A 461,373-nucleotide genomic window follows, 5' to 3' on the forward strand; every position below is an offset into this window, starting at 1 on the left:
ATGCTTTGGACGGACTGCTTAAATCGCTTGCGACAAGAGCTCTCTGGAAATGTCTTTACAATGTGGATTCGCCCATTGGTGGCAGAAGAAGTTGAAGATACATTAAAACTTTATGCGCCTAATCCTTATTGGACGCGTTACATTCAAGAGCATCATCTGGAATTGATTACCATTTTGGCAGAGCAGTTGTCTGAGGGACGCGTGCGTAAGGTCGAAATTTTAGTCGATTCGCGCCCAGGTGCGATTTTATCGGCCAGTGAACAACCTGCGACCACCACTGCTGCATTGGAATCTAGCCCTGTGCCTGTGGCTAAGCCTAAACGTGAAAAAGAAGAAAGTTCTGCCAAAAGCCGTAAACGCCAACTCAATCCGTTATTTACCTTTTCCTTATTTGTGGAAGGTCGATCGAATCAAATGGCTGCAGAAACCTGTCGCAAGGTATTAACTCAATTGGGAGCTTCACAGCACAACCCATTATTTTTGTATGGCCCAACAGGTTTGGGTAAAACTCACTTGATGCAAGCGGTGGGCAATGCTTTATTACAAGCCAAACCGAATGCGCGGGTCATGTACATGACTGCAGAAAGTTTTGTGCAGGATTTTGTCAGCTCTTTGCAGCAGGGCAAGGTTGAGGAATTTAAGAAAAACTGCCGCTCTTTAGATTTGTTATTGGTGGATGACATTCATTTATTGGCGGGTAAAGAAGCCAGTTTGGTCGAGTTTTTTTACACCTTTAACGCTTTATTGGACGAATCTAAACAAATTATTTTGACTTCAGACCGTTATCCAAAGGAATTAACCGAATTGGATGCACGTTTGGTGTCACGTTTTTCTTGGGGTTTATCAGTTGGGGTAGAACCGCCAGATATTGAAACCCGAATTGAAATTTTATTAAAGAAAGCTGAAAGCAGCGCCGTGGATTTACCACGCAACTGTGCTTTATTTATTGCCCAGCAAGTTGTGGCCAATGTGCGTGAACTCGAAGGCGCACTCAATAAAGTGGTGGCAATTTCCCGTTTTAAAGGCACACCAATTGATCTAGATGTGGTGCGTGAATCTTTAAAAGATGTCTTGGCAATTCGCGCTCGTACCATCAGTACCGAAAATATTCAGCGGGTGGTGAGTGAATATTTCCGTATTCCACTCAAAGAATTGGTGGGGCCAAAACGTACCCGTATTTATGCGCGTCCACGTCAGTTGGCGATGGGCTTGGCACGTGAACTTACAGGCGACAGTTTCCCTGAAATAGGTATGGCATTTGGCGGGCGCGATCACAGTACCGTAATGCATGCCTGCGAAAAAGTACAAAGCCTGCGTGAAGAAGATCCGATCTTTAACGAAGACTATAAAAACCTGCAACGATTGTTGCAAAGTTGAATGAATTTGCTCAAATTCTGTTCTTGCCATGCGGCAGCTTTTGCCGCATAGTACACTGCTAAAAAAACTATTTTATACTCCAATCTTCAGTTGTTAGAGGAATGTACCGTGCGTTTAAAAATCGCGAAAGAAAGCTTACTGAATGTTCTGTCACATGTCGTAGGAGCGGTTGAACGTCGCCATACCTTAAATATTTTATCCAATGTCAAAGTTCAAGTGACCGAGCAAGCCTTAATCATTACTGGTTCGGACTTGGAAGTGGAGTTGGTTGCCAGCACGAATCTGACCGAAGGGGCATGTTTACAAGCAGGGGAAACCACGGTACCTGCACGTAAACTGATGGATATTTGTAAATCTTTGCCAAGCGCAGCTTTGATTGATTTACAAATTACTGAAGATCAGCGCTGTATTTTAAAATCAGGCAATAGCCGCTTTGTACTGGGCACTTTGCCAGCAGAAGATTATCCATTATTGGCTACAGAAAATGCCCAAGGCACGCAAGTGACGGTCACGGAGCGCGAGCTGAAGCGTTTGTTTGAAAAAACTGCGTTTGCTATGGCGGTGCAGGATGTACGCTTTTATTTAACGGGTACTTTGCTAGAAATCGATGAAAATCAATTGCGTGCTGTGACCACAGACGGTCACCGTTTGGCTTTATGTGAAACAGCAGCTTCTTCGACAACTACTCAATTAATTCAAGCCATAGTGCCACGTAAAGCAGTGGCTGAATTGCAGCGTTTGCTGAGTATTGAAGACGAGCAATTGGCATTGTTAATTGGCCGTGAACTATTAAACGTGACCATTCGTACGCCAAGTCGTGACAAAGAACAAGCGGAGATAACTGTGCGTTTTACCACTAAATTAATTGATGGTAAGTTCCCCGATTATCGCCGTGTGATTCCGCGTGGTGGCGATAAAAACGTGCTAATCGCACATGATGTATTTAAACAATCTTTACAACGTGTGGCGATTTTAAGTAATGAAAAATTGCGTGGCGTATTCCTGAATTTTAGTACGGACACCCTGCAATTACGTGCCAATAACCCAGAACAAGATGAAGCAATTGAAGATTTAGCGATTCAATATGCCGATTCACCGTTAGAAATGTCATTTAACGCACAATATTTATTGGACGTCTTAGGGGCATTAGATGGCGATGATGTATCAATGACAATGACCGAAGCCAATCAATCGGTATTGGTACAAGATCCAGCACATCTAGATCAAACCTATGTTGTGATGCCTATGCGTGTTTAAGTGAGCGATTTATTTCAAGATTAAATCTAGCTGAATCATGCATATTACGCGTTTACATATCGAGCGTGTTCGGAACTTAAAAGCGGTTGCACTTCATGAGTTGCAGCCGTTTAACGTCTTTTATGGACAAAATGGTTCGGGTAAAACCTCGATTTTAGAAGCCATTCATTTGTTGGCAACAGGGCGTTCTTTTCGCACCCATATTCCTAAAAATTACATTCAGAACAGCAGCCAAGATGCGATTGTATTTGCCCAGTCATTGACTGAAAAAATTGGTATGCAAAAAATGGCATCGGGTGAGCAGTTGATTAAGGTCAATGGCGACCCTGTTGCGACCCAAGGACAGTTGGCTAAAATTCTACCTTTACAATATATTGATCCACTCAGTACAGATATTATTGACCATGGTGCAAAACCACGGCGACAACTGCTGGACTGGTTGATGTTCCACGTGGAACCAGAGTTTTATCACGCTTGGCAATATTATTCACGTGCCTTAAAACAGCGTAATAGTCTGCTTAAATCACAGCGACATTTAACTCTGTCAGACTTAGAACCGTGGAACAAAATGCTCAGTGATTATGGTGAGATTTTGCATCGGCAGCGTTTGGGAACAGTGGAACAATGGCAGCAATTTTTTGCGCAAGATTTACAGTGTTTATTGCCTGATTTAAACATCAGTTTGGAATACAGCGCAGGCTTTCATACCGAAACAGGCTTGTTGAATGATCTGTGTAATTACCATCAAAAAGATGTGGAACGTCGCTATACAGAATATGGGCCACACCGTGCCGATTTGCGTTTAAAAACCCCAATGGGCGATGCTGATGTGGTGTTGTCACGTGGGCAGAAAAAGCTATTGATTATGGCATTAAAACTGTCACAGATTGCAATGCTGCATGCGTCTAATAAGGAAACTGTGGTATTATTAGATGATCTGACAGCAGAATTAGATTTAAGCGCACAACAACGTTTAATTGAACGATTAAGCCAATTGGGTAGTCAAGTTTTTATTACCACTTTAGATCATCAATCCGTGCAACAACACTTACAAGCGTTGTCGATTCCTTATCGTTTGTTTCAGGTCGATCACGGAACGGTGCAGGCTGTTGAGCAATAATTTTTTATCTTTGGATAGACCTATTTTTCACTAGGGAGAAACCATGAGTTCAGAAGATCAATCTGTCTCTACTACAGAACAAACCAATGAAAAGGCTTATGATTCCTCTAGTATCAAAGTATTGCGTGGCCTAGATGCAGTTCGTAAACGCCCAGGCATGTATATCGGTGATACAGATGATGGTACAGGTTTGCATCACATGGTGTTCGAGGTAGTCGATAATGCTATTGATGAAGCTTTGGCAGGTCATTGTGATGAAATTTTGGTGACTATCCATGAAGATGAATCTGTCAGTGTATCTGACAATGGTCGTGGTATTCCAACTGATATTCACCCTGAAGAAGGTGTCTCTGCGGCAGAGGTCATTCTGACCATTTTGCACGCAGGCGGTAAATTTGATGACAACAGTTATAAAGTCTCGGGCGGTTTGCACGGCGTTGGTGTGTCAGTGGTCAACGCTTTATCGAGTAAACTTGAATTAACGATTAAACGTTCGGGTCAAATTTATGAACAGGAATACCGTCATGGTGATCCGCAATATCCTCTGAAAGTGGTCGGTGAAACTAATCAATCAGGTACGACTGTGCGGTTTTGGCCAAGTGCTGAAACCTTTAGCCAAACCATTTTTAATGTGGATATTTTGGCACGCCGTTTGCGTGAACTGTCTTTCTTAAACGCGGGCGTGCGTATTGTACTGCGTGATGAACGTGTCAATTTAGAACACATTTTTGACTATGAAGGTGGTTTGTCTGAATTTGTGAAATATATCAATGCAGGCAAAACCCATCTGAATGAGATTTTCCATTTCACCTCGCAGGCTGAAAACGGAATTACCGTAGAAGTTGCCTTGCAATGGAATGATTCCTATCAGGAAAACGTACGTTGCTTTACCAATAACATTCCACAAAAAGATGGTGGAACGCACTTGGCAGGTTTCCGTGCTGCGCTGACCCGTGGTTTAAATAACTACATGGAAAGTGAAAATATTCTAAAAAAAGAAAAAGTTGTAGTGTCGGGTGATGATGCACGTGAAGGTTTAACCGCAATTGTGTCGGTCAAAGTGCCAGATCCAAAATTCTCATCACAAACCAAAGAAAAACTGGTGTCGAGTGAAGTGAAGCCTGCCGTTGAGCAGGCCATGAATAAATCTTTCTCTGAATATTTGTTGGAAAATCCACAAGCAGCAAAATCTATCGCAGGTAAAATTATTGATGCAGCACGTGCCCGTGATGCAGCGCGCAAAGCCCGCGAAATGACGCGCCGTAAGAGTGCTTTGGATATTGCAGGTTTGCCAGGTAAGTTGGCCGACTGTCAGGAAAAAGACCCAGCATTATCTGAATTATATTTAGTCGAGGGTGACTCTGCAGGTGGTTCGGCTAAACAGGGTCGTAACCGTAAGATGCAGGCAATTTTGCCACTAAAAGGTAAAATCCTGAATGTGGAACGTGCCCGTTTTGACAAGATGATTTCATCGGCAGAAGTGGGTACTTTAATTACCGCTTTGGGTTGTGGTATTGGTCGTGAAGAATATAACCCAGACAAACTGCGTTATCACAAAATCATCATCATGACCGATGCCGACGTAGATGGTTCACACATTCGTACCTTGCTCTTAACCTTCTTCTTCCGTCAAATGCCAGAATTGGTCGAGCGCGGTCATATTTATATCGCACAGCCACCATTGTATAAGCTGAAAAAAGGCAAGCAGGAACAGTACATAAAAGATAACGATGCTTTAGAAACCTATCTAATTTCTAATGCGATTGATGAACTTGAGTTACATGTGAGTGCTGATGCACCTGCAATTCGTGGCGAGGCTCTAGCTAAAGTCATTGCAGATTATCAAACTTCACAAAAGAGTTTGAGCCGTTTAACGCTACGTTATCCTGCAAGTCTGTTGGATGGTTTATTGGAGTTGGATGCCTTTAAAATTGATCAAGCAGCAGATCAGGCGTATGTACAACAATGGGGAGAGCAATTACGTCAAACCATTGAGCAATTACAGCCAAGTTTGCGTCCTGAATTAAGTATAGAACAGTTTGAAAAAGAAGATGCAGATGGTCAAAAATCGGCAACGTATTGGCCACGAATCACGGTATATGTGCACAACTTGCCACATACTTATTTACTAGATACAGGTTTGCTGGGTTCAGCTGAATATGCACGTTTGCTGAAAAATTCAAAAAGCTGGTTTACGCTGCTTGAAGAAGGTGCATACTTGGAAAAAGGTGAACGTAAAATTTCGGTCAACAATTTCCATCAAGTGTGGCAACACATTTTACAGGACTCGCGTCGTGGCATGATGATTCAGCGCTATAAAGGTTTAGGTGAAATGAATGCGGAACAACTTTGGGAAACCACCATGGACCCAGAAAACCGCAATATGTTGCAAGTCACCATTGATGATGCCATTGAAGCAGACCGCATGTTCTCTTGTTTAATGGGCGATGATGTAGAACCACGTCGTGCTTTTATTGAAGAAAATGCATTAAATGCAGATATTGACGCTTAATTCCTCCAAAGCATTCTCATTATCATAAGCACTCTACGGAGTGCTTTTTTTGTGTTTGGCTTTTGTTGTTGTCATGATTCATCCAAATAACTTTTATAAAACTGACTTATTGTTCTGTCATGCTGTGCCACATTAAGCCAAAAATAGAAGAGAATCATTAAGATGGATAATCAATTAGAACAAGCACGTGATGCATGGGTGAATGCCTTTTTTACTGGCAATGTGGAGCTGTTAGCACACTATGAAGATGAGGATTTTAAAGTTGTTTATACGGCAGAATCATGTGTGGAAAATCGTGAAACACGTTATGCCAATATTCAGCATGCAGTGAATAATGGTGTCTGGAAACCGATCAAACCGAATGTTGATTCAGAAGAATATGAGTTCGATCGTGAGCAGGTTAATTGTCGGATTCAAATTGGTTTGGCGGATGATCAAGGGTATATTCAAGAAATCTGGCGCTATATTAAGGGCTGGAAAATACAAGAATTATGTATCAGTAAAGTAAAAGTGGCTGCTGAATAGCCGCGAATTTTTGTGAATCACTAAGATTCAATGACCCAAAGCAATCATCAAGGAATGTGCTGATTTGGCCATAACTGGGGTTTTGAATTTAAAATAATGGTTGGTTTAAGATGTGGATAACTGATTTTTTGCTTTTAAATTTAAATTTCAGTTTTTGAATTTAAAAGTTGTGCTGAGTTTTAAATTCAAACTTTCTTGCTTGGTGAGTATGTGGGCATACTTTTATTATGTATAGGTAGTGTTATACAACTATCGTGTGTTGCGGGATTGATAAGTGAAAATAAACAAACACAAGACGGCATGTAAACAACTTGAGCGATCAGTTACAGGACTTCAAGACACAAAACGCAACCTTGACCAAGCAACTACAAGCATTAGAGAGAGATGGATCCGTAAATTTGAACAACTCCTATAAGTGATATTCTGCTCCTCAAATGATGTTATAAACATCAATATATGGAGTATTTTATGGCACGTAGACCAAGAAGAAATCATTCAAATGATTTTAAAGCTAAGGTAGCACTTGCTGCGATTAAAGCAGAAAAAACACTTGCTGAATTGAGTGCTGAATTTGATGTTCATCAAAACCAAATTATTGACTGGAAAAATCAATTGATCTCAGCTTCCTCGCAAGCTTTCGATCAATCAAAAGCTCCATCAGAACCCCCCATTGATCTTAAAAAGTTACATGCAAAAATCGGTGAGCAGGCATTAGAAATTGATTTTTTAGAAGGTGTGTTGAAGAAACTGGGCCGCTTCAACCACAAAAGTTAATCGACGACTCACTTCAGATTTCAGTATCTAAGCAAGCTAAGCTGCTGAAAGTCTCCCGTGGTTGTTATTATTATCGCCCAAAACCTGTTAGCTCATCAGATCTGAAGCTGATGCGATGTATTGATGAATTACATATGCAATATCCTTTTGCAGGCAGTCGTATGATGCGTGATTTGTTGAATCGTCAAGGGCATCATATAAGTTGACAAAAATAACTAATCATGCGAAAAAAGTTTTTTTAGTTAACAGATGTTCACACATGCCTCGAATTGTTTCTGTACCACTTAGTTTAGAACAGCGAGAACGACTCATTTTTCTGGCCAAGCATGCAAAACATTGGCGTGAAAGACAACGTGCCCAAACTATTCTCTGGCTTTCTGAAGGTAAAAGTGTTGCGGAAGTTGCCACTCTACAAGAACGTATCCCAGAAACCATAAGGCTACAACGCCGACGTTGGGAATTGTATGAGTTTGAATCGATTAAAGAAGGTCATCGCTCAGGTCGGCCCAATACATTGATCTCAGACTATCAGGCGAAAATCCTAGATTGGGTCAATACAAGTCCACTCAATGCAGAACAAATCCGAGTCAAACTACATGAAGAATACGAAGTGTCCGTGTCTGTTGAAACCATTCGTAAGTTTTTACGTGATTCAGGTATGGTCTTCAAGCGTACCCGTCATAGCTTGAAAAAAAAGAGATCCGATTGCATTTGAACAAGCAACACAGCAGATTGAAAAATTACGAGAGCAAGCGGCACGTGGTGAAATTATATTAGGTTATGTTGATGAAACAGGGTTTTCATCTACACCTGATAACCGCTATGCGTGGACAAAGATAGCTGATGTTCATGCGGTTGATGCAATAAGATTAAAACGAGTTAATGTCATGGGGTGTTTGCTTTCAACGGGGAAACTGGTGACAAGTTGTTTACAAGAGTCAGTTACAAGCACTTGGTTTTATGCCTATTTAACTGGAATAGCTCAACAAGTAAAACAGACTTATAACCTTCCATTGGTTCTTATTGTTGATAATGCCTCGATTCATAGAAGTAAAAAGATGGCTGATTACAGAGAGCTACTTAAAAGTAACTTTTCGACGAATTTGTATTTTATTCCAGCTTATAGCCCTGAGTTAAATCGAATCGAGATGGTATGGAAGCAGATGAAATATTATTGGCGAGATTTTCAAGTCATGACAGCTGATAAAATAGAGCAATGGGTGGAGAGAGTATCAAACCAATTCGGAAAAGAATACATGTTTACTTTTTAATGACAGCTTAGGACGACGTCATACACGTACTTTAATGAAGAAAATGGGTATTCAGGCGTTATATTGCAAACCAAATTTAAGCCAGGCTAATCAAGCTCACCGTAAATATCCATATCTGCTCAAAGGGTTGGCTATTCAGCGCAGTAATCAAGTGTGGTCTACGGATATAACGTATATCCCTATGGCAAAAGGCTTTGTTTATTTATGTGCTGTGATTGATTGGCATAGCCGCAAGGTACTTGCGCATAGGGTATCGATTAGTATGGAGGTGGATTTTTGTATTTCGGTTTTAAATGAAGCGATTGAAAAATATGGATCACCTGAAATATTGAATACAGACCAAGGCAGTCAGTTCACCAGTGATGCATTTATTGATGTATTGAAATCAAATGGCATTCAAATCAGTATGGATGGTAAAGGTCGATGGGTAGATAATGTGATGGTTGAACGATTATGGCGGAGCGTTAAATATGAAGAGGTGTATCTCAAAGCTTATAGCAGTGTCACAGATGCGAAAAAGCAATTAAGTGCATATTTTGAGTTTTATAATTTGAAACGACCTCATTCGAGTCTAGACATGAGAAGCACTGCTTCGCAAGGCTAAATGAGTTTTACTATGATCAGCTACCCCAACAAAACAAGGTGGCTTAACTAGAGCGGAATATCACTTATAAATACGCTTTTAGTTGTTCAAACAAGTGGGACCACCTCTGAGATACAAGTATCCAAGTTAAAGAAATAAATGAGCCTAAAAAGAGTTATGGAATGAGATTTCGCAGATAACAATGTAAATTACATTTATTAAAGGAAATATTAAATAAAAACTTGGCGAATTCAAACATGAGGTGCGACAGTTTGAAAAGTCTTATGATAATCAACAAGCTGAGCAAATTTCTCTAATGGTGTAAGCCAATCTAACGCTTTTCTAGGACGAGTATTCAGTGACATGGCAACTTGATTTAAATAATGCTGATCTGCCTGATTTAAATCAATCCCTTTAGGTAAATATTGCCTAATTAAACCATTCATATTTTCGCATGTGCCTTTTTGCCAGGGTGAATGTGGGTCACAGAAATATACATCTATGCCTAAATCTTCTTCAAGTATTTTATGTTCTGCCATCTCGCGTCCACGGTCATAGGTCAACGTTTTACGCAGTTCTGCAGGTAAATATTTCAGAGCTTCAGTTAAAGCCTTGCGCACTGATTCTGCCTTTGCATCAGGTAATGTTGCCAAGATACAGAGCCGTGTATTTCGTTCAATAAGTGTTGCTATCGAACTTTTATTGTCTTTACCTTTAATTAAATCAGCTTCCCAATGACCCGGTATTTTTCTTTCTTGAACTTCGGCTGGGCGCTCATGAATAGTTTTAATATCCTGTAATATAGAATCTTTTTTAGGTTCACCGTTAGCTTTTCGCTTTTTATTTTCATGACGCAGACAGGATAATAAGTCTTTTTTCAACTCACCCTTTGGTAATGCTCGTATCGTTGAATAAATCGTTGTATGGCTTACATTCATTGTTTGATCCAAATCAGGAAATGTCTTTAAACGTTTTGCTATTTGCTGAGGAGACCATAAACAACGGATCGCTTCAACAATAAATTTCCAGAGGATTGAATCGATTTTGAGTTTTCTGTGACCACGTCTACGTCTAGCGAAGGTGTTATCAGAAGCATATCGAGCTTGATAAACGTCATTGATGCTATTTCTTTTAAGCTCACGATAGATCGTACTAGGATGTCTTTTAATGAGTTCAGCAAATTTTCTGGCTGAAAAGCCTTCTTTTCTTGACTCAAGCATTAATGCAGTACGATCTTCAAAGTTAAGATGATGGTATGACAATTTTATATACTCCATAAACCCTTTAAATTAATTAGGTGGTTTATGTCGCACTTCAAGTTTTACTCTGCCCTTTAATATTTAATAGACCTTGTATCTTGGAGGTTGTAGTGATTAGCTTCCACTATATGCAAATTGTAGAGTTTGTAATAGACCTAAGACTTTTAGTCTGTGCAAGAGATAAAACCTACAATTTACCCTAACCACTTGCACAACTCTGGACGGTAACTAAGCACTTTGATGCTGCATTCACAAGAAAAGACGGTGGTTATGCTAAAACAATAATTGAATAATTAAAGCAGGTAAAGATTATGTTTTATCTTGGTATTGATGTTGCTAAAGCTAAAATTGATTGCTGTTTAATTTTAGAAAATTCTGCAAATAAAAAGAAAACCAAAACTTTTTCAAATACACCAAAAGGTTTTGAGCAACTTCAAATCTGGCTAAACCAGCATGCTGCAACTTCTACGCAGACCATTATCTTAATGGAAGCAACATCTATTTATCATGAACTCTTGGCTAAATATTTATTTGATGAAGGCTATCAAGTCTCTGTAACCAATCCTGCCAGAGCTCGATATTTTGCTCAGAGTATGTCTAAGCTGAATAAAACAGACAAGGTAGATAGTGAGGTTCTAGCTCGATTTGCGATGACTGCCAATCTACATTTTTGGCAACCTTTACCCAAACATATTCAATTGCTGAATGCTTTACTGGATAGAAGAGCTGTTCTTTGTGAAGATTTACAACGTGAAAAGAATCGTTTGGAAAAAGCAGAGTCTACCTTCACGATGGAACCTGTACTTCAGTCTCTCCACAAGAGTATTGAACAGTTAAACCAACATATTCAGGGTATCGACCAACAAATTGATGATCACATTGATCAGAATCCTGATTTAAAAAATGATAAAGAACTGCTCAGCAGTATTCCAGCCATTGCAGATCGAACTAGTTTATTAATGCTCAGTTTCTTGCGCAGTCATACTTTTGAAAGAGCTAGTCAAGCGGCCGCCTTTGTTGGCTTGGTGCCCACTCAAAAGCAGTCAGGTAGCTCCATTCATGGCAGAAGCCATTTATCCAAAGCGGGCTCTTCCAAAATACGTGCCGGTTTATATATGGCAGCCATTGTCGCAACTCGGCATAATCCTCATATTAAAGGGATGAATGAAAGATTATTAGCTAATGGTAAAACCAAAATGATGGCGATTGGAGCTGCAATGAGAAAGTTGGTTCATCTTTGTTATGGTGTACTCAAACACCAACAGCCTTATCAAGCAGATTATTGAGCATGAATTTTCGATAATTTGCTTGACGTTTCAGACGGTATCTCTTGCGAAAGTAAAAACTGCCTCAATATAGATTCCATGAAATATCAGAAATTAAACCGTTTTTCAGATTCTGAATTCAAGCGCTTGGTTGGCGTACCTCGACCAGTTTTTAGTGAAATGGTCGAAGTTTTAAAAGAAGCAGAATCACTTAAAAAGAAATCTGGGCGTCCTCATACTTTAGCTATAGAGGATCAATTATTATTAACACTCAATTACTTACGGAATTACAGCACTCAATTGGAATTGGCTGCAAATTACCATATCGCTGAAAGTAATGTGAATCGAACCATTAAAAAGGTTGAAGATGCATTAATGAAATCAAGGCGTTTTACCCTGCCAAAACGAAGCATTACCACAGCAGACGAACAATTTAACTGGGTAATTATTGATGCGACAGAATGTTCAATAGAACGCCCGAAAAAAAAATCAGAGTAAGTTCTACAGTGGTAAAAAGAAGAAACATACGTTAAAAGCCCAAGTAATCTATCATCCGAAGAGCAAACAAATCATAGGAGTAGATATATCGTCTGGCAGTCAGCATGATATTAAATTGGCAAGAAAAACAGTTAAGAAATTCAAACATTGTGACTATGTTATGACCGATTTAGGGTACTATGGGTTAGAGCAAGATGGCTTTAAATTATTGATGCCAATAAAGAAAAAGAAGAATTTCCCCTTATTTGATGCTGAGAAAAATTACAATAAAATGATTGGAAAAATACGAGTTGTAATCGAACATATTAATAATCAATTGAAAAGATTTAGAATACTAAGCTGTCATTAAAAAGTAAACATGTATTCTTTTCCGAATTGGTTTGATACTCTCTCCACCCATTGCTCTATTTTATCAGCTGTCATGACTTGAAAATCTCGCCAATAATATTTCATCTGCTTCCATACCATCTCGATTCGATTTAACTCAGGGCTATAAGCTGGAATAAAATACAAATTCGTCGAAAAGTTACTTTTAAGTAGCTCTCTGTAATCAGCCATCTTTTTACTTCTATGAATCGAGGCATTATCAACAATAAGAACCAATGGAAGGTTATAAGTCTGTTTTACTTGTTGAGCTATTCCAGTTAAATAGGCATAAAACCAAGTGCTTGTAACTGACTCTTGTAAACAACTTGTCACCAGTTTCCCCGTTGAAAGCAAACACCCCATGACATTAACTCGTTTTAATCTTATTGCATCAACCGCATGAACATCAGCTATCTTTGTCCACGCATAGCGGTTATCAGGTGTAGATGAAAACCCTGTTTCATCAACATAACCTAATATAATTTCACCACGTGCCGCTTGCTCTCGTAATTTTTCAATCTGCTGTGTTGCTTGTTCAAATGCAATCGGATCTCTTTTTTTTCAAGCTATGACGGGTACGCTTGAAGACCATACCTGAATCACGTAAAAACTTACGAATGGTTTCAACAGACACGGACACTTCGTATTCTTCATGTAGTTTGACTCGGATTTGTTCTGCATTGAGTGGACTTGTATTGACCCAATCTAGGATTTTCGCCTGATAGTCTGAGATCAATGTATTGGGCCGACCTGAGCGATGACCTTCTTTAATCGATTCAAACTCATACAATTCCCAACGTCGGCGTTGTAGCCTTATGGTTTCTGGGATACGTTCTTGTAGAGTGGCAACTTCCGCAACACTTTTACCTTCAGAAAGCCAGAGAATAGTTTGGGCACGTTGTCTTTCACGCCAATGTTTTGCATGCTTGGCCAGAAAAATGAGTCGTTCTCGCTGTTCTAAACTAAGTGGTACAGAAACAATTCGAGGCATGTGTGAACATCTGTTAACTAAAAAAACTTTTTTCGCATGATTAGTTATTTTTGTCAACTTAGAGAAGTTTTCTTTGAACCGGCTACAGCTAAACAGTCAATTGAAGGTGATTTAAAGTTTAAAGAAGCAGTGAAAATTGATCCTGAATATCAAGGACAAAATTTATATATTGTTTTAGATAAAACTAATAAAGGAAATGGTGTATTCCGTTATTTTCCAGTAGCTAGTACTGCGTCACCTTTTAACCCTGAACTAAAATATTATCTAATTGATCCAAAGTTTAATCAGTCAATTAATTTAAATAGTAAAAGTACGATTACTTTTCCATCTAAATTTTTGGCTCAACCTCAATTATTCACTATTGCTGAGCATAACGTAGGTAAAAAATTTCCAATGCTTGATATATATCCTTATATCAAGGGAAGTAATAATCTCAAGATTAAGTTAGCCGAAGTAAATAAAGGTACTAATACTAATACAGCGAATCAGATAGCAAAATCATTAAATTTTTCGGAAATCGATTCTACTGAAACTCGTTTAATTGAGGGATCTGATACTCCAGTCGTGCCGCGCAAAAAGTCTCTATGGCTGCGGCTGCTGCAACTTGTGCATCTACAATAAGCTCTAATTTAGCGAGTTATCGAAGCCTTTTGACAAGTACAGGGGGAGTAAAGATTTCAGCATGTGAAATTAATGACTCGGGTTTTTATGGTATGGTGATTGTGAAGCTAAACTAAAGATTAAAAGTTTTACGAATATGTCATATGAGTATGCAACATACACAATGCATCTTCTATCCAATATGATGAGATTTAACCCTATTTCGCATAGGGTTAAATCTCATCGATATGCTTATTCAAAACTGCTTTCGAGTTCTTCTAATTCCATCATCAATTCAAGCATGTGTTCTTCTGCCTGTGCCAATTTGGTTTTCAGATCATTTTGTTCATTCATGAGTTTGAGTAAATCATCTTTACGGTTGGCATCGTAAAGGGCAGGATCTGCCAGTTCGGTTTCAATTTCAGTCAGACGCGGTTGAATTTTTTCAATTTGCGCTTCGTATTTTTCAATATTTTTACGAATAGGGCGAGTTTGTTCACGGCGTTGTGCTGCCAGTTTACGTTGCGCTTCTTTATCTACTTTGGCGAGGTTGGTTTTGCTTTCAACCACTGGACTTGGATTGGATGGAGCTGCGTTAGATGAGCTTTGTTTAAGCATGTCTGAACGGGCTTGGCGTAACCATTGGGCATAATCCTGTAAATCGCCTTCAAACTCTGTGCATTGTCCTGCGTGAACCAAGAGTAAGTCATCACAGACACTGGCAATCAATTGACGTTCGTGTGACACCAATACCACTGCACCGTCATAATCCTGTAAAGCCATGGTGAGGGCATGTCGCATATCTAAGTCTAAATGGTTGGTCGGTTCGTCCAGAATCAGTACGTTAGGGCGTTGCCAGACAATTAAAGCCAAAGCCAAACGCGCACGCTCACCTCCTGAAAAACTTTCACAAGGTGTGTCCATACGTTCACCACTAAAGCCAAAACTGCCTAAAAAGGCGCGTAAAGTGGCTTCGCTGATTTTTTTATCGGCAATGCGTGCCAGTTGTAGCATCGGGCTGGCAGTATCATCCAAAGCATCCATTTGATGCTGCGCAAAATAGCCAATATTGAGTAACTCTGAGGCTTTACGAGTACCTGACAATAATGCCAATTCACCCACTAAGGATTTAATTAAGGTCGATTTACCTGCGCCATTCATCCCCAATAAACCAATACGGCTGGTCGGAGTAATTTGTAGGTTAATTTTGCTGGCAATCACTTTATCTGCATAACCAATGCTGACGTGTTCCAAGGTCAGTAACGGCGAACTCATTTTGGTCGGTTCACGGAAACTGAAGGTAAATGGGGTATCTACATGTGCGGGGGCAAGCAATTGCATGCGTTCCAATTGCTTGATACGGCTTTGTGCCTGCCGTGCTTTGGTGGCTTTGGCTTTAAAGCGATCAATATATTTTTGTAAATGTGCACGGGTTTCTAATTGTTTTTCATACGCTTGTTGATGTTGTGCCAAGCGTTCACTGCGAGTGGTTTCAAAGGTTGAATAATTGCCTGTATATAAAGTCAGTTCGCTATTTTCAATATGTAAAATATGATCGGTAATGGCATCTAGAAAATCACGGTCATGGGAAATCAGCACCAAAGTTCCCGTATAGGCTTTGAGCCAGTCTTCTAACCATAAAATTGCATCTAAGTCTAAGTGGTTGGTTGGTTCGTCCAGTAACAATAGTTCTGAGCGACTCATTAAGGTGCGTGCTAAATTTAAACGCATCCGCCATCCACCTGAAAAACTACTGACAGCCAAGCTGTTTTGATGTTCCATAAAACCTAAACCTGCCATGAGTTGTGCGGCTTTGGCAGGTGCGGTATAACCATGAATTTCATCAAAACGACCATGCAAATGCGCAAGTTGGTCATTATTTAATTGTTCAGGATGTTGTAGTTGTTGTTGAATGTTCCAGTATTCTTCATCACCCGATAGCACAAAATCAATCGCAGGCAAATCCAACGCTTTGATTTCCTGTGCCATGTGTGCCACAGTCCAGCCTTGTGGACGGCTTAGCATACCTTCATCTGGAGTTAAGCTGCCCAAAAGCGCAGCAAATAAACTGGATTTTCCTGCACCATTGACGCCTGTAAGACCGACTTTCCAGCCTGGATGGATTTGCATAGACGCTTTTTGAAATAAAACACGTCCACCGCGGCGTAAAGAAACTTGGTCAAGTTGAATCATGGTGCTTACTGGTCACAACAAAAGTTGGGCATATTCTAATGTAAGCCCGCTAGAAAACAAAAATAAGCCTAGTTTTATTTGTGATTTGCGAAAAATCTCTTTTGTGATGCTTAAAAACTACGTTGCAGCAACAAAATTTTTTATAACTTTGTAAACAAGCGCAAAAGACGTGCATGTTGTAAACGATTTGATTTTAATCTAAATCTATAAAATATATGTGAATTATGGAATCAAAGTGATAGCTTAAATAAGGCAGTATAAGTTTTGGCAGAATTGACAGACGAAATTTGAGTAAATGCTCTATTTTTTTAATTTGAACTTGCTTAATATTTGTTTCGTGTACGGACACTCAAAAATAAAAAAAATCTGTAGAAGGATCGAAACAATGAAAAAAATATGGGTCAGCACAACATTGACTGCATTCGCAGCGATCGGTTTTAGTGCTCAGGCGCAAGCAGCAAAAGTAGATGTATGTGTCTTTGACTTACTGGGTAAGTCAGGTGAATCTTTTCAAATGGCACAAGAATGGGCGCTAGCCGCAAAAGGCTGGGGTGCAGAAGTCAATTTAATTGCGCGTCAGGATGAAGCTGTTGCAGACAATGACTTTAAAGCAGGCAAATGTGATGGGGTATTTATGACTGCCATGCGTGCCCGTCAATACAATAAGTTTGCAGGGTCGATTGATGCTTTAGGTGGTGCACCAAATAATGCGATTGCACAACGTGCCATCAGTTTTGCTTTAGACAAACGCAATGCTGCGAAAATGGTCACCAATTTAGGTGGAAAGAAATATGAAGTTGCGGGTATTTCACCTTTAGGTTCGGCATTCATTTTTGTGCGCGACAAGAATATAAGTTCGATTGAAAAAGCAGCAGGGAAAAAATTTGCGGTATTGGGCTATGATGATGCACAAAAAATTATGGTGCAGCGTGTAGGTGCGCAAGCCGTCATTTCTGATGTGTCTAACTTTGTGGCAAAGTTTAACAATGGTCAGGTCGATATGGTCGGCGCGCCTGCCTATGCGTACAAACCTTTAGAAATCTACAAAGGTTTAGCTAATAACGGGGCAATGTTTAATTTCCCTGTATTACAAGTGACCGCAGACTTTGTAATTCGTCCTGAACAATTCCCTGCAGGCTTTGGACAAAAATCACGAGATTGGTTTGTAAAAAACCTACCTAAAGCGATGAGTATGATTAATCGTTTAGAAGGTGAAATTCCAGCCAAATATAAAATGAACCTGAGCGCAGAAGATAAAACCAAATATCAAAAAATGCTGCGTGATGGACGTATGGATATGACCAAACGCGGCATTTATGACCCTGCTATGATGAGTGTGTTAAAACGTGCTCGTTGTTCTGTCGAAAAAACCAATTTTGAATGTTCACTGGGTGGTGAATAGATTGATTTTTAATAAAAAACCTAGAAAATTCTAGGTTTTTTTATATTGAAAGATTTGTCAATTGAGCCATATCAGCCAGAGATTAAAATTCGTTAATCTAAGCGTGATGAGAAGAACAGTGATGCAAAATTGAAGTTTAGATCAACTGTGCGCAGAAAAACAAAAAATAGAAGGAATTAGGAAATGAAACAATGGACGCAAGCTTTATTATTTGGTGCAGGCTTGTCTTTAGCCGCCAGTACAGTGCAGGCCAAACAAGTGGTTTGTGTATTCGACTTGGTCGGTAAAAATGGTGATGTCTATAACTTAATGCAAGACTATCAATTGGCGGCCAAAAACTGGGGTGCAGAGATTGAGTTACGCGTAGGTCAAAACGAAGGCGTGATTGCAGAAGATTTTAAAGCAGGAAAATGTGATGGTATTAGTGTGACCGGCATGCGTGGTCGTCAGTTTAACCATTTTACAGGCTCATTGGATGCAATTGGCGCGATTCCAGATTTAAAACTGGCAGTCAAAGTCATGCAAGGTTTGGCAAGTCCTGCTTTCGCCAAATATATGCGCAATGGTCAGTATGAAGTCGCAGGCGTCATTCCCGTGGGTGATGCCTTTTTGATGGTGAATGACCGCAGTATTAATAGTGTCGCCAAAGCTGCAGGAAAAAAAATTGCGGTTTTAGATTATGACCAAGCGCAAAAAATTATGGTACAGCAAATTGGTGCGCAAGCAGTAAGTGCCGATGTCACCAATTTTGGCAGTAAATTTAACAATGGTCAGGTTGATATTATTGGTGCGCCCGCTGCGGTATTCCGCCCTTTGGAACTCCATAAAGGTTTAGGTACTAAAGGTGCAATTGTGAATTATCCAATTTTACAAGTCACGGGCAATATTATTATCCGTCCTGATAAATTTCCTGCAGGATTTGGTCAAAAATCACGTGATTGGGTGAAAGGGCAGTTACCACGTGCCTTTGGTATTCTGGGTAAAATGAAAGCTGATATTCCTGCAAAATATTGGATGCAAGTGCCTGCAGCAGATCAACCAGGTTATCAGAAAATGATGCGTGAATCGCGGATTGACTTAACCAAACGTGGTGTTTATGACAAACGCATGATGAAATTATTATGGCAATTCCGTTGTAAACAAGCGCCAACCAATTTTGAATGTGGTTTGCATGACGAAAATTACAAATAATTGGAGAATCTTGAGGTAAATACTCAGAATTCACTTTAATTCTGCATCACTGTCCCAATATTGAGTATGCTATACTTGATAAGTGGTCTTTTTGCAGAAAAGACATCTGAATTGTACCTGAGGAAAATCCATCATGAATGCCCAAGCACTTGAGCTCACCGACAACGCTGCTAAAAAAGTTCGCCAATTGCGTGACAGTGAAGGTAATCAAGACTTAATGCTACGTGTATATGTGACGGGTGGCGGTTGTTCAGGCTTTTCTTATGGCTTTAACTTTGCAGAAAGCCAAAATGAAGATGATGCAGAATTTGTGAATGGCGATGTAAAAATGCTGGTCGATTCGCTCAGCTATCAATATTTAGTTGGCTCGGTCGTGGACTATATTGAAGGCTTGGAAGGTTCGCGGTTTGTGGTACAAAACCCGAATGCAACTACGACTTGCGGTTGTGGTTCTTCATTCTCAATCTAAGTGAAATTTAAACATTTTTGAGTATCAGCATCTGAAAAAGTAGATTGATGCGCTCAAAATGATCAAAGCCTTTCCTATATTATAGAATAGGAAAGGCTTTTTTTTTTTGCTACTGATCTGGTTTAAAAGTGCATCCTTAAACCAAAGTCATGGTACCTAAAATACGATCACCTTTTGCCCCTGTGACCGCAGGTAAATTGCCACTTAATTGCTGACAAAAACGCATTGCCAACCAAGCAAAGGCGGTGGCTTCGACCCATGTCGGGTTTAATCCTAAATCGGCTGTGCTTTGTACTGTCCATTGATGTTTACGCAAACGCCAACGCAATTGTTCGAGCAAATAAGAATTATAGGCACCACCACCACAAACATAGACTTCGCCCGTATCCATGCCCGAACGATAAATAGCTTTTTTAATTGCGCGGGTAGTGAGCTTTAATAAAGTGGCTTGAATATTTTCAGGATTATCTTCCAGCTCGTTATATTCCACATCATTGCGCCAATCGGCAACCTGTTCATCTAGCCATTCCAAGTTAAAGTCTTCGCGACCTGTACTTTTAGGCGGTTCTTTAGAGAAAAAAGCATGCGCTTGCAAACGGTCTAACAAGCTGCGAATCGGATGACCATACGCCGCCCAATTGCCATTTTCATCATAAGGTTGTCCTGTGTAACGCTCACACCAAGCATCCATTAAAATATTGGCAGGTCCAGTGTCAAAACCTGACACTGCTTCGGGCTGTCCTGCGGGCAACAAGCTGACATTGGCAATACCACCTAAATTTAAAATTACCCGATGGATACTGGGATGTTGGAATAAATTTTGATGGAACGCGGGCACCAAAGGCGCACCTTGTCCACCTGCAGCCATGTCACGACGACGAAAATCTGAAATTACAGGAATTTGAGTAATTTCAGTGATAATGTTCGGATCGCCAATTTGTAAAGTAAAAGCATGTTCAGGACGATGACGAATGGTCTGGCCATGCGAACCAATCGCTTTAATTTGAGATTTATCCAGTTTATTTTTTTCAATCAGGTTGTTAATACCATGTCCAATCATGGTGGCTAAAGCCACATCTGCCTTACCCATGCGGTCAATTTCATTGTCACCTGGCAAAGTCAGTGCCATAAGTTCGTCGCGTAAATCAGGATCAAACGGCAAAGTCAGGGTAGCGTGGAGTTGCAGTGGATCAAAAGAAGCAGCAACAAGATCGACACCATCCATGCTTGTGCCCGTCATTACCCCAATATAGATCGCTGTCATGGTTATTCTATAGCCTGCAATATGCTGAAAAAGTGTTAGTATATCGCACAAATTGAATAACTGATGTGTTTGGATTTCGTGATGTCAAATTTCCTGCCGGCTGAAGAACAACTTGCTCTCATTCAACGAGGCACGCATGAAATTATTTCTGAAGAAGATCTTCTAAAGAAATTAAAAGAAAATCGTCCTTTAAAAATTAAGGCGGGGTTTGACCCGACTGCACCTGATTTACACTTGGGGCATACGGTATTAATCAATAAATTAAAAGTATTCCAAGACTTAGGTCACGAAGTATTTTTCTTGATTGGCGATTACACCGCCATGATTGGTGACCCAACAGGTAAAAGTGCTACACGTCCGCCGTTGTCACGTGAAAAAGTCTTGGAAAATGCCAAAACTTATCAGGAACAAGTTTTTAAAATTCTTGATCCAAATAAAACCAAAGTGGTGTTTAACTCAGAATGGTTTGCAACGAAAACTGCAGCAGATTTAATTCAGTTGGCATCGCAGCAAACCGTAGCGCGTATGTTAGAACGTGATGACTTCACCAAGCGTTATAACAATCAGCAACCGATTGCGATTCACGAATTTTTGTATCCGCTGGTACAAGGTTATGACTCGGTGGCATTACGCGCCGATGTAGAGTTGGGCGGTACAGACCAGACTTTTAACTTGTTGATGGGACGTACCTTGCAAGGTCGTTATGATCAGGAAGCGCAGGTTTGTATTACGGTACCAATTCTTGAAGGTTTAGATGGCGTGAATAAAATGTCTAAATCTTTAGGCAACTATATTGGCGTGTTTGATGCACCGGGTGCGATGTATCAAAAAGTCTTGTCGATGCCAGATAGTCTGATTGAGCGCTATTTTGAATTACTCAGCTTCAAGTCGATGGATGAAATTGAAGTGTTGCTCAAAGAAATGGCAGAAGGTCGGAATCCTCAAGAAATCAAAAAGATTTTGGCACTCGAATTGGTTGAACGTTTTCATGGCAGCGAAGCCGCAGCCAATGCCCATAAAGGTGCGGGTAATATCATTACTGAAGGTGAATTACCTGAAGGTACGCCAGAAGTAACGATTTCGCGTGCTGACTTTGGTGGTGAATTATTTATTGCTTCTATTGTACGTGCTGCGGGTTTAACTAAAAATGCCGCACAAGCCAAAGATGCTGTGGCGCGTGGCGCAGTGAAAGTAGATTGGAATGTAGTCGATTCGAGTTTTTCGGTCAAAGAAAATGCAACACACATTATTCAGGCAGGTAAAAAAGCAATTGCCAAAGTCACATTCACGGACTAGATCTATTCTAAGTGATTGAAATAAAAGCAGGCTTCGGTCTGCTTTTATTTTTTGTTTGGTATATTTATTATATGAATAAGCAAATTCAAAAAAAACCTTATAAAAACAACACTTAAATTTTGCCAAATATCTTGCAATTTTGCTCAGTTATGTATAAGATTCACCCATCTAGACACAGTGTACAAAACAGATCTAGAGGGTACTTATAACTATAGCTCCACAATTTACAAGTCCCTTCCCCAAGGGACTCTTTTTTTGTATAACTATAATAACGATATATGGATCGCATATAGATTCAACTCCGAGGGAGAGATTTTGGGAGAGATCTCTTTCTTTTTTTTGCCTTTGGTTTTGTTGTGGTTTATATCTAAAGGTAAAATGTAAAGCTCCTTCTCTTTGTTTTATAAAATATTATTAGACCTCTTGCGAAAGTATAGTTTTATCTAATTTTTGAATTGGCTAAAACCTGATAAAATATAGCTTTCAGCTATTTAAAACTTGATTAACACAAGAAGTCTATTGAAGTTTTAAAACCTGATTTGAATTTTAAGGCTATATTTATAAGTAAAACCTCTTGTAGGCAGTGCATGTGGATGGCGTGATCTAAACTTGCCGAATAGAGGAGTAGACTCATTCGACTTGAAGTCAATAATGCAAATGCTGAGCATCAACTTTTAATGAGCGGACAAGACCACCACACTGTTATGAAATCAATGATAGATGTGCCGTCTGTACGAATGTGATTTGGGATAATGCAAAAAGCATTTTTAACTGAGATGTACAATTTTTTAGATGTCGCAAGACGAAAAGAATCATATACATTGGCAATCGTTGATTGCAGTCTTCAAAACTTGACTGATTTCAGCCCATAAAAGTGTGGATAAAAAAGTCCTGTTTACTTTGTAGATGGGAGTTTTTATTTAAAATTGATGAAAAAATAGCTAAAAAATTAAAAAACCAAGCATTTTTGTAGAAAAAAAATACATACGTGAAAAATATTCTAATTTAGGGCTTGCAAAGATTTTGAAATCCCCTAGAATGCACTCATCCCGACGCGAAACAGCCTACGAACTTAGCTCACAGGGTTAAGTTGCAGAGAAAGTTTTGCGTTATATTTTCACTGACGAAGTGGCAAGAAGATCATTAAGAGATTATGAAGAACAACTTGTGTGGATTTTTACTGGTTGATTGATCGAAATTATTTTCATTGATTGATTGGTTTAAATTACTCGAAGTTTATTTGAGCGAAATTTAAGTCAGAAAATTGATGAGCCAGATTTGGTCACTTCGAATAAAGTGACAAAATGATTTTAACTGAAGAGTTTGATCATGGCTCAGATTGAACGCTGGCGGCAGGCTTAACACATGCAAGTCGAGCGGGCGAGGTTGCTTCGGTAACTGAGCTAGCGGCGGACGGGTGAGTAAAGCTTAGGAATCTGCCTATTAGTGGGGGACAACATTTCGAAAGGGATGCTAATACCGCATACGTCCTACGGGAGAAAGCAGGGGACCTTCGGGCCTTGCGCTAATAGATGAGCCTAAGTCGGATTAGCTAGTTGGTGGGGTAAAGGCCTACCAAGGCGACGATCTGTAGCGGGTCTGAGAGGATGATCCGCCACACTGGGACTGAGACACGGCCCAGACTCCTACGGGAGGCAGCAGTGGGGAATATTGGACAATGGGGGGAACCCTGATCCAGCCATGCCGCGTGTGTGAAGAAGGCCTTTTGGTTGTAAAGCACTTTAAGTGGGGAGGAGGCTCTCTTGGTTAATACCTAAGAAGAGTGGACGTTACCCACAGAATAAGCACCGGCTAACTCTGTGCCAGCAGCCGCGGTAATACAGAGGGTGCGAGCGTTAATCGGATTTACTGGGCGTAAAGCGCGCGTAGGTGGTTAATTAAGTCAAATGTGAAATCCCCGAGCTTAACTTGGGAATTGCATTCGATACTGGTTAGCTAGAGTATGGGAGAGGATGGTAGAATTCCAGGTGTAGCGGTGAAATGCGTAGAGATCTGGAGGAATACCGATGGCGAAGGCAGCCATCTGGCCTAATACTGACACTGAGGTGCGAAAGCATGGGGAGCAAACAGGATTAGATACCCTGGTAGTCCATGCCGTAAACGATGTCTACTAGCCGTTGGGGGATTTGATCCTTTAGTGGCGCAGCTAACGCGATAAGTAGACCGCCTGGGGAGTACGGTCGCAAGACTAAAACTCAAATGAATTGACGGGGGCCCGCACAAGCGGTGGAGCATGTGGTTTAATTCGATGCAACGCGAAGAACCTTACCTGGCCTTGACATAGTAGAGACTTTCCAGAGATGGATTGGTGCCTTCGGGAATCTACATACAGGTGCTGCATGGCTGTCGTCAGCTCGTGTCGTGAGATGTTGGGTTAAGTCCCGCAACGAGCGCAACCCTTTTCCTTACTTGCCAGCATTTCGGATGGGAACTTTAAGGATACTGCCAGTGACAAACTGGAGGAAGGCGGGGACGACGTCAAGTCATCATGGCCCTTACGGCCAGGGCTACACACGTGCTACAATGGTCGGTACAAAGGGTTGCTACACAGCGATGTGATGCTAATCTCAAAAAGCCGATCGTAGTCCGGATCGCAGTCTGCAACTCGACTGCGTGAAGTCGGAATCGCTAGTAATCGCGGATCAGAATGCCGCGGTGAATACGTTCCCGGGCCTTGTACACACCGCCCGTCACACCATGGGAGTTTGTTGCACCAGAAGTAGGTAGTCTAACCGTAAGGAGGACGCTTACCACGGTGTGGCCGATGACTGGGGTGAAGTCGTAACAAGGTAGCCGTAGGGGAACCTGCGGCTGGATCACCTCCTTAACGAAAGATTGACGATTGGTAAGAATCCACAACAAGTTGTTCTTCATGACGATGTGTCTTAAAAGATAATTCGAGGTTTTCGAATTGGATTGAGTAGCAGATACTACGCACTGCGTTTGTCTTGCGAAAAATACAAAGCGATGCTTTGATTTTTCTCAGGGTCTGTAGCTCAGTTGGTTAGAGCACACGCTTGATAAGCGTGGGGTCACAAGTTCAAGTCTTGTCAGACCCACCATGAGCAAGACTTAAAGCACTGCTTTAAGGCGAAGCGCAAGGCAAACGAACGTGAGTGAGTGCGCAGGCTATAATCTGATACATCGAATCAAAAATGATAAGCTGGGGACTTAGCTTAGTTGGTAGAGCGCCTGCTTTGCACGCAGGAGGTCAGGAGTTCGACTCTCCTAGTCTCCACCAGAGCTTCGATCAGCAAAGCAACGCTTTGCCGAAGCGCAAGACAAGCAGCTATGCTGCGCGTAGTATCTGATCTAATATGGTAGTGAAAGATATTTTTAAATTATAGAACTTAATAAATAAGGTGAATCAAGAGATTGATTTAGATTTATTAAGTTCTGTGATTTATCACAGTTGACTGCAGTCCGACGAGGATGCAGTGAATCATTAACAGATTGGCAAAAATTGAGTCTGAAATAAATTGTTCAACTCATTTTATTCAAGATTGACAGTAATGCTTCGGTGTTACGGTTTAATTACGAATTGAAATGAGCACTAGCAAATTAACTGAATCAAGCGTTTTGGTATATGAATTTAGATTGAAGCTGTACGGTGCTTAAGAGCACGGGACTTCAAACTGTAGATTAAATAGATCATTGATTATTTATTTAATTGTCTTAATCCTACTTGTAGGGATTAACGACTGTTTGGGGTTGTATAGTCAAGTAATTAAGTGCATGTGGTGGATGCCTTGGCAGTCAGAGGCGAAGAAAGACGTGATAGCCTGCGAAAAGCTCCGGGGAGGCGGCAAATATCCTTTGATCCGGAGATGTCTGAATGGGGAAACCCACCTACCTTAAGGTAGGTATCGTATGATGAATACATAGTCATACGAAGCGAACGAGGGGAAGTGAAACATCTCAGTACCCTTAGGAAAAGAAATCAATTGAGATTCCCTCAGTAGCGGCGAGCGAAAGGGGAAAAGCCCATTAAGTTATGTGTGTTTTAGTGGAATGCTCTGGGAAGTGCAACCATAGTGGGTGATAGTCCTGTACACGAAAGGGCACACATAATGATGACGAGTAGGGCGAGGCACGTGAAACCTTGTCTGAATATGGGGGGACCATCCTCCAAGGCTAAATACTCCTGACTGACCGATAGTGAACCAGTACCGTGAGGGAAAGGCGAAAAGAACCCCTGTGAGGGGAGTGAAATAGATCCTGAAACCGCATGCATACAAGCAGTGGGAGCCAACTTGTTTGGTGACTGCGTACCTTTTGTATAATGGGTCAGCGACTTATATTCAGTAGCGAGGTTAACCGCATAGGGGAGCCGTAGAGAAATCGAGTCTTAATAGGGCGTATAGTTGCTGGGTATAGACCCGAAACCGGGTGATCTATCCATGAGCAGGTTGAAGGTTGGGTAACACTAACTGGAGGACCGAACCCACTGTCGTTGAAAAGCCAGGGGATGACTTGTGGATAGGGGTGAAAGGCTAATCAAACTCGGTGATAGCTGGTTCTCCCCGAAAGCTATTTAGGTAGCGCCTCGGACGAATACCATTGGGGGTAGAGCACTGTTTCGGCTAGGGGGTCATCCCGACTTACCAAACCGATGCAAACTCCGAATACCAATGAGTACTATCCGGGAGACAGACTGCGGGTGCTAACGTCCGTAGTCAAGAGGAAAACAATCCAGACCGCCAGCTAAGGCCCCAAAATCATAGTTAAGTGGGAAACGATGTGGGAAGGCATAGACAGCTAGGAGGTTGGCTTAGAAGCAGCCACCCTTTAAAGAAAGCGTAATAGCTCACTAGTCGAGTCGGCCTGCGCGGAAGATGTAACGGGGCTAAAACTATGTGCCGAAGCTGCGGATGTATACATTGTATACGTGGTAGGGGAGCGTTCTGTAAGCCGACGAAGGTGGATTGAGAAGTCTGCTGGAGGTATCAGAAGTGCGAATGCTGACGTGAGTAACGACAAAACGGGTGAAAAACCCGTTCGCTGAAAGACCAAGGGTTCCAGTCCAACGTTAATCGGGGCTGGGTGAGTCGACCCCTAAGGCGAGGCCGAGAGGCGTAGTCGATGGGAAATTGGTTAATATTCCAATACTTCAGTGTAATGCGATGAGAGGACGGAGAAGGTTAAGTCAGCCTGGCGTTGGTAGTCCAGGTGAAAGGAAGTAGGCATGCATCTTAGGCAAATCCGGGGTGCTCTATGCTGAGATCTGATATCAAGCTGTACTTGTACAGTGAAGTGGCTGATACCCTGCTTCCAGGAAAAGTCTCTAAGCTTCAGTTACACTGGAATCGTACCCGAAACCGACACAGGTGGTCAGGTCGAGTAGACCAAAGCGCTTGAGAGAACTCTGCTGAAGGAACTAGGCAAAATGGTACCGTAACTTCGGGAGAAGGTACGCTGTTGATGGTGATAGGACTTGCTCCTTGAGCTGTCGACAGCCTCAGAAACCAGGCCGCTGCAACTGTTTATTAAAAACATAGCACTCTGCAAACACGAAAGTGGACGTATAGGGTGTGATGCCTGCCCGGTGCTGGAAGGTTAATTGATGGGGTTAGCGTAAGCGAAGCTCTTGATCGAAGCCCCAGTAAACGGCGGCCGTAACTATAACGGTCCTAAGGTAGCGAAATTCCTTGTCGGGTAAGTTCCGACCTGCACGAATGGCATAATGATGGCGGCGCTGTCTCCAGCAGAGGCTCAGTGAAATCGAATTCGCCGTGAAGATGCGGTGTACCCGCGGCTAGACGGAAAGACCCCGTGAACCTTTACTGCAGCTTGACATTGAACTTTGACCTTACTTGTGTAGGATAGGTGGGAGGCTTTGAAACTTGGACGCTAGTCCGAGTGGAGCCGTCCTTGAAATACCACCCTGGTAATGTTGAGGTTCTAACTCTGTCCCGTTATCCGGGACGAGGACCATGTCTGGTGGGTAGTTTGACTGGGGCGGTCTCCTCCTAAAGAGTAACGGAGGAGTACGAAGGTGCGCTCAGCGTGGTCGGAAATCACGCGTAGAGTATAAAGGCAAAAGCGCGCTTAACTGCGAGACCCACAAGTCGAGCAGGTACGAAAGTAGGTCTTAGTGATCCGGTGGTTCTGTATGGAAGGGCCATCGCTCAACGGATAAAAGGTACTCTGGGGATAACAGGCTGATACCGCCCAAGAGTTCATATCGACGGCGGTGTTTGGCACCTCGATGTCGGCTCATCTCATCCTGGGGCTGAAGCAGGTCCCAAGGGTATGGCTGTTCGCCATTTAAAGAGGTACGCGAGCTGGGTTTAGAACGTCGTGAGACAGTTCGGTCCCTATCTACCGTGGGCGCTGGAAATTTGAGAGGATCTGCTCCTAGTACGAGAGGACCAGAGTGGACGAACCTCTGGTGTACCGGTTGTGACGCCAGTCGCATCGCCGGGTAGCTATGTTCGGAAGGGATAACCGCTGAAAGCATCTAAGCGGGAAGCCTACCTCAAGATAAGATTTCCCCGAGGCTTTATGCCTCCTAAAGAGCCGTTGAAGACTACGACGTTGATAGGTTGGATGTGGAAGCATAGCGATATGTGAAGCTGACCAATACTAATTGCTCGTGAGGCTTGACTATACAACACCCAAGCAGTTGTTGTACGAACTTCGAAAGAAGTGAGGATCAATCGATTTCATATTGATCTAACGATCAAACAAAAACTTGATTTAGTGAACGCTAAACAATAAACTTCAGACCCAATAGCCAACCTGTTAATAACTCATTTGGAACCAAGTAAGGCATTACATGCAAAAGCATCAAGCAAAAGCAATGTAACTAAGACCCGAACAAGTCCATAACAGTTGTGCTGGCGACCATAGCAAGAGTGAACCACCTGATCCCTTCCCGAACTCAGAAGTGAAACCTCTTCGCGCTGATGGTAGTGTGGGATTACCCATGTGAGAGTAAGTCATCGCCAGCTCATTATTCAAACACCCTCAACAATCGTTGAGGGTGTTTTTTTATGGGGAAAGATAATATTAAGAAGAGTAAAAAGCCTTAAACATAATTTAAGTCTTTTAAACTTATATCAATATCAAATACTTAGAAATGTGCTTCTAAGCCTAAATATGGACCTTTAAACTCTAATTGAGTTTCCTGACTGGAATCTTGATTGAGCTTAATATCTAAAATGCGATAGCCTGCTTTTAAACCAACATCGACTAAAATGGAATCTATAAAGTTATATTTAATTTCTGCCTGAGCATCACTAACTTCATTATCGCTATTTTTGGCATAGTTGGCTTCGGCTTTGGCACTTAAACCCGTAAATGGTAATTTGACTGCTGCTTCTGCATATAGCATAGGTAAAGTTTCACTGACGTCTTGTGTCGAAAATAAATTCGATCTTAAGTCGCCTTCAAGTACTTTGGCACCAAATCCAACATCTGCGGCAACAATGTTATCTAAAATTTCATAATATAAAATGAAGTCTGAGTAATCTAAATCTAGTTGATTGATTTTGACACCAGCAGCGTTTTGCTCGCTTTCGGTCTGCAAATTGGCATGTTTAATTTTGGCATTGGGTAAAAATGGTACTGGATGTTCTACTGCCAAACTGAAGGGTATGGCAAAATCATCATCTAAGTTTGGCGATAACTGAGCCTGATTCCAGTCTGCACTATATTTCCAATAATCCACGCTGGCTTTTACCCCAATAATATCGGCATGCACCGCTGAACAACCAATTAAACTGCATGCTAAAGCAAAACGTTGTAATGTAAGCATATAAACCCTAGTATTTTGTCATCATCATTTGGGATGAATGGTGTGGTGTTGTATGTTCTCGTGACAAAAATCATGTGAAATATTGTCTAACTTAGCGCATCATACATTTTCTAGAATCAAATTCTTGTAAAAATATAGCCTAATTCGCGCCAAAAAAGAGGATTTCAGTATGCAAAATGTCCATCCACCTGTCGATTACCCGCTCTATCTTGCCAATAAAGCAGTAGAAACAGGGCAATGGTTAGCCGTTCAGCATAAATATTCTCAAAAATTATATGCACGTGTCGCACTTGCCGATGCAAAAAGTATTGAAAAAGCTATTCTTGCAGCCGTCAAAGCAGAAGCCGAAATGGCAAAATTACAGCCATTTCAGAAACAAAAAATTCTGCTGCAATGTGTGCAGCGTTTCCAAGAGATGCGCGAAGAATTGGTTGAAATTTTAATTGCTGAAGGTGGAAAGCCTCGTCTGGCCGCGATGGCAGAAGTCGAGCGTTTAATCAATACCTTTCAAATTGCGGCAGATGCGGTGTCGCAACTAGATGAAGGACGTATTTTACCGTTGGCGGTGACGGCTGCTGCTGCGAATTATCAAGGGATGGTTAAGCATGTACCCATTGGTGCCGTGTCTTTAATTAGTCCTTTTAATTTCCCATTGAATTTAACCGCACATAAAATTGCGCCCGCGATTGCTGCAGGTTGTCCTTTTGTATTAAAACCTGCTAGCGCCACGCCTATTTCAGCATTAAAAATAGCAGAAGTGTTGGCTGAAACAGATTTACCTAAAGGTGCGTTTTCGGTATTGCCTTGTGAGCGTGAACAAGCAGATGTTTTAGTGACCGATGACCGCTTTAAACTGCTCAGTTTTACTGGTTCAGATGTGGTGGGTTGGGATATGAAAGCCCGCGCAGGACGTAAAAAAGTAACGCTAGAGTTGGGCGGCAATGCAGCGGTGATGATTGAACCCGATACTGAACTGAATGATGCATTGATTCATCGCTTAATTGGTGGGGCGTATAATCATGCAGGGCAGGTGTGTATTAGTGTGCAACGTATTTTTGTGCATGCCGACGTATATGCTGAACTGAAAAAGAAACTTGTGAGTCAGCTCAAGCAAATTAAAGCAGCAGATCCTAATTTGGACAGCACTTTGGTCGGGCCAATGATTAAGGAAGCTGAAGCACAGCGCTTGAAAAAGTGGATTGATAAAGCGGTGAAAAAAGGCACAAAAATATTGGTAGGTGGCGAGCTGAAAGGTGTGATGTTTGAGCCGACTTTATTGGAACAGGTCGATCCAAACTTGGAGGTTTATAAAGATGAAGTTTTTGGCCCTGTTGCCATTTTGGAAAAATATTCATCTTTTGAGCAAGGGATTGCACGTATTAACCAAAGTCGTTTTGGTTTACAGGCGGGTATTTATACACAAAGCTTGGAAAAAATGCTTTACGCATGGGATCAGTTACAGGTCGGTGGGGTAATTATTAATGATATCCCATCTTTCCGCGTGGATAATATGCCTTATGGTGGTGTGAAAGATTCGGGTTTAGGGCGTGAGGGGATTCAATCTGCCATTCGGGATATGCAGGAAGAGCGTTTGTTGGTGATTAAGCGTTAAGTATTTGATCTGATCATGTATCGTCATCATCAGAGACAGAAAATGAGTTAACTCTGAATTTTGGGATGATTCACTACAGCGCTGTAGTTCAGTGAATTATAAGCTACAGCGTTAGTGTAAAATAGATGAAAAGTAAAATAACTCAAATAGCATCAAAATTGTATTCCAAATAGTTATATGACTTATAACCAAAAAATCAAGTCAAAATGGAGTGGAATTTGAACGCTTGATTAAAAAATGCATACAAAAAACATCTTTCCGAGCAGAATTTACAGAAAAATTTTTCAAAAATGAGTATTGTTAAGCCATACAAAAGCGCAATATTGGGCAAAGACTTTAAGCAAGATTTTCCGAATATTTCGCTGTTTGACCTTTAGAATTTGATGCTCAAAAGGTGTGACTCTAAAGCAAACACCCAGATTTTCATTTTTTTGCAGGATATTTTTTGAGTGCGCTAAATTACCGTTATATAAAGTAAATTTAAGCTAATGAAAAAGCAAATTATTTATATAAAAGGTCAGAATTAAAAAACAAGCAACAAAAAATAACCTGAAGTTTAGGTGTTCTATGACAGATTCTCGTGAGAGTTGGTCCGCACGATCAGGCTTTATTATCGCAGCTATTGGTTCTGCGGTCGGGTTGGGTAATATTTGGCGTTTCCCTTATGTTGCCTATGAAAATGGCGGCGGCGCATTTTTAATCCCTTATTTAATTGCGATCTTTGCCGCAGGTTTGCCATTGCTGTTTTTGGACTATGCAGTTGGGCATAAATACCGTAAAGCACCACCAACCGCTTATAAAAAGCTCATGAACAGTGAAGCATTGGGTTGGTGGCAGGTGATGGTGACTTTGCTGATTGGTATTTACTATGCCAGCGTATTGTCTTGGGCAGGCAGTTATATGTTCTATTCCATTGGTCAGCAATGGGGAACAGACACTGAAAAATTCTTTTTCACAAGCTACTTACAAAATGGTGAAGGTTTAGCCTTGGGTTTTGTACCCACCTTATTTATTGGCTTAGTCATCGTGTGGGCGGTAGTGATGTTCATTTTATATGGTGGTGTGAAAAAAGGGGTTGAGCTGTCAAATAAAATTTTTATACCACTTTTGCTGATTTTATTCTCTATTCTCGTGGTTCAAGCTTTACGTTTGCCTGGTGCAGTCGATGGCTTAAATGCCTTCTTTACGCCTAACTGGGAAGCGATGACGAACTATAAAGTATGGTTAGCTGCCTTTGGTCATATCTTCTTCTCGCTTTCAGTCGGGTTCGGGATTATGTTGACCTACTCATCATACCTAAAACGTAAAACTAACTTGACTGGTTCAGGCTTGGTGGTTGCACTCGCAAACTCATCTTTTGAAATTTTAGCGGGTATTGGTATTTTTGCTGCGCTTGGTTTTATGGCGTACAGCGCAGGTTCATCGGTAGATGAAGTGGTTTCGGGTGGTATTGGTTTAGCCTTTATTGTATTCCCAAAAATCATTTCTAGCTTGGGTGCAGGTGGCGATTTATTTGGCTTCTTATTCTTCGCTTCATTGACGGTTGCAGGAGTGACCTCAATGGTGAGTATTCTGCAAGTGCCGATTGCTGCGTTCCAAGACAAACTGGGTTGGTCGCGTAAGCGTGCAGTAACCATCATTGCGGGTGGTTCAGCTATAGTTTCAACCATTTTATTCTCTACCCACAGTGCGATTACTTTTGTCGACATCATTGACTACTTTGCCAACAACATTGGTATTGTCGGTGGTGGTTTATTGTCGATTATTTTGGTGACTTGGTTCCGTCGTCCATTGCTCAAAGAATTGCAGCAACACGTTAACCAATACTCAAGTATTAAATTGGGTTGGGGCTGGAATTTCCTATTAACCATCGTGACACCACTTTCATTGCTCGTGGCTTTAGGTTTAACCCTAAAATCTATTTTTGCAGAAGGCTATGGTGGTTATCCATTACACATTTTACTTACCGTGGGTGGTGGTACCGTGGCGCTCTTTATTATTGGTGCGGTATTGCTTAGCCGCTTAAAAGATCAAGACGCAGCGGAGAAATAACATGAATACATCTGCATTAGTGATGTTGATTATTTCAACAGTGGTACTTTGGGGTGGTTTGGTTTTTGCGATGATTCACCTGATCAAAAACCCAGATGAACTTGAAGACTAAGTGTTTTGCTGAACAAGTGCGAAGCTTTAAGAGATTGCACCGTTTAAATAACCCTTGATTGATTCAAGGGTTATTTTATTGGAACGGCTATTCAATGAGAAGAATCGTTAAAACAAAAACAGCTTAGGCGGTTTTTTCAATACGACAATAATAAAAACCATCACCGCGTCCTTCTTGTGGCAATAATTGGCGTCCGTACAGTTGTGGAATGCCCCAATCTGCATCAATTTTGACTTCTTTGGCATTAAGATGTTCGGCAAAGAATTGCTGCATTTGCTGTTCATTTTCGGCTTTTAAAACCGAGCAGGTAATGTAAAGCAAGGTGCCGCCAACTTTGAGTTGCTGCCACATCTGCTGCAAAATCTGTTGCTGTAATGCTACCGTTTGCTGAATATCACTAGATTGACGCAGCAAACGAATATCTGGATGACGACGCAAGACCCCAATGGCAGAGCATGGCGCATCCAATACAATACAGTCCACTGCTTCACTAGCGTTCCATGTGGTTGCATCGGCAGCCAAAATTTCGACTTGCGCTTCTTGATTCAGTTGCAGACGTTCTAGGTTTTCGCTGACACGTAACAGACGTTTGGCATCCTGATCTAAGGCAATCAATTTTTTAGGCTGAAACTTTTCAAGCAGATGTGCTGTTTTCCCCCCAGGTGCTGCGCAGGCATCGACCACGACTTTGCCATCTAAATTTGGCAAGAGCATTGCACACAGTTGGGCATGTTCGTCCTGTACGGAAAAAATGCCTTCATCAAAACCAGGCAAGTCTGGAATGTGCACATTTTGCAGCATCACAATACCAACTGCAGACACGGTGCAAGCTTCTGCAGCAATCTCTTGTTCCTGCAAAATTTCTAAATAGTCATCACGGCTGATTTGGCGTGTATTGACTCTTAAGGTCAGGGGGGCAGTTTGCTTTAAAGTGTTCGTCAGTTGTTCTAATTGCTCAGGCCAATCTTTTTTCAGGCGTTTATACAACCAACTTGGTAAACCATGCGCTTGCGCCAAAGCCGTTTGAAATTCGGATGTTTCACGTGAAACACGACGCAGAATCGCATTCACCACACCGCTGAGTGCTTCATAGCCCAATTGTTTGGCTGCAGTTACGGTTTCGGAAATTGCGGCATGACTGGCTACACGGGTACAAAGCACTTGATATAAGCCAACATATAAACAGGTTTCAACAGTTTCGTTGTTGAGTGGTTTCACCAACAACGGTAAGGTAATGCTTTTTAGGGCATACCATTGACGCAAGGTGCCCAAAACCAGCTCATGAAACAAGGCACGGTCACGTTCCGCGACTTTGCTTAAATGTACAGGTAAAATGCTCGCCAATGATTGCCCTTGTTGTACAGCCAATAGCGTACGGATGACTTGGGCACGCAAGTTCAAATGTGAATTGCCTGATTCAGTATGGCTCATGCGAGAACTTGTCCTGTTTGAAGTTTTTGAGTTTGAATGATTTGCACAGGATTCAGCGGTTTAGCACCAGGCCATTGCAACGAGCTTAAGCACACTGCTTGTTGATCGCCACAAGCGACGTGTACGCCTTGTTTGTCCAATTTTAAAATTGTGCCTGCAGCTTTGCCCTGTGCAGATTCATCTGATAATGCTGAACCCCACACGCGTAAGTTTTGAGTGTCATCTAAAGGAATAAATGCCACAGGCCACGGGTTAAAGGCACGAATATTACGGTCAATTTCGGCTGCAGTTTGTGACCAGTTAATTTGCGCTTCGGCTTTGGTCAGTTTGTGTGCATAGACCGTTAAGGCTTCATCTTGCACTTCACGCCTAGCGAAATAGTCTTGTAATTTTTGTTCTGAAGCCAATACTTCAACAATTGCTTCGGCACCTTGCTGCGCCAGTTTGTCATGTAAAGTGGCAGAAGTGTCTGCTGCAGTAATTGGGCACAAGGTTTTATACAACATATCGCCCGTATCTAAACCTGCTGCCATTTTCATAATGGTGATGCCTGTTTCGGTATCACCTGTGGCAATGGCACGCTGAATCGGCGCTGCACCGCGCCAACGTGGTAATAAAGAACCGTGAATATTCAAGCAGCCATATTTAGGCGTATCTAAAATCACTTGTGGCAAGATTAAACCATAGGCCGCAACCACCATCACATCGGCATTCAATGCAGCCAATTCTTGTTGGGCCGCCAGACCTTCTTCAGTAGATGATTTAAAATGCAAAGGTTGATAGACAGGAAGATCGTGTTGTAGTGCCAATTGCTTCACCGCAGATGCTGTGAGTTTTTGTCCGCGTCCTGCTTTACGATCAGGCTGAGTGTAAACCGCGACAATCTCATGTTCGGTGTTCAGGAGTGCTGCCAAAGCGCTTGCAGCAAATTCAGGCGTACCTGCAAAAACGATTTTCAATGGAAATCAACCCATATTTTTAGATGACGCGCCAATTATAACAAATTGCGGCTCAAAGGTCGGAACGGGTTGTAACAAATCCACCTTGTCCCCTTGCGCAGCAAACAAAGCAGCGCTTTGTTCTTGCTCATGTGGCTAAAACTTTCTCAGATTGCGTTACGAAACTTGGCAATAGTCTCGCTATTCCCTGCGTTTCATGCCTAATCTGCTCAGTTTTAGCCTACAGCGCAAGCCATTTATGAAATGTCAACAGACCCTAATAATGCAAAATTTAAAAATTATTCATGAAAGTTTTGTATTGAACAATAAATTCTAGAGTGCATTCTCGCCCTTTTAAGGGTGAGCCAGCTCTTTTCTTAATATGACTATAGTAAGTTAAAATTGTCGTTAAATATCATTAGTTTGTATTATAGATTCACTTTTTTATGTTATAATTAAATTGTATTTTTAGGAGCATTTTCATTGCTAACAGGCATCCAATTAAGAGCGTATCCAACCAATCATCAAAAGCTGATCCTTAGTCAGTGGATGGGTTGCGCTCGTTTTATTTGGAATGCTAAGTGCGATGAAGATAAATACTTCCGTGGCTTTGCACGTAAGTTCACTCCTTACAATCAATATTATGAAACGCAAGATCAAAAATACTCACACTTTAAATCAGAAGAACTCAGCGCATGGCTAAAACAATGCCCTAGCCAAATCCTGAGAAATTCAGCAAGCAATTGGAAAGAAACTCTTGATAGGTTTAAAAGTGGCATTTGTGGTCGTCCGAAGCGTAAAAAGAAAACAGATAAAGGCTCAATTTACCTCACCCGTGAATTGTTCAGATTCGAGCCTGACCAGTTTGGCAAACTGCATCTATTTATTGGTACGAAAACCAATAACATCGGAATTTTAAAGTTTGGGATTCATGCTGATTTTAACGAGCCTAAATCCCTCTACATCCGTAAAGAACGTGGTCAATACTTTGTGTCATTTTGCTATGAAGATGATCAGGATATTCAAGTAATCAAGCCCGAAGAACATCTAGAATATCTACGTGGTATGACAGCAGAACAGCTACAAGACATTGTGGTTGGTATTGATCGTGGCGTGGTTATCCCTGTTCATGCAGAGCATAGAGAATTTGATTTCTCCAAAGAGCAGAAGAATCACCTATCTAAAGCGGATCGCTATATCAAACGCCTGCAACGGAAACTATCACAACAACAAAAAGACTCTAACCGCAGAGCAAGAACCAAACATCGTATTGCGGTGCATCATGCAAAGAAAGCTAATATCCGCAAGGATTTTGCCCACAAAACTAGCCATGCATTGGTTAATGGATTTGGTAAAGTTTTTGTATTTGAGAAATTAAATACCAAGCAGATGACTAAGAAGCCTGCACCGAAAAAAGATGAGTTAGGTCGTTTCATTCCAAATAAAGCCAAAGCGAAAGCTGGCTTAAACAAGGCGATCCTCAATGTAGGTTGGTACCAGATCGCATCGTTCCTGAAATACAAAGCGGAACGATTAGGAAAAGCAGTTTTTAGTATCCCTGCTGCTTACACCAGTCAAGAGTGCGCTTCATGCGGTCACACTCACCCCGACAATCGCAAGAGCCAAGACAGGTTCAAATGCGTGAATTGTGGACACATTGACAATGCAGATCATAATGCAGCAATGGTGATTAAACAGAGGGCAGTAAAATTAATCTTAGACAGTGGAACACTGTTGGATGACAATCACTTGTCATCTAGTGGGCGTGGAGGTGTTCGTAAGACGAAAAAGAGTGTTAAAGCTTTTTCTCGCTGTACCGATGAAGCGTCAAAAGAGAAGTGTGCAGCTTAGGCTGCATCACGGAAACTCGGTTGCTTTAGCACTGAGTAGTTCATTTCAGTATGATCAACAAGGTGCTGTGGGTTTTCGTCACTTTTTATCCATCATAAAGTCGGTAAAGCAGCAGCCTTACTACCTCAAGCTGTAGTAAAATACAAAGATTCTTAAACTGTTTTGCAGTGATACAGATCTTGCAAACAGTATTATTTCGCCAGAATGAATTTCAGATTCATTTCAGCACAACCAAGTTGGAACTTTATAATGCCTGACTATCGTTCAAAAACATCGACACACGGAAGAAATATGGCGGGTGCACGCGGCTTATGGCGTGCAACGGGTATGAAAGACGAAGATTTTGGTAAGCCGATTATTGCGGTGGTCAACTCATTTACCCAATTTGTACCTGGCCATGTGCATTTAAAAGACCTCGGTCAAATGGTGGCAGAACAAATTCAGGCGGCAGGTGGTGTTGCCAAAGAATTTAACACCATTGCCGTAGATGACGGGATTGCCATGGGCCATGACGGCATGTTGTATTCATTGCCATCACGTGACTTGATTGCCGATTCGGTAGAATACATGGTCAACGCGCACTGTGCCGATGCTATGGTCTGTATCTCCAACTGTGACAAAATTACCCCAGGGATGCTGATGGCTGCCATGCGCCTAAACATTCCAGTGGTGTTTGTATCTGGCGGCCCAATGGAAGCAGGTAAAGTCAAAATTCGTGGCAATGAACACGCGATTGACTTGATTGATGCAATGATTGTGGCGGCAGATGATAACTATACCGATGAAGAAGTCGCTGAATACGAGCGCTCAGCATGCCCAACCTGTGGTTCATGCTCAGGGATGTTCACTGCCAACTCAATGAACTGCTTAACAGAAGCCTTAGGTTTATCTTTACCTGGCAACGGCTCAATTCTAGCAACTCACGCCAACCGTAAAAAACTGTTTGATAAAGCAGGTCAGTTGATTGTGGAATTGGCTAAACGCCATTATGAACAAGACGACTACAGCGTATTGCCACGTTCAATTGCAACCAAAGCATCTTATGAAAATGCCATGACATTGGATATTGCCATGGGTGGTTCAACCAACACCGTATTGCACTTGTTGGCGGCTGCCAATGAAGCAGGTGTGGATTTCACCATGGATGATATTGACCGTTTATCACGCAAAGTACCTGTATTGTGTAAAGTTGCACCTGCAAAACAAGACGTTCACATGGAAGATGTACACCGTGCGGGCGGCATTATGTCTATTCTAGGTGAGCTGGATCGTGCAGGTTTATTGGACACTTCTGTAGGTACGGTTCACGAAGCAACCTTAAAAGATGCTTTAGATAAATGGGACATTATTCGTACCGAAAATGAAGACGTTTACCAGTTCTTCCGCTCTGCACCGGGCGGCGTACCAACCCAGACTGCATTCTCACAAGACCGTTACTATTCACGTTTAGATGGTGACCGTGACAATGGTGTAATTCGTAATGCAGAACACGCCTTCTCTAAAGATGGTGGTTTGGCGGTACTTTACGGCAACATCGCTTTGGATGGCTGTATTGTCAAAACTGCAGGGGTGGATGATTCCATTTTAAAATTCAACGGCACAGCTCGTGTTTTTGAAAGTCAGGATGCTGCCGTAGACGCGATTTTGGGCGGTAAAATTACAGCGGGGGATGTGGTGGTGATTCGCTACGAAGGCCCACGTGGTGGCCCAGGTATGCAAGAAATGCTCTATCCAACCAGCTATTTGAAATCGAAAGGTTTAGGCAAAGAATGTGCCTTACTGACCGATGGTCGTTTCTCGGGCGGTTCTTCAGGTCTTTCAATTGGTCACGTTTCTCCAGAAGCGGCTGAAGGTGGTGCGATTGGTCTGGTTGAAGATGGTGACCGTATCGAAATTGATATTCCAAACCGCAGCATTCACTTGGCGGTAGATGACGCAACCATGGCGGCACGTCGTGAAGCGCAAGAAGCCAAAGGCTGGCATCCTGCAGAAGAACGTCCACGTAAAATTTCTAAAGCGTTGAAAGCCTATGCTATGCACACTACCAGTGCGGCAAAAGGTGCGGTACGTGAAATCTAAGCAGTACTTAGCAATTTAAGCTGCCACAAAAAAGCACTCCAAAATTGGGGTGCTTTTTTATGAGCCTGCCAATGAGCAATGTCAGTATCGCAGCAAATTTGAGCAATGAAATTAGACAGGCATTTTCGTTTACATCCTGCCCGCTTTCGATACAATGAAAAATAAAATAAATCGTCATAATGAACACGACATTTCACCCATCTTGCTAAGGAATCAGCCATGAGTAAACAGAATATCCGCGAACATTCAGCCGAAGTCTATGAAGGCATTGAAAATGCACCTGCACGTTCCATGATGCGTGCGGTGGGTTTTAAGGATGAAGATTTTACTCGTCCATTTATTGGAATTGCATCGACTTGGGCCAATGTCACACCATGTAATATGCATATTGATGGCTTAGCGCGCGAAGCAGAAATAGGCGTGAATCAGGCGGGTGGTAAAGGCATTATTTTCAATACCATCACCATTTCAGATGGTATTTCAAACGGCACCGAAGGCATGAAATATTCATTGGTTTCACGTGAAATTATTGCCGACTCAATTGAAGCTGTGGTGGGCTGTCAGGCCTATGATGGTGTGATTGCAATTGGTGGCTGCGATAAAAACATGCCAGGTTGCATTATGGGACTGGCGCGTTTAAACCGACCAGGCTTATTTGTTTATGGGGGCACGATTAAACCGGGTGCAGGACACACCGATATTATTTCGGTGTTTGAAGCCGTAGGTCAGCATGCCAAAGGTGAAATTAACGAAATTCAGGTCAAGCAGATTGAAGAAGTGGCTTTGCCGGGTGCAGGTTCTTGTGGTGGCATGTACACCGCGAACTCTATGGCATCGGCGATTGAAGCACTGGGCATGAGTTTGCCGGGATCTTCGGCACAAGAAGCTGTTTCTCAAGAAAAAATGGATGATTGCCAACGTGCAGGCGAAGCAGTGATGAATTTGTTACGTCTGGATATTAAACCACGTGACATTATGACCAAATCTGCCTTTGAAAATGCCATTAAAGTATTGATTGCTTTGGGTGGGTCGACCAATGGTGTGTTGCATTTAATTGCCATGGCGCATTCTGCAGGGGTTGAACTCACACTCGATGATTTCGTGCGTATTGGTCAGGAAACCCCAGTAGTGGCTGATGTACGTCCATCGGGCAAATATTTAATGTCGGAGCTGATTGCTATTGGCGGAATTCAACCATTGATGAAACGCATGCTAGATGCAGGCATGCTCGATGGTTCTTGTTTAACGGTTACAGGTAAAACTTTGGCAGAAAACTTGGCCGATGTTGCCGATTATCCTGAAGGTCAGCAAATTATTTTACCGTTTGATGCGCCAATCAAAAAAGATTCACACTTGGTGGTGTTAAAAGGCAATTTATCGCCTACGGGTGCAGTGGCAAAAATTACAGGCAAAGAAGGCTTGTATTTTGAAGGGCCTGCACGCGTCTTTGAAGGTGAAATTGGTGCGATGCGCGGCATTTTAGATGGCGAAGTGCAAGAAGGTGAAGTGGTGGTGATTCGCGGTGAAGGCCCTAAAGGTGGCCCAGGTATGCCAGAAATGCTGAAACCAACTTCTGCAATTATTGGCAAGGGCTTGGGTAACTCCGTGGCGTTAATTACCGATGGACGTTTTTCGGGCGGTAGTCATGGTTTTGTGATTGGGCATGTGACCCCAGAAGCATATGAAGGCGGGCCAATTGGTCTGGTGAAAAATGGTGATAAAATTTCGATTAATGCTGAAACCCGTGAAATGACTTGGCATGTGTCGGAAGAGGAAATGGCAGCACGTAAAGCGGCATGGGTCAAACCAAAACCAAACTATACCCATGGTGCTTTGGCAAAATTTGCCAAACTGGCATCGGGTGCAGAAAAAGGTGCAGTGACTGATCTGAATTTAGAAGTCTAATTGCTCATTTTTATATGAATTGATATAAATCCTTGTGTACTATTGAAAGACGAGCGCACATGATTTGCATGTGGCTTGTCCCTAAACCACAAGGATTTTCTTTTAGAGGCTGATCTCATGTCACTGTTACGCCGTTGGTTCGATCCGATCCGATCGAGTTGGTTTTATCAAAAACCATCTCGGCAATCGGTGTTGTCCACGGAACACGGACTGAGTGTGCATTTACGTCTAGATGATGTATATAGCTATTTGGCGGTACAGCAGTTGCCGCAATTAGAAGATATTCTGGCCGATGACTTAAAACCTTTAACCGTGGTGATTTCGCGGCAAAGTGGCGATGCACCGAACCAAATGTCGGCGGCAGAATGGCAAAATTACTGTATTCAAGATGCAAAAATTCTTGCCAAACAACACCGTTTTAGTTTTCATGATACCCCTGAACCACCGACTGCAGAAGCTTTAATGCAGGCAGAAACCATTTTGCGGCATACGCCGTTACGTGGTCAGGATTTCTTGTATTTACTCGAAGATGTGTTCCACATGCTATGGCAAAAGCAGTCGGGTAAATTACGCACCTTATATGCCATGGCCAGCCGTCATCATCAAATTCAGGATTTTCCTGAACGGGTTTTTAATGATGCACCTGTATTGGCCAGTTATTTTGAGTTTGGTGGACGTAAATATCATGCAGTCGATGATTTATTGCGTCTGACTCGCCGTTTAAAACAACAAAAATTACTGACCGATAATCCTATTTTCTTGATCAACCATATTGAATGGCGTGAACATTTAATTAGTGATGCCGAAGAACTCAATGAAATTCAGGCGCTTGACCCTGAATTGGATTTATACATCGCACTGGAAGACCCGATTTCTTGGTTGTTATTGGCGTATATCAAAGAAGAATTGGCCGCCTATTACAATATTCATTTGAATGTGTATCCATTGTCCTATCATGGGCGTGACTATTTTGACTGGAGTTTGGCAACACGTTTATCTAAACGTACCGATGTTGCGTTTACGCCGTTTTGCCGACCGACCGAACAGGCGACTTATCAAATGGCACAACTGTATTACAGTGTGCCTGAAGAACAGCGTGTCGATGCCATGTATCGCATTTTGCAGGCGGTATGGACAAGGGGGCAGGATTTATCCTTTAAAGCGCATTTTGAGCGTATGCAGCGTGAACTCGAGTTAGATCAACTGACCACAGCGGATGTGACTGAGTTGCTCAAAGAAAATGATATGCTGTGTGAAATGAAATCTCAGCCCGATTTTCCTGTGTTGGAATTGCGTATAGATGGGCAAAGCTACGTGTTTAATAGCTTATATCGGGTATGGATGATTGAAAGTATTTTCAGTAATGTGTTAGAAGAAAAGTATAAGAGTGAAACTGAAACTGAAACTGAAACTGAAACTGAAAGTGTAGCCCAAGCCCATGAACAATGAAAAAGTAAAATCATTACAACAAGCACGTGAAAAAATAGACCAAATTGATGTGGCTTTAATTGAATTGATTGCATCGCGTCAGTTTTATGTCGATCAGGCCATGCGCCATAAACAGACTTTGGAAGATGTACAGTCGCCACAGCGCGTGAAAGAAGTGATTGAAAAAGTCCGTGCTTTGGCTGTGCAACATGCAGTCGATCCAGACATGGTCGAGCGTTTATATCACGATATGATCCAGCATTTTATTCAGCGTGAATTAAAAGAATTTCGTCCTTAACGGATCTTATCCATATGTTTGGGCGATGCTTCAAACGCAGCCCAAACTTTATATTTACGCGGCAATACTGCGTATTTGTATGCCATCATGGTGTTTAAAGCATCATTTTTAAAAATAATTTACTTATTTTTTCTGCTAGCAGCTTTAAGCGCAAAGCCTTGCCTGTCTTGACTTTGCCAGCTTTTCATAAAGTTTTGGTAAAAAAAAGAATATGAATTTATTACATTTTTTAACGATGTAAGTTTGATTTATTTTAAAAAGTATATATATTGTATATACATCTTTTGCAAAGCAGTCTTTATTTTGGAGATCAGCATTGAACGAGCAAATCAAAAAAATAAAGACAGGCAAGAAAGATGGACAACTTTTAATTCGTATTAATAGTACTGAACGTGATGAATTTATTCGTTTATGTGAAGAACTTGATACTAGTGCTGCTCGTGAATTAAGAAAATTTATTCGTAGTTTTGTGAAACAACACAATGGTAACGAATAGCCTTACTAAGGAGTAATACCATGGCTAAGCAAGTTAAATCTTTGAAGCAAAAAATCAAAGCACGTTTGAAAAAAATTTCAAAACATAAAGGTAAATTGAAGCAACTTAAGCAAGAGCTTAAAAAACAGAAATAAGCCACAGCAAAAGCATGATCTCTTAAAAACGGTTTATTCTAGACAGACCGTTTGAAGTAAAAAAAGACCGAACAATCATTGTTCGGTCTTTTTGCATTGCTTCGGCAGCTGCTTAGGTTTCAGCAGATGACAGCAGGTTCTGATTAGGATGGATCGCGCAAACTAAAGAACCAGTTTAGGAACAAGGCCGCAAAGGTTGCTGTACCAATCCCACCCAAATTAAAGCTGCCCAATTGCAGCGCAAAGTCACCCGTTCCTAAAATAATGGTCACGGCAGCCACCATCAGATTTTTGTTTTTAGAAAAATCGACCTTGTTTTCAATCCAGATTTTCGCGCCAGCAATGGTAATCAAACCAAAGACCACAATTGAAGCACCTGTTAAAATAGCGGTAGGTATGGTGTGAATAATCGCGCCAAATTTGGGTGAAAGCCCAAGGAAAATTGCAAAGACCCCCGCCACCACAAAAATAATCGTGGAATACACGCGGGTAACAGCCATCACTCCAATATTTTCACCATAAGTGGTCATACCTGGTGCACCGACACCACCTGCGAGTGTTGTGGCAACACCATCTGCGACAAAGGCTTTACCAATGTGTGGATCGAGGTTTTCACCTGTCATTGCTCCGACTGCTTTAATGTGTCCCAAGTTCTCTGCCACCAAAATGAAGGCAATTGGGGCGATAATTAGCATGGCATTCACATCAAATACAGGCGCGTGAAAGTCTGGAACACCAAACCACGCGGCTTGCTGAATTGGTGTGAAGTTAATTGGCGTACCCCAACCCATGACATTGGTGACCATAAAATAGATCAGATATGACATGAGTAAGCCGATTAGCAGTAAAAGACGTTGCAATAAACCTTTGGTAAATACAGCAATCATGCCCATACACAGCACAGTTACCAATGCCATCCACATATTAAATGGATTGCCTGCAACGGCTTTGACCGTGACTGGGGCAAGGTTTAAACCAATGATCATCACCACTGCACCTGTCACCACAGGTGGCATCAATTTTTCAATCCAACGGGTGCCTGTGGCCATCACCAAAAAGCCAATCAGGGCATATAAAATACCGCAGGCAATAATCCCGCCTGCCGCGACCCCAATATTGGCATTTAAACCACCTGCTGCACCTGCATAGCCTGTGGCAGCAATCACTACCCCAATAAAGGCAAAGCTCGAACCTAAATAACTTGGAACGCGCCCACCTGTCATGAAAAAGAATAGGATGGTACAAATCCCTGACATTAAAATGGCAAGGTTCGGGTCAAAGCCCATTAAGAAAGGTGCAAGTACCGTAGCACCAAACATGGCAAACGCGTGTTGTATCCCCAATACAACGGTTTGTGCAGGCGGTAGATACTCATTGGTCCCTACAGGACGCGCATCAATGCTGCCTTCATAAGGGCGCCATTTGGGAAACCAATTGGACATAAAGTGAGCACTCAAAAGCTAAATTGAGCACATCATACCCTTGTATTGCATAAATTTTTTAAAAATTTTGCGAAGAAACTGACCAGCTGCTTATTTTTAGAATTAAATTTTACTATTTGTTAAAAATTACATTTAATATAAATAAGTAATTTTATTTATAAATTTAAAGAATGTTTTGCTGCATCAATGGGATGAAAGTAGACGAAGAATAAATTTAATTGCACATAATTTAGGCTAGTTTTTCGCCACGCAACGTATAGAGCTAAAAAATGGGCGCACAGTGGATGATTAATGAGCAAGGTCAGCAAAGAACACCGTAAAAGACCACTCAGCAGGGAAGGGTGCCCTCAAAGATATAATGCGTTTAAACAGCAATAAGCCTGTAAAACATGGAGCCAATGATAAACACATCTGTGAGTACCGTCATTTGACCCAGAAAATAGTCAATGTTCATCTTTTTTTATCTGATATTTAATCATAAGCATAATTCAAACAAGGTAATACAGAAATTATAAAAAATGCCAGTTTTCATGGTTTATATGATTTTTTTAGTGACCCTTTTAACAGCAATCTGCCCAAGCCATTTCCAAGTGAGTGAATAAACCACAAGCAGAGTACATGACTCTGCTTGTTGTACTATTCGTAGAGGCTTAACCTGTATTGCGTAAGCCTGCTGCAATCCCTGCAATGCTTACCATGAGGGCATGATCGACAGGGGTATGTTCGGCATGTTGTTCTGCCAAATACCGGCGACGACGTTTCATCAACTCTGCCTGTAGCAAATGCAGTGGCAATAAATACGGTTTACGCACCCGCATTGATTGATCTAGCACATCATTGCTGCTGAGCAATTGTGATTCACCTTTGAGGGTCAGTAACGTTGTTACGGCATCACGCAGGCGTTGACGCAGTTGCTCACCGAGTTGTTTCAAGTCTTCGTCATCGGTCAGGTGTGACTCATAATACAATGCAATATTGCTGTCGGCTTTAGACAACACCATTTCTAACATATCAATTAAAGTCTGGAAGTAAGGCCAATCGCTGAGCATTTCATCTAAAGTGGCTTTTTGTCCCTGATCGATTGTTTGGTTAATTGCTGCGCCTGTACCTAACCAAGCAGGCAGCATCAAACGGATTTGCGTCCATGCAAATACCCACGGGATGGCACGTAAGGATTCAATTCCGCCGCTGACTTTACGTTTTGCAGGACGAGAACCGAGCGGCAACATCTGCAATTCTAGTTCTGGCGTAACGGTGCGTAAATATTTCACAAAATGTGGATTTTCACGCACAGTTTGACGGTAGACCTGTACCGAAAGCTCGGTCATGTTATGCATGACCTCGCGCCATTCTGCCTTTGGCACAGGTGGTGGCATTAGCGTCGCTTCTAAGGTGGCAGCGGTATAGACTTCCAGATTTTGCAATGCAACCCCTTCAAGTCCAAATTTAAAACGAATCATTTCGCCTTGTTCGGTAACGCGAATTGCACCTGAAATAGAACCTGGTGGCTGTGAGAACAGCGCTTGTTGAGTCGGTGCGCCACCACGGCTAATGGAACCACCACGACCATGGAATAAGGTTAGCTGCACAGCATGTTGCTGCGCTACCGCAGTCAGTTCTTCCTGAGCGCGGTACTGTGCCCAGTTGGCCGACATGAACCCTGCATCTTTGGCGGAGTCCGAGTAGCCAATCATGACCTCATGTTTGCCCTGAATATGCTGTTTGTACCAATGCATATTAAATAGGGTATTCATGGTCTGGGCAGCCCCATCCAAGTCTTTCAGGGTTTCAAACAGCGGCACCACACGTAAAGGATGCTGAATGCCTGCTTCTTTTTGCAGCAATAACACCGCTAACACATCACTTGGATATTCCGCCATGGAAATAATATACGCGCCCAAGCTTTCCTGCGGTTGCTCAGCCAACGTGCGCATGGTAGCAAACACTTCTTGCACATCGGGATGTTGAATCAGGCTTTGTGCAGGTTCCTGCATGAATTTTGGCAATAACGGACGTTTGCTTTGCAGTTCTTGAAGTAAGAAGTTCTGACGCGCTTGTTCAGTCCAAGTTTCAAAATTGCCCAAACCTAAATATTCGGTAATGGCAGAAATGGCTTGGCGATGACGTCCTGACTCTTGGCGAATATCCAGTTTTAGCAATTCAATACCAAAACAATTCACACGATGTATTAAATCCAGCAATTTGCCGTTCGCAATGTCTGACAATTGGCAAGCCGTCAGCGAGCGATAACACAGCAGTAAAGGCTGTAACAACTCGTCTTTGTTTTTAATCACCAAACTGTCATCAGCATCTTTGCCTTGTAATTTCGCTGCTAACCAGTTGCGGGTGGCTTTTAGGCGTTCACGGGTGTCGCGTAAATATTCACGGTACGGCTCTACATGGGAATGTCCCAAAGCATCTGCCAATTCTGGGCTGCATTGCTGAATTGAAAGTTCCCAACGCAAGTTTTCAATATCACGTAAATACAGTTCTGCTGCTTTCCAGCGCGACAACCACAACACTTCTTGAGTCACTTTATGGGTGACATTGGGGTTGCCATCACGGTCACCGCCCATCCAAGAGGCGAAACGCACAGGCGCAATATTCAGCGGCAGACTTTGCCCACAATGTTCCTGCACAATGCTGTCTAACTCACGCATGAATTTAGGCACTGCATTCCACAGGGTTTGTTCGATGGTGGTAAAGCCCCATTTGGCTTCATCGACAGGAGTTGGGCGATGTTGGCGAATTTCATCGGTTTGCCAAGCCGAGCTGATGAGCTGTTTTAAATCTGCCAAAACTGCCTGACGTTCACGTGGCGTCAGTTTTTGTTGATCCATTTTAGACAGGCAGTCATTAATATCGTCATATTTTTGAATGAGGGTACGACGGCTGACTTCAGTCGGATGTGCAGTTAAAACCAATTCAATTTTCAGTTCGCAGACTTGTTGATAGAGTGTTTCTGCAGAAATTTGGTTGTCTTTAAACTTGAGGAATAAGTGATCGAGTGGGTTTGGAGAAACAGCATGTTCATCAAATTCACTTTGGCGACGACTCCGCACCACATGATATTGCTCGGCGATGTTGGCAAAGTTCAAAAAGTGGGTAAAGGCACGGGTGAGTGGTAAGATCTCGTCATCTTCCAGACTTAAAAACAGTTGTTCGAGTTGTTTTTCAGCTTCGGCTTGTCCATCGCGCGCGCCTTTAGATAAAGCACGAATTTGTTCGACCTGATTAAACAAATCTTGTCCTGCGTGTAACTTGAGGGTCTCACCCAATAAGTTGCCAAGTAAGCGTACGTCATCGCGTAGAGGAGCATCAATTTGTTGAATCATTCGTTGTTCTCCATGTTCTGTGTTTTTTACTCTGTTAAGACTATACCCCGATTTAGATACAATCCAAGCGGGCTATCTACAAAAGTTGCATGGATTTTGCGCATCTGAAGTTATAGTGCCAAGCGGCAGTATTTCGCAGAGAAATACAGGGCAGTGTGGCATGCGATTTGGTAAAAAAATTCCGATTTAGATCAACCTTTATTGGCCTGTTCAGCCATAACGTAGCATAAAAATACCCATTGCATCTTCAATAATCTTTTGAGATTGTGCAGCATCAGGCACGGCACGTACACCTAGTAAAACTTCATGGTGACGTAAACCATGTAGTAAAGAAACGATCAATTCAGTTTGTATTTTAGGTTCATCTGCCTGAATAAATTTTAGTTCTGCTGCTTTGCGAAAGAAGCTTTCCCACATCGCACGAAGTTTGGCATGTGAGGCATTGTAAAACTGCAATGCCAACGGATTTTGCTCCGAGGCCAGTTCCATCAGCAAGTGTTCTAATTTAATCGCTTCAGGCATGTTGGCCAAGTTCAAGGACAGTTCACAGGCTTGGTATAAAGCCTGCTTAAAATTGCGATGTGCAGTCAAGTCCAAAGGCTGTGCTTTGAGCAGACTTTCACAGGTTTCTTCAATGGCACAGGAAAATAAGGTAGCTTTGTCTTGAAAATGATTATACACCGTTAATTTGGTCACGCCTGCTTCACGTGCAATCTGATTCATACTCGAACCATGAAAGCCCAACTTTAAAAACAAGTGTTTTGCCGACATTAAAATGCGTTGGCGTTTTTCTAAATCTTTGGGTCGTCCGACATGAATCTGCACACGCTCCTCCTAATTTGCATCAGTACAACTGGAAAATGACGCTTCAGTTTTAATTAATGTACCTAGTGGTATATTAATTAAAAAATAATCAATTTAATATACTGCGTATTCTGCCCTAATAAAAACGTTTAAATAAGAGCACGCTAGATGAACACGACTCAGAATCTCATTGGCAGCCTGATGCTGTTGTGCTGTATCACCCTAATGGGATGCAGCAAGCAAAACACCGAGGTTGAACAGGAAGTCCCTTTGGTGATGGTGACTCAGCCCAGCAGTTTACATCTTGAGCAAAAAAGCTATGCAGGCGAGGTGCAAGCACGTCTGCAAACCGCTTTGGCATTTCGGGTTGCAGGGCAAGTTACACAGCGTTTTGCCGATGTCGGAGATCGGGTCAGAGTTGGGCAAGTCTTAGCAACACTGGATGTGCAAGATGCAGCATTGCAGCTCAATGCCGCGCGTGCGCAACTGGAAAGTGCACAATCTGCTGCAAAAATTGCCAGTGATGAATTGCAGCGTTTTCAGCAATTGTTACCCATGAACGCAGTCAGCCGCTCGCAATATGATGCAGTCAAAAACCAGTATCAACATGCCATGGCGCAGTTGAAACAGGCGCAGTCCAATTATGCGGTTAGCAGTAATCAAACCGATTATAACCAGTTACGTGCCACAAAAAATGGCGTGATTACTGAACGCAATATTGAAGTTGGGCAGGTTTTAGCGGCAGGGCAGGTCGCTTATCAATTGGCGATTGATGGAGAACGTGAAGTCGTGATTGGTGTGCCTGAACAAGCAGTGGCTGAAATTCGGGTCGGGCAAGAGGCAACGGTCAGTTTATGGTCACAACCTGATAGCCGTTTTACTGGTACGGTTCGAGAAATTTCCCCTGCGGCAGATCAGTCACGTACTTTTAAAGTCAAAGTGGCTTTACGCGAAGGCAATGCACAGATTCAATTGGGGCAAAGTGCGCGGGTATTTCTGACTCGCCAAGCCAATCAGGGTTTATATGTGCCTTTATCTAGCGTATCGGCAACTGGGCAACAAGCTTTTGTTTTGGTCTTGCAGGCCGATTCAACCGTTCGCCAAACTCCTGTTACCTTGGGCGCTTATGGACGGGACAGCGTGCCTGTACTCAGTGGCTTGCAGGCGCAAGATTATGTGGTGATGGGTGGGGTACATTTACTGCGTGATCGACAAAAAATCCGCCCAATTAACCGTGACAATCAAGCTGTACAGGCGGTCAATCCAACAGCTCAGGCAGCTCCTGCTGCTACACAGACGGAGCGTTAAAATATGAATTTTAACTTATCCGAATGGGCGTTAAAAAATAAAGGTTTAGTGGTCTACTTGATGCTGTTGTTGGGCATTGTCGGCTTTTTTTCCTATTCTAAATTGGCACAAAGTGAAGATCCGCCGTTTACGTTTAAAGTGATGGTGATTCAAACCTATTGGCCAGGAGCGAGTGCCAAAGAGGTATCCTTACAAGTCACGGACCGTATTGAAAAAGAATTGATGAGCACGGGCGATTATGAACGTATCATGGCCTATTCGCGTCCGGGCGAGTCCATGGTGACTTTTATTGCCAAAGATTCCATGCGTTCCAGCCAAATTCCAGATGTTTGGTACAAAGTGCGTAAAAAGGTCAATGACATTCGCCATGAACTGCCGCAAGGCGTACAAGGCCCATTTTTTAATGATGAATTTGGCGACACTTTTGGCAATATTTATGTGCTGACAGGCGCAGACTATGACTATGCCACCCTCAAAGAATATGCCGACCGTTTGCAACTACAATTGCAGCGGGTCAAAGATGTGGCCAAAGTCAATTTGGTGGGTTTGCAAGATCAAAAAATCTGGATTGAGTTATCTAATACCAAAGCCGCGCAACTCGGTATTCCTGTTAGCGCGATTCAACAAGCCTTACAACAACAAAACAGCATGGCAAGCGCAGGTTTTTTTGAAACCCATTCAGACCGTATTCAGGTTCGTGTGAGTGGTGCACTGCACAGTGTTGATGAGCTGAAACAAATGCCACTGTTGGTGAATGACACCACCATTCAACTGGGCGATGTTGCTGAGGTCTATCGTGGGTTTAGCGAACCTGCCCAACCACGTATGCGCTTTATGGGCGAAAACGGGATTGGCATTGCGGTGTCGATGCGTAAAGGCGGGGATATTCTAGCTTTGGGTGAAAATCTGGAAACAGAATTTGCCCGTTTGCAAAAAACCTTGCCTTTAGGCATGCAACTGCAAAAAGTGTCTGATCAACCTGTAGCGGTAAAACACAGCGTCAATGAATTTATGAAAGTGTTGGCTGAGGCGGTGATTATCGTGCTTTTGGTCAGCTTCTTTTCACTGGGTTTTCGTACTGGCTTGGTGGTGGCATTTTCCATTCCACTGGTTTTGGCGATGACGTTTGCTGGTATGCATTTGTTTGATGTCGGACTGCACAAAATTTCACTCGGTGCGCTTATTCTAGCGCTCGGATTGTTGGTGGATGATGCCATTATCGCCATTGAAATGATGGCAATTAAGATGGAGCAGGGTTATAGCCGCTTGCAAGCGGCAGGCCATGCGTGGCGAACGACTGCTTTTCCCATGCTAACTGGGACATTAATTACCGCAGCAGGTTTTTTACCCATTGCCACAGCAGCCTCAAGTACAGGGGAATACACCCGTTCAATTTTCCAAGTGGTGACCATTGCTTTGGTGGTGTCATGGTTTGCTGCCGTGCTGTTTGTGCCTTATCTGGGTGATAAATTATTGCCAGATTTTCAGCGTCATGCACAGCGAGCGCCGTGGTATCAACGTCTTTGGGCGCGTTTACGCAAACAAGCTGAGCCGCAGCCTGTGCTACAGCACGCAGGTGAATTACACGACCCATATCAAACCCGTTTTTATCAAGTGTTTCGTGGTTGGGTCAATACCTGTGTGCGCTATCGTAAAACCGTCATTGCAAGCACAGTTGCTATATTTGTACTGTCAATTGCGATGTTTAAATTGGTACCGCAGCAATTCTTTCCGCCTTCCAATCGGGCAGAAATTTTAGTCGATTTAAAACTTGAAGAGGGTGCATCCTTAACAGCCACAGAAGCAGCCGTTAAAAAAGTTGAAAAGTTTTTGGCGCAACAACAAGGTATCGACAATTATGTGGCCTATGTTGGCACAGGTTCACCGCGTTTCTATTTACCCTTAGATCAGCAATTGCCGCAAGCCAGTTTTGCCCAATTTGTGGTGTTGGCATCTTCCTTAGAAGACCGCAATGAAATTCGTCGTAATTTATCGGAGCAAATCCGTTTATTGTTGCCAGAAGTGCGTACTCGCGTGTCGTTATTGGAAAATGGCCCGCCTGTGGGTTATCCATTGCAATTCCGTGTATCAGGCGAAGACTTGGCGCAAGTGCGACAATGGGCGCAGCAAGTCGCAGCCACCATCAGTGCCAATCCAAACAGTACCAATGTGCATTTAGATTGGGGCGAGCCGAGCAAAGTCATTCAATTGCAGATTGATCAAGACCGTGCCCGTCAAATGGGAGTGTCGAGTCTAGATTTGGCTAACTTCCTCAATAGCTCTATCAGTGGTGCGGCAATCAACCAGTATCGCGAAAAACGTGAACTGATTGAAATCCGTTTACGTGGCAATCAAACTGAGCGCTTAGATGTCGCATCTTTAAGCAGTTTGGCTGTGCCGACTTCACGTGGAACATCGGTGCCGTTGGCGCAAATTGCACACATTGAATACCGTTTTGAAGAGGGTTTAATTTGGCATCGTAACCGCTTGCCGACCATTACCGTACGTGGCGATATTCGTAGCAATCTGCAACCTGCAACGGTGGTGGCAGAATTATCTGAACCGATGGCAGCCTTGCGTGAAAAATTACCAAGTGGCTATTTAATTGAAGTCGGCGGTACAGTTGAAGAGTCGGCACGTGGGCAAAAGTCAGTCAATGCAGGCATGCCATTTTTCCTTGCGGTGGTGATGACCTTGTTAATGATTCAGCTGCGTAGCCTGTCACGTGCGCTCATTGTATTTTTGACTGCACCGCTCGGCATTATTGGTGTGGTATTGTTCTTGTTGCTGTTTAACAAACCCTTTGGTTTTGTGGCCATGCTCGGCACGATTGCCTTATCAGGTATGATCATGCGCAATTCCCTGATTTTAATTGATCAGATTGAGCAGGATATTCGGGCAGGAGAGTCGCAGTGGGATGCGATTATTAACGCCACGGTACGCCGTTGTCGTCCAATTGTACTCACAGCATTAGCGGCTGTTTTGGCCATGATTCCACTTTCTCGCAGTATTTTCTTTGGCCCGATGGCTGTGGCGATTATGGGCGGATTAATTGTCGCGACCTTATTAACTTTGTTCTTTTTACCAGCGTTATACGCCCAGTGGTTTAAAGTGAAAAAAAATCCACATAATCTGTAAAAGTGACATAATAACGGGTGCGAAACTTGGAAAATTTCAATATAGTAGCACCTTATATTTTTCAGCCTTTGCATACGTTACAGCATGCGCCAGATTAAAAAATAAAGTATGGCACAGATGGGGTTAAATCACATTATGAAGCAAGATAACTTGTTAAAGTTTCGCCGTTCCATTGCGATCTCTTACGTGTTTATGTTTTTTGCTTTATTTACTGTGGTGAGTGGCGCGTTGGCATATTGGTATGCCCGTAAAGTGATTGTGGTCGATAGCACCGAAGTCTGGTTACAGGCGCAGGCCTTATGGGTCATGCGCAATGTGTTGATTTATACAGTATTGGCACTGTTTGCTGCACTGTGGTTTATTCCATTGGTCTTCTTTCCTTGGGATGCCTTTTTATGGGTCAAAGCTTGCACCGTGGCAGGTGTAGTCTTTGCCGTGATTGCCTTCTTGTTTTTAATCAATGCTTGGATTAAAGGGCTATCCAAATTTTTGAAAAATAAAGCCGTATTCTAAGGGCTTTTCGCTTGTATTCAGCATGCAGCTAAAATTTTTAGCAGTCTTCCCTTGTAAAACCCAGTTTTACCCCCATTTTATACATCAGTTCAGTTTTAATTAGAATTCCGTGAGGAGCATCGCCAGACATGGCTAAACGTGATTATTATGAGGTTTTGGGTGTCGCCAAAACAGCTAGTGATGATGAAATAAAAAAAGCCTACCGTAAGTTGGCGATGAAATATCATCCGGACCGTAACCCAGACAACACAGAAGCTGAAGAGAAATTTAAAGAAGCTGCGGAAGCTTATGAAGTTTTATCGGATGCCGAAAAACGCAGCATGTATGACCGCATGGGGCACAATGCCTTTGAAGGCGGTATGGGCGGCGGCGGTGGCTTTAGTGGTGGTTTTAGTGCAGAAGACATCTTTAGCCAGTTCGGTGATATTTTCGGTGGTGCATTCGGTGGCGGTGGTCGTGGTCAGCAACGTGCACGTCGTGGTTCAGACTTACGCTATGTGCTGGAACTCACGCTTGAAGAAGCAGTAAAAGGCGTCAAGAAAACCATCACCTTTACAGCACCTGCGCCTTGTGATGCTTGTGATGGTAAAGGCTCAGAAAATCCAAATGATGTTGAAACCTGTCCAACCTGTCATGGTGCGGGTCAAGTACGCATGCAGCAAGGTTTCTTCTCGGTACAGCAAACCTGTAGCACTTGTCGTGGTCAGGGCAAAATCATCAAGAATCCATGTAAAAAATGTCATGGTTCGGGGGTGTCAGACCGTCAACAAACTCTTGAAGTGACTATTCCTGCAGGGGTGGACAATGGCGACCGCGTACGCTTAACGGGCAAAGGTGAAGCGATTCGGGATGGTCAATCGGGTGATTTATACGTAGAAGTGGTGGTGCGCGAGCACGAAATCTTCCAGCGTGATGGTGCCGATCTATATATGGATGTACCTATCAACATTGCCGATGCTGCTTTAGGTAAGGAAATTGAAATTCCGACCCTAGATGGTCGCGTGAGCCTGAAAGTACCTGAGGGAACACAGACGGGTAAATTGTTCCGTTTGCGTGGTAAAGGGGTAAAACCTGTGCGTAGCAGTATGCAGGGCGATTTACTCTGCCGTATTGTGGTGGAAACACCTGTGAATCTAACCGCACGTCAGCGTGAATTGTTAAAAGAATTACAGACGACGATGGAAGGTGAGGGTAGTCAGTCATCACCAAAGAAGAAGTCTTTCTTTGATCGTTTGTTTGATTAAGGAAACTTAGATTAGGTATGTCGAAGCACAACCTGATCTAAATTCAAAAAATAAAGGCGATCTGAAGGATCGCCTTTGTTGTATCTGCTGTACGCTTATTCGACTTCAGGTACATCAATCTCTAAAACATCAACCATTTCAGTCGTTGCTGTTTCAACGGCAGTTTGTGATTGAGCGGTTGCAACAACCACATGTTCTGCTGCTTCTTGTTCTAGTTCAGGTGTATCAACTTCAACAGCAAGCGGTTCTTGTAGTGTCACGCTAATACGGACTTTAGACAGGCTTTCTAACGTATCACCTTCTTGAAGTGCAGGCTCTGCAAATACGGATGCTGTACTCATACCTAACAATAATGCCAATACCATGTTCTTCGAATGCATGTAAATCCCCTTTAATTTGTGCAGTTGTTTTCATTCGTGCAGGCTAGTCTGCGCATACAAGTTTGCAAATTTGTGAAATAAAATAAAAAATGAGTATTTCCAGATAAATTTTTAGCATCGCTTCGTTAAAAGTTTACCTGAGGTATGTAAAGTGACCTTTAGCATACTGTCACAGTTGCTTTCCGATAAAAATAAACCCATAAACTTGGCTGACAAACTTAGTCTAGGCAGCGAGTTTTGCTATAGTAAGCACAATTGAGAATCTATTTTAGGAATATGCTATGTCAGCAACTCCACGCATTGGTGTATTAGGCGCAGGCGGCCGTATGGGACGCATCTTAATTCAAGCCGTTCAAGAAGCAGGCTACCAATTGGCAGCCGCAGTCGAACGCCCAGAAAGCAGCCTCTTGGGGGCAGATGCAGGGGAGTTGGCAGGCGTTGGCACATTGGGTGTGAAAGTCGTGGGCAGCCTAGAACAAGTATTAGCTGACTGTGATGTCGTAATCGACTTTACCGCACCAGCCGCCACAGCACAACACTTAAAGCTTTGTCGTGAAGCAGGCGTGGCGATTGTGATTGGCACCACAGGCATGAATGATGAACAAAAAGCATTCTTAGAAGAATCGGCTCAACAGACGCCAGTGGTGTATGCCGCCAACTATTCAGTTGGTGTAAACGTATCTATTAAACTGCTGGAATTGGCAGCCAAAGTCTTTGGTGATAGTGTAGATATTGAAGTGATTGAAGCGCATCATCGTCATAAAGTCGATGCACCATCAGGCACGGCATTAATGATGGGCGAGGCCATTGCAGCAACCTTAGGTCGTGATTTAAAACACGATGGCGTTTACTGCCGTGAAGGACACACAGGGCCACGTGAACGTAAAAGCATCGGTTTCCAAACCATTCGTGGTGGCGACATTGTGGGTGAACATACTGCGATGTTTATTGCCGATGGCGAGCGTGTGGAAATTACCCACAAAGCCACCAATCGCATGAACTTTGCTGCAGGTGCCGTGCGTGCTGCAGCGTGGGTGGTGGGACGCGAAGCGCGTAAATACGATATGAAAGATGTCCTTGGATTTAACGATATTCAGGTTTAAAACCTGCGCAGGAATCCGAAATAGATAAAAATGACTTGAACAATTTTCAATCTGCCGCTAAAACTAGGGTCTGATGTCATGGATGATGACGTATCAGACCCGATCTAAAACTAAAATAAGATGCAAAATAAAATGAAAAAATCTCTGCTGATGCTTGGGTTAAGTACCTGTATTTGTGCGGCCTCTGCACAAAATATTGAACATGCCAAACTGAGCATACATAAAAACAATATTAAAGTCTGGACCTTTCAACAGCAGTCTAGCCCTGTGTTTTTGTATAAGGCCGAAACCACCTTCAATGTACCTTTAGAAAAAGCCGCTGCCTTAATTTTAGATGTTGATCATGCAGGGAAATGGGTGCCTTATGTAGGCAGCGTGAAAGTCTTGTCACGCGATGACCAAAAAGGTGAGTTCTTGCTATATATGGTGCTCGATTTTCCTTTTCCGCTAAAAGATCGTGATTTGGTGGTCAAAGGCAAAATGAGTAAAGATGCGCAAGGAATGATTAGTATTCAAAATAAAGCCATTGAGGGGGGCTATCCCTTGAACCCTGATTATGTGCGTATTCAGGACTACGAAGGCGACTGGACCTTTCAGAAACTGGGCAATCACAAAGTCAAAGTCAGTACCTATGGCTATGCCAACCCTGAAGGCTCGATTCCTTTAAGCTTTGTGAATATGTTTGTGCAGCAGCAACCGTATCAAATGCTGCAAAAAATGAAAATTGAATTAAGCAAAAGCGGTAGTTATAAGGCGTTGCCTGAAATTTTGCGTTAAATGGTTGAGTTAATTAAAGGGCGGATTCAAGCGGCAAGTGCAACAGTATAAAAACCAGCCATAACTTCACTCGGTGTATACCAACCTAGTGTTTTTCTAGGATAATGGTTGAGTGCAAATTCTATCTGCTCTATTTGTTCGTTTGACACGTCATCAAACGATGATGATTTTGGCAGATATTGACGGATTAAATCATTCGTATTTTCATTTCTAGCTCGCTGAATAGACTTGTAAGGATCAGCAAAATACGTCTCTATGCCAGCATCAGTAATTCTTTTGTGTTCGGAAAATTCTTTGCCTTGATTGGCATAGCCGCAAGGTACTTGCGCATAGGGTATCGATTAGTATGGAAACAGACTTTTGCATAGATGTGTTGCAAGAAGCAATTGTGAAATATGGTTGTCCTGAAGTCTTTAATACAGACCAAGGCAGTCAGTTCACCAGTGATGCATTTATTGATGTATTGAAATCAAATGGCATTCAAATCAGTATGGATGGTAAAGGTCGATGGGTAGATAATGTGATGGTTGAACGATTATGGCGGAGCGTTAAATATGAAGAGGTGTATCTCAAAGCTTATAGCAGTGTCACAGATGCGAAAAAGCAATTGAGTGCATATTTTGAGTTTTATAATTTGAAACGACCTCATTCGAGTATAGCCAAAATGACACTCAATGAGTTTTACTATGATCAGCTACCCCAACAAAACAAGGTGGCTTAACTAGAGCGGAATATCACTTATAAATACGCTTTTAGTTGTTCAAACAAGTGGGACTGCCTCTCTACAATTAATCATCCTTCAAAAAAGGTAGAAATAGAAGATATAAATTATTACGCTGACTGGGCTCAAGGTATTTTAGAAAAGGGAAAATCAATCATACAAACTAAATACATCGTTACATATTGAATAGACAAAAACGAGTTACTTTTACTCAATTATCTTTATAATTTTTAGCATAACTAATGTTTTAGTCATTCGCTTATTATACATTTTCATTTAACATTCGTACTATTTTTACAACGCAACAAAACTAGAAACTTACTTTCCGAGGCAAATTATGTTAAAGCATTCAATTAAACTTACAGCGCTTGCGGCTGCAACTTCTTTACTCCTGAGTGCGTGTGGGGGAAGCAGTAGTGGTGGCGGTTCTACTCCATTCACTCCAAAGAGTGTACAAGGTGTAGCCGTTGACTTTTATGTGGGTGGAGCCACGGTATCATTTGACGACTGTGATGGAGTAACCGCTGAAACTGATGCTGACGGTAAATTCAATTACACTACTACTCAGGCATGTAATGAATCTGCTCTTACAGTTACTGGTGGAACAGACCTTGTAACTGGACTACCATTTACGGGAACACTTAAAGTCAAAAAAACTAAATTACAAGATCTTGGCTCTTCGACAGTTCTAGTCGCAAGTCCACTTACCACTCTTGAATATTATGTAAGTTCAGCTCAAGAATTAAATACAATCCTAGCAAATTTAGGTATTACAAATATCAATGCTTCTAATCTTTCTACCTTTGATCCCGTTTCTTCTGGTACTGCTCAAGAAATGGCGTCTATCTTCGTATTGCAACAGTTAATCACGCAAATTGAAGATAGTTTACAAGCACTTCCAAATAGTGAAGGCAATGCTGCCCTGAGCCTTGAAGAAGCAACCGCTTTAGCTATAAATGCAGTAATTGAAACACTAAAAACCCCAAATCAACCATTGTTTGATTCAACAGGTACGATCTCACCGACTCAACTCAGTGCTGTTTTAGAAGCGGCTGTGAACACAGCAAATGAAAAGTTAGAAGAAAAAGGAGCAGAGATCCAAGTTCCTGAGCAATTGGCTGTTCAAGTACAAGGTAATATTCAAACTCTTTCTGATCTAGTAGCTACGGTGCTTACAACAGGGGAAAGTGCGAACGACCTAGTGAATGCGATTGAAAATAATGAGGGGTTACTTGAACAAATCCAGGATATCGTCAAAACTCCTCTTATCAATAGTTTCTCTCTTGCTTCTTATTCTTTGGAACAAATTAAAAACTCTACCGCAGCAGCACCGTTACTCGTAAACCGTACTGATATTAATAATACTGCCCGTATCACTTTTGCAATGGCGAATACCACGACCAATGTAAATGAAAGCGCTGAGGTTGGCTTTAAAGTAGTTGCCAATCGTAATGCATTAGAAGAAACCTTAGATGTATACCTAGACAAATTGAATATTGTCTTTAATACAGATGGTTCAATTCAATCAGCAACCATCCCAGCAGGCGCAACTTTTAAAATTGCTTCATCATTAGGTAGTATTACAAATGGAACATTTGAAGCAGCTTCAGACATCTCAATTGCTTCAAATGGTTCAATTTCTTTATATGACATGGTTCAACAAAACAGTACTTTAGCTACTTACTATAATCAGTACTTCAATCTGTTACGTGCAGAGGATAAAATCACTGTTACAACAGTTGTTGCACCACGTATGTATGTGATTGATCCTGAATTAGGCTTAAACAGTGGCTCCGTTACTGTTGCTAATACTAGTTTAAATGGTTTCGCATTAACAGGTCACTTTAAACTTAACTAATCTGAATCAATTAAAGCCAGCGTTTTTGCTGGCTTTAATTATTGAATATTCTAAAGTGATTAAATACATGAAATATGCTTTTACAACGCTGGGATTAGGCCTACTGTCTTCTCTTACCGCTTGGGCTGCACCAAATGATCTATATTTGCAAGCCAATAGCTTTACTCAAACTGATACTGCACTCAGTATCGGTATAGATGCAGTAAATGATACGATTGATGTCTTTAATATTCGAGAAACTGAAGGTGTCTCAGAAGGAGCCGGAGATTATATCGGTGCGCATGTACATCTTATGCATAAATTCTCTCCAACCTGGGGCCTAGAAGCCAGTTATCAATATCGGGAAATTGATTATGCGCAAGATACCAATACTATTTCCAGCCCTCTCCTTGCGGTGCGTTACACACCTGACTTTAATCTAAATAAAAATGATACCGTGATATTCCGTCTGAGTACTTGGGGCAATTTTTCTGATGAAATCAAAAAATCCACCCCTACGCAGATCCAAAATCGTACTTTAGAACAAATTACGGTTCAAGATGCTCAAGATTGGCAATTACAACTAGACAGTATTTTTAGCCGTAAAATCGATCATATGAATATGGTTAATTTATTTACGACCCTTGGTTATAGTAAGGTGAAAGTAGATCAATTAAATATCCAAGGGCAGAAAGATGGCTGCCTCATGGATCTCCAAATTCAGTCTAATAATCAATATACTGGTCAGCTCAGTCAACCCTGTAGAATTGATGATTTAATTGTTAAAGAGTTGAATATAGCCGGTGATGCCAATGAGCTTGGGATCGATATTCAAAAAGATCTGAATTATGACGCTTTTTATGCAGGATTTGGTGGTTCTTGGAATTGGCGTTATCGTAATTTTGAAAGTCAATTGGCCTATCAGTATCAACGCTTATGGCGTAAAGACATTGATGACCGGATTAGTAATTTCGGTGCTGCACCCATTAAAGATAACCATAGTGTAGGACTTAAATTAAACTATGATTTTAGTCCTCAAGTCAGAGGCTTTATTAAGGGTGAAATGTATCAGCATAATTTAATCGGTTATGTCCCTTTCTTATATAATGGTGTCACGGCTTCTCGTTTAGATAAAAAGTACGGTTTAGCCTCAGTGGGGATCACCCTACACGGTTTCTAAACTGCCTTTATTGATAGGGGGTTATAGCCAGCCTGATTTTAAACAGAGGTGGTCCCACTTGTTTGAACAACTAAAAGCGTATTTATAAGTGATATTCCGCTCTAGTTAAGCTACCTTGTTTTGTTGGGGTAGCTGATCATAGTAAAACTCATTTGGTGTCCATTTGTATAAGAATATGCAACCATGTAACCAAGATAGGTTTTTGAGTGGATTTTTGCAATGTGAGTTGTTGAGTAGTGTTGTAAATTTCAAAAGAAAATTATTTACAATAGGTGAGTATTGCGGTGGTGGGCTGATTTCAGCCCACCGATCACTTCAGATTAATCATCATCCTTATTGGCTTTATAGGCATAAGCATAGTTATAGCCATAGCCATAACCGCCCGCTTCACGTTGAATATCATTTAAAATAAAGCCGGTTACTTTCACGCCAGCTTGTTCAAAGCGGTTGACTGTCAGTTCAAGCTCTTTCATTTGCGTCTTGGCATAACGTGCCACTACCAAATTCACACCCGTATATTGTGAAATAATAATCCCATCGGTAACCGCAAGGACTGGCGGGGTATCAATCAGAATATGGTCAAATTGGCTCGACAAGTGCGTGAGCATATCTGCAAATTTTTGCGTACTTAACAACTCTGACGGATTGGCAGGGCTTTTACCACGACTGATGAAGCTTAAATTTTCAACTTCAGTACTACGCACAATACTGCCTAACTCTTGCTGACCATTTAGGTATTCGGTTAAGCCAGGCTTTGGGTCGTAATTAAAGTATTTATGCATATAACCACGACGTAAGTCAGCGTCAATCAATAATACGCGCTTATCACTTTGCGCCAAAATGGTGGCTAAGTTAGTCGAAATAAATGATTTACCTAACTCTGGTGCAGGGCCACAAATCATAATGATATTGTTTTTGGCACTGCTTAAGGCAAAGTGAATGGCAGTACGCATGCTGCGCAGGCTTTCAATGGCAACATCATCACTATTTTTAACCGCAAGAATAGGAAGATTCTTTTTCTTTTTCAGAATTTTAATAAGGCTTTCTTGCACAGGTGAATGTGGCACAGTGGCATAAACAGGTAAATCCAGTTCATTTTCAATTTGATTCGAGTCTTTAATACCTGAGCGCAACATATTACGCAGTAAGGCCAATAATGTGCCCAGAAAACCACCCAAGAAAACTGACAAAATCAGAATTTGTAATTTCTTTGGTTTAATTGGCTCAATCGGCTCTACCGCAGTATCTACAATACGCACATTGCCAATTTCACCTGCTTTAGCAATCCGCAGTTGTTGGTAAGAGTTAAGCAAGCCTGTATACAGCTGTTGTTTGACTTCTACTTCACGGAACAGTTGTAAATATTGGCGTTGTAATTCTGGCAAGCGTTTGAGCGTGCCGTCTAACTCTGCAATGCGTTTGTTAATTGCCCCCAGTTGCGCATTCATTTGCTGCATCACAGGGTGTTCGTTGGTGTACTTGGCCGCAGCTTCAGCCACTTGTTGCTCTAACTGTGCTTTTTGGGTTTCTAAAGTAATGCTTTGGGTCAAATACAACTCAGATTCTTTGGTCACATCGACTGTATTAAATTGTTGGCGGAAACGGTTAAATTCACGTTCTGCCACATCTAATTGTTGTTTCAGTTCTGGGAGTTGGTCTTCCAAAAACTTTAAGGTCTGTGCTGTTTCTGCGCTACGACGCTCAATATTTTGTTGGCTATACGCTGCTAAAATGGCATTCAGTACTTGGGTAATGTGTTGTTTGTCTTGTCCTTGGTAATTTAGTCCCAATACACCTGTCAATTTACCTCTTTCTGCTACTGAATAGTTGGCAGTTAAGCTTTTCATGGCAGCAGGCAGGCTTTGCTTTTGGATGTTATAGGCAGCGTTAAAGCTATCTTGACTAAAAATTGCGACTTTCCACAGCCCAAATTCAGACTGTAATTGACTGACTTGGTTTAAAGGTGCAGAAAAAACCACCTGTTCGGTTGCTGCATCGGTTAGGCTGTATTTGCCTTGTGCAAATTTTAAAATTAAGTTTTTATCTTGAAAATATTGCGGGATATCGAACTGGCGAATATCAAAACTTTTTTGATTGTCTTTAAATAGTACCGATTGAGCTGAATATTCACTGTCATATTCATGTTTGGCCAGTAAACGATTCCAAAAACTGTCTTCTGTACCTGAAACGCGAATATCTAAATTCAGATGATCAATCACGCTACCCAACACCAAACGTGATTTTAAAATTTCAATTTCAGCTTGTGCAGGTGATTTCTGCTCAATCATGCTGGACAGATCACCCAATAACGCTGCAGAGGCCCCTTTGCTGTCTTCGACCTGTACCAAGGCATCTACTGCATAGGTGTCTGGCGTAGTTCTTAAATACAGTAAAGCGCAGACAATACTGAGTAGAACGCAAAGGGTAATCATTTTCCATTGTGCGATTAAGGAAAAAAATAATTCCTTTAAATCAATGGTGTCTTCGGTGTTGGCGGTTTGGCTCATAGTTTAAATATCAAAAAAAGTAGAATTTTAAAAAAAGCTAGAATATCAAGAAATTAGATATATTTTTTCCAGTCGGCAATGCAGGCTTGAATCAACGTGCAGGTCTCATCAAATACGGCCTGATCGTGCTGATAGGGGTCGGCCACATTTTTACTTTGCCAGTGCCCCAATCTAAAGGTTTTGCCTTTGGCAAAGGGCCAGGTTTGTTCCACATGCTTTTGTTGATTTTGGCTCATCACCAAAATCAGATCGGCTTTTTTAATTAAGTCTGCATTGAGTTTTTTTGCCACGTGTGGACTCATGTCAATGCCGTGACGTTGCATACATAAACGGGCTTTGTCATCGGCTGCATGACCCACCAAGCCTGAAATACCTGCAGATTCAATCTGTAAGTGTGGGTACTGCTGTTTTAAAAAGTATTCTGCCATGGGGCTACGGCAAATATTGCCAATACACACCACCAAAATGTGATTAATTTTCATTAGTTCCCCAAACGATCTAGGTTATATAAAGCATTTGAGAATGGAATAATTTGGTTAACTACACGTTGCCAGCGGGCCAAGCCTGATGCATCGACATAGACAATATCATTGCTGCGCATTTTAAACTGATTGGCCAAGCCAAAGTCGGCAATGCTGGTTAAATCCATATGATAGACTTCGGTATGTGCTGCATTGGGCTGACTGCGTACCACATAAATTTTACTGCGGCTGGCAGAGAGTGGGTTTAAGCCCAGACTTTCACCCAATACATCGCTTAAGCTCATGCCTTGATCACGCATAGGTAAGGACTGGTTTTTACCCGATTCACCCATTACATAAATTTTTTGGTTTTCACGGTTATTGACATATAAGGTGTCATTCGGCTGAATGAGTAAGTTGTGCAATGACAGCCCCGCTTTTTCCAACTCTACCGTATTGAGTTGATAAGTACGCCCCTGGCGGACTAAAGTCATTGAGGCATTGTCACCTTGTTGGGCATTGACCCCGCCTGCCATACCTAAAGCGGTATAGACACTGACAGGTTGATCATTTAAATAGAACTGCCCACCTTTCATAACATTGCCTTGTACCGAGTATCGCTGCCCTTGGTAAGACAAGACTCGTACAATCACGTCTGGGGTTTTTAAATAACGTGCCAATTTACCGCGCAACTCACGATTCACTTGCGCTAAAGATTTACCTGCGGCTTTATAACGCCCGATAATCGGAAATTGAATATAACCCTGTGAGTCAATTTGATAACCATTTGACTCAACGGCTTTTTCGTTACTAATGGTATTGGTTGGCGGGGTAATTTCAGGATATGCCCATAAATAAATAGATAAAATATCGCCTGAACTTAAGGTGTATTGACGCTGTGGTGTATGAAATAAATGTGCATAGTCTTGTTGAATATTGTGAACTGCAGGCTGCACCGCTAGCATTGAGTCTTGGGTGAGTTTAATGACATTGACCGCTGTACCCAAGTCGGTGGTGTAAACCCCTTCACGAGGTAGGTCATAGGTTTGTAAACCAGAAGTGACAGCGCACCCTGTGGTGGCAATGCCACATGCCAATAAAACAGCCAATTGAAAGTGTCGCACGCGAGATCCCATTATTAAATTTTTTAAAATCGTTTTGAGTAAATTACTGTCATTTTACCGAACTTGTAAAATAGGTACATAGCAATTTGTAACCATTTTGCATATTTGACAGAATCTTAAAGTAGAAAAGAGAATTCTTAAAAAAATATGAAGTTATTCTAAATAGAAAAAGTGAATACTCACAAAAATTATACATTGCAATCTTTTTCACGTCACTTGAGCACAAATCATAATAGAAATTTCATAAATTTCTGCTAGTATCCCTGCCGAAAGATTCATTCTTCATAAAATACAGATATAAATTTAAAGGCGCTCAAATGCTACAGCTCTCTGAACTAAAAATTGCCGTTATTGGTTTAGGCTATGTCGGTTTACCTTTGGCAGTGGAATTCGGAAAAAAAATGCCAGTGGTGGGTTTTGATATTCAACAAAAACGCATACAAGAATTACAAAGTGGACAAGATCATACTTTAGAAGTGTCGCCAGAAGAACTTAAACAAGCTACACATTTAAGTTACTCAGCCAATTTAGATGACTTACGCAGCTGCAACTTTTTTATTGTGACGGTGCCAACCCCTGTAGATGCAGTCAATCGTCCTGATTTAACTCCTTTAAGAAAAGCCAGTGAAACATTGGGTAAGGTGTTAAATAAAGGAGATGTGGTGGTGTATGAGTCTACGGTATACCCAGGGGCTACAGAGGAAGTGTGTATTCCTGTATTGGAACAAGTGTCTGGTTTAAAGTTTAATCAGGACTTTTTTGCAGGCTATAGTCCAGAGCGCATTAACCCTGGTGATAAAGTCAATACGCTGACTAAAATTAAAAAAATTACCAGTGGTAGTACCCCTGAAATTGCAACACTTGTAGATCAAGTCTATGCCAGCATTATTACTGCGGGTACACATAAAGCATCGAGTATTAAAGTAGCGGAAGCAGCAAAAGTTATTGAAAATACTCAGCGTGATTTAAATATTGCCTTGGTGAATGAGCTTTCTGTAATTTTCTCTCGTATTGGTATTGATACTTTAGATGTGTTGGAAGCTGCAGGCAGTAAGTGGAATTTTTTACCGTTCCGTCCAGGTTTGGTGGGTGGTCACTGTATTGGGGTCGATCCGTACTATTTGACCCATAAAGCAGAGGAAGTTGGTTATCATCCACAAGTAATTTTGGCAGGTCGTCGTATTAACGACAATATGGCGCGTTATGTGGCACGTGCCACCATTAAAAGAATGGTGAAAAATAATATTGATGTGACCAAAGCCACTGTTGGTATTTTGGGCATCACTTTTAAAGAAAACTGCCCAGATATTCGTAACAGTAAAATTGTAGATGTGATTAAAGAGTTCGATCAATGGGGCATTAAGGTTGCCGTGTGTGATCCTTGGGCAGATGCTGAAGAAGTCAAACACGAATATGGAATTGACTTGGTTCAGGTAGATGCTGAACACCCTGTGGACAGTTTAGTGGTTGCTGTGGGACATCATGAGTTTCGCACTTTGAGTCCTGAACAGTTGCGTGCCTATGTAAAAGCAGAACAACCTGTATTGACCGATGTAAAAAGCCTGTTTAACCGTGATGAAATGACAGCACAAGGTTTTACCGTATTCCGTTTATAAGATTCACCCAAAATAGATTGTAGAAAAAATATGAAAAAATTTGCCCTGATTGGTGCAGCAGGTTATATCGCACCACGTCATTTAAAAGCAATTAAAGAAACAGGCAACACTTTGGCTGTCGCAATGGATGTCAACGATTCTGTTGGTATTATGGACAGCCACTTTCCAGAAGCTGAGTTTTTTACCGAATTTGAAGAGTTTGAAGCCTATGTAGAGGATCAAAAACTTAAAGGTGAAAAGCTAGATTATGTTGCGATTTGCTCACCAAACTATTTACATGCGCCACACATGAAATATGCTTTAAAAAACGGCATAGATGTTATTTGTGAAAAGCCATTGGTATTGAATTCAGAAGATTTAAACCTTTTATCTGAATATGAAAAACAGTATGGTGCAAAAGTAAACTCTATTTTACAGCTACGTTTACACCCTTCTATTATCGCGTTGCGTGATAAAGTTCAGGCTGCACCCGCAGGTAAAATTTTTGATGTAGATTTAACTTATTTAACCTCACGTGGTAAGTGGTATTTAAAATCATGGAAAGGTGTAGATAAAAAATCAGGTGGTGTCGCAACCAATATTGGTGTGCACTTTTATGACATGCTGCATTTTATTTTTGGCAAAATTGTGAAGAATGAAGTGCATTATCGTGATGAAAAAACTGCATCGGGTTATTTAGAATATGAGCGTGCGCGTGTACGTTGGTTCTTGTCGATTGATGCCAAAAATTTACCAGAAAATGCTGTACAAGGTGAGAAATTAACCTACCGTAGTATTACCATTGAAAATGAAGAACTTGAATTTTCAGGTGGTTTTACAGACTTGCACACCCAAAGTTACCAACGTATTTTGTCTGGTCAAGGCTATGGCGTAGAAGAAAACCGTGCTGCAATTGAAACGGTTGAAGTGATTCGTGTTGCTCCAGTTGTTGAAAATCCAAGCAACCCGCATCCTCTATTAGTAAAAGTAAAATAATAAGGCAGAATGCGATGAGTTTTTATCAACATGAAAGTGCAATTATCGATGAGGGTGCTCAAATTGGTGAGAACTCTCGTGTTTGGCATTTTGTGCATGTTTGTGGCGGTGCCAAAATTGGACAAGGTGTATCGTTAGGTCAGAATGTTTTTGTGGGCAATAAAGTCGTTATTGGCGACCATTGTAAAGTTCAAAATAACGTGTCGGTATACGATAACGTGACCTTGGAAGAAGGTGTATTTTGTGGACCAAGCATGGTTTTCACCAATGTATATAACCCTCGCTCACTCATTGAGCGTAAAGATGAATACCGTAATACACTTGTAAAAAAAGGTGCGACTTTGGGTGCAAACTGTACCATTGTTTGTGGTATTACCATTGGTGAATATTCATTTGTGGGTGCTGGTGCAGTGGTCAATAAAGATGTACCAGCCTATGCATTGATGGTCGGTGTTCCTGCAAAACAAATTGGCTGGATGAGTGAATTTGGCGAACAATTAGATTTGCCATTAGAGGGTGAAGCACAAGTTGCATGTGAGCATACAGGGGCGATTTACCGACTGAATGGTAAGGTTGTAACAAAAGAGCAGGTTGCAGCATGATTGAATTTATTGATTTAAAAGCACAACAATCACGTATTAAAGCTGAAATTGATGCAGGTATTCAGCGTGTTTTAACACATGGTCAGTATATTTTAGGGCCAGAAGTTGCAGAGCTGGAAGAAAAATTAGCTGCTTATGTGGGCGCTAAATACTGTATTACCTGTGCCAATGGTACAGATGCTTTGCAAATTGCCCAAATGGCGTTTGGTATAGGGCCAGGTGATGAAGTCATTACCCCAGGTTTTACCTATATTGCGACTGCAGAAACTGTGGCTGTGTTGGGTGCGGCACCTGTTTATGTAGATGTGAACCCAAAAACCTACAACTTAGATGTAGAAAAACTAGAAGCAGCTATTACGCCACGTACCAAAGCCATTATTCCAGTAAGCCTATATGGACAATGTGCAGATTTTGATGCAATTAATGCAATTGCTGCGAAATATAATCTTCCCGTGATTGAAGATGCTGCACAAAGTTTTGGTGCAACTTACAAGGGACGTAAAAGCTGTAATTTAAGTACAGTAGCTTGTACCAGCTTTTTCCCAAGTAAGCCTCTGGGTTGCTATGGTGATGGTGGGGCGATCTTTACTAATGATGAAGAGCTGGCTAAAGTAATTCGTCAGATTGCACGTCATGGGCAAGACCGCCGTTATCATCATATTCGTGTTGGAGTGAACAGTCGTTTAGATACGTTGCAAGCAGCAATTTTATTGCCAAAATTAGCAATTTTAGATGATGAAATGCAGGCGCGTCAGCGTGTGGCGGATACTTATAGTAAATTATTAAATGAAGCAGGTATTTTAACAACTCCGTTTATAGAAGCGCATAATAATAGTGCTTGGGCGCAATATACCATTCAAGTTGAAAAACGCAGCGAAGTGCAAGAAAAGCTAAAAGCTCAAGGTATTCCAACTGCGGTGCATTATCCAATTCCGTTAAATAAGCAGCCTGCTGTGGCAGATGTAAATGCGGTATTATCTGTAGGTGATGCAGTTGCTGAACGAGTAATGAGTTTACCGATGCATCCTTATTTGACAGTCGATGCTCAAGAGAAAATTGTTGCAGCACTATTGAGTAACTAAGTTGTGAAAAGCCTTCTTGATAAAGTTAATACAAAATTAAATGCTCAAGGGGGCTTTTTAAAAGCTGTATCTATTTTAGTTGGTGGGACGGCTTTTGCTCAAGGTATAGCAATACTTGCATTGCCAATTTTGACTCGTTTATACACTCCTGAAGAGTTTTCGTTATTTGCTATCTATACATCTTTATTGCTCACTCTATCTGTAGCAAGTTGTTTGCGTTTCGAAATAGCTATTCCTATACCAGAAAGTGATAATGAAGCAATTCATTTGGTTTTACTTGCTGTGTTGAGTAACCTTGTAATCAGTTTACTAATAGGTTTGATTATTTGGGTATTTCATTCAGAAATTATTCTACTTTTAAAGCAACCAGATTTTACAAGTTTAATTTGGTTAGTCCCTCTGGGCGTATTTTCTGCAGGTTTGTATAGTACATTTCAGTATTGGGCAACTCGAAAAAAGCAATTTCCTATTATTGCAAAAAGCCGTATGGTGCAATCTATTAGTGGCGTTTCAGTACAACTAGCCATGGGTGTAATAGGGTTTGCAGCATTAGGTTTGATCGTTGGACAAATCATTAAAGTTTCAGCAGGAATTTGGCAATTAGTAGTAAACTTCTTGCATGATGCAAGTAGGGTAATTCGAACTACTACATTTCATCAATTGAAACAGGTATTCAAGAAAAATAATCAGTTTCCAAAGTATTCTGCTTTGGAAGCTTTAGCAAACTCTGCAGCCATACAGTTACCTGTTGTGATAATTGCAGCTATTTCATTAGATGCAGAAGCAGGTTTTTTAATGCTAGCAATGCAAATAATGGCAATACCAATAAGTTTTATTGGAGCAGCTGTATCTCAGGTTTACTTGGCCCATGCACCAGAAAAATATAGTAGAGGGGAATTAACTCAGTATACTTATGAATGTATACTTCAGTTAATAAAAGTTGGGATTATACCACTTTCTATCATCTGTTTTTTAGCACCCACTATAGTGCCATTTATATTTGGTGAAGTATGGCAACGTACTGGAGAAATGATGCTATGGATGCTTCCTTGGTTTATTATGCAATTTTTGGTATCACCTGTTTCTATGTCACTACATATTACCGGACATCAAAAAGTTGCATTAATATTACAAATTTTTGGTCTAATTATTCGAGTTGGTGGACTATATCTTTTTAGTATATTTATGGTTAGCCGTATGTTTGAGTATTATGCTTTCTCTGGATTTATTTTTTACAGTATATATTTATTTATAGTTTTTCTAATTGTTAAAGGCTCTGATAAAGAGTTTAAAAGAGTGAATGTATGAAAATTTTAACTGTACTAGGTGCTAGACCTCAATTCATTAAAGCAGCAGCTTTCTCGCGAGCTCTTGATCAGATCGATAATATTGAAGAAATTATTATACATACAGGCCAGCATTATGATCAAAATATGTCTGATATATTCTTTGAAGAAATGAATATACCTAAACCCAAATATTTATTACAAACTGGAGGGAAAACGCATGGTGCAATGACTGGTCAACAGCTGGAACAAATTGAAAATATTTTTTTAAATGAAAAGCCTGATCTTGTATTGGTCTATGGGGATACTAATTCTACATTAGCTGGTGCATTAGCTGCAGCAAAATTGCATATACCGGTTGCACATATAGAAGCAGGTTTAAGATCTTTTAATAAAAGAATGCCCGAAGAGATTAATCGTATTTTAACAGATCAACTAAGTGATTATCTTTTTGTGCCAAGTTTACTTGCAAAGAAAAATTTAGTAAATGAAGGAGTAAGTTCAGATAAGATATTTATAGTAGGGGACATTATGTGTGATGTATCACTTTATTATAAAGAAAAAATGGTCAAACCTAAATGGTTTGATGATCTAAAATTAGATAAATTTATTTTATGTACAATTCATAGAGCAGAAAATACAGATGATATTAATAAATTAACAGCAATCTTTAAAGGTTTAGGAGCTGCTAAAAAAGATATAATCCTTCCATTGCACCCACGTACAGTAAATAAAATAAAGGAATATAATTTAAATATTGCAAAAAATATTTATATTGTAGAACCAGTAGGTTACTTGGAAATGGTGTGGCTTGAAGCTAACACTGATTTAATTGTAACTGATTCCGGTGGTGTTCAAAAAGAAGCATATTTTCATGGTAAATATTGTATAACATTACGTGAAGAAACGGAATGGATTGAATTGGTAGACCAAGGTTTTAATACTTTAGTTGGTTGTGATTCAGATTTAATAGAACAATCTTTAAATAAAAATTATAACTCTAATTTATATGCAGGTATATATGGACATGGAGATACTTCAAATAAAATTATTAATATAATGGTGCAATATGAAAACTAAGAGTATTTTGCATATAACTGCAGTACGTGAATTAGGTTCAGGGCAACGTAATCAGTTGATCTACGAAGTAAATGCAGCAAAAAAAATACCGAACATAGTATGGCATACGCTTGCATACCATTCTGGTAAATCTGTTGAAACATTTGAAAGAAGTATCCCATGGTATTTTGATTATCTTATATTAAGAAATTTATTTTTTTGGTTAGTTGTTTTGAAATATTCTAAAAAATATGATTTGGTCTTATTAAGGCATTTAGCTTTTGATCCATTTGCGTTGATATTTTCTCCTTTCATAAAAAATAGAGTAAGTATCCATCATGCAAAAGAAATTGATGAGCTGAAATTGGTTAGATCTGGTATAAAAGGAAAGTTAGCATCTTTTATAGAGAGAATTACAGGAAAAGTAGCAGTAAAAAATAGTCTTATGGTTGTAGGTGTAACTAAAGAAATTGCTATATATGAAAATGAAGAAAGAGGTTTAAATAAGCCAATCGCAGTTTATCCTAATGGTATAGAAGTCGAAAAGATTGAAGTTGCTGAAGATAATCGTGTAACTAATGAGTATAATATATTATTTATGTGTAGTTATTTCTCAGAATGGCATGGTCTAGATATTTTGTTAAATTCTATTAATGATAGCAATACAAATAAAAATTTTTTTATTCATTTGGTTGGAAATTTATCAGAACATCAAACTAAAAATATTAAAAATAATAAATATAAAAAAAGAATTATTATTCATGGAGCTTTAAGCAAATTTGAATATCTTAAAATAGTCTCAAAGTGTGACGTAGGTTTAGGCTCTCTAGCAATGTATAGACAAAATTTAAAAGAAGGTTCAACTTTAAAGGTGCGAGAAATGTTAGCTATGGGGTTGCCTGTTTTTTCAGGTCATAAAGATGTAGCGTTTAATGAAGATTTTGCTTTTTATAAATATTCACGGGATTTTAATCTTGATCAATTATTAGCTTTTTGTAAGGAAAATAAAAAACTTAAAAGAGTGGAAGTTCGTACATCTGCTAAAAATATGATTGAAAAAAATAAAATAATGGAAGGCTTTATTTTACAAGCTAGCATATTGACTAGTAAATCAGAGAGTTAATTGAAATGGTAGCAATATTTTTTATTTTTTTATATGGAGTTTTAGGTTTTTTTTATTATAAACTTCTAAGACCTTATAATATAGGTTTTTCAATTAAAAATAAAAACTTTGCTGGATTAATTGTATTTAAGGAATTTTTTGCTTTAATTGGGTTGAGTTCTATTTTTTTGAGCTTATATCCTATTTATTTCTTTAATGGATTTGATAATACCTTACAAGAAAGTGTTGTATATATAAGTTTTTGGGTTTGGGCTTCATTGTTTTTTTATACAATCAGTCTATTTGTAGGTACTAATATTACATATAGATTGTTTTATAGAAATACGGGGAATGCAAGAAGCCTAAGAAGTTTGTTATTTATTTCTATTTTTCTAGCAGTTATTTTATATCTATATTTAGTTTTTTTTTATGGAGTTAGACATGCTTTTTTTGATGCTATTTTTAGAGGTGAAAGTCTTTTAAATATAAGATTAGATAATAAATATGCAACTAGTATTCCTAGTTTTATGTTGTCCATTTTTAATATTTTCATTTACTTTTCAATTATTATTTTTTCTTTTTCTAAGATTGAGAAAAGAAGTGTAATGTACTTTTGTGCTTTAATACTTTTGTATTTGCTTACCTATGATGGTGGTAAGGCGCATTTATTTAATGGGATAATTCTTTATATTTTAATTAAGTTGTCTCAGAGGAGTTATATAAAATTAAACTTTTCTTTAATTTTTAAATTTTTGTTAATTATAGTTTTTCTTGTATTTTTAGTAATATATATTGTGAGGGTTCAATACCCTGACTTTAATGATGAGCAATTAACTAAATACTTTATTAACCGTCTAGGCGTTGGTCAGATGGGAGGGACTTATGAGCAGTTTAACTTAAACCTTTATGATCCTCAGTATGTATATCACTCTATACCTTTTGCAAGTTTACTCTTGGACTATCCAGTATTTCAAAAGGACCTAATGCTAGTGTCTGAGGGTATTCTAGATCCAACTAGAACAGGTATTAAAAATTCACTATTTATAAGTGAGGCCAGTGCTTTTGGTTGGTTCTACCTGATTTTATCTCCTTTTATTGTTGGTTTTAATACAGCAATATCAATTGCATTAATAGCACTATTTCTAAGTAAATTTTATTTGGGTGATAGAGTTCTTTCTTTTAAAATCAGTACCTTTTTATTTTTATGTATGAATACTTTAACTGGTGGATTTAGTGAATATATTTTTTTTAAATCTGCAATTTTAATTATTATTTCAATAAGTATTATTATTTTTTCAACAAAAGTTTTTAATACTTTAATACGGAAATAAATTTTATGAATATAGTTTATGTCATTACCCGCTCAGATGTGCTTGGTGGTGCGAGCGTACACCTACTTGATCTAGCGAAAGGCATGATCAGTCAAGGGCATCAAGTTCATATCTTGGTAGGTGGAGAGGGAGCTTTTACTGAAGAGCTAAAAAAAAATAATATAAACTTCAGCTCATTAAAACACTTGCAAAGAGAAATCGCTTTAACACATGATGTGCTTGGTTTTTGGGAAGTTAAAAAACATTTAAAACAGCTTAAGCCAGATATTGTACATTGCCATTCTAGTAAGGCGGGCTTATTGGGTCGTTTAGCTGCTAAATCTATGAATTTGCCTGTAGTGTTCACAGCACATGGTTGGGCTTTTACTGATGGAGTAAGCCCTAGAAAACAAAAAATATATGCGACCTTAGAGCGTTTTATGACTAAGTTTTCAGATCATATCATTACAGTTTCAGAATATGACCGACAACATGGTTTTAAGCATAACGTTGGAACACCAGAGTTGGTTCAGACTATTCACAATGGTGTACCAGATATAAAAACTTCAGCAAGTGAAAAATCTAGCTCTATAGTAAGATTGATTATGGTTGCACGTTTTGAAGATCCTAAAGATCAATATTTTTTGATACAAGCACTTTCAAAATTACCTGCTCATTTAAATTGGCAAATTGATTTTTTAGGCGATGGACCAAATCTTAAAAAATGTCAAGAATTGGCTACCCATGAAAATATTGATTCAAAAATTATTTTTCATGGACAAAGCTTTAAAGTAAAAGAATTTTTAAATCTGGCCGATATTTTTGTATTAATTTCAAATTATGAAGGCTTTCCTTTAACTATATTGGAAGCAATGAGTACATCTTTACCTATTATCGCTTCTGATGTAGGTGGGGTAAATGAAAGTGTTGGTTCTGAAAATGGGTATCTCATTTCTAAAGGAGATATTGATACTTTAGTTTTAGCACTTCAAGAACTTATTGAAAATAAAGATTTGCGCCAACAACTAGGTAATAACAGTCGAGCTTTGTATGAAACGAAATTTAATTTTAATACAATGTTGCACAAAACATTAGCTGTCTATACTCAAGTATTATCACAACGGTCTTTAAATTAATGAGAGTTTTATTAACAGGTGCAACAGGATTTGTAGGTACAGCTCTGACTGAACGGGTGAGTAGTGTGTATGACACGATTGCTTTGGTCCGCACTCAGAATCATGTACTTTCTGCAAATATCCAACAACTCATCGCGGCTAATATTTTTGCAGCAGACTTACCCGAAAATATAGACGTTATTATTCATTTAGCAGGCCGTGCTCATATTCTAAATGAACAAACAACAGACCCATTGAGCGAATTTCGCAAAGTGAATGTGGACGGTACTTTGCAATTAGCACGTCAGGCTTTAGATAAAAAAGTAAAACGCTTCATATTTATGAGTTCTATCGGTGTGAATGGTGCAGTAACATTACAGCAACCATTTACAGAAGATGCTCCCGTACAACCTCATGCAGATTATGCGGTTTCCAAATTAGAGGCTGAACAAGAGCTGCAGAAACTATTTGCTGGATCAGAAACAGAGTTAGTCATTATCCGGCCACCTTTAGTTTATGCAGCTCATGCACCTGGTAACTTTGCTCGGTTACTCAAACTAGTTGCGAGCAATTTACCTTTACCTTTTGCCGGAACAAAGAATAAACGAAGTTTTGTCGCACTTGAAAACTTGGTTGATTTTATTCAAACCTGTATCCAACATCCAAATGCAGCCAATCAAACATTTCTAGTCGCAGATCAAACTCCTATTTCTACACGTGAGTTGGTGCAATATTTAAAGCAGGGTATGGGAAAACCCGCACGTTTTATTTATATTCCACAACCGCTTATGAAACTAGGCGCAGCATGTATTGGCAAATCCAAACTCTATGAACAGTTATTTGAGTCACTAGAGCTCGATACGACCAAAGCTCAGAAGTTGTTGGGTTGGACAGCGCCATTGAGTACCCAGCAAGCGATGCTGCAAGCGGGTCAAAATTATTTAAAAATGAAAGAGTAATTTACGCATGTCAATTTTTGCACTGAGCATCGTATTTTTTATACTGACATTACTATTCACAGGCTACATGCGTCATTATGCCATCAAAAAAAATATAATAGACAACCCCAATGAACGTAGTTCCCATAATGTACCTACGCCGCGAGGCGGTGGTGTTGCGGTGGTGTGTAGCTACTTATTGGCACTGCTGGTGCTGATGTATAACCAACAATTGACCGTACATATTGGTTTAACTCTGATAGCAGCGGGCTTTGTCATCGCTTTACTTGGTTTTTTAGATGACCATGGGCATATTAACTCCATGCTGCGTTTAGCCGTTCATTTTTTGGTAGCCATTGGCGTGGTGATCAGCTTGGGAGGCTTTAGCGAAGTTACGGCTTTTAATGGTCTGCAACTTGGCTTTATGGCCAATATCATTGCGGTATTATTTTTGGTATGGCTGCTCAATCTATACAACTTTATGGATGGCATTAACGGCATTGCCAGTGTCGAAGCCATTACCACTGTAGTCAGTATGGCTATTTTGTATTATGTACTGAATACCACATTAAACTCAGACATACTTTGGTTATTGGCAGCCTGTGTATTTGGCTTTTTACTGTGGAACTTTCCCAAGGCTAAAATTTTCATGGGCGATGCCTGTAGCGGATTTCTCGGCCTCACTTTGGGTATTTTGGCGCTCATCGCCATCAAAGAAAACTTGGCACTGTTTTGTGCATGGATCATTTGCTTAGGTGTGTTTGTGGTCGATGCGACTTATACCCTCATAAAACGCGTGTTGAGTGGTTATAAAATGTATGACGCGCATCGAAGCCATAGCTATCAAATTTTATCTCGTAAATGCGGGAGTCATACCCCCGTGACGTTGGCTGTTGCAGCAATTAACCTATTGTGGTTATTTCCTATCGCTTATATGACGGTCACACAAGCATGGGCGTACCCTGAGCTGGCAATACTGATTGCCTATATACCATTGTTAATTGTGGCTATAAAATTCAAGGCAGGTCATGCAGATGCTTAATAAACCCAGCTTGTTAATTTTAGGTGCTGGGGGATACGGTTTGGCCGTTGCAGAAGCTGCAGAACTGAGTGGACAATGGCAAGAGATTCTATTTGCCGATGACCGTTGGCCTGAAACACAGCATGTAGATGGCCATAACATTGTGACGAATATTGCCAATTTACACCAGTTGCAGACTACGCAGCTTCAAGCGATTGTAGCAGTAGGCAATAATACATTACGGCAGCAATGGCAACAGACCTTGCGAGCCTTGGGTATAGAATTGACTTCGGTGATTCATCCTAAAACAGTTGTGAGTCCAACAGCTCAAATCGGTCTAGGGGTGAGTGTGATGGCAGGGTGTGTAATTAGTCGTAAAACTGTGATCAATGATGGTGTAATATTGAATATTGGTACATTATTAGATCATGACGTTGTCATTGAGGAATTTGCCCATTTAAGCGTGGGGGTAAAAGTCGCAGGTGGTCAAACTATCTCTGCACATTCATTTTTAGAGGTTGGAACCTGTATTCTGCATTAAAGTAATACGGTGTTTTAAAATTCAAATATTAATAATTGTATATTTATGAAATCCATTATCGAACCTGCTGTAGAATCCCCCCGCTTAGTCAAACTTGCATTTTTAATGGTGCTGGACTTTTGTATATTTCCTGTCTTGTTGTGGCTATGTTATGCCATTCGCCAGTTTGACTTAGGTGCAGAAGTGGTGCCCAATTTGGCTTTTGGTTCGGTATGGGCAAGTGTGATTGCCGTTGTATCGCTGTTTATTTTTGGGGTGTATCGCTTTATTGTGCGCACCTACACCGAACTGTTTATGGTCAAATTGGGGTTGGGAACTGCTTTGACTGTGGCAGGGTTGTATGCGTTGGCTTACTTTACCGATGCCTTTATTCCCACTTCTATTCCGCTTATGTTCGGATTTCTCATGTTCGCATGGGTTTGGTTTAGCCGTGGCTTTATTCGCTTTATCGTGCGTTCTTATTTACAAGCCGATGTACAAAAAAAACGTGTGGCGATTTATGGTGCAGGCAATGCAGGACAGCAAATCGCAGCGGCACTATACAATTCCGATGAACACTTACCCGTATTATTTATTGATGATGATCCGTCACTCACTGGGCAACAGTTGGGCCGTTTAAAAGTCTACGATGCGGAAACAGCATTAAAAGTCATGCCGAAAAAGCATATTGATGAAATTTTGATTGCATTGCCTTCAGTGGGGCGGATGCGTAAAAGCGAGATCGTCAAATTTTTAGAACCTGCACATATTAAAATTACCGAAATTCCGGGCCTGACCAAACTGGTCGATGGTGAAATTCGCGTATCGGATATTCAGGAAGTCGATATTATTGACTTGCTTGGGCGTGATCCAGTGCCGCCAGTACCCGAACTGTTGGCTAAAAATATTCAAGACAAAATGGTCTTGGTGACAGGTGCGGGGGGCTCCATTGGTTCTGAATTGTGTCGCCAAATTGTCAAAAATAAACCCAAAGCTTTGGTGATTTATGAACTGACCGAATTTGCGTTGTATAGCATTGATAAAGAATTACGCTTAAATAGCGATGTCACGATTATCCCGATTTTAGGTTCAGTGCTCGATCAGGCCAAACTGGAACGGGTGATGGAACAGTATGCGATTCAAACTGTGTACCATGCTGCTGCCTACAAACACGTGCCCTTGGTAGAATGTAACCCATTGGCAGGTTTGAAAAACAACGCCATTGGTACGGCATTTAGCTTAAATGCAGCGGTCAAAACAGGTGTGGAAACCTTTGTACTCATTTCTACCGATAAAGCCGTGCGTCCGACCAACGTGATGGGGGCGTCTAAACGTATGGCAGAGTTGTATTGTCAAGCGATGGCAGAAGCGCAGGATCAGACCCAAATCAGCATTGTACGGTTTGGTAATGTCTTGGGCTCATCGGGTTCAGTTGTACCGTTGTTCAAACAGCAAATTGCCAAAGGTGGGCCAATTACCGTGACTCATCCTGAAGTCACCCGTTACTTTATGACCATTCCAGAAGCCTCGCAATTGGTGATTCAGGCGGGTGCTTTAGGTCAGGGGGGCGATGTATTCCTGCTGGATATGGGGGAGCCTGTACGCATTCAGGACTTGGCCCGTCAAATGATTGCACTGAGTGGTTTAAAAGTACGAGAAACAGGCAGTCAGGAAGGGGATATTGAAATTCAATATTCAGGCTTACGCCCAGGCGAAAAACTCTACGAAGAATTGTTGATTGATGCCGATAATACCGAAGTGACCCAGCACAGTCGTATTTTACGTTCTTATGAAAAAATGTATCCGTTGGATGAATTACTGATGGTGTTTGAGCGTATGCATGACTTAACCGCAATTCAAAGTGATATTGACTGGGCTTTAGCACAGCTTGAACACTATGTGGATGGCTATCAACGTGGTAAAGAAGTCAAAGTAAATTAAAATATCGAGATCAGGTTAAGACATATGATTAAAAAAGCCATTTTACCCGTTGCAGGTTTAGGCACCCGTTTTCTGCCAGCCAGTAAAGCCATTCCCAAAGAAATGGTGACTGTGGTCGATCGTCCTGCGATTGAATATGTAGTACGCGAGGCAGTTGCAGCAGGGATTGAGCAAATTATTTTGGTGACCCATTCCTCTAAGGCCTCCATTGAAAACTACTTTGACCGTAACTTTGAGCTAGAAAGCACTTTGGAACAAAAACAAAAACTGGATTTGCTCAAAGAGATTACCGAAATTTTACCTGCGCATGTCAGTGTCGTGAGTGTACGTCAGCCACAACCTTTAGGCTTAGGGCATGCGGTTTTATGTGCTAAATCTGTAGTGGGTAATGACGCCTTTGCAGTGCTGTTACCCGATGTATTGGTTAAAGATGATGCTGCACAAAATGATTTGGCGCGTATGATTCAGCGTTTTGAGCAAAGCCATGCCGCACAGATTATGGTCGAAGCAGTGCCAGATCATCTGGTCGATCAATACGGTATTGTCGATGTAGTCACTGCACCTGCTGAAGGTGAAAGTACCGTAATGCAAGGCATTGTTGAAAAACCCGCAGTAGGGACAGCACCTTCTAATTTATCGGTGGTGGGGCGTTATGTCTTGCCTGCAGAAATTATGACTTTGCTGGAAAATACCCCTAAAGGGGCAGGTAATGAAATTCAACTGACCGATGCGATTGCCATGTTGCAGCAAAATAGTGTAGTGGAAGCCTATCGGATGCAAGGTCAGACCTTTGACTGTGGCAGTAAGTTGGGTTACTTAAAAGCAGTGTTGCATTATGGGCTTGATCATCCAAAATTAGGCGATGATTTTAAAGCCTTGATTGAAGAATTAAAGCTAGAGTCTTAAGGTGTAAAAATTGAGGGTGATGAAAATTCCTCTCGAGATAGAAACAAAATAACACTGTTAACCCAATACCGCAGGAACACATTTTGAAAGTCGCAGTCTTTGGAAAAACCCTCTATGCAGGCGTGATGTCTGCACTCTTGGCAGAATGTGGGCATCAAGTTTATTGGTGCGATATCTTTCAGGATGCTGCCCATCCACTCGAACAGCAACATCTCAGCTTTCAAGACCAAGCTTTGAGCCTGTTATTACAACAACAATGCGGTAAAGGCTTTTTAAACTATTGTGATTTTTCTGAATTACCTTTAGATGTGGATGTGTATCTACTTAGTTTGAACCCGACTGAAGAAGCCCATGCTGGGACAGTCTTGGGGCAGTTGCAACAACGTCCGATCATTCACCCTAAATTGATGATCAATGCCTCGACTTTGGGCTTAAATGGCACACAGCGCCTGCAAAAAATCTTGCCACAAGATGACTGGATGTATTTACCCGACATGATTCAAGAGGGCAATGCCATTCAAAGTATGACCCGCGCACAGCAACTCACGGTGGGTTGTGAAAATGAACGTGCGCAAGTCAAACTCAAAGAATTACTCCGCCCTTTATTTCCACGTGCACAGCAATACCTGTTTATGCCCGTGTTGGATGCAGAATTTACCAAACTGAGTATTTCAGGCATGTTGGCAACCCGTATCAGTTATATCAATGACTTGGCGGTGGTGGCAGAAAAACTGGGAATTGATATTGAGCATGTGCGGCAGGGTATGGCGGCAGATAGCCGTATTGGTGCATCGTATATGTATCCTGGTGCGGGGTTTGGTGGTGAAAACTTTAGCCATGATATTCAGACTCTGGCCAGTACCGTATCCACCACAGGGGTAAAAAGTCAGCTGTTGGCACAGGTTTGGGATATTAACGAACAACAAAAAGAACTCTTGTTTAGAAAGCTATGGAATTATTATCAGGGCGATTTAAACGGCAAAACTGTGGCCATTTGGGGCGCAGCCTTTAAAGAAAATACCGCACGGGTGCAACATTCCCCCATTCATGTGATGTTACCTGCGTTGTGGGCGCAGGGTGTGACGGTCAAATTGCATGACCCACAAGCCTTGCCTGAAATTGTGGCACAGTATGGTCAGCGCGATGATCTGATTTTATGTGCAGACCAATACCAAGCCGTCGAAGGCGCCTCGGCATTATGTGTGCTGACCGCGTGGAAACAGTACTGGAGTTTGGATTATCCAACTTTGTTGCAGCAGATGCAGCATCCGCTGATTTTGGATGGTCGTAATATTTATGATCCTGAGTTTGTGAAGGCACAAGGTTTTGCTTATATGGGAGTCGGTCGCTAATGATGGGTACCACAACATCACAGGCAAATAATCAGCCACAGCAAACCGCCTTGCAGCAATTACAACAATTGCAACAACAGTTTCAGCAGCTGCATTTAAATCAGCTGTTTGCTCAAGATCCACAGCGTTTTCAGCGTTTCTCGGTAGCTTTGGACAGTGTACTGTTTGACTATAGCAAGCATCGGATTGATGCCAAGGTGTTGCAGACCCTGGTTCAGTTTGCACAGCAGAGTCAGCTTGCTGAGTGGATTGGACGTTTATTTTCAACGGCAACGGGCTCAGAGAAAATCAACTATACCGAACAGCGCGATGCGATGCATTGGGCCTTGCGTTTGCCTGCGACCAGTACAGCAGCATGCGCTTCCGAACAGACCGATGCCTACGCTGCATTGACTGATCTAGTCCATACCCAGCTTGAGCGTATGTATGCCTTGGTGGATAAAATCCATGCAGGCCAATACCGTGGTGCCACGGGTGAAGTGATTCAGGATGTGGTTAATATTGGTGTGGGGGGCTCAGATTTAGGCCCCTTGATGGTGACCCAAGCCTTATCTGATTTTAAAGTAGCAACTGAAAAACCACTGAATGTACATTTTGTGTCCACCATGGATGGCAGTCAGCTATCCGAATTGCTGCATCGTCTGCGTCCCGAGACCACTTTATTTATTATTTCCTCCAAGTCTTTTGGCACCATTGATACCTTATCCAATGCACAGACCGTGAAACAATGGCTAGAAAAGGCCTTGGGTACACATGCGCAAATTCTTAAACATCACTTTATTGGGGTATCCACCAAAGCCGATAAAATGACCGCTTGGGGCATTTGTCCTGAAAATCAGCTCTTGCTTTGGGATTGGGTGGGTGGTCGCTATTCGTTATGGTCGTGTATTGGCTTACCGATTGCCCTGACCATTGGCGTTGCGGGTTTTCAGCGGTTTTTAGCAGGTGCACATGCGGTTGATCAGCATTTTCAAACTGCTGCATTTGATCAGAACATCCCAGTGCTGATGGGCTTGCTGGGGGTGTGGAATAATAATTTCCTGAATATTCAGACTCATGCGGTCTTGCCTTATGATGGACGCTTAAAATACTTCGCTTCGTATTTACAGCAACTGGAAATGGAATCCAATGGCAAGTCGATTCAGCGTAATGGCGAGGCGGTTAACTTGGATACCTGTCCGATTGTTTGGGGTGAGGTTGGGCCGAATGCACAGCATGCGTTCTATCAATTGTTGCATCAAGGGACGCATGCGGTCAGTTGCGATTTTATTGCCCCTGTGCAGCGTTATAATGCCAATCAATTTACTTATGCCGAAAATGCCGAGGCTTTGGTGGAGCAGCACCATTTGGCCTTGTCCAACTGCTTGGCACAGTCGCGGCTTTTGGCCTTTGGCAATCAGGCTTTAGATCAGCAGGAATTAGATGGCTTAGCGGCATATAAGCAGTACAGTGGTAATCAGCCAAGTAGCAGTATTTTGTTGCAAGAACTCAATCCGTATAGCTTGGGCATGTTGATTGCCTTATATGAACATAAAGTCTTTGTGCAATCGGTGCTGTGGAATATCAATCCTTTTGACCAATGGGGTGTAGAAAAAGGCAAGGAAATTGCCAATCAGTTATTGCCTATTTTAAATGGGCAGCAACAGGATTTATCGGCACTCGATGCATCAACCCAAGGTTTATTAAAAATTTTATTAGGAAAAATAGATGGCTAATATTTTAGTCACAGGTGGTGCAGGCTATATTGGTTCGCATACCTGTGTGGAATTGCTGAATGCAGGGCACAGCGTGGTGGTGCTAGATAATTTATCCAATAGCTCGGCAGAATCATTGGCGCGGGTGCAGCAACTGACGGGCAAAACCTTGCAGTTTATTCAGGGTGATATTCGTGATGCTGCTGCTTTAGATGCTGTGTTTGAGGAACATCAAATTGATGCCGTGATTCATTTTGCAGGACTCAAAGCAGTGGGAGAAAGCCAACAAATTCCACTGAGCTATTTTGATAACAATATTGCGGGTTCAATTAGCTTGATGCAGGCGATGCAACGTGCCAATGTATTTAAACTGGTATTTAGCTCATCGGCTACGGTATATGACGAAGCCAATATTTCACCACTGAATGAAGGTATGCCGACAGGGATGCCGAGTAACAACTATGGCTATACCAAACTGATTGTGGAACAGCTCTTAGAAAAAGCTGCCGCAGCGGATACACGTTGGTCGATTGCCTTATTGCGTTATTTTAACCCTGTGGGTGCGCATAAAAGTGGTCGTATTGGAGAAGACCCACAAGGTATTCCAAATAATTTAATGCCTTATGTGACACAAGTGGCGGTGGGACGTCGTGAAAAATTATCGATTTTTGGGCAGGATTATGCCACACCCGATGGTACTGGCGTGCGCGATTATATTCATGTGGTCGATTTGGCCAATGCGCATTTATGTGCCTTGAATAACCGTTTGACTGCACAGGGTTGCCGTGCTTGGAATATTGGTACGGGCAATGGAATTTCGGTGCTGCAAGTGAAGAATACTTTTGAACAGGTCAATGGTGTGCAGATTCCATTTGAGTTTGCACCACGTCGTGAAGGCGATGTGGCAACCTCTTTTGCAGATAATAGCCGTGCCGTGCAAGAATTGGGCTGGACTCCACAATATGGCCTAGAAGATATGTTGGCCGATAGTTGGAACTGGCAAAAGCAGAATCCGAATGGTTATCGTTAAGATGAATGATTCCAGCTATACACTCAGCCACAAAGTTTAGAGCATAAAAACGGGAGTCAGTTTTGACTGTTCCTTAAAATGTATTCAAACATACTCAAGGACTAATTCGCACTCTGTTAATGTCTTGTTGCCAAGCGTGTAACTAGAGCCTGAGTCGGTCAGTTCCGACTTGTAGCGGTCAGTCCGTTCTTGCAATATACGCTTTACAGTTTTGTAAGGCGTATAACGACTTATCTCATTGTCGTTTAATCTTGCAAGCACGTTTCTCGCAGCATTCCAATCAGCTTGCACAACTTCCCCATTGAAACGGTGAAAACGATCTCCCTTACGTGTACCTATTAAAAGGCCATGCAAGAAAGAATCACTTTGCGAAGTATATGCAGAATTGACTAGATGCACCGTAGAACCTCTACGGTGAGATATAGAAGTTAGGGCATTAGCTAACAAACCTTTAGCCCATGTATTTAAGCGTCTATTGGTGTTTTTGCCATAGTTGCGTTTACTTTGAATTGGGGATGTTAAATCTTCCGCAACAATCACTTTGGCTTTATCAACCAACTTGTGAGTTGCTGTAAATATTAATGTTTTGAGCTTTGCTTTTTGAGTATCTTGTCGCTTATCTAGTTTTTTTCGACCTAGATTATTTAACTCAATTTTCTGTTTCTTGTGTGGTTTGGCTTTAGAAATCGCTCTGAGCTTATTTCTACGTTTGTACTTTTGATTTAAATAATCTGATTCACTTGAGATCAGCTTGCCTAGACCACTCCCATATACATCGCCATCAGAATCTACAAAGGCTTCTGAATAGCCCTTATCAACACCTACGGTTTCCTGACCACAATCCTGTGTTTCAACTGCATCATAAGTTGAGTGAACTTCAACATTACCGTTTTTTAGAATGATTCTAAGTGTGCCTTGTGGCGCAAAATCAACAGTGGTGTTTAGTGGAATTTTAATGGTTTGTCGAGGGATTAGGCTTGGTACTTTAAGCCAACATTGACCATTTAACTCAAAGGTTTTACACATATCCGCACGAACAATAATTTGATTATGTGTGTGATTAACACCATGTTTAAAGTGATTACGCATTTGACGATGGAGGAAATTATCAGTCATCCATTCATCTTTTTTAAGCAAGGTGTATAGTCTTTTTTGTTCATTATTACAGGAGGTGCGTTTTCGGATCGCCTGCTTTACTTTGTCTTTTGATGCTTCTCGATAGGCTTTAATATCACCTACGCAATCACGTAGCGTTTCTTTCCACGCATTTGCAGAAACACCAAAGTCACGACTTTCTTTCATCCACGCATCACGAATAGCTCTGTCACTGATATTCAAACCTGAAATAGCACCATATTTAGCCCACACCTCGCTACGAATACGACCAAGTAAAACAGCTTGTTTCTCAAGCTGTTTGTACTTTTGCACATTCAAGTTTTTACAATGGTGGATGCGTGTTAATTTCACAAAGTCATGCCTAGGTTAAGGGATTGGATAATCAATAGATATGGATGCTAATATACCAAGACACTCACCTAAAATACAAAAGATAATCATTTAAATCTCTAATAAATACCCACCTTGCCACTACTGAATCGACATAGACAAAATGAGCACTTATGCAAATATTTGTCTATATTTTTAGTTATATAGGACTTACGCACTATCATTTATAGATTCTCTGTGGTAGCAGATGATTTTTATCGAGAATAAATTCATCAATGAAGTCTTTGATGATTGGTCTAAATAATTTCTTCTGCCAACGATATACATTTTCAAAGATCCCCTCAAACTGGTTCTTTTGTATCTCGACGTAGGCCATCAAGGCTGAAAAAATATGATTCAAAATCAGTTTAGATCGTCTTACTTGAAACTTTTCAATATGACAAACCTGTTTAATCACTCGGTGATATTGTTCTATTTTCCAATGACTTGAATGTAATTCATGAAAACCATCAAAGGACAATAAATCATCTTCATCTTGATGCACAATATAAAACCTCTGCTGTTCTTTTAACTGAGTCTTAAATAATTGTACAAAGCCAAAATCTTTGAGCCAGACCACTTGACCCTGATGGAAATCTGGCAATAAACGCAGTTGAAACCATTGTCCTTTTTCTGGGGAAACCTTACGGTTACAGTCGATACCAAACATAAATCGAATACCATATTTTCTTATGGTTTTTAGATTTCCAGTCGATGAATACCAACTATCACCTGTAATAAATTGAATCTTTGCACCCCAACTGAGTACTTCACTTAACATATCCATAAAGTAATCATTCTTGGTTTTACTTTCAGATTTGTCATAAATTCGGAAATTAATTGGAATATTTTGACCATTTTGATCTGTCGCATACAAGGTAATGAGATTAATACCCTTGACGGATCGGTGGTGTTTGCCTGACCAAAAATAGCTAACTAAGTCCATATGTTGACTATATGGTTTATCTAAAACAGTATCATCAATACTGACTATAAGTTTATTATTATCAATATGTTGAATTGCTTCTTGATATAGGTCGTGAGGTGTGTAGTCTTCACGCTCTAGAAAGCGATTTACACTATCATGCGAGATATTATAAGTCTCGGCAAGTTGTGTGCAGCTAATAGAGTTCGGTTCTGTCATGAGAAAGCCCATATAAATGGGTAGAGTACAAGTTGCTGTAGAAGCATTTTTAATTCGTCTGATCACAGATACTTTATAAGGTATTTTAATACTTTTTTGAATCCGTCAATGCGTAAGTCCTATTATAGTTAATTACTCCCATTTTTATATTGCTTTGATTTTTCAGATTAAGCTTGAATGAGTTGCGTCAACTCATCCACATAGTCCTGCATGGGGCGTGGGTTTTGATCACGACGGCTTTCAATATTTAAGCGCAATAAAGGTTCGGTATTTGACGCACGCACATTAAAACGCCATGTACCAAAGTCAAGACTCACGCCATCGGTTTGGTCAATTGCTGGGTTTTGGCTAGCATAATGCTCAAAGATTTTTTGGATGGTGGCTTGAGTATCGGCCACTTTAAAGTTAATTTCCCCCGAACATGGGAATTTGGCAATCATTTCTTCGACCAGACTCGATAGCGATTGTCCTGTTTCAGACAATACCGAAACCGCCAATAGCCAAGGAATCATGCCGCTGTCACAATAGGCGAAATCACGGAAATAGTGGTGTGCGCTCATTTCACCGCCGTAAACGGCATTGTGCTCACGCATCACATCTTTAATAAAGGCATGTCCAGATTTAGATTGAATTGCTTCACCTTGATATTGTGCGACCACATCAAAGGTATTCCAAACCAAGCGTGGGTCATGTACAATTTTTTCGCCTGCTTGTTTGAGCAAAAACGCCTGTGCCAACAAGCCGACAATATAATAGCCTTCAATAAACTGGCCTTTTTCATCGAATAAGAAACAGCGGTCAAAGTCACCATCCCACGCAATGCCCATGTCGGCTTGATGCTCTAATACGGCATTGCTGGTGCTATCACGGTTTTCCACTAAAATTGGGTTGGGGATACCATTGGGGAAAGTACCATCGGCATCATTGTGAATTTTGACCAATTCAACGGGGATATTCAGGGCTTTGAATTTTTGCTCAATTGCATCGACCACATGCCCTGCAGCGCCATTGCCTGCATTCATGACCAGTTTCATTGGGCGAATTTTGCTAGGCTCGATATAAGTCATTAAATGTTCAATAAATTCAGGCAAAATATTGTAGTTTTGGGTGCTGCCTTTGTGCTCAACTGGGGTAAATTCGCCCGATTCTGCCAAAGCTTGAATGTCTTTTAGACCAGTATCGGCACTAATCGGACGTGCATTTTCACGTACCAGTTTCATGCCGTTGTAGTCCATGGGGTTATGGCTAGCAGTCACTTCAATGCCACCTTGCACGTCTAAATGAAAGGCTGCGAAATAGACTTCTTCTGTGCCTGTCATGCCCAAATCTAGCACATTGACCCCTGCATCATTTAACCCACGAATAGTGGCCTGCTTTAAGCCTTCGCTGCTGAGACGGATATCGCAGCCAATTGCAACGGTTTTGGGTTGGTAAATTTGTCCGTAAGCACGACCAATTTTATAGGCAATCTCTTCATTGAGTTCTGTGCCTAATTTTCCGCGAATGTCATAGGCTTTAAAACAGGTGATTTTGCTCATGTATTATCCTGAATATTTGGAAAAGTCGTATTGCTGCCTATGATAATCGAACTATGTGCAATCTGCTGTACAGAATAGAAGATCAATTGCTTGAAGATGTTTCAGGTCATTAACCGTGTGTGGGGCTGTTGCAAGATGGAGCAGGTCAAAGACCATGGATGAGAAAAGGTGTTGTGATGGCAAGGGTGTTTTTTATTGAGTGAAGTTGGTTAAAATACGGCTCAGACTTATGTGTTCGATATGATTGAAGATGAAATTACAGAAAAGTACTTTAGAGCCAGAGCAGAAACTTTCTGCGCCACAGAAAAAATTTCAGAAATTATGCCAAAAAATTGAGCAGGAACAGCTACGTTTGAATGAATGGCAGACCGCACAAGCCGATATTCAGGCACGCGCCAGCCGTGAAATTTTACCGACTTATGCGCAATTGCGTGAAGTTATATTTCAGCAAATTCAACAATTGCTTCAGCAAAAACAGCAAAAAATGACGGCAGCCCAGCAAACTAAGCTGGATCAAAAAATTGAGCAACTCAGTTTACAACTTTTGGATTCGCAGCAGATGTCTGCCGAACAAGTTCAGTTTTTAACAGAATTGCTGAATCATTATGGCTATGATTTTGAGCGGCCAGACTTAGATGATCTAGATGAGATGTTTGAGGCTAAAACTGAGTCTGAGTCCGCAGAAGAAAACTTTGAGCAAGGTGGTTTTGAAGATGATGCTTCTGAACAAGAACGACTAGCACAGCTCAAGTTGGACAGTTTGAAACATTTTCTCTGTGAAGAATATGACCTAGATCTAGATTTTTTTGATTTTCAGCATGACCCATTAGATTTAGATGATTTTATAGAAAAATTTGAACAAAAAATGCAAGATCAAGAGGAGCTAGATTTTTTAAGTCAGTTGAGTGGTGCTCAAAAAGCTTTTGCCGAACAGCAAATTGCCCGTGAAAAAGCCAAAGCAGCAAAAAAACAGCAACAGCGTGAAGAAGCAAAGAAACTGGCAAATCAGTCCATCAAAACGATTTACTTGAAAATTACAGCGTGGATTCACCCAGATCGTGAGCAAGATGAGCAGAAAAAACAAGAAAAAACCGCATTGATGCAGCAAGCCAATCAAGCTTATGAAGCCAATGATTTATTGAGCTTGCTAAATTTGCAAATTCAGTTGGGTCAGCAGCACAATCTATCTTTCGCCAATCAACAATTAAAAGCGTATAACCTGCTTTTAGAAGAACAGTTAGAAACTTTGCAAATGCAAGTAGATGACATTATTTACTCTTTTGATTGGGGGCTGTTTTTATATTCTAACCGTAAAATTAAAGTGCAAGATTTGTATCGAAAATATGAGCAAGACTATCGGCATGCCCAACAAAAATTAGCTCGAGCACAAGAGATACTGGAAAAATATCAAGACCTTAAACAATTAAAGCAATTGATGCGCAGTCAATATGTGTGGGAAATGCATGCTGTGGTGATGTAGACATACTGAGGTTTGGTTCTGGAATAAAGCGAAGCTTGGGCTTGGAACATCTATGTCAGTAGGCCATGCCGCCAGACTCTGTAATCAACATATTTTCACCCTATCGCGTAATGTTGGTGAAGGAGAGGTGAGTTTTTTTAATAAAAAAAAGCCCCAGTCATTCAACTGAGGCTTTTAAAATTCTGGAGCGGGAAACGAGACTCGAACTCGCGACCCCAACCTTGGCAAGAGTCACCGACATAAAATACACTAAATAACATAATTGGTATTTTAATAAACTCTATATATAACAGTTATATAGAGTTTTTATTTTGTGTGGTGTAATTTAAGGTAGGGTGGGGTACTTTGATTTTTGGTCACTAATTTATTGTGATAATCAACAATAATAACCAACATACACATGCTTAATCTAAAGGTGTTTTACTGACTGGTATAATTTTATAATGAGAGGGGTGTTGCCTGGGGCTACGTTTCTGTTTTGCCTTTTGGCGTAAGACGTACAAATATAAGCTTTCTACTTTTTCACGTGCCCATGGTGTGGTACGCAAGAATCGCAATGATGATTTAACACTTGGGTCTATGCAAAAACATCTAATTTCAATTTTACGACTTAAACCTTCAAAGCCACCGTAGTAATCCAATAATTCATCCAAAATGTCAGCAAGTTTTTTGCCGTGTAAAGGGTCATTGGAGGTGTTCATAATAGATCAATCGTATTTTGGGTGGCCATTATTATAACCTGGGCTAGTTGGAAAACTAGAGAGTTGGAATGTAAGTAATGATGGACTGAATAGCCACCAAAATTCTGGAGCACACCCAGCCATCGGGTGATGCATCATATATATGACTTGGTAATCCCATTTGCTGTGTAGGAAAGTTTTTTCTTAATGGGTCACCTTTTAATGGAAGTAGGTAAGAGGAAAGCTCTAAACCTTTACGGATCGCTTCAGCACTGTATTCAAAGGCAATTAATGGTCGACCTGTGATTGCTGTTGAGGAGACCAGTGTACCCTAAAGCCAATATTCACCCCATCCATTGTAGTAAACATTAAGTTTTTTGAGCATGGATTTATTTCCTTTTGATACGTTGGCGAGCCGTATTGCTCTCATAGCGAAGAATATCATCTACACTGTTTAAATGAGGTTTGAAGAGTTCCTCTAATTCTTGTAATCGGCCTAGGACCATGGCAACGCGTACTAAATTTTCAAATGAAACATTTCGACCTGCTTCCAGATTGGATACTGTATTCACACCAATACCAGCACGTGCAGCAACATCTGCCTGAGTCATTTCCAGATAAAGTCGTTCTTTACGAAGCCTCTCACATAATAATCCAACAACTTCTTCAGGTTTTCTGAATTTTAAATCCATAATATTGGGTCTTATGTCCATATATGTCTATTAAACCACAAAATAATGGAGTTATAAAATAAACCAGTTGATCGGTAAGAAGGTGCTTTATTGGCCTGATTAGATCCTATTAGATTAAAGAAATCTAATTAGACATTTACAATCTAATGGAATCTAATACAATCTATGGTAATAAATAAATCATTGCCGAGTAATTAAAATGATGACCATCTCCAATGACCCTTGGCACTTTCCACGTACCGAACTGGCGAAACAAATTTTAGGCATGTTTGAGACTGGACTAGCTAGTTCTCTGACTTTTTTTGCCCCACGCCGGATGGGAAAAACTGAATTTTTACGAAAAGATATTACGCCCCTAGCAGAACAGCTTGGATGGCGCGTTTTTTATTTCAGTTTTTTAGATGCAGGCCTGCATAGTGAAGGGCAGTTTGTAAAAGCTCTTGATGAGTTTTCAAAACAAAATGGCTTAATGGGGAAAGCCACACATTGGATTAAAAATATTGATTCTTTAAGTACAGAGGTGGCAGGGGTAAAAGCTGAAGTGACACTTCTACAAGGACAAGTGAATTCCAGTATTTTGTCTAGCATTACTAAACTGGCTCAGCAGGGGAAACCTATTTTACTGTTACTTGATGAGATTCAGGCTTTAGCTAGTTCAAAATATAAAACCACGATTGCCAGTTTACGTACCGCTTTAGATATGCATAAAGAAACAATAAAGGTGATTTTTACTGGTTCAAGTCGAGAAGGCCTGAGACAAATGTTTTCTGTGAGTAGTGCTCCATTTTTTCATTATGGACAGAATTTACCTTTTCCAAATCTAACAAAAGCATTTACAGATTATCTGGCAGATGTATTTAATCAGACAACAGGACGTAGTTTGAATAAAGAAATTTTATGGCACGCTTTTTTAGATATGAAGCAAAGTCCTCAACTAGCAAGATCATTAGTGGAGCGTTTAGCCTTAAACCCAATGCTGGCTATAGATTTTGCCAAGGAACAGCTTATAGCCGATACAATGGGGCATCGTGACTTTTCGGGATTATGGGGAGAGTTTAAGTTATTAGAACAGCTAATTTTAAAAGCCATAGCGGAATCACAAGTTGAACTTTATAGTAGTCAATTTAGACAACATCTGGCTGATTCCATTGGTGTAGATAACATTGCGGTATCAAGTATTCAATCGGCCCTACGTTCTTTATCAAAAAAACAAATTATTTTTAAACCAGAAAATGGTACTTATGAAATCGAGGATGCTCTTTTTAAAGAATGGATTATGGATGAAGCATAAATTTTTTAATAATGGTCAGTACCCGGTAAAATACCTCGTTAAGAGGATTCATGATTCCTCATCTCCGAGAAGACCCTTCCATGGGTTGGTCATTAAGTCATCCTGATCTTCGATCGTGATTTTAATTTCATCTTTCAATAATTGTCTGATTAAATGAACTTTATCATCTGGAATGAGCATCAGTTGAGCATTTAATCCTGCCGCGATAATTTCTAAGGTCTCTAATCGTGGATTGCCCTGACTTACCAGTTTTTGGTACTGCTGTCTTGAAATGCCTGTACGGGATTGCATATCAACTTGCTTTAAGCCCAATAGGGTTCGTCTTTTTTTGATTTGCTGAAGTAAAGATTCATTCATTGTAGACACATTTATTTCTTTTAGGTTCTATAAGAAACATATTAGTTTCTTTTTTTGAAAAGCATTTATGATTTTATTATTTCGATCTGTAAAACAGCCCTAGCTACGTAGTGATCTGAAATAATTCTGAAAATACAGTTAAAATACGCGGTTCAATTTAACTTATCTCCTTACGGAATTGGCAGAAAGATTGTCGATGCCGGATCTGAACTGTCGGCAACTCTCTGGCAAAATTCCCTCGCAGCCCTGCATTTAACTGCCTAGCGCAATCCGATAATAAATAATAACAAACCCACCGCGCAGTTGGTATACAGTAAGTAAAGAAGTGGTTGACTGTGATCATAAAAATAACATCTTAAGCCGGAGGGAAACTAGATGGCCAAGTATAGTGATATCAATAGTTTTAATACCTTAGAAACATTGACCGTCGGTTCAGAACACTATCAGATTTTCAACTTATCCAAATTGCAAGTGCAGTTGGGCGACCTGTCCCGGCTGCCAAAATCTTTAAAAGTCTTGCTGGAAAATTTACTACGTTTTGAAGATCAGCTCACGGTGAAAACCGAGCATATTCATGCGCTGGCAGGGTGGTTAAACAACCAAACCTCAGAACAGGAAATCCAGTATCGTCCGGCACGGGTGCTGATGCAGGATTTTACCGGTGTTCCCGCAGTGGTTGATCTTGCTGCGATGCGTGCAGCGGTGGCCAAAGCCGGCGGTGATCCGGAAAAAATTAATCCGTTGTCACCGGTGGATTTGGTCATCGATCACTCGGTGATGGTCGATTACTTTGCCAGTCCGCAAGCTTTTGAGCAGAATGTCGCAATTGAGATGCAACGCAATGGCGAGCGCTACCAATTTCTACGTTGGGGGCAGGCTGCGCTCAATCAGTTTCGCGTGGTGCCGCCAGGAACCGGGATTTGCCATCAGGTTAATCTGGAACATCTGGCACAAGTAGTTTGGAGCAATGAGGTCGATGGGCAGCGCTTTGCCTTTCCTGATACCTTAGTCGGTACCGATTCACATACCACCATGATCAATGGCTTAGGCGTGTTAGGTTGGGGAGTGGGCGGCATCGAAGCGGAAGCGGCCATGCTGGGCCAACCGATCTCCATGCTGATTCCAGAAGTGATCGGCTTTAAGCTCATAGGTAAACTCAAAGAAGGTATTACAGCAACTGATCTGGTGCTGACCATTACCCAGATGCTGCGCCAAAAAGGCGTAGTTGGAAAATTTGTCGAATTTTATGGCGATGGTCTGGCCGATTTACCCTTGGCTGACCGTGCCACTATTGCCAATATGGCACCCGAATATGGCGCTACCTGTGGCTTTTTCCCGGTTGATGAGGTAACGCTTTCCTATTTACGTTTAACCGGACGTCAGCCGGAAAGAATTGCCTTGGTAGAGGCCTATAGCAAGTTGCAAGGATTATGGCGTAATCCGGGGGATGAACCCGTCTTTACTGACACTCTGGCTTTAGATATGTCGACAGTAGAAGCCAGTCTGGCGGGTCCGAAACGCCCGCAGGATCGTGTGCTATTGTCGCAAGTGCCAAAAACCTTTCATGCCTTCATGGATCTGACCTTGAAACCAGTCAAAGAAGAAAAAGAGCGTCTGGAAAATGAAGGAGGGGGAGGTACGGCTGTTGAAGCGAAACAGGCCAACCTGCCACATGAAAATGCTTTTTGTATGATTGATGGTGAAAAATATCCGTTGCAGCATGGTGATGTAGTGATTTCAGCCATTACCTCCTGTACCAATACCTCGAATCCCAGTGTCATGTTGGCAGCAGGCCTATTGGCCAAAAAAGCAATCGAAAAAGGTTTGCAGCGAAAACCTTGGGTGAAAAGTTCACTGGCTCCAGGTTCCAAAGTGGTCAGCGATTATCTTGATGCAGCAGGGTTGACGCCTTATTTGAATCAACTGGGTTATAACCTGGTGGGTTATGGTTGCACTACCTGTATTGGTAATTCGGGACCTTTACCTGAAGTGATTGAAGAAGCTGTGCAATGTTTTGATTTGAATGTAGCCTCAGTGCTTTCCGGAAACCGTAACTTTGAAGGACGGGTGCATCCTTTGGTGAAAACCAACTGGCTCGCCTCGCCACCCTTAGTAGTTGCCTATGGCCTGGTCGGGAATATTCGAACTGATCTCACTGCTGAGCCGATAGGTGAAGGCTTTGATGGCCAAGCAGTTTATTTAAAAGATATCTGGCCGACACAAACGGAAATTGATGCCGCACTGCAGTATGTGAATACCAAGATGTTCCAGAAAGAATATGCGGAAGTGTTTGAAGGCGATGCCAAGTGGAAAGCGATCCAGATTCCACAAAGTCAAACCTATGCTTGGGATGAACAATCAACCTATATCCGGCATCCTCCCTTTTTTGCAGAAATTGATCAGCCGGTGCGACCAATTCAGCCGATCAAACAGGCACGGATTTTGGCTATATTAGGCGATTCAGTCACGACGGACCATATTTCCCCGGCGGGTAATATCAAAAAAGATAGTCCGGCCGGCCGATATTTGCAGCAACAGGGGGTTGATGTAAAAGACTTTAACTCTTATGGTTCCCGCCGTGGCAACCATGAAGTGATGATGCGAGGTACCTTTGCCAATATCCGAATCAAAAACGAAATGCTGGGTGGCGAGGAGGGTGGCAATACCCTGCATATTCCAAGTGCAGAAAAACTCTCGATTTATGATGCGGCAATGCGCTATCAGGCAGAACAAACCCCACTCGTAATGATTGCTGGGAAAGAATATGGTACCGGTTCTTCACGTGACTGGGCGGCCAAAGGCACCAACCTGTTGGGGGTGAAAGCGGTGATTGCTGAAAGTTTTGAGCGGATTCACCGTTCCAATCTGGTTGGCATGGGGGTGTTACCTTTACAGTTTGTAGAGGGTCAAAACCGGCAGATCTTGAACCTAACGGGCCATGAAACACTGTCAATTTTAGGCTTGTCTGATGATATTCATCCGCATCAAATGCTGAAAGTAGATGTGCAACATACCGATGGTACGTGTAGCCATTTTCAAGTGTTGTGTCGTATTGATACCTTGAATGAGGTGGAGTACTTTAAGGCCGGTGGTATCTTGCACTATGTCTTGCGCAATTTGCTCGCTTCCTAAATTGAATGATGAAAGCCCGATACCTACCATAATGCCGGTCAGTTAAGAATTGAAAAACTAAAATTATGCTCAATTAAGACATAAATTTAGATCAATTTAAATTCAAATATAAGGAAATTTAGATTTGTTTTTCATCCAAATTTCCTTAACTGACTGGTATTAATCTTTTGATGGGCCTCTTCATAATCTAATGGAGAGCGCTGACCAGTGGAACTATGCCTACATTATTAGGTGTAATATCAAATGTGAACATAAATCTAATCTAATTTATTCATCATATTCCGCAAATATTTCTTCAATTTCATCCCATTGGGGCAAGTTAAACTTTTTTTATTCACTTCGAATTGTAAACCCATGCCATCAAGCACACGTTCAAATATGTCAAATGAACCTGTAAAATGGCCATTCTCTATCTCTGAAATTGTTGTTTTATTCACTTTAACCCGAATCGCGGATAAGAAATTGACTTGAAAAATAAGAGGACTAGAGCCATCAGTTGAGTTACCACACCAAACTCACAACTCTCGTCCTGATGTTCAATAGTACCGAATTATTCTGCGTAATTGATGATTTTTTTCTTAAATTTGAATCAACTTATTGGGAGTTTCTCAAACAAAACCGTGGTTCCTTAAGAATCAGAACTGCTCAACTTACAATTTCAGAAATCTGCTTTATTGCCATTTGGTACAAATGCTCTCATTTCAATAATTTCAAAGCCTTTTTCAGCTGGTTAAAAGAAGATAAAAGCCATTTATTTAAGTACTTGCCTTGCTATCAAAGGATGATTCATCTGATCAATATGCATGAATTAGCTCTACACGCTTTACATGTGGCACTGATGAAAGGCCAAGGTACACAATATTTATGGATTGATTCAACAACTCTGCCAGTTTGTAAAAATCAACGTATTCAGCGTCATTGTCAACGGCATTCTAAAATTGACCCCTTTTACCTTACAAATGGCAAAGTAAAATTGACCCCTTTGATCTCGTATTAAGTTTCAACCTGGGGCTGAATCCCAATTCTTTTTTTATCCTTCAAACGATAACTCTCACCCGATATTTGTACCACATGACAGTGATGCAATAACCGATCTAACATCGCAGCGGTCAACGTAACATCATCTGCAAAGGATTTGGACCACTGGCTAAAGGGTAAGTTACTCGTCAATATCGTACTGCCTTTTTCATAACGCTTGGCAATCACGTTAAAGAACAGATTCGCTTCTTCACGTCCAAACGGTAAATAACCAATTTCATCGATAATCAGTAACTTTGGTCCCAGTACCGCACGTTGCATATAGGTTTTCAGTTTACCTTGCTGATAGGCTGTACTTAGTTGCAGCATTAAATCCGCTGCGGTAATGAACTTGATCTTAATGTTGTTCATGATGGCCTTATAGCCTAATGCCATAGATAAGTGCGTTTTTCCTACTCCGCTAGCCCCGAGAAACACCACATTTTCTGCTCTAGCAATAAAGCTCAGATTGAACAGTTCAATCACCTGTGATTTAGGGGCCCCTAGGGCATAATTAAAATCGTAACCTTCCAGTGTTTTCACTTGAGGCAGGCCTGAGAGTTTCATCAGTACCTGCTGACTGCGCTGTTGCCTGACAGCATATTCATGCGTCAAGATAGCTTCAACAAAGTCGGCATAACTTCCATCCTGACCTAATGTTTGTTGTGCATGATGTGACCATTGTGATGCGATGGCAGGCAGATTGAGCTTTTGGCAAAGCTGCTCTATACGGTCGTATTGCAGATTCATCAGGAAACTCCTAGCAACTGGTCATATACCGATAAGGGATGCTGCAAACTCTCGTAGGGCATGACATGCTGTGCTGCTGCAACAGGTACAGTGCTGGAACCTGTATCTGATTGCGGTAATGGCGTAAATTTTTGCTGCTCCTGTTGCAGTCGAACAGCCGGTTTTTCTTGCGTGGTGGCATGAATCCGCTGATTGGCGGTTTCATGCAGCCACCGGCCAATGTGGGCATTGGCGACATCAACATCTAACAGTAAACCCGAAGTCTTCAGGCTTGCTTTCAATGGCACAATAAAGCTTGATTTGAGGTATCCATTAAAGCGTTCAACTTTGCCTTTGGTCTGTGCACGGTAGGGCTTACATACGCGAGGACGAAAGCTGTACTTCTTGGCGCAGTCGAGCAGTTTGGGATTCCATTTATGCTGCCCCTCCTGATAGGCATCCCGTTCAATCATGATCGTTTTAGCGTTATCAAACAGGATTTCCTGAGGTACTCCTGCAAAGAACTGAAATGCATTTTCTAGACCATCGATCCATGCATCCGTACGTTCATGATCATAAAATTTCACGAAAGTCGCTCTGGAATACCCTAATGTTGCGACAAAGGCTTTTAAAGTCGTGTTGTTGCGTCGAATCGTGGTGAAATCCACCTGCATTTGTTGGCCAGGTTGGGTTTCAAAACGAATGATCGGTTCTGGTTGAGCAACTGGTTTTAATGTTGCAAGATATTCCCTCAAGATCCTGATCTTTCCTGGATATCCCAACCTTAAAATTTCCTGGTAGAGCACAACAGCAGGAATCCATTCAGGATGAGCTGCGTTTACCCGTTGGAGTAAATAAGGTTTATATGGGTCAAGGATACTGAACCGTACCGGGTTTATCGGAGACTTTTTTATTTAAGTTAGGCCACCTGACCTAACGGATTAATCTTATCATAGTACATTGCTTCAAACTCAAAAGGCGATACATAACCCAGTGCACTGTGTACACGCTTTTTGTTGAACCAATCTACCCAATTTAATGTCGCAAGTTGTACATCCGCTAAACCTTGCCAATCTGCTTTTAAATATTCAATCACCTCTGTTTTGTATAAGCCATTCACCGTTTCAGCCAGAGCATTATCGTATGAATCACCCGTTGTACCGACTGATGCTCGTAAATTTGCTGCTTCTAAACGATTGGTATAGCGAATGGAAAGATATTGCACACCTCTGTCGGAATGATGAATCACATTCTTTGGCATGCCTCGATCATGCAATGCTTGCTCCAGTGCATCAAGTACCATATCTGTATTCATCCGTGTTGATACTTTCCATCCAACAATTGTTCGCGAGAACACATCAATAATAAATGCGGTGTAGACCCAGCCTGAATGAGTTTGAATATACGTGAAGTCAGCGACCCACAGCTGGTCAGGATGATCTGCATTAAAATTGCGTTTTACTAAGTCATCTGCTCGTTTTTGATCATCTCGGCTACGGGTGGTTTGTTTATTCTTACCACGCCAAACACCTTGTATACCTAGCTTCTGCATCAATCGAGCAACTGTACAACGTGCGATAACATAACCTTCACGTTTCAATTGTTGCCAGACCTTACGCACACCATATCGACCTAAACTTTCTTTCCAAATACGTTTGATTTGCTCTGCATGATGTAAATCATGCAGAGCACGTTTCGCTCGATGTTCTGGGTTATCAACGAGATCTAAAGCCCGATAATAGGTCGAAGCTGCAATCGGTAAAATTCTACAAATCGCTTCAACACCATATCGATCTTTATTGTTCTGGATAAAATCCACCATTATTTGTGTGGGCGGTCGAGCTCCGCCTGGGCGAAAAAAGCGGCTGCTTTGCGTAGAATTTCATTGGCACGCTTTAATTCTTTAATTTCACGTTCCATTTGCTTCATTTTTTCTTGGTCAGATATCTGTTGTACTTTGGCAGGATTTAGTTGATCCATATGCTTTAAATACCAAACACGCAATGTTTCAGGAGTACAACCGATTTTAGGAGCAATAGCTGTGATTGCTGCCCAAGTAGAAGGATAATCTTTTTCAGATTCAATTAGTAATTGAACCGCTCTTTCTCTAATTTCGGGGGTATAGTTTGGTTTTTTCATCGGAATAGTCTCTCAGAATATTGAGTCTCCGACAAACCTGGTACGGTTCATACTTATTCTAGGCTGTATACGCTGATACTGAGGTGTGGTGTTTTGCCGTAAATATTTACGTACGGTATTTCTGGACACCCCCAGTTCACGACTAATGGCTTTAATAGATTTACCTTGTTGATGAAGTATTTGGATTGTCACTGCTTGCTCCAAAGTTAACATGTTGAGCAGTCCAAAATGACCGCTATATTAACCAAGGGGGTCAGTTTTTAAATGCCATTAGGGGGTCATTTTTACACTGCCGCTAACAACATAAATCATTAATCCAAATTGCATCACGTGGTAGAAGCTCAATGGGCTGGTTTTATGGCTGTAAATTACATATTGCAATGAATCAATTTGGTGAAATTGCCTGTTCTGCTTTATCGAATGGACATGTTGCTGACATAAAAATGGTTGAGCAATTGGTTGCTGGTATAGAAGCAAAACTTTACGGGGATCGGGGCTACATCAGCCAAGAATTAAAAATTAGATTGAAAGATCAAGGTATTGATTTAATTACTTATCATCGGAAGAATATGCAGGCTATTCAACTCTGTGCATCAGATGAATATCACCTAAGACAACGCAATAAAATAGAAACATTATTCAGCTTATTGAAGGGGCAATACAATTTAGTGACGAGTAAAGCACGTAGTCTTCATGGATTTCTGAGTGGAATTTACGCCTCACTATGTGCATATCAATTAACCCATCGAAATAAGCCAACAATTCAAATTAAGGAATCATCGGCTTAAGCAGGATTCGGGTCACTTTAGTCTTTTCTGAAAGACTTTTCTGTGTATAGCCTAATACTTTGCTTATCTTAAAGTTTAGCCCGAAGACCTTCCACCAATTGTAAAACAGAGGCCAATCCCTGAGGGTTCTGAATCTGTTCTATTGGAATGCCATTCATCAATTTATTGGGTGATTTCATAAAATGCTGCATCCAGGTAGTATCTCCACCCGCCAGAGCATCTAGTGATGTGGTAATACGGATTAAAGTGAGGGCGATTTCTCCCTGTTTTGAAGTGGGATCTAATTCAAGAGAGGTTAAAGTTTTCACCGAATCTATACTGAGTATTAAGGCTAGTTGATCCTGTGCAAGACCAAGTCGTTCAGCAGCAGCTAAAACTGCCTTAGCTAATATCATTTTCTGTTTTGCAGTTTTTTCTGATGTTGTATGCATGACCGATCAGAGGTGGTCCCACTTGTTTGAACAACTAAAAGCGTATTTATAAGTGATATTCCGCTCTAGTTAAGCCACCTTGTTTTGTTGGGGTAGCTGATCATAGTAAAACTCATTTAGCCTTGCGAAGCAGTGCTTCTCATGTCTAGACTCGAATGAGGTCGTTTCAAATTATAAAACTCAAAATATGCACTTAATTGCTTTTTCGCATCTGTGACACTGCTATAAGCTTTGAGATACACCTCTTCATATTTAACGCTCCGCCATAATCGTTCAACCATCACATTATCTACCCATCGACCTTTACCATCCATACTGATTTGAATGCCATTTGATTTCAATACATCAATATGAACCGTACCGGGTTTATCGGAGACTTTTTTATTTAAGTTAGGCCACCTGACCTAACGGATTAATCTTATCATAGTACATTGCTTCAAACTCAAAAGGCGATACATAACCCAGTGCACTGTGTACACGCTTTTTGTTGAACCAATCTACCCAATTTAATGTCGCAAGTTGTACATCCGCTAAACCTTGCCAATCTGCTTTTAAATATTCAATCACCTCTGTTTTGTATAAGCCATTCACCGTTTCAGCCAGAGCATTATCGTATGAATCACCCGTTGTACCGACTGATGCTCGTAAATTTGCTGCTTCTAAACGATTGGTATAGCGAATGGAAAGATATTGCACACCTCTGTCGGAATGATGAATCACATTCTTTGGCATGCCTCGATCATGCAATGCTTGCTCCAGTGCATCAAGTACCATATCTGTATTCATCCGTGTTGATACTTTCCATCCAACAATTGCTCGCGAGAACACATCAATAATAAATGCGGTATATACCCAGCCAGAATTGGTTTGAATATACGTAAAGTCACTGACCCATAATTGGTCAGGTCGATCAGCACTAAAATTCCGTTTCACTAAATCATCTGCTCGTTTTTGATCATCTCGGCTGCGGGTAGTTTGTTTGTTCTTACCACGCCAAACACCTTGTATATCTAGCTTTTTCATCAATCGAGCAACTGTACAACGTGCAATAACATAGCCTTCACGTTTCAATTTTTGCCAAACTTTACGTACACCATATCGACCTAAACTTTCTTTCCAAATACGTTTGATTTGCTCTGCATGATGTAAATCATGCAGAGCACGTTTCGCTCGATGTTCTGGGTTATCAACGAGATCTAAAGCCCGATAATAGGTCGAAGCTGCAATCGGTAAAATTCTACAAATCGCTTCAACGCCATATCGATCTTTATTGTGATGGATAAAATCCACCATTATTTGTGTGGGCGGTCGAGCTCCGCCTGGGCGAAAAAAGCGGCTGCTTTGCGTAGAATTTCATTGGCACGCTTTAATTCTTTAATTTCACGTTCCATTTGCTTCATTTTTTCTTGGTCAGATATCTGTTGTACTTTGGCAGGATTTAGTTGATCCATATGCTTTAAATACCAAACACGCAATGTTTCAGGAGTACAACCGATTTTAGGAGCAATAGCTGTGATTGCTGCCCAAGTAGAAGGATAATCTTTTTCAGATTCAATTAGTAATTGAACCGCTCTTTCTCTAATTTCGGGGGTATAGTTTGGTTTTTTCATCGGAATAGTCTCTCAGAATATTGAGTCTCCGACAAACCTGGTACGGTTCAATAAATGCATCACTGGTGAACTGACTGCCTTGGTCTGTATTCAATATTTCAGGTGATCCATATTTTTCAATCGCTTCATTTAAAACCGAAATACAAAAATCCACCTCCATACTAATCGATACCCTATGCGCAAGTACCTTGCGGCTATGCCAATCAATCACAGCACATAAATAAACAAAGCCTTTTGCCATAGGGATATACGTTATATCCGTAGACCACACTTGATTACTGCGCTGAATAGCCAACCCTTTGAGCAGATATGGATATTTACGGTGAGCTTGATTAGCCTGGCTTAAATTTGGTTTGCAATATAACGCCTGAATACCCATTTTCTTCATTAAAGTACGTGTATGACGTCGTCCTATATGATGCCCTTGACGATTCAACAAATCACGCATCATACGACTGCCTGCAAAAGGATATTGCATATGTAATTCATCAATACATCGCATCAGCTTCAGATCTGATGAGCTAACAGGTTTTGGGCGATAATAATAACAACCACGGGAGACTTTCAGCAGCTTAGCTTGCTTAGATACTGAAATCTGAAGTGAGTCGTCGATTAACTTTTGTGGTTGAAGCGGCCCAGTTTCTTCAACACACCTTCTAAAAAATCAATTTCTAATGCCTGCTCACCGATTTTTGCATGTAACTTTTTAAGATCAATGGGGGGTTCTGATGGAGCTTTTGATTGATCGAAAGCTTGCGAGGAAGCTGAGATCAATTGATTTTTCCAGTCAATAATTTGGTTTTGATGAACATCAAATTCAGCACTCAATTCAGCAAGTGTTTTTTCTGCTTTAATCGCAGCAAGTGCTACCTTAGCTTTAAAATCATTTGAATGATTTCTTCTTGGTCTACGTGCCATAAAATACTCCATATATTGATGTTTATAACATCATTTGAGGAGCAGAATATCACTTATAGGAGTTGTTCAAATTTACGGATCCATCTCTGTATTACAGCAAGTTGCAGCAATTAAAGGTGCGATAAATGGCTTAATGAATGAGTTAATAGAACTTCATCTTAGAAAGCATGTATTAGGTGATACTGAGGAAATAAAGGAAAAAGAACTGAATGAATTTTTAGCTTTAGTTAAACGCTACTTATAACTTTAAAGCACAGTCTTTTAAATAAAAAAACTGTGTGCGCACCTATTAATGACAGTGGTAATCACCAGTTTTACTGTTGGTATGACAACCCTGTGAGTTCGTTCCCCCAGAATGAGCATTCGCATAGGTAAATGACATGCCTATAAAGCATATTAATAAAATTCTTTTCATCTTAATCCCTCTCAAATAATTAGAATATCAACTGTATGATCTTTAATCAAAGCCAACATGGCTTAGACCATTTTTAAATAAGGCTCTAGACTAGCAGAATAGATATGTTAGTCTAGAATCATGATAGAAAACAGTAAATTAAGTCACTATAAGATTAAAAAAATTATTCAGTGCTTTTGCATTGATATTCCTGCTTCTAAAACAGCCTTATTGCTTAACTTGAACCGTAATACCATCAACTATTGGTACATGCTTTTTAGAGAAGCAATCTACGATCATCAAACAGATTTAAGAGCAAAGTTTGTAGGTTCTATTGAAGTTGATGAGAGCTATTTTGGAGCAAAAAGACAACGTGGTTTTCATGGGAAATTGAAGCGAGGTCGAGGTACTTTAAAACAACCTGTATTTGGAATATTTGAAAGGAATGGTCGAGTTTATACAGAAATAGTCCCTGATTGTAAAAAGACTACATTACAACAAGTTATCTTAGGTAAAGTTGCACTTGAAAGTGTAATTTATAGTGATGGTTGGCGTGGATACAATGGTTTGGTAGATGTTGGTTACTCAAAGCATTTTAGAGTAAATCATGGAGCGAATGAATTTGCCAGAGGACAATGTCATATAAATGGAATAGAATCATTCTGGAGCTTTTGTAAAAGAAGGCTAGCAAAGTTCAACGGTATATCAAAAGAGTATTTTGATTATCATCTTAAAGAAACAGAATGGCGTTGGATGAGGGAGTCTAATGAGCTAGCAACAGAGTTGTGGGACCTCATTAGGTAAAACTAAGTGCAAATCTGCTAGTCTAGAGCCTAAATAAATCAAATATATAAAAATATAACGGGAAAATTTAGCCATCAAAACTAAAAAAAGGAACTTATAAAATTTCTCCTTAAGCATTCCACTGACCAGGGTAATGGGATCACCGATCACTGGAACCCAGCTTAATAGCAGTAGAGGTGAACCATAACGCCCATATAGGTTCTGTGCTTTTAATAGCTTTTCTTCAGACACAGGAAACCATTTCTTCTCTTTGTATTTCTCAACTTGTACTCCCAACCACCAATGCACGCATGAACCTAATACATTCCCTAGCGTTGCCACACCTTGAACCGTACCGGGTTTATCGGAGACTTTTTTATTTAAGTTAGGCCACCTGACCTAACGGATTAATCTTATCATAGTACATTGCTTCAAACTCAAAAGGCGATACATAACCCAGTGCACTGTGTACACGCTTTTTGTTGAACCAATCTACCCAATTTAATGTCGCAAGTTGTACATCCGCTAAACCTTGCCAATCTGCTTTTAAATATTCAATCACCTCTGTTTTGTATAAGCCATTCACCGTTTCAGCCAGAGCATTATCGTATGAATCACCCGTTGTACCGACTGATGCTCGTAAATTTGCTGCTTCTAAACGATTGGTATAGCGAATGGAAAGATATTGCACACCTCTGTCGGAATGATGAATCACATTCTTTGGCATGCCTCGATCATGCAATGCTTGCTCCAGTGCATCAAGTACCATATCTGTATTCATCCGTGTTGATACTTTCCATCCAACAATTGTTCGCGAGAACACATCAATAATAAATGCGGTGTAGACCCAGCCTGAATGAGTTTGAATATACGTGAAGTCAGCGACCCACAGCTGGTCAGGATGATCTGCATTAAAATTGCGTTTTACTAAGTCATCTGCTCGTTTTTGATCATCTCGGCTACGGGTGGTTTGTTTATTCTTACCACGCCAAACACCTTGTATACCTAGCTTCTGCATCAATCGAGCAACTGTACAACGTGCGATAACATAACCTTCACGTTTCAATTGTTGCCAGACCTTACGCACACCATATCGACCTAAACTTTCTTTCCAAATACGTTTGATTTGCTCTGCATGATGTAAATCATGCAGAGCACGTTTCGCTCGATGTTCTGGGTTATCAACGAGATCTAAAGCCCGATAATAGGTCGAAGCTGCAATCGGTAAAATTCTACAAATCGCTTCAACACCATATCGATCTTTATTGTTCTGGATAAAATCCACCATTATTTGTGTGGGCGGTCGAGCTCCGCCTGGGCGAAAAAAGCGGCTGCTTTGCGTAGAATTTCATTGGCACGCTTTAATTCTTTAATTTCACGTTCCATTTGCTTCATTTTTTCTTGGTCAGATATCTGTTGTACTTTGGCAGGATTTAGTTGATCCATATGCTTTAAATACCAAACACGCAATGTTTCAGGAGTACAACCGATTTTAGGAGCAATAGCTGTGATTGCTGCCCAAGTAGAAGGATAATCTTTTTCAGATTCAATTAGTAATTGAACCGCTCTTTCTCTAATTTCGGGGGTATAGTTTGGTTTTTTCATCGGAATAGTCTCTCAGAATATTGAGTCTCCGACAAACCTGGTACGGTTCAATGGAGATGATGGCGTTACATTAGAACCAACTGCTCCAAGCACTTGTAAAATCGTACCTGACATTGCGGCTCTGACTTCAATTGTTCCATTACCCGCACCTCCATAAGAGCTGATTAAACTATTGAGTTCATTAGCCCTAGTCTGAGTATTTTCAAATTCACGTTTGGCATTGATGTAATCAATTTCAGGTGAAACACGCTTTTGGAATAAAGCTCGTTCCTGCTCCATCTTTTTACGGGCAAATTGTAAGGTATCCAATGCAAGAGTACGTTCCGCATTAAGACGAATTAAATCCGGACTTTGTACAGTCGCCAAAAGATCCCCCTGATTCACTTGATCGCCAATTGAACGGTACGTTTTTATTAATGTTCCGCTCGCTTTAGGGGTAATAAAACTTTCAAAATTATCAGGAAATTTCAGTTCACCTTTGAGTTCGAGTGCATTTTCAAACATCATGGGTTCAACTTTTAAAAGTTCCAAACCACTGCTCTTGATACTGCTATCAAGCATAGTGACTCGTCCCTCTTTGGTATCCCATTTCCAAGTATGTTTTTTACCTTGATAATCAACATTGATCACCATCAAGAATGAATGTGGCTCATAGACAATTTCATTCCCAATCAGATAATCGCTTTCAGGCTTAAATGATATGGTTTGTTCTGCATCAAGACGCTGGATAAAAATATTGGCACTAATCTCTTCTGGTTTTAATGGCTTATCTTTAAAGTAGCCATACACCCGTAAATGAGGCTCTACCCCTTCCTCGAAGATTTTGACTTCAGCAGCAAAATCACCATCGCGATATAAACGGCCCCCATGCGGGCCTTTTTCATCTCCTGCTACAGCAACTTTTTCTTCAGTCACCTCATTATGACTTGAAGTTTCGGCTTTATTACCCGTTTTGTACCAAGCGATTGCACATAAAACGACTAATAAAGCGATAACACCTGTAGTAATTAAAGTATTGGTTGGTTTATTCATATTTTCAGGCCTTATTCTTGATCTAAATTGGTCACATAATTTCGTTCAACCTCTGCAATTTGATTTTGCAAAGCCAACCACAAATCGAATCGAGCGAGATGTTTATCCAACCAAATTTGCTTAATAGTATTGAATTCAAGTAAAGAAATCTTTCCTGCCTGATACCCCATTTCAGCAATTCTCAAACTTTCTTTGGTGGCAGGAAGTATGGACTGATCATAATTTTTGATCGAATCAATCAGGTTCGATACTTCAATAGACTTATTTTCTAATTCAATTTTGGAGTTACGGTTTACGAGAATAGAACGAGTTTCTGCATGTACTTGCTCCGCTTGTGCAAGTGCAATGCTCCCCTTATTTCGATTAAAAACAGATAGGGGAATAGATGTAGAAACTAAGAAAACTTGATCATTGGTCTCCTGATAGTTCCTTACCCCTAAACCCAGCGTAATATCTGGCACGGCTTCTTTTTTAGCTAATTCATACTGGGTTTTAGCCAGTTGAGTTTTAAGCAAGGCTTCTTGTTCAGATAAGCTCACTTTATCGGCAAAGTTAATGCTTAAAGGAACTTCTATTGCTTGATCAGGTAATACAGATATGAATTTGGAACACAGATTTTTTTGAAATTGAACTTTGAACCGTACCGGGTTTATCGGAGACTTTTTTATTTAAGTTAGGCCACCTGACCTAACGGATTAATCTTATCATAGTACATTGCTTCAAACTCAAAAGGCGATACATAACCCAGTGCACTGTGTACACGCTTTTTGTTGAACCAATCTACCCAATTTAATGTCGCAAGTTGTACATCCGCTAAACCTTGCCAATCTGCTTTTAAATATTCAATCACCTCTGTTTTGTATAAGCCATTCACCGTTTCAGCCAGAGCATTATCGTATGAATCACCCGTTGTACCGACTGATGCTCGTAAATTTGCTGCTTCTAAACGATTGGTATAGCGAATGGAAAGATATTGCACACCTCTGTCGGAATGATGAATCACATTCTTTGGCATGCCTCGATCATGCAATGCTTGCTCCAGTGCATCAAGTACCATATCTGTATTCATCCGTGTTGATACTTTCCATCCAACAATTGCTCGCGAGAACACATCAATAATAAATGCGGTATATACCCAGCCAGAATTGGTTTGAATATACGTAAAGTCACTGACCCATAATTGGTCAGGTCGATCAGCACTAAAATTCCGTTTCACTAAATCATCTGCTCGTTTTTGATCATCTCGGCTGCGGGTAGTTTGTTTGTTCTTACCACGCCAAACACCTTGTATATCTAGCTTTTTCATCAATCGAGCAACTGTACAACGTGCAATAACATAGCCTTCACGTTTCAATTTTTGCCAAACTTTACGTACACCATATCGACCTAAACTTTCTTTCCAAATACGTTTGATTTGCTCTGCATGATGTAAATCATGCAGAGCACGTTTCGCTCGATGTTCTGGGTTATCAACGAGATCTAAAGCCCGATAATAGGTCGAAGCTGCAATCGGTAAAATTCTACAAATCGCTTCAACGCCATATCGATCTTTATTGTGATGGATAAAATCCACCATTATTTGTGTGGGCGGTCGAGCTCCGCCTGGGCGAAAAAAGCGGCTGCTTTGCGTAGAATTTCATTGGCACGCTTTAATTCTTTAATTTCACGTTCCATTTGCTTCATTTTTTCTTGGTCAGATATCTGTTGTACTTTGGCAGGATTTAGTTGATCCATATGCTTTAAATACCAAACACGCAATGTTTCAGGAGTACAACCGATTTTAGGAGCAATAGCTGTGATTGCTGCCCAAGTAGAAGGATAATCTTTTTCAGATTCAATTAGTAATTGAACCGCTCTTTCTCTAATTTCGGGGGTATAGTTTGGTTTTTTCATCGGAATAGTCTCTCAGAATATTGAGTCTCCGACAAACCTGGTACGGTTCACTTTCTTCACTTCGTTCTGATAACGTAGTTTTGATTCAGACGATAAAGCTGAACTCAATTGAACATCAGATGGAATTACTCTGCCAAACGTAAGCGTCCGCTGAACACACCTTATGAATTCATCCTATAAGCCTTAATTTAGTCCCCACTTAAAAACAAGTGGGGACTAAAATTTATGACTACAAATCACCAGACATCCATCGCATCTCTTGCGAAAAAACGAAGAACATACAGTGCTGAATTTAAACAGCAGATCGTTCAGGCTTGTAAAGCACCGGACGTTTCAATTGCTTCGGTCGCTTTGCAACATGGATTGAATACAAATCTTGTATCCAAATGGATTCGCTTAATTGATGGTAAGCCTGGGAATGATCGCTCACCACTACCGAATAAACCTGCATTTATTGCCTTATCCTGCTCTGCACCATTAGATCCTACTCCTACTGACATGTTAACGGTTCAAATTACTTTACCCCACTCAAAAGCAGAAATTGGCTTGAAATGGCAAGTATCAGAAATATCTGCTTTAGCAGAATTACTCAAGGCACTTGCAACATGATCCGCATTGATGAAATCTGGCTTTCTACCCAACCTCTGGATATGCGAGCAGGGATGGATACGACCATGGCTCAGGTGGTGAGAGCCTTTGGCTACATCAAACCGCATTGTGCTTACCTGTTCTGTAATAAACGTGGCCATCGCATGAAAGTACTGGTACATGATGGATTGGGCATCTGGCTGTGTGCCCGGCGGCTGGAACAGGGAAAATTCCACTGGGCGCAGGTTCACCAAGGTGAAACCGTGGCCCTCAGCCCGGAACAGTTACAGGCACTGATCCAAGGTTTGCCCTGGCAGCGCATTGGACGACAGCAGGTGGTGACGATGCTTTAAACCAGACTGTTCCATTCTGCTATTCTCCAAACGTTCTATTTCCTCTGCGTCATGACCTCAGGCATACTGCGGTCATGAATACGCTGCCTGATTTAAGCCAACTGACCCATGAACAACTGCTGGAATTTACCAGACAGTTGGCAATGCAGCATCAGTCTCTGGCACAATCAAATCAAGAATTAGAAAAATCAAACCAACAATTAGATACCAAAGTTCAGCATCTTGAAGTATCCAATCAGCAATTAGATGCTCAAGTTCAACATCTTTCTATTCTCAACCAAAAATACGAGCATGAACTGGCGCTGTTTAAAAAGCACAAATTCGCCCAAAGGAATGAACACTTAACGGCAAAACAAATCCATCTGTGGGATGAAGCGGTTGAAGAAGATATTGCCGCGGTTGATCTAGAACTGGAACGGCTAAATGCAGATAAAACCAATGCAGCGACACAGAAAGCCAAAACCAATAAACCTAAACGTCGACCACTGCCAGATCATCTACACACCATCCGTATTGAGCATGAACCTGCATCAACCCAATGTGCTTGTGGCTGCCAACTCCGTCGTATCGGCGAAGATGTCAGTGAAAAACTGCATTTCAGACCGGCACAGTTCTATAAGGAACAGCATGTGCGTGGTAAATGGGTCTGTGATCAGTGTGACACTCTGACTCAGCAAGCGATGCCCGCCTATGTGATTGATAAAGGCATTGCTTCACCTGAATTGCTCAGCCATGTGCTGGTATCGAAGTATGCCGATCATTTGCCGCTGTACCGTCAGCGCCTGATCTATCAGCGGGCTGGCATTGATCTGTCCAGATCCACTTTATCTGACTGGATAGGTCGCTGCGGTGTAGAACTGGAACCTCTGGCCAATGCCTTAAAAGAGGTGGTGCTGCAACAGCGGGTGCTGCATGCAGATGAAACACCGGTCACCATCATGCGGATGGGTGAGAATAATAAAAAACCGAAGAAAGGTTATGTCTGGGCCTATGCCACCACACAGTATAATCCAGTTCAGGCGGTGATCTATGACTTTCAGGATAGTCGTTCAGGCCAGCATGCTGAAGAGTTCTTGAAAGGCTGGCAGGGCTATCTAGTCTGTGATGATTACAGTGGTTATAAAGCACGTTTTAAATCAGGCCAGGTGATTGAGGTAGGGTGCATGGCCCATGCACGTCGTAAATTCCATGAACTGCATGTAACTGGGAAAAGTCAGATCGCTGAACAGGCATTACTGATGATTCAGAAACTGTATGCGATAGAAGCAGAACTCAGGAAAAAGACCGATAGTACAGCAGAACACCGCCGCGAATACCGACAACAGCACAGCCAACCGGTGATGCAACAACTATATGAATGGCTCAACCAACATCATCTGACAGTGCCATCGAGTTCTCCAACCGCCAAGGCCATCAATTACACTCTGAAGCGTTGGCCAGCTTTAAGCCGCTATCTGGATGATGGCAATCTACCTATTTGCAATAATTGGGTCGAGAATCAGATGCGTCCCTGGGCGTTGGGGCGCAAGAACTGGCTGTTTGCTGGCTCGCTGCGCAGCGGCCAACGAGCTGCCAATATCATGACTTTAATCCAGTCAGCAAAACTGAATGGCTTGGATCCGTATGCCTATTTAAGTAATGTGCTGAAAAGGTTGCCGACGCATAAAGCGACCCAAATAGAAGAATTACTGCCACATCGCTGGAAATCCAACTCAAATTAAAAAATAGGCATGGGGTTCAGCGGACGCTTACTGCCAAACTTCAATTTTTCATTCAGAACATGGGCTTGTCTCGCGTTCATCTTGCTTTCGGTAGAATAAATTTCTACCCGTTTTGAAGCCGCATACCAATTTGACATACAAACACGGAAATCGGCTTTTAATTCAGCCTGACGCTTCAATGCCTCAAATTGGTTATTATTCCCTTGAAACCCTGCCAACTGCCTACGCAAAGCGCGTTTATTATTGAGAGGAATATCCTGGGACAAACCAATCATAGTCGTTGGCCCATCAAGATCTTTAAGGTCTGAATTACCTAAATTGTCTAATTCAAGATTAAACGTAGGATTATTAAGTCTACCGGCATATTTCTGATTTATGGCATATGCGTGTTGAGACTGTTGCAAACTCTTCAAAATTGAATCGTTTGAAATTACCTGTTGTTGTAGCTGAACGTAATCAGATGCTGCAAATAATCGAGTCGTTGCTGCTACTAAACCACAGGCAAGAAATATCTGATATTTTTTAGACATGACTTTACCTATACAAAAAAATGGAAATTATTTTTTGTACAGAAAAATCAATTTCTTAGAACAATTAAACCTTTTGTAAATATATAGGAATTACAAAGATATTCTATCCTTTTCCTAAGTGCATAGGATCGAACGGGTCGTTCAAAAAGACTCAGAAAAAGCAGAATGAGCGGGAGGGAAAAACTCAAGAGAAAAACTGGATCAATGCTCATTTGGTCTTTAGCTTGAACCGGTGGAGTAGAATGATGAAAAGGTGATTCATCATAACTGGTCCAGTTGTGATTTTTAGTATCTTCTATAAAAACCTGCTCTTCATCATGGTGAATAAGCGACCATTGGCTGGAACTATCTGTTTCAACTGAGATAGTCACATCATGATGATGGTCAAGATTTTTAGCTATAACTGGCGCCCATGTGTAAGCTCCCGTTGTTGTTATCGCAAACAAAAACAGGACAAACGCAAGAATAAGTTTTGAGAACTTATTATGTGGCATACGAAAAAATCATCTCGAGATTCGCAGAAAGCATACTGAATAGAACTTCAAAAGTAAATTGTTACCTAAGATAAAAACTATTTGTATTATTTTTAGAAAAAGGTATGAGTAAGCTACCAAAGATAAGTACTCTAATGTTTGATTTCCTCAACAACCTTATTTTGGAATTATCTTATTCAATACCCACTACTGTTGTTATGCCTGTAATAAGGATCTCATTTCCAAATATATAAAGTGAAGCCAACAAGACTTTAAATGTATATAAAAAATGGTTAAATAATTGCAAGGGGGGCTTTAAAACGTTTTAATCGTAAAGCATTTCCTAGTACAAATATTGACGAGAGCGCCATTGCACCTGCAGCAAATACAGGAGAAAGTAGCAGTCCAAATTGCGGATAAAGTACACCAGCTGCAATAGGAATCAGAGCTGCATTGTAAACAAATGCCCAAAATAAATTTTCACGAATATTGCTTATAGTCGCTTTGCTTAAAGCGATAGCATTCGGCACTCCTTTCAGGTTGCCAGACATCAAAACCACATCAGCAGCTTCAATAGCTACGTCTGTACCTGTACCTATCGCTAAGCCAATATCTGCTTCTGCAAGTGCAGGGGCATCATTAATGCCATCTCCAACATATGCGAGTTTACCATATTGATTTTTTAATTTTTTAACGGCCTCTATTTTACCTTCAGGTAAGACTTCAGCAATAACCTCATCAATACCTAGTTTTTTTGCAATCGCTTGAGCTGTATGACGGTTATCACCTGTAATCATGGCAACCTTTAAACCTAACTGATGTAACGCTTCAATTGCAGCAAATGTTGATTCTTTAATTGGATCTGCTGATGTGGTTCTAGGATTTTAGACCACGCCTATAAATGATACGAGATATGCTACAGCGTCAAGGGCATCAAATAGGTCGGCGTAAAGTCCGACGTTTAATGCGCTTGATGGGAATACATGCCTTGTATCCAAAACCCAATACCAGTAAGCCTAATCTTGCACACCGTATTTTCCCATATCTGTTGAAAAACATGGTCATCGATCACTCTAATCAAGTCTGGTGTACAGATATAACGTACATTCCTATGGCTAAAGGCTTTGTCTATCTGTGTGCAATTATAGATTGGCATAGTCGTAAAGTACTGGCTCATCGTGTATCGATCAGTATGGAAACAGGCTTTTGCATAGATGCGTTGCAAGAAGCAATTGTGAAATATGGTTGTCCAGAGGTGTTTAATACAGACCAAGGCAGTCAATTCACAAGCGAGGCATTTTTGAATGAGTTAAAATTGCGAAATATCCGTATCAGTATGGATGGGAAAGGACGATGGATGGATAATGTAATGATTGAGCGTTTATGGCGCAGCGTGAAGCATGAGGAAGTCTATTTGAAGGCTTACGATACGGTTAAACAAGCGAAACAATCAATTGCTGAATATTTGGATTTTTATAACATGATACGTCCTCATTCAAGTTTGAATAAGGCAACACCGGATGAATTTTATGATCAACATTTACTAAAAGTAATGGCAGCATAATTTAAATATTTAGAGCGGATTTATCACTTATAAAACTGAATTGAGTGGTCTAATTAACGGAACCACATTACTGCTACAGCAATAATGGCAGCAAGTTTCTGGTCAATCGCAACATAGAGAGGGGTTTTTCCTTCTTCTCCCAAACGATCCGAAAATTGAGAAAAAACATTAGGATTCAAACCTAGTTTTTCCATATATCGATCTGCACCAATATGAACCAAATGTTCAGACACCGTTGCTTCTATTCCATAGCCCGTGACTGACTTGAAATCAGCAACAGGAGACAGGATTAATTCCTTATCTATAGCGGCTTGTACAATTGCTCGAGCAATAGGATGCTCAGACTTTGATTCAACGGCTGCCATAAGTGAAAGTACGGCATTGTATTCAAACCCTTCTAAGACATGCAGATCGGTTAAAATTGGTTTCCCTTCAGTCAGGGTCCCTGTTTTATCAACAGCAACCACTTTAGTTTCTTTGAGCAGCTGCAAAGCTTCCCCTTTACGGAATAAAACACCCATTTCAGCACCACGCCCAGTTCCCACCATGATTGATGTAGGCGTTGCAAGTCCCATTGCACAAGGACATGCAATAATGAGTACCGCAACTGCATTAACTAAGCTAAACGTTAGGGCTGGCTCAGGGCCGAAGATAAACCAAGTAATAAAAGTTAAAAGAGAGAGACCCATTACTACAGGTACAAACCACATGGTAATTTTATCAACCAATGCCTGAATCGGCAGCTTGGAACCCTGTGCCTGTTCAACCATTCGGATGATTTGAGAAAGCACTGATGAACTACCAACAGAGGTGGCTTTGATATTTAAGCTGCCACTTTGGTTAATTGTTCCTCCTACCACAGTAGAGCCTATCGTTTTTTCAACGGGCATAGGCTCGCCAGTAATCATGGATTCATCAATAAAACTTTGGCCGTGAATAACTTCACCATCGACAGGGATACGCTCACCTGGTCTAATCTCTACAATCGTTCCTGTTTGAACTTCGGCAATCGGAACTTCTATCACCTGATTATTGAGCTGTATTCTGGCAACTTTAGGCTGCATTCCAACTAGATGTTGAATTGCTAAAGACGTTCGGCCTTTTGCCTTGGCTTCAAAAAATCTACCTAATAGAATTAAAGTGATAATAACCGCTGCAGCTTCATAATAAACATTGACCGTGCCTTGTGGCAGGACACTTGGAAAGAAAGTAGCAACCACTGAATAAAGATAAGCAGCCAATGTTCCTACAGCCACCAAGGAATTCATGTCTGGTGCTAAGCGGAATAAACTTGGGATGCCCTTTTTGAAGAAGCGTCGGCCTGGAAAAATTAATGCTACTGTGGTCAAGAAAAATTGCATTAACCAGCTATTTTGTTGGCCAATGTTATCCATCATAAACGTATGAAAGGCGGGAATCAGGTGTGATCCCATTTCTAAAATAAAAACGGGTAGAGTCAATAAGACTGACAAAATTAAATCTTTTTTAAGTTTTTCTAATTCAATATTCTTTTTATCTTGAAAGCTTTCCGTAGTTTGATGAACTGACTTTGCTTCAAACCCTGCTTTGGTGACAGCCTGAATTAACGAGTCACGAGTGACAGATGAGCTTGCCTGAATAGTCGCTTTTTCAGTAGCCAGATTTACATGTGCTGATTCCACACCCTCAACAGATTTTAAGGCTTTTTCTACTCGACCTACACAAGAAGCACATGACATACCCTCAATCGTAAGCTCTATTGGTTGCAGCGCTTCCACTTCGTAGCCTGCTTTTTCTACGGCTTTAATTAAAGTAGCGCGATCAAGTGGTTGATGCGCATAAATGACTGCTTTTTCGGTAGCCAGATTTACATGAGCCGATTCAACACCCTCAACAGATTTTAAAGCTTTTTCCACACGGCCTACACAAGAAGCACATGTCATCCCCTCAATCTCTAATGTTTCACTGTAGTGTGGCGTATCAGTCATTTCGGTACTCATATACGATCTCTATCATTTAGATATGCTGAGTTCTATATGCGAAGATCAGCTCGAACCAAGATTAGGGGGAATTCAGGGATTACTTTTATTTCAAGCAAGTACAGGTTTTATCTGTACGATGAGGAAAATAAGAGAGAGTAAAAGTGGTAAGGAATTCCCACTGTTACTCTAACAGAGATTAAGCAGGATCAGCTGTAAATCCACGCTCACTGAGAGTGGCAATGACTTGATCCTGACTCACCGTTGTGTTGATTTCAACAATACGGTTTTGTAAATCAATATCGAGTGAGGCATTCGAGTCGAGCTCTTTAATTGCGGTAGTAATGCCGCGTGCACAACCACCACAAGTCATATTAGCGATGTGAAATTTCATATGTTGCTCCTTTTTAACAAAACATTTGTTTAAAACATTAGAACAGTAACTCTAAACTTTCACCATACAACCAGCCTTTTTCTGAATCAGTTACTCGCTGTAACTTGGTCTGTTTACAACCTTACAGTTTTCTTCAGAGTATTCCAAAGAAGAGTGTTCTAATGACTACAGTAAAAGTACTTAACCAACATTAATGTGACTTTAAAATGACATTTTTGTCATCTACGATCACTCTGAAATTTATAAGATTAGTTATTTCAATCAATGGTAGTGAACTGAATAGATGAGACCGTTATGGGTTGAAGATAAGCTAAAAACCGGTGACTACCTTTATGTATAATGCCTCATGATGCGATTTTACTGTTCTGATTGTCGTAAGTTGACAGTCCAGTAGAAACTTTATTGCTCAGCTACAAAAGATAAATGCAGTAATGTTAAATTTCCTCAATTCCCTTATTTTGAAATTCTCTTATTCAATACCCACGACAGTGGTTATATAGCCTGTTGTTAATAGAATTGATAGACCTAATAACATCTCAAATAAAATGGCATGACTAAGGTGTTTAGCGAATTTAGGATGTTGAAGACGCGGGGTGAAATACCATTTGTTGAAGGCAGCTAAAAGTAGAATACCTATAACAAAAAACATTTTAACCATGAAACCATAGCCATATGCAGTATTGATTAAGGTATTAAAATCTTTAATTAAAAGAAGAGCTACACTAGCGCCACAGGCGATTAATATCCCAACAATGAAAGCAGCAATACGTCCAAATACATGCATGCGATCTTTTAAAGGTAAACCACTTATTTCCCGGCTGGTTTTCCATAACGGATATAAAGACCCCATCCATAACGACATAACTAGAATATGGATTGATAATAAAATTTGAGCAAGTAAGGTTAAATTAGCGACATGTCCGAGCTGGGAAAAACTAAAAATAATCGGGATAAGTAAAATACAAAATATTGAACTTTCAATTATAGAAAAATGACCTTTGTTCCTGTTAAGTTTAACCACCATGAGAAGAAGTAAAAGAGCAAAACTAATAGAACGAAGAACGTATATATACCCCGTCGGAGTATTAACCAATATATTAATATACGTGGGGTCCACCATACCTGTAATACCAGTATTGGCAAAACTACCAATCAGAATAAAAAATCCCAAGGTACTGGAAATTAGGCCTAATCCAGCGCCAATTGTAATATATTTAAGAATCGATTCTTTTAGTTCAAGATATTGTCTAAGTAAAAAATAGCAAAAGGCTCCACCAACGACAAAAGCTACACTTAAATATAAAATAAACTTAGTTAACCAAGTGGCCCACATCCAATATTCAGAAATCATTATTTTTGTCCATTCTAGAACAACATGCCAGCACCTCACTGACATGTTGAAAGGTAATCAATTCTTATTTAGTTGATTTGATAGTGAAACTATATTCACCATTCATGTTGTGACCATCTTTCCCCATTGTTGTCCAGACAACGGTATATTTACCTTTTTTCAGTTTCGGAAGAGCGACATCAAAGGATTTCTTTAAGTCATGAGTAACTTTATATTTTAAAGGAACATCTCTTCGCTGAGCATCCAGTAACTTAATATTCATCAACATAACCTCTGCACCAAAGTTAAGGGTCAAGCTCTTTGGTTGACTAAGGATAGATGCATTTTCCGCAGGAATCGCACTCACTAAACTCACATGAGCGAACGTAGTTGTAGTAGCCACAATCATCGTTGCAGCTACTACAACATTACGTAGAGCAGTCATTTTATTTTGAAATAATTTCATTTACGTTTCCTCTTGATTCGTTAGTTCATTAGAGATGACTTTATAAAATCTATATTTAATGAGACCACATCATCTCCTCTTATATTTCAATTATTAGTGAGAGACAGAAACAGAGCGATGACTTCAAAATTACATTTTTGTCATTTTTAAAAATCAATAGACTCAAGTGATAAAATTATTCAATAGAAATAAAAAAATTGACTATAACCAGCTACCACCTAAGTAAAACACCGGTGGCATAACCAGCGATCAACTTCATCAAAAGAATGAGTGGAGCAAATAAATGAAAAATACCTCTCTATTTGTTTGCTTCATTCATTTAAAGGTTGTATCGGCTGATCAACTGATGGAAGGAAAATATCATGACTTATATCCGCCAAACTTTACTCACACTTTGTATAACCGTTGCCTCTTTAGGTGCATTAGCTCAAAATCCCGAAGAGCATAAAACGCATCACCCAGAAAATACCCTTTCATCTACAGTCACTGTTAACAAGACAACTACTGGCAAGATGAATCCAGACAAAATGGCTGCAATGGACCAGCACATGAAAGCAATGCAAGCCATGCATGCAAAGATGATGGCTGCAAAAAACCCTCAAGAACGTCAAAAACTTATGGCTGAGCACATGAAACTCATGCAAGGAGGTATGAGCATGATGAAACAGATGAGCGGCCAAAGCATGAATGCAAATATGGCTGACCGTCAGCAAATGATGGAAAAACGTATGGACATGATGCAATCCATGATGCAGATGATGATGGACTGTATGCCTCCCTCCACAACTAAATAATTACCCATGAATTAGAGAGGGAAGCACCATGAACCATCAACCTCAAGAACATAATTCAGTACCTAACTTTTGGTCTACACGTTATGCCATCGGCCTATTCGTGATTGGTGGTGTGGCAGCCTATTTTCTCTTAACCGAGCATTTGGCCCATGTCGTTGGTGTTTTACCCTTTTTACTCCTTTTAGCATGCCCACTCATGCATATTTTTATGCATGGTGGTCATGGACATCACCATCATCAACAGAAAAATCCAGACACATCAGATAATAAAAAATCACGCGAACCAGGAGACCCCTCATGAATCATGCGGAATCAGCCTATGGTCTGTGGTGGCTCGTCATCATAAATTCGGCAATTTTCATTATGTTTGCCTTCAGTTTTTTTAAACCCGCCACAGCGCGAGATTGGCGTACTTTTGGGGCCTTTTCGGCTTTTATCATTGCTCTATTTGTCGAAATGTATGGTTTTCCTTTAACCATTTACCTGTTATCTGGTTGGCTTCAAACTCGCTTCCCTCAACTTGACTTACTTTCTCATAATGCAGGTCACTTGTGGTCAACGCTATTAGGTGAAAAAGGTGATCCACATTTTGGCATTTTGCATATCGCCAGTTACGTTTTCTTGGGCTATGGATTTTACCTGTTATCAACGTCATGGCAGGTGCTGTACAACGCGCAACGTCAGCATTCTTTAGCGATCACAGGCCCTTATGCACGTATACGTCACCCACAATACGTGGCTTTTGTGATGATCTTGCTGGGTTTTTTATTGCAATGGCCAACTTTACTGACACTGATTATGTTTCCAATCCTACTCTTAATGTACAGCCGCTTGGCAATTAAGGAAGAGGCTGAAATGAGTAAACAGTTTGGCGCTGTCTATGACAGCTATGCTCAACAGACTCCGAGATTTATTCCAAAATTCGGCCATAAAACCACTTTTCCATAAGAGAATTATTTATGTCAGATCAAAAAAATCATAACCAGGACCATATGGCACAGGCTACAACAGACGTACTGAAAGACCCAGTCTGTGGTATGACCGTCACTGAAGAATCGAAATACCATGAGGAATTTAAGGGGAAAACTTACTTTTTTTGCAGTGATAAATGTCAATCCAAGTTTCATACTAACCCTGTGCAATACATCACTAAATCTGGAACTATGAATGCCGATGCACACACACAGCATCATCAGACTACTCAATCCGTTAATGATGCAAGCACAACAGGCACGACCATCTATACTTGCCCAATGCATCCAGAAATTAGACAGGATCATCCTGGAAACTGTCCTAAATGCGGAATGACACTGGAACCACTCATTCCCGAGTTAGAGGAAGATGAGAATCCTGAGTTACGTGATTTCCGTCGACGCTTCTGGTGGACACTGCCACTCACCATAGTCGTGACTTTTTTGGCAATGTTTGGCCATCAACTGAACCTATTCGACATGGCAGTTCAGAGCTGGATTGAATTAGTGTTGTCACTCCCGATTGTACTGTGGGCAGGTTGGCCATTTTTTTCCCGTGGTTGGCAATCGGTTGTGAATCGCAGCCCAAACATGTGGACCCTGATCGGTCTAGGTACAGGGGCTGCTTTTATTTACAGTGTGGTTGCGACCATTGCACCACAAATCTTTCCAGACTCATTTATCTCCATGGGTCGTGTCGCTGTTTACTTTGAAGCTTCAGCGGTCATCATTTCTTTGACCCTACTGGGGCAAATACTGGAATTAAAAGCACGTTCGCAAACTTCTGCTGCAATTAAGTCACTCCTCGGACTTGCTCCTAAAACAGCTCGCCGAATCCTGCCCGATGGAACTGAGGAAGATGTTCCTCTGACTCATGTCCATGTAGGAGATTTACTCCGCATCCGCCCAGGTGAAAAAGTTCCTGTGGATGGTGTAGTCACCGATGGAAGCAGTTCATTGGATGAATCTATGCTGACAGGTGAACCTTTACCGATCACTAAACGCATCGGTGATAAAGTCATTGGTGCTACCCTGAATACCAATGGTTCCCTAATCATGCGTTCAGAGAAAATTGGTTCAAGTACCATGTTGTCTCAGATCGTACAGATGGTGGCGCAAGCTCAACGCTCAAGAGCCCCAATGCAACGCATGGCTGATCAGGTTGCAGGTTGGTTTGTCATGGCTGTAGTAGCCATTGCCTTGCTTACCTTCTTTGGATGGGGACTGTTCGGCCCAGAAGAGTCGAGCTGGGTTTATGCATTAATCAATGCTGTGGCAGTACTCATTATTGCCTGTCCTTGTGCACTAGGCTTGGCAACTCCAATGTCTATCATGGTTGCAACGGGTCAAGGTGCTACTCATGGTGTGTTGTTCCGCGATGCAGCAGCCATTGAGAATCTGCGCAAGATTGACACACTAATCATCGATAAAACAGGTACGTTGACCGAAGGACGCCCTGTATTCGATCGTGTGGTTGCCGCATCAGGTTTCGATGAATCTGAAGTATTACGTTTAGCCGCCAGTCTTGATCAAGGCAGTGAACACCCGCTAGCCGAAGCGATTGTAAATGCAGCACACGAACGTGGCCTGTCTCTTGAAACACCAGATAATTTTGAATCGGGCTCAGGGATTGGTGTTCGAGGTCAAGTGGGCGATCGTCAGTTAGCTTTGGGCAACACAGCACTGATGGAGCAATTAGGTATCTCGGTACAATCTCTGATTCCGCAAGCCGAAGAGCTGCGTTCAGAAGGTGCAAGTGTCATGCATCTAGCCATCAATGGTGAATTGGCCGGCCTGCTTGCAGTATCCGATCCCATCAAAAAAAGTACCCCTGAAGCACTTGCCACCCTGAAGGAAGCGGGTCTACGTATCGTGATGGCAACAGGAGATGGTCTCACCACTGCCCGTTCAGTCGCATCACGTCTGGGTATTGATGAGGTACATGGTGAAGTTAAACCCGCAGATAAACTAGAACTGGTCAGCAAATTGCAGAAGGAAGGTCGCATCGTGGCAATGGCCGGCGATGGAATCAATGATGCACCAGCACTAGCCAAGGCTGATGTCGGTATCGCTATGGGGACCGGAACTGATGTCGCAATGAATAGTGCTCAAGTTACGCTGGTCAAGGGGGATTTACGCGGTATCGCGGTTGCCCGTTCCCTTTCGGAAGCTACTGTTGGCAACATGAAACAGAACCTCATGTTTGCTTTCCTTTACAATGCCTTGGGTATCCCAATCGCAGCTGGCGTACTCTATCCATTTACCGGTTGGTTATTGTCACCCATGATTGCGGCCTTGGCGATGAGTTTTAGTTCAGCTTCAGTCATCACCAATGCCCTTCGCCTGCGAAATAAAAAGTTATGATAGAGAGTTCTTTTCTTCCACCAGATGTACCAGGTCTTATTGCAGCACTTGCCATCGGCCTGCTCATTGGTTTAGAACGAGGATGGCACGATCGTGAATTGCCCGAGGGCAGCCGAGTAGCAGGCCTACGTACCTTCACATTGACAGGATTACTCGGAGGAGTGCTGGGTCATCTACAGCCAAACTTTGGGCCTTGGCCACTAGTCGCAGCCGTATTAGGGCTTTCCCTTTTACTTACGGTATCCTACGCGCGTACCGCAAAAATTTCCGGTAATTTAAGCGCTACCACGACGATCGCGATGCTGTTGACATTAGTTTTAGGTGCATATGCATCCCATGGTAATGTTACTTTAGCATTAACCGCGGCTGTAATCGTCGCTGTATTTTTGGATCTCAAGCCAACCTTACACGGTTGGCTACGCTTGATAGAGCATCGTGAATTAACCGCATCTCTACAGTTACTGGTACTTTCTGTCGTTATATTACCTTACTTACCCAATACGGGTATGGGACCTTTTGCTGCATTAAATCCTTACCAGTTATGGTGGGCAGTGATCCTGATTGCCGGACTCTCTCTGGCAGGTCATTTTGCCATGCGGCTCACCGGTTCAGAAAGAGGCATACTCTGGACAGGTCTATTGGGTGGTTTGGCATCTTCTACAGCTGCAACTGTCGCACTGGCACGCTATACACGCCAGCACCCCGTCATGGTCAGTGCTGCTATTTCTGGAACATTGGCTGCCTGTGGCATCATGTTTTTTCGTATGGTTGTGCTGATAGGCGTCATTGAGCCAGCATTGCTAAGCACTTTTGGTGGTGCAATGATGATTGCGGGAATCCTTCTGCTGGGTATGGCATTGTGGAGACAACGCCAAATTACCAGCGCTGAAAACAACGATCGAACAATAGAAGCAATGGCTCCTTTTGATCTTGGGACAGCATTCAGCTTCGCTGCTTTCCTGGCTGTCATGGCAGTCTTGGTCCCGGCAGCATAACAATGGTTGGGCACCAGCGGCATCTTCGTATTATCGACTATTTCTGGGCTAGCAGACGTAGATGCTATTTTAGTCTCACTTGCCCGCCTGCATAGTACTGAAGGCTTAACAACAAATGTGGCTGCTGTCGCGCTAGGGCTGGCCACACTGAGCAACATGTTAAGCAAAGCGACAATTGCATGGATGACAGGGGGGCACAGTTTGGCCGAGCTATCATATTTGGCTACACAATTGCCATGATAGGTGCTGGCGTAGCTCTGGCTCTCAGTTTGAGCTTTATGTAAGGTCAACTCGGGTAAATGGAAGATGTTCAAAAAATGAGTTAAAATGATTCCCCTTGCATGGATTCACTTTGAAAAACAATGGTAAAAATGATTCGACCATTGAGGGATTCAGCCTGGATGGTCGCCCCAAGCATATCAAGAATAGATTTTGTTATGGCAAGCCCTAAGCCGGTTCCTTCTTCTGTTCTTTGTCTAGACGCATCTGTTCGATAAAAACGATCAAATAATCTGGATAGTTGTTCAGGAGAGAGTTCAGGGCCTTCATTTTCAATTGAAAATATTGTGTTATCTAAATTCTGTTGAAGTTTTATCTGTATTGTAGAATTCTTGTTTCCATATTTAACTGCATTAGACAATAGGTTGCTGAGTGCGCGACGTAACATAGCAGGATCACCTTTCACATTGCCAGATCCTGTTTGTTGAAGTGTCATATTTTTTTCGGCAGCTAGAGCGTCATAGAAATCAAATAAAGCGGTAACTTCTTTAATGAGGTCAATATTCTGTAAGTTCTGTAAATTTAAGTCATGTTCTGCTTTTGCCAAGAAAAGCATATCGGACACCATTCGAGCCAAACGTTCAAATTCTTCTAAATTAGAAAATAGTATTTCTTGATAAGTACCAATATCTCGGTTACGGGCGAGACATACTTGAGTTTGGGTCATTAAATTATTAATCGGTGTTCTAATTTCATGTGCTAAATCAGATGAAAAATCGGAAAGTTTTTCTAAAGCTGACTCTAGTCTGTCCAGCATAGCATTGAAGGCGATTGCTAATGATTTTAGTTCTGTTGGTGTGTGCTCAACTTCTAAACGTTCTGAAAGATGTTGGGCAGAAATGCCTTCTGCGACCTGAGCCATTCTTTGCACGGGTCTTAAACCTCTCCAGGTTGCAAACCAGCCTAAAAACATTAAACAAATCGTTCCAGCTAAACCAATGTAAAAAAGTTGGCGCTTAAAATCATTTAAAAAATGTAGATGTTCTGAGGTATCGATCCCCACAATAATTCGTACAGATTGTATTACATTATTTTTATTCATCTCCGTGTTGTAGATGATGCCACGATAAGTCTTATCCTGAATTTTCCATTTAATCCAAGAGTTATTTGCAGACTTGGTTAAGTGTTGAGTATTAATTGTTGAAGGTGCTGAACTAAATAAAACTTTACCTGTCGGTCGTTCTATTTGAACCATAAGATCATGGTGTCCAACTAAAGCGTCTCTCAAATACAGATTAAGTTCTGGAGAGTTTTTAGGATTCTGTTGGATAAGATTCTGAATCAGCTGGATTTTACCTTCTAATTGGGTACGGTCTTGAGTCTCAAAATGATGTATTACCAATTTATTTATGAATAAACCCATAATAATTAGAATGAAAATAGTAGATAAGGAGAAAATAATACCGATCCGAAAACTGATCGATTTGAATAAGTTATTATTCATCCTCTACCTCTAGTACATACCCCATTCCTCGAATATTCTGAATTAATTTGGGGGTAAAGTTACTATCAACTTTACTTCTTAATCTTTTAATAGCGACTTCAACGACATTCGTATCACTATCAAAGTTCATATCCCAAATTTGAGATGCAATAAGTGCTCTTGGTAAAATTTCACCTCGTCTACGCATGAAAAGTTCCATAAGCGCGAATTCTTTAGCCGTTAAATCAATGCGTTGACCTGCTCGTGTTACCCGACGTTTTCTCAAATCAAGTTCTAAATCAGCAATCTTAATAATATTATTATTATCTTCTCTTTGTTGCCCTCGTCTAAGGAGAGTTTTGATTCGAGCAAGAAGCTCTGCAAAAGCAAAAGGCTTTACTAAATAATCATCAGCGCCTAACTCTAAACCTTTTACTCGATCTTCGATTTGATCTCGGGCGGTAAGAAAAAGAATGGGCATTGTTTTACCGCTGCTACGAATATCATTGATAATATTCCAACCATTTAGTCCAGGTAACATCACGTCTAAAATAATTAAGTCATACTCTTCAGAAAGAGCTTGATGTTTACCCGTTAACCCATCTGTAACCCAGTCCGTAATATAGCCAGCTTCGGATAAACCTTGCTTGAGATAATCACCAGTTTTTTGTTCATCTTCAACTAATAGTATTCTCATTTCCGAATCCTAAGTCATTCATTAAAACTATAATAACGTTATAAAACATCTGATCGAGATAGATTACAAAAATGTCATTTTCAAGTCACTTAGATGTTCAGTGCTTCACTTTATTGTAGTAGCAAGAAATTAACTTTTAGAGAAACTTATGAAAACTGTAGTGCGTCGTAGTCTAACAATTTTAATGTGTGCTGGAACTTTAATTGCTGGTACTCAATCTTGGGCAAAAGATGTATCAACCTCAAGTGCCACTAAAACGGTTAAAGCACAGGAACCTTGTACAAAACCTTGTAAAATGGAAAAAGATGACAAGACTCAGCAAGATCATAGTCAACATCAGTCTCCTAACTCATCTGACATGTCAAAAATGGATCATTCTATGATGAATATGGACCATTCTAAAATGGATCATTCAAAGATGAATATGCCTAGTAGCAATAAATAATTTTATAAATAGCGAGAAAGAAGTATTAAAGTTTATACTAAATATTTGCTTTATTACTTCAATCTTGACCTTTCTAAAGGTGAGATAGAATGTCAAAAAAGTTAAGTCATATACTCTTAATTGGAGTTGGTTTATTTTCATCAACTTGGGTAATGGCGGCAGTTAAAGAATATGATTTAACAATCGCTGAACAAACTGTAAATATCACAGGAAAACCAGTTGAGAGAATTACTGTAAATGGTAAATTCGTTGCACCACTTCTTGAATTTGAAGAAGGTGATGAGGCCGTTATCCGTGTTCACAATAAGTTAAAAAATCAGGACTCTTCAATCCATTGGCATGGCTTATTATTACCTGGAATTATGGATGGTGTACCTGGATTTAACAAATTTCATGGCATTGCCCCTAATAAAACTTATGAATATAAGTTTAAAGTCCGCCAAAATGGTACTTATTGGTATCATTCACATAGTAAAGGACAAGAACAAGACGGTTTATATGGTGCTTTTGTTATTTATCCTAAAGATAAAACTCCACTAACAGCTGCTGAAAAAACTGATAGAGATTATGTGGTTTTGCTTTCTGATTTTCATAATTCGACAAGTGATCAAATTATGAAAAATCTTAAAAAAGAAGCAGATTACTATCAGAACCGTCGCGAAACAGTATTCGATGTATTAAAACAAGTTAAACGTGATGGATTAAAGGCAACTTGGCAAGACCGCTCTATGTGGAATCAGATGCGGATGTTGAAAACAGATATGTCCGATGTGACTGGTTATACATTTTTAATGAATGGCAAAACACCTCAGCAAAACTGGACCGGTAACTTCAAAGCTGGTGAAAAAGTTCGCCTTCGTTTTATTAATGCTTCCGCTATGTCATTCTTTGATGTACGCATTCCAAACCTAAAAATGACTGTAGTCAGTGCTGATGGTCAACCTGTAAAGCCCGTTCCTGTAGATGAGTTCCGTATTGGTACTGCTGAAACCTATGATGTCATTGTGGAACCAAAACAAGCACATTACCAAATTGAAGCTGAATCTATTGATCGTACCGGTTTTTCAGTGGGAACATTACATGAAGAAAGCAGCCCAGCAGTCAAACAAATTGAGATGCCTAAGCCTCGTCCTCGTTCTTTATTGACTATGGAGGATATGGGGATGGATCATGACATGTCTTCTATGAAAGGTATGGATCATGATATGTCTTCTATGAAAGGCATGAATCACGATATCTCTTCTATGAAAGGTATGAAGCATGACATGTCATCTATGAAAGATATGAATCATGATATGTCTTCTATGAAAGGCATGAATCACGATATGTCTTCAATGAAAGATATGAATCATGATATGTCTTCTATGAAAGGCATGAATCACGATATGTCTTCTATGAAAGGTATGGATCATGATATGTCTTCTATGAAAGGTATGGATCATGATATGTCTTCTATGAAAGGTATGGATCATGATATGCCGATGAATAGCGCTACTGTTAAGGCGGCTTCAGACAAGAATGATAATACCGTATTTGGATGGGCAAATGCTTCAACACCCGTTGGTCAAAAAGCACTCCAGTATAGTGATTTACAATCTTTAAACCCTCAACCAGATACTCGTGCCCCTGAACGTGAAATGGAAATCCGTCTTGGTGGGAATATGGAGCGCTACATTTGGACAATTAATGGTAAGAAGTTTAATGAAACAGAACCATTCAAAGTGAAATATGGGGAACGTATACGCTTGAAATTTGTGAATGACAGTATGATGGCTCACCCAATGCACTTGCACGGTATGTTTATGCAGCTTGAAAATGGTCAAGATCCAAGTAATATGCCAAATAAACACACGATCATTGTGCCACCAGGGAAAACAGTTACAACTTTACTTACTGCTGATGAATTAGGTGAATGGGCTATCCACTGCCATTTGTTATATCACATGGCAGCTGGAATGATGAACAAACTCATTGTGGCAAATGTAGATAGCAATGATGTTGATTCAAAAAGTATCGTTGCCCAACCCCATGCAAATGATAAGGGAGTGAATCAACATGCAAACCACTAAAAAACTTTTTTCAAAAACACTTTTATCAGTTGCTTTAATTGGTTTAGCAGGTATGGCATTTGCTAATGATAATTCGACTGAAAATCTAAATAAGAGTACGTCAAGTATGAATGTGCTTTTAAGAGAATCAGGCGGATTAGGCTATGTTGAACGTAATACTGATCAAAAGTCTTCAAACAGCAAAGAACTTGAAACTTTAGCTTTTAGCCAAAATCATAAAAAACATTTGAACGAGCATGGTGGGCAAATCTATCAAACAACTAAATTTTCCAATGAGTGGATAGTTGATAAAGATGGAAAGGGCAGCTTAGGTTCGAGTTTCGAGGCATTGATTGGAACAGATGAAAATCGAATGTTTGTTGAAGCTAATATGAATAAAGCGGAGAGTAATGACCCCAAATATGATGTATCAGCTCTTTACAGTAGAAATGTTGCAGCATTTTGGGATGTACAAGCTGGGGTAAGGTATAGTGAGGACAAAAATAACCGTAATAGTAATCGCATTGATGGCGTTATTGGATTATTAGGTCTTGCTCCTTATTTCTTTGAGACAAAAGCTTATCTTTATGGTGGTGAAAATAATTTTTGGGGAGCCAGTTTTGAGTTTGATCGAGATCTATTACTCACTCAAAAGCTAATTACTCAGCCATATATTGCAGCAGATATTGTGCTTAATGATAATTCAGATTTTGCTGCAAAGTCAGGTTTGTCTGAGTTAAAGACAGGTATAAAAACTCGTTACGAGATTAATAAGCGTATCAGACCATTTGTTGATGTCGCTTATCAATATGAAAAAGGGTTGAAAGAGACGAGATTCCAACAAGCCACTGACTCAGAAAAAAGCTGGTTGTATGGTGCAGGTATCGAGTTTGTTTTTTAAAAGTGATGTGAACAACCATCAAAAATAGCAGTTAAAGACTGCTATTTTTTTTTGTATGCTTATTTTGTGAAATGTTGATCCAGATGGCACTGTTGCAAATAGAGATTTGAGTCGATGATGTTCCCTTTAAAAAGTACTTAGAGACCGAAAACCCTGTTGATTAGACACACTTCACCCTGAGGCTGACCATAATAAAATGACGATGCTTGTCCTTTACGTAGTGCACGCATGACTTCAATACCTTTAATTGTGGCATAAGCCGTCTTCATAGATTTGAATCCTAATGTGGCCCTGATGATCCGCTTTAACTTACCATGATCACATTCAATGACATTATTTTTATACTTAATCTGCCTGTGCTCAATATCTACTGGACATTTTCCTTCTCGCTTTAACCGTGATAAAGCATGGCCATAGGTCGCTGCTTTATCTGTATTGATGACCCGTGGAATTTGCCATTTTTTCACCGTATTGAAGATCTTTCCTAAAAAACAATAGGCTGATTTACTGTTCCGTCTAGCGGAAAGGTAAAAGTCAATCGTATGACCATGTTGATCAACTGCACGATACAGGTAAGTCCATCGCCCCTTCACTTTGATATAAGTCTCATCCATATGCCATGAATGTAAATCTGTAGGATTACGCCAATACCAGCGTAAGCGTTTTTCCATTTTTGGAGCATAACGCTGAACCCAACGATAAATTGTACTGTGATCCACATTTATGCCTCGTTCAGCGAGCATTTCTTGAAGTTCACGATAGCTGATGCCATATTTACAATACCAACGAACAGCCCAAAGAATGATTTCACCTTGAAAGTGCCGACCGTGGAAGGGATTCATCTGCTGTATCTCGAAATAAATAAGATATTTAGCTTATCATGTCAGCCTATTTGCAATAGTGCCGATATACGCATTTATCATAAGTAATCGTCAGGCTATTCGTGACTCTGCGGGGTTCACGCCAAGTAAAAACATCATCTAACTCCTCAGCAGTTTCAGTAACAGTCCGGTGTAAATCCTTGGGATTAAAAGCCATCTTGGCGAACTTCTGATTGAACTGCTCAATGAAGCAGGGTAGCCAGGCATTCGCTTGCTCAATCGAACAGATGCCTTCCAGGCGCATTTCTTTGATCAGACGGTCCTGAAGCGTTCTATTGGCCCGTTCTACACGGCCTTTGGCCTGTGGTGAATTAGCGAAGATAATATCGATATTCAGGGTGCTGAGTACGCGCCCAAACTGGGTAATCTTGGTGTCTTTCTTACTGCTTTGATTCACCCTGAAGACTGAATGTTTATCGCTGTAAAATGCCAACGGCTTACCATGCTGCTCAATATACAAACGTGTTGAAATCATATAGTCAAAGGCTGATTCTGATTCACAGAAGCGTAAATGCTGCAATTTTCCTGTGGCATCATCGATAAACACCAGCAGACAGCATTTAGGGGCTCGACCTTCAAACCAGTCATGGTGTGAGCCATCAATTTGAATCAGTTCACCATAACAGTCCCGGTTATAACGAGGCTGATACGGGCGTTTCAGATGCTTGGATCGAGGAATCCATAAATCGGCTGCAATCATCCAAGAACGTAGTGTTTCCACCGAAATGTCGAATCCATGAATGGTAGTGAGCTTTTCATGCGCTAAAGGGCACTGTTGCAAATAGGGATCTGAGTCGATGATTTTCCCTTCAAAAAAGCTTAGAGACCGAAAACTGAACCGTACCAGGTTTGTCGGAGACTCAATATTCTGAGAGACTATTCCGATGAAAAAACCAAACTATACCCCCGAAATTAGAGAAAGAGCGGTTCAATTACTAATTGAATCTGAAAAAGATTATCCTTCTACTTGGGCAGCAATCACAGCTATTGCTCCTAAAATCGGTTGTACTCCTGAAACATTGCGTGTTTGGTATTTAAAGCATATGGATCAACTAAATCCTGCCAAAGTACAACAGATATCTGACCAAGAAAAAATGAAGCAAATGGAACGTGAAATTAAAGAATTAAAGCGTGCCAATGAAATTCTACGCAAAGCAGCCGCTTTTTTCGCCCAGGCGGAGCTCGACCGCCCACACAAATAATGGTGGATTTTATCCAGAACAATAAAGATCGATATGGTGTTGAAGCGATTTGTAGAATTTTACCGATTGCAGCTTCGACCTATTATCGGGCTTTAGATCTCGTTGATAACCCAGAACATCGAGCGAAACGTGCTCTGCATGATTTACATCATGCAGAGCAAATCAAACGTATTTGGAAAGAAAGTTTAGGTCGATATGGTGTGCGTAAGGTCTGGCAACAATTGAAACGTGAAGGTTATGTTATCGCACGTTGTACAGTTGCTCGATTGATGCAGAAGCTAGGTATACAAGGTGTTTGGCGTGGTAAGAATAAACAAACCACCCGTAGCCGAGATGATCAAAAACGAGCAGATGACTTAGTAAAACGCAATTTTAATGCAGATCATCCTGACCAGCTGTGGGTCGCTGACTTCACGTATATTCAAACTCATTCAGGCTGGGTCTACACCGCATTTATTATTGATGTGTTCTCGCGAACAATTGTTGGATGGAAAGTATCAACACGGATGAATACAGATATGGTACTTGATGCACTGGAGCAAGCATTGCATGATCGAGGCATGCCAAAGAATGTGATTCATCATTCCGACAGAGGTGTGCAATATCTTTCCATTCGCTATACCAATCGTTTAGAAGCAGCAAATTTACGAGCATCAGTCGGTACAACGGGTGATTCATACGATAATGCTCTGGCTGAAACGGTGAATGGCTTATACAAAACAGAGGTGATTGAATATTTAAAAGCAGATTGGCAAGGTTTAGCGGATGTACAACTTGCGACATTAAATTGGGTAGATTGGTTCAACAAAAAGCGTGTACACAGTGCACTGGGTTATGTATCGCCTTTTGAGTTTGAAGCAATGTACTATGATAAGATTAATCCGTTAGGTCAGGTGGCCTAACTTAAATAAAAAAGTCTCCGATAAACCCGGTACGGTTCAAACTCTATTTACTAGCCAAACTTCTCCTAGAATATTACCGTTATAAAATAATGAAGCTTGTCCTTTGCGTAGAGCACGCATAACCTCAATTCCTTTAATTGTGGCATAAGCCGTTTTCATAGACTTGAATCCCAACGTAGCCTTGATGATCCGTTTGAGCTTGCCATGATCACATTCAATCACGTTATTCTTGTATTTAATCTGTCGATGGTCCAGGTCTTCAGGACACTTTCCTTCCTGTTTTAGTCGCGACAAAGCACGGCCATAGGTATGAGCCTTATCAGTGTTTATGACTCGTGGAATCTGCCATTTTTTGACATGATTCAAAATCTTACCAAGAAAACAATAAGCTGAATGGGTATTTCGTCTAGCAGAAAGATAGAAATCAAGAGTATGGCCACGTTGGTCAACTGCACGGTATAGATATGCCCATTTGCCATTCACTTTTACGTAAGTTTCATCCAGATGCCATAAATGTCGATCTGTAGGATTACGCCAATACCAACGTAAACGTTTTTCCATTTCTGGAGCATAACGCTGAACCCAGCGATAAATTGTGGTGTGATCAACATTCACTCCACGTTCAGCGAGCATTTCCTGAAGTTCACGATAGCTGATGCCATATTTACAATACCAACGAACAGCCCAAAGAATGATTTCACCTTGAAAGTGCCGACCGTGGAAGGGATTCATCTACTGTATCTCGAAATAAATAAGATATTTAGCTTATCATGTCAGCCTATTTGCAACAGTGCCGAAAAATTCCAGTATGCCGCATAGCCGCAAAGGGCCGGAATTGACGTAAGCAAATGCGTACAAGATCGGATAAAAACCGTCCCCTTTTTATCCGCAGAAATTGGGGATATTTTCTTACCGGAGAAGGCTGACAACATTGAAGAAAGTTTTAATTTGATTAAGAAACAATCAATTTTATTGGCGGAATATATCAAAACAGTTTAAAAAAAAGCCGACTTGTTTCCAAGTCAGCTTTTCGACATCGTCGAGCATTATCACTATAACACAAGTATCTGATTTTTATATATTTAAAATATACTGTTATTCCCAAGTAGAAATGTCCTACCTAATAACCAAATAGAAATGTCCTATACAGACATTTCCAAGTCAAGCACAGGATTCAAATTTCGTTCTTTGATTGCTGTTTTCTGTGCACGTCTGCTTGGCATCTTTTGAGAACGATTGCGTTTGTTTTGTTGTTCCAGTTCTTCATGCTGTTGTTGAATATGATTCAGAACAGCACCCAACCGTTTATTCTCAACAATCTCTCGCTGATTCAGCTGACTTAATTTATCGAAGAGGCTGTAATTGATCTTTCGGCCATCATGCATGATGGCTACAGTACCATCCGGATATTCCAGAAACTCAAGATATTTACCGATTAACCTCTGATTTTCTTCTGTCTTCTCTAGGAGATATACGCATTTATCATAAGTAATGGTCAGGCTATTGGTGACTCTGCGGGGTTCACGCCAGGTAAAAATATCATCTAATTGCTCAGCTGTTTCGGTGGCAGAGCGGTGTAAGTTCTTAGGATTAAAGGCCATCTTTGCAAACTTGAGATTGAACTGCTCAATAAAGCAGGGCAACCACTTATTCGCATCGGCAATCGAACTGATACCTTCCAGACGCATCTCCTTAATCAGACGATCCTGAAGTGTCCTGTTGGCCCGTTCCACACGTCCTTTGGCCTGAGGGGAGTTAGCGAAGATGATATCGATATTCAGGGTACTGAGTACGCGTCCAAACTGGGTAATCTTGGTGTCTTTCTTGCTGCTTTGATTCACCCTAAAGACTGAATGTTTGTCGCTGTAAAACGCTAAAGGCTTACCATGCTGTTCAACATACAAGCGTGTCGAAATCATATAGTCAAAGGCTGATTCTGATTCACAGAAGCGTAAATGCTGCAATTTTCCTGTGGCATCATCAATAAACACCAGTAGGCAGCATTTAGCAGCGCGTCCTTCAAACCAGTCATGGTGTGAGCCATCGATTTGTACCAGTTCACCATAACAGTCCCGATTGTAACGAGGCTGATATGGACGTTTCAGGCGCTTGGAGCGAGGAATCCATAAATTGGCTGCAATCATCCAGGAACGCAGTGTTTCCACTGAAATCTTAAATCCATGAACAGTGGTGAGCTTTTCATGCGCTAAAGTGGGTCCGAAACCATGCAGTTGCTCAGCGACAAGATTGAGGCACTTGAGCCTGATTTCTTCAGGAAGCCTGGAGTTGCTGGTTCGGCCACGACCGGCATGGGCTAATACAACTGGGCCTTGAGCTTTGTATTTCTGCAGTAAGCGTCTGATCTGACGTTCTGAGATATGAAGTAGCTGAGCAGCCTGGGATTGAGTTATGCGTTGATCGCAGATTTCCTGCAAAACCGACAATCGTTTAAGTTCTTTATCCGACATAGACACCAACATATCAAACCGTCCGCTAACGAAATTGCAAAAGTGCATATTCTAAAAGCGGACATTTTTACTTTGGAGAAACCGGACATTTCTATTTTGGAGTTACATATACGTTTCGTATAAGCTCTATTATGTTAAATGGGAGGGAGGGAGCAAAATAAGTTAACATTTTGCTTCCGGTCACATTAAGCTAGAGTTTTATTTAAATAAAGCTATTTAGTAATCATTAAATTAATTAAAATCTAAATCTAACACCAGCTCCATATAACCAACCTTTCTCAGAGTTTGATTCTATTTGCCACGACGTTTCATCATTACCTTTTGAATACTCATAGGCAATGTCGATATACGGCATGATCTTTTTACTGATTTCATAGCGAGTTTCAAGCCCTGCGGTTGCACTGCTTAAACCAGTTTTTTTCGCATATTTAGAGTCATCACTAAAGATCGCATCCAACTCTAAATAAGTTTGAATAATCAACTTTTGCGTAATCAGAAAATCACGTTCCGTTTCTAGACTAAAACCCGCATAACTGTCTTCTCCTGCATAGAGATAAGCATCAGTTTCAAAGAAATATGGTGCCATACCATGTAAGCCAATCACTGCATCAACATTTTCTTCGGTGTCTTTGCGATGATCATCGAGTTCAACTTTTTCACTGCGATAACGTGCACCAATCTGTGCATCCCAAAAGTCTGAAATCATACGGCTATATAAAAGTTTGGCATCATAATGTGCATCATGCGATTCTTCTTTATCGGCATGAACTTTAATAAAAACCTTATTTTCATCTGTGCCAATACGGGTTTCAAACTCTGACTTTAAACCGCCTGTGCCATCTTCATTGACAAACCACTTATTATCCACCGTCGTAATCGCATAAATTTGCGCACCGTGTTCTGAGCGATGATCATAATGCGAACTCTGCTGAGTATTCGCATCTGGTACATGATGTAAATGATTAACCGTAGATGTTGCCTGATGTTGTGCATGATTCATCTGACCATGGTTCATTTTCCCCATCATCTGCATGTGTTGTGCATGCTCTTGTGCAGAATGTTGTGAATGATTCATCTCAGACATGGCTTGATGATTCATTGATGGTACATTTTTTCCATCAGTCTGAGTAGTTGAATGATGCCCTTCGTGCGCCACACTTAAGGTCGTTAAACTCAATACCGCAACAGAAAAAATCGCTTTCAATACAAAATTAGTGATGTGCATGTTCAGCTCCTTTTTGCTCAGTTACTTGTTGAGTTTGAGTCGAATTTGTACCTTGAATTGGCATTGTAGATACTTGTTCATCGCTAACATTCGCCACGATTAACTTGTTCATCATCCCCGCACTCATGTGATACAACAAATGACAATGGATTGCCCATTCACCCAATTCATCCGCAGTTAATAAAGCCGTAACTGTTTTACCCGGTGGTACGATCAATGTGTGTTTATTTGGCATATCTACCGACTCTTGACCATTCTCCAACTGCATAAACATACCGTGTAAATGCATCGGGTGCGCCATCATACTGTCATTAATAAATTTGATACGGATACGCTCGCCATATTTCACTTTTAACGGCTCAGCATCACTAAATTTTTTACCGTTAATGGTCCAAATATAACGTTCCATAGTACCGCCCAAACGCACGACCAATTCACTGCTGGCTTCACGAGTATCTTTTTGCGGCTCTAATGATTTTAAATCGCTATATTGCAAGGCTTTATTACCTGCAGGTGTAGAGGCATTTGCCCAACCATAAACCACTTGATCATTTTTTTGCGGTTTTACTGCGCTATGCTGTGAATGATCCGTGCCTTTCATATCGCCATGGTTCATTTTCGAATGATCCATTCCTGAATGATCACCACCACCATGTCCCATATCTTCCATAGTCGGTTTTACTGCGCTATGCTGTGAATGATCCGTGCCTTTCATATCGCCATGGTTCATTTTCGAATGATCCATTCCTGAATGATCACCACCACCATGTCCCATATCTTCCATAGTCAAAAGCGAGCGTGGACGTGGCTGAGGCATATGAATGCCGTGTGTCACAGGATTTAGTTCATTGTGTAGCGTACCAATCGCATAACCTGAACGGTCAATTGACTCAGCTTCAATTTGATAATGTCCACCTTTTGGCTCCACAATCACATCATAAGTTTCAGCCGTACCAATACGGAATTCATCTACAGAAATGGGTTTCACAGGCTGACCATCAGCACTAACCACAGTCATTTTCAAGTTAGGAATACGGACATCGTAGAAAGACATCGCAGATGCATTCACAAAACGTAGGCGAATTTTTTCATTCGGTTTAAACATTCCTGTCCAATTTTGTTCAGGTGTTTTGCCATTAATGAGGAAGGTATAACCTGTAACATCCGACATGTCGGTTTTTAGCATACGCATCTGATTCCACATTTTGCGGTCAGACCATGTCGCTTTTATGCCATCACGTTTAACCTGCTTCCAAACATCACCCAAGGTTTCACGCTGATCTTGATAATATTCAGCTGAAATTTTAAGATCTTTCTGAATTTGATCACTGGTTTTTTCATGAAAATCTGACAACATCACCACATAGTCACGTTCAGCTTTTTCATGTGCTGCCAATGGTGTTTTACCTTTTGGATAAATCACAAAAGAACCATATAAGCCGTCTTGTTCCTGTCCTTTAGAATGAGCATGATACCAATAAGTCCCGCTTTGGCGAATCTTGAATTTATAAACATACTCGCTTTGAGGCTTAATACCGTTAAAACCATTAAATCCTGGTACACCATCCATAATGCCCGGCAACAACAGTCCGTGCCAATGAATAGAAGAATCTTGGTTTTTTAAATTATTTTTCACGCGAATGATGGCTTCATCACCCTCTTCAAACTCAAGCAAAGGCGCAGGAAATTGACCATTTACGGTAATGCGCTTTACAGGCTTTCCAGTTGGGCTGACCACTGCTTCATCAATAACAAGCTGATATTCACGCACTTCGGCAAAAACCAAAGGCGACGATGCAAAACAAATACCTGCTAATAGGTACGAACTAATTTTATGAGACATAACTTAACCTTAATTTTTGAAAAATAAATAAATTTTAAAAAAAATTGGTTAAGTTTTAGGAGGACGTGAAATTTCTTGCCAATACCCATTTAGATATTGGTTGAGGTAATAAAAATTAGGCTGATCTATAGAATAGAAGGTATCTAGGGGATCTAGCGAGCTTTGCAAAGAATGAAGACATGAGATCTGTGTCTGGCAGGATAAGCTAGAACATTCCTGACACTTTTTGTGATCTATATTCTGATTAATAGCTAAATGATTATGGCAATCGGTATTCGTCTGTACTTCGTGATTAATAGCTAAATGATTATGGCAATCGGTATTCGTCTGTACTTCGTGATTAATACCATGTTGAGTGACTTGCTGTGCTTGATCTAAACAATGATCTTGGCTCATTTCAGTTTGCATATTGATATGCATTATCTTTACTGATGCAACAGACACACTACTCCATCCTATGGCAAAAACCATAAGAAAACAAAACCAAAGTTTTTTGGAGAGATGAGTCAACACGAATGCTATCTAGGAATAGAATTTAATCCAATATATCTTAACGGAATTTCAACTATTTACAACTCAATATAATTTAGTAGTTTCTCTAAAATTAACATAATACACCTTATACGCAGTCAAAAATGGGAGCCTAAGCTCCCATTTTTATTGATGATTTTTTAATTCTTTTAGCATGGCATCCCGTAAAATTTCATTCATTCGTGTTTGATAGCCTTTGCCTTGAGCTTTAAACCATGCAAGTACATCAGCATCTAAACGGATGGAAGTCTGTTGCTTCACTGGACGATAGAATTGATTTTGGCGTACACCATTACTCCAGTCGGCAACTTCAGGAATATCTGAGAGATCTAGCTGATCGTCAGGAACCGTTCCCTTAGCAAGCAAGCGTTCAATTTCAGCATCTTGCTTGTCGCTGAATTTTTCATTCAGTTCTTTGCGTGAGTATCTAACCATGCTCATATTTATCTCGCTCCGCTTTAGTTACCTGTCTTGCACTAATGATTCGTATGATTTCACAGTCATCTTCATCAAAGATGGTGTGAGCTACTAACAGCATTAGTACGCCTTTTACTTTTCCAATGGTTTGCCAACGTTCTTCACCATCGGTATGTCTGTCTTGGATTGAGATCCTCAGTGGATCTTCAAAAACAAGGCTTGCCGTTTCGAAAGAGACATCGTGTTTTTTCTGATTCTTTCGATTCTTTGCCTCATCCCATTCGAAATACTGTTCCATAAAAAACATTCAAATTTGTATATACAATAATGTATCACAAAATTGTATCACTCAAGTTGAGAAGCGTAATTTTTAGGGCACTGTTGCAAATAGAGATTTGAGTCGATGATGTTCCCTTTAAAAAGTACTTAGAGACCGAAAACCCTGTTGATTAGACACACTTCACCCTGAGGCTGACCATAATAAAATGACGATGCTTGTCCTTTACGTAGTGCACGCATGACTTCAATACCTTTAATTGTGGCATAAGCCGTCTTCATAGATTTGAATCCTAATGTGGCCCTGATGATCCGCTTTAACTTACCATGATCACATTCAATGACATTATTTTTATACTTAATCTGCCTGTGCTCAATATCTACTGGACATTTTCCTTCTCGCTTTAACCGTGATAAAGCATGGCCATAGGTCGCTGCTTTATCTGTATTGATGACCCGTGGAATTTGCCATTTTTTCACCGTATTGAAGATCTTTCCTAAAAAACAATAGGCTGATTTACTGTTCCGTCTAGCGGAAAGGTAAAAGTCAATCGTATGACCATGTTGATCAACTGCACGATACAGGTAAGTCCATCGCCCCTTCACTTTGATATAAGTCTCATCCATATGCCATGAATGTAAATCTGTAGGATTACGCCAATACCAGCGTAAGCGTTTTTCCATTTTTGGAGCATAACGCTGAACCCAACGATAAATTGTACTGTGATCCACATTTATGCCTCGTTCAGCGAGCATTTCTTGAAGTTCACGATAGCTGATGCCATATTTACAATACCAACGAACAGCCCAAAGAATGATTTCACCTTGAAAGTGCCGACCATGGAAGGGATTCATCTGCTGTATCTCGAAATAAATAAGATATTTAGCTTATCATGTCAGCCTATTTGCAACAGTGCCATAAAAACTGCCTAATCCTGGATCGTAGAGACTTCATTTTTGAGAAAACGGAAGACCTAAAAGGCTTCAATGGCATCCATTGATTATTCGCCAAAGCTAAATAAAACCGTGGAACATTGATTGTTTTTTGATCGTGAAACATGAAAAATCATAAAAAAGCCCAATCGGGTGTGATTGGGCTATAAACTAGAAACTACAGCATTGATTTCTAAGGAAAATTAGAACACCTTTCGTATAAGGTGTATTATGTTAATTTTAGATAAATTAAAAATTTTCACTTTTAAGGGAATATCATGTTTAAACTTTTCTGCATTTTAATGCTATGTGCTAGTCAACAAGTTTTTGCTGGATTTGAAAATTTAAAAAAAATTGAAATTGAAGAACTTACCTTTAAAGAAATTATTAGAAGTCTTTATGAAGGTCAATTTACTCAAGGAAAAATTACTGAGATTGATTATGAAGATGGAGAATCATTGATGTGGTTCTAGGATTTTAGACCACGCCTATAAGTGATAATCTACTCCCCAATAAGCATGGGAAATGCTTGTTTTTGGAGTCAACCATGACACGAAGAAAACGTCGTAATCATTCAGCAGAGTTTAAAGTTAAAGTTGCTCTCGCAGCAATTAAAGGCGACCACACACTCGCTGAACTTTCTACTCAATTCGATTTACATCAAAACCAAATCATCGATTGGAAAAATCAACTGCTTGAGCAATCAGTCAATATTTTTTCACGACCAACAGCACAACAAGAACCAGAGATTGACCTCAAAGCTCTACATGCCAAGATAGGACATCAGGCATTGCAAATTGATTTTTTAGAAGGTGCGCTCAGAAAAATAGGGCAGCTGAGCGGCAAAAAATGATCGATAAGACCCATCAACTTTCGGTACGACAACAATCGCAATTGATTCAAATCAATCGCAGTACGTTGTATTACAAGTCCAAAGAGATTTCATCAACTGATTTGAGTTTGATGCGCCTGATCGATGAAATTCATCTCGACTACCCCTTTATGGGCAGTCGAATGATACGAGATATGCTACAGCGTCAAGGGCATCAAATAGGTCGGCGTAAAGTCCGACGTTTAATGCGCTTGATGGGAATACATGCCTTGTATCCAAAACCCAATACCAGTAAGCCTAATCTTGCACACCGTATTTTCCCATATCTGTTGAAAAACATGGTCATCGATCACTCTAATCAAGTCTGGTGTACAGATATAACGTACATTCCTATGGCTAAAGGCTTTGTCTATCTGTGTGCAATTATAGATTGGCATAGTCGTAAAGTACTGGCTCATCGTGTATCGATCAGTATGGAAACAGGCTTTTGCATAGATGCGTTGCAAGAAGCAATTGTGAAATATGGTTGTCCAGAGGTGTTTAATACAGACCAAGGCAGTCAATTCACAAGCGAGGCATTTTTGAATGAGTTAAAATTGCGAAATATCCGTATCAGTATGGATGGGAAAGGACGATGGATGGATAATGTAATGATTGAGCGTTTATGGCGCAGCGTGAAGCATGAGGAAGTCTATTTGAAGGCTTACGATACGGTTAAACAAGCGAAACAATCAATTGCTGAATATTTGGATTTTTATAACATGATACGTCCTCATTCAAGTTTGAATAAGGCAACACCGGATGAATTTTATGATCAACATTTACTAAAAGTAATGGCAGCATAATTTAAATATTTAGAGCGGATTTATCACTTATAAAACTGAATTGAGTGGTCTAATTAACGGAACCACATTATCATTTAGTCTTTATGATAAAAATCAAAAAAGAAAAGACATAGAAAATAGTACTTTATTAAAAAAACCAAAAAAATTAGACAAGCTAGAAAATCATTATATGCACTCTGAACAAGAAATGTATGGTGCATATTTAGGTGATATTAGAAGATATTATAATTCCAAAAATGAAGAGCGATTTCTTGTAGGAATTGTAATTGTCGGATTAACAGATGATTGGGGAATTGTCGAGCGTAGGCCTCAAGAAGCACTACTAGATTTATATATATTTAAAAAGAAAGGAAATCTATTTCAATTAATATCTAGAACTTCTGAAGACATAAAGCCAACAGGAAATGTAGGTGTGCCAGCTGGTGTCTTTTGGGATACTTTGTATGATGAAAAAGAATATCAATATCCAGTAGTAAAATTAGGTAAAGATTTAGTCGGCATTTTTAGTGAAAGTACCGTTAGTCTTGGGGTAGGAGATCCATTTCATTCTTACTGGAATGTCATTCGTTTGAATGAAGATGATTACATTACCATTGATTATATCGAGGGAGGAGCAGAGGATACCTTCCAAGATGAAAGCTCTCCTACACATTTTGCATATCAAGCTAGTTATTCAATTTATAATGATAATAGTCCAAACTTTCCAATTTTTGTGCGTTATAGGGGCGATATTCCTCAATATGATCCTGATGGAAACTTTATTACTGTAAAAAAAGATGATTACTCTATTAAATGGATATTTACTAAAGAAAAAGGATATATAAAAACCAATATTTCTAATTAATTTATGGAAGTCTGTAAGCTGTCATTAAAAAGTAAACATGTATTCTTTTGGTAGTGTTCAAAAAACTGTGTCATTTCCTTAAACTGTTAAAAACAGGAATGATGCATTATGGCAACTACATTTGATTTTGAAACAGCCTTAAAACAACTCCAGTCAGGACAAGCACTGACTGGAGAAAATGGCATACTCACCCCTTTAATTAAACAACTGACCGAAGCTGCTCTTGAAGCAGAAATCGAGAATTACATTGAAGCGAATCCGAAACAAGGTAATCGCCGCAATGGCTATACTCGCAAGACAGTAAAATCTACATCAGGTTCATTTGAGCTTGAAACCCCTAGAGATCGAAATGGTGAATTTGAGCCACAGTTAGTTAAAAAGAACCAGACCAAATTATCAGAAGAAATTGACAATAAAATCATATCACTCTATGCACTTGGTATGAGCTATCGTGATATTCAAAAGCATGTTGCTGATATGTATGGATTGGAGATTTCAGATGGTGCTATCACCAATATTACAGATAAGCTCCTCCCTCAGTTACAAGCATGGAAACAACGCCCACTCGATACAATTTATCCCTTTGTTTGGTTAGATGCCATACATTACAAAGTGAAGGATAAAGGTGTTTATGTGAGTAAAGCGATCTATACCATTTTAGCTTTAAATGTTGAAGGTAAGAAGGAACTACTCGGCTTGTATTTATCGGAAAGCGAAGGGGCGAACCATTGGCTTAGTGTACTGACAGACCTACAAAATCGTGGTGTTCAGGATATTCTGATTGCCTGTGTAGATGGACTAAAAGGTTTCCCCGAAGCCATAGCAGCGATTTACCCTCAAACAGAAATACAACTGTGTATCGTTCATCAAATTCGTAATTCTTTACGCTATGTTGCCAGTAAAGATCAGAAGGCATTTATGGCTGATTTAAAGCCAATTTACCGTGCTGATACCAAAGGGGCGGCAGAAGTAGCACTGGATGAGCTAGAAGAAAAATGGGGCGAAAAATATGGTGTGGTCATTCAGTCATGGCGTACCAAATGGCATCTACTATCCGCCTATTTCAAATACCCTAAAGCGATTAGGAAGCCGATTTACACCACCAATGCCGTTGAAGCCGTACATCGTCAATTCCGCAAACTAACCAAAACCAAAGGAGCTTTCCCCAATGAGGATAGTCTGATGAAATTACTGTATATTGGTATTCAACAGGCATCAGAAAAATGGACAATGCCTATTCAGGAATGGGGACAAACGATTACTCAATTATCCATTTACTTTGAAGGTCGATTAGATGATATAATTAAAATCTAGTCAAATTTACTGACACAGAATTTTGAACGCCCTCATTCTTTTCCGAATTGGTTTGATACTCTCTCCACCCATTGCTCTATTTTATCAGCTGTCATGACTTGAAAATCTCGCCAATAATATTTCATCTGCTTCCATACCATCTCGATTCGATTTAACTCAGGGCTATAAGCTGGAATAAAATACAAATTCGTCGAAAAGTTACTTTTAAGTAGCTCTCTGTAATCAGCCATCTTTTTACTTCTATGAATCGAGGCATTATCAACAATAAGAACCAATGGAAGGTTATAAGTCTGTTTTACTTGTTGAGCTATTCCAGTTAAATAGGCATAAAACCAAGTGCTTGTAACTGACTCTTGTAAACAACTTGTCACCAGTTTCCCCGTTGAAAGCAAACACCCCATGACATTAACTCGTTTTAATCTTATTGCATCAACCGCATGAACATCAGCTATCTTTGTCCACGCATAGCGGTTATCAGGTGTAGATGAAAACCCTGTTTCATCAACATAACCTAATATAATTTCACCACGTGCCGCTTGCTCTCGTAATTTTTCAATCTGCTGTGTTGCTTGTTCAAATGCAATCGGATCTCTTTTTTTTCAAGCTATGACGGGTACGCTTGAAGACCATACCTGAATCACGTAAAAACTTACGAATGGTTTCAACAGACACGGACACTTCGTATTCTTCATGTAGTTTGACTCGGATTTGTTCTGCATTGAGTGGACTTGTATTGACCCAATCTAGGATTTTCGCCTGATAGTCTGAGATCAATGTATTGGGCCGACCTGAGCGATGACCTTCTTTAATCGATTCAAACTCATACAATTCCCAACGTCGGCGTTGTAGCCTTATGGTTTCTGGGATACGTTCTTGTAGAGTGGCAACTTCCGCAACACTTTTACCTTCAGAAAGCCAGAGAATAGTTTGGGCACGTTGTCTTTCACGCCAATGTTTTGCATGCTTGGCCAGAAAAATGAGTCGTTCTCGCTGTTCTAAACTAAGTGGTACAGAAACAATTCGAGGCATGTGTGAACATCTGTTAACTAAAAAAACTTTTTTCGCATGATTAGTTATTTTTGTCAACTTATCTGTAAGAGCTTAACAAATAAAGTATAATTAACATTCATATCTTATTAATTTCAAAGAGTTGCTTGTGTCATTCCAAACCCCAATAAGTATATCTGAAGCTATTCTAAATATAGATCAAAACAAATATTTACTACCAGCAATACAACGTGAATTTGTTTGGTCACATGACAAAGTTGAATGGTTATTCGATTCAATAATGAGAAACTATCCAATTAGTTCTTTTTTATTTTGGGAAGTAAATGAACAAACAGCTAAAGGATATAAATTTTATAAATTTATATCTGAATATCGAGAAAGGTATAAAACACATAATGATGAAATATCTACAAATGGTTTAACATCTTTTAATGCAATTTTAGATGGTCAACAGCGACTAACATCTTTATATTTAGGATTAAAGGGTAGTTTTGCATATAAAGAATATAGAAAAAAATGGGAAAATACTGAAGTATCGATACCAACAAGACAGCTTTATTTGAATATAGATCAAGAACTTAATAATGAAGAAGATGGTAGAGTATATGAGTTTAAATTTTTAAGAAATCAAGATACAAAGAACCAAATAATATATAAATCAAGTACCAATGTTAATTGGTTTAAAGTAGGTGAAATTCTCAATTTAACAAATGATGAAGATTTAGATAATTTTGTCGAAAACTTAAATGGAGCATTTGCAAGAAAAGCTATTCGCCAACTTAAGCGAACAATTAATGACTACAAACTAATTAATTTCTTTTTAGAAAAAGATCAAAATATTGATAAAGCTTTAAATATTTTTATACGTATAAACAGTGGTGGTGAACCTTTAAGTTTTTCAGACTTGATCATGTCTATTGCTGTTGCTAATTGGGAAAAAAAAGATGCTAGAAAAGAAATTCATCAATTAGTAGACAACATCAGAGATAAAGGCTTTAGTATTAGTAAGGATTTAATTTTAAAGACTTTTCTTTATTTATATAGCACTGATATTAAATTCAAAGTTAATAATTTCTCGAAAGAAAATGCTCAATTATTTGAGAAAAAATGGGATGAGATAAGAGATGCTCTCTTAGAAACTTTCAACTTACTTAAAGTGTTTGGCTTTAATGACTACACATTAACATCTAAAAATTCTATTCTTCCAATAGTTTACTGGATATACCACAATAAAATTTATAAAGATTTTAGCACTAAAATTGAATATAAAAATCAACGACTTGAAATTAAAAAATGGTTGCATATAAGTCTATTAAAACAACTTTTTAGTGGAACATCTGACTCTGTACTTTCCCAAATAAGAAGAGCTTTTAGCCCTGAAAAATTAACAACATCTTCATACCCAATACAAGAAATTTTTTCATTTGTGAAAAAAGATATCAGTATTGGAAGTGAATTTATTGAAGAGTTATTAAATATTCAATACGAAGAAGCCCAATCCTTTTCTATATTGGCTTTATTATTTCCACATTTAGATTATAAAAATAATTCTTTCCATAAAGATCACTTACATCCTCAAGATGAGTTCAAAAACTTATCTAATGAAGATAAAACCAAATACAGTTGGAGAGAGTACAACTCTATAGTTAACTTACAAATGCTTGATTCAAATGAAAATATGTCAAAAAATAATTTACATTTAGATAAATGGATTGAGAATGAAACTATTGATAAAGGGTCTTTTAAAGACAATTTCTTAGTAAATCATTTACTACCATTAGAATGTGATTTTGCAATTACTGAGTTTGATAAATTCTTTATTGCAAGAAAAAATATCTTATTTAATAAACTCTATGAAATTTTAAAATGATGTGGTTCTAGGATTTTAGACCACGCCTATAAGTGATAATCTACTCCCCAATAAGCATGGGAAATGCTTGTTTTTGGAGTCAACCATGACACGAAGAAAACGTCGTAATCATTCAGCAGAGTTTAAAGTTAAAGTTGCTCTCGCAGCAATTAAAGGCGACCACACACTCGCTGAACTTTCTACTCAATTCGATTTACATCAAAACCAAATCATCGATTGGAAAAATCAACTGCTTGAGCAATCAGTCAATATTTTTTCACGACCAACAGCACAACAAGAACCAGAGATTGACCTCAAAGCTCTACATGCCAAGATAGGACATCAGGCATTGCAAATTGATTTTTTAGAAGGTGCGCTCAGAAAAATAGGGCAGCTGAGCGGCAAAAAATGATCGATAAGACCCATCAACTTTCGGTACGACAACAATCGCAATTGATTCAAATCAATCGCAGTACGTTGTATTACAAGTCCAAAGAGATTTCATCAACTGATTTGAGTTTGATGCGCCTGATCGATGAAATTCATCTCGACTACCCCTTTATGGGCAGTCGAATGATACGAGATATGCTACAGCGTCAAGGGCATCAAATAGGTCGGCGTAAAGTCCGACGTTTAATGCGCTTGATGGGAATACATGCCTTGTATCCAAAACCCAATACCAGTAAGCCTAATCTTGCACACCGTATTTTCCCATATCTGTTGAAAAACATGGTCATCGATCACTCTAATCAAGTCTGGTGTACAGATATAACGTACATTCCTATGGCTAAAGGCTTTGTCTATCTGTGTGCAATTATAGATTGGCATAGTCGTAAAGTACTGGCTCATCGTGTATCGATCAGTATGGAAACAGGCTTTTGCATAGATGCGTTGCAAGAAGCAATTGTGAAATATGGTTGTCCTGAGGTGTTTAATACAGACCAAGGCAGTCAATTCACAAGCGAGGCATTTTTGAATGAGTTAAAATTGCGAAATATCCGTATCAGTATGGATGGGAAAGGACGATGGATGGATAATGTAATGATTGAGCGTTTATGGCGCAGCGTGAAGCATGAGGAAGTCTATTTGAAGGCTTACGATACGGTTAAACAAGCGAAACAATCAATTGCTGAATATTTGGATTTTTATAACATGATACGTCCTCATTCAAGTTTGAATAAGGCAACACCGGATGAATTTTATGATCAACATTTACTAAAAGTAATGGCAGCATAATTTAAATATTTAGAGCGGATTTATCACTTATAAAACTGAATTGAGTGGTCTAATTAACGGAACCACATTAAAAATAAGTACTAGAAATGGAATAAAAATTTAAGCTCACTCAAAGTTCCTAATAACCATTAAGTTGATGGTGAACATTGAGTGAGTTCATTTAGTACTACCTACTCTAAAGTTTTCAAGAAATTCCTTTTTCAAAGAATTGAAGGAATCCTTATTTGAAATTATTGGAGGTATATAACTCCATTTAACATAATAGAGCTTATACGCAATACACTTGTATATTAATTTGAAAATCAATAACTTAAAAATTTAGTCATGACTAAGAAATCAGCAAAAAGTCGATTTTGAAACAAGTCGGCTTTTTTATGATCGTTTTTGATAGTTCTTGCCAATAGAATTGATCAAAAAACATTCATATTTCGCTTTTTCCCTGATAACTCAATGCCTGCACCTCGGAAATTATCCGCAATTTCTGCGGATAAGCCTTGGGGTAAGTTTTGAGCAATCTTGTAAGCCAAAGCTGACATGAATTAGGGAGCATTGCGTCTATGTCAGTATGGGGATTTTTCATATGATGGGGACATAGAGAACAGGATGTTCCAACACATAAAACAATAATGATAAGTGCAACACCAGGACGTGAGGTACGACAGGAGTTATACCTAAACACCCAATATGAAAAAGCCCGACAGAATGTCGGGCTTTTTTATTGCCTATCCTTTCTCATTTGCAAAACAAACATAATGCCCCTAAAATATAGACTATAATCTATATTGTGGTATGTGGACAGTCATTACGACAGATCTATTTAATCAGTGGCTTGAACAGCAAGATGAACCTACACAAGAGAAGGTCCTAGCTGCCCTGGTTGTTCTACAGCAGCAGGGACCGAGTTTAGGCCGTCCTTTAGTAGATACTGTGTATGAGTCTAAATTTACCAATATGAAAGAACTGCGTGTTCAACATCGCGGTAGACCCTTAAGAGCTTTCTTCGCATTTGATCCCTTACGACAGGCTATTGTTCTATGTATTGCTGATAAAGGCGGTAAAAAGCGTTTTTATAAAGACATGCTGGATATTGCAGATGAACAATACCAACTTCATCTCACTACCCTAGGAGATAAATCTAATGGCTAAGACTCTGCAAGAATTGTTAGCTAGCCGCTCTCCAGAGAGCCAAGCCCGTATTCAAAAAATGGCTGATGAATTACTGCTAGAAAATCAGCTTCATCTTATTCGTGAAGAACTCGAAATTTCTCAAAAAGAGCTTGCTGAAACTTTGGGAATAAAACAGCCATCGCTTTCAGCAATAGAAAATCGTGGCAATGATCTTAAGATTTCAACCATGAAAAAGTATGTTGAGGCAATGGGTGGGAAGCTCCGTATTGATGTAGAGCTTCCAACAGGAAAACATATAGGATTCAAAGTTTAACAATAAAAATGGGAGCTATAGGCTCCCATTTTTAGATTCGTATAACGTTGAACCCAACGGTAAATAGTCGTGTGATCAACATTCACACCCCGTTCGGCCAGCATTTCCTGCAGTTCACGATAGCTAATGCCATATTTACAATACCAGCGCACAGCCCAAAGAATGATTTCGCCCTGAAAATGCCGACCATGGAAAGGATTCATATGCTGCACCTTTAGCTAAAACAGTCTTCAGCTTACCATTCGTGGTTATTTGCAACAGTGCCCTTACTTCAAAGCCAAAATTTTTCGGGCACCATTAAGTACGAATAAAGAAACCAGTATGCCAATGATTAAGTCTGGATAAGCTGATCCCGTCCACGCCACGAGTACACCGGCAAATATAACGCCCATATTTACGACAACGTCATTCGCCGAGAAAATCCAACTGGCTTTCATATGTGCGCCATCTTCTCGATGACCAGAAATAAGATATAAGCATGTCACGTTAGCTATAAGTGCGAGCAGGCCAATAACAATCATGAGCGTTGATTCTGGCTCGCTTCCAAACATGAATCGTCTAATGACATCAACAATCACGATAACAGCAAGTAATAACTGAATCCAACCTGCGAAATGGGCTGCTTTTATTTGATATTTCGCAGCTTTTCCGACGGCATATAGCGCAATACCATAAACGGCTGCATCGGCAAACATATCTAGAGAATCAGCAATCAATCCTGTAGACGCAGCAATAATACCGCTGATGAATTCTATAAAGAAAAGTAGAGCATTAATACCTAATAACAGTTTAAGTACTTTAGCTTGTCTCACAGGATCAGGTTCATTAGGTATATCGCCTGAAGAAAGCTGTATTTCATCAAGTTTCGCCCCAAAACCCAGTCCTTCGAGTTTAGCCGTAATTTGCTGAATCCCTTCATTATGGAAGACTTTCAGTTTTCGATTGGGAAGATCAAAAGTAAGACCTTTAACTGCTTCAATATCTGCAAGAGCCATACGGACCATTTGCTCTTCAGCAGAGCAATCCATTTTAGGAATGGTGTAGGTACTTGTTTGCTTAGCCTGTTGATTGCTTATATAAGTTTCAGTCTTCACAAGCTTTGCACCAAAACCCAAAGCTTCAAGTTTGGTGGTTATATTTTCATCTTTTTGATTATGTAGAACCTTTAAAGAACGGTTAGGTAAATCAAAGATGAGTTTTTGAACACCATCAATTGAAGATAGCGCCATACGAACCATCTGTTCTTCCGCAGAACAATCCATTTTGGGAACTAAGTATTCACTCATGTAGTGCGAATCTTTTAAAACGTCTTCAGTGCTTAAATTTTCTTTGGGATCAGAACCACAACAGGATTGTGCGCTATCTTCACAACTGTTTGAAGTGTTACAGCAAGGAGATGAAGATTTTTTTTCTTCCTCTTCACCACAACAGCTAAGCGTATTATCACAATTCTTTGAATTGTTTGCTTCTGCAATTGATGGATGATTTTTTTGTTGAGATTTCTTATCTTCGCATGGTGTTTCTTTACTACATCCACAACCACTCATAATTATACCCATTAAAAAAATTATAAACTTTGAATATTAGAATCCCTATAGTTACTATAGAGTCAAGAATCTTTGGAAATACTAACTCAATGCATTTAAAAATTGGTGAACTCTCTAAAAAAACCTCATGTTCAGTATTAACAATTAGGTTTTATGAAAAGGAAGGTTTAATTCCGGAACCGGAAAGAACGGAAGGAAATTACCGCCTTTACGATGTAGGCTATGTTGAGCGAATTAAATTTATTTTGAATTGCCGAACTTTAAATATGAGTTTGAATGAAATTCGTCAATTACTTACCTATAAAGACAAACCTGAGAAAAATTGTTCAGATGTGAATGAATTAATTGACTTACATGTCAGTGCTATCAGAGAAAATATAATCAAGCAACAAAAGCTTATTGAACAACTATCTGATTTAAGAGGTACTTGTGATGGTTTATGTACAATTGACCAATGTGGGGTTTTAAAAAATCTAGCTTGATTATCTAGACCTATGCTTTTTTCAAAAAATCGGCACTGTTGCAAATAACCACGAATGGTAAGCTGAAGACTGTTTTAGCTAAAGGTGCAGCATATGAATCCTTTCCATGGTCGGCATTTTCAGGGCGAAATCATTCTTTGGGCTGTGCGCTGGTATTGTAAATATGGCATTAGCTATCGTGAACTGCAGGAAATGCTGGCCGAACGGGGTGTGAATGTTGATCACACGACTATTTACCGTTGGGTTCAACGTTATGCTCCTGAAATAGAAAAACGTTTACGCTGGTATTGGCGTAATCCTACAGATCTGAGCTCGTGGCATATTGATGAAACCTATGTAAAAGTGAATGGACGATGGTCTTATCTGTATCGTGCAGTCGATCAACGTGGCGATACCATTGATTTTTATCTTTCTTCTAGACGTAATACCAAATCAGCATATTGTTTTCTTGGAAAAATTTTAAATAATGTGAAGAAGTGGCAAATTCCACAAGTGATCAACACGGATAAAGCACCCACATATGGACGTGCTTTATCACGGTTAAAACGGGAAGGTAAATGTCCACCAGACCTTGAGCACAGGCAGATTAAGTATAAAAATAACGTGATTGAATGTGATCATGGCAAGCTAAAGCGGATCATCAGGGCCACATTAGGATTCAAATCTATGAAGACGGCTTATGCCACAATTAAAGGTATTGAAGTCATGCGTGCACTACGTAAAGGACAAGCATCGTCATTTTATTATGGTCAGCCTCAGGGTGAAGTGTGTCTAATCAACAGGGTTTTCGGTCTCTAAGTACTTTTTAAAGGGAACATCATCGACTCAAATCTCTATTTGCAACAGTGCCGCTCTAAGCCTTATACTTGGTACAAATTTTTCGATTGTTATGATGATGCGTTCTACTACATGGATTACAGTCTTGGTTGGATTGTTCATGTTCCAAAGCTTTTGGAATGTGGCGGCGGCCTTTTGTGTCCATGAACAACAGCCTCAATCACAGCAGAGTTATCATTTTGGTCATCACCAAAATACCTTGTGTGCCAGCGATAGTCGTCAACACGATCATAATGGACAGTCAGAAAACATAAAAACATTCAGTAGCGATTTAGAAATCGGTGAAGATCATCAAGATCATCTACCATCGATGACGCATTTGATTGTACAAAATGAAAAAGTAGATGTGTTTCATCCAAGCTCTGAAGTTAAAGTGAATCCACAATTTCATTGGAAAAACAGCTATCAGGCTCCTGACCTGTTTCAACAAAGCCCACCTCCCGAATTTTCCCCGCTCATGGTGGGGTAGCCTAAAACATTCCCACCACTTTTATTATTTAAATAAGTGGGAAAAATCATGTCTTCACAATCAATTATACTCTTGCGTCATAGCTTGGTTGCTTGTATATGTGCAGCGGCTATGCAATATAGCTATGCTGAAAACGTTACCAGCTTTGAATCCGCTTTAGCAAAAGTACAAAGTTACCAGACTCAAGACAAGCTGTGGCAACAAGTTCAGCAAATATCTGAATTGAATATTCAGCAAAGTCGGTTATGGCAGAATCCAAGTATAAGTTTAGAACAGTCTGGCTTTGGCTCAGGTCAAGAACAGGAATTCAATGTTGGCGTTAGTCAACCTCTAGATCTATTTGGTCAGCGTAAGCTGAACCGGGTGATTGCCAATACCTCGAATCAACAAATCCAATTGCAACAGCAATTATGGAAGGCACAAAGCCAACTGATTGTTAAATTTGCATGGTCGCAATTTGCACTTGCTGAGGTTGAGCAGTCTGCTTATTCAGTACAGTTAAAAACAAGTAAAGCCAATCTGGACAGTGCCCAGAAACGCTATCAGGCAGGCAGTATTGCCCTGGTTGATTTTGAGCGTACCCAAATTGAAGCGCTAGAAATCCAACGACTTTATCAGCAAGCGATGCTGAATAAACAAGCTGCCGGTCGTCAGCTGTCTAATTTGTGGGGGGGAGAAACATCTTCACATCTTCAATTGAATAAAACCGCTATCCCTTGGCCAGAGCAAAGTCTCCAAACTGTGCAACGGTATATTGCTGAAGGGTGGCTAGAAAAATTCTATGCCTTGAACATTCAGCAATCGGATCATCAAATTGAAAATTTAAGAATTCAGGCACGTCCCAATCCGACTTTAAATGTAGGCATGAAACGTAGCAAAACCCCTAATGAAAGCAACGATACGACTTTGGCAATCGGCGTGGCTATTCCACTGAATATTTTCAACCGCCAGCAATATGCGATCCCGATGGTCCAGCAACAGCAAATATTGCTGAACCAACAGCAGCAGCGTGAGCTGAAGCAACAAATACTCAATATTGCCAACAGCATGCATCAGCTCAAAGGTTTACGTAGCCAGTTCGATGCCACAACAGCACAAGTTACTTTGGCGACCAAAGTTCAGAGCCGTACTTTACAAGGGTTTCAGGCAGGGAAACTGTCCATTACCGACGTTCAACAAGCAACCACCCAACTGCAGAATCTTCGATTGGGTCAATTACAAATTCTACGTCAAGCTTGGCAAACTGCCCTCGCAGCTGAGGCACTCAGTATTGGCACAAGTTATGAAGAAATTAGCCGTTCGGATGCCTATACACAACTGAATAAAAAGGCAGTCGAAGCATCGCAAAATTTAATCAATGGGGGAGCACGATAAAATGAACGCCAAGCAAAACGGAAAAATATCCCAGTCTCTCATGATTGCAATTTTGATTCTGATTACGGTCTTGGTCAGTCTGGTTATTTGGTTAAGTTCAAAAAAAACTGAATCTGAGGGGCATGGTCATGATGAGGGAAATGCCGAACCTTCTGATGAAGATAGTTCTGAAGAAGGACATGCTGAAGAAGGCGAAATACAACTGACCAGCCAACAAATGGTTGAACAAGGTTTAAAAGTTGCTGTTGCATCCACAGGATTGGTTGAAAAGCTGACAACCCTGCCAGGTAAATTGGTGGTGAATACCGATCAACAAGCGCATATATCGCCTAATTTTAGTGGTCATGTCGAGCAGGTCAATGTGGCTTTAGGACAGAGCGTGCAAAAAGGACAAACGCTGGCTGTACTAATCGTGCCTGAACTGATCGACCAACAGGCAAATCTGCGTATGGCACAGGTGAATCTGGATTTGGCCCGTAAAGATTACCAGCGCGAACAGCAACTCTGGTCACAGGGGATTTCTGCCAAACAGGATTACCAGCGTGCCGAAAATGCCTACCGTCAAGCGCAGATTACTGTCCAGTCCTCACAAGCACGTTTAAATGCATTAGGTGCAAGTGGCAATAACAATGGGCGTTTTCTGATTAAAGCACCGATCTCTGGGGTGATCAGTCAAAAAGATATTGTGGTCGGTGAAAATGTGCAACTGGCTAATCAGCTCTTTGTCATTGAACAGCTGAAAGATTTATGGCTTGAGTTTAATTTGCCGAATCAATTCTCAGGTCAACTGCAAGCCGGGCAAAAAATTGACTTTAAAGTGAATGATTCAGATCAAATCTATAAAGCTACTGTACAAAGCTTAACCTCTCAGGCAGATGTACAAACAGGGCGTCTGGTGGTGCGCGCAAAACTCGATGCGCAAGCTACTGAGTTGCGTTCTAATGTGCTAGTGAGAGTGTTGATTCCGGAAGCTACAGCAAAATCAGCCCTTCGGATTCAAAAGTCTGCGCTGCAAAGTATTGAAGGTGAAGACAGTATTTTCATCGTAGATTCAGAACAAAAAGGTCAAGTCCACTTAAAAGCACAGAAAGTGCAATTGGGGCAGGCTTCAAGTGATGGACAATGGCTTGAAGTGATTTCTGGGCTGACTGAAGGGCAGAAGTATATCGCTCAAGGCAGTTTCTTGTTGAAATCTGAATTAGAAAAAGACGAGGCAGGCCATGAACATTAATTCTGATCTGCCAAAACCAGAAGGTTTATTCGAACGAATCATTCAGTTTTCCATACAAAATGCGATTTGGGTGTTGCTCTTTGTCTGTACCTGGATTGCGGTCGGGGTGTATAGCTATCAGAAACTCCCGATTGATGCTGTACCCGATATTACCAATACCCAAGTCCAGATTAATACTCAAGCCAAGGGTTTTACTGCGCTTGAAGTCGAACAGCGGATTACCTATCCCATTGAAAATGCCATGGCTGGCATTCCGGATCTGGAGCTTACCCGTTCCATATCCCGTTATGGACTCTCTCAAGTCACCATTGTCTTTAAAGATGGGACTGATATTTATTGGGCCCGTCAGCAGATTAACCAACGGATACAGGAGGCGCAATCTGAGTTGCCTGCACAAATCGCACCGACGATGTCCCCCGTTTCTACGGGTCTCGGTGAGATTTATCAATGGGTACTGAAGGCAGATCCGAATGCGAAAAAGCCGGATGGAACTGCATACACGCCGATGGATTTGCGTGAGATTCAGGACTGGATTGTGCGTCCTCAACTGCAACGTGTTAAGGGAGTTGCAGAGGTCAACAGTATTGGTGGTTTTGAAAAAACCTATGTGGTCTCTCCCGATTTAAACCGGATGCAGCAACTGAATATCTCATTAGAACAACTGCAACAGGCTTTAGCGCAAAATAATGAGAACCGAGGTGCAGGTTATATTGAAGACAATGGTCAGCAACTGACGGTACGTGTACCGGGTGCATTCAATGGGCTTTCTGATATTGAGAACACCATGCTGGGTAGCCCAAATGGCAGCCCAATTCGGGTTGGTGATATTGCGCAAGTCTCTATTGGGCATGATTTAAGAACCGGTGGGGCAACCTATAACGGCAAAGAAACCGTTTTAGGGGTTGCCATGATGGCGATGGGTGGAAATAGCCGGACTGTTTCTAAAGCTGTGGATGCCAAGCTTCAAGATATTCAGAATAGTTTGCCTAAAGGGGTAGTGATTGAAACGGTGTACGACCGTACTACCTTGGTTGAGAAGGCGATTAAAACCGTTCAGAAAAACTTGGTAGAGGGAGCAATCCTGGTCATCATCATTCTGTTCCTGTTTTTAGGGAATATCCGTGCTGCCTTGATTACTGCCTGTGTCATTCCACTCTCTATGCTGTTTACCTTAACCGGGATGGCACAGAAAAATATCAGTGCCAATCTGATGAGTTTAGGTGCACTCGATTTCGGCATCATTGTCGATGGTGCTGTGGTGATTGTCGAAAACTGTATCCGGCGTTTAGCCCATACACAGCAACTGTTAAAACGACCTCTCACACAAAGTGAACGCTTTAAGGAAGTTTTTCTGGCTGCCCGCCAAGCACGTCGTCCTCTTATTTTTGGTCAGCTTATTATTTTGGTGGTGTATTTGCCGATTTTTGCTTTAAGTGGTGTAGAAGCAAAACTATTTCATCCGATGGCTTTAACCGTTGTTCTCGCACTGGTGGCAGCTATTATTTTATCGATCACCTTTGTGCCCGCTGCAGTTGCTTTATGGGTTAAAGGGGAGATCAAAGAAACGGAAAGCCGTTGGATGATCTGGCTCAAAACCCGATATCAACAGATATTGGATGGAGCCTATCATTACAAAGCGGTGGTTTTAACTTTTGCCATTTGTCTCCTGGTCATTACGGGTCTGCTCAGCACGAAGATTGGCAGTGAGTTTGCACCCCAGCTGAGTGAAGGTGATTTTGCGGTACAGCAATTACGTTCTCCAAGCACAGGCTTGGAAGAGTCTTTACGTATTCAGGAAAATACCGAAAAGCTTTTACTGAAAAACTTTCCCGAAATTAAAGCTATATTTGCCCGTACCGGGACTGCTGAAGTGGCGACAGATGTGATGCCACCGAATATTTCCGATGGTTATATCATGCTGAAACCACGTGAGGAATGGCCAGATTCAAAAGAAAGCCTAGATGCACTTCGAACCCGAATGGAAGCTTATCTTGCGACAATTCCCGGCAATAACAGTGAGTTTTCTCAGCCTATTGAGCTACGTTTTAATGAACTGATTTCAGGTATACGCAGTGATGTGGGGGTGAAGGTTTTTGGTGATGACATGCAGGTTTTGAATACTGAGGCTGCAAAAATCGCGAAAATCATTCAGCAAGTCGCAGGTAGCAGTGCGGTGAAAGTTGAACAAACTTCGGGTCTGCCTTTACTCAATGTAGAGATTGATAAAGCTTTAGCTGCCCAGTATGGCTTGAGTGTGAAATCTATTCAGGATGTGGTGGCTGCAAGTATTGGTGGACAAAGCGTGGGAGAGATTTTAGAAGGCGATCGTCGTTTTGATTTTGTTATCCGTCTTGGAGAGCAAGACCGTAGTGTCGCATCTGTTTCCCAGTTACCTATTCAGCTTCCAAATGGTGGCAGTATTTTATTGTCGGATGTCGCGCAAGTCTCGACCATTGAAGGAATCAACCAAGTCAGTCGAGAAAATGGTAAACGCCGAGTTGTGGTTACAACGAATGTTGAAGGGCGTGATTTAGGGTCTTTTGTTTCTGATGTACAGACACAGCTCAAAGCATACACTTTGCCAAGTGGTTATTGGATAGAATATGGCGGTCAGTTTGAAAATTTGGCTTCAGCCAAAGCACGGATGCAAATCGTGATTCCACTGGCTTTAATCACTATCTTTATTTTACTGATGGCGGTCTTTCACAATGTCAAAGAAAGTCTATTGGTCTTTACCGGGGTACCCTTTGCCTTGACCGGTGGTGTGCTGTTCCTTTGGCTAAGGGATATTCCATTATCGATGTCAGCTGGAATTGGCTTTATTGCCTTATCTGGTGTTGCAGTCCTCAATGGACTGGTAATGCTGACCTTTATTAAGGAATTAAGGGACAAATATCCAGTGCATAAAGCCGTGTGGCAAGGGGCTATTTTGCGCTTAAGACCAGTGTTGATGACAGCTTGTGTGGCTTCACTGGGTTTTGTACCAATGGCGCTGGCAACCGGAACAGGGGCTGAGGTTCAACGGCCACTGGCAACCGTAGTGATTGGCGGGATTATCTCTTCAACATTACTAACTTTGGTGCTGTTACCCGTGCTTTATCGTTGGATAAATGAAAAGAAAGTTTCTTAATCCAATAGATTAGTCGATTTACAGCAGAGATATTGGCTGTTATCCAATATCTCTGCTCATCATAAATAGAATAAGGAAAATATTTTATGTCAGAACATCATGATCATAGCCATGCGGTTGTTACTGAAGAAAATAGTAAGAAGTTAATGGTTGCCTTAGGTTTAACGACTACTTTTTTAATAGTAGAAGTTGTCGCTGCTTTTATTACCCAAAGTTTGGCTTTGTTATCTGATGCAGCTCATATGTTTACTGATGTAGCCGCTTTAGCTATTGCTCTTGCCGCTATCAAAATTGGTAAAAAAGCCGCAGATGATAAAAGAACTTTTGGCTATCAGCGATTTGAAATTTTAGCGGCTCTGTTTAATGCGGTGATGCTTTTTGTGGTAGCAATATATATTGTATATGAAGCTTATCAACGTTTTACGAATCCTGCTGAAATTCAAAGTGTTGGAATGATGATTGTCGCGGTCATTGGTTTGGTCATAAATTTGATTTCAATGAAAATCCTTTCTGCTAGTGCTGAAGGAAGTCTAAATATAAAAGGTGCATATTTAGAAGTTCTTAGTGATGCTCTAGGATCGATAGGCGTGATTATCGGAGGAATAGTTATTTATTTTACCCAGTGGATGTGGGTTGATACCGTAATCGCTGTGTTAATTGGCTTCTGGGTCTTACCTCGAACTTGGATTTTATTAAAACAAAGTATTCATATTCTGCTTGAAGGAGTTCCTGATGAGATTGATATTGAGTCGTTAAGAAATGATTTATTGAAGCTAGAGGGCGTTGAAGGGATTCATCAGTTGAAAGTCTGGGCTATATCCTCAAGAAATATTCATTTAACTGCTCATTTGGTTGCTCCGAATAGCAATACAGATCAACTCTATCAAAAGGCCTTAGAAGTTCTAAAACATAATCATAATATTACTGAAATTACGTTACAAATAGAAAATACGAAATGTAATACATTGAACCAACATAAACACTAATTTGGACTTTAGTCTTCATATAGATGTTTTGTGTAACTTTAAAGTATACCCTAAAGTAACACTTGGAATACCTCAGAATTTATGTCTCATTTAAATAAAATTTATCCATACGTTACATGTAACTTTTAAAATTAATATTCATTAATTACAATAAACAGAAATAAGCGTCTCGTAGAGGGCAAGATGAAAGGTCATAAGGTGGGATATGTCAGAGTAAGCTCTGTAGACCAAAATATTGGTCGGCAGCTCGAGGGAATTGAGGTCGACCGGGTTTTTATCGATAAGGCCTCTGGAAAAAATACTGCCCGCCCTAAATTTCAGGAAATGCTGAGCTATGTTCGTGAAGGGGACATGATTGTTGTTCACTCCATGGATCGTTTTGCCCGGAGTTTGAAAGATCTAGTTACTGAAGTTGATCAGCTTGTCAAAAGGGGAGTCGCCATCCAGTTTATCAAAGAGAACATTACCTTCACGGCTCAGGCCACTCCGATGGATAACTTGATGTTGCAGCTCATGGGCGCCTTTGCCCAGTTTGAGCGGGAAATCATCTTGGAACGCCAAAAAGAGGGGATTAAGCTCGCAGCAGCTCAAGGGAAATATAAAGGTCGTGTCCATAAACTAAATCCCGATCAAGCTGAGGCTTTACAACAAGCCTGGGATGAAGGGAAATATTCATCCAAAGTTGAGCTAGCAAAAGCATTTGGTATCAGCCGACAGGCTGTATATCGATATTTGTCTAGTAGAGTGGTGGCTATTCATTAACTTAATTAATGCAAGTTATTTACTTATCTCTCTAAATTATATTTTTGACCTAGGCTTTACTGGATACGAAAAAATATTTTAAATTAGATAATAGAGATGATTTATTTCTGGATCATAAGCACGGACCTGGACCTATTTGGATGAACAATATAAATTTTAGAAGTTTTCAAGAAGCTGGAAAAGCTGTTTTACAGTTTCTATATCAACGCTTCGGATTTAATTTATGGATGATCACCCGAGTAGAAGGTAAAGACTGGATTGTGCTACAAAGTGAAGATCACGGTTATGAGGTTCAACCTGGACAGGTATTCCAATGGGCTGATTCTTTTTGCTCTCATATGGTTACCGGTAAAGCTCCTAAAATTGCTCCCCGTTCGGAAGACATTCCCTTGTACGCCACTGCACCAATTAACCAACAAGTCAGTATTAAGTCATATATTGGTCAACCTCTTATCAATGAAGATGGCAGCCTATTTGGTACGCTCTGTGCGATTGATCCTCAAATAAAATCTGAAGCAATCATTCAAGATATTCAACTAATCGAATTATTAGGCACCTTACTCAGCAGTATTCTTCAAGCTGAACTTCGTCAAAATGAACAGATACGTCATTGTGAACGCTTAGAAGCCGAAGCTTTAACTGATGAATTAACTGGGCTATACAATCGTCGAGCTTGGGAGCAATTAGTTAGTGCAGAAGAAGAACGTTGTAAACGTTATGGCCATCCCGCTGCAGTATTTTTTATTGACCTTAATGATCTAAAAAGAGTAAACGATAACTTAGGTCATGATGAGGGAGATAAGTTAATTCAACAGGCTGCTAATGTGCTACGGGATACTGTACGCAGCAATGATATTGTGGCGCGCTTAGGTGGTGATGAATTTGTCATTCTTACTGTGGAAAATGATGAGTCTGATGTGGAAATACTTCTAAGCTGAATTGTGGAGGCGTTTGCAAATGTACAAATGAGTGCAGCCATCGGATTTGCCATGCGTCATCCTACTCAAGGTCTATTTAACGCAGCCGCAGAAGCAGATAAAAAAATGTTTGAAAATAAACGTCGAATAAAGTCGGTATAATCAAATACATCTGCACGGGCCATTTTCTATTCAAACTTTAAAACGATTTTTTGCGTGAACAACTTCCAGAGGGTACCTTTACAGCTGGCGATGACTTGATGCCTATTTTCATCTTTCTCACACGCTATGACAAGCTAAAGCAGAACTACGAAAACTCAGTCACATTAGCTTGTATATTTATGTGGTTACCATTATGAAATGTCAACAGACCCTAAAATAAATATTAGAATTTAATTCTTTTCATATCTCCCCAATGTAGAGGAGCTTTTCTAAGATACTGAATTGAGCCAATAAATCTCCAATAAGAATGAATATATCTAAACCATAGGTTTTCTAAAAAACATGCTAAAATTAATTTTAAAATATTTTTTGGACTATAATATTTAAAGAAAATTACTTCTATAAGAATAGCGCAGAATGATAGTATTAAACCAAAACATAGTGCTAAAAGATAAAAATAAACACATACAATCCAATCCAAAAAACCAAAAATAGCTAATAAAACTAAGCTAATATATCCAACCAACTCAATAATAGGTCCTAATGCTTCAACAAAAACAAAAAAAGGAAATGCAAAAAAACCTAATTTCTTATTTTTAATATTAAAAAATAGGTATTTAAAACTCCACAAGCTTTCAAGCAAGCCTCTTTGCCATCTTTTTCTCTGAATACTTAAAGTCTTTAAGTTGTCTGGACATTGTGTCCAACAAACGGCATCAGGAATAAATGAAATATTTATATTAGTATTGTTTTTAAGTGCATTTTTTCTTAATTTCAAAACCAATTCCATATCTTCAGCAACAGTATTTTGGTTATATCCATTTATTTCTATAACTGCTTTTTTGGAAAAAATTCCAAATGCACCAGAAATAATCATAACACTGTCAAGAGCAAACCATCCCATTCTTCCATTGGAGTATGCACGTAAATATTCAACAATTTGAATTGTTTCCAACAAAGTTTTTGGGGTATCAACTTTTTTAACATTTCCGTTGATAATTTCACAACCATTAGCAATACGAACAATTCCACCACTTGCAACAGTGTTATTTTCTAAAAAAAATGGCTGAGCAAGTTTATGTAAAGCTTCTGAATCCAAAATACAATCAGCATCGATTGCACAAAATAATGGATAAACACTAATGTTTATGCCACAGTTTAAAGCATCAGCTTTTCCGCCATTTTCTTTTAAAACCACTTTTAATTTTTTATCAATTGAAGAAATATAACTTTCTTTAATCGGCTTATGGCTTAACTTCAGCCTAGATACATCCAAAGTGGGAATCAATGCAAAAGTGTCAATCAAGATTTCTAATGTTTTATCTTTCGGTCCATCACAAACAACAATAACTTCAAATTCTGAATAATTTAAGTTCAATAGAGATCTAACAGATTCTGCAATAGTGAGTTCTTCATTATAAGCAGGCACTATAATACTAATTGGAATATCATAAGTATTGAATTCTGTAAACCAAGCCTCATGGAGATTTGATTTCAATTTCTTGTTAATGCTAAAAAAACCTAAAATGTTAAGTACACCATAACCTATATTGACAATAAGAAAGTATATTAAAAAAAAACCGACCCAGATTTCAATAATTTTTTCCATATTAAACCAGCTCAATAAAGTTATTTATTTCATATTTATTTGATTCTACTATAAGAGCATCTTTTGCGAATTTATCGTCAATTCTCTCAATCAAACTATCGATTAAATCAACATCTGAACCATAATATTGAATTATAGCTTGCGCGGATCTTTTCCTAATCCACCAATTAGGACTAGACAGGCTTTTTAATAAATAATCAAAATTATTTTGTGAGAAATAATTCAATCTCATAATAGCCTGAATAATATTAACTTGATAAACCCAATTAGATTCTTCTTTAAGATGATTAATAAGTTCAAAATCATCGGGGTCATTAATATTTCTAATAGCAAGGCAGATGGTATCAATGGAAAATTTATTGATATTTTTTAGAATATAATTCACAAAATTTTCAAAAAAATCTGTTCTTGAAGCAATTTCCATAATACGTTTTTCATTATCCTTATTACAATTTTCAATAAGTTTTAAAATCATTAACATAGATTCATGAGTGTTAAAAAAATGCATTAAATATTTTAATTCTCTATTACTCCAATTTTCTCTGACTAAAATTTCCTGAAGTACGATTGGGCAATAGTACTGATTATTAATTTTTAATAAACAAATACATGCTTCAAAAGAAATAATATCCAATTTATGTTTTATAAAGTTTTCAATTTCAAGATTAATAAAGTTGGATGATTTATTTCCATAATAAAAATTCCCCAATGTGTGAATAATTAGGCATATTTTTTTTGTATTAATATTAGAGTAAATCCTCTTAGTTGAATTTAATTTTTTAATACAAATTTTATTAATTTTTAATAGATCAGCCATTTCTGTTAACCTTTTTTTTGAACAAGGATCAACTGAATTAAATTTTGATGACCAAAAAGATATAAATAAATAAAAACTTTTATCATCGATCTTTATTTTCCGTTTTGTATTTTTGGTTAGAAAAAAACAAAAATAATGATCTAATAGTTTAAAGTATCTTTTTTGTTTTTTATATTGATAATGATTTTTTACTTGAAAATAAATTATTCCAAAAATTAATTGACACATAAGCACTAGACTAAGGCTCAGCCAATTTAATACAGATAAAAAATCTATATCATTAAAAAGCATAAGACAATCCAAGGAGAAAACCTGTTCTTGAATAATTCCCATGATTAACAGTATGATTCAATCCAAAATTAGTATATAGATTTTTATTTATTAAAATTTTAGATGTAATAGCATGACTAGAGATACGATAAACTTTAGCAGAAGAGCCAACAATTTCTGGTTCTTGACCAGAAGAGAAATAATAATTAATGCTGTTATTATTACCAGAAAAATAATAACCAACCTGGGCTTTTACTCCACTGGTAGCTTTATAGAATGATGGATCGCTCAACCAAAGGCCAGCTAAAACCCTCCAATTATTAATATATTTTTCTCCAGCTAAAGAAAAGTAATTAATAGAGGAATTTTCATATCTAGAGTATTTATAGTCAAATATGGGAGAAACAGTACCATTTTTATAATATTGTTGTAAAATTAAACCCGTTCTAAATTCTGGCAAATAACCATTCTTATTGAAGTCCCCAACCCCAATAGAATAAGATAAAAAGGTTTTACCTGTTTCATTTTCATTAACTAAATTAGTACTATTAAATAATACCTCATTATCATTTAGATTATATCTTTCATAATCTTTAATAGAAAATTGCCAATAATCATTTTTTTCTTTTTGTGTATAACCAAATTCAGTCATTTTCCAATCAGGTTGACTATTACTATTTTTTTCTTGTGTATAAGAAACATCAAATATCTGATTATCCGCAAGAGATGATAACGAAAAAAATGATAAAATGGGAATCAAGATAAGCTTTTTCATACAATCTCTTTAGGTATTTTTCACAATTTAATCACATGGTCATTGGACTCATGTTGTAAGTTATAAAAGTATTAACTTCACGGTAATTTCACTTAGTGAAGACTTCCCACTTTGAGGTAAGGGTGTCCGTAGTCTATTTAAAGACTTTGAACTTTCCACGACATGAGTAATCTCAGATTCAGCCTGCCAAGGGGTGGTTGCTCTATTCCAAAAAACTCGATATGAGTGGTTCACGTAAATGAGTTCTGCCGTACAATACAGTAAAATAATATAACAAAATGTAAACAAAATCACATTATTTTTTAAATGATAGATATACTTTTTATAATTTTAAAAGGCTTTGTTAAACGAAATTGTGGAGGAGGAATTTCCCTTCATGTTTTATCACTTCAAAACATGTTGATCCCCTAAAAACAATAGAAAATAAGAGTAGAATTTTCTCTTAAAGTATAGGCAGGAGCTTATGCATGAAAACAGCTAAATTTACTAATAGTCAGATCATGTCCATCTTGAAGAAGGCTGAGTCTGACACATCTGTTGCTGCCCTTTGTCTTGAACACGGCATGAGCCCTTGCGTTGCAGTGCTTCTCAGGCATTATAATCAAGAACGACCACCTCAGGCTAACAAAAAAGTCTTCTCTAGGGTCTGTTGACATTTCACAAAGGCAGCCACAGATAAATACAAGCTAAGGCAACTGCGCTTTGAAAGTTTCGCTTTAGTTTATCAAACCGTGTAGCAATTCCTCGGAATTGCTTCAAACGATGTTAGCGGCAGTGTAAAAATGACCCCCTAACGGCATTTAAAAACTGACCCCCTTGGTTAATATAGCGGTCATTTTGGACTGCTCAACATGTTAACTTTGGAGCAAGCAGTGACAATCCAAATACTTCATCAGCAAGGTAAATCTATTAAAGCCATTAGTCGTGAACTGGGGGTGTCCCGAAATACCGTACGTAAATATTGGCACTGTTGCAAATAACCACGAATGGTAAGCTGAAGACTGTTTTAGCTAAAGATGCAGCATATGAATCCTTTCCATGGTCGGCATTTTCAGGGCGAAATCATTCTTTGGGCTGTGCGCTGGTATTGTAAACATGGCATTAGCTATCGTGAACTGCAGGAAATGCTGGCCGAACGGGGTGTGAATGTTGATCACACGACTATTTACCGTTGGGTTCAACGTTATGCTCCTGAAATAGAAAAACGTTTACGCTGGTATTGGCGTAATCCTACAGATCTGAGCTCGTGGCATATTGATGAAACCTAAGTAAAAGTGAATGGACGATGGTCTTATCTGTATCGTGCAGTCGATCAACGTGGCGATACCATTGATTTTTATCTTTCTTCTAGACGTAATACCAAATCAGCATATTGTTTTCTTGGAAAAATTTTAAATAATGTGAAGAAGTGGCAAATTCCACAAGTGATCAACACGGATAAAGCACCCACATATGGACGTGCTTTATCACGGTTAAAACGGGAAGGTAAATGTCCACCAGACCTTGAGCACAGGCAGATTAAGTATAAAAATAACGTGATTGAATGTGATCATGGCAAGCTAAAGCGGATCATCAGGGCCACATTAGGATTCAAATCTATGAAGACGGCTTATGCCACAATTAAAGGTATTGAAGTCATGCGTGCACTACGTAAAGGACAAGCATCGTCATTTTATTATGGTCAGCCTCAGGGTGAAGTGTGTCTAATCAACAGGGTTTTCGGTCTCTAAGTACTTTTTAAAGGGAACATCATCGACTCAAATCTCTATTTGCAACAGTGCCGAATATTTTATGCAGCAGTGAGTTCCGTAATTTTCTTTTTCAACACTGATACTTGTACGGCTGAAGATCGAAAGCTATTTCTGCATCTGCATTGAAGGCTGTTAATACCTCGGCTTTTGGAGCTGTTTTTTTAGCCCCTATGATTAACCACGATTGTTTAACTAATATGAACAAAGTCGTGAAACATTGGTCAAAGAATAGGCGTGAAACATGAAAAATCATAAAAAAAGCCCAATCGGGTGTGATTGGGCTATAAACTAGAAACTACAGCATTGATTTCTAAGGAAAATTATAACACATTTCGTATAAGGTGTATTATGTTAATTTTAGAAAATCTTCACTACTATTATTTTAAAATAAGCCTTATATCCAAGCATAAAACAAGGTTGTCTAGACTTCTTTTAACAGTAAAGTTATCATAAAACTGAATTTTATTTTTTAGGTAAGTTTATGCATTCTATCCGCATTCGTTAAGACACAACTATTTGCATAGTGACACTATTTTATAATGGTGGGCTTTTGTTGTGTCTTTAAGAATATATGCGGATATATAAAGTAAAAGTATGCTTAATTTATAAGTATGCTTTTAGTGCATAGTTTCCAGTTATAACTTAATTGACTAGCTATTTGTCCACCCTGTGGATGAATAGCTTTTTTTTTGGGAGGACACTGTGATGCTAGCTTTTGTTTTCACCTAAATCCTGTTTGCTGCATAAAAAATTTCAAGAGCTAAACAGGAGTAAATAAAAATGAGTTTAATTATTAAAGCGAGAAACATACGCTTGGATTATGCTGGGCGTGATGTTTTGGATATTGATGAATTGGAAATTCACTCTTATGACCGTATTGGTCTTGTGGGTGATAACGGAGCAGGAAAGAGTAGTTTACTCAAAGTACTTAATGGCGAAATTGTTTTAGCCGAAGCGACATTACAGCGTTTTGGTGATTTTGCACATATCAGCCAACTGGGCGGAATCGAAATAGAAACGGTCGAAGACCGGGCAATGTTATCTCGCCTTGGTGTTTCCAATGTACAAAACGACACAATGAGTGGCGGAGAGGAAACTCGTGCAAAAATTGCTGCCGCATTTTCCCAACAAGTACATGGCATTCTAGCGGATGAACCAACCAGCCACCTTGATCTCAATGGAATAGATCTACTTATTGGTCAACTTAAAGCATTTGATGGAGCATTACTTGTTATCAGTCATGACCGATATTTTCTTGATATGGTTGTAGACAAGATATGGGAGTTAAAAGACGGTAAAATTACGGAATATTGGGGTGGTTACTCGGATTACTTGCGTCAAAAAGAAGAAGAGCGACAACACCAAGCCGTAGAATATGAGCTGATGATGAAGGAACGGGAGCGATTAGAATCTGCTGTGCAAGAAAAACGCCAGCAAGCTAATCGATTAGACAATAAGAAAAAAGGAGAAAAATCCAAAAACTCTACCGAAAGTGCTGGACGACTTGGGCATGCAAAAATGACTGGCACCAAGCAAAGAAAACTGTATCAGGCAGCTAAGAGTATGGAAAAGCGTTTGGCTGCATTAGAAGATATTCAAGCACCAGAGCATTTGCGTTCTATTCGTTTTCGTCAAAGTTCAGCCCTAGAACTGCACAATAAGTTCCCGATTACGGCAGATGGTCTGAGCTTAAAATTTGGTAGCCGTACTATCTTTGATGACGCTAACTTTATAATACCGCTTGGCGCTAAAGTCGCTATAACTGGATCGAATGGAACAGGGAAAACGTCCTTGTTAAAAATGATATCAGAACGTGCTGATGGATTAACCATATCTCCAAAAGCTGAAATTGGCTACTTTACACAAACAGGATATAAATTTAACACGCATAAATCTGTGCTCTCCTTTATGCAGGAAGAGTGCGAGTACACAGTTGCGGAAATTCGTGCAGTATTGGCTTCAATGGGGATCGGAGCGAATGATATTCAAAAAAACTTATCCGACTTATCGGGAGGTGAAATCATCAAACTGCTTTTATCCAAAATGCTTTTAGGAAAATATAATATTTTGCTTATGGATGAACCAGGAAACTATCTTGACCTAAAAAGTATTGCCGCATTAGAAACAATGATGAAGTCCTATGCAGGAACTATTATCTTCGTATCTCATGACAAGCAATTGGTCGATAATATTGCTGACATTATCTACGAGATCAAAGACCACAAAATCATCAAGACTTTTGAGAGAGATTGTTAATGATAGCCAATCTAATCCGAACATTAATTATTGAACTCTTTAAAGGAAATTAAAAATGACAATTCAAGATATTCAATCACTTGCTGAAGCACACGGCTTGTTGCTTACGGACAAAATGAATTTCAATGAAATGGGCATTGATTTTAAGGTCGTTTTTGCTCTTGATACAAAGGGGCAACAATGGTTGCTGCGTATTCCTCGTCGTGATGGCATGAGGGAACAAATCAAGAAAGAAAAACGCATTTTAGAATTGGTAAAAAAACATCTTTCTGTAGAGGTTCCTGATTGGAGAATTTCATCTACAGAATTAGTGGCTTATCCCATACTTAAAGATAATCCTGTTTTAAATTTGGATGCTGAAACCTATGAAATAATTTGGAATATGGACAAAGATAGCCCGAAATACATAACATCTTTGGCAAAAACCTTATTTGAAATCCATAGTATTCCTGAAAAAGAAGTTCGGGAAAATGATTTGAAAATTATGAAACCTTCAGATTTAAGACCTGAAATAGCAAACAATTTGCAGTTAGTAAAATCTGAAATTGGTATAAGTGAGCAATTGGAAACCCGCTACAGAAAATGGTTGGATAATGATGTTCTATGGGCAGATTTCACCCAATTTATACATGGCGATTTATATGCTGGGCATGTACTAGCTTCAAAGGATGGAGCTGTTTCAGGCGTTATTGATTGGTCAACAGCCCATATAGATGACCCAGCGATTGATTTTGCTGGGCATGTAACTTTGTTTGGAGAAGAAAGCCTCAAAACTCTAATCATCGAGTATGAAAAACTAGGGGGTAAAGTTTGGAATAAACTATATGAACAGACTTTAGAAAGAGCAGCGGCCTCTCCTTTGATGTATGGTTTATTTGCCTTAGAAACTCAAAATGAAAGCCTTATCGTTGGAGCAAAAGCTCAGTTGGGAGTTATATAATTTAAAAATATGATTGCTGAGAACTGCCTTGTTTTGAAACTTGGTTGGCTTTAATTAGTTTTTAGTATTCTTTATAGAAAATGCCTCGATCAAGGGGCATTTCTAACAATCATTTAACATAAAATTTCTTATGTGAAGTAACCTGAATGCAGCGGTGCCCCATTGGGGGCGCGTTGAGATAAGCCTCTTTTAGATAACTTTAGCAACTCGATAGACAGTTGCAACTCCACAATTCACTGCTTTGGCAATTTCTTCCTTAGTCATATTGCCAACTACTAGCAATTCTTTTATTCGTTTATGTTTAGCCTCATTTGCCTTCTTGCCTGTTGGTTTGTAACCCGAACGTGCCAGGCCCTGCTTAATACGTTCTATACGTTTCTCATTGTCTAGGCGGGCCATTGTTGCCAGAAGATCAATCAACATATTGTTGATGAGTTCCAAGATTGAATGAGTAATGCTGTCACTGGTTTGAATCATTTGGTAGGTAGTAGGAAGATCTGCTACGACTAAACGAAGTCCCTTCTCCTGGATCCTGCGCTTCAGCTCTTGAAAATCTCGTTGGGTTAGGCGTGATAAGCGGTCAATACTTTCAACTAACAATGTGTCACCTTGATTTGCTTCTGACAGTAGCTTATTCAATTCAGGTCGGTCTAACTTCGTACCACTATAGTTTTCCACGTACACAATGGTTTCACCCAAATTCAAGTTTTGGTTTAGATCCTGAAGAATCTGCAAAGCCCTTTCTGCATCTTGATCTTTAGTTGAAGCTCGTAGATAAATACGTGTATTCATTTCTATCATTTAATCTTAATTCTATTAGATTAATGATAATACTATCATTTAATTATTGCATTAAGTCTAATGATAGATATTGTATGCGATTTGGCTCGCTATCATTCAGGTATACTCTTTTGATAAAAAAAGCATGACTAAAAGCCATGCCTTGGGAATTCGTATAACGTGTATTATGTTAATTTTAGAAAATTTTATCAAAACTCAATTTTAATTGTTACATTTTCCATGGGTACTTTAGCCACTTCAGCAATTTTTTTACGAGCTTCACTAATCAAATCTGGAAGTAACATGGAGGAAAAACCTACTTCATTCTTCTCTAATTGATCTTCAGCTTTTTCATTAACTTTATTTCTTGAAGCATATTCTTGAGTAGGAACCGCCTTATTCCATTCTAAATCTTCCAAGGCTAGCTCTAAATTTTCTTGTATTTCATCAATACTTAGATAAGCAACTGGATTCCGTATTCCTCCCAATTTACTCCAAGCATTTTTATATGACTCATTATTAGGCAGTATTGCGTATTCAGAGACTTCAATAAATTTCTTATTTCCTTCTACAGCATGTATCTGTTTTATTCGACCTATATAAAAAGCCTGACCGCGATCTAATTGATCATCTGAAGAATGATATGCTTGTTTTTTATCATTATATGTACATAACAGATACTTTACAGATGATAGTTTATTAATATTGGCAGTCCATTCACCACTCCCACCACGATTCAATAACTCTGATTTGGATTCAGAGGTAAAAACGACAATCGTGTCTTGCATAAGTCTATCTCGATATAAAAACTATATAATATATTTATACTATCTTATTAAAAAAGTCAAAATTTGTCATAATTTTTATATTTAAATCAAAAAAAGTATTGACAAAGTATATCAAAAGTATAAAAATTTATAAATCAAATATAAAGGAGATACTTCATGTCAGACTCTGAAAAAATCAATAAATTAGTACGCAAAATTCAAGAAGGTATTTACTCGCAACATCAACTTGATGTGCTTTATAAAAATGCCGTTGATAAGAACGAACCAGAGGTTCAATTAGCTGTGCAAGATGCGCTCCGTCAGATAGGTGGAAGCCAATACACTAAAAAGTTTCTACAGCCGATTCGTTCAAAAGTTCAAGATTTAGTACATGAAATAGCCGCAAATAATGGATGGCTAAAATTCGACAGCAATCAGGTCAAGAACGGTCTGAAAGTTGGTGGAGGAATGATGCGGGGAGATGCTATCGCCCAATATTATATTTCATGCAAACAACCTGGTTGGAAAAGATCAGTTTCCTTTGCAGCTACACAAACAGATGAGAATAGTGAGATTTTTTACTCTGTGGCATCACCAGGTCTTATGGAAGAAATTCACTTGCACAATGCTGAGGATGCAATCGGGTTATTCAAAAATGAATTACAAGAACATATGAAATAATTAACTCTCCCCTAACACCTAGATATAAGGGAACTAAAATGCCAAGAATTCTAAAACATATTGATCAAATTGCTCGAGAAAAAAACAGAGATGTGCTTTTCGTTGCTTTTGATAATGAAATCTATGAGGGCTATGATTATGAAGAATGGGTTAGTAGAACACAGTTAATACAGTGGTTGGAAAGCCATAAAATTAGTTATATTGAATGCTTTCATATAGCAAATGAAAACTATATGGAGTCTTATCGAGGAGAAATATATATAGATGTTGCTTATGATGAAAACAATCCGACTTATATTCAAGTTAAGGATTATCTAGAAAATTCTGATGGTAGCCCCCGTATCCCAGGTGTTCTTTTTTATTTGCTTCCGTTAGAAATCGCCATGAAGAACAAGCACCATGATGAACCAGGTTTTTGGGATAAATGGGCTGAAAATTTCTAACTTAGTGTCCCATTTAACATAATGGCGGTTATACGCAATACACTTGTATATTAATATAAATATCAAACACTTAATAAAACCATAAAAATGTAAAAATGCCCAAAAAGCCGATTTTGAAACAAGTCGGCTTTTTTATGAGCAGTTTTGATAGTTCTTGCCAATAAATTTGTTTAAAAAGTAGTCGATTTTGCAATTTTTTAAATTTTATCAATGCCTGTACTTCGGAAATTATCCGCAATTTCTGCGGATAAACCTTGGGGTAAGTTTTGAGCAATCTTGTAAGCCAAAGCTGACATGAATTAGGGAGCATTGCGTCTATGTCAGTATGGGGATTTTTCATATGATGGGGACATAGAGAACAGGATGTTCCAACACATAAAACAATAATGATAAGTGCAACACCAGGACGTGAGATACGACAGGAGTTATACCTAAACACCCAATATGAAAAAGCCCGACAGGATGTCGGGCTTTTTTATTGCCTGTATCTTTTAGATCAATTTTAGAAAGCAACGATTACTTACAATAAATCACGTGTAATAAATAGTTTGATGGTATGATATGTATCAATGATATCTATTTTATTGGGAGGCAAATATGGAAACCGCTAAAGTTTTTCAAACAGGTCGTAGTCAAGCTGTCCGTTTACCTAAAGCATTTCGCTTTAATGGTACTGAAGTTGCTATCAAGAGTTTTGGCCGTGGTGTCTTATTAATGCCCATCGAAAACCCATGGGACATCATGTTAGAAGCAATTAACGAATTTGAAGTAGGATTTCAGCTTGAACGAGCTGATCAGGGTGAGCAATTACGTGAGGACTTCAAATGATTTACCTCTTAGACACAAATATTTGTATCTACGTGATCAATCATAAACCACAGCAAGTTTTTGAACGCTTTAAGCAATATCAGCTTGGACAGTTAGCTATTTCTAGCATAACCGCGTCAGAGCTGGCTTTTGGCGTTGAAAAGTCTGGATCTGAACGCAATAAGCAAGCTCTGAACAAGTTTTTATCACCCTTAGATATTTTACCCTACGATGAGCAAGCGATTTGGCATTACGCTAAATTACGTCAAGATCTCCAATCAACAGGTAAAACTATTGGTAGTTTAGATATGCTAATAGCAGCTCATGCCCTCGCTTTAGATGTTGTACTAGTCACAAACAACATCAAGGAATTTGAGCGTATAGATGGGTTAAAGTTAGAGAACTGGATCTAATTTTTAGCCCTTAAAAGGGCTAAATTTCGTATAGCACCATTATGTTAATTTTAGAAAAACTACATACTTTCATACATAAATTATTTTTCAAAAATATAATTTTTTTCCATATTTATAGGGCAAATAAACATATATTGCGCTTTAAACATTCCGTTTTTGTCCTTTTTAATTTTTTTTACGGTTTCTTTAGATTGCAATACTTGCTCCAAATTTGCTAATAAATCTATTTTTGCTTTATCTAGATCTTTATTAAACACGTTCAAATTATATTTTTGATAATTATTCATGGCATGCGTAATAGCATCTACATTACTTTTATTATTTACTATTACATCTGTAAAAAGTTCATACGCAACAGAACAATAATTTTTGAACATATCTTTATTTCGAGCTAAAAATTCTTCTTTTTCACCTGCACAGCCAGATTTGTCATAAACAAACTTATTTCTATAATAATCACTATCTTTTGGCGAATTTAAAATTACAATTCCATCTGAACTATACGAAAATAAATGATATCCAACATATCCTCCATAGGAGTTTTTAGCATTTACTTCACCACAAGCAACACTCTCACCAACAGAATTCTTTATTTCCCTTAATTTTTGAAATTTTGTAGAGTCTGGATCTTTCATTTCCTGTTTTACTTTACTTTGAACCATATCTAAAAATTTATTATTTTCAGCATAAACTGAATTAATTAAAAAAAAATTAAGAATGGTGAAGTATATTAATTTACTCATAAAGTCCTCATAATTTAACAATTTGCATAAGATGGCTGAATCTGTGGATGCTATTTTTTAGATTCTACCCAAAGTGAATACGTAGATTAAGCAAGTTATGACTGTACGCATTGATGCAGACGTTATGCAATCGCTTAAGGAAAAGGATATCAAACACGTATGAATAAAATCCTATGTAATGCAATGCTTAAAGAATTAAAAAGCCAGTACAACTGGCTTTTTAGGGCACTGTTGCAAATAACCACGAATGGTAAGCTGAAGACTGTTTTAGCTAAAGGAGCAGCATATGAATCCTTTCCATGGTCGGCATTTTCAGGGCGAAATCATTCTTTGGGCTGTGCGCTGGTATTGTAAATATGGCATTAGCTATCGTGAACTGCAGGAAATGCTGGCCGAACGGGGTGTGAATGTTGATCACACGACTATTTACCGTTGGGTTCAACGTTATGCTCCTGAAATAGAAAAACGTTTACGCTGGTATTGGCGTAATCCTACAGATCTGAGCTCGTGGCATATTGATGAAACCTATGTAAAAGTGAATGGACGATGGTCTTATCTGTATCGTGCAGTCGATCAACGTGGCGATACCATTGATTTTTATCTTTCTTCTAGACGTAATACCAAATCAGCATATTGTTTTCTTGGAAAAATTTTAAATAATGTGAAGAAGTGGCAAATTCCACAAGTGATCAACACGGATAAAGCACCCACATATGGACGTGCTTTATCACGGTTAAAACGGGAAGGTAAATGTCCACCAGACCTTGAGCACAGGCAGATTAAGTATAAAAATAACGTGATTGAATGTGATCATGGCAAGCTAAAGCGGATCATCAGGGCCACATTAGGATTCAAATCTATGAAGACGGCTTATGCCACAATTAAAGGTATTGAAGTCATGCGTGCACTACGTAAAGGACAAGCATCGTCATTTTATTATGGTCAGCCTCAGGGTGAAGTGTGTCTAATCAACAGGGTTTTCGGTCTCTAAGTACTTTTTAAAGGGAACATCATCGACTCAAATCTCTATTTGCAACAGTGCCATTATTAGTAACTTGCTACAGACTGACCGTCTGAATTAACCAGACAGTATAGCCGACGAAAAATAGTACTAAAGTAGTGCCAGAAGTACGACCGAATACACGCTTGGTTTTAAATGCAAATAGACACATCACAAACAGTAGTAAGGTTAAGAGACTCATCGCTAATATATCACGCGACAGAATAATGCTACTCGGAGTAATAGGCGCAATGAGTGCTGCTATACCTACGACTCCTAAAGTATTAAAAACGTTAGAGCCTATAATATTACCCAAAGCCATATCATGCTCACCTTTACGTGCGGCCGACAAGCTCGCAACTAATTCAGGCAGTGACGTACCGATAGCGACGATAGTGAGACCAATGATAAGCTCACTCAAGCCCCATAAAGTAGCAAGTTCAGTAGCGCCCCAAACGATAGCGCGCGAGCTTAGTATTAATACGAACAAACCAAGAAATAACCTACCTAAACCTTGTGCCATACTGTGTTCAGCCTTTGCAGTTTCTTCTACAGTATCGTCTTCATGTTCGTGGTTGCCTTCACGCATGCTCAAGATGATTTGTATGCCTAAGACAACGACTAGAAGCACTATCAATACTATACCGTCGGTATTACCTAAGACACCATCGCTTAATTGCCAAGCAGCTACTGCCGTCACCAACAGTAGTAAAGGCATATCACGATTGATAATACTTTTTCGGATAATAATTGGACTTATTAATACCGTTGCGCCTAATACTATGGCGATATTAACAATGTTAGAACCATAAGCATTACCCAATGCCAGCCCAGGGCTACCTTCTAAAGCAGCTAACATGGACACTATCATCTCTGGTGATGAAGTGCCTACACCTAGAATGATGACACCAATCAAAAAGCTGGGTACATTCAGCTTATTAGCTAAAGCGACGGCACCATCAATAAAAACATCAGCACTCCAAACCAAGATTGCTAGACCTACTACTACTACTGCTAGCATTGCTAACCACATCAGTGCGTTTCCTTATAAAAATTAGAGTAATCGTTAAGAAAAATGGGCATAAAAAATTGAGCAATAGAAGGCTCAGTTTTATAGTAGCATAAGCAACCAGCGCAATTATGAGAAAAGGTATTATTGTTTTTTATACTTTGAAGTCCTTAATGTCTCATTCAGTCTTGAAAGCATGATTAGTGCATTTGCGATTACCAATGATGTGATTTTCATCATATTAAGCCTTATAATTAATACCATCAAAAACCTTAAGATATCCATATGCTAAAGAAAACTGAGCAAAGATTAGAGAAAATCATATTTAATAGCCGTTGGCTACTAGCCCCATTTTATTTGGGATTAGTGCTCGGTATTATTTTATTATTTATCAAGTTTTTCCAAGAAATGTGGCATATGATCACCCATGTGCTCAGTGCGTCTGAAGCCGATGTGATCGTTGGTGCGTTAGCTCTTATCGACATGGCATTGGTCGCAAGTTTGTTACTCATCATTATATTCAGTGGTTACGAAATTTTTGTCTCAAAAATTGATACAGTGGGGCATGAGGATCGTCCTGAATGGATGGGAAAAACTAATTTCTCTGGCCTAAAACTTAAAGTCATTGGTGCTATTGTTGCCATTTCTGCTATCGATCTTCTTAAATCATTTATGGATATACCCAAAGATATGAGCGAGGGTGATGCTGATAGATTGATGTGGAAAGTGATTATTCATATGACGTTTGTACTTTCAGGCCTATTGTTTGCCTTGATGGACAAGATTGTTGGTGATACTAAAAAACATTAAAAAAAGCTCAATAGAAATCTATTTATTAATTTACGCAAATAGGCGCAAAGGAGCGTAGATGGCATGAGCTAGTTTATTAACCTTATTCGATGACATTAGTATGATGAGTGTTTATGTGACTTGTGCAGTAAGCATCCGGCTAACACAGCCTTACCAAGCGATCCTATAAGCCTTAATTTAGTTCCCACCTAAAAACAAGTGGGGACTTAATCCATGAACATGGATATATATTCAGCAACACCTCCTGTTGCTAAAAAACGCCGAAAATACAGCAAAGAATTCAAACTCAGTATTGTCAATGCCTGCAAAAATCCTAATACCTCGATCGCTTCGGTCGCACTGCAACATAGTATTAATGCCAACCTTGTCAGTCGTTGGATCAGGATCTTCAGCCATCATGAGGGTGCCGTGCAGGATCCTACTCATGTGAATCCAGCATTTATTGCTTTGCCTTACACTGCTGCAATCAGCCAACCTATTGATGAGAGGATCACGTTGTGTATCACCGTGCCTCATACGAATAATGATATTCAGCTAAAATGGCAGACATCAGAAATACCTGCCTTGGCAGAATTACTCAAGGCACTTGCAACATGATCCGCATTGATGAAATCTGGTTGTCTACTCAGCCCATGGACATGCGTGCAGGTATGGATACGACCATGGCTCAGGTGGTGAGAGCCTTTGGCTACATCAAACCGCATTGTGCTTACCTGTTCTGTAATAAACGTGGCCATCGCATGAAAGTGCTGGTACATGATGGATTGGGCATCTGGCTGTGTGCCCGGCGGCTGGAACAGGGCAAATTTCACTGGGCTCAAGTTCACCAAGGTGAAACCGTGGCCCTCAGCCCGGAACAGTTACAGGCATTAATCCAAGGTTTGCCCTGGCAGCGCATTGGACGACAGCAGGTGGTGACGATGCTTTAAACCAGGCTGTTCCATTCTGCTATTCTCCAAACGTTCTATTTCCTCTGCGTCATGACCTCAGGCATACTGCGGTCATGAATACGCTGCCTGACTTAAGCCAACTGACCCATGAACAACTGCTGGAATTCACCAGGCAGTTGGCGCTGCAGCATCAGTCTCTAGCACAATCAAACCAACAATTGGATGCCAAAGTTCAACATCTTTCTATTCTCAATCAAAAATACGAGCATGAACTGGCGCTGTTTAAAAAGCACAAATTCGCCCAAAGGAATGAACACTTAACGGCAAAACAAATCCATCTGTGGGATGAAGCGGTTGAAGAAGATATTGCCGCGGTTGATCTAGAACTGGAACGGCTAAATGCAGATAAAACCAATGCAGCGACACAGAAAGCCAAAACCAATAAACCTAAACGTCGACCACTGCCAGATCATCTACACACCATCCGTATTGAGCATGAACCTGCATCAACCCAATGTGCTTGTGGCTGCCAACTCCGTCGTATCGGCGAAGATGTCAGTGAAAAACTGCATTTCAGACCGGCACAGTTCTATAAGGAACAGCATGTGCGTGGTAAATGGGTCTGTGATCAGTGTGACACTCTGACTCAGCAAGCGATGCCCGCCTATGTGATTGATAAAGGCATTGCTTCACCTGAATTGCTCAGCCATGTGCTGGTATCGAAGTATGCCGATCATTTGCCGCTGTACCGTCAGCGCCTGATCTATCAGCGGGCTGGCATTGATCTGTCCAGATCCACTTTATCTGACTGGATAGGTCGCTGCGGTGTAGAACTGGAACCTCTGGCCAATGCCTTAAAAGAGGTGGTGCTGCAACAGCGGGTGCTGCATGCAGATGAAACACCGGTCACCATCATGCGGATGGGTGAGAATAATAAAAAACCGAAGAAAGGTTATGTCTGGGCCTATGCCACCACACAGTATAATCCAGTTCAGGCGGTGATCTATGACTTTCAGGATAGTCGTTCAGGCCAGCATGCTGAAGAGTTCTTGAAAGGCTGGCAGGGCTATCTAGTCTGTGATGATTACAGTGGTTATAAAGCACGTTTTAAATCAGGCCAGGTGATTGAGGTAGGGTGCATGGCCCATGCACGTCGTAAATTCCATGAACTGCATGTAACTGGGAAAAGTCAGGTTGCTGAACAGGCCTTAGTGCTGATTCAGAAACTGTATGCGATAGAAGCAGAACTCAGGAAAAAGACCGATGGTACAGCGGAAGACCGCCGCGAATACCGACAACAGCATAGTCAACCAGTGATGCAACAACTATATGAATGGCTCAACCAACATCATCTGACAGTGCCATCGAGTTCTCCCACCGCCAAGGCTATCAATTACACTCTGAAGCGTTGGCCAGCCTTAAGCCGCTATCTGGATGATGGCAATCTACCGATATGCAACAATTGGGTAGAGAATCAGATGCGTCCCTGGGCGTTGGGACGCAAGAACTGGCTGTTTGCAGGTTCGCTGCGCAGTGGTCAGCGAGCGGCAAACATCATGACTTTAATCCAGTCAGCAAAGCTGAATGGCTTGGATCCGTATGCCTATTTAAGTGATGTGCTGAAAAGGTTACCGACACACAAAGTGACCCAAATTGAAGAATTGCTGCCGCACTGCTGGAAACCTAAATCGAATTAAAAAATAGGTATGGGATTCAGCGGACGCTTACCTTGTGCATTAAAATCCTGATGGTAATCTAATCAAGATCTATGAACGTCTAACAGAGATAGAGATTTTAACAAAACTTAAAAATAAGCAGCCAACCTTTTTAGTTTGACTGCGTATAACCGCCATTATGTTAAATGGATAGATGGTTTGATTATGGCTTCCTTACCCACTTGAAAATGTTTTACCCAACTAATGACTAACAATTTTACTTTTATTACTATGACAAATAGTTTTTTTAAGAAAAATTTGACATGAAAAATATATGTGCACTTACGATAGCTCTTATAAGTATAGGAATTATTCCAAACGTAAAAGTTGAAGCGAATGTTCTTGATATAGTGGAAGCATATAGAGACCAAATTAATTATAAAGAAGAAAAAATTCAAAGTCTTGATTCAAAAATACTAGCACTTACTGTAAAACCTGAAAATATGGAGATTTGGAAAGAGCTTAGCTGTGAAAGAAGAAAGGCTATGCGAAGCTACATTCATTCAGCAAATAAGATACTTGAATCTAAGGAGTTGAAAAGTCCAGAACTTAAAAATGCTGAAGAAATAAAAAGCTATTTGGTAGATTCGAAAAATTACTATTTACTCTTTATAGCAGAAGAGGATCAGGTATTACAAAGCTCTGCTTTCGGGAGCAATACAATAGGATTTGAAACTTTCACATTAGATAATCTTTGTCAGGGTTATGAAGACTATGAACTAGAATCATAGACATAACCTATGGTTGATTTTTTATGTACTTTACAGGTCTTCAAAAATCAACCACTCATAAGTATTAAAAACAGTAAAACTTGAAACAAGTTACTATTTCATTTTTTTAAAATTAAAAGCTGAATTGTATATTTAATTCCAACTTAAAGGACTACCACAGGCTTGAGTCGATATATTTTCTAAATCATCAGGTTTGCCATAGAGCAAAATCATTTCTATGCAAGTCGCTAAATATACTCTAGCTTGTCTTTCATGAAAGCATTGTTTTAAAGTATGTTGTTGATTTTCTGGAATAATATTTGGAGCCGTACTCATAATTAATAGCACAAAGTTCGACTTATTTAATCCTGGCTTAAGCATTAAATCTCTGAGCTTACGTAGAGGAATAACATTTAGACCTTCAAGAATAGTACCGGCTTGAATTACTAGGCTATAGCACATTCTCTCTCTATTATTTTGTGTAGAGCTATTAGCTATAATTGCCCATTCAGGCATAGGTCTTAAAGTTTTTTCATCGGCTTCTTTGTGTTTTTTAAAGTAAGCAGAAATGATTAAAAACAAAATGATGCCTACTACAACTATCCAAATCATTATTATTCAACCTTTAATTTATAATTGATACACCAATAACAAGTTGATTATAAATGAATTTTGTTGCGAATACCTTATAATTCACATTTTCTATTTGAACTGTAAATACTACAGAGTCTTGCTTTCTTTCTAGGATATGTACTTGTGTGTTTCTATTAATATATTCTTCCAAATCTGAATAGAATACGTCATCAAAAGAAATTGTTGGATTTTGAGGATTTGTGAACTTAGATGTGTATTGAATTACTTTAGAAATGTCTTTTACCTTAGGTTTCTTTTTCTTGATTTTAAGAAAAATAATTAAAACAGCAATCAATAAAATAAAGATCAAAAATTCCATAAGTATCCTTTAAAATTCTTTAGTTTTCTTAAAATTAACATAATACACCTTATACGAAATGTGTTATAATTTTCCTTAGAAATCAATGCTGTAGTTTCTAGTTTATAGCCCAATCACACCCGATTGGGCTTTTTTTATGATTTTTCATGTTTCACGCCTATTCTTTGACCAATGTTTCACGACTTTGTTCATATTAGTTAAACAATCGTGGTTAATCATAGGGGCTAAAAAAACAGCTCCAAAAGCCGAGGGGTAATCCCCCCTAAAAATAATAGGATCTAAAAGTAGAATTTTCTCTTAAGATACGAGCAGGAGATTCTGCATGAAAACATCTAAATTTACTGACAGTCAGATCATGTCCATCTTGAAACAGGCAGAATCTGGCACACCTGTAGCGACCCTTTGCCGTGAACACGGCATGAGTAATGCTACCTTTTATAAATGGCGTGCCAAATATGGTGGTATGGATACATCATTAATGGATCGACTGAAAGAGCTAGAAGCCGAAAATACCAGACTTAAAAAGATGTATGCGGAAGAGCGATTAAAGGCCGAAATCATCCAGGAAGCGATGGCAATGAGTAGCACTGCTACGCAAGGGTAAAGCCATCTTGCCGGCGTAAGATGGCACAACAGGCAGTTGCCCAGCATGCCATTAGTATTCGTTTGGCTTGTAAAGCATTTGGCATTAGTGAAACCTGCTACCGCTATCAAGCCAATCTCAGCGATGACAATGCACTCATTGCTGAACAGCTCATTGAACTCACTGAGGAAAATTCCGATTGGGGCTTTGGTTTGTGCTTCTCGTATTTACGGCATGTTGGGAGTTGCTGCTGGAATCACAAGCGGGTTTACCGCATTTACTGTGAGTTGGCACTGAATCTGCGTATTAAACCGAGAAGAAGACTAAAACGGCATGCGCCTGAACCATTGAAAGAACCAATCCGAGAAAATCAGGTTTGGTCATTAGATTTTATGCATGATCAGCTTTCCGATGGTCGCAAGTTTCGATTATTGAATGTGATTGATGATTACCGCCGCGAAGGCCTAGCCATTGAAGCAGGGTTCTCATTGCCCACAATCAGGGTTATTCGTACGTTGAATCAATTGCTGGAGTGGAGAGAAAAACCGTTAGTGATCCGATGCGATAATGGTCCCGAATTTATCAGTCACGAATTTGTGCGCTGGGCTACTGAGCACGGTATTCGTATTGAATATATTCAACCGGGTAAGCCACAGCAGAATGCGTATATTGAACGCTATAATCGGACCATACGTTATAGTTGGCTGAGCAAGCATTTATTTGATACTTTGGATGAAGTACAAGATTATGCAACAAACTGGTTGTGGCATTACAACCATGAAAGACCACATCAAGCTAACAAAGGAAAGCCACCTCTAATGGCTGCTTAACCTCTACTTTTAACTTCGGTTATTTATGGGAGGATTACCGCTTGATCAATTAGATTCAGCCCAGAACAGGAAGTAGCGAGTAAAAAAGTTGAGTCACTTTCTGGTCACCATTTGGTCACTAATTCCAAATGTAATATTCTGTTAACTTACTTTTTTATGTATCAGATTTTTTGATTGATAAAAATATTTATTAAAATCAACAAAAAAAGCCCCTATCTTTCGATAGGGGCTTTTCGTATTCTGGAGCGGGAAACGAGACTCGAACTCGCGACCCCAACCTTGGCAAGGTTGTGCTCTACCAACTGAGCTATTCCCGCATGCGGTGTATAATACATGATGAAAAAATAGGGTCAATCCATTTATGCAAAAAATTAGCTTAATTGCATAAATAAACGACATTTTTTAGAACAACTGGCGATGAGATCGCCAAATTTAAGTAGAAAAACACGCTGTAACGGCACGAAGCACGAATGATTCTACCAAAGTGCTGAGAATTGTATAGAACGCAGTTATACTGCTAGGCAGCCTTTAAACCATTTTGGGAAATACAATCATGAGTTTAGAACAACAATTGTTACAACGCTTAGCTGCTTTAAATCCAAGTCATTTAGAAGTTGTGAATGAATCTGCAGGGCATGGCGGTTATTTCCCAGGAAAAGAATCCCATTTTAAAGTGGTGATGGTCAGTGATGCTTTTCAGGGCTTACGTTCGGTACAACGTCATCAAAAAATTTATGCTGCTGTGGGTGACTTACTTGCGCCAAGTAAAATTCATGCACTGGCAATTCATGCCTTTGTCGCCTCTGAGTGGCAAGGCCAAGATACGTCTAGCCCTGAATGTGGACATGCACCAAAAAATGCGTAAGGGAAGGCTATAGATGGAAAATTTATCAATGCTGAACAACATTCACGTTGCTGCAGTGGCTTTGTTGCTGTTGGTGATAGTGGTGCGTGCCATGACTTTATTTAAAGGCACATTGAATCACTCTCCAAACCCTAAAGCATGGAAAGTCTTTGTGGCTTTACAGCATTCGGCACTCACGTTGATTGTGGTGACAGGAGTCATTGCCTTATTTCTGAAGGATTTTCAGGTCGAAGCTTGGTTTTATGCCAAAATTATTTTATTTTTTGTGATGCTTTCTTCTTTGATTAAAGCGTATAAAAAAGATGAGCGTATTTTGTTGATTCAACGTCGTGTGGGTTGGGGCTTAGCCCTAGTCGCATTTTTTGCCATTTTAGGTTTGGTGATGTTAAAGCCAAGCTTTGGCTAAGCCAGTAGGTCTTATTGTAGATGTTGCTTGTGGATGCAAACTCACGGGCATTGAATGTGTGTAAATATCGACAAGAGAGAGTTTGTATATTTGAGCACTGGCGAATTGTTAGACATAATTTGGCAAGAATATTTACAGCTCAGTTAAACTGAAGTGATGTCACAACAAAAATTCAAAAGAGGGGCGGCAATGCGCACACGTGTGGTGTTTAATCAGAAAGGTGGTGTTGGAAAATCCAGTATTACCGTCAATTTGGCTGCAATTAGTGCGCATCAGGGTTTAAAAACTTTGGTGATTGACCTTGACCCGCAAGCCAACTCCAGCCAATATTTATTGGGTGATGATGCCACTTATTCTGCCGATAAACCTGCGCTTGAACCCAACATCGAAAATTATTTTGAAGAAGTGTTGGGTGCAAATCAATCCAAAGGTTTATTGGGCAATGCTTTAGGTTCAATTTTAAAAAACCGCAACAAAGGTTTAGAAGCCTATGTACACCAGTCACCATTTAAAAATTTGGATGTGATTCCTGCCAGTCCACAATTGGGCGGTTTGGCACATGCACTTGAATCGAAACATAAAATTTACAAGCTGCGCGATGCCTTGCAACAATTGTCCGATCAATATGACCGCGTATTTATTGATACTCCGCCTGCGTTTAACTTTTTCACCTTGTCGGCATTAATTGCGGCAGATCGGGTGCTTATTCCATTTGACTGCGATGTCTTTTCTAAACGCGCTTTGCAAAGCCTAATTGAAAATGTGCTGGAAACTCAAGATGATCACAATGCAAACTTGCAAATTGAAGGCATTGTGGTGAATCAATATCAGGCACAGGCCAAGTTACCGCGTGAAGTGGTGCAGCAACTCAAAGATGAAGGTTTACCTGTTTTGAATAGCATGTTACCGCCTTCGGTGTTGATGAAAGAATCACATCATAAAAATTTGCCATTAATTCATTTGGCAACAGATCATAAATTGACGCAGGCCTATCAATCGTTGTTCAATGAAATTGAGCAAGCGTGATACAGAGGTAGACATGAAAACATTTGCAATTGGTCTTGTCGCGGCAAGTAGTTTATTGCTTGGGGCTTGTGCGACCACAGTCAAACCTAGCTATGTGTCGCCTACACATTATCAAGCTTTGAATTGCCAACAATTACAAAGTGAATATAACCGTATTCAGCAATATATTGAAAGCGGTGTCGAAGCGCCAAAACGTACAGGCGTTGGTGTGGGTGTGGGCTTAGGTGGTGGTTGGGGTAGCCGTGGCGGGTGGGGCGTTGCACCGAGTGTTTCAGTCAATATGGGACAGTCGTCCAATACCAAAAGAACAGAATTGGCACGTCTTTTAGGTGAGCAAGAAGCCATTGTGCAAGCAGCAAAATTTAAAGCCTGCCCGATTATTGTCAAACCCAAACCTGCAACCTCTTAAGTTTTAGGGTTTGCGAATATTTCGTCTATGGTGCTGCCATTTGTGCAGCACCATTACTTAAAAAATGTAGCAATATAATTCAAGACTGATCTCAATCTAATATTTTAAAAACAAAAACTTAATTTTATTTTCTGTTCTATTGATACCCTTGGTTTAGTCCTGCCAGATAGAAAAACTTGTCATTTTCAATGGCTTTCATATAAGGTGTGCTCCTATTTTTGATTCGCATGCTCTGGTGTTTATGATTGAAAGTTGGCTCTTTGTCCTAGCAATGATTGGGGTCTTGATGATTCCTGGCCCGACCAATGCGCTATTGGCAAGCTCAGCCCACCAACAAGGCATTGCCAAAACCAGTCTGCTGATTCCCGCAGAGTTTTTGGGTTATATGTATGCTATTAGTTTGTGGGCGTTATTCATTCATTTGAGTGCGCCAATTTGGCCTTATTTAATTGATATTCTGCATGTTTTAAGTGCAGGTTATGTATTTTGGATGGCTTTTCATTTATGGAAGCAGTCGCATTTAGAACAACATTGTCAAAAACACCCCACCATTCGCCCCGTGCAATTATTTTTTTCGACTTTTAAAAATCCGAAGGCCTTGTTATTTGCTGCAGGTATTTTTCCTGTAGAAACTTGGGATAACCCGACTAACTTCGCCATGGTCTATGTCTTATTCGGTCTAGTTTTATTGCCAACAGCGTTATTTTGGATGTCTTTAGGGCGGGCAGTTTTGGCGCGAGAAACCAATAAACTGACGGCAGACCTATTATATAAAGGCTCGGCTTTGCTGTTGGTGGTGTGTATGCTGCCTGTCGTAGCACGTTTTTTCTAAAGATTTAGAGCTCAATTTGCTGAGCTGAACAATCATCTCAGCTGTTTTGAATGGATGAGGGTGGCGCTGTTCAACAGGCATGCCCAAAGAATTACACAACTTAAGCAGGTTTTTTCTTGAGTTTTTGGCGAATAAAACCAATCACACCAGGCAAAACACTTAAAATAATAATGCCAAAAATTAAATAGGTGAAATTGTCTTTCACAATTGGCATATTGCCAAACAAATAACCGAGCGTGATAAACGACGCGATCCAGCAAAAAGCGCCAATCACGTTATAGGTTAGGAAGTATTTATAATTCATGCTGCCTGCACCTGCCACAAAAGGCGCAAAGGTACGCGCAAAAGGCACAAAACGCGCAAAAATAATGGTTTTTCCGCCGTGTCGCTCAAAAAACTTTTGGGTTTCGATCAAATGTTTTTTATTGATAAAACGTGATTCCAGCTCGAAAACCCGTGGACCAATATATTTACCAATGTGGTAATTCAGGGTGTCGCCGAGTACTGCAGCAGTAAACAATAAAATACCCAAAATCCAAGGATCCATTACTCCTGTCGATGCAGCCAGTGCGCCTGCCGCGAACAGCAAACTATCACCCGGTAAAAACGGCATAACCACCAAGCCTGTTTCTACAAAAATAATCAGGAATAAAATAGCGTAAATCCACACCCCATATTGGGTGATGAATTCGAGCAAATGCTCATCGACGTGCAAGATAAAATCAATCAGTTCCATGAGAAAAAACAAGCGAAAGTGTGCTCAAATCCTAGCAGTCCAGACGTTGAAAGTCAGTATAAAAAAGTAAATAATTATTAGATGAATTTAGGAGTAATTAATTTCATTCTTGGCTCTGTTCTAAAAATGCAACAGGTTATCTCACTTGGGCGGATAATCTATAGAATAAAAAATATCCAGATTCAGCATTGTCTGAATAGTGTGCGCAAGGCGTGGAAAAATGCTAGAATAGCGCGCTTAATTCGTTTGCCTTTCATAGTTGTTTGTCATGACTACCAATACTCAAATTACTGAAGATCGTATCCTGATTCTGGATTTCGGTTCGCAATATAGTCAGCTTATCGCGCGTCGTGTGCGTGAAGCGGGCGTATATTCTGAAATGTATGCCTACGATATGTCTGAAGAAGACATTCGTGCATTTAATCCAAACGGTATTATCTTATCGGGTGGACCTGAAAGTGTTCATCAAGCGGGTAGTCCACGTGCACCTGAAATCGTATTTAACTTAGGCGTACCTGTATTGGGAATCTGCTATGGTTTACAGACCATGGCAGAACAATTGGGCGGTAAAGTTGAAGCGGGTACAGTGCATGAATTCGGTTATGCCGAAGTCGATATTTTGGTGCGTGACAAACTGATTGGTAACTTGCAAGACCGTGAAAACCAATTGCACGTTTGGATGAGCCATGGCGATAAAGTGGCACGCATTCCAGAAGGCTTCCAAATTACTGCAAGCACGCCAAGCTGCCCAGTGGCGATGATTTCTGATGAAACCCGCCGTTTCTATGGAATTCAGTTCCACCCAGAAGTGACACACACTGCTAAAGGTGCAGAGTTATTGTCTAACTTTGTACATCAAATTTGTGGATGTCGCGGTTTATGGACACCAGAACACATCATCGATCTGCGTGTAGAACAATTACGTCAGCAAATTGGCGATGAAAAAGTATTGCTAGGTTTATCTGGTGGTGTGGATTCCTCTGTGGTTGCAGCTTTGTTGCATAAAGCCATTGGCGATCAATTAACATGTGTATTTGTTGACAATGGCTTATTACGCTTGAACGAAGGCGATCAAGTGATGCAAATGTTTGCAGAAAACATGGGTATTCGCGTGATTCGTGCCGATGCAGAACAACGCTTCCTCAGCGCGTTGGCAGGTGAAGTCGATCCTGAGAAAAAACGTAAAATTATTGGTCGAGAATTTATTGAAGTTTTCGCTGAAGAAGCACGTAAACTCGATGGCGTGAAATTCTTAGCACAAGGTACGATTTACCCAGACGTGATTGAATCGGCAGCCAGCAAACAAGGTAAAGCGCACGTGATTAAGTCACACCATAACGTGGGTGGTTTACCAGAAGATTTAGCCTTTGAATTGGTTGAACCTTTACGTGATTTATTTAAAGATGAAGTGCGTAAACTCGGCACGACTTTAGGCTTGCCACACAGCATGATTTACCGTCATCCATTCCCTGGTCCTGGTTTGGGTGTACGTATTTTGGGTGAAGTGAAAAAAGAATATGCAGACATTTTACGTCTAGCTGATGACATTTTCATGCAGGAATTGCGTGCAAGTGGTTGGTATGACAAAACGGCACAAGCGTTTGCAGTATTCCAACCTGTGAAATCTGTGGGTGTCGTCGGTGATGGTCGTCGTTATGCATGGGTAATTGCACTTCGTGCCGTAGAAACGGTGGACTTTATGACCGCACGTTTCGCACACTTACCCTACGATTTGGTCGACAAAATCTCTACCCGCATCATGAATGAAATTGCAGACGTTTCACGTGTCACTTATGACGTATCGTCTAAACCACCTGCAACAATTGAATGGGAGTAAAACTGGGGTTTCAAGCAGCACTGCTGCTTGCCAGTTTTACGGCAAGGGCTTAAACCCGCGACAGCTGGGATTTCGGACAGCACTGCTGTCCGCCTGAATTACGCCAAGCGCTATGCGCGCGGCAGCTAGGGGTTTCAAGCAGCACTGCTACTTGCCAGTTTTACGGCAAGGGCTGTGCGCGTGACAGCTAGAGATTTCACGAAGCATTGCTTCGTGTCTGAATTACGTCATGTGCCTATTTTAAAGCACAGCTATTTAAAATAGGCGCAAGATGCGCGCAGCGGCAGGTTTCCAAGCAGGGCTTTTAAACATACGCTAGCTAGATACCCAAAAAAATGAGCACGTAATGTGCTCATTTTTTAAATTAATTAGATCATCCAAGATTTAACTTCTTTTTTTAAAATTGGTTCGGGTGGCTCAGACATTCCCACATCATAACTGATCACACAATTACGCCCACTTTGTTTGGCTTGGTAAAGTGCTATATCAGCTTCCTTAATCAACAGTTGTAAGTCAGTTTGTTGCGGTTTTAAACTTGATACACCAATCGACACGGTAAAATTAAAGCATTTATTGCCTATACACATTTGGTGCTGTGCAATTTTTTGTCTTAAACGCTCTGAAATCACCAGTGCTTCATCCAAACTGGTTTCGCTGAGCAGGGCAATAAATTCCTCGCCACCAAAGCGTGCCAAAATATCTTTACGACGCATCTCTTTACGGGCAATTTCAGCAATATTTTGCAGCACCCGATCTCCAACATCATGCCCATAGGTATCATTAATTTGTTTAAAGAAATCTACATCAAACATCAATAAACAGATCGAATTCGATTTAGGCCATTGGTGAATTTTATGTTCCGCCATGTGCACAAATTGCCGACGGTTATTCAGTTGGGTTAGTTCATCGGTATGGGCTAAGGCTTGCAGGGTATGGAAATTCCAGTCATCCAGCAAACTGCGCAAAAAGTGGTGGCGCGCATTGAGGGTATTGCTCCAGCTAATATACAAACTGAGTAACCACATGGGGATATAGACCACCATAAAAATGAGTGCATCTTGTAGCGTTGTTAAGGAGATGGCACTTAGAAAAATCAGTACACTCATGAGCAGTGAATTGTATAGTGCAGGTCGGAAACGTACCTGAATACACAGATTAGCCATCACCACATAAATAACCGCAGCATAAAGATAGTAGCCGACCCACGGACTGTGGGATTGCGACAAAATATAAAACCAGACACCACAACACAATGTAGCGCTGATGGGTAAGATTAAATCTAAAAGCTGAATATCTTTGACGTATTTAAAGCAAAAATAATTACCTACCAATGCAAGAGTTACGGCAAACACACGCATAATGCCCGAAAGCAGACTGACGTCTGGAATCACAAAATAATCGACAAAGAAATACAGTAAGAAAACCATTTGCCCAATGTAATTGACCTGACGCAAATAACGACGTTGATGTAAATATTGATATTGGTCAAAGTGGGCTTCAAATTTTGGTGGGAGAGGCGCAGTCGGGTGCTGCAATGCTGTTTCAATTGCCTGTCGGTTTTCCAGATCGCATTCAGTCACTTTTAATAATTTGGCTGAAGCTTCTTGGTCGCTTAAAACTTTCGAATGAAACTGTTGCCCCATTCGAGCTTTCACAGACATTACGATACTGACCCAAAATAACAACTTACACAGAAATTATGCCCAAAATGTTGAAAAATTGACCTCCCTAAATTTGGGTATTTTCTGTATTTTTTTAAATTTTTGATCAAAATTGCCAATTTGGTCATCTATACAATGAGTTGCTACGGCTGTAATCACTTATAAAACAAATAGGGTCTTGCTCTTCACTATCAATTTAGCGTATTTAATAGTAAAAGAATCAAAAGCTGTAGCTTTAAGGAGCACAGGATGAGCAATAGCAATTATACCGAGCTCTCCAATTCAGACGATTGCGACAAGTACATAAAGCAATTTATACAGGAATTTCCACTGCGTAATGCTGAAATTGGACAGGGAACTTTAATCAAACGTGCCCTACCGAGTCGACATAAACGCATGATTGGCGCATGGTGTTTTCTGGATCATGCAGGTCCTGTGAGCTTTCCGCAAGGTGAAGGTTTAGATATTGGTCCACATCCACATATTGGTTTGCAAACCTTTACTTGGATGATTGAAGGGACAATCATGCACACCGATAGTTTGGGCACCAAGCAGTTGATACGTCCGAAACAGGTCAATTTAATGACCGCAGGTTATGGCATTTCGCATACCGAAGTTGCGCCTGAAACTGAAACCCATATGCATACCGCTCAATTATGGATTGCATTGCCTGATGATCAGCGCAATATGGCACCGCGCTTTGACCATTACCCCGACTTGCCGGTGATACACCAAGATGGTTTGGAGTTTACCATTTTGGTGGGTGAATTTTTAAACACGACTTCACCTGTACGCGTGCATAGTGAATTGCTCGGGGTCGATATTAGCGCAAGCACATCGAATAAAACCCGTTTAGCACTCAATCCTAAATTCGAATATGGTTTGATGATGTTAGAGGGGACAGCCACATTGCATGGGCATGAACTGACCGATGAAAATATGTTACTGCTTGAACCTGGGCTGACTGAAATTGAATTGCATGTGCATGCAGGTGCACGGCTATTACTTTTAGGTGGTTTGCCGTTTGAATCGCCCATTTTATTATGGTGGAATTTGGTTGGCCGTACCCAAGAAGAATTAGAACTTGCTCGGGAGCAATGGGTCAATCAAGATCCGCGTTTTGGTTCAATTCCAGATTATGACGGACCACGTTTAGAAGCACCGACTTTTCCCGCAAGAATTCGGGCTTCGAAATAAATTCTAGCAAAGCAGATCACTACAGGGAGCAAGCAGATGGCAATGATTGGAACAGCACAGGTACACAGTTTAGAGGCAGCCTGGCAAGGTCAACTGCAAAGCGGAGAGCATCAATTTATTGTGGATGAGCCTGAGTCGTTGGGTGGTCATGATACAGGCCCCGCTCCCTATGATTTGCTTTGTAGTGCTCTAGTCGCCTGTACTATGATTACCTTGCGTATGTATTCACAGCATAAAGGATTAGATTTTGGCAAAATTCAAGTTGAGGCTCATTTTTTTGCCAATAAAGAAGGGCAGGAATGGGTCGAGCGTCAGGTGATCATTGAACAGCCTTTAGATGCAGAGTTACAACAGAAAGTGCTGAATATCTGCCAAAAAACCCCTGTCACCAAAACGCTGCTACGCAGTATGGAAATTCGTACTGAATTTGGTTAAACAGAGGTTGAATCCATCTCTTATAAATAGCCCTCTAGGACAGATCTTTTTTATAATGTTGCGTAAAATAGAAGATATACAATCACTCAAAAACATAGGCAATAAAACAAAATAGGACGTTTTATGATTACCTTACACCACCTTGATCAATCCCGCTCTTTCCGCATTTTGTGGGCCCTTGAAGAGTTGGGCTTAGACTATGATATCAAGTTTTATCACCGTCAGCCCAATTTTAGTGCGCCTAATGAATTAAAGCTGATTCACCCATTGGGTAAAGCGCCAATTTTAACTGATGCAGAGCAGACCATCGCAGAATCTGCAGTAATTTTGGAATACTTGCAGCAGCAATATGATTTGCAAGCGCAGTTTAAACCGCAGCAGACTTCAGCACAGCAAGCCTATCAATACTGGATGCATTATGCCGAAGGTTCATTAATGCCATTGTTAGTGATGCAGTTGGTATTGACCAAAGTGCCACAGCAAGTGCCATGGTTAGTTCGACCAGTGGCAAACAAAATTAGTGCAGGTATTAAAGCAGGATTTATTCAGCCTCGTTTAAAAGATCATATTGCTTATTTGGAAGCTTATTTGTCTGAACATGATTATTTTGCAGGCAAATTTTCTTTTGCCGATATTCAAATGAGTTTCCCTCTTCAGGCACTGCAAAGCCGTACAGGGCATCGTTATCCACAGATTGCAGCTTATTTGGCACGCGTGGAACAGCGTCCTGCATTTCAATCTGCACGTGAACGTGAGCAGGAATTACTGTAACAACTCTAGCGATGTTTCTTATGCGTATATGATTCTGCACCCCAAAAAAGATGCCGTGGCATCTTTTTTAACTGATCTTATTTATTGGTAAACTAGGCTTAGCGTTTCACTACAATCGAATCAATGCCGCTATGCTGCAGAGTTTGCTGGGCAATCACTGCCGCTTCTGCGGAGTCATAAGGACCTGAAATCACACGATACCATGTTTCGCCACCGTCGGTACTTTTCACTACATCAGCAGATAAACCATTCAAAATAATTTCAGCACGACGTGCATCGGCAGCATCTGGGTCGGTATAACTGCGTACTTGCAAAATATAGCTGGCTTTGACCACAGGAGCAGACATTTCAGATAAACCGACATTGGCTTCACTGGCAGCAGGTGCTTCTACCGCAACAGGTGCTTCAACAATAACTACGGTATTTTGTTGCTGTGTTTCAGGAACCGCTTGCTCAGGAATAGGCGTGACCTGTTGCTGTGGTAGCAAATCGTAAAAACGATAGTCTTTGTTGGTATCTTCTTGATAATGTTCTGAACTGATTTGACCTTTGGGTTGCACAGGTGCCCACGGTTTCCAAAGCATTAAAGCCACAGCAAAACACAACAGTACTAAAACGACCACGAGCGTGCCTAACCATGCAGGAATCAGTTGTTTTTTGGGCTTATTGGGGCGCTCAGATACACCGCGTTGCGTTTTTCCAAACACGAGGAAACCTCTTTATTGTCAGCAATACCAGAAATTTTTTTGGACTAATTATTTTTGTATGTGGCCTGAATAAATTTAAGCAACATACGATCAAGATAAAGAATCGCTTTGCAAAGTTCAAGCATTGCAAAGCGAGAAACACATCAGTGTTGAGATCAAGATCTCAAGCATCAATTTTCAGTCTTGCGACCCTCGACGCTTTACTAAGCGAATTACATCGTTTCAGGTGCAGAAACACCCAATAATTCTAAACCATTGCGCAAGACTTGTTTCACGTTAACTGAGAGCAATAAACGCGCCTGAGTCAAGGCTGCATCATCATTCAGCACTTTATGCTCGTTGTACCAACCATGGAACAAGGCAGCTAATTCTTTCAAATAGTTACCTACCTGATGCGGTTCGTGGCTGTTGGCAGCACGCACTAAAATTTCAGGATAGGCTGCCAATTTGGCTAAAATTTCAGTTTCAGCATCTAGCTCAAGTTTTGCAGCAAATTGACGTGCCTCGCCAGCATCAAAATTGAGCTGTAATGCCGCTGCTTTTTCGAGCATACGACAAATACGCGCATGGGCATATTGAATATAGTACACCGCATTGTCTTTACTTTGCGAAACGGCTAAATCTAGGTCAAAGTCAATGTGTTGCTCAGATTTACGCATCACATAATAGAAACGCGCAGCATCGTTACCGACTTCTTTACGCAAGTCGCGTAAGGTCACGTATTGACCCGAGCGAGATGACATTTGCACCATTTCACCGCCACGCCATAAACTTACAAACTGCACCAACAGCACGGTGAGTTTTTTCGAGTCATAGCCGAGCGCGTCAATCGCCGCCTTTACACGTGAAATGTAGCCGTGGTGATCTGAACCCCAAATATCAATTAGGTCCGTATAGCCACGTTGTAATTTATTTAGGTGATAAGCAATGTCTGAAGCAAAGTAAGTGGTTTGACCATTACGGCGTTTCACTACACGGTCTTTTTCATCGCCAAATTCAGTTGATTTAAACCAGATATTGCCGTCTTGTTCGTACAGATAACCACGTTGATCTAGGGTTTGCAGAGCTTCTTCAATTTTTTCAGTCAATGATGCCTCACTAAACCATTGGTTAAAGGTCACGCCAAACTCGCCCAAGTCATCTTGAATGTCGGCCAAAATGGCGTTCAAGGCAGCTTGGTGGAACACGCGATAGTCATCGCCCAAAAGGTTTTGTGAATTGAAGATCAAACCATCAATGTGTTTTTCTTTATCGCCCGATAGCACCACTTTGTTGCCATCGGCATCGAGTTCTGCAGCATATTGCACATCTTCAGGTACATTGTTATATACATCTGCAACAGAGCGTACGTGGCGTTCACCCTCTTGTTCTAAAATGCTTTGTGCAATGTCTTTGACATAGTCGCCTTGGTAAGCATTTTTCGGGAAAACCAGGGTTTGTCCCGCCAGTTGCAAATAACGCAAATAAGTCGAAGTTGCCAATATATCCATTTGACGACCTGCGTCGTTGACATAGTATTCACGCTCAACTTTGGCACCTGTGGCTTCAAGTAAGTTGGCAACGGTCATGCCGTAAGCTGCACCACGACCATGTCCTACGTGCAGGCTTGAAGTCGGGTTGGCAGAAACGAATTCGACCTGAATACGTTTTTGAGCATTGACTTGGCTGCGGCCAAAATTTTGTTGTTGTGCCTGAATTTGATCTAAAACGCTAAAACGCTGATTGGCATTTAAAAAGAAGTTAATAAAGCCTGGTCCTGCAATTTCTGCTTTGCTAATGTCCGCCACTTCAGGCAGTGCAGCAAGAACTTTTTCGGCTAAATCGCGCGGCTTCATACCCGCAGCTTTAGAGGCAATCATGGCAATATTCGATGCGAAATCGCCGTGGCTGCGGTCTTTGGTACGGGTTAAATTACTCGTATTGTTCCAGTCAGATGGGAGTACACCTTCAGCTTGAAGGGATTGCACTGCATGCTCGAGCGCTGCTTGTATTGCCGTATTCATATTGAGTCGAAAAATAGATGTGCAGAAAAACGCTAAATATAGCAAATTTCAGGGGCTTTAGGGGAATGCAATTGTATGCTTTATCGAATTTTGCGGTCGGTGGATCTAAAGCAATAAATTGCCTGAAAGATCATCCTTTCTTTAAGTAATTCATGGCATAGTATCTGCCAATAACGTCAGGCAAAAGGCGATGGCATGAAACAACGTGCAATGATTTTTGGCAATGTACCCAAGTTACCTATGAAATGGGCCACCGTGGTGATCCCTTTCTTTTTATCGTGTTTGATGAGTGGCATCATTTCCTTTATCAATATGATTCGTAATTTAGGCTGGATTGATGGTTTTTTTGCACTCTGGTTCAATAACTGGATGATTTCTTGGGCCTTTGCTTTTCCAGTGGTGCTGTTTGTTTTGCCAATGGTACGTAAATTCGCTAGCTTGATTGTCGATATGCCACCTTTACAGCCACCGAAATAATCGTGATCTGTTCTCTGTTTAGGTTGATTCAAAGAACGTCGTACTCAAAAACATACGGTTATCAGAAATAAAAATCATTCAGATTTGGTTATCAAACTTCTAAATGCCTGCTTTACTGCAAAAGGGGCTAAGCTAGTCAGATGTCTGATGGCGTATCTCAATCTATGCGCCATTCGCAACTGATTAGAATGAGATGAACAATGACCACCGCAAATCTGCAGCAAAAACGTCCTTTATATATTCCCTACGCTGGCAACAGCCTTTTAGAACTACCTTTATTAAACAAAGGTTCTGCATTTTCTGAAGAAGAACGTACGCGTTTTAACCTGCATGGTTTAATTCCGCATGCAATTGAAAATATTGAAGAACAAACTCAGCGTTCTTATCAGCAATATTGTGCTTTTAGTGATGCGATCAACAAACATATTTATTTACGCAACATTCAAGACACCAATGAAACCCTGTTTTATCACTTAATTGAGCAGCATTTGAGTGAGATGATGCCGATTATTTATACCCCAACGGTGGGTGAGGCATGTCAGCGTTTTTCCGATATTTATCGCCGTCATCGTGGTATTTTTATTTCGTACCCTGACCGCGCCCACATTGACGATATTGTGCAAAACATCAATAAAAAGAATGTCAAAGTGATTGTGATTACCGATGGTGAGCGTATTTTAGGTCTGGGTGATCAGGGCATTGGTGGCATGGGCATTCCAATTGGGAAACTGTCTTTATATACCGCTTGTGGTGGTATTAGCCCTGCTTATACCTTGCCCATTACCCTCGATGTTGGTACCAATAACCCACAATTGCTGAATGACCCAATTTATATGGGCTGGAATCAGCCGCGTATCAATGGTGAGGAATATTATCAATTTGTCGATCAAGTGCTCGATGCGGTGAAACGTCGTTGGCCAAAGGCATTAATTCAATTTGAAGATTTTGCTCAGAAAAATGCCATGCCGTTATTAAACAAATATCGTGATCAAATTTGCTGTTTTAATGATGATATTCAAGGTACGGCAGCAGTTTCTGTGGGCAGTTTAATTGCAGCATCACGGGCTGCGGGCAAGCAATTGAAAGATCAAATCATTGCCTTTTTGGGCGCAGGTTCGGCAGGTTGTGGTATTGCCGAACAAATTGTTGCGCAAATGGTGGTCGAAGGTCTAAGCGATGCTGAAGCGCGCGCGCGCATATTTATGGTAGACCGTTTTGGCTTGTTTACCGATAATCAGCCGAATTTGCTCGACTTCCAAAGCAAACTGGCACAAAGCACAGAGAGTGTCACAGCTTGGGGCAATGCCGAAGGCATTATTTCATTATTGGATGTGATTCAGCATGCCAAACCAACCGTGTTGATAGGCGTGTCTGGGCAACCGGGTTTATTTACTGAAGAAGTGATTAAAGCTTTGGCTGCCAATTGCGAGCGTCCAATTGTATTGCCATTGTCGAATCCAACGTCACAAGTCGAAGCGTTTCCTGCCGATATTTTGGAATGGACGGAAGGTAAGGCACTGATTGCTACAGGCAGTCCATTTGAACCAGTGAATTATCAGGGCAAAATTTATAATATTTCGCAGTGCAACAACTCTTATATTTTCCCAGGCATTGGTTTAGGCGTGATAGCTGCGGGTGCAACACGGGTGACTGACAGTATGCTTATTGCATCAAGTAATGCTTTGGCAGATTGTTCACCATTGCTGAAAGACCCGAATGCAGATTTGTTGCCAGATTTAAATGAAATTCAGCAAGTTTCTAAGTTTATTGCTTTTAAAGTGGCAAAAGCTGCAATGGATGCAGGCGTCGCACCAGCGTTGGATGATCAAGCTTTGCAACTGGCAATTGAAGCGAATTTCTGGAAGCCTGAATATCGTGATTATAAGCGTGTGACGTTTTAAGCAAAACCTATTCGTATTGTGAATGAAATAAGCCACAAGGCGTGCCAATTGCACGCCTTGTTTTTATTTGAAATAGTATTTGTGATGTGATCACTTGGAATTTGATTCGTCAACTGAGCCTAAGCAATATAGTTCTGCTTTGGATTTAAATCGGCACAATTCAAAGGATTTAAGGCACATTGCAATTCATCAATTTGTTGCTGACTGACATAGCCTTGTCCAATCAGGTGTTTTGCAATGTGGTCATCTCTCAGGCTTAAAAATGCAGCATCATACACGCCTAAATCGACAAATAAGGCTGCAGTTTCAAGGCTGTTAAAACGGTCTAAATACACGTCATTGCCATACAGTAGAAAAATATGTTCAGTGGGTACATGTGCATCGACCTTTAAGCGTTCTGCCAACTCAAAAGGTGAGGTTTTAATGAACAGTAAATCGGACAATTCATCAAATTGAGCTGTATCGAGTTGTGCCTCATCAGTTTTGACTTTACCTAACCATGCTTTAAAGACCAGTACCGCACCACCACGTAATAACATACTCCAAATGTGTTGGCGGGTGCTTTGATCTAAGCCTTGCGCTTCTTGTTCCAAAATATCCAGTAATTGCTGTTCCTGTGCTGAAAGTTTGTTGAACAGACCTAAACCCTGTGGTTGATACGCCGCAGGACGAAACACATCAAAATTGAGTTCCTCAAAGACTTGCAGGGCTAAGGGCACCGCAGTTTGATACAGGGTATTCAGCGCTTGTAGATGGGGAGCTTGGAGTTTGCTGTTTTGAAACAGACGATCCCAATGAATTTCGGGCAATAGGGCATTCACGCCATATTGACGCTGTAGCTGCTGTGTTTGTTCTGCGAGCTGCTGTTCATGGTTCACGGTATTCATGAGATTCTTCCTAAAACGTGAAAACAGGTCGATCAACGCTGATAGGGCAAGCAATGTGTTTGGATGTAGTTTGGAGAGGAACGCGCTGATCATTTCTTGTACTTAGTTATGCGCGCAGATGGTCAACGGGTGTATAAGACTAAAGTCTAATATGTTGCAATGTGCTTAGAAAAGCTTTTATAAAATCGCCAATTAAAAAAATTGTAAGCAAGTTTGGGTGCATTTGCTTACAATCTTGTCAGGCTTTGCCATAGCGAATCTTATCATGAAATTTAATGTGAATTGTAGCGCATTAAAACACAGTATTTTTGAAAACTTTGGTTAATTGGGGCGCTGCATCAGGTCAATTGCTGTCAATATTGACAGCAAATGTGTTGGATTTTCAGTGTAGCCATATTTCGCTATGTAAAGTGAAGCCTCGTCATCGTACTGGCAAATGTAACCAAACCAGAAAATGTAACTAGGTCAGTGCGCTCATCCTAGCTTTATTTCTGTGGGATGAACGCCCAAAATTAGCCAAAGTCAGGTAGCTGAATCAAGACCCTGAAATTTTCAGACCCGATAACCAAGAACGTAGTGATGCTGGTTTTAACGGTTTTCTCAGTAAGATGATGTTGAGTTCTTTTAAGCGTTGTGGCAATTCTGAATCAGAGTCTGCAGTAATTAATGCCACAGGTACATCTGCTTGACGATGTTCCAAAATAAAATCTAAACCGATTTTATCGTCATTTAAGTGTTGATCGACCAACCAGACCTGAATGTGTTCACGCTGAATCAGATCAATGGCTTGTTCAGGTTCGGTGGCTTTAAATACATGATAGCCCCATTTACTCAGCAGAGTCGCCATGCCTTCCAAAATGGTTTCATCATTGTCTAAACACAAAATTTTATAGGCTTTGGTTTTCGATGGTACCACTTGCACAGGTGCCGCCACCACTTTTGGTGCTTCGACAATCGGCACTTCAATCATAAAGCACGAGCCTTTGCCCAATTCCGAATAGACATGCACAGGGTAGTTCAATAAACTGGTCATACGTTGCACAATTGCCAACCCAAGACCTAGACCTTGCTCACCCCAAGGCGAAGTATGCCCACAACGCTCAAATTCCTGAAACAGTTTAATACGTTGTTCTTCGGCAATACCTGGACCTGTATCCCACACCCCAATCCGAATATGTTGGGGATGTTCTGTGGAACGTAATACCCCAACCACCACACGCCCTTTAGCGGTATAGCGCAGCGCATTGCTGACAAAGTTTTGAATAATACGACGAATCCATTGCGGGTCAGTGTCAATCCAGAACTGTACATCATGCACACGAAATTCAATGCCACGTTGTGCCGCAATAGATTTAAATTGCAGGCTTAAATCACTCAGTAAGTCATGCAGTGGATAAGCCTGACGTTTCGGCTGAATCGTACCTCCTTCCAAACGGGCAATATCCAGCAAGGCCGAAAGCATACTTTCTGCACCATGCAAGGCACGATCCAGTTGCTGTAAGGTTTTACGGTCTTCATCGGACTGAATGCTTTGCTCTAAAGCTGTACTAAATAAGCGCGCTGCATGCATCGGCTGTAATAAGTCATGACTGGCAGCGGCAATAAAGCGGCTTTTGGACATATTGGCTTTGTCGGCTTGTTCACGTGCCAATTGCTGCTCGGCCAAAGCATCGGCCAATTGTTGTGTGCGATCTTGTACCCGTGCTTCAAGTACTGCTTCGTTTTCACGGAATGCTGTAATATCGGCAAAGGTGGTCACGAAACCACCCCCTTGAATTGGATTACCACGCATTTGAATCACACGCCCATCTTTACGGATGCGCTCAAATTCATGCGCGCTGCCCATTTTCATCCAGTGAATACGTTTACGCACGTGTTCTTCAATCGAGCCAGGGCCACATTCACCACGTTCTGCGTTATAGCGAATCAAGTCGGCAATTGGACAACCGACATAGACAATATCTTTAGGATAATCAAACAGTTTGAGGTATTGATTGTTCCATGCAACCAAACACATATTTTCATCGACCACACTTACACCTTGGGTCATGTGGTCAATCATGGTCATGATTAGGTTTTGGTTAAAGCGTTGCCATTGTGAGGCTTGGTCAAGAATGTTTGCAACTTGTGCTAAAGCGAGTCCGTTATTGACCATAGCAGTGGTGAGTAAGGTACGCGCAGATGCTGCGCCAATGGTGCCTGCCAAATATTGTTCGGTAAAACGCCACCACATGCCGTTGGCATTGGCATTTTCATTCAGTACCACATTATTTTGCTGACTAAACTGTTCAAAGGCTTGTCGGGTTGGAGATTCACCTGTAATGCGTTTTGCCAGCGTGATTAAATCACCTACTTTTAAACGTGCTACATCTTGATGTGAATAGCTGACCTCGTTGCTGATGTTCTGGGTTGGCAGAGGCTTGGTTTCATAATAAAAGAAACTTTCGGCTTGAATTTGTTCTGCCACACTTGGGCGAAAAATACGTGACACCCAAATATATAACAAAATATTTAAACCAAGCGCCCAAACGACTCCGTGTGTGAGCGGTGCAAAAGATTCAAAGCCGAGCAATGCTTCAGGGCGTAACCAGTTGATGCCCAAAGGCCCAAATAGTAAAAATTCACGGGTAAACTCGCTGAACTGACTTGGCAGGCTGCGTAAAATGGTCGGAAGCAGCAGGGTATAGGCCCACATCGTAAAACCGACAATTAAGCCCGCATAAACGCCCTGCTTACTGCCACCGCGCCAATACAAACCACCAATTAGGGCAGGGGAGAACTGCGCCACTGCACTAAAGGCCAGCAAGCCAAACACAGAAAGCTGATCAATATCGTTAAAGAAGTTGAAGAACAGGAACCCAAGCAGCATTACCACTAAAATACAAATGCGTCGGGTGAATTTCAGCACCAAAGGCAAACGCTTGTCATGGCGTGAGAAAATGCCCAAGCGCCACAAGGCAGGCATGATCAGGTCATTACTCAGCATGATCGACAGTGCTACCGAAGATACCAACAGCATGCCTGTCGAGGCGGAGAATCCCCCCAAGAATGCCAACAGCGTCAGCCAGTCTTGGTTATAGCTAAGTGGTAAAGACAAAACCGCCACATCGGGGATGGCTAAATATTGCGGAGCTGCATGTAAAGCCCAACTGGCAATTGGAACAATCGCGATGGTGGTTAAAATCAGATAAACGGCAAACCAACGACGCGCACCACGAATATGTTTTTCATCGCGCAGTTCGACCACCGCAACGTGAAACTGACGCGGCAAACAAATTATCGCTAAGGCCGCCAATAAGGTTTGCACCCAGAAGGTTTCAGGCACCCCAAACAGCTGCACTTCATGAAAGGTAATTGAAACATCATTGGCAATTTGATGAATATTGTCGGGCGCTTCAAATACAAAGAAGAAGGCCACAGCAAGCAAGGCAAATAATTTGACAAAGGATTCAAAGGCAACTGCGAGCATTAAGCCGCCGTGTTGTTCGGTATTGGCAATTTGTCGGGTACCAAATAGCATCGCTAAAATAGCCAATAAACCTGTTAGGAATAACACCGCATTGGTGGTACTTTCGACATTGGTGCTTTGATCCAAAATCACTGCGGCACTGAGTGCAATTGCACGTAATTGCAGAGCCAAATAGGGGATAATTGCAATCACGGCCAAAATTGTGACCAGTGATGCCAGTGGTCCGCTTTTTCCATAACGTGCGGCAACAAAGTCAGCAATAGATGAAATGGCGTGGTGTTGTCGCACGCGACCTAAACGTCGCCAAATATCATAACCAATAGCGACAAACAGCAGAGGGCCTAAATAAATCGGTAAAAAAATGATCCCTTCACGAACGGCTGCTCCCGTTGCGCCATAAAAAGTCCATGATGAACAGTACACCCCTAAAGTTAAGCTGAACATGAGCATGCGCCCACGTGTGCTTAAACGACTGGCATGTTTTTCCCCATAGAAAGCACAAATAAAAAGTAATGCGATATAGAGGGCTAAAACCCCCATAATGAGCCAGCTGTTCATGATGCCTTAAAAGTATCGACAATAGGGCTATGATAGCCTATTCCATAGTCTTTGCGCTGAGGTTGATCACTTTTTTAGCGACCAAAGTCTAAATTGCAAATGGGGCTCAACATTGTTAATTTTAAGTTCGAAATAATTCGAATTAAAAATTTGCGCCTAAGGCAGGGCGCTTTAAGGAGCAGGTTATGGATGAGGTACAAGTAGAACGTATTCTACAAAACCCAAAATTCAAAGAAATGGTTCGCAGAAAAAGTAACCTAAGCTGGACATTAACAGCAATCATGTTGTTTGTGTACGTAGGTTTTATGCTTTTAGTGGGCTATAACAAAGAATTTTTATTGAGTTCAATTTCTGGCGGCGTGACGACTTGGGGTATTCCACTGGGTCTGGGCATTATCGTTTTATCTTTCATTTTATGTGCGGTTTACGCATCAATTGCGAATAGCAAACTTGACCAATTGAATGAAGATGCGATGCGTGAAGTTGAAGCAATTACACATGAGAAAGGACCGCACTAAGATGAAATGGAATTCATTGAAAGCACTGGCTGCGTCTACTGTATTAATGTCAGGTATGGCATTTGCAGGACCAGATTTAGGTGCAGCAGAACAGCAGCCAACCAACTGGCCAGCAATTATTATGTTCTTGATTTTCGTTGGCGCAACTTTGTTCATTACTAAATGGGCAGCGAAGCAAACCACGAGCACCAAGGACTTCTATACCGCAGGCGGTGGTATTTCTGGTTTCCAAAATGGTCTTGCGATTGCAGGTGACTATATGTCAGCAGCATCGTTCCTCGGTATTTCCGCAATGGTGTTTATGTCAGGCTTTGATGGCTTGTTATATTCACTGGGCTTCATGGTGGGCTGGCCAATTGTATTGTTTTTGATTGCTGAACGTTTACGTAACTTAGGTAAATATAACCTTTCTGACGTGGTCTCGTTCCGTTTATCTGAAAAGCCAGTACGTACCCTTGCAGCATTTAGTTCGCTTGTTGTGGTTGCGTTCTATCTGATTGCACAGATGGTAGGTGCGGGTCAGTTAATCAAACTACTCTTTGGTTTGAACTATAACCTTGCTGTAGTAATCGTGGGTCTACTCATGATGGCTTACGTAATGTTCGGTGGTATGTTGGCAACAACTTGGGTACAGATCATCAAAGCGGTGATGTTACTTTCAGGTGCAACTTTCATGGCCTTCATGGTAATGAAAGGTGTGGGCTTCAGCTTCACTAACATGTTCGAGCAATCGATCCAAGTATTCTCTAAAGTACATGACTTGAGCTTGGCAGATGCTGCAAACATTATGGGTCCTGGTACGTTAGCTTCTAACCCAATTGATGCAATCTCACTTGGTCTTGCGTTAATGTTCGGTACTGCAGGTTTACCACACATCTTGATGCGTTTCTTCACAGTAAAAGACGCGAAAGAAGCACGTAAATCAGTAGTTGTAGCAACAGGTTTCATTGGTTACTTCTACCTATTAACCTTCATCATTGGTTTTGGTGCGATCCTTTATGTATCAAACAACCCACAATTCCTTGATGTTGCGAAAATGGCAGTTACTGGCAAGTTAGAACTTGTTGGTGGTAACAACATGGCTGCGGTGCACTTGTCTGATGCGGTTGGCGGTGACTTGTTCATGGGCTTCATTTCAGCGGTAGCATTCGCAACAATTCTTGCGGTTGTAGCTGGTTTGACATTGTCTGGTGCTTCAGCAATCTCTCACGACTTGTATGCTAACGTATTCAAGAAAGGTCAAACGACTCCTGAATCTGAACTTCGCATGTCTAAAATTGCCACTTTAGGCTTAGCAATCTTCGCAATGATCTTGGGTATTCTTTTCGAGAAACAAAACGTTGCGTTCATGGTCGGTTTAGCATTCTCTGTAGCAGCATGTGCAAACTTCCCAGTACTTGTATTGTCTATGTTCTGGAAAGGCTTAACGACTCGCGGTGCAGTGATTGGTGGTGTAGCAGGCTTAGCTTCAGCAGTAACCTTGATTGTATTGTCTAAGGCAGTTTGGGTAGATACGCTTCAAATTTCTGACACACCAATCAACCCATTCAATGGTCCTGCGATCTTTGCAATGCCACTTTCATTCTTCTGCTGCTGGTTGTTCTCTATCACTGACAACTCTGCGCAAGCACAAGCTGAACGTAAAGCATTCGATGCACAGTTCGTACGCTCACAAACTGGTATTGGTATCTCAGGTGCATCTGACCATTAAGGTCTGAAACACCTCAAAAAAGTCCCAGTCTTGGGACTTTTTTTATGCCTGTATGTTGGGTTTGAACAAGCATGCTGATGCGTATTTAAGGATACAGGTATGGTGATATGCAATTTTGATACAGAGTGATTGCAATGCATGACTAAATAAGCTGCTATGTTGAATGCAATATAAAAAGAATAGGCAGCAGGCGTATGCACATATTAGACAATATCTGGAAAAGATTTCGGATATTACCTTCGGCATGGCTATTGTTTTTGCAGTTTGTGATTTTGCTACTCTCACTCTTTTCACATCACAATATGCCTTACAAAGTTATTACTTGGATGGTGGGGGTGTTGGTACTGCTGCTCATCGCCAAAGTGATTCGACAAACCCCAATGCTGAGTGTTTTGGGGCTCAGTTTTGTTTATGCAGCTTTGTTCTTTTCATTCTTTATTTTATTGGGTGTGCGGCATCCGCTTATTCTGGTGATAAGTCATGCGTGTGAAGCGGCAGCCTATTTTAGTGCCGCTTATGGTTTATTGCGCTATATGTTCCATGACCGCTATTTAACTAAAGATGAGCTGTTTGCTGCCGCAGCGGTGTTTACCTTAATCGCTTGGGGATTTGCCTTTTTATATAGCATTTGCCAGATTCTGATTCCACAAAGTTTTCAAAATCCAAATGCCGCAGGTTTGCAGAGTTGGCTAGACTTACTGTTTTTAAGTTTTAGTTTGCAGTCTGCGACAGGTTTATCTGATCTTATACCAATCAGCCCAGAAGCAAGGGTGATTGCCATGTTGCAAATGTTCTGTGGCGTGATGTATTTGGCATTGATCGTGTCACGTTTAATCGCATTGCAATACATTCGCCACTTACCGCATCATCACCATGATGATTCATCTGAGTGAAATAGCAGTTCAAATTTTTCATGATATATTTCAGGCATAAAAAAAGACGCTCAGATGAGCGTCTTTTTTAACTTCGGTATCTAATGTGAAATTAGAAACGGAATTTAGCGTTTACACCCACAGTTTGAGTGTCAAGTACATCAGCGTCTTCTTCTGCTGCTTTAGCTGCTTCGAAGTTTGCATTTACATAGCTTGCACCTACTGAAACCGCAGGAGTGATGAAGTAGTTTACGTTCGCGCCCCAAGCTTTATTTGGAGAATCGTTGTAGCTTGATTCCATGTATGAAGCACCAACGCTAAGTGCTGGTGTTAAATAAAGATCAGTTTTTAAGTTATAAGCAGTGCTTTCACCGTAAACTATACCTGCTTCAAAACCAACAGCCATATTTGTGCCATCGATTGCACCTACGTATTTTGTACGTGCAGTGATTGCGTCTTGGTCTTGAGCAATTGTGCCTGACTCAAGCGCTGCTTTAGCAACACCATTAGCAAGGATATTGAAAGCATCTAAAGAATATTGATCGGCAACGCTTGTATAACCTACAGCAACCAAGAAGTTAGGCGCTACAACTGCACCAAGTTCTAAGGCATAACGGTCGCCATTATCATTGTCTTGACCACCTTTACCATCTGTGATGGTGTGGTTATATGCTGCACTTGCATAAACAGGTACAAGCTTAGTTGGTACATACGCTTCAGCTTTAGCGCCATAAACATGAGATACGAAATCTGCTTTGTCAGCATCTACATCGTATTCACCATAGTTGTATGCTAAAGAGAAGTTAGACGCTTGGTTTAAGAATGCAGCTTCAGCCAATGGACCTTTAGTTGCATCAACATTTTTGAAGTAGTAAGTACCTTGAACAGCACCAGTGAAATTCTTATCGTTTACTGTATTGTCGATGTATTCAGATTGACCTTGAACTTCGAATTGGTACGCTTGAGCACCGGTCATGGCTAATAATAATGCAGTGGCTAAACCGAGTTTTTTCATGATAGATACCAGTTTTGTTAAAAATGGATGAAACGCCGATCATTTTAGTGTAACAATTTATTAAGTCAATCAACCAACAGGACTCTATTAAAAGAATTAAGTCCAATTGACTTTGTTATTCAAAAAATATTCAAATAGATTTTTTGCGACCTATCTAAAAACTGTATGCATAACAAGTCTATATGTTTATTTTTGCGACAAAAGCAGAAATAATGAGTAACGTTTTAATCATTTTAAACGATCATTTTTATTAAAACTATCTATAATATTGATTAATAGAGTGTGAAGAATAACGAAAAAATCTAGCCATTTTAGGTAAGAATTATGATTTTTGGGTGAAAAATAAGCAATAAAGAAGGCTTGTTCAGACTGAATTTGAGTGGAATTATTAGGATAATGTGAGTTTAATCACATTTATTCTTGTATTTGTATAAAAATAAATCAGACTAGTTGACTAAGCTTGACATAAACTGTGATTTATTTCATAATTGCAACATGTAGACCTACTACTCGAGTTGGGTTTGAAAACTATGTGACTTATCTCATAATTTAGCATTCAAATCCTGAACTTGCTTGACCTAGTAGTGCGATATGATTCTCCATACTTGTTTCGTTTTATCTGCCCAACTTTCCCCAAGGTTGGGTTTTTTTTTGCAAGTGGCAACGCAATCTGATTTTTTAATAATTGCACTAATATGGTGCAATAAAACAGTGTGAAGTGATCGAAACCCATAAAAAAACCCCAGTTTTCTTTCAAAAACTGGGGTTTTTCGCCAAAATTTGCGGGTAAATTTAGTTTACTGCTGAGGAAAAACTAAACTCGCCCCAATGAGGTGCATTATGCACCCAAATGTTGCATCTGTAAAATACTTTCTGCATGCTGAAACATTATTTTTGTATTTGTCGTTTAAGCAAATGGGTTACGGGGATGCGCTTGGAAGTTTTCTTGAGTGAGCTGATTGAGTTAGACAGGTCTGAAATAACAGCCCCAATTTTGCTGCTATTGCGTTATGTACCAGTCATTAGAATGACCAAATTTTCTGTCCCATGCCTTAGATCAGCTAAAAAACCTTGCAAGATCACTCTCACGTCGCGAACATAGACGCAGTGTTAACAAACCCTAAAATAAAAGTGAATTAATTATCTTTTTTTGTAACTATTTTAAAGGTTACTCATGTAATATAGCCGCCGATTAAGTGATCAAGTTCACGATTTTGCACAGTGATAATGACGTAGGTGAAACTTAGCATGATGATGAAGTTGCGCTCAGAGCATATTAGTCAGCGACTGTTGATTTCGATGATCATTATTATTGTCTCATTACTTTTTATTTCTGTTCCTTTAATTGTAAATAGTTATCAAAGTTATAAAAGAGCTGAGCGCGCTTTAATTGAAATTTCAGTCTTGCGTAATGTAGCTGAGCTGACCAACAATATTTCGCGTGAGCGTGCGCCTGCCAATCAAGTCATGTCGAGTACGCCCGAGAAAAGAGCAGAATATATTCAAGAATTAAAACGCTATCGAGCCAACGTCGATCAGCAAATTGAAGAAACTGCTCAACTACTCAAGCGCAATGGTTTTATTCCGCATGCGCAGCATTTGTCACTTCAATTAAAATCTTCGTTAAAAGAGGGACGTGATGCGGTAGATGCTTATGCTGCAACTCCTCAGTCTTCTCGCAGTTCAGCTCAATTGGATCATGCTATTCAGAAAATGTTTGCTGCTTGGGATAGTTCTCAGTATGTATTGAAGCATGTGATGTTGGATTCTGTGGGCAAAGATTCGCGTGCGTCAACTTATTATAGTGTGATTTTTATTTTATCTGATTTGCGTGATCAAGCTGGGCGTGTGGCATCGAATATTATGGCTGCCATCACTTTTGGCGAAAAAATTCCAGCGGAAAACTTAGCTAATTCCTTACAAAACCAGCGTCAAGCTTATTACTTATGGGACTTGGTGCATACGATTTTGCCTGAAGCACATAAAGTGCCTGAATACACAGCTTTACATAATCGCTTAAAGACTGAGTTTTTAGATCAAGGGATTCCAATCGTGAAGCAACTGATGGAGCAAAGCTTACAGGGTGAAGCTTATTCTTTGACGGGCACACAATTGACCGAAGTTGTGGTGAATAAATTTAGCACCGTGGTCGACTTACAAAATTACTTGTTGGATTATAGTTTGACCTTAGCTAAAAAAGATTATTTCAAAGCGCAGCTAAAACTTGTTTTAACCTTGGTGGTCGCATTGATTTCTTTGATGGCCGCTATTTTTATCATGGTCTATGCGCGCTCGAAGGTTTTTATTCCTTTAATTCATGCACGCAGCCAAATTTTGCGCTTGGCAGCTTATGATGATGAAGCTCAAGGCAGGCAAAATTCAGACAAGGTAACGCTTCTAGAGGCCATTCAAAAACTAAAACAACGCCTAGAGCAACGCGATATTTTAGAATTGCAGCTGCGTAATATTGCCAATACCGATGTCTTAACGGGCGTTTCCAACCGTTTGGCACTTGAAGAATACATTAAATATTTGGAACATCGACCTGAAAAATTGACCAAAACTGGTCTGATTATTGTGGATGTGGACAAATTCAAGCATATTAACGATACCTACGGGCATGTGGTGGGTGACCAAGCTATAAAATGTATTGCCGATACGCTCAAGGCGCATGTCCGTGATTCAGACTTGGTGGTGCGTTATGGTGGCGATGAGTTTTTGGTTTTGATTGAGCAAATAGAATTTACTGAGGCGCTGTATTTGGCAGATAAATTGCGCTCTCATATTGTGAATCAGGAATTTTTTATTCCAGAACTGAATGATTATATTCAAGTATCGGTCAGTGCTGGCGTGGCGGTGGGTGCTGCATCATGGAGCAGCTTGTTAAAAAAAGCCGATAAGCATTTATTTAGAGCCAAAGCACGTGGGCGCAATGTTGTTGCTGGTGACTAAGTCACAATCATAGGCTTTCTCTGGTATTTCCGAAATGATAAAAAGCGTAGCTTGAAAGATTCAGCGCAACCTTACGCCGAATCTAGATTTAATTTGAATGAGCCAGAAACTGCAATAGTCTGTTTTAGCCTTTCAGCATTGGTTTTAAGAATTTTGCTGTGTGTGAAACTTTAGATTTTGCGACAGTTTCAGGTGTGCCTTCGGCAATGATTTGTCCACCGCCTGCACCGCCTTCAGGGCCTAAGTCGACAATCCAGTCTGCAGTTTTAATCACATCTAGATTGTGTTCAATCACCACAATGGTATTACCCTTATTGCGTAGCTCATGCAAGATATCGAGCAATTTGGCAATGTCATGGAAATGCAAACCAGTGGTCGGTTCATCCAGTACATATAGGGTTTTGCCTGTATCTCGCTTGGCCAGTTCACGTGCCAGTTTCACGCGCTGTGCTTCTCCGCCAGATAAAGTCGTGGCAGATTGTCCAAGACGAATATAACCCAAGCCCACCTGATTTAACGTTTCCAAACGACGATGAATCACGGGAATGGCATCAAAGAAATGCATAGCATCTTCAACGGTCATTTCCAAAACATCAGAAATATTGCGACCTTTATAACTGACTTCCAAAGTTTCGCGATTATAGCGTTTACCATGACAGGCATCACAAGGTACATACATATCTGGCAAAAAGTGCATTGCAACTTTAATCATACCATCGCCCTCACAGGCCTCGCAGCGTCCACCTTTGACGTTAAAGGAGAAGCGTCCTGCTGCATAACCACGTGCTTTGGCTTCAGGGGTTTGCGCAAACAGCTCACGAATTGGAGTGAACAAACCTGTATAGGTCGCTGGGTTCGAGCGTGGCGTTCGCCCAATCGGGCTTTGGTCAATATCCACCACTTTATCTAAATATTGTAGACCATCAATCGAGTCGAATTTTTCTGCGTTTAAGGTGGTGGCACCATTTAATTGAGTTGCAGCCAAAGGCAACAAAGTGCGGTTAATTAAGGTGGATTTGCCCGAACCTGACACGCCTGTGACACAAGTCATCACGCCTAAAGGCAAAGTGAGATCCACTTTTTTTAGATTGTGTCCTGCTGCGCCCATGAGTTTAATTTGTTGTTCAGGATGTGGCGGTTGGGTACGCGTTTTCGGCACTTCAATTTTTAATTTGCCCGATAAATACTGCCCTGTGAGTGAGTCTGCATGTTCGGCTAATTCTGCATAAGTACCTTCGGCAATAATATGTCCACCATGTACACCTGCGCCTGGACCAATATCAATAATATGGTCGGCAGCACGAATCGCATCTTCATCATGTTCTACCACCAACACCGTGTTGCCCAAATCACGTAAACGAATCAGAGTTTCTAGCAATCGGTCATTGTCACGTTGGTGCAAGCCAATTGAAGGTTCATCTAGCACATACATCACGCCCATAAGCCCTGCACCAATTTGAGATGCCAAGCGGATACGCTGTGCTTCACCGCCCGAAAGCGTTTCGGCAGAGCGTGATAGGCTCAAATAATTCAAACCTACCGATACTAGAAAATGTAAGCGTTCACGAATTTCTTTAAAGATTTTATCTGCAACTTCACCTTTGGCGCCATCCAGATTCAGCCCTTGATAGTACTGCTCGGCATCGCCAATTGACATTTGGGTAATTTGGGCAATGGTTTTGTCTTTCACGCGAACATTGCGAGAGATTTCATTTAAGCGTGAGCCACTGCAGGCATCACAGGCCGCATTAGATAAATACTGCGCCAAATCGTCACGTACATAATTACTTTCGGTTTCACGGTAACGACGTTCTAAATGAGGCAACACGCCTTCAAAAGCAATTACACGTTTATGGTGGCGTCCACGTTCATCGGTATAGCTCAGATCTATTTTGTCTTTGCCAGTGCCGTACAGAAATTTCTTTTGGGTCGCGCTGTCGAGCTGATTCCATGCAGTGTCGAGTGAAAGTTCATAATGTGCTGCGACTTTTTCTAGCATGCTGTAATAATACGGACGCTGTCTGTCCCAGCCGCGAATAGCGCCCTGACTGATTGAAAGTTCAGGGGTTGGAATGAGTTTTTCCGCACTGAAATGGCTACGTGTTCCTAAACCATCACAAGTTGGACAAGCACCAAAAGGGTTGTTAAATGAGAACAGGCGCGGTTCAAGTTCTGCTACGGCACGGTCACATTGTGGGCAAGAGTGCTTGGCTGAAAAAATACGATCAGGTTGTTCCGCGTTCATCCACGATAAAATGGCTAAATCTCCACCCAAACGCAGCGCGGTTTCAAAGCTTTCAGCAATACGGTTGCCTAAATCATCTCGGACTTTAAAACGGTCTACCACCACTTCAATGGTATGTTTTTTCTTTTTGTCGAGTTCTGGTGGTGGGTCAATATCCATGACTTCGCCATCAACTCGGGCGCGTACAAAACCCTGACTTTGTAGCTGTTCAAACAGATGCACATATTCGCCTTTACGCTCACGAATTACAGGCGCGAGTAGCATTAAAGCAGTGCCTTCTTCCAGTGCTTTTACAGCATCGACCATTTCTGAAACAGTTTGCGCCACCATTGGTAAATCATGTTCAGGACAGTAAGGTGTGCCGACACGTGCATACAGTAAACGCAAATAGTCGTAAATTTCGGTAATGGTACCCACGGTTGAACGCGGGTTATGGCTGGTCGATTTCTGTTCAATGGCAATTGCGGGACTTAGACCTTCAATCGAGTCGACTTCAGGTTTTTCCATTTGCGATAAAAACTGACGTGCATAGGCAGAAAGTGATTCGACATAACGACGCTGCCCTTCGGCATAGAGGGTATCAAACGCCAGTGAAGATTTTCCTGAACCAGATAAACCCGTAATCACCACAAATTTATCGCGTGGAATATCAAGGTTCACGTTTTTTAGGTTATGGGTACGTGCACCTCGAATACGGATATGACTTTGGCTCATAAAAACTTCTCGATATTTTGCAAATGAAAAACCTATATATGATAGCGCATGAAAATTGTTCAAGTGTTATTTTTCATGCTTTATCGGTCATGGCTTGTCGCACCTTATGGAATGATTCACATACGCTGCGTGAGGGCGGCCGTTAAGCTTGATCTAAACCTGGCCACTGACGTTGATGGTAGGCGCTATCCCAAAATAACCATTCCAGTTCTGCGGCTTTGGTGTAAGCGTGGTGCATTTTTTCAAGGGTATCGGCATCACATCGCGCAGCAACACGGTCAATGGTTTGAATCACGTTATTAACCGCAGTGTGGAATTCTTCGCCTGAATAGGTATCAACCCATGCCTGATAGGGATTATTCGGTGCAGAGTTATTGACGATATCTTTACCGACTTCGGCATAAATCCAGAAACATGGCAGCAGGGATGCCAATACCACTGGATAGCTTTCCGACCATGCGGTTGCGACTAAATAAGAGGTGTAATGATGGCAGGCAAGGAGAGGTGGTCCCACTTGTTTGAACAACTAAAAGCGTATTTATAAGTGATATTCCGCTCTAGTTAAGCCACCTTGTTTTGTTGGGGTAGCTGATCATAGTAAAACTCATTTAGCCTTGCGAAGCAGTGCTTCTCATGTCTAGACTCGAATGAGGTCGTTTCAAATTATAAAACTCAAAATATGCACTTAATTGCTTTTTCGCATCTGTGACACTGCTATAAGCTTTGAGATACACCTCTTCATATTTAACGCTCCGCCATAATCGTTCAACCATCACATTATCTACCCATCGACCTTTACCATCCATACTGATTTGAATGCCATTTGATTTCAATACATCAATAAATGCATCACTGGTGAACTGACTGCCTTGGTCTGTATTCAATATTTCAGGTGATCCATATTTTTCAATCGCTTCATTTAAAACCGAAATACAAAAATCCACCTCCATACTAATCGATACCCTATGCGCAAGTACCTTGCGGCTATGCCAATCAATCACAGCACATAAATAAACAAAGCCTTTTGCCATAGGGATATACGTTATATCCGTAGACCACACTTGATTACTGCGCTGAATAGCCAACCCTTTGAGCAGATATGGATATTTACGGTGAGCTTGATTAGCCTGGCTTAAATTTGGTTTGCAATATAACGCCTGAATACCCATTTTCTTCATTAAAGTACGTGTATGACGTCGTCCTATATGATGCCCTTGACGATTCAACAAATCACGCATCATACGACTGCCTGCAAAAGGATATTGCATATGTAATTCATCAATACATCGCATCAGCTTCAGATCTGATGAGCTAACAGGTTTTGGGCGATAATAATAACAACCACGGGAGACTTTCAGCAGCTTAGCTTGCTTAGATACTGAAATCTGAAGTGAGTCGTCGATTAACTTTTGTGGTTGAAGCGGCCCAGTTTCTTCAACACACCTTCTAAAAAATCAATTTCTAATGCCTGCTCACCGATTTTTGCATGTAACTTTTTAAGATCAATGGGGGGTTCTGATGGAGCTTTTGATTGATCGAAAGCTTGCGAGGAAGCTGAGATCAATTGATTTTTCCAGTCAATAATTTGGTTTTGATGAACATCAAATTCAGCACTCAATTCAGCAAGTGTTTTTTCTGCTTTAATCGCAGCAAGTGCTACCTTAGCTTTAAAATCATTTGAATGATTTCTTCTTGGTCTACGTGCCATAAAATACTCCATATATTGATGTTTATAACATCATTTGAGGAGCAGAATATCACTTATAGGAGTTGTTCAAATTTTACGGATCCATCTCTAGGGTCAGCGGAGTATTTTCAAATTCCTGTTTGGAAATATCAAACTCCTGCATAAAGCTGTCATGTAAGGTACGCTCCACTACAATTGCAATTTTGGCGGCATTTGCAAACTGAATAATATCATCTGCATCAAAAGCCTTGGCCGCACAGACTGCCAGAGCGCGCCCGTAGGCAATTAAGTAATGTGAATCTTGAATCACATAATGCGCAAAAGCAGCTTTACTTAAGGTGCCTTGTGCTAATTCCTGATTAAACGGTAAAGCGAGCGTCTTATGATAAAGGGCAAGGTTACGTTGCCAAACGTCTTGAGAAAAGCGCATCCTAAATTCCTAATATGTCGTTGCATTTCACTATAGCAGTTTGGGAACGGAAAGCACGGTTTTCGCGGTATCTGATCGGGAAACCCAAAATCATACGAAGAATTTTGCCGAAGTTGAGAAAAAAGCGTCATAATTGCAGCATAAAATTTTACATTCTCCGTTTTTGTCAGATTTAAAACTCGGGCAATTCAAATTTCAGAATTTTTGCATCTGTTAAATCTTAATAAAACTGTACTTTGTATTGCTGGTACAAATTCGGCAGATGAAAAATTCAGATCAAAATATAGTGATAGGTCGTTTCTCATGATGAAACATTTTGGTTTCTCAATCGTATTTTCGATAGTGTGTCTTGCGCTATCTGCATATTGGGGCTATACCCATGGCCCAGAAGCAGGTGTGCAAACCATGCTTACCGCACTGACCATTACCGCAATTTTGGCGATTATGGAAGTGTCTTTGTCGTTTGATAACGCAGTGGTGAATGCCTCAGTGCTGCGCGGTTGGGATCATTTCTGGAAAATGCTGTTTTTAACCGTGGGGATTATTATTGCGGTTTTTGGCATGCGTTTAATTTTTCCTGTGGTCATTGTGGCAGTCACTGCCGATATGGGCATGATGGAAGTGGTGCAACTGGCATTGAATGATCCGAAGCAATATTCAGCTAAACTCATGGCACATCACCCTGAAATTGCAGCATTTGGTGGCGCATTCTTGTTGATGGTCTTCCTCAACTTTTTCTTGGATGATGAAAAAGACACGCATTGGTTCAGATGGTTGGAACGTCGTTTGAGCAATTTGGCAAGCGTACCTGCGATGTCGGTATTTTTGGCCTTGGTGACGCTGTTAATCATGGCGGCAAATGTGGTGGAAGATAAACGCCTTGTGGTCACGATGGCGGGTATTTGGGGCATCGTGATTTATATTGGCGTACAAGTACTGAGCCACATGCTGGGTGGTGAACCAGAGGTGGACGAACAGGGCAATGCCGTACGTCATGACGAAAACGGCGTACCGACAGGCGTGGTGAAAGCGGGTATTGGGGGCTTTTATATCTAGAAGTGCTTGATGCTTCGTTCAGTTTTGATGGAGTGATTGGTGCATTTGCAATCACCTCTGACGTCGTGATCATCATGTTAGGTTTGGCGATTGGTGCAATTTTTGTGCGTTCGATGACAATTTATCTGGTCGAAAAAGGCACCTTGGATGCTTATATTTACCTTGAACACGGTGCGCACTACGCGATTGGTGCGTTGGCTTTTATTATGATTGCCAGCGGTACAGGCTTGCATGTGCCAGAAGTGGTGACAGGTCTAATTGGTGTTGCCTTTATTGTTTGGGCAGTGATTGCATCCATTCAATTTAAAAAGCGTCAGGCAAAAGTGGGCTAAGGCTATGATGATGTCTGTTACTGTATTACCGTGAAATCAAAGAGTTATACAGTAACGAAAACTGTATAAAATATAAATTTGGGTGCACAACGTTGTGCCCTTTTTTATTGAAATCGAAAGCTTGTTGAATAAACATCTGGAAAAATCAGCATCCTTAAGCTGAATGTTGTAGGATATCTGCAAATTCAAAATTATTTAGTTTTAGTCGATTGATATGATGAATGCCTTAGAACGCCGCTCGACCTTTGCTTTAAGCAGTATTTTTGCATTGCGCATGTTGGGTCTGTTCATGATTATTCCTGTATTTTCAGTGGCAGGGCAGTCATATCAATACGCAACTCCTGCACTGATTGGTCTTGCCGTTGGTGTTTATGGACTCACCCAAGCCATTTTACAAATTCCATTTAGCTTAATTGCAGACCGTTATAGCCGTAAGCCATTGGTGGTTTTTGGCTTATTACTGTTTGCTTTAGGTGGTGCAATTGCAGCCATGTCCGACACCATTTATGGCGTGATTATTGGACGTGCCATTGCAGGTGGTGGCGCGGTATCCGCTGTGGTGATGGCATTGTTGGCCGATGTGACCCGTGAAGAAAACCGCATGAAAGCCATGGCGGTGATGGGGATGAGTATAGGCATGTCCTTTGTGGTGGCCTTTAGTTTAGGGCCATGGCTTACGGGTTGGGTCGGTATTTCAGGACTGTTTTGGGTGACTACAGTGATGGGGTTGGCAGCGATTCTCATGCTGTTATTGGTGCCTAAAGTCACGCGCCATCATCGTAATTTTCAGCAAGGCTACATCACTCAGTTAAAGCAAGTCCTGAAAATGGGCGATTTAAACCGCCTGCATGTATCGGTATTTACCCTACATTTATTGCTTACTGCCATGTTTATTTATGTACCTTCGCAATTAATCAAATTTGCTGATATTCCTTTGCAGCATCATGGTTGGGTGTATTTGCCATTGTTGTTGGTTAGTCTGTTCGTGGCATTCCCAAGCATTGTTCTGGCAGAAAAATATCGCAAAATGCGTGGCATTTTCCTGACCGCCATTGCAGGTATCATTTTAGGTTTGTTGGTGCTGATTTTTGGGTTTGAATCGAAGTACATCCTTTTATTGGGTTTGGGCTTATTCTTTATCGCTTTTAACGTTATGGAAGCGTTATTACCTTCGTGGTTGTCAAAAGCTGCGCCAATTCAATCTAAAGCCACCGCGATGGGTGTGAATGCGAGCAGTCAGTTTTTGGGCGCATTCTTTGGTGGGATGATTGGTGGGCAATTATTGATGCTCAACCACACCGCATTGGGTTGGAGTATTTTGACCGCGATTGCTATAATTTGGCTGCTTGTTAGTTTTGGATTGGCGCAGCCGCGCTACCTTTCGTCTTTGGTCTTGCGCTTGCCTGAGAATCGAGAAACAGATGAATGGACTTCTCAGTTATTGGCAATTCGTGGTATTGAAGAGGTCGTGGTGATGTCTGACCAACAAGTGGCGTATGTAAAGGTTGATAAACAGCATATTGATGATGCTGCGCGACAACAATTAACGCACTTGTTTGGGAAAGAGGTAGCCATTTAAGCATAACTCTTATAAAGTAAATAATAGAAACAAATAGGAAGAAAACATCTAATGCGTGGTGTAAATAAAGTCATATTAGTGGGTACTTTAGGTCGTGATCCTGAAACAAAAACTTTCCCAAATGGTGGTTCTCTCACTCAATTTTCTATCGCAACCAGTGATGTCTGGACAGACAAAAATACAGGTGAGCGTAAAGAGCAAACAGAGTGGCATCGCATTGTTTTACATAACCGTTTAGGCGAGATTGCACAGCAATATTTACGCAAAGGTTCAAAAGTGTATATCGAAGGTTCATTGCGAACGCGTCAGTGGACCGATCAAAACGGTCAAGAGCGTTACACTACTGAAATTCGTGGTGATCAAATGCAAATGCTCGATTCGGGTAATCGTGGACAATCTGACCAACAAGATGGCGGTTTTGCTCAACCACGTTTTAACAATAACCAAGCTCCAGCCACAGGTTATGCGAATCAAAATCAAGGCGGTTCTAACCAAAATCACGGTGGCGGCTATGCCAACAATAACCCGAGTGGCTTTGCACCGAAGCCACAAGCTGCGCCTGCAACTGCACCAGCAGATTTAGATGATGACTTGCCGTTCTAGATCATATATATGATCTAAAACGGAAAATCATCATCCAAACCCTTTGTTTCTACAAAGGGTTTTTTAGTACCAATATTCAGCAAATATCTGTTTTCTCAATTAAATCTTCAACTATAATAGGATTCTTAATTCATAAAACCGATTATTTTTATAAAAAAGTACTGTTTTACCGATTCCTTGGTTTTTCGTATTCTAGCTAAACAAGATAAGCAATCCCCCGAAACGAATTGAGGAATCATCCATGAGTTTAATCAATACCCAAGTCAAAGCATTTAACGCAACCGCTTACCATAATGGTCAATTTATTGAAGTATCTGAGCAAGACTTTATTGGTAAATGGTCAGTGGTGTTTTTCTACCCTGCAGATTTCACTTTTGTGTGCCCAACTGAACTTGCAGATTTAGCCGATCAATATGCTGAATTCCAAAAAATGGGTGTGGAAATTTACTCAGTTTCTACAGACACGCATTTTACCCATAAAGCATGGCACGACACTTCAGAAGAAATCAAAAAAATTCAATATCCAATGATTGGCGACCCAACTTGGACTTTGGCTAAAAACTTTGAAGTGCTGATTGAAGCAGAAGGTTTGGCAGATCGTGGTACTTTCGTGATTGACCCTGAAGGGAAAATCCAAATTGTAGAAATTAATGCAGGCGGTATTGGTCGTGACGCGCAAGAATTGTTGCGTAAAGTGAAAGCAGCGCAATATGTGCATGCACACCCCGGCGAAGTTTGCCCTGCTAAGTGGAAAGAAGGCGATGCAACCTTAGCACCATCTATTGATTTGGTCGGAAAAATCTAATCGAATCATCACACTCAATTTTAAAAATCCAGAACTTCGTTTCTGGATTTTTTATGCCCATGATTTGTGACCCTGTGTAGCCTCAGTTTCAGCACGATTATTCCATTCTTGCAATGCTGTATGCCAAATTTGCACTAGGTTGTGGTGCGATGAGCGATTAAGATTAAAGCATCTATTCTCCTAGCAATAGGTGTGACACATGAAAAAAATAATCGGTTTATATCGCAACCAAAATATGCATTGGGTGGGCGATGGTTTTCCCGTTAAAAATCTATTTTCTTATGACCGTTTAGGTCAGGCGATCAGTCCATTTTTACTCTTGGATTATGCAGCGCCGTATCATTTTGATGCAACTACGGCACAGCATGGTGTGGGTTCGCATCCACATCGTGGTTTTGAAACAGTGACGCTTGCCTATCAAGGCGAAGTAACGCATAAAGATTCGGCAGGCGGTGGTGGCACCATCAAAAAAGGTGATGTACAGTGGATGACAGCAGGCGCAGGTGTAGTGCATGAGGAGTTTCACTCTAAAGACTATGCAGCACAAGGCGGGTTGTTTGAAATGGTACAGCTTTGGGTCAATTTGCCTGCCGCAGATAAAATGACGACACCACGTTATCAAGCCATTGAATCTCAAAATATTCCGAAAATTGAGTTTGAAAATCAGGCGGGGCATTTACGCATTATTGCAGGTCAGTACGCCGAGCAATCTGGACCTGCTAGCACCTTTAGCCCTGTTAATGTTTGGGATGGGCAACTGAAAGCCGCACAGACCCAAGTGCTGCATGTGCCTGTAGACCACAATACTTTATTGGTGGTGTTGGCTGGTGAAGTGCAAGTTAATGGCAGCCAACTTGTGCAAGATCATTCAGTGGTCTTGTTTGCTCAAGATGGCGAAGCGTTAATTCAGCTTGAAGCACTGCAAGATACGCATTTTTTAGTGCTGACAGGCAAGCCACTAAATGAACCTATTCAAGGCTATGGTCCATTTGTCATGAATACCAAGCAGGAAATCATTCAAGCTTTTGAAGATTTTAATCAAGGTAAGTTTGGTGCAATTCCCGTGCAACATCAAGTGGGTTAAGCTTTAAAAATCTTAGCCAAGAAAAAAGCCTCATGTCGATGTCCCGACAGAGGCTTTTGTTGTTCTGGCGCTGTCAAATTTCTAGTTTTAGCGGATTGATCATATTCTTTATGATAATTAGCTGTGATGTAGTTATTATTTTTGTGCTTACTATCATATCGTTTAGACATTTATTTGTAAAACGAAATTATAAAATTGGTGAATTTATCTACATGGTTTAGAACGCTATTTATAAAATTTATCGAATAATTTGAATGAATTATAACGCTTATTTAAGCTGTTTCTGATTGTTAAAAATTGTCATCATATTGCCAATGTACTTTGTGTTGTTTCTCTGTGAAAAGTACACAATCTGGTAGTTTTTAATAGCTCATTTTTCTTAGGCATGGTTCATAATTTCATAAAGTATGTAAAAAGATGGATGATCGGTTTGGATATCGCAGTGATCGGTAGTGGTATGGCTGGACTGGCTACCGCAAGAATTCTTAAAGATGCAGGGCATAACATTACAATTTTTGAGGCGCTGCCTGGTCGTGGAATGGACAGTCATAGCATCGAATTTGAAGGTGGTTTAATTGATGCGCCGTTAAGGGTCATGAATCCACATTTGTGGAAAAACACCCTCAGTTTAGCGACACATTTAGGGATTAAAACTTATCCTGTGCGTACATATATGGCGTGCAGTTGGTTATTTGAAGATCGTACGGAAACTTGGTTGACCACAAGCCGTACTCGTATTGGTAATTTTCCCATCATTAATAACCGTAAAGGAATCCAACAATACGGCTGGCGTTTGGTGAAAGGCATGTTGCAGTTAAAAACGGCCATTGCTAAATTTTTCAAATCCAAGAACCAAGACATGACCCTTGCGGAATTTATCAATCGCAACGAAATTGAAGAAGTGTTTTGGCATGGTGCAGTGATGCCAGTGCTTTACACCATTTGTACTTGTGACCCTAAGACCATTGGTGAATGGCCAGCAAAACCATTGTTGGTGTTTTTACGCCAATTAACTGATGGTGATGCGTTATTGCGTTTACAAGGGGGCACGCCCGCATTAGTTGATAAGTTGATTGAAGGCATTAATATTCAAAGTGGTGCAGCGATTACTCACGTTCATCAACAAGAAGAAGGTGTGGTTGTTGAAAATTCTGCAGGTCAGTCGCAAACATTTGACCGTGTGGTGATTGCAACGCCAACTACTAAAGTTCAAGACTTCTTAGATAATCAACAATTTGCTGAAGATATTGAATTGCTTAAACAATTTAAATTCGAGCAGGGTGATTTAGTGATTCACACCGATCAAACGGTGATGCCGCCAAAACGTAAAGACTGGTCTGTTTTAAGTTATATGATGGATCGTAAATTTACACGTCAGCAATTTACGGTGTGGCTTAACTCGATTGAACCAACGCTGGTCGGCAAATCTCCAGTATTCCAAACATGGCGTCCAGTCACACCAATTGATCCGAAAAAGATCATTTCAACGGTGACTTTAACCCGCGCTGTAGTGGATTCAAAGACGGTGGCATTAAACAAAGAGTTGCAGCAACGCCATCACCAAGACAATCGTAAAGTATTCTTCTGTGGTTCATGGTCTTGTGATGGTTTGCCAATTTTAGAATCTGCAGTGACTTCAGCCATGCATATTGCAGAAATTTTTGGTGCACCATTACCGTTTATTGATTTGAAACCACAAGTTGAGGTTGCGCCACAATTAGGGTATTAAGTTTAGGGTCTGTTGATATTTCATAAATGGTTTGTGCTGTAGGCTAAAACTGAGCAGATCAGGCATGAAACGCAGGGAATAGTGGGTCTATTGCCAAGTTTCATAACGCAATCTGAGAAAGTTTTAGCCACAGCCTTTCAGGACAAGTATATTTTTTGCTGCTATTGCGTTATGAGTCAGTCATTTAGAATGACTAAATTTCCTGCCTCATGCCTTATATCAGCTAAAAAATATGCGTTGTCGCAAACATAGATGAATTATCAACAGACCCTCTTTTTTGAATTAGACTGAGTCAGCATGAAATGGCAACAGGTGATACGACAGCATTTTCCAAAACATAAATATGCCATTCAAGCGGCATATTTGGGAGATACTTCCGCGTTGCCGTGGAGCAACCTAGGTTATTGGTCAGATGCAGTGGGATATGATTATCCCGCTGCATGTCAAAATTTAGCCGCGCATTTGGCAGCAGCAGTCCGTTTAAATTCAAAAGATGCTGTGTTGGATTTAGGCTGTGGGCAAGGTGCCAGTCTTAAATACTGGTTAGAACACTATCAAGTACAACAGCTTGAGGCTATTGAGCTTCAAGATCATCATGTGCAGTCGATTCGACACCATTTAAATTCAAATATTAAAATTCACGCTGCTTCATTTTTAAATTTAAAAGCACTTTTTGCACAACCCCGTTTTGATGTGGTGTTCTGTATCGATGCAGCATATCACAGTCATTTGAATTCATTTTTAAGTCAGGTCAGTACAGTTTTGAATTCAAATGGACGTTTGGGCTTTCATTATTTAATTTGGACAGAGCAAGCGCCAATGCATACATTCAAACAGCTGCAATATCATGCCTTATTAAAATCCGCCGATGTCAATTTTAAAGATCTAATGTCTGAAAGTCAGCTTCGGGCAGTCTTAGCACAGTTTGAATTTAAACAGATTCGGGTAGAAGATTTATCGGCACAGGTTCTAGCAGGTTTTGCTGATTATGTGAATCAGCATCTCAGGCATCGAGTGCAAACGCGAGATGCAGACTGGTTTAAAATTGCCATGACCGCACGTTTATGTGCCAAGCTCTATGCAGATGGCTGGATTAAATATGTGCAGGTGAGTGCGGAAAAAGCTTAATCTATCGTAATCGGCTGATAGATGATGAAATTTTGTAAGCGTCCGCTGAATCCCATACCTATTTTTTAATTCGATTTAGGTTTCCAGCAGTGCGGCAGCAATTCTTCAATTTGGGTCACTTTGTGTGTCGGTAACCTTTTCAGCACATCACTTAAATAGGCATACGGATCCAAGCCATTCAGCTTTGCTGACTGGATTAAAGTCATGATGTTTGCCGCTCGCTGACCACTGCGCAGCGAACCTGCAAACAGCCAGTTCTTGCGTCCCAACGCCCAGGGACGCATCTGATTCTCTACCCAATTGTTGCATATCGGTAGATTGCCATCATCCAGATAGCGGCTTAAGGCTGGCCAACGCTTCAGAGTGTAATTGATAGCCTTGGCGGTGGGAGAACTCGATGGCACTGTCAGATGATGTTGGTTGAGCCATTCATATAGTTGTTGCATCACTGGTTGACTATGCTGTTGTCGGTATTCGCGGCGGTCTTCCGCTGTACCATCGGTCTTTTTCCTGAGTTCTGCTTCTATCGCATACAGTTTCTGAATCAGCACTAAGGCCTGTTCAGCAACCTGACTTTTCCCAGTTACATGCAGTTCATGGAATTTACGACGTGCATGGGCCATGCACCCTACCTCAATCACCTGGCCTGATTTAAAACGTGCTTTATAACCACTGTAATCATCACAGACTAGATAGCCCTGCCAGCCTTTCAAGAACTCTTCAGCATGCTGGCCTGAACGACTATCCTGAAAGTCATAGATCACCGCCTGAACTGGATTGTACTGTGTGGTGGCATAGGCCCAGACATAACCTTTCTTCGGTTTTTTATTATTCTCACCCATCCGCATGATGGTGACCGGTGTTTCATCTGCATGCAGCACCCGCTGTTGCAGCACCACCTCTTTTAAGGCATTGGCCAGAGGTTCCAGTTCTACACCGCAGCGACCTATCCAGTCAGATAAAGTTGATCTAGAAAGTTCGATTCCCGCCCGCTGATAGATCAGACGTTGACGGTACAGCGGCAAATGATCGGCATACTTCGATACCAGCACATGGCTGAGCAATTCAGGTGAAGCAATGCCTTTATCAATCACATAGGCGGGCATCGCTTGCTGAGTCAGAGTGTCACACTGATCACAGACCCATTTACCACGCACATGCTGTTCCTTATAGAACTGTGCCGGTCTGAAATGCAGTTTTTCACTGACATCTTCGCCGATACGACGGAGTTGGCAGCCACAAGCACATTGGGTTGATGCAGGTTCATGCTCAATACGGATGGTGTGTAGATGATCTGGCAGTGGTCGACGTTTAGGTTTATTGGTTTTGGCTTTCTGTGTCGCTGCATTGGTTTTATCTGCATTTAGCCGTTCCAGTTCTAGATCAACCGCGGCAATATCTTCTTCAACCGCTTCATCCCACAGATGGATTTGTTTTGCCGTTAAGTGTTCATTCTTTTGGGCGAATTCGTGCTTTTTAAACAGCGCCAGTTCATGCTCGTATTTTTGATTGAGAATAGAAAGATGCTGAACTTTGGCATCCAATTGCTGGTTTGATTTTTCTAATTCTTGATTTGATTGTGCCAGAGACTGATGCTGCATCGCCAACTGCCGGGTAAATTCCAGCAGTTGTTCATGGGTCAGTTGGCTTAAGTCAGGCAGCGTATTCATGACCGCAGTATGCCTGAGGTCATGACGCAGAGGAAATAGAACGTTTGGAGAATAGCAGAATAGCCGAGCTTGGTTTAGAGCATTGTTACCACTTGCTGTCGTCCAATGCGCTGCCAGGGCAAACCCTGGATCAGTGCCTGTAACTGTTCCGGGCTGAGGGCCACGGTTTCACCCTGGTGAACTTTAGCCCAGTGAAATTTGCCCTGTTCCAGCCGCCGGGCACACAGCCAGATGCCCAGTCCATCATGCACCAGTACTTTCATGCGATGGCCACGTTTATTACAGAACAGGTAAGCACAATGCGGTTTGATGTAGCCAAAGGCTTTCATAATCTGCGCCATGACCGTATCCATCCCTGCTCGCATATCCAGAGGTTGGGTAGAAAGCCAGATTTCATCAATGCGGATCATGTTGCAAGTGCCTTGAGTAATTCTGCTAAAGCAGATATTTCTGATACTTGCCATTTCAAGCCAATTTCTGCTTTTGAGTGGGGTAAAGTAATTTGAACCGTTAACATGTCAGTAGGAGTAGGATCTAATGGTGCAGAGCAAGATAAGGCAATAAATGCAGGTTTATTCGGTAGTGGTGAGCGATCATTCCCTGGCTTAGCATCAATTAAGCGAATCCATTTGGATACAAGATTTGTATTCAATCCATGTTGCAAAGCGACCGAAGCAATTGAAACGTCCGGTGCTTTACAAGCCTGAACGATCTGCTGTTTAAATTCAGCACTGTATGTTCTTCGTTTTTTCGCAAGAGATGCGATGGATGTCTGATTATTTGTAGTCATAAATTTAAGTCCCCACTTGTTTCTAAGTGGGGACTAAATTAAGGCTTATAGGATGAATTCAGAAGGTGTGTTCAGCGGACGCTTACGAAATTTTTCGGTGTTGGCGGTTTCCATGATTGGTTTTAAATCTCACCTACCACATCAAACTGCTTCGGTAAAATTTTTGCGCCATTGGGGGTTTAAGTTTTGCAGATAGATCGATGCACTGAATAAATTGGTAATTCGGACAGAATGAGGAAGATAAAATAGACTTCTTGCGTTAGTCAAATTTTAAGCAGCCAAAAGCTATATTTTATGAGGTTTTAGGCGATTCAAAAATTAGACAAAACTATACTTTCGCAAGAGGTCTAATATACGTTTATATAAACAAAAAACCTCATAAATTAGAAGCTTATGAGGTTTAATATGGTGCCGGCACACGGATTCGAACTGTGGACCTACTGATTACAAGTCAGTTGCTCTACCAACTGAGCTATGCCGGCGTTGTGTAGAGAATTTTACAGAATTTTTACCTGTGCGCAAGCCAAAAAGTAACCGTTTAATGTAGGGCATAGCGTTTTTGCAGATTTTGTATGCAGTGTTTGGCATATTACAAATGAGGAAATTACACAGAAGCTTTTGAAGGAAATGAGCCCAGCGTGTGGTGGACTCATTGAAGAAAATAACTTGAAATGATGTGTGAAAAAGTGATTATTTATTTCTTAAGATGCGGTCTAAATCCTGTGCACATTCTTCTAAGGTAAAGGCCATATCAAGTTGCATTTGTGGTTTGAGTTCATTTGCGAGCGTTCTCCATTGTTCAATTAGGCGAATGGCTTTTTGAATCTTATGTTTGTTGATGTCTTTGGCGATGGTAGGCGTATATCCTCCACGTTTAGCATTTTTAATTTGTTTGACATAATTTTGGCTGTTATTCATGTTCGCTCCCGAATAGCAGTTATATATGTAAGGCATTTGCATGCTTTTATTATGCTAAAGCTTAATGATGACCTTTTTATGTAGAACGCTGAGATGACTCAGTAAAAATAAAAAAAGTTTTGATAAAATAATAAATTTCTTCACCTCTCCTTGTTTGCCTTTGTCTGGAGCACAACAGTGTTTGGCAGGAGCGAACCAAATGGTAATATTTCCCCAATTAATGAGAGCTCGGTCATATGAAGACCAGTGGGTTGTAGGATAAATTTTAGGTTTAGGCTTATTCATTTGAAAAATTATATTGTGGAATAAGCCTTAGAGATAGGTTGTGCAACACAGCCAAATAGTATGAAGTCGCTGATATTATACGACTTCATACTGATTGCAGACTAATCTTCCAAAACTTCTTCTAGCAGCTCTTCACTTGGGGCAAAGTAATATGCGCCATCCAAGGCAGTCACAAAGTGCAATAAACGGTCATGGATGCCATCACCTGAAGTACCAAACATACGTTCTAACATGGCATCAATAATGCTCAAATCTTTGGTATAGGCAATAAAGAATAAACCCTGATCGCCCTTGCCATCACCATAAGGTAAAGAGTGGCGCAAAATTTCCATCTCATTGCCTGTATCATCTTCAACGACTGTACGTGACACGTGCGAATTTTCAGGCTGTACATCTTCGTCTAATTCAATCGATTCTAGTTTGGTTCTTCCAATCACCTGCTGTTGGGCATCGACTTTGAGCTTTTTCCATTTTTCTAAATCGTGGCAATAGCGCTGTGCAAAAATAAAAGAACCATCGGCAAACACGCCTGCATCTTCACCTAAAAGTGCAACTTCGGCACGATCGTCTGGAAATTGTGGGTTTTCGGTACCATCTATAAAGCCAGTGATGTCGCGTCCATCAAAATAACGGAAACAGACCCGTTCATCCAAGACTTCAATTTTGTCTTGAATCCCCTCAAAAAATGCCTGACTGAGTGCAAAGCAAATATCTGCACGGGCACTGGCGAGATGAATAATCACATCGGCAGGCACGACAGGCATTGGGTACGCCCCTTGAATCGGTTGTAATTGTTTAAAACCTTCTGGAGATTGCTGATAGAGCTGTGCCCAAAGTTCAGGGCCAAAAGCAACGGCAGTTTTAATTTGGGCATGTGGATGTTGGGTAATCAAACGATCCCGTGTGCTTAACAAGTCAGCCAATTTTTCTTTTAATTCAGCAATGCTTAAGTCTTTTAAACGAAATACAAGAAAGCGAGCATGATCTGAAGGTAGTGGTAAAATTACAGATTGGGCAGTCATGTATAGCTCCTGAAAATTTGTTGTTTTCTATAAAGTTGACTTTATTGTGCCTGATTGTATGCAGGCTTAATAGCCTGAACCCGATTTTATTCAATGTTTTTAGTCATGGGATTAAGTGAAATATCATATAATACACTGTCTTGTGAAAAGCGGCGATGTATGTCTTATCAAGTTTGGATTGCGTTTATGTTGGCCTGTTGGGTGATTAGTGTTTCACCTGGCGCGGGTGCAATTGCCTCGATGTCGAGCGGTTTGAATTATGGTTTTCGACACGGTTATTGGAATGCGATTGGTCTACAACTCGCTTTATTAGTGCAAATCGCGATTGTAGCTGCAGGGGCAGGGGTGTTATTCGCGACAACCCCTTGGGCATTTCTGATTGTGAAATGGTTTGGTGTGGCATATTTGTTATATCTAGCGTATTTGCAATGGGCAGCACCTGCTCAGTCGATTGAAATTCAACACGAGTTGACGCGCAAATCTGCTGGAAAATTGGTGATGTACGGCTTTTTGGTCAATATGAGCAATCCCAAAGCAATAGTATTTTTATTGGCTGTTTTACCGCAATTTTTAGATTTATCTAAACCACAATGGACGCAATATGCAATTATGGCACTGACCATGATTAGTATTGATTTGATTGTGATGGCAGGCTATACGGGCTTAGCTGCAAAAGTTTTACGTTTATTAAGATCACCGAAGCAGCAAAAAGTCATGAATCGTACTTTTGCTGCATTGTTTGCAGGTGCTGCTTTTTTGTTGAGTTTGGTGCATCAGTAATGCCTTCAATTACGCAAAAGTGTACGCTGTAATTATAAAAATAGATTGAGATATATATATTGAAAATAAAGGGTATTCCGCGAGCACTTTATTGGCAACATTGGTGGATCAGTATGTTGCTTTTGAGTTTTTCAACTTTAATAGCAATTGGATTAGCGATTCAGTTTTCAGTGGATAACGTGTTTTGGCCAATTGCTTTGATGGTGCATTTGAGTATCAATTTCTTTTTTTCTTTTGTATTTGCCGCCTTACAAACTTATTTTAAACATACCCTGTGGCAAAGTGTGGTGTTGATTAATATTACGGCTGTGTTGTTGATTGCCATTCATGCAATGTTTTATCTACAAAAAATAGATTGGAATGCTGTTTCAGAAGGTCAGCAGCAATTGAGTCTTTTACAGCAAGTGATTCACAGTGATATAGCACTGTGGATTGTGTATATGCTGCCATTTTTGGTTGTAATGCTCATTGCTGCAATACAAAAATATAGACATTCATTAACGAAAAACTAAGCCATCGTTCTGACTTTTTGCACGCTAAAAATCACCGTAAAAATGATTGCCATAGTCATCACAATGCTTAAACCTGTCGAAATATTCAAGCCTGCGCTTGACCATAAACCTACGCTGACTGCAATTTGTGCCACAATAAACGCCCAAATCACCATTTGCTTAGGCGAGTGAGCCAATAAACGTGCGGTTAAGGCAGGAATCACCAACAATGCACCCATTAATAAAGAGCCGACTGCACGTAAAGCCAATACCGTAAATAATGCCAATAACAACATAAAAATCAGACGTTGCCATTGTGCATTCACGCCTTCACTGACCGCAATATCAGGGTCAATTGCAATTTGAATTTGTCCCTGCCAAAATTTGTAGAGTACCGTTAAGGCTGCAATAATGACCAAAGCAAATACAGGTAAATCTGCCCATGAAATGGTGAGTAAATCGCCAAATAAATAGCTCAGCAATTCAGGACGTAAACTCGGAATATGCTGAATAAAGAGTAAACCTGAACAGAGCAAGGTTGCAGAGCAGAGCGCCAATAATGCATCATTTGGCAACCGTGGATCATGTAAAATCCACAAAACACCTACTAATAATAATGCCAAGAATGTCACGCCCAGCCACAGAGGTAAACTTAACGCACCTGCAATCGCCACACCCAATAAAGTGCCATGTGCCATGGTATCGGCAAAAAAGGACATGCGTCGCCAAAGCATTAAACAGCCAAGTGGGGCGGTCAAAAATACCAATAAACTGCCCATGATCCATGCAGGTAACAGCAAGTGTAGCCAATCCATCATGGGTTAAGCTTCCGATTCAGGGTGAATATGAGGACGTGAATCATGCTGACAAGGCTCGGCAAGGTCACCATGCGCGCAGTGATCATGATGATGTTGATAGAACACCCGATTGGTTCCAAAAATGGCTTGGTATTCAGGATGTTGCTGTACATTTTCGGGCAAACCGCTACAGCAAATGTGTTTATTTAAACATACCACACGATGCGTACCTTGCATGACCCATTGCAAATCATGCGACACCATCAACACCGCACAGCCATATTTGCTCGGTAAGTTGCGCACATAGTCATACAGTTCAGCTTCGGACTGAATATCTAGTCCTTGCATCGGCTCATCCAGTACCAAAATATCGGGTTGACGCAATAAAGCACGTGCCAGTAAAACCCGCTGCCGCTCACCACCAGACAGTTGTTGTACTTTAGAATCTTGCAGTTTGGCAATTCCGGTATCGCGGATAATTTCTGCTTTAATTGCGTTTGGACATTTTTCTAAGGCCAGTAAATCCTTCACTCGTAAAGGTAAGCTGTGAGAAGGATTAAACTTTTGCGGTACATAAGAAAAGGTTAGTTTACGAGAATTTACTCGCTTGCCTGCATTTGGTTTTACAATGCCAAGCAAGACTTTAATTAAAGTCGATTTTCCTGCACCATTGGGGCCAATTAGCGTGACAATTTCACGCGCATGCAATTCAAAATCGACATTTTTTAAAATATCGCGCTCATCAATGCGCACCTGAATATTGTGCAAGGCGATGAGTGGTGCAGTGGTTATTTGCTGTTGCACTGCTGACATTTTCCAGAAATCTCAATAATGCTGTGATGCGGGCTAAAGTGGTCAGAAACTGCCAATTGATCCAATTGCTCTAATAAAGCTTGCGCTGAAGCTTCTTTAACGACTTTGCATTCCGTACAGATCAAAAATGCCGCTTGGTGTCCTTCACGTGGATGACAACAAGGAATATAGGCATTGATTGAAGTCAAACGGTGAATTAGTCCTTTTTCCAGTAAAAAGTCCAAAGTACGGTACACCGTTGGCGGTGCCGCAGGACGATCAGACTCACTTTTAATTTTCGCCAATAAATCATAAGCACCCATTGGTGCAGATGCCTTGAGAATGAGTTCCAACACTTCTTTACGTAGTGGTGTTAAACGAGCGCCTGTTGCCACACATAAACTTTCAGCTTCGGCAAGACGTTGATTGACATTGTGATGGTCGTGAACGCCATGTAATGCATTGTGATGCTCGTGCGAACATAAGCTCATAGCCACCCCAGTTGAACTTTAAAAGAAAAACGACAGTAAATCTTAGCATGAAGCGTAATCAGTTTCGATTATACGTAGGTATTTTTATAAATTTGTTATATTATAACATTTATCGATTTTTCGTGATATGCCGCAATGTTTCGTTTATTTAGTTTCTGTTTATTAGCGTTATGCAGTTCTGTCAGCATGGCGCAGGCTTTGGTGGTGTCTACGCATCCTATCTATTTGATTGCCCAAAAAGTCACGCAAAATATCGAAACACCCACGTTATTACTAGCAGATCAAACAGGGCATGATGTATCGCTCACGCCTGCACATCGTAAAACCATCCAAGATGCGGGTTTAATGATTTGGCTAGGTAAAGCACATGAAGCACCGCTAGAACGTGTATTACATCAAAATCCTAAAGCGATTGCTTTATTAGATGCGGGCATTATCAAAACTTTGCCGCAGCGTTCAGAGCGTGGTTTAGCATTAAAAAATACGGTGGACAGTCATGTCTGGCTAGACCCAAACAATGCTGTGCGTATAGGTTTCTTTATTGCCGCACTGCGTTCTCAGCAAATGCCTGAGCATCGTGATGCTTATTGGAACAACGCACGTGCCTTTGCGCAGAGTTTATACAAAAGTGCAAGTCAGTTTCAGACTCAAACTGCAGCACAGCCATATTGGGCCTATCACGATGCCTATCAATATTTAGAACGTGCCCTGAATTTAAAATTTGCAGGCTCATTGACCAATGATCCGCATATTGCCCCAACGGTTGCTCAAATCAAATATTTGAACGATCATCGCCCAAATCCAAAAATGTGCCTGCTTGCTGAAGGACATGCCAGTAAAAATCAGTATATGAAATTGAATCCAATTGTGTTTCAAAAGGTCGATGAAAGCATGCGCGGCGCAGATGATTTTGTGCAAGCTTGGCAGCAATTAGCCAAACAAACTAAGGCTTGTGTATTAAATGCACGAAAATGATGCGTTTTTTAAGCAAAATTGAAATATGACAATTCCGAGACAAACATGCAAAAAAACACGACTAAGGTCGGGAAACGATTGCATGTTCAGGGGGCTAACTCTATAATGCCTGCGATAAAAAACGATCATCAGTTGAACTTGTCAAGCATTTATGCTGTGAGTGGATAAATAAATGAGCCGAACTAGTCGCTTGATTGACCGACGATTAGCGAAAGCTTTGGTCTTCCTACAAGCATTAATGATTCCAGTCTCAGGTCTTTTGGCTTGGGTGGTGAAGGATACGACAGCTGCCATCAGCGCTGCACTTGGTGCACTCGTCTGTTGGTTGGCAAGCTGCTACTTTACGTGGCAGTCGTTTCGTACAGCAGGTGCTCGAGCTTCGCAACAGGTTTATGTGAACATGTTTAGGGGCTTAATGGGTAAGTTTGCGATTGTGATCGTAGGATTCATTTTGATTTTGAGTAATGTCAAACCGTTGTCAGCGGGGGCATTGTTCTGTGGTTTTATTCTCGTTCAAGCCATGTCGTGGGTCGCACCTTTTTGTGTGTCACGTCTAAAACGATGAGTATCAGCACAAGCAAAAATTGAAAAGTTTTTTGGAGTTGAGCGAGATATCAAGCAGCACGCGATGTTCGCTTATCTCTATATTAGTATTTGACATTGACCAGGTGTGATTTATGGCTGCTGAAGAACATGCCCTTACTTCGACCGAGTATATCAAGCATCACTTGACTAACATGACGTATGGCAAAATGCCAGACGGTTCTTGGAAGTTAGCTGAAACTGCTGAAGAAGCTCAACAGATGGGGTTCACTGCTATTCATTTGGATTCAATGGGTTGGTCTATCGGACTGGGTCTGATTTTCTGTTTTCTGTTCTGGGTTGTGGCGAAAGCTGCAAACGCTGGTGTTCCGACCAAGTTCCAGTCTGCAATTGAAATGATTATCGAGTTTGTTGACTCAAATGTTCGCGACACTTTTCATGGCAAATCGCGTTTAATCGCACCGCTTGCATTGACCATTTTCGTGTGGATTTTCCTCATGAACGCAATGGACTTAATCCCAGTTGACTTTATCCCGTATACAGCTCAATTGATTGGTGCACACGTATTTGGCATGGACCCGCATCACGTCTACTTTAAGATTGTTCCAACAACAGATATCAACGTGACTTTAGGTATGTCGTTGTCTGTTTTTGCTTTGATCTTCTTCTACGGTATTCGTGCGAAAGGTTTAGGTGGTTTTGCAGGCGAATTTGCATTCAACCCGTTTAGTTCAAATAATATTGTATTTAAAATTTTACTAGTTCCAGTAAATTTAGTTTTAGAGTTAGCGACTTTCCTAGCGCGTCCAGTTTCATTGGCTCTACGACTGTTTGGTAACATGTATGCAGGTGAGTTAATCTTCATTCTGATTGCACTATTACCGTTCTGGATCCAATGGGCATTGTCTGTACCTTGGGCAATTTTCCATATTCTTGTAATTACACTGCAAGCTTTCGTATTTATGATGTTGACCATCGTGTACTTAAGTATGGCAAGTGAAAAACATTAATCGTATTTTTTTATCTAATTGTTCGTTAATGGTTAGATGATTATTAGTTTTGATTTAACCTAACATTTGAGGATTTTTTCATGGAATTAGTACTTGGTTTGTCTGCTATTGCAGTCGCAATCTTAATTTCTTTTGCTGCATTAGGTACTGGTATTGGTTTCGCACTATTAGGTGGTCGTTTCCTAGAAGCTGTTTCTCGCCAGCCTGAACTTGCTCCACAACTTCAAACACGTATGTTCATCGTAGCGGGTCTTCTTGATGCGATCCCAATGATCAGTGTTGGTATTGGCTTATTTATCCTATTCGCTAATCCATTTGTAGGTTAATCAGCTTAATTCCGAAATTCACTATTTGAGGAATTTGCAATGAATATCAACCTCACATTGTTTGGCCAAGCGATTGCATTTGCGATTTTCGTCGCATTCTGCATGAAGTTTGTATGGCCACCACTAATCAATGCGATTAGTGAGCGTCAGCGTCGTATTGCTGACGGCTTAAATGCAGCTGAAAAAGCCAAAGCTGATCTTGCCGATGCGCAAGCTCAAGTAAAGGCTGAATTGGATGCAGCTAAAGCACAAGCGGCTCAATTGATCGAACAAGCGAATCGTCGTGCAGCACAATTGGTAGAAGAAGCGCGTACCCAAGCATCTGCTGAAGGTGAGCGTATTCGTCAACAAGCGAAAGAAGCTGTTGATACAGAAATCAATGCTGCTCGCGAAGAATTACGTCAACAAGTAGCTGCGCTTGCAGTAGCTGGTGCAGAGAAAATTCTTAGCCAGCAAGTTGACGCAGAAGCTCACAATGCCATGCTGACTCAGCTGGCTGCTAAACTTTAAGAGAGAGGCAGATTATGGCTGAACTCTTGACGTTGGCACGCCCCTACGCTAAAGCAGCATTTGCTTACGCTTCTGAGCAAGGTGCAACTGACAATTGGTCAACAGCACTTAACTTGCTCAGTGCTGCGGTGCAAGACGAAGCATTTTCAGCTTACTTAAATCGCCCTGAGCTTACGCCTGCTGAGCAGGTGAGTATTTTTGCCAAAGTTTTAGGTGAATACCAAACTGCAGCAGTGTCAAACTTTTTGACATTGCTTGCTGAAAACAACCGTTTGGCTTTGCTTCCTGAAATTCAAGCAGAATACGAACAGCTCAAATCACAGAATAACAACAATGTGGACGTCGTAATTGAATCGGCTTTCCCATTGTCTGCTGAGCAGGAACAAGTGTTGAAAGCGGCGCTAGAAAAGCGTTTCAACAGCACTGTTTCTATTGCAGTAGAAGTCAACCCAGCTTTAATAGCGGGTGTGGTTATTCGTGCAGGCGACCAAGTGATAGATGATTCTGCACTTAACAAGCTGGAAAAAATGCGGACACGTCTTTTAGCTTAATTGCGAAGACTGAACTAATAAAAGATTGAGGTATAGCGCAATGCAACAACTGAATCCATCCGAGATCAGTGCGCTCATTAAACAGCGTATCGGCGATCTGGACACCAGCGCGACCGCTAAAAACGAAGGTACCATTGTTATGGTATCCGACGGTATTGTGCGCATTCACGGCCTTGCTGATGCAATGTACGGTGAAATGATCGAATTCGACGGCGGCTTATTTGGTATGGCACTGAACCTAGAACAGGATTCAGTGGGCGTCGTTGTTTTAGGTAACTACTTAAGCCTTCAAGAAGGTCAAAAAGCTCGTTGCACAGGTCGTGTATTAGAAGTTCCGGTTGGTCCTGAACTTTTAGGCCGTGTGGTAGATGCTTTGGGTAACCCAATTGATGGTAAAGGCCCTATTGATGCAAAATTAACTGATGCTGTAGAAAAAGTAGCACCAGGCGTAATTTGGCGCCAATCAGTGGATCAACCTGTACAAACTGGTTATAAATCAGTAGATACAATGATCCCTGTAGGCCGTGGTCAACGTGAGTTGATCATTGGTGACCGTCAAACTGGTAAAACAGCAATGGCGATCGATGCGATCATCGCTCAGAAAAACTCTGGCATTAAGTGTGTATACGTAGCAATTGGTCAAAAACAATCGACTATCGCAAACGTAGTACGCAAGCTAGAAGAAACTGGTGCTATGGCGTATACAACTGTTGTCGCAGCAGCAGCGGCAGATCCAGCAGCAATGTTGTATCTTGCTCCGTACTCTGGCTGTACAATGGGTGAATATTTCCGTGACCGTGGTGAAGACGCGCTTATCATTTATGATGACTTGTCTAAACAAGCTGTTGCGTATCGTCAAATTTCATTGCTTTTACGTCGTCCACCAGGTCGTGAAGCGTATCCAGGTGACGTGTTCTATCTACACTCGCGTCTACTTGAGCGTGCTTCTCGTGTATCTGCTGACTACGTTGAGAAATTCACTAACGGTGAAGTTAAAGGTCAAACTGGTTCTTTAACTGCATTGCCGATTATTGAAACTCAAGCAGGTGACGTATCTGCATTCGTACCAACCAACGTAATTTCGATTACAGATGGTCAGATCTTCTTAGAAACATCATTATTCAACGCAGGTATCCGTCCTGCTGTGAACGCGGGTATTTCTGTATCGCGTGTTGGTGGTTCTGCTCAAACTAAGATCATCAAAAAATTGTCTGGTGGTATCCGTACCGCTTTGGCGCAATACCGTGAATTGGCAGCGTTTGCTCAGTTCGCTTCTGACCTTGACGAAGCAACTCGTAAGCAACTTGAACATGGTCAACGTGTAACTGAGTTAATGAAGCAGAAACAATATGCGCCATACTCAATTGCCGACCAAGCTGTTTCAGTTTATGCATCTAACGAAGGCTATATGGCTGACGTAGAAGTGAAGAAAATCGTAGACTTTGATGCTGCGTTAATCTCTTACTTCCGTTCAGAACATGCTGCGTTAATGCAACAAATCGATGAAACTGGTGATTTCAACAAAGACATCGAAGCTGCAATCAAAGCAGGTATTGAAAGCTTTAAAGCGACTCAAACTTACTAATTTAGCATTGGCTAGTTAGAGGTTTGGTTCACGGAATCAACCTTCGGAAGCCTGAAAGGGCTTTCGAATACTAGGTTAAGCGTATGGCAAATTTAAAAGAAATTCGCGCCAAAGTTGCTAGTATCAAGAGCACGCAAAAGATTACTCGCGCGATGCAAATGGTTGCTGCTTCTAAGATGCGTCGTGCGCAAGAGCGCATGGCTCAAGGCCGTCCGTATGCCGAAAATATGCACCGTGTAATTGCTCATTTGGTACAGGCGAACCCTGAATACAAACACCGTTATATGATTGAACGCCCAGTTAAGCGCGTTGGTTATATCATTGTGTCTTCAGATCGTGGTTTAGCCGGTGGCTTGAACATTAACTTGTTCAAGAAAGTTGTAAAGCATGTACAGCAACAACAAGAGCAGTCAATTGAAGTTCAGTTTGCTTTAATTGGTCAAAAAGCGGTTTCGTTTTTTAAAAACTACGGCGGTAAAGTGCTTGGTGCAACTACAAACGTAGGTGATGCGCCAAGTCTTGAACAGTTATCTGGTTCTGTGCAAGTGATGTTAGATGCGTACGATAAAGGCGAGTTAGATCGCATTTACCTCGTGTCAAACGGCTTTGTCAATGCCATGACTCAAGATCAGAAAATCGAACAACTTGTTCCTTTAGCAGCTGCTGAAGAAAACAAGACTCTTAACCGTCAATACGGTTGGGACTATATCTATGAACCAGAAGCTGAAGAGCTGTTAAATGGTTTATTGGTTCGTTACATCGAGTCTATGGTTTATCAAGGTGTGATTGAAAACATCGCATGTGAACAGTCTGCACGTATGGTTGCAATGAAAGCTGCAACAGATAACGCAGGTGAACTGATCAAGAGCCTACAACTTATTTATAACAAGCTGCGTCAAGCCGCGATTACTCAGGAAATTTCTGAAATCGTTGGTGGTGCCGCTGCCGTTTAACATTATTAGTTTGAATTGAGGAGACAGCAATGAGTGGCGGTCGTATCATTCAGATCATCGGCGCGGTTATCGACGTCGAGTTTGAACGCAACAGCGTTCCTAAGATCTATGACGCTCTCCAAGTTGACGGTACTGAAACTACATTAGAAGTTCAGCAACAACTTGGTGATGGCGTAGTTCGTACTATTGCAATGGGTTCTACTGAAGGCCTTAAGCGTGGTTTGAACGTAACTAACACTAACGCGCCAATCTCTGTACCAGTCGGTACAGCGACACTTGGTCGTATCATGGACGTTCTTGGTCGCCCGATCGACGAAGCTGGTCCAGTTGCAACTGAAGAGCGTTTACCAATTCACCGTCAAGCGCCTTCTTATGCAGAACAAGCGGCTTCTACTGACCTTTTAGAAACTGGGATTAAAGTGATTGACTTACTTTGCCCGTTCGCGAAAGGTGGTAAAGTTGGTCTGTTCGGTGGTGCGGGTGTTGGTAAAACCGTAAACATGATGGAGTTGATTAACAACATCGCTAAAGCGCACTCAGGTTTATCTGTATTCGCTGGTGTTGGTGAGCGTACTCGTGAAGGTAACGACTTCTATCACGAAATGAAAGACTCTAACGTTCTAGACAAAGTAGCAATGGTCTACGGTCAGATGAACGAGCCACCTGGTAACCGTTTACGCGTAGCGTTAACTGGTTTGACTATGGCTGAGTACTTCCGTGATCAAAAAGACGAGAACGGTAAAGGTCGTGACGTATTATTGTTCGTAGACAACATCTACCGTTATACACTAGCAGGTACTGAAGTATCAGCACTTCTAGGTCGTATGCCATCTGCAGTAGGTTATCAGCCTACACTTGCAGAAGAGATGGGTGTTCTTCAAGAACGTATTACTTCAACTAAGTCTGGTTCGATTACATCTATTCAAGCTGTATACGTACCTGCCGATGACTTAACTGACCCATCACCTGCTACAACGTTCGCGCACTTAGACGCAACTGTAGTATTGAGCCGTGACATTGCATCTCAAGGTATTTACCCTGCGATCGATCCACTAGACTCAACTTCACGTCAGTTAGATCCATTAGTTGTTGGTACTGAGCATTACGAAATTGCTCGTTCGGTTCAAAACGTTCTTCAACGTTATAAAGAATTGAAAGACATTATCGCAATTCTTGGTATGGACGAATTGTCAGAAGAAGACAAACTTATTGTATACCGTGCACGTAAGATCCAACGTTTCTTCTCTCAACCGTTCCACGTAGCTGAAGTATTTACTGGTGCGCCTGGTAAACTTGTACCGCTTAAAGATACAATTCGTGGCTTTAAAGGTCTTCTAGCTGGTGAATACGATCATATCCCAGAACAAGCGTTCTATATGGTTGGTGGTATTGACGAAGTGATTGCTAAAGCCGAGAAACTTTAATTAGCAGCTCTAATTTAGGAGATTCTCATGGCGACTATGCAATGTGATGTTGTAAGTGTAAAAGAGTCTTTGTACTCGGGCACTGTGACTATGCTAATTGCAAAAGGTGCTGGCGGTGAACTCGGTATTATGCCGGGTCACGCACCACTGGTAACTTTGCTTCAGCCGGGTGCAATCCGCGTTCTGCTGGAAAATGGTACAGAAGAATTAATCTATGTATCTGGTGGTGTTCTAGAAGTTCAACCGCATGTTGTTACGATTCTTGCAGATACTGCAGTTCGTGCAGAAAACTTAGATGAAGCGGCAATTATTGAAGCGCGTAAACACGCTGAACAATTGTTGGCAAATCAAAAGAGCGATTTGGACTCTGCTGCTGCTTTGGCTGCTTTGGCTGAAACTGCTGCACAGTTGGAAACTATCCGCAAAATCAAAAACCGTGCAATGTAATTGCTGGTTTAAGATTGAAAAAAGCCACTCGAAAGAGTGGCTTTTTTTATGCTATTTGGAATTGAAGCCTTACATTTGCTTAAGATGCTGTATTGGTGGTTTCAGTTAGCTGATTCGACTCACCTTGTAAAATCATCGCCGCCAGTTTGAGCATTTCAGTTTGAATATTCCCCATTTGCTGTTCCAGTTTTTTAAAGTCCACTTTGCTTAAATCGACTTGACCATTTAAAAATGGCGAAGCCAAAACTTGCTGATTAGCGGTCAATAAGTTTTGACGGATGGTATCAATTTCCTGTGTTTTTAAGTCTAGGCTGCTTAGTGTTTGATTAAAGCCTTGTAATTGCTGTTGTAATTGAGTCGCTAAAATTTGCAATTGTTGTGGATCTTGCGCATCTAAAGCGGTTTGCAACTCAGACTTGGTTTGATTCAATTGTTCGATATATTGACCTGCTTTAAGCTGTAAATCAGCTACATCACGCACAATATAGAACATATTACCACTGCTTAATGGGGCACTGGTTGTATTTGTATTTGTATTGCTATTAGCTGTTGCGTTGGAATCATCTTGGTCTGTTGTAGGCGTTTGTGCCGTGTTCATTTGATCACAGGCGCTGAGTAGAAAGGCAGAACTCAATAGTGCAAACGGAAGTAGTGCCTTCGAAGATACATTTTTCATATTCATGTGATTTTGGGTGTTTGATTATAGTGAATATAAAACGAAAATATGAATAAAAAACAGATTGTTGCAAAGCAATAACAAATATTCGAAGTGTTGTTGAAATGATAAACAGGGACTTGCCGAAGCAAATTCCCTGTATAAAGCGTTCATTGCCAATCATTATTTGGCGAGTTCTGCTGCAATCGCATCCAAAATACGTGGGTCATCTGCGGTTAAATCTGGGGCAAAACGCGCCACAACTTCACCTTGTTTATTCACCAAAAACTTTTCAAAGTTCCACAATACTTCAGGTGGTTCGTTTGGAGTTAAGCCGTAATCAACCAAATCTTTCCGCCAAGGGCCTTCACCAATACGTTCAGGAATTGCTTGCGTTAAAGCCGTGTAGAGAGGATGTTTTTCTGCACCCACGACTGGAATTTTAGCAAACAATGGAAAACTCACCTGATAATTCAGTGAGCAAAATTCCTGAATTTCTGTATCGCTGCCGGGTTCTTGTGCCAAGAAGTCATTTGATGGAAAGGCTAAAATTTCTAAGCCTTGTGCCTGTTTTGCTGCGTAGAGTTGCTGTAAGCCTTCGTATTGCGGGGTTAACCCACATTTTGATGCCACGTTCACGATCAACAACACTTTTCCTGCATATTGATTTAATGTGGTTTCCGTACCCTGATTGGTGTTCACTGCAATGTCATAAACTGAAGTGCGCATAGTTGCTTCCTAGAATCTGTATTTTACCGCTACTGTTGTAACTGTAATTTTTGGGTACAGCAAGTTTTATAGCAAAGAAATTTACGACACTGATGGAATCCCGCATAGCCGTGATATTGCGCAGAAAAATGTCATTCGTATCTGCATTATGTTTTATTAATGGATAAATTGAACGAAAAGTGTCATAAATAGACATGGGTTGTTAGCACTTTGCATCATAAATCAGTTATAGAAAAGGTTTCACAGCAGATATGCTGCTCGGTATAACAAGGATGATGAATACATGATACGGTCAGATAAAGGCGTGTTTTGGGCAATTTTATTGCCATTGATTGCGGTATTGATTTGGTCGTTAAATATTGCGGTGACGCGCTATGTTGCGGCGTATATTTCACTCGTCAGTATCAGTTTTTATCGTTGGTTAATTGCCTTTCTGATTTTAACACCATGGATATTGCCAAAAGTTTGGCAGCAACGTGAGTTAATTCGTCCACATTTGAAACAGTTGGCAGTGCTCAGTGCATTTGGTTTGGTACTGTATCAAGGTCTCAGTTATACCGCAGCCAATTACACCACTGCAACCAATATGGGTATTATTAATGCGTTTATTCCCATGTTTACGATCCTGGTTTCGTTGCTGATCTTAAAAGAGATTCCCACACGATTTGCTGTTTTAGGCTGTATTATTTCATTTTCGGGTTTGTTGTATGTAATTGCACAAGGAGATTTACGTCAACTCAGTCAACTGACAGGGCATGCGGGCGATATGCTCATGGTTTTGGCGGTATTTTTTTACGCCTTTTATGGGGTGTTTTTAAAAAAATGGAATTTAAAATTGCCGCTCATGCTAAGTCTTTATGTACAAATTATATTCGCCTTGCTTTATCATCTGCCATTTATTGTGTGGTTCGGCTTAGATCAATTAAATAGTCAAAATGGTTTAAGTGTGCTGTATGCAGGTATATTTCCATCAATTATTGCACCTTTGGTATGGATGTTGGCTGTTCAATATTTAGGACCAAATCGCACCAGTATTTTTATGAATTTGATGCCTGTTTTTACGGCCATCATTGCATATTTTTGGTTGGCAGAATTGTGGGGGAGTTATCATAGTATCGGTGGATTGATTATTTTAACGGGTATTGTGTTGGCGCAAATGAAAGTGCGTGTACACATTCAAGCAAAAAGTTGAGTTTAGTTGATTATTTATTGGTCAGTTAAAGGTGTATTTAAAATGCTTTTTATTCAAAATTTATTCAGTATTGAGCGTTATGAATTATGACAGTTTTTTTAATTATTCTAAAATAATTGTAAAAATAGTAAGATAATTTAAATTATTAAGAAAAAATGACGAATCTTTTATTGAATATTTATATTTAATTAATAGAAAAAATCTATTTGTATAGTCGACTAAATTACTCCATAATTCACGTACTGGAAATGACCTACTGTATTTCATAATCAGTCAAATATCATTTGCAGCAAGATTTTCAAACCCTCTGGATGTGCTTTTATACACATCCTTTTTATGCTCAACCATCCCTATATGGTTGAGCTTTTTTTTATCTAAAATTTGTCTAAAGCTAGGCGCGAATCACCATCCCAGTCTCTGCATCTAAAATACGGCTGGGTTGCTGACTTAAACCTAAATCACCATTTAAGTAGTGCAATTGTTGTTGGAAATATTGCGTTGCTTCTTGCAAAGAGCGTGCAGGGTCAAGTCCCGCAGGATTGGCACTGGTCGATACAATAAAGCCATCAAAAGCATGGCATAGTGCCATACATAAAGGGTGATTGGTTACGCGCACCGCTACTTTGGGGTGTTGACCTGTAATCCACTCTGGAATTGCGGATGTGCTGGGTAGCAGCCAAGTGGTCGCTCGATCTGTGGGATGAGTATTGGTCCATGACGCAATCACGCGATCTCGTATTTCGGGGCGTAAATCCTGCAGTAAATGCTCCACTTGTGATAGATGTCCTGCCAGTAAAATCACACCTTTTTCAATTGGACGCTGTTTCAGACGTAGAATTTCCAAAAATGCCTGTTGATTATATGGATCACATCCCAATCCCCAAACGGCCTCTGTAGGGTAGGCCAGTACCTGTCCTTGTTGTAGACATGCAGCGGCTTCGGTGACAGAGGTTGTAATCATGGGAGTTTTACCTAAACAGAAATGTGAAATAGGCACTGATTGTGCACCTTATTTGTGTGGACGACAACGCAAATATAAGCCTGATTGCTGTAAACAGAAGCCCATGAGTTCTAGTTCCATTAATGCACTGGTGAGTGTGGCAATATCTAAATTCAGTTGCTGTGCCAAGTAGTCGATGCTTTGTCCGACCCAATCCAGTTGTTGATACAGCGTCAATAAATGCTCTGGAATGTGCGGTGTAGTTGTGTCGGTTGTTTTTGTGGTGGTGCTTAGAAGCGTTGTTTCAGTTTGTGGCGTAGGGGATTCGGCTCTTATCGATGCTGTTGTGACCTGATCTGGTTTTGTCGCCATTTGGTTTTGTTGATATTGCCATTGGGTCGGCAGGGCTAAATCCTCAATCACTTGTTCAGGATGGTCGACCAAAATTGCACCCTCACGAATCAATTGATGGCAACCTTGATGAAATTCACTATAAATATGTCCAGGAATGGCAAATATCAATTTGCCTTGCTCTGCTGCTAATTTGGCGGTAATCAGTGAGCCACTTTTTAAACTGGCTTCAGCAACAATCACGCCTAAACTTAGTCCACTGACAATACGGTTGCGTCGTGGGAAATGTTGCTGTAAGGGTTTGGTGTGCGGTAAAAACTCTGTAATTACGGCACCACCAGATTCCACAATCTGTTGGCGCAGGCTGTGATGTGCACTTGGGTAAGTGCTGTCCAAACCTGTGCCCATGACTGCAATGGTACGTTGATGTTGCAAAGCACCTTGATGTGCGGCCTCATCAATACCTTGTGCCAAACCGCTATTGATAAAGAACCCTTGCTCACTTAAATAATAAGCAAAATCATAAGCTACTTGCCGGCCATGCGGGCTGGCTTTACGACTGCCGACAATTGCAATTTGCGCTTGCAACAAAGCCTGTGCATTGCCTTGTCCAAATAAAATTGGTGGCTTATTGGCATAGGGGTGTAACTGATTCGGATAATCAGCATCATCTAGAGTTAATACAAAATCGCACTGCTGTTGTAGTTGATTCAGACATTGTTCAAAGGCGAGTTGCCCTGTAGGGCTAAGATATTCTTTGGCACGTTGTAGATGGTTGGCATGAATACGCACATCTGACCACGTAAGGAGATGCTCGGGCTGCACTGCGGCAGCCACGGAACCATAATGTTGTACGAGTTTGGAAAAACTGGACAATGAATGTTGAACCAAATACCACAATAAAATGGAGTTGATTTGCTGTGGGCTGAATGAATTCAACATCACCATCTCAAACCGTTTTAGTCATCCATACGCGGTGCTTGTAGGCTAGCACCGACTTTAATAGGCAATTCGCTGTCTAAGACATATGCATAGCTAATGTGGTCAAAGCTCTTGAAGACCATGATATTGCCAATGCGTTCGCCTGGAAGCTGAACACGCTCTTTGGTTTTCGGGTCGGTGACCACTTCGCCTTTTTGCGTTACGCTAAAGACATAACCAGATTGCACGCCATGTAATGTACCGCGATCAACCGCCACAACACTGTGTTTTGCTGCGGTACCAATCGAGCCCATCACGCGTAGCACTTGACCACCTGCGCTGACATTTTCAGCATGCGTTGGATAGAACAGGGTTGGCAACATTGGGTCATAAATTGGTAAGACACGATCACCACGACGCACTTCGGCATTGTAGGTATCGGTCAATTCAAGTGTGGTGATGTCATTTTCGCCACGTACTGCAATACCTGCAGCAACTTGGGTGAGTTCAATGCCTGCATTGAATTTTTGACCATTGGCATCGGTTAGCATGTACGGCTCGCCTTCACGATATACCCCGTAGCGTTGACCTACTTCCAAACCTGCACCACGTGCATACACACTTTGACCTTTGGCGGCTAAAACACGCTGATCAGAAGTACCTAAAATATACGGTGTACCTTGTAACGCATCTGCGGCAATAATGCTGCTGCGCTCTAACCAGTGTTTGATATAGTCAAGTGGAATCACAGGAATGGTATTATTTAAAGATTCCACGCGAATTTGTGGTTGTAAATTGGTGCTCTTGCCTGCATAACGACGGATAATACCTTCGCAACCATCGCCTTCATCTTTACCAATAATTGGACGACCTTCATAGGTACACATCAATAAACGGTCACCCGGGAAAATCCAGTGAGGATTTTTTACGTGACGGTTACTTGCCCAAATTTCAGGCCAACGTAATGGATTGTTCAGGAATTTTTTGGAAATATCCCATAAGGTATCGCCTTTTTTTACCACATACACATTTGGTGCGCTGGCTTTTAAGGCAGGCGGATTGATGTTTCGTGCAGGTGCTGCTTCAGCCACACTGATGGCACTAAGTCCCACTGTGAGACATACCGCGAGTGCTAAAACTTGCTTTTTAAACCCCAAGACACGAAAAGAGGATGTGTCTGTCAAAACCTTTTTCATTATCATAATTCCTAAAATTATGTATGTAGTTGCGTTATAATAACGATCTTACACACATTTTTTTGATGAAGCATTCCTTCATTCGGTTTTTTGATCAATGGCATAAGTGAGGATGTCCCATGGCCTTATTACCTATTTTAAGTTTCCCGGATCCCCGTCTGCGTACCATTGCAAAACCAGTCGAAGAAGTCACCGACGAGATTCGTCAGCTTGCTGCAGATATGCTTGAAACGATGTATGCCGCACCCGGAATTGGTTTGGCTGCAACACAGGTCGATCATCATATTCAGCTGATTGTCATGGATTTATCTGAAAACAAAGATCAACCCATGGTCTTCATTAACCCCAAAATTACCCCATTGACTGAAGAGACCCAACCGTATGAAGAAGGGTGTTTGTCAGTGCCTCAAATATACGACAAAGTTGAGCGTCCGTCACGTGTAAAAATTGAAGCGATTAACCTTGAGGGTCAAACCTTTGAGCTAGAAGCAGATCAACTTCTCGCTGTTTGTATCCAACATGAAATGGATCACTTAAATGGTAAATTATTTGTCGATTATTTATCACCACTCAAAAGACAGCGTGCCCGTGAAAAAGTGGAAAAAGTAGTGCGCCAGCGTCAGAAAGAAAAAGTTGCTGTGAAGCGTTAAAACAAACCACAATCTAGTTGTCCATGTTTAGACCAAAGCATAAAAATCAGCCCAATTTCGATTGGGCTTTGTTATACTTGCGCCACACAAATTCAGGATAGATGTTTTTGTTGTTGCGTAGTGGCTTACTGCTTTCATTTATCGCAGTTTTTTTACAGATTGCTGTATTTTTACAGCCTTTGCTGCCTGAGCAATATCAAGTTGCGCCAGTCTGTGAAACCATCACGCGTGCACTTTTGTTGCCACAATCCCACGCCGTGCATACAAATTCTTCGCATGCTGCACATTCATCTACATCACAGACCGATGATCAGCAACTGACCGTACAGCATGAACATCATCATCACGATGCTTCACATCAATGTCAGTACTGTACGGTATATGGCAATTTAGTCCTGCCACCTGAATTAGAATTGAAAGAAGTGCTTGATCGTATTCAAGTGCGGCTTTTGGCATTTCAAAAACGTTTTCAACACGTTTGGTTTGCACTTCAACAACTCTTTTTACTTCCGCAAGGACGTGCCCCGCCTCACTTTGCATAAATTCAAGATTTTTTCGGGTCTATTTTGACCCTAACTGTATTTATGTTTTAAGTGAGAAATAAAATGGCTCAGCCTAAATTTTTATTACAGCCTGTTGCGGCTGCAGTTTGTGTTGCCTGCTATTCTGCAAGTGCTTTTGCTGATCAAACCGTTTTGACTGCCAATGTGCACAGTCTTGCCCCAATTGTTGCGACTGCACAGCAGGGTAATGATGCCAATGGTCTGGTGGTGCGTGCCAATCCAAAACAACCCATTCAGCCTATTCCAGCCACAGATGGCGCAGATTATTTACAAAGCATTGTCGGTTTTAGTGCAGTGAATAGTGGCGCGGGTACCAATGGTGATGTGACCTTCCGTGGCATGTTTGGTTCACGTATTAAAATTTTAACCGATGGTTCTGAAAACTTAGGCGCATGTCCGAGTCGTATGGATTCGCCAACCTCTTATATTTCACCAGAAAGTTTTGATGAAATTACCGTGATTAAAGGCCCGCAAACGGTGCAATATGCCAACACGGGTTCGGCAGCAACGGTACTGTTTGAACGTAAGCCTGAACAATTTGGTGAAGGTCAAAACTATCGTGGACAAGCCAGTGTTTTGATGGGTTCGTTTGGTCGTTTGGATCATAATATTGAAGCAGCAGCGGGCGATGCACTGAAATATATTCGTTTAAATGCTAACCGTTCTGTGGCTGACAGCTATAAAGATGGCAATGGTACAACTGTTCCTTCAGATTGGGAGCGTTGGAATGCCGATGTTGCTTTAGGTTGGACACCCGATGCAGATACTTGGCTTGAGCTGACAGGTGGTCGTGGTGATGCCGAAGTGGTGTATGCAGGCCGCATGATGGATGGTTCTGAATTTGACCGTGAAAGTTTGGGTTTGCGTGTAGAAAAGAAAAACATCACCGATGTGATTAAGAAAATTGAAGCACAGGTGAACTATAGCTTTAATGATCATGTGATGGATAATTTTAGTTTACGTCAAGTTGATGAGCCTAATAAAGCTATGACAGTTACGCGCCGTACTTTAAATGCGCGTATGGCAGTGACACATGAGTGGGATAAACTTCAATTTATTACTGGCTTAGATAGTCAAAATAATAAACATGCTGGTGGGATGTATCATGCAACTAAAGCAATGATGAATTCCCCAGTAACAACCGATATGGAGCTTCAATCTTATGGTGGTTTTGGTGAGTTGAGTTATGAACTGAATGATCATAATAAGTTGGTTGCAGGTGTACGTGTTGATCAGGTCGAAGTAGACGCAGTACAAACGGCTCAACAACGTAAAGAAACCTTGCCAAGCGGCTTTATTCGTTTGGAAAATCAACATCCGCACCATGATGCCAAAACTTATGTCGGTTTGGGTTATGTTGAACGTGTACCAGATTATTGGGAGTTATTTAAAACTGACTTAAATGGTATTGCAGGTTCGACGTTTAAGAATTTAGATACTGAAAAAACCTTACAACTCGACATGGGCTATCAACATGAACATGGCGCATTCAGTTCTTGGGCATCGGCTTATGTCGGTATGATCAATGACTTTATTTTAATTAACTATAATGCTAATAAGCCGACGGGTCATGGTATTAATGCAGCGGATTCTAAAAATGTCGATGCCACCATTGCAGGTGCAGAAGTTGGTATAGGTTATCAATTTACCGATGCTTTGCAGGCAGATGTGAGCGCAATGTATGCGTGGGGTGAAAACACCACAAACAATTCGCCGTTACCACAAATTTCACCTTTGGAAGGGCGTTTAAATCTGCGTTATGTTCAGGATAAATATACTCTAGGCGCATTATTACGTGTGGTGGATGGTCAAAGTCGTATCAGTAAACGTGAAGGTAATATCGTGGGCTATGATGTGAAAGAGAGTAGTGGTTTTGGCGTACTATCTTTAAACGGCAGCTATAACCTAAGTAAAGGTGTTGATGTATCTGTGGGCATTGATAACGTACTAGATAAAACTTATACCGAGCATTTAAACAAAATGGGTGCGTCAGGAACAGGTTTACCAGTTACTGAACAATTTAATAATAGTGGTCGCAACTATTGGGCGCGGATCAGTATGAAGTTCTAATTTGGACTTTATTTAAACCAAAAGCAGGGCTTTGGCTCTGCTTTTTACTTTTTTGTGACAATAATTACTTATAAAACAGTTGTTTAGGTATTTGGGCTTTGTTTAAAAGAATTATTTAGATTTTTATTAAAATAAATTTATAAGATAAAACAGTAGCTTATCTATTTTTGGGTTTATAAAATAAACACCCGATATATTTCTTTAAAAAAAAGTATTGCAAGGTAAAATAATTGCCCTATAATGCACATCCATCGGCGGTGATGCAGATTAAAACTTCTGATAAAACAATGACTTGGTTGAAAATGATTGAGTTGGGTTTTAGAAAGTTGGTTTAAAATAATTTAAATTACCAGTTGACACTTTAGAAATAAAGCGTAATATAGCCGACCTAGCTTGCTGCTGACGAAGTGGCAAGAAGATCATTAAGAGATTATGAAGAACAACTTGTGTGGATTTTTACTGGTTGATTGATCGAAATTATTTTCATTGATTGATTGGTTTAAATTACTCGAAGTTTATTTGAGCGAAATTTAAGTCAGAAAATTGATGAGCCAGATTTGGTCACTTCGAATAAAGTGACAAAATGATTTTAACTGAAGAGTTTGATCATGGCTCAGATTGAACGCTGGCGGCAGGCTTAACACATGCAAGTCGAGCGGGCGAGGTTGCTTCGGTAACTGAGCTAGCGGCGGACGGGTGAGTAAAGCTTAGGAATCTGCCTATTAGTGGGGGACAACATTTCGAAAGGGATGCTAATACCGCATACGTCCTACGGGAGAAAGCAGGGGACCTTCGGGCCTTGCGCTAATAGATGAGCCTAAGTCGGATTAGCTAGTTGGTGGGGTAAAGGCCTACCAAGGCGACGATCTGTAGCGGGTCTGAGAGGATGATCCGCCACACTGGGACTGAGACACGGCCCAGACTCCTACGGGAGGCAGCAGTGGGGAATATTGGACAATGGGGGGAACCCTGATCCAGCCATGCCGCGTGTGTGAAGAAGGCCTTTTGGTTGTAAAGCACTTTAAGTGGGGAGGAGGCTCTCTTGGTTAATACCTAAGAAGAGTGGACGTTACCCACAGAATAAGCACCGGCTAACTCTGTGCCAGCAGCCGCGGTAATACAGAGGGTGCGAGCGTTAATCGGATTTACTGGGCGTAAAGCGCGCGTAGGTGGTTAATTAAGTCAAATGTGAAATCCCCGAGCTTAACTTGGGAATTGCATTCGATACTGGTTAGCTAGAGTATGGGAGAGGATGGTAGAATTCCAGGTGTAGCGGTGAAATGCGTAGAGATCTGGAGGAATACCGATGGCGAAGGCAGCCATCTGGCCTAATACTGACACTGAGGTGCGAAAGCATGGGGAGCAAACAGGATTAGATACCCTGGTAGTCCATGCCGTAAACGATGTCTACTAGCCGTTGGGGGATTTGATCCTTTAGTGGCGCAGCTAACGCGATAAGTAGACCGCCTGGGGAGTACGGTCGCAAGACTAAAACTCAAATGAATTGACGGGGGCCCGCACAAGCGGTGGAGCATGTGGTTTAATTCGATGCAACGCGAAGAACCTTACCTGGCCTTGACATAGTAGAGACTTTCCAGAGATGGATTGGTGCCTTCGGGAATCTACATACAGGTGCTGCATGGCTGTCGTCAGCTCGTGTCGTGAGATGTTGGGTTAAGTCCCGCAACGAGCGCAACCCTTTTCCTTACTTGCCAGCATTTCGGATGGGAACTTTAAGGATACTGCCAGTGACAAACTGGAGGAAGGCGGGGACGACGTCAAGTCATCATGGCCCTTACGGCCAGGGCTACACACGTGCTACAATGGTCGGTACAAAGGGTTGCTACACAGCGATGTGATGCTAATCTCAAAAAGCCGATCGTAGTCCGGATCGCAGTCTGCAACTCGACTGCGTGAAGTCGGAATCGCTAGTAATCGCGGATCAGAATGCCGCGGTGAATACGTTCCCGGGCCTTGTACACACCGCCCGTCACACCATGGGAGTTTGTTGCACCAGAAGTAGGTAGTCTAACCGTAAGGAGGACGCTTACCACGGTGTGGCCGATGACTGGGGTGAAGTCGTAACAAGGTAGCCGTAGGGGAACCTGCGGCTGGATCACCTCCTTAACGAAAGATTGACGATTGGTAAGAATCCACAACAAGTTGTTCTTCATGACGATGTGTCTTAAAAGATAATTCGAGGTTTTCGAATTGGATTGAGTAGCAGATACTACGCACTGCGTTTGTCTTGCGAAAAATACAAAGCGATGCTTTGATTTTTCTCAGGGTCTGTAGCTCAGTTGGTTAGAGCACACGCTTGATAAGCGTGGGGTCACAAGTTCAAGTCTTGTCAGACCCACCATGAGCAAGACTTAAAGCACTGCTTTAAGGCGAAGCGCAAGGCAAACGAACGTGAGTGAGTGCGCAGGCTATAATCTGATACATCGAATCAAAAATGATAAGCTGGGGACTTAGCTTAGTTGGTAGAGCGCCTGCTTTGCACGCAGGAGGTCAGGAGTTCGACTCTCCTAGTCTCCACCAGAGCTTCGATCAGCAAAGCAACGCTTTGCCGAAGCGCAAGACAAGCAGCTATGCTGCGCGTAGTATCTGATCTAATATGGTAGTGAAAGATATTTTTAAATTATAGAACTTAATAAATAAGGTGAATCAAGAGATTGATTTAGATTTATTAAGTTCTGTGATTTATCACAGTTGACTGCAGTCCGACGAGGATGCAGTGAATCATTAACAGATTGGCAAAAATTGAGTCTGAAATAAATTGTTCAACTCATTTTATTCAAGATTGACAGTAATGCTTCGGTGTTACGGTTTAATTACGAATTGAAATGAGCACTAGCAAATTAACTGAATCAAGCGTTTTGGTATATGAATTTAGATTGAAGCTGTACGGTGCTTAAGAGCACGGGACTTCAAACTGTAGATTAAATAGATCATTGATTATTTATTTAATTGTCTTAATCCTACTTGTAGGGATTAACGACTGTTTGGGGTTGTATAGTCAAGTAATTAAGTGCATGTGGTGGATGCCTTGGCAGTCAGAGGCGAAGAAAGACGTGATAGCCTGCGAAAAGCTCCGGGGAGGCGGCAAATATCCTTTGATCCGGAGATGTCTGAATGGGGAAACCCACCTACCTTAAGGTAGGTATCGTATGATGAATACATAGTCATACGAAGCGAACGAGGGGAAGTGAAACATCTCAGTACCCTTAGGAAAAGAAATCAATTGAGATTCCCTCAGTAGCGGCGAGCGAAAGGGGAAAAGCCCATTAAGTTATGTGTGTTTTAGTGGAATGCTCTGGGAAGTGCAACCATAGTGGGTGATAGTCCTGTACACGAAAGGGCACACATAATGATGACGAGTAGGGCGAGGCACGTGAAACCTTGTCTGAATATGGGGGGACCATCCTCCAAGGCTAAATACTCCTGACTGACCGATAGTGAACCAGTACCGTGAGGGAAAGGCGAAAAGAACCCCTGTGAGGGGAGTGAAATAGATCCTGAAACCGCATGCATACAAGCAGTGGGAGCCAACTTGTTTGGTGACTGCGTACCTTTTGTATAATGGGTCAGCGACTTATATTCAGTAGCGAGGTTAACCGCATAGGGGAGCCGTAGAGAAATCGAGTCTTAATAGGGCGTATAGTTGCTGGGTATAGACCCGAAACCGGGTGATCTATCCATGAGCAGGTTGAAGGTTGGGTAACACTAACTGGAGGACCGAACCCACTGTCGTTGAAAAGCCAGGGGATGACTTGTGGATAGGGGTGAAAGGCTAATCAAACTCGGTGATAGCTGGTTCTCCCCGAAAGCTATTTAGGTAGCGCCTCGGACGAATACCATTGGGGGTAGAGCACTGTTTCGGCTAGGGGGTCATCCCGACTTACCAAACCGATGCAAACTCCGAATACCAATGAGTACTATCCGGGAGACAGACTGCGGGTGCTAACGTCCGTAGTCAAGAGGAAAACAATCCAGACCGCCAGCTAAGGCCCCAAAATCATAGTTAAGTGGGAAACGATGTGGGAAGGCATAGACAGCTAGGAGGTTGGCTTAGAAGCAGCCACCCTTTAAAGAAAGCGTAATAGCTCACTAGTCGAGTCGGCCTGCGCGGAAGATGTAACGGGGCTAAAACTATGTGCCGAAGCTGCGGATGTATACATTGTATACGTGGTAGGGGAGCGTTCTGTAAGCCGACGAAGGTGGATTGAGAAGTCTGCTGGAGGTATCAGAAGTGCGAATGCTGACGTGAGTAACGACAAAACGGGTGAAAAACCCGTTCGCTGAAAGACCAAGGGTTCCAGTCCAACGTTAATCGGGGCTGGGTGAGTCGACCCCTAAGGCGAGGCCGAGAGGCGTAGTCGATGGGAAATTGGTTAATATTCCAATACTTCAGTGTAATGCGATGAGAGGACGGAGAAGGTTAAGTCAGCCTGGCGTTGGTAGTCCAGGTGAAAGGAAGTAGGCATGCATCTTAGGCAAATCCGGGGTGCTCTATGCTGAGATCTGATATCAAGCTGTACTTGTACAGTGAAGTGGCTGATACCCTGCTTCCAGGAAAAGTCTCTAAGCTTCAGTTACACTGGAATCGTACCCGAAACCGACACAGGTGGTCAGGTCGAGTAGACCAAAGCGCTTGAGAGAACTCTGCTGAAGGAACTAGGCAAAATGGTACCGTAACTTCGGGAGAAGGTACGCTGTTGATGGTGATAGGACTTGCTCCTTGAGCTGTCGACAGCCTCAGAAACCAGGCCGCTGCAACTGTTTATTAAAAACATAGCACTCTGCAAACACGAAAGTGGACGTATAGGGTGTGATGCCTGCCCGGTGCTGGAAGGTTAATTGATGGGGTTAGCGTAAGCGAAGCTCTTGATCGAAGCCCCAGTAAACGGCGGCCGTAACTATAACGGTCCTAAGGTAGCGAAATTCCTTGTCGGGTAAGTTCCGACCTGCACGAATGGCATAATGATGGCGGCGCTGTCTCCAGCAGAGGCTCAGTGAAATCGAATTCGCCGTGAAGATGCGGTGTACCCGCGGCTAGACGGAAAGACCCCGTGAACCTTTACTGCAGCTTGACATTGAACTTTGACCTTACTTGTGTAGGATAGGTGGGAGGCTTTGAAACTTGGACGCTAGTCCGAGTGGAGCCGTCCTTGAAATACCACCCTGGTAATGTTGAGGTTCTAACTCTGTCCCGTTATCCGGGACGAGGACCATGTCTGGTGGGTAGTTTGACTGGGGCGGTCTCCTCCTAAAGAGTAACGGAGGAGTACGAAGGTGCGCTCAGCGTGGTCGGAAATCACGCGTAGAGTATAAAGGCAAAAGCGCGCTTAACTGCGAGACCCACAAGTCGAGCAGGTACGAAAGTAGGTCTTAGTGATCCGGTGGTTCTGTATGGAAGGGCCATCGCTCAACGGATAAAAGGTACTCTGGGGATAACAGGCTGATACCGCCCAAGAGTTCATATCGACGGCGGTGTTTGGCACCTCGATGTCGGCTCATCTCATCCTGGGGCTGAAGCAGGTCCCAAGGGTATGGCTGTTCGCCATTTAAAGAGGTACGCGAGCTGGGTTTAGAACGTCGTGAGACAGTTCGGTCCCTATCTACCGTGGGCGCTGGAAATTTGAGAGGATCTGCTCCTAGTACGAGAGGACCAGAGTGGACGAACCTCTGGTGTACCGGTTGTGACGCCAGTCGCATCGCCGGGTAGCTATGTTCGGAAGGGATAACCGCTGAAAGCATCTAAGCGGGAAGCCTACCTCAAGATAAGATTTCCCCGAGGCTTTATGCCTCCTAAAGAGCCGTTGAAGACTACGACGTTGATAGGTTGGATGTGGAAGCATAGCGATATGTGAAGCTGACCAATACTAATTGCTCGTGAGGCTTGACTATACAACACCCAAGCAGTTGTTGTACGAACTTCGAAAGAAGTGAGGATCAATCGATTTCATATTGATCTAACGATCAAACAAAAACTTGATTTAGTGAACGCTAAACAATAAACTTCAGACCCAATAGCCAACCTGTTAATAACTCATTTGGAACCAAGTAAGGCATTACATGCAAAAGCATCAAGCAAAAGCAATGTAACTAAGACCCGAACAAGTCCATAACAGTTGTGCTGGCGACCATAGCAAGAGTGAACCACCTGATCCCTTCCCGAACTCAGAAGTGAAACCTCTTCGCGCTGATGGTAGTGTGGGATTACCCATGTGAGAGTAAGTCATCGCCAGCTCATTATTCAAACACCCCCAACTCACGTTGGGGGTGTTTTTTTATGGGGAAAGATAATATTAAGAAGAATAATAACATTTTATTGTGTTTAAGATAATAATAAATCCATAATTAATAAAAGGTTTTAGACTAATGTTGAATTTTTATTTTTTGTGTTTTGTGTGAAAGTTACACAATCTACTTGAATAGTAAAAGTGGGAATGAAGGACTGATTAAATGAAAATCTTCACTGTAAAAATTGCTATTCAAGCTTATTTAAACATAAACTCATAGGAGTTGAGGAATGGCACATCAAGCAATTAACGTGAATGATGTCATTGATCACGCAAAATTCAAACCATTTCATTTTAATGTCGTGGCATGGTGTCTACTAATCATTTTATTTGATGGCTACGACTTGGCAATTAATGGGGTCGTTTTACCCTTATTGATGGATGAGTGGGGCTTAAGTGCTGTTCAGGCGGGGATGCTCGCGAGTACTGCGTTGGCAGGTATGATGTTTGGTGCGATGATTTTTGGCTCTTTGGCTGATAAAATTGGTCGTAAGAAAGTCATCATGATCTGTATCGTTCTATTTAGTGGTTTAACTTTTGCAGGTGGCTTTGCTTCTAATCCAACTGAGTTTGCTATTTTACGTTTCTTGGCAGGTTTAGGCATTGGAGGTGTAATGCCAAACCTTGTGGCCTTAACTTCTGAATATGCGCCTAAAACTATGCGTAGTACATTAGTTACTACTATGTTTAGTGGTTATGCTGTAGGTGGCGTAATGGCGGCTTTACTAGGTTCATGGTTTACCCCAAGTTTTGGATGGGAAATCATGTTCTTTATTGCAGGTATTCCATTGTTTTTATTGCCTGTGATTTGGAAATTTTTGCCAGAATCTTTAACCTTTATTGTCAAAGAAAATAAGCAAGATCAAGCCCGCCCAATCGTGGCGCGCTTAGCACCAGATTTGAAAATTACCCAAGATACAACTTTTGAATTGTATCAGGTCGGTGTACCTGAAGCTGCTAATGTGGTGAGCTTATTCAAACGTGGTCGTGCGGTGAATACTTTATTGTTCTGGTTGGCGTTCTTTACTTGTCTATTAACCATGTATGCACTTAGCAGTTGGTTGCCAAAATTGATGATGGCGGCAGGCTATTCTATGGACAATAGCTTAATGTTCATGATGGTGATGAACGTGGGTGCAGTCGTTGGTATTGTAGGCGGTGGTGTTTTAGCAGACCGTTTCCACCTAAAACCTGTATTAATGTTTTTGGGAATCCTGGGCGCATTGGTGATGAGCCTTATGGGCTTCCAATCTAATCAGCTCTTGCTTTACATCTTAGTATTCTTGGCGGGTGCAGCATCTATTGGTTCACAAATGTTGTTGTACAGCTATGTGGCACAATATTACCCACTTGCGGTACGCTCAACAGGTATTGGTTGGTCATCTGCCGTTGGTCGTATGGGTGCGATTGTGGGTCCAATTTTAATTGGCGGCTTATTGGGTATGAATTTACCTGCACACTTCAACTTTATGGCGGTAGGTTTGCCAGTGCTGATCACTGCAATCGCGGTTGCTTTGATTATGAGTGAAGATGAAGCTGAGCAAATTAAGGCGGGCAAAGCGGTTGCTGCCAAAGCTTAACCTTATAATGTGTTAAGTTCAAAAGTCCTCAACATTGTTTGGGGACTTTTTGATTATGGGGTGTATAAATAGAAAGCGATGATAGATAAAGTTAGGTATTCAAGGTAGAGATAAAAGAAACCCCATCATCCTGACGGGGTTTCTTTGTATTTCGTATTTAGGTATAACTCCTGTCGTACCTCACGATCCTGTTGCTCAAACTTATGATTGTTGTTTTGAGTTTGGGAAACATCCTGTCTCCTTATGCTTTATAGAATACTGTAAGCTCAAAATACTGCCTAGCCTCATTTTGCTTCAGTGTATGTAAGTAAAAACTGACAAAGCGATAGGTGATACTAACACTAGTTTTGAGCAAACGATAAAATAGCGAGCTTATTTTTGTGTATAAACAGGCGTATACTGATCGCGTGATTGGAGTAAATATGTCTGATTTAGCTGCAGCATCTCATGTTCAGTATGGTACCAAGCCGTTTAAAGCCATTCTTTTTTCGTTATTTCTAGCGGGTTTCGCTTCTTTTTCGACCTTGTACTGTGTGCAACCGATGATGCCAATTTTGGCCGATTTTTTTACGGTTACACCGACCCAAAGTAGTTTCCCATTGTCATTTTCTACTGTGGCTTTGGCGATCGGTTTGCTTTTCACAGGCTTTATCTCAGATCGTTTTGGACGTAAAGCCATTATGGTTCTGGCTTTATTTTTAGCTGCCATTTTATTAATTCTGAGTGCCTTACTGCCAATCTGGTCGTTCTTTTTAACCACGCGAATTTTTATTGGTATTGCTGTGAGCGGTGTTGCTGCAGTGGCCATGACTTATATTGGTGAAGAAATTCGACAGCAAGACATTGGTTTTGCCATGGGACTCTATATTTCGGGTACAGCTATTGGCGGCATGAGTGGACGTTTAATTGCTGGGGTTTTGGTCGATTTTATTTCTTGGCAAGCGGCAACCTTAATTATTGGTGGCTTAAATTTACTGATTGCAATCACTTTTTATGTGTTACTGCCCGCATCGAAAAACTTTACAGCGTATCCAATTCGTTTTTCGCGGTTCAGAGATGCTTTTGTTGCCAATTTGGCAGATCGTAAATTAAGAATCCTGTTTTTACAGGGCTTTTTGCTGATGGGCTGTTTCGTTAGTATTTTCAACTACATCAGCTATTATTTACTGAATAAACCATTTGAACTTTCCCAAGTCTGGATTGGGGTAATTTCAATTGCCTATTTGGCGGGTATTTACAGTTCGCCACGTGCAGCAAGTTGGGGTAATCGTATTGGGCGTGAACGAGTGCTGCCTATGGTGATTGTCCTAATGTTGATTGCATTGTGGTTGATGTCGATTGCACATTTAGCCGTCGTATTGGCTGCATTGGTGTTATTTACCTTTGCCTTTTTTGCTGCACATTCTACTGCTAGTAGTTGGGTGTCGATTCAAGCGCTGCAGTATCGTGCAGTGGGATCATCATTATATTTATTTAGCTACTACATGGGTTCAAGTTTGCTCGGTAGTGGTAGCGGATTGATTTGGGAACAATGGGGTTGGTCAGGTCTGACATGGGTAATGACTGCGGTCTTGGGTGTGGCGCTTTATGGCGCGTGGCGTTTAAAGCTAAAACCAGCAGCGCTGCGATAAGCATTCAGGATTATTGCTTTCGGCGTATCCGTTTACGCTTTTCTTACTCAGATACAAATTTAAGGTATAAAAATAGTTTACTGATTTTGTGTGTTTTTTAATCAAGCAAGATGAGTGGAATTCATGCTAAAATAGTCGGCTTTCATCTTTGATCGACTTCTGATCTTCCACTTCCCAGCCGAGAATTGCCAGCCATGTCTACTGCTTATAATGCTCAGACCGCACCCAAAGCGTTGTTTGATTACGATAAATATTGGGCGTCATGTTTTGAGCCTGCGCCATTTTTGCCGATGTCACGCGAAGAAATGGATCAGTTAGGTTGGGATGCCTGTGATTTTATTCTGGTTTGTGGTGATGCTTATATTGATCATCCCTCTTTTGTATCGGGCGTGATTGGTCGTGTGCTTGAGGCACAAGGCTTTCGTGTGGGGATCATCGCCCAACCAGACTGGACCAATGTGGAGTCTTTTCGGGTTTTAGGGAAGCCGACCATTGCTTGGGGCGTCACCGCAGGCAATATGGACTCGATGATCAACCGCTATACCGCTGACCGTAAAATCCGTTCAGACGATGCTTATTCTCCAGACAATCAGCCGAATAAACGTCCTGACCGTGCTGCTACGGTGTACTGTCAGCGTTGTCGTGAAGCCTTTCCAGATGTGCCTGTTTTACTGGGCGGGATTGAAGGCTCGTTGCGTCGGATTGCACATTACGACTATTGGTCTGATAAAGTCCGTCGCTCAATTTTAATGGATTCTAAAGCCGACTTATTGATGTACGGCAATGGTGAGCGTTCGATTATTGAAGTGATGCACCGTTTGGCCAAAGGCGAAAAAATCCACGAAATTACAGATGTACGTGGTACAGCATTTATTATCAATAAACATAACCGTGCGTCTAAAGCTAAATTTGTTGAAATTGCATCTAATGATGTAGATAGCGTGGGCCGTGTCGATCCAATCATTAACCCTTATGTGATGACCGAAGATTTAGACGGTTGCGAGATTGAAAAAGATAAGGGCAACAATCTCGCGCAATATCAAAATTTCCAGAAAGATCTGGTCAGCAATCCAATTGTTCGTGAAGGCGATCAGCTAGATGCGGATACCCAGATTGTACAATTACAGCCTGCGTCTAAAGCAATTAAACACAAATTGCCACCACGTGAATTGGCAGTGATTCGTTTACCATCTTTTGAGGAAGTGGTGAATGATCCTGTGCTGTATGCGCATGCTAATCGTATTTTGCATTTAGAAACCAACCCAGGCAATGCGCGTGCTTTGGTGCAAAAGCATGGTGAACGTGATGTGTGGTTAAATGCACCCCCTATTCCGTTGACTACGGAAGAAATGGACTATGTGTTCGATTTACCGTATGCACGTTTGCCGCATCCATCTTATGGTAATGCACGTTTCCCTGCCTTTGACATGATCAAGTTTTCGGTCAATATTATGCGTGGTTGTTTTGGTGGTTGTACTTTCTGTTCGATAACCGAACATGAAGGGCGAATTATCCAAAACCGTTCTGAAGAATCCATTTTGCGTGAAGTGGAAAAAATTCGGGATACTGCGCCTGGCTTTACGGGCATTATTTCAGACTTGGGTGGTCCGACTGCAAATATGTACCGTTTGCATTGTAAAGACCCTGAAATTGAAAAGAATTGTCGTAAACCTTCCTGTGTATTCCCGGGCGTATGTCAAAACTTACACACTGATCACGCACCTTTAACCCAGTTGTATCGTAAAGCGCGTGAACTGAAAGGCATTAAAAAAATTCTGATTGGTTCAGGTTTGCGTTATGACTTGGCGGTGTTGAACCCTGAATATGTGCGTGAATTGGTGACGCATCATGTGGGCGGTTATTTAAAAATTGCACCAGAACATACCGAAAAAGGGCCATTATCTAAGATGATGAAACCAGGTATTGGTACGTATGACCGTTTTAAACAAATGTTTGATCGTTTCAGTAAAGAGGCAGGCAAAGAGCAATATCTGATTCCGTATTTTATTGCTGCGCATCCAGGCACGACTGATTACGACATGATGAATTTGGCTTTGTGGCTGAAAAAGAATGGTTTCCGTGCCGATCAGGTGCAGACCTTTTATCCGTCACCAATGGCAACCGCTTCGACCATGTATTACACGGGTAAAAACCCATTGGCCAAAGTGGCGCGTTATACCGAAAATGTGGATATTGTCAAAGGTGAAAAACGTCGTCGTTTGCATAAAGCTTTCTTACGTTATCACGATCCAAACAATTGGCCGTTGTTGCGTGAAGCTTTAAAAGAAATGGGACGGGCAGATTTAATCGGGAATTCTAAACAGCACTTGATCCCAACTTATCAGCCGCAAGGCACAGATGGTCAATATCAAACGGCACGTAAGAAAAACTCGACTGTCGCGGGTGATTCACAAAAACGTACGGGGCAAAGTGGCAATCGTGCTCAGAACAGTAATCGTCCGAAGAAAGGACAAATTTTGACCCAGCACACAGGCTTGCCGCCACGTGAAACAGGTGAAAAACGTCCATTTTCACAAAAGAAATCTAAGCAAAAATCTAAAGCTTAGTACTTGCAGCTAAGATTCATCAAAAGGCGCTGCGGCGCCTTTTTGTTTGCTTTTCATTTCATCGGAATTGTTCGACAATCGAATCTGTTAAGCATTGCTTTGTTTTTTTAGCATGCTATACAGTATTCTAATCTAATGATAAAAACACGCTTAGACGCTACAGCACTTAGACAAAAGGCGGGCTTGTGAAACAAAATTTCTGTTTCTAAGATGGTTTAGTGAATGTTTCATGTGGTTTCTAAATGGAACGTTTAAATATAAAAGCGTGTTATATACTGATTTGATGAAAAAATTGGCATGAAGCCGAAACAACTATAAAAATGATATTAAGGATTGAATAATGACAATTTATATTTTGATTGGGGTTTTGATACTGATTTTCTTTCTCTTGATGGCGGTTAAGGGCTTGGAAAATAGAGAAAAACCTCAAGACAGTGTACTTAAGCAACGTGCAATTTTTAGCTTAAATGAACAGCTAACGTACACACGTTTGCAGGAAATTCTACCCCAACATACGATCTTGGCGCATGTGTCTTTTGATGCTTTGCTGACCACGAAATTTTCACGCACTCGCCATAAATACCGCAATATGATTGCCGATTTTGTGGTGTTGGATGTCAATCATCAGGTCGTTGCAATTGTGGCCTTAGATGATCAGTTGATGTTGAAACGTAGCCGCAATGCACAATACCAAGATGAATTGTTGCGTTTGGCGGGCTATAAAGTCCTGCGTTATGAAGATGTGCCGGAATATCACGAATTGCGCGAAGCTTTTGGGCAGTCATCGTCTACAGATTTAGATGATTTGGATGCTGCATTAAAAAAGTATGATTTTTTTGCGCATTCTGTACGGCATAAAGTGAAGGTATTAGGCTAAACGCTTGCCGAAAAAATCGTAAAATAGACAATATGAATCGGCATGTCGCCTGACATGCTGATTTTTTTTGATTGGTTATGTTCCTGATCCAATCACCTCTGTTATTACGTTGGGTTGCTATTCGGGTTTGACTGCAACCACCGTCATCTCAACCAAAACATCGGGGTGATACAGTTTTGCTTCTACGCAGGTACGCGGTAATGCTTGTATATCTGCCACCCAAGCATCCCAAACTTGATTCATTGCGGCATAATCACGCTCAATGTCTTTTAAAAAAATCATCACTGACATGATGTGACTTTTCTCTGTACCCGCATCTGCCAGTAAACGATCAATCAGGGCAAGTGTTTGTTGGGTTTGTCCTTCAATATCTTGTTGAGTGTCTTCTGCCAGTTGTCCTGCTAAATGGACTAAATTTCCCGAAATTGCAATTTCAGAATAACGGTTTTGGATATGTAGACGTTGAACAGCCATTGGGTGTGATCCTCGCGCCAAGCGATTAGATATAAAAAGCGTGAGGTATTATAGAGGCAGGCAAGCACGTGGAAAATATGCACGCAGCACACTGCTAAAAAATAAAAAGTAGTCGAATGGAAAATACGAGGAAGAGAGAGATGTGGTGTCAAAGCAGCGAAGTGCCAAGCGCAGAGTTGTCCTGTAATCTTCGGATTTGATCGTCACGCCAATCACAGGACAAGTATGCCAAAAGTAATGGTGATTTTTGGCATCTCAGCGTATATACGGATAAATACATCGCGCGTATAGATTACTCTAAAAAGCACAACTGTGAAGGATAAATAGTCTAATTTTTATTCTTTTGGCCGAAATTTATACAAAAATTAGCTTAAGTAGCCATTGGTAAGCATAGGCTTGCTATGTTTTATATAGAGCAGCAAGTTTACAGCTTTAATATCCGTGATATTTACAGTAAAGATAGTTGCACTTGCTCATCGGCAGGGCTGAGTTGATACAGACCAACACCAATTAAACGAAATTGATCCTGTGCGGGAATATACATTTCGTTCAGCAAAAGCTGCAGGACTTTTTCAAGATCATTTTTACTTTCAAGTGGCTGTTTAAAACTTTTACTGTGTTGTAAGACCTGAAAATTTTTGAGTTTTAATTTGACCGATATACCACGTGCAACATATTGTTTTTTCACTAAACTATGCCAAACCTGATCAATCAAGCCAGACCAGTAAGTTGCACATTCAGCTAAGTTTAAATCATCATCAAAGGTGATTTCTTTGGAAATTTGCTGGCGCTCACGCTCTGCCTGCACAGGACGTTCATCAATGCCTTGGGCAAATAAAAATAGGCGTTTTCCATATTTACCAAAATGATGAATCAACAGGTTTTCTTCGATGTGTTGCAAATCGCCCAAGGTATTTAAGTTCAGACTTTTTAACTTTTCCTGTGTGACTTTGCCTACGCCTGGAATTTTCTGTAAGGCTAAGTCTTGAATAAATTGCTGCACTTGACTGGGTTTAATTACGCAAATGCCATTGGGTTTATGCCAGTCCGAAGCAATTTTGGCTAAAAACTTATTCGGTGCGACACCTGCCGAGGCCGTTAAACCTGTACTTTGAAAAATATCTGCCCGGATTCGCATAGCAACTTCTGTTGCGCTTGGAATACCTTGTAAATTTTCGGTGACATCTAAATAGGCTTCATCTAAAGACAAGGGCTCAATCAGTGATGTATAACGCTGAAAAATCTGATGAATTTGTGAAGAAACCTCACGATAGAGTGCAAAATTAGGTTCGAGTACTACCACCTGCGGGCAGCGTTTGCGAGCCTGTGCCATCGACATGGCAGAACGTAAACCAAACTCACGCGCAGGATAAGATGCCGCTGCAATCACAGCCCGAGGATGATGCGAAGCAATCACCACAGGTAAATGCTGTAATTCAGGACGACTGCGCAGCTCAACAGAGGCATAAAAGGCATCCATATCAATATGAATGATTTTCCGCATGGCACAAACTAGATGAAGCGTTTAGATTTCAACAGTATCGCACGTTTAGGAAGCAGGTTGTAGCATCGGAGCAAACGGATAAGATGTGTTGCTATTCAGCAAAATTGCCTGTGTTGATTGTTGTTCTGTACAGTCGATCAAACGCTGTAAACTGCTTGGACTATGATCGGCTATGCGAGGCAAAAACTCAAAAGGGCGCAAAGGCAGAAAAAAATTATCCCAATCGATTGGAATCACAGCATCAGGACGCAATGTCCCCGCAGTTTCGTCTAAATAGGGAGGGGCAACTAAAAAATCCATCAATTAGAACCTAGTTTTCGCCATCAAACAATAGGGTAGATACGCCAAAATAATGTACCTTTAAATTAGAACTTGTAGTTTTTGTTGGATATTGCTATGCGGAAAATTACTCCAGTTTACTCGCAGGTTGTAATAGGTAAAGCAGCGTGAATCCTGAAAATGCAGAGCGTGAGAGCAGCCCTTTAATCAATTTCATGACGGTATTTTTTTATTGTGATACGGCTAGCTTGTTATTTTTTCTGGTTCGGTTCAAATCTTGTGGGTTGAATCGCGTTGTCTGTTAAAAAACGCTGCCAGTGTTGGGGGGTTCCATAAAAAACATTCAGGTCAACTGGGGTGTGAATACCTTGTATTTGACCCCGATTGGTATGTTGCCAAAACAACCATTTTGGCTGACCTGCCAGTTGTGGTTTACCCTGATATTCTCTGACCCAAAGAGGCGTTTGCTTGAAACTTTCAGTCAATACCATATTGTAAAAGGCTTTGGATACATAAAAAATCGGTTGTTTTTCATAATGTTGATATAGCGCATCATGCATGATTTGAATTTCGCGCAGTAACTGTTCTTTGCTATAGGTGTTGATGCAGTTACTGTCATATTCCAAGTCAATTACAGGTGGCAAACTGTCGGATTTTTTTGGAACAGTCGCAATAAAGTTTTCTGCTTGGATTGTTCCATCACGGCATAAGCGATAAAAATGATAGGCACCGACCAAAAAACCATGTTCACGGGCTTTGAGCCAGTTATCCTGAAATTTACGGTCTTTAAAATCGCCTCCTTCAGTGGCTTTTAAATAGACAAAGGCATATTTTTGTGGGGAAATTTTTTGCCACTGAACATCGCCTTGATGATGTGATACATCAAAGCCTTGAATCGGATATTCTTCGGCTGCCGCAGGTTGTTGGCGCAGCACACCCAAATACAATAAAACCGCCAAAATAGTACTGCCCAGCACTGCAATCATCATACGATAGTGCGGTGTAAAAGCTGAGTTTATAGCTCGATTTGGTGGTTTGCGCATGTTAAAAAAGCTTCGCGGAGCAAAGCTATATCATAACGCGCAGTGCGGTGTAGCACCATGCGCTTTCGGTAGTGGTGTTTTAAACAGCCGTATGCTTTGGAATATTCCAAAACACTAAAAATGCCCAAATATTTAATACACCTAGACAAATTAAAGTGGCATGAAAGGCACTGACTAGCTGTTCTGCACCGTAATAGGCACTAAACATATTCACCAAAGTACCTGCCAGTGCCACGCCAATACTCATCGACAGCATCATTATCATGGATAAAAAACTATTGCCGCTGCTGGCATCTGGTTGAGGTAAATCTTTGAGCGTAAAGGTATTCATAGCTACAAACTGCAATGAATTCAGCACCCCAAATATAAAGAAATGTAAGGCACGTAACCAAGTTGCAGTTTCGGCAGTGGTCAGCGCAAAACTGGCAATACAGGCACCGACCAATAAAGTATTGGTCAGCAAAAACTGCCGATAGCCGAAACGTTGAATTAAAGGTCGAATGATCGGTTTAGATAGCAAAGAACCAAGCACAGTCGGAATCATCATCAAGCCCGTGATAAACGGTTCAAAACCAAAAGCCACCTGCAGCATGATCGGCATGATAAAGGGCATGGCATTGCCCCCGAAACGGGCAAAAAAGTTACCTAAAATACCAATCGCATATAAGCGATTTTTAAATAAATCACTGCGAAATAAGGCATTTTGATGGGTATAGGCATGGCGGGCATAGCATGCTGCAGCAATACCGCCAGCCAAGATGAACGCTAAATTCCAAAACAGATTATGGTGTGGATTGGCAAAATTTTCGATGCCTAAAGATAAGCCTACCATTGCCACAACCAATAGAATAAACCCCAAAAAATCAAAGTTTTTGACCTCAGTTTCAGTTACATTTGGCATGGCTTTGATACAAATCCAACAGCCCAAGATGCCCATCGGAATGTTGATCAGGAAAATCCAGTGCCATGTGGCGACTTCGACCAACCAACCGCCCAGAGTTGGGCCAATTAAGGGGCCAATCAACCCGGCCAGACTCATCAGGCTCATTGCAGATAAAAACTGGGTGCGTGGAATAATTTTGAGCATCGCCAAGCGCCCGACAGGCAAAAGTAATGCACCACCGATGCCTTGAATCACCCGATAAAACAGCAATTCATTCAGGCTCGCTGCAGCGGCACACCCCAAAGAGGCAAGGGTAAAAATAATAATCGCTGCAAAATAGGTGTTGCGTACTCCAAAACGGTCTGCAAGCCATCCACTTAATGGAATACACGCTGCCACCGAGAGCACATACGCCACCACAACACTGTGCATCCGCAGCGGGTCTTCCTGCAGGCTGTGTGCCATTGCAGGGATTGCTGTATTCACAATGGTGGTGTCGAGCGCCTGCATAAAAAAGCCAATCGAAACCAGAAATACCAAAAGGCGGTATTCAGGATGCAGGGCTTGATGGGTCGGTGTTTGGTTCATAACGCGGCAAAATGGACATTTTGTCTAGTTTAAACCATTTTGCAATCTAGCTGGACTGCATCTGAAAAACATGAAAAGTGTTTGAAAATTCAAATAAATGCCATGAAATTGTCATTTATTTGTCACCGATTATTCACTTTGAGTTTGTGAGTTGGGTGCATTTAGAAAAATGATGAGTAATTTATGAAAGCGCAAATTTCTGCATTAATGTTGGCTTTATTGTCTGTGGGGATGGTGGGATGTAATGATGATAATGATCCTATTCCTGTAAAAGAAGAAGTGGTAGAAGTAACACCAACAACAATTAGTTTGGAGCGTTTAGGGGAATACGATGCACAAGTTTTTGCTGCCAGTGCTGCAGAAATTCCTGCTTATGATGCTGAAAGCAAACGTTTATTTGTAGTCAATGCGAAAAATGGTGTGGTCGATGTACTCGATTTAAGCAACCCAAGTGCACCTGTTAAGCTGAATAGCTTGGATGCCAAGACTTATTTAGCGAATTCTGAAGTCAATAGTGTTGCGGTACATCAAGGTATTGTCGCTTTAGCCGTTCAGGCCACGCCTAAAACGGATAAAGGCGTCGTGGCATTCTTTAATGCCAAAGACCTGAGCTTTATCAGCAAAGTTGAAGTTGGTGCATTGCCTGATATGTTGACTTTTACCCCAGATGGTAAAAAAGTTTTGGTTGCTAATGAAGGTGAGCCAAATGAAGGCTATGAGATTGATCCAGAAGGTTCAATCAGTATTATTAATCTGGCTGATATCACCAAGCCTGCTGTAAAAACTGCAGATTTTCAGGCATGGAATACACGTAAGCAGGAATTGCTGGATGCGGGCGTGCGCATTTTTGGGCCAAATGCGACTGTCGCACAAGATTTAGAGCCTGAATATATTGCGGTGAGTGATGATGGTAAAACCGCTTGGGCAAGTCTACAAGAAAACAATGCCATTGCTGTGATTGATTTGACTCAAGACCAAGTGATCGATATTTTTCCATTGGGTTATAAAGACTTTGGCATGGCTGAAAATGCTTTAGATGCTGGTGATCGTGATTGTGTTGTGGGTAAACAAGACTATAACTGAACCGTACCGGGTTTATCGGAGACTTTTTTATTTAAGTTAGGCCACCTGACCTAACGGATTAATCTTATCATAGTACATTGCTTCAAACTCAAAAGGCGATACATAACCCAGTGCACTGTGTACACGCTTTTTGTTGAACCAATCTACCCAATTTAATGTCGCAAGTTGTACATCCGCTAAACCTTGCCAATCTGCTTTTAAATATTCAATCACCTCTGTTTTGTATAAGCCATTCACCGTTTCAGCCAGAGCATTATCGTATGAATCACCCGTTGTACCGACTGATGCTCGTAAATTTGCTGCTTCTAAACGATTGGTATAGCGAATGGAAAGATATTGCACACCTCTGTCGGAATGATGAATCACATTCTTTGGCATGCCTCGATCATGCAATGCTTGCTCCAGTGCATCAAGTACCATATCTGTATTCATCCGTGTTGATACTTTCCATCCAACAATTGTTCGCGAGAACACATCAATAATAAATGCGGTGTAGACCCAGCCTGAATGAGTTTGAATATACGTGAAGTCAGCGACCCACAGCTGGTCAGGATGATCTGCATTAAAATTGCGTTTTACTAAGTCATCTGCTCGTTTTTGATCATCTCGGCTACGGGTGGTTTGTTTATTCTTACCACGCCAAACACCTTGTATACCTAGCTTCTGCATCAATCGAGCAACTGTACAACGTGCGATAACATAACCTTCACGTTTCAATTGTTGCCAGACCTTACGCACACCATATCGACCTAAACTTTCTTTCCAAATACGTTTGATTTGCTCTGCATGATGTAAATCATGCAGAGCACGTTTCGCTCGATGTTCTGGGTTATCAACGAGATCTAAAGCCCGATAATAGGTCGAAGCTGCAATCGGTAAAATTCTACAAATCGCTTCAACACCATATCGATCTTTATTGTTCTGGATAAAATCCACCATTATTTGTGTGGGCGGTCGAGCTCCGCCTGGGCGAAAAAAGCGGCTGCTTTGCGTAGAATTTCATTGGCACGCTTTAATTCTTTAATTTCACGTTCCATTTGCTTCATTTTTTCTTGGTCAGATATCTGTTGTACTTTGGCAGGATTTAGTTGATCCATATGCTTTAAATACCAAACACGCAATGTTTCAGGAGTACAACCGATTTTAGGAGCAATAGCTGTGATTGCTGCCCAAGTAGAAGGATAATCTTTTTCAGATTCAATTAGTAATTGAACCGCTCTTTCTCTAATTTCGGGGGTATAGTTTGGTTTTTTCATCGGAATAGTCTCTCAGAATATTGAGTCTCCGACAAACCTGGTACGGTTCAAACGCTAAAACGATCACAGCCTGTGCGAAAGATGAGGGGATGATTAATATTCAAGCTTGGCCTGGTTTATACGGCATGTATATGCCAGATGCAATTGCGCAATATCAAGCCAATGGGCAAAGCTATTTGGTCACTGCCAATGAAGGTGATGCGCGTGAATGGTTGGTTGATGAAGACTTATATTTCAGTACGAATGATCTGACTCAAGGTTATGCAGAAGAAATTCGTGTTAAACACTTATTTAATAATAAAGGCTTCCGTAGCAATGGCGATTATGCTGCGCATTTACGTCTATTAAAGTCAGGGATTAAAGGCGCAAAGCTTGATTCAAACGTATTTAAAGCATGCACCACTACCGATGCCAATGAAGTCTGTGCAGAGAATTTGATTAAAGATTCACAATTGGGTCGTTTAACGATTACTTGGACGCAAGGTTACAAGAAAGATGCAAAGGGTGAGCCTGTGCTAGACAGCAATGGTTTAATGACTTATGACAAATTATATGCTTATGGTGGTCGCTCGTTCAGTATTGTAGATCCTAAAACCAAGAAAATTGTTTGGGACTCAAAAAATGACTTTGAACGTAAAGCTGCTGAATTATTTCCAGAATACTTTAATACCAACCATGAAAAATTAAGTGTAGATGATCGTAGTGACAATAAAGGTCCTGAGCCTGAAGGCATTGCTTTAGGCAAAATTGGTCAAAAAACTTTTGCCTTTATTGGGTTAGAGCGTATGGGGGGCATTATGGTGTATGACATTACCCAACCGACACAAGCATCATTTGTTGAGTATTTTAATGATCGCAAGTTTGGTGAAACCCGTACATCTTTCGATGCAGAAGGTAATGTAGTGACTGTTGAAAATTCAAATCTCGGCCCTGAAGGTTTAATCTTTATTGCAGCCAAAGACTCACCTAACGGTAAGCCACTTTTGGTTGTGGGTAATGAAGTCAGCGGAACTACTGCTGTGTACCAAATCAAGCTTAATTAATAGTATTTCAAATACTGGAAATCTATTAAAGTTGGAAACGAATGACCCATTAAAGAGAGCACTACGGTGCTCTCTTTTTATGCTGTAAAACCAATCAAAAGTGACTTAAAAAGCGAGTCACCAACTCGCTTACACTGCTATTTCATGCAACTAAACAAGTTTAACCCACAAAATGACGTGGAGAATCCATATTTTTTAAGGCATTAATAATTTTATGGGAGTGGTTACACACAATTAGTTTAGCGCGGTGTTGTGGTGGTAAAAAACCTTCGTGCACTGCATGGTCTAACTGCTGAATCAGCGCATCATAAAAGCCATTTACATTATATAAAATCATCGGTTTCTGGTGCTGATTTAATTGCCCCCAAGTGGCAATTTCCAAAATCTCTTCAAACGTGCCCAAACCACCTGGTAAAGCGACAAAGGCACTAGCACGTTCTGCCATCATCGCTTTACGCTCATGCATACTTTTTACTACGTGTAATTCGGTTAAATTACTGTGGGCAATTTCATAATCCAGCATAAACTCAGGAATGACCCCTACAGCTTGCCCACCGTGTTGCACCATGGTGTCGGCCACCAAACCCATTAAACCAATACTCGCACCACCGTAAACTATCCCAAAGCCTTGTTCGGCTAGTTTTCGGGTGAGTTGAATCGCTTTTTCCTGATAAATCGGGTTATTGCCAGCACGCGAACCACAATATAGTGCAACCAAAGGCTGGGTGGAAAGGGGAGAGGGATGATTAAGAGAAGTTGATTGTGTCATTCTTGATACGCTATTCATTTATTTTCTTCACCATAACATGTTCTTTTTCTTGGCTCTAGCTTAGTCCCGAAATATGACAATCACGCAGATCGTTTCTTTTCAATTTGCAAAGATTTGTGATTCTACCGTGACACAGCAGCGCTGCATCTAAAAAAGAGGATGAATCTGAGCGCAAACTTTCCTATACTCAATGCTTGTCTTACAACTATAGAATCGTCATGGACAGTGGCAGTAGTCGCACCGAACGAATAATTTTTAATGTGATGTCAAGCCTGCAAGGGTCAGCCAAGTTGGTATTAATACAGAATACGTTTTTGGCGTATTCAGCTTTAGAGATTCAGGAGAAGAACAGATGATCTTTGAATGGATGTCTGACCCCGCCGCGTGGGTTGGATTATTGACCCTGATTGTGCTTGAAATTGTACTGGGCATTGATAACTTGGTGTTTATTGCCATTTTGGCAGAAAAACTACCGCCAGAACAACGTAATACTGCACGGGTGGTGGGTCTGATCCTTGCTTTGGGCATGCGCCTGATTTTACTCGCATCTATTGCGTGGGTGGTCACCCTGACCCAACCACTGTTTCATATTTTTGAACATCCTTTCTCTGGACGTGACCTGATTTTACTGTTTGGTGGTGTGTTCCTGTTGTTTAAAGGCACCATGGAACTGCGCGAACGCATTGAAGGCAAACCAGCACTAAAAGAAGAAAACCCTGTGCACGCGACTTTCTGGATGGTGATTGTGCAGATTGTGGTGTTAGATGCCGTTTTCTCACTCGATAGCGTGATTACCGCTGTGGGCATGGTGCAGCATTTATCTGTCATGATGATTGCAGTGATCATCGCAATTGGCATTATGCTGTGGGCTTCCAAAGCACTGATGGACTTTGTCAATAAGCATCCGACAGTGGTGATTCTATGCCTGTGCTTCCTGATGATGATTGGCTTCTCTTTAGTGGTTGAAGGCTTTGGTTATCACATTCCAAAAGGCTATTTATATGCCGCGATTGGCTTCTCGGTGATGATTGAATTCCTGAACCAAACCATCCGCAGAAATCAGGAAAAAACCGTGACTACGACTGATTTACGCTACCGTACTGCTTCTGCGGTGATGCGCATGTTGGGCGGAAAAAGCCAAAACACCACAGAAAGCAGCCATGTGAATGAAGATGTGTTGGCCACGCGCGCCTTTGCCGATGAAGTCTTTGATGCAGAAAATGGGGTCTATCATAGTGTCATGGTGCAAGGGGTATTGGGTTTATCTGAACGTCCTGTAAAGTCAGTGATGACGCCACGTCCCGAGCTAGAATGGATTGATTTAGATGAAGATGACGCCTCAATTCGCAGCCAATTGTTAAGCATGACGCATTCACGAGTGATTGTGGCACGTGGTGAATTAGACAATATTTCGGGTATTGTCCTGACCCATAAAGTCATGAATCAATACATTGAAACAGGGGTGCTGGATTTTGAAACACATTTGCGTGAACCTGTGATTGTGCATGAAAATGCACAGGTATTGATGGTGATGGAACAACTGCGTCAAGCGCCGTTACAAATGGCAATTGTGCTGAACGAATACGGCTCGATTGAAGGCGTTGCCACACCTATTGATATTTTGGAAGCAATTGCGGGCGAATTTCCAGATGAAGATGCACTAGAAGCCAGTGCTGAAAGTTTGGAAGATGGTTCTTTGTTGCTAGATGGTTCCACCGATATTCGCCATGTTTCCTTATTGCTTGGGCGGGATTTAGTGGATGAAAGCGAGCAATATTCAACTTTATCTGGCTATATTTTATTCCATTTGGGACGTTTGCCTGAAAATGGTGAAAAGCTGCTTTCAGATGGTTATGTTTTTGAAATTGTGACCATGGATGGACATAAAATTGAAAAAGTACATTTGATTCAACAGGAATCTTCAAGCGCATCATAAACTGAATGCTAGACTGTATTTCAGTCTTGTGCTTCCGCTAAAATAGCCTGCATTGTCAGGCTGTTTTTTTATTATCAATTTGAATTTATGGAATTTTTCTATGAATCACTTGGCATGCCCATGTGGGCAGGGCAATTATCAACACTGCTGCCAACCTTTACATGTGGGGCAGGCAAATGCAGAAAGCGCGAGCCAACTCATGCGTTCGCGCTATAGTGCTTTTGCCTTGCAACAAATTGATTATATTGTACAAACGACTGCGCTAGGACAACAGGCAAGTCTGGATGTTGGTGCAATTGCAGATTGGAGCAAGTCGAATCAATGGTTAAAGCTCGAAGTACTGAATAGCAATGAAAAGTTAGATAAAAACCACGCCCAAGTTGAATTTAAAGCCCATTACCATGATGGTAAGCAGACGCAAATTCACCACGAAATTTCCCATTTTGTACAACATCAGGCCCGTTGGTATTTTCTAGATCCGACCACAGGTCAACAGCCGACTATGAAACAGCCGTGTATTTGCGGTTCGGGTAAAAAATTTAAGCAATGTTGTGCGCAATTTTTATAACTTTATCTTGGTTTTTCGCTTATGATAATGCACATCTTTTGGCCTAGTGAAAGAAGGGCAAGTCCATGTTGTTGTTGGTCATTTACTTAATCGCGATTACCGCAGAAGCGATGACAGGCGCATTGTCTGCAGGGCGTCGCAGCATGGACTGGTTTGGTGTTACCTTAATTGCCTGTGTCACCGCATTGGGTGGTGGTTCGGTGAGAGATGTATTGTTGGGGCATTATCCACTGACTTGGGTCAAACATCCTGAATATTTGGTGCTGACCTGTATTGCCGCTTTTATCACCATTTTAATTGCCAAATGGATGCGGCATTTACGTTCCATTTTCTTGGTGCTCGATGCTTTAGGCTTAATTGGCTTCACGATTATTGGTTGTCAAATTGCTTTAGAAATGGGGCATGGCTTTGTGGTATCTGCTGTTGCAGGCGTCTTAACAGGTGTGTCAGGTGGGATTCTACGTGATATTTTATGTAACGATGTGCCTTTGGTGTTCCGCCGTGAGCTATATGCCAGTATTTCTTTTGTGTCCGTGATTTGCTATTGGTTGTGTATTAAAATCGGTTTATCACTCGAATTAACCGTGATTGCAACGCTTATTTTTGGTTTCACCTTGCGTTTGATTGCGATTTATTTTGGCTTAGAAATGCCGAAATTTATTTATCAGGACGATGATGAACATTCAGCATCCTCTAAAGATGAAACCTAATTGGTTATAAGATAAGAACAGTATTGAACATAAGCTAACCGATCACCAGATCGGTTTTTTAATGCTATCCACATCCTGTCAATTCATAGTATAAAAATATAACAGCAGCTGTGTTTGGCATCGCCCATATCCTTTTAGCCAACTTAAAGAGTGTGTTATGGATTTAGTTTCGCGTGTGCAACGTCTACCCATTGGAAAATTCCACTATAGCCTACTGGTGGTGATTGGTCTGGGCTGGATGTTTGATGCCATGGATACAGGACTCATCTCCTTTATTTTGGCAAAGATGGCAGAAGACTGGAGCTTGACTCCTTCAGAAAAAGGCATGGTGGTGTCAATTGGCTTTGTCGGAATGGCCATTGGGGCAGTCTTTTCGGGCGGTCTGGCCGATAAAATTGGACGTAAAACCGTATTTGCTACCACGCTGGTGATTTACAGTCTAGCTACTGCGGCCTGTGCCTTTGCACCGAATTTAACTTGGTTACTGGTCTTTCGCTTTATTGTGGGTTTAGGTTTGGGCGGGCAACTTCCCGTAGCGGTCACTTTGGTCAGTGAGTACATTCCTGCGCATGTGCGTGGGCGTTTTATTGTATTGCTTGAAAGTTTTTGGGGCTTGGGGTGGTTGTGTGCGGCATTAGTTTCTTATTTTGTGATTCCAAAATTTGATTGGCACACAGCATTTTTAATTGGTGGTTTACCTGCTTTATATGCCTTAGTCATTTGGAAAAAAGTCCCTGAATCTATCCCTTATCTGATCAATCGTGGTCGAATTGCCGAAGCACATGCACTGGTACAAAAGTTTGAGCGTCAATGTGGAGTTGAGGTCATTGAACAAATTGAAGTTCAGCCTGTTGCCGCCAAACAGCATATTTCTTTTACTCAATTGTGGTCGGGACCATTTGCGCGTCGTAGTTTAATGCTGTGGCTGATTTGGTTTGGCATTGTCTATTCCTATTATGGCATTTTCACTTGGTTGCCTAGTCTGTTGGTACAGCAAGGCTACAGCATCGTACAGTCATTTGAATACGTGTTGGGCATGATTTTGGCACAATTACCTGGTTATATTGCAGCCGCTTGGCTGGTCGAAAAACTGGGACGCAAAGCCACACTGGCGGGTTTTATTGGCATGTGTGCTGTTTCGGCATATTTCTTTGGTCAGGCTGACAGCGTGGCGATGATCATGTTCTGGGGCTGTTTGATGTCGTTCTTTAACTTGGGCGCGTGGGGGGTGTTATACACCTATACTCCTGAACAATACCCAACCAATATTCGTGCTTTTGGTTCAGGTTGGGCCTCGGCCATTGGACGCATGGGCGGTATCGTCGCCCCAATGGTGGTCACGCACATGATGGTCATGCAAAATGGCTTTAGTTATGTCTTTATGATGTTTACCGCAGTTTTATTGGCTGTTGCTGTGGTGATTGTGGTGTTGGGGGAAGAAACTAAAGGCAGAACTTTAGAGTCGATAGGTTTGTAAGCTTATAATAAACCTATCTTCCAATTTGAAATGACAGTCAGCGTAAACCTGCTTGAGGGATTTACGCTGACTGGCTCCAAGATTTAGCAGTCAGGACGAATTCCTGATTTAAAGCCAAGGAGATATTTTGTAAGTTAAAACTATGCCGATCTTCAGGAAGTTGTAGCAATAATGGTAAGCGTGTTATACCATTTTCACCATTGGCAAAAGCATAGTGACGGATTTTAGGGTCAATTCTGCTAATGAGATTCTTGGCTTCTAAATAAACACTTTGTTGGGTTGCCTGTTTTTGAATACTAATAACTCCAATATAACAGCGATCTTGAATATCAATCAGGTTCTTTTTCAGCTTCTCTATTTTCACCTGATTATTTTCAGATTTTTTCAGCAAACGTTTAAAAAATCCCGCTTTTTCATTTGTTTGAATTTCTCGTTCGAGACTACGTATTTCTTGTTGTATATTGCGGCTCTGTTCAATCGCAGCATTCACATACTCTCTGATCTTTTGAACAGGGGCGATTACCGCATTTAAATGTCGTTGATAATGATATTCATCTTCAAAGAGTACAAAAACTTGTGTGCGACGCTGTACCAATAAATGCAAATATGCAATCAAACGATATTTAAAGCCGCGGGCGTAGAGATTAAATTGCAACAAGGGTTCTTGAGATAAAGCTTCAAAATGATGTAATAGTTCAGTCATTAAACGTTTCAGATTTAAATAACAAAACTCTAATTCATCAGACTGTTGCACACTTTGTTTTAAACCTCTTGCAAATGGTTCAAGCACTTGCAAACAAAGGTCTTTTTCTAAGCAATCTAAATGCTCTTTGACTAAATAATCTGTAGAAAAACCTTGAATATCCAACACTTTTTTCATTTGTGGTAAAAGTTGCTCTTGCTTATATAGGTGTAAAGATTCAATCAACTCCACAATATGCGGATTCATTTGACGTTGAATGCCGATAATTTGTGTCATTTGCTGTTTAAAATTTTCAATATAATCAATTTGATCTAACTTTTTCGGATCAAGAACTAAACCACTAATATAGAATTTATTTTCTACGCCAAAGTTTTCTTCTGTTAAAAAGCGTCGAATGGAATAAGCAGATACACGGCTGTCGTAGGAACTACTCACAATAAAATAGTAATCTGTAGCATCGATAATTTCAAAGTCACGAACATGCAGTTCATGAACCAAGTAATCCTGAAAAATTGATGGTTTTTGTTGTGCATATTCACTTGGTAAAATATAAGCAAACCAATTGCCCAAAATTTCACTTTTCATAAACACTTCAAAGATAAAACTACGAATTTGTGCTTGATCTAGATTGCGATGGTTAGTTGTAACGGTGAAGTCTAAATCACGAATAATTAAAGCAGCATCATATAAAAACGCTTTTTTGAGTAAAAGTTGGGCTTGAATATCCTGTGGCTCATGTAATTCAATTTGATTCATTTCATGAATCACCATTTCTAGAAAATCGGCGATTTGAAAGTCGGTTTGGTAGGTTTCTAAATAGTCAAAGCTACTTTGTAAGTTTTTGGCGAGTTGTAATAATTCTGGATACTGTGTGTACTGTGGAATGTCTTGCAGACGGATGTAACCATGAAATTCAAAGGTTGCTGTAAGATAATTCCAGTGAATATTTTTGGGTTTTAAGTATCGTTCTTCTATTTTTTCATGCAGTTCTTTAGGTGTAGCGGAAAGAATTGCGTTTAGCTGCTGCTGCCATTTATTATCAAGAATAGGATCAATTTGTTTTAACTTTACTCGAAGCTGATAAGGAATATAGGTCTGCATAGCGAAATCCGAAAGAACCGTTACAATAAATTTAAACTTTCAATAAAAAAACTTCAGTGTGTTTTATATCACAAAAACAGCATTTACATTGATAAAAATAAAGGAATTTTTATGTAATAAGTATTGTTTCAAACATCTGTAACGTGTCAATAGACCCTCATAGAATGAATCGTTATAATTTTATATTGCTGTTTTTTATAAAATGAATATTTTTACGGCATAAGACACAAATTGTCGCAGTGCATCCCTACTAACTCTTGTGCAGGATGCTGCTGCGGCATAGCATAAGCCGATTGATACAAAAACAAATGATTTAGGACGACAGGTTTTATGACAAGCCTCGCGCATCATGCAACAGAAAACCGTTCCGTAGCAGAATTTACTGAACGTGCATACCTTAACTATGCCATGTACGTCATTATGGATCGTGCATTACCCCATATCAGCGATGGTTTAAAACCTGTACAACGCCGTATTGTGTTCGCCATGAGTGAGCTTGGACTCAAACACAGTGGCAAACCGAAAAAATCGGCACGTACCGTGGGGGATGTATTAGGTAAATACCATCCGCATGGCGATTCTGCTTGTTATGAAGCTATGGTGTTGATGGCGCAGCCGTTCAGTTATCGATATCCATTTATTGAAGGACAGGGTAACTGGGGTTCGCCCGATGATCCTAAATCCTTTGCCGCCATGCGTTATACCGAAGCCAAACTATCGCAATATAGTGAAGTGCTTTTGGCTGAATTGGGGCAAGGTACTTGTGACTGGCAAGATAACTTTGATGGCTCATTAAAAGAACCTGTCAATTTGCCTGCGCGCGTACCGAATATTTTGCTGAATGGCACCACCGGTATTGCAGTAGGGATGGCGACCGATATTCCACCGCATAACTTGCGAGAAGTGGTGAAAGGCACAATTGCCCTGATTCGCAACCCAAATTTAACCGATGAAAAAGTTGCAGAATATATTCCTGCACCAGATTTACCGACCAAAGCTGAAATTATTACCCCGCCTGAAGAATTGCTGAAAATGCAAAGTACCGGTCGCGGTAGTTACCGTATGCGTGCGGTGTACTGCATTGAAAAAAATGAAATCGTGATCACCGAATTGCCATATCAGGTTTCGGGTTCAAAAATCATTACTCAAATTGCTGATCAGATGCAGGCGAAAAAACTGCCGTTGGTGAGTGACGTGCGTGATGAATCTGACCATAAAAACCCAACTCGTTTGGTGATTGTGCTGCGTTCCAACCGTATTGATGCCGAAGCAGTGATGAGTCACTTATTTGCCACGACCGATTTAGAATCGAGCTATCGTGTCAATATGAACATGATTGGCGCAGATGGTCGTCCGCAGGTGAAATCAATTCGTCGTATTTTACTGGAATGGATTGAGATTCGTAAAAATACCGTCACACGTCGTTTGCAATATCATCTCAATAAAATCGAAAAGCGACTGCACATTTTGGCAGGTTTGCTGATTGCCTATTTAGATATTGATACCGTGATTCGGATTATTCGTGAAGAAGATCATCCTAAAGCTGAGTTGATGGCACATTTTGGTATTGATGAAATTCAGGCCGAAGCCATTTTGGAATTAAAGCTACGCCATTTGGCCAAGCTTGAAGAAATGGAAATTCGCCGTGAACAAGAAGAATTAGAGGCACGCGCAGCCATTATTCGTGAACAATTGGCCAATCCTGAATCGTTGAAAAACTTAATTATCAGTGAGTTAAAAGAAGACGCGAAAAGGTTTGGTGATGATCGTCGTTCACCTATTGTATTGCGTGCCGAAGCGACTGCAATTAATGAACAAGATATGCTACCTGCCGACCCTGTAACGGTGGTGTTGTCTGAAGCAGGCTGGATTCGTTGTGCTAAAGGGCATGAGGTTGATGCGGAAAATCTGAACTTCCGTGCGGGTGATCAATATCTCAGTCATGCACAAGGCAAGTCTAATCAGCGTGTCTATATTTTAGATGATACGGGGCGCAGTTATGCGTTGCCAATTAATAGCCTGCCTTCGGCACGGGGTTTGGGTGAACCATTAAGTTCAAAACTTGCTCCTGCCAGTGGTGTTGGCTTTAAACAATTGCTGATTGCCGATGATGAGGCTGAAATTCTAGCAGCCAGCAGTAAAGGTTACGGCTTTAAAACTCAGGCCAAACAGTTAGATACCAGTGCCAAAGCAGGTAAAGCATTCCTGTCTTTGCCTGAACAATCGACAGTGATGAACTTGCAAATCATTGAACACGCCAGTCATGTTGCACTGCTCAGTTCAGCAGGGCGTTTACTGGTGATTGAGTTGTCAGAATTGCCAATTTTGAATAAAGGTAAAGGTAATAAATTGATACAACTTGAGGAAAAAGATCAGTTGGTGTCTATGTTACCTTTAAGTTTAGATGAAACAATTCAAGTATTTGCAGGACAGCAACAACTCAAACTCAAAGGGGATGATTTGCTGAAGTATGTAGCGAAGCGCGGCACGAAAGGTCAGCTCCTACCACGTGGTTACCAAAAAGCAAATAAACTGTTAATTCAAAGATAATACTAGCGTTTTTTAAGCAAAATACGTTATATATGGTTTGTGTTCGTGAAAATGGATGCAATACAGGGCATAAACAAGCAAACAACGACGTCTTGTATTGAGAAAAATAGTTTAAAACTAAGGATTACTGATTGGAGAAATTGGCATTATGGAAAAGATTTGGTTTGCTGAATACCGAAAGACAGGAATTCCAGAAACTGTAGAACTGCCTGCAGAAAATACGTCACTCGTAGACATTTTTGAACGTAATTTCCAAAAATTTGGTTCACGTGATGCCTTTATCTTTATGGATAAAGTTTTAAGCTTTAGTGAACTAGAAGAAGCTAGCCGTAAATTTGCAACCTATTTACAAAGCTTAGGTTTGGCACCAGGCTCGCGTGTTGCGGTGATGATGCCGAACGTACTTCAATATCCAGTGGTTGCATTAGCGGTGTTGCGTGCAGGCTTAGTATTGGTGAACGTGAACCCACTTTATACTTCACGTGAGTTAGAGCACCAATTAAATGACTCTGGTTCTGAAGTTTTAGTGATTATCGAAAACTTTGCATCGGTTTATCAGGCAATTATTGGTAAAACTCCTGTGAAGCATGTGGTTGTTGCTTCTGTGGGCGATATGTTAGGTGCATTAAAAGGTACCTTGGTGAATTTTGTTTTACGTTCAGTGCGTAAGCAAATTCCAGCATGGAGCATTCCGGGTCACATTAAATTTAATGCGGCAATCTCTAAAGTGAGCCCAAGCAACTACAAACGCCCAAGCTTAACTTTAAGTGATACTGCTGTGTTGCAGTACACTGGTGGTACAACAGGGGTATCTAAGGGTGCAGAATTAACACACCGCAACCTTGTGGCAAACATGCTGCAATGTGATGGTATTTTCCAGAGTAAATTTGGTGCACAAGATGGTCAGCCAGATGACCGTATTTTCTGTGCATTGCCGCTGTATCACATCTTTGCATTCATGGTGTGTGCGCTTTACGGCATGTACAAAGGTCAGGCAAACGTATTGATTCCAAACCCGCGTGACTTACCTGCGGTGATGAAAGAATTACGTAAATATCAACCGACTTTCTTCCCTGCGGTGAATACCTTATTCAATGCGCTCGTGAATAATGAAGAGTTCAAACAGCTTGATCACAGCAAATTGAAAATGGCGATGGGCGGTGGTATGGCCGTATTGCCATCAACTGCAGAAGCATGGAAAAAAGTCACAGGCACCAATATTATTGAAGGTTATGGCTTGTCTGAAACTTCACCCGTTGCAACGGCAAACCCACCTACATCTGAAGAGTTTAGCGGCACCATTGGTATTCCATTGCCATTAACTGAAGTGGCAATTTTAGATGATGACGGCAATGAAGTTGCACTGGGTGAGCAAGGTGAAATTTCAATCCGTGGTCCACAAGTCATGAAAGGGTATTGGAACCGTCCAGATGAAACCGATAAAGTGATGATTAATGGTTTCTTCCGTACAGGTGACATTGGTGTTATGGATTCACGCGGCTATGTGAAAATTGTAGACCGTAAAAAAGATATGATTCTGGTATCTGGCTTTAACGTTTATCCATCTGAAATTGAAGAAGTGATTGCGAAGCATCCGAAAGTCTTGGAAGTGGCAGCAATTGGTGTGCCAGATGAAAAATCAGGTGAAGTGCCAAAACTATTTGTGGTGAAAAAAGATCCATCATTGACCACAGAAGAAGTATTAGCATTCGCTAAAGAGAACTTAACTGGCTATAAACGCCCACGTTATGTGGAGTTTATGGATGAATTGCCAAAATCGAACGTAGGTAAAATCTTGCGTAAAGATTTGCGTAAAACTGCGTAATTCATTCTGCTTTGAAACAAAAACGCCTCTGAAAACTCAGGGGCGTTTTTTATATGCTTATAAAATAGATAGCTTCTAGTTCAATACAGACGAAGTGTCAACAGACCTTATTCTTTCATCAACAAACGGTCAAAGTAACGACGCCCAACACCCACAATACCCAAGAAAATAAACATCGCACCAAATTGGCGACTAAAACCTGATTGATTAAAACTGCCATAACTTAAAATATTATCAATTAAGCAGTACACCACAATCACGATAATCCAGTGCCATAACGGTAAACGCTTAATCCCCACCGCATAAAACGCCACCCAAAGCACAACAAAGCTAAAAATGGTCGACCATACGTTCATGTTGGCACAAATTACCGTCAATAAAAATGCCACAATAGGCAACACAATTTTTAAAACACGATCCACTCGCAGTTGATGTTGGCGTTGCTTTTCAAGTATATCTAGCATTTCCTTTTGATCTGGGCTGACCATAATGGATCCTTTATACAATTGCTTAAAACATGCTATTTAACAAAATTTATTGAAGAAATGCCATGTTATGATAAGTTCTCAGTACAGTTTATGAGAAAAAATAGATGCAAAGCATAAGCGGAATTGTTTATTTAATTATTATTGCTTGCTTATTGCCCTATGTTTTTACCGTAGTGGCCAAAATGGCAGGCGGCTTTAAACGCGAAGATAACCAAAATCCACGTGAATTTTTAGCTAAAACTACAGGTTTGGCTGCACGTGCCAACGCCGTACAACAAAACAGTTTTGAAAGCCTGCCTTTGTTTATTGCCGCAGTGCTCATGGCGGAATATATGGTCATCCCTCAAGTAGTGGTGATGATGTTTGGTATTGCTTATATTGTGCTGCGCATTATTTATGGAATTTGTTATTTAGCCAATTGGGCGACGCTGCGTTCAATTGTTTGGATGCTGTCTTTACTTTGCCCAATTTGTATTTTATTGATGGTGATTAAACTGACCTGATCAAGTCAGGTCTGAAAATATGTATTTTTACTTGGCAGATGTATAATCTCGCAGTAATTCCAGACCGAATACCGTTATAATTGACGCGGTTTTAAAAAGATTTAACTTGTTAAAGAGTGATGCTATGAGCTACAGCAATATCCCTGCGGGTAAAGATGCACCAAATGACATCTATGTGATCATTGAAATTCCTGCTAATGCAGCGCCAATCAAATACGAAATTGATAAAGATTCTGATGCATTATTTGTAGACCGTTTTATGGGTACAGCGATGTTCTACCCAGCGAACTATGGTTATGTGCCAAATACACTTTCATTGGATGGTGATCCGCTAGACGTATTGGTTGTGACCCCACACCCAGTAGAGCCAGGTTCTGTGATTCGTTGCCGCCCAGTGGGTAAATTGAACATGGAAGATGATGGTGGTATTGATGCGAAATTGGTTGCCGTTCCGCACGAAAAATTAACCCCAATTTATAAAGATGTTCAAGAATATACGGATCTTCCACCATTATTGATCAGCCAAATTGAACACTTCTTCCAGCACTATAAAGACTTAGAGCCAGGCAAATGGGTGAAGTTAAGTGGTTGGGAAGGTGCTGATGTTGCGAAACAAGAAGTATTGAACTCAATTGAAGGCTACAAAGCTGCAAATCCATAATTTGCACGTAGCCTGTTTGGCTTTTACATAAAAGCTAAAATATAAAAAAACCTGCACAGAATATGTGCAGGTTTTTTTATTGGATTGGCTATTCTGAGAAATTAGAATAATTTCACTGGAATATCTAACCAGATACGCCATTCGTTGGTTGAGCCAATAGCATTACTGACATAATTTTCTTTCGCATTGTTATACGTATCGCTTGCACGTAAGTAAGAGTGACGTAAGCGTAAGCTTGCATCTTTGAATGCACCCGATTGAACCGTATATTTCACTTGGTTAAAGAATTCATGTTCTTCAGCTTGGTCGATAATTTGTGCTGGATTATTTATTTCGGCTACATCAATATCCCAACCATAAACGAATGCTGTTGTCCAGTTTAGACCTGGAAGACCATGGTTTTTAAAATTATAGTTGTACTGTAAGCCAACAGATTTTTCATCGTTGCCATTAAAGTCGGATAAGTATGAGTTTGGTACATAAATGCTTTGTAGACCACCTGCGTTGTAAGCATAGTCGTAACCTATGTTGCCTGCATTATCTTGGTATGCAAGCATCAAATTGTGTGCGTCCCTGTTATAGCTTGCAGATACACCCCAAATTGAGTTAGTCAATTCTTCAGTTGCACTGCGTGGATCAGTTGTTTCTGCTCCAACTTTCCATTTGGTATTGTAACCCATTGCATCTAAAGTTACGCTCGCACCATTTGCTGTAGGAAAGCTATAATTTACATTCCCATAGTGACGATCTAATTTATCTTTAACTTCCACACCATAATAAGAAGTATTTACTTGGTCGTTAAATTTGTATTTCGCACCCCAGAAAATAGCACTATCCAAACCTTGTTGGTCTGAGCTGATGTCATTTGACCATTGGTTTTTAGTAAATTTACCACCAACTAACGTCAAGTCTTTAATTTCATTACTTTCAATATAAAGACCAGTGTAGTACTCAGGGGTTAAACGAGCAGTATTGCTTGCAATTACTGGAATTTCAGATACTTGTGTACCATATTTAGCTGTGGTATTCGATACACGTGCTTTTACATAAGCACCACCACGTGCCCAGTGGTCATAGGCATCTTTAGTTCCATCGGCATTATCTTGACTATGAGTTGGTATCATTTGGTTACCAGTATGCCCATTTTTACCGAGTTTAAATGAAGCATCCCCAATAATCCCTGCACCAAAACCAATTACGCCTTTGGTAAAGCCTGAATCTAAATTGACAATTGCTGTTTGGGCAGCAGAACTGGTGTCGTTAGTGAGGCCATCTTTTTTATCACGATTCAAATAACCTGTACGGAATAAAACCGAACCGTTTGCATCTTCTACAAAGCCTTTAGATTCACTTTGTTCGCTCGCAAATGCAGTTGAAACAAGCGCAGCGTTGATGAGCAACGCAAGTGTTAATTTTTTTGATTGCAGCATTGGGAGAGAGCCTCATGCAGTAAATGTGTAGTTGAAACGTAGGCGAATTGTATCGCTATTTGTGCGCGAAAATATCATTTTTAAAGCAGCTATGACACTAAAGTTAAGTATTTTTTCGATAAACTGTGGGGTCATTAAAAATATTGAATTTTTTAAAAATTGAATAATTATTTTAATTTTTAGTAAAAACATAAACATAATTTTAAATTTACTGAGTCGCTGAAACATACCCAAATGCAGCGTATCTGCAAATTTTTTGTAACTTGCACATTAAAAATACAGTTTGTTTAATATTTCAATAGTTTAATGTGTGATGAAAGGGCGTAAAACACAGCATAAACCTTTAAATAGGGTGAAGTTTTTCCAGTGATGTGTTTATCTTTTAAGTCGAATTTTGGGCAAGATATAAGTGGGGAAATAAATTTATAAATCTTTATTTGAATTAAGAGTATAAAAATTAAATTTTATCTAATCTTTGAGTAATAGCTTTTGGCTATTACGGATTTCATGTGAAACATCGGTGTTTAGTTTTGGGCGTTAGGATGAAAACAGAACGGTTTAAGAAGATGTTTAATACATAACTTTTATATGGTCGTTGGCTTGCGATCATTAAATTTGAACTATCTTTTCCGTAATTGAATTATTTTTGATGTGAAGATTGAAGTGTCTCATTGCATGTTGATGTCAAATTTTGGTGCAGAAATATATTGCAGTTTAGGACAGGATTTCTGTCTGTTCACTGAGTTTTGATAGTTGATGGCGTAAGGATGAACAGAGGATAGGCATGACTTTCGATTTTTTGATCAGGATAGATTTGTGATTCTGGACTGCACTTTTTTAGGCATGTTATTTAGCTTTATTGCAATTCAAGGATGCAAAAAATAATCATACGGCTGTGCAAATCAATGCTTAAAGTGTAGTCGGTACAAGATGAGTGTCGATGCACATCAAAAGTCACTACAATCAAAATAAAAAATTCTATAAAAATAATTTATATATAACAATGTTTTAAGTTTGATTTTTTGAGTTTTTAATGCTTAATTGCTGTTCTGAGTTTCGGCGTTGGCATAGGCCTTGCTACTCCCTTATTGAGTCAAACAAAATAGACAACGCATCTCATCCGATGCAGGGGGAATCTAAAATGAAATTCGTACTTCAAACACTTTCTTTGGCGATGGTCGCAGCTACATCTAGTCTCAGCTTTGCTGCAGAAAATGCGACAGGCATGTCGTTTAGCGGGACAGCAGCCTTGACCAGTGATTATCGTTATCGTGGTTTAACCCAAACATTCAATGATCCCGCAGTGCAAGCAGGTTTCTTACTGAACCATGATTCTGGGGTGTATGCAGGCGTGTGGGGTTCCAATGTCGATTTTGGTGGTACAGCACATTTAGAGCTTGACCCTTATATTGGCTATAGCACGAGCCTAGATTATTTTACCAGCAAACCCGTTTTGGATGTGGGTTTGTGGTATTACGCCTACCCAAGTGAGAGCGATTTAAACTGGCTTGAAGTCTATGCAAAATTAGGTTTTAGCGATGTTTTGTTTAAAGATGCCAGCTTATTGACCGCAATCAATTATTCCAATGATTTCTTGGGTGTTGACACCGATGCTTGGTATTTCAATGCCACTTATACCGCACCCATTGGAAGCACGGGCTTTTCTGGGGTGGCTGGATTAGGTTACACTCAAGCTGATGACTTTGATTTTGGGAATAACAATGACAGCTATGTAGATTGGAAAGTCGGTGTAAGCTATAACTTTGCTTCAATTGAAGGCTTATCTGCTGAATTGGCTGCTGTAGGAACTGATATTGATACCGATGGTTTAGATACGACTACTGATCCCATTGAAAATTGGTCTCATGTGCGTAAACGTGGCGTTGAAACAGGAGCCGTATTCACGTTAACTAAAGCCTTTTAAAGATACGGCGATGACAATAAATAAAAGCTTCAGTACGGAGTGAAACTTAAAAAAATAAAAACAATTCGCCCATTGTATAGGCATGGCAATGGGCTATTTTTCATATCTTAGACTTTCAATCAGGTTTCATGGCCACGATAAGACAGCGCTTCACTCAAATGTGGACTTTGAATCTGTTCACTTTGGGCTAAATCTGCAATGGTACGCGCCACTCGTAACACCCTATGATACGCACGTGCCGATAAATTCAAGCGCTGTTGCGCAATGGCTAAAATATTTTGGGCAGTATCATCTAAGCTTGCAAATTGCTCTAATTGTTTGGGACTGAGTGCCATGTTGAGACACTCTTGGCGTTGCAATTGTCGTGTATATGCTTGAATGACACGGCTTCGCACGGTTTCAGAATTTTCCACAGGTCGGGTGTTTTGTAATTCATGTGCTTGCAGGGGCGGTACATCAATATGCAAGTCAATACGATCTAGCAAAGGCCCTGAAATACGGTTTTGATAGCGTTTAATACTTTCTGCAGAACATTGGCAGCGCACATCCTGATTAAAAGCATAACCACAAGGACAAGGATTCATGGCGGCAATCAGTTGAAAGTTGGCTGGGAAGGTAATTTGCCGAGAGGCGCGGGAAATCACAATTTCCTTGGACTCTAAAGGTTGGCGCAGTACTTCTAAAACTTTTTTATCAAATTCAGGCAGTTCATCTAAAAATAAAACACCTAAATGTGCCAAGGTAATTTCACCAGGTTTGGGATATGAGCCTCCACCGACCAATGCCACAGCAGAAGCGGTATGGTGTGGCGCACGGAAAGGACGCTGTCCAAAAGTATGCGGGCTGTTCGCCACAGAATAGATGCTGGCAACCTCTAAATTTTCCTGCATATTTAATGGCGGTAAAATACTAGAAAGTCTGGATGCCAATAAGGTTTTACCTGTACCCGGTGGGCCTTTAAACAGTAATGAATGTCCACCTGCAGCCGCAATTTCCAAAGCACGTCGTGGGCGTAATTGTCCTTTCACATCGACTAAATCAAATGCAGAGTGTGATAACTGTGGTTGGGCAGTCACTATAACTTTATCTAAAGGCTGGTTTTGTGCCAAATGTTCGCAGACTTGTTTTAAATGTGTGGCGGCAAAGACTTCAAAGTCTGGCAATTGTGCAGCTTCTTGTGCATTTTGTTCAGGTAAAACCAAATGATGCTGTGCCTGTTGGCAGGCAATCGCAATACTGAGTGTGCCTGTGGTAGGGCGTAGTTGACCATCTAAAGCCAATTCCCCAATAAATTCTAAACCCTCAGTGCTCTGTTCGGGCAATTGTCCCGATGCAATTAAAATACCTAAGGCGATGGCTAAGTCCAAACGCGAACCATCTTTGGGCAAGTCGGCAGGTGCTAAATTAATGGTCAGACGTTTGGTTGGAAATTGAAAACCACTATTAATAATGGCAGAGCGTACCCGATCTTTACTCTCACGTACGGCAGCTTCGGCTAGACCGACAATGGTTAAAGAAGGTAAACCTTGACTAAGATGGACTTCAACTTCAATTGCAGGGGCGTGCAAGCCAAGAAGCCCCCGCGTATACACTTTGGCAAAAGACATGCTTATGATGATCCGTTTTGGTGCGTTATTTTTATAATGTTTGGTTTTTTTGTTGATGCACTCAATTGGTGCTTATTGTTTGAGTTGAATTTTCTGTTCTAGTGCTTCAACCTGTTTTAACAATTCATTTAAACGTAAGTTGGCATGATTGAGCGCAGTACGTTGGCGGTCTAGCTCATCTTGCGAGACCAAATCCATTTTGGTGACCGCTTCATTAAGCAAAGCACGTAAATTATGTTCTAAATCTTTTTTGGGCTGATCAATTTGTTCCAAAATGGCTTGTAATAAAGTTTCAATCATTGTTGTTTCCACAAAGATGGAGAAAATGGAAGCAGTGTAGCACTGGTCTTGAATAGACTATAGCATTTCAAACGAAATATGGATTTATTCGATGAGTAAAATCGTAAATCTTCTAGTAAATATGTCTATTTTTTGAAGATCAAAACCATATAAATGTATAAAATAAGGTATAAAGAAAACTCATGTCACGGTTTCTAATTTCCCCCGACCTTAGAACTTTGGCATGGAATTTGAACATAAAACCTTACTGGTGAATTAAGCCGAAGGAAAACACACATGAAGCTCGTAACTGCAATTGTAAAACCCTTTAAATTAGATGATGTGCGTGAAGCATTATCTGAAATTGGTGTTCAAGGGATCACCGTAACAGAAGTCAAAGGCTTTGGTCGCCAAAAAGGTCATACCGAACTTTATCGTGGCGCCGAGTACGTCGTTGACTTCTTGCCTAAAGTTAAAATCGAAATCGCAATTATCGATGAAATGGTCGATTCGGTGATTGAGTCAATCACTCGTGTTGCTAGTACAGGCAAAATTGGTGATGGCAAAATCTTTGTAACTAACCTCGAACAAGTCATCCGTATTCGTACAGGTGAAACGGGTGCAGATGCTGTTTAAAAGATGGCATGAAGTTTGCTGAGTACTTAATAACTCACAAAAACAAAGGTCGGGGGACACAAATGAAAAAAATGCTACTCGCGCTGAGTCTATCGGGCGCACTCCTTGGTGGTTCTGTTGCTTGGGCTGAAGAAGCCGCAACAGCCACCACTCCAACTTCAGATGTGGCAGTTACCACTGTCGAAACATCTCCTATTGAAACAACAAATGAACCAGAAGTTGCAGCTGTAGCAGAAATCAGCACTACCGAAGCGGCTGAACCAGAAGCTGTATTAGATACAGGCGATACCGCTTGGATTTTAGTTTCGACTGCTTTAGTTTTACTTATGACCATTCCTGGTTTGGCACTGTTTTATGGTGGCATGGTACGTAAGAAAAACGTACTCAATACTATGGCTTACAGTTTCGTAGCTGCAGCCGTGGTCAGTATTGTCTGGGTAGTAGTGGGCTATAGCTTGGCTTTTGGTGAAGGCAATGCTTTTATTGGCAGCCTAGATAAAGTGATGTTGGCAGGCATTGGCACAGATGCGCTCAGTGGCAGTATTCCTGAAATTCTATTTGTGATTTTCCAAATGACCTTTGCCATCATTACTGTAGCAATTATCAGTGGTTCAATTGCAGAACGCATGAAGTTTGGTGCCTTTGTTGCCTTTATTGCGATTTGGGTGGTCGTAGTCTATGCACCAATTACCCACTGGGTATGGGGTGGTGGCTGGTTAGGCAATGATGGCGCACTGGATTTTGCAGGCGGTACAGTTGTTCACATTAACTCAGGCGTGGCAGGTTTAGTGGCTGCTTATATGTTGGGTAAACGTATGGGCTTAGGGCGTGAATCTATGGCGCCACATAACTTGACGTTGACTGTACTGGGTGCAAGTTTACTCTGGGTGGGTTGGTTTGGTTTCAACGGTGGTTCTGCTTTGGGCGCTAATGGTGCAGCGGGTTATGCCTTAGTTGTGACTCAAGTGGCAGCAGCTGCGGCAGCAATTGCATGGCTTGTTGTTGAAAAACTGGTACGTGGTAAAGGTTCTGTATTAGGTGCTGCATCGGGTGCTATTGCAGGTTTGGTCGTGATTACACCAGCAGCAGGCTTTGTGACTGTCGGTGGTGCATTAGCGATGGGTTTAATTGGTGGTGTCGTATGTTTCTGGGGGATTACTGCCTTAAAACGCGCCCTGAAAGCCGATGACTCTTTAGATGCCTTTGGTCTTCATGGCGTGGGTGGTATTGTCGGTGCAATTTTAACGGCTTTCTTTGCCAGCGAGTTTATTATGGGCGATGCTGCACCAAGCAACCTAATGAGCCAACTTTGGGTACAAGTTGAAGGTGTGTTAGCGACTATTGCTTACTCAGCTGTACTGACTTTCATCATCTTAAAAGTAATTGATCTCACCATTGGTATTCGCGTGGCTGCAGAAGATGAGCGTATGGGACTCGACTTAAGCCAACATGGTGAACGTGTAGAATAATCCACACAGCACATAATCAATATATTGTGTAAAACAGCCCTTCGGGGCTGTTTTTCTTCTATATATTGCGTAAAACTCTACAAAGTATGGAAATTTTGCTAAACTGCATTTTCATTCAAATTTGTGCAATTAAACCGCTATGCATTGTCCATTTTGCAACACTGCAGACAGTAAAGTGATTGACTCACGTTTGGCGGCAGAAGGCTGTCAAATTCGCCGACGTCGTGAGTGTATTGGCTGTGGTGAACGCTTCACCACTTTTGAAAGTTATGAAGTGGTCATGCCACGTGTGATTAAATCGGATGGGAAAAGTGAACCCTTCGATGAGGCCAAGTTGCGCCGTTCACTGATGCATGCTTTGCAAAAACGTCCTGTGACCCAAGAGCAAATTGAAACTGTACTCAGCGACATTCAATTACAAATTCGCCGTTTGGGCGAGCGTGATGTGAAATCACGTACCATTGGTGAAATTGTCATGCAGGCTTTATTTGCATTGGATCACGTGGCGTATGTGCGTTTTGCTTCGGTGTATCAAGACTTTCAGGATGTGGAAGCGTTTCGCCGTCAAATTGAACAAATGCAGTTACGTGAGCAATAAATCTTCATGTCAGCAAAAAGCACACAACATCTGAATATGACTGAATCCACTTCCAATTTACCTCCCGATGATCTTTTTTGGATGCGCCGTGCTATTGAGTTGGCACGTTTGGGGCAATACAGCACCAAACCTAATCCAAATGTAGGCTGTGTGATTGTTAAAGATGCGCAATTATTGGGCGAAGGGCATCATCCGCGTGCAGGACAACCGCATGCTGAAGTTTTTGCTTTGCGTCAGGCGGGCGAACAGGCACGTGGTGCAACTGCGTATGTAACTTTGGAGCCGTGTGCGCACTATGGACGCACGCCACCTTGTGCCAAAGCGTTGGTCGATGCAGGCGTGGTCAAAGTGGTAGTAGCATGTCCAGACCCAAATCCATTGGTGGCAGGTAAGGGCGTTCAAATTTTAAAAGATGCTGGTATTCAGGTTGATGTCGGTGTGGCAGAAGCTGAAGCGCGTCAGTTAAATTTAGGCTTTTTAAAAGCCATGGCTACGGGCATGCCCTATGTGCGTTTAAAAGTAGCTTCAAGTTTGGATGGTCGCACGGCAATGGCTTCAGGTGAATCCAAGTGGATTACTGGCACAGCTGCACGTACCGATGTGCAGCATTGGCGGGCAATTTCTGCTGCAGTATTAACGGGTATCGACACAGTGCTGGCCGATGACTGTCTGCTTAATGTACGCCACTTAGCGGGTGTAGATGACACTCACAGCGTAGTACAACCCAAACGGATTATTTTAGATCGCCAAGGTCGTTTGCCTTTGAGCGCACAAATTTTGCAGCAGCCTGAAACGGTAATGGTGATGGGACCATATCGTGCAGAGTTGGCAGCCTTAGGCGTGATACAATTGGCGGTACAGCCTTTAGCAACCTTACTTGCCCAATTGGTACAGCAACATCAAATTTATGATGTATTGGTTGAAGCGGGAGCAACCTTATCGACTGCTTTCTTACAGGAAGGTTGGGTAGATGAAGTGATCAGCTATGTGGCACCTACATTGTTAGGGCGTTCGGCTCGTACCATGTTTAATGCAGAATTTGAGCAGATGGCAGAGCAACTCCGATTTAAACTTTACGATGTCACTCAATTGGGTGATGACGTGCGCCTTAGGTTAATTCCTTCTCAAGAGACACTATGAGTTCAGAGTCAACGGTTTATCATAAACGTCGTCATGCGGCACGCACCACTGATGAATATTTATTCCATCAGTTAGTGCCTTATTTGGGCAATAAACGCCGTTTACTGCATCTGATTTTAGAAGCACTTGAACAGACAGGAACGCTGCATCCTAAAAATGGTCGTGCGCCAATTTTTGCCGATTTTTTTGCAGGTTCAGGGGTGGTATCACGTTTGGCTCGTCAAAATGGTTATCGCGTCATTGCCAATGACTGGGAACCGTACAGCCATGCCTTAAACCATGCGATTTTGGCTTGTACCGAAGCGCCTGCGTTTAAAGAATTAGGCGGTTATCAAAAAGCCATTGATTATTTGAACCGTTTGCCTGAAGTCAAAGGCTGGGTGACGCATAATTTGTGTCCGCGCAATGACGAAATTTATGACCCAAGTCGTGACCGTTTATTCTTTAAACGTCGTAACGGCATGCGCATAGATGCGATTCGTCAGCAAATTGCCACGTGGCAAGCGCAGGGTGCTATTGATGATGTGGAGATGTCGGCATTGTTGGCGCCGTTGTTGTACTCTGCGAGTTTTGTTAGCAATACCAGTGGGGTGTTTAAAAGCTTCCACCACGGTTGGGGTGGCAAAACCCAAACTGCACTCGAACGAATCGAATCGTTATTGTGGCTCACGCCAAGTCGTTTTTGTGACATTGGCGAAGCGAATAAACTTGCTGCGGAAATGTGGTGTGTTGATGCACAGCATCTTGCCAATCAAATGAGTGGTTTTGAGGTGGATGTGGCTTATTTAGACCCACCGTATAATCAACATGCTTATAGCAGCAACTATCATGTATTAAATGCCTTAACCTTGTGGGATCAGGTCGATTTACCAACCCCAGACACCAAAGGATTTAAAAGTGGTATTGACCGTGCATGGCGCAAAGAACGTCCAAGTCCATACAACTCATCCAAACATGCCAAAGAGGCGTATGAAACCTTATTGGACACCATTAATGCACGTTTTATTCTAACCAGTTATTCTACTGATGGTAATATTAGTGCCACAGACTTGTTGCAAGCCAATTTAAAACGCGGTCGAGTGACGTTATTGACCCAAGATGTTCCGCGTTATCGCGTGAGTAAACAGCGACAGTCGGAGCGTGCGCGCGTACTTGAATTTATTGTGATTACTGATACGCATGCCAAGTCAGGTCCACCTATTCGCCAGTTGTTAGGTCAACTCTACCACTTTGCAGAATTGGGCGGTGTTGATACCTCAGGCGTGAGTACCCAATTGGCATTGTGGTAAATCCACAAATCCTCAGTGAATGAGAGAAAAGATTATGTTTACAGGCATTATTGAAAGTTTAGGTAAAGTAGAAAGCCTGCAAAGTGTGGGCGGTGATGTACGTTTGCGTATTCAGACCGATTTGGATATGTCTGATGTACATTTGGGGGATTCAATTGCCACCAATGGTATTTGCCTGACTGTGATTCAGTGGGGCGACAACTGGTATGCCGCAGATGTTTCCCGTGAAAGTTTGAACCGTACCACTTTAGGTATGTGGAAAGTGGGTCAGCCTGTGAATGTTGAAAAAGCCATGCTGCCGACCACACGTTTTGGTGGGCATATCGTAAGTGGGCATGTTGATGCAGTCGGTGAAATTACATTGGTGCGTGAAGATGCACGTTCCATTTATTATGAAGTGACAGCACCCGCAGAAATTGCCAAATATCTGGCAGAAAAAGGTTCGGTGACCGTTGATGGCATCAGCCTGACCATCAACCATTTTCGCGGTAGTGTCATTAGTCTGAATTTAATTCCGCACACGGCAGAGCGTACCAATATTGGCACATGGAAAGTTGGTAGCAAAGTCAACTTAGAAGTGGATGTCTTGGCGCGTTATATTGAGCGTTTGCTCTTGGGCGATAAAGCGGCAGAAACAACGCAGCAGTCCAAAATTAGCATGGAATTCTTGGCTGAAAATGGCTTTTTAAAATAAGCACTGAGCCGAATGAAATTTAAACAGTCTGATTGAAAAATTAGACTGTTTTTTTGTTTTTAGGGATAATTAAGGAGATATAGAGTAAGCGTCCGCTGAACACACCTTATGAATTCATCCTATAAGCCTTAATTTAGTCCCCACTTAAAAACAAGTGGGGACTAAAATTTATGACTACAAATCACCAGACATCCATCGCATCTCTTGCGAAAAAACGAAGAACATACAGTGCTGAATTTAAACAGCAGATCGTTCAGGCTTGTAAAGCACCGGACGTTTCAATTGCTTCGGTCGCTTTGCAACATGGATTGAATACAAATCTTGTATCCAAATGGATTCGCTTAATTGATGGTAAGCCTGGGAATGATCGCTCACCACTACCGAATAAACCTGCATTTATTGCCTTATCCTGCTCTGCACCATTAGATCCTACTCCTACTGACATGTTAACGGTTCAAATTACTTTACCCCACTCAAAAGCAGAAATTGGCTTGAAATGGCAAGTATCAGAAATATCTGCTTTAGCAGAATTACTCAAGGCACTTGCAACATGATCCGCATTGATGAAATCTGGCTTTCTACCCAACCTCTGGATATGCGAGCAGGGATGGATACGACCATGGCTCAGGTGGTGAGAGCCTTTGGCTACATCAAACCGCATTGTGCTTACCTGTTCTGTAATAAACGTGGCCATCGCATGAAAGTACTGGTACATGATGGATTGGGCATCTGGCTGTGTGCCCGGCGGCTGGAACAGGGAAAATTCCACTGGGCGCAGGTTCACCAAGGTGAAACCGTGGCCCTCAGCCCGGAACAGTTACAGGCACTGATCCAAGGTTTGCCCTGGCAGCGCATTGGACGACAGCAGGTGGTGACGATGCTTTAAACCAGACTGTTCCATTCTGCTATTCTCCAAACGTTCTATTTCCTCTGCGTCATGACCTCAGGCATACTGCGGTCATGAATACGCTGCCTGATTTAAGCCAACTGACCCATGAACAACTGCTGGAATTTACCAGACAGTTGGCAATGCAGCATCAGTCTCTGGCACAATCAAATCAAGAATTAGAAAAATCAAACCAACAATTAGATACCAAAGTTCAGCATCTTGAAGTATCCAATCAGCAATTAGATGCTCAAGTTCAACATCTTTCTATTCTCAACCAAAAATACGAGCATGAACTGGCGCTGTTTAAAAAGCACAAATTCGGCAGTAAAAACGAACATCTCACCGCAAAACAAATCCATCTCTGGGATGAAGCGGTCGAAGAAGATATTGCCGCTGTTGATCTAGAATTAGAACGATTAAATGCAGATAAAACCGATGCAGCGACACAGAAAGCCACAGTCAACAAACCTAAACGTCGACTGCTACCCGATCATCTACACACCATCCGTATTGAGCATGAACCTGCATCAACCCAATGCAGTTGTGGCTGCCAGTTACGTCGTATCGGCGAAGATATCAGTGAAAAACTGCATTTCAGACCGGCACAGTTCTACAAGGAACAGCATGTCCGTGGCAAATGGGTCTGTGATCAGTGCGACACTCTGACTCAGCAAGCGATGCCTGCCTATGTGATTGATAAAGGCATTGCTTCACCTGAATTGCTCAGCCATGTGTTGGTATCGAAGTATGCCGATCATTTGCCGCTGTACCGTCAGCGCCTGATCTATCAGCGGGCGGGCATTGATCTGTCCAGATCTACTTTATCTGACTGGATTGGTCGCTGCGGTGTAGAACTGGAACCTCTGGCCAATGCCTTAAAACAGGTGGTACTACAACAGCAGGTGCTGCATGCGGATGAAACACCGGTCACCATCATGCGGATGGGTGATGATGAGAAAAAACCGAAGAAAGGTTATGTCTGGGCCTATGCCACCACACAGTACAATCCAGTTCAAGCGGTGATCTATGACTTTCAGGATAGTCGTTCAGGCCAGCATGCAGAAGAGTTCTTGAAAGGCTGGCAGGGCTATCTAGTCTGTGATGATTACAGTGGTTATAAAGCACGCTTTAAATCAGGCGATGTCATTGAGGTGGGCTGCATGGCGCATGCACGTCGTAAATTCCATGAGCTACATGTGACTGGGAAAAGTCAGATCGCTGAACAGGCATTGGTGCTGATTCAGAAACTGTATGCGATAGAAGCAGAACTCAGGAAAAAGACCGATAGTACAGCAGAACACCGCCGCGAATACCGACAACAGCACAGCCAACCGGTGATGCAACAACTATATGAATGGCTCAACCAACATCATCTGACAGTGCCATCGAGTTCTCCCACCGCCAAGGCGATCAATTACACTCTGAAGCGTTGGCCAGCCTTAAGCCGCTATCTGGATGATGGCAATCTACCGATATGCAACAATTGGGTAGAGAATCAGATGCGTCCCTGGGCGTTGGGACGCAAGAACTGGCTGTTTGCAGGTTCGCTGCGCAGTGGTCAGCGAGCGGCAAACATCATGACTTTAATCCAGTCAGCAAAGCTGAATGGCTTGGATCCGTATGCCTATTTAAGTGATGTGCTGAAAAGGTTACCGACACACAAAGTGACCCAAATTGAAGAATTGCTGCCGCACTGCTGGAAACCTAAATCGAATTAAAAAATAGGTATGGGATTCAGCGGACGCTTACGATATAGATAGTTTTTTTTATCATAAACACCCCTTTGGTTTAATGTAGATGATTGATTTTTTAATGAATTTGGAACACTGGCTGCCATTGTTACTTGATAATTATGGCCTGTGGATTTATGCCATTTTGTTTCTGATTATTTTTGCTGAAACAGGTTCCGTGTTCATGTTCTTTTTACCGGGCGATAGTTTGCTGATCGCCATTGGTGCCTTGTGTTCCACCACCGATGTGGTGCACTTGCACTATATGGGTATTTTGCTTTTTGTCGCGGCGGTCTTGGGGTATAGCGTCAACTATTACACTGGACGAATTCTAGGCGTGAAGTATTTTCATCAACATTCACGTTATTTTAAACCTGAATATATTGTAAAAACTAACCATTATTTTATGAAACATGGTGGCAAAACCATTTTAATGGCGCGTTTTATACCGTTTGTACGTTCATTTGCACCATTTGCGGCAGGGTCAGGGCACATGCCTTTGGCGACCTTTAGTTTTTATAATGTGATAGGTGCTGCCGTGTGGATTTTTTCTTTAATGGCAATAGGTTATGGCTTGGGTAATATTTTGTCTTGGTTGGGTGATTGGATTTAAATTCCTCATTTTTTCTTACTTTCTTATTCTTAAAACACAGCAATAACTCAAAAAATGGATTGATGACCACAAAAAAAGCCCACCGTGTGGACTTTTGATCTGGTTCAGTTTTAGTGTTTGGTGACAATTAATTCTGTGCCACCCAAGCGCGGGCTAAAAGTATCGTTACTTTGAATTGAAAACTTACCCTTTTCCGCTTCTTTAGACAAGTACATGCTTAATGATTGGAAATCTGCACGACTGATCCATAAATCTTGAGCACGAATACTCCACTGTTCGCCCGTATTAAGATGGTCGATTTTGCCTGAAATTTTCGTCAAGATATCCATTTGAAACCCACGATTACAAAAGTAATTAAAGGAGATAAAAGCTGAAAATTCAACTTTTTCTGGATGACTATCATGAGACAAAATTATTTCATTTTGATGACACTTGATTTAAGACTTTGGGTGAATTGGGGGTAAAAGTAAAATTATTCTTTGGAAAAATTTGAATTTTTTAAAATATAGTCAATTTCTTCTTGGGCTGCGGCATGTAGTCGCGCACGGAAGACCGTGACCGCCTGCTCAATTTGAGTTTCGGCTTCTAGCTCTAAACGCAAACGTACACTTTCAAGTTCAGAAGTAATTTTATCATCACTTACTGCTGTTACGGCTTGGTTAAAAGTCACTCCAGGCAATTCAGGGTTTTGCTCATAACGCGCCGTATAGTTTGAAATTTCCTGATCCAGACTTTGACGCATCAGCTCAAGTGCTTGAGTTTGTTCTGCAAAGCGTTGTGCTTCATCTTGTTGTAACTTTGCAGCATAAGCGGCTTGTTCCGCGCGCTGCTGTTCCAGTTTTTTCTCTAAGGCCAACTGACGACGCTGGCGGGCTTCTTCAATCAAGCGTGCTTTTAGTTCGGCATAAGCTTGTTCAATTTTTTCGTGCGATTGTTGCTGAGCACGCTGATCTTCTGCAATCCAGTGGTGTAGCTGTGTTTCAGGTTGCAAGACCTCACAAATTCGATGCAGATCATCCATAAATGTCTGGCGCACAGCCTGAGGCGCAGTTAACCAGCGCTGTTTAAAATCTGAGCCGACATTTAAAGTCACCGCATCTCTCCTTATTTCGAGCTATATTTTTAAAAAAGTTTTAAAAGTTAAAGCTTAAACGTCTGTGGTTCTATGCCCAAACGTCGATATTGTTTGAATTTTTCACGTCCAAGCACTTTTGCTGCTTCGTGATTTTCAATAATCTCAATAATGTGACTAAATTTAGCATAGGCTTCAAGTGCCTGACTGTTAAAATTAAACACAATCCAATCCGATTGCTGCGGTAATCCGGCAGAAATACATACGCTAGCCTGTGTTTGGTTAATGCCATGCGGAATAAAACTGCTGGCATCAAAACTCCACAGACGTTCGTCCAATGTTTGCTGTAACTCTGGGTCAGGGCAATGCAGCCAAATGCGCGCCTGCTGCCGCAAAATTTTGCGGCATAAGCGGCAAGTGCTTTCCACCTGCCGTTCAGGGCTTTTTTCAAACAAATAAAAGCTGACTTTAGCCATTATTGCTTGCACGTTGCGCGAGGAACTGCATCAATAATGGTACAGGACGACCTGTTGCACCTTTATTGGTACCTGAATTCCATGCAGTGCCTGCAATATCTAAGTGTGCCCAGCGGTAGTCACGGGTAAAGCGTTGCAGGAAGCATGCTGCAGTCACTGAGCCTGCTTTAGGCCCACCAATATTGCCAATATCGGCAAATGGTGAATCCAGTTGTTCTTGATAATCATCAATCACGGGCATGCGCCATACACGGTCAAATGCGGTGTGTCCTGCAGCGTCCAATTCCGCCGCAAGTTCGTCATCTGGGGTAAACATGCCTGTAAGTACCGAACCCAATGCAACCACGCAAGCGCCTGTTAAAGTCGCAATATCAATCACCAAAGCAGGGTTGAAGCGTTTCACATAGGTCAGGGTATCGCACAGCACCAAACGACCTTCGGCATCGGTATTTAAAATTTCGATGGTTTGACCGCTCATACTGGTCACAATATCACCTGGGCGAGTGGCTTTGCCTGAAGGCATGTTTTCTGCTGCAGCAATCGTACCGACCACATGAATTGGTAAACGTGCTTCGCACAGTGCGCGCATGGTGCCCAAGACTGAAGCAGAACCACACATATCAAATTTCATTTCATCCATGCCTAAGCCAGGTTTGAGTGAAATGCCCCCTGTATCGAAAGTAATACCTTTACCGACTAAGACCACAGGTGCTTCATCACGCTGCGCTTGGTATTCAAGGCTAATGATGCGCCCTGGACGATCTGAACCCTGACTGACTGCAAGGAACGCACCCATGCCCAATTCTGCCATTTCTGCTTCATCTAAAATGGTGACTTTGAGCAGATCTGGGTATTCTGCCGCAAGTGCTTGAGCTTGTTCTGCCAAATATTCAGGGAAACAAATATTGCCCGGACGATTGCCCAGGTCCCGTGCCATGTTTTGCCCTGATTGCATGGCTTCAATTAACTGCAACTGATCGGCAGTAAGTGAGCTTTCCTTGGCAATTAAGTTGATTTGTTCAAGCTGAAACTCATTCTTTTTGCTTTTATATTCATCAAAAGCATAGGCTGCTTGGGTCAAGCTGAGTGCAAATACATAATGTAACTCGCGAGGCAGGGCAGATAAGTCAATGCTGATCTGTTTAAATTTTTTTTGTGAAGATTTGATAATGCTTTGTGCAATTTTTGCCAGCTTTGCGGCTGGTAATTCTTCAGTTTTACCCAAACCGATCAGGTTGCTATTGGTACATTCGGCAACGCTAGCCAGCAAACTTAAACTTTCATTGAAGCCTGCTTTAAATTGTGTCGCTTGAATAATGCTGTCTAAATCTTTGATTTGATAAGCAGCAGTTGCTTGTGCTACGTGTTCTGCAGCCACTAAAATTGACAAAGATTCACTCGCGCTGTGTTCTTGGAATGATGGACTTAAGCTAAATTTAATCACTGGATTTTATGCCTATCTAAATGTGCAAACTATGCAACCATTGAAACATTTTTATGCGTCGAGTTTCAATGTATAACAAGGCGATAGGTTTTATATTTTCAACATTCAGGTAAACTAACGCGAATTGGATTCCCTCACATTTTGGAAGAAATAATTTGATTATTCGGCGTTATTTGGTCAAGCAAGTTGTGTCGACATCCTTGGTTGTGATTGCCTTACTGACTTTGATCATGATGGGTGGTCGCTTGATCAAGTATTTTGGCGTGGCGGCACAAGGGCGTTTGGATGCGAGTATTTTATTCAGCATCATTGGCTATCGCTTGCCTGAATTTTTGACGCTGATCTTACCTTTGGGTTTCTTTATTGGTTTGATGCTGGTATTTGGTCGTTTATATGTCGACCACGAAATGGCAGTGCTCAACAGCAGTGGCGTGAGTCGGCATCAACTGGCACGTTTATTGGTGCCAATGACGCTAGTATTTTTGATCGTCCAAGGCTTTTTAATGCTGTGGGCATCACCGTGGGGACTGCGTCAGTTTGAAGCACTGACCACCAGTCAGGCGGTACGTACAGGTTTTGACTTGGTGCGACCCAAAGAATTTATTTCTTCAGGGCCATATACCATTTACGCGGGTGATCTATCCGAAGACCGTAAAAACCTGAAAGATATTTTCTTCTATCAACGTGCAGAAAAAGCAGGTCGTCCCGATGTGATGATTCTGGCAAAAGAAGCGACACGGGTAGAATTGGAAAATGATCCTGCCAATGTGGTGGATTTGGTTGGAGGGCGCCGTTATGAAATATTTCCAGGCACAGCCAAGTATTCACAGGCAGAATTCCAAAGTTATCGTTTACGTTTAGAAAATGACAAAGAAGCAAAATTTGAAAGTGCCGAAGTAGAAGCCTTAACTACCTCGCAACTTTGGAAAAACCGTGCAGACCCTGTAGTCGCAAGTGAACTCGGATGGCGTATTTTTGTGCCTTTTGCGATTGTGGTGGCGTTATTTTTAGCCGTAGCATTGTCAGAAGTTAGTCCGCGTCAGGGACGTTATTTAAAACTGTTTCCTGCTTTGTTAATTTTCGCCAGTTTGATTGTGGCGCTCATGGCTGTTAAAACTCGTATCAGCAAACAAGAAATGGGTATGCTTGCTTATCCATTGGTGTTGTTGGTCTATACCATTGCCGCAGCCTTGTTCTCACGTAAACAAAAATTGGCACCTAAAATTAAGCAGCAAATTCAGCGAGTGAGGTCTTAAGATGTTGGCACGTCGTATAGTTGCAAAACACGTTACTAAGACCACTGCACTGGCTATGTTTGGTGCCACCGCAATTTTATCGGGTTTGCAGGTGTTATTTACCTATTTGGGCGAACTAGGTTCACTCAATGAAAACTATAGTGCATGGCAGGCATTGCTGTATGTATTGTGGGGTGCGCCAAATTATCTCTATGAAATTTTGCCTATTTCTGCCTTGATTGGTGCCGTGTTGGGTTTGGGTGCGTTAGCCTCTAACAGTGAATTGATCGTGATGCGTTCAGCAGGAATCAGTCTGTGGCGTATTGTGGGATGGGTCATTCGTTCCGCTTTGGTGCTGGTCGTTCTGTCGTTTGTACTCAGTGAGTGGGTGATACCGTATACTAACGAACAAGCCAAAAGTGTTAAAAGTCATCGAAGCGTAGCGGAGTTGGGCGAAGTCCGTGGCTATTGGTCACGTGAAGGTAATCGTTTTATTTATATTGACTATGCCAATGCCCAAGGTCAGCTTAAAAATGTGCAAGTGGTCGATTTTGATGATCATTATCGCTTGCGTGGCACATTGTCTGCAGATCAGGGGCGGTTTGTTAAAGATGGCAGTTGGTTGCTCAATCAAACTGAACAGATGGATATTTTGCAGGCGGGTAACGCTACTTTAGCCAAAAATAGCCAGCAAGCACTGGCTTTAGCATTGCAACCGAAATATGTGCACATGGTCACTATTGACCCTGAAGACCTATCCCCAAGTCAATTGATCAGTTTCATGAGTTATATGCATGAATACAGCCAAGTGCCAAAAACTTACCAACTGGCGTTCTGGCAAAAACTTGGTGCGCCCTTTGCTCTGATTGCTTTGGTGGTGATTGCTTGCTCCTTTATTTTTGGGCCGTTGCGCCAACAATCTATGGGTTTTCGGTTGGTGATTGCCTTATTTGTCGGCTTAACCTTCTTTTATTTGCAAGATTTCTTGGGCTATGCCAGCTTGGTCTATGCACCATCGCCTGCGTGGTTCGTGTTTATCCCTATTATTCTGATGTTTGTCATCGGCGGTTATTTACTGCATCGTGCGCGTTAAGTGCGGGCCGATGCTGCTGCTTTTTCCGTGTGATTGAGTAAACCTATCTGAATCAGTGGCGGAAACCATCTTCTGAACATAGAGTCTTGACGCAAAATTCGTTAAGATAGCATGATTAATTTGTAGACGAAAAAGAGTATTGATTATGGCGGATGCAACTGCTGGCAAAATCCCTCACGTATTGGTGATTATGGATGGTGTGGGTCATCGCGAAGCGGTCGAAGACAACGCGTTTTTAGCAGCGAAACGACCAAATTTGACTGCTATGCAGGAAAAGCATCCGCATGGTTTGATCTCTGGTTCAGGTGAAGATGTTGGCTTGCCAGATGGTCAAATGGGCAACTCTGAAGTCGGTCACATGAACTTAGGTGCAGGACGTGTCCTGTACCAAGACTTTACCCGTATTACCAAAGACATTCGTACAGGCGCTTTCTTTGAACATGAAGTGTTAGTCGATGCGGTAGAAAAAGCCAAAGCAGCTAACGGTGCAGTGCATCTGCTTGGTTTATTGTCTGAAGGTGGTGTGCATTCACATGAAGATCATATCGTGGCGATGGCAGAATTGGCATTAAAACGCGGTGCAAAAGTTTATTTACATGCCTTTTTAGATGGCCGTGATACGCCACCAAAAAGCGCGCAGCCTTCTTTGGAAAAACTGGACGCATTATTTGCACAATATCCAAATCAGGGGCGCATTACCAGCATGATTGGTCGTTACTATGCGATGGATCGTGACAACCGTTGGGATCGTGTAGAACAAGCGTATCGTTTGCTTACCGAAGGTGAGGCAATACGTACTGCTGCAACTGCGGTAGAGGGCTTGGCAGCGGCTTATGCAGCAGATGAAAGCGATGAGTTTGTTAAAGCCACCCGTATTGGTGAAATTGCCAAAATTCAGGATGGCGATAGCGTGGTGTTTATGAACTTCCGTGCTGACCGTGCGCGTGAATTGACCAAAGCTTTTGTGGAACAAGACTTTGCTGGTTTTGAACGTAAAGTTGTGCCGCAATTGTCTAAATTTGTGATGCTGACCCGTTATCAAGCTAGCATTGCTGCGCCAGTGGCATATATGCCAGAAGATTTGAAAAACTCCATTGGTGAATATTTATCAGACTTGGGCAAAACGCAATTGCGTATTGCCGAAACTGAAAAATATGCACACGTGACGTTCTTCTTTAGTGGCGGCCGTGAAGATGAATTTCCGGGTGAAAAACGCATCTTGATTCCATCACCAAACGTAGCAACCTATGACTTAAAACCTGAAATGAGCGCTTATGAAGTGACCGATGAACTGGTTGCAGCTATTAATTCAGGTGAATATGACTTTTTGGTGGTGAACTATGCCAATGGTGATATGGTCGGTCATACTGGTGTGTTTGATGCAGCAGTCAAAGCAGTTGAAGCGGTAGATACCTGCTTAGGTCGCGTTTATGAAGCGGTGATGTCGAAACAAGGTCACATGATTATTACCGCTGACCATGGTAATGTCGAGCAAATGCAGGACTATGACAGCGGTCAGGTACATACTCAGCACACCACTGAATTGGTGCCATTCATTTATGTAGGTCCAACGCAGGCCACCATTTTAGAAGGTGGCGTGTTGGCAGATGTTGCACCAACTTTATTGAATTTGATGCAATTGCCAGTGCCTGCAGATATGCAAGGTCGTAACTTAATTCGCCTACAGGCATAACTCGATACAGGTAGGTGATGGAATGGCGGCTCACAAAATTTATGCGGTTGTGTTGGCAAGCGTGTTGTGTGCCAGTCATTCGAGTGTTTGGGCTGCACCAGATTTGGAGTTAGATGGCCCTACACTACAACAAGACTATATGGATGTGCCTGTAGAGTCGATACAGGAATTTGTTCAAATTTATGGCATTGTCAAAGACAACTATGTGACTGAAAAAAGTGATGATGCTTTGTTTCAGCAAGCCATTCGTGGCTTAGTGAGTGGTTTAGATCGTTATTCACGTTATCTAACTGCCGAAGAATATAAACAGCTTTTACAATATACCGAAGGCGATTTGGCCTCGGTTGATTTTACTTTGCGCTATGATGCCACCCAGCAACATTGGGTGATTCAAAATTTAAGTAGCAATGCCGACTCGGCTAAACAAGGGCTGAAAAATGGCGACAGCCTGTTTAAAATTGATAACCAAGAACTGAAAAAGCTGAGTGCAGATCAGGTCAATAACCTGCTCACAGGCTCAGTGGGATCGACTGTAAGCGTACAACGTGCAGCCAATCAGCCTGAAATTATGTTGGTACGCAACAAAAAAGTAGAAACCGATATTCAGGCGCAGATGCTTTCTAATCAGGTCTTGTTGTTAAAAGTACGTGTGTTTCAGCAAGACACCGCCAATGAAATTAAACGCTTAATTGAAGAACATAGCACGCCACGCTTAAAAGCCGTATTGATTGATCTGCGTAATAACCCAGGAGGCTTACTGTCTGCTGCGGTGGAATCTGCCGATTTATTTTTAAATCAGGGTGTGATTGTATCGACCAAAAGTCGTTCTGAAGGCGATCAACAATTTCAGGCGTTACCTAGCTTTGAATTTCAAAATTTAAAAGTCGGAGTACTGATTAATCATCGCTCTGCATCTGCGGCAGAAGTCTTTACCGGTGCTTTAAAAGACCATTCACGCGCTTGGGTGATGGGCGAAAAAAGTTATGGCAAGGGGGTGGTGCAAAAACTGTTCCCACTTAGCGATGGTGCTGCCTTACAAATGACGGTTTCGCATTATTACACCCCACGCGAGCAAATGATTGAAGGGGTTGGGATTCAGCCGAATCAGCAATATATTCAAAGTCCTGAAATGAAAGAAGAGGCTTATCTTGAGCATGTGGCAGATTTACTGCTGAGCCGCCGTTAAGTCTCATCTGAGTAACACGTATTTTTAGACAGTCTTCATTGTTTAGCGTTTACTCATCTTCAGTATCTAATCCAAACTTTTTCAGACGATAGCGCAAAGAACGGAAAGACATGCCCAATTTTTTTGCTGCCAACGTACGGTTCCAGTGGGTCAGGTGCAGCGCATTCAGTAAAATGTCTTTTTCTACTTTTTCCAAGTAGGCTTCTAAACCTTCTTCAGGCAGTTTGCGTCCTGTCAGCAATACATCTGTCACGATCTGCTGTGGTGTTTCTGCTGTAGGTTGTGATTCAGTGGTTGCTGTATTGCTCATACTGAATTGGCGCAAGGGTGCGGTTTGTAAGTGTTTGAGATCAATAACATCATCATCACTCAGGGTAATGGCACGTTCAATAATATTGCGTAACTCACGCACATTACCCGGATAGTACTGTTCTAATAAAAATTGCTGGGCACGAGGTGTCAGTTGTTTGGCAGGAATGTCCCATTCTTGTGCAACTTTTTGAATGAAGTGGTCTGCCAATAACAGAATATCTTGTCCACGTTCACGCAAGGCAGGCAAGACCAAATCCATCACGTGAATACGGAAGAATAAATCCTGACGGAAACGTCCTTGCTGAACCAAACTTTCTAAGTCCTGATGACTGGCGCTGATCACACGAAAATCGACATCAATTTCACTATCTGAACCCACAGGACGGATGCGCTTTTCCTGAACGGCACGCAGCAGTTTGACTTGCATGCTCAGTGGCAGTTCGGCAATTTCATCTAAAAATAAGCTGCCACCATGTGCAGATTGAATCAGACCTTGTTTGTCTTGAGTCGCTCCTGTAAAGCTACCTTTTTTGTGTCCAAATAGCTCGCTTTCCATGAGTTCGGTGGGGATTGCACCACAGTTAATTGCAATAAATGGTCCTTCGTTGCGGTTACTTAAACGGTGAACCAAATTGGCGACAACTTCTTTCCCCGTACCTGATTCGCCTGTAATAAATACAGGCGCTTGCGAGCGCGCAATTTTTTTGATGGTGCTGCGCAATTGCTGAATAGGCAAAGATTGCCCAATCAACATTTTATATTCAAGCTGATCTTGGCTGTGATGATCGGTGGTGTCGAAAGGTTTATTCAGTGCTTTTTCAAGGAGTTGCTGTAAATGTATTTGATTGACAGGCTTGCTGACAAAGTCAAATGCACCTGCTTTTAAAGCAGCAATCGCAATATCCATATTGCCGTAAGCGGTCAATACGGCAACAGGCACATTCGGATATTGTTCGGAAATCCATTCCACCAGTTGTAAGCCATTGCCATCGGGCAGGTTTAAATCGGTTAAGCAAGCATCGTACTGATGTTCTGCCAATAATTGCTTGGCTTGTGCTAAACGATACGCGACATGGGTTTGAATCCCCATACGTGCCAAAGTCATCTGCATGAGGGTACAAAGGTCTTCTTCGTCATCGACCAATAAAACCAAAGGTTGAACAGCGTGCATATTTTCCCCAAAACCACACAAAATTAAATCAAAACCACAGCAACAAGATTGATCCAATATCAATCGCGTTTATTCAATGGCACGTAGACATTTCATCCTGAAACATGCGCCTTGTTCTTGTTCTACATAGCTCAGCTTGGCTTGATTCGCCTCGCAAAAACTATGCGATAGATACAATCCTAAACCAGTTCCATTGATTTCGGTACTGAAAAATGGCTGGAACAGATAGAGGAGATCTTGACTGGCGACACCTGCACCAAAATCCCGCACATCAATATAAATATAAGTTGTTTGCGGGTAGACCGTAATCTCAATGGGCTGCTGTGCAGCATTGTGTCGAATGGCGTTACGAATCAGGTTAATCAGCACTTGGCGAAACTGTGATTCATCAAACAGAATGCTCAGTTGTTCGGTCAGTGTAAGTTGAATTTGACTCGCTGCATCAGGTAAATCTTCCTGAATGAATTGCGGCAAAAAATGATTGAGCTGAATCGGGACAGGCGTAGTTTGTTTGTTTTTGACCATGCTCAGCGTATCACAAATAATTTTATCAATTCGTGTCGCCTGTTTGCTGATCATGTCGGACAGCAATTGTTGCTGGGCAACGTCACTGCCTTTAAATAAATTATTGGCTTGTACAATCGCTGCCAAAGGATTGCGAATTTCATGCGCAATACTGGCAGAGAGTTGTCCTAAGGCGGCTAATTTGAGTTGTTGAACTTGTTGATTAATTTTACGTCCATCCTGCAGCGCCAATAAAGTCAGTGTTTGATGTGGCACTCTGAGTTTTTGGACCTGAATGTGCACATGAAAATTGCTGAGTTGTGATTCGAATTGAAACTTTTCTCCATCCTGCAACTGATCAAATTTGAACAGATCAAATAAATCGGGTTGAATTTTATACAATGGGTAAGTCGCGTGTGCATATTTGGGATGAATTCCAAGCAAATGACAGGCGGCAGGGTTGCTAAGGACGACATGACAATTTTCATCTAAAACCAAATAGCCCATTTCGGTTTGTTCTAAAATATAACGGTTGATATTTTGTAGGCGGTTTAATTCCAAAGACTGTGAAAAGTTTAGATTTTCTAAAATTTGGAAACGTCGTACAGCAATACGTCCGCTGCCATAAACCACCCCAAATAAAAATGCCAAAAGCGCACTTTGACTAATATTATTGAGTGATGAAAATTCCAGCAAACTCCCAACAAAGTGTTGATAAATCACCATAATCATCGCGATTAGGGTAATTGCTAAAGCTTTACGCTTTTCTAGCAAGAGTGAAGCCGCAAAAATTGTGATCACAAATAGCAGGCTTAAATATAAATTGGGTCCATCACTGGCAAAAGTCAGGGTACTCAGCGCGATAATATCAACCGCAAAAAATAAGGTCAGTTGTTGCGTGATTTTAAAGGGAATGTATTTATAGCTGATCAGTTGCAAGCAGTTAAAAATAAAATAACAAACCAAGGTGTACAGATATAAACCTGGGTACTGATATTGTGTGCCAAGCTGCTGAAAGGTGAGTAGGGTAATCAGCAGCAAACAAAAGGCAATCAGCAGTCGGTAAGTTCCATACCACATGCCAAGATGATACTGATTTAACTCAGAATGTTGTTTTAATTCTGGCATATAGTAAAGGTCTTATCTTTGCATCAACAGCGTTGAAAATACTTGAACGTTTAGGGTTTAATCAGTCCATAACGAATGGCAAGGTGGGTCAGTTTGACATCACTATCAATATTTAATTTTTCGAAAATACGGTAACGATAGGTATTCACGGTTTTTACACTGACAAATAACTTATCGGCAATTTCTTGTGCGCTAATACAGTTCACTACCATCATCGCCACTTGCATTTCACGTTCTGAAAGACTATCAAAAGGCGATTGTTGTGTGTCAGATAAGTATGAACTTGCCAGTTGTTCGGCAATGTCGGCACTGAAGTATTTACCGCCCTGCATGACTTTTTTTATGGCACGTACCATTTCACTGACAGGTGCGCCTTTGGTGATATAGCCTTTTGCACCTGCTTTCAGCAATAAAGAGGGGTAAGGTTCTTCTGCCAAACCACTCACAGCCAAAACTTTGGTGTCTGGTGCAGTTTGCAACAGACGACGTGTGGTTTCTACACCCCCAATTCCAGGCATGTTCACATCCAACAACACCACATTGGGATGATGCTGACGCACTAAAGTAATTGCTTCTTCACCCGATTCAGCTTGTCCAATCACCTGCACATCGGCATGGTCTTCGAGCATACGGCAAATCCCAGTACGTACCAATTCATGATCGTCGACTACTAAAACTGTGATCACCTACACTCTCCCTTTGAAAAAATCATCTTTTTTGTTACATAAAGCAAAATTAGCTTGCAATGAAACGACAAAATTAGCAATGCTATTCTTAATCTAGAATGAAAAGTTCTGCACAATATGGTGTCAAAAACGATTCATTGGTGTATTTTTAAATGTAAGGCATATTTGAGGTAATACGCAAATGTATCTTACCTCCCTGAGTTGAGTAAGCAGTCGTGAAAAATTCTAAGAAGTCGTTAATGCATGTGCTGGTCGCATCTATGATGTTCAGCCTAAGTTCTGTCAGTTTTGCTGAACTTGTCATCAATCCTTCCTCTGGGAGCGACGGTCAGGCGACCTTAAGTTGGTCTTCGGAGCAAGCCAATCAATTCTTAAATGGAGATCTAGAAAGTACCAGCGCGAGTACTCAGGTTAGCCCAGAGAGCTATGTTGAACCTACACCACCAGGTTCAACTAAAATTACCACGACAGTGCGTAGTAGTAATGGTGTTGCACCGGCTTCTGCTGCACCGAAAACAGTCCGTATTTTAGATACGTCTGCTTATAGTAGCCAACCGTCAGTTAATGCACGTGCAGCTTTGGTGATGGATGCGCAAACAGGTGAAGTGCTGTATAGCAAAAATACCAATGCGGCATTACCGATTGCATCTGTGACTAAGGTGATGACTGCAGTGGTGACCTCTGATGCACGTTTGAATATGTCTGAACAAATCACTTTGCAATCGATTGACTTTGCAGGTGCGGCAGGTAAAAACTCAAGCTCAACCTTACGTGTAGGTGACAAGTTAAACCGTGCTGAGGCATTACTGTTTGCATTAATGAAATCTGAAAACCCTGCTGCTGCAGCGTTAGCACGTACTTATCCCGGTGGGAAAAATGCCTTTGTAGCCGCAATGAATGCTAAAGCGCGTGAATTGGGTATGCATTCTACTCGCTTTACCGAAGCAACAGGCTTAGACCCGCGTAATGTTTCTTCTGCGCGTGACTTGGGTATTTTGGTTAGCACCGCTTCGCAATATGGTTTGATTCGCCAATTTTCAACCACGCCAAGCTATGACTTTAACTTGGGTTATCGTGTATTGAAATCTAACAATACCAATGCACTGGTGCGTAATGGTGGCTGGAATATCAACCTGTCTAAAACAGGCTATATCAATGAAGCAGGGCGTTGTGTGGTGATGCATACCACTTTGAATAACCGTCCTGCGGTAGTGGTGCTTTTAGGTGCAGATACTTCACAAGCACGTACCAATGACGCAACCCGCTTAATGAGCTGGGCAAGTCAGTTACCTAAACGTATTTAAGCGAACATTCAGCTTTGGTGGTGGGTGGTGTGATGCTCACAATGAAGGCTGAAAAATCTAAATAGAAAAAATAGACAAGAAAAAACCCTGTCAAAGCAGGGTTTTTTTTACGACACTTCAAATTTTACATATTTGAAAGAATCGAGTCTTTTACTTGTTGCATGGTAGCATCAATAGATAGCATCACCGCATCTGCACATTGTTTCATGGCAGTGTCAGGATCTTTCAGACCGTTACCTGTTACAGTACATACGATCACAGAACCTTCTTTAATTTTACCTGCTTTAATGTCGCGCATTGCACCACCAATTGATGCAGCAGATGCAGGCTCAACAAATACGCCTTCATACATTGAAAGCATACGTTGTGCTTCTAAGATTTCAGCATCAGTGAGCTCATCAAACCAACCTTCTGAATCGCGTACAACGGCTTTAGCATGGTTCCAGCTTTGTGGATTACCAATACGAATTGCAGTTGCAACAGTTTCAGGGTTTTCTACAGGCGCACCACGTAAGAATGGCGCAGCGCCAGACGCTTGATAACCAACCATGATTGGGCGACCTTCAGGGTTTGGACCTGTGAATTTATCCGTTGCTGCGTCATAGATCACTTGCTCGAATTGATCGGCAGGTTGGTTGGCAACCGCTTCGGTATAACCCATCCAGTGTGCAGTAATGTTTCCTGCGTTACCTACAGGCAAGCAGTGGTAATCTGGTGCACGACCTAACTCATCTACAATTTCATACGCAATGGTCTTTTGACCTTGTAGGCGGTAAGGGTTGATTGAGTTCACAATGGTCACAGGTGCTTGGTCGGCAACTTCCTTGACTAGACGCATACCATCGTCAAAGTTACCGCGAATTTGCATGGTGATGGCACCGTACATCATCGCTTGCGCCATTTTACCCATGGCAATTTTGCCTTCAGGAATTAAAACGAATGCTTTGATACCTGCACGGGCAGCATAAGCCGCTGCAGCAGCAGAAGTGTTACCTGTCGATGCACAGATAATGGCTTTTGAACCTTCTTCAACTGCTTTAGTGACTGCCATGGTCATGCCACGGTCTTTAAATGAACCTGTCGGGTTTAAGCCTTCATACTTCACATAAATTTCAACATCTTTACCAATAATGCGTGGAATATTCTCAAGCTTAATCAGCGGCGTGTTTCCTTCGCCTAGAGAGATTGCACGTGTGGTTGTAGACACTGGTAAACGGTCACGATAACGGTCAACTAAACCAGTATAACGATTGGCATTCGACATGATGATGTTCCAATTGTGTGTAGAGCTTGGCAAGGGGAAATACTCCCCTTCACCCGATTAATTATCAAGCGATTCTAAACGAATTCGTACAATTTCGCCATGAATGGTTGGCAATGCTTGAATTTGTTGTAACGCTTCATCCATTTTTGATTCTAGGACTGGGTCAGTCAGAATCACGATAGGAATAAGGTCTTTTAAGCGTGATTGCTGCATGATGGCATCAATACTGATTCCCGCGCGGCTTAAAATAGTGGTCACATCAGCAAGTACGCCAGTTTGGTCTTCGGCATTAATGCGAATGTAGTAACCCGTAGTCATTTCTTCACGGCTTAAAATTGGCAAGTCGGTTAAGGCTTCAAATGCCAATTGTGGAATTGTACCAGCGCCATCTTCGGTATAAGAAATGTCACGGACAATATCAATGACATCGGCAACCACAGCAGAGGCTGTTGGGCCTGCACCTGCACCTGCGCCATAATAGAGCGTTGGACCAACTGCATTGGCTTGTACCAAGACCGCATTTTTTACGCCGTTAACATTGGCAATTAATTCTTCTTCAGGAATTAAAGTTGGGTGAACACGCAGCTCAATACCTTTTTCGGTGCGACGGGCAATCCCTAAGTGTTTAATGCGGAAACCGAGTTCTTCGGCATATTTCACATCTTGTGCGGTAACTTTGCCAATACCTTCGGTAAAGACCTTGTCAAACTGTAGCGGAATACCAAATGCGCATGAAGCCAAAATGGTCAGTTTGTGTGCAGCATCAATACCTTCTACATCAAAAGTCGGATCGGCTTCGGCATAGCCTAATTCTTGTGCTTCTTTCAGTACATCTTCAAAGGCACGACCTTTTTCGCGCATTTCGCTTAAAATGAAGTTACCTGTACCGTTGATGATGCCTGCCAACCATTCAATTTTGTTGGCAGCCAAACCTTCACGGATGACTTTAATGATTGGAATGCCACCCGCAACCGCAGCTTCATAGGCAATTTGTACGGCATTGTCTTCAGCCGCTTTAAATAGCTCATTACCATGTTCTGCAAGTAGGGCTTTGTTGGCTGTCACGACCTGTTTGCCGTGTTTCATGGCTTCCATGATCACGTCATAAGCAGGGTGAATACCGCCCATGACTTCAACCACGACGTCTACATCGGGTTGACGTACGATGTCCATCAAGTCATCACTTTGCTTGACAGATTCTGGCAAGTTGAGGTCTGGACGCGGACGACGTGTTCCCACATAGGTGATTTCAATTTCACGACCGGTGCGACGTCTAATCTCAGCAGCATTTTCTTTTAATAGTTTAAGGGCACCACCACCCACAGTACCAAGACCGAGGATTGCCAGACGAACTGGTTTCACGTCACACTCCATATTAATCAACTTTAAGCGAGTCTAGATCATAGCTAAAAAAACGCGCTGACTCTAGGGCAGATCGCACTTATCTTTACAGTATAAAAAAAAGTAAAATAACGCATAAGAAATCGTTATTTATAATGGCTCTATAGATGCTGCATCTTGGTGTATTGCAATGATGCAGCATCCACAGAAACTCTATTTTTAGTTGTCTAAACGCTTGATCAATTCAGCGGTAGACATATAGCCGCCTAAATATACGCCTTCGGCATTATAAATTGCAGGTGTGCCATTTACGCCCATATTTAAGCCCAATTGATATTGAGCACGAACAGGGTTTTTACAGTTGGCAGGCGCAATTGATGCACCATTCATGACCGCATTAAAGGCTGCATGACGGTCTTCGCTACACCAGATCGCTTCCATGTTCGGCATGTGCTGTTCGCCACGTGGCCAAGCAATATAACGGACTTCAATGCCTTTGCCGTTCATTTCATCCATTTGTTCATGCAGACGATGGCAATATGGGCAGCTGACATCTGTAAATACATAAATGACGTGTTTGGTTTTGCCTTTGGCAGGAAAGACCAGTAAATCTTCTTGCTTTAATTCAGCAAAGATTTTTTTGTTCACGCCTGCTTGCAGGTTTTCACTGACGTTATGCAGTTCTTTGTCACCTAAACGGATCACATCGCCCTGAATAATGTATTTGCCGTCACTGGTGGCATAGACCGATGACATGCCTTCAAGACTCACCCAAAATAAATTTGGAACTTCCGTGGCTTTAATGTCGGTAATTTTGGCGTTGATGCCTGCAGTTTTAAAATGTTGTTGCAAGGTCGTGCTTAAACGCTGTTGTGTATTGCGTTCAATTAGGGTTGATGCTTCACCCGTTGCAGGGGCACTGGCGGTAAGCGTGGTTTGCTTTTTATCTTCGTTGTTTGCATTTGAACATGCGGTGATTGCAAAAGCACTTGCCAGTGAACAGGCAATCAAAAGTGTCGAGCGGGTAAGTGTCATAAACAACCCTTTCTTGTTGGCATAAAAAATAGAGCGTTAGCATAACAAAAAATATTCGTGATCGTTAGGGTCTGTTGCCATTTCATAAATGGCTTGCGTTCATAGATGAAGTGTCAGTAGACCCTATACTTCTACGTTGTTTTTGTTTTAAGCCCGTGGATGATGCTGGGCATGCAATTGCTGCATACGGATTTGTGCGACGTGGGTATAAATTTGTGTGGTGGATAAATCGCTGTGTCCAAGTAGCATTTGTACCACGCGTAAATCTGCCCCATGATTGAGTAAATGGGTGGCAAAGGCATGTCTTAATGTGTGTGGCGATAACTCGGTCTGAATACCTGCTTGCAGAGCATAGCGTTTAATGGCATACCAGAAATTTTGTCGGCTCATGATGCCGCCTTGCACCGTTAAAAATAGATAATCGGTGGCACTTTTATACAGCTGCGGGCGCGATTCAGTTAAATATTTTTCTATCCACTCACAAGCGACTTGCCCCATGGGTACCAAACGCTCTTTATTGCCTTTACCTACAATTCGTAAATAACCTTGTTTTAGGTTGATCAATTCTAAACGTAAATTCAGCAACTCCGTCACCCGTAAACCGCAAGCATATAAGACTTCAAGCATGGCACGATCTCGTAATCCCAGTGCGGTGTTGATATCTGGGGCGTGAATTAAAGCTTCCACATCGGCTTCCGATAAATCTTTGGGTAAGGCACGACCTAATTTTGGAGTTTTATGCGCAGCAACAGGGTTGTCAGAACGTAGTTTGTGTTCTCTTAAAAATTTATAAAAAGAACGCAGCGCAGACAGGCAGCGTGCAATAGAGCGGGGGCTTTTTTGTTGTTTGGTGAGTTCGATGAGTACATCCGAAATATCGTCATGATTCCATTCAGGCATGGGTTTGCTGACATAGTCGCTGCATTGAATTAAATCGGACAAATAGGCATTGCGGGTATGCGGACTAACACTTTGTGCGATTAAATCGTTGCGATAACCTTCCAAAAAACTCAAAGCTTCTGGAATTTGTATTGCAGCAGGAATACGAGGTTTTTTGTTCAGCATAGGCATCACAGACAAAATCACAAAATTAATTGAGAAATTTGATAATAAGCAGCGTTATTTTCTACTGTAATCCAATTCAGCAGGGCTGTCGATGTGATATAAAACATTTAAATGTAAGTTGACCTTATTTGTTAATTGTTCTCATTTGCGTATATAATGGGCAAAATAGTATAGGAATTTCACGGTGCGTTTGTCAGAACTCAAAGCAAAACAAACAGCCATCATACGTCAGGTACTTCGGACTGCCGATGGTGCAACATCCCTAAATGATTTGGTTGCGAATCGCTTAGAAACGTTAGGCTTTGTGCCTGGGACGCCTGTGCAGGTAATTACCAAAGGTATTTTTGGTGGAGATCCGATCTTAATTCAAGTGGGATTTACCCGTTTTGCCTTGCGCAAAGTAGAAGCTGAACGCATAGAAATTGAGCAGGGAGTAACTGCATGAGCGATGCCTTACGTATCGCACTTGTAGGGAATCCAAACTGCGGTAAAACTTCTTTATTTAACCATTTGACAGGGACACGTCAAAAAGTTGCAAACTATGCGGGTGTTACCGTAGAGCGCAAAGTGGGTCAGTTCAGCTTGCCTTCAGGGCAGGCGGTGCGGGTGTTGGATTTACCGGGTACATACAGCCTAGAAGCCACCAGTCCAGATGAAGCCATTACCCGCGATGTGGTTCAGGGCAAAATTGCTGAAGAAGGTCAGCAAGATGCATTTTTGTGTGTGGTTGATGCGACCAACCTGAAACTGCATTTAGGTTTGGTACTTGAAATGATTGAGTTGGGACGTCCAATTTTATTGGTGCTCAACATGATGGATGAAGCACGCCGCCGCGGGATGCAAATTAATACGCAAAAATTGTCTGAGCGTTTGGGTGTGCCTGTGGTGGAAACCGTTGCGGTGCGTGATTCAGGTATTCAAAACTTAATGCATGCCTTAGATCAGGGCAAATTTTCTGTTCCGCAGACAGAATTGACAGGCTTAACAGGTAGTCAGCATCAGCGTATTCAAACCATTTTGCATGATGTGGTGCAGTTTGTAGATGAAGAAGACAAACGCTCTGACTTTTTAGACAAAATTTTTCTACATCCTGTGTTTGGCTTGGTAAGCCTTGCAGTGATGATGTTCGTGGTATTCCAAGCTGTTTTTTCTTGGGCTGCACCATTTATGGATGGTATTGAAAGCTTCTTTGGCTGGCTAGGTGAAGTGATTGGCGAAAACATTAGCCATCCCTTACTGAACAGCTTGATTGTGGATGGCATTATTGCAGGCGCAGGCGGTGTGGTGGTGTTCTTGCCGCAAATTTTAATTCTGTTCCTGTTTATTTTAATTTTGGAAGAATCGGGCTATTTGCCACGCGCAGCATTCTTGCTCGATAAACTGATGTTTAGCGCAGGTTTGAGTGGTCGTGCCTTTATTCCATTGCTGTCTAGTTTTGCTTGTGCAGTGCCAGGCATTATGGCAACACGTAGTATTGCCGACCCACGTGATCGTTTAACTACGATTATGGTCGCGCCGTTAATGACTTGTTCTGCGCGCTTACCTGTATATGCTTTGCTCATCGCTGCATTCATTCCCAATCAAATCGTCTGGGGTATGTTTAATTTACAAGGCCTAGTGCTATTCGGTCTGTATATGGCGGGCATTGTGAGTGCCTTGGGCGTATCTTTTGTGCTTAAATTTTTGCAAAAAGATAAATCTGAGCATGTCTTGTTGATGGAACTACCAAGCTACCGTTTTCCAGACCTAAAAAGCGTGTGGATTGGTTTGCTGGATCGCGCCAAAATTTTCTTGAAGCGTGTCGGTGGCATTATTTTTGCGCTGTCGATTTTATTGTGGTTCTTGTGTACCTTCCCGCAACCGCCTGAAGGTGCGCCCCTGCCTGCAATTGACTACAGTTTTGCAGGGATGCTGGGGCATGTATTACAGCCGATTTTTGCTCCAGTTGGCTTTAACTGGCAGATCGTGATTGCCTTGATTCCTGCTATGGCAGCGCGTGAAGTGGTCGTGGCTGCCTTAGGCACAGTCTATGCCTTATCTGCAGTCGATGAAGACGCTATTTCCGAAGGTTTGGCCGCTTTAATTAGTGGCGGTGGCGAACTGGGCTGGTCATTGGCAACGGGTTTGGCGTTATTGGTGTGGTTTATTTATGCTCCGCATTGCTTGGCGACTTTGGCCACCGTAAAGCGTGAAACAGGTTCATGGCGTACAGTCAGTTTTATGACGGTGTATTTATTTGGTTTGGCTTATTTAATGTCGTTTTTAACTTATCAAACAGCATCTTATTTGTTGAGTTAAGGCTATTTTAGGCTTCACAGGAGAAGACAAACATGATTGAAATTCTGATTGTTGCTGCATTGGTGTTGTGGAGTGCTGTGGTGGTCTTTAAAAAAGTCTTTCCTCAAACCTCTAGCGCATTTTTTCTAAAGCTGTCCAATTTCTGTACTGAAAAAGGCTGGCATGGCTTGGCCAAGTGGTTGAAGCCTGCGGCAGCGGCAGGTTGTGGTGGTAGTTGTGGCTGTGATCATTCAGATCAACCCGCAGAAAAGAAAGTTGAAGTCCAAGCGGTGAAGTGGAAATAGAGTTGATTCACTGTAGTGATATTCTTTTTAAAAACCGTCAGCAATATGACGGTTTTTTTACGCACTGACACAAAAAAAACTGCAGGAACTGCAAACAGAAAAAGCATTCAAAACAGCAAAGTGCTACTATTTTGTCTGTTTTAAAATTAGCGCACAAAATGGGGAAAAAATGTTAATACAACGTGGTGGATTAAAAGTCGTTGCAGGACTTGGTATTTCTGGTGTTGCAGCTGTTAATTTTTTACATCATCAAGGTTACCGCGTTGCTGTGACAGATTCTCGTCCCACACCCCCAGGGCATGACCAAATTCCTGCCGAAGTGGAAACCCGCTTTGGTCAGTTTGATCAGGATTTATTGCTGTCTGCAGAAGAAATTGTGATTAGCCCAGGGCTAGATCCAAAACTCCCTGAAATTCAGGCGGCGATGGCACAGGGAATTCCTGTGGTGAGTGAAATTCAGATTTTACGTCGTGCGACCGACAAACCTATTGTGGCAATTACAGGGTCTAATGCGAAAAGTACCGTGACCACGCTCATTGGTTTAATGGCAGAGCAGGCAGGCAAAAAAGTCGCAGTAGGTGGTAATTTGGGACGTCCTGCGTTAGATCTGATCAAAGATAATCCTGAGCTGTATATTTTAGAACTTTCCAGTTTTCAGCTAGAAACCACCTCAAATTTAAATGCAGAAGTGGCGGTGGTGCTGAACATGAGTGAAGACCATTTAGACCGTCATGGCGATATGCTGGGGTATCACACAGCCAAACATCGTATTTTTCAGGGTGTGAAAAAAGTGGTGTTTAACCGTGATGATGCTTTAAGTCGTCCGTTAGTGCCAGATCAAACTTCTATGCAAAGTTTTGGCTTAAATGCGCCTGACTTAAATCAATACGGCTTGTTAAAAGATGATGATGGCAGTATGTGGTTGGCACGTGGGCGTGAGCGTTTATTAAAAAGTACCGAGATGTATATTCAAGGTACACACAATATTGCTAATGCATTAGCATGCTTGGCATTGGGTGAAGCCATTGGTTTAGCTATGCACAGCATGCTGGAAACGTTGAAAACCTTTAAAGGTTTGGAGCATCGATGCGAATTCGTCAAAGAATTACATGGGGTGCGTTATTATAATGACTCCAAAGGAACCAATATTGGTGCAACTTTGGCGGCCTTAGATGGCTTGGGCGCAGCAATTCAGGCACAAGGCGGCAAGGTTGCGATTATTTTAGGTGGGCAAGGAAAAGGGCAGGACTTTACTGCGCTACGTCAATCATTGCAACAATATGCCAAACTGGCGGTGTTGATTGGTGAGGATGCCACGAAAATTGAAACAGCAGTTGCCGGAACAACCCAACTCTTAACTGCAGATACCTTGCAACAAGCCGTTGAAATCTGCCAACAACATACACAAGCGCACGATGTGGTGCTATTGTCACCTGCATGCGCAAGTTTTGATATGTTCTCGGGCTATCCAGAACGTGGTCACAAGTTCGTTGCTTATGTTAACGCGCTGGTATAACAACAATAAGGGATGAGATATGGCTGGCTTGGCTCAGACAACAATCAATAAACTCAATCAGGTCTATGACCGTTGGCTGCCAAAACTGCCTGCGGAAATAAATGTGCGTAATGTGCTGATTTTTAGTGTATTGGCATTGTTATGTATTGGCTCGATTATGGTGGCATCGGCGTCGATGCCCTATGCAGAGCGTATGCATGAAAATGCTTTTCACTATGTTTTCCGCCATGGTATTTCGATTGTGGTGGCCTTGGTTGCTGCTTTTGTTGTGTATAAAGTGCCGCTGAATACATGGTTTAACAATACCTTTTTTCTGTGGATTGTCACCATTGCCTTATTGATTGCAGTTTTGGTTGTTGGTACTGAGGTTAATGGCTCTAAACGCTGGATTCGGGTTGCAGGATTTACCTTACAAGCCTCTGAAGTCGCCAAAGTCATGATGGCTATTTTTACCGCTGACTATGTGGTACGCCGTGCCGAAGAAGTGCGTAATAACATTAAAGGGTTGATTCGTCTTGCTGTGATTATGGCCGTGACCGTTGGTTTGGTGATTGCAGAGCCAGATTTAGGGGCTACTGTGGTGATTGCCTTGACCATGCTGGGCGTCTTCTTTTTGGCAGGTGCACCGTTAATTCAGTTCGGGATTGCCTTCGGGGCAATTATTGCCGCCTTTGTGTTTTTAGTGGTGTTCGAGCCGTATCGCTTTGAACGCTTAATGTCGTTCTCAAACCCGTGGAATGACCCTTTGGGTGTTGGCTATCAGTTATCTAACGCTTTAATGGCATTTGGTCGTGGTGAGTGGGTTGGTGTAGGTTTAGGGCACAGTATTCAGAAAATGTCCTATTTACCAGAAGCGCACACAGACTTTATGTTGGCTGTGTTGGGTGAAGAGTTCGGCTTTTTGGGTATTTTTGTGGTAATCAGCCTGTCTTTTGCGATGCTGGTTTCTTGTATTAAAATTGGTCATCGTGCCCTAAAAAACCAGTACTTACGTGCAGGGTATTTGGCTTATGGCATCAGCATTATTTTTTTATTGCAGATTATGGTGAACGCAGGCATGAACATGGGTATGTTGCCGACCAAAGGTTTGACCCTGCCTTTTATTAGTTATGGTGGTTCATCGTTAATTATGTGTGCAGTGATGGTGAGTTTGATTTTGAAAATTGAAGCCAGCACGCACGAGATTAACCCAAGCCGTGAGGAATCGAATTTCTAGAATTGATCTTTCTATTTCGCTTCTAGCTGAGTATGGTGCAAGACCATGCTTGGCATGACTGTTCCACAATTTAAACACTTGACCATAGTATTTTGCCGTTTAGATACAGGGAACAAGGCAATAAAAAATAAGGAGAAATATTGTCGTTGCTGTCTGAGTTCATAGCTGCAACAGATGCGGCAAACGGGGCAGTTAAATTGCTTTTTCTCGACTACTTTGGTTTTCGGTCCCACAGCAAAAATAAAAAACATGACACAATCTCAAATGATCCATTTCAATTTGAGCATAACTGAGTTTTAAGTTTTATAAATAATAGCCGTGTAAAGCTGTACCCGCAGGAATACGTGAAAGATCCCATTGTTGAATGGCTTGTGTGAGCATGCGTGCAGGTGTATCTAATTCGACAGCAACCTGATTTAAGGCGGTTAAAGCGGACTGTAGCAACTTTGGAGCTTGGCTTAAATCTAAAGCTTGTGCCAAGTTCTGTTTAGACAGTTTTTGCCCTTGCGCATTCATGGCTAAAGGCAGGTGCGTGTATGTAAGTTTAGGGTAGCCTAACAGTTGTCCCAAATAGATTTGTCGTGCAGTGTTGTCGAGTAAATCTGCGCCACGAACCACATGGGTAATACCTTGTAGATAATCATCCACCACCACTGCCAATTGATAATTGATAATGCCATCACGCCGTTTTAGGACAAAATCGCCCAAGTCCTGCGCAAGCTTGGAACACTGCTTGCCTTGCAAGCGGTCTTGAAAGCAAATCTCTTGGTCTGTGACTTTGACTCGAATTGCTTGATTGGCAAAATCTAAGCCTAAATTGCGACAAGTCCCTGCATAAATATGATTGGAGCCAAGCATTTTACGGGTGCATTGACAGGCATAGACCAAGCCGCGTTGCTGCAATTGTTGTAATACGGCTGCATAGAGATCAAGGCGATCTTTCTGGAAAATAATTTCGGCATCGGGCTCAAACTGAAAGGCATCTATGCAGCGCAAGATATGGCTTTCACTACCAGGGTAAATACGTGGAATGTCCGTATCTTCAATACGCACCAACCAAGTGCCGTGCTGAGCTTTGGCATCGCAATAACTGGCAACGGCAGTAATGAGAGAGCCAAAATGCAAAGGGCCGGTTGGCGATGGTGCGAACCGACCTGAGTAGCGCGTCAGCGAAATAGGATCTCGCTGACGACGATGCTCCGCAAAGGAATTTTCAACAGTCACAATTAACCGTTATTTTGCTTCTCTTTGATCTCTGCAAAAGTTTTGCAGTCAATACATAGCGTTGCCGTTGGACGTGCTTCTAAGCGACGCAAACCGATTTCGATACCGCAAGTTTCACAGAAACCATAGTCATCGTTTTTAATCGCTTCAATAGATTGTTCAATTTTACGAATCAATTTACGTTCACGGTCACGAGTACGTAATTCAATCGCAAATTCTTCTTCTTGTGTCGCGCGGTCATTCACATCAGGCAAAGCTGTATTTTCGTCTTGCATGGTGTTGAGTGTACGATCTACTTCTGACATTAACTCTTCTTTCCACGCCATGAGAATTTGACGGAAATGTTCGAGTTGTCCTTCAGACATGTATTCTTCATTTTTTTTCGGCTGATAAGGTGCAATACCAAATAAGCTAGCTGTAGAACCGCCCTCTAAAGCCTTTGGCTTCGCCTTACGCACGCGTTTTGTAGCTTTTTCTTCTACAAGATCTGTTTGTTCGTCCAAGACTTGATTTTGGTTGTCATTCGCCATGTAGGGCATTCCTCATCATATGCGTAAGATTCATACGCGAAAAATATGGTGATATGCAAGTGTTTTTATCCACTCCCAAAGAACAATATTCGATCTTCGGGGGACGTCATCATATAGACTTTTTTTGATTATGGATAGTCTTTGATGTTTGGATGTGTTATCGCATTTTTTCGTTGAAGGCATAAAGTAAAGCAAAAGAAATAAAATGAAAAGTTAATAACCTGAAATTTCAAAATTTATTTGTTGTACGACATGCTCAACCCGATGTACTTGGGTGCTAAAACTGCCATCTGCATTCAAATGTAACACACGGTAACCTGGTGCTTCAGGCCCAAGAGCAAAGTGCTGGCTATGCGGTTTAAATTGCACGCAGGTTGAAGGTGTAGAGTAAAACTGAATCCCTTGCCATTCATTAAGTGAGTCTTGATGCACATGCCCGCACAATACCAATTTGACGTTGTTGTGTCGTGCCAATACATCAATTAAGGCTTCAGTATTTTTAAGTTTATGCTGATCAATCCAGTGGGACTGCATATCAAAAGGATGGTGATGACAGGCAATAATCACCTGCTGATGGGCATGTTGCTGTAAAAGCTGATCTAACTGTTGTAATTCTGCTGCATCCATCCAACCATCGATCCGACCTTTAACTGCAGTATTCAATAAAATGACACTCCAATTGCCTAATTCAATCGCATGAACTTGATTGGACTCTAAATGGAATGGGAAAACCGTTTCATCATCATGATTGCCTGGAATCTGGAAATGCGGTGTATTTAAAGTCTGCATAAACTGCAAATAACGTTGATAGGTTTCAGTAACGGGTATTTGTGCTAAATCGCCGGTATGGAAAATAGCATCAAGCTGTGGGTATTGCTGTTGAATATGGTGCATCACCGCATGAAAGCTACGTTCAGGATTCATATGCACAAACTCTAAATCTTCCTGATTCATGAGGTGCGTATCGGAAATTTGTACAATCGTCCAGCATTGCTGCTGATTGTTTGAGAATAAAGTCATGCCTGACCCCTTAGACATCCTTTACGGTTTTAATTTGTTGTTGTAACCATTGCAATGCCATAATGACAGGTGCATTTTTTAGCCGACCATTGGTCAACAAGTTTGGTATCTCCCGATAATCAATAATGTGTAATTGAATATTTTCTCCTTCATCAGGCATACCAAACACGCCACCTTCCTGTGGTAAGGTGGTGTTCGCACTATATAAGTGGAACAATTCTGCGCATGCCCCTGCAGATGGATAAAAACTGAATAAATGTTGTAATTCTTTTAACTCGCAGCCCGATTCTTCCAAAGCTTCACGACGAATACAGCTTTCAGGTGATTCATCACCATCTAGCACCCCTGCAATCACTTCGAGTTGCCAAGGCGAGTCGCAATCATCAATTGCACCAATGCGGAATTGTTCAATCAGGGCAAATTTTTGTTGTGCCGCATCATAAATAAGTACCCCAGCCGCTTCGGGGCGTTGAATGAGTTCACGCTGAAGGACTGGGGTATATGTGGTTTGATTAAACAAGCGATGACTCAGGCTTATTTTTTCAACCTGAATAAAACCACGATACATGTATTCACGTTGGTGAATCTGTGCATCGTGTTGGCCATAAGTTGCTTGTTGAATAATCTTCATAAACTCTCATCAGGATGAGCAAAGCATCATTTCATCCTAACTGAGATTTTATTGAATACAAACGCTTTTTAAACGATTTATAGCTTGTGGTACAATTTTTGACCATGTTCCTGATAGGCGGTTTTCATGGCTTTGAGACCTGATTCGACCTCTGCATCCACTTGCTCGGCTTTGTTCGCAGCATTTTGATTTTGTGCATAATCTCTCACGTTTTGCGTAATTTTCATTGAACAGAACTTTGGTCCGCACATTGAGCAAAAGTGTGCAGATTTGTGCGCTTCTTTCGGCATGGTTTCATCATGCATGCTGCGTGCGGTATCTGGGTCAAGGCTCAGATTAAACTGATCTTCCCAGCGGAATTCAAAGCGTGCTTTAGATAAGGCATTGTCACGTGCTTGTGCGCCTGGATGCCCTTTGGCAAGGTCAGCCGCATGTGCTGCAATTTTATAGGTGATGATGCCGTCTTTGACGTCTTTTTTATTCGGTAAACCTAAGTGTTCTTTCGGTGTGACATAGCACAGCATCGCAGTACCGTACCAACCAATCATCGCAGCACCAATGGCAGAAGTAATATGGTCATAACCCGGTGCAATATCTGTGGTTAATGGGCCGAGTGTATAGAATGGTGCTTCTTTACAGACTTCAAGTTGCAAGTCCATATTTTCTTTGACCATGTGCATTGGCACGTGCCCTGGGCCTTCAATCATCACTTGAACATCATGTTCCCAAGCACGATGAGTCAATTCACCCAAAGTCCGTAGTTCGCTGAATTGTGCTTCGTCGTTGGCATCCTGGATACACCCCGGACGTAAACCATCACCCAAGCTGAACGATACATCGTAAGCTTTCATGATTTCGCAGATTTCATCAAAGTGCGTGTAGAGGAAGTTTTCTTCATGATGCGCCAAACACCACTGCGCCATGATTGAACCGCCTCGTGATACAATACCTGTTAAGCGATTGGCCGTGAGTGGTACATAACGCAATAATACCCCTGCATGAATGGTGAAGTAGTCCACCCCTTGTTCAGCTTGTTCAATCAGGGTGTCTTTAAAGATTTCCCAAGTCAGGTCTTCAGCAACGCCGTTTACTTTTTCTAAGGCCTGATAAATAGGGACAGTACCAATTGGTACAGGTGAGTTGCGGATGATCCATTCACGGGTTTCATGGATGTTCTTACCTGTCGATAAGTCCATGATGGTATCTGCGCCCCAACGGGTCGCCCAAGTCATTTTTGCGACTTCTTCATCAATACTTGAACCCAGTGCCGAGTTGCCAATATTGGCATTGATTTTTACCAAAAAGTTGCGACCAATAATCATGGGTTCACATTCTGGATGGTTAATGTTGGCAGGAATAATTGCACGACCTTCAGCCACTTCCTGACGTACAAATTCAGGCGTGATTTCAGTTAGGTTTTTAGCCCCAAAATTTTGCCCTGGATGTTGACGCATATCGACACCTTCGCGTTGGCGTTGGTTTTCACGAATCGCGATATATTCCATTTCTGGAGTGATGATGCCTTGTTTAGCATAGTGCATTTGGGTGACGTTTTTACCCGCTTTGGCACGGCGCGGCTTTTGAATATGGGCAAAACGAATCTCTGCAGTCCGAATATCGCGTAAACGCTCTTGACCAAATGCAGAGCTAAGGGTTTCTAGTTTTTCGGTGTCTTGGCGCTCTTCAATCCAGCTGTCGCGGATGTTTGGCAAGCCTTTGTTTAGATCAATTTCAACATTTGGATCGGTATATACACCTGAAGTGTCATACACCATGAGCGGTGGATTGTGCTCACCGCCTAAACCTGTTGGAGTGTCGGTCAGTTCAATTTCACGCATTGGTACCTGAATGTCTGGGCGTGAGCCTTGAACATAGACTTTTTTTGATGCAGGCAAAATACGGGTTAAATCTTTGGCATCTTGCTCGTGTTGAGCAGAAATGTCAGCAGGGGATAGATTCGTTAATTGGTTCATTGCAATGATCCTGAAGAATGAAATCAACGAATCAAGCACGACCAAAAACATTGCAATTCAGTTGTTGAAACTTTTACAGCTCAACATTAACCGTGTGGCGGGGTTTTTAGGTGGCTTGATTCCTACGCAGGTTTTAACCTGATCAGGTTCAACGGTACTTGAGTTTAAATCTGTGTTGCAGGCCATTGAGCAAGCAACAAAGAATAGACACAATCTCAGCGAGGAATTACTCGCGCTCCGTCAAGCTGTATAAATAGTAGCACGTTGTCGGTATAAAAGCAGGCTTCACGTGGCTTTTATTCTCTGGCGCTTCATGACAAGTATTTGAGGCTTAAGCGACTCTGGACAATTAACTAGAAATGCAAATGGCGTCGCTAAAACAATCACGTTTTGTATGGATGGAAATGTTTTTTAAATTTAAATATTGATTCAACTGTGCATGGACCAAGGCATAATCACCGTATTCACGCTGTTCACGTGCAGTGGGCTGTACTGCAATTTCAGTGAGTCGTTGTTCACTGCTCATGTGTAAAAAAGCAAGGAATTTACGCGCTTGTTGGGTTAAGGGTGATTTTGGCAACTTTGCCAGTTTTTTAATTTCAAATAATACGGCGGGTTGGATACTGGATTCATCGACATAGTCCTGAGAAACAGGATTGTTGATTGTGCCTTTAAACAGCAGCATGGCATACACTTCGGCTAGGTAACGTGCATCCCGTATAAAGTGACTTTTAGGATAACGTTTCAAGTAATCTTCCCAAAATAAGGCGCGTTCAGCCAAATCTGCAGCATCAAGGGTGAGTCCACCATCACGCAAGCTGTGCTGCATATTGTCTTTTGCCATTCTTTCAATAAAATTCTGCTCGGCATCGGGCATGTAGGGGGCAAAAATAATGGCTAAATATTGCGGGCTACGGCGATAAACCAACTGTGCTTCACCTGCATCGTATAGCTCTAAATAGGCTTGACCCTTATGTTTCAATAAATACTGATCGCGCGAAGCAAAGTTTTCAAAATGACTTTGCTGAATGGTCGGATGCTGCGCCAGATCAAAAGCATGTTGATCAAAAGCTGCTTGTTCTGTAGCGCTGCGTTCCACATGCAAAAAGCGTTGATACATTTGGGTTGAAAGGTTGAGTAAATTTAATTGCTCATTCAAAGGCAGCAAGGGTAGGCAGACTTTTAAATCTTGATTAATTTGTTCGAGCGCAAACGTGGTACGGGTATTGTCAATTTGCTGCATATTGTGCTGAATGTTTTCACACATTTGGGTCAAATCTACAGGTTCGCTGGCACTGGCCTGTACCTTTGGTGGTTCAGGTACAGGCGGAATATCCGAGTTTTGGCAGCCGAATAAATACAGGCAACTGGCAAGCAACAGGGCAAGTTTACTGACGCGAAGAAATTTAACCATTACAGCAATTCAACATGAGCATTCATTCATCATCTAGTGCCTTCATTTCAGGCACTATGGATTCCAAAAATTCAAAGTGAGTCATTCATACCAAAATTCTAAATTTCAAGTATCCGCTGTGAGGTACACAGTTTTAAAATTTTCGGTCAAAGGGAGAGTTTGCATTGTAAAGTCAAAGCCGCGGAGTAAATGTAGTATTCTGCTAGAGTTTAGTTACCTGCCTGTGAGTAAGCGCCACTTTATGCAGTCATTGTTAGCACATGTAAGGCTTTATTTAAGTATTGCAATGAATTGAAATGATATGAAAAATTATCAAAATTAATGAAATTTATACGAAACAAATGAAAATTCGCTTTAGTATGGGCGGTGTAAAAATACATTGCAGTAGGATTGACGAAATTACAGAGTGGGTTGATCGAAAAATAATGAAAAAAATGATGTTGGTGACATGCTTATGTTGGATGAGTTCAAGTGCTTTTGCTTTGGACTTAATGCAAGCCTATCAGCGTGCTCAAAATAGCGATCCAACTTGGCTTGCACAACAATTACAATATCAGGCCGATCAATTAAATCTCGGGCTAGCGCAAGGTAATTTACTACCCACGGTGACTTTGTCAGGCAATATCACCCGTAAAAGTCAGGAAATGAGTTTTCTAACTGACTCTTTAAGCAGTTTAACTTCACGTCAAGTCGCGTTAACAGCACGTCAGCCTTTATTTCGTTGGGATGCTTGGCAAGCTTTAAAACAAGTCAAAACCTCGCTAAGCCTGGGTGAAGTCACCTTACGTTTACAACAACAGCAACATATTTTGAATGTGTCGGAAGCGTATTTTAATGTGCTGCGACAACAGTCTTTAACCGCAGCATATTTACAAGAAGAAAAAGCCTTGCTGGAACAGCTTAATATGATAAATGCCAAACTGCGCGAGGGTTTGGTCGCGAAAAGTGAAGTCAGTGAAGCCAATGCACAATATCAAAATGCACGGGCAAACCGGATTGGCACACATGTGCAGTTGGTTTTGGCACAAGAGCAGTTGGCACAATTAATTGGGCCGTATCAGGAAAGTTTGGCGGTTTTGCGAGATGACTTTCCATTTCAAAAACCTGTGCCTGAAAGTTTAGAGGCATGGTCGCAATTGGCACAAACTCAAAATTTAGCCATTCAGCAGGCACGTTTACAACGCCAATATGCCGAAGATGCACGTCGGGTTGAACAAGCAGCACGTTATCCGCAGGTGGAAGCTGTGGGCAGTTATGGTTATGCCAAACAAAGCCCTGAAAGTATTATGTCACCCGATGGTCAGTTTGATCAGGTCGGGATTGAAATGAACTGGAATGTGTTTAGCGGTGGGCGGGTCAATAACAATGTGCAAAAGGCAGCGGTTTTGGTAAAAAAATCTGAAGCTGAATTAGATGCTGCGATTCGTAAAGCCCATACCGATGTGAAACAGGCGTATTTACAAGTCGAAACTGATCAAGCTAAATTGCAGGCGAGGCAGGCTGCAATGAATTCTGCAGATTTGGTGGCACGAGCATCTAAAGCGCAATATCAGGAAGGTTTAAAAACCATGGTAGATGTACTGTTGGCACAGCGCAACGCCTTTTCTGCCAAACAGGATTATCTCAATGCGCAGTATGACTATCTAAAGCATGTGCTACAACTAAAAGCAGCAGTAGGGCAGTTGACCGAACAAGATGTGCAGGAAATGAATGCTTGGTTGATTCAGAAAGCCATATAAAATCATTTTGTGATTCGCATAAGGTATGTTGTTTAAAAACGGAAACGATCAGACTTGAGAGTTTAGTGAGAAAATGTCATAAAAACGTCATCATTGCTGTGCTTTAATATTGAATCATTGCGTCAGTCTATCCTTTTGTTGTGGAGAGTATTCCTTGAGTACGAATAATCCTGTGTTAAGTCACCATATTTCTTCTCAGTTCAATGAAGATTTGCAGGATGTAAATACCAAATTTATGACCATGGGTGGTTTGGTAGAACAGCAGGTTGCCAATGCGATTCATTCACTCTTGGATACTGATGCAGCGTTGGCGGTAGAAGTGCAATTCCAAGACAATGTGGTTAACCGCATGGAAACCGAAATTGACGAAGCCTTAACTTTGATTTTGGCACGTCGTCATCCTGCAGCCATCGACTTGCGTATGGTCATTGCCATGTCTAAAGCCAATACTGATTTAGAGCGTATTGGCGACGAAGCTGCAAAAATTGCACGTATTGCCCAAAACTTATGTGAAGAAGGTGGTTCGCCACGAGGTTATATGGAAACCCGTCATATTGGCAACCAAGTACGTGTCATGATTCATGATGCATTGGATGCTTTTGCACGTTTAGATGTAGATCAGGCCCTACGTGTATTGTTGGCAGATGCCGATATTGACCGTGAATATCAATCTGCAACTCGCACCCTGATGACTTATATGATTGAAGATCCGCGTCATATTTCACGTGTAATCAATGTGATGTGGGTGTTGCGTTCATTGGAGCGTATTGGTGACCACGCGCGTAATATTTCTGAACAAGTCATCTATATGGTGAAAGGTTTTGATGTGCGCCATACCAGCGTCAAAGAAATTGAAGAAAAAGTACAGGAACGCTAAGTTCAGCTTTTTTGAATATTCAGCCTCATCGAACGATGGGGTTTTTTTTGCTTAAAATTATTCTTGTTGATTTTGAGTAAGCTTTAAGAGTTTGAAACAGCCTGAATTTTGGATAAAAAAAATCTCAGACTTTGGGGGAAATCTGAGATTGAAATGGAGAATACTTATTATAGTGAGAGATCATTGCTTATATCCTTGATGATAAGTATAGGAAAATCGCACTCAAGAATCATGTGGTTTATTGTAGTGGAATGTAACGTTTTATATGCAAATGTATTTTCAAATTACATTATTTTTAGTGTGATTGTTTTTACGTTATTGTCTTTAAAATCAGTGATTCATCTATGTATCGATGTAGCATTGTGACTGTAAATTATACGTTTCAATCCAGAAGTAAAATAGGAAATCAGCTTAACTTTTTGAATCTATTTTCATTTATTTAAAGTGTTGTTGCTGCAATCCATCATCAATAACGCCATAAAAAAAGAGCCTTGCTAAAGACTCTTTTAATTGTAAAACGAACAAGGTTTGAATTTTCTGAAAATGAAAAAACAGTACTTGGATTAGTTTTGAGGTTTTAAGCCTTCTGCGACTTCCAAGCTGGCATCATTGTTGAGAAACTTCTCACGTTGTTCTTCCAAAAACTTTTTCGCTTCAGGTTCAAACACATTCAAACGCTTTTCATTAATGAGCGTAGTTTGGTGTTTAAGCCATTCCTGCCAAGCCTGTTTAGATACCGTTTCAAGCAATTCTTGACCTTTGGCACCCGGAAAAGGAGCGAAATCCATCGCTTCCATTTCTGTTTGATATTTACGACAAAATACTAGTTTAGACATCTCTCACTTCCTGATTATGCGTAAAGTTGAGCAAGACGTGTTTGGGCACGTTCAATTGCCGCTGCAACTTGTGCAGGCGCCGTACCACCAATATGATCGCGTGCATTTACAGAGGCTTCAAGGGTTAGTGCTTTTTCAAATACATCGGCTTGAATCAAATCTGAGAATTGCTGTAATTGTTCTAGGCTAAGTTCAGACAAATCTTTGCCTTCTTGTACGCCCAATGCTACGGCTTTACCTACAATTTCATGTGCATCGCGGAATGCCACGCCATTTTTTACCAAGTAATCTGCAAGGTCAGTTGCCGTAGAGAAACCACGTAATGCAGCTTCACGCATTTCTGCAATATTGGGCACCAAAGCAGGAATCATATCGGCAAATGCCATGAGCGAGCCGCGTACGGTATCAATTGCATCAAACAAAGGTTCTTTGTCTTCTTGGTTGTCTTTGTTGTAGGCAAGCGGTTGACCTTTCATTAGGGTCAACAGGCTCATTAAATCACCATAAACACGACCTGTTTTACCACGTACCAATTCAGGTACGTCTGGGTTTTTCTTCTGCGGCATAATGGACGAGCCAGTACAGAAACGGTCTGGAATATTCACAAATTTAAACTGTGCCGATGTCCATAAAATTAGTTCTTCAGACATGCGCGATAAGTGCATCATAATTAAAGATGCAGCGGCATTAAACTCAATTCCGAAATCACGGTCTGATACGGCATCTAGCGAGTTTTCAGATACAGCTTCAAAGCCCAATAATTCTGCGGTAAAAGCACGGTCAATTGGGTAAGTAGTACCTGCCAAAGCAGCAGAACCTAAAGGCATGCGATTAACACGTTTGCGGCAGTCAATTAAACGCTCAGAGTCTCGTACCAGCATTTCAAACCACGCCATAAGGTGATGACCAAAAGTCACAGGCTGTGCGGTTTGTAAATGGGTAAAACCAGGCATGATGGTGTGCGTGTTTTTGGCTGCCAAGCTCAAAATACCGTGTTGTAATTTTTTTAATAATTCTAAGATGGCATCAATTTCGTCACGGACATACAAACGAATATCGGTTGCTACTTGGTCATTGCGACTACGACCTGTATGTAATTTTTTACCTGTAATGCCAATACGCTGAGTAAGACGTGATTCGATGTTCATGTGGACATCTTCAAGGTCAATACGCCATTCAAATTGACCTGCTTCAATTTCAGCCTGAATGGTATTTAAACCTTGAATAATATCGTCACGCTCTTCAGTTGTAAGTACGCCTACTTTGGCAAGCATCGTCGCATGCGCAATTGAGCCAGCAATATCTTGTTTATAAAAGCGTTGGTCAAATTGAACAGATGCTGTAAATTCAGCAACAAAAGCATCAGTCGCTTCAGAGAAACGACCGCCCCACATACCCGAAGTTTGGGCTTGTGACGGATTTGAGGAATTAGAAGATGTGGTCATATCGGCTCAATAAAGTAAAAAGCGGTGATTTGGACAAGAGTATAACAAATTCAGATTCACTTGCCGAAGAACAAGCCAATCAAACTTATGCTGATACGCAGGCAGAACAACATGAGATGTATTTTTTTACGAAAATAGGACGTTGGCAATATCTAATTGAATTATTTATTGGCAGTAATGCCTTGGCGATGGTCTTGGCATTGGCTGAGGCACAAGGTTGGCACGGCTTAAGTTTTGCTCGGGTGCTGCAATACGTGCTCTATATCAATTGGGTGGTGTTGTGTTTTACTGCCTTGGTAGAGTTTTTTCAGGCGCGTTTTTTACGTATGGGCTTGAGCTTATCTTTTTTGGTCAGTTTTTTGCTGCTGCAAGGCATCGTATTGCTGACCACACTCAGTTTAAATACCTTGTTGCATTTTGGGCAAAACTTTCATCTACAACAATTTGGTATAGATGATCTGTTACATGGCGTTGGACTGCATTTGAGTTATGGCGTGTTATTGGGCGCATTTTGCTTTCGTTATATTTATGTGCGTGAACAGGCGATTCAGCAACGGCATAGTGAATTACAAGCGCGGGTACATGCCATGCAGGCGCGTATTCATCCACATTTTCTGTTTAATAGTTTAAATAATGTGATTAGTCTCATTGCCATAGATCCCGATAAGGCCGAGCAAATGTTGCTCAATTTGTCGCGTTTATTTCGTGCCAGTTTCCAAGAATTAAAACTGGTTAGCCTGAAAGATGAGATCGAACTTTGCCAGCGATATTTAGACATTGAACAAATTCGTTTAGGCGAACGCCTGAGCGTAGAGTGGAAAATTGAACAACCGCAACTGCTCAGTCAGGTACAAATTCCCTTATTAACTTTACAACCCTTATTAGAAAATAGTATTTTTCATGGAGTTGAAAAAGTTTTAGCAAAGAGTAATATAAGTATATTGATTGAAATATTGCAGAACCAAGTCAATATTGTCATTACAAATCCGTATGTCAGCGATAAAATAAATTTAAAACAAGGACACGGTATTGCACTACAAAACGTGAAGCAGCGTTTACAGGCTTATTATGGACGTAGTGTCGCTTTTCAAAGTTATGCGGGGAAAGGTATGTACACCACGGTTTTGCAATATCGCTATAAATAAAAACATGTAATTGTTCTGATTTTTCTTAACTTGATAAAAATAAAGTATTCAAATGAAAAGGAGGGGAAATGGACATCCTAATTTGTGATGATGAGCCTCTAGCAAGAGAGCGATTATCACGTTTGGTCACTCAATTGGGGCATCATGTAGTGGCAACGGCAGCTCATGGGCAACAGGCGATTGAACTGGCAGATGAACATCAGCCGGATGTCATATTACTAGATATTCAAATGCCGGGAATGGATGGTTTAAGTTGCGCTCAACATTTGCGTGAGCTTGACCCAATGCCAGCCATTGTGTTTTGTACCGCCTACGATAGACATGCACTCGAGGCATTTAAGTCCCATGCGGAAGGCTATTTGTTGAAACCTATTATGCAACAGGAATTGCAACAGGTTTTAGATCATTTAACAAAACTCACGCAAGCGCAGATGAGTCATTTAAAACAAAAAGAAAATATGGACGAATTTAAAATAAAACGTCACCAAATTGCTGCGAAAACTTATCGTGGTGTAGAGTTGGTGCCTATAGAAAATATCTATTATTTTTTAGCCGATCAGAAATATGTTACGGTGCGTCATAAAAATGGCAGTATCTTGATTGATGAAACGCTGAAAGATTTAGAAAGCGAATTTGGTGATCAATTTATTCGGATTCACCGAAATGCTTTGGTCTCGATTCAGTTTTTGGAGGGGCTAGAAGTGGTCAATTCAGGACAGTATCAGGTGCGTTGCCGCGAGCTAAATGAGCGTTTGGCTGTTAGCCGAAGACATTTACCTTTATTACGAGAACGCATCCAAAAACTCTAGTTGGTCAGTCTCATCGCAGATGAATACGCAACAGATTGATAAATCGGCAAAGAAATAGACTTGCATTTTTAGGGGATCAGGTTAAGTTTAGATGAACTTATTTATCTTGCTTAGCCATTATGATGAAAACCCTGAAAATTGCTACTCGACAAAGCCCACTTGCGTTATGGCAGGCTGAACACATTCGTGCCCGCTTAGAGGCGATGCATGCCGATTTAACTGTTGAGTTGGTGACTTTTGTTACACAGGGCGATAAAATTTTAGATACCCCACTGGCAAAAATTGGGGGGAAAGGCTTATTTGTCAAAGAATTAGAAGCTGCATTAATGGATGGGCGTGCCGATTTAGCCGTACACTCCATGAAAGATGTACCCATGGCATTGCCTGAAGGTCTGAGCTTGGCGGTCATTTGTGAGCGAGAGGATCCGCTCGATGCCTTTGTATCGAATCATTATGCCAGTTTTGCAGATTTACCACAGGGCGCTAAAGTCGGAACCTCAAGCTTGCGCCGCAAATGTCAAATTTTAAAAGCACGTCCAGATTTAGAGATTATTGATTTACGTGGCAATGTGGGCACGCGCCTGTCTAAGCTAGATGATGGTCAGTATGATGCAATTATTTTAGCCAGCGCAGGATTAAAACGTTTGGGCTTGGCAGAGCGTATTCGCCATACCATTCAGCCTGCGGTGAGCTTACCTGCAGTGGGGCAAGGAGCTTTGGGGCTGGAATGTCGTAGCCAAGATCAGGCGGTGCTGGATTTGATTTTGCCGTTAATGCATGCCGAAACCAATATGTGTGTACGTGCCGAACGTGCTTTTAATGCTTACTTAGAAGGCGGTTGTCAGGTACCCATTGCAGGCTATGCAACTTTGCAGAATGGTCAATTGCAAATTGAGGGTCGTGTTGGCAGTGTCGATGGGAAAACCATTCTTAAAGCTGTGCAATATGGTGTGCCTGAGCAGGCTGAAATGTTAGGTGAAGAATTGGCAAAAGCTTTATTGGCACAAGGTGCGGGTGAATTACTTAAAGCCCTGTATCAATAGTCCATATTGCGCCAGAAGCCCATGCTATTCATTAATACCCGACCTCAAGATCGTGCAGAGGCCTTAACTCAGGCTTTGCAACAACAGCATATTGAGGTCATTGACTTGCCCTTGTTGCAGCTTTCTGCACAGCCGTGGTCAGAGCCACTGGCTAATTTATACACCCAGTTGCCACACACACATATTATTGTGGTGGTCAGTCCTACTGCTGTCGATATTGGGATGGAATATTTAGCCCAAAGCCAAATATCCTTGCAGGATTTGCAACATATACGTTGGGTGGCTGTGGGTGAGAAAACTGCAGAAGTTTTACGCGGATATGGTGTTCATAGCGAAGTTCCGCAGGTTGAAACTTCCGAAGGGATGTTGAGTTTGCCGTATTTGCAAAATTTAAAAGTCGGCACACAAATTGCCTTTTGGCGTGGTGAAGGTGGTCGGCAATTTATGATGCAAACGCTGCTTGATCAAGGGATGCATGTACATAATTTTGTGTTATATAGGCGGGAATGTCCAGCCAGTTCTATTGAAAAAATGCTGGCAGTACGCGCACGTTTAATACAATCTTCAGAATTTATCATGATGATTAGCAGTGAAGCCAGTTGGTTAAACTGGCTGAGCTTGATTCAGCAGGATTTTGATTTACTGAACAAAGGTTATTATTGGGTATTGGGTGATCGTTTAGAGAAAATTTTGCTCGATTATCAAACGCAACATCATACAAAATATAAAGTATTGAAGTTGACCCATTTAAAAACAGAATTAATATTGCAGCAAATGATGCGCATGCAAGGAAAGCTATGAAAAAACTGGTTGTGATCGTGGTGTTGATTGCTTTGATCTGGATCGTCAAATTAAGTTTTGATGTGATGCAAATTTCGGCGCAACAACAGCAACTCAGTCAAAGTTTGCATCTTGTAGAAAAAACCAATGCCAATTTAAATGATCAATTGGTGGCTTTACAACGCCGTAATTATACCCAAGATGCAGCAGAACAGTCCGCAGTATCCAGCGCTGTACCGCAAGAAGATGCTATTCAACCAATGGAGATGGTAGCGCGGCAATTGGACTTGGTGGAATTTTCCTTACAGCAACAGCAATTTCACTATGCAACCGAAATGCTGGAAAATTTAGACCGTGAGTTAAACGAATATGCTTTAGCGCCAGCTTTGAAACAAAGTTTGCATCAAGTTATTCAGCAAGATCAGAAACAAATTCAACAATTTATAACAACACGCGATGCACAATATCAACAAGTGAGTCAGTTGTTGCAACAGTTAGATCAACAATTAAAACAGCAAGTTCAACAACCTGAGATGAACCCTGCTGATGTCGATGATCGTTATTTTTGGCAAAAATGGCTGAGTATTGAATCAGCCAAGCAACCTGCAACACAGTTGATGCAGCGCCAGATTATTTTAAAAGAGGCACAATTGCGTCTATTGCTTGCTCGACAAGTATTTATGCAAGGCCAATACGTGCAATATCAACAAGAAGTGAATGACATTATTCAGTTATTACAACAATTGCCTGATCAGAAAGCACAGCAATTGGTTCAGCAATTAGAAAAAATTAAAAACTTAAATATCGTTCCAGCGCCAAGTTTAAAAACGCGTGCTTTATTGGGAGCGGTATAAATGAAACAGATTTTACTCGCCTATGTGGTGGTCAGTATTGTACTGATTGCTTTGCTGAGCGTACTGAGTTATGGGTATGGTTCAGGCTATGTTTATGTGTATTGGCGCGAATGGCAATTGCAAACCAATATTTGGTTGTTGTTGTTCTTTTTCTTGTCGATCAGTGTTTCGCTACAAATTTTATGGTTGTTGTTAAAGCGCTATTTTAGCCGTGAGCAGCGTAAGGTTGAAACAGTATTTAACTTTAAAAATCTGCATCCTTATGAGCAATTGGCGGTCATTTGGTTGCTAGATGCTGCTGAAGATCAACACCAGTTTATTCGACAGGTCTTTGCTCAGTCGGGTTTGCTCAAAGGGGTGATGGAAGCACGTATGTACTCCATTCAACAGCAATATCCGCAAGCGTTGGATGCATTAAATCAAAGCAGTGCTATGGCATTTGAATTGGCAGAAATACAGCGTATTGAAATTTATTTAGCGCAGCAGCAACCTGAACAAGCTTTGACACATTTAGAGTTTCTGAATCAGCAAGAATTATCGCCGTGGTTATTTAAAGTCAAAACGGCTTATCAAAAGCGTTTAGTTGCTTTGTGGGGTGAGTTTGCCACGAAATATCCTTGGCATTATTTACGTTCGACCAAATACGGGCATTTAGATGCAGACACCAAACAAAAGTGGCTGACCGAGTTGTTAACACAATTTGAGCAGGCCGATGCAGAAAATTTACAGGCCTTGCAGCAGCGTTATTGCGATTTGGGGGAACAGATTTTCAGTCAGCCTTATGCCATTCAGGTGTTGTGGTTGAAGTTGTTATCGCGTTTGCCTGATTTAGCCGCACAACATGAACGTCTTGCGGTACATATGTTGAGTGAACAGTTTAATCAGGAAGTGTTTTATTTATGGTTTCAACATCAGTTGTTAAAACAGCAACCCGATTATGCAAAAATTGAACAGCAAATAAATTTGTGGGAACATAAATATCCTGTATTACCTGTATTTAGTTTTGCTAAATGGCATATTTTTATGGCAACAGCACGTTATTCAGAAGCCGAACAATTACTGGATTTATATCCCGAACACGTATTAATGAGTTATTTAAGAGTTAAATCTAATTTAAAAGATCAGCCTGAATTATTGAAACAGTTAAATTTAATCTTTGAAAATAATTCTAATTTTGTCGAAATTAAAATTTAAAGGTGAGTTGTGTTAACACTAGCAGATTATCCAATTGTTTTTGAGCAGCGTGTCGCATGGGGAGATATGGATGCTTTTGGGCATGTCAATAATGTGATCTATTACCGTTATATTGAAAATGCGCGTTTATATTATTTGGACCATTTAAAAATTTTACAGCAAGATGTTTTGACTGTGATTGCCTCAAATCAGTGCAAATATATACGTCCTGTGGTTTATCCTGATATTTTAAAAATTGGCGTTCGGGTAGAAGAGTTGCGTAATAGTGCCATGCGTATGCATTATTTAATTTACAGTGAAGTACAGCAAATGGTGGTGGCAGAGGCAGATGCAGTGATTGTATGTGTGGATTGCGTCAATATGCAAAAAACCTTAATCCCTGAAAATGTGCGCGTGGGTATTCATAAAATAGAAAAAACCGTACAGCATATTCTTGATTAAATCTTAATAATCAGTTCATAATATGTCCCACTGTTATTTATATGTAGAGTAGTAGGGTTTTTATTGACGCTTCAGTTTGATAAAAATAGAATGAATCTGCTTAATTTAATAACTGAATATAAAAAGCATAGTTTTGGAGTAAGTATGATGCCTGATATTAGTAATTTGTCTGTAGAACAGTTAAAGCATTTACAAGCGGAAGCGGAAGCATTAATTGCAACGAAAAAAGATCAAGCTATTGAAGATGCCTATAATCAAATTTTAGCGATTGCAGACAATTTGGGTTTAAGCATTGAGCAGATTTTGGAAGTTGGCGAAAGCAAGCGTAAGAAAAGCCCGCGTAAAACTGTAGCGCCACGTTATCGTAGCAAAACAAACCCTACAGATACTTGGACTGGTCGTGGTAAAAAACCACGCTGGTTAGTCGCTGAATTAGAAAAAGGCGCAAAACTTGAAGATTTTCTAATCTAAGCTTCATCAATTTGTCATTGATTTGACTTAGAGTTCAAAAACCAAGCAATACAGCTTGGTTTTTTTATCGGTATCAATTGGCGATGCCGAAAAAGTGTGCATAATGTGTGAGTGTTATAAAAGTCATTCATAGAAAAATTAGTAAGGTTGGTCGTGGTGGCATGATAAAGAAACCCAAATACATCACGTGGTGGATTTTCGCCCTCATTGCATTTTTGTTTTTTGTGTTGTTACAAATTCCAGCAGCGTGGTTAATTTCAAAATTTTATAAAAACAATCAGACCTTACATAATGTGAGTGGTAATATTTGGAAAGGACAAGCCGATTGGCATAAAGGACAGTTACGTGGCTCTTTAAGTTGGAATACACGTCCTTTAGATTTAGTTTTATTGCGTGTCGCTGCCGATGTTGAAGTGCATAGTGGCAATACTAAACTCGAAGGCATTGTTGGCTATCGTTTTGGCAGTGTCTTGGTGCAATCCTTAGATGGGCAAGTTGCGCCAGAAACCTTAAAAAGTATTGTAGACTGGCAGTGGCCAAGTAATGCTATTCAACTTAAAGACATTCATTTGAATTTTAAAAAACAACAAGGCTTCACTAAAAGCAAAGGACAATTGCAGTGGGCGGGTGGGGAATTGCTGTATCGTTTTGCTCAACGCCAAGACCGTATGAGTATCCCTGCGTTAAAAGGCAGCTTGTCTGATGAAAATGGCAAACTGTTATTTGATATTCGCGATCAACGTGAACAAAAAATGCTGAATATTGCGCTTGATCAAAGCTTGATGCTAGATGTACAACTTACACAACGCTTATTGATGAACATTGCCTCTTATGAGGGCAAAGCGGGCTTAGATACCTATGTAATCAGTACTCGCCAACCTCTATTAAAAGGAGGTTTCTAATGCGTACACTCTCTGAACGATTGGAGAATTTGCACTGGAAGCAGTTTGATCGTGCTGCGCCTGTACTTTTAACTTTTTTGATTTTGTATCTATGTTGGAAACTGGCGAGTTTATTTTGGTGGGTTGTTGCGCCGCCTCAAGTCATGCAAATTGATCGGGTAGAGTTAGGTTCACAGCAACCACAAATCCCGAATATTTCATCCTTTGCATTGTTTCAAGAACTTGGGCACAGCAACACTGTCGATGATCAATTAAATATGACCTTGCAAGGTGTGGTGGTTGGGCAGCCGAGTCAGTTTTCTTCTGCGGTCATTAAAGTGAATGACGTGGCAGAGCGCTACCGTGTTGGCGATGTGATTGATTCGAGTCAGTACCAATTGGCAGAAGTCTATTGGGATCGGGTGATTTTACGTCATAGCAGTGGTGCAACGCGTGAAGTGTTGTTTAAGGGCATCGAAAATGGTTTAAATCAACCTATTTTGCCTTCAATCTTAAGTGGTAATCAAGCTCCTGTAACTACACCTACGCAGTCCATACAACCGAATAACGCCATTGGACAGGCAGTGCAGCGCATACAGGAAGATCGCGAACAATATTTAAAAGAGATGGGTGTTGAGGCAAATACGGGCAATGGTTATGAAGTGACCACACGTACGCCAGCCGCTTTAAGAAATAAATTGGGTTTACAGCCAGGTGACCGTATTTTGTCTTTAAATGGGCAGAGTGTCGGGCAAGGGCAAAACGATGCGCAGTTATTGGAACAAGCGCGTCGTGAAGGTCAAGTGAAATTAGAAATAAAACGTGGTGATCAAGTGATGACCATACAACAAAATTTTTAAATGGATCGGCATCGTAACTACATGCAGAGACATATTTAGGGTTAGGAAACACAGTAGATTATGGCTTTATTGAATTATGAGCGTCCATTTTGGGCATTACTGGCTGCTGCACCGCTTGTTGCAATGGTGAGTACTGCGAGTCATGCGCAAACCTGGAAAATTAATTTACGTGATGCGGACTTAACTGCATTTATTAATGAAGTGGCCGATATTACGGGCAAGAACTTTGCAGTCGATCCGCGTGTGCGTGGCAATGTCACGGTGATTTCCAACAAAGCCTTGAATAAAAATGAAGTCTATGACCTATTTTTAGGGGTGTTGAATGTGAATGGTGTGGTAGCTATTCCATCAGGCAATACCATTCGCCTTGTACCTGACAGTAATGTCAAAAGCTCAGGTATTCCTTATGACAGCCGTCAAAATGCGCGTGGTGACCAAATTGTAACGCGGGTCATTTGGCTGGAAAATACCAATGCCAATGACCTGATTCCTGCCTTGCGTCCGCTCATGCCGCAATTTGCGCATTTGTCTGCTGTCGGGGGTACTAATGCCTTAATCGTGTCAGATCGTGCCAGTAACATTTATCAGTTAGAAAGCATTATCCGTAATCTAGATGGTACGGGGCAAAATGACATTGAAGCGATTAGCCTGCAATCCAGTCAAGCCGAAGAAGTCATTGGCTTGCTTGAGTCGATGAGTTCGACAGGGGCAGCGAAAGATGTTAAAGGTTCGCGTGTGCGTATTGTGGCGGACAACCGTACCAATCGTATTATCATCAAAGGCGATACCGCAACACGTAAACGCATTCGTCAAATGATTGAAATGATGGATGTGCCTGCGGCAGATCGTTTGGGTGGTTTGAAGGTTTTTCGCTTGAAATATGCCAGTGCACAGAATTTAGCAGAAATATTGCAAGGTCTGGTTTCAGGACAGGCGGTGAGCAGCAGCGCTAATGCAAATAGCAGCAGTAACAACAACAGTGCTAGTAATTTAAGCAGCACCAATAACAACACAGGCAATTCATCGACCATTTCTACCCCAAGTATTAATTTGGGTGGCAGCTCGAATAGCAACAATCAAAACAACATCACCAGTTTTAATGGTAATGGCGTCAGTATTATTGCCGATGGTTCGCAAAATGCTTTGGTGGTCAAAGCCGATCCGCAGTTGATGCGTGAAATTGAATCGGCCATTCAGCAACTAGATACCCGTCGTCAACAAGTGTTGATTGAAGCTGCGATTATAGAAGTGGAAGGTACCGATGCCGACCAATTGGGTGTGCAGTGGGCATTGGGCGATTTAAGCAGCGGTATCGGTCTAATTAATTTTGACAATATTGGTGCAAGTTTAAAAAATGTTGCTGCAGGCTATTTAACTGGCGGTGCAGCAGGAGCAGGCAGTGCGATTGGTGCAGGTACATCTTTGGTTTTGGGTGATTATCGCGAAGGTTCTGATGGTTCACGCAAACTTTATGGTGCGATGATTCAGGCCTTGAAAGAAAAAACCAAATCCAATTTATTGTCTACGCCATCTATTGTGACTATGGACAATGAAGAAGCCTATATTGTGGTTGGTGAAAACGTTCCTTTTGTAACAGGTTCATTATCTACCAATGGCGGTGTGGCAAATCCGTATACCACCATTGAGCGTAAAGATGTCGGGGTGACTTTAAAAGTGGTGCCACATATTGGTGAAGGCGGAACACTACGCTTGGAAGTTGAGCAAGAAGTGTCGGATGTCAAAGCCAATAAAGGTCAGGCGCAGGATTTAGTCACCAGTAAACGTGCAATTAAAACTTCGATTTTGGCTGAACATGGGCAAACCATTGTCTTAGGTGGCTTAATTTCGGATAACTCGATTTATAGTCGTCAGGCTGTGCCAGGTTTGGGGGCTATTCCAGGGTTAGGGCGTTTATTCCGCTCAGATGGTCAATCTAATCAAAAACGTAATTTATTAATTTTTATTCACCCAACGATTGTGGGTGATAGTCAGGACATCCGCCGTATTTCGCAGCAGCGTTATAGCCAATTGTATAGTCTTCAATTGGCGATGGATACTGATGGTAGCTTTGCCAAACTGCCTGAAAATGTTAGCGATGTCTATCAGCAGCGTTTGCCTGTCTCTCGCGTTGCGCCGCAAACAGGAACTTATCAAACACTGCCGTCAGCAGTGCCTGCAAACCGTGCAGCAACGGTGGTGAGCACCCCTGTTGTGATTGAACCTGCGGTACAGCGTCAAGGTGTAGTTTTGCCGCAGCAGGAAGTCAGTAAAACTAAAAATACAGTCACCACAACCACAATTCGCGCTACACCTTAATCGTATCCTACGCAGATTGTGGTTAAGGGCATGTTATGATGTCTTCAAATCACACGAGAGAAGTTATTTATGACTTGGAAAATACAAGCAATTAGCGGTGAATTTACTGGCCAAGAAATTAGTATCGACCGTGATATGTTGGTGGGGCGTCATCAAAGTGCAGATTTAGTGCTGCAATCGGCAGAAATTTCACGTAAACATGCGGCTTTTTTACTCAAAGAACAGGTACTGTATGTGCAAGATTTAAATTCTTCCAACGGCACTTTTGTCAATGATTTACGCATTGCCGATGAAACCTTACTTAAAGAAGGTGATATCGTCCAATTTGCCAGCTTAAAGTTTTCAGTATTTGCGCCTGCGGTTGAATTGGAACATGCGGCAGATGTCGCCGAAACTGCTGAAAAAGTCACAGCACAAACAGAAAAAACACCTGCACAGCAAATGAACGAGCAGGGAATGCCTGAATTGAATCAACGTGACAGTTCTGTGCAATTAAACCGTGATGGTATGCCGCAAGGCGTGGCAGTACCAAAACCAGCACCTATTCCAGAAGGTGTGGATATTCATGCAGTTCAAGCAGAGCCAACACCTGTGCCTGTCGAACAGCCTGTTTCTCGTGTGGAGCAAGAGAAAGAACAGCAGAAAAATGCCTCTGTGGGTTTAATTTCACTAATCGTGTTGGTGATTTTAGCTATTTTGGCATGGGTATTGTTTAAATAAGCGACCTTTGCTTTACAATCAAGGCATGCGATCGCATGCCTTTGTTTATTTAGGGGGAAGAATGTCTATTGCACAGCTTGATACGCGTCAAGTCATTTTATTTGATTTAGATGGCACCTTAGTCGACTCCGCGACGGATTTATATCGTGCCATGAACATGAGTTTAAATGCGCTGCAACTGCCTTTGGTAACACTGGAGCAAGTCCGAACTTGGGTGGGTAAGGGAACTGCGGTATTTTGCAATAGTGTCTTATCGCACTTAATGGGTGAAGTTCATCCTGAACAGCAACAACAGCTACTGAACACCTTCTTAGAAATTTATAATGCCGATCCGTGTATCGACACACAACCTTTTCCGGGCATTATTGAATTTTTAGAGTGGGCAAAAGCACAACAAAAAATCTTAGTTTGTGTGACCAATAAACCTGAACAACCAGCTCGCGCCATTGTAGAAGCATTAGAGATGCAACATTATTTTGATGATGTGATTGGTGGAGATCGTTTTGAGGAGCGAAAACCCCATCCGCGTCAATTGCTGCATTGTGTGGAACATTATCAAGTGGAGAAGTCTCAAGTCTTGATGATTGGTGATTCTTCTAATGATGTTGAAGCCGCGCGTCGAGCGGGTATTGATTGTATTGTGGTCAGCTACGGCTATAATCATGGTGAGCCGATTGCCAATTGTCAGCCACAACAAATTGTGGATAATTTAACTGAATTGTTAAATATTTAAGATTCAAAAATCAAATAATTTCACGCGAATTGCTATGCTAATTGCTATAAAGGATATCAAAAATGAGTCAGGCTGTAATGCCCATATTTCGATGGCGACGCTAGTCAATCTACAACCGTCCTTCACTTCGTCTTATCGAAAACATTGCTACATCGAAATATAGAGAGCTTCACATGACCACTCAGCCCCAATTTGAACAACTTAAAGCAGCAGGCTATAACCTCATTCCTGTATATCGTCAGCGTTTGGCTGATACCGAAACTCCTTTGTCGGTATTTGCGCGTTTGAAGCAGCATCAACAAGCTTATTTGTTTGAGTCTGTAGAAGGTGGTGAAAACTGGGCACGTTATTCAATTATTGGTTTGGGTGAATCTACAGTTTTCTCATGCAATGCGGGTGAGTTCACCATTCAGCATGCCGATGGTTCAATCGAAAAACAAACTTGTGCGCAGCCGTTTCAGTATATCCGCGATTTTCAAGCGCAGTTTAAAGTGCCTACGCAAGCCGACTTGCCTGAGTTGCCAAATTTTACAGGCGGTTTGGTTGGTTATTTTGGTTACGATGCGGTACGTTATATCGAACCGCGTTTAAAAAACGTGCCTGCAGCAGATCCAGTCGGTTTGCCTGATATTTGGATGATGTTGTCTAAAACAGTCATCGTGTTTGATAACTTAAAAGATACCTTGTTCTTAATTGTGCATGCCGATGCAGCGCAGGCAGATGCTTATGACAAGGCACAACAACAACTCGATGCACTAGAAGAAATTTTAGCAACCCCGATTAGTCTAAAAGCAGAAAAACATACGCCACCACATTTTGAATCGCTTACAGGCAAAGAAAAATTCTTGGCGACCATTGATACCGTCAAAGAATACATTCGTGCAGGCGATGTTATGCAAGTGGTGCCTGGACATCGCATGGTGTCAGATTTCGATGGTGAGCCGTTACAGGTTTATCGTGCTTTGCGCCATCTCAACCCATCGCCGTACTTATTCTTGGTACAAGGCAAAACTTTGGGCGATGATCAGCCGTTTCATATTGTCGGCTCATCACCTGAAATTTTATCGCGTTTGGAAAATGGTATTGCCACTGTGCGTCCTTTAGCAGGTACACGCCCGCGCGGTAAAACCAAAGAAGAAGATTTGGCACTTGAGCAAGATTTGTTGTCGGATGAAAAAGAAATTGCCGAACACTTAATGCTGATTGACTTGGGGCGTAATGATGTCGGGCGTATCGCCAAAATTGGTAAAGTACAAGTCACCGATCAAATGGTGATCGAGCGTTATTCGCATGTCATGCATATTGTGTCCAATGTGCAAGGTGAGGTACGCGATGATGTTGATGCTTTGGATGTTTTTCAGGCAACCTTTCCTGCAGGGACGCTTTCTGGGGCGCCAAAAATTCGTGCCATGGAAATTATTGATGAAGTTGAGCCTGTAAAACGTGGTGTTTTTGGTGGCGCTGTCGGTTATTTAGGCTGGCATGGTGAAATGGATATGTCGATTGCGATTCGTACCTGTGTTATTCGTCACAATAAGGTCTATGTGCAGGCAGGTGCAGGTCTAGTTGCGGACTCAAATCCTGAATCTGAATGGAATGAAACCCAAATAAAAGCTCGTGCAGTGATCAAAGCGGTTGAATTATCATCAAATGGATTGATTTTGTGAGTTTTTAGCGTTTTTTTTAAAAAAAACACTTGCACGGATTTCAAGTTTTGCTAAACTGCACACCGTTCCGATACGAAACGTACGAAACACTAAGAAGCGCCGGCATAGCTCAGTTGGTAGAGCAACTGACTTGTAATCAGTAGGTCCACAGTTCGAATCCGTGTGCCGGCACCATCTTAGAGAGTTTAGATTGTTAAGTAAAGAACAAACACTGAGTAAGTGTGAAAATGGTGGGATTCCCGAGCGGTCAAAGGGAGCAGACTGTAACTCTGCCGCGTAAGCTTCGAAGGTTCGAATCCTTCTCCCACCACCATTAACTTCGATAGAAGTGGTAATTACCAACATAGATGCGGGAGTAGCTCAGTTGGTAGAGCGGCAGCCTTCCAAGCTGCATGTCGCGAGTTCGATCCTCGTCTCCCGCTCCATCGAAGGATTTATCGCTCTTATAGCTCAGTGGTAGAGCACTCCCTTGGTAAGGGAGAGGTCTCGAGTTCAAATCTCGATAAGAGCTCCAGATACAGTTTAGCGATTATTCGCACAAATTTTTTAAAAAGCAGGCTTATTAGTCTGCTTTTCAAGTATTAGGTGTCTAGTTTTTTAGGCGATATGTCGGGGCAGAGTTTTACTCAGCATTGTGTTCGACGTAAACGAGGAAGATGAACATGGCTAAGGCTAAGTTTGAACGTAATAAGCCACACGTTAACGTGGGCACAATCGGTCACGTTGACCATGGTAAAACAACTTTAACAGCTGCAATTGCAACTGTATGTGCAAAAAAATTCGGTGGTGAAGCGAAAGACTACGCTGCAATCGACTCTGCACCAGAAGAAAAAGCACGTGGTATTACAATTAATACTTCTCACGTAGAATACGACTCTCCAACTCGTCACTACGCGCACGTAGACTGCCCAGGCCACGCTGACTATGTTAAAAACATGATCACTGGTGCTGCTCAGATGGATGGTGCGATCCTTGTATGTGCTGCGACTGACGGTCCAATGCCACAAACTCGTGAACACATCCTTCTTTCTCGTCAGGTAGGTGTACCTTACATCGTTGTATTCTTGAATAAATGTGACCTTGTAGACGACGAAGAGCTTCTTGAGCTAGTTGAAATGGAAGTTCGTGAACTTCTTTCTACTTACGACTTCCCAGGTGATGACACTCCAGTTATCCGTGGTTCAGCGCTTCTTGCGCTTAACGGCGACGCTGGTCAATATGGTGAAGCTGCAGTTGAAGCGCTTGTTGAAGCGCTTGACACTTACATCCCAGAGCCAGTACGTGCAATCGACCAAGCATTCTTGATGCCAATCGAAGACGTATTCTCTATTTCTGGTCGTGGTACAGTAGTAACTGGCCGTGTTGAAACTGGTATCGTGAAAGTAGGCGAAGAAGTTGAAATCGTAGGTATCAAAGACACAGTTAAAACAACTGTAACTGGCGTAGAAATGTTCCGTAAATTGCTTGACGAAGGTCGTGCAGGCGAGAACTGTGGTGTTCTTTTACGTGGTACTAAGCGTGAAGACGTACAACGTGGTCAAGTACTTGCTAAGCCAGGTACAATCAAGCCACACACTAAATTCGATGCGGAAGTATACGTACTTTCTAAAGAAGAAGGTGGTCGTCACACTCCATTCCTTAACGGTTACCGTCCACAATTCTATTTCCGTACAACTGACGTAACTGGTGCAATCCAGTTGAAAGAAGGCGTTGAAATGGTAATGCCAGGTGACAACGTTGAAATGTCAGTAGAATTAATCCACCCAATCGCAATGGACGCTGGTTTACGCTTCGCGATCCGTGAAGGTGGTCGTACTGTAGGTGCCGGTGTTGTTGCTAAAGTAACAGCATAATTATAGAATGTGTTGAGCAGGTCGAGAGCTTTGGCTCTCGTTCTGTTTTGTAGGTCAGTAGTTCAATTGGTAGAGCGTCGGTCTCCAAAACCGAATGTTGGGGGTTCGAGTCCCTCCTGACCTGCCATTTTTTTAAAAAAGCTTGATGTCGGCTAATCTAGTCATATAATAAGTCGCGAATTCTACGACGAGTACAAAAATGTCGAATGATAAATCGCGTGACGCATTAAGCGACGCGCCAATCCCTCAAAGAAATAATTCTGCTGAAGTTGTTCAATCGAGTTCTCCATTAGACTATGTGTTGTGGGGTATCGCTTTGATTTTACTCATCGCTTCGATGATGGTGAATCAGCATCTTCCTGCGTATTGGGCACCAGCCAATGATATTTGGGTGCGTGTTGGGGTAATTTTGACTTGTATCGTTGTGGCTTTAGGTTTATTATACGCCACCCATCAAGGCAAAGGCTTTGTTCGTTTGCTTAAAGATTCGCGTATTGAGTTGCGTCGAGTCACTTGGCCTACTAAGCAAGAAACAGTAACCACATCGTGGCAAGTGCTTGTGGTTGTTGTGGTCACCTCAATTGTATTGTGGTGTTTTGACTATCTGTTAGGCTGGGCAATCAAGTTTATTATCGGGTAAAAGAGCTATGAAACGTTGGTACATTATTCATGCCTACTCAGGTTATGAAAAACAAGTGATGCGTTCGCTTAATGATCGAATCCAGCGTAGCGCTGTTGCCGATAGCTTTGGTGAAGTCCTTGTTCCTACCGAAGAAGTGGTAGAAATGAAGGATGGTAAGAAACGTAAGTCAGAGCGTAAGTTCTTTCCAGGCTATGTATTGGTTGAAATGGAAATGAACGATGAAACTTGGCACATTGTTAAAGAATGTCCAAAAGTTTTAGGTTTTATTGGTGGTACAGCAGAAAAGCCTGCCCCAATTACGCAAAAAGAAGCTGACGCGATTCTTGCACGTGTACGCAATACTGGTGAAGCGCCTCGTCCGAAGACGATGTTTGAACCAGGCGAAGAATTACTTGTAATTGATGGTCCATTCACCGACTTTAAAGGCGTGGTGGAAGAAGTTCAATACGAGAAGTCACGTTTAACGTTGACTATTAATGTATTTAATCGACCTACTCAGGTTGAGCTGGAATTCCGTCAAGTCGAAAAAACAGTTTAAATTTGAGTGGTTGGAAAACGCCCGATTTATGATGAATCGGGCATTGTTGTTGTAACGGTATCGTTACTTAAAATATTGGGGAGCCTAGCGGCGTTTGTACCCAGAGGTAATTTGAAATGGCTAAGAAGATTGACGGCTATATCAAGCTGCAAGTCCCAGCTGGTAAAGCGAATCCATCTCCACCTATTGGTCCTGCACTAGGTCAACGTGGTGTTAACATCATGGCATTCTGTAAAGAATTCAATGCTGCTACACAAAAAGTTGAACCAGGTTTGCCAATTCCTGTAGTGATCACTGTGTACAACGACAAGTCGTTCACATTCATCATGAAAACTCCTCCTGCTGCTATTCTTCTTAAGAAAGCTGCAGGCATTCAAAAGGGTTCAGCTGTACCTAACAAAAACAAAGTTGGTAAGTTGACTCGTGCTCAGTTAGAAGAAATCGCGACTACTAAAGAGCCAGATTTAACTGGTGCTGATTTAGAAGCACGTGTGCGTACCATTGCTGGTTCTGCACGTTCTATGGGCTTGGATGTGGAGCTATAAGACATGGCAAAGTTAACTAAGCGTCAAAAAGCTATTGCAGCTGCAGTAGAAGCGAACAAAGTTTACACTTTGGAAGAAGCGGTTGAAGTTCTAAACAACCTTCCTGCTGCTAAATTCAAAGAATCTTTGGATGTTGCGGTAAACCTAGGTGTTGACCCACGTAAATCTGATCAGGTTGTTCGTGGTGCGACTACACTTCCTGCAGGTACTGGTAAAACTGTACGTGTAGCTGTTTTCGCTCAAGGTGTTGCTGCAGAAGCTGCTAAAGCTGAAGGCGCAGACGTAGTTGGTTTCGATGACTTAGCTGAAAGCATTCAAGCGGGTAACCTTGACTTTGACGTTGTGATTGCAGCTCCTGATGCAATGCGCGTTGTCGGTAAGTTGGGTACGATTCTAGGTCCACGTGGCTTAATGCCAAACCCTAAAGTGGGTACTGTAACTCCTGACGTTGCGACTGCAGTTAAAAATGCAAAAGCAGGTCAAGCACGTTACCGTGTAGACAAAGCAGGTATTATCCACGCTGCGATTGGTCAAGTTGGCTTTACTGCTGAAGCGGTTCGTTCAAACGTTGAAACCTTAGTTGCTGACTTGAAAAAGTTAAAACCTGCAACTTCTAAAGGTGTGTACATCAAAAAGATCACTTTGAGCTCTACTATGGGTCCTGGTCTTGTTATTGATGTACAAAACGTTTCTAACTAAGTCTGGCTTAGAAAGAATTTTAAAGTCCTGAGTGAAATTTAAAGCCCTGCTTTAAATTTCACGCAAGAGAGGGCATAGGCTTCACTCGAAGCATAGCTTCTCGACTTGCGGATCGGCAAAGCGTTGCTTTGCTGATCGATCCTCAGGCGGACTTTGAATTGGTAAATGAGAATTTATCAGCGTCAAAGACCTCAGGCGAAAGTGGTTTTATGCTGTTTTCTTAATATCCCAGCCTGGGTAGACGCGGTGGTGTGATTTATTCCTCCTCCGCGTGTAAATTCAGTTTTGAATTTACGAATTGGGAGTGTACTTCGAGTAAGTACATAAATCACCGTTAGGAGGTTTTACAATGGCTCTTCTTATCGAAGACAAAAAACAGATCGTAGCAGAAGTAAACGAAGTTGCTTCTAAAGCGTTCTCAGCTGTTGTTGCTGACTATCAGGGTTTAAGCGTTGAGCAATTAACGGCTCTACGTGTTGAAGCGCGTAAATTAGGTGTTACTACACGTGTTGTACGTAATACTTTGGCAAAACGCGCTCTTCAAGATACGCAATTCACGATCTTGAACGACAACCTTGTTGGCCCAACAATTTTAGCTTTCTCAACTTCTGAAGACGACATGGGTGCAGCTGCACGCTTGTTCGAAGAATTCGCTAAAACAAACAAAGCATTTGAACTTAAAGCTGCTGCATTTGACGGCAAACTTTACCAAGGTGCTGAAGTTAGCGTAATTGCGAATCTTCCGAACCAAGAAAAAGCGCTTACTATGCTTGCAAACGTTCTTCAAGCTCCTATTTCGAAATTGGGTCGCCTTATTACTGCGCTCAAAGAGAAAAACGAGTCAGAAGCTGCATAAGCTTAAATTTATTTCCACACCATTCAATTTCCATTTGGAGTTATTCTCATGGCTTTAACTAACGAAGAAATCTTAAACGCAGTTGCTGAAAAAACTGTTCTTGAACTTGTTGAACTTATCTCTGCTTTTGAAGAGAAATTCAATGTATCAGCTGCTGCTGTTGCTGTTGCTGCTGCTCCAGGCGCTGGCGCTGCTGCTGCAGAAGAGCAATCTGAATTCAATGTTGAGTTGACTTCTTTCGGTGCGAACAAAGTTGCTGTAATTAAAGCAGTTCGTGAAGCTACTGGCCTTGGTCTTAAAGAAGCTAAAGACATGGTTGAAGGCGCACCTGCCGTTCTTAAAGAAGGCGTTTCTAAAGAAGAAGGCGAAGAGCTTAAGAAGAAACTTGAAGAAGCTGGTGCTACAGTTACTCTTAAGTAATTTCTTAAGGGAGTCGATTTTTTATAATCGGCTCCAAAAATTGGCTGATGGCTCTTGGGTCATCAGCCTTTTTGCGTTACAATTATCGGCTCGATTTTTGTTTGAATGATGGAAAAACCATCAAAAACAATATAAATCAATAAAATTAAACGCTTACCAATATTTTTCCACATTTAAAAATATTGTTAAGCGTTTTAATACCACTAAAAATTGCAGCATTTGTAAACAGTGGTGGCCATATCGGCCTGCGTAATTCCTTCTAAACCCGTTCTGCAGGCGGGTTTAGTTTACTTTCCGAGGACTCCAGATGGCATACTCATATACCGAAAAGAAACGGATCCGTAAGAATTTTGGTAAATTGCCCCAAGTGATGGATGCACCGTACTTGCTTTCGATTCAAGTCGACTCGTACCGTACATTTCTACAAGATGGCAAAACTCCAAAAAGCCGCGAAGATATCGGTCTCCAAGCCGCATTTCGTTCAGTTTTTCCTATAGAAAGTTATTCTGGCAATGCTGCTTTAGAATTTGTTGAGTATAGTCTTGGTAAGCCTGAGTTTGACGTGCGTGAGTGTATTCTTCGCGGCTCAACTTATGCGGCACCAATGCGCGTAAAAATTCGTTTGATCATTAAAGATCGCGAAACAAAATCAATCAAAGATGTGCGTGAACAAGAAGTCTATATGGGCGAAATGCCTTTAATGACGGATAACGGTACTTTCGTAATTAACGGTACTGAGCGTGTGATCGTATCTCAATTACACCGTTCACCAGGCGTGTTCTTTGACCACGATAAAGGTAAAACCCACTCGAGCGGTAAAGTGTTGTATTCAGCACGCATTATTCCTTACCGTGGCTCATGGTTAGACTTTGAATTCGATGCCAAAGACTTAGTGTATGTACGTATTGACCGTCGTCGTAAATTATTAGCGACTGTGGTATTGCGTGCATTAGGTTATAGCAATGAACAAATCCTAGACTTGTTCTTTGAGAAAGTACCTGTCTATTTAGACATGGGTAGCTACCAGATTGACCTTGTCCCAGAACGCTTGCGTGGCGAAATGGCGCAATTTGACATCACTGATGCTGACGGCAAAGTGATTGTTGAGCAAGGCAAGCGTATCAACGCGCGTCACGTACGTCAAATGGAAGCTGCTGGCCTAGAAAAACTTTCAGTTCCAGATGAATATTTGTACGAACGTATCACGGCAGAAGACATTGCTTTACGTGATGGCGAAGTGATTGCTGCAAACACGCTGTTAAGCCATGAAATCATGGTTAAAATTGCTGAAGGCGGCGTAAAACAGTTTAATATTCTGTTCACAAACGACATTGATCGTGGGTCATTCATTGCTGATACTTTACGTGCCGATACGACTACAGGTCGTGAAGATGCTTTGGTCGAAATCTACAAAGTGATGCGTCCAGGTGAGCCACCAACGAAAGAAGCAGCTGAAAATCTGTTTAATAACTTGTTCTTCTCTTCTGAGCGTTATGATTTATCGCCAGTCGGTCGTATGAAGTTTAACCGTCGTTTGGGTCGTCCTTACGAAGTGGGTACAGATCAGAAGTCACGTGAAGTTGAAGGTATTTTGTCTAATGAAGACATTACCGATGTACTCAAAACATTGATTGAAATTCGTAACGGTAAAGGTGAAGTCGATGATATTGACCACTTGGGTAACCGTCGCGTCCGTTCAGTAGGTGAGATGACAGAAAACCAATTCCGTGTTGGTCTAGTTCGTGTTGAACGTGCTGTGAAAGAGCGTTTGTCACAAGCTGAAACAGACAATCTATCTCCGCAAGATTTAATCAATGCGAAGCCAGTGGCTGCAGCAATCAAAGAGTTCTTTGGTTCAAGCCAATTGTCTCAGTTCATGGACCAAAACAACCCGTTGTCTGAAATTACCCACAAGCGTCGTGTTTCTGCGCTTGGGCCTGGTGGTTTGACTCGTGAGCGTGCGGGCTTTGAGGTACGTGACGTACATCAAACGCATTATGGTCGTGTATGTCCAATTGAGACGCCTGAGGGTCCAAACATTGGTTTGATCAACTCCCTGTCTGTTTATGCCAAATGTAACAATTTTGGCTTCTTGGAAACTCCATACCGTAAAGTGGTTGATGGTCGTGTAACTGATGACGTTGAGTATTTATCTGCAATTGAAGAAGTTGGTACTGTGATTGCACAGGCCGACTCTGCAGTAGATAAAGACGGCAACCTGTCTGAAGAATTCGTTTCTGTACGTCACCAAGGTGAATTCGTACGTATGCCTCCTGAAAAAGTGACGCATATGGACGTATCTGCACAACAGGTTGTTTCTGTTGCAGCATCACTGATTCCATTCCTTGAGCACGATGACGCCAACCGTGCCTTGATGGGTTCGAACATGCAACGTCAGGCTGTTCCAACTTTAATTGCCGACAAGCCACTTGTTGGTACAGGTATGGAAGCCAACGTAGCGCATGACTCAGGTGTATGTGTGATCGCGAAACGTGGTGGTCGTATTGAATATGTTGATGCGTCACGTGTGGTCATTCGTGTGAATGAAGAAGAAATGATCGCGGGTGAAGCAGGTGTAGATATCTACAACCTGATCAAATATACACGTTCAAACCAGAATACTTGTATTAACCAAAAAGTTTTGGTGAAGATGGGTGATAAGGTAGGTCGTGGTGATGTATTGGCTGACGGTCCATCGACTGATGGTGGTGAGCTTGCACTCGGCCAGAACATGCGAGTCGCATTCATGACTTGGAATGGTTATAACTATGAAGACTCGATCTTACTTTCTGAGCGTGTGCTTCAAGAAGACCGTTTAACTTCGATTCACATTCAAGAGTTGTCATGTGTTGCACGTGATACCAAATTGGGTGCAGAAGAAATCACGGCTGATATTCCAAACGTGGGTGAAGCTGCACTGTCTAAACTAGACGAGTCTGGTATCGTTTACATTGGTGCTGAAGTGACTGCAGGCGACATCCTTGTGGGTAAAGTAACGCCTAAGGGTGAAACGCAATTAACACCTGAAGAAAAATTGCTTCGCGCAATCTTTGGTGAAAAAGCAGCAGATGTGAAAGATTCATCATTGCGCGTTCCATCAGGTACTAAAGGTACTGTGATTGACGTTCAAGTCTTTACTCGTGATGGTTTGGAAAAAGATGAACGTGCGCAAGCTATTGAAAAAGCACAACTTGATGCATATCGCAAAGACTTGAAAGAAGAATACAAAATCTTTGAAGAAGCAGCGCGTGAACGTATTATCCGCTTATTGAAAGGCCAAGAGTCTAACGGTGGCGGTACAACCAAACGTGGCGACAAGCTTTCTGAAGATATGTTGTCAGGCTTGGCTTTAGTGGATTTACTTGAAATTCAACCAAGTGATGAAGCGATTGCTGAACGCTTAACGCAAATTCAAACCTTCTTGAAAGAGAAGAGCTTTGAAATTGATGAGAAATTCGCTGAGAAGAAACGTAAGCTTTCTACAGGCGATGAACTCACTACCGGCGTCTTGAAAGTTGTGAAAGTTTATCTTGCTGTTAAACGTCGCATCCAACCAGGTGATAAGATGGCAGGTCGTCACGGTAACAAAGGTGTGGTATCTAACATCTTACCAGTAGAAGACATGCCGCACGATGCTAACGGTGTACCTGTGGATATCGTATTGAACCCGCTAGGCGTACCATCGCGTATGAACGTGGGTCAGATTCTTGAAACACACTTGGGTATGGCAGCCAAAGGTTTGGGTGAGCAAATTGACAAGATGCTCAAACAACAGCGTGAGATTGCTGAACTACGTGCGTTCCTAGACAAGATTTATAACAAAGTGGGCGGCGAGCAGGAAGATCTTGACAGCTTAACTGATGATGAAATCTTGGTATTGGCGGGTAACTTACGTGCAGGTGTTCCATTGGCTACTCCAGTATTTGATGGTGCTGAAGAAGGTCAAATCAAAGAATTGCTTGAACTTGCTGAATTACCACGTTCTGGTCAGACCGTATTGTATGATGGACGTACAGGCGAGAAATTCGACCGTCCTGTGACTGTAGGTTATATGTACATGCTCAAACTCAACCACTTGGTGGATGACAAGATGCACGCACGTTCTACAGGTTCTTACTCACTTGTAACGCAACAGCCGTTAGGTGGTAAGGCACAATTTGGTGGTCAGCGTTTCGGTGAGATGGAAGTCTGGGCACTTGAAGCATACGGTGCAGCATATACGCTGCAAGAAATGCTCACTGTGAAGTCAGATGACGTTGAAGGTCGTACCCGCATCTATAAGAACATTGTAGATGGTAACCATTACATGGACCCAGGTATGCCTGAATCGTTTAACGTATTGACCAAAGAGATCCGTTCTTTAGGTATCAACATTGAACTGAAAAATGGTGACTAAGTAACCATTGCATCCCCCTTGCGAAGCTAAGCTTCTCACCATTTTAAATGGGCAAGGGTGGATGATTCAGTTAAAAAACAATATTTGTGACCCAGTTGGGATGTGAACACAACCTCCCAGCACACGGAGAAAAAAATTGAAAGACTTGCTCGATATCATGCGCAAAAAGACGGATTCAGACGGTCATGCTCCAGTAGAGTTTGATCGCATCCGTATTGGTCTTGCGTCACCAGAAATGATTAAGTCATGGTCTCACGGTGAAGTTAAAAAGCCAGAAACCATTAACTATCGTACGTTCAAACCAGAACGTGATGGTTTATTCTGTGCCAAAATTTTTGGTCCAGTAAAAGATTACGAATGCTTGTGTGGTAAATACAAGCGTATGAAATACAAAGGCGTCATTTGTGAAAAATGTGGCGTTGAAGTAACGACTGCAAAAGTTCGTCGTGAGCGTATGGGTCACATCGAACTTGCTTCTCCAGTTGCACACATTTGGTTCTTGAAATCACTTCCGAGCCGTATTGGTTTATTACTTGATATGACTTTACGTGATATCGAGCGTGTATTGTATTTTGAATCTTATGTGGTGACTGACCCAGGTATGACGCCATTTGAGAAATACCAACTTCTCAATGACGAAGAATACTTCAATGCTTTAGAAGAGCATGGTGACGAATTCACAGCGAAAATGGGTGCTGAAGCGGTTCAAGACTTGTTAAAAGACATTGATCTTGAAGCTGAAATTGCACGTTTACGTGAAGAAATTCCACAAACTACTTCAGAGACGAAACTTAAAAAAGCGTCTAAGCGTTTGAAGTTGATGGAAGCGTTTAAAGAGTCAAACAACAAACCAGAATGGATGGTGATGAATGTACTGCCTGTACTTCCACCAGACCTTCGCCCGTTGGTCCCACTTGAAGGTGGTCGTTTCGCGACTTCTGACTTGAATGATCTGTATCGTCGTGTAATTAACCGTAACAATCGTTTGAAGCGTCTTCTTGACCTTGCAGCGCCAGACATCATCGTACGTAACGAAAAACGTATGTTACAAGAGTCTGTTGATGCCTTGTTAGATAACGGTCGTCGTGGTCGTGCAATCACGGGTTCAAACAAGCGCCCGCTTAAATCTTTGGCAGACATGATCAAAGGTAAGCAAGGTCGTTTCCGTCAGAACTTACTGGGTAAGCGTGTTGACTACTCTGGTCGTTCGGTGATTACTGTAGGTCCAAACCTACGTCTGCACCAATGTGGTCTGCCGAAGAAAATGGCACTTGAACTGTTTAAGCCATTCATCTTTGCGAAATTACAAGCTTCAGGTCAAGCAACCACCATTAAAGCTGCGAAGAAAATGGTTGAGCGCGAAACGCCAGAAGTTTGGGACGTACTTGCATCTGTAATTCGTCAACACCCAGTAATGTTGAACCGTGCGCCAACGCTTCACCGTTTAGGTCTTCAAGCATTTGAACCGATCCTGATTGAAGGTAAAGCGATCCGTCTACACCCGCTCGTTTGTGCTGCGTTTAACGCTGACTTCGACGGTGACCAAATGGCGGTACACGTACCATTAACGCTTGAAGCACAATTAGAAGCGCGTGCGTTAATGATGTCGACCAACAACATTTTGTCTCCTGCGAACGGTGAACCAATCATTGTACCTTCTCAGGACGTGGTCTTGGGTCTTTACTACATTACACGTGATGCTGTAAATGCCAAAGGTGAAGGCATGGTGTTTGCAGATACGCACGAAGTAAACCGTGCATTGGCAACAGGTCAGGTTGATTTACACGCTCGCGTAAAAGCTCGTGTGTACCAAACTGTAATCAATGAAAATGGCGAGCGTGAGCAACAAACAATTGTTGTAGACACCACACCAGGTCGTTGCTTACTTTGGGAAGTTGTGCCTGAAGGTTTAAGCTTTGAGCAAATTAACCTTGAGATGAACAAAAAGAATATCTCGAAGTTAATCAACTCTTGCTACCGTAAATTGGGTCTAAAAGATACAGTTATCTTCGCTGACCAGTTGATGTACTTAGGCTTCCGTCAAGCGACACGTTCAGGTGTGTCTGTGGGTATGGAAGATATGGTCATTCCACCACAAAAACAAGCAATTATCGAAAAAGCAGAAACTGAAGTTCGTGAAATTGAACAACAGTTCGAGCAAGGTTTCGTAACTGCGGGTGAGCGTTATAACAAAGTGGTCGATATTTGGGCACGTACGAATGACCAAGTAGCTAAAGCGATGATGGACAACTTGTCTTTTACCACTGTTAAAAACAAACAGGGTGAAGATGAGAAGCAAAAATCATTCAACTCGATCTATATGATGTCTGACTCTGGTGCCCGTGGTTCGGCAGCTCAGATTCGTCAGTTAGCGGGTATGCGTGGTTTGATGGCCAAACCAGATGGTTCGATCATTGAAACTCCAATTAAAGCAAACTTCCGTGAAGGTTTGACAGTACTTCAGTACTTCATTTCAACACACGGTGCACGTAAAGGTTTGGCCGATACAGCACTGAAAACAGCAAACTCTGGTTACTTGACACGTCGTTTGGTTGACGTAGCGCAAGACTTGGTCATCACTGAGCCTGACTGTGGTACTTTGGGCGGTCTTGTAATGACTCCGTTCATTCAAGGCGGTGACGTGATCGAGAACTTAGGTACTCGAGTACTGGGCCGTGTTGTTGCTGAAGATGTGAAGAAAGCAGGTTCTGACGACGTTATCCTGCCACGTAACACTTTGATTGATGAGAAACTTGCAAACTTCTTAGAAGAGCAAGGTGTCGATGAAGTAAAAGTCCGTTCAGTCGTATCATGTGAATCGACTTTCGGTGTGTGTGCGAAATGTTATGGTCGTGACCTTGCACGCGGTCACTTGGTGAACCCAGGTGAATCTGTAGGTGTTATGGCTGCTCAATCGATTGGTGAGCCAGGTACTCAGTTAACCATGCGTACATTCCACGTAGGTGGTGCAGCAAGCCGAACTTCAGCGGCGAACAGCGTACAAGTGCGTAATAAAGGTACCGTACGTTTCCATAATGTAAAAACTGTACAACACGCTAAAGGTCACTTGGTATCCGTTTCACGTTCAGGTGAAATTGGTATTGCAGATGAGCTAGGCCGTGAGCGTGAGCGTTATAAACTGCCATACGGTGCATCAATCTTGCTGAAAGATGGTGAAGCGGTAGAAGCTGGCGGTATTGTCGCGACTTGGGATCCACACACGCATCCACTTGTGACCGAAGTTGCAGGTAAAATCCGTTTCAGTCAAATTGCTGATGGCGTGACTGCAACCTCGAAAACAGATGATGCAACAGGTATGACTACAGTTGAAATCTTGCCAGTGACGTCGCGTCCTGCGTCAGGTAAAGACTTACGTCCTGCTGTGGTATTAGATACTGTAGATGGTGGCGAACAATTCTACTTCTTGCCACAAAACACGATTCTTTCTGTCCGTGATGGCGAAAGTATTGGTGTGGGTGACGTTATTGGTCGTGTACCACAAGAAACTTCACGTACTCGTGATATTACCGGTGGTTTACCTCGCGTTGCAGACTTGTTTGAAGCACGTAAACCAAAAGAGCATGCGATTCTTGCAGAAGTGTCAGGTATCGTGAGCTTTGGTAAAGAAACCAAAGGTAAGAACCGTTTAGTGATTACACCAGATGATGGCTCTGAGATTTACGAAGAGTTGATTCCAAAATGGCGTAACATCAACGTGTTTGAAGGTGAGCATGTGAACCGTGGTGAAACCATTTCTGATGGTCCACAAAACCCGCATGACATCTTACGCTTGAAAGGTGAAGTAGCATTAACCAACTACATCGTGAACGAAGTTCAAGACGTTTACCGCTTACAAGGCGTAAAAATTAACGATAAGCACATTGAAGTCATCGTACGTCAAATGTTGCGTAAAGTTGAAATCACCGATGGTGGCGATACGAGCTTCATCAAAGGCGAGCAAGTGGATTACATCCGCGTGGTACAAGAAAACCAAGCTGTACTTGCACAAAACAAGTTCCCAGCGAAGTTCGAACGCCAATTGATGGGTATTACCAAAGCATCGCTTTCAACAGATTCGTTCATTTCTGCTGCATCGTTCCAGGAAACTACACGCGTGTTAACTGAAGCGGCTGTAACAGGTAAAGAAGATGATTTACGTGGTTTAAAAGAGAACGTTGTTGTGGGTCGATTGATCCCAGCAGGTACGGGTCTTGCTTACCACTTAGAGCGTCGTCGTCAAGAAGCAGAAGCTGCTGAATTGGAATTGGTGAATGATTTCTCTGATGTCGATCAAGCATTAAGCCAAGCATTTAGCGATGAATTTAACGATCTATAATTCGTTTTAAAGCATCATTTAAGGACGCCTTTCGAGGCGTCTTTTTTATTGCCAACCTTTTAGTTTCACATTTTGCTTTAATAAAGCCGCAATATTGCATATAGTGAATTAAGAACAATTTAAAAATATCAAGAAAACTAAAGGGATAGCTTATGAAATTTAGAGGACTGACACTGGGTTTATCTGCAATGCTACTGAGTGTGTCTGTTTCGGCTGCACCAATGCCAAACAGCATTGTGGTGAAAGACAAAGCCATTGTGCCTATTCTAAAAACTGAAGTGATTCGTACAGTGACAGGTGAAAAGCCTATACGCCATGTAGAAGCCACGATTTTTGAAGTGAGCAATCAGGGTAAAGATATTGTGGCAAAGGAAGTTGTTTTTGATGATGATCAAGCACAGTTTTCAGAGAAACAATTGGGTATTCCTGTGATTCAAAAAGGTGGGGTGATTGTACCAACCTCAAAAATTGAGTTGAATAAAACCCTAAAGCAGGATGGTAAAGTCATTTCTGAAGTGAAAACGATTGATGCAGAAGGCATGGAATATAAGCAGGGGCAGGCGCCAATTCATCGCACATTAAAACTGGATCGGGTCAAAACGCCTGAAAGCAAAGAAACAGTTTCTCATGCTGTGTTTACTGAAGATGGACAAACCACAAGAGATGTCGTGCTTTTGGAAGAAGATGTTGCTGAATCATCTATTCAGCCTTAAGTCTTTTACAGAAATACCTTCATCTTGCTGTGCTTGGTAACAGTTTTTTCAAAGTTGTTACCGCAATATGCACTAAGCTGAGAGCGAATAGACCGAGGGGGAGTGATCACCATGAAAAAAGTATTGAGTGTATTGGCAATTGCCACAGTATCGACCATGCTTATGGCGGGTTGTGAAAGCATGAGTTCTAATGACCAACGTATTGGTGCTGCAGCATTAGGCGGTGCCGTTGGTGGCGCAGCGGGTAACAGCGTAGGTGGTAGTGTTGGTGCAGCAGCAGGCGCAGGTGCAGGTGCAGCAGTTGGAAGTAAAACCCAAGATGGTTCTAACCGTAACGCAACCTATAGTGGAATTGGCGGTGCGATTGGTTCAATTTTAGGTAAAGAAGTGATAGGTGGTAATGCAGGCGCTGCAATCGGTGGTGCTGTTGGTGGTGGTGCTGGTGCAGCCATCGAGCAAAAGCGTTAATCTGAATACGAACAGCCATGCCATCCTACTGAAGTATTTATATTTCAGTACATCCAACGCAGAGTCTTATGATTCTGCGTTTTTTATGCGCTAGCTGAAAAATTAATGCGTTTGGATAAATTGATTGACTGCTTGAGTATAAGCATTATTTTGTCCCAATGACTTGTTGATTTCAGCATGTGAAAGTCGGACAGGCAATAACTGGGTTTGAGTTCCGAATTTCTGTGCTTGTTGAATAAATTGTCGAGCTTGAGTACAGGGTTGATCTGCACGGATGGTTGAGCACACCGCGAGAAATGCAGGTAAAGCTTGATGTAGCTGAGCTATCGGAGAAAGGGCTTTCCAGTTGGAAGGTTGATCACCAAAGGCTTGATCATAAAAACGTGCATGACGTGTTTGCATTATCTTTTCTATATCATAAGCCGCGCTATCTAAAGCAACTGTAGCACGCCAAGGCTGTGGCTGGGGTGCCAGCCAATGGGGGCGAACGGTTAATAGACTGACCAGGTGTGCGCCCGCAGAATGTCCCATCAGCACCAAGCGTTTTGAGTCAGCATGCCAATGCGGTGCCTGATTTTGGATATAAATAAGCGCTTGGGCGATATCCTGAGTTTGCTGCTGTACGGTCACATCTGGAACTAATCTATAGTTGATAGACACAAAAATCCAGTTTTGCTTGGTCCAGTAACTCAGCTTATTTTTGACCACAGCAGCATGATTTTTATCACCCATTTTCCAAGCACCGCCATGGACCATCATCATGAGCGGGGCTGGTGTTTGATCTGTGAGTACTTTGGCAGGGAAATAGACATCCATCACTTGTTGAGGATGAGATCCATAAGCCACATTTTTCAAAGTCTGGACTTTGGTAAATGTATTCGGCACCAAAGCATGGAGGGATGTCGATGAATAGAAACAAAGTAGGGAAAAGATTGGCACAAGATTTTTTTTCATTTTAATAATCCTTTAATTTTAAATACTATCAATGTTTATAATTTTTATGATCCACTGATGTATCAACAGTAATACGTTAATTGATTCATACCTGCTTAAAAAGAGTAGAGAAGTTTGTCGGTGACATTGATCTTTTTGTCTTTTGATTAAAATAATATTACCAACAACGCAGAATCATTAGATTCTGCGTTTTTATGTGAGCTAAAAATTACGTTGCTACGGCTTTGGGCTTTTTACGTCGGATATATAACGTTTTATGCACTTCTGCAATTCGTACACCTGATTCATCGACAATATTGAGCGTATATTGACGTGTCAGAGGCGCATAGTCTTCTGCGATCTGTTTGATTTCCTCGACTTCAGCGGCACTCAGGCGAATATCGGCATACACCGTACTGCGTCCTGGGGCGAGGAAATGAATCGTTGCCGCTTTATCCCAAACAATATATGTTGAACCCAAGTGATGCATCAGAATGAGCATATAAAATGGATCTACCATGGAATAGAGGCTGCCGCCAAAATGTACGCCGACAATATTTTGATTTTTGCGGGTGAGTGGCATTTTGACACGGACATGGTGGTTGGCTAAATCGATTTGATCAATTTCAATACCTGCACCGCGATAGGGTGCATAACGATTTAAAAAATATTTAGAAACGATAGGAAGTTGCTGCAATTTTTTGATGAGGTTCATGGGAAATTTTATAGAGCCTTAAGTAGATTTTTCTTATATTAGTATGAAATTTGAGCAAGCCAATGGCATATTTTGTTATTCTCAAGAGCAATCATGTCAACAATAAACAACAGGATGTTTATGCAAGCACAAACGCAATGGATTGAAACCTCAGATTATCAACAGCTTTATGTCAAAACTTGGGGGGAAAAAACGGCACCTGCATTGATTTTGCTGCATGGCTATCCAGATAACCAAGAAGTCTGGGAACGCGTGATTGCCGTGTTGGTACAAGATTTTTATGTGGTGAGTTACGATGTACGTGGTGCGGGACAATCCTCCATTCCCAAATCCATTCGTGCCTATAGCTTGGCTCAATTGGCTGCAGATTTAATGGCTGTTGCTAATGCCGTTTTGGGGCAGCGTGCATTTCACTTGGCAGCTCATGACTGGGGTTAAATTCAGTCTTGGGAAGCTGTAACTGATCCAGATTTAAAAGGACGAATTTTATCTTACAGTACTATTTCAGGCCCATGTTTGGATCATGCAGCGTTTTGGATGCGTAAGCAGTTTTCTGAAAATAAAATTAAATTTTTCAAACAAATGCGTAAATCTTGGTATATTGCCGCCTTTCAACTTCCTGCACTTGCACCTACAGTTTGGCAGTTTTTTCAACCTGAACAATGGCGTCAGGTGGTGATACGTTTAGAACGTGATCAAGATATTGCGATCAATCCTAATATCCGCAAAGATGGGCGCTATGGCGTCAATTTATATCGTGCCAATTTTATCCCACGTTTATTAAAGCCGCGTCAACGTTATGCAATTTGTCCTGTGCAAGCTATTGTCTTGAAATATGATCAATTTGTGGGTACTGAATTGATTGATGAAATGTCGCTTTGGGTAGATGATTTTCAACGTGTGGAATTGGCAGCTAATCACTGGGCGATTCTTAGTCAGCCGCAAGCGGTTGCTACTGCCATCCGTGATTTTGCCTTAGGTCATTCAAATTCACATGCTGCAGTAATTTAAATTCACATGCTGCAGCAATTTAAATCAGAAACGCTTGTCGGAGTTGAATGTTTGGTCAACTCCAATCTGCATAATCTCTGATAAAATAGCTTCTTTTTTGAATTTTCATCTCTTATGTTCGCAATTCTTGCTGCCATTGCAATCATGTTCGGATTGTCGTTGGCTCGTGTGCCTGTGGTTTTTGCCTTGGTTATTGGTGCAGTCTCAGGTGGTTTACTGGCTGGTTTAGGCTTACAAGGCACTTTAGATGCGTTTAATAATGGTTTAGGTGGTGGCGCTAAAATTGCTCTTGCTTACGGTATTTTAGGCGCATTTGCTTTGGCTTTGGCTCGTTCAGGTTTGCCAGACTTATTGGCGTATAAGTTGATTCGCACTTTAACGGGTAGCAGTAATACCAAAGTACAGAACCGTGTTAAATATCTGATTTATTTTACTGTGGTTTTGGCAGCGGTATTTTCACAGAACTTAATCCCTGTACACATTGCATTTATTCCTGTATTGATTCCACCTTTATTAAGTGTTTTCAATCATTTAAACCTAGACCGTCGTGCAGTGGCTTGTTTGCTGACTTTTGGTTTGGTTGCCACCTATATGTTTGTTCCTGTGGGTTTTGGTGCAATCTTTCTGAATGATATTTTGGCACACAATATCAACACCTTTGGTGCTCCGTATGGTTTTGCCATTCAAAATGAAGATATTCCTGCTGCCATGTTTATTCCTGTGTTTGGGATGTTCATTGGTCTATTGATCGCGTTGTTTGTGAGCTATCGCAAGCCACGACACTATCAAGATGTGCAGGTAGCACGTACTCAAAGCATTTCGAGTGAACTCAATGCAGATACAGCAGGGTCAAGCTTACAAGCACCACAAATTGCTAAATTTACGCTGTGGATGGCAGTGTTTGCGATTATTGCAACCTTAGCAGTGCAATTGTATTCAGATTCGATGATTCTGGCAGGTTTGGTGGGGGTTGCCATTTTAAGCTGTGCAGGAATTTTCAAATGGAAAGAAGCGGATGATGTGATTATTACCGGTATGCGGATGATGGCACTCATCGGCTTTATTATGATTGCTGCACAAGGTTTCGCGGCAGTGATTGAAGCCACCAATCAAGTACCTGCATTGGTGGAAGCTTCCGTACAGTGGATAGGTGATAGCAAAGGCTTAGCAGCATTTTTAATGTTGCTGATTGGTTTGTTAATCACCTTGGGGATTGGCTCGTCTTTCTCTACCGTGCCTATTTTAGCAATTATTTATGTGCCTTTATGTTTGCAGTTCGGTTTTAGTCCCGCAGCGACCATTGCAATTATTGGCACAGCAGCAGCCTTAGGAGATGCGGGTTCTCCAGCATCGGATTCAACCTTAGGGCCAACTTCGGGCTTAAATATGGATGGGCAGCACGACCACATGAAGGACAGTGTGGTACCAACTTTTATTCACTTTAATATCCCATTGATCATTTTTGGTTGGATTGCAGCGATGGTGCTGTAAATCATCACCAAAATGTGTAAGCGCACGTGTTCAGAATAGGCTGGGCACGTTGCAGCACAGTGTTAAAACAACAAAAAAATATACTTCAAGTTCATCCTCACATCTGCCGATTGCATCTCAATACACGATTTTAAATCTCTAAACAAAATAGTCTGTTTTCATTGTCATCAGCTTCATATATTAGAATGAAGGTGATTTTAATTCTCTTTATTTAATTTTAATAATTTTTATTGATTTTATAAGATTTAAAAATAGAAATTCTAAGTGAATTAATCAATTTAAAATAAATTTGTTTAATTTTTAAATAAATATAAGATGTATTCTAAATAAATCTTTTAATTTATTTTTTAAATAAAATTGAGTAATATAGTCGGGAAATAATAATATAAACTTTATTAATTAACTCGGGTTTTAAAACCAAGTAATTTGGTCTATTTAAAATAAATTTATATAATAATTAATGATTTATAAAATAATTAAAATATTAGGTTTAATACGTGTTGCATATTAATAGTTGTCGCGTTTAATATTAATTAAGCATTAAGATTTTTATTCTAAAGGGTGGTTTTGAAATGTTAAAGCAAGTTGCTCTAATTGCATTAATGGGGATGTCTGCTTCTGCTATGGCAGGTCAATGGCAAGTTAAAGTTGGTGGTTCTGTAATTTCTCCAACACAAGATACAGATATTCTAAATGGCGCAGTGAATGTAGAAGCTGATCATGAATATGCATTTACACCCTCTGTAGAATATTTCTTTAATGACAATATCTCTGCAGAATTATTGTTGGCTACGCCAATCAGCCACGATGTGCTAGTGAATGGTGATTCTGCTCTTAAAATCAAACAATTACCACCAACGTTAACAGCGAAATATAATTTTAAAAATTCAACTCGTTTTACACCATACATTGGTGTAGGTGGTACTGCATTTGTTGCATGGGATGAAAAATCTGATTTAGGTAAAGTTAAGGTAAAAGAAGACTTTGGTTTTGCAGGTCAAATCGGTTTTAACTTCCAGCCAGCGGATGCAAAAAACTGGGGCGTATTCTTTGATGCACGTTATGCACAACTAAGTCCAAAAGTTGAAATCGAAGGTTTAGATCCATTTGATCTAGACATCGACCCAATGGTGTACACCATCGGTTATAGCTACAAATTCTAATCATAAAACGTAGCTCTTTATAATAATAAAAATCAGCGCAACCCCATCTTTAGGGTGGGGTTTTTTTATTGCAAAAAATAACAAATGTAGCGAATGAAAAAATTGAGAGCATATGCCATGTTCATTTACAGTCTGAAAGATAAAGTAAAGAACAATAAATAAGGAATTCGTTCATGTCGATCAAATATGGTTGGTTAGTGTGTCTTGGTTTAATGCTAAGTGTTGCGGGGCATGCGGCAAGTTTTTCTTGTGAGAAAGCCAAAACACAAACCGAATATGCCATTTGTGAACATCGTGCGGTCAATGATGCCGATGTGAAAATGGCCACCACCTATCGTATCGTCAGCCGTTTGGTCGCTATGGGGACGCGCTCACAAATTCGTGATGAACAATTTCGCTGGTTAGAGTTGCGTGATCGTTGTGGCAGTTCACTATCGTGTTTAACTCAGGTGTATGATCTACGTCAGCAAAAATTGGATGAGCACCTGAACCGTCTCTATCAACGCGCACCTTTTTAAATTTTTCTAGATTTAGGCTTGAAAAATCAGCACATCACTCCAATTCATTAACACATCCAACAATAACCATGTTTATGAATTTTAAGGAGTGATGAATGAGCGAGCAAAGCCAAAAACACAGTTTCCAAGCCGAAGTGGCGCAGTTATTACATTTGGTGACCCATTCTCTTTATTCCAACCCTGAAATCTTCTTGCGTGAACTGATTTCTAACGCATCAGATGCCTGCGACAAATTACGTTTTGAGGGTATCAACCATCCTGAATATTATGAAAATGATCCTGATTTACGTGTACGTATTCGTCTAGATCAAGAAAATAAAACTTTAACTATTTCAGATAACGGCATTGGTCTAAGCCAACAGGAAGCGATTGAGCATTTAGGTACGATTGCCAAATCGGGCACCAAAGACTTTATGTCTAAATTAACCGGCGATCAAAAAGCTGATGCACAATTGATTGGTCAATTTGGTGTTGGTTTTTATTCAGGTTTTATCGTGGCGGATAAAATTACCGTAGAATCACGCCGTGCGGGATTGGCTGCAGATGAAGCCGTGCGTTGGAGCAGTGCAGGTACAGGTGAATTTGATGTTGAGCAAATTCATAAGGCAGAGCGTGGTACTGATATTATTTTGCATTTGCGTGATGATGCACTGGATTATTTAGAAAGCTACAAAGTTAAGCAGATTATCAATAAATACTCTGATCACATCAGTTTGCCAATTCAAATGCAGAAAGAAGTATGGCAGCAAGAAGAAGCCGCTGAAGGTGAAACACCGAAAGCAGGTCAGTATGTGAAAACTGATGAATGGGAAACGATTAATTCGGCCAGTGCTTTGTGGACGCGCAATAAAAACGAAATTAGCGAAGAACAGTACATCGAGTTTTATAAAAACCTCAGTCACGATTTTGACGCACCATTGGCATGGGCGCATAACCGCGTTGAAGGCAGTACTGAATACACCCAGTTGTTGTATGTTCCAAGTAAAGCACCGCACAACATTTTTACCCGTGAAGCCAAAGCGGGGATTAAATTGTACGTGAAGCGCGTATTTATTATGGATGAGGCAGACAATCTGATTCCTAATTATCTGCGCTTTGTGCAAGGTGTGGTGGATAGTGCCGATTTGCCGTTGAACGTGAGCCGTGAGTTATTGCAAGAAAGCCGTGATGTAAAAACCATCCGCGAAGGCAATACCCGTCGTGTGTTGACCATGTTGGATAATCTGGCCAAGTCTGAAGATGAAAAAGACCAAGAAAAATTTAAGCAATTCTATCAAGAATTTGGTTCAGTCTTAAAAGAAGGCTTAGGCGAAGACTTTGGCAACCGTGAGCGTATCCTGAAATTATTACGCTATGCCACTTCATGCAATGATGACATCAGTACCTCATTGGCGGACTATAAAGCGCGAATGAAAGAAGGTCAGAAAGCGATTTACTACGTTACTGCAGACAACCTGAACGCAGCAAAGCATTCTCCACAGTTGGAGCTATTTAAGAAAAAAGGCATTGAAGTGTTGTTGATGGCAGAACGCGTAGACGAGTGGGCCATGAACTTTGTGCATGAGTTTGATGGCACGCCAATGCAAAACGTGTCTAAAGGTGCAGTCGATTTAGGCGACCTACAAGATGCCGAAGAGAAAAAAGCCTTAGACGCCGCCGCAGAACAATTTAAACCTGTGATCGAGCAATTGTCTGCATCTTTAAGTGGTAAAACCAAAGAAGTACGTGTAACGACACGTTTGGTCGATTCACCTGCCTGCTTAGTGACAGGTGAAGGTGAGCTGTCGCCACAATTGATTCGTATGTTGAAGGATGCAGGGCAAGCTGTACCTGATATGAAGCCAATTTTGGAAATCAATCCAGAGCATCCATTGGTGAAAAAATTACAGGACTCCAATCAATTTGATGATTTAGCGCATGTGATTTTTGATCAGGCTGTAATTGCTGAAGGTGGTTTGCCTGAAGACCCGGCGGAATATGTGAAACGTATTAATAGCTTGCTGTTAAAGTAAGTCTGTTTTTACATGAGTGTGATTGAGGATGCGTTGTGCAAATAATGCATCTTCATTTTGCAAAATCATCTTGTAAAAAACCAAGTCTTGCTAACAAGACTTGGTTTTTTAATTTGAATTAATTCTAGATAGTACTTGCTTAGAAAATAGCTTCTAAACGCACTAAAGCACCGAGATAATGACTCCGATCCGCGCGATCATCATTTAAATAATTGACATCGCCCTGAATAAAGAACCATTCACGTAAAAATGGTTGACGCCAAGAGACAAATGGTCCCCAACGATTTAAACGTAAGTCATCATCGTGATAATAACCACCTGTATAAATGCCGTAGTTAAAACGGTTACCTGCAAAGAATTGATGTTGTCTAAAAGTGTAGTTGTCCCAAACCAAATCATCATCTTGCTCATCGGCATAGGTCAAGCTAAATTGATTTGACAAGAACGCTTGATTGGGGCGGGCGTGTGTTAGCTCCAAGTTGGTTCTGAGATAATTTTCACTGTCGATGCCATAACGGTAAATTTGTTCGGCATGAAAAGAGAAATCATTTTCCAAAGCCCAGTCTTTAGAGGCTTTTAAACGCAAATATATATCATCGCCAGAACGCACCCCTAAATCGACATCTGTTTCAAAAGGTAGACGATCGGCAAAGTTTGACCAGCGTAATGCCAAAGAGCTGTTGTCTTCACGGCTACGTTTACTGTCTAAGGTTTTGTCTGCAGCATTGGCTGGGTTTTCGTTGGTAATGGCGACGTTATTTTGTAATTCGTTATCGAGCGAGTCATCACCAAAGACCACACTGAGTTTATTTTCAAGCGTAGGCAGTTTGATTTTGCCACGAATACGAGGTTTGACTTCATATTCATTATGCTTGTCCCAACTGCTATCTATCAAAACCCGCAAAGTGGCTGAGGCAGGCTGTTCAGGGCTCGGTTCACCGAACCAGTTATCTAACTTATGTGCTGTTTTATCGGCCCAATTGCGAATATTTTTTTGTCGTTGATCGAACCAGGTTAAATGTTCCGTTTCTGCGGTGGGAGGTACAATGAGTTCATTGGATTGTTCGGGTAACATCGTTGGTGTGGCATCAATCCAACGTGGAATCGTGTAATAAAAGCCGTTTTTATCTACTGCACTTGGCGGAGCGACAGGCAATTCATACGGTGGCAGTGGAGTATGAGCTTGATCCACTGCTTGAGTTGATTCTTGTGCAAAAGTGGTGCCTGCGACCCCACTTAAGAGACAGCTTAATATAAAAGGCGATGTGTGCTTTATTCTTGACATTATTTACTGATCTTTAAGCCATTTTTGCTAGTGTTGAAAATCTATAAGATAAAAGCAAGACTTGGCTACAAAATCATAATATAAACGGCAGTTTTTAGGCAGAAACCTCTTTTTCTTGATACATTTGAAGTGCTTGGCACAATTGTAATGCCTCAATCGGTTGTTGTAATTGAGAAATGACTTTTTGAATCAATTGCCAACTCATACCTTGTTGTCGATCTAATAAAATATGTGGTACAGCTTGTTCAGCACGGGACAGTTGTAAACGCTTTTGACCATGAATCACACGAATTTTTTGTCGTTCTTTCAGTAAAATCAAAGGAGTATGACTCTGCGCTTCACTTTCTTCAAACTGAATAAATTTGGTTGTTTGAATCTGTTGTTTCGGAATAAAAGGAAAATAGTGCTCTTGTTGCCACACGATTTGAGCATCAACACTATAGCATTGAAAAAGCTGACCAAAATCAAATAAATGTTCTTGTAATTTTTCCCAAGAAATTTCACGTATTGCTGCAATTTCATGTTCAAACTGTTGGCAAAAGTTTTGAGTCAAACGAATCGCCTGCATTTGATCTAATGCGCCAAGCAGCACCACATATTTAATAAAGTGTCCTTGTGTATTGGTTTGTTCAGCTAAATATACTGTACGCGCCAACAGCTGTTGCTGGTCTACTTCAGGATCAGACAAATCCACCAACACATCGGCATATTGCGTGATTTCTGGTGCTTCAGGCATAAAGACTCGGTACAACTGTACTGACTCATTTTGGCTAAGATTGAGCGCAGAAATTGGGCAGCTATATTGGTTTAACAATAGATTATAAGCTGGGGGGATGCTTGATTTTGGTGTGACGGCCGTTAGTGGTTGGACCGTATCTATTGTTGTCACGTCAGGCGGAGTTGTGTTTAGCGTTGTACAGGAAATGATCGTTTGATCTGTGATTGATTCAATTGTAAGTTCATGTTCAGCCACGTCTAAAACTTGAGTATCAGACGAGGTAGCTTCTTCTGTGGCGATGTGCTGTGTAATGAGCTCAAATTGAATTGGTGGAGCTACAGCTTTATTTTCTTCTGGGTCTGCAGTGGCAAAGACTGGCTGAGTTTGCGCAGCTGGTATCGTTGCCGTTTGAGCTGCTTCTAGCACTGCAGCTTGCTTCAGTTCTGCATCGGTTTGAAGGCAGTGATATTGTTGCTGCTGTTGCAACATCCAGCGGTAGACCTGCTCTAAATCTTGAAATTTGCTGAGTAGAGCAGTGCGGTCTGCAGCAGGAATTAACCAAATTTGCCAACCTGCTCTCGGTTGATACAAAATCGCCCAACCTGTTTCAGGCTGTTGATACAGTGCTGTTTCAAGTGCTTCCGGTTGTGTAAATACGCCACGAAAAGATTGTGCATATAAACTTTGTTCTGCAAAAGTTGCCGCAGTTTGAATTGGATTTTGTGAGGCTTTAAATGTGAGCAACTGTTTTTGAAAAATCGGTTCATCGCACAGCATAAAGATTTCTTTAATGCGCGCTTTAGCTTTAGCTGTTTCATAAAGACTGAGTCTTTGATGCGTTAGGGCATCGATTAAGTCGTGTAATTCTTTAATCAACAGAGATTTTTCTAATGTATTCATTCATGCATGCTTAAGTATGTTGTTGTGCTTTTTCCAAATAATCTGCCAAGACAATATTCAGCGCCAATTCAATCAATTTATATTCTGCTGATTGTGGTTGAGGATAGCGTTTGGCAAGCTCCACCAGATGATTCACATCAACAGATTGGGGTGGAATTTTTCTTTGTATAAGTGCTTGAAGTTGTTGCATAGGCATCTGCTATAGCAATGAAAACAAATCACTTTAATTATATGGATTTAATTAAAAAATACATGCTAAAAATTGTCAGCTTCTGTGCTTTTTTAGACATTATTGACAAAAAATGAGCTTTTTATATGGAAAATAATCAAAAAAAATTAAATTACAGTGCCAAAAAAGAACTGACAGTGGGCGGGATGCAGCTTTTAGATGCTGCTTGGAGGATTTGAAGCAAATTTAGCACTAGAAAAACAAACAGCAGCATGATTTAGACTGCTGTTTGGGGAGAGAAATGGGAGAGATTAATTAAGTGGATAAAACGTGAAACTTAAGCTGCTTTTTGCGAAGTTGGTTCGTTTACAACAGCTTCAGATGCAGCCGATTCTGTATTCAATTTTTGAGTTGGAAAATCAGGTACATGCACAATTTGAGCAGATACATTTGCAGCAATTGCTAGAAGTGAAACCATCAAAACAGATTTAAACATATTCATGAGAATGTCCATCCAAAGTATTGATGTCTAGGCAGAAGACTAGACATCGTAGGGAGATTAAACGATAAAAAATTCACATGAATCATAACAAAGTTTAAAATCTACAAAATGATTATTTCGGCAACCATCTTAAAAATAACAATATAAAACAATAGATTAGAGTTTTAACTCTAGTTTTTTTACAGGTATAAATGGTTGAGATGTCTGCAAAATTTAAATTTTGACAAGATTTCGTGCTGATGATTAATGACAATTTTTGACAGTGTGAAATCGTGTAATGTTTTAGCGGCGATTGGTTAAACAACCTAAAAGTGCGGTTTTTTTAATCTAAGATGGGGTTCCAATAACGATAAAGGACAGTGAGAAAATCATGGCAATTGCAAAAGTCGTCGAAGTTAATTCAAGTAGTTCAAAAAGTTTTGAAGACGCGATTCAAACTGGAATCGCCAAAGTGACAGAAACGGTTAAAAATGTCCAAGGAGCTTGGATTAACGAACAAAAAGTGGTGATTAAAGACAATAAAATCACTGAATATCGGGTCAATTTAAAAATCAGCTTCTTGGTTGAGTAAAACCTCGCTGCACTTAAAAGTACAAAAAATCCCGTTACGGGATTTTTTTGTGCTTCTAATCTAGTTGGAAGAGCGTTATTCAACCTTGCCTATATTTTTAAGATTAAGCTTTGGGTTCAGGCACATCGCATTGATCTGTATCGCAGTTTGTGCATTTTCAACTTCTAGCTCGCTTGCGGTTTCAAGGGCTTTTTTCAGGACTTGCACAAAGACTTCACGTGGCTGCGCACCTGCTAAAGCAATACGCTGATCAAACACAAAGAACGGCACGCCAGTAACGTTTAATTGTTCACGTGCGACTTCTTGGTCAAATTTTACAAAGTCGGCATATTCGTCAGAATCTAGAACATCATCCACTTCTACAGGATTCAGCCCGATACGTGATGCAACATCTTCGAGTGTTTCACGTTCGCCAATTGCTAAACCTTGAGTCATATAGCTATAGAAAAAAGCTTCTTTGGCTTCGCTGCCTAAACCTTTGCTTTGTGCCAAATGCACCAAGCGATGGGCATTAAAGGTGTTGCCTGAGTTGGCATTTTCCCATTGAAAGTCAATACCTTCAGCTTTTGCCATTTCGGCAATATTACGCTGCATTTCTTCTACTTCGGCAAGGCTGCGCCCATATTTTTGTGCTAAACGCTCTGAATTAGACACTTCCTGACGCTGTGGTGCTTCTGGGTCAAGTTCAAAGCTGTGCCAATGCACTTCTAATTCCACATCTGCTTCTTCTGCAGCAGCTTCCAAACGTTTTTTGCCGATATAGCAAAACGGACAAACAATATCTGACCAAATATCAACGCGCATGAACAATCTCAAATTCTGTTTTTTACTAAGATGGGGATGTTACATAAAATTTAAAGCATAAAGCGATGCTAAACTTATTTTTGAGCATCTTGTTAAATACAAGTGGGTATATTCCAATAGCTTAGTAATAAAATAAGTATGAAATCTATACAAATGTGATGAGCTTCACGGTAATATAAAACAAATATTAAAAATAAGAGGGCACTCATGCGACGGATAGTGCTAATCATTGGATGTGTAACGGTTATTATTTTTGGGTGGATGTTTTATCAATATAACAGTCAGCAAAAACAAGTTGCGCAATTGCACGCTTATCAAAATGTGATTCATGAAAAAGCTGAACAGATTTTTGTACAGGCACAGGATTGGTCTAAACCGATTCAGATTAACGTGCAAGATTCACGCTTAGCGGGTGATTATCAGGTCATGGCCAGTTTTGTGTTGAGTCACATGGTACAAAGTGCCGAAGCGCGTAATAGTTATTTGCGTGAATTAAAAGCCTTGAATTGGGATCAGTTTTTAAATCCTCAACGACTTGCCGCAGATAAAAAACAAGACTATGCCGATACCGAAGCCATGTTGGTACAAGTGCGTGCCATGGTAGAGTTGTATCAGGAGCATTTAGAACAGCATGAAGCGATGGCTCTAGAGCAAATTGATAATCTTGAAATCAATCATAATTTGCGCCGTCATTTAGCAGAATCTTTATTAGAAAGCCGCCATAATGATCAAGGTTACACATTATTTGAATTAGAAAAGAAAAATTTGGGTAAGGCGTATGTGTTGTTTGCAATTTTAAAAAACAACAAATGGGAGCTCAAAAACAATACCTTTATGTTTTATGAAGATGCGGCCTTGAAAGAATTCAATACCGTATATCAAGAGATGGTGCAACTCAATACGCAAATGCAAGAGATCAGTCAGCAGCATCAGCGCGCACTGGAAAGCAAGTTGTAAGGTCTGGCAAATCCTTACATCAAATTGTCAAAAGAATGTCATCTGTCGTTCAAATGTCTTGCCTAAACTGTAGCTGTTGATTTAATTGCTCAACTAGGCAGGTCCGATATGAACAGCATTCAAATCTTTGATGATATTCAACAACTGTATTTGCAATTTCTAGAAAATAAAAACTACCCGAAACTCGAAAATTTAAACAATTGGGGCAAGAACCGTTACTTCTTTAATCAGTACTTTCGTTTGGTTGAAGATTGGCATCAGACTGAACAAATTGTGATTGAATTTAATCAGCAATATTACTGCTTGGATACCGGCAGCGCCCCAGATTTTATGGACAAAGAACGCTATATGACGTGGTTGATGGGGGAGTTGTTGGTTTAAGCCGTGCAAGTAAATCACATTTAATCAGCCACTTGGTCTGCGCATATCAATTTAAAATGCAAAAGAATAAAATTTAAAAATTAGAACAGCTCAAAACAACAAAATAAAAAATCCCCGCATGATGCGAGGATTTTTTTATTGCGAAGAATTTTTACACACGCTCAATAATTGTCGCGATACCTTGACCAAGACCGATACACATGGTCGCAAGACCAATTTGAGTATCTTGTTGTTCCATCACGTTCAACAATGTAGTGGTGATACGCGCACCTGAACAACCCAATGGGTGACCGAGTGCAATTGCACCACCGTTCAAGTTCACACGATCTTGCTGATCATAAATGCCTAAGCCTTTGAGAACAGACAGACCTTGTGCAGCAAACGCTTCGTTTAATTCAAAGGTTTGAATGTCTGCAATTGACAAGCCAGCACGTTTAAGCGCTTTTTGAGTTGCAGGTACTGGACCATAACCCATGATCGCTGCATCACAGCCTGCAACCGCCATAGAGCGAATCACCGCACGTGGTTTTAAACCCAATGCTTGTGCACGTTCAGCAGACATGAGCAACATCGCAGAAGCACCATCAGACAATGCTGAAGATGTTGCCGCAGTGACTGTACCGCCTTTCGGGTCAAATACAGGACGTAAAGCTTGGAACGATTCAAGATTAGCATCTGGACGAATCACTTCGTCGATGTCGCACAGCTGTTTAAAGCCATTTGCATCATGACCTTCAATGCCAATGATTTCGTTTTTAAAACGACCTTCTTGCGTTGCAGCCCATGCACGACGGTGTGATTCCACACCAAAAGCATCTTGCTCTTCACGAGAGATACCGTTCATGCGACCCAACATTTCAGCAGTTAAGCCCATCATGTTTGATGCTTTAGCATAGTGCTTCGATGCAGCAGGGTTGATGTCGATACCGTGCATCATGCCTACGTGGCCCATGTGCTCTACACCACCAATGATGAAAATATCACCTTGATTGGTTGCAATTTGTGCCGCAGCCGTGTGGATTGCTTGCATTGAAGAACCACACAGACGGTTCACAGTTTGCCCCGCTACTGTTTTTGGAAGATCAGCCAATAATGCAATATTACGACCAATGTTCATGCCTTGTTCTAGGGTTTGATTCACACAGCCCCAGATGACATCTTCAACTTCGTTGACATCAAACTGGTTACGAGCAACTAAAGCACGAACCAATTCAGCCGATAGACTGTCAGCACGTACATTGCGGAACATACCGTTTTTGGTTTTACCCATTGCAGAACGTACGCCATCAACGATGACAACGTCACGTGGATTTAAAGTAGCCATTCACGTTGCTCCTTAACCGTAGAATTTTTTGTTGTTAGCAGCCATGTCACGCAACATTTGTGGCGCTTCATAAGCTTTTCCTAAATGTGCATATTTGTCGCAAAGCGCAACGTATTCAGCAACACCTGTTTGGTCGATGTAACGGCATGGACCACCACGGAATGGAGGGAAGCCTACACCCATAATCATCGCCATATCTGCTTCAGATGGTGTTGCCACAATGTTGTCTTCTAAGCAACGAACAGTTTCGTTACAGAAAGCAAGCATCATACGGTCAATGATTTCTTGCGCATCAAACTCGCGTTTTTCAGCAGTTGCAACAGATGCCACAAGCTCGTATGCAGTTGGATCAACCACTTTGGCTTTTTTGCCTTTACGATCCAATTCATATTTGTAGAAACCGACGTCATTCTTTTGACCAAGACGTTTGTTTTCGTACATGACTTGGATTGAGCCTTTATAGTCTGGCTTCATGCGGTCTGGGAAACCTTCTGCCATGACTTCTGCACCGTGAACGCCCGTGTCGATACCAACAACGTCGATTAGGTAAGCAGGACCCATAGGCCAGCCGAATTTTTCCATGACTTTGTCGACTTGTTGGAAGTCAGCACCGTCTTTCAATAGAAGGTCAAATGCACCAAAGTAAGGGAACAATACGCGGTTCACCAGGAAGCCCGGGCAGTCATTAACCACGATTGGGGTTTTACCCATTTTCTGAGCAAGCACCACAGTGGTCGCAATTGCTTCAGGTGAAGTTTTTTCACCACGAATCACTTCCACCAATGGCATCATGTGCACTGGGTTAAAGAAGTGCATGCCGACAAAGTTTTCTGGACGTTGTAGGTTTTCTGCCAAACGTGTAATCGAAATGGTGGATGTATTTGACGCGATAATGGTGTTTTCACGTACTGATTTTTCAGTTTCAGCCAACACAATGCCTTTGACTTTCGGATTTTCAGTCACGGCTTCAATCACGATATCGACTTCTTTAAACTCGTCGTAGCTTAAAGTTGGGCGGATGCGTGCCAAAGTTTCACCCATTTTTGCAGGGGTTAACTTTTTGCGTTCAACTTGTTTGGTCAATAAGCCATTGGCTTCTTTCATACCCAAAGCAAGTTGCGGATTACCAATGTCTTTCATGATGATTGGTGTGCCTTTGCTTGCCGCTTGGTAAGCAATACCACCACCCATGATACCTGCGCCTAGAACAGCCGCTTGGTTGACAGGGTGTGCACCTTTTTCATATTTCTTAGAAGTTTTCTTCACCACTTGGTCGTTGATGAATAAACCAATCAACGCACCTGCTTGTGGTGTTACAGCCGCTTTGGCAAAGCCTTCAGCTTCAGCTTTAAGCGCTTCGTTACGTGGCAAGCTTGCACCTGCTTGTAAAGAATCAAGCATCAATTTTGGCGCAGGGTATTGTGCAGGGTTTGCTTTTGCTAGTACCGCACCTTTTGCTGTGTTGAACGCCATCATTTGTTCAAGTGGGTTCAATTTAACAGGGTCTAATTTTTCCTGACGTTTTGCTTTCCAGTCCAAACGACCTGCAATGGCTTGTTTAACCAAGTCCAGCGCAGCATCTTGCAATTTGTCTGCAGCAACTACGGCATCTACAGCGCCGTCTTTGAGTGCAGCATCAGGACGTTTAGGGTTGGCCATTGCAATCCATTCAACCGCATTGTCGATACCAATAACGCGGCTTAAACGTACCGTACCACCAAAGCCTGGGAAAATACCCAGTTTAATTTCTGGTAAGCCCACTTGTGCTTGGTCAGACATCACACGGTAGTCACATACCAAACACATTTCAAAGCCACCGCCCAATGCCATACCATTGATTGCAGCAACTTTAGGAATGTCTAAATCTTCAAAAGCATTAAAGATGTTGTGAACAGGCAACGCCCAATCCACAATGGCTTGTTCGCCTTGAGCGAAGTTTGCGCCAAATTCGGTGATGTCTGCACCCACGATAAAGGTTGATTTCGCAGAAGTGACGATTAAACCTTTCACTTCATTGTTTGCTTTAACAGCCTCAATCGCAGCTTTAAAGTCTTCAATCGTTGCACGGTTAAATTTGTTGACCGACTCACCTTGTAAGTCAAAGCGGAATTCTGCAATTCCGTCCGAAAGCATTTGGACGGTAATGGCATTGCCAGCGTGGATCATGCCTGATCTCCTTTATTTTGGAGGACTTCTAAGTTGATGTTATGAAGCGTGTGCGATAGTTCTGCACACATATATGCCTCGGTAATCTTACGATAACTATATCTAAAAAAAATATAGCAAGTTGTATCAAGCCGTGACGCAAGGGTCATGATTTTTCTCACAGCGTGGAATTGCTTTTTGACCCGATTTTAAAATTCTTTTTTTAAAACAAGATGAAAGTGATTGTTTTCTATTTTATTTTTAGTCGTGTTGTAATACTTTTACGACGTGGAAAAGCTTGAAAAGTAGAGCCTTCAGTGGGTTATTTTTGGCAGAAAAGTCAATCCTTTGTTTGGCTGGTGGCGTTTTAAAGCGTGAAGCAGGGTGGGTATGGAGAGCGACTTGCAATGCTGTGTTCTATTTTCTGCGATGACCTCATGCGCTGAAATTGAGTAGAATATGCGACTTTTTAAATTTCTGCTGTTTTCAGTAGTTGGTTTGTTCTATGTTGAAGTGGATTATTTTGGCGATTTTTATCGCTTCAGCGTTGTATATTCAACAGCGCGGCAAGGTGCGTCATAGTTTTTATCGTCAGTTTTTTGACCATTCTACCATTCTCGCACCGATTAACTATTTAATGTACTTATTTTCTAAAGTGCCGAATCAACCTTATATCGACACCCAGTATTTTCAAGATTTAAAGGTTTTGGATGACAATTGGGAAATGATTCGTGATGAAGCGAAAGCTTTATATGAACAGGGCGGTATTAAAGCTTCAAGTAGCTACGATGATTTGGGGTTTAACTCTTTTTTCAAAACAGGCTGGAAGCGTTTTTATTTAAAATGGTATGACTCCGCACATCCATCTGCCGCAGAATTATGCCCAAAAACCACAGCATTATTAAAAACTTTACCTAGTATTAAGGCGGCGATGTTTACTGAACTAGCGCCCGACAGTCGCTTGGTGCGCCACCGTGACCCGTACGCAGGTTCATTGCGTTACCACTTGGGATTAATGACACCCAATGATGACCGTTGTTTTATTGATGTCGATGGTGAGCGCTATTCATGGCGTGATGGTGAAAGTGTGGTGTTCGATGAAACCTATATTCACTATGCCGAAAATGGCACTGATCAAAACCGTATTATTTTCTTTGCAGATGTCGAGCGCCCGTTAAAATCACGGTTAATGCAAAAGTTTAATCACTGGTTTGGTAAAAATGTCATGACTGCAGCCAGTTCTCCGAATGAAGCAGGCGATCAGACAGGTGGTTTAAACAAAGTCTTTGGCTATGTTTACCAAGTGCGTTTAAAAGCTAAAGCCTTAAAGGCCAGAAATAGCCGTCTGTATTACTTCCTAAAATGGTTTTTGATGTTAGGTATTTTCTTCTTGATTTTTATACGTCCTTATCTGTTTTAAATCATCACAACGCCTTTCGGGGCGTTTTTTTATGGCATTTTTCCATAATTTCAGTTTCAGGCTTCAATTTCACGCTGCTTTTATGTATAGAATGAAGCAACTTAGGGGAAAATTTATGCAAACGTTTCATTCTAAAAAAGATTGGTGGGTTTTGGCTTTTGTGATTTGTATGTCAGGCTTATTAATTCAATTATTGCTGACCATGTATGCCAAAGGCACGATGCCTACATTTCCAGTACATACAGGGGTATATATCATCACAATTTTTATGTTGTGGTGGCCTATTTTTAATACTCGCTATCAGGTCAATGCAGAACGCTTGCAGATCCGCTGTATGTTTTTAAAATGGGATATTCCGCGCGACAGTATTCAGAAAATATCTAAAACCAATAATTCGGTCGCGTCACCTGCTTTGTCGCTGAAGCGTTTAAAAATTGATTATCTTCAAGCGGGGCAGCCAAAATTTGTATTGGTTTCACCTAAAGATCATGCCAAATTTAGTCAGGCCTTGGGAATGGAAATTACCGACTAAGCTCGAGACTTTTAAAGTGAAAGAACACAATATTGAGGATGGGCAGCATCACATCCTTAAGATTCACGCATCATATGTCGCGAGCTTATTCTATTGTTAGGTTTAATTGATCTGCACTGCAATCTAAACATTTCGGATTTTTCAGGATGACTTAAAAAATACAAGGCTAAAATGGACTCAAGTTCGGTACGGATATTGCGCCTCAAATGCCGCGCGCCGTACCAAATATCATACCCCTCATAAAAATAGGCTTTAACTGCTGCAGTGAATTGAACTTGGCGCTTTTGATGCTGCGCGGTGGTTTATTTTCCAATTCAATTTCGACCAATTGCGGCAGCGCATCAACAGATACCGCTTGATAAGGCAAACTACGGTCAATCCGATTTAAAAATTCAGGGTCAAATTTAGGTTGCATGATTTTTTCAATGCTTTGTTGCGTCGGCATACGTTTTCAGTACAGTTGTTGTATTTTTTGAGGCAATAGATTGAGTTTATCCAAATATTGTTGTACGGCCTGAACGGCCACATTGCTGGTCATAAAAATCACGCAATTGCGAAAGTCGATAGTTTTGGTGCTTGGGCGGGTGTGTGAGCCTACAATCGCAGTTTCATCAAATAAACTATGACCCTCTATAGAGCCGACATAGCCAGGGGCGCACCTGTGAGTGCAGTCAGAAAATGTTTCTGCGCCAAGCTGTTCATATCAATGCATCAGAAGGCATCAGGGCGACCATAAATGGCTTAGGCAATCAGGCACACCTTCGGTATTGCCAACATCTATCGGGCCAAGCATTAAAGTCACTAAAAATGATCGCTCTGTGCTGGAAAAATCGGCCTTGACCACATCCGCATTTTTTTGATTTCATTCAGCGCTGCATCTTGTCCCATAATCCGTTGACCTAACAATTGCATGACTTGTGCAGGTGCAAAATGAAAGCTTGGTTTGCCAATCAAACCGTCTTTAGCGGATACATGCTGATGTGTACAAAATCGGCTGGGACGTTCGGGTTGTATGGTCTGTATGCCGTGTGGTGCGGTCGTCATCCTGCACTTTCCTTCTGCTGACAAGATGCCTGAGCATAGCAAATCTTGTGTTGCAGACTGACCGTTTTTACACTGAACTAATCGTTTTAGTGGATAGATCATGCGATATGCCACAGGATAAAGCTTGAAAAAATCAGACAAAGCAGCACATCATGTAAAGAATGCAGCAACAATAGGATGACTCGTGAACCCAAACGCAGGTGAGCATATCGAGAAAATTTTGGCAAATATGACCCAATTGCCAGGGGTTTACCGAATGTTGGGTAAAGACGGGGAATTGTTATATGTCGGCAAAGCCAAAAATTTAAAAAACCGTGTGTCGAGTTATTTTGTCAAAACCATAGAGCATCCTAAAACGCAGGCTTTAGTGGCGCGTATTTGTGATATTGAAACCTTGGTGGTGCGTTCTGAAACCGAAGCTTTATTGCTCGAACAAAACCTGATTAAGCTGCATCGCCCACCGTACAATATTATGTTGCGCGATGATAAGTCCTATGTTTATATTTTTGTTTCGGCAGATCGGCCTTATCCGCGCATTGCCAGTGGGCGCGGAAAAGGCAAGCATCAGGTAGGTAAGTTTTTTGGGCCTTATCCGAGTGCGTACAATGCCCGCGATACTTTGGTGGTCTTACAAAAGCTGTTTAATGTGCGGCAGTGTGAAAACAGTTATTTTGCCCAGCGGCAGCGCCCGTGTTTGCAATATCAGATCAAACGCTGTTCGGCGCCGTGTGTAGGATTGATTTCACCCGAAGAATATAAAGAAGATGTCAATAATTCGATTCGCTTTTTACAGGGCGATAGTAAAGATCTGAATCAGCAATTGATTGCCAAAATGGAAGCTGCAGCCGAAGCGTTGGAATTTGAAAAAGCAGTCTTTTACCGTGACCGTATGGCTTTGTTGCGTGAGGTACAGGCACAGCAAGCCATTTATAAAGTCAAAGGTGAAGCCGATATTCTCGCGATTGCTTATCAGGCAGGTGTGACCTGTGTGCAAATTATGCACGTGCGCAATGGCAAAATGCTGGGGGGTAAGAGTTATTTTCCAGATATGTTGGGCGGTGATTTGGGGCAAATGCTGGCCGATTTTATTGCCAACTTTTACTTTCAGGTGGCCGATGAAATTCCAGCGGAACTGATTGTCAATGTGGAAGTGGCAGATTGCAAAGAGTTGGAACAAGCCTTACAGCAACACTTCGGAAAAAAAATTCAGATCAAACATAAAGTGCGTGAAACTCGTGCCGAGTGGCAAGAATTGGCACAAATGAATGTGCAGCATGCTATTAAAGGTAAACTCGCTAATCACTTTGAATTAAATGAGCGTTTTCATCAGTTAGAACAAGTGGTTGGACGCCCGATTGATCGAATTGAATGTTTTGATATTTCGCACACCATGGGCGAAGACACTGTGGCATCTTGCGTGGTGTTTGATAGTGGCGGTATTCGCAAACGTGATTATCGACAATTTTCAATTCAGGATATTCAGGCAGGAGATGACTATGCTGCCATGCGTCAAGCGCTGACGCGTCGTTATAAAAAAGCCATGTTACCGGATTTATTGCTCATTGATGGCGGCAAAGGGCAGTTGAATATGGCGATGGAGGTGATGCAGGAATTAGGATTGGATGCCTTTATGATTGGGGTGTCCAAAGGCGAAGGACGTAAACCTGGGTTAGAAACCTTGCACTTTACCGATGGCAGCAAAATTCAGTTGCCTGAAGATCATAAGGCGCTGCATTTGATTCAGCAGGTACGCGATGAAGCACACCGTTTTGCAATTACCAAGCACCGTGCCAAACGCGATAAAAAACGCGGTACATCGATACTTGAAGTGATTCCGGGCTTAGGGCCAAAACGTCGTCGTGATTTACTCACTCATTTTGGAGGCATACAAGGCGTACTGAAAGCTTCAGAAAAAGAGCTGACTTTGGTGCCTGGACTGGGTGAAGTGATGGCGCGTACGATTTATAAAGTGCTGCATGAATGATTATTTAATTCACCATTGATAAAAAGCAGTATTTCCCGCAAAGGTAAATAGCAAAAAAGTGCATTGACTCTACCGTCATTGAATATTCACATCAGATAAAAACCCTGTAATATCAACCACAACATTGTTTAAGGAAAAGCTATGTCGTTGCTACAGACCTATCAAGCCATTGCCGAGCAAGAATGGATCGATATTCCACAGGGTTGGTTACAGGGACGCACCATTTATGGTGGGTTGGTGGCGGGCTTGATGATGCAAAAAGCTCAGCATTGCATTGCCGATCCTGAAAAGCGCTTGCTCAGTAGCAGCGTGACTTTTGTTGGACCTGTACAACAAGGTCGGGCACGGCTTACAGCTGAAATTCTTCGGCAGGGTAAATCAGTCACTAGCATTGAGGTGCGTTTGTGGCAGGATGATGCAGTACAAAGCATTTTGATTGCCAGTTTTGGCGTAGCACGTGAATCTAGCATCGTGGTGCAACAAGAGCGCGTTGCGCCCAACTTTCCACCTGCAACGGAATTGCCTGTTACAGAGCATCATCCTTTAGCACCTGAATGTTTTCAGCAAATGGATTTGGTATGGGCAGAAGGGCAGTATCCATTCAGTGCCAGCCATAAACCTGATTTTGCAGGCTGGATGCGTTTTAACCCCAAAAAGCATGCGAATCGTGCGATGACGATTGCCGATTTGATGGTGGCTTTTGATATGTGGCCACCTGGAGTATTGCCGATGTTCAGTCAGCTTGCACCTGCCAGTTCTCTTACGTGGCATGTGACCTATGTCAATCCTTTGCAAAATCAGTTACATGATTGGATGAAATATAAAGTATTTACGGATCATGCTAGTGATGGTTATGCCACCGAATACGCACACTTATGGGATGATCAGGATCGGCTGATTGCGATTGCCCGACAGACCATCACCGTGTTTGCCTAGTGACACCTACTGACATTTCGTATAAAGTGAAGTCTATTCACGATGACAAATCCTCAAAAAACTTGTGAATATGCAGCGTAAAGAGGGGAAACATTGGCGGTGTCTATGACAACAGGTCGTATCCTGAACATTCCAAATATATTAACTTTGGCTCGAATCGCCTTGATTCCTGTTTTTTTGTTGGTGGCATATTGGCCGCCTGCAATGGGCGTAAATGGTAATGATGCTGGCATGACACGTCATATTATTTTGACGTCTATATTTGTGATTGCTGCCGTGACCGACTGGTTTGATGGCTATTTGGCACGTTCTTTAAATCAGACTTCTGCATTTGGGCGTTTCCTTGACCCCGTAGCAGATAAACTGATGGTCGCTGCGGCATTGATTGTATTGGTGCAATGGCAACCCACTATTTCTATGGCTTTCGCTGCGATTGTGATTATTTCCCGCGAAATTACCGTATCTGCTTTACGTGAGTGGATGGCTGAACTCGGCGCACGTACCAGTGTGGCGGTGTCTACCGTGGGGAAATATAAAACAGCATTCCAAATGATTGCAATTTCAGTGTTCTTATTGAATTGGCAACCATTGGAAATGGTGGCTTATTTGTTGCTCTATACTGCTGTAATTTTAACGCTTTGGTCGATGTTTATTTATTTAAAAGCGGCATGGCCATATTTGAAACAGCCTTAAACATCGTGATGCGTCATTAAAAATATTAAAAAGTGCTTCTGATTGAAGCACTTTTTGATTAACTATGGGTTTCTTTTTCGGCATCATCTTCATAAGTTTTGGCAATTTTTTCAATATTTAAGCTTTTTGCCATCGCATCAAAAATTTTTTTATAAACCCCATTTTGATGATAAAGCGCATCATGTTCGCCGTGTTCCGCAATCCTGCCATCTTTCATGACATAGGTGTAATCGGCATCAATAATTTGCGATAAGCTATGTGAAATGATGATGACCGTACGCCCTTGTTTAATTTCATCGAGGCTTTGTTTGATTTGTTCGGTTGCAATGGCATCCAGACTAGCAGTGGGTTCATCTAAAAAAATAATGGGTGGATTTTTCAGGAACATGCGTGCAAGGGCAATCCTTTGTTGTTGACCGCCTGAAAGCATGAGGGCATCTGCGTCATAAGCCTGAGGCAATTGCAAAATTTGTTCGTGAATAGAGGCTTTTTTTGCTGCCTGAATCACATCTTCCAAGCTAGCATCAGTTTTGCCATAACGAATATTTTCAAAAATAGAGCCTTGGAAAATATGATTTTTTTTGCAAAACTAAGCCGATATGGTCACGTAAATATTGGGTGTCGATGTGGTTAATATCAGTCCCATCGAGCTGAATTGTTCCCTGTTGTGGTACATAGAATTTATCTAATAAACTGATCAGGGTGGATTTTCCCGCCCCCGACAATCCCACCAATGCGGTAATTTTATTGGGCTGAATCTGCATCTGAATGTCTTTGAGTACATGATGTCCATTCGGATAAAAAAAGTTTACCTGTTGCAGATCAAACCGCCCTCGAATGATGGGTTTAAGCGTACCACTTGGTTCAATTTCATGCTCGGCTTCCAAAATTTGAAAGAAGCTTTCTGAATAGATCATTGCATCATTGACTTCATCATAAATACGATGCAATGAGAGAATGGGGGGGCAGAGACATTGCCAAACAGTAACACGTGATACATGATCATGCCGATGCTCATTTGTCCATCTAATACAAAATAAGCAGTTAAAATAATAATCAGCACCACACCAATTTGTTCAATAAAGCTTTTTAAACCATCAAATATAAAGCTGGTTTGGCGGGTCTGCATTTGATTGTGGGTCAGTTTTTTTTGCAGGGTGAGTTGTTTTTCTGCTTCGATGCTTTCTCTGTTAAATGATTTAATCACGGTGATTGAGTTGATGATGCTGAGAATCCCTTGGCTTTTTTTCTCACGCCCATCACGTAAATTACGTCGCCAGCTTCCTAGTTTTTGTGCCTGCTGGTAGGTCAGCCAAAAATAAATAGGCACAATGAGTGTCGCGACCAAACCCACATAAATATTGGCATAATACATTAAGCCCAAAGCCACAATGGCACTGGTAAAGAGTGGCAAAATATCAATAAAGAAAATTTGCACTAAACGGATGAGCGAACCAATGCCACGATCTATACGTGTTTGTAATTTACCTGCTTGGTTATTGTCCTGATTAAAAAAGGCCAGTCGATAACGCAAAAACTTCTCAATAATGTCCTGTGCCAAATCTTGTGACACAAAGATGCGCAGTTTTTCACCATAAAATTTCTGCCCAAACTGCACAAAGGCATTGATGATTTCTTTACCCAGCAAAATGGCTGAAATGGTGATTAAAATGTGCCAGCCCGAAGACAGACCTTGTCCTGCCTCAATTATGGTGTTAATACGGTCAACTGCGTATTGTAAAGTCAGTGCATTGACTTGAGCTGTTAACGAGCCGATGAGCGTTAAAACTAAAGTAGCAATCACCAAGAGCCGATAAGGCCGAACGAAGGGACGCAATTTTTGAAATAAATGCCATAAATTCATAAGCTATTATTATTATATGCACGATGATTTTAAGTCTAAGGATGAAAGTTACGACTCACAAGCCAAAAAGCTGTGTCATTTTGTGAGCAGAGCTGATCCTTATTTTTAGATTAAACAATAGAGTGGGTTGATCATGAATCTAGAGTTGTTTACACCTGAGCCTCGTGACAACATACTGCCTTATGACGGCATTGTGCAGGACTATGGCCTGGTGCTGAGTGCGGAGCATAGTGCGCGTTATTTACAGTATTTTCTGCAACATTTGGTATGGCAAGCCGATGAAGGCATGCTATTTGGTCAGTATTATCGGACACAGCGCCAAGTCGCATGGTATGGCGATGAGCAGTATCAATATCGGTATTCAGGTGCTTTAATGCAGGCTTATGTTTGGCAACCTGCTTTGTGGCGACTGAAACAGCAAGTTGAACAATGGGTCGGGCATCCCTTTAACTCATGTTTGGCCAATTTATATCAAGATGGTACGCAGGGCTTGGGCTGGCATAGTGACGATGAGCCGAATTTAGAAAAAAACACTGTCATTGCTTCATTGAGTTTTGGAGCAACCCGTAAATTCAGTTTTAAGCACAAACATACGGCAAATAAAGTAGATCTTTTATTGCAGAGTGGTCAGTTGCTCGTGATGCGAGGACAAACACAGCAGCATTGGAAACATGCTTTAATGAAGTCCAATAAAATTTTACAACCCAGAATTAATCTGACCTTTCGCTATTTTCATAGCATTTCTGAATAAGATCATCCTCAGATTAAAATTTTGCCACGTTAAGTCGAGTTCACTTCTAAGCTTAAATCGGTATTTAGTGTTTCAAGCAGTTTTTCAATTTGTTTGGCATTATCCTGCAAAATTTCAATTAGCTTTTGCAAATTGACAAATTCAAAACGGTTTTTAGATGCCAACAGTGTCAGGGCATAAGGTGCATCTTTAGATGAAAAACGAATCGATACAGATAAACCTGCAATTTTTGCATCAAGTTCGCCATTAGAAAAATAATAGCCTTGTTTTTTGATTTTGCGCATTTGCTGCAAAAAGTCATCTTCATCTTTTGCAAAATTGACTTGTGCCAATTCGGCAGAAAAACGCTGGTAATAGTCTAAAATTTTAGCTTTAGGCAAGTGTGCCATAATAATTTTTGGCGATGAGCCGACATAAACAGGACGTGGGCAGCCACGACCATAAGACAGTAAAGGCGTATCTTTAAAGATTTCGTGATGTACATCAATGCAGGAATCTTGATTGAGCTGGGTCAATAAACAGCAAAATTCAGTACGTTGCGCAATTTTTTTCATAAAAGGAATGCTGATGGTGACCAATGGATCAGTCGTACGAGAGATAAAATCCAATACCGCAATTTTGGGCCCAAGAGTGTAATCTCCCGAGGTGCCACTCATGCGTTGCAACAATTCTGCCGAAACCAATTCTTTTAAATAGCGGTAACTGGTAGGCTTAGATAAACCGAGTTCCTCACTAATCGTATCTACATTAATGACAGGACGTGCGGTTGAATATAAGTCTAAGACTGTGAGAATCTTGCCAAAGCTAGACAGTGCCATGCGGATTTACCCATTCACACCAAAAGAATGATGTCACTTTATATCAAAAAATAGCCGGACCAATCGACTTTTGACAGATGGAATTTAGTGTACTAAGGATCAATGTCCCAATTCTTTTACGTTTGTCGATGTTCTCTATTCAGAAAGAATTTAAGGCAGAACGCCGTGAGGTTCACGATACCAGCTTTCAATCAATAGTGCTGCAGCAAGACTGTCGGCAGCGAGTTTTTTGCCACGGCCTTGAGCTTGATAATGATCAAGCTCATCACGTGCCTCACGTGTAGTTAGGCGTTCATCGACCATTAGGGTGTGGATATTGCTTTGATGGCGTAAGCGTTTAGCAAACTTACGGGCACGGGTAGACAGTTCCGACTCGCTATCATCCATATTTAAAGGTAAGCCCACTAGAAATAATTGCGGCTGATGTTGCTTGATAATTTTTAGCAAGTTTTCCCATTGCGGAACGCCATCTTTCATGGGAAAAAGGGCGAGTGGGGTTGCACTTTCAATCAGTGCCTGCCCCACAGCCATGCCCATTTTTTGTGTGCCGAAGTCAAATGCCATAATGGTTTGGGCTTGTGTCGTTTCAGGCATGACCAATCTCTGAAGATAACCATGTTGGATCTACGCCCATTTTGCGATATGCGGCATCCCAACGGTCGTCATAAGGTAAATTGAAAATCAAATCCATGTCCGATTCACAAATGAGCCAATCGCCACGGGCAATTTCTTGTTCCAGTTGCTGTTTACCCCAGCTAGCATAGCCCAAGGCAATTTGGTAGCGTCCAACGCCTTCGTTGTGGGCAATCGCATCTAAAATATCTTTAGAGGTGGTGATACAGACATTTTCACCCACTGCAATCGATGAATGCCAAATTGGCTGCCCAGTGTGTAAAACAAAACCTGCCTCAGGTCGTAAAGGACCCCCTTGTAGAACTTCGTGAGGATGCACATTATCTGCGTCTATATCTAAATCATTGAGTAATTCTTTGATTTGGATACCCGATGGACGGTTGATAATAATGCCTTGCGCACCGTCTTCATCATGACGTGCCAAATAGATGACGGTGTTTGCAAAAAACTCATCATTCATATCGGGCGGAGCTATGAGACAGCGATGCGTCAGATATTGTTTAGTCACCTAAGCAAATCTCCTTAAAAACAGTTGCTTCTAGAAAAACCTATTCCTTTAGGATACACGTTACTTGAGCTTTGTGATTTCACCAAGCTCTTTTTGTGACAGCGTTGATTTTTTAAGCCTGTTGAAACTTCAATTGTCGTAATTGTTTGGCGTGTTGCAGGGTAGTGTCATTAATTTCAACACCGCCTGTCATGCGTGCCAATTCTAAAATACGCGCATCTTCTTCTAATTCAACAATGGTGCTGCTGGCAGGGTCAGTCTGACGTTTTTTCACCAAAAGGTGCTGATCAGACTGCGCAGCCACTTGTGCTTGGTGGGTAATACATAAAATTTGAACGTGTTGCGCCAAACCTGCGAGCAAACGCCCCACAATTTCAGCAGTACCACCACTAATCCCGACATCAATTTCATCAAAAACCAAAACTTCAGCTTCGGTTTTTTCGGCATTCATGACTTGCATGACCAAAGCAATCCGCGATAATTCGCCACCGGAAGCCACACGTGCTAATGGCTGAGCAGGAATACCTTTGTTTGCAGTAAACAGTAACTGAATAAAACTTAACCCCTCCGCAGAAACCTGCTCTAAAGGTTCAAACTTAAATTCAAAATGTGCCTCAGGCAGTGCCAATTGTTTGACTTGCTCGGTCAGTTGTTTGGCGAGTGGTGCGGCTGCTTCACGACGGATGTCATCTAAATGTTGTGCTTTGGCTAAAAAATCCTGATGTGCCAGTTCTACTTGTTCTGCCAAAGTTTCAGGGTCTTCCAGCTCATGTAAAGCAGTGAGCTCAGTTTGCCAAGTATCAAATTCTTGTTTCAATAATTCAGGCTGTGTGCGATATTTACGTGCTAAACGATGAAAGACTTCTAATTTTTGATTCAGTTCTTCCATACGTTCAGGGTCAAAGCTTTGACGATCAATAAACTGACGTAAATTGGCTGTCGCATCATCTAATTCACTTTGCGCATTTAACAATGAGTTATAAATTTCTGATAATTGTTCACTGCGCCCCGCATGAGATTCCAAGCGGCGAATAATCGAAGCAATTTCCTGAGTGATGTTTTGCTCGGCTTCGTCTAAGGCATTTAAACTATAACTGCAGTCCTGCATGATATGTTCATGATGGCTTAGGCGATCAAACTCTTGTTCAATCTCCTTATAATCTATTTGTACCAGTTCCTCGAGTTCTTCGAGCTGTAAGTTCAGGGTTTCGATGCGCTGCTTGCGAGTTGCCTGTGCATCCAGCGCCGCCTGATGCTGTCGGATATTTTTTTGCCAGGTACTATAAGCATCACGTACTGCTTGGGCAGGGGCATAAAAATTATAATAACGATCAAGCCAGTGCTTTGGATAAGGCGGTTCCAACAATTGTTGTTGGCTGTGCTGGCTATATAGTTGTACTAGCAAGCGTCCAATTTCTTTCAGCTCTGCCAAACTGCTTGGACGTCCATTAATCCATGCCTTGCTGCGTCCTGTAGCAAAAATTACCCGACGTAAATGGATTTCACCAGACTCATCATCTAATTCATGTTCTTTTAGCCATTGTGCTTCAGGGCTATTGTCCTGATAACTGAAACTCGCAGTCACATCGGCTTTATCTGAGCCAAAACGGACATAATTGGTATCGGTACGTTCACCTAAACAGGCAGAGAGCGCATCTAATAGTAAGGATTTACCTGCACCTGTTTCCCCTGTTAGGACGTTAAAACCTGTTTCAATATCCAGTGCTAAGTGGTCGGCAAGGGCAAAGTTAATCAGTGTTAAATGAGTCAGCATAAACGCATCCAAGCTGCGAAAAGTGTCAGTGAAAGAGAGTTAAATTTAGGAAATGCCATAACAAGGCTGTTATTTTCGTCTATTTAATTCTAGCTTAAATTACAGCGCAAACAACAAAAAATGTACCCAATAAGCATCATATGTAAAACGCATGATTATTTGACCATTTCATTTGATAGTCATCAAATCGCAGTATATTCGCTTGGAAGTTTTAGGTGCTGCCTGATGTGTTGAAACTTAAGCGATATAGATACTTTTGTGATCTGTTTCACATTCAAATTTAGCACTTTAGTGGGGAAAAATCTGCAGAGTACTTTGCATGCCTTTGGCATTGGCTTAGACTATGCTGTTAGCGTGTCGCATGCTGCTTATTGAAACATGATTCAATTTACGCAAAGCCTACTGTAAACACAGATTGATTAGTTCTGAGGACAGAATTAAACTACATCAGTCAAAAATATAAAAACGCGTTACCTGGAGAATACGCATGTCAGCTCAGTTTGATCATGTATCAGTTGTGAAAAAATCGAATGTCTATTTTGGTGGGCAATGCATCAGTCACACGGTGCAATTTGAAGACGGTACCAAAAAAACCTTAGGGGTGATTTTACCGACTGAACAAGCCTTGACTTTCGAAACGCATGTGCCTGAACGTATGGAAATTATTTCAGGTGAATGTCGTGTCAAAATTGCCGATAGCGAAGAAAGTGAATTATTCCGCGCTGGTCAGTCGTTCTATGTGCCTGGCAATAGCCGTTTCAGCATTGAAACCGACGAAGTGCTTGATTACGTGTGCCACTTAGAAGGTTAATCAGCTGATCAACAGGGTATTAAATGAATTATCAATTTTTCCTACTTGAACACTCAATAGGACCGAATTGAATCAAGAAATTTTCACCCGAATCGGTTAAACTAGATATTATTGAAATCCTGTGAAGTCAGCTTTGCAGGATTTTTCGTTTTCGCTGGTTTATTGGTGTATTAATTAGAGGTCGTTCATGGCAAAACCTGAATATTATTATGGCGTTCACTCGGTGGAGTCATTATTGGAGCTTGAGCCAGAGCGAGTCTTAACTCTTTTTACCTTAAAAGGGCGTGATGATCAGCGTTTACAAAAAATTTTAGAACTTGCCGAACCATTTGGCATTAGTGTGCAAAAAGCCAGTCGTGACAGCTTGGAAAAACTGGCAGGTTTGCCTTTTCACCAAGGGGTGGTGGCTGCAGTGCGCCCACATCCAACCTTGAATGAAAAAGACTTGGACACCTTATTGCAGGCCGATAGCAAGCCTTTGCTTTTGGCGCTAGATCAAGTCACTGACCCGCATAATTTAGGCGCGTGTATTCGTACTGCTGCTGCCATGGGTGTTGCTGCCGTGATTGTGCCGCGTGATCGTTCAGCAAGTTTAACCCCAACTGCACGCAAAGTGGCTGCAGGTGGCGCTGAAAAAGTCAAATTTATCCAAGTGACCAATTTGGCACGTACTTTGGCGCATTTGAAACAAGAGTTTAATGTGCGCGTGGTGGGTACGATGCTGGATGAAAAAGCTTTGCCAATTCAGCAATTTGACTTTACAGGCACAGCAGTATGCGTGGTGATGGGCGCAGAAGATACAGGTTTACGCCCAATTACCCAGTCACAATGTGATCAAACCGTATTTATTCCAATGGCAGGAAATCTGCAAAGTTTGAATGTCAGCGTTGCAACAGGCATGGCATTGTATGAAGCTTGCCGTCAGCGTCAGGCTTAATTGCTGATTTTGTATTTGCTATTCTATTGATGTTTTCAACACAGTGATTCGTCTGTCTCCGCAAAAGCAAGGATATGCTTTGGTGCTTGTTACCATGTGCATTTGGGGTGGTTTTACCCTAACTGCTCGGCTGAATGCACAATGGCAGATCAGCGCTTGGGATATTACCGCCTTACGCTTCGCTTTGGCTTTTTGTATTTTAATGCCGATTCTCATCTGGAAAAGAGATACGGCATTTTTATGGAAAAAAGAGCCTTTTATTTTGGCAATGATTGGCGGAGTGGGCTATTGTCTGACTGCGTATAGTGCTTTTCATTATGTACCTGCTGCTCATGCTGCTATTTTTTTGAATGGTTGTATTCCTGTTTGTACCGCTATTGCGGCTTGGGTATTATTTCGAGTGCCTTTTGACCGACATACCTGGATCAGTATTGTAATTATGCTGACTGCCATTGCGGGTATGAGTGTGCTGATGTATCAACAAACAGGCGTTGCTTTTGGGCTTGGGGATGGGTTGTTTTTTATCAGTGCCATTTGGTGGGGCGTGTTTACGGTTTTATTAAGGCAATGGAAGCTATCCGCTTGGCATGCTATGGCGGGTGTCGCAATTTGGTCTGCAATTGTCTATGTCCCGATTTACTTGCTGTTTTTCCCAAAACAACTCAGTAGACCCGAACCGATTCATTTATTACTGCAAACTATTTTTCATGGGGTCTTTGTGGTAATCATCGCAACACTTAGCTATGTCGAGGCAATTAAGCGTTTGGGGGCGTTCAAAACCGGTAGTATTGTGACCTTGGCGCCGTTTATCGCTGCAATTTTTGCTGTTCCATTATTAGGTGAGCCATTGAGTCTAGCAATTGTATGCGGCTTGATGGGTATGGGAATTGGCGCTTTGCAGCCTTGGCGCTGGTGGGCACGAGCTGACAGCTTGAAAGCCCAACTTGAACAGCAAAAACAACATTCAGATTAATTGGCTTACTGCATCGCTCGCTTTAAATACTGCTGATGCAATACTTCAAGCTTGCTATACAAATGATCTAAATGCCCATCGTTCAGCACAATGTCATTGGCTAGGCGTTGCTTTTCAGCACGTGGCATTTGTGCTTGAATAATTTTATGAATTTGTTCAACTGTTTGGTCGTCACGTTGTGAGGCGCGGTGAATTTGTAGTGCTTCAGTGGCATCAATCAACAAGGTATGTTGGGTCAGTTGATGTTGATTGGTTTCAAACAAGAGCGGTGAAACCAAAACCACGTAGGGACTGTCGGCAGCATCCAATTGTCGAATAATTGATTCACGAATTGCAGGGTGGGTGATTTTTTCAAGCGCTTGTCGTGCACTTGGTTCTTTGAAAATGTGTTCACGTAGCGCGCGACGATCTAGCTCGCCATTTTTAAGTAAAACCCAATCGCCAAAGCGTTGTTGAATTTGCTGTAAGGCAGGCTGTCCTTTTTCAACCACTTCGCGTGCAACCACATCCGCATCGATCACAACAATACCTTGGGCCTCAAACCACGCACTGGCTGCAGACTTGCCACTGCCAATTCCTCCTGTTAGACCCAAAACAAAACGCATGTGCTGTCCTTATTGTCCCAAATAAACTTTCATGATTTGCTCGCCCCATAAAAAGGCAATCCAACCCGCAATGGCGATATACGGACCAAACGCGAAGGGCTGGTTTTCTTGACGCACTTTTAACAGAATAATGCCAATAATCGCCCCAACTAAGGAAGAAAGCAGCACAATCAGAGGCAACATCATTGGGCCCATCCATGCTCCTAAAGCGGCAAGGAGCTTAAAGTCACCATAGCCCATGCCTTCTTTGCCTGTAATAATTTTAAACAGGTAATACACTACCCATAAGCATAAGAAACCAATGATATAACCCCAAATAGCAGAGGTGGGTGAGGTATAGATAGCATAACTATTGATCGCTAGACCCAAGGCAGCCAAAGGCAAGGTATAGCGGTCTGGCAAGAGTTGTGTATCAAAATCAATGAAGGTGAGTGCAATCAAGGTATAAGTGAGCAGCAAGCCAAACAGCATTTGAACGGTTGGGCCAAATACCGCAAGTACAATTAAGGCACAAACAGCGGTTAATACTTCAATCAGTGGATAACGTATGCTGATCGGGTTTTGGCAATTGCCACACTGACCACGTAATGCCAACCAACTCACCACAGGAATATTTTGATACCAGCGAATTGGGTGGTGACATTTGGGGCAGGTCGATGCAGGTTTGCTCAGGGTGATTTTGCTTTCATCAATAATGGCTTGTTCAGGGTGTAATAACATTTGACAGTCATTACGCCATTCCTGCTCCATCATTTTGGGTGTGCGGTATATGACCACATTCAAAAAACTGCCAATACATAAACTAAAAAGTCCAACTGCGATATAGAGCGCAGTTGGATTTTGGATAAAGTACGCGATTAATTCTTGCATTAAACCACAGAACCCATTTGGAAGATTGGAAGGTACATGGCGACAACTAAACCACCCACTAAAATACCCAACACAGACATAATCAACGGCTCCATCATTGAGGTTAAGCCATCTACTGCGTTATCGACTTCATTTTCATAGTGGGTTGCGACTTTATCTAGCATGGCATCTAGGGCACCTGATTCTTCACCAATGGCCACCATTTGTACCGCCATAGAGGGAAATTTATTGGTGACACGCATGGCGAATTGTAGCTGCTGACCTGTTGCGACATCATCACGGATTTTCATCACCGCTTCTTCATAGACCACGTTATTGGTTGCGCCTGCGGTGGATTCCAAAGCATCAATTAAGGGTACACCTGCAGCAAAAGTAGTGGCTAAAGTACGGCTATAACGCGCAATAATGGCTTTATAGACTAAGTCACCAAAAATAGGCGCTTTCAGTGCAGCTTTGTCTAAGAAGTCACGGAATTTTTTACTGCGTTTTTTAGCTTCCAGGAAACCTGCAATCATCGCCGCAATCACAATAATCAGAATAAACCAGTATTTTTGCATCCATTGCGACATGTTCACTACCATTTTAGTGAAAGCAGGTAAGTCTGCACCAAAAGAGCTAAATAACTCCTCAAATACTGGTACAACTTTCACCATCAAAATAATGGTCACGACAATCGCCACCACAATGACCGTTGCAGGGTATTTCATGGCTTTTTTGATTTTTTGCTTTAACAGTTCGCTCTTTTCTTTATAGATCGCGACACGATCTAGCATGGTTTCTAGGGCACCCGATTGTTCACCAGATTCAACCAAAGAGCAGAACAGATTGTCAAAATATTGAGGATATTTACGCAATGCACCAGCAAAGGTATTCCCGCCTTCCACCTCGCCTTTAATGCCTAAAACCACTTCACGCATAGCGGGGTTTTCAAGACCTTCAGCCACAATCTCAAAGCTTTGTACCAAAGGCACACCCGCTTTCATCATTGTGGCAAGTTGACGCGTGAAAATGGTGATGTCTAAGGTTGACACCCTTTTTTTCATTAAGCCTTCAAGAATATTTTTTTTCTTTTGGCGAATCGTCTTGATGGTAATTCCTTGTTTACGCAATGTGACCTTTGCCAAAGCCATATTACGCGCTGGAATTTCCCCTTTTAATTTAGCCCCTTTGCGGTCAATCCCTTCATAAACGAAGGTGGGCATCATCTGTGCTTTTTTGACAGCCATGCGTATTTATCCTTATTTTAAATTTTACAACTATTCACTGGTCACACGATTGACTTCTTGCAATGAAGTCACCCCCTGCATGACTTTAAGTAACCCCGAACGACGCAAATTGTTAAACCCCGATTTTGCTGAAGCATCAGCAATTTGGATGGCATTACCATCCTCCATAATAATTCTGGAAATTTCTGGTGTGACCTTCATCACCTCATAAATACCAACACGGCCTTTATAACCTTCACGGCATTCAGAACAACCTACAGGTTGATAGACCTGAAATTCTGGGTTGCTCAAATCGGCTTCAGTGAAGCCCATTTCTAATAAGCTTTGTCTTGGAATATCGGAAGGGGCTTTACAATGCGGACATAAACGTCGTGCCAAACGCTGTGCAATGACGAGGTTCACTGAAGTTGCGATGTTAAAGGATGGAACGCCCATGTTGCGTAAACGTGTTAAAGTTTCTGGTGCACTGTTGGTGTGTAGAGTAGATAAAACCATGTGACCTGTTTGGGCGGCTTTAATTGCGATTTCTGCAGTTTCAAGGTCACGAATCTCACCCACCATGACAATATCAGGGTCTTGGCGTAAGAAAGATTTTAGTGCGGCAGCGAAGGTTAAGCCCACTTTGTTGTTTACGTTAACCTGATTAATACCTTCTAAGTTAATTTCCACAGGGTCTTCGGCGGTGGAAATGTTGGTATCTTCTCTGTTTAAGATATTTAAGCCAGTATATAACGATACCGTTTTACCCGAACCCGTTGGACCCGTAATCAGCAACATGCCTTGCGGCTTTTCTAAAGCTTCCATGAACAATTCTTTTTGTTCTGGCTCATAACCTAAAGCATCAATCCCAAGCATCGCGCTAGATGGGTCAAGAATACGCAGTACAATTTTTTCACCGAACAAGGTTGGCAAGGAGTTAACACGGAAGTCGATGGATTTATTTTTAGATAGTTTTAATTTAATACGACCATCTTGTGGAACACGTTTTTCAGAAATATCCATTTGGGACATGACTTTTAAACGTGATGCCAAGCGGTTGGCTAACTGTAAGGGTGGTGTGGCAATTTGACGTAATACACCATCGACACGATAACGCACGCGATAGGTTTTTTCATACGGTTCAAAGTGTAAGTCCGAGGCACCCATGCGAATTGCATCAATCAGTAATTTGTTGATGTATTTAACAATCGGGGATTCATCACCCTGCGGTTCATCTTCTGCGGCTTGTTCTGGTTCGCTGTTGCCATCTTCAAAGTTGAGATCAAAGTCATCATCTTCAAATTCAAAAGCAGACTCGCTCGCAAAGTTCTGTTCAATCAGTTTTACCAGTTTGTCGTGTTCAACCACAATCGCTTCAACATTCATTTTGCTGTTGAAACGAATTGCATCCATTGCTTCGATATTGGTTGGGTTACTGGTCGCAACGTAAAGTAGATGATTACGCTTAAAAATAGGTAAAAGGTTATATTTGCTGAACAGCTTTTCATCGATGCCTTCACGCACAATTAAAGCGGAATCATAGACATTCAAGTCAAAAATAGGCTCACCAAACTCATTGGAAATTTTTTCAGCAATCAGCAAAGGTGAAATATTCAGGTTCTGAATTAGATAGGGAACAATATCTACTTTTTCTTTATGAGCAGCCATAATGGCGGTTTGCATATTTTCAGCAGAAACGAGCCCGTCTTCGACCAATCGTCGAATAAAACCTGTGAATTTAGGTGTAGCTTGTTGTACTGACATTCCCCAACGCCCTCAAAATCAAGATTGTTTATAATTGGTATCTTTAAAATTATACTTTTGTTGCACAAAAATACCATATCTGAAAGTGCTGTCACCACCTAAGTATCGCCTAAAAGCATGAACCAGTTACATTAATCTTCTAAAAAAATTGTAAGTCCTGCTATGAAAAGATACTTCATGCAGCAGTTTGATGCAAAGCTTGCACAAAAAACTCAGCAGAAATGTGATTTGCGTGTAGAATGTGCGCGATTAAATGAATTGTTTTTGCAGGTTATTCTATGTCGGCTACGACGATTAAGCCTTGGGTGGTTGGCAATTGGAAGATGAATCCGATGCATGCCGATGCTCAGCAACTTATTTCTGAATTTAAAACATTATTACAAGACAGCCCTGTAGAGGCTGAAAAGTGTCATTTGGGGATTGCACCTGTCACTTTGGCTTTGACACAAATTCAAACTGCATTGAGCGAAGCAGTACGTCCTGTCTATACCGTTGCACAAGACCTTTCCCGTATTGCGGGCTTAGGGGCTTATACGGGCGAAGTCAGTGCAGAATTACTAAAAGATAGCCAAATTGATTATGTATTGGTTGGGCATTCAGAACGTCGCGAATTTTTTGCAGACACACCAAGCATTTTGAATGAGAAAGTTAAAAATGCCTTACAGGCTGGTTTGACTGTTATTTATTGTGTGGGTGAAAGTTTGCAACAACGTGAAAGCGGTCAGGCAGAGCAAGTTGTTTTGCAACAAATTTGTGATATTGCTGCAGTGGTGGAAGCTGAGCAATGGCAACAGATTGTGATTGCGTATGAACCTATTTGGGCAATTGGTACAGGCAAAACCGCATCACCAGAAGATGCGCAAACCATGCATGCAAAAATTCGTGCAGGTTTAAGCCAAATCACCGCTTATGCTGTGACTTTACCGGTTTTATATGGTGGTAGTGTAAAACCAGAAAATGCCGTAGAGTTAGCAGCCTGCCCAGACATTAATGGTGCTTTGGTCGGTGGTGCATCTTTAAATGCGGCATCGTTCCATCAAATTGCGCAAGCCTTTGCAAATACACAATAATGAGGAGTTCAGCATGCAAACATTTGTGCTGGTAGTACATATTATCTTAGCCATTTTAATAATTGGACTAATTTTGGTTCAGCATGGTAAAGGTGCAGATGCAGGCGCTTCTTTTGGTGGCGGTGGTGCGGCAACCGTATTTGGTGCGTCAGGCTCAGGCAATTTTTTAACGCGTTTAACGGCAATTTTGACAGCATTGTTTTTTGCAACGAGTTTAACCTTAGCGGTGTTTGCAAAGAAACAAACCACAGGTGCCTATAGTTTGCAGACTGTACAAACGACTGCCCCTGCACAGCCAGTATCGCCTGAATCTTCACCAACTGCGCCTAAAAGCGCTGAATAATTTTATTTAGTACTTTCTTTTTTCGCATGATGCGACTAGAATGCGTCACAGCTGCGGTGGTGGTGGAATTGGTAGACACGCTACCTTGAGGTGGTAGTGCTTTCGGGCGTGGGGGTTCAAGTCCCCCCTTCCGCACCAACTTATAATCCAGAAAACATAAGTTGGTGTTAAGCAGCAAATCTGTTGATGCGGGATGGAGCAGTCTGGTAGCTCGTCGGGCTCATAACCCGAAGGTCGTTGGTTCAAATCCAGCTCCCGCTACCAATCAATCCTAAGCTTATTGTGAATTAAGCGTAGGCGACTTAAATTATTTTAGGTTGAGATAAGTATTTACATGTTGATGCGGGATGGAGCAGTCTGGTAGCTCGTCGGGCTCATAACCCGAAGGTCGTTGGTTCAAATCCAGCTCCCGCTACCATTTTAATGGTTTGGTCATGTCAGTTTTGATTGGTTGCTTGTCTGTCGGGCTCAACCCTTGATAACTTGGCGAAGGTCGTTGGTTCAAATCCAACTCCCGCTACCAAAATCTGACTAAGGTGCAACTTAAGTCAGGCAAATATGAGAAGTTTGATTGAAAACTTATTCATTTTTGTATATAATTTTTGCACGTTGATGCGGGATGGAGCAGTCTGGTAGCTCGTCGGGCTCATAACCCGAAGGTCGTTGGTTCAAATCCAGCTCCCGCTACCAAGTTTCTAATGGTGTGGTACGTTAGTTTTAGTTGATTTAACTCAGCACAATAAACTAGCAAAGATGGTTAGATTTAGTCTAATCCCCACTACCAAGTTTCTAAAGAGGCTCACAACTAGGTGGGCCTTTTTGCACAGTGGATATTGGTTTTACTGTGCAAGAATAGGGGCGATTACGCCCTTTTTTATTGGCTATCGTGTAGTGTCGATACAAGCCGTGCGCGGCCTAAAGTCAAAGTGTCATGTTTCACTACTACTATAGTTTGTATGAATGTGTAGTGGTCAAATAAGACCATTGAACCGCAGCAGAATGACGAGAGTAAATGAAGCTATCAAATAAAACTCAAGCACTTCAGGACTTAATTGCGCCAGCAGTGCAAGCATGTGATGTAGATCTTTGGGGAATCGAGTTTATTCCACAAGGTAAGCGTTCTTTGTTACGTATTTATATCGACAAAGCTGTCGATGAAAATGCAGAACCTGTCTTAAATGAAGATGGCGAATTAGAGCAAGGTCGCGGTATTGGTGTGCAGGATTGTGTACGTGTAACCCAGCAAGTTGGGGCAATGCTTGATGTGCATGATCCAATTTCGGGTGAATATGCGCTTGAAGTGTCATCACCTGGTTGGGATCGTCCATTTTTCCAATTAGAGCAATTGCCTGCGTATATTGGGCATACCATTGCGTTACGTTTAATCAGTGCTGTAGAAAACCGTCGTAAATTTCAAGCGAAGTTGATTGCTGTAGATCTGGAAAATGAAACTATTCAGGTCGAAGTGGAAAAACAGCAGGTATTGGAGATTGACAGTCACAATATTGATAAAGCAAACCTGATTTACCAAGATTAATCAAATTAATAAGAATCTGAACGAATAGGTGACTTATGGCACGTGAAATTCTTACCGTCGTTGAAACGGTTAGTAACGAAAAAGGTGTAAGTCGTGAGGCAATTTTTGAGGCGCTTGAACAGGCTCTTGTTGCTGCGACGAAAAAGAAATTCTACGAAGGCACAAACTCAGAAGAAGCACGTTTACGTGTGGAAATTGATCGTAAAACAGGTGACTACAGGACTTTCCGTCAGTGGGAAGTAGTGGCAGATGAAGATCATGAAATGCCTGCATGCCAAGATGCAATTTCTGATGTAGACCCTGCACAATGGTCAATTGGCGACATTCGCGAACTTGAAGTTGAGTCAATTGACTTCGGTCGTATTGCTGCACAAATTGCCAAGCAAGTGATTGTGCAAAAAATTCGTGAAGCAGAACGCGCGTTGGTTGCAGATGCTTATGAAGCCAAAGTAGGCGAGCTGATTTACGGTGAAGTGAAAAAGCAAACCAAAGATGGCTTTATTATTGATTTAGGCGACAATGCAGAAGCATATTTGGCGCGTGAAGAAATGATCCCCAAAGAAATTTTGCGTCCTAAGCAGCGTGTAAATGCAATTTTGTACAGCGTGAACCGTGAAGGTCGTGGTGCACAATTGTTATTGTCACGTGCTAAGCCTGAAATGCTGATTGCGTTGATGAAAAAAGAAATTCCAGAAATTTCTGAAGAAATCATCGAGATTAAAGCGGCAGCGCGTCAGCCGGGTGTACGTGCAAAAATTGCAGTAAAAACCAACGACCATCGTATTGACCCTGTAGGTGCATGTATTGGTATGCGTGGTACGCGCATCCAAGCAGTACAGCAAGAGTTAAATGGTGAGCGTATTGATGTTGTGGTGTGGTCTGATGATCCTGCGCAATATATCGCCAGTGCTTTAGAGCCAGCCGATGTATCGGGTATTGTGATTGATGAAGAAGAACGTACTGCTGACATTATTTTCGCAACTAGCGATCAGTTGGCGCGTGCCATTGGTTCACAAGGTCAAAACGTACGTTTAGCCTCTGAACTCACAGGTTACAAGCTAAACATGATGCTTGAAGAAGAGTATCACGCACGTCAGCAAAATGAAGCACAACAATACTTGGACTTGTTTGTTTCACGTCTAGACATTGCTGAAGATTTGGCGATGGCATTGGTCGAAATGGGCTTCACTTCATTAGAAGAAATTGCGTATGTTCCTGCGGAAACATTTGACGAAATTGATTTAGATGAAGAAATTGTTGAAATGTTACAAGGTCGTGCCAAAGAAGTGGCATTGGCAGATGCATTGCAACAGCAAGAAAATATCCAAGATCCGAGTGAAGAACTTCTAGCAATGGAAGGCATGACACAAGAGATCGCTTATGCGCTTGCCGCTCGTGGTGTCATTACAGTTGATGATTTAGCTGACCAAGCGACTGATGATATCGAAGATATTGAAGGTTTAGGTACAGAGAAAGCGGGTCAATTGATTATGAAAGCGCGCGAATCATGGTTTAACTAGGAGATAATATATGACGGACAAGTCGATTAAAGAGTTAGCGCTCAGTGTAGGTCGTCCAGTTGAGAAACTCCTGGAACAGGTTCGTGACGCAGGTTTACCACAGCGTAAGGCGGACGATATTATTTCCACTGAACAACAAAGTACCCTAGTGAACCATTTAAAAAAGGTTCACGGTCAAGAGGGTAATGCAGGACAAATCACGTTGAAACGTAAAACCACCAGTACCGCCAAAGTGGCAAGTACTTCGGGCAAAGCGAAAACGATTAATGTAGAAGTTCGCAAGAAACATACATTTACCAAGCCAGATCCAGAACAAATTAAAGCGGAAGCTTTGGCAAAAGCGCAAGCTGAGCAACAAGCTCGTGCGAACGTTCAAGCTATGGTGGAACCTAAAGCTGAAACTCCAGTAGTAAATAAAGCGGCTGCAAACTTTGAAGCAATGCGTGCTGCTGCAAAGCAAGAAACGACGAAGCAAGAAGTATCAAAAGCTGCGGTAGTTGTGAAGCGTAAATCAAACAATAAGCCTGTGGTTAAAGCACAAGTTAAAGTTGTTGAAACACCTGAACAGAAAAAAGCACGTGAAGCTCAAGCCGCTCAATTAAAAGCGACCGAAGAAGCAGTACGTCGTAAGGCAGCTGAAGAAGCGCAGCAACGTACACTTGAACAAATGCGTCAAATGGCATCTAAGTATTCAAATGAAGATGCAACTGCGACCATTCGTGTAGTGGATGATTCTCCACTTGCAGCGGGTCTGGTTGGTCAAGCATATGAAGATTCATTTGCCAAAGAAGACCGCGAAATTAAGCGTGGTACCAGTAGCACCAATACACGTTCACCGAAAAAAGGTGGTCGTCGTGGTCAGGAGGAGCAATCTTTCAGCCAGAACCCACATAAACGTGGTTTGAAAACGAGCCAAGCCAACAAGCACGGCTTTGAAAAACCAGTTAAAAAACAAGTTTATGATGTTGAAATTGGTGCAACGATTGTGGTTGCAGACTTGGCTGCAAAAATGGCAGTTAAAGTACGCGAAGTTATTAAATCACTTATGAAAATGGGTGAGTTAGTTACGCAAAACCAAGCGATTGAGCAAGAAGTTGCTGCACTTGTGGTTGAAGAAATGGGCCACAACCCAGTTTTAGTATCTGATACGCAAGCTGAAGATAACTTACTTGAAGCAGCAGAAGAAGCACGTGGCGTTCAAACGACTCGTCCTCCTGTTGTGACCATCATGGGCCACGTTGACCATGGTAAGACATCGTTACTTGACCGTATTCGTCGTGCCAAAGTGGCTGCAGGCGAAGCGGGTGGTATTACACAGCATATCGGTGCTTACCACGTTACAACGGACAAGGGTATCATTACTTTCCTAGATACTCCGGGACACGCAGCATTTACTGCAATGCGTTCACGTGGTGCGAAAGCAACAGACATCGTGGTATTGGTTGTTGCAGCGGATGATGGTGTAATGCCACAAACAGCTGAAGCGATTGATCACGCACGTGCTGCAGGTACCCCAATTATTGTTGCCATTAACAAAATGGACAAAGAGTCGGCTGATCCAGATCGCGTATTGAATGAATTGACTGTGAAAGAAATCGTGCCTGAACAATGGGGCGGTGACGTTCCTGTTGCAATGGTTTCAGCACATACAGGTCAAGGTATTGATGAGCTTCTAGATATTATTTCAATCCAAGCTGAATTACTTGAGTTGAAAGCATCTGAAGAAGGTGCTGCTCAGGGTGTGGTGATTGAAGCGCGTGTAGACAACAGCCGTGGTGCGGTAACGTCTATCCTTGTTCAAAACGGGACATTGAAAGTAGGTGACCTTGTTCTTGCGGGTGCATCTTATGGTCGCGTACGTGCGATGACAGATGAAAACGGTAAACGTATTCAATCAGCAGGTCCTTCAATTCCAGTTGAAATTTTAGGTCTACCTGAAGCGCCAATGGCAGGTGATGAAGTTCTGGTTGTGAATGACGAGAAGAAAGCACGTGAAGTTTCCGATGCGCGTATGGATCGTGAACGTCAAAAACGTCTTGAGCGTCAAAGCGCAATGCGTCTTGAAAATATCATGGCGTCTATGGGCAAGAAAGATGTGCCTATCGTCAATGTGGTATTGAAAACTGATGTACGTGGCACATTGGAAGCATTACACGTTGCTCTTGCTGACCTTGCAACAGACGAAGTTAAAGTTCGTGTTATTGGCTCAGGTGTTGGTGCGATCACTGAATCTGACGTGACACTGGCTGAATCTTCTGAAGCGGTACTTCTTGGCTTTAACGTACGTGCTGATAACGCAGCGCGTCAAAAAGCGGATGCTGATGGCATCGACATTCGTTACTACTCAATCATCTATCAATTGATTGATGATGTGAAAGCAGCGATGAGTGGTAAGCTTGCGCCTGAACACCGTGAAACTATTTTAGGTGTGGCTGAAGTACGTGAAGTATTCCACTCAAGTAAGTTTGGTGCAGCAGCAGGCTGTATGGTACTTGAAGGTGTATTACACCGTAATAAACCAATTCGTGTCCTTCGTGATGACGTAGTGGTATTCCAAGGTGAGCTTGAGTCACTTCGTCGCTATAAAGACGTGGTGGAAGAAGTTCGCGCAGGTATGGAATGTGGTCTTGCGGTGAAAGGTTATAAAGACATCAAAGAAAAAGACAAGATCGAAGTCTATGATGTTCAATTGATCAAACGGAGTCTTTAATGGCGGGTAGTCAACGTCTTAAGCGCATGGCGGATACAGTACAACGTGAGTTGTCAGAACTGATTCGCCAAGAGCTGAAAGATCCGCGCTTAGGTGGTCTCGTGACCATCTCTGCGGTGAAGGTTAGTCCAGACTTAGGTTATGCTGAAGTATACGTGACTGTGATGGGCCGTGAATTAGGCGATGAGCAAAGCGAAGCGGCAAATAAAGAAACGTTAGATGTGCTGAACAAAGCATCTGGTTTCTTGCGTCATGAACTCAGCCGTCGTATTAAGACACGTATTACCCCACGTTTGCGTTTTCACTACGATAAAACCAATGCCTATGGTAACTATATGTTTGGTTTGATTGCAGAAGCGGTAAAAGATTTACCTCCTGCAGCACCTAAGCAAGATGAAGAATAAATCAGTGATGATAAAAAATGCCACCTTCGGGTGGCATTTTTTTGTCTATCATGTTTGAGCTTTTGCAATGTAAGCAAGGTTATATCCGATACGATGCTTTTCTTTAATGCCTGACTAATATTCTAGACCAAATCATCATGGGACTTTTTTTCATAACGACGTAAATTACGACGTTGGCGTTGCCACGGTAATGGACGGTCTAAGGTTTCAGGCACATTGCCACTCATCGAACGTAAACGTAAATGCAGTGCTGCCTGTGCCATTAAATTGGCAGAAACAGGCGCGGTAATAAATGCAAATAGGGTGATTAATACTTCTGCAAAGCCAAATCGTCCTTCAAATGCCGCATAAATAATGGCTGCAATTAAGAAACTTCCCAGTCCTAAAGTGCTGGATTTTGTAGGGGCATGCAGTCGCATAAATAAATCGGGCAGGCGAACCATGCCGATGCCGCCCACTAACATGAAAAATGCGCCAATGATTAAAAAGAATGACACTAAAATTTCCATGAGTAATTGCATGTTCATTCTCCTTAATCAATCACATGACCACTGGTGAAATAACGCGCCAGTGCTGCAGTAGACACAAAGCCTAGCATCGCCACCAATAATGCACCTTCAAATAAGGAGGTGGTGCTCCAATAGATACCCAGAACTACCACCAAGCAGGTTGCATTTAAAAATAAGGTATCCAAGGCCAGCAGACGGTCCACAATTGAAGGGCCAATAATCAGACGGTATAGGCACATAAACATGGAAAGCGTGATCGCAACCATGCAGATTCCAAGTGCATAAGGCAGAATCATCATTGCTTATCTCCTGACTGTGCACCAAAAATTTCAATCAGTGGTTTTTCATAACGATTTTTGATGTCTTGAATATCTACACTTTCATCTTCAGTTTTTAAGGCATGTACCAAAATATCGCCACGATCTTGGTCGATACCGGCAGTGACCGTGCCCGGTGTGGTGGTAATGATCATCGCCAAAATACTGTTGACCTGTTCGTGTTGTGTTTCGAGAGGGACACGGAACCATTTTGGCTGCATGCGATCTGTCGGGCCAAGTACCAGTTTAGCCACACGAATATTAGAAATCATAATATCCCAGACCACCACAAAGAATAGGCGACTGGCTGCAGTCCAATTGATGTCTGGTGTACGCGTGATAAAGGGCTGGATCAATTTAGGAATTAGTAGTGCTAGGACTAGTGCCATCAATAGATTCCCTGCAGAAACACTATGCGCCAACATCAGCCAACTCAGTGCCACCAATACAGATACAAATGGGTGGGGCAGCAGGTTGTCCCAAAACGAAGTTTTCGATGTCGTTTTTTGCATGTTTAGGGCTCCGCAGGTTTGAGTTGAGTATCGCTAGGTTGCTGCGCTTCCTCACGGTTTTGCTGTTGAATTTGACGTTGTTTATAGTCAGAAATATGTTCACCTTCCAAGGTATTTGGATGAATCACGTATGGAATTAAATGTGCATTGGCATCGATTGCTTCGCCACCGTACTTGGTTTCAGGTAAGTACAATGGATCATAAGGTTGTACGCTAATCACATTTCCAGTACGGTCTTTTTTCAGAATCAATGCTTCATAGGCCGCATTATGTTGAATTTGCTGTGCAGTATTCAGCATATATTGCTGAATTGGATTGGCAAATACCACGTACAACACTAAACCCGTCAGGAGCAAATAAATGACACGGTCATTGCGGGGCGGAGCAATTGCAGGCAATGTCTGATATTCATCATAGGCTTTAGTTTGTATATCATCTTCAGGTTTGGTCGCGCGCCAAAATAAAATAAAGCCGACACGGGTGAACGCAATAATACTGAGCAAGCTGACCAAGAGAATGATGCCAATAATCCAGCCTTGATGTGCCATATTGGCAGTAGCTTGTAAAATAAAGACCTTGCCCAAAAAGCCACTAAACGGTGGTAAGCCCGCCATCATTAAGGCAATCATGAAGTACGTGATAGCCAGTACTTTATGTTGCTTCATTTGCGGGGCAATGTTGAAGTGATCTTTAAATGCGCCACGTTGAGAGGTAATCCAACCGCACAGCAAATAGAAAGCCGCTGCAATTAAGGTACTGTGTACCAAGTAATACAGTGCAGCTGACCATGCCTGTGTGTTCAGCATTGAAATAGCAATCAGGATGGTACCAATTGAAGACAGCATCATAAAACCGACAAAGCGACGTAAGCGCTCTGCACCAATCGCGCCAATGACCCCATACAGTGAGGTAATCAGACCAATCGGCAATAACCAGTCTTGTAGGATTTTATGGCTCAGTTCATCATCAAATACGGTTCCATTGACCCGTAAAATCGCATACACACCGACTTTGGTCATGATGGTGAATAAGGCTGCCACAGGAGTTGTTGCCACAGCATAGGTTTTAGGTAGCCAAAAACCGACAGGAAGCATGGCAGCTTTAATACCAAACACCACAAATAACAGTAAGCCACCTGCCACCGCAATTTTATGTGCATCAGCATCGAGTAGGGGAATCAGGTGAGCCACATCGGTCATGTTTAAACTGCCGACACTGCCGTAAATCATCCCCAAGCCAATCAGGAAGAGGGCAGAGGCTAAGAGGTTAATGGTGACGTAATGAATCCCGAGTTGAAAACGCGCTTTGCCTTGACCGTGCAATAACAGCACATACGAAGCTAGCAGTAATACCTCAAAGAATACGAACAGGTTAAATAAGTCACCTGTGAGGAATGCACCGCAAAGTCCCATGAGCAAGAAATGCACCATGGTGTGAAAATAGCGACCACGCTCATCCCATTTTTTGCTGGAAAACCAGAGCAATGGCAAGGCAAGTGAATAAGTCAATACCAACATGAGGGCAGACAATTGATCTAGCACCAAAACAATGCCAAATGGTGCGGCCCATTCGCTCAAATTATAAATAATAATTTGTCCGCTGCTGACTTGGATTAAATAGCTGATCGCAGTGATTAAACCGAGCGTGGCAGAGATTTGACTAATGCCACGACGCCATGGCTGACGCCAGTCACGTGAGAGTGAACCAAAGCCTGGATTACCTAATAGCACCAAAATAAATGCGGTAAAGGTTGGAATTAAGATGCTAAAGATAGGTGAATGCTGTAGCCAAAATTGGAGGAAATCAGTCATTATGGCTCATCCTCACGTGGGTCAAGCAGTGGATATTCTTCTTTGGCATCAACGTGGTCTGTCCCTGTTTCATAACGGCTACGCAACGCCAATTGCACAATAAATGCAGTGGTGGCAAAGCCAATCACAATTGCAGTTAACACCAAGGCTTGCGGTAATGGGTCAGAGACTTTCGCGGCTTCAGTCAAAATTGCAGGCGCATTGGTCTGAATACGCCCCATACTAAATAAGAAAATATTGACTGCATAACCAATCATCGCTAAACCCAAAACAACAGGAAAGGTACGGGCACGTAAAATTAAATAAATCCCTGTCGCGACTAACATCCCAATGGCAGACGCAATTAAAAACTCGATACTAATCATTGCATTATTCCTTTGGAAGTGGGCCAGACATGCCTGAGTGACGTGAATCGCCCAAGACCGAAATCATCAACATAACCGCGCCAACCACTGTGACATACACGCCCACATCAAATAAGACGGCTGAAGCGAGGTGCATTTCACCAATGATTGGAGGATTGACATAAATATGTGCGCTAGTGAGGAAAGGACGTCCCCAGAACCATGCGGCAAGCCCTGTCAGACCTGCAATGCTTAAACCCACACCAATCCAAATTTCGTATAAACGTCCAGATTTGGCTTTGAGCATTTGTTCGGTTTGGTCTTGACCAAGCGCAATGTATTGGATGATTAGTGCCATTGCGGTAATTAAACCAGCAATAAAGCCTCCACCCGGTAAGTTATGACCGCGCAAGAAAATATACAGACTGACCACAAGGGCGATAGGTAAAATCCATGAGGCGGTAATACGCAGCATCAACGGTGAAGGATTAAAGCGGTAGGTTAAACCTTGCGTCATGATAGTGCCGTGTGCACGCATACCATCCATTAAACACAGCGTACCAATCGCGGCAATGCCCAAGACGGTTATTTCACCAAAGGTATCTAAACCACGGAAGTCTACCAAAATGACGTTGACCACGTTGGTTCCGCCACCGAGAGGAATGGATTGCTGATTAAAGAACCATGAAATTGAATTATGGTCGCGGGTCATCACCAACCATGCAATCCAGCCGATACCAATGCCGCCACCAATCGCAATCAAGGCATCTCGCCAGCGACGTGAGCGGCTTGATTCATAAGGGGTTAATTGTGGGAGCAGGGAGAGACTCATCAGCAATAAAACAGTGGTGACGACATCAACCGTGATTTGGGTTTGTGCCAAGTCAGGTGCAGACAGTCCGACAAATATCATGGTGACAACCAAGCCTACTGCACCGCTGATTAAGACAGCTTTGATGCGCTCATGGTGGTACCACAGCATCATCCAACAGGCAGAGAACAGCAATAACCATAAAACAATGGCAATTATAGGTGCATGTGTGAGTTCGCGTGTGCCAGTTGTTAAGCCCTGATTGAATAATGGTAGTGCGACTATGAATACTGTAAAGACAATGATCCACACTAAATAGCTTTGCAGTGAACCATTTTCAGTTTTACGTTTGATTTTGCGTGAAGCTTGTAGCAAATGTTTTAAGAATAATTCAAAAAGCAGTTTGCCTTGGAATTGACCTAAATGTGGATCGAGGTCAATTTCACGAATTTTTCCACCTTTGGCAAGCGAGAAATAAAAGATGATCCCGCCAAGCAAAGCAATTGCACTCATTAGCAAGGGAAGGTTAAAGCCATGCCAAATTGCCAAATGTGTGCCTTCAAACTGTAACAGTTGGGTACTGGCACGAGTTGTGCTATTGACAATATGCTCGACCAATAAGGCAGGCATCAAGCCGACTAAAATACATAAAACAGCCAATAAAGTTGCGGGTGCACGCATGCCAAACGGAGGTTCGTGAGCTTCTTTGTTTGGGACATCTTTACCAATCGGACCGTCAAAGAAAACGCCGTGTACCAAACGTATTGAATAGGCCACTGCAAAAATACCAGCCAGTGTGGCAACAATTGCAGAAACCAACAGTACAGGGCCAGATAAGTTTGCTACTAGTTCGGTAAAGAACATTTCTTTGGACAAAAAGCCGTTGGTCAACGGTACGCCTGCCATAGAAGCCGCGGTAATCATGGTGAGGGTAGCGGTAAAGGGTAGCAGTTGCCATAAGCCACTAAGTTTACGTAAATCACGTGTGCCTGATTCGTGGTCGATAATTCCCGCAATCATAAACAGCGCCGCTTTAAAGGTGGCGTGGTTGATGATATGGAAAATGGCTGCAGCCACTGCCAACGGTGAACCAATGCCGAGTAAACACATGATCAGACCTAAATGACTGATGGTGGAATATGCCAATAAGCCTTTTAAATCTTCTTTGAAAATGGCAAAGAATGCTGCCATACAGAGCGTAAATAGACCAATAAAGGTGACTAGGTTGTGATATAACGCTGCGCCTGCAAAAATTGGCAATAAGCGCGCCAGCAAGAAAATCCCTGCTTTGACCATGGTTGCCGAATGCAGATAGGCAGAAACAGGCGTGGGTGCAGCCATGGCATTCGGTAGCCAGAAGTGAAACGGAAATTGCGCACTTTTGGTAAATGCACCCAGTAAAATCAGCAATAAGGTTGGCACAAATAAATCATGACTTTGAATTTGTTCAGTCATCATCAAAATTTGGTCAATTTGATAGGTGCCTGTGATTTGCGCCAATAACACAAAACCACCGAGCATGGCGAGTCCACCCATGCCTGTAATGGTCAGTGCCATACGTGAGCCGCGTTGTGCCGCTTCGTAATTGCTCCAATAACCCACCAATAAGAAAGAGGAAATACTGGTCAGTTCCCAAAACGTCAGCAACAAAATCAGGTTATTGGATAGCGAAATTCCCAACATGGCAGCCATAAACAGCATGAGGAGAACATAGAGTTTACTGAGCGAGTTTTGCGGACTTAAATAATAATAGGCATAAATAAAGATGAGTGTGCCGATCCCTGTGATCAGCAAGGAGAATAATAAACCAAGCGCATCCAGACGAAAGCTTAAATCAATCCCCAATTGTGGCAGCCAAGACCATGTTTGAATGATCGTTTCGCCATTAAAGACTGCTTTTGCTTGGGTCAGGAGTAGAATAAGACTACTCAGACTGACGCCAATCGCCCCTAAAGCCGTTACCCCGCGTGAAAATTGTTTCAGCCACGAGACAAGGGTTGTGCCTAGTACTAACGGTAACAATATAATAATCGGTAGCACACTCATATCCATTGTCGTGAATAGGTTGAAAACCTAAAGGGTGAATCTTATCTTCCAAGGATTACAGGACAGCAACACACCATCCAAAAGATTCAATCTTGAAAGTCAATCAGTTGTGTCAGTAAACACGTGGTCTATAGTTTTGATGAGCGTATTGTCGCAACTTAAACTCAAAACAAGATCATGCAAAAATAATTTTACATGGCTAGGCGGCTCAAGCAGCAAAAATATGCTGATCTTTCGCTGAAGATTCAGCGAATAAGGTTGTGCTGGTTTGGTTAAAGCTGTGTTAAAAATATTTAGATACGTCAATCTACAACCTAGTTGAACTATGGATGAAGTTGATCTGCATCTGCTGCATTTTTGTTTACAGCACTCACCGTGTTTGAAAGGTCAATAGACACTATTCAAGGTATAAATAAGTTGTATTGCGCAACTTTAAAAACTACAGCAAAATCGGATTTTACTATAAAAGTTCAAAATTAATCTGATTTTATTACATGAATAAAACAACATCAATTTTTTTTGCATACAGCAAAGTCATTATATACCGTCTGTTATAGGTGGGATAAAGTATTTCCTTGCTTTTTGCCCAAGTATGCGTTGAAAGACTTCGGCAATTAAGATTCAGGCAATTGATCAGGTGTTGGCTCACTATCCAATTGCTGTAAGCGTTGCAGCAATTCCTGTTTTTGTTCGGCAGTTAAATGGTTTTGAATCTGCTGCAAAATTTCAGCCGTGCCTAATTGTGTTGGGTTTTGTTCTTGTAGGCTGACGTCTTCTGTCGTGTGAGTGGTTTCTAGCACATCAGCATAAATTTCTGCAAACTGCGGTTGTAAACTTTGCCATGCGATGGGATGCAGCTGTTGATGTTCCAGTTTTAAACATTGAAAGCGTTCCGCTTGTTCCAAGAGTTCGCTGCGGTTGCCTGTGGCAATAATTTGTAAGCGCGGAAAAGCTTGATGTAAACGGGTCAGTATTTGTGCGGCCTGTTGTTGATCGAGCTGATGATCAATCTGGTCAATCAACAAAATACCATCTCCCTCGCGACACGGATACAAACTGTTTGGGTTTAGCAAACAGAGGCGACGTACAATATCGCCTACCAGAGCAATCCAGTTGCGCTGACTGTTCGATAGTTGTTGATACAATAACTGTTTACCCTGACAACGCACCATGAGTTGTAGCTTTGGTAAATATTGCAGATAAATATCTTCAATTTCAGGCAGTACAATTTGTAAGGCATCTTTGAGTGCTTGCAAACTTGGTGCATGCATTTGTGAGTAAGCATGTAACAGCGACTGATTTAGTGCCTGTGGCAACTCACTTTGCTGTTGCTGATACAGCTTGTGTAGCAATTGTGCACTTTTGGCATTTTCAATATCAGAAATTTCCCGCAGCCATTCAAAAAAACGTGTAAAAGTCGTGAATGGAATCGCGGCAATTTCGTAGGCATGTCCAGGTTGTAAAATCAGCGGATTATTTTTATTGAGTAAATTAACTTCATTCACGAAGCGTTCTGCAGGGTAGTAGGCAATCAGCGGTAGACCTTGCATCGGGTCATGTTTAATGGCGTGTTGATAGAGCTGCACCATTTTTTCAAGCTTGGCGGTTTCTGCTTTGCTGACTCCCACGCCACTACTATTTAGGGTTTTATATAATTGCCAGTCACAATGGTGGGTACTTTCAAGTTGCATGTTACTTGATTCAGCCAAACTGCCTATTTCTGCTGGAATTTCCACACAAATATCAATTTTAGCTTGAAGGCGATTGAACAAAATATCTTGATCTTGCATCACCAAGCCCGCAGTGCGTAAGTCTTTATAGCGAGCGGCAAACCAAGTCAGTGCTTGATAACTAAACCTTAACAGCGAGGTTTTTCCTGCGCTTTGATCGGCCAAAATAAGCGTGATGGGCAAGTCGTGATAATTGAGTTCGAGTTTTAGGTCTGCAAAATGGGTGATGTGTCTGAAATGAACCGATGTAATTTTCATAGCGCACCTTCTGCAATTACCCCACCGCTTTGCGTAACGATGTCGGCATTTTTATTTTCAGTTGTTGTACCAAATCGTAAATATGATGAATGTTTAAACTGACTTTAGCACGTGTGCATGCCACGTACAGCAATCTTAATTCTTCATCACTAATTTTATGTTCTTTGTCGTTCAGTTTAAATTGGTAATCGTCTTCAATCTGTACCCGATTCCATTCTAAACCTTTGGCTTTATGCGCTGTCGAAATAATATAGTCGGCTTGGTCAATCGGGCTGATTTTAGCCAGCGCCTGTTTGAGCGGATTAGTGCCGTGATCATCGACCAGTTTGACTAAAGGCTTAATGTCGCTGCCATCGTTGGTTTCACAATATTCATGTACATCATGCCAGGAGTTAAACCATGCCAGTTCAGGAACATCGGTCACACGTTTGCCTTGTTTTAGCATCGCGGCAGCATCCACAAAGCGGTTTAAACGCACATGGTCGGCTTGCAGACTAACTTTATCGCCATGCACCAAACCTGCTAGTAGTAGTTCCATGGCACGGGCGTTGGTGCGGCATAAAATGGCATCGCGCATTTTGGTATGCGGTTTGTTAACCACTTTGGAATGTAATTCTGGATTGCCTAAGAGTGGCAGGGTTTCGTTTAGGCCACCCAAAATGGCATTGGCAGTCAGCGCAATTTCTTCACCAAAACGGAACGATGTGGTTAGCCGTGATTCAGGCAAAGGTAATTGCTGCATGGCATTGATTGCACCACGCCAAGCATAGATTTGCTGATGCGCATCGCCCACATAAATCACTTGAGTATTACGTTGCTTGAGTAAAATGCCCAGCATGAGCGGGTCGGCATCTTGAGCTTCGTCAAACAGCACATAATCGGCAGGAATGTTGGGTTCAGACAAGGCCCAAAGTTTCAGATAAATATCGTGTCCAATGCCTGCCTGATGATTCGGATCAATCGACTCCAGCCAGCGTCGCTCTACAGCAGGATAAAGATGCTTTTGTAAGGTGTCGATGTCATCTGGATGCAACCAACTAGGTGTTTGTAAATGTCTTGGGGCAGGGTATTGCGAACTTGTCGAGCAGAAATGACTCACGGCATTGGCCACCAAGCTGGCTAAACGACTTGGCATCAACACATATTTTTCATAGCGTCCGCCCATCATGCGTCTAAGGGTAATCGGTTCTAAACGATATTCTTTGGCAATAAAACTTGGACTTAAACGTGGCAGGCGTAATTTGTCGGTGACTCCACGTGGAACGCTACGATAAGCAAGCGAGTGAAAAGTACGACAATCGACCTGACGATGAAATTTACTTTGTGCTTCTGCGGCAATGGCTTTGTTAAATGCCAAGTACATGCCACGCCGTTCAGGCATAGCATCGCTGATCATTTGTAAGGTGGTTGTTTTACCTGTGCCTGCATAGGCAATCACTTTAAAAGATTTGCCCAGACGAGCATTATCTATAGCAGTAGCTTGCTCATAGGTCGGGCGAGGCTTGGTGATCACAGACACAGATTAGGGTTGGCTTTTAATGTCAGTGGCTACGGTTGGCTTTTTCAACCAAGCCTGATAAACCTTGACGACGAGCCAATTCATTCAATACCACTTGCGGTTCAATATCGAAATAACCCAACATGACAATGCTGTGGAACCATAAATCGGCCACTTCATAAATCAGGTCATTTTTGTTGTTGGCATTGGCTTCGGTGTTGAAATCTTTGGCTGCAATAATCGCTTCCACGCTTTCTTCACCGACTTTTTCCAAAATTTTATTCAAACCTGTATGGTACAGCTTGGCTACATAAGATGAGTCAGGGTTGGCGGTTTTACGCTCGCTCATCATTTGCCCTAAATAAGCCAAAACTTCGACCTGTTCAGCTTGTGCTTTTGATTGGCTCATGGCTAAAGTGTGGGCATTGGCGGCTTGTTCACCATAAATTTGATTTGGGTCTTTCAGCTGCGCATCTACAATTTCCCAACCATTCGCGGTGAGTTTACGATAAAAACAAGATTCACGCCCTGTGTGGCAAGCAATTCCACCATGTTGTTCAATTTGTAGGATAATTACATCAGCATCGCAGTCCAGACGAATTTCATGTACGGTTTGGAAGTGTCCTGATTCTTCACCTTTGTGCCACAATTTATTGCGCGAACGTGAAAAATACACCGCCTGATTTTTTTCGGCAGTTCGTGCCAAGGCTTCACGGTTCATCCACGCCACCATCAATACACGTCCTGTTTGATGATGCTGTGCAATGGCAGGCACTAATCCTTGTTCGTTAAATTTTACTTCATCGAGCCACTGCAAGTTATTCATGAGTTGTTCACCAAAATTAATTGAAATTGTATGGACGCTATTTTCTGAGCGCACAATTTTACATCGTCCCTATAGTGTACGTGATTCAGGACAATTTACCTAAATTATCTTGCCGGATTTGTACTATGAAAGCGTTTGCATAAATTGAGGGAAGTTTTGTTTTTCCACCATTTCCAGAAATTCATCGCCCAAACGCTGACTTTCTGCCACCGATTGTTTCCATAAGCGAACGCGCTGTGCTTGATCTAAACCTTTTAAAGTGAAGTCTTTTCGATCTGGCAAACGGCCTAAAGGCAAGCTACTTAAATATTCTGCCGAAGGTGACAGCAAGAGTGTACGGGCCTGATTTTCAGGATTGGCTTTACGATGCTTCAACATTTTATCGAACCAGCCTGGGGTAATGCTGTCGGTAAAGTGTGGATACAGCACGATACCCTGACTTTGATAAGGCAAATCTAGATGGTAATCAATTAATCCACCATCCCGATAACTGCCTACGGGCGCATCAGGAATGTCACGAATTGCAGACATTACCCCAGGAATAGACGCTGAGGCGAGCAACCACGGTGTGACATTTTTTTCATTTAGGGCTTGGTAATGGGTGACAAAATCATCTTTTACCATAAACTGCTGACCTTGTGCAGGTTGGCTGATGACACGTTGCATAAATAAGCGGTTATGTTTACGCGCAATGGCATTGCTGCCAATAATTCCTGCCACAGACGCAAGCAAAGGCAAGGCTTGGTCACTTTGGAAAATATGCTGAGCTTTGACTGAAATGACCGTAAGGTGATAGTCAGGGTGTTGAATCAGTTGTTGTTGCTGTCCCTGAATCAGTTCAAACAGCATGTTTTGACAAATCTCGGCGACTTCTTGACGCGACATTTTTTTATGAAAATACAAGTTGGTGTATAAATCGGACAGGCGTTCGGTACCTTGTTTTGCACCCCAAGCTAAAATACTGGCAAAGCGCCAACTGCCAATGGAGGAACCGACCACAGTGCGGCGTTTAGGGGCTTGGGCAAAAAACTCACCAAAAATTGCTTGATCTAACCCTTGAATGCCAATGCCTTTGGGACCACCTGCTGCGCCAGGAATAATATCGACGTGTTGGGCGTGTAAGCCTTCTTGTTCAATCAGTTGGCGTGCCAGATGTCCTGCGCGAATACTGAGTGCAGGGGCACGTTTATGCAAAATCTGAGTCATGCTTGATCTATAACGCTACAAATGTGCATTAATTGTAGGCGTGGTGATTTTTACAACAATGGCGAGAGGTGTCACTTAATGACTGGTGAGTCATGCTGTGGTTTTTAGGCTGAGTCAGGGCGAATCAGCACGAAAAAAAGCCTGTTTTAAAACAGGCTTTCTAATTTTTTTATCGTTTAATCAGTTTGTTATCAAGCAATGTAGCTTTATTTTACCATACGCCAAATCGCCAAGAAACTTGCCAACGCGATTAAAACAATAGAGACATACCACGGTGCAATAATCGCTATGGAGAGGAAAATTGCCATAATGCTGCCAAAAATCCAGCTGCGTTTTTGCTGATGTTCCATTTGCAGACGCATGCTTTGTAATTCATGCAATTGTTTGGAATGCCAAGCCGATTGGTTTTTTAAACCATTTAAACTGTCAATCATTAAACTTGGTAAGTCTTGCGCACCCAACAACAGGTCGGGAATCTGCTGCCCAATTTCTTTGACATTTTTGACTGGATTCATGTTGGCTTTAATCCAATCCGTTAAAATTGGTTTAGCCAGTTTCCAGATGTCCAGTTCAGGGTATAAGTCTGTACCCAAGCCCTCAACATGCACCAAGGTTTTTAGTAGTAGCATTAGTTGCGGTGGAATTTCCAAATGGAAGCGACGTGCAATATCCATGACTTGAATCAGGATGCCTGCAAAGTCCAATTCATGCATCGGTTTAGACACCATTGGCCCGACAGTGCGACGCATTTCGCGGGCGAGGGCATCTTGATCTGTGCCCGGTGGAATCCAACCTGCTTGATGCACCACTTGAATCAGCTGCATAAAGTTGCTATTCATTACCGCCAGCAACATACGTGCTACGGTCATTTGGTCATGCTTGGACAGCTCGCCCATAATCGCACAATCTAGCGCAATAAAGCGCGGATTGTTCGGATTGATGGTTTCCACAAAGACGTTGCCAGGGTGCATATCGGCATGGAAAAAGTTGTCACGAAACACTTGGGTAAAGAAAATCGTGAGGCCTTTTTCTGCCAAATCGGCGCGATCCATACCCAAACGATCAAAGGTTGCTGTGTCGGAAATCGGCACACCTGTAATGCGCTCTGCCACCATCACATCTTTACTGTCCATATAGACTTCAGGCACGTACATCATGCTTGAGCCTGTAAAGTAGTGACGCATGCGGCGCGTGTTGTCGGCTTCTAAGGTCAAATCCAGTTCGTTGAGAATAATTTGACGATAGTCCTGAATAATTTCAGATAAATGTAGAGCGCGTGCTGCTTCTAGACGTTTTTCCAGTGCTGCGCCGAGCCATTCCAAAATTTCAAAATCTTGCAGAATTTGTTGGCGAATATCGGGTCGGGTGACTTTAACTACGACTTCACGACCATCATGCAAGGCAGCGGTATGGACTTGCGCAATAGAGGCTGCTGCTAAAGGCTGTTCATCAAAACGGGCAAACAGGGTGTTGATATCTGCCTTGAGGGATTGTTGAATTCGCATTTGTGCCACGTCAGACCCAAATGGTTTGACACGGTCTTGTAGCAACACCAATTGCTGTAAAACTTCAGGTGGGATCAGGTCGCGACGTGTAGACAACAACTGACCAAGTTTAATAGCCAGTGGTCCCATTTCCTCTAAAGCCTCTTTGAGCTTCAGCGGGTTTTTACGTTCTTTACTTGACCAAGCGGCAGGATGCATGCGAATAAAACTGAGTGCATGGCGTGCCTTTTCTGGTAGTTCTTCCGCAGGAAACAACGTGTCGAGTCTATAGTGCGCGGCAATGCGCCAAAGTTCGAGTAAACGTGAAACATGCGGAATCATAAAGACTTATTCCCTAGGGTTGGGTGGAGTTTAAGGTGTCAGCAGCGGTATCTCGCTGTGCATCAAGCTGCGCTTGTAACTGTCGAATTTTGGCTTCGGCACGGTCTAAATTTTGTTGAAAAATGCGCGTGTCTTGTTGTAAGTCATCCATTTGCCAACGTGGGGCAAATAGACCACTGTCTTCTTTTAGGGCATCTTCAGCAAAGAATAAATGACTGTGCAGACTGCGTTTTAAATGTTTCGGCGCAAGCTGAATTTTGCCAATTTCATGCGCCAAAGCAGGGCCAATCCACGGGCTTAAATGTGCGGCCAAGTCTGGTTCAGCCTGTTGCATAATGCGCTGAATATCTTGCAAAAGATGATAGTCACCTTGCAGGGGAATATTGCCCACTTCATCGGACAGCAACAGTTTGAGCAATTGCACCAAATTCTTCACATGCAAGGTGGCAGTTGCAGGACTGATATTTTGCGCTTGATCAAACGGGCGTTGTTCAAAAATAGAAGGCTGCTCGCTGTGACCTGTTGCGGTTGGTTCTAAACGGACTTTTTTGTCATCAAAAAACACATCTACCGAAAGCTGTGGTGAATCGAGCACCACACGTAACATTTTGCCGTGCAGTTGGTTGAGCTGAATGCGTGTAATCGCATCCAAATCAATAATATGATGAATTAGTTTCTCAACTGCACCGAGGGCAAGAATTGACCACATTGCGGTACACCTTAGAGTTTAAAACCACGGTGAACGGCAACAATACCAGCTGTCAAGTTGTGGTAATCACAGTTTTGGAAGCCTGCGTGTTCCATCATGCCTTTTAAGGTGCGTTGATCTGGATGCATACGAATAGATTCAGCCAAGTATTTATAGCTTTCTGAGTCGTTTGCGACAATTTTACCCATTAGCGGCAATGCTGTGAATGAATATAAGTCGTAAAGCTTAGAGAACGGTTCAAATACTGGTTTTGAAAATTCTAAAATCAATAAACGACCACCTGGTTTGAGTACACGGTACATTGCTGCCAAAGCTGCATCTTTATCGGTCACGTTACGTAAACCAAATGAAATGGTTAGCAAGTCAAAGCTGTTGTCTTCAAATGGTTCTAAAGTTTCAGCATTCGCCAACACGAAATCGACATTGGTACAGCCTGCATCAATTAGACGGTCACGCCCAACATTCAGCATAGATTCGTTAATATCTGACAGTACCACATGACCTGTAGGGCCAACTTCACGGCTAAAGACTTTGGCTAAGTCACCTGTACCGCCTGCAATATCGAGTACTCGCTGACCACGACGTACACCAGACATATTTATCGCAAAACGTTTCCATAAGCGGTGAATACCAAATGACATTAAGTCATTCATAATGTCATATTTATTCGCAACCGAGTGGAAGACTTCAGCGACTTTCTGGGCTTTATCTTCACTGCTAACAGTTTGATAGCCGAAGTGTGTGGTCGCACCGACATTGCCTGTATTGGCACCGCGTGGCAAATTATATTTTGGCACTGAACCTGTGACAGGTGTATCTGTTAACTTTTGTTCTAAAGATTGTTGCTGACCTTGTGGAGCGCCTTGCGGTAGAGGTTCGGTTAAGAATGGACTCACTTTGTCTGTTGGTTGTGCCGACTCGGGAGTAGCGGTAGGCGTTTGATTTTCATTCGACATTGGAGTCACTCCTCAGGATAAAAGACTTAAGGCTGCAGTGCATGCATGATGACAGATTCTAAGCACTTGTACAGTAATCATCATGCAATTGTTATGAATAATATACAGAAAAAATCAAATAGTGCGCTAGCCATGCATGGAATTGTTGGCTATTTCACAGAATGAGGAATTCTTCTGCTTGAGCTGACAGATGGCTTTTAGATCAACTGAGTAAACATGACTACTATTGAAAGGGGTGTAAGTCACCTGCATGTACTTTGGCAATAATTTCCCGCTCTGAGGCAGTAAATTGTTTCACAAATTTCTCTGCAGACTTTAATGGTTTCATGGCTAAAAAGCCATCTTGCATAAACTCATACATAATTTGAAAACTGTATTTTTGCGCTGCGCCTTTACACATTTTAAACGCGGTATAGACCACAAAAGAGCGCATATATTTATCTAGGTTTTTACCCAGTTCATCTAACATATTTAATTGCTTTAAGCGCGCTTCGCCCTGACCAAGCTTTAAATAAGTCAGACGCATCATCTCATCATTTAAAGGCATATTTTCAGGATAGTCTTGCAGCAATTGTATCGCGACTTGTTCATCTAACTGCACCGCTAAAATCGCCAGACTCACCCCAGATGTCCCTGTTTTGATTGCATTTTCAGGAATGATTTTTTCAGCTTTGTGTGCATATTTCAGTAGGCGGGCAATTTGACCCGCCAAAGCATCAAAATCTGGGCCGCCATATAAGCGGTTTAAGAAATATTCAGCCATCAAGACATTGTGCTTTTCGGTAAACTGTGTGGCATGGGTGCGTTGCATACGCTGCTTTTGCCATGCTTGCACATCTTGTAAGCGTTGAAAAAGCACAGGGTTTTTATGATATTCAAATTGATAATACAGTTCTAATAGCTCATCTAATGCAGCAAGTTTAGACATAGGGTGTCTCATGATTGAGTTGAATGGGCAAATCTTAATGTGAGTTTGATCTCGTCGCTATGACAAATTGCAGAGAATTCCAAACGGCAAAGGTCAGTGTCTGAGATTAATCTACAAAAATATGCGAAAAGTTGTTAAAAAAAGGGTCGATATTCGTATACTGATGCAATAACACAAGAACAGAGCAGATGATGTCAAAAGCAAATACTGAATTTAAACTCATGGAAGAAGAACAACTTTCAGTCGAGCTCATTGAAGCCCAATATGCTTTAAAAAATACCAAAGGTGAAAAAAATGCCAAAAGTTTACTGATTTTAGTGAGCGGTATTGAATTGGCGGGTAAAGGTGAGGCGGTTAAACAATTAAGAGAATGGGTCGATCCGCGTTATTTAAGGGTAAAAGCCGATGCGCCACATCCGTTTAATCCCAAACAGGTATTTTGGCAGCCTTATGCACGTTTTATTCCTGCCGAAGGTCAAATAATGCTGATGTTTGGCAATTGGTATAGTGACTTATTAAGCACAGCCATGCATGTGTCCAAACAAATTGATGACACGATGTTTGATAATTATGTCGAAAAAATGCGTGCTTACGAAGAAGACTTAAAAAACAACCATGTGGATGTCATTAAAATCTGGTTCGACTTGTCGTGGAAATCACTACAAAAACGGCTGGATGATATGGAGCCGAGCGAAGTGCATTGGCATAAATTGCACGGTTTGGATTGGCGCAATAAAAAACAATATGACAACATACAGAAGCTGCGCCAACGCTTTACCGATGACTGGATTATGATTGATTGCGAAGATGAAACCATCCGTGATCAGCAATTTGCACAGCATATTTTACGTGCATTACAGCATTGTCCTGTGCATCCAACCAGCTCTGGCATTACTTGGCAGCCTGCAGAAATTCCTGAAGTTTTGCTTAATCCTGTATCTGAATCGGTCAATGATGATGACTATAAAGCAGAGTTAAAGAAACTCACTAAAAAAGTGGCAGATGCACTGCGTTTTGATAACCGTAATGTCAGCCTTGTTTTTGAAGGAATGGACGCAGCAGGCAAAGGCGGCGCGATTAAACGGATTGTAAAAAAACTGGATCCGCGTGAATACGAAATTTATACCATTAGCGCCCCTGAAGCCTTTGAAATCAGCCGTCCTTATTTGTGGCGTTTTTGGACGAAAATTCTGCCTGAAGAAAAAATCAATATTTTTGACCGTTCTTGGTATGGGCGGGTATTGGTGGAACGTGTAGAAAGTTTGATTAGTCCACTGGAATGGCAGCGTGCCTATGACGAAATCAACCGCTTTGAACAAGACTTAAATGACCATCAAACTGTCGTGATCAAATTTTGGTTAGCCATTAGTAAAGATGAGCAAGAGCTGCGTTTCAAAGCACGTCAGGAAACTGCACATAAGCGTTTTAAAATTACAGATGAAGATTGGAGTAACCGCAGCCGTTGGGATGATTATTTGGTGGCTGCGGCAGATATGCTGCAACGTACCAGTACTGAATATGCACCGTGGCACATCATTCCGAGTAATGACAAAAAAGCAGCACGTTTGGAAATTTTAAGAACTATCTTAAAACAACTCAAGGCAGAATAATCTGCCTTGAGGATGCAAAGTCTGTGTGTTGAGTCAGTTTGATTTGAAAATTAAGCATTCACAACTTTGGCTTGTTTGAGCTGAATGCTTTTTGCCAGTTTATAGCTTTCTTCAACATGCGTTTCGGCAATTTTTTTCATAATAAAATAACCTAAACCTGCAGCCACCATTTGTCCACCCAATGGAATAAACTTGGTGACTTGTTTGGCGATGTACTTGGCTGCGACATTATTCAGGGATTTTTTTACTGCAGTGCGCGCTACGACTAAACCTGAAAATTCCACACCGCGTTTACGCAATTCGCTCCAGTGGACTTTTCGGGTTTCAGGATCGTACACACTGACTTGCTCAGGAGATAAGCCAAAACGTGCATTAATTTCTGGAACCAGTTGCGACAAGATGCCCACATCAATCACGACGTCCAAAAACGGCACAGGAATGACGGCTGCACCTGCAGAGAAATAGGCACGTTTTTTGACCAGTTCTAGGCATTCTGCGCGAATCATTTCCAAGTCTAGGCTTGGATCAATGCTATCTGGAATTGTCTCTCTTTTTATCATAGGTACAACCTTAAAATGGCGAGTCATTGTATGCTGTTTGCTAAATAAAACCACTTTATTCAAAGCACTTTTTGAAAAAAGTAGGCAATAAAAGTATGCTTGTAAAGTGGCATATACCATTGTAAGTGTATAGCCAATAATCTTTATTTTTTGTTGTACCTGGGGCGAGTGATAGATCAACCGCCTTCTCGTACTTTCTTCTTTAAAATAAATTAAAGGACAGCTGATGGCGATTCATGTCATACAAAGCCAACGTATAGAAATTTTAGTCAATGAAATGCTGAAAACCATACGTCAACCGACATCGAATCCGCTTCAGGTACTACAAACCCAGCATTTTATTGTACCTTCGCTGGCTGTAGAAAAATGGCTAACGGAAAAAATTGCTGAACAAAAAGGCATTAGTGCAAATACTGAATTTCATCATCGTATTCGTGCCTTTCAATGGGCGGCTTATCAGGCCGTTTTAGATGATAAAGATCGGGTTCGTCAGGCAAATATTCCCCGTATTGTGATGCAATGGCGTGTGTTTTATGACTTGCAACCGTGGATTCAACATGAACAAAACCCATTGCCTGCCGAACATGATTTACATGGTTTGATCCAGCGGATTTATGACAGTGCAGAGCAACTGCCACAAGGTTTAGAAAAGCAGCTTAAAAAACAAAATATGCTGTATTGGGTGGCAGATAAAGTTTCACGTTTATTTAGCAACTACATGGTTTATCGTGGTTTTTGTCAACAAGGCTGTGAGGGTGTTTGCCAGTGCCAAAGCAATTGGTTGGCGGTTTGGGGGCAGCAGAAACGTCTGAATTTAAAGCAGCAAATTTATACCCCTAAAAACTTTGCGAGTGAAGAAGAAAAACAAGCAGCATTAGAAATTTACGCATTCACTCAAGCGCAAGCCGAAGAATTAGAGCAATGGCAAAGTTGGTTGTGGTCGCATATTTTCCATGCCGATTTCAAAAAAATGCAGGAGATTGACCAGCAATTTTGGCAAGCCTTGGGCGATCCTGAAAATCCAAATGCATGTATTAACAAATTACCCAAACAGTTGGTGATTTTTACCTTATTAGACTTGCCGCCAAGCCAGTTATTGTTTATTCGCCGTTTGGCGCAGTATATGGATATTTTTATTCTGCATTACAACCCATCGCAAGAATATTGGGCAGACATGGTCGATCCTAAATGGAAATTAAACATGGATGCGCGAATCAAAAGTCGTTTTATTCGTGAGATGGAAAGTCAAAATAAAACGGTAAGTGATGATGATATTACCGCATATATCAAAAAATATAATGGTGAATTTAATGCTGATATTCGCGAGTCACATCATCCCTTGCTAACGCGTTTTGGTAAACAGGCGCGAGATCACTTTTCATTGTTGGCGGCGTTATCGAGTGGTGACGAAGGTGAGTGGTACGATCTTTTCCCAGAAGAAGAGCCGCAACATTTACTTGGTAAAATTCAATCGGATGTATTGAATTTGGTTGAGCCAACCGCGCAGGCGTACGACTTAGACCCTGCCGATGAGTCACTGCAGATTCATGTGTGTCATTCAAGTTTACGTCAGCTTGAGGTACTCAAAGATCGTTTAATTGCATGGCTAGGGCAAGATGACAGCCGCCAAGCCAGTGATATTTTGGTGTTGAGTCCGAAACTCAAAGAACAAGAGTCTTTAATTCGCAGCGTATTTGCTGCACCGCCAAGTGAGCGTGATCTTTATCAGAAAGGACAACACAAAGCACAGCAGAATCAAGCCGCTTTAGGGCATCAACTGACTCAAGACAGTGTGTATTTGCCTATTCAAATTGCAGGCATCAGCTCTTTAGATATTCATAATGCATGGCGTGCAGTGGTTGGGCGTATCACGTTGGTACAAGGACGTTTTAGCTTTGAGGAATTTGGCGACTGGTTGAGTTTGGCTGCGACACAACAGCGTTATGCCTTGAATTTAAACAATATCGAGCGCATGAATGAGTTGTTAGCCAATGCAGGTTTTAAACGTGGTTTGGATGGCGAGCATTTAAAACGTAGCCTGAGTGCAGATGATCAAGATTATCGGTTTAGCTTAAAGTTTGCTTTAGATCGTTTGGCTTTGGGTGTTGCGGTGCCAGAGCATTGCGTGGTTCAGCACACTTTAAGTTATGCTGGTGTACAAAGCAGTGATTTTGAATTGATCTTTAAACTGATTCAAATTTATCAGGATTTTGCACAGCGCCGTGATTGGCTGATTCAGCATGAATTGGGGCAAGCCAAAACGGTAGAATATTGGCTCAAGCAACTGATGCAAGACTTGAGTGAGTTTCAGGATGCAGGGGTAGATGTGTTGGCATCCGTGTTTAGTTTGGTGCAAAAACATGACCGTATGTTGACCTTAGCCAGTTATTTTGATGCGCAACCGGGTCAAGATTTGCGCCATTTAAGCTTACCGCTGGATTATATTCTGCAAGAAATCTCTGCCCAGCTCGAAACCCAACTCGAACAAGCCAGTCCATCGGGCGCCATTACCTTTAGCCAAATTGGTGCAATTCGTCCACTGCCATATAAGCTGATTGTGATGTTGAATTTGGACAATGGCGTGTTCCCAAGTCGTGATCAGCAATTGGCTTTCGATTTGATGCAATTATTAAAACCACAACTCGGAGATCGTTCACGTATTGAGGATGATCAGGGGGCGTTTTTAGACAGTTTATTGTTGGCGCAAGACAGTGTTTGGCTATTTTATAACGGTTTTGATGTCAGCGATGGTGAGGTGCGTGATCCATCCGTGGTGGTGCAAGAATTTGTGCAGCATTTGGCATTGATTGTGAAACATCCTGATGGCGCTAGCGATTCACGCTTAAATTTGAATGGTGTTGAGATTCCTGCACAATTGAAATCTCTATATTATTTACATAGTTTGCAACCTTTCGATCAGCTGCGTTTTGCCGAAAGCCGTGAAGTTCGCTTTAAAGATCAATGGTATCGGGTTGCCAAACAAATGCAGCAAGAAACCACACCACGTGAAGCATGGTTTGGTGAATATCCATTATTGCCGCAAGACGTGGTGGTGTTAGACAGCATGCAATGGATTCGTGATGTGTGTTTCCCTGCGCGTGCCTATTTAAAAGCGATTGGAGTCGAAAACTTACAGTCCGACACTGCTGCAATGAACCACGAACCGTTGATTTTAAATGGTTTGGAAAAATATAGTGTGCGTGATTTTTTACTGCAACACGGTGAGCAAGATGCAGAAATCTTGTTGCAAGATACCTTGCCTGTGGGCAAAACCTTAAATGCCACGTTTAAAACGGGACTGCAAGAACAGCAATATTTACGTGACACACTCCAGCAGTTTGCAGACGAAGCAACCACAACAACGCAACAGCTTTGGAAAATGAATCCGCATTTGCATATTCGCATTCAAGTGCCTGAACAGCCGACAAAGCTTTGGTGTAGCGTGGTGGCAGCAAGTGCCAGACCAAAAAAATATGCCGAAGTATGGTTGGAATATTTGTTCTGGGTGGCCTATCAGAACACAGAACAGCAAGATTTAGAACGGATTGTGGTTTGTAAAGATGCGGTGATTCATTTTGCCAATATCCATGCACAGCAAGCACACGAGTATTTAGCCCAATGGTTTGAGTTCTGGAAACATGCACAGCAATATCCTGTGTTATTGCCTGCGGCTTTAGTTTTAAAAATGACAGATAAAAAAGAATTTGAAATTCAGTGGGATGAAGCTCAGCCCGATCAGGTTTTGAATATGGAAAGTTTTGTAAAACATTGGCATGGCGGTGCTTGGGGGAGCTTTATTGATGAAAGTGAGAAAAATCACCCAGACTGGTCATTTATTTTTCAAGACAGTGAAACTGAACCGTTGTTGATTGAGGCATTTCAGCAATATAGCCATCGACTGTATCAGCCCATCATTGAAAATTATGAATCTGCGAAAAATCTTCAAAAACAAGGGGAATCTGCGTGAACTCATCTTGCCCATTCCCAATTTGTTATGACCCAATTCAAGAGATGCAATTTAAAGGCTTACATTGGATTGAAGCATCGGCAGGTACGGGTAAAACCTATACTTTATCGAGTTTGATGGTGCGAATTTTCCTGAAAGATTATTTGCCTAATCAGGTGATTGCGACCACATTTACCCGTGCCGCAGCAGCCGAGCTCAAAAGTCGTATTCGTGCACGTTTACTTGAAACCCAACAATATATCGACCAGTGTTTAAACCAGTCTTTAGATCAGCGCGCCCTTGCAGAGAAAATTGCACAACTACAAGATCCTTTACTCAAACATGTTCTGCAGGAGTATCGCTTAAAACTGGACTATGCCAGTTCACGTTTGAAGTTGGTGATTGCACAACTCGATGAATTATTTGTAGGAACGTTGGATAGCTTTAGCCAAAAATTATTGCGTGAATTTTCCTTTGAAAGCGGCAAAATTGAGCGCGCCAATATTACCGACCAAGCATCGGTCTATACCGAACAATTGCTGCATGATGTGTTGCGGGAATGGATTCAGGCACAGCCTCAGCACGTTGTGGACTATATGCTGTTATGTGGGCGGTTGAAATCTGCAACCGACTACCAGGATCTGGTCAATACCAGTTTGAATTTTGCATCAGCAGAGATTCAGGGCATAGATCAGGCGCAATTGGAGGTACAAGATTTAGCAGAGGCGTTGCAGAATTTAACCAGTATCACCATCACGCAAATTGAAGAATTAAAAGAATATTATGATGGTGAATATAGCTTTAATTTTTCCCATTATGTCGCGGGGAGTGACAAGAAGGGGTTGCAGCCACTATTTACAGTGACTTTGCCAAAACTGATTGAAAAAATTAAGCATAATCCTTTAGAACATTATTTTAATTCACACCTTGCTGAATTGTTTAATGCGGTCTTTGCACTATATTTGAACCAAGACGGTAAGCTCAGAAAATCAATTTTTAACAAAGCGAAAGCACCATGTACGCAAGAGGTGCAAGATGCTTTTTTTGATCATCCTGTAATCCGAAAAATTAAAGCAGTGGTGGATGCCAAACTTAATTTTGAGCGTCAAATTGAATTGGTGGATACCAATTTAAAATTCTATTTGGTACAACACGTCAAACAGCGTTTACCACAACTTTTACAGCAAAAAGGGGAAACCACTTTTTCCCATCAAATACGCAGCTTAGCCGAAGCTTTGCAGGGAGAACGCGGGCAGCGTTTTGCGCAGTTTGTGCATACCCGTTATCCACTGATTTTGGTGGATGAGTTTCAGGATACCAACCAAGATCAAGATGACATGCTCTCGCAAATTTGGCGTAATCCAAAGTGGTATATGCGCGGTTGTATGATTATGGTGGGCGACCCTAAGCAGGCGATTTATGGTTTTCGCGGTGGCGATATGCTGACCTATAACAATACCCGCGATGATGTGCTGAAAAAACAAGGTCGCATTTACTCACTCAGACAAAATCATCGTTCAGTGAAAGAGTTGGTTTGTGTGGTGGATGAGCTATTTCAACGCCAACCTGCTTTTGGTGAGAAAGTGGTTTATGAACCTGTCATTGCAGGTTCACGTCCTCATCCAGCTTTAATAGATCGACAACAAGTCAATCCTGCACCGCTGCGTTGGGTGACGGTGGAACATGATCAGGATGAATCCATTCAAATTGCACGAAAAATTCGTGAGTTATTAAATCAAGGCATCGCAGGTGATTTATATTTTGATCATGCTGCAGGCAAAGTGGCTTTGCAAGCTGATGATATTGCCATTTTATCGACCAGTCATCAAAAGCTTGATCAAGCCCAATACGAGCTTGAACGAATTGGAATTCAGGTCAATAGAAGTAGTCAGCGCAGTGTTTTTACAGGCTTTTTAGCCAAAGATGTGGCGGCAATTTTAACCGCAATTTTACATCCTTATGATGAAGCCAAGGTAAAGCGTGCCTTGCTGACACGTTTGTTGGGCTATAACCTGCAACAGTTGATTGAACTTGAGCAACAAGGTTTGGGTCAGTTTATTTATGACTTCGATTGTATTCGTGAAATGTGGGTCAATAAAGGCTTTTTAACCGCATGGAATTACTGTCTGAACTTATTTAAAGTTTGGGAAAACCTGGTTGCAAAACGCAGTTTTGACAATGAACGGCATGTGGTGAATTTACGCCATTTAACCGAATTACTGAGTCGTCAAAGTGAACGCCATCAAGGGGCTTATATGCTGTATTACTGGTATTTACAGCAAGTTGAATCTCCTGCCAAACGCGACTGGGAAATTGAGCGAAAGCTTTCCAATGCGGCAGGCGTGAAACTGATGACCATTCACCAGTCCAAAGGCTTAGAATTTAAAGTCGTGTTTTTGATGTCGGCAGATCAGCAGCCCAAATCTGACAAGTCTGCTTTGGTGTTTGCAACGCAGGAAGCGCAAGGCATTGAGCAACGCATCCTAGCCATTAAACATAAAAACATCGATGCCACAGCAACGCAGCAGCACAGTGAGCGCCGTTTGGCAGAGTTGAATCGGCTTTGGTATGTGGCATTGACACGTGCCAGCTATCGGGTCTATGCCATGCTGAAACAGCCTGCACCAGCGAAAGAAGGTAAAAAAGAGGCGGCACCCAAATCCGCTGGTTTAAATGTTTGGCGTTTAAAAGCGCCAAGTTCAGCAGAAATTGCTGCAGCGTGGAGTTGTGATGAAGCGCCTCTGCCGCAATTGGCGGCAGCATTACAGCTCGAACAAGTGCAAGAAATTAAGATTGAAGCCGCAGATTTTCCGCAGCGTCGCTTTTATCCACGGACCAAAACCAGTTTTAGTGGCTTGGCACAACATTTGCCTGCCGCTATGCGTAGCGATACTTTGGCATTGTCAAGCGAGGAGCAGGCTGCCGCTGCCGATGAAATCAATCAGGAACCTGTTGACGTGGAACAGGAAGTTGTACATGTGGCTCAACCGATTGCATGGATCAAAGCTAATTTTCAGCGGGGTACTCAAGCGGGGAGTTTTTTACATAAACTCTTCGAATATATCGACTTTCAAGCCAGTCATGACAATATTTTAGAAGAAGTTAAACGCCGTTTTCATAACGACAAAGAGTTTAATTCCGATGTGTTATTGGCAGACTTGATGGCAAAACTCGACACTGCCAAAGGCAGCGCGACTGTGCAGGAAGCAGATATTTTTGCGCACATGACCGAGTGGCTGTTGGACGTGTTGAATACTCCTTTGCACGATACTTTCCAGCTTTCAGCCTTATCTACAGCACATTATTTATCAGAGTTTCCATTCTATTTGGCGTTGGCAGATCAGCGTTTATTTATTCAAGCGATTCAGCAATTGTTTGAAGATGTGGGTCGTCCTATTCAAGATTTAAATGAAGCCGCTACTGCTCGTTATCTGACAGGTTCAATCGACTTGGTTTATTTTGATGGTCAGCGTTATCACATTGCTGACTATAAGAGTAATTATTTGGGTGCCGATCAGCGCGATTATGAAAAAACCAATCTTGAACGCAATATGACCCAATCGAGTTATTGGTTACAAGCGGCCTTGTACTTGGTGGCATTGCACCGTTATTTAGGCAGTCGTTTGCAAAATTATGATATTCGGCAACATTTGGGTGGAGCCAGCTATTTGTATTTGCGTGGTATGCAGGGGCAAGCAGGGCAAGGGGTTTGTTACTGGCAGCCTGATGCGGAATTTATTCTGCAATTAGATCAGATATTGGGTTATTTTGAACTTAAAAAATAAGGCTAAGTCAGCTTATCGACTTAATAAAACAATTGCTTATCCTGTGGATAACTTTGAGGATAACTGTGTGGAAAACAAGCATATTCACTTAAATTCAGCGCAAACGCCAATGCAAGCGTGGATGGATTACCTGTGTCAGCCACCGTTTAGCAATGTCACTTTTAATGATTTAGCACAAATTTTGATGCAACAGGTACTCGATGCCATTGAGCAAGGGGATAGCTGTATTCCTGCAACTGCAGAGCAAGTAGCGGCATTGCAGCATTTGCACATGAACCTGCAGCGTAGCGCTTTAAATACTGATCCACAAATTGCGCCATTTGTATTTGATGGGCAGCGTTTGTATTTGTATCGCTACTGGAAACTGGAACATCAGGTCGCCAGCGATATTTTACGTATTCAGGCGCAGTCGCCTTTGTCATTTGAATTACAAACCGAGCAGCTTAATTTATTGCAAGATCCACAGCAGCAAAAAGCGTTACAGACTGCGGCAACTCAGAGTTTAAGCATTATTACAGGCGGGCCAGGTACAGGAAAAACCTATACTTTGGCGCATATTATTGCGGTACTTAATCAAGTTTTACCCAATATTCGCATTGCGATGGCGGCACCGACAGGCAAGGCGGCACAGCGGATGCAGGAAGCCTTGCAAAATGCTTTAAATAGTCAAGCTTTACAAGCATTTAATGTTGATGCCTTGCGTCAATTACAACCTGTGACGTTGCATCGTTTATTGGGCTTGGGAAATACAGGCAAGCCACGCTTTCACGCTAAACAGCCTCTACCTTATGATGTGATTGTGGTCGATGAAGCTTCGATGTTGGATTTAAGTCTGTCACAGATGTTATTGGCCGCTATTCCTGCGCAGGCGCGTTTAATTCTGTTGGGTGATGCTAATCAATTGGCCTCAGTAGATGTTGGTACGGTATTGGCCGATTTACAGCAAGTGCCTGATTTGGCAAATAACCGTGTCAATTTAGTGACTACACGCCGTTTTGCCGAAGGGGCTAAAATTGGCGCAATGGCGAAGTTCATTCAGCAAGAGCATTCCCCTGCACAGGTTTTGGCGGCGTTTGAACAACAGGTGGTTGCTGCAACCCAGTTGCGCAAAATCAATTTAGCACAAATACAGGTCGATGAAGTCCAGCTTCAATATCTACCAAGTCAAGACAGCACAATGTCTGCAACAGATTTGGATGGCTATTATGATCAGCTGATGTATGGTTATCAGGCTTATGTAGCGGTATTAAAAGCACTTACCTTGAGCTTGGAACAATCGAGTACAGCATTTCAAGCGTATGTTACAGATGTCGTGAATGTATTTGATGATTACCGTATTTTAACCGCAATTCGTCATGGTTATTTAGGTCTGCAACAACTGAATGTGCAGATTGAAAAACGCTTGTTGCAACAGTTAAAACAAACAAAACATGGTGACTGGTATATAGGACGCCCCGTCATGATGACCTATAACGATTATCAACTGGGATTGTCGAATGGAGATATTGGCATTTGTTTTATGCGAGCGCAGCATGATCTGCGCCAGTTCGAAGTGTATTTTCCAAGCTTAAACAAATGGGTGCCTGCAACTCGCCTGCCTAAGAATATTGAAACTGCATTTGCACTTACCATTCATAAGTCGCAAGGTTCTGAATTTACTCATACAGCTGTGGTGCTAGATGCTACGGCAAAAAACTTGCTGAGCAAGGAGCTCATTTACACTGCTATTACGCGTGCTAAAAAGGTGGTGAGTTTGTTGGTTGATGCGCAAGCTTTGCAGCAAGCTTTGACTATTCGCACCCGTCGTAGCAGTGGTTTGTTAGCTAGAATTAATGATGTTTTAGATTATTAAGATAAACTAAGCAATAGGTGACTTTGTACGAAATAGCTTACATTGATTCGAGAAATTTGCGCATAGAGATTTCAGTAACTTTTTGAGAAGATGACTTCACACAAAAAGCTCAATAAGGATTTTGAGCATAATCGCAGAATAATAATGATAATTGTCGATAGACAGCGAACTAACAGGACGTGAGTGAAAAGAGGAAACTTACAGCCGCTAAGCCTTGTAGTTTTGGGAGAGACTACAGGGCTTTTTTATGTCTATTGTTTTTGTTGGCTTGTAAAATACAGACAATGCTTAGCTGTTGTAAGAAAAAGCTTACAAACAGATACGAGAAATACGACTTCTTTCACTTTAGTATTATGGCAAAATCTACCACACAAGGACGTGAAACCCAGAACAGGAATGTTCAGAGAAGAAGACGCGAAAACGCGCAAATAACCACAATAAACAAAACAATAAGAATGATAAGACAAGAAACTACAGCGCAAAAACAGCCCGAGCTCTGCTCGGGCTGTTTTATTTTAAGGGCAAAATATTCCAGTAGACGAAAAGTGGTTGGCAAAATATGACATATTATCAATCATATACATTTGTATACTTATTTGCCTTAGATACTTTATACCTAACATGATGTGTATACCCTTAGCATAAATCATATTTGATTGGGATATCTCAAAATTAAAAGCGCTTGTTTGTCGTTCTGTTTTGCAATCGGCACGTTTTTGCCTTAAAATAATGTCCTTGCTGTAGTGATGCACGGCAGTCAATTGAGCAATCAATTGATCGGTATCAAATCTTTTTATTAAGCATCTCGGAGAAATCGAATGGCTTTAACAAACGCAGATCGCGCAGAGATCATTGCTAAATTTGCTCGTGCTGAAAATGACACTGGTTCACCAGAAGTTCAAGTAGCGCTTTTAACTGCTCAAATCAATGACTTACAAGGTCACTTCAAAGAGCACAAACACGACCACCATAGCCGTCGCGGTCTAATCCGTATGGTTAACCAACGTCGTAAGTTACTTGACTACCTTAAAGGCAAAGATGTGACTCGTTACAGCGCATTGATTGCTGCTTTAGGTTTACGTCGTTAATTCGATTTAAGCTTTTATTTTCGGACTATTGCATGTTGAATGCTGTATTACTGAAAACTAAAGTATATCTAGCCTTGGCTAGATCAGTGGAAGGGGCGAATGATTCGCTCCTTCTTTGTGTTTAAAATTCGTGTTTCATTCGAGTGAGGTCGGCTTCTAAGCTTTGTCATTTACCTAAACAATTGTGTTGTGAATGCCAAACCTTAGGGGTCTCCACGAGAATAATTGTTCACAAGAACTAGGAAAAAATAAAACATGTCGATGTTTAATATTATTCGTAAAGAATTCCAATTTGGTCAGCACCAAGTTGTACTGGAAACTGGTCGTGTAGCGCGTCAAGCCAACTCAGTGATGATTACCATGGGCGGCGTAACTGTATTAGTTGCTGTTGTTGCTCAACCAACTGCTAAAGCAGGTCAAGACTTTTTTCCACTGACTGTTAACTATCAAGAAAAACAATATGCTGCAGGTCGTATCCCTGGTGGTTATGGTAAGCGTGAAGGCCGTGCTTCAGAAGCAGAAACTTTAATTTCACGTTTAATTGACCGTCCAATTCGTCCGTTATTCCCAGAAGGTTACTACAACGAAATTCAAGTCACTGCGTCAGTTGTATCTTCTGACAAAACGATGGAAGCTGACATTGCTGCAATGTTAGGTACGTCTGCGGCACTTGCGATTTCAGGTACACCGTTCCGTGGCCCAATTGGTGCGGCGCGTGTGGGTTTAATCAACGGTGAATACGTTCTTAACCCAAGTCACGAACAACTTGCTCAATCTGATCTTGATCTTGTTGTTGCAGGTACTGAAGCTGCTGTATTGATGGTTGAATCAGAAGCGAAAGAACTCTCTGAAGACCAAATGTTGGGTGCAGTTCTTTTTGGTCACGATGAAATGCAAATTGCAATTCAAGCAATCAAAGAATTCGCAGCAGCAGCGGGTGCAACAGAGTCAACTTGGACTGCTCCAGAGAAAAATGAAGACCTTCGTGCAAAATTAAAAGAAGCGTTTGAAGCAAAAATTTCTGAAGCCTACACCATTGCCATCAAGCAAGACCGTTATGCAGCACTTGATGCTCTTCATGCTGAAGCAATTGCGCAATTCGTTCCTGAAAATGACGAAACAGGTATTGCTGACGAAGTTAACGAATTATTTGAAGACCTTAAATACCGTACAGTTCGTGACAATATCTTGTCTGGTAAACCACGTATTGATGGTCGTGATACTAAAACTGTTCGTGCAATCGACGTACAAGTTGGCGTGTTAGAGCGTGCACACGGTTCTGCATTGTTTACCCGTGGTGAAACTCAAGCGTTAGTTACCACTACTTTAGGTAATACACGTGATGCCTTAATGGTCGATACTTTATCGGGTACTAAAACAGACAATTTCATGTTGCACTACAACTTCCCTGCATACTCTGTGGGTGAAACAGGTCGTGAATCTGGCCCTAAACGTCGTGAAATTGGTCATGGTCGTTTGGCACGTCGTGGTGTGCAGGCAGTTCTTCCTGCGGCAGATCGCTTCCCGTATGTGATTCGTATCGTATCGGACATCACTGAATCAAACGGTTCATCTTCTATGGCGTCTGTTTGTGGTGCATCGTTATCACTTATGGATGCAGGGGTTCCATTGAAAGCACCAGTTGCGGGTATCGCAATGGGCTTAGTGAAAGAAGGTGAGCGTTTCGCTGTGCTTTCTGACATTTTGGGTGATGAAGACCACCTTGGCGACATGGACTTTAAAGTTGCAGGTTCTGCTAACGGTATTACTGCACTGCAAATGGACATCAAGATCGAAGGCATCACTGAAGAAATCATGGAAGTTGCATTAAACCAAGCTTATGCAGGTCGTATGCATATCTTAAATGCAATGAACCAAGTGATTTCGCGTGCGCGTCCAGAAATTTCAATGCATGCGCCAACTTTCCAAGTCATCAACATCAACCCAGACAAGATTCGTGACGTGATTGGTAAAGGTGGTGCAACCATCCGTCAAATTACTGAAGAAACCAAAGCGGCAATTGATATTGAAGATAACGGTACAGTGCGCGTATTTGGTGAAACCAAAGCTGCTGCGCAAGCTGCTGTTGCAAAAATTCAGGCGTTAACTGCTGAAATCGAGCCAGGTACAATTTACACAGGTAAAGTGATCCGTATTGTGGAATTCGGTGCGTTTGTAAACATCCTGCCAGGTACTGACGGTTTACTTCACATTTCTCAAATTTCAAATGAGCGTATTGCCAACGTTGCAGACGTGTTGAAAGAAGGCCAGGAAGTGAAAGTACAGGTTGCTGACGTAGACAACCGTGGTCGTATCAAATTAACGATGAAAGACATTGAACAAGCGTAATGCTGTATTGATGATCTGAAATAGTCAAAAACCCGTATTCAATCTGAATGCGGGTTTTTTTATGCTAAAAATTTTGTTGCATCGTACTAAAAACATCTTAGACGCATAAAAGCTACATAAATTACAGCATGTATTTGTAAAGAAGCCTGATCCATGCTTAAACTGTGCACATCCTAAAATCCCAAAAAACTTACAAGAAACTGAAAATAGAGTGCCTGTTCTATGCAAAGTTATTATTTTTATCTGCATACCAATCATAAAACCAATATTTATGCGCAAAAACAGCCAATTGAAGGACTTGAGCCTGAATTTATCTGGATTGATTGCACCCGTGATAATGTGCTTAACCGTGCAGAACAATGGCAACAAGAGATTTTTCAGTACAGTCAATTATCGCTGAATGAATATCATGTGCGCGATATTTTAAATATAGAGCATCCTTGTGCGTTTGATACTTTAGATGATTATGACTTATTGATTTTTCGAAAACTGATCACACCTGAAGACCATATTGCCACAGGGCAGCAAGTCGGGGAAAAACATGAACGGGTTTTTGGACTGGCTACCACGCCAATGAGCTTTATCATGACGCCGCAGATTTTGATTACGGTGCGGGAACAGGGCAATAAAGTCATAGAAAGTTATTTGTCACGTGTGGAAGCTGCGATGCAACGCCCGATTGAAGAACAGAATAAAGCACGCAAACTGGCAGCAACACCGTTAGATTTAACGTTGCGTTTACTTAATTTGGTGGCGGATGATTACTTGGATATTCGCATGCCACTGACCCGCCGTGTGGAATATTGGCAACAAGAGTTGTTGCAGGGGCATCGTCGTTTTACCCGTTGGCATCAATTGCTGCAAGAAAATATGGCCTTTCAGCAAGTTGAAAATTTATGTGAAGAGCAAATTGAAGCCTTGCAGGAACTGCGAGATGAAATTGTCGATAACTACCCACATTTACGTGGAAAAAAACGTAATGAACGGCAGGATATTATTTTGGTACGTTTGGATGATTTGACCAGTCATATTGAACGAATTCAAAAGCATACCATTCGTTTACGTTCTGCAGTGCAAACAGCAATTGATCTGCATTTTTCTGCCATTGCCAATCAAACCAATGAAAATATGCGGATTTTAGCCATCATTACCGCAGTTTTTGCACCTTTGACTTTATTCACAGGTATTTATGGCATGAACTTTGAGTTTATGCCAGGTTTAAAACATGCACAGGCCTTCTGGATTATGCTGGGTGTAATGATCATGACCACTTTACTGTTGCTGTATTATTTCTATCGCCGTCACATGGTGGGGCGGGGTGAAAAAAGTGTGATTGATATGCTAGCGCAACAACATAGCGATCAACACATGAGTTTATTTTGGTTTTTAGATTATGAACCAATTAAGCAAACCGTGAAAGGCACTATGAAAGAAGTCGAAAAACTGACTAAACTTAAATAATCCAGAAGATCAACTTGCAGATGTGGTAAAAAATTAGGTTCTAGTCGATACAGATATCACAAGATAATTCGTTGATAAAAGTTTTCCACAGACCTCAAAAGTTATCCATAGGGCTTATAAGCTTATCCACAGATTGAACGAGATAGCGGACATTTAGCTCAAGATGGCAGATTTTTGAATGGTCTCTGAACACGGCTTCAGGTTTAAATACGCCATCTTGTTTTGCTTTTTCTTGCTGTGTCCTACATTTGATTGTATTAGGATTTGCAGTTCAGATCTGTATGTGTTTTAAGCCAACTGATCATTTTGTGCATTACGCAGCAAATGATACATTTCATCTTTCAGTCTTAATTTTTTGCGTTTCAGTGCTTCAATGTCATCATTAATTTGATGCACAGGATCAAGCTCTAACTGGCTTATTTCACGGTCTAGCTGCTCGTGATCTTCAAAAATTTTTGAAAAATGTGGATTGTTGTCGCGTAATTCCTGAATTAAATCACGAAACTCAGGAAACATATTTTTAATTTTCTTGTTGCAGTCTTTGGTTTTCATTGTGTCGATCATTCTCATTAAAAAAATTCACGGGCATAGAAAGAAAAACGCTCTAGCAAGGTGATGAATCACACAACTAGAGCGTGAGGATTAACTATGTTGAAAATTCAGATGTTTAACTTGTTTGCGTAAATTTTGCACTTCATCAATCAGGTCAAGCATCATAGCAACAGCTGAAAAACTGGCATCAAAATCACGTTGCAGCCGATAGGCTTGGCGTGCACGGCTGACATCTTCACCAAAAAATTGGTGGATGCGTTCGGCAGGGCGGGAAGGCAGGATGTCATATTCTAAAAGTTGTAAGACCCATTCAGGGCTTTGCCCACACGTTTCAGCAAATTTTTTTAAATCTAACTGGGTAAATTCTTCAATAATTTCTGTGTGCTGTCCGTCTGAAGTGATTTCACGATATAAAATAGTGGTCATGGCATACTCCTTCTGATCGAATTCAAACGAGTTGGTTCGTCTGAAAATGAGGGATTACTTTACATCAATAATTGGTGGATATCCAATAAGCGACTCTCTATAATTTAGCCTGTGTACGCTGTAATAGAATATTTTATTTGTATTCCTTTGGTGAAATTCAGCCAATCCTTTGCTGTACTCGCGCCTGTTATATTGATGTGCCAATTTGGCTTGTGCGTATCGATGTTCTATAGATATTAGTCTATTTTTTGTTCAATGCCATCCATTATTTCAATTTTTTGGATTGAACGGTTGTGTGGTGTTAAAAATGATTGTTTCAAAATTTGGCAATAAAAAGGGTTCTTAAAAAAGAACCATGTAAATCAATATCTTAGTTTTTGGAATTAGTATTTTACCCAAGTTACACTGCGACCAATCACCGAAACACCTACATAGCCACGTAAGGTGAGGCGCTTACCGTTAGCGCTTAAACGTGCTTTACCTTTATAAACTTTACCGCCAATTGGGTCTAAAAATCATCTTCATAAAATTCAATTTGATTGCTTAGCGTCGCTTTTAAGTGACTTAATGGCACAAGACCTAACAGTGGCTTATCTTTATTTTTACCCGTACAGAGTGCGCAGTTTTCCCAACGCGATGCGCAAGGAATCACACGGAGCTCTATAATTGTAGCGGCATACGCGCCTTATTTATCTTTACTCATGACCACGTCAGACAATGAAAAACCTGTGCGGTAGTCTAATGTTTTTCATTTGCCTAAAAGTGGGTCTGCATTGGCGGTATAAGCTAAACTTGAATAGCAAATCGCGCTGATAAAGGCTAAACGAGAAAGAACAGAGTGTTCATAAAACTAATATCGCACAGAAGAAGTAGCTTAAAGGTATAAAAAATATGGGATTACTTATACCTAATTTATGCGGTATTTTCTCGTAATTTGATGGAATTTTATGAAATTAATGACATGAAAAATAATAAAATAAAAGGTTTTGACGATGGCCGTCAGGCAAATAAAAATGAGCAGCATGGACTGCTCATTTTTAATGAGTTTTTAGGATTGCATCACATATTAATCATGGCATTCACCATGCAATTTAGCTGAGATGTTCTCCAAATAAACTCAATGCTTCTTCGGCACTAAAGCTATATTGTGTGCTGCAGAATTGGCAATCCATAGTAATTGGATTCTGGTATTCCAAAGTTTCACGAACCGCAGAAACGCCAATTTGAATTAAGGCATTCGCACAGCGTTCTTTGGAGCAAGTGCAACCAAAACGCAAGGCTTCTACTTCAGGCAAACGGACTTGTTCTTCATTGTATAAACGGTACAAAATTTCATTGACATCTAAATCAGTTAATTCTTCTGCTTTTAAGGTTTCAGTCAGCATGGTCACGCGTGGCCATAAATCTTCATCGACCCGTTGTTGTTCTTCTTCACTGTTACGCGGCAACAATTGAATGAGCAAACCGCCCGCACGTTCGGCATTGCTTGCCAACACAATACGGGTTGGAATTTGTGCGGATAAATCGTAATACTGTATTAAACATTCAGCTAAATTGCCTTTGTCCAAAGGCACAATACCTTGATAACGCTCACCAAATTCAGGCTCGATATTAATAAACAGTACAGGACTGACCAAACTTTTCAGGACGGTGCTGCTGTCTTCAGCGCTTAAAAAGCGTGGGTCTTGTTCGTAGTCTGCCAACGCACGCACTTCACCCAAGTGGTTACATTCCGCCATGGCCCATTTAAATGTGCCAGATGCCTGAATTTGTAAGCTAATACGCCCTTTAATTTTTAGGGTACTGGCCAGCAGGGCAGTGGCACAAAGCATTTCTCCCAACAACACTTGTACCGCAGGCACATAATCACGTTGTTTCAAAATGGTTTGCAAAGCCTCTTCGAGATGAACTACTTCACCACGAACAGGGCTATCTTCAATAAAAAAGCGTTGGCGTAAATCAGACATAAAATTCTCCATAACCCTGTTTTAATGGTGGCAATATTGTAAAACACAAGTCAGTTTGCTGCATCACGTGTCACATCAATATTACCGTTATGCAAGCCGCGTTTTAAATCGACACCCAAGGGCATTTCACGGTTTTGTGCATCACTTTCAAACAGGTGTTCCAGTTCTGCCAAAGCGTTACGATGGGTTTCATACACTTTTTGTTCATCGGTATAAATGTGCTGCTGTTGTGCCAAGAGTTGTTCATCATAATCACGGAACAACTCAATGCTTTTATAGGCATCTTCTTCATTAATACCCAGATCACGCAAGGCCTGATATGCCATGCCTAAAGAGGATAAATACGTTTCACGCCAAATATAGTTGACGCCCAAATCCCGCAATAAATGCACATGATGCCGATCACGTGCGCGTACCAATAATTTTAGAGTTGGATAATTCAGGCGAATATGTCGTGCCACATTCATTGAATCTTCAATATCATCAATCGCAAGAATAAAGATTTTGGCATATTCGATTCCTGCGGCACGTAAAATTTCAGGTTGAGTGGCGTCACCATAATAGACTTTGCCACCGTGATTTCGCACGAAATCAATTTTATCTATATTGCTGTCGATGGCAGTAAAGTGCAGATGTTGTAAGTACGCCACACGAGCAATAATTTGTCCAAAACGACCAAAACCGGCAATAATCATAGGGTGATGTGTATCTGGAATTTCATCATATTCAGGCGATTTTTCACGTTCTAGGCGGGGAATAATTTGACTGCTCATCAACCAATAAAAAATTGGGGTTAGCACCATCGATAAAGTCACAATTAAGGTCAGTGGTTGCAGCATGGCTTGACTGAGTACGCTTTCACTTTGTGCGACACTAAGTACCACAAAGGCAAATTCACCGCCTTGTGCCAAGCAAGTCGCCAACAACAAACTATTGCGCCAGGAATATTCGAAATAACGGGCAATGGCTGTGAGGCTAATCAGTTTGATGAGCATGAGCAGCAATGCTCCGCCCACAATCAGCCAAGGCATGTTCATTAAAATTGCCAGTTCGGTGCTCATCCCGACAGTCATAAAAAATAAGCCCAGCAATAAGCCTTTGAATGGTGCAATACTGGCTTCTAACTCATGTCTAAATTCGGAATCTGCCAACAACACGCCCGTTAAAAATGCGCCTAAAGTGGTGCTAATGCCCAGCACATCCATAATGCTGACCACGCCAAGCACAATGAACAACCCGACTGCGGTGATCAGTTCATGTGCGCCACTTTTGGACACAAAGCGAAAAAATGGCCGCATGAGATAGCGACTAAATAAAAATAGACCGCTAAAGGTCGCGATGATCGCAGCAAAATAGGCAATGCCATGATGGGTTGACTCTGCACCTGCCAACATGGGAATAATGGCAATTAATGGAATGGCAGCAATATCTTGAAATAGCAGAATGGAAAAGGATTGTTGTCCATAACTGCTGCTGAGTTCCTGCTTTTCTTGCAACATCTGTAGCACAAAGGCCGTGGAGGAAAGTGCCAGTGCAAAACCGATCACCACACTTGAGGCAATGCCTTGCTGTAAGGCAAAAAAAGCCAAGATTGCAAGTAAAACCCCCGTGATCCCGACCTGTAAACTGCCCAAAACAAAAATAGGTTTGCGCATTTGCCACAGCCGTTGTGGACGCAGTTCCAAGCCAATAATAAACATTAGGAACACCACACCATATTCTGCCAAATCCTGAATATCATCGGGGTCACTGGCAATATTGAATACGCTAGGCCCTAGCAAAATGCCTGTAAACAAATAGCCCAATACAGTCGCAATGCCAAAGCGTTTTAGTAAGGGAACCAAAACCAATGATGCGCCTAGAAAAATGGTTATTTGTAACAATAAGGACATGTGGTCATCCAAAGTTTAAAGCGGTGGATTATTGAAATAAGTGCTAATACAGCCCAGTTTCAATTTAGGGTGTTAGCTGAATTCTTGCGGATCTATATCTAAACTTAGTTTCATGCTGGATGGCTTTTCATGCAACATATTTTGCCACCAGTTCCTGATATAAAAATGTAAGCGTGCTCGATCTTTAGACAACAACACCATGTGTGCATGGAAACGTCCTGCTTTACGTTCCATTGGCGCAGGAATCGGCCCCCAAATTTCAATCAATTGTTCTGAATGTTCTCTCAGCCATTGTGCATGTTGTTGTAAAAATTGCTGGTTTAATTCCTGGCTTTTAGATTCACAGCGAATCAAAGCACTGTAACGATAGGGCGGTAATTGTGCAGCTTTGCGTTCTTTTAAAGTTTGTTTGGCGAACTTGCGGTAATCTCCCTCGACCAACGTGGTGAGAAGTGGATGATCGGGACGCACACTTTGCAAATAAACATCACCTTTATGCTCACCACGCCCTGCACGTCCAGTCACTTGCACAATCAGTTGAGCAGTGCGTTCAGGTGCGCGAATATCCACACTAAGTAAGCCTGCATCAATATCTAAAATTGCGACCAAGGTCACATAGGGAAAATGATGCCCTTTGGCCAGCATTTGCGTGCCCAATAAAATCAGTGGTTCACTGCGTTGAATACGGTCATAAATTTTTTGCCAACTACCCACTCGGCTGGTCGAGTCCCGATCTACCCGAATGACATCTACATTTGGAAACAGCTCATTTAAACTGTCTTCGACTTTGGCAGTGCCCATGCCAATAGGTTTGAGCTCTGTATGATTACAGGCAGGGCATTGCTCAGGTTTACGATGAATTGTACCGCAGTGGTGGCAATGCAAATGCGTATAAGGTTGATGATGTAAGGTAAAATTGGCATCACAATTTGGGCATTTGGCTTGCCATGCGCAGCTCTCACAAATCAATACCGGTGCATAGCCGCGTCGGTTTAAAAACACCAAAACTTGTTCTTTTTTAGCCAAGCGTTTTTTGATTTCATCAATCAATTGTTGGCTAATACCGTGCTGTTTTTTGGCAATTTTTAAATCAATCAGGTGGATTTTGGGCATTAGTGCCGTGCCCGCACGTTGATTTAACTCCAGACATTGCATTTTACCTTGATCGACTAAAGCATAGCTGTCAATGCTTGGAGTCGCCGAACCTAAAATAACGGGGCAATTTTCCAGATGGGCACGATACAGTGCAACATCACGGGCATGGTAGCGAAAACCTTCCTGCTGTTTAAAAGACAGGTCGTGTTCTTCATCTAAAATAATCAAGCCTAAATTTGGCAATGGGGTATAAATGGCAGAGCGTGTGCCTAAAATAATGGATGCTTTACCCGTTTGTGCGGCTTGCCACGCTTGCAAACGCTTGGAATCATTTAAACCTGAGTGCAAGAGCGCAATGTGGCAATGAAAACGCGACTGAAAACGGCTAATGGTTTGCGGCGTTAGACCAATTTCAGGTACTAACACCAACACTTGTTTGCCCTGTTTTAGTACCTCATGCATGATGTGTAAGTACACTTCAGTTTTGCCGCTGCCCGTTAAACCATCTAGTAAAAATGCCTTATATTGTTGTTGTACTTTAAGTACGCTGTCGATGGCTTTTTTCTGATCTGGATTAGGGGTTAAAGGCATTTGTGCCAAAGTCACTGGCATTGGGCTAAAATCTTGGGCTTCCAAAACACATGCGCAAATTTCTTTATTCGCCAAGGCTTTTAGGGTTGCCGTTTCAATGCCTGCCATATTTAAAATATTTTCAGAAGTGCCTGAAGGATGCAGCTTTAAAATTTTATAGGCTTGTTGCTGTTTTTCCGAGCGTGTAATTTTAGCTTCGGCATGTGCATCCAACAATTTCCAAGTACGCGCCAATAAATTATAGGGTTTGGCTTGGCGCAATAAACTTGGCAAGGCGCTTTGCATCACTTCACCAATCGGGAATTGATAATATTGTGCAGACCATGTCAACAAAGTTAAAACTTTAGAGTCTAAAATTGCTTGCTCATCTAACAGTCCGCTAATGGCTTTGAGTTTAAAACGAGGGTCAATTGGAGTATCGAGTGCCAGTTTTTCGACAATAATCCCGACCAAGTTTTGCCGACCAAAAGAAACCAAGACCCGCGCGCCCACTTCTGCTTGCTGATATTGAGCTGCACTGAGCATATAATCGAAGCAGTCGTAAAGATATACGGGCACAGCCACTCGAATACGATAAACAGGCTGTCGGTCTAAAGTTGAATCTGGCATAGAAAAAGTCGTATCGTCCTGTGAAAAATGGCTTCGTGCTCGACTTTGGCATGTGTTAGAGTGAGCACAGAATTTATATCTAAGAATATGAATGATTTTAGTGGTCGGACGCAACCGCGTTGCAAGAAATTTTGGAAAATTAGAGCATTACAATGCCAGCATATCAATTTACTGCCATTGACGCTTCAGGGAAGCAGCAAAAAGGTGTTTTAGAGGGTGATTCTGCACGACAAATCCGTCAGCAATTACGAGACAAAGAATGGATTCCTGTTAGTGTCGATGCCGTTGAACAAAAAGATAAACACAGTGGCAAACAATGGTTTCAGAAAAAAATCACAGCCTATGATTTGGCTTTGCTGACCCGTCAGTTATCGGTTTTAGTGGCTGCTGCGATTCCCTTAGAAGAAGCCGTTCGTGCTGTGGGTAAACAAAGTGAAAAAGCCCATGTACAAAATTTGCTGATGTCGGTACGTTCTAAAGTTCTGGAAGGTTATTCATTGGCCAATGCTTTACAACAATCGGGGCGTTTTCCAGACTTATATATTGCCACCATTGCCGCAGGTGAGCGTTCGGGGCATTTAGATTTAATTCTGGAACAATTGGCAGATTACACCGAAAACCGCTTTGCCATGCAGAAAAAAATTCAAGGGGCGATGATTTACCCCATCATTTTAATGCTGATGTCTTTTGCGATTGTGATGGGTTTAATGACTTATGTCGTACCCGATATTGTTAAAACTTTTGATCAAAGCAAAGATGCCTTGCCGTGGATCACCGTGGCATTAATGAAAGCCAGTGATTTTATTCGTGTTGCATGGCCGTTTTTACTGGTGGCTTCTGTGGTAGGGGTATTGTTGTTGGCGCGTTTTTTACGCACAACCGCAGGGCATTATGCCTTTGACCGTTTAACCTTAAAGTTGCCGTTATTTGCAAAACTATCACGTGGGATTAATGCCGCGCGTTTTGCCAGTACCTTGTCTATTTTGACTCAGTCGGGTGTGCCTTTGGTGGATGCGCTAAAAATTGGTGCTGCGGTCAGTAATAACTGGGTCATTCGTGATGCGGTCAATTTGGCGGCAGAAAAAGTCACCGAAGGTGGTAACTTGGCGACGCAATTAGAGCGGAGTGGTTATTTTCCACCGATGATGGTACAAATGATCAAAAGTGGCGAAGCCTCGGGTGAGTTAGACCGCATGTTGTCACGTGCCTCGGTGATGCAGGATCGTGAAGTGACCACGCTGATTTCAACCTTGTTGGCACTGTTGGAACCGCTCATGTTAGTGTTGATGGCCAGTATTGTATTGGTGATTGTGATTGCGGTCATGCTGCCAATTGTGAATATGAACAATATGATTTAAATCGTTTTGAAGCATCCTTCTTCAAACTGAACTTAAAATAAATGTCGAATTGATATAAATACATGAGAGAAATTGAATGAAACGGAATCAACTCAATAAGCAATCTGGTTTTACCCTGATTGAAGTGATGGTGGTGATTGTCATTTTAGGGGTGTTGGCTGCCTTAATCGTACCGAATGTGATGGGACGTGGTGAAAAAGCCAAAGTGGATACCACTGCCATTACTTTAAAAGGAGTAGCAGGGGCGCTGGATCAATATAAACTCGACAATGGTAAATATCCATCTATGCGAGATGGCGGTTTAGATGCTTTGGTGAATCAGCCTGCATCGGCTAAAAACTGGTTGCCTGGCGGTTATGTGAAAGGGGGCTATCCGAAAGACAGTTGGGATAATGACATTCAATATGTCATTCCAGGTTCAGAAGGTCGTCCGTTTGACTTGTACTCTTTTGGTGCAGATGGTCAGCAAGGTGGTGAAGGCACCGATGCCGATATTTATTATCAGCCTTAATGGAAATGAAAGATGGGCTAAGTCTGTATATCGTGATTTAGTGATTAACTTAGTCAATTTCCATAAAAAAACCGAGCAATTAATGCTCGGTTTTTTTATGAATGGTCGTTTCTAACCACGATTGAACAGCACAATTAGCGACGTGATTTAAACGATACGTCAACCTGACGTGGTCGATATATCCACCCTAGAACTAACAACAGCAATGAAAAAATCAGCACAGGCCAATCGCTGAGTTGAGTGTACAGTGTTTGACCTTGCATGGCAGGCAGATCACCACGCAGCACAAACTCCTGATCCATTGGCGCTTGTTTGACAATATGTCCATGATGGTCAATAAATGCGGTCACACCTGTATTGGTGGCACGAATAAACCAACGTCCATTTTCTTTGGCACGCATTTGCACCATTTGCAAATGTTGCAACGGCCCTGCAGTACCCGTAAACCAAGCATCATTGGACACCGTTACCAAAAAGTCACTTTGGCTAGCATTGCGACGGGTCAGGTTTGGATAAGCCACCTCATAACAAATGGCTGCCCCTAAATGATGCTGCTTAATTGCAAGTGGTTTTTGCTCAGATGCGCCACGTGAGAAGCCACTCATGGAGGGGTCATTTTGCATCGCAGGCAATACCCAGCTGAGTAAACCTGAAAGCGGAATATATTCGCCAAAAGGCACCAGACGCTGCTTTTTATATAAGCCTTCTGCCGCATCTCCCGTTGCCATAATGCTGTTGTAATACATTGGATGTTGCTGCACTTGTGATTCAGGCAAGTCCCAATACGGAATACCTGTCACCCACGAACTGCCCGTTTTTTCAGCCTGTGTTTTCATGGCATCCAAAAACGGTTGAATATCGGTCTGGAACATTGGAATGGATGATTCAGGCCAGACAATAATATCGCGTCCCCATTCAGTTCGGGTTAAGCGGGTATAAATTTCCAAGGTCTTGATTTGGTATTCGGTGAGCCATTTTAAGTCTTGAGGGATGTTACCTTGAATCAGAGAAACCGAGAGTGGCTTTTCAGATTTTGCAGTTACAAAACTGAGCTGTGCTGCCCCCCATGCACCCAAGAGTAAAATTGCCGATGGAATGAGCCAGAAGATACGTTTTTTGAGGACTTCAACCAGTGCACAGGCCAGTAGAATGACCACAAAAGACACTCCAAAAATACCAAACAGTGGTGCATAGCTATCCAAAAAGCGTTCAGTGAAGGCATAACCTGCAAACAGCCACGGAAAACCTGTAAAGACCCAAGTTTTTGCCCATTCAAAAAACACCCATAGCGGTGCAAAAGTCAGTGGTGTTTCAGGGAAAAACCGACGATACAACCAAGTTTGTATGGCAGTAAATAACCCCATTAACAGCGCCATAATGACAATCATTAGTACGCTCAAAAGGGCATTGGTGTCGCCATAGACGTGAATAGAGGTATAGAGCCAAAAAGCCCCGACAAACCACAGACCAATCCCATAAGACCAACCAATCAAAAAGGCCTGTTTCGGGGTGCGTTTGCTTAAGGTCGCATACAGCAAAGCCGGAGAAAGTAAGGCAATCCACCAATAATGATAGGGAGCAAGTGCCAAACTAAACACTGCACCAGCCAATAGAGCAATGATTAATGGATAAATTAAGGGTAGTTGTTGATGTTCTGCAGGATTAGACAGCTTGGAAAAAAAAGTCCTCATTGACGTACGGCTCGAATCAGATGAATAGTGCGGGCATCTGCTTCAAGAATGGTGAATTCCCAGTTGCCAATCACAATCACTTGCCCTTGCAAATCACTTACCAAACCAATTTCTTGAAGCAATAAACCGCCGACAGTTTCTACTTCATCGTCAGAAAAATCTGCATCTAAAACATTATTAAAATGTTCGATTGGTGTAAGTGCTTGTACTAACCAAGTATTTGCAGTTGTTGGATCGTTATCGGGGATGATGTATTCTGCTTCTTCGTCAATATTGTCGTGTTCATCTTCAATTTCACCGACAATTTCTTCCAAAATATCTTCTAAAGTAACCAAGCCCGAAGTGGTGCCATACTCATCAATCACTACTGCAATATGTGTTTGGGTGTTTTTGAGCATACGCAATACTTGGTCTGAACGAGCACTTTCAGGCACAAATAACGGCTGACGCATTAAGGCACGAATATCAACTTTGGGGCTTTGTTCGGTCAGTAAAGGCAATAAGTCTTTGGCTAATAAAATCCCCACCACGTTGTCGGGTTGATCAGATGAGAACACAGGAAAACGTGAATGTGCTGATTCGACCAGTACATGCAAAATATCGAGTAGCTCATCATCTTCCTGTAAGCTAATCATCGTGGTACGTGGGGTCATGACTTCACGGATTTTGGTGGCAGGTAAATCTAGAACACCTTCGAGCATTGCCACCGTATCGGGTTCTAAAAAACGACGTGAATCTTGTACTAATTTTAGCAATTCATCGCGGGTTTCTGGTGCTGTGCCTAACCATTTTCTTAGGCCACGCATACCCCACGATGGGCCTGATTCCTCGTGCATGATCTTTCCTAAAGACTCTTTATATCAAAAAAACTTAGCTTAATCATACCTTAGAAAATACAGTTGTCTATTGCTAATCTTGGTAGAAAATGACGGCAATTACGTCACGCAGGTGTGCTGCTTTGCGTATTGGGAACAGATAAAACAAGGCTGCGCTTTATGCTAAACTAGCGCGATGTTTTAATACCGAGTCTGTGCATGTCTGAACTTCCTGTCACACCTAGCATTCAACTGAATACTCGCGGTTTGCGTTGCCCTGAACCTGTGATGATGTTGCATCAAGCCATTCGCAAATCTAAGTCTGGCGATGTGGTTGAAGTATTTGCAACTGACAATTCGACGTCTTGGGATATTCCAAAATTTTGTATGCATTTGGGGCATGAGTTGTTATTGCAAGAAGAACGCTTGGATGAGCAGGGTAATAAAGAATTTCATTATTTGGTGAAAAAAGGCGAATAGGCAAAAATCAGCCTCAGCATTTTTAGCACACCATGGCTGTGTTGCACAAAGATTGGAAAGGCAAAGCCCCCGAATTGAACCCAATTTAAGGCGTAACTTAGGTAAGTGGTCGACCTAACAAAGCGTGGTGTAATCTGGCGCTGTGCAATTTAATGTGCAGAGTTTAATCAGACTTTGTGCAGAGCCTGTGACCATAGGTAAAGACAGGCGGAATAAGGATTTAATCATTAAGCAGCATTGGAGAGCTGCATCGGAGCAGGTTTGATTTCGTCCTTGTTTGCCTTTTGATGGCGCATAACATTACGTAGTTGGATCGAACCAAATGCTAATATTTCCAAGATTAATGATAGCTCGATTATATGCAGACCAATGGGTTGTACGATAAAATTTTAGGTGTAGGCTTCTTCATTTGAAAAATTATATTGTGGAATAAGCCTTGGAGATAGGTTTGTGCAACAAAGCCTGTGTGATCAACAGACCCTATTTATATGACAATCAATAGATTGTATTGAGCATAAAAAGCAGTGCCGAGGCACTGCTTTTGGATTTTTCAATTGTAATTCGCAATTACATATTTGGATATGAGTTTACGCAAGATCTATCCAAATTACATATTCGGGTAGTTCGGACCACCACCCCCCTCAGGAGTTACCCAAGTGATGTTTTGTGATGGGTCTTTGATGTCACAGGTCTTACAGTGAACACAGTTGGCTGCGTTAATCTGGAAGCGTTTTGAACCATCATCATTTTCCATGATTTCATAAACACCCGCAGGGCAGTAGCGCTGTGCAGGCTCATCCCATTTAGGCAAGTTTACGTTCACTGGAATAGAGGCATCAGTTAGCTTTAAGTGCGCTGGCTGATTTTCTTCATGTACGGTATTCGATACGAACACTGAAGATAAACGGTCAAAAGTCAGCTTGCCATCTGGTTTTGGATAGTTCGGTTTAAAGCTGGTTGCATCTACAGTTTTGAGTGCGCTGAAATCAGGCACTAAATCATGCAAGGTAAACGGTACTTTAAACACGTTTTGGTCGATAAAGTTGAACGCACCGCCCATCCATTGACCAAACTTATGCATTGCAGGACCAAAGTTACGCGCGCTATAAAGTTCTTCTTTCAGCCAGCTGTTGTTGAATTTTTCAGTGTATGCCGTTAGCTCTTTCACAAAGAAATCTTCGCCTTCAGTTACACGAGCAATCGCCAAGTCACCGCCTTTTGCGACACCTGCAGCAATCGCTTCAAATACCGCTTCACCGCAAAGCATGCCAGACTTCATGGCAGTATGTGAGCCTTTGATTTTGGCAAAGTTTAAGAAGCCTGCATCATCACCAATTAAAGAACCACCTGGGAAAGTGAATTTTGGTAATGAGTTAAAGCCACCTTTGGTCACAGCACGCGCACCATAAGAAATACGCTTGCCGCCTTCTAGATACTGTTTAATTAGAGGGTGGGTTTTCCAACGCTGCATTTCCATAAATGGATACATATGTGGGTTGGTATAAGACAAGTCCACAATCATACCCAAAGTGACTTGGTTGTTTTCTGCGTGGTATAACCACCAACCGCCTGAAGAACCTGTTTCACTTAATGGCCAGCCTGCACCGTGCATCACCAAACCTGGTTTGTGTTTTGCAGGGTCAATTTCCCAAAGTTCTTTAATACCAATCCCGTAGTGTTGTGGATCGGCATCTTTATCCAAATTAAATTGTTGGATTAAACGCTTACCTAAATGACCACGGCAGCCCTCTGCAAAAATGGTGTATTTGGCATGTAATTCATAACCCGGTGTGAAGTTATGCGTTGGCTCGCCATCTTTACCAATGCCCATGTCACCGGTTTGGATACCTTTAACCGTACCATCGGCATGGTACAGAATTTCAGATGCCGCAAAGCCAGGGAAAATAGAAACTTCTAATTCTTCGGCTTTTTGACCTAACCAACGCACCACGTTGCCTAGCGAGATCACGTAGTTACCATCGTTATGCATGGTTTTAGGTACCATCCAATGCGGTGCTTGCTGGGCTTTTTCAGGTGACATCAAGAAGAAAGTTTTATCTTCAGTCACAGGCACATTTAAAGGCGCACCTTCTTCTTTCCAGTTAGGGAATAACTCATTGATCGCACGCGGTTCGAGCACAGCACCAGAAAGGATATGCGCACCAACTTCAGAGCCTTTTTCGACCACACAAACGGACAGATCATTTAAATTGTTTTCAATTGCAAGTTGACGAATTTTGATCGCAGCAGAAAGACCCGCAGGGCCTGCGCCTACGATGACTACGTCAAACTCCATCGATTCACGTTCGATGTGTTCCATGTAGGACTCCTCATATAATTGAAGGTGGCAACCGCATCAAGCAACGGTGCTGCCATGAGTATTTTTAGTTGCCAGACACAAATTTAATCGTGTCTTTTACAGTATGGGTAAGTATTGTGAGCTAGTATAGTTTTAAACCGAGTCTTAGCCAATTGGCTGAATCGTATTATTTTTCCGTCAGTAAGGTACTGCAGCATGAAGCATGACGACAATTCAATCAAACCGACAGAAAATGTAGCTACGGCTGATAATAAAAATTTAATGCACATTGCACAATATATAAAAACTGGACAGTCAGGTCACAAAAGATCAATCCCTCCTCTGGAGCAATGGCATCCAAAGCATTGTGGGGCAATGGATTTGCTGGTCAAAGCCAATGGAGAATGGTGGCACGAAGGTCAATTGATCAAACGACAGGCATTGGTTGATCTGTTTTCTAGTGTGTTATGGAAAGAGCAGGGCAAGTTTTATCTAAAAACTCCCGTGGAACAAATTGAAATTCAGGTAGAAGATGAGCCTTTATTCATCAATCAGGTTGATATGGTCGAAATCGGACAGCAAAATTATATTCAACTCACCAGCACGCATCATGATATTGTGATTGTCGATGCAAAACATCCTATTTTTATGCGTGAATATGCGGGTGAGCTGCGACCTTATGTGCATGTGCGTTTTGGTATTAATGCCCTGATTCAGCGTGCGGCTTTTTTACACTTGGTGGAATTGGGCGAGCTGAGTGATAATGCGCAGGGCGAAACGATTTTATCGTTGAAAAGTGGTGATTTGCACTTGCATTTAAGCAGCTGAGGTTTAAGCTTTATTCATTCTATTTTGTATTGCTGAATCTCTTGCTATGACAGCCATTCATCCTGTTTCTCCTTTAAATCAAGCTATGCCAAAAGCACAAGCCAGTGCGCCAATTGGTATTTTTGATTCGGGCATAGGAGGCTTGTCGGTTGCTATTGAAATTGCAGAATATTTGCCTAATGAAAGCATTGTGTATTATGCCGATACAGCGCACGTGCCGTACGGCCCACGCGATGATCAAAATATTCGGGAACTCACTGCAGCCGCAATCGAATGGTTATATCGACAAGGGTGTAAAGTTGCAGTCGTGGCGTGTAATACAGCTTCCGCTTTCAGTCTAGATTATCTGCGCGATCATTACGGCGAAGATTTTCCCATTATTGGTTTAGTGCCTGCTTTAAAGCCTGCTGTATTAAATAGCCAAACCAAAACAGTGGCTGTACTTGCGACACCTGCCACTTTTCGTGGACAACTCATTAAAGATGTGATGCAGCGTTTTGCGATTCCTGCTCAAGTTCGAGTCTTGAAAGTCACCAATCTAGATTTAGTGCCTTTTGTTGAGCAAGGTGCGCAAATGAGTGAGGCGTGTTTAAGTTCCTTACAGCATAGTTTGCAACCTGTGGTCGATCAGGGTGCGGACTATTTGGTACTCGGCTGTACCCATTATCCTTTCCTAAAACCTGCGATTGAGTCCATTTTTGGTCAGAAACTGACATTAATTGACTCAGGAATTGCCGTTGCGCGTCAAACTTCCCGCATTTTAATTAAAAGTGAGTTATTATTTGACCAAAGTGTGGCAGATACATTACAAATCGCGTGTTATGTCAGCGGGAACAATGCAGAACAATTAAAACCCGTGTTGCAGCATCTTATTCCAGGCAATATTTCTTGGAGTGTCGCAAATGTGAGTACTGTGGACTGAATTTAAGATTATTTTTTTACAATTGGGGAAAGGCATTACAAGTAGACGGTGACTGACTTGTAATGGCAATAGGAGAGGAAACCAATGCTGGATAAGCGCTATCAGGTCTTTATCTCGACTTCTGGGGCAGATATGCAGTCAGAAAGAGTGGTCTTGGCACAAACATTGGTAGGAATGGGTTTTTTTTCCTGGGGGTTAGAAAAACGCACCCCACTTAGCACTGCGTTTGCACGCCGTCAAATCGATGATTGTGATTATGTGGTGATTCTATTGGGCAGCCAGTACGGTGAGCAATCGGTGTCGGGCGTGGGTTATATGCATTTAGAGTATATTTATGCATTCACCAAGCAAAAGCCGATCATTGTATTTATGCACGAAGACCCAGATTCACGAGATCCAGCTTTACATGATGAAAAACCTGAATTACGCGAAAAATTCAAAGAGTTTCGTACATTATTACAACAAGAAGTCGATCAGGTATTTTGCTACCGCACTCTACGTGATTTAGAGCTTGCTGTCCGCTTTAATATGTCGCAAATGTTGGAGCGTTATCCGACGCCTGGTTGGGTACGTCCGCAAAATACGCAAGCCTTGCATGATGAAATTGAGCGTTTAAAAAGTAAGTTAAGTCAGCTAGAAACTGATGTGGGACAGCGTCAAGCAGACCCATTTCTAAGCCTGTCTAAAGTGTCGATGAATGAATCATATCGTTTTGAATATCGCATGCATGCGTATCAGGATGGTAACTTTAGAGAGCTGAAAGTTGAGCGAAGCTTAACCTGGGCGCAGTTGTTAGCAATTTTAGGTAATACTTTTATTCATCCGACTCCTGAAGAATATTTTTCTAAACGTATGAATGAATATTTGAATGAAACAGGTTTGGATGATGCGCGTCGGATCATGCCGCGTGCGCATGCGGTTGCACGTGCTCAAATCAATATTCGAGCTTTGCATGAGATTAAAATGCAAATGTGTCAAAATGACTGGATTGTGCAAGCGGGGCGTGATGATCGTCAGCGGATGTTGTGGCAAACTACAGCAAAAGCGCAAAAACTTTTAGAGAGCAATTTGCTAGATACCGATCGGGTGAATTCATTTAAAACACCGTATTGACTCTCAATACAGAGTAAAAAACTGTTAAAGTAGTCGGGTTCAATCATCAGACACGAGGGCTGGATGTTGTCTACAGAAAAACCCAAAATAACCGTTCTTTTAGCCAATTTAGGTACGCCTGATGAACCGACTGCAGCGGGAGTTCGCCGTTTTTTAAAGCAGTTTTTATCTGATCAACGGGTGATTGAAATTCCCAAACCGATTTGGCAAATCATTTTAAATTTATTCATTTTGCCATTTCGTCCTAAGCGTGTTGCGCATGCTTATGCCATGGTCTGGCAACAAGATTCACCGATGCGTGAAATTTTGTTACAACAGGTTGATGCCTTAAAACAGCAGTTATTGCCGCTATATCCTGAGTTTGAATTGAATATTGTGCCAGTAATGACCTATGGCAATCCGGGTATTCAACAGGCTTTGGCAGCTTTGAGTCAAAATCCTCAAGATCATGTGATTTTGTTCCCTTTATTTCCACAATATTCAGCAACTTCGACTGCGCCTTTATATGATGCCGTTGCCAAATGGGTGCCACAGCAGCGTAATTTGCCGGGCTTATCCATCATTCGTGATTATTATCAACATCCTTTATACATTCAGGCTTTAGCGCAGAGTGTGCGTGAGTTTCAAGCCGAGCATGGTATGGCAGAAAAACTGTTGATGTCGTTTCATGGCATTCCACAGCCTTATGCCGATAAGGGTGATCCGTATGCAGAGCGTTGTCGGATTACAGCAAAATTGCTTGCCGATGCCTTAAATTTAAATGATGAACAATGGGCGATTAGCTTCCAGTCACGTTTTGGCAAACAGGAATGGGTCAAACCCTATACCGATGTGTTACTTGAAGAATGGGGACAGCAGGGCGTGAAGTCGGTGCAAATTATGAGCCCTGCTTTTTCTGCAGATTGTCTAGAAACCCTAGAAGAATTGGCGATTCAAAATGCAGAATTATTTTTGCAAGCAGGTGGCAAAGAATATGCCTACATTCCTGCATTGAATACCCGTGCCGATCATTTGGATTTGCTCAAGCATTTGCTTCAAGCTAATCTTGATGCTGTAAAGCTTAACCTAAGCCATTAATTTTTGAGGTTCGCCATCATGTTGCAAGTCAAAATTATTCCCGTCACTGCTTTTCAGCAAAACTGCTCGATTGTGTGGGATGCAGAAAGCAAAGAAGCGATTTTGATTGATGCAGGCGGCGAGCCTGAAAAATTGAAAGCTGAAATTGAAGCGTTGGGTTTAACGGTGAAAGCTTTGTGGCTAACTCATGGGCATCTAGACCATGCGGGTGCTGTGGGTGCTTTGCAACATCACTGGAATGTTCCTGTGATTGGTCCACAAAAAGAAGATGCATTTTGGTTAGATCAACTGCAAGAAGTGTCTGCGCGTTATGGTTTTCCTATCCCTGAACAAGTCACGGTTACACAGTGGTTAGAAGGTGGTGAAGTGCTGCAATTGGGGCAAGAAAGCTTTGAAGTGCGTTATGCGCCTGGGCATACCCCAGGGCATGTGATGTTTTATAATGCAAAATATGGCATCTTGTGGACAGGTGATGTGCTATTTAAAGGCTCAATTGGGCGCACCGATTTTCCACGTGGCAATCATCAACAATTGCTAGATTCAATTCAGCGCGAATGTTTTAGTTTACCAGATGACACTCAGTTTATTTCTGGGCATGGTCCCATCAGTACTATTGGATTTGAAAAACAGCACAACCCGTTTGTGGCGGGGCAAGCAGGTTAGGTCTTGTGCTGTGATTTAATAGTAAAAGATCAGCTAAAAGTCAGTGTGTACTGACTTTTTTTATTTGCACAATCGTTTTTCTAAGACTGTCTGCTTTCAAGAGCAAATAGCATGGCAAAGAAAGTGAGTAAAATGCCAACACTGAGCATTAAAAGATCATGTGTGTAAAGACCTAAACCCGAGCTGCTGGTGGCGAGTAAAAT

Annotated in this window: 374 protein-coding genes, 15 tRNA genes, 6 rRNA genes, 44 pseudogenes, 1 riboswitch and 6 other annotated features (1 of these 446 only partly in view); of the genes and pseudogenes, 265 read left to right on the forward strand and 174 right to left on the reverse strand. The window is 41.5% G+C overall.

What is annotated here, in order from left to right; translation table 11 throughout:
• The 9 genes and pseudogenes from dnaA to AC0T5Z_RS00045 all read left to right on the forward strand — a co-directional run.
• The coding region (dnaA, locus tag AC0T5Z_RS00005; RefSeq protein WP_096902026.1) for a chromosomal replication initiator protein DnaA at window positions 1–1,377 on the forward strand (1,377 nt) is incomplete at its 5' end.
• Window positions 1,378–1,485: 108 nt separating this feature from the next.
• The gene (gene dnaN / locus AC0T5Z_RS00010; RefSeq protein WP_291335655.1) at window positions 1,486–2,634 is read left to right on the forward strand and encodes a DNA polymerase III subunit beta; all 1,149 of its coding nucleotides are present in this window, start codon (window positions 1,486–1,488) and stop codon (window positions 2,632–2,634) included.
• A gap of 37 nt (window positions 2,635–2,671) precedes the next feature.
• Window positions 2,672–3,754: a DNA replication/repair protein RecF gene (recF, locus tag AC0T5Z_RS00015; protein ID WP_291335653.1), complete on the forward strand. Its 1,083-nt coding sequence runs from the start codon at window positions 2,672–2,674 to the stop codon at window positions 3,752–3,754.
• Window positions 3,755–3,797: 43 nt separating this feature from the next.
• Complete coding sequence (gene gyrB / locus AC0T5Z_RS00020; protein WP_096902032.1) at window positions 3,798–6,266, forward strand: DNA topoisomerase (ATP-hydrolyzing) subunit B; 2,469 nt, start codon at window positions 3,798–3,800, stop codon at window positions 6,264–6,266.
• 162 nt (window positions 6,267–6,428) lie between these two features.
• On the forward strand, window positions 6,429–6,791 hold the full coding sequence (locus AC0T5Z_RS00025; RefSeq protein ID WP_096902035.1) for a hypothetical protein: 363 nt from the start codon (window positions 6,429–6,431) through the stop codon (window positions 6,789–6,791).
• 456 nt (window positions 6,792–7,247) lie between these two features.
• Window positions 7,248–7,765: pseudogene (locus tag AC0T5Z_RS00030) on the forward strand (IS3-like element ISAba14 family transposase); the annotation flags it as partial.
• Window positions 7,766–7,824: 59 nt separating this feature from the next.
• On the forward strand, window positions 7,825–8,280 hold the full coding sequence (locus AC0T5Z_RS00035) for a helix-turn-helix domain-containing protein (RefSeq protein WP_004973749.1): 456 nt from the start codon (window positions 7,825–7,827) through the stop codon (window positions 8,278–8,280).
• Between the two features lie 16 nt (window positions 8,281–8,296).
• A complete protein-coding gene (locus AC0T5Z_RS00040) occupies window positions 8,297–8,836 on the forward strand; it encodes an IS630 family transposase (protein WP_446893104.1) in 540 nt (179 codons plus the stop codon).
• A 7-nt stretch (window positions 8,837–8,843) separates the two neighbouring features.
• Window positions 8,844–9,487 (forward strand): annotated as a pseudogene (locus AC0T5Z_RS00045) (IS3 family transposase); the annotation flags it as partial.
• Between the two features lie 183 nt (window positions 9,488–9,670).
• Here AC0T5Z_RS00045 and AC0T5Z_RS00050 read toward each other — a convergent pair.
• A complete protein-coding gene (locus AC0T5Z_RS00050; RefSeq protein WP_010326927.1) occupies window positions 9,671–10,696 on the reverse strand; it encodes an IS30-like element ISAba125 family transposase in 1,026 nt (341 codons plus the stop codon).
• Window positions 10,697–10,989: 293 nt separating this feature from the next.
• On the opposite strand from AC0T5Z_RS00050, the gene AC0T5Z_RS00055 reads away from it, so the two are divergent.
• Window positions 10,990–11,964 carry an IS110 family transposase gene (locus tag AC0T5Z_RS00055; protein ID WP_153566563.1) on the forward strand — a complete coding sequence of 325 codons (975 nt, stop codon included), beginning with the start codon at window positions 10,990–10,992 and terminating at the stop codon, window positions 11,962–11,964.
• Window positions 11,965–12,042: 78 nt separating this feature from the next.
• Window positions 12,043–12,781, forward strand: a pseudogene (locus tag AC0T5Z_RS00060) (IS5 family transposase); the annotation flags it as partial.
• Between the two features lie 5 nt (window positions 12,782–12,786).
• Here the strand turns inward: AC0T5Z_RS00060 and AC0T5Z_RS00065 are convergent.
• Both AC0T5Z_RS00065 and AC0T5Z_RS00070 read right to left on the reverse strand, forming a co-directional pair.
• Window positions 12,787–13,353: an IS630 family transposase gene (locus AC0T5Z_RS00065; RefSeq protein ID WP_435337756.1), complete on the reverse strand. Its 567-nt coding sequence runs from the start codon at window positions 13,351–13,353 to the stop codon at window positions 12,787–12,789.
• Window positions 13,343–13,798, reverse strand: coding sequence for a helix-turn-helix domain-containing protein (locus AC0T5Z_RS00070; protein WP_004973749.1), 456 nt, complete (start codon window positions 13,796–13,798; stop codon window positions 13,343–13,345). Before AC0T5Z_RS00070 ends, AC0T5Z_RS00065 begins: the two co-directional genes overlap by 11 nt.
• Window positions 13,799–13,834: 36 nt before the next feature.
• Here AC0T5Z_RS00070 and AC0T5Z_RS00075 point away from each other — a divergent pair, with 36 nt between their 5' ends.
• Window positions 13,835–14,419: a hypothetical protein gene (locus AC0T5Z_RS00075; RefSeq protein ID WP_435337757.1), complete on the forward strand. Its 585-nt coding sequence runs from the start codon at window positions 13,835–13,837 to the stop codon at window positions 14,417–14,419.
• A 231-nt stretch (window positions 14,420–14,650) separates the two neighbouring features.
• Here the strand turns inward: AC0T5Z_RS00075 and AC0T5Z_RS00080 are convergent, their stop codons facing one another.
• The gene (locus tag AC0T5Z_RS00080; RefSeq protein ID WP_435337758.1) at window positions 14,651–16,591 is read right to left on the reverse strand and encodes an ATP-binding cassette domain-containing protein; all 1,941 of its coding nucleotides are present in this window, start codon (window positions 16,589–16,591) and stop codon (window positions 14,651–14,653) included.
• A gap of 385 nt (window positions 16,592–16,976) precedes the next feature.
• On the opposite strand from AC0T5Z_RS00080, the gene AC0T5Z_RS00085 reads away from it, so the two are divergent.
• The 3 genes from AC0T5Z_RS00085 (at window position 16,977) to erpA (ending at window position 19,653) form a co-directional block, all read left to right on the forward strand.
• A complete protein-coding gene (locus AC0T5Z_RS00085) occupies window positions 16,977–17,993 on the forward strand; it encodes a putative solute-binding protein (RefSeq protein WP_230243666.1) in 1,017 nt (338 codons plus the stop codon).
• Between the two features lie 183 nt (window positions 17,994–18,176).
• Window positions 18,177–19,184: a putative solute-binding protein gene (locus AC0T5Z_RS00090; protein WP_291338676.1), complete on the forward strand. Its 1,008-nt coding sequence runs from the start codon at window positions 18,177–18,179 to the stop codon at window positions 19,182–19,184.
• A 133-nt stretch (window positions 19,185–19,317) separates the two neighbouring features.
• Entirely contained in the window at window positions 19,318–19,653 is a 336-nt protein-coding gene (erpA, locus tag AC0T5Z_RS00095) for an iron-sulfur cluster insertion protein ErpA (RefSeq protein ID WP_004969742.1), read from the forward strand.
• A 136-nt stretch (window positions 19,654–19,789) separates the two neighbouring features.
• Here erpA and AC0T5Z_RS00100 read toward each other — a convergent pair whose 3' ends face one another.
• On the reverse strand, window positions 19,790–20,917 hold the full coding sequence (locus AC0T5Z_RS00100) for an anhydro-N-acetylmuramic acid kinase (RefSeq protein WP_435337759.1): 1,128 nt from the start codon (window positions 20,915–20,917) through the stop codon (window positions 19,790–19,792).
• 63 nt (window positions 20,918–20,980) lie between these two features.
• Here AC0T5Z_RS00100 and tyrS point away from each other — a divergent pair, with 63 nt between their 5' ends.
• From tyrS to rrf (AC0T5Z_RS00130), 6 genes are all read left to right on the forward strand, one after another.
• Window positions 20,981–22,213, forward strand: a complete 1,233-nt coding sequence (gene tyrS, locus AC0T5Z_RS00105) for a tyrosine--tRNA ligase (protein WP_435337760.1) — start codon at window positions 20,981–20,983, stop codon at window positions 22,211–22,213.
• A 1,311-nt stretch (window positions 22,214–23,524) separates the two neighbouring features.
• Window positions 23,525–25,061 (forward strand): 16S ribosomal RNA (locus AC0T5Z_RS00110).
• A gap of 158 nt (window positions 25,062–25,219) precedes the next feature.
• Window positions 25,220–25,296: transfer RNA gene (locus AC0T5Z_RS00115), tRNA-Ile, on the forward strand.
• Window positions 25,297–25,399: 103 nt separating this feature from the next.
• Window positions 25,400–25,475 (forward strand) — tRNA-Ala (locus AC0T5Z_RS00120).
• 476 nt (window positions 25,476–25,951) lie between these two features.
• Window positions 25,952–28,844, forward strand: a 23S ribosomal RNA gene (locus AC0T5Z_RS00125).
• Between the two features lie 228 nt (window positions 28,845–29,072).
• Window positions 29,073–29,187, forward strand: a 5S ribosomal RNA gene (gene rrf, locus AC0T5Z_RS00130).
• The 16S, 23S and 5S rRNA genes sit together here with 2 tRNA genes alongside, the layout of an rRNA operon.
• 122 nt (window positions 29,188–29,309) lie before the next feature.
• On the opposite strand, the gene AC0T5Z_RS00135 is transcribed toward rrf (AC0T5Z_RS00130), so the two are convergent.
• Window positions 29,310–29,993: a TIGR04219 family outer membrane beta-barrel protein gene (locus AC0T5Z_RS00135; protein WP_291334201.1), complete on the reverse strand. Its 684-nt coding sequence runs from the start codon at window positions 29,991–29,993 to the stop codon at window positions 29,310–29,312.
• 169 nt (window positions 29,994–30,162) lie between these two features.
• Between AC0T5Z_RS00135 and AC0T5Z_RS00140 the strand changes: the two genes are divergently transcribed.
• The 3 genes from AC0T5Z_RS00140 (at window position 30,163) to AC0T5Z_RS00150 (ending at window position 33,769) form a co-directional block, all read left to right on the forward strand.
• A complete protein-coding gene (locus AC0T5Z_RS00140; protein WP_096902376.1) occupies window positions 30,163–31,605 on the forward strand; it encodes an aldehyde dehydrogenase family protein in 1,443 nt (480 codons plus the stop codon).
• Window positions 31,606–32,172: 567 nt separating this feature from the next.
• Complete coding sequence (locus AC0T5Z_RS00145; RefSeq protein ID WP_435337468.1) at window positions 32,173–33,657, forward strand: sodium-dependent transporter; 1,485 nt, start codon at window positions 32,173–32,175, stop codon at window positions 33,655–33,657.
• A gap of 1 nt (window position 33,658) precedes the next feature.
• Window positions 33,659–33,769 carry a methionine/alanine import family NSS transporter small subunit gene (locus AC0T5Z_RS00150; protein WP_096902374.1) on the forward strand — a complete coding sequence of 37 codons (111 nt, stop codon included), beginning with the start codon at window positions 33,659–33,661 and terminating at the stop codon, window positions 33,767–33,769.
• 123 nt (window positions 33,770–33,892) lie between these two features.
• Here AC0T5Z_RS00150 and rsmB read toward each other — a convergent pair whose 3' ends face one another.
• Together rsmB and fmt are read right to left on the reverse strand one after the other, a co-directional pair.
• Window positions 33,893–35,200 (reverse strand): 16S rRNA (cytosine(967)-C(5))-methyltransferase RsmB, encoded by a 1,308-nt coding sequence (gene rsmB, locus AC0T5Z_RS00155; protein ID WP_435337469.1) that lies wholly within the window; start codon window positions 35,198–35,200, stop codon window positions 33,893–33,895.
• Complete coding sequence (gene fmt / locus AC0T5Z_RS00160; RefSeq protein WP_096902372.1) at window positions 35,197–36,159, reverse strand: methionyl-tRNA formyltransferase; 963 nt, start codon at window positions 36,157–36,159, stop codon at window positions 35,197–35,199. The genes rsmB and fmt overlap by 4 nt, the downstream gene beginning before the upstream one ends.
• Window positions 36,160–36,621: 462 nt before the next feature.
• On the opposite strand from fmt, the gene AC0T5Z_RS00165 reads away from it, so the two are divergent.
• The 6 genes from AC0T5Z_RS00165 to AC0T5Z_RS00190 all read left to right on the forward strand — a co-directional run bounded on the left by AC0T5Z_RS00165 (window position 36,622) and on the right by AC0T5Z_RS00190 (window position 44,195).
• Complete coding sequence (locus AC0T5Z_RS00165) at window positions 36,622–37,989, forward strand: RNA-guided endonuclease InsQ/TnpB family protein (protein WP_435337470.1); 1,368 nt, start codon at window positions 36,622–36,624, stop codon at window positions 37,987–37,989.
• A 249-nt stretch (window positions 37,990–38,238) separates the two neighbouring features.
• The gene (gene ilvD, locus AC0T5Z_RS00170) at window positions 38,239–40,068 is read left to right on the forward strand and encodes a dihydroxy-acid dehydratase (RefSeq protein ID WP_070154893.1); all 1,830 of its coding nucleotides are present in this window, start codon (window positions 38,239–38,241) and stop codon (window positions 40,066–40,068) included.
• Between the two features lie 219 nt (window positions 40,069–40,287).
• Window positions 40,288–41,973, forward strand: a complete 1,686-nt coding sequence (gene ilvD / locus AC0T5Z_RS00175) for a dihydroxy-acid dehydratase (protein ID WP_435337471.1) — start codon at window positions 40,288–40,290, stop codon at window positions 41,971–41,973.
• Between the two features lie 117 nt (window positions 41,974–42,090).
• Window positions 42,091–43,422: a hypothetical protein gene (locus AC0T5Z_RS00180; RefSeq protein ID WP_435337472.1), complete on the forward strand. Its 1,332-nt coding sequence runs from the start codon at window positions 42,091–42,093 to the stop codon at window positions 43,420–43,422.
• The gene (locus tag AC0T5Z_RS00185; RefSeq protein ID WP_435337473.1) at window positions 43,412–43,699 is read left to right on the forward strand and encodes a chorismate mutase; all 288 of its coding nucleotides are present in this window, start codon (window positions 43,412–43,414) and stop codon (window positions 43,697–43,699) included. The genes AC0T5Z_RS00180 and AC0T5Z_RS00185 overlap by 11 nt, the downstream gene beginning before the upstream one ends.
• A 316-nt stretch (window positions 43,700–44,015) precedes the next feature.
• The gene (locus AC0T5Z_RS00190) at window positions 44,016–44,195 is read left to right on the forward strand and encodes a hypothetical protein (RefSeq protein ID WP_004970356.1); all 180 of its coding nucleotides are present in this window, start codon (window positions 44,016–44,018) and stop codon (window positions 44,193–44,195) included.
• 277 nt (window positions 44,196–44,472) lie between these two features.
• Here AC0T5Z_RS00190 and AC0T5Z_RS00195 read toward each other — a convergent pair whose 3' ends face one another.
• The 3 genes from AC0T5Z_RS00195 to AC0T5Z_RS00205 all read right to left on the reverse strand — a co-directional run bounded on the left by AC0T5Z_RS00195 (window position 44,473) and on the right by AC0T5Z_RS00205 (window position 49,931).
• Window positions 44,473–45,771 (reverse strand): solute carrier family 23 protein, encoded by a 1,299-nt coding sequence (locus AC0T5Z_RS00195; RefSeq protein ID WP_096902368.1) that lies wholly within the window; start codon window positions 45,769–45,771, stop codon window positions 44,473–44,475.
• Between the two features lie 650 nt (window positions 45,772–46,421).
• Window positions 46,422–49,106 carry a phosphoenolpyruvate carboxylase gene (gene ppc / locus AC0T5Z_RS00200; RefSeq protein ID WP_435337474.1) on the reverse strand — a complete coding sequence of 895 codons (2,685 nt, stop codon included), beginning with the start codon at window positions 49,104–49,106 and terminating at the stop codon, window positions 46,422–46,424.
• A gap of 210 nt (window positions 49,107–49,316) precedes the next feature.
• Window positions 49,317–49,931, reverse strand: a complete 615-nt coding sequence (locus tag AC0T5Z_RS00205; protein ID WP_435337475.1) for a TetR/AcrR family transcriptional regulator — start codon at window positions 49,929–49,931, stop codon at window positions 49,317–49,319.
• A 147-nt stretch (window positions 49,932–50,078) separates the two neighbouring features.
• On the opposite strand from AC0T5Z_RS00205, the gene AC0T5Z_RS00210 reads away from it, so the two are divergent.
• The 4 genes from AC0T5Z_RS00210 (at window position 50,079) to dnaJ (ending at window position 56,113) form a co-directional block, all read left to right on the forward strand.
• Window positions 50,079–51,218 (forward strand): efflux RND transporter periplasmic adaptor subunit, encoded by a 1,140-nt coding sequence (locus AC0T5Z_RS00210; protein WP_435337476.1) that lies wholly within the window; start codon window positions 50,079–50,081, stop codon window positions 51,216–51,218.
• A 3-nt stretch (window positions 51,219–51,221) separates the two neighbouring features.
• A complete protein-coding gene (locus AC0T5Z_RS00215; protein WP_435337477.1) occupies window positions 51,222–54,356 on the forward strand; it encodes an efflux RND transporter permease subunit in 3,135 nt (1,044 codons plus the stop codon).
• 135 nt (window positions 54,357–54,491) lie between these two features.
• A complete protein-coding gene (locus AC0T5Z_RS00220) occupies window positions 54,492–54,869 on the forward strand; it encodes a hypothetical protein (RefSeq protein WP_291334212.1) in 378 nt (125 codons plus the stop codon).
• 128 nt (window positions 54,870–54,997) lie between these two features.
• A complete protein-coding gene (gene dnaJ, locus AC0T5Z_RS00225) occupies window positions 54,998–56,113 on the forward strand; it encodes a molecular chaperone DnaJ (RefSeq protein WP_096902363.1) in 1,116 nt (371 codons plus the stop codon).
• Window positions 56,114–56,208: 95 nt separating this feature from the next.
• Here the strand turns inward: dnaJ and AC0T5Z_RS00230 are convergent, their stop codons facing one another.
• Window positions 56,209–56,493, reverse strand: coding sequence for a hypothetical protein (locus tag AC0T5Z_RS00230; protein WP_435337478.1), 285 nt, complete (start codon window positions 56,491–56,493; stop codon window positions 56,209–56,211).
• 281 nt (window positions 56,494–56,774) lie between these two features.
• On the opposite strand from AC0T5Z_RS00230, the gene dapB reads away from it, so the two are divergent.
• Entirely contained in the window at window positions 56,775–57,596 is an 822-nt protein-coding gene (gene dapB, locus AC0T5Z_RS00235) for a 4-hydroxy-tetrahydrodipicolinate reductase (RefSeq protein ID WP_435337479.1), read from the forward strand.
• Between the two features lie 132 nt (window positions 57,597–57,728).
• On the forward strand, window positions 57,729–58,373 hold the full coding sequence (locus AC0T5Z_RS00240) for an START domain-containing protein (protein ID WP_435337480.1): 645 nt from the start codon (window positions 57,729–57,731) through the stop codon (window positions 58,371–58,373).
• A gap of 26 nt (window positions 58,374–58,399) precedes the next feature.
• Here AC0T5Z_RS00240 and AC0T5Z_RS00245 read toward each other — a convergent pair.
• Window positions 58,400–58,678, reverse strand: a pseudogene (locus tag AC0T5Z_RS00245) (IS30 family transposase); the annotation flags it as partial.
• Between AC0T5Z_RS00245 and AC0T5Z_RS00250 the strand changes: the two are divergent.
• From AC0T5Z_RS00250 to AC0T5Z_RS00260, 3 genes and pseudogenes are all read left to right on the forward strand, one after another.
• Window positions 58,672–59,094: pseudogene (locus AC0T5Z_RS00250) on the forward strand (transposase); the annotation flags it as partial. The pseudogenes AC0T5Z_RS00245 and AC0T5Z_RS00250 overlap by 7 nt on opposite strands.
• A gap of 337 nt (window positions 59,095–59,431) precedes the next feature.
• The gene (locus AC0T5Z_RS00255; protein ID WP_435337481.1) at window positions 59,432–60,952 is read left to right on the forward strand and encodes a hypothetical protein; all 1,521 of its coding nucleotides are present in this window, start codon (window positions 59,432–59,434) and stop codon (window positions 60,950–60,952) included.
• Window positions 60,953–61,019: 67 nt separating this feature from the next.
• On the forward strand, window positions 61,020–62,111 hold the full coding sequence (locus AC0T5Z_RS00260; RefSeq protein WP_096902598.1) for a hypothetical protein: 1,092 nt from the start codon (window positions 61,020–61,022) through the stop codon (window positions 62,109–62,111).
• 320 nt (window positions 62,112–62,431) lie between these two features.
• Here the strand turns inward: AC0T5Z_RS00260 and AC0T5Z_RS00265 are convergent, their stop codons facing one another.
• The 3 genes from AC0T5Z_RS00265 to AC0T5Z_RS00275 are packed head-to-tail and all read right to left on the reverse strand — an operon-like array spanning window position 62,432 to window position 66,203.
• Window positions 62,432–64,618, reverse strand: coding sequence for a polysaccharide biosynthesis tyrosine autokinase (locus AC0T5Z_RS00265; RefSeq protein WP_435337482.1), 2,187 nt, complete (start codon window positions 64,616–64,618; stop codon window positions 62,432–62,434).
• 53 nt (window positions 64,619–64,671) lie between these two features.
• Window positions 64,672–65,100 (reverse strand): low molecular weight protein-tyrosine-phosphatase, encoded by a 429-nt coding sequence (locus tag AC0T5Z_RS00270; protein ID WP_168525925.1) that lies wholly within the window; start codon window positions 65,098–65,100, stop codon window positions 64,672–64,674.
• Window positions 65,100–66,203, reverse strand: a complete 1,104-nt coding sequence (locus AC0T5Z_RS00275) for a polysaccharide biosynthesis/export family protein (protein WP_435337483.1) — start codon at window positions 66,201–66,203, stop codon at window positions 65,100–65,102. The genes AC0T5Z_RS00270 and AC0T5Z_RS00275 overlap by 1 nt, the downstream gene beginning before the upstream one ends.
• Window positions 66,204–66,520: 317 nt before the next feature.
• Between AC0T5Z_RS00275 and tviB the strand changes: the two genes are divergently transcribed.
• From tviB to galE, 17 genes are all read left to right on the forward strand, one after another.
• Complete coding sequence (gene tviB, locus AC0T5Z_RS00280) at window positions 66,521–67,819, forward strand: Vi polysaccharide biosynthesis UDP-N-acetylglucosamine C-6 dehydrogenase TviB (RefSeq protein ID WP_435337484.1); 1,299 nt, start codon at window positions 66,521–66,523, stop codon at window positions 67,817–67,819.
• Between the two features lie 30 nt (window positions 67,820–67,849).
• Entirely contained in the window at window positions 67,850–68,794 is a 945-nt protein-coding gene (locus tag AC0T5Z_RS00285) for a Gfo/Idh/MocA family protein (protein ID WP_435337485.1), read from the forward strand.
• Between the two features lie 14 nt (window positions 68,795–68,808).
• Complete coding sequence (gene wbpD, locus AC0T5Z_RS00290) at window positions 68,809–69,396, forward strand: UDP-2-acetamido-3-amino-2,3-dideoxy-D-glucuronate N-acetyltransferase (RefSeq protein ID WP_435337486.1); 588 nt, start codon at window positions 68,809–68,811, stop codon at window positions 69,394–69,396.
• Complete coding sequence (locus AC0T5Z_RS00295) at window positions 69,393–70,478, forward strand: DegT/DnrJ/EryC1/StrS family aminotransferase (protein WP_435337487.1); 1,086 nt, start codon at window positions 69,393–69,395, stop codon at window positions 70,476–70,478. Before wbpD ends, AC0T5Z_RS00295 begins: the two co-directional genes overlap by 4 nt.
• A 3-nt stretch (window positions 70,479–70,481) precedes the next feature.
• Entirely contained in the window at window positions 70,482–71,786 is a 1,305-nt protein-coding gene (locus AC0T5Z_RS00300) for a lipopolysaccharide biosynthesis protein (protein ID WP_435337488.1), read from the forward strand.
• Entirely contained in the window at window positions 71,783–72,844 is a 1,062-nt protein-coding gene (wecB, locus tag AC0T5Z_RS00305) for a non-hydrolyzing UDP-N-acetylglucosamine 2-epimerase (RefSeq protein WP_435337489.1), read from the forward strand. The genes AC0T5Z_RS00300 and wecB overlap by 4 nt, the downstream gene beginning before the upstream one ends.
• Complete coding sequence (locus AC0T5Z_RS00310) at window positions 72,834–73,946, forward strand: glycosyltransferase family protein (RefSeq protein ID WP_435337490.1); 1,113 nt, start codon at window positions 72,834–72,836, stop codon at window positions 73,944–73,946. Before wecB ends, AC0T5Z_RS00310 begins: the two co-directional genes overlap by 11 nt.
• Window positions 73,947–73,951: 5 nt before the next feature.
• Window positions 73,952–75,256 (forward strand): hypothetical protein, encoded by a 1,305-nt coding sequence (locus AC0T5Z_RS00315; RefSeq protein ID WP_435337491.1) that lies wholly within the window; start codon window positions 73,952–73,954, stop codon window positions 75,254–75,256.
• A 5-nt stretch (window positions 75,257–75,261) separates the two neighbouring features.
• Window positions 75,262–76,371: a glycosyltransferase family 4 protein gene (locus AC0T5Z_RS00320; protein WP_435337492.1), complete on the forward strand. Its 1,110-nt coding sequence runs from the start codon at window positions 75,262–75,264 to the stop codon at window positions 76,369–76,371.
• Window positions 76,371–77,309, forward strand: coding sequence for an NAD-dependent epimerase/dehydratase family protein (locus AC0T5Z_RS00325; protein ID WP_435337493.1), 939 nt, complete (start codon window positions 76,371–76,373; stop codon window positions 77,307–77,309). Before AC0T5Z_RS00320 ends, AC0T5Z_RS00325 begins: the two co-directional genes overlap by 1 nt.
• Before the next feature lie 7 nt (window positions 77,310–77,316).
• On the forward strand, window positions 77,317–78,330 hold the full coding sequence (locus AC0T5Z_RS00330) for an MraY family glycosyltransferase (protein ID WP_435337494.1): 1,014 nt from the start codon (window positions 77,317–77,319) through the stop codon (window positions 78,328–78,330).
• The gene (locus AC0T5Z_RS00335) at window positions 78,323–78,850 is read left to right on the forward strand and encodes an acetyltransferase (protein ID WP_435337495.1); all 528 of its coding nucleotides are present in this window, start codon (window positions 78,323–78,325) and stop codon (window positions 78,848–78,850) included. The genes AC0T5Z_RS00330 and AC0T5Z_RS00335 overlap by 8 nt, the downstream gene beginning before the upstream one ends.
• A gap of 45 nt (window positions 78,851–78,895) precedes the next feature.
• A complete protein-coding gene (locus AC0T5Z_RS00340) occupies window positions 78,896–80,770 on the forward strand; it encodes a polysaccharide biosynthesis protein (RefSeq protein ID WP_435337496.1) in 1,875 nt (624 codons plus the stop codon).
• Between the two features lie 24 nt (window positions 80,771–80,794).
• Window positions 80,795–81,676 carry a UTP--glucose-1-phosphate uridylyltransferase GalU gene (gene galU / locus AC0T5Z_RS00345; RefSeq protein WP_435337497.1) on the forward strand — a complete coding sequence of 294 codons (882 nt, stop codon included), beginning with the start codon at window positions 80,795–80,797 and terminating at the stop codon, window positions 81,674–81,676.
• An 83-nt stretch (window positions 81,677–81,759) separates the two neighbouring features.
• The gene (locus AC0T5Z_RS00350; protein ID WP_435337498.1) at window positions 81,760–83,028 is read left to right on the forward strand and encodes a nucleotide sugar dehydrogenase; all 1,269 of its coding nucleotides are present in this window, start codon (window positions 81,760–81,762) and stop codon (window positions 83,026–83,028) included.
• Window positions 83,028–84,743: a glucose-6-phosphate isomerase gene (pgi, locus tag AC0T5Z_RS00355; protein WP_435337499.1), complete on the forward strand. Its 1,716-nt coding sequence runs from the start codon at window positions 83,028–83,030 to the stop codon at window positions 84,741–84,743. Before AC0T5Z_RS00350 ends, pgi begins: the two co-directional genes overlap by 1 nt.
• The gene (galE, locus tag AC0T5Z_RS00360; protein WP_435337500.1) at window positions 84,736–85,752 is read left to right on the forward strand and encodes a UDP-glucose 4-epimerase GalE; all 1,017 of its coding nucleotides are present in this window, start codon (window positions 84,736–84,738) and stop codon (window positions 85,750–85,752) included. The genes pgi and galE overlap by 8 nt, the downstream gene beginning before the upstream one ends.
• An 84-nt stretch (window positions 85,753–85,836) precedes the next feature.
• On the opposite strand, the gene AC0T5Z_RS00365 is transcribed toward galE, so the two are convergent.
• The 3 genes from AC0T5Z_RS00365 to AC0T5Z_RS00375 form a co-directional block, all read right to left on the reverse strand.
• Window positions 85,837–87,219, reverse strand: a complete 1,383-nt coding sequence (locus tag AC0T5Z_RS00365; RefSeq protein ID WP_435337501.1) for an IS200/IS605 family accessory protein TnpB-related protein — start codon at window positions 87,217–87,219, stop codon at window positions 85,837–85,839.
• A gap of 199 nt (window positions 87,220–87,418) precedes the next feature.
• Complete coding sequence (locus AC0T5Z_RS00370) at window positions 87,419–88,447, reverse strand: IS701-like element ISAba11 family transposase (protein WP_473786246.1); 1,029 nt, start codon at window positions 88,445–88,447, stop codon at window positions 87,419–87,421.
• Between the two features lie 101 nt (window positions 88,448–88,548).
• Complete coding sequence (locus AC0T5Z_RS00375) at window positions 88,549–89,919, reverse strand: phosphohexomutase domain-containing protein (RefSeq protein ID WP_435337834.1); 1,371 nt, start codon at window positions 89,917–89,919, stop codon at window positions 88,549–88,551.
• Window positions 89,920–90,169: 250 nt separating this feature from the next.
• Between AC0T5Z_RS00375 and AC0T5Z_RS00380 the strand changes: the two genes are divergently transcribed.
• Window positions 90,170–91,399 carry a hypothetical protein gene (locus AC0T5Z_RS00380; protein WP_435337835.1) on the forward strand — a complete coding sequence of 410 codons (1,230 nt, stop codon included), beginning with the start codon at window positions 90,170–90,172 and terminating at the stop codon, window positions 91,397–91,399.
• A gap of 404 nt (window positions 91,400–91,803) precedes the next feature.
• On the opposite strand, the gene AC0T5Z_RS00385 is transcribed toward AC0T5Z_RS00380, so the two are convergent.
• The 3 genes and pseudogenes from AC0T5Z_RS00385 to AC0T5Z_RS00395 form a co-directional block, all read right to left on the reverse strand.
• Entirely contained in the window at window positions 91,804–92,100 is a 297-nt protein-coding gene (locus AC0T5Z_RS00385) for a VF530 family protein (RefSeq protein WP_291334246.1), read from the reverse strand.
• A 115-nt stretch (window positions 92,101–92,215) separates the two neighbouring features.
• Window positions 92,216–92,404 (reverse strand): annotated as a pseudogene (locus tag AC0T5Z_RS00390) (type II toxin-antitoxin system HipA family toxin); the annotation flags it as partial.
• A gap of 64 nt (window positions 92,405–92,468) precedes the next feature.
• Window positions 92,469–92,771: a helix-turn-helix transcriptional regulator gene (locus AC0T5Z_RS00395; RefSeq protein WP_139850597.1), complete on the reverse strand. Its 303-nt coding sequence runs from the start codon at window positions 92,769–92,771 to the stop codon at window positions 92,469–92,471.
• Window positions 92,772–92,970: 199 nt separating this feature from the next.
• On the opposite strand from AC0T5Z_RS00395, the gene AC0T5Z_RS00400 reads away from it, so the two are divergent.
• Window positions 92,971–94,062 (forward strand): ATP-binding protein, encoded by a 1,092-nt coding sequence (locus AC0T5Z_RS00400; RefSeq protein WP_291334247.1) that lies wholly within the window; start codon window positions 92,971–92,973, stop codon window positions 94,060–94,062.
• A gap of 48 nt (window positions 94,063–94,110) precedes the next feature.
• Here AC0T5Z_RS00400 and AC0T5Z_RS00405 read toward each other — a convergent pair whose 3' ends face one another.
• A complete protein-coding gene (locus tag AC0T5Z_RS00405) occupies window positions 94,111–94,419 on the reverse strand; it encodes a helix-turn-helix transcriptional regulator (RefSeq protein ID WP_435337048.1) in 309 nt (102 codons plus the stop codon).
• A gap of 375 nt (window positions 94,420–94,794) precedes the next feature.
• Here AC0T5Z_RS00405 and acnA point away from each other — a divergent pair, with 375 nt between their 5' ends.
• Window positions 94,795–97,551 carry an aconitate hydratase AcnA gene (acnA, locus tag AC0T5Z_RS00410; protein WP_291334249.1) on the forward strand — a complete coding sequence of 919 codons (2,757 nt, stop codon included), beginning with the start codon at window positions 94,795–94,797 and terminating at the stop codon, window positions 97,549–97,551.
• Between the two features lie 267 nt (window positions 97,552–97,818).
• Here acnA and AC0T5Z_RS00415 read toward each other — a convergent pair.
• Window positions 97,819–97,997 (reverse strand): annotated as a pseudogene (locus AC0T5Z_RS00415) (helix-turn-helix domain-containing protein); the annotation flags it as partial.
• Window positions 97,998–98,083: 86 nt separating this feature from the next.
• On the opposite strand from AC0T5Z_RS00415, the pseudogene AC0T5Z_RS00420 reads away from it, so the two are divergent.
• A pseudogene (locus AC0T5Z_RS00420) lies at window positions 98,084–98,470 on the forward strand (transposase family protein); the annotation flags it as partial.
• A 74-nt stretch (window positions 98,471–98,544) separates the two neighbouring features.
• Here the strand turns inward: AC0T5Z_RS00420 and istB are convergent.
• From istB to AC0T5Z_RS00440, 4 genes and pseudogenes are all read right to left on the reverse strand, one after another.
• Entirely contained in the window at window positions 98,545–99,318 is a 774-nt protein-coding gene (gene istB / locus AC0T5Z_RS00425; protein ID WP_435337049.1) for an IS21-like element ISAba8 family helper ATPase IstB, read from the reverse strand.
• A pseudogene (gene istA, locus AC0T5Z_RS00430) lies at window positions 99,318–100,184 on the reverse strand (IS21-like element ISAba8 family transposase); the annotation flags it as partial. The pseudogene istA and the gene istB, both read right to left, overlap by 1 nt.
• A gap of 32 nt (window positions 100,185–100,216) precedes the next feature.
• Window positions 100,217–101,436, reverse strand: a protein-coding gene (locus AC0T5Z_RS00435; protein ID WP_151826295.1) for an IS3-like element ISAba29 family transposase whose coding sequence is annotated in 2 segments (ribosomal slippage) — window positions 100,217–101,160 and window positions 101,160–101,436 — 1,221 coding nt in all. Because the reading frame shifts where the segments join, the coding sequence is not laid out codon by codon here.
• Window positions 101,045–101,161 (reverse strand) — a sequence feature (AL1L pseudoknot). (Overlaps the previous gene by 117 nt.)
• Window positions 101,437–101,484: 48 nt before the next feature.
• Window positions 101,485–101,649 (reverse strand): annotated as a pseudogene (locus tag AC0T5Z_RS00440) (helix-turn-helix domain-containing protein); the annotation flags it as partial.
• An 86-nt stretch (window positions 101,650–101,735) separates the two neighbouring features.
• Between AC0T5Z_RS00440 and AC0T5Z_RS00445 the strand changes: the two are divergent.
• Window positions 101,736–102,224 (forward strand): annotated as a pseudogene (locus tag AC0T5Z_RS00445) (IS982 family transposase); the annotation flags it as partial.
• A 68-nt stretch (window positions 102,225–102,292) separates the two neighbouring features.
• On the opposite strand, the gene AC0T5Z_RS00450 reads toward AC0T5Z_RS00445, so the two are convergent.
• The 4 genes and pseudogenes from AC0T5Z_RS00450 to AC0T5Z_RS00465 all read right to left on the reverse strand — a co-directional run.
• Window positions 102,293–102,655 (reverse strand): MbcA/ParS/Xre antitoxin family protein, encoded by a 363-nt coding sequence (locus AC0T5Z_RS00450; RefSeq protein ID WP_435337855.1) that lies wholly within the window; start codon window positions 102,653–102,655, stop codon window positions 102,293–102,295.
• 69 nt (window positions 102,656–102,724) lie between these two features.
• Window positions 102,725–103,002, reverse strand: a pseudogene (locus AC0T5Z_RS00455) (integrase core domain-containing protein); the annotation flags it as partial.
• A 43-nt stretch (window positions 103,003–103,045) separates the two neighbouring features.
• Window positions 103,046–104,265, reverse strand: a protein-coding gene (locus tag AC0T5Z_RS00460) for an IS3 family transposase (protein WP_407507946.1) whose coding sequence is annotated in 2 segments (ribosomal slippage) — window positions 103,046–103,989 and window positions 103,989–104,265 — 1,221 coding nt in all. Because the reading frame shifts where the segments join, the coding sequence is not laid out codon by codon here.
• Window positions 103,874–103,990: a sequence feature (AL1L pseudoknot), on the reverse strand. It overlaps the preceding gene by 117 nt.
• A 46-nt stretch (window positions 104,266–104,311) precedes the next feature.
• Window positions 104,312–105,195: pseudogene (locus AC0T5Z_RS00465) on the reverse strand (IS3 family transposase); the annotation flags it as partial.
• A gap of 70 nt (window positions 105,196–105,265) precedes the next feature.
• Here AC0T5Z_RS00465 and AC0T5Z_RS00470 point away from each other — a divergent pair.
• Window positions 105,266–105,427: pseudogene (locus tag AC0T5Z_RS00470) on the forward strand (metal-sensing transcriptional repressor); the annotation flags it as partial.
• Between the two features lie 45 nt (window positions 105,428–105,472).
• Here the strand turns inward: AC0T5Z_RS00470 and AC0T5Z_RS00475 are convergent.
• Window positions 105,473–105,598 carry a YHYH domain-containing protein gene (locus AC0T5Z_RS00475; protein ID WP_094148905.1) on the reverse strand — a complete coding sequence of 42 codons (126 nt, stop codon included), beginning with the start codon at window positions 105,596–105,598 and terminating at the stop codon, window positions 105,473–105,475.
• Between the two features lie 120 nt (window positions 105,599–105,718).
• Between AC0T5Z_RS00475 and AC0T5Z_RS00480 the strand changes: the two genes are divergently transcribed.
• Window positions 105,719–106,381 carry an IS1595 family transposase gene (locus AC0T5Z_RS00480; protein ID WP_473786247.1) on the forward strand — a complete coding sequence of 221 codons (663 nt, stop codon included), beginning with the start codon at window positions 105,719–105,721 and terminating at the stop codon, window positions 106,379–106,381.
• On the opposite strand, the pseudogene AC0T5Z_RS00485 reads toward AC0T5Z_RS00480, so the two are convergent.
• The 5 genes and pseudogenes from AC0T5Z_RS00485 to AC0T5Z_RS00505 all read right to left on the reverse strand — a co-directional run.
• A pseudogene (locus AC0T5Z_RS00485) lies at window positions 106,349–106,702 on the reverse strand (YqaA family protein); the annotation flags it as partial. The gene AC0T5Z_RS00480 and the pseudogene AC0T5Z_RS00485 overlap by 33 nt on opposite strands.
• Window positions 106,703–106,745: 43 nt before the next feature.
• A protein-coding gene (locus AC0T5Z_RS00490; RefSeq protein ID WP_151826295.1) for an IS3-like element ISAba29 family transposase occupies window positions 106,746–107,965 on the reverse strand; the annotation gives its coding sequence in 2 pieces (ribosomal slippage) (window positions 106,746–107,689 and window positions 107,689–107,965; 1,221 coding nt in all).
• Window positions 107,574–107,690, reverse strand: a sequence feature (AL1L pseudoknot). It overlaps the preceding gene by 117 nt.
• A 48-nt stretch (window positions 107,966–108,013) precedes the next feature.
• A pseudogene (locus AC0T5Z_RS00495) lies at window positions 108,014–108,997 on the reverse strand (efflux RND transporter periplasmic adaptor subunit); the annotation flags it as partial.
• An 11-nt stretch (window positions 108,998–109,008) separates the two neighbouring features.
• A pseudogene (locus AC0T5Z_RS00500) lies at window positions 109,009–109,632 on the reverse strand (TolC family protein); the annotation flags it as partial.
• A 38-nt stretch (window positions 109,633–109,670) separates the two neighbouring features.
• Window positions 109,671–110,890, reverse strand: a protein-coding gene (locus tag AC0T5Z_RS00505; protein ID WP_407507946.1) for an IS3 family transposase whose coding sequence is annotated in 2 segments (ribosomal slippage) — window positions 109,671–110,614 and window positions 110,614–110,890 — 1,221 coding nt in all. Because the reading frame shifts where the segments join, the coding sequence is not laid out codon by codon here.
• Window positions 110,499–110,615, reverse strand: a sequence feature (AL1L pseudoknot). Its footprint overlaps the gene before it by 117 nt.
• A 225-nt stretch (window positions 110,891–111,115) precedes the next feature.
• Here AC0T5Z_RS00505 and tnpA (AC0T5Z_RS00510) point away from each other — a divergent pair.
• From tnpA (AC0T5Z_RS00510) to tnpC (AC0T5Z_RS00520), 3 genes are all read left to right on the forward strand, one after another.
• Window positions 111,116–111,499, forward strand: coding sequence for an IS66-like element accessory protein TnpA (tnpA, locus tag AC0T5Z_RS00510; RefSeq protein ID WP_004762545.1), 384 nt, complete (start codon window positions 111,116–111,118; stop codon window positions 111,497–111,499).
• Window positions 111,496–111,831: an IS66 family insertion sequence element accessory protein TnpB gene (gene tnpB / locus AC0T5Z_RS00515; protein WP_005265675.1), complete on the forward strand. Its 336-nt coding sequence runs from the start codon at window positions 111,496–111,498 to the stop codon at window positions 111,829–111,831. Before tnpA (AC0T5Z_RS00510) ends, tnpB (AC0T5Z_RS00515) begins: the two co-directional genes overlap by 4 nt.
• Window positions 111,832–111,905: 74 nt before the next feature.
• Window positions 111,906–113,552 carry an IS66 family transposase gene (gene tnpC, locus AC0T5Z_RS00520; protein WP_473786248.1) on the forward strand — a complete coding sequence of 549 codons (1,647 nt, stop codon included), beginning with the start codon at window positions 111,906–111,908 and terminating at the stop codon, window positions 113,550–113,552.
• A gap of 20 nt (window positions 113,553–113,572) precedes the next feature.
• On the opposite strand, the pseudogene AC0T5Z_RS00525 reads toward tnpC (AC0T5Z_RS00520), so the two are convergent.
• From AC0T5Z_RS00525 to AC0T5Z_RS00535, 3 genes and pseudogenes are all read right to left on the reverse strand, one after another.
• A pseudogene (locus AC0T5Z_RS00525) lies at window positions 113,573–114,082 on the reverse strand (TolC family protein); the annotation flags it as partial.
• A 47-nt stretch (window positions 114,083–114,129) separates the two neighbouring features.
• Window positions 114,130–114,576 carry a hypothetical protein gene (locus AC0T5Z_RS00530; protein WP_435337845.1) on the reverse strand — a complete coding sequence of 149 codons (447 nt, stop codon included), beginning with the start codon at window positions 114,574–114,576 and terminating at the stop codon, window positions 114,130–114,132.
• A gap of 272 nt (window positions 114,577–114,848) precedes the next feature.
• Window positions 114,849–115,421, reverse strand: a pseudogene (locus tag AC0T5Z_RS00535) (HAD-IC family P-type ATPase); the annotation flags it as partial.
• Window positions 115,422–115,456: 35 nt separating this feature from the next.
• Here AC0T5Z_RS00535 and AC0T5Z_RS00540 point away from each other — a divergent pair.
• Window positions 115,457–116,119: pseudogene (locus AC0T5Z_RS00540) on the forward strand (IS3-like element ISAcsp5 family transposase); the annotation flags it as partial.
• 71 nt (window positions 116,120–116,190) lie between these two features.
• Here the strand turns inward: AC0T5Z_RS00540 and AC0T5Z_RS00545 are convergent.
• From AC0T5Z_RS00545 to AC0T5Z_RS00560, 4 genes and pseudogenes are all read right to left on the reverse strand, one after another.
• Window positions 116,191–118,098, reverse strand: a pseudogene (locus tag AC0T5Z_RS00545) (heavy metal translocating P-type ATPase); the annotation flags it as partial.
• A gap of 178 nt (window positions 118,099–118,276) precedes the next feature.
• Window positions 118,277–118,471: a heavy-metal-associated domain-containing protein gene (locus tag AC0T5Z_RS00550; RefSeq protein ID WP_004281879.1), complete on the reverse strand. Its 195-nt coding sequence runs from the start codon at window positions 118,469–118,471 to the stop codon at window positions 118,277–118,279.
• A gap of 469 nt (window positions 118,472–118,940) precedes the next feature.
• Window positions 118,941–119,822, reverse strand: coding sequence for a copper resistance D family protein (locus tag AC0T5Z_RS00555; protein WP_435337705.1), 882 nt, complete (start codon window positions 119,820–119,822; stop codon window positions 118,941–118,943).
• 64 nt (window positions 119,823–119,886) lie between these two features.
• Window positions 119,887–120,267: a copper resistance CopC family protein gene (locus tag AC0T5Z_RS00560; protein WP_435337706.1), complete on the reverse strand. Its 381-nt coding sequence runs from the start codon at window positions 120,265–120,267 to the stop codon at window positions 119,887–119,889.
• Between the two features lie 362 nt (window positions 120,268–120,629).
• On the opposite strand from AC0T5Z_RS00560, the gene AC0T5Z_RS00565 reads away from it, so the two are divergent.
• The 5 genes and pseudogenes from AC0T5Z_RS00565 to AC0T5Z_RS00585 all read left to right on the forward strand — a co-directional run bounded on the left by AC0T5Z_RS00565 (window position 120,630) and on the right by AC0T5Z_RS00585 (window position 125,675).
• Window positions 120,630–121,061 carry an EMC3/TMCO1 family protein gene (locus AC0T5Z_RS00565; protein ID WP_176538564.1) on the forward strand — a complete coding sequence of 144 codons (432 nt, stop codon included), beginning with the start codon at window positions 120,630–120,632 and terminating at the stop codon, window positions 121,059–121,061.
• A gap of 28 nt (window positions 121,062–121,089) precedes the next feature.
• Window positions 121,090–121,362 carry a DUF2933 domain-containing protein gene (locus AC0T5Z_RS00570; RefSeq protein WP_004755892.1) on the forward strand — a complete coding sequence of 91 codons (273 nt, stop codon included), beginning with the start codon at window positions 121,090–121,092 and terminating at the stop codon, window positions 121,360–121,362.
• Window positions 121,359–122,009, forward strand: coding sequence for a methyltransferase family protein (locus AC0T5Z_RS00575; protein ID WP_435337707.1), 651 nt, complete (start codon window positions 121,359–121,361; stop codon window positions 122,007–122,009). Before AC0T5Z_RS00570 ends, AC0T5Z_RS00575 begins: the two co-directional genes overlap by 4 nt.
• A gap of 11 nt (window positions 122,010–122,020) precedes the next feature.
• Window positions 122,021–124,396, forward strand: coding sequence for a heavy metal translocating P-type ATPase (locus AC0T5Z_RS00580; protein WP_435337708.1), 2,376 nt, complete (start codon window positions 122,021–122,023; stop codon window positions 124,394–124,396).
• A pseudogene (locus AC0T5Z_RS00585) lies at window positions 124,393–125,675 on the forward strand (MgtC/SapB family protein). Before AC0T5Z_RS00580 ends, AC0T5Z_RS00585 begins: the two are co-directional and overlap by 4 nt.
• Window positions 125,676–125,713: 38 nt before the next feature.
• On the opposite strand, the gene AC0T5Z_RS00590 reads toward AC0T5Z_RS00585, so the two are convergent.
• Window positions 125,714–127,114 carry a heavy metal sensor histidine kinase gene (locus tag AC0T5Z_RS00590; protein ID WP_435337709.1) on the reverse strand — a complete coding sequence of 467 codons (1,401 nt, stop codon included), beginning with the start codon at window positions 127,112–127,114 and terminating at the stop codon, window positions 125,714–125,716.
• A complete protein-coding gene (locus tag AC0T5Z_RS00595; RefSeq protein ID WP_435337710.1) occupies window positions 127,107–127,790 on the reverse strand; it encodes a heavy metal response regulator transcription factor in 684 nt (227 codons plus the stop codon). Before AC0T5Z_RS00595 ends, AC0T5Z_RS00590 begins: the two co-directional genes overlap by 8 nt.
• Before the next feature lie 148 nt (window positions 127,791–127,938).
• On the opposite strand from AC0T5Z_RS00595, the gene AC0T5Z_RS00600 reads away from it, so the two are divergent.
• The 3 genes from AC0T5Z_RS00600 (at window position 127,939) to AC0T5Z_RS00610 (ending at window position 131,184) form a co-directional block, all read left to right on the forward strand.
• Complete coding sequence (locus AC0T5Z_RS00600) at window positions 127,939–128,235, forward strand: hypothetical protein (protein WP_004281865.1); 297 nt, start codon at window positions 127,939–127,941, stop codon at window positions 128,233–128,235.
• Between the two features lie 89 nt (window positions 128,236–128,324).
• Window positions 128,325–130,304, forward strand: a complete 1,980-nt coding sequence (locus AC0T5Z_RS00605; protein ID WP_435337711.1) for a multicopper oxidase domain-containing protein — start codon at window positions 128,325–128,327, stop codon at window positions 130,302–130,304.
• The gene (locus AC0T5Z_RS00610; protein WP_435337712.1) at window positions 130,291–131,184 is read left to right on the forward strand and encodes a copper resistance protein B; all 894 of its coding nucleotides are present in this window, start codon (window positions 130,291–130,293) and stop codon (window positions 131,182–131,184) included. Before AC0T5Z_RS00605 ends, AC0T5Z_RS00610 begins: the two co-directional genes overlap by 14 nt.
• 137 nt (window positions 131,185–131,321) lie before the next feature.
• Here the strand turns inward: AC0T5Z_RS00610 and AC0T5Z_RS00615 are convergent, their stop codons facing one another.
• Both AC0T5Z_RS00615 and AC0T5Z_RS00620 read right to left on the reverse strand, forming a co-directional pair.
• Window positions 131,322–132,026 carry an IS6-like element IS1008 family transposase gene (locus AC0T5Z_RS00615; RefSeq protein ID WP_004812241.1) on the reverse strand — a complete coding sequence of 235 codons (705 nt, stop codon included), beginning with the start codon at window positions 132,024–132,026 and terminating at the stop codon, window positions 131,322–131,324.
• A 64-nt stretch (window positions 132,027–132,090) separates the two neighbouring features.
• Window positions 132,091–132,831 (reverse strand): annotated as a pseudogene (locus tag AC0T5Z_RS00620) (ISNCY family transposase); the annotation flags it as partial.
• A gap of 118 nt (window positions 132,832–132,949) precedes the next feature.
• On the opposite strand from AC0T5Z_RS00620, the gene AC0T5Z_RS00625 reads away from it, so the two are divergent.
• A protein-coding gene (locus AC0T5Z_RS00625; RefSeq protein ID WP_151826295.1) for an IS3-like element ISAba29 family transposase occupies window positions 132,950–134,169 on the forward strand; the annotation gives its coding sequence in 2 pieces (ribosomal slippage) (window positions 132,950–133,226 and window positions 133,226–134,169; 1,221 coding nt in all).
• Window positions 133,225–133,341 (forward strand) — a sequence feature (AL1L pseudoknot). Its footprint overlaps the gene before it by 117 nt.
• 36 nt (window positions 134,170–134,205) lie before the next feature.
• Here the strand turns inward: AC0T5Z_RS00625 and AC0T5Z_RS00630 are convergent.
• The 7 genes from AC0T5Z_RS00630 to AC0T5Z_RS00660 form a co-directional block, all read right to left on the reverse strand.
• The gene (locus tag AC0T5Z_RS00630) at window positions 134,206–134,901 is read right to left on the reverse strand and encodes an IS6-like element IS1007 family transposase (RefSeq protein ID WP_253175663.1); all 696 of its coding nucleotides are present in this window, start codon (window positions 134,899–134,901) and stop codon (window positions 134,206–134,208) included.
• A gap of 410 nt (window positions 134,902–135,311) precedes the next feature.
• Entirely contained in the window at window positions 135,312–136,637 is a 1,326-nt protein-coding gene (locus tag AC0T5Z_RS00635) for an ISNCY family transposase (protein WP_081403899.1), read from the reverse strand.
• A 235-nt stretch (window positions 136,638–136,872) separates the two neighbouring features.
• The gene (locus AC0T5Z_RS00640; RefSeq protein ID WP_435337813.1) at window positions 136,873–137,862 is read right to left on the reverse strand and encodes a copper resistance protein B; all 990 of its coding nucleotides are present in this window, start codon (window positions 137,860–137,862) and stop codon (window positions 136,873–136,875) included.
• Window positions 137,849–139,705 (reverse strand): copper resistance system multicopper oxidase, encoded by a 1,857-nt coding sequence (locus tag AC0T5Z_RS00645; protein ID WP_159138998.1) that lies wholly within the window; start codon window positions 139,703–139,705, stop codon window positions 137,849–137,851. The genes AC0T5Z_RS00640 and AC0T5Z_RS00645 overlap by 14 nt, the downstream gene beginning before the upstream one ends.
• A gap of 657 nt (window positions 139,706–140,362) precedes the next feature.
• The gene (locus AC0T5Z_RS00650; RefSeq protein ID WP_216986651.1) at window positions 140,363–140,677 is read right to left on the reverse strand and encodes a BrnA antitoxin family protein; all 315 of its coding nucleotides are present in this window, start codon (window positions 140,675–140,677) and stop codon (window positions 140,363–140,365) included.
• Complete coding sequence (locus AC0T5Z_RS00655; RefSeq protein WP_039890878.1) at window positions 140,664–140,951, reverse strand: BrnT family toxin; 288 nt, start codon at window positions 140,949–140,951, stop codon at window positions 140,664–140,666. Before AC0T5Z_RS00655 ends, AC0T5Z_RS00650 begins: the two co-directional genes overlap by 14 nt.
• 128 nt (window positions 140,952–141,079) lie before the next feature.
• Window positions 141,080–141,784, reverse strand: coding sequence for an IS6-like element IS1008 family transposase (locus AC0T5Z_RS00660; RefSeq protein ID WP_004812241.1), 705 nt, complete (start codon window positions 141,782–141,784; stop codon window positions 141,080–141,082).
• A 356-nt stretch (window positions 141,785–142,140) separates the two neighbouring features.
• Here AC0T5Z_RS00660 and AC0T5Z_RS00665 point away from each other — a divergent pair, with 356 nt between their 5' ends.
• From AC0T5Z_RS00665 to AC0T5Z_RS00680, 4 genes are all read left to right on the forward strand, one after another.
• On the forward strand, window positions 142,141–142,335 hold the full coding sequence (locus AC0T5Z_RS00665) for a hypothetical protein (protein WP_473786249.1): 195 nt from the start codon (window positions 142,141–142,143) through the stop codon (window positions 142,333–142,335).
• A gap of 74 nt (window positions 142,336–142,409) precedes the next feature.
• Window positions 142,410–143,539 (forward strand): IS3-like element ISAcsp5 family transposase gene (locus AC0T5Z_RS00670; RefSeq protein WP_100222370.1). Its coding sequence is split into 2 segments (ribosomal slippage): window positions 142,410–142,662 and window positions 142,662–143,539, totalling 1,131 coding nucleotides; the frame shifts between segments, so codons are not numbered across the junction.
• 40 nt (window positions 143,540–143,579) lie between these two features.
• Entirely contained in the window at window positions 143,580–144,383 is an 804-nt protein-coding gene (locus AC0T5Z_RS00675) for a hypothetical protein (RefSeq protein ID WP_435337856.1), read from the forward strand.
• A gap of 108 nt (window positions 144,384–144,491) precedes the next feature.
• The gene (locus AC0T5Z_RS00680; RefSeq protein ID WP_160127165.1) at window positions 144,492–145,697 is read left to right on the forward strand and encodes an IS256 family transposase; all 1,206 of its coding nucleotides are present in this window, start codon (window positions 144,492–144,494) and stop codon (window positions 145,695–145,697) included.
• A 32-nt stretch (window positions 145,698–145,729) separates the two neighbouring features.
• Here the strand turns inward: AC0T5Z_RS00680 and AC0T5Z_RS00685 are convergent, their stop codons facing one another.
• Together AC0T5Z_RS00685 and AC0T5Z_RS00690 are read right to left on the reverse strand one after the other, a co-directional pair.
• Complete coding sequence (locus AC0T5Z_RS00685) at window positions 145,730–146,281, reverse strand: IS630 family transposase (protein WP_473786287.1); 552 nt, start codon at window positions 146,279–146,281, stop codon at window positions 145,730–145,732.
• The gene (locus AC0T5Z_RS00690) at window positions 146,271–146,726 is read right to left on the reverse strand and encodes a helix-turn-helix domain-containing protein (RefSeq protein WP_004973749.1); all 456 of its coding nucleotides are present in this window, start codon (window positions 146,724–146,726) and stop codon (window positions 146,271–146,273) included. Before AC0T5Z_RS00690 ends, AC0T5Z_RS00685 begins: the two co-directional genes overlap by 11 nt.
• 127 nt (window positions 146,727–146,853) lie before the next feature.
• Here AC0T5Z_RS00690 and AC0T5Z_RS00695 point away from each other — a divergent pair, with 127 nt between their 5' ends.
• The 4 genes from AC0T5Z_RS00695 (at window position 146,854) to AC0T5Z_RS00710 (ending at window position 151,231) form a co-directional block, all read left to right on the forward strand.
• Window positions 146,854–148,575: a DUF262 domain-containing protein gene (locus tag AC0T5Z_RS00695; RefSeq protein ID WP_473786250.1), complete on the forward strand. Its 1,722-nt coding sequence runs from the start codon at window positions 146,854–146,856 to the stop codon at window positions 148,573–148,575.
• A gap of 85 nt (window positions 148,576–148,660) precedes the next feature.
• Window positions 148,661–149,790 (forward strand): IS3-like element ISAcsp5 family transposase gene (locus tag AC0T5Z_RS00700; RefSeq protein WP_100222370.1). Its coding sequence is split into 2 segments (ribosomal slippage): window positions 148,661–148,913 and window positions 148,913–149,790, totalling 1,131 coding nucleotides; the frame shifts between segments, so codons are not numbered across the junction.
• A 789-nt stretch (window positions 149,791–150,579) separates the two neighbouring features.
• The gene (locus AC0T5Z_RS00705) at window positions 150,580–150,936 is read left to right on the forward strand and encodes a type II toxin-antitoxin system RelE/ParE family toxin (protein ID WP_004668307.1); all 357 of its coding nucleotides are present in this window, start codon (window positions 150,580–150,582) and stop codon (window positions 150,934–150,936) included.
• Complete coding sequence (locus AC0T5Z_RS00710) at window positions 150,929–151,231, forward strand: helix-turn-helix domain-containing protein (RefSeq protein ID WP_096902776.1); 303 nt, start codon at window positions 150,929–150,931, stop codon at window positions 151,229–151,231. Before AC0T5Z_RS00705 ends, AC0T5Z_RS00710 begins: the two co-directional genes overlap by 8 nt.
• Before the next feature lie 41 nt (window positions 151,232–151,272).
• On the opposite strand, the pseudogene AC0T5Z_RS00715 reads toward AC0T5Z_RS00710, so the two are convergent.
• Window positions 151,273–151,434: pseudogene (locus tag AC0T5Z_RS00715) on the reverse strand (IS6 family transposase); the annotation flags it as partial.
• A 63-nt stretch (window positions 151,435–151,497) separates the two neighbouring features.
• Window positions 151,498–152,778: a cation efflux transmembrane domain-containing protein gene (locus AC0T5Z_RS00720; RefSeq protein WP_435337850.1), complete on the reverse strand. Its 1,281-nt coding sequence runs from the start codon at window positions 152,776–152,778 to the stop codon at window positions 151,498–151,500.
• A gap of 89 nt (window positions 152,779–152,867) precedes the next feature.
• Here AC0T5Z_RS00720 and cadR point away from each other — a divergent pair, with 89 nt between their 5' ends.
• From cadR to AC0T5Z_RS00770, 10 genes and pseudogenes are all read left to right on the forward strand, one after another.
• The gene (gene cadR, locus AC0T5Z_RS00725) at window positions 152,868–153,260 is read left to right on the forward strand and encodes a Cd(II)/Pb(II)-responsive transcriptional regulator (RefSeq protein WP_000550240.1); all 393 of its coding nucleotides are present in this window, start codon (window positions 152,868–152,870) and stop codon (window positions 153,258–153,260) included.
• A gap of 93 nt (window positions 153,261–153,353) precedes the next feature.
• Complete coding sequence (locus AC0T5Z_RS00730) at window positions 153,354–154,058, forward strand: IS6-like element IS1006 family transposase (RefSeq protein ID WP_001067784.1); 705 nt, start codon at window positions 153,354–153,356, stop codon at window positions 154,056–154,058.
• 97 nt (window positions 154,059–154,155) lie between these two features.
• A complete protein-coding gene (locus AC0T5Z_RS00735; RefSeq protein WP_197704863.1) occupies window positions 154,156–154,566 on the forward strand; it encodes a cation efflux protein, CzcI-like in 411 nt (136 codons plus the stop codon).
• 48 nt (window positions 154,567–154,614) lie between these two features.
• Window positions 154,615–155,940: a TolC family protein gene (locus AC0T5Z_RS00740; protein ID WP_035269736.1), complete on the forward strand. Its 1,326-nt coding sequence runs from the start codon at window positions 154,615–154,617 to the stop codon at window positions 155,938–155,940.
• Between the two features lies 1 nt (window position 155,941).
• Window positions 155,942–157,171 carry an efflux RND transporter periplasmic adaptor subunit gene (locus AC0T5Z_RS00745; RefSeq protein WP_368782705.1) on the forward strand — a complete coding sequence of 410 codons (1,230 nt, stop codon included), beginning with the start codon at window positions 155,942–155,944 and terminating at the stop codon, window positions 157,169–157,171.
• Window positions 157,161–160,301, forward strand: a complete 3,141-nt coding sequence (locus tag AC0T5Z_RS00750) for an efflux RND transporter permease subunit (RefSeq protein ID WP_435337774.1) — start codon at window positions 157,161–157,163, stop codon at window positions 160,299–160,301. The genes AC0T5Z_RS00745 and AC0T5Z_RS00750 overlap by 11 nt, the downstream gene beginning before the upstream one ends.
• An 86-nt stretch (window positions 160,302–160,387) precedes the next feature.
• Window positions 160,388–161,287, forward strand: a complete 900-nt coding sequence (locus tag AC0T5Z_RS00755; protein WP_005028603.1) for a cation diffusion facilitator family transporter — start codon at window positions 160,388–160,390, stop codon at window positions 161,285–161,287.
• Between the two features lie 183 nt (window positions 161,288–161,470).
• Window positions 161,471–162,049: a recombinase family protein gene (locus AC0T5Z_RS00760; protein ID WP_435337773.1), complete on the forward strand. Its 579-nt coding sequence runs from the start codon at window positions 161,471–161,473 to the stop codon at window positions 162,047–162,049.
• 140 nt (window positions 162,050–162,189) lie between these two features.
• Window positions 162,190–163,128, forward strand: a pseudogene (locus AC0T5Z_RS00765) (sensor domain-containing diguanylate cyclase).
• A 119-nt stretch (window positions 163,129–163,247) separates the two neighbouring features.
• Window positions 163,248–163,325: pseudogene (locus AC0T5Z_RS00770) on the forward strand (IS5/IS1182 family transposase); the annotation flags it as partial.
• 26 nt (window positions 163,326–163,351) lie between these two features.
• Here AC0T5Z_RS00770 and AC0T5Z_RS00775 read toward each other — a convergent pair.
• The 4 genes and pseudogenes from AC0T5Z_RS00775 to AC0T5Z_RS00790 all read right to left on the reverse strand — a co-directional run.
• On the reverse strand, window positions 163,352–164,737 hold the full coding sequence (locus AC0T5Z_RS00775) for a glycosyltransferase family 2 protein (RefSeq protein ID WP_473786251.1): 1,386 nt from the start codon (window positions 164,735–164,737) through the stop codon (window positions 163,352–163,354).
• Window position 164,738: 1 nt separating this feature from the next.
• On the reverse strand, window positions 164,739–165,845 hold the full coding sequence (locus AC0T5Z_RS00780) for a HEAT repeat domain-containing protein (RefSeq protein WP_473786252.1): 1,107 nt from the start codon (window positions 165,843–165,845) through the stop codon (window positions 164,739–164,741).
• On the reverse strand, window positions 165,835–166,599 hold the full coding sequence (locus tag AC0T5Z_RS00785; protein WP_473786253.1) for a YaiO family outer membrane beta-barrel protein: 765 nt from the start codon (window positions 166,597–166,599) through the stop codon (window positions 165,835–165,837). Before AC0T5Z_RS00785 ends, AC0T5Z_RS00780 begins: the two co-directional genes overlap by 11 nt.
• A gap of 657 nt (window positions 166,600–167,256) precedes the next feature.
• Window positions 167,257–167,361: pseudogene (locus AC0T5Z_RS00790) on the reverse strand (IS5/IS1182 family transposase); the annotation flags it as partial.
• Between the two features lie 89 nt (window positions 167,362–167,450).
• Between AC0T5Z_RS00790 and AC0T5Z_RS00795 the strand changes: the two are divergent.
• From AC0T5Z_RS00795 to AC0T5Z_RS00810, 4 genes and pseudogenes are all read left to right on the forward strand, one after another.
• A pseudogene (locus tag AC0T5Z_RS00795) lies at window positions 167,451–167,561 on the forward strand (helix-turn-helix domain-containing protein); the annotation flags it as partial.
• 63 nt (window positions 167,562–167,624) lie between these two features.
• Window positions 167,625–168,329 (forward strand): annotated as a pseudogene (locus AC0T5Z_RS00800) (IS6-like element IS1006 family transposase).
• Window positions 168,330–169,130: 801 nt separating this feature from the next.
• Window positions 169,131–170,606: an ABC-F type ribosomal protection protein Msr(E) gene (gene msr(E) / locus AC0T5Z_RS00805; RefSeq protein ID WP_000052512.1), complete on the forward strand. Its 1,476-nt coding sequence runs from the start codon at window positions 169,131–169,133 to the stop codon at window positions 170,604–170,606.
• Between the two features lie 55 nt (window positions 170,607–170,661).
• Window positions 170,662–171,546 carry an Mph(E) family macrolide 2'-phosphotransferase gene (locus AC0T5Z_RS00810; protein ID WP_000155092.1) on the forward strand — a complete coding sequence of 295 codons (885 nt, stop codon included), beginning with the start codon at window positions 170,662–170,664 and terminating at the stop codon, window positions 171,544–171,546.
• A 189-nt stretch (window positions 171,547–171,735) separates the two neighbouring features.
• On the opposite strand, the gene AC0T5Z_RS00815 is transcribed toward AC0T5Z_RS00810, so the two are convergent.
• Complete coding sequence (locus AC0T5Z_RS00815) at window positions 171,736–172,347, reverse strand: recombinase family protein (protein ID WP_015060246.1); 612 nt, start codon at window positions 172,345–172,347, stop codon at window positions 171,736–171,738.
• Window positions 172,348–172,535: 188 nt separating this feature from the next.
• Window positions 172,536–173,114, reverse strand: coding sequence for a hypothetical protein (locus AC0T5Z_RS00820; protein WP_473786254.1), 579 nt, complete (start codon window positions 173,112–173,114; stop codon window positions 172,536–172,538).
• Window positions 173,115–173,270: 156 nt separating this feature from the next.
• Between AC0T5Z_RS00820 and AC0T5Z_RS00825 the strand changes: the two genes are divergently transcribed.
• From AC0T5Z_RS00825 to vapC, 4 genes are all read left to right on the forward strand, one after another.
• Window positions 173,271–173,774, forward strand: a complete 504-nt coding sequence (locus tag AC0T5Z_RS00825; RefSeq protein ID WP_435337853.1) for a hypothetical protein — start codon at window positions 173,271–173,273, stop codon at window positions 173,772–173,774.
• 38 nt (window positions 173,775–173,812) lie between these two features.
• Window positions 173,813–174,217: a hypothetical protein gene (locus AC0T5Z_RS00830; protein ID WP_473786255.1), complete on the forward strand. Its 405-nt coding sequence runs from the start codon at window positions 173,813–173,815 to the stop codon at window positions 174,215–174,217.
• A gap of 597 nt (window positions 174,218–174,814) precedes the next feature.
• Entirely contained in the window at window positions 174,815–175,045 is a 231-nt protein-coding gene (locus AC0T5Z_RS00835) for an antitoxin (protein WP_104427085.1), read from the forward strand.
• Window positions 175,042–175,437 carry a type II toxin-antitoxin system tRNA(fMet)-specific endonuclease VapC gene (gene vapC, locus AC0T5Z_RS00840; protein ID WP_086185555.1) on the forward strand — a complete coding sequence of 132 codons (396 nt, stop codon included), beginning with the start codon at window positions 175,042–175,044 and terminating at the stop codon, window positions 175,435–175,437. The genes AC0T5Z_RS00835 and vapC overlap by 4 nt, the downstream gene beginning before the upstream one ends.
• An 80-nt stretch (window positions 175,438–175,517) precedes the next feature.
• On the opposite strand, the gene AC0T5Z_RS00845 is transcribed toward vapC, so the two are convergent.
• The gene (locus AC0T5Z_RS00845; protein ID WP_104427084.1) at window positions 175,518–176,180 is read right to left on the reverse strand and encodes a hypothetical protein; all 663 of its coding nucleotides are present in this window, start codon (window positions 176,178–176,180) and stop codon (window positions 175,518–175,520) included.
• Window positions 176,181–176,265: 85 nt separating this feature from the next.
• Between AC0T5Z_RS00845 and AC0T5Z_RS00850 the strand changes: the two are divergent.
• Together AC0T5Z_RS00850 and AC0T5Z_RS00855 are read left to right on the forward strand one after the other, a co-directional pair.
• A pseudogene (locus AC0T5Z_RS00850) lies at window positions 176,266–176,384 on the forward strand (BrnA antitoxin family protein); the annotation flags it as partial.
• 82 nt (window positions 176,385–176,466) lie between these two features.
• On the forward strand, window positions 176,467–177,171 hold the full coding sequence (locus AC0T5Z_RS00855; protein ID WP_001067784.1) for an IS6-like element IS1006 family transposase: 705 nt from the start codon (window positions 176,467–176,469) through the stop codon (window positions 177,169–177,171).
• A 67-nt stretch (window positions 177,172–177,238) separates the two neighbouring features.
• On the opposite strand, the gene AC0T5Z_RS00860 is transcribed toward AC0T5Z_RS00855, so the two are convergent.
• Complete coding sequence (locus tag AC0T5Z_RS00860; protein WP_160243457.1) at window positions 177,239–178,213, reverse strand: calcium/sodium antiporter; 975 nt, start codon at window positions 178,211–178,213, stop codon at window positions 177,239–177,241.
• Between the two features lie 172 nt (window positions 178,214–178,385).
• Between AC0T5Z_RS00860 and AC0T5Z_RS00865 the strand changes: the two genes are divergently transcribed.
• From AC0T5Z_RS00865 to AC0T5Z_RS00890, 6 genes are all read left to right on the forward strand, one after another.
• Entirely contained in the window at window positions 178,386–178,481 is a 96-nt protein-coding gene (locus AC0T5Z_RS00865; protein WP_394803983.1) for a hypothetical protein, read from the forward strand.
• Complete coding sequence (locus AC0T5Z_RS00870) at window positions 178,475–178,999, forward strand: TIGR00645 family protein (protein WP_160243456.1); 525 nt, start codon at window positions 178,475–178,477, stop codon at window positions 178,997–178,999. Before AC0T5Z_RS00865 ends, AC0T5Z_RS00870 begins: the two co-directional genes overlap by 7 nt.
• Before the next feature lie 213 nt (window positions 179,000–179,212).
• Window positions 179,213–179,596, forward strand: a complete 384-nt coding sequence (locus AC0T5Z_RS00875; RefSeq protein WP_001055585.1) for a transposase — start codon at window positions 179,213–179,215, stop codon at window positions 179,594–179,596.
• On the forward strand, window positions 179,593–179,928 hold the full coding sequence (tnpB, locus tag AC0T5Z_RS00880; RefSeq protein WP_000618091.1) for an IS66 family insertion sequence element accessory protein TnpB: 336 nt from the start codon (window positions 179,593–179,595) through the stop codon (window positions 179,926–179,928). Before AC0T5Z_RS00875 ends, tnpB (AC0T5Z_RS00880) begins: the two co-directional genes overlap by 4 nt.
• A gap of 74 nt (window positions 179,929–180,002) precedes the next feature.
• Complete coding sequence (locus tag AC0T5Z_RS00885; protein ID WP_001094410.1) at window positions 180,003–181,586, forward strand: IS66-like element ISAba25 family transposase; 1,584 nt, start codon at window positions 180,003–180,005, stop codon at window positions 181,584–181,586.
• Between the two features lie 281 nt (window positions 181,587–181,867).
• A complete protein-coding gene (locus tag AC0T5Z_RS00890; RefSeq protein WP_435337848.1) occupies window positions 181,868–182,335 on the forward strand; it encodes a hypothetical protein in 468 nt (155 codons plus the stop codon).
• A 132-nt stretch (window positions 182,336–182,467) separates the two neighbouring features.
• Here the strand turns inward: AC0T5Z_RS00890 and AC0T5Z_RS00895 are convergent, their stop codons facing one another.
• Window positions 182,468–182,926 carry a hypothetical protein gene (locus tag AC0T5Z_RS00895; RefSeq protein ID WP_473786256.1) on the reverse strand — a complete coding sequence of 153 codons (459 nt, stop codon included), beginning with the start codon at window positions 182,924–182,926 and terminating at the stop codon, window positions 182,468–182,470.
• A gap of 13 nt (window positions 182,927–182,939) precedes the next feature.
• Window positions 182,940–183,266, reverse strand: coding sequence for a hypothetical protein (locus AC0T5Z_RS00900; RefSeq protein ID WP_163165178.1), 327 nt, complete (start codon window positions 183,264–183,266; stop codon window positions 182,940–182,942).
• 322 nt (window positions 183,267–183,588) lie between these two features.
• On the opposite strand from AC0T5Z_RS00900, the pseudogene AC0T5Z_RS00905 reads away from it, so the two are divergent.
• Window positions 183,589–184,679 (forward strand): annotated as a pseudogene (locus AC0T5Z_RS00905) (IS3 family transposase).
• Between the two features lie 241 nt (window positions 184,680–184,920).
• On the opposite strand, the gene AC0T5Z_RS00910 reads toward AC0T5Z_RS00905, so the two are convergent.
• Window positions 184,921–184,996 (reverse strand) — tRNA-Gly (locus AC0T5Z_RS00910).
• A gap of 236 nt (window positions 184,997–185,232) precedes the next feature.
• On the opposite strand from AC0T5Z_RS00910, the gene AC0T5Z_RS00915 reads away from it, so the two are divergent.
• The 5 genes from AC0T5Z_RS00915 (at window position 185,233) to AC0T5Z_RS00935 (ending at window position 188,217) form a co-directional block, all read left to right on the forward strand.
• Complete coding sequence (locus AC0T5Z_RS00915) at window positions 185,233–185,544, forward strand: BolA family protein (protein WP_435337453.1); 312 nt, start codon at window positions 185,233–185,235, stop codon at window positions 185,542–185,544.
• A gap of 13 nt (window positions 185,545–185,557) precedes the next feature.
• Complete coding sequence (locus AC0T5Z_RS00920; protein ID WP_291337815.1) at window positions 185,558–185,950, forward strand: SirB2 family protein; 393 nt, start codon at window positions 185,558–185,560, stop codon at window positions 185,948–185,950.
• Between the two features lie 189 nt (window positions 185,951–186,139).
• Entirely contained in the window at window positions 186,140–186,976 is an 837-nt protein-coding gene (locus AC0T5Z_RS00925; protein ID WP_435337454.1) for a ParA family protein, read from the forward strand.
• Window positions 186,977–186,989: 13 nt separating this feature from the next.
• Window positions 186,990–187,385, forward strand: a complete 396-nt coding sequence (locus AC0T5Z_RS00930; protein ID WP_435337455.1) for a hypothetical protein — start codon at window positions 186,990–186,992, stop codon at window positions 187,383–187,385.
• A gap of 241 nt (window positions 187,386–187,626) precedes the next feature.
• Complete coding sequence (locus AC0T5Z_RS00935; RefSeq protein WP_435337456.1) at window positions 187,627–188,217, forward strand: LysE family translocator; 591 nt, start codon at window positions 187,627–187,629, stop codon at window positions 188,215–188,217.
• A 100-nt stretch (window positions 188,218–188,317) separates the two neighbouring features.
• On the opposite strand, the gene AC0T5Z_RS00940 is transcribed toward AC0T5Z_RS00935, so the two are convergent.
• Entirely contained in the window at window positions 188,318–188,953 is a 636-nt protein-coding gene (locus tag AC0T5Z_RS00940; RefSeq protein WP_236094330.1) for a DedA family protein, read from the reverse strand.
• A gap of 268 nt (window positions 188,954–189,221) precedes the next feature.
• Here AC0T5Z_RS00940 and guaA point away from each other — a divergent pair, with 268 nt between their 5' ends.
• Complete coding sequence (guaA, locus tag AC0T5Z_RS00945; RefSeq protein ID WP_291337830.1) at window positions 189,222–190,790, forward strand: glutamine-hydrolyzing GMP synthase; 1,569 nt, start codon at window positions 189,222–189,224, stop codon at window positions 190,788–190,790.
• A gap of 368 nt (window positions 190,791–191,158) precedes the next feature.
• On the opposite strand, the gene AC0T5Z_RS00950 is transcribed toward guaA, so the two are convergent.
• Complete coding sequence (locus AC0T5Z_RS00950) at window positions 191,159–192,433, reverse strand: GGDEF domain-containing protein (protein ID WP_435337457.1); 1,275 nt, start codon at window positions 192,431–192,433, stop codon at window positions 191,159–191,161.
• Window positions 192,434–192,700: 267 nt separating this feature from the next.
• Between AC0T5Z_RS00950 and AC0T5Z_RS00955 the strand changes: the two genes are divergently transcribed.
• From AC0T5Z_RS00955 to AC0T5Z_RS00965, 3 genes are all read left to right on the forward strand, one after another.
• Window positions 192,701–193,648 carry a pirin family protein gene (locus tag AC0T5Z_RS00955; RefSeq protein WP_291337833.1) on the forward strand — a complete coding sequence of 316 codons (948 nt, stop codon included), beginning with the start codon at window positions 192,701–192,703 and terminating at the stop codon, window positions 193,646–193,648.
• Between the two features lie 36 nt (window positions 193,649–193,684).
• Entirely contained in the window at window positions 193,685–194,083 is a 399-nt protein-coding gene (locus AC0T5Z_RS00960) for an OsmC family protein (RefSeq protein WP_086904897.1), read from the forward strand.
• A gap of 123 nt (window positions 194,084–194,206) precedes the next feature.
• Entirely contained in the window at window positions 194,207–194,854 is a 648-nt protein-coding gene (locus AC0T5Z_RS00965) for a glutathione S-transferase (RefSeq protein WP_435337458.1), read from the forward strand.
• Between the two features lie 98 nt (window positions 194,855–194,952).
• Here the strand turns inward: AC0T5Z_RS00965 and AC0T5Z_RS00970 are convergent, their stop codons facing one another.
• Window positions 194,953–195,561, reverse strand: coding sequence for an SPOR domain-containing protein (locus tag AC0T5Z_RS00970; RefSeq protein WP_435337459.1), 609 nt, complete (start codon window positions 195,559–195,561; stop codon window positions 194,953–194,955).
• 212 nt (window positions 195,562–195,773) lie between these two features.
• Window positions 195,774–197,564 carry an arginine--tRNA ligase gene (gene argS / locus AC0T5Z_RS00975; protein ID WP_291337840.1) on the reverse strand — a complete coding sequence of 597 codons (1,791 nt, stop codon included), beginning with the start codon at window positions 197,562–197,564 and terminating at the stop codon, window positions 195,774–195,776.
• Between the two features lie 195 nt (window positions 197,565–197,759).
• On the opposite strand from argS, the gene AC0T5Z_RS00980 reads away from it, so the two are divergent.
• Window positions 197,760–198,041, forward strand: coding sequence for a DUF2798 domain-containing protein (locus tag AC0T5Z_RS00980; RefSeq protein WP_096902220.1), 282 nt, complete (start codon window positions 197,760–197,762; stop codon window positions 198,039–198,041).
• A 200-nt stretch (window positions 198,042–198,241) separates the two neighbouring features.
• Window positions 198,242–199,942 (forward strand): NAD-dependent malic enzyme, encoded by a 1,701-nt coding sequence (locus tag AC0T5Z_RS00985; protein WP_435337460.1) that lies wholly within the window; start codon window positions 198,242–198,244, stop codon window positions 199,940–199,942.
• A gap of 119 nt (window positions 199,943–200,061) precedes the next feature.
• On the opposite strand, the gene AC0T5Z_RS00990 is transcribed toward AC0T5Z_RS00985, so the two are convergent.
• Together AC0T5Z_RS00990 and AC0T5Z_RS00995 are read right to left on the reverse strand one after the other, a co-directional pair.
• Window positions 200,062–200,829 carry a hypothetical protein gene (locus AC0T5Z_RS00990; protein WP_435337461.1) on the reverse strand — a complete coding sequence of 256 codons (768 nt, stop codon included), beginning with the start codon at window positions 200,827–200,829 and terminating at the stop codon, window positions 200,062–200,064.
• 535 nt (window positions 200,830–201,364) lie between these two features.
• Window positions 201,365–204,856 (reverse strand): hybrid sensor histidine kinase/response regulator, encoded by a 3,492-nt coding sequence (locus AC0T5Z_RS00995; RefSeq protein ID WP_435337462.1) that lies wholly within the window; start codon window positions 204,854–204,856, stop codon window positions 201,365–201,367.
• A gap of 185 nt (window positions 204,857–205,041) precedes the next feature.
• On the opposite strand from AC0T5Z_RS00995, the gene AC0T5Z_RS01000 reads away from it, so the two are divergent.
• The 3 genes from AC0T5Z_RS01000 (at window position 205,042) to AC0T5Z_RS01010 (ending at window position 207,978) form a co-directional block, all read left to right on the forward strand.
• Window positions 205,042–205,374 (forward strand): DUF485 domain-containing protein, encoded by a 333-nt coding sequence (locus tag AC0T5Z_RS01000; RefSeq protein ID WP_291334393.1) that lies wholly within the window; start codon window positions 205,042–205,044, stop codon window positions 205,372–205,374.
• Window position 205,375: 1 nt separating this feature from the next.
• Entirely contained in the window at window positions 205,376–207,085 is a 1,710-nt protein-coding gene (locus tag AC0T5Z_RS01005) for a cation acetate symporter (protein WP_435337463.1), read from the forward strand.
• A gap of 194 nt (window positions 207,086–207,279) precedes the next feature.
• Complete coding sequence (locus AC0T5Z_RS01010) at window positions 207,280–207,978, forward strand: ion channel (protein ID WP_435337464.1); 699 nt, start codon at window positions 207,280–207,282, stop codon at window positions 207,976–207,978.
• 91 nt (window positions 207,979–208,069) lie between these two features.
• Here AC0T5Z_RS01010 and omp33-36 read toward each other — a convergent pair whose 3' ends face one another.
• The gene (omp33-36, locus tag AC0T5Z_RS01015; RefSeq protein ID WP_435337467.1) at window positions 208,070–208,975 is read right to left on the reverse strand and encodes a porin Omp33-36; all 906 of its coding nucleotides are present in this window, start codon (window positions 208,973–208,975) and stop codon (window positions 208,070–208,072) included.
• A 1,245-nt stretch (window positions 208,976–210,220) separates the two neighbouring features.
• Between omp33-36 and AC0T5Z_RS01020 the strand changes: the two genes are divergently transcribed.
• Window positions 210,221–211,924, forward strand: coding sequence for a GGDEF domain-containing protein (locus AC0T5Z_RS01020; protein WP_435337465.1), 1,704 nt, complete (start codon window positions 210,221–210,223; stop codon window positions 211,922–211,924).
• A 124-nt stretch (window positions 211,925–212,048) separates the two neighbouring features.
• On the opposite strand, the gene uvrA is transcribed toward AC0T5Z_RS01020, so the two are convergent.
• The 4 genes and pseudogenes from uvrA to AC0T5Z_RS01040 form a co-directional block, all read right to left on the reverse strand.
• Window positions 212,049–214,883: an excinuclease ABC subunit UvrA gene (uvrA, locus tag AC0T5Z_RS01025; RefSeq protein WP_435337466.1), complete on the reverse strand. Its 2,835-nt coding sequence runs from the start codon at window positions 214,881–214,883 to the stop codon at window positions 212,049–212,051.
• A gap of 142 nt (window positions 214,884–215,025) precedes the next feature.
• Window positions 215,026–215,391, reverse strand: a pseudogene (locus AC0T5Z_RS01030) (thiaminase II/PqqC family protein); the annotation flags it as partial.
• 53 nt (window positions 215,392–215,444) lie between these two features.
• A pseudogene (locus AC0T5Z_RS01035) lies at window positions 215,445–216,591 on the reverse strand (IS3 family transposase).
• An 88-nt stretch (window positions 216,592–216,679) separates the two neighbouring features.
• A pseudogene (locus AC0T5Z_RS01040) lies at window positions 216,680–217,000 on the reverse strand (thiaminase II/PqqC family protein); the annotation flags it as partial.
• 303 nt (window positions 217,001–217,303) lie between these two features.
• Here AC0T5Z_RS01040 and AC0T5Z_RS01045 point away from each other — a divergent pair.
• The 7 genes and pseudogenes from AC0T5Z_RS01045 (at window position 217,304) to AC0T5Z_RS01075 (ending at window position 225,316) form a co-directional block, all read left to right on the forward strand.
• Window positions 217,304–218,388 (forward strand): annotated as a pseudogene (locus AC0T5Z_RS01045) (DUF475 domain-containing protein).
• A 214-nt stretch (window positions 218,389–218,602) separates the two neighbouring features.
• The gene (locus tag AC0T5Z_RS01050) at window positions 218,603–219,967 is read left to right on the forward strand and encodes an MFS transporter (RefSeq protein ID WP_435337792.1); all 1,365 of its coding nucleotides are present in this window, start codon (window positions 218,603–218,605) and stop codon (window positions 219,965–219,967) included.
• A 51-nt stretch (window positions 219,968–220,018) separates the two neighbouring features.
• Window positions 220,019–220,570 (forward strand): single-stranded DNA-binding protein, encoded by a 552-nt coding sequence (gene ssb / locus AC0T5Z_RS01055; RefSeq protein WP_291336541.1) that lies wholly within the window; start codon window positions 220,019–220,021, stop codon window positions 220,568–220,570.
• A gap of 241 nt (window positions 220,571–220,811) precedes the next feature.
• Window positions 220,812–221,375, forward strand: coding sequence for an alkyl hydroperoxide reductase subunit C (gene ahpC, locus AC0T5Z_RS01060; protein ID WP_291336543.1), 564 nt, complete (start codon window positions 220,812–220,814; stop codon window positions 221,373–221,375).
• 199 nt (window positions 221,376–221,574) lie between these two features.
• Entirely contained in the window at window positions 221,575–222,459 is an 885-nt protein-coding gene (locus AC0T5Z_RS01065) for a pirin family protein (RefSeq protein ID WP_435337793.1), read from the forward strand.
• 421 nt (window positions 222,460–222,880) lie between these two features.
• Window positions 222,881–224,188, forward strand: coding sequence for an FAD-dependent oxidoreductase (locus AC0T5Z_RS01070; RefSeq protein ID WP_291336547.1), 1,308 nt, complete (start codon window positions 222,881–222,883; stop codon window positions 224,186–224,188).
• 297 nt (window positions 224,189–224,485) lie between these two features.
• Window positions 224,486–225,316, forward strand: coding sequence for an SAM-dependent methyltransferase (locus AC0T5Z_RS01075; RefSeq protein ID WP_291336549.1), 831 nt, complete (start codon window positions 224,486–224,488; stop codon window positions 225,314–225,316).
• Between the two features lie 65 nt (window positions 225,317–225,381).
• On the opposite strand, the gene AC0T5Z_RS01080 is transcribed toward AC0T5Z_RS01075, so the two are convergent.
• From AC0T5Z_RS01080 to AC0T5Z_RS01110, 7 genes and pseudogenes are all read right to left on the reverse strand, one after another.
• Window positions 225,382–226,986 carry an IS66-like element ISAba25 family transposase gene (locus tag AC0T5Z_RS01080; protein ID WP_473786257.1) on the reverse strand — a complete coding sequence of 535 codons (1,605 nt, stop codon included), beginning with the start codon at window positions 226,984–226,986 and terminating at the stop codon, window positions 225,382–225,384.
• Window positions 226,987–227,060: 74 nt separating this feature from the next.
• Window positions 227,061–227,450, reverse strand: coding sequence for an IS66 family insertion sequence element accessory protein TnpB (gene tnpB / locus AC0T5Z_RS01085; protein ID WP_086361331.1), 390 nt, complete (start codon window positions 227,448–227,450; stop codon window positions 227,061–227,063).
• On the reverse strand, window positions 227,393–227,776 hold the full coding sequence (tnpA, locus tag AC0T5Z_RS01090; RefSeq protein ID WP_000210517.1) for an IS66-like element accessory protein TnpA: 384 nt from the start codon (window positions 227,774–227,776) through the stop codon (window positions 227,393–227,395). The genes tnpB (AC0T5Z_RS01085) and tnpA (AC0T5Z_RS01090) overlap by 58 nt, the downstream gene beginning before the upstream one ends.
• Before the next feature lie 406 nt (window positions 227,777–228,182).
• A tRNA-Thr gene (locus AC0T5Z_RS01095) sits at window positions 228,183–228,258 on the reverse strand.
• A gap of 208 nt (window positions 228,259–228,466) precedes the next feature.
• The gene (locus AC0T5Z_RS01100; RefSeq protein ID WP_004970172.1) at window positions 228,467–228,694 is read right to left on the reverse strand and encodes a hypothetical protein; all 228 of its coding nucleotides are present in this window, start codon (window positions 228,692–228,694) and stop codon (window positions 228,467–228,469) included.
• 147 nt (window positions 228,695–228,841) lie between these two features.
• Window positions 228,842–228,979: pseudogene (locus AC0T5Z_RS01105) on the reverse strand (IS5/IS1182 family transposase); the annotation flags it as partial.
• Window positions 228,980–229,080: 101 nt separating this feature from the next.
• Window positions 229,081–230,001: a Dyp-type peroxidase gene (locus AC0T5Z_RS01110; RefSeq protein ID WP_435337584.1), complete on the reverse strand. Its 921-nt coding sequence runs from the start codon at window positions 229,999–230,001 to the stop codon at window positions 229,081–229,083.
• A gap of 159 nt (window positions 230,002–230,160) precedes the next feature.
• On the opposite strand from AC0T5Z_RS01110, the gene AC0T5Z_RS01115 reads away from it, so the two are divergent.
• Both AC0T5Z_RS01115 and AC0T5Z_RS01120 read left to right on the forward strand, forming a co-directional pair.
• Complete coding sequence (locus AC0T5Z_RS01115) at window positions 230,161–230,781, forward strand: LysE family transporter (RefSeq protein ID WP_435337585.1); 621 nt, start codon at window positions 230,161–230,163, stop codon at window positions 230,779–230,781.
• Window positions 230,782–230,894: 113 nt separating this feature from the next.
• Entirely contained in the window at window positions 230,895–231,293 is a 399-nt protein-coding gene (locus tag AC0T5Z_RS01120) for a hypothetical protein (protein WP_435337586.1), read from the forward strand.
• On the opposite strand, the gene znuB is transcribed toward AC0T5Z_RS01120, so the two are convergent.
• Genes znuB through AC0T5Z_RS01135 form a run of 3 tightly spaced genes read right to left on the reverse strand, consistent with a single transcriptional unit; the run spans window position 231,290 to window position 233,352 of the window.
• Entirely contained in the window at window positions 231,290–232,090 is an 801-nt protein-coding gene (gene znuB, locus AC0T5Z_RS01125; protein ID WP_291336558.1) for a zinc ABC transporter permease subunit ZnuB, read from the reverse strand. The genes AC0T5Z_RS01120 and znuB overlap by 4 nt on opposite strands.
• A gap of 3 nt (window positions 232,091–232,093) precedes the next feature.
• Window positions 232,094–232,882 carry a zinc ABC transporter ATP-binding protein ZnuC gene (gene znuC, locus AC0T5Z_RS01130; RefSeq protein ID WP_435337587.1) on the reverse strand — a complete coding sequence of 263 codons (789 nt, stop codon included), beginning with the start codon at window positions 232,880–232,882 and terminating at the stop codon, window positions 232,094–232,096.
• Complete coding sequence (locus AC0T5Z_RS01135) at window positions 232,858–233,352, reverse strand: transcriptional repressor (protein ID WP_291336562.1); 495 nt, start codon at window positions 233,350–233,352, stop codon at window positions 232,858–232,860. Before AC0T5Z_RS01135 ends, znuC begins: the two co-directional genes overlap by 25 nt.
• 135 nt (window positions 233,353–233,487) lie before the next feature.
• On the opposite strand from AC0T5Z_RS01135, the gene AC0T5Z_RS01140 reads away from it, so the two are divergent.
• The 10 genes from AC0T5Z_RS01140 (at window position 233,488) to AC0T5Z_RS01185 (ending at window position 241,676) form a co-directional block, all read left to right on the forward strand.
• Window positions 233,488–234,327: a metal ABC transporter solute-binding protein, Zn/Mn family gene (locus AC0T5Z_RS01140; protein WP_291336564.1), complete on the forward strand. Its 840-nt coding sequence runs from the start codon at window positions 233,488–233,490 to the stop codon at window positions 234,325–234,327.
• Between the two features lie 172 nt (window positions 234,328–234,499).
• On the forward strand, window positions 234,500–234,892 hold the full coding sequence (locus AC0T5Z_RS01145) for an ATP synthase subunit I (protein WP_104989260.1): 393 nt from the start codon (window positions 234,500–234,502) through the stop codon (window positions 234,890–234,892).
• Window positions 234,893–235,004: 112 nt separating this feature from the next.
• Window positions 235,005–235,880, forward strand: coding sequence for a F0F1 ATP synthase subunit A (gene atpB, locus AC0T5Z_RS01150; protein WP_435337588.1), 876 nt, complete (start codon window positions 235,005–235,007; stop codon window positions 235,878–235,880).
• 80 nt (window positions 235,881–235,960) lie between these two features.
• Window positions 235,961–236,206 (forward strand): F0F1 ATP synthase subunit C, encoded by a 246-nt coding sequence (gene atpE / locus AC0T5Z_RS01155; protein WP_104989258.1) that lies wholly within the window; start codon window positions 235,961–235,963, stop codon window positions 236,204–236,206.
• A gap of 39 nt (window positions 236,207–236,245) precedes the next feature.
• Window positions 236,246–236,716 (forward strand): F0F1 ATP synthase subunit B, encoded by a 471-nt coding sequence (locus tag AC0T5Z_RS01160; protein WP_291337642.1) that lies wholly within the window; start codon window positions 236,246–236,248, stop codon window positions 236,714–236,716.
• Between the two features lie 14 nt (window positions 236,717–236,730).
• Window positions 236,731–237,267, forward strand: a complete 537-nt coding sequence (locus tag AC0T5Z_RS01165; RefSeq protein WP_435337589.1) for a F0F1 ATP synthase subunit delta — start codon at window positions 236,731–236,733, stop codon at window positions 237,265–237,267.
• 40 nt (window positions 237,268–237,307) lie between these two features.
• Window positions 237,308–238,852 (forward strand): F0F1 ATP synthase subunit alpha, encoded by a 1,545-nt coding sequence (gene atpA, locus AC0T5Z_RS01170; RefSeq protein ID WP_019837172.1) that lies wholly within the window; start codon window positions 237,308–237,310, stop codon window positions 238,850–238,852.
• Window positions 238,853–238,935: 83 nt separating this feature from the next.
• Window positions 238,936–239,805: a F0F1 ATP synthase subunit gamma gene (gene atpG / locus AC0T5Z_RS01175; protein ID WP_096902733.1), complete on the forward strand. Its 870-nt coding sequence runs from the start codon at window positions 238,936–238,938 to the stop codon at window positions 239,803–239,805.
• 29 nt (window positions 239,806–239,834) lie between these two features.
• A complete protein-coding gene (atpD, locus tag AC0T5Z_RS01180; protein ID WP_291337651.1) occupies window positions 239,835–241,229 on the forward strand; it encodes a F0F1 ATP synthase subunit beta in 1,395 nt (464 codons plus the stop codon).
• Between the two features lie 27 nt (window positions 241,230–241,256).
• Window positions 241,257–241,676, forward strand: coding sequence for a F0F1 ATP synthase subunit epsilon (locus AC0T5Z_RS01185; protein WP_019837174.1), 420 nt, complete (start codon window positions 241,257–241,259; stop codon window positions 241,674–241,676).
• 79 nt (window positions 241,677–241,755) lie between these two features.
• Here AC0T5Z_RS01185 and AC0T5Z_RS01190 read toward each other — a convergent pair whose 3' ends face one another.
• Both AC0T5Z_RS01190 and AC0T5Z_RS01195 read right to left on the reverse strand, forming a co-directional pair.
• Complete coding sequence (locus AC0T5Z_RS01190) at window positions 241,756–242,352, reverse strand: hypothetical protein (RefSeq protein WP_435337590.1); 597 nt, start codon at window positions 242,350–242,352, stop codon at window positions 241,756–241,758.
• Between the two features lie 162 nt (window positions 242,353–242,514).
• Window positions 242,515–243,060, reverse strand: coding sequence for a glutathione peroxidase (locus tag AC0T5Z_RS01195; RefSeq protein ID WP_435337591.1), 546 nt, complete (start codon window positions 243,058–243,060; stop codon window positions 242,515–242,517).
• Window positions 243,061–243,343: 283 nt separating this feature from the next.
• On the opposite strand from AC0T5Z_RS01195, the gene AC0T5Z_RS01200 reads away from it, so the two are divergent.
• A complete protein-coding gene (locus AC0T5Z_RS01200; protein WP_435337592.1) occupies window positions 243,344–244,252 on the forward strand; it encodes a DMT family transporter in 909 nt (302 codons plus the stop codon).
• A 391-nt stretch (window positions 244,253–244,643) separates the two neighbouring features.
• Here the strand turns inward: AC0T5Z_RS01200 and tsaC are convergent, their stop codons facing one another.
• The 3 genes from tsaC to AC0T5Z_RS01215 are packed head-to-tail and all read right to left on the reverse strand — an operon-like array spanning window position 244,644 to window position 247,660.
• Window positions 244,644–245,213, reverse strand: coding sequence for an L-threonylcarbamoyladenylate synthase type 1 TsaC (gene tsaC / locus AC0T5Z_RS01205; RefSeq protein ID WP_291337660.1), 570 nt, complete (start codon window positions 245,211–245,213; stop codon window positions 244,644–244,646).
• 48 nt (window positions 245,214–245,261) lie between these two features.
• Window positions 245,262–246,485 (reverse strand): DNA-processing protein DprA, encoded by a 1,224-nt coding sequence (dprA, locus tag AC0T5Z_RS01210; RefSeq protein ID WP_291337662.1) that lies wholly within the window; start codon window positions 246,483–246,485, stop codon window positions 245,262–245,264.
• 17 nt (window positions 246,486–246,502) lie between these two features.
• On the reverse strand, window positions 246,503–247,660 hold the full coding sequence (locus AC0T5Z_RS01215) for a LysM peptidoglycan-binding domain-containing protein (protein WP_435337593.1): 1,158 nt from the start codon (window positions 247,658–247,660) through the stop codon (window positions 246,503–246,505).
• A gap of 119 nt (window positions 247,661–247,779) precedes the next feature.
• Here AC0T5Z_RS01215 and def point away from each other — a divergent pair, with 119 nt between their 5' ends.
• From def to AC0T5Z_RS01275, 12 genes are all read left to right on the forward strand, one after another.
• Window positions 247,780–248,310: a peptide deformylase gene (def, locus tag AC0T5Z_RS01220; protein ID WP_435337594.1), complete on the forward strand. Its 531-nt coding sequence runs from the start codon at window positions 247,780–247,782 to the stop codon at window positions 248,308–248,310.
• Between the two features lie 101 nt (window positions 248,311–248,411).
• Window positions 248,412–248,852, forward strand: coding sequence for a DUF2946 family protein (locus AC0T5Z_RS01225; RefSeq protein ID WP_435337595.1), 441 nt, complete (start codon window positions 248,412–248,414; stop codon window positions 248,850–248,852).
• 63 nt (window positions 248,853–248,915) lie between these two features.
• Window positions 248,916–250,943, forward strand: coding sequence for a TonB-dependent copper receptor (locus AC0T5Z_RS01230; protein ID WP_435337596.1), 2,028 nt, complete (start codon window positions 248,916–248,918; stop codon window positions 250,941–250,943).
• 590 nt (window positions 250,944–251,533) lie between these two features.
• Window positions 251,534–253,070 (forward strand): 16S ribosomal RNA (locus tag AC0T5Z_RS01235).
• Between the two features lie 158 nt (window positions 253,071–253,228).
• Window positions 253,229–253,305: transfer RNA gene (locus AC0T5Z_RS01240), tRNA-Ile, on the forward strand.
• Between the two features lie 103 nt (window positions 253,306–253,408).
• A tRNA-Ala gene (locus tag AC0T5Z_RS01245) sits at window positions 253,409–253,484 on the forward strand.
• A gap of 476 nt (window positions 253,485–253,960) precedes the next feature.
• Window positions 253,961–256,853, forward strand: a 23S ribosomal RNA gene (locus AC0T5Z_RS01250).
• A gap of 228 nt (window positions 256,854–257,081) precedes the next feature.
• A 5S ribosomal RNA gene (gene rrf / locus AC0T5Z_RS01255) occupies window positions 257,082–257,196 on the forward strand.
• 282 nt (window positions 257,197–257,478) lie between these two features.
• Window positions 257,479–258,828, forward strand: a complete 1,350-nt coding sequence (locus tag AC0T5Z_RS01260) for an MFS transporter (protein ID WP_435337733.1) — start codon at window positions 257,479–257,481, stop codon at window positions 258,826–258,828.
• A 422-nt stretch (window positions 258,829–259,250) separates the two neighbouring features.
• Window positions 259,251–260,459: an MFS transporter gene (locus tag AC0T5Z_RS01265; RefSeq protein WP_291331298.1), complete on the forward strand. Its 1,209-nt coding sequence runs from the start codon at window positions 259,251–259,253 to the stop codon at window positions 260,457–260,459.
• Between the two features lie 194 nt (window positions 260,460–260,653).
• Window positions 260,654–263,026, forward strand: coding sequence for a YgiQ family radical SAM protein (locus tag AC0T5Z_RS01270; RefSeq protein WP_435337734.1), 2,373 nt, complete (start codon window positions 260,654–260,656; stop codon window positions 263,024–263,026).
• 340 nt (window positions 263,027–263,366) lie between these two features.
• Complete coding sequence (locus AC0T5Z_RS01275) at window positions 263,367–263,903, forward strand: DUF2726 domain-containing protein (RefSeq protein ID WP_435337735.1); 537 nt, start codon at window positions 263,367–263,369, stop codon at window positions 263,901–263,903.
• Between the two features lie 117 nt (window positions 263,904–264,020).
• On the opposite strand, the gene AC0T5Z_RS01280 is transcribed toward AC0T5Z_RS01275, so the two are convergent.
• The 5 genes from AC0T5Z_RS01280 to mdtD all read right to left on the reverse strand — a co-directional run bounded on the left by AC0T5Z_RS01280 (window position 264,021) and on the right by mdtD (window position 268,674).
• Window positions 264,021–264,377: a RidA family protein gene (locus AC0T5Z_RS01280; protein WP_435337736.1), complete on the reverse strand. Its 357-nt coding sequence runs from the start codon at window positions 264,375–264,377 to the stop codon at window positions 264,021–264,023.
• A gap of 448 nt (window positions 264,378–264,825) precedes the next feature.
• Window positions 264,826–265,881, reverse strand: a complete 1,056-nt coding sequence (gene dinB, locus AC0T5Z_RS01285; protein ID WP_435337737.1) for a DNA polymerase IV — start codon at window positions 265,879–265,881, stop codon at window positions 264,826–264,828.
• Window positions 265,882–265,926: 45 nt separating this feature from the next.
• Window positions 265,927–266,181: a hypothetical protein gene (locus AC0T5Z_RS01290; protein WP_291331306.1), complete on the reverse strand. Its 255-nt coding sequence runs from the start codon at window positions 266,179–266,181 to the stop codon at window positions 265,927–265,929.
• A gap of 230 nt (window positions 266,182–266,411) precedes the next feature.
• Window positions 266,412–267,203 (reverse strand): glycoside hydrolase family 25 protein, encoded by a 792-nt coding sequence (locus tag AC0T5Z_RS01295; RefSeq protein WP_435337738.1) that lies wholly within the window; start codon window positions 267,201–267,203, stop codon window positions 266,412–266,414.
• Between the two features lie 79 nt (window positions 267,204–267,282).
• On the reverse strand, window positions 267,283–268,674 hold the full coding sequence (gene mdtD / locus AC0T5Z_RS01300) for a multidrug transporter subunit MdtD (protein ID WP_291331308.1): 1,392 nt from the start codon (window positions 268,672–268,674) through the stop codon (window positions 267,283–267,285).
• 183 nt (window positions 268,675–268,857) lie between these two features.
• Here mdtD and AC0T5Z_RS01305 point away from each other — a divergent pair.
• Window positions 268,858–269,727: pseudogene (locus AC0T5Z_RS01305) on the forward strand (choice-of-anchor I domain-containing protein); the annotation flags it as partial.
• 66 nt (window positions 269,728–269,793) lie between these two features.
• Here the strand turns inward: AC0T5Z_RS01305 and AC0T5Z_RS01310 are convergent.
• A protein-coding gene (locus AC0T5Z_RS01310) for an IS3-like element ISAba29 family transposase (protein WP_151826295.1) occupies window positions 269,794–271,013 on the reverse strand; the annotation gives its coding sequence in 2 pieces (ribosomal slippage) (window positions 269,794–270,737 and window positions 270,737–271,013; 1,221 coding nt in all).
• Window positions 270,622–270,738: a sequence feature (AL1L pseudoknot), on the reverse strand. Its footprint overlaps the gene before it by 117 nt.
• Window positions 271,014–271,096: 83 nt before the next feature.
• Here AC0T5Z_RS01310 and AC0T5Z_RS01315 point away from each other — a divergent pair.
• Window positions 271,097–272,056, forward strand: a pseudogene (locus AC0T5Z_RS01315) (choice-of-anchor I domain-containing protein); the annotation flags it as partial.
• Between the two features lie 160 nt (window positions 272,057–272,216).
• Here the strand turns inward: AC0T5Z_RS01315 and AC0T5Z_RS01320 are convergent.
• Window positions 272,217–272,843, reverse strand: coding sequence for an LOG family protein (locus tag AC0T5Z_RS01320; protein WP_435337563.1), 627 nt, complete (start codon window positions 272,841–272,843; stop codon window positions 272,217–272,219).
• A 334-nt stretch (window positions 272,844–273,177) separates the two neighbouring features.
• On the opposite strand from AC0T5Z_RS01320, the gene AC0T5Z_RS01325 reads away from it, so the two are divergent.
• The 4 genes from AC0T5Z_RS01325 (at window position 273,178) to niaP (ending at window position 277,516) form a co-directional block, all read left to right on the forward strand.
• A complete protein-coding gene (locus tag AC0T5Z_RS01325; RefSeq protein ID WP_435337562.1) occupies window positions 273,178–274,761 on the forward strand; it encodes a TerC family protein in 1,584 nt (527 codons plus the stop codon).
• Between the two features lie 100 nt (window positions 274,762–274,861).
• On the forward strand, window positions 274,862–275,329 hold the full coding sequence (locus AC0T5Z_RS01330; protein WP_435337561.1) for a YchJ family protein: 468 nt from the start codon (window positions 274,862–274,864) through the stop codon (window positions 275,327–275,329).
• A gap of 65 nt (window positions 275,330–275,394) precedes the next feature.
• Window positions 275,395–276,039 carry a trimeric intracellular cation channel family protein gene (locus tag AC0T5Z_RS01335; protein WP_161419638.1) on the forward strand — a complete coding sequence of 215 codons (645 nt, stop codon included), beginning with the start codon at window positions 275,395–275,397 and terminating at the stop codon, window positions 276,037–276,039.
• A gap of 157 nt (window positions 276,040–276,196) precedes the next feature.
• Window positions 276,197–277,516 carry a niacin transporter NiaP gene (niaP, locus tag AC0T5Z_RS01340; RefSeq protein ID WP_435337560.1) on the forward strand — a complete coding sequence of 440 codons (1,320 nt, stop codon included), beginning with the start codon at window positions 276,197–276,199 and terminating at the stop codon, window positions 277,514–277,516.
• Between the two features lie 61 nt (window positions 277,517–277,577).
• Here niaP and AC0T5Z_RS01345 read toward each other — a convergent pair whose 3' ends face one another.
• Window positions 277,578–279,320: a hypothetical protein gene (locus AC0T5Z_RS01345; RefSeq protein WP_291331323.1), complete on the reverse strand. Its 1,743-nt coding sequence runs from the start codon at window positions 279,318–279,320 to the stop codon at window positions 277,578–277,580.
• Window positions 279,321–279,650: 330 nt separating this feature from the next.
• On the opposite strand from AC0T5Z_RS01345, the gene parC reads away from it, so the two are divergent.
• Window positions 279,651–281,870 (forward strand): DNA topoisomerase IV subunit A, encoded by a 2,220-nt coding sequence (parC, locus tag AC0T5Z_RS01350; RefSeq protein WP_435337559.1) that lies wholly within the window; start codon window positions 279,651–279,653, stop codon window positions 281,868–281,870.
• A gap of 148 nt (window positions 281,871–282,018) precedes the next feature.
• Window positions 282,019–283,695 carry an AMP-binding protein gene (locus AC0T5Z_RS01355; protein WP_435337558.1) on the forward strand — a complete coding sequence of 559 codons (1,677 nt, stop codon included), beginning with the start codon at window positions 282,019–282,021 and terminating at the stop codon, window positions 283,693–283,695.
• A gap of 107 nt (window positions 283,696–283,802) precedes the next feature.
• Here AC0T5Z_RS01355 and AC0T5Z_RS01360 read toward each other — a convergent pair whose 3' ends face one another.
• The gene (locus AC0T5Z_RS01360; protein ID WP_435337557.1) at window positions 283,803–284,183 is read right to left on the reverse strand and encodes a hypothetical protein; all 381 of its coding nucleotides are present in this window, start codon (window positions 284,181–284,183) and stop codon (window positions 283,803–283,805) included.
• A gap of 104 nt (window positions 284,184–284,287) precedes the next feature.
• Here AC0T5Z_RS01360 and AC0T5Z_RS01365 point away from each other — a divergent pair, with 104 nt between their 5' ends.
• Window positions 284,288–284,686: an MAPEG family protein gene (locus AC0T5Z_RS01365; RefSeq protein WP_019838158.1), complete on the forward strand. Its 399-nt coding sequence runs from the start codon at window positions 284,288–284,290 to the stop codon at window positions 284,684–284,686.
• Between the two features lie 124 nt (window positions 284,687–284,810).
• Window positions 284,811–285,347 (forward strand): inorganic diphosphatase, encoded by a 537-nt coding sequence (gene ppa / locus AC0T5Z_RS01370; RefSeq protein ID WP_004975651.1) that lies wholly within the window; start codon window positions 284,811–284,813, stop codon window positions 285,345–285,347.
• A 101-nt stretch (window positions 285,348–285,448) separates the two neighbouring features.
• On the opposite strand, the gene AC0T5Z_RS01375 is transcribed toward ppa, so the two are convergent.
• Window positions 285,449–286,777: an OprD family outer membrane porin gene (locus tag AC0T5Z_RS01375; RefSeq protein ID WP_435337556.1), complete on the reverse strand. Its 1,329-nt coding sequence runs from the start codon at window positions 286,775–286,777 to the stop codon at window positions 285,449–285,451.
• 1,141 nt (window positions 286,778–287,918) lie between these two features.
• Between AC0T5Z_RS01375 and AC0T5Z_RS01380 the strand changes: the two genes are divergently transcribed.
• The gene (locus AC0T5Z_RS01380; protein WP_435337555.1) at window positions 287,919–288,701 is read left to right on the forward strand and encodes a TorF family putative porin; all 783 of its coding nucleotides are present in this window, start codon (window positions 287,919–287,921) and stop codon (window positions 288,699–288,701) included.
• Window positions 288,702–288,820: 119 nt separating this feature from the next.
• Here the strand turns inward: AC0T5Z_RS01380 and AC0T5Z_RS01385 are convergent, their stop codons facing one another.
• Both AC0T5Z_RS01385 and AC0T5Z_RS01390 read right to left on the reverse strand, forming a co-directional pair.
• Window positions 288,821–290,308, reverse strand: a complete 1,488-nt coding sequence (locus AC0T5Z_RS01385) for a YifB family Mg chelatase-like AAA ATPase (protein ID WP_435337554.1) — start codon at window positions 290,306–290,308, stop codon at window positions 288,821–288,823.
• A gap of 72 nt (window positions 290,309–290,380) precedes the next feature.
• Window positions 290,381–290,608 carry an accessory factor UbiK family protein gene (locus tag AC0T5Z_RS01390; protein ID WP_435337553.1) on the reverse strand — a complete coding sequence of 76 codons (228 nt, stop codon included), beginning with the start codon at window positions 290,606–290,608 and terminating at the stop codon, window positions 290,381–290,383.
• A 276-nt stretch (window positions 290,609–290,884) separates the two neighbouring features.
• Between AC0T5Z_RS01390 and glnK the strand changes: the two genes are divergently transcribed.
• The 10 genes from glnK to AC0T5Z_RS01440 all read left to right on the forward strand — a co-directional run bounded on the left by glnK (window position 290,885) and on the right by AC0T5Z_RS01440 (window position 299,645).
• On the forward strand, window positions 290,885–291,223 hold the full coding sequence (glnK, locus tag AC0T5Z_RS01395; RefSeq protein WP_291331347.1) for a P-II family nitrogen regulator: 339 nt from the start codon (window positions 290,885–290,887) through the stop codon (window positions 291,221–291,223).
• A 62-nt stretch (window positions 291,224–291,285) separates the two neighbouring features.
• Window positions 291,286–292,692: an ammonium transporter gene (locus AC0T5Z_RS01400; RefSeq protein ID WP_435337552.1), complete on the forward strand. Its 1,407-nt coding sequence runs from the start codon at window positions 291,286–291,288 to the stop codon at window positions 292,690–292,692.
• Between the two features lie 139 nt (window positions 292,693–292,831).
• Window positions 292,832–293,290: a transcriptional regulator NrdR gene (nrdR, locus tag AC0T5Z_RS01405; RefSeq protein ID WP_179991343.1), complete on the forward strand. Its 459-nt coding sequence runs from the start codon at window positions 292,832–292,834 to the stop codon at window positions 293,288–293,290.
• A gap of 36 nt (window positions 293,291–293,326) precedes the next feature.
• A complete protein-coding gene (ribD, locus tag AC0T5Z_RS01410) occupies window positions 293,327–294,430 on the forward strand; it encodes a bifunctional diaminohydroxyphosphoribosylaminopyrimidine deaminase/5-amino-6-(5-phosphoribosylamino)uracil reductase RibD (RefSeq protein WP_435337564.1) in 1,104 nt (367 codons plus the stop codon).
• Entirely contained in the window at window positions 294,427–295,719 is a 1,293-nt protein-coding gene (locus AC0T5Z_RS01415) for a DNA adenine methylase (protein ID WP_291331354.1), read from the forward strand. The genes ribD and AC0T5Z_RS01415 overlap by 4 nt, the downstream gene beginning before the upstream one ends.
• A gap of 34 nt (window positions 295,720–295,753) precedes the next feature.
• Window positions 295,754–296,413 (forward strand): riboflavin synthase, encoded by a 660-nt coding sequence (locus AC0T5Z_RS01420; RefSeq protein WP_435337549.1) that lies wholly within the window; start codon window positions 295,754–295,756, stop codon window positions 296,411–296,413.
• A 170-nt stretch (window positions 296,414–296,583) separates the two neighbouring features.
• Entirely contained in the window at window positions 296,584–296,967 is a 384-nt protein-coding gene (tnpA, locus tag AC0T5Z_RS01425; protein ID WP_004762545.1) for an IS66-like element accessory protein TnpA, read from the forward strand.
• Window positions 296,964–297,299 carry an IS66 family insertion sequence element accessory protein TnpB gene (gene tnpB / locus AC0T5Z_RS01430; protein ID WP_005265675.1) on the forward strand — a complete coding sequence of 112 codons (336 nt, stop codon included), beginning with the start codon at window positions 296,964–296,966 and terminating at the stop codon, window positions 297,297–297,299. Before tnpA (AC0T5Z_RS01425) ends, tnpB (AC0T5Z_RS01430) begins: the two co-directional genes overlap by 4 nt.
• A 74-nt stretch (window positions 297,300–297,373) precedes the next feature.
• Window positions 297,374–299,020, forward strand: a complete 1,647-nt coding sequence (tnpC, locus tag AC0T5Z_RS01435) for an IS66 family transposase (protein ID WP_473786258.1) — start codon at window positions 297,374–297,376, stop codon at window positions 299,018–299,020.
• 79 nt (window positions 299,021–299,099) lie between these two features.
• Window positions 299,100–299,645: a VTT domain-containing protein gene (locus AC0T5Z_RS01440; protein ID WP_291340728.1), complete on the forward strand. Its 546-nt coding sequence runs from the start codon at window positions 299,100–299,102 to the stop codon at window positions 299,643–299,645.
• A 110-nt stretch (window positions 299,646–299,755) separates the two neighbouring features.
• On the opposite strand, the gene AC0T5Z_RS01445 is transcribed toward AC0T5Z_RS01440, so the two are convergent.
• The 4 genes from AC0T5Z_RS01445 to AC0T5Z_RS01460 all read right to left on the reverse strand — a co-directional run bounded on the left by AC0T5Z_RS01445 (window position 299,756) and on the right by AC0T5Z_RS01460 (window position 302,634).
• Window positions 299,756–299,974, reverse strand: coding sequence for a hypothetical protein (locus AC0T5Z_RS01445; protein WP_291340726.1), 219 nt, complete (start codon window positions 299,972–299,974; stop codon window positions 299,756–299,758).
• 143 nt (window positions 299,975–300,117) lie between these two features.
• Window positions 300,118–300,738 (reverse strand): cell division protein BlhA, encoded by a 621-nt coding sequence (blhA, locus tag AC0T5Z_RS01450; RefSeq protein ID WP_291340724.1) that lies wholly within the window; start codon window positions 300,736–300,738, stop codon window positions 300,118–300,120.
• Between the two features lie 47 nt (window positions 300,739–300,785).
• Complete coding sequence (locus AC0T5Z_RS01455; protein WP_291340722.1) at window positions 300,786–301,193, reverse strand: DNA polymerase III subunit chi; 408 nt, start codon at window positions 301,191–301,193, stop codon at window positions 300,786–300,788.
• Window positions 301,186–302,634 (reverse strand): leucyl aminopeptidase, encoded by a 1,449-nt coding sequence (locus AC0T5Z_RS01460; protein WP_291340730.1) that lies wholly within the window; start codon window positions 302,632–302,634, stop codon window positions 301,186–301,188. The genes AC0T5Z_RS01455 and AC0T5Z_RS01460 overlap by 8 nt, the downstream gene beginning before the upstream one ends.
• Window positions 302,635–302,792: 158 nt before the next feature.
• Here AC0T5Z_RS01460 and lptF point away from each other — a divergent pair, with 158 nt between their 5' ends.
• The 4 genes from lptF to AC0T5Z_RS01480 all read left to right on the forward strand — a co-directional run bounded on the left by lptF (window position 302,793) and on the right by AC0T5Z_RS01480 (window position 307,844).
• The gene (gene lptF, locus AC0T5Z_RS01465; RefSeq protein WP_435337129.1) at window positions 302,793–303,893 is read left to right on the forward strand and encodes an LPS export ABC transporter permease LptF; all 1,101 of its coding nucleotides are present in this window, start codon (window positions 302,793–302,795) and stop codon (window positions 303,891–303,893) included.
• A 1-nt stretch (window position 303,894) separates the two neighbouring features.
• Entirely contained in the window at window positions 303,895–304,965 is a 1,071-nt protein-coding gene (gene lptG / locus AC0T5Z_RS01470) for an LPS export ABC transporter permease LptG (RefSeq protein WP_291340719.1), read from the forward strand.
• 145 nt (window positions 304,966–305,110) lie between these two features.
• Window positions 305,111–306,658: a 2,3-bisphosphoglycerate-independent phosphoglycerate mutase gene (gene gpmI, locus AC0T5Z_RS01475; protein ID WP_291340717.1), complete on the forward strand. Its 1,548-nt coding sequence runs from the start codon at window positions 305,111–305,113 to the stop codon at window positions 306,656–306,658.
• Window positions 306,659–306,680: 22 nt separating this feature from the next.
• The gene (locus AC0T5Z_RS01480; protein WP_435337130.1) at window positions 306,681–307,844 is read left to right on the forward strand and encodes a S41 family peptidase; all 1,164 of its coding nucleotides are present in this window, start codon (window positions 306,681–306,683) and stop codon (window positions 307,842–307,844) included.
• A gap of 49 nt (window positions 307,845–307,893) precedes the next feature.
• Here the strand turns inward: AC0T5Z_RS01480 and AC0T5Z_RS01485 are convergent, their stop codons facing one another.
• The 3 genes from AC0T5Z_RS01485 to gacA form a co-directional block, all read right to left on the reverse strand.
• Entirely contained in the window at window positions 307,894–309,327 is a 1,434-nt protein-coding gene (locus AC0T5Z_RS01485; RefSeq protein WP_004975695.1) for a sigma-54-dependent transcriptional regulator, read from the reverse strand.
• Between the two features lie 69 nt (window positions 309,328–309,396).
• Window positions 309,397–310,959, reverse strand: coding sequence for a sensor histidine kinase (locus AC0T5Z_RS01490; RefSeq protein ID WP_291340713.1), 1,563 nt, complete (start codon window positions 310,957–310,959; stop codon window positions 309,397–309,399).
• 50 nt (window positions 310,960–311,009) lie between these two features.
• Entirely contained in the window at window positions 311,010–311,645 is a 636-nt protein-coding gene (gene gacA, locus AC0T5Z_RS01495) for a response regulator transcription factor GacA (RefSeq protein ID WP_004975702.1), read from the reverse strand.
• 215 nt (window positions 311,646–311,860) lie between these two features.
• Between gacA and AC0T5Z_RS01500 the strand changes: the two genes are divergently transcribed.
• Entirely contained in the window at window positions 311,861–312,949 is a 1,089-nt protein-coding gene (locus AC0T5Z_RS01500) for a serine hydrolase family protein (RefSeq protein ID WP_435337131.1), read from the forward strand.
• Window positions 312,950–313,073: 124 nt separating this feature from the next.
• On the opposite strand, the gene thrC is transcribed toward AC0T5Z_RS01500, so the two are convergent.
• The 4 genes from thrC to xerD form a co-directional block, all read right to left on the reverse strand.
• A complete protein-coding gene (gene thrC / locus AC0T5Z_RS01505) occupies window positions 313,074–314,213 on the reverse strand; it encodes a threonine synthase (RefSeq protein WP_291340708.1) in 1,140 nt (379 codons plus the stop codon).
• Between the two features lie 57 nt (window positions 314,214–314,270).
• Entirely contained in the window at window positions 314,271–315,575 is a 1,305-nt protein-coding gene (locus tag AC0T5Z_RS01510) for a homoserine dehydrogenase (RefSeq protein ID WP_291340706.1), read from the reverse strand.
• Window positions 315,576–315,773: 198 nt separating this feature from the next.
• A complete protein-coding gene (locus AC0T5Z_RS01515; protein ID WP_291340704.1) occupies window positions 315,774–316,589 on the reverse strand; it encodes a DsbC family protein in 816 nt (271 codons plus the stop codon).
• A gap of 147 nt (window positions 316,590–316,736) precedes the next feature.
• Entirely contained in the window at window positions 316,737–317,654 is a 918-nt protein-coding gene (gene xerD / locus AC0T5Z_RS01520) for a site-specific tyrosine recombinase XerD (protein ID WP_291340702.1), read from the reverse strand.
• A 184-nt stretch (window positions 317,655–317,838) separates the two neighbouring features.
• On the opposite strand from xerD, the gene AC0T5Z_RS01525 reads away from it, so the two are divergent.
• From AC0T5Z_RS01525 to ftsW, 5 genes are all read left to right on the forward strand, one after another.
• Entirely contained in the window at window positions 317,839–318,099 is a 261-nt protein-coding gene (locus AC0T5Z_RS01525) for a FeoA family protein (RefSeq protein ID WP_291340700.1), read from the forward strand.
• The gene (gene feoB, locus AC0T5Z_RS01530; protein WP_435337132.1) at window positions 318,096–319,952 is read left to right on the forward strand and encodes a ferrous iron transporter B; all 1,857 of its coding nucleotides are present in this window, start codon (window positions 318,096–318,098) and stop codon (window positions 319,950–319,952) included. Before AC0T5Z_RS01525 ends, feoB begins: the two co-directional genes overlap by 4 nt.
• A 32-nt stretch (window positions 319,953–319,984) precedes the next feature.
• Window positions 319,985–320,236: a DUF6587 family protein gene (locus AC0T5Z_RS01535; protein WP_291340696.1), complete on the forward strand. Its 252-nt coding sequence runs from the start codon at window positions 319,985–319,987 to the stop codon at window positions 320,234–320,236.
• A 169-nt stretch (window positions 320,237–320,405) separates the two neighbouring features.
• Window positions 320,406–321,752, forward strand: coding sequence for a UDP-N-acetylmuramoyl-L-alanine--D-glutamate ligase (murD, locus tag AC0T5Z_RS01540; protein WP_291340694.1), 1,347 nt, complete (start codon window positions 320,406–320,408; stop codon window positions 321,750–321,752).
• Window positions 321,753–321,771: 19 nt separating this feature from the next.
• Complete coding sequence (gene ftsW, locus AC0T5Z_RS01545; RefSeq protein ID WP_435337133.1) at window positions 321,772–322,968, forward strand: putative lipid II flippase FtsW; 1,197 nt, start codon at window positions 321,772–321,774, stop codon at window positions 322,966–322,968.
• Between the two features lie 11 nt (window positions 322,969–322,979).
• On the opposite strand, the gene AC0T5Z_RS01550 is transcribed toward ftsW, so the two are convergent.
• The 6 genes from AC0T5Z_RS01550 to thiC form a co-directional block, all read right to left on the reverse strand.
• The gene (locus AC0T5Z_RS01550) at window positions 322,980–323,219 is read right to left on the reverse strand and encodes a zinc-ribbon domain-containing protein (protein ID WP_291340691.1); all 240 of its coding nucleotides are present in this window, start codon (window positions 323,217–323,219) and stop codon (window positions 322,980–322,982) included.
• Window positions 323,220–323,271: 52 nt separating this feature from the next.
• Window positions 323,272–324,192 (reverse strand): tRNA glutamyl-Q(34) synthetase GluQRS, encoded by a 921-nt coding sequence (gene gluQRS, locus AC0T5Z_RS01555; protein WP_435337134.1) that lies wholly within the window; start codon window positions 324,190–324,192, stop codon window positions 323,272–323,274.
• Between the two features lie 2 nt (window positions 324,193–324,194).
• Complete coding sequence (gene dksA, locus AC0T5Z_RS01560; RefSeq protein ID WP_435337135.1) at window positions 324,195–324,722, reverse strand: RNA polymerase-binding protein DksA; 528 nt, start codon at window positions 324,720–324,722, stop codon at window positions 324,195–324,197.
• Window positions 324,723–324,935: 213 nt separating this feature from the next.
• The gene (gene cpdA / locus AC0T5Z_RS01565) at window positions 324,936–325,742 is read right to left on the reverse strand and encodes a 3',5'-cyclic-AMP phosphodiesterase (protein WP_291337803.1); all 807 of its coding nucleotides are present in this window, start codon (window positions 325,740–325,742) and stop codon (window positions 324,936–324,938) included.
• Window positions 325,743–325,752: 10 nt separating this feature from the next.
• Window positions 325,753–326,373, reverse strand: coding sequence for an NUDIX domain-containing protein (locus AC0T5Z_RS01570; protein WP_291337802.1), 621 nt, complete (start codon window positions 326,371–326,373; stop codon window positions 325,753–325,755).
• 77 nt (window positions 326,374–326,450) lie between these two features.
• Window positions 326,451–328,346, reverse strand: coding sequence for a phosphomethylpyrimidine synthase ThiC (gene thiC / locus AC0T5Z_RS01575; protein ID WP_291337801.1), 1,896 nt, complete (start codon window positions 328,344–328,346; stop codon window positions 326,451–326,453).
• Window positions 328,347–328,350: 4 nt separating this feature from the next.
• On the opposite strand from thiC, the gene AC0T5Z_RS01580 reads away from it, so the two are divergent.
• Entirely contained in the window at window positions 328,351–328,488 is a 138-nt protein-coding gene (locus tag AC0T5Z_RS01580; protein ID WP_291337800.1) for a hypothetical protein, read from the forward strand.
• A riboswitch (TPP riboswitch) is annotated at window positions 328,449–328,596 on the reverse strand. (Overlaps the previous gene by 40 nt.)
• Before the next feature lie 99 nt (window positions 328,597–328,695).
• On the opposite strand, the gene AC0T5Z_RS01585 is transcribed toward AC0T5Z_RS01580, so the two are convergent.
• On the reverse strand, window positions 328,696–329,760 hold the full coding sequence (locus AC0T5Z_RS01585) for a hypothetical protein (RefSeq protein ID WP_435337136.1): 1,065 nt from the start codon (window positions 329,758–329,760) through the stop codon (window positions 328,696–328,698).
• Window positions 329,761–330,185: 425 nt separating this feature from the next.
• Between AC0T5Z_RS01585 and abuO the strand changes: the two genes are divergently transcribed.
• Window positions 330,186–331,499 carry a multidrug efflux outer membrane protein AbuO gene (gene abuO / locus AC0T5Z_RS01590; RefSeq protein ID WP_435337137.1) on the forward strand — a complete coding sequence of 438 codons (1,314 nt, stop codon included), beginning with the start codon at window positions 330,186–330,188 and terminating at the stop codon, window positions 331,497–331,499.
• A 154-nt stretch (window positions 331,500–331,653) separates the two neighbouring features.
• Window positions 331,654–332,376: a phosphate signaling complex protein PhoU gene (gene phoU, locus AC0T5Z_RS01595; protein ID WP_168418393.1), complete on the forward strand. Its 723-nt coding sequence runs from the start codon at window positions 331,654–331,656 to the stop codon at window positions 332,374–332,376.
• 563 nt (window positions 332,377–332,939) lie between these two features.
• Here phoU and AC0T5Z_RS01600 read toward each other — a convergent pair.
• Window positions 332,940–333,212, reverse strand: a complete 273-nt coding sequence (locus tag AC0T5Z_RS01600) for an oxidative damage protection protein (protein ID WP_291337796.1) — start codon at window positions 333,210–333,212, stop codon at window positions 332,940–332,942.
• 14 nt (window positions 333,213–333,226) lie between these two features.
• Window positions 333,227–334,657, reverse strand: a complete 1,431-nt coding sequence (argH, locus tag AC0T5Z_RS01605) for an argininosuccinate lyase (RefSeq protein ID WP_171458207.1) — start codon at window positions 334,655–334,657, stop codon at window positions 333,227–333,229.
• Here argH and AC0T5Z_RS01610 point away from each other — a divergent pair.
• The 30 genes from AC0T5Z_RS01610 to AC0T5Z_RS01755 all read left to right on the forward strand — a co-directional run bounded on the left by AC0T5Z_RS01610 (window position 334,648) and on the right by AC0T5Z_RS01755 (window position 364,038).
• Window positions 334,648–335,802 (forward strand): sensor histidine kinase, encoded by a 1,155-nt coding sequence (locus tag AC0T5Z_RS01610; RefSeq protein WP_435337138.1) that lies wholly within the window; start codon window positions 334,648–334,650, stop codon window positions 335,800–335,802. The two genes, argH and AC0T5Z_RS01610, sit on opposite strands and share 10 nt — an antisense overlap.
• A gap of 68 nt (window positions 335,803–335,870) precedes the next feature.
• On the forward strand, window positions 335,871–336,611 hold the full coding sequence (locus tag AC0T5Z_RS01615) for a LytR/AlgR family response regulator transcription factor (protein WP_435337139.1): 741 nt from the start codon (window positions 335,871–335,873) through the stop codon (window positions 336,609–336,611).
• A 122-nt stretch (window positions 336,612–336,733) separates the two neighbouring features.
• Window positions 336,734–337,654 (forward strand): hydroxymethylbilane synthase, encoded by a 921-nt coding sequence (gene hemC, locus AC0T5Z_RS01620; protein WP_435337145.1) that lies wholly within the window; start codon window positions 336,734–336,736, stop codon window positions 337,652–337,654.
• A 21-nt stretch (window positions 337,655–337,675) separates the two neighbouring features.
• Window positions 337,676–338,455, forward strand: coding sequence for a uroporphyrinogen-III synthase (locus AC0T5Z_RS01625; protein WP_435337140.1), 780 nt, complete (start codon window positions 337,676–337,678; stop codon window positions 338,453–338,455).
• Window positions 338,452–339,288, forward strand: a complete 837-nt coding sequence (locus tag AC0T5Z_RS01630) for a hypothetical protein (protein ID WP_291337791.1) — start codon at window positions 338,452–338,454, stop codon at window positions 339,286–339,288. The genes AC0T5Z_RS01625 and AC0T5Z_RS01630 overlap by 4 nt, the downstream gene beginning before the upstream one ends.
• Window positions 339,289–340,482, forward strand: coding sequence for a heme biosynthesis protein HemY (locus AC0T5Z_RS01635; RefSeq protein WP_435337141.1), 1,194 nt, complete (start codon window positions 339,289–339,291; stop codon window positions 340,480–340,482).
• Window positions 340,483–340,491: 9 nt separating this feature from the next.
• Window positions 340,492–340,923 (forward strand): acyl-CoA thioesterase, encoded by a 432-nt coding sequence (locus AC0T5Z_RS01640; protein WP_291337787.1) that lies wholly within the window; start codon window positions 340,492–340,494, stop codon window positions 340,921–340,923.
• Window positions 340,924–341,067: 144 nt separating this feature from the next.
• Complete coding sequence (locus AC0T5Z_RS01645; RefSeq protein ID WP_180112339.1) at window positions 341,068–341,394, forward strand: H-NS histone family protein; 327 nt, start codon at window positions 341,068–341,070, stop codon at window positions 341,392–341,394.
• A 161-nt stretch (window positions 341,395–341,555) separates the two neighbouring features.
• Window positions 341,556–342,296: a type II secretion system protein N gene (gspN, locus tag AC0T5Z_RS01650; protein ID WP_291337781.1), complete on the forward strand. Its 741-nt coding sequence runs from the start codon at window positions 341,556–341,558 to the stop codon at window positions 342,294–342,296.
• A complete protein-coding gene (locus tag AC0T5Z_RS01655; RefSeq protein ID WP_291337779.1) occupies window positions 342,296–343,135 on the forward strand; it encodes a type II secretion system protein N in 840 nt (279 codons plus the stop codon). Before gspN ends, AC0T5Z_RS01655 begins: the two co-directional genes overlap by 1 nt.
• Before the next feature lie 60 nt (window positions 343,136–343,195).
• Entirely contained in the window at window positions 343,196–345,451 is a 2,256-nt protein-coding gene (gspD, locus tag AC0T5Z_RS01660; protein WP_435337142.1) for a type II secretion system secretin GspD, read from the forward strand.
• Window positions 345,452–345,520: 69 nt separating this feature from the next.
• Window positions 345,521–346,171, forward strand: a complete 651-nt coding sequence (locus tag AC0T5Z_RS01665; protein WP_291337774.1) for an FHA domain-containing protein — start codon at window positions 345,521–345,523, stop codon at window positions 346,169–346,171.
• Between the two features lie 61 nt (window positions 346,172–346,232).
• Window positions 346,233–346,904, forward strand: a complete 672-nt coding sequence (locus AC0T5Z_RS01670; RefSeq protein ID WP_435337143.1) for a phosphoglycolate phosphatase — start codon at window positions 346,233–346,235, stop codon at window positions 346,902–346,904.
• A gap of 173 nt (window positions 346,905–347,077) precedes the next feature.
• Complete coding sequence (trpE, locus tag AC0T5Z_RS01675; protein WP_435337144.1) at window positions 347,078–348,571, forward strand: anthranilate synthase component I; 1,494 nt, start codon at window positions 347,078–347,080, stop codon at window positions 348,569–348,571.
• Window positions 348,572–348,669: 98 nt separating this feature from the next.
• A tRNA-Thr gene (locus AC0T5Z_RS01680) sits at window positions 348,670–348,745 on the forward strand.
• 55 nt (window positions 348,746–348,800) lie between these two features.
• Window positions 348,801–348,884: transfer RNA gene (locus tag AC0T5Z_RS01685), tRNA-Tyr, on the forward strand.
• A gap of 36 nt (window positions 348,885–348,920) precedes the next feature.
• Window positions 348,921–348,996 (forward strand) — tRNA-Gly (locus AC0T5Z_RS01690).
• 14 nt (window positions 348,997–349,010) lie between these two features.
• Window positions 349,011–349,085: transfer RNA gene (locus tag AC0T5Z_RS01695), tRNA-Thr, on the forward strand.
• A 148-nt stretch (window positions 349,086–349,233) separates the two neighbouring features.
• Window positions 349,234–350,424, forward strand: a complete 1,191-nt coding sequence (gene tuf / locus AC0T5Z_RS01700) for an elongation factor Tu (protein ID WP_446892500.1) — start codon at window positions 349,234–349,236, stop codon at window positions 350,422–350,424.
• A 51-nt stretch (window positions 350,425–350,475) separates the two neighbouring features.
• A tRNA-Trp gene (locus tag AC0T5Z_RS01705) sits at window positions 350,476–350,551 on the forward strand.
• Window positions 350,552–350,623: 72 nt separating this feature from the next.
• Complete coding sequence (gene secE, locus AC0T5Z_RS01710; RefSeq protein ID WP_435336738.1) at window positions 350,624–351,064, forward strand: preprotein translocase subunit SecE; 441 nt, start codon at window positions 350,624–350,626, stop codon at window positions 351,062–351,064.
• 7 nt (window positions 351,065–351,071) lie between these two features.
• Window positions 351,072–351,605 (forward strand): transcription termination/antitermination protein NusG, encoded by a 534-nt coding sequence (gene nusG, locus AC0T5Z_RS01715; RefSeq protein WP_435336737.1) that lies wholly within the window; start codon window positions 351,072–351,074, stop codon window positions 351,603–351,605.
• A gap of 116 nt (window positions 351,606–351,721) precedes the next feature.
• A complete protein-coding gene (gene rplK / locus AC0T5Z_RS01720) occupies window positions 351,722–352,150 on the forward strand; it encodes a 50S ribosomal protein L11 (protein WP_004975771.1) in 429 nt (142 codons plus the stop codon).
• Between the two features lie 3 nt (window positions 352,151–352,153).
• Complete coding sequence (rplA, locus tag AC0T5Z_RS01725; protein WP_435336736.1) at window positions 352,154–352,849, forward strand: 50S ribosomal protein L1; 696 nt, start codon at window positions 352,154–352,156, stop codon at window positions 352,847–352,849.
• Between the two features lie 349 nt (window positions 352,850–353,198).
• Window positions 353,199–353,705, forward strand: coding sequence for a 50S ribosomal protein L10 (gene rplJ, locus AC0T5Z_RS01730; RefSeq protein ID WP_019836123.1), 507 nt, complete (start codon window positions 353,199–353,201; stop codon window positions 353,703–353,705).
• 48 nt (window positions 353,706–353,753) lie between these two features.
• Window positions 353,754–354,125, forward strand: a complete 372-nt coding sequence (rplL, locus tag AC0T5Z_RS01735; protein WP_435336735.1) for a 50S ribosomal protein L7/L12 — start codon at window positions 353,754–353,756, stop codon at window positions 354,123–354,125.
• 307 nt (window positions 354,126–354,432) lie between these two features.
• Window positions 354,433–358,521 (forward strand): DNA-directed RNA polymerase subunit beta, encoded by a 4,089-nt coding sequence (gene rpoB, locus AC0T5Z_RS01740; RefSeq protein WP_435336734.1) that lies wholly within the window; start codon window positions 354,433–354,435, stop codon window positions 358,519–358,521.
• 136 nt (window positions 358,522–358,657) lie between these two features.
• The gene (rpoC, locus tag AC0T5Z_RS01745; protein ID WP_435336733.1) at window positions 358,658–362,857 is read left to right on the forward strand and encodes a DNA-directed RNA polymerase subunit beta'; all 4,200 of its coding nucleotides are present in this window, start codon (window positions 358,658–358,660) and stop codon (window positions 362,855–362,857) included.
• 152 nt (window positions 362,858–363,009) lie between these two features.
• Window positions 363,010–363,570, forward strand: a complete 561-nt coding sequence (locus AC0T5Z_RS01750; RefSeq protein WP_435336732.1) for a hypothetical protein — start codon at window positions 363,010–363,012, stop codon at window positions 363,568–363,570.
• A gap of 111 nt (window positions 363,571–363,681) precedes the next feature.
• Window positions 363,682–364,038, forward strand: coding sequence for a hypothetical protein (locus AC0T5Z_RS01755; RefSeq protein WP_004975789.1), 357 nt, complete (start codon window positions 363,682–363,684; stop codon window positions 364,036–364,038).
• A 102-nt stretch (window positions 364,039–364,140) separates the two neighbouring features.
• On the opposite strand, the gene AC0T5Z_RS01760 is transcribed toward AC0T5Z_RS01755, so the two are convergent.
• Window positions 364,141–364,992 (reverse strand): alpha/beta hydrolase, encoded by an 852-nt coding sequence (locus tag AC0T5Z_RS01760; protein WP_096902328.1) that lies wholly within the window; start codon window positions 364,990–364,992, stop codon window positions 364,141–364,143.
• A gap of 208 nt (window positions 364,993–365,200) precedes the next feature.
• Window positions 365,201–365,686: a DUF4442 domain-containing protein gene (locus tag AC0T5Z_RS01765; RefSeq protein ID WP_435336731.1), complete on the reverse strand. Its 486-nt coding sequence runs from the start codon at window positions 365,684–365,686 to the stop codon at window positions 365,201–365,203.
• A 120-nt stretch (window positions 365,687–365,806) separates the two neighbouring features.
• Here AC0T5Z_RS01765 and AC0T5Z_RS01770 point away from each other — a divergent pair.
• The 5 genes and pseudogenes from AC0T5Z_RS01770 to htpG all read left to right on the forward strand — a co-directional run bounded on the left by AC0T5Z_RS01770 (window position 365,807) and on the right by htpG (window position 371,881).
• Window positions 365,807–366,697, forward strand: a pseudogene (locus AC0T5Z_RS01770) (alpha/beta fold hydrolase).
• 114 nt (window positions 366,698–366,811) lie between these two features.
• A complete protein-coding gene (locus AC0T5Z_RS01775; RefSeq protein WP_435336730.1) occupies window positions 366,812–368,188 on the forward strand; it encodes a Na+/H+ antiporter family protein in 1,377 nt (458 codons plus the stop codon).
• Window positions 368,189–368,760: 572 nt separating this feature from the next.
• Window positions 368,761–369,351: an OmpW/AlkL family protein gene (locus AC0T5Z_RS01780; RefSeq protein ID WP_019836113.1), complete on the forward strand. Its 591-nt coding sequence runs from the start codon at window positions 368,761–368,763 to the stop codon at window positions 369,349–369,351.
• Between the two features lie 173 nt (window positions 369,352–369,524).
• Complete coding sequence (locus tag AC0T5Z_RS01785; RefSeq protein ID WP_435336729.1) at window positions 369,525–369,869, forward strand: lysozyme inhibitor LprI family protein; 345 nt, start codon at window positions 369,525–369,527, stop codon at window positions 369,867–369,869.
• A gap of 95 nt (window positions 369,870–369,964) precedes the next feature.
• Complete coding sequence (htpG, locus tag AC0T5Z_RS01790; protein WP_291333990.1) at window positions 369,965–371,881, forward strand: molecular chaperone HtpG; 1,917 nt, start codon at window positions 369,965–369,967, stop codon at window positions 371,879–371,881.
• Between the two features lie 139 nt (window positions 371,882–372,020).
• On the opposite strand, the gene AC0T5Z_RS01795 is transcribed toward htpG, so the two are convergent.
• The 4 genes from AC0T5Z_RS01795 to AC0T5Z_RS01810 form a co-directional block, all read right to left on the reverse strand.
• Window positions 372,021–373,166 carry a hypothetical protein gene (locus tag AC0T5Z_RS01795; RefSeq protein ID WP_435336728.1) on the reverse strand — a complete coding sequence of 382 codons (1,146 nt, stop codon included), beginning with the start codon at window positions 373,164–373,166 and terminating at the stop codon, window positions 372,021–372,023.
• Window positions 373,167–373,260: 94 nt separating this feature from the next.
• A complete protein-coding gene (locus tag AC0T5Z_RS01800; protein WP_435336727.1) occupies window positions 373,261–374,784 on the reverse strand; it encodes a hypothetical protein in 1,524 nt (507 codons plus the stop codon).
• 10 nt (window positions 374,785–374,794) lie between these two features.
• Window positions 374,795–374,974 carry a hypothetical protein gene (locus tag AC0T5Z_RS01805; protein ID WP_291333996.1) on the reverse strand — a complete coding sequence of 60 codons (180 nt, stop codon included), beginning with the start codon at window positions 374,972–374,974 and terminating at the stop codon, window positions 374,795–374,797.
• Window positions 374,975–375,290: 316 nt separating this feature from the next.
• Window positions 375,291–375,455, reverse strand: coding sequence for a hypothetical protein (locus AC0T5Z_RS01810; protein ID WP_291333998.1), 165 nt, complete (start codon window positions 375,453–375,455; stop codon window positions 375,291–375,293).
• Window positions 375,456–375,825: 370 nt separating this feature from the next.
• Here AC0T5Z_RS01810 and AC0T5Z_RS01815 point away from each other — a divergent pair, with 370 nt between their 5' ends.
• Window positions 375,826–376,026 carry a dodecin family protein gene (locus AC0T5Z_RS01815; RefSeq protein ID WP_291334000.1) on the forward strand — a complete coding sequence of 67 codons (201 nt, stop codon included), beginning with the start codon at window positions 375,826–375,828 and terminating at the stop codon, window positions 376,024–376,026.
• A gap of 103 nt (window positions 376,027–376,129) precedes the next feature.
• On the opposite strand, the pseudogene AC0T5Z_RS01820 reads toward AC0T5Z_RS01815, so the two are convergent.
• A pseudogene (locus AC0T5Z_RS01820) lies at window positions 376,130–376,830 on the reverse strand (DsbA family oxidoreductase).
• Window positions 376,831–377,037: 207 nt separating this feature from the next.
• Between AC0T5Z_RS01820 and AC0T5Z_RS01825 the strand changes: the two are divergent.
• Both AC0T5Z_RS01825 and AC0T5Z_RS01830 read left to right on the forward strand, forming a co-directional pair.
• Window positions 377,038–377,787, forward strand: a complete 750-nt coding sequence (locus tag AC0T5Z_RS01825; RefSeq protein WP_291334004.1) for a hypothetical protein — start codon at window positions 377,038–377,040, stop codon at window positions 377,785–377,787.
• Between the two features lie 108 nt (window positions 377,788–377,895).
• The gene (locus tag AC0T5Z_RS01830) at window positions 377,896–378,168 is read left to right on the forward strand and encodes a hypothetical protein (protein ID WP_291334006.1); all 273 of its coding nucleotides are present in this window, start codon (window positions 377,896–377,898) and stop codon (window positions 378,166–378,168) included.
• Window positions 378,169–378,319: 151 nt separating this feature from the next.
• Here AC0T5Z_RS01830 and fadA read toward each other — a convergent pair whose 3' ends face one another.
• Window positions 378,320–379,492, reverse strand: a complete 1,173-nt coding sequence (gene fadA, locus AC0T5Z_RS01835) for an acetyl-CoA C-acyltransferase FadA (protein WP_136144532.1) — start codon at window positions 379,490–379,492, stop codon at window positions 378,320–378,322.
• Between the two features lie 12 nt (window positions 379,493–379,504).
• Window positions 379,505–381,658: a fatty acid oxidation complex subunit alpha FadB gene (fadB, locus tag AC0T5Z_RS01840; protein ID WP_435336726.1), complete on the reverse strand. Its 2,154-nt coding sequence runs from the start codon at window positions 381,656–381,658 to the stop codon at window positions 379,505–379,507.
• A gap of 484 nt (window positions 381,659–382,142) precedes the next feature.
• Between fadB and lpxO the strand changes: the two genes are divergently transcribed.
• On the forward strand, window positions 382,143–383,057 hold the full coding sequence (lpxO, locus tag AC0T5Z_RS01845; RefSeq protein WP_154321125.1) for a lipid A hydroxylase LpxO: 915 nt from the start codon (window positions 382,143–382,145) through the stop codon (window positions 383,055–383,057).
• A gap of 115 nt (window positions 383,058–383,172) precedes the next feature.
• Window positions 383,173–383,589: a PH domain-containing protein gene (locus tag AC0T5Z_RS01850; protein ID WP_291334012.1), complete on the forward strand. Its 417-nt coding sequence runs from the start codon at window positions 383,173–383,175 to the stop codon at window positions 383,587–383,589.
• A 56-nt stretch (window positions 383,590–383,645) separates the two neighbouring features.
• On the opposite strand, the pseudogene AC0T5Z_RS01855 reads toward AC0T5Z_RS01850, so the two are convergent.
• Window positions 383,646–384,633 (reverse strand): annotated as a pseudogene (locus AC0T5Z_RS01855) (AAA family ATPase).
• Between the two features lie 184 nt (window positions 384,634–384,817).
• Between AC0T5Z_RS01855 and uvrC the strand changes: the two are divergent.
• From uvrC to pgsA, 3 genes are all read left to right on the forward strand, one after another.
• Window positions 384,818–386,617: an excinuclease ABC subunit UvrC gene (gene uvrC, locus AC0T5Z_RS01860; RefSeq protein ID WP_435336725.1), complete on the forward strand. Its 1,800-nt coding sequence runs from the start codon at window positions 384,818–384,820 to the stop codon at window positions 386,615–386,617.
• 141 nt (window positions 386,618–386,758) lie between these two features.
• Complete coding sequence (locus tag AC0T5Z_RS01865) at window positions 386,759–387,553, forward strand: thioesterase family protein (RefSeq protein WP_435336724.1); 795 nt, start codon at window positions 386,759–386,761, stop codon at window positions 387,551–387,553.
• Window positions 387,554–387,658: 105 nt separating this feature from the next.
• Window positions 387,659–388,246 (forward strand): CDP-diacylglycerol--glycerol-3-phosphate 3-phosphatidyltransferase, encoded by a 588-nt coding sequence (gene pgsA, locus AC0T5Z_RS01870; RefSeq protein ID WP_291334017.1) that lies wholly within the window; start codon window positions 387,659–387,661, stop codon window positions 388,244–388,246.
• A 58-nt stretch (window positions 388,247–388,304) separates the two neighbouring features.
• Here pgsA and AC0T5Z_RS01875 read toward each other — a convergent pair.
• Window positions 388,305–390,110: pseudogene (locus AC0T5Z_RS01875) on the reverse strand (ABC transporter ATP-binding protein).
• Window positions 390,111–390,243: 133 nt separating this feature from the next.
• Between AC0T5Z_RS01875 and AC0T5Z_RS01880 the strand changes: the two are divergent.
• Window positions 390,244–390,861, forward strand: a complete 618-nt coding sequence (locus AC0T5Z_RS01880; protein ID WP_435336723.1) for an alpha-ketoglutarate-dependent dioxygenase AlkB family protein — start codon at window positions 390,244–390,246, stop codon at window positions 390,859–390,861.
• A gap of 29 nt (window positions 390,862–390,890) precedes the next feature.
• Here the strand turns inward: AC0T5Z_RS01880 and AC0T5Z_RS01885 are convergent, their stop codons facing one another.
• The 4 genes from AC0T5Z_RS01885 to recN all read right to left on the reverse strand — a co-directional run bounded on the left by AC0T5Z_RS01885 (window position 390,891) and on the right by recN (window position 394,594).
• Window positions 390,891–391,679 (reverse strand): IclR family transcriptional regulator, encoded by a 789-nt coding sequence (locus AC0T5Z_RS01885; RefSeq protein ID WP_435336722.1) that lies wholly within the window; start codon window positions 391,677–391,679, stop codon window positions 390,891–390,893.
• Window positions 391,680–391,829: 150 nt separating this feature from the next.
• Window positions 391,830–392,273: a Holliday junction resolvase RuvX gene (gene ruvX / locus AC0T5Z_RS01890; protein ID WP_291334025.1), complete on the reverse strand. Its 444-nt coding sequence runs from the start codon at window positions 392,271–392,273 to the stop codon at window positions 391,830–391,832.
• Window positions 392,266–392,820 carry a YqgE/AlgH family protein gene (locus tag AC0T5Z_RS01895; RefSeq protein WP_291334027.1) on the reverse strand — a complete coding sequence of 185 codons (555 nt, stop codon included), beginning with the start codon at window positions 392,818–392,820 and terminating at the stop codon, window positions 392,266–392,268. The genes ruvX and AC0T5Z_RS01895 overlap by 8 nt, the downstream gene beginning before the upstream one ends.
• A gap of 112 nt (window positions 392,821–392,932) precedes the next feature.
• Window positions 392,933–394,594 (reverse strand): DNA repair protein RecN, encoded by a 1,662-nt coding sequence (gene recN, locus AC0T5Z_RS01900; RefSeq protein WP_291334029.1) that lies wholly within the window; start codon window positions 394,592–394,594, stop codon window positions 392,933–392,935.
• A 487-nt stretch (window positions 394,595–395,081) separates the two neighbouring features.
• Here recN and ppnP point away from each other — a divergent pair, with 487 nt between their 5' ends.
• From ppnP to AC0T5Z_RS01915, 3 genes are all read left to right on the forward strand, one after another.
• Window positions 395,082–395,405 (forward strand): pyrimidine/purine nucleoside phosphorylase, encoded by a 324-nt coding sequence (gene ppnP / locus AC0T5Z_RS01905; protein ID WP_004975854.1) that lies wholly within the window; start codon window positions 395,082–395,084, stop codon window positions 395,403–395,405.
• 187 nt (window positions 395,406–395,592) lie between these two features.
• The gene (rlmB, locus tag AC0T5Z_RS01910; protein WP_291334033.1) at window positions 395,593–396,342 is read left to right on the forward strand and encodes a 23S rRNA (guanosine(2251)-2'-O)-methyltransferase RlmB; all 750 of its coding nucleotides are present in this window, start codon (window positions 395,593–395,595) and stop codon (window positions 396,340–396,342) included.
• Between the two features lie 52 nt (window positions 396,343–396,394).
• Window positions 396,395–397,315 carry a DMT family transporter gene (locus AC0T5Z_RS01915; protein ID WP_435336745.1) on the forward strand — a complete coding sequence of 307 codons (921 nt, stop codon included), beginning with the start codon at window positions 396,395–396,397 and terminating at the stop codon, window positions 397,313–397,315.
• A gap of 5 nt (window positions 397,316–397,320) precedes the next feature.
• Here AC0T5Z_RS01915 and coaE read toward each other — a convergent pair whose 3' ends face one another.
• Genes coaE through pilB form a run of 4 tightly spaced genes read right to left on the reverse strand, consistent with a single transcriptional unit; the run spans window position 397,321 to window position 401,759 of the window.
• On the reverse strand, window positions 397,321–397,920 hold the full coding sequence (gene coaE / locus AC0T5Z_RS01920) for a dephospho-CoA kinase (protein WP_435336721.1): 600 nt from the start codon (window positions 397,918–397,920) through the stop codon (window positions 397,321–397,323).
• Between the two features lie 9 nt (window positions 397,921–397,929).
• A complete protein-coding gene (locus AC0T5Z_RS01925) occupies window positions 397,930–398,790 on the reverse strand; it encodes a prepilin peptidase (protein WP_291334036.1) in 861 nt (286 codons plus the stop codon).
• A complete protein-coding gene (locus AC0T5Z_RS01930; RefSeq protein WP_291334038.1) occupies window positions 398,790–400,016 on the reverse strand; it encodes a type II secretion system F family protein in 1,227 nt (408 codons plus the stop codon). Before AC0T5Z_RS01930 ends, AC0T5Z_RS01925 begins: the two co-directional genes overlap by 1 nt.
• Before the next feature lie 30 nt (window positions 400,017–400,046).
• Window positions 400,047–401,759 (reverse strand): type IV-A pilus assembly ATPase PilB, encoded by a 1,713-nt coding sequence (pilB, locus tag AC0T5Z_RS01935; RefSeq protein ID WP_291334040.1) that lies wholly within the window; start codon window positions 401,757–401,759, stop codon window positions 400,047–400,049.
• 278 nt (window positions 401,760–402,037) lie between these two features.
• Between pilB and tpiA the strand changes: the two genes are divergently transcribed.
• The 10 genes from tpiA to AC0T5Z_RS01985 all read left to right on the forward strand — a co-directional run bounded on the left by tpiA (window position 402,038) and on the right by AC0T5Z_RS01985 (window position 409,343).
• Window positions 402,038–402,829 carry a triose-phosphate isomerase gene (gene tpiA, locus AC0T5Z_RS01940; protein ID WP_291334042.1) on the forward strand — a complete coding sequence of 264 codons (792 nt, stop codon included), beginning with the start codon at window positions 402,038–402,040 and terminating at the stop codon, window positions 402,827–402,829.
• 13 nt (window positions 402,830–402,842) lie between these two features.
• On the forward strand, window positions 402,843–403,172 hold the full coding sequence (gene secG, locus AC0T5Z_RS01945; protein ID WP_291334045.1) for a preprotein translocase subunit SecG: 330 nt from the start codon (window positions 402,843–402,845) through the stop codon (window positions 403,170–403,172).
• A 53-nt stretch (window positions 403,173–403,225) separates the two neighbouring features.
• A tRNA-Leu gene (locus AC0T5Z_RS01950) sits at window positions 403,226–403,310 on the forward strand.
• Between the two features lie 49 nt (window positions 403,311–403,359).
• Window positions 403,360–403,436 (forward strand) — tRNA-Met (locus AC0T5Z_RS01955).
• Window positions 403,437–403,513: 77 nt separating this feature from the next.
• Window positions 403,514–403,590: transfer RNA gene (locus AC0T5Z_RS01960), tRNA-Met, on the forward strand.
• A 195-nt stretch (window positions 403,591–403,785) separates the two neighbouring features.
• A tRNA-Met gene (locus tag AC0T5Z_RS01965) sits at window positions 403,786–403,862 on the forward strand.
• A 322-nt stretch (window positions 403,863–404,184) separates the two neighbouring features.
• Window positions 404,185–404,709: a ribosome maturation factor RimP gene (rimP, locus tag AC0T5Z_RS01970; RefSeq protein ID WP_291334047.1), complete on the forward strand. Its 525-nt coding sequence runs from the start codon at window positions 404,185–404,187 to the stop codon at window positions 404,707–404,709.
• A 35-nt stretch (window positions 404,710–404,744) separates the two neighbouring features.
• Window positions 404,745–406,229: a transcription termination factor NusA gene (gene nusA, locus AC0T5Z_RS01975; protein ID WP_291334049.1), complete on the forward strand. Its 1,485-nt coding sequence runs from the start codon at window positions 404,745–404,747 to the stop codon at window positions 406,227–406,229.
• Window positions 406,230–406,239: 10 nt separating this feature from the next.
• Entirely contained in the window at window positions 406,240–408,939 is a 2,700-nt protein-coding gene (gene infB / locus AC0T5Z_RS01980; protein WP_435336720.1) for a translation initiation factor IF-2, read from the forward strand.
• The gene (locus tag AC0T5Z_RS01985; protein ID WP_019836077.1) at window positions 408,939–409,343 is read left to right on the forward strand and encodes a ribosome-binding factor A; all 405 of its coding nucleotides are present in this window, start codon (window positions 408,939–408,941) and stop codon (window positions 409,341–409,343) included. The genes infB and AC0T5Z_RS01985 overlap by 1 nt, the downstream gene beginning before the upstream one ends.
• Window positions 409,344–409,465: 122 nt before the next feature.
• Here the strand turns inward: AC0T5Z_RS01985 and AC0T5Z_RS01990 are convergent, their stop codons facing one another.
• From AC0T5Z_RS01990 to AC0T5Z_RS02055, 14 genes are all read right to left on the reverse strand, one after another.
• Entirely contained in the window at window positions 409,466–409,864 is a 399-nt protein-coding gene (locus AC0T5Z_RS01990) for a Na+/H+ antiporter subunit G (protein WP_004975877.1), read from the reverse strand.
• A gap of 11 nt (window positions 409,865–409,875) precedes the next feature.
• A complete protein-coding gene (locus tag AC0T5Z_RS01995; RefSeq protein ID WP_111810627.1) occupies window positions 409,876–410,151 on the reverse strand; it encodes a monovalent cation/H+ antiporter subunit F in 276 nt (91 codons plus the stop codon).
• Entirely contained in the window at window positions 410,148–410,681 is a 534-nt protein-coding gene (locus tag AC0T5Z_RS02000; RefSeq protein WP_291335156.1) for a Na+/H+ antiporter subunit E, read from the reverse strand. The genes AC0T5Z_RS01995 and AC0T5Z_RS02000 overlap by 4 nt, the downstream gene beginning before the upstream one ends.
• Before the next feature lie 2 nt (window positions 410,682–410,683).
• Entirely contained in the window at window positions 410,684–412,492 is a 1,809-nt protein-coding gene (locus AC0T5Z_RS02005; protein WP_435336719.1) for a monovalent cation/H+ antiporter subunit D, read from the reverse strand.
• Window positions 412,492–412,857 carry a Na+/H+ antiporter subunit C gene (locus tag AC0T5Z_RS02010; RefSeq protein ID WP_019836072.1) on the reverse strand — a complete coding sequence of 122 codons (366 nt, stop codon included), beginning with the start codon at window positions 412,855–412,857 and terminating at the stop codon, window positions 412,492–412,494. The genes AC0T5Z_RS02005 and AC0T5Z_RS02010 overlap by 1 nt, the downstream gene beginning before the upstream one ends.
• A gap of 4 nt (window positions 412,858–412,861) precedes the next feature.
• Complete coding sequence (locus AC0T5Z_RS02015; protein ID WP_435336718.1) at window positions 412,862–415,699, reverse strand: monovalent cation/H+ antiporter subunit A; 2,838 nt, start codon at window positions 415,697–415,699, stop codon at window positions 412,862–412,864.
• A gap of 608 nt (window positions 415,700–416,307) precedes the next feature.
• Entirely contained in the window at window positions 416,308–417,681 is a 1,374-nt protein-coding gene (locus AC0T5Z_RS02020) for an AAA family ATPase (protein WP_291335149.1), read from the reverse strand.
• Window positions 417,682–417,697: 16 nt separating this feature from the next.
• Complete coding sequence (locus AC0T5Z_RS02025; protein WP_435336717.1) at window positions 417,698–419,200, reverse strand: UvrD-helicase domain-containing protein; 1,503 nt, start codon at window positions 419,198–419,200, stop codon at window positions 417,698–417,700.
• A 22-nt stretch (window positions 419,201–419,222) separates the two neighbouring features.
• Window positions 419,223–420,005: a bifunctional phosphoribosyl-AMP cyclohydrolase/phosphoribosyl-ATP diphosphatase HisIE gene (hisIE, locus tag AC0T5Z_RS02030; protein ID WP_435336716.1), complete on the reverse strand. Its 783-nt coding sequence runs from the start codon at window positions 420,003–420,005 to the stop codon at window positions 419,223–419,225.
• A 123-nt stretch (window positions 420,006–420,128) separates the two neighbouring features.
• Window positions 420,129–421,211, reverse strand: a complete 1,083-nt coding sequence (locus AC0T5Z_RS02035) for a patatin-like phospholipase domain-containing protein (RefSeq protein ID WP_435336715.1) — start codon at window positions 421,209–421,211, stop codon at window positions 420,129–420,131.
• 206 nt (window positions 421,212–421,417) lie between these two features.
• Window positions 421,418–423,037 (reverse strand): ABC1 kinase family protein, encoded by a 1,620-nt coding sequence (locus tag AC0T5Z_RS02040; protein ID WP_435336714.1) that lies wholly within the window; start codon window positions 423,035–423,037, stop codon window positions 421,418–421,420.
• Window positions 423,038–423,050: 13 nt separating this feature from the next.
• A complete protein-coding gene (locus tag AC0T5Z_RS02045) occupies window positions 423,051–423,746 on the reverse strand; it encodes a ubiquinone biosynthesis accessory factor UbiJ (protein ID WP_435336713.1) in 696 nt (231 codons plus the stop codon).
• An 11-nt stretch (window positions 423,747–423,757) separates the two neighbouring features.
• Complete coding sequence (gene ubiE / locus AC0T5Z_RS02050) at window positions 423,758–424,702, reverse strand: bifunctional demethylmenaquinone methyltransferase/2-methoxy-6-polyprenyl-1,4-benzoquinol methylase UbiE (protein ID WP_291335136.1); 945 nt, start codon at window positions 424,700–424,702, stop codon at window positions 423,758–423,760.
• Between the two features lie 223 nt (window positions 424,703–424,925).
• Window positions 424,926–425,630 (reverse strand): DUF8198 family protein, encoded by a 705-nt coding sequence (locus AC0T5Z_RS02055; RefSeq protein ID WP_435336712.1) that lies wholly within the window; start codon window positions 425,628–425,630, stop codon window positions 424,926–424,928.
• 191 nt (window positions 425,631–425,821) lie between these two features.
• Between AC0T5Z_RS02055 and pap the strand changes: the two genes are divergently transcribed.
• Complete coding sequence (gene pap / locus AC0T5Z_RS02060; RefSeq protein WP_435336744.1) at window positions 425,822–427,240, forward strand: polyphosphate:AMP phosphotransferase; 1,419 nt, start codon at window positions 425,822–425,824, stop codon at window positions 427,238–427,240.
• A 50-nt stretch (window positions 427,241–427,290) separates the two neighbouring features.
• Here pap and AC0T5Z_RS02065 read toward each other — a convergent pair whose 3' ends face one another.
• Window positions 427,291–427,800 (reverse strand): hypothetical protein, encoded by a 510-nt coding sequence (locus AC0T5Z_RS02065; RefSeq protein WP_414630581.1) that lies wholly within the window; start codon window positions 427,798–427,800, stop codon window positions 427,291–427,293.
• Between the two features lie 226 nt (window positions 427,801–428,026).
• Here AC0T5Z_RS02065 and AC0T5Z_RS02070 point away from each other — a divergent pair, with 226 nt between their 5' ends.
• The 6 genes from AC0T5Z_RS02070 to AC0T5Z_RS02095 all read left to right on the forward strand — a co-directional run bounded on the left by AC0T5Z_RS02070 (window position 428,027) and on the right by AC0T5Z_RS02095 (window position 442,281).
• Window positions 428,027–431,767 carry an exodeoxyribonuclease V subunit gamma gene (locus tag AC0T5Z_RS02070; RefSeq protein ID WP_435336711.1) on the forward strand — a complete coding sequence of 1,247 codons (3,741 nt, stop codon included), beginning with the start codon at window positions 428,027–428,029 and terminating at the stop codon, window positions 431,765–431,767.
• Window positions 431,768–431,811: 44 nt separating this feature from the next.
• Complete coding sequence (locus tag AC0T5Z_RS02075) at window positions 431,812–435,531, forward strand: UvrD-helicase domain-containing protein (protein WP_435336743.1); 3,720 nt, start codon at window positions 431,812–431,814, stop codon at window positions 435,529–435,531.
• Between the two features lie 109 nt (window positions 435,532–435,640).
• Complete coding sequence (gene recD / locus AC0T5Z_RS02080) at window positions 435,641–437,383, forward strand: exodeoxyribonuclease V subunit alpha (RefSeq protein ID WP_435336742.1); 1,743 nt, start codon at window positions 435,641–435,643, stop codon at window positions 437,381–437,383.
• An 818-nt stretch (window positions 437,384–438,201) separates the two neighbouring features.
• Window positions 438,202–438,471, forward strand: coding sequence for a 30S ribosomal protein S15 (gene rpsO, locus AC0T5Z_RS02085; protein WP_004975922.1), 270 nt, complete (start codon window positions 438,202–438,204; stop codon window positions 438,469–438,471).
• A 261-nt stretch (window positions 438,472–438,732) separates the two neighbouring features.
• On the forward strand, window positions 438,733–440,820 hold the full coding sequence (gene pnp / locus AC0T5Z_RS02090; protein WP_291335167.1) for a polyribonucleotide nucleotidyltransferase: 2,088 nt from the start codon (window positions 438,733–438,735) through the stop codon (window positions 440,818–440,820).
• 222 nt (window positions 440,821–441,042) lie between these two features.
• On the forward strand, window positions 441,043–442,281 hold the full coding sequence (locus tag AC0T5Z_RS02095) for a magnesium transporter CorA family protein (protein ID WP_291335125.1): 1,239 nt from the start codon (window positions 441,043–441,045) through the stop codon (window positions 442,279–442,281).
• Between the two features lie 288 nt (window positions 442,282–442,569).
• Here the strand turns inward: AC0T5Z_RS02095 and AC0T5Z_RS02100 are convergent, their stop codons facing one another.
• From AC0T5Z_RS02100 to AC0T5Z_RS02110, 3 genes and pseudogenes are all read right to left on the reverse strand, one after another.
• Window positions 442,570–442,833: an HP1242/YdcH family protein gene (locus AC0T5Z_RS02100; RefSeq protein ID WP_291335123.1), complete on the reverse strand. Its 264-nt coding sequence runs from the start codon at window positions 442,831–442,833 to the stop codon at window positions 442,570–442,572.
• A 90-nt stretch (window positions 442,834–442,923) separates the two neighbouring features.
• Window positions 442,924–443,259, reverse strand: a complete 336-nt coding sequence (locus AC0T5Z_RS02105) for a chaperone modulator CbpM (protein WP_291335121.1) — start codon at window positions 443,257–443,259, stop codon at window positions 442,924–442,926.
• 383 nt (window positions 443,260–443,642) lie between these two features.
• Window positions 443,643–444,073 (reverse strand): annotated as a pseudogene (locus AC0T5Z_RS02110) (DUF2147 domain-containing protein).
• 147 nt (window positions 444,074–444,220) lie between these two features.
• Between AC0T5Z_RS02110 and AC0T5Z_RS02115 the strand changes: the two are divergent.
• On the forward strand, window positions 444,221–444,358 hold the full coding sequence (locus AC0T5Z_RS02115; RefSeq protein ID WP_291335119.1) for a hypothetical protein: 138 nt from the start codon (window positions 444,221–444,223) through the stop codon (window positions 444,356–444,358).
• Here AC0T5Z_RS02115 and hslO read toward each other — a convergent pair.
• The 3 genes from hslO to AC0T5Z_RS02130 form a co-directional block, all read right to left on the reverse strand.
• Window positions 444,351–445,226, reverse strand: coding sequence for an Hsp33 family molecular chaperone HslO (gene hslO, locus AC0T5Z_RS02120; RefSeq protein WP_291335117.1), 876 nt, complete (start codon window positions 445,224–445,226; stop codon window positions 444,351–444,353). The genes AC0T5Z_RS02115 and hslO overlap by 8 nt on opposite strands.
• 50 nt (window positions 445,227–445,276) lie before the next feature.
• Entirely contained in the window at window positions 445,277–447,118 is a 1,842-nt protein-coding gene (locus AC0T5Z_RS02125; protein ID WP_435336710.1) for a monovalent cation:proton antiporter-2 (CPA2) family protein, read from the reverse strand.
• A 72-nt stretch (window positions 447,119–447,190) separates the two neighbouring features.
• Window positions 447,191–449,413, reverse strand: a complete 2,223-nt coding sequence (locus AC0T5Z_RS02130; protein WP_291335113.1) for a primosomal protein N' — start codon at window positions 449,411–449,413, stop codon at window positions 447,191–447,193.
• 152 nt (window positions 449,414–449,565) lie between these two features.
• Here AC0T5Z_RS02130 and gspF point away from each other — a divergent pair, with 152 nt between their 5' ends.
• Both gspF and gspG read left to right on the forward strand, forming a co-directional pair.
• Window positions 449,566–450,771, forward strand: a complete 1,206-nt coding sequence (gspF, locus tag AC0T5Z_RS02135) for a type II secretion system inner membrane protein GspF (RefSeq protein WP_291335111.1) — start codon at window positions 449,566–449,568, stop codon at window positions 450,769–450,771.
• Between the two features lie 76 nt (window positions 450,772–450,847).
• On the forward strand, window positions 450,848–451,282 hold the full coding sequence (gene gspG / locus AC0T5Z_RS02140; RefSeq protein WP_435336709.1) for a type II secretion system major pseudopilin GspG: 435 nt from the start codon (window positions 450,848–450,850) through the stop codon (window positions 451,280–451,282).
• A 134-nt stretch (window positions 451,283–451,416) separates the two neighbouring features.
• Here gspG and lnt read toward each other — a convergent pair whose 3' ends face one another.
• Window positions 451,417–452,973 carry an apolipoprotein N-acyltransferase gene (gene lnt, locus AC0T5Z_RS02145; protein WP_435336708.1) on the reverse strand — a complete coding sequence of 519 codons (1,557 nt, stop codon included), beginning with the start codon at window positions 452,971–452,973 and terminating at the stop codon, window positions 451,417–451,419.
• Complete coding sequence (locus AC0T5Z_RS02150; RefSeq protein ID WP_291335106.1) at window positions 452,970–453,809, reverse strand: CBS domain-containing protein; 840 nt, start codon at window positions 453,807–453,809, stop codon at window positions 452,970–452,972. The genes lnt and AC0T5Z_RS02150 overlap by 4 nt, the downstream gene beginning before the upstream one ends.
• 198 nt (window positions 453,810–454,007) lie before the next feature.
• Between AC0T5Z_RS02150 and tusA the strand changes: the two genes are divergently transcribed.
• Window positions 454,008–454,268: a sulfurtransferase TusA gene (gene tusA, locus AC0T5Z_RS02155; protein ID WP_070154406.1), complete on the forward strand. Its 261-nt coding sequence runs from the start codon at window positions 454,008–454,010 to the stop codon at window positions 454,266–454,268.
• Window positions 454,269–454,385: 117 nt separating this feature from the next.
• Here the strand turns inward: tusA and AC0T5Z_RS02160 are convergent.
• Window positions 454,386–454,677 (reverse strand): annotated as a pseudogene (locus AC0T5Z_RS02160) (transposase); the annotation flags it as partial.
• 198 nt (window positions 454,678–454,875) lie between these two features.
• Entirely contained in the window at window positions 454,876–456,588 is a 1,713-nt protein-coding gene (locus tag AC0T5Z_RS02165) for an electron transfer flavoprotein-ubiquinone oxidoreductase (RefSeq protein ID WP_291335103.1), read from the reverse strand.
• Between the two features lie 195 nt (window positions 456,589–456,783).
• On the opposite strand from AC0T5Z_RS02165, the gene AC0T5Z_RS02170 reads away from it, so the two are divergent.
• The 5 genes from AC0T5Z_RS02170 to AC0T5Z_RS02190 all read left to right on the forward strand — a co-directional run bounded on the left by AC0T5Z_RS02170 (window position 456,784) and on the right by AC0T5Z_RS02190 (window position 461,170).
• Entirely contained in the window at window positions 456,784–457,395 is a 612-nt protein-coding gene (locus AC0T5Z_RS02170) for a DUF1285 domain-containing protein (RefSeq protein WP_435336707.1), read from the forward strand.
• Window positions 457,396–457,441: 46 nt separating this feature from the next.
• Complete coding sequence (gene murI / locus AC0T5Z_RS02175; protein ID WP_291335099.1) at window positions 457,442–458,317, forward strand: glutamate racemase; 876 nt, start codon at window positions 457,442–457,444, stop codon at window positions 458,315–458,317.
• Window positions 458,318–458,401: 84 nt separating this feature from the next.
• Window positions 458,402–459,430, forward strand: a complete 1,029-nt coding sequence (locus AC0T5Z_RS02180) for a DUF4062 domain-containing protein (protein ID WP_435336706.1) — start codon at window positions 458,402–458,404, stop codon at window positions 459,428–459,430.
• Window positions 459,431–459,493: 63 nt separating this feature from the next.
• Entirely contained in the window at window positions 459,494–460,507 is a 1,014-nt protein-coding gene (hemH, locus tag AC0T5Z_RS02185; RefSeq protein ID WP_291335095.1) for a ferrochelatase, read from the forward strand.
• Window positions 460,508–460,525: 18 nt separating this feature from the next.
• Window positions 460,526–461,170, forward strand: coding sequence for an MBL fold metallo-hydrolase (locus AC0T5Z_RS02190; RefSeq protein ID WP_435336705.1), 645 nt, complete (start codon window positions 460,526–460,528; stop codon window positions 461,168–461,170).
• 80 nt (window positions 461,171–461,250) lie between these two features.
• Here AC0T5Z_RS02190 and AC0T5Z_RS02195 read toward each other — a convergent pair whose 3' ends face one another.
• Window positions 461,251–461,373 carry the 3' portion of a hypothetical protein gene (locus AC0T5Z_RS02195; protein WP_291335091.1) on the reverse strand. 36 nt of this gene lie beyond the right edge of the window, so 123 of the gene's 159 nt are visible here — the last part of the coding sequence; its start codon lies off the right edge, out of view; its stop codon occupies window positions 461,251–461,253.

Source organism: Acinetobacter pengchengensis (assembly GCF_982235305.1).

Bases quoted from the DNA above. Each gene is read 5' to 3' on its own strand.
- recF (WP_291335653.1), top strand. From the start codon at position 2,672: ATGCATATTACGCGTTTACATATCGAGCGTGTTCGGAACTTAAAAGCG.
- gyrB (WP_096902032.1), top strand. From the start codon at position 3,798: ATGAGTTCAGAAGATCAATCTGTCTCTACTACAGAACAAACCAATGAA.
- AC0T5Z_RS00025 (WP_096902035.1), top strand. From the start codon at position 6,429: ATGGATAATCAATTAGAACAAGCACGTGATGCATGGGTGAATGCCTTT.
- AC0T5Z_RS00035 (WP_004973749.1), top strand. From the start codon at position 7,825: ATGCCTCGAATTGTTTCTGTACCACTTAGTTTAGAACAGCGAGAACGA.
- AC0T5Z_RS00050 (WP_010326927.1), bottom strand. From the start codon at position 10,696: ATGGAGTATATAAAATTGTCATACCATCATCTTAACTTTGAAGATCGT.
- AC0T5Z_RS00055 (WP_153566563.1), top strand. From the start codon at position 10,990: ATGTTTTATCTTGGTATTGATGTTGCTAAAGCTAAAATTGATTGCTGT.
- AC0T5Z_RS00070 (WP_004973749.1), bottom strand. From the start codon at position 13,798: ATGCCTCGAATTGTTTCTGTACCACTTAGTTTAGAACAGCGAGAACGA.
- AC0T5Z_RS00075 (WP_435337757.1), top strand. From the start codon at position 13,835: ATGATTAGTTATTTTTGTCAACTTAGAGAAGTTTTCTTTGAACCGGCT.
- AC0T5Z_RS00080 (WP_435337758.1), bottom strand. From the start codon at position 16,591: ATGATTCAACTTGACCAAGTTTCTTTACGCCGCGGTGGACGTGTTTTA.
- AC0T5Z_RS00085 (WP_230243666.1), top strand. From the start codon at position 16,977: ATGAAAAAAATATGGGTCAGCACAACATTGACTGCATTCGCAGCGATC.
- AC0T5Z_RS00090 (WP_291338676.1), top strand. From the start codon at position 18,177: ATGAAACAATGGACGCAAGCTTTATTATTTGGTGCAGGCTTGTCTTTA.
- erpA (WP_004969742.1), top strand. From the start codon at position 19,318: ATGAATGCCCAAGCACTTGAGCTCACCGACAACGCTGCTAAAAAAGTT.
- AC0T5Z_RS00100 (WP_435337759.1), bottom strand. From the start codon at position 20,917: ATGACAGCGATCTATATTGGGGTAATGACGGGCACAAGCATGGATGGT.
- tyrS (WP_435337760.1), top strand. From the start codon at position 20,981: ATGTGTTTGGATTTCGTGATGTCAAATTTCCTGCCGGCTGAAGAACAA.
- AC0T5Z_RS00135 (WP_291334201.1), bottom strand. From the start codon at position 29,993: ATGCTTACATTACAACGTTTTGCTTTAGCATGCAGTTTAATTGGTTGT.
- AC0T5Z_RS00140 (WP_096902376.1), top strand. From the start codon at position 30,163: ATGCAAAATGTCCATCCACCTGTCGATTACCCGCTCTATCTTGCCAAT.
- AC0T5Z_RS00145 (WP_435337468.1), top strand. From the start codon at position 32,173: ATGACAGATTCTCGTGAGAGTTGGTCCGCACGATCAGGCTTTATTATC.
- AC0T5Z_RS00150 (WP_096902374.1), top strand. From the start codon at position 33,659: ATGAATACATCTGCATTAGTGATGTTGATTATTTCAACAGTGGTACTT.
- rsmB (WP_435337469.1), bottom strand. From the start codon at position 35,200: ATGAGCCATACTGAATCAGGCAATTCACATTTGAACTTGCGTGCCCAA.
- ilvD (WP_070154893.1), top strand. From the start codon at position 38,239: ATGCCTGACTATCGTTCAAAAACATCGACACACGGAAGAAATATGGCG.
- ilvD (WP_435337471.1), top strand. From the start codon at position 40,288: ATGAGTAAACAGAATATCCGCGAACATTCAGCCGAAGTCTATGAAGGC.
- AC0T5Z_RS00180 (WP_435337472.1), top strand. From the start codon at position 42,091: ATGTCACTGTTACGCCGTTGGTTCGATCCGATCCGATCGAGTTGGTTT.
- AC0T5Z_RS00185 (WP_435337473.1), top strand. From the start codon at position 43,412: ATGAACAATGAAAAAGTAAAATCATTACAACAAGCACGTGAAAAAATA.
- AC0T5Z_RS00195 (WP_096902368.1), bottom strand. From the start codon at position 45,771: ATGTCCAATTGGTTTCCCAAATGGCGCCCTTATGAAGGCAGCATTGAT.
- ppc (WP_435337474.1), bottom strand. From the start codon at position 49,106: ATGATTCAACAAATTGATGCTCCTCTACGCGATGACGTACGCTTACTT.
- AC0T5Z_RS00210 (WP_435337476.1), top strand. From the start codon at position 50,079: ATGAACACGACTCAGAATCTCATTGGCAGCCTGATGCTGTTGTGCTGT.
- AC0T5Z_RS00215 (WP_435337477.1), top strand. From the start codon at position 51,222: ATGAATTTTAACTTATCCGAATGGGCGTTAAAAAATAAAGGTTTAGTG.
- AC0T5Z_RS00220 (WP_291334212.1), top strand. From the start codon at position 54,492: ATGAAGCAAGATAACTTGTTAAAGTTTCGCCGTTCCATTGCGATCTCT.
- dnaJ (WP_096902363.1), top strand. From the start codon at position 54,998: ATGGCTAAACGTGATTATTATGAGGTTTTGGGTGTCGCCAAAACAGCT.
- AC0T5Z_RS00230 (WP_435337478.1), bottom strand. From the start codon at position 56,493: ATGCATTCGAAGAACATGGTATTGGCATTATTGTTAGGTATGAGTACA.
- dapB (WP_435337479.1), top strand. From the start codon at position 56,775: ATGTCAGCAACTCCACGCATTGGTGTATTAGGCGCAGGCGGCCGTATG.
- AC0T5Z_RS00240 (WP_435337480.1), top strand. From the start codon at position 57,729: ATGAAAAAATCTCTGCTGATGCTTGGGTTAAGTACCTGTATTTGTGCG.
- AC0T5Z_RS00255 (WP_435337481.1), top strand. From the start codon at position 59,432: ATGTTAAAGCATTCAATTAAACTTACAGCGCTTGCGGCTGCAACTTCT.
- AC0T5Z_RS00260 (WP_096902598.1), top strand. From the start codon at position 61,020: ATGAAATATGCTTTTACAACGCTGGGATTAGGCCTACTGTCTTCTCTT.
- AC0T5Z_RS00265 (WP_435337482.1), bottom strand. From the start codon at position 64,618: ATGAGCCAAACCGCCAACACCGAAGACACCATTGATTTAAAGGAATTA.
- AC0T5Z_RS00270 (WP_168525925.1), bottom strand. From the start codon at position 65,100: ATGAAAATTAATCACATTTTGGTGGTGTGTATTGGCAATATTTGCCGT.
- tviB (WP_435337484.1), top strand. From the start codon at position 66,521: ATGCTACAGCTCTCTGAACTAAAAATTGCCGTTATTGGTTTAGGCTAT.
- AC0T5Z_RS00285 (WP_435337485.1), top strand. From the start codon at position 67,850: ATGAAAAAATTTGCCCTGATTGGTGCAGCAGGTTATATCGCACCACGT.
- wbpD (WP_435337486.1), top strand. From the start codon at position 68,809: ATGAGTTTTTATCAACATGAAAGTGCAATTATCGATGAGGGTGCTCAA.
- AC0T5Z_RS00295 (WP_435337487.1), top strand. From the start codon at position 69,393: ATGATTGAATTTATTGATTTAAAAGCACAACAATCACGTATTAAAGCT.
- wecB (WP_435337489.1), top strand. From the start codon at position 71,783: ATGAAAATTTTAACTGTACTAGGTGCTAGACCTCAATTCATTAAAGCA.
- AC0T5Z_RS00310 (WP_435337490.1), top strand. From the start codon at position 72,834: ATGAAAACTAAGAGTATTTTGCATATAACTGCAGTACGTGAATTAGGT.
- AC0T5Z_RS00315 (WP_435337491.1), top strand. From the start codon at position 73,952: ATGGTAGCAATATTTTTTATTTTTTTATATGGAGTTTTAGGTTTTTTT.
- AC0T5Z_RS00320 (WP_435337492.1), top strand. From the start codon at position 75,262: ATGAATATAGTTTATGTCATTACCCGCTCAGATGTGCTTGGTGGTGCG.
- AC0T5Z_RS00325 (WP_435337493.1), top strand. From the start codon at position 76,371: ATGAGAGTTTTATTAACAGGTGCAACAGGATTTGTAGGTACAGCTCTG.
- AC0T5Z_RS00330 (WP_435337494.1), top strand. From the start codon at position 77,317: ATGTCAATTTTTGCACTGAGCATCGTATTTTTTATACTGACATTACTA.
- AC0T5Z_RS00335 (WP_435337495.1), top strand. From the start codon at position 78,323: ATGCTTAATAAACCCAGCTTGTTAATTTTAGGTGCTGGGGGATACGGT.
- AC0T5Z_RS00340 (WP_435337496.1), top strand. From the start codon at position 78,896: ATGAAATCCATTATCGAACCTGCTGTAGAATCCCCCCGCTTAGTCAAA.
- galU (WP_435337497.1), top strand. From the start codon at position 80,795: ATGATTAAAAAAGCCATTTTACCCGTTGCAGGTTTAGGCACCCGTTTT.
- pgi (WP_435337499.1), top strand. From the start codon at position 83,028: ATGATGGGTACCACAACATCACAGGCAAATAATCAGCCACAGCAAACC.
- galE (WP_435337500.1), top strand. From the start codon at position 84,736: ATGGCTAATATTTTAGTCACAGGTGGTGCAGGCTATATTGGTTCGCAT.
- AC0T5Z_RS00375 (WP_435337834.1), bottom strand. From the start codon at position 89,919: ATGAGCAAAATCACCTGTTTTAAAGCCTATGACATTCGCGGAAAATTA.
- AC0T5Z_RS00380 (WP_435337835.1), top strand. From the start codon at position 90,170: ATGAAATTACAGAAAAGTACTTTAGAGCCAGAGCAGAAACTTTCTGCG.
- AC0T5Z_RS00385 (WP_291334246.1), bottom strand. From the start codon at position 92,100: ATGAACACCTCCAATGACCCTTTACACGGCAAAAAACTTGCTGACATT.
- AC0T5Z_RS00395 (WP_139850597.1), bottom strand. From the start codon at position 92,771: ATGGATTTAAAATTCAGAAAACCTGAAGAAGTTGTTGGATTATTATGT.
- AC0T5Z_RS00400 (WP_291334247.1), top strand. From the start codon at position 92,971: ATGATGACCATCTCCAATGACCCTTGGCACTTTCCACGTACCGAACTG.
- AC0T5Z_RS00405 (WP_435337048.1), bottom strand. From the start codon at position 94,419: ATGAATGAATCTTTACTTCAGCAAATCAAAAAAAGACGAACCCTATTG.
- acnA (WP_291334249.1), top strand. From the start codon at position 94,795: ATGGCCAAGTATAGTGATATCAATAGTTTTAATACCTTAGAAACATTG.
- istB (WP_435337049.1), bottom strand. From the start codon at position 99,318: ATGAATCTGCAATACGACCGTATAGAGCAGCTTTGCCAAAAGCTCAAT.
- AC0T5Z_RS00450 (WP_435337855.1), bottom strand. From the start codon at position 102,655: ATGCATACAACATCAGAAAAAACTGCAAAACAGAAAATGATATTAGCT.
- AC0T5Z_RS00475 (WP_094148905.1), bottom strand. From the start codon at position 105,598: ATGAAAAGAATTTTATTAATATGCTTTATAGGCATGTCATTTACCTAT.
- AC0T5Z_RS00480 (WP_473786247.1), top strand. From the start codon at position 105,719: ATGATAGAAAACAGTAAATTAAGTCACTATAAGATTAAAAAAATTATT.
- tnpA (WP_004762545.1), top strand. From the start codon at position 111,116: ATGACTACAAATCACCAGACATCCATCGCATCTCTTGCGAAAAAACGA.
- tnpB (WP_005265675.1), top strand. From the start codon at position 111,496: ATGATCCGCATTGATGAAATCTGGCTTTCTACCCAACCTCTGGATATG.
- tnpC (WP_473786248.1), top strand. From the start codon at position 111,906: ATGAATACGCTGCCTGATTTAAGCCAACTGACCCATGAACAACTGCTG.
- AC0T5Z_RS00530 (WP_435337845.1), bottom strand. From the start codon at position 114,576: ATGCCACATAATAAGTTCTCAAAACTTATTCTTGCGTTTGTCCTGTTT.
- AC0T5Z_RS00550 (WP_004281879.1), bottom strand. From the start codon at position 118,471: ATGAAATTTCACATCGCTAATATGACTTGTGGTGGTTGTGCACGCGGC.
- AC0T5Z_RS00555 (WP_435337705.1), bottom strand. From the start codon at position 119,822: ATGATTTCTGAATATTGGATGTGGGCCACTTGGTTAACTAAGTTTATT.
- AC0T5Z_RS00560 (WP_435337706.1), bottom strand. From the start codon at position 120,267: ATGAAATTATTTCAAAATAAAATGACTGCTCTACGTAATGTTGTAGTA.
- AC0T5Z_RS00565 (WP_176538564.1), top strand. From the start codon at position 120,630: ATGACTTATATCCGCCAAACTTTACTCACACTTTGTATAACCGTTGCC.
- AC0T5Z_RS00570 (WP_004755892.1), top strand. From the start codon at position 121,090: ATGAACCATCAACCTCAAGAACATAATTCAGTACCTAACTTTTGGTCT.
- AC0T5Z_RS00575 (WP_435337707.1), top strand. From the start codon at position 121,359: ATGAATCATGCGGAATCAGCCTATGGTCTGTGGTGGCTCGTCATCATA.
- AC0T5Z_RS00580 (WP_435337708.1), top strand. From the start codon at position 122,021: ATGTCAGATCAAAAAAATCATAACCAGGACCATATGGCACAGGCTACA.
- AC0T5Z_RS00590 (WP_435337709.1), bottom strand. From the start codon at position 127,114: ATGAATAATAACTTATTCAAATCGATCAGTTTTCGGATCGGTATTATT.
- AC0T5Z_RS00595 (WP_435337710.1), bottom strand. From the start codon at position 127,790: ATGAGAATACTATTAGTTGAAGATGAACAAAAAACTGGTGATTATCTC.
- AC0T5Z_RS00600 (WP_004281865.1), top strand. From the start codon at position 127,939: ATGAAAACTGTAGTGCGTCGTAGTCTAACAATTTTAATGTGTGCTGGA.
- AC0T5Z_RS00605 (WP_435337711.1), top strand. From the start codon at position 128,325: ATGTCAAAAAAGTTAAGTCATATACTCTTAATTGGAGTTGGTTTATTT.
- AC0T5Z_RS00610 (WP_435337712.1), top strand. From the start codon at position 130,291: ATGCAAACCACTAAAAAACTTTTTTCAAAAACACTTTTATCAGTTGCT.
- AC0T5Z_RS00615 (WP_004812241.1), bottom strand. From the start codon at position 132,026: ATGAATCCCTTCCACGGTCGGCACTTTCAAGGTGAAATCATTCTTTGG.
- AC0T5Z_RS00630 (WP_253175663.1), bottom strand. From the start codon at position 134,901: ATGAATCCCTTCCACGGTCGGCACTTTCAAGGTGAAATCATTCTTTGG.
- AC0T5Z_RS00635 (WP_081403899.1), bottom strand. From the start codon at position 136,637: ATGTCGGATAAAGAACTTAAACGATTGTCGGTTTTGCAGGAAATCTGC.
- AC0T5Z_RS00640 (WP_435337813.1), bottom strand. From the start codon at position 137,862: ATGCACATCACTAATTTTGTATTGAAAGCGATTTTTTCTGTTGCGGTA.
- AC0T5Z_RS00645 (WP_159138998.1), bottom strand. From the start codon at position 139,705: ATGTCTCATAAAATTAGTTCGTACCTATTAGCAGGTATTTGTTTTGCA.
- AC0T5Z_RS00650 (WP_216986651.1), bottom strand. From the start codon at position 140,677: ATGAGCATGGTTAGATACTCACGCAAAGAACTGAATGAAAAATTCAGC.
- AC0T5Z_RS00655 (WP_039890878.1), bottom strand. From the start codon at position 140,951: ATGGAACAGTATTTCGAATGGGATGAGGCAAAGAATCGAAAGAATCAG.
- AC0T5Z_RS00660 (WP_004812241.1), bottom strand. From the start codon at position 141,784: ATGAATCCCTTCCATGGTCGGCACTTTCAAGGTGAAATCATTCTTTGG.
- AC0T5Z_RS00665 (WP_473786249.1), top strand. From the start codon at position 142,141: ATGTTTAAACTTTTCTGCATTTTAATGCTATGTGCTAGTCAACAAGTT.
- AC0T5Z_RS00680 (WP_160127165.1), top strand. From the start codon at position 144,492: ATGGCAACTACATTTGATTTTGAAACAGCCTTAAAACAACTCCAGTCA.
- AC0T5Z_RS00690 (WP_004973749.1), bottom strand. From the start codon at position 146,726: ATGCCTCGAATTGTTTCTGTACCACTTAGTTTAGAACAGCGAGAACGA.
- AC0T5Z_RS00705 (WP_004668307.1), top strand. From the start codon at position 150,580: ATGTGGACAGTCATTACGACAGATCTATTTAATCAGTGGCTTGAACAG.
- AC0T5Z_RS00710 (WP_096902776.1), top strand. From the start codon at position 150,929: ATGGCTAAGACTCTGCAAGAATTGTTAGCTAGCCGCTCTCCAGAGAGC.
- AC0T5Z_RS00720 (WP_435337850.1), bottom strand. From the start codon at position 152,778: ATGAGTGGTTGTGGATGTAGTAAAGAAACACCATGCGAAGATAAGAAA.
- cadR (WP_000550240.1), top strand. From the start codon at position 152,868: ATGCATTTAAAAATTGGTGAACTCTCTAAAAAAACCTCATGTTCAGTA.
- AC0T5Z_RS00730 (WP_001067784.1), top strand. From the start codon at position 153,354: ATGAATCCTTTCCATGGTCGGCATTTTCAGGGCGAAATCATTCTTTGG.
- AC0T5Z_RS00735 (WP_197704863.1), top strand. From the start codon at position 154,156: ATGCGTTCTACTACATGGATTACAGTCTTGGTTGGATTGTTCATGTTC.
- AC0T5Z_RS00740 (WP_035269736.1), top strand. From the start codon at position 154,615: ATGTCTTCACAATCAATTATACTCTTGCGTCATAGCTTGGTTGCTTGT.
- AC0T5Z_RS00745 (WP_368782705.1), top strand. From the start codon at position 155,942: ATGAACGCCAAGCAAAACGGAAAAATATCCCAGTCTCTCATGATTGCA.
- AC0T5Z_RS00750 (WP_435337774.1), top strand. From the start codon at position 157,161: ATGAACATTAATTCTGATCTGCCAAAACCAGAAGGTTTATTCGAACGA.
- AC0T5Z_RS00755 (WP_005028603.1), top strand. From the start codon at position 160,388: ATGTCAGAACATCATGATCATAGCCATGCGGTTGTTACTGAAGAAAAT.
- AC0T5Z_RS00760 (WP_435337773.1), top strand. From the start codon at position 161,471: ATGAAAGGTCATAAGGTGGGATATGTCAGAGTAAGCTCTGTAGACCAA.
- AC0T5Z_RS00775 (WP_473786251.1), bottom strand. From the start codon at position 164,737: ATGGAAAAAATTATTGAAATCTGGGTCGGTTTTTTTTTAATATACTTT.
- AC0T5Z_RS00780 (WP_473786252.1), bottom strand. From the start codon at position 165,845: ATGCTTTTTAATGATATAGATTTTTTATCTGTATTAAATTGGCTGAGC.
- AC0T5Z_RS00785 (WP_473786253.1), bottom strand. From the start codon at position 166,599: ATGAAAAAGCTTATCTTGATTCCCATTTTATCATTTTTTTCGTTATCA.
- AC0T5Z_RS00810 (WP_000155092.1), top strand. From the start codon at position 170,662: ATGACAATTCAAGATATTCAATCACTTGCTGAAGCACACGGCTTGTTG.
- AC0T5Z_RS00815 (WP_015060246.1), bottom strand. From the start codon at position 172,347: ATGATAGAAATGAATACACGTATTTATCTACGAGCTTCAACTAAAGAT.
- AC0T5Z_RS00820 (WP_473786254.1), bottom strand. From the start codon at position 173,114: ATGCAAGACACGATTGTCGTTTTTACCTCTGAATCCAAATCAGAGTTA.
- AC0T5Z_RS00825 (WP_435337853.1), top strand. From the start codon at position 173,271: ATGTCAGACTCTGAAAAAATCAATAAATTAGTACGCAAAATTCAAGAA.
- AC0T5Z_RS00830 (WP_473786255.1), top strand. From the start codon at position 173,813: ATGCCAAGAATTCTAAAACATATTGATCAAATTGCTCGAGAAAAAAAC.
- AC0T5Z_RS00835 (WP_104427085.1), top strand. From the start codon at position 174,815: ATGGAAACCGCTAAAGTTTTTCAAACAGGTCGTAGTCAAGCTGTCCGT.
- vapC (WP_086185555.1), top strand. From the start codon at position 175,042: ATGATTTACCTCTTAGACACAAATATTTGTATCTACGTGATCAATCAT.
- AC0T5Z_RS00845 (WP_104427084.1), bottom strand. From the start codon at position 176,180: ATGAGTAAATTAATATACTTCACCATTCTTAATTTTTTTTTAATTAAT.
- AC0T5Z_RS00855 (WP_001067784.1), top strand. From the start codon at position 176,467: ATGAATCCTTTCCATGGTCGGCATTTTCAGGGCGAAATCATTCTTTGG.
- AC0T5Z_RS00860 (WP_160243457.1), bottom strand. From the start codon at position 178,213: ATGTGGTTAGCAATGCTAGCAGTAGTAGTAGTAGGTCTAGCAATCTTG.
- AC0T5Z_RS00865 (WP_394803983.1), top strand. From the start codon at position 178,386: ATGATTAGTGCATTTGCGATTACCAATGATGTGATTTTCATCATATTA.
- AC0T5Z_RS00870 (WP_160243456.1), top strand. From the start codon at position 178,475: ATGCTAAAGAAAACTGAGCAAAGATTAGAGAAAATCATATTTAATAGC.
- AC0T5Z_RS00875 (WP_001055585.1), top strand. From the start codon at position 179,213: ATGAACATGGATATATATTCAGCAACACCTCCTGTTGCTAAAAAACGC.
- tnpB (WP_000618091.1), top strand. From the start codon at position 179,593: ATGATCCGCATTGATGAAATCTGGTTGTCTACTCAGCCCATGGACATG.
- AC0T5Z_RS00885 (WP_001094410.1), top strand. From the start codon at position 180,003: ATGAATACGCTGCCTGACTTAAGCCAACTGACCCATGAACAACTGCTG.
- AC0T5Z_RS00890 (WP_435337848.1), top strand. From the start codon at position 181,868: ATGAAAAATATATGTGCACTTACGATAGCTCTTATAAGTATAGGAATT.
- AC0T5Z_RS00895 (WP_473786256.1), bottom strand. From the start codon at position 182,926: ATGATTTGGATAGTTGTAGTAGGCATCATTTTGTTTTTAATCATTTCT.
- AC0T5Z_RS00900 (WP_163165178.1), bottom strand. From the start codon at position 183,266: ATGGAATTTTTGATCTTTATTTTATTGATTGCTGTTTTAATTATTTTT.
- AC0T5Z_RS00915 (WP_435337453.1), top strand. From the start codon at position 185,233: ATGAGTTTAGAACAACAATTGTTACAACGCTTAGCTGCTTTAAATCCA.
- AC0T5Z_RS00920 (WP_291337815.1), top strand. From the start codon at position 185,558: ATGGAAAATTTATCAATGCTGAACAACATTCACGTTGCTGCAGTGGCT.
- AC0T5Z_RS00925 (WP_435337454.1), top strand. From the start codon at position 186,140: ATGCGCACACGTGTGGTGTTTAATCAGAAAGGTGGTGTTGGAAAATCC.
- AC0T5Z_RS00930 (WP_435337455.1), top strand. From the start codon at position 186,990: ATGAAAACATTTGCAATTGGTCTTGTCGCGGCAAGTAGTTTATTGCTT.
- AC0T5Z_RS00935 (WP_435337456.1), top strand. From the start codon at position 187,627: ATGATTGAAAGTTGGCTCTTTGTCCTAGCAATGATTGGGGTCTTGATG.
- AC0T5Z_RS00940 (WP_236094330.1), bottom strand. From the start codon at position 188,953: ATGGAACTGATTGATTTTATCTTGCACGTCGATGAGCATTTGCTCGAA.
- guaA (WP_291337830.1), top strand. From the start codon at position 189,222: ATGACTACCAATACTCAAATTACTGAAGATCGTATCCTGATTCTGGAT.
- AC0T5Z_RS00950 (WP_435337457.1), bottom strand. From the start codon at position 192,433: ATGGGGCAACAGTTTCATTCGAAAGTTTTAAGCGACCAAGAAGCTTCA.
- AC0T5Z_RS00955 (WP_291337833.1), top strand. From the start codon at position 192,701: ATGAGCAATAGCAATTATACCGAGCTCTCCAATTCAGACGATTGCGAC.
- AC0T5Z_RS00960 (WP_086904897.1), top strand. From the start codon at position 193,685: ATGGCAATGATTGGAACAGCACAGGTACACAGTTTAGAGGCAGCCTGG.
- AC0T5Z_RS00965 (WP_435337458.1), top strand. From the start codon at position 194,207: ATGATTACCTTACACCACCTTGATCAATCCCGCTCTTTCCGCATTTTG.
- argS (WP_291337840.1), bottom strand. From the start codon at position 197,564: ATGAATACGGCAATACAAGCAGCGCTCGAGCATGCAGTGCAATCCCTT.
- AC0T5Z_RS00980 (WP_096902220.1), top strand. From the start codon at position 197,760: ATGAAACAACGTGCAATGATTTTTGGCAATGTACCCAAGTTACCTATG.
- AC0T5Z_RS00985 (WP_435337460.1), top strand. From the start codon at position 198,242: ATGACCACCGCAAATCTGCAGCAAAAACGTCCTTTATATATTCCCTAC.
- AC0T5Z_RS00990 (WP_435337461.1), bottom strand. From the start codon at position 200,829: ATGAATACCGTGAACCATGAACAGCAGCTCGCAGAACAAACACAGCAG.
- AC0T5Z_RS00995 (WP_435337462.1), bottom strand. From the start codon at position 204,856: ATGAACAGCTGGCTCATTATGGGGGTTTTAGCCCTCTATATCGCATTA.
- AC0T5Z_RS01000 (WP_291334393.1), top strand. From the start codon at position 205,042: ATGGATGAGGTACAAGTAGAACGTATTCTACAAAACCCAAAATTCAAA.
- AC0T5Z_RS01005 (WP_435337463.1), top strand. From the start codon at position 205,376: ATGAAATGGAATTCATTGAAAGCACTGGCTGCGTCTACTGTATTAATG.
- AC0T5Z_RS01010 (WP_435337464.1), top strand. From the start codon at position 207,280: ATGCACATATTAGACAATATCTGGAAAAGATTTCGGATATTACCTTCG.
- AC0T5Z_RS01020 (WP_435337465.1), top strand. From the start codon at position 210,221: ATGATGATGAAGTTGCGCTCAGAGCATATTAGTCAGCGACTGTTGATT.
- uvrA (WP_435337466.1), bottom strand. From the start codon at position 214,883: ATGAGCCAAAGTCATATCCGTATTCGAGGTGCACGTACCCATAACCTA.
- AC0T5Z_RS01050 (WP_435337792.1), top strand. From the start codon at position 218,603: ATGATGAATGCCTTAGAACGCCGCTCGACCTTTGCTTTAAGCAGTATT.
- ssb (WP_291336541.1), top strand. From the start codon at position 220,019: ATGCGTGGTGTAAATAAAGTCATATTAGTGGGTACTTTAGGTCGTGAT.
- ahpC (WP_291336543.1), top strand. From the start codon at position 220,812: ATGAGTTTAATCAATACCCAAGTCAAAGCATTTAACGCAACCGCTTAC.
- AC0T5Z_RS01065 (WP_435337793.1), top strand. From the start codon at position 221,575: ATGAAAAAAATAATCGGTTTATATCGCAACCAAAATATGCATTGGGTG.
- AC0T5Z_RS01070 (WP_291336547.1), top strand. From the start codon at position 222,881: ATGATCGGTTTGGATATCGCAGTGATCGGTAGTGGTATGGCTGGACTG.
- AC0T5Z_RS01075 (WP_291336549.1), top strand. From the start codon at position 224,486: ATGAAATGGCAACAGGTGATACGACAGCATTTTCCAAAACATAAATAT.
- AC0T5Z_RS01080 (WP_473786257.1), bottom strand. From the start codon at position 226,986: ATGAATACGCTGCCTGACTTAAGCCAACTGACCCATGAACAACTGCTG.
- tnpB (WP_086361331.1), bottom strand. From the start codon at position 227,450: ATGGCAAGTATCAGAAATATCTGCTTTAGCAGAATTACTCAAGGCACT.
- tnpA (WP_000210517.1), bottom strand. From the start codon at position 227,776: ATGACTACAAATAATCAGACATCCATCGCATCTCTTGCGAAAAAACGA.
- AC0T5Z_RS01100 (WP_004970172.1), bottom strand. From the start codon at position 228,694: ATGAATAACAGCCAAAATTATGTCAAACAAATTAAAAATGCTAAACGT.
- AC0T5Z_RS01110 (WP_435337584.1), bottom strand. From the start codon at position 230,001: ATGACTGCCCAATCTGTAATTTTACCACTACCTTCAGATCATGCTCGC.
- AC0T5Z_RS01115 (WP_435337585.1), top strand. From the start codon at position 230,161: ATGTCTTATCAAGTTTGGATTGCGTTTATGTTGGCCTGTTGGGTGATT.
- AC0T5Z_RS01120 (WP_435337586.1), top strand. From the start codon at position 230,895: ATGTTGCTTTTGAGTTTTTCAACTTTAATAGCAATTGGATTAGCGATT.
- znuB (WP_291336558.1), bottom strand. From the start codon at position 232,090: ATGATGGATTGGCTACACTTGCTGTTACCTGCATGGATCATGGGCAGT.
- znuC (WP_435337587.1), bottom strand. From the start codon at position 232,882: ATGTCAGCAGTGCAACAGCAAATAACCACTGCACCACTCATCGCCTTG.
- AC0T5Z_RS01135 (WP_291336562.1), bottom strand. From the start codon at position 233,352: ATGAGCTTATGTTCGCACGAGCATCACAATGCATTACATGGCGTTCAC.
- AC0T5Z_RS01140 (WP_291336564.1), top strand. From the start codon at position 233,488: ATGTTTCGTTTATTTAGTTTCTGTTTATTAGCGTTATGCAGTTCTGTC.
- AC0T5Z_RS01145 (WP_104989260.1), top strand. From the start codon at position 234,500: ATGAGCCGAACTAGTCGCTTGATTGACCGACGATTAGCGAAAGCTTTG.
- atpB (WP_435337588.1), top strand. From the start codon at position 235,005: ATGGCTGCTGAAGAACATGCCCTTACTTCGACCGAGTATATCAAGCAT.
- atpE (WP_104989258.1), top strand. From the start codon at position 235,961: ATGGAATTAGTACTTGGTTTGTCTGCTATTGCAGTCGCAATCTTAATT.
- AC0T5Z_RS01160 (WP_291337642.1), top strand. From the start codon at position 236,246: ATGAATATCAACCTCACATTGTTTGGCCAAGCGATTGCATTTGCGATT.
- AC0T5Z_RS01165 (WP_435337589.1), top strand. From the start codon at position 236,731: ATGGCTGAACTCTTGACGTTGGCACGCCCCTACGCTAAAGCAGCATTT.
- atpA (WP_019837172.1), top strand. From the start codon at position 237,308: ATGCAACAACTGAATCCATCCGAGATCAGTGCGCTCATTAAACAGCGT.
- atpG (WP_096902733.1), top strand. From the start codon at position 238,936: ATGGCAAATTTAAAAGAAATTCGCGCCAAAGTTGCTAGTATCAAGAGC.
- atpD (WP_291337651.1), top strand. From the start codon at position 239,835: ATGAGTGGCGGTCGTATCATTCAGATCATCGGCGCGGTTATCGACGTC.
- AC0T5Z_RS01185 (WP_019837174.1), top strand. From the start codon at position 241,257: ATGGCGACTATGCAATGTGATGTTGTAAGTGTAAAAGAGTCTTTGTAC.
- AC0T5Z_RS01190 (WP_435337590.1), bottom strand. From the start codon at position 242,352: ATGAAAAATGTATCTTCGAAGGCACTACTTCCGTTTGCACTATTGAGT.
- AC0T5Z_RS01195 (WP_435337591.1), bottom strand. From the start codon at position 243,060: ATGCGCACTTCAGTTTATGACATTGCAGTGAACACCAATCAGGGTACG.
- AC0T5Z_RS01200 (WP_435337592.1), top strand. From the start codon at position 243,344: ATGATACGGTCAGATAAAGGCGTGTTTTGGGCAATTTTATTGCCATTG.
- tsaC (WP_291337660.1), bottom strand. From the start codon at position 245,213: ATGATTACAACCTCTGTCACCGAAGCCGCTGCATGTCTACAACAAGGA.
- dprA (WP_291337662.1), bottom strand. From the start codon at position 246,485: ATGTTGAATTCATTCAGCCCACAGCAAATCAACTCCATTTTATTGTGG.
- AC0T5Z_RS01215 (WP_435337593.1), bottom strand. From the start codon at position 247,660: ATGAAAAAGGTTTTGACAGACACATCCTCTTTTCGTGTCTTGGGGTTT.
- def (WP_435337594.1), top strand. From the start codon at position 247,780: ATGGCCTTATTACCTATTTTAAGTTTCCCGGATCCCCGTCTGCGTACC.
- AC0T5Z_RS01225 (WP_435337595.1), top strand. From the start codon at position 248,412: ATGTTTTTGTTGTTGCGTAGTGGCTTACTGCTTTCATTTATCGCAGTT.
- AC0T5Z_RS01230 (WP_435337596.1), top strand. From the start codon at position 248,916: ATGGCTCAGCCTAAATTTTTATTACAGCCTGTTGCGGCTGCAGTTTGT.
- AC0T5Z_RS01260 (WP_435337733.1), top strand. From the start codon at position 257,479: ATGGCACATCAAGCAATTAACGTGAATGATGTCATTGATCACGCAAAA.
- AC0T5Z_RS01265 (WP_291331298.1), top strand. From the start codon at position 259,251: ATGTCTGATTTAGCTGCAGCATCTCATGTTCAGTATGGTACCAAGCCG.
- AC0T5Z_RS01270 (WP_435337734.1), top strand. From the start codon at position 260,654: ATGTCTACTGCTTATAATGCTCAGACCGCACCCAAAGCGTTGTTTGAT.
- AC0T5Z_RS01275 (WP_435337735.1), top strand. From the start codon at position 263,367: ATGACAATTTATATTTTGATTGGGGTTTTGATACTGATTTTCTTTCTC.
- AC0T5Z_RS01280 (WP_435337736.1), bottom strand. From the start codon at position 264,377: ATGGCTGTTCAACGTCTACATATCCAAAACCGTTATTCTGAAATTGCA.
- dinB (WP_435337737.1), bottom strand. From the start codon at position 265,881: ATGCGGAAAATCATTCATATTGATATGGATGCCTTTTATGCCTCTGTT.
- AC0T5Z_RS01290 (WP_291331306.1), bottom strand. From the start codon at position 266,181: ATGGATTTTTTAGTTGCCCCTCCCTATTTAGACGAAACTGCGGGGACA.
- AC0T5Z_RS01295 (WP_435337738.1), bottom strand. From the start codon at position 267,203: ATGCGCAAACCACCAAATCGAGCTATAAACTCAGCTTTTACACCGCAC.
- mdtD (WP_291331308.1), bottom strand. From the start codon at position 268,674: ATGAACCAAACACCGACCCATCAAGCCCTGCATCCTGAATACCGCCTT.
- AC0T5Z_RS01320 (WP_435337563.1), bottom strand. From the start codon at position 272,843: ATGAATAGCGTATCAAGAATGACACAATCAACTTCTCTTAATCATCCC.
- AC0T5Z_RS01325 (WP_435337562.1), top strand. From the start codon at position 273,178: ATGATCTTTGAATGGATGTCTGACCCCGCCGCGTGGGTTGGATTATTG.
- AC0T5Z_RS01330 (WP_435337561.1), top strand. From the start codon at position 274,862: ATGAATCACTTGGCATGCCCATGTGGGCAGGGCAATTATCAACACTGC.
- AC0T5Z_RS01335 (WP_161419638.1), top strand. From the start codon at position 275,395: ATGTTGTTGTTGGTCATTTACTTAATCGCGATTACCGCAGAAGCGATG.
- niaP (WP_435337560.1), top strand. From the start codon at position 276,197: ATGGATTTAGTTTCGCGTGTGCAACGTCTACCCATTGGAAAATTCCAC.
- AC0T5Z_RS01345 (WP_291331323.1), bottom strand. From the start codon at position 279,320: ATGCAGACCTATATTCCTTATCAGCTTCGAGTAAAGTTAAAACAAATT.
- parC (WP_435337559.1), top strand. From the start codon at position 279,651: ATGACAAGCCTCGCGCATCATGCAACAGAAAACCGTTCCGTAGCAGAA.
- AC0T5Z_RS01355 (WP_435337558.1), top strand. From the start codon at position 282,019: ATGGAAAAGATTTGGTTTGCTGAATACCGAAAGACAGGAATTCCAGAA.
- AC0T5Z_RS01360 (WP_435337557.1), bottom strand. From the start codon at position 284,183: ATGGTCAGCCCAGATCAAAAGGAAATGCTAGATATACTTGAAAAGCAA.
- AC0T5Z_RS01365 (WP_019838158.1), top strand. From the start codon at position 284,288: ATGCAAAGCATAAGCGGAATTGTTTATTTAATTATTATTGCTTGCTTA.
- ppa (WP_004975651.1), top strand. From the start codon at position 284,811: ATGAGCTACAGCAATATCCCTGCGGGTAAAGATGCACCAAATGACATC.
- AC0T5Z_RS01375 (WP_435337556.1), bottom strand. From the start codon at position 286,777: ATGCTGCAATCAAAAAAATTAACACTTGCGTTGCTCATCAACGCTGCG.
- AC0T5Z_RS01380 (WP_435337555.1), top strand. From the start codon at position 287,919: ATGAAATTCGTACTTCAAACACTTTCTTTGGCGATGGTCGCAGCTACA.
- AC0T5Z_RS01385 (WP_435337554.1), bottom strand. From the start codon at position 290,308: ATGTCTTTTGCCAAAGTGTATACGCGGGGGCTTCTTGGCTTGCACGCC.
- AC0T5Z_RS01390 (WP_435337553.1), bottom strand. From the start codon at position 290,608: ATGATTGAAACTTTATTACAAGCCATTTTGGAACAAATTGATCAGCCC.
- glnK (WP_291331347.1), top strand. From the start codon at position 290,885: ATGAAGCTCGTAACTGCAATTGTAAAACCCTTTAAATTAGATGATGTG.
- AC0T5Z_RS01400 (WP_435337552.1), top strand. From the start codon at position 291,286: ATGAAAAAAATGCTACTCGCGCTGAGTCTATCGGGCGCACTCCTTGGT.
- nrdR (WP_179991343.1), top strand. From the start codon at position 292,832: ATGCATTGTCCATTTTGCAACACTGCAGACAGTAAAGTGATTGACTCA.
- ribD (WP_435337564.1), top strand. From the start codon at position 293,327: ATGACTGAATCCACTTCCAATTTACCTCCCGATGATCTTTTTTGGATG.
- AC0T5Z_RS01415 (WP_291331354.1), top strand. From the start codon at position 294,427: ATGAGTTCAGAGTCAACGGTTTATCATAAACGTCGTCATGCGGCACGC.
- AC0T5Z_RS01420 (WP_435337549.1), top strand. From the start codon at position 295,754: ATGTTTACAGGCATTATTGAAAGTTTAGGTAAAGTAGAAAGCCTGCAA.
- tnpA (WP_004762545.1), top strand. From the start codon at position 296,584: ATGACTACAAATCACCAGACATCCATCGCATCTCTTGCGAAAAAACGA.
- tnpB (WP_005265675.1), top strand. From the start codon at position 296,964: ATGATCCGCATTGATGAAATCTGGCTTTCTACCCAACCTCTGGATATG.
- tnpC (WP_473786258.1), top strand. From the start codon at position 297,374: ATGAATACGCTGCCTGATTTAAGCCAACTGACCCATGAACAACTGCTG.
- AC0T5Z_RS01440 (WP_291340728.1), top strand. From the start codon at position 299,100: ATGATTGATTTTTTAATGAATTTGGAACACTGGCTGCCATTGTTACTT.
- AC0T5Z_RS01445 (WP_291340726.1), bottom strand. From the start codon at position 299,974: ATGGATATCTTGACGAAAATTTCAGGCAAAATCGACCATCTTAATACG.
- AC0T5Z_RS01455 (WP_291340722.1), bottom strand. From the start codon at position 301,193: ATGGCTAAAGTCAGCTTTTATTTGTTTGAAAAAAGCCCTGAACGGCAG.
- lptG (WP_291340719.1), top strand. From the start codon at position 303,895: ATGTTGGCACGTCGTATAGTTGCAAAACACGTTACTAAGACCACTGCA.
- gpmI (WP_291340717.1), top strand. From the start codon at position 305,111: ATGGCGGATGCAACTGCTGGCAAAATCCCTCACGTATTGGTGATTATG.
- AC0T5Z_RS01480 (WP_435337130.1), top strand. From the start codon at position 306,681: ATGGCGGCTCACAAAATTTATGCGGTTGTGTTGGCAAGCGTGTTGTGT.
- AC0T5Z_RS01485 (WP_004975695.1), bottom strand. From the start codon at position 309,327: ATGCACGCTGTTCAACCTTTGGTTTTATTGGTCGATGACGAAGAAGAC.
- AC0T5Z_RS01490 (WP_291340713.1), bottom strand. From the start codon at position 310,959: ATGCCAGAATTAAAACAACATTCTGAGTTAAATCAGTATCATCTTGGC.
- thrC (WP_291340708.1), bottom strand. From the start codon at position 314,213: ATGTCGAATGCCAATCGTTATACTGGTTTAGTTGACCGTTATCGTGAC.
- AC0T5Z_RS01515 (WP_291340704.1), bottom strand. From the start codon at position 316,589: ATGACACTTACCCGCTCGACACTTTTGATTGCCTGTTCACTGGCAAGT.
- xerD (WP_291340702.1), bottom strand. From the start codon at position 317,654: ATGCTGAACAAAAAACCTCGTATTCCTGCTGCAATACAAATTCCAGAA.
- feoB (WP_435337132.1), top strand. From the start codon at position 318,096: ATGAGCGATGCCTTACGTATCGCACTTGTAGGGAATCCAAACTGCGGT.
- AC0T5Z_RS01535 (WP_291340696.1), top strand. From the start codon at position 319,985: ATGATTGAAATTCTGATTGTTGCTGCATTGGTGTTGTGGAGTGCTGTG.
- murD (WP_291340694.1), top strand. From the start codon at position 320,406: ATGTTAATACAACGTGGTGGATTAAAAGTCGTTGCAGGACTTGGTATT.
- ftsW (WP_435337133.1), top strand. From the start codon at position 321,772: ATGGCTGGCTTGGCTCAGACAACAATCAATAAACTCAATCAGGTCTAT.
- AC0T5Z_RS01550 (WP_291340691.1), bottom strand. From the start codon at position 323,219: ATGTTTTTTATTTTTGCTGTGGGACCGAAAACCAAAGTAGTCGAGAAA.
- dksA (WP_435337135.1), bottom strand. From the start codon at position 324,722: ATGGCGAATGACAACCAAAATCAAGTCTTGGACGAACAAACAGATCTT.
- cpdA (WP_291337803.1), bottom strand. From the start codon at position 325,742: ATGACTTTATTCTCAAACAATCAGCAGCAATGCTGGACGATTGTACAA.
- AC0T5Z_RS01570 (WP_291337802.1), bottom strand. From the start codon at position 326,373: ATGAAGATTATTCAACAAGCAACTTATGGCCAACACGATGCACAGATT.
- thiC (WP_291337801.1), bottom strand. From the start codon at position 328,346: ATGAACCAATTAACGAATCTATCCCCTGCTGACATTTCTGCTCAACAC.
- AC0T5Z_RS01580 (WP_291337800.1), top strand. From the start codon at position 328,351: ATGATCCTGAAGAATGAAATCAACGAATCAAGCACGACCAAAAACATT.
- AC0T5Z_RS01585 (WP_435337136.1), bottom strand. From the start codon at position 329,760: ATGGTTAAATTTCTTCGCGTCAGTAAACTTGCCCTGTTGCTTGCCAGT.
- abuO (WP_435337137.1), top strand. From the start codon at position 330,186: ATGAAAAAAATGATGTTGGTGACATGCTTATGTTGGATGAGTTCAAGT.
- AC0T5Z_RS01600 (WP_291337796.1), bottom strand. From the start codon at position 333,212: ATGTCTAAACTAGTATTTTGTCGTAAATATCAAACAGAAATGGAAGCG.
- AC0T5Z_RS01610 (WP_435337138.1), top strand. From the start codon at position 334,648: ATGTGGTCATATCGGCTCAATAAAGTAAAAAGCGGTGATTTGGACAAG.
- argH (WP_171458207.1), bottom strand. From the start codon at position 334,657: ATGACCACATCTTCTAATTCCTCAAATCCGTCACAAGCCCAAACTTCG.
- AC0T5Z_RS01615 (WP_435337139.1), top strand. From the start codon at position 335,871: ATGGACATCCTAATTTGTGATGATGAGCCTCTAGCAAGAGAGCGATTA.
- hemC (WP_435337145.1), top strand. From the start codon at position 336,734: ATGAAAACCCTGAAAATTGCTACTCGACAAAGCCCACTTGCGTTATGG.
- AC0T5Z_RS01625 (WP_435337140.1), top strand. From the start codon at position 337,676: ATGCTATTCATTAATACCCGACCTCAAGATCGTGCAGAGGCCTTAACT.
- AC0T5Z_RS01630 (WP_291337791.1), top strand. From the start codon at position 338,452: ATGAAAAAACTGGTTGTGATCGTGGTGTTGATTGCTTTGATCTGGATC.
- AC0T5Z_RS01635 (WP_435337141.1), top strand. From the start codon at position 339,289: ATGAAACAGATTTTACTCGCCTATGTGGTGGTCAGTATTGTACTGATT.
- AC0T5Z_RS01645 (WP_180112339.1), top strand. From the start codon at position 341,068: ATGATGCCTGATATTAGTAATTTGTCTGTAGAACAGTTAAAGCATTTA.
- gspN (WP_291337781.1), top strand. From the start codon at position 341,556: ATGATAAAGAAACCCAAATACATCACGTGGTGGATTTTCGCCCTCATT.
- AC0T5Z_RS01655 (WP_291337779.1), top strand. From the start codon at position 342,296: ATGCGTACACTCTCTGAACGATTGGAGAATTTGCACTGGAAGCAGTTT.
- gspD (WP_435337142.1), top strand. From the start codon at position 343,196: ATGGCTTTATTGAATTATGAGCGTCCATTTTGGGCATTACTGGCTGCT.
- AC0T5Z_RS01665 (WP_291337774.1), top strand. From the start codon at position 345,521: ATGACTTGGAAAATACAAGCAATTAGCGGTGAATTTACTGGCCAAGAA.
- AC0T5Z_RS01670 (WP_435337143.1), top strand. From the start codon at position 346,233: ATGTCTATTGCACAGCTTGATACGCGTCAAGTCATTTTATTTGATTTA.
- trpE (WP_435337144.1), top strand. From the start codon at position 347,078: ATGACCACTCAGCCCCAATTTGAACAACTTAAAGCAGCAGGCTATAAC.
- tuf (WP_446892500.1), top strand. From the start codon at position 349,234: ATGGCTAAGGCTAAGTTTGAACGTAATAAGCCACACGTTAACGTGGGC.
- secE (WP_435336738.1), top strand. From the start codon at position 350,624: ATGTCGAATGATAAATCGCGTGACGCATTAAGCGACGCGCCAATCCCT.
- nusG (WP_435336737.1), top strand. From the start codon at position 351,072: ATGAAACGTTGGTACATTATTCATGCCTACTCAGGTTATGAAAAACAA.
- rplK (WP_004975771.1), top strand. From the start codon at position 351,722: ATGGCTAAGAAGATTGACGGCTATATCAAGCTGCAAGTCCCAGCTGGT.
- rplA (WP_435336736.1), top strand. From the start codon at position 352,154: ATGGCAAAGTTAACTAAGCGTCAAAAAGCTATTGCAGCTGCAGTAGAA.
- rplJ (WP_019836123.1), top strand. From the start codon at position 353,199: ATGGCTCTTCTTATCGAAGACAAAAAACAGATCGTAGCAGAAGTAAAC.
- rplL (WP_435336735.1), top strand. From the start codon at position 353,754: ATGGCTTTAACTAACGAAGAAATCTTAAACGCAGTTGCTGAAAAAACT.
- rpoB (WP_435336734.1), top strand. From the start codon at position 354,433: ATGGCATACTCATATACCGAAAAGAAACGGATCCGTAAGAATTTTGGT.
- AC0T5Z_RS01750 (WP_435336732.1), top strand. From the start codon at position 363,010: ATGAAATTTAGAGGACTGACACTGGGTTTATCTGCAATGCTACTGAGT.
- AC0T5Z_RS01755 (WP_004975789.1), top strand. From the start codon at position 363,682: ATGAAAAAAGTATTGAGTGTATTGGCAATTGCCACAGTATCGACCATG.
- AC0T5Z_RS01760 (WP_096902328.1), bottom strand. From the start codon at position 364,992: ATGAAAAAAAATCTTGTGCCAATCTTTTCCCTACTTTGTTTCTATTCA.
- AC0T5Z_RS01765 (WP_435336731.1), bottom strand. From the start codon at position 365,686: ATGAACCTCATCAAAAAATTGCAGCAACTTCCTATCGTTTCTAAATAT.
- AC0T5Z_RS01775 (WP_435336730.1), top strand. From the start codon at position 366,812: ATGTTCGCAATTCTTGCTGCCATTGCAATCATGTTCGGATTGTCGTTG.
- AC0T5Z_RS01780 (WP_019836113.1), top strand. From the start codon at position 368,761: ATGTTAAAGCAAGTTGCTCTAATTGCATTAATGGGGATGTCTGCTTCT.
- AC0T5Z_RS01785 (WP_435336729.1), top strand. From the start codon at position 369,525: ATGTCGATCAAATATGGTTGGTTAGTGTGTCTTGGTTTAATGCTAAGT.
- htpG (WP_291333990.1), top strand. From the start codon at position 369,965: ATGAGCGAGCAAAGCCAAAAACACAGTTTCCAAGCCGAAGTGGCGCAG.
- AC0T5Z_RS01795 (WP_435336728.1), bottom strand. From the start codon at position 373,166: ATGTCAAGAATAAAGCACACATCGCCTTTTATATTAAGCTGTCTCTTA.
- AC0T5Z_RS01800 (WP_435336727.1), bottom strand. From the start codon at position 374,784: ATGAATACATTAGAAAAATCTCTGTTGATTAAAGAATTACACGACTTA.
- AC0T5Z_RS01805 (WP_291333996.1), bottom strand. From the start codon at position 374,974: ATGCAACAACTTCAAGCACTTATACAAAGAAAAATTCCACCCCAATCT.
- AC0T5Z_RS01810 (WP_291333998.1), bottom strand. From the start codon at position 375,455: ATGAATATGTTTAAATCTGTTTTGATGGTTTCACTTCTAGCAATTGCT.
- AC0T5Z_RS01815 (WP_291334000.1), top strand. From the start codon at position 375,826: ATGGCAATTGCAAAAGTCGTCGAAGTTAATTCAAGTAGTTCAAAAAGT.
- AC0T5Z_RS01825 (WP_291334004.1), top strand. From the start codon at position 377,038: ATGCGACGGATAGTGCTAATCATTGGATGTGTAACGGTTATTATTTTT.
- AC0T5Z_RS01830 (WP_291334006.1), top strand. From the start codon at position 377,896: ATGAACAGCATTCAAATCTTTGATGATATTCAACAACTGTATTTGCAA.
- fadA (WP_136144532.1), bottom strand. From the start codon at position 379,492: ATGGCTACTTTAAATCCACGTGACGTTGTCATCGTTGATGGCGTACGT.
- fadB (WP_435336726.1), bottom strand. From the start codon at position 381,658: ATGATCCACGCTGGCAATGCCATTACCGTCCAAATGCTTTCGGACGGA.
- lpxO (WP_154321125.1), top strand. From the start codon at position 382,143: ATGTTGAAGTGGATTATTTTGGCGATTTTTATCGCTTCAGCGTTGTAT.
- AC0T5Z_RS01850 (WP_291334012.1), top strand. From the start codon at position 383,173: ATGCAAACGTTTCATTCTAAAAAAGATTGGTGGGTTTTGGCTTTTGTG.
- AC0T5Z_RS01865 (WP_435336724.1), top strand. From the start codon at position 386,759: ATGTCGTTGCTACAGACCTATCAAGCCATTGCCGAGCAAGAATGGATC.
- pgsA (WP_291334017.1), top strand. From the start codon at position 387,659: ATGACAACAGGTCGTATCCTGAACATTCCAAATATATTAACTTTGGCT.
- AC0T5Z_RS01880 (WP_435336723.1), top strand. From the start codon at position 390,244: ATGAATCTAGAGTTGTTTACACCTGAGCCTCGTGACAACATACTGCCT.
- AC0T5Z_RS01885 (WP_435336722.1), bottom strand. From the start codon at position 391,679: ATGGCACTGTCTAGCTTTGGCAAGATTCTCACAGTCTTAGACTTATAT.
- ruvX (WP_291334025.1), bottom strand. From the start codon at position 392,273: ATGCCTGAAACGACACAAGCCCAAACCATTATGGCATTTGACTTCGGC.
- recN (WP_291334029.1), bottom strand. From the start codon at position 394,594: ATGCTGACTCATTTAACACTGATTAACTTTGCCCTTGCCGACCACTTA.
- ppnP (WP_004975854.1), top strand. From the start codon at position 395,082: ATGTCAGCTCAGTTTGATCATGTATCAGTTGTGAAAAAATCGAATGTC.
- rlmB (WP_291334033.1), top strand. From the start codon at position 395,593: ATGGCAAAACCTGAATATTATTATGGCGTTCACTCGGTGGAGTCATTA.
- coaE (WP_435336721.1), bottom strand. From the start codon at position 397,920: ATGCGTTTTGTTTTGGGTCTAACAGGAGGAATTGGCAGTGGCAAGTCT.
- AC0T5Z_RS01925 (WP_291334036.1), bottom strand. From the start codon at position 398,790: ATGCAAGAATTAATCGCGTACTTTATCCAAAATCCAACTGCGCTCTAT.
- AC0T5Z_RS01930 (WP_291334038.1), bottom strand. From the start codon at position 400,016: ATGGCTGTCAAAAAAGCACAGATGATGCCCACCTTCGTTTATGAAGGG.
- pilB (WP_291334040.1), bottom strand. From the start codon at position 401,759: ATGTCAGTACAACAAGCTACACCTAAATTCACAGGTTTTATTCGACGA.
- tpiA (WP_291334042.1), top strand. From the start codon at position 402,038: ATGTCGGCTACGACGATTAAGCCTTGGGTGGTTGGCAATTGGAAGATG.
- secG (WP_291334045.1), top strand. From the start codon at position 402,843: ATGCAAACATTTGTGCTGGTAGTACATATTATCTTAGCCATTTTAATA.
- rimP (WP_291334047.1), top strand. From the start codon at position 404,185: ATGAAGCTATCAAATAAAACTCAAGCACTTCAGGACTTAATTGCGCCA.
- nusA (WP_291334049.1), top strand. From the start codon at position 404,745: ATGGCACGTGAAATTCTTACCGTCGTTGAAACGGTTAGTAACGAAAAA.
- infB (WP_435336720.1), top strand. From the start codon at position 406,240: ATGACGGACAAGTCGATTAAAGAGTTAGCGCTCAGTGTAGGTCGTCCA.
- AC0T5Z_RS01985 (WP_019836077.1), top strand. From the start codon at position 408,939: ATGGCGGGTAGTCAACGTCTTAAGCGCATGGCGGATACAGTACAACGT.
- AC0T5Z_RS01990 (WP_004975877.1), bottom strand. From the start codon at position 409,864: ATGCAATTACTCATGGAAATTTTAGTGTCATTCTTTTTAATCATTGGC.
- AC0T5Z_RS01995 (WP_111810627.1), bottom strand. From the start codon at position 410,151: ATGATGATTCTGCCTTATGCACTTGGAATCTGCATGGTTGCGATCACG.
- AC0T5Z_RS02000 (WP_291335156.1), bottom strand. From the start codon at position 410,681: ATGCAAAAAACGACATCGAAAACTTCGTTTTGGGACAACCTGCTGCCC.
- AC0T5Z_RS02005 (WP_435336719.1), bottom strand. From the start codon at position 412,492: ATGACTGATTTCCTCCAATTTTGGCTACAGCATTCACCTATCTTTAGC.
- AC0T5Z_RS02010 (WP_019836072.1), bottom strand. From the start codon at position 412,857: ATGATTAGTATCGAGTTTTTAATTGCGTCTGCCATTGGGATGTTAGTC.
- AC0T5Z_RS02015 (WP_435336718.1), bottom strand. From the start codon at position 415,699: ATGGATATGAGTGTGCTACCGATTATTATATTGTTACCGTTAGTACTA.
- AC0T5Z_RS02020 (WP_291335149.1), bottom strand. From the start codon at position 417,681: ATGAAAATTACATCGGTTCATTTCAGACACATCACCCATTTTGCAGAC.
- hisIE (WP_435336716.1), bottom strand. From the start codon at position 420,005: ATGAATAACTTGCAGTGGCTCGATGAAGTAAAATTTAACGAACAAGGA.
- AC0T5Z_RS02035 (WP_435336715.1), bottom strand. From the start codon at position 421,211: ATGACTCAGATTTTGCATAAACGTGCCCCTGCACTCAGTATTCGCGCA.
- AC0T5Z_RS02040 (WP_435336714.1), bottom strand. From the start codon at position 423,037: ATGATTCCGCATGTTTCACGTTTACTCGAACTTTGGCGCATTGCCGCG.
- AC0T5Z_RS02045 (WP_435336713.1), bottom strand. From the start codon at position 423,746: ATGTGGTCAATTCTTGCCCTCGGTGCAGTTGAGAAACTAATTCATCAT.
- ubiE (WP_291335136.1), bottom strand. From the start codon at position 424,702: ATGTCGAATGAAAATCAAACGCCTACCGCTACTCCCGAGTCGGCACAA.
- AC0T5Z_RS02055 (WP_435336712.1), bottom strand. From the start codon at position 425,630: ATGTCTAAACTTGCTGCATTAGATGAGCTATTAGAACTGTATTATCAA.
- pap (WP_435336744.1), top strand. From the start codon at position 425,822: ATGTCAAAAGCAAATACTGAATTTAAACTCATGGAAGAAGAACAACTT.
- AC0T5Z_RS02065 (WP_414630581.1), bottom strand. From the start codon at position 427,800: ATGATAAAAAGAGAGACAATTCCAGATAGCATTGATCCAAGCCTAGAC.
- AC0T5Z_RS02070 (WP_435336711.1), top strand. From the start codon at position 428,027: ATGGCGATTCATGTCATACAAAGCCAACGTATAGAAATTTTAGTCAAT.
- AC0T5Z_RS02075 (WP_435336743.1), top strand. From the start codon at position 431,812: ATGCAATTTAAAGGCTTACATTGGATTGAAGCATCGGCAGGTACGGGT.
- recD (WP_435336742.1), top strand. From the start codon at position 435,641: ATGCAAGCGTGGATGGATTACCTGTGTCAGCCACCGTTTAGCAATGTC.
- rpsO (WP_004975922.1), top strand. From the start codon at position 438,202: ATGGCTTTAACAAACGCAGATCGCGCAGAGATCATTGCTAAATTTGCT.
- pnp (WP_291335167.1), top strand. From the start codon at position 438,733: ATGTTTAATATTATTCGTAAAGAATTCCAATTTGGTCAGCACCAAGTT.
- AC0T5Z_RS02095 (WP_291335125.1), top strand. From the start codon at position 441,043: ATGCAAAGTTATTATTTTTATCTGCATACCAATCATAAAACCAATATT.
- AC0T5Z_RS02100 (WP_291335123.1), bottom strand. From the start codon at position 442,833: ATGAAAACCAAAGACTGCAACAAGAAAATTAAAAATATGTTTCCTGAG.
- AC0T5Z_RS02105 (WP_291335121.1), bottom strand. From the start codon at position 443,259: ATGACCACTATTTTATATCGTGAAATCACTTCAGACGGACAGCACACA.
- AC0T5Z_RS02115 (WP_291335119.1), top strand. From the start codon at position 444,221: ATGAAAAATAATAAAATAAAAGGTTTTGACGATGGCCGTCAGGCAAAT.
- hslO (WP_291335117.1), bottom strand. From the start codon at position 445,226: ATGTCTGATTTACGCCAACGCTTTTTTATTGAAGATAGCCCTGTTCGT.
- AC0T5Z_RS02125 (WP_435336710.1), bottom strand. From the start codon at position 447,118: ATGTCCTTATTGTTACAAATAACCATTTTTCTAGGCGCATCATTGGTT.
- AC0T5Z_RS02130 (WP_291335113.1), bottom strand. From the start codon at position 449,413: ATGCCAGATTCAACTTTAGACCGACAGCCTGTTTATCGTATTCGAGTG.
- gspF (WP_291335111.1), top strand. From the start codon at position 449,566: ATGCCAGCATATCAATTTACTGCCATTGACGCTTCAGGGAAGCAGCAA.
- gspG (WP_435336709.1), top strand. From the start codon at position 450,848: ATGAAACGGAATCAACTCAATAAGCAATCTGGTTTTACCCTGATTGAA.
- lnt (WP_435336708.1), bottom strand. From the start codon at position 452,973: ATGAGGACTTTTTTTTCCAAGCTGTCTAATCCTGCAGAACATCAACAA.
- AC0T5Z_RS02150 (WP_291335106.1), bottom strand. From the start codon at position 453,809: ATGCACGAGGAATCAGGCCCATCGTGGGGTATGCGTGGCCTAAGAAAA.
- tusA (WP_070154406.1), top strand. From the start codon at position 454,008: ATGTCTGAACTTCCTGTCACACCTAGCATTCAACTGAATACTCGCGGT.
- AC0T5Z_RS02165 (WP_291335103.1), bottom strand. From the start codon at position 456,588: ATGGAACACATCGAACGTGAATCGATGGAGTTTGACGTAGTCATCGTA.
- AC0T5Z_RS02170 (WP_435336707.1), top strand. From the start codon at position 456,784: ATGAAGCATGACGACAATTCAATCAAACCGACAGAAAATGTAGCTACG.
- murI (WP_291335099.1), top strand. From the start codon at position 457,442: ATGACAGCCATTCATCCTGTTTCTCCTTTAAATCAAGCTATGCCAAAA.
- AC0T5Z_RS02180 (WP_435336706.1), top strand. From the start codon at position 458,402: ATGCTGGATAAGCGCTATCAGGTCTTTATCTCGACTTCTGGGGCAGAT.
- hemH (WP_291335095.1), top strand. From the start codon at position 459,494: ATGTTGTCTACAGAAAAACCCAAAATAACCGTTCTTTTAGCCAATTTA.
- AC0T5Z_RS02190 (WP_435336705.1), top strand. From the start codon at position 460,526: ATGTTGCAAGTCAAAATTATTCCCGTCACTGCTTTTCAGCAAAACTGC.